General features: G+C 40.3%; 478 protein-coding genes, 15 tRNA genes, 1 other RNA gene, 2 pseudogenes and 1 CRISPR repeat array (2 of these 497 only partly in view). Of the genes and pseudogenes, 279 read left to right on the top strand and 217 right to left on the bottom strand.

Annotated features, from left to right (window positions below):
- The 9 genes in view from H153_RS0106885 to flhB are tightly spaced (at most 43 nt apart) and all read left to right on the top strand, a layout consistent with a single transcriptional unit that may run on beyond the window.
- A protein-coding gene (locus H153_RS0106885; protein ID WP_022847401.1) for a FlgD immunoglobulin-like domain containing protein crosses the window boundary here: on the top strand, window positions 1–549 show its 3' portion. 105 nt of this gene lie to the left of the window's left edge; the window shows 549 of its 654 coding nt (coding positions 106–654); its start codon lies beyond the left edge, outside the window; the stop codon is at window positions 547–549.
- 1 nt (window position 550) lies between these two features.
- The gene (locus H153_RS0106880; RefSeq protein WP_022847400.1) at window positions 551–1,789 is read left to right on the top strand and encodes a flagellar hook protein FlgE; all 1,239 of its coding nucleotides are present in this window, start codon (window positions 551–553) and stop codon (window positions 1,787–1,789) included.
- A gap of 43 nt (window positions 1,790–1,832) precedes the next feature.
- Window positions 1,833–2,354 carry a flagellar basal body-associated protein FliL gene (locus tag H153_RS0106875; protein WP_022847399.1) on the top strand — a complete coding sequence of 174 codons (522 nt, stop codon included), beginning with the start codon at window positions 1,833–1,835 and terminating at the stop codon, window positions 2,352–2,354.
- Window positions 2,355–2,358: 4 nt separating this feature from the next.
- Window positions 2,359–2,589 (top strand): FliM/FliN family flagellar motor switch protein, encoded by a 231-nt coding sequence (locus tag H153_RS0106870; protein WP_022847398.1) that lies wholly within the window; start codon window positions 2,359–2,361, stop codon window positions 2,587–2,589.
- Window positions 2,582–2,851: a hypothetical protein gene (locus H153_RS0106865; RefSeq protein WP_022847397.1), complete on the top strand. Its 270-nt coding sequence runs from the start codon at window positions 2,582–2,584 to the stop codon at window positions 2,849–2,851. The genes H153_RS0106870 and H153_RS0106865 overlap by 8 nt, the downstream gene beginning before the upstream one ends.
- Complete coding sequence (gene fliP, locus H153_RS0106860; RefSeq protein WP_022847396.1) at window positions 2,829–3,545, top strand: flagellar type III secretion system pore protein FliP; 717 nt, start codon at window positions 2,829–2,831, stop codon at window positions 3,543–3,545. Before H153_RS0106865 ends, fliP begins: the two co-directional genes overlap by 23 nt.
- Window positions 3,542–3,811, top strand: coding sequence for a flagellar biosynthesis protein FliQ (gene fliQ / locus H153_RS0106855; RefSeq protein ID WP_022847395.1), 270 nt, complete (start codon window positions 3,542–3,544; stop codon window positions 3,809–3,811). The genes fliP and fliQ overlap by 4 nt, the downstream gene beginning before the upstream one ends.
- On the top strand, window positions 3,808–4,590 hold the full coding sequence (locus tag H153_RS0106850; protein WP_022847394.1) for a flagellar biosynthetic protein FliR: 783 nt from the start codon (window positions 3,808–3,810) through the stop codon (window positions 4,588–4,590). The genes fliQ and H153_RS0106850 overlap by 4 nt, the downstream gene beginning before the upstream one ends.
- A gap of 3 nt (window positions 4,591–4,593) precedes the next feature.
- The gene (gene flhB, locus H153_RS0106845) at window positions 4,594–5,637 is read left to right on the top strand and encodes a flagellar biosynthesis protein FlhB (RefSeq protein WP_022847393.1); all 1,044 of its coding nucleotides are present in this window, start codon (window positions 4,594–4,596) and stop codon (window positions 5,635–5,637) included.
- Here the strand turns inward: flhB and H153_RS0106840 are convergent.
- Window positions 5,634–6,341 (bottom strand): DUF72 domain-containing protein, encoded by a 708-nt coding sequence (locus H153_RS0106840; protein WP_022847392.1) that lies wholly within the window; start codon window positions 6,339–6,341, stop codon window positions 5,634–5,636. The two genes, flhB and H153_RS0106840, sit on opposite strands and share 4 nt — an antisense overlap.
- Before the next feature lie 132 nt (window positions 6,342–6,473).
- Between H153_RS0106840 and serA the strand changes: the two genes are divergently transcribed.
- The 6 genes from serA to H153_RS0106810 all read left to right on the top strand — a co-directional run bounded on the left by serA (window position 6,474) and on the right by H153_RS0106810 (window position 14,626).
- On the top strand, window positions 6,474–8,066 hold the full coding sequence (serA, locus tag H153_RS0106835; protein ID WP_022847391.1) for a phosphoglycerate dehydrogenase: 1,593 nt from the start codon (window positions 6,474–6,476) through the stop codon (window positions 8,064–8,066).
- Between the two features lie 113 nt (window positions 8,067–8,179).
- Window positions 8,180–10,603 (top strand): TIGR03960 family B12-binding radical SAM protein, encoded by a 2,424-nt coding sequence (locus H153_RS0106830; protein WP_022847390.1) that lies wholly within the window; start codon window positions 8,180–8,182, stop codon window positions 10,601–10,603.
- The gene (locus H153_RS0106825; RefSeq protein WP_022847389.1) at window positions 10,600–12,075 is read left to right on the top strand and encodes an Rne/Rng family ribonuclease; all 1,476 of its coding nucleotides are present in this window, start codon (window positions 10,600–10,602) and stop codon (window positions 12,073–12,075) included. The genes H153_RS0106830 and H153_RS0106825 overlap by 4 nt, the downstream gene beginning before the upstream one ends.
- Window positions 12,076–12,084: 9 nt before the next feature.
- Entirely contained in the window at window positions 12,085–13,035 is a 951-nt protein-coding gene (gene bamD, locus H153_RS0106820; RefSeq protein WP_022847388.1) for an outer membrane protein assembly factor BamD, read from the top strand.
- Between the two features lie 15 nt (window positions 13,036–13,050).
- The gene (gene hisF / locus H153_RS0106815) at window positions 13,051–13,806 is read left to right on the top strand and encodes an imidazole glycerol phosphate synthase subunit HisF (RefSeq protein ID WP_022847387.1); all 756 of its coding nucleotides are present in this window, start codon (window positions 13,051–13,053) and stop codon (window positions 13,804–13,806) included.
- 10 nt (window positions 13,807–13,816) lie between these two features.
- The gene (locus H153_RS0106810; protein ID WP_022847386.1) at window positions 13,817–14,626 is read left to right on the top strand and encodes a hypothetical protein; all 810 of its coding nucleotides are present in this window, start codon (window positions 13,817–13,819) and stop codon (window positions 14,624–14,626) included.
- Here the strand turns inward: H153_RS0106810 and H153_RS0106805 are convergent.
- The 6 genes from H153_RS0106805 to H153_RS0106780 are packed head-to-tail and all read right to left on the bottom strand — an operon-like array spanning window position 14,601 to window position 18,746.
- On the bottom strand, window positions 14,601–15,176 hold the full coding sequence (locus tag H153_RS0106805) for a flavin reductase family protein (RefSeq protein WP_022847385.1): 576 nt from the start codon (window positions 15,174–15,176) through the stop codon (window positions 14,601–14,603). The two genes, H153_RS0106810 and H153_RS0106805, sit on opposite strands and share 26 nt — an antisense overlap.
- A 1-nt stretch (window position 15,177) precedes the next feature.
- The gene (gene smpB / locus H153_RS0106800; protein WP_022847384.1) at window positions 15,178–15,639 is read right to left on the bottom strand and encodes an SsrA-binding protein SmpB; all 462 of its coding nucleotides are present in this window, start codon (window positions 15,637–15,639) and stop codon (window positions 15,178–15,180) included.
- Window positions 15,612–16,634, bottom strand: a complete 1,023-nt coding sequence (locus tag H153_RS0106795) for a S1 RNA-binding domain-containing protein (protein WP_022847383.1) — start codon at window positions 16,632–16,634, stop codon at window positions 15,612–15,614. Before H153_RS0106795 ends, smpB begins: the two co-directional genes overlap by 28 nt.
- A complete protein-coding gene (gene ispH / locus H153_RS0106790) occupies window positions 16,606–17,481 on the bottom strand; it encodes a 4-hydroxy-3-methylbut-2-enyl diphosphate reductase (RefSeq protein WP_027720074.1) in 876 nt (291 codons plus the stop codon). Before ispH ends, H153_RS0106795 begins: the two co-directional genes overlap by 29 nt.
- Window positions 17,478–18,119, bottom strand: a complete 642-nt coding sequence (locus tag H153_RS0106785; protein ID WP_027720073.1) for a lysophospholipid acyltransferase family protein — start codon at window positions 18,117–18,119, stop codon at window positions 17,478–17,480. The genes ispH and H153_RS0106785 overlap by 4 nt, the downstream gene beginning before the upstream one ends.
- A 27-nt stretch (window positions 18,120–18,146) precedes the next feature.
- A complete protein-coding gene (locus tag H153_RS0106780) occupies window positions 18,147–18,746 on the bottom strand; it encodes a hypothetical protein (protein WP_022847381.1) in 600 nt (199 codons plus the stop codon).
- A gap of 61 nt (window positions 18,747–18,807) precedes the next feature.
- On the opposite strand from H153_RS0106780, the gene H153_RS0106775 reads away from it, so the two are divergent.
- From H153_RS0106775 to H153_RS0106765, 3 genes are read left to right on the top strand one after another with little or no spacing between them, the layout of a single operon-like run.
- On the top strand, window positions 18,808–19,188 hold the full coding sequence (locus H153_RS0106775) for an HIT family protein (protein ID WP_022847380.1): 381 nt from the start codon (window positions 18,808–18,810) through the stop codon (window positions 19,186–19,188).
- Complete coding sequence (locus H153_RS0106770; protein ID WP_022847379.1) at window positions 19,185–19,916, top strand: nitrilase-related carbon-nitrogen hydrolase; 732 nt, start codon at window positions 19,185–19,187, stop codon at window positions 19,914–19,916. Before H153_RS0106775 ends, H153_RS0106770 begins: the two co-directional genes overlap by 4 nt.
- Window positions 19,917–19,927: 11 nt before the next feature.
- Window positions 19,928–21,025: an aminopeptidase gene (locus H153_RS0106765; RefSeq protein WP_022847378.1), complete on the top strand. Its 1,098-nt coding sequence runs from the start codon at window positions 19,928–19,930 to the stop codon at window positions 21,023–21,025.
- Window positions 21,026–21,029: 4 nt separating this feature from the next.
- Here the strand turns inward: H153_RS0106765 and H153_RS0106760 are convergent.
- The 8 genes from H153_RS0106760 to H153_RS0106725 all read right to left on the bottom strand — a co-directional run bounded on the left by H153_RS0106760 (window position 21,030) and on the right by H153_RS0106725 (window position 27,472).
- Window positions 21,030–21,106: transfer RNA gene (locus tag H153_RS0106760), tRNA-Gly, on the bottom strand.
- Between the two features lie 4 nt (window positions 21,107–21,110).
- Window positions 21,111–21,196: transfer RNA gene (locus tag H153_RS0106755), tRNA-Tyr, on the bottom strand.
- 9 nt (window positions 21,197–21,205) lie between these two features.
- Window positions 21,206–21,282: transfer RNA gene (locus H153_RS0106750), tRNA-Thr, on the bottom strand.
- 76 nt (window positions 21,283–21,358) lie between these two features.
- Window positions 21,359–21,706 (bottom strand): hypothetical protein, encoded by a 348-nt coding sequence (locus H153_RS0106745; RefSeq protein ID WP_022847377.1) that lies wholly within the window; start codon window positions 21,704–21,706, stop codon window positions 21,359–21,361.
- 2 nt (window positions 21,707–21,708) lie between these two features.
- Complete coding sequence (gene galE / locus H153_RS0106740; RefSeq protein WP_022847376.1) at window positions 21,709–22,686, bottom strand: UDP-glucose 4-epimerase GalE; 978 nt, start codon at window positions 22,684–22,686, stop codon at window positions 21,709–21,711.
- An 11-nt stretch (window positions 22,687–22,697) separates the two neighbouring features.
- Window positions 22,698–23,348: a YjbH domain-containing protein gene (locus H153_RS09960; protein WP_022847375.1), complete on the bottom strand. Its 651-nt coding sequence runs from the start codon at window positions 23,346–23,348 to the stop codon at window positions 22,698–22,700.
- Window positions 23,349–23,363: 15 nt separating this feature from the next.
- On the bottom strand, window positions 23,364–26,273 hold the full coding sequence (locus H153_RS0106730) for an SLBB domain-containing protein (RefSeq protein WP_022847374.1): 2,910 nt from the start codon (window positions 26,271–26,273) through the stop codon (window positions 23,364–23,366).
- Window positions 26,270–27,472, bottom strand: a complete 1,203-nt coding sequence (locus H153_RS0106725; RefSeq protein WP_022847373.1) for a Wzz/FepE/Etk N-terminal domain-containing protein — start codon at window positions 27,470–27,472, stop codon at window positions 26,270–26,272. Before H153_RS0106725 ends, H153_RS0106730 begins: the two co-directional genes overlap by 4 nt.
- Window positions 27,473–27,617: 145 nt before the next feature.
- Between H153_RS0106725 and lepA the strand changes: the two genes are divergently transcribed.
- The 12 genes from lepA to H153_RS0106665 all read left to right on the top strand — a co-directional run bounded on the left by lepA (window position 27,618) and on the right by H153_RS0106665 (window position 41,109).
- Window positions 27,618–29,414 (top strand): translation elongation factor 4, encoded by a 1,797-nt coding sequence (lepA, locus tag H153_RS0106720; RefSeq protein ID WP_022847372.1) that lies wholly within the window; start codon window positions 27,618–27,620, stop codon window positions 29,412–29,414.
- A gap of 53 nt (window positions 29,415–29,467) precedes the next feature.
- A complete protein-coding gene (lepB, locus tag H153_RS0106715) occupies window positions 29,468–30,112 on the top strand; it encodes a signal peptidase I (protein WP_022847371.1) in 645 nt (214 codons plus the stop codon).
- Between the two features lie 103 nt (window positions 30,113–30,215).
- Entirely contained in the window at window positions 30,216–32,378 is a 2,163-nt protein-coding gene (gene metE, locus H153_RS0106710; protein WP_022847370.1) for a 5-methyltetrahydropteroyltriglutamate--homocysteine S-methyltransferase, read from the top strand.
- Window positions 32,378–33,052 carry a radical SAM protein gene (locus H153_RS0106705; protein WP_022847369.1) on the top strand — a complete coding sequence of 225 codons (675 nt, stop codon included), beginning with the start codon at window positions 32,378–32,380 and terminating at the stop codon, window positions 33,050–33,052. The genes metE and H153_RS0106705 overlap by 1 nt, the downstream gene beginning before the upstream one ends.
- On the top strand, window positions 33,052–34,596 hold the full coding sequence (gene nrdD, locus H153_RS0106700; RefSeq protein ID WP_027720070.1) for an anaerobic ribonucleoside-triphosphate reductase: 1,545 nt from the start codon (window positions 33,052–33,054) through the stop codon (window positions 34,594–34,596). The genes H153_RS0106705 and nrdD (H153_RS0106700) overlap by 1 nt, the downstream gene beginning before the upstream one ends.
- Before the next feature lie 3 nt (window positions 34,597–34,599).
- Window positions 34,600–35,133, top strand: coding sequence for an anaerobic ribonucleoside-triphosphate reductase (nrdD, locus tag H153_RS0106695; protein WP_027720069.1), 534 nt, complete (start codon window positions 34,600–34,602; stop codon window positions 35,131–35,133).
- A 115-nt stretch (window positions 35,134–35,248) separates the two neighbouring features.
- On the top strand, window positions 35,249–36,454 hold the full coding sequence (trpB, locus tag H153_RS0106690) for a tryptophan synthase subunit beta (RefSeq protein ID WP_022847368.1): 1,206 nt from the start codon (window positions 35,249–35,251) through the stop codon (window positions 36,452–36,454).
- Window positions 36,451–37,698 carry a bifunctional diguanylate cyclase/phosphodiesterase gene (locus H153_RS0106685; protein ID WP_022847367.1) on the top strand — a complete coding sequence of 416 codons (1,248 nt, stop codon included), beginning with the start codon at window positions 36,451–36,453 and terminating at the stop codon, window positions 37,696–37,698. The genes trpB and H153_RS0106685 overlap by 4 nt, the downstream gene beginning before the upstream one ends.
- An 11-nt stretch (window positions 37,699–37,709) precedes the next feature.
- A complete protein-coding gene (gene cysQ, locus H153_RS0106680) occupies window positions 37,710–38,534 on the top strand; it encodes a 3'(2'),5'-bisphosphate nucleotidase CysQ (RefSeq protein WP_022847366.1) in 825 nt (274 codons plus the stop codon).
- Window positions 38,535–38,712: 178 nt separating this feature from the next.
- A complete protein-coding gene (locus tag H153_RS0106675) occupies window positions 38,713–39,024 on the top strand; it encodes a metalloregulator ArsR/SmtB family transcription factor (protein WP_022847365.1) in 312 nt (103 codons plus the stop codon).
- A 3-nt stretch (window positions 39,025–39,027) separates the two neighbouring features.
- Window positions 39,028–39,882 (top strand): acetyl-CoA carboxylase, carboxyltransferase subunit beta, encoded by an 855-nt coding sequence (gene accD / locus H153_RS09520; protein ID WP_022847364.1) that lies wholly within the window; start codon window positions 39,028–39,030, stop codon window positions 39,880–39,882.
- A complete protein-coding gene (locus H153_RS0106665; RefSeq protein WP_022847363.1) occupies window positions 39,883–41,109 on the top strand; it encodes a Mur ligase family protein in 1,227 nt (408 codons plus the stop codon).
- Here H153_RS0106665 and trmD read toward each other — a convergent pair.
- The 4 genes from trmD to purH are packed head-to-tail and all read right to left on the bottom strand — an operon-like array spanning window position 41,020 to window position 44,573.
- Window positions 41,020–41,811 carry a tRNA (guanosine(37)-N1)-methyltransferase TrmD gene (gene trmD, locus H153_RS0106660; RefSeq protein WP_022847362.1) on the bottom strand — a complete coding sequence of 264 codons (792 nt, stop codon included), beginning with the start codon at window positions 41,809–41,811 and terminating at the stop codon, window positions 41,020–41,022. The genes H153_RS0106665 and trmD overlap by 90 nt on opposite strands.
- A complete protein-coding gene (gene rimM, locus H153_RS0106655) occupies window positions 41,811–42,374 on the bottom strand; it encodes a ribosome maturation factor RimM (RefSeq protein WP_022847361.1) in 564 nt (187 codons plus the stop codon). Before rimM ends, trmD begins: the two co-directional genes overlap by 1 nt.
- Window positions 42,375–42,418: 44 nt before the next feature.
- Complete coding sequence (locus H153_RS09515; protein ID WP_022847360.1) at window positions 42,419–42,964, bottom strand: thioesterase family protein; 546 nt, start codon at window positions 42,962–42,964, stop codon at window positions 42,419–42,421.
- A gap of 10 nt (window positions 42,965–42,974) precedes the next feature.
- The gene (purH, locus tag H153_RS0106645) at window positions 42,975–44,573 is read right to left on the bottom strand and encodes a bifunctional phosphoribosylaminoimidazolecarboxamide formyltransferase/IMP cyclohydrolase (protein ID WP_022847359.1); all 1,599 of its coding nucleotides are present in this window, start codon (window positions 44,571–44,573) and stop codon (window positions 42,975–42,977) included.
- Between the two features lie 66 nt (window positions 44,574–44,639).
- Here purH and H153_RS0106640 point away from each other — a divergent pair, with 66 nt between their 5' ends.
- The 40 genes from H153_RS0106640 (at window position 44,640) to H153_RS0106445 (ending at window position 70,114) form a co-directional block, all read left to right on the top strand.
- Complete coding sequence (locus H153_RS0106640) at window positions 44,640–45,893, top strand: O-antigen ligase family protein (RefSeq protein WP_022847358.1); 1,254 nt, start codon at window positions 44,640–44,642, stop codon at window positions 45,891–45,893.
- Entirely contained in the window at window positions 45,890–47,623 is a 1,734-nt protein-coding gene (locus H153_RS0106635) for an ABC transporter ATP-binding protein (protein ID WP_022847357.1), read from the top strand. The genes H153_RS0106640 and H153_RS0106635 overlap by 4 nt, the downstream gene beginning before the upstream one ends.
- Window positions 47,624–47,633: 10 nt before the next feature.
- Window positions 47,634–48,737: a glycosyltransferase gene (locus H153_RS0106630; RefSeq protein ID WP_022847356.1), complete on the top strand. Its 1,104-nt coding sequence runs from the start codon at window positions 47,634–47,636 to the stop codon at window positions 48,735–48,737.
- A gap of 104 nt (window positions 48,738–48,841) precedes the next feature.
- Window positions 48,842–49,222, top strand: coding sequence for a 30S ribosomal protein S12 (rpsL, locus tag H153_RS0106625; RefSeq protein WP_022847355.1), 381 nt, complete (start codon window positions 48,842–48,844; stop codon window positions 49,220–49,222).
- 19 nt (window positions 49,223–49,241) lie between these two features.
- Window positions 49,242–49,712 carry a 30S ribosomal protein S7 gene (gene rpsG, locus H153_RS0106620; protein ID WP_022847354.1) on the top strand — a complete coding sequence of 157 codons (471 nt, stop codon included), beginning with the start codon at window positions 49,242–49,244 and terminating at the stop codon, window positions 49,710–49,712.
- Window positions 49,713–49,746: 34 nt separating this feature from the next.
- Window positions 49,747–51,840: an elongation factor G gene (fusA, locus tag H153_RS0106615; RefSeq protein WP_022847353.1), complete on the top strand. Its 2,094-nt coding sequence runs from the start codon at window positions 49,747–49,749 to the stop codon at window positions 51,838–51,840.
- A gap of 143 nt (window positions 51,841–51,983) precedes the next feature.
- Window positions 51,984–53,180 (top strand): elongation factor Tu, encoded by a 1,197-nt coding sequence (gene tuf / locus H153_RS0106610; RefSeq protein ID WP_022847300.1) that lies wholly within the window; start codon window positions 51,984–51,986, stop codon window positions 53,178–53,180.
- A gap of 12 nt (window positions 53,181–53,192) precedes the next feature.
- On the top strand, window positions 53,193–53,504 hold the full coding sequence (rpsJ, locus tag H153_RS0106605) for a 30S ribosomal protein S10 (RefSeq protein WP_022847352.1): 312 nt from the start codon (window positions 53,193–53,195) through the stop codon (window positions 53,502–53,504).
- A 15-nt stretch (window positions 53,505–53,519) separates the two neighbouring features.
- The gene (gene rplC / locus H153_RS0106600) at window positions 53,520–54,143 is read left to right on the top strand and encodes a 50S ribosomal protein L3 (protein ID WP_022847351.1); all 624 of its coding nucleotides are present in this window, start codon (window positions 53,520–53,522) and stop codon (window positions 54,141–54,143) included.
- A gap of 10 nt (window positions 54,144–54,153) precedes the next feature.
- Window positions 54,154–54,780, top strand: a complete 627-nt coding sequence (gene rplD, locus H153_RS0106595) for a 50S ribosomal protein L4 (RefSeq protein WP_022847350.1) — start codon at window positions 54,154–54,156, stop codon at window positions 54,778–54,780.
- Window positions 54,777–55,100, top strand: a complete 324-nt coding sequence (gene rplW / locus H153_RS0106590) for a 50S ribosomal protein L23 (RefSeq protein WP_022847349.1) — start codon at window positions 54,777–54,779, stop codon at window positions 55,098–55,100. Before rplD ends, rplW begins: the two co-directional genes overlap by 4 nt.
- 17 nt (window positions 55,101–55,117) lie before the next feature.
- Window positions 55,118–55,942 (top strand): 50S ribosomal protein L2, encoded by an 825-nt coding sequence (gene rplB / locus H153_RS0106585; RefSeq protein ID WP_022847348.1) that lies wholly within the window; start codon window positions 55,118–55,120, stop codon window positions 55,940–55,942.
- Window positions 55,943–55,954: 12 nt separating this feature from the next.
- Window positions 55,955–56,233, top strand: coding sequence for a 30S ribosomal protein S19 (gene rpsS, locus H153_RS0106580; RefSeq protein WP_022847347.1), 279 nt, complete (start codon window positions 55,955–55,957; stop codon window positions 56,231–56,233).
- Between the two features lie 13 nt (window positions 56,234–56,246).
- Complete coding sequence (rplV, locus tag H153_RS0106575; protein ID WP_022847346.1) at window positions 56,247–56,642, top strand: 50S ribosomal protein L22; 396 nt, start codon at window positions 56,247–56,249, stop codon at window positions 56,640–56,642.
- A 12-nt stretch (window positions 56,643–56,654) separates the two neighbouring features.
- The gene (rpsC, locus tag H153_RS0106570) at window positions 56,655–57,353 is read left to right on the top strand and encodes a 30S ribosomal protein S3 (RefSeq protein WP_022847345.1); all 699 of its coding nucleotides are present in this window, start codon (window positions 56,655–56,657) and stop codon (window positions 57,351–57,353) included.
- Between the two features lie 2 nt (window positions 57,354–57,355).
- Window positions 57,356–57,769: a 50S ribosomal protein L16 gene (rplP, locus tag H153_RS0106565; RefSeq protein ID WP_027720065.1), complete on the top strand. Its 414-nt coding sequence runs from the start codon at window positions 57,356–57,358 to the stop codon at window positions 57,767–57,769.
- Between the two features lie 17 nt (window positions 57,770–57,786).
- Window positions 57,787–57,987, top strand: coding sequence for a 50S ribosomal protein L29 (rpmC, locus tag H153_RS0106560; protein ID WP_027720064.1), 201 nt, complete (start codon window positions 57,787–57,789; stop codon window positions 57,985–57,987).
- A 13-nt stretch (window positions 57,988–58,000) separates the two neighbouring features.
- Window positions 58,001–58,276, top strand: a complete 276-nt coding sequence (gene rpsQ, locus H153_RS0106555; RefSeq protein WP_022847343.1) for a 30S ribosomal protein S17 — start codon at window positions 58,001–58,003, stop codon at window positions 58,274–58,276.
- 23 nt (window positions 58,277–58,299) lie between these two features.
- Window positions 58,300–58,668: a 50S ribosomal protein L14 gene (gene rplN / locus H153_RS0106550; protein ID WP_022847342.1), complete on the top strand. Its 369-nt coding sequence runs from the start codon at window positions 58,300–58,302 to the stop codon at window positions 58,666–58,668.
- Window positions 58,669–58,680: 12 nt separating this feature from the next.
- Window positions 58,681–59,028, top strand: a complete 348-nt coding sequence (gene rplX, locus H153_RS0106545; RefSeq protein ID WP_022847341.1) for a 50S ribosomal protein L24 — start codon at window positions 58,681–58,683, stop codon at window positions 59,026–59,028.
- Between the two features lie 23 nt (window positions 59,029–59,051).
- Window positions 59,052–59,606 (top strand): 50S ribosomal protein L5, encoded by a 555-nt coding sequence (gene rplE / locus H153_RS0106540; protein WP_022847340.1) that lies wholly within the window; start codon window positions 59,052–59,054, stop codon window positions 59,604–59,606.
- 15 nt (window positions 59,607–59,621) lie between these two features.
- A complete protein-coding gene (locus tag H153_RS0106535) occupies window positions 59,622–59,807 on the top strand; it encodes a type Z 30S ribosomal protein S14 (RefSeq protein ID WP_022847339.1) in 186 nt (61 codons plus the stop codon).
- A 25-nt stretch (window positions 59,808–59,832) separates the two neighbouring features.
- Entirely contained in the window at window positions 59,833–60,255 is a 423-nt protein-coding gene (rpsH, locus tag H153_RS0106530; RefSeq protein ID WP_022847338.1) for a 30S ribosomal protein S8, read from the top strand.
- Between the two features lie 28 nt (window positions 60,256–60,283).
- Window positions 60,284–60,826 (top strand): 50S ribosomal protein L6, encoded by a 543-nt coding sequence (gene rplF / locus H153_RS0106525; protein WP_027720063.1) that lies wholly within the window; start codon window positions 60,284–60,286, stop codon window positions 60,824–60,826.
- 23 nt (window positions 60,827–60,849) lie between these two features.
- Window positions 60,850–61,215 (top strand): 50S ribosomal protein L18, encoded by a 366-nt coding sequence (gene rplR, locus H153_RS0106520; RefSeq protein WP_022847336.1) that lies wholly within the window; start codon window positions 60,850–60,852, stop codon window positions 61,213–61,215.
- Window positions 61,216–61,226: 11 nt separating this feature from the next.
- Window positions 61,227–61,784 carry a 30S ribosomal protein S5 gene (gene rpsE, locus H153_RS0106515; protein WP_022847335.1) on the top strand — a complete coding sequence of 186 codons (558 nt, stop codon included), beginning with the start codon at window positions 61,227–61,229 and terminating at the stop codon, window positions 61,782–61,784.
- A gap of 3 nt (window positions 61,785–61,787) precedes the next feature.
- Complete coding sequence (rpmD, locus tag H153_RS0106510; protein ID WP_022847334.1) at window positions 61,788–61,973, top strand: 50S ribosomal protein L30; 186 nt, start codon at window positions 61,788–61,790, stop codon at window positions 61,971–61,973.
- A gap of 1 nt (window position 61,974) precedes the next feature.
- Complete coding sequence (gene rplO, locus H153_RS0106505; protein WP_022847333.1) at window positions 61,975–62,433, top strand: 50S ribosomal protein L15; 459 nt, start codon at window positions 61,975–61,977, stop codon at window positions 62,431–62,433.
- 3 nt (window positions 62,434–62,436) lie between these two features.
- Window positions 62,437–63,768 carry a preprotein translocase subunit SecY gene (gene secY, locus H153_RS0106500; RefSeq protein WP_022847332.1) on the top strand — a complete coding sequence of 444 codons (1,332 nt, stop codon included), beginning with the start codon at window positions 62,437–62,439 and terminating at the stop codon, window positions 63,766–63,768.
- Complete coding sequence (locus tag H153_RS0106495) at window positions 63,765–64,328, top strand: adenylate kinase (protein ID WP_022847331.1); 564 nt, start codon at window positions 63,765–63,767, stop codon at window positions 64,326–64,328. The genes secY and H153_RS0106495 overlap by 4 nt, the downstream gene beginning before the upstream one ends.
- Window positions 64,321–65,094 carry a type I methionyl aminopeptidase gene (gene map / locus H153_RS0106490; protein WP_022847330.1) on the top strand — a complete coding sequence of 258 codons (774 nt, stop codon included), beginning with the start codon at window positions 64,321–64,323 and terminating at the stop codon, window positions 65,092–65,094. The genes H153_RS0106495 and map overlap by 8 nt, the downstream gene beginning before the upstream one ends.
- A 30-nt stretch (window positions 65,095–65,124) precedes the next feature.
- Window positions 65,125–65,343 carry a translation initiation factor IF-1 gene (infA, locus tag H153_RS0106485; RefSeq protein WP_022847329.1) on the top strand — a complete coding sequence of 73 codons (219 nt, stop codon included), beginning with the start codon at window positions 65,125–65,127 and terminating at the stop codon, window positions 65,341–65,343.
- Window positions 65,344–65,404: 61 nt separating this feature from the next.
- A complete protein-coding gene (gene rpmJ / locus H153_RS0106480; protein WP_013637834.1) occupies window positions 65,405–65,521 on the top strand; it encodes a 50S ribosomal protein L36 in 117 nt (38 codons plus the stop codon).
- Between the two features lie 9 nt (window positions 65,522–65,530).
- A complete protein-coding gene (rpsM, locus tag H153_RS0106475; protein WP_022847328.1) occupies window positions 65,531–65,911 on the top strand; it encodes a 30S ribosomal protein S13 in 381 nt (126 codons plus the stop codon).
- A 12-nt stretch (window positions 65,912–65,923) separates the two neighbouring features.
- Window positions 65,924–66,322 (top strand): 30S ribosomal protein S11, encoded by a 399-nt coding sequence (gene rpsK / locus H153_RS0106470; RefSeq protein ID WP_022847327.1) that lies wholly within the window; start codon window positions 65,924–65,926, stop codon window positions 66,320–66,322.
- 12 nt (window positions 66,323–66,334) lie between these two features.
- Window positions 66,335–66,961 (top strand): 30S ribosomal protein S4, encoded by a 627-nt coding sequence (gene rpsD, locus H153_RS0106465; RefSeq protein ID WP_022847326.1) that lies wholly within the window; start codon window positions 66,335–66,337, stop codon window positions 66,959–66,961.
- A gap of 26 nt (window positions 66,962–66,987) precedes the next feature.
- Window positions 66,988–67,944: a DNA-directed RNA polymerase subunit alpha gene (locus H153_RS0106460; protein ID WP_022847325.1), complete on the top strand. Its 957-nt coding sequence runs from the start codon at window positions 66,988–66,990 to the stop codon at window positions 67,942–67,944.
- On the top strand, window positions 67,941–68,315 hold the full coding sequence (gene rplQ / locus H153_RS0106455; protein ID WP_022847324.1) for a 50S ribosomal protein L17: 375 nt from the start codon (window positions 67,941–67,943) through the stop codon (window positions 68,313–68,315). Before H153_RS0106460 ends, rplQ begins: the two co-directional genes overlap by 4 nt.
- 78 nt (window positions 68,316–68,393) lie before the next feature.
- Window positions 68,394–69,533 carry a clostripain-related cysteine peptidase gene (locus H153_RS0106450; protein WP_022847323.1) on the top strand — a complete coding sequence of 380 codons (1,140 nt, stop codon included), beginning with the start codon at window positions 68,394–68,396 and terminating at the stop codon, window positions 69,531–69,533.
- Window positions 69,530–70,114, top strand: coding sequence for a hypothetical protein (locus H153_RS0106445; protein WP_022847322.1), 585 nt, complete (start codon window positions 69,530–69,532; stop codon window positions 70,112–70,114). Before H153_RS0106450 ends, H153_RS0106445 begins: the two co-directional genes overlap by 4 nt.
- Window positions 70,115–70,156: 42 nt before the next feature.
- Here the strand turns inward: H153_RS0106445 and H153_RS0106440 are convergent, their stop codons facing one another.
- From H153_RS0106440 to H153_RS0106425, 4 genes are all read right to left on the bottom strand, one after another.
- Window positions 70,157–71,743: a hypothetical protein gene (locus H153_RS0106440; protein ID WP_022847321.1), complete on the bottom strand. Its 1,587-nt coding sequence runs from the start codon at window positions 71,741–71,743 to the stop codon at window positions 70,157–70,159.
- A gap of 92 nt (window positions 71,744–71,835) precedes the next feature.
- Window positions 71,836–72,078, bottom strand: a complete 243-nt coding sequence (locus H153_RS0106435) for a cell division topological specificity factor MinE (RefSeq protein WP_022847320.1) — start codon at window positions 72,076–72,078, stop codon at window positions 71,836–71,838.
- A 2-nt stretch (window positions 72,079–72,080) separates the two neighbouring features.
- Window positions 72,081–72,878, bottom strand: a complete 798-nt coding sequence (gene minD, locus H153_RS0106430; protein WP_022847319.1) for a septum site-determining protein MinD — start codon at window positions 72,876–72,878, stop codon at window positions 72,081–72,083.
- On the bottom strand, window positions 72,868–73,527 hold the full coding sequence (locus H153_RS0106425; RefSeq protein WP_022847318.1) for a septum site-determining protein MinC: 660 nt from the start codon (window positions 73,525–73,527) through the stop codon (window positions 72,868–72,870). Before H153_RS0106425 ends, minD begins: the two co-directional genes overlap by 11 nt.
- Window positions 73,528–73,579: 52 nt before the next feature.
- Here H153_RS0106425 and speB point away from each other — a divergent pair, with 52 nt between their 5' ends.
- Genes speB through H153_RS0106410 form a run of 3 tightly spaced genes read left to right on the top strand, consistent with a single transcriptional unit; the run spans window position 73,580 to window position 76,302 of the window.
- A complete protein-coding gene (gene speB, locus H153_RS0106420) occupies window positions 73,580–74,383 on the top strand; it encodes an agmatinase (RefSeq protein ID WP_022847317.1) in 804 nt (267 codons plus the stop codon).
- Complete coding sequence (gene speE / locus H153_RS0106415) at window positions 74,383–75,234, top strand: polyamine aminopropyltransferase (protein ID WP_022847316.1); 852 nt, start codon at window positions 74,383–74,385, stop codon at window positions 75,232–75,234. Before speB ends, speE begins: the two co-directional genes overlap by 1 nt.
- Window positions 75,235–75,246: 12 nt before the next feature.
- Window positions 75,247–76,302, top strand: a complete 1,056-nt coding sequence (locus tag H153_RS0106410) for a bis-aminopropyl spermidine synthase family protein (protein WP_022847315.1) — start codon at window positions 75,247–75,249, stop codon at window positions 76,300–76,302.
- 35 nt (window positions 76,303–76,337) lie between these two features.
- Here the strand turns inward: H153_RS0106410 and H153_RS0106405 are convergent, their stop codons facing one another.
- The 4 genes from H153_RS0106405 to H153_RS0106390 all read right to left on the bottom strand — a co-directional run bounded on the left by H153_RS0106405 (window position 76,338) and on the right by H153_RS0106390 (window position 80,065).
- A complete protein-coding gene (locus H153_RS0106405) occupies window positions 76,338–76,649 on the bottom strand; it encodes a hypothetical protein (protein ID WP_022847314.1) in 312 nt (103 codons plus the stop codon).
- A gap of 65 nt (window positions 76,650–76,714) precedes the next feature.
- The gene (locus tag H153_RS0106400) at window positions 76,715–78,295 is read right to left on the bottom strand and encodes an L-lactate permease (protein ID WP_022847313.1); all 1,581 of its coding nucleotides are present in this window, start codon (window positions 78,293–78,295) and stop codon (window positions 76,715–76,717) included.
- Window positions 78,296–78,309: 14 nt separating this feature from the next.
- A complete protein-coding gene (locus H153_RS0106395) occupies window positions 78,310–78,753 on the bottom strand; it encodes an amino acid-binding protein (protein ID WP_022847312.1) in 444 nt (147 codons plus the stop codon).
- A gap of 10 nt (window positions 78,754–78,763) precedes the next feature.
- Complete coding sequence (locus H153_RS0106390) at window positions 78,764–80,065, bottom strand: phenylacetate--CoA ligase (protein ID WP_022847311.1); 1,302 nt, start codon at window positions 80,063–80,065, stop codon at window positions 78,764–78,766.
- Window positions 80,066–80,162: 97 nt separating this feature from the next.
- Between H153_RS0106390 and H153_RS0106385 the strand changes: the two genes are divergently transcribed.
- On the top strand, window positions 80,163–81,425 hold the full coding sequence (locus H153_RS0106385) for a phenylacetate--CoA ligase (protein ID WP_022847310.1): 1,263 nt from the start codon (window positions 80,163–80,165) through the stop codon (window positions 81,423–81,425).
- Here H153_RS0106385 and H153_RS09510 read toward each other — a convergent pair.
- The 9 genes from H153_RS09510 to H153_RS0106340 form a co-directional block, all read right to left on the bottom strand.
- Window positions 81,403–82,218 carry an ArsA family ATPase gene (locus H153_RS09510; protein ID WP_022847309.1) on the bottom strand — a complete coding sequence of 272 codons (816 nt, stop codon included), beginning with the start codon at window positions 82,216–82,218 and terminating at the stop codon, window positions 81,403–81,405. The genes H153_RS0106385 and H153_RS09510 overlap by 23 nt on opposite strands.
- Before the next feature lie 7 nt (window positions 82,219–82,225).
- Window positions 82,226–82,510, bottom strand: coding sequence for a hypothetical protein (locus H153_RS0106375; protein WP_022847308.1), 285 nt, complete (start codon window positions 82,508–82,510; stop codon window positions 82,226–82,228).
- The gene (locus H153_RS0106370) at window positions 82,491–84,233 is read right to left on the bottom strand and encodes a carbon starvation protein A (RefSeq protein ID WP_022847307.1); all 1,743 of its coding nucleotides are present in this window, start codon (window positions 84,231–84,233) and stop codon (window positions 82,491–82,493) included. Before H153_RS0106370 ends, H153_RS0106375 begins: the two co-directional genes overlap by 20 nt.
- Window positions 84,234–84,348: 115 nt before the next feature.
- On the bottom strand, window positions 84,349–84,870 hold the full coding sequence (locus H153_RS0106365; protein ID WP_022847306.1) for a 2-oxoacid:acceptor oxidoreductase family protein: 522 nt from the start codon (window positions 84,868–84,870) through the stop codon (window positions 84,349–84,351).
- Window positions 84,867–86,654 (bottom strand): thiamine pyrophosphate-dependent enzyme, encoded by a 1,788-nt coding sequence (locus H153_RS0106360; RefSeq protein ID WP_022847305.1) that lies wholly within the window; start codon window positions 86,652–86,654, stop codon window positions 84,867–84,869. Before H153_RS0106360 ends, H153_RS0106365 begins: the two co-directional genes overlap by 4 nt.
- A 62-nt stretch (window positions 86,655–86,716) precedes the next feature.
- Window positions 86,717–88,183: a hypothetical protein gene (locus H153_RS0106355; protein WP_022847304.1), complete on the bottom strand. Its 1,467-nt coding sequence runs from the start codon at window positions 88,181–88,183 to the stop codon at window positions 86,717–86,719.
- 106 nt (window positions 88,184–88,289) lie between these two features.
- A complete protein-coding gene (locus H153_RS0106350; protein WP_022847303.1) occupies window positions 88,290–88,772 on the bottom strand; it encodes a hypothetical protein in 483 nt (160 codons plus the stop codon).
- Window positions 88,773–88,866: 94 nt separating this feature from the next.
- On the bottom strand, window positions 88,867–90,108 hold the full coding sequence (locus H153_RS0106345; protein WP_022847302.1) for a DEAD/DEAH box helicase: 1,242 nt from the start codon (window positions 90,106–90,108) through the stop codon (window positions 88,867–88,869).
- A gap of 137 nt (window positions 90,109–90,245) precedes the next feature.
- Window positions 90,246–90,452 (bottom strand): cold shock domain-containing protein, encoded by a 207-nt coding sequence (locus tag H153_RS0106340; RefSeq protein ID WP_022847301.1) that lies wholly within the window; start codon window positions 90,450–90,452, stop codon window positions 90,246–90,248.
- A 284-nt stretch (window positions 90,453–90,736) separates the two neighbouring features.
- Here H153_RS0106340 and tuf (H153_RS0106335) point away from each other — a divergent pair, with 284 nt between their 5' ends.
- The 14 genes from tuf (H153_RS0106335) (at window position 90,737) to H153_RS0106275 (ending at window position 99,128) form a co-directional block, all read left to right on the top strand.
- Window positions 90,737–91,933: an elongation factor Tu gene (gene tuf, locus H153_RS0106335; protein ID WP_022847300.1), complete on the top strand. Its 1,197-nt coding sequence runs from the start codon at window positions 90,737–90,739 to the stop codon at window positions 91,931–91,933.
- Between the two features lie 86 nt (window positions 91,934–92,019).
- Window positions 92,020–92,184 carry a 50S ribosomal protein L33 gene (gene rpmG / locus H153_RS10100; protein WP_076712945.1) on the top strand — a complete coding sequence of 55 codons (165 nt, stop codon included), beginning with the start codon at window positions 92,020–92,022 and terminating at the stop codon, window positions 92,182–92,184.
- 31 nt (window positions 92,185–92,215) lie between these two features.
- Window positions 92,216–92,291 (top strand) — tRNA-Trp (locus tag H153_RS0106330).
- A 24-nt stretch (window positions 92,292–92,315) separates the two neighbouring features.
- Window positions 92,316–92,504 carry a preprotein translocase subunit SecE gene (gene secE / locus H153_RS0106325; protein ID WP_022847299.1) on the top strand — a complete coding sequence of 63 codons (189 nt, stop codon included), beginning with the start codon at window positions 92,316–92,318 and terminating at the stop codon, window positions 92,502–92,504.
- Window positions 92,505–92,508: 4 nt separating this feature from the next.
- Window positions 92,509–93,243, top strand: a complete 735-nt coding sequence (gene nusG, locus H153_RS0106320; protein WP_022847298.1) for a transcription termination/antitermination protein NusG — start codon at window positions 92,509–92,511, stop codon at window positions 93,241–93,243.
- Window positions 93,244–93,268: 25 nt separating this feature from the next.
- Window positions 93,269–93,694: a 50S ribosomal protein L11 gene (gene rplK, locus H153_RS0106315; protein WP_022847297.1), complete on the top strand. Its 426-nt coding sequence runs from the start codon at window positions 93,269–93,271 to the stop codon at window positions 93,692–93,694.
- A gap of 71 nt (window positions 93,695–93,765) precedes the next feature.
- A complete protein-coding gene (gene rplA / locus H153_RS0106310) occupies window positions 93,766–94,491 on the top strand; it encodes a 50S ribosomal protein L1 (RefSeq protein ID WP_022847296.1) in 726 nt (241 codons plus the stop codon).
- Window positions 94,492–94,564: 73 nt separating this feature from the next.
- Window positions 94,565–94,641, top strand: a tRNA-Pro gene (locus H153_RS0106305).
- Window positions 94,642–94,662: 21 nt separating this feature from the next.
- The gene (locus H153_RS10095) at window positions 94,663–95,184 is read left to right on the top strand and encodes a hypothetical protein (RefSeq protein WP_027720060.1); all 522 of its coding nucleotides are present in this window, start codon (window positions 94,663–94,665) and stop codon (window positions 95,182–95,184) included.
- A complete protein-coding gene (gene queC, locus H153_RS0106295; protein ID WP_022847295.1) occupies window positions 95,184–95,891 on the top strand; it encodes a 7-cyano-7-deazaguanine synthase QueC in 708 nt (235 codons plus the stop codon). Before H153_RS10095 ends, queC begins: the two co-directional genes overlap by 1 nt.
- Before the next feature lie 2 nt (window positions 95,892–95,893).
- Window positions 95,894–96,487, top strand: a complete 594-nt coding sequence (thyX, locus tag H153_RS0106290; protein WP_022847294.1) for an FAD-dependent thymidylate synthase — start codon at window positions 95,894–95,896, stop codon at window positions 96,485–96,487.
- Window positions 96,488–96,517: 30 nt separating this feature from the next.
- On the top strand, window positions 96,518–97,846 hold the full coding sequence (locus H153_RS0106285) for a TldD/PmbA family protein (RefSeq protein WP_022847293.1): 1,329 nt from the start codon (window positions 96,518–96,520) through the stop codon (window positions 97,844–97,846).
- Window positions 97,843–98,157 carry a 30S ribosome-binding factor RbfA gene (rbfA, locus tag H153_RS0106280; RefSeq protein WP_022847292.1) on the top strand — a complete coding sequence of 105 codons (315 nt, stop codon included), beginning with the start codon at window positions 97,843–97,845 and terminating at the stop codon, window positions 98,155–98,157. Before H153_RS0106285 ends, rbfA begins: the two co-directional genes overlap by 4 nt.
- Window positions 98,158–98,162: 5 nt before the next feature.
- Window positions 98,163–99,128, top strand: a complete 966-nt coding sequence (locus H153_RS0106275) for a bifunctional oligoribonuclease/PAP phosphatase NrnA (protein ID WP_027720059.1) — start codon at window positions 98,163–98,165, stop codon at window positions 99,126–99,128.
- Here the strand turns inward: H153_RS0106275 and H153_RS0106270 are convergent.
- The 7 genes from H153_RS0106270 to leuD all read right to left on the bottom strand — a co-directional run bounded on the left by H153_RS0106270 (window position 99,122) and on the right by leuD (window position 108,330).
- Window positions 99,122–99,913, bottom strand: coding sequence for an ABC transporter ATP-binding protein (locus H153_RS0106270; protein WP_022847290.1), 792 nt, complete (start codon window positions 99,911–99,913; stop codon window positions 99,122–99,124). The two genes, H153_RS0106275 and H153_RS0106270, sit on opposite strands and share 7 nt — an antisense overlap.
- Before the next feature lie 2 nt (window positions 99,914–99,915).
- A complete protein-coding gene (locus H153_RS0106265) occupies window positions 99,916–100,818 on the bottom strand; it encodes a thioredoxin domain-containing protein (RefSeq protein WP_022847289.1) in 903 nt (300 codons plus the stop codon).
- Window positions 100,819–100,870: 52 nt separating this feature from the next.
- Entirely contained in the window at window positions 100,871–103,549 is a 2,679-nt protein-coding gene (gene ppdK, locus H153_RS0106260) for a pyruvate, phosphate dikinase (RefSeq protein WP_022847288.1), read from the bottom strand.
- A gap of 11 nt (window positions 103,550–103,560) precedes the next feature.
- Window positions 103,561–105,621, bottom strand: a complete 2,061-nt coding sequence (glyS, locus tag H153_RS0106255; protein WP_022847287.1) for a glycine--tRNA ligase subunit beta — start codon at window positions 105,619–105,621, stop codon at window positions 103,561–103,563.
- A complete protein-coding gene (locus tag H153_RS0106250; RefSeq protein WP_022847286.1) occupies window positions 105,611–106,474 on the bottom strand; it encodes a glycine--tRNA ligase subunit alpha in 864 nt (287 codons plus the stop codon). The genes glyS and H153_RS0106250 overlap by 11 nt, the downstream gene beginning before the upstream one ends.
- 250 nt (window positions 106,475–106,724) lie before the next feature.
- A complete protein-coding gene (leuB, locus tag H153_RS0106245) occupies window positions 106,725–107,804 on the bottom strand; it encodes a 3-isopropylmalate dehydrogenase (protein WP_022847285.1) in 1,080 nt (359 codons plus the stop codon).
- Window positions 107,805–107,823: 19 nt separating this feature from the next.
- On the bottom strand, window positions 107,824–108,330 hold the full coding sequence (gene leuD / locus H153_RS0106240) for a 3-isopropylmalate dehydratase small subunit (RefSeq protein ID WP_022847284.1): 507 nt from the start codon (window positions 108,328–108,330) through the stop codon (window positions 107,824–107,826).
- Window positions 108,331–108,544: 214 nt separating this feature from the next.
- Here leuD and H153_RS09955 point away from each other — a divergent pair, with 214 nt between their 5' ends.
- From H153_RS09955 to H153_RS0106200, 8 genes are all read left to right on the top strand, one after another.
- Window positions 108,545–110,887, top strand: coding sequence for an ATP-binding protein (locus tag H153_RS09955; RefSeq protein WP_022847283.1), 2,343 nt, complete (start codon window positions 108,545–108,547; stop codon window positions 110,885–110,887).
- 66 nt (window positions 110,888–110,953) lie between these two features.
- Window positions 110,954–112,495: an ATP-binding protein gene (locus H153_RS0106230; RefSeq protein WP_022847282.1), complete on the top strand. Its 1,542-nt coding sequence runs from the start codon at window positions 110,954–110,956 to the stop codon at window positions 112,493–112,495.
- Window positions 112,492–113,736 carry a cation diffusion facilitator family transporter gene (locus H153_RS09500; protein ID WP_022847281.1) on the top strand — a complete coding sequence of 415 codons (1,245 nt, stop codon included), beginning with the start codon at window positions 112,492–112,494 and terminating at the stop codon, window positions 113,734–113,736. The genes H153_RS0106230 and H153_RS09500 overlap by 4 nt, the downstream gene beginning before the upstream one ends.
- A complete protein-coding gene (locus tag H153_RS09495; protein WP_022847280.1) occupies window positions 113,733–114,323 on the top strand; it encodes an NYN domain-containing protein in 591 nt (196 codons plus the stop codon). Before H153_RS09500 ends, H153_RS09495 begins: the two co-directional genes overlap by 4 nt.
- Entirely contained in the window at window positions 114,283–114,924 is a 642-nt protein-coding gene (locus H153_RS0106215) for an MBL fold metallo-hydrolase (protein WP_022847279.1), read from the top strand. The genes H153_RS09495 and H153_RS0106215 overlap by 41 nt, the downstream gene beginning before the upstream one ends.
- Entirely contained in the window at window positions 114,921–115,412 is a 492-nt protein-coding gene (locus H153_RS0106210; protein ID WP_022847278.1) for a metal-dependent hydrolase, read from the top strand. Before H153_RS0106215 ends, H153_RS0106210 begins: the two co-directional genes overlap by 4 nt.
- Window positions 115,413–115,447: 35 nt before the next feature.
- Window positions 115,448–116,110, top strand: a complete 663-nt coding sequence (gene fsa, locus H153_RS0106205) for a fructose-6-phosphate aldolase (RefSeq protein ID WP_022847277.1) — start codon at window positions 115,448–115,450, stop codon at window positions 116,108–116,110.
- 14 nt (window positions 116,111–116,124) lie between these two features.
- Window positions 116,125–116,679, top strand: coding sequence for a hypothetical protein (locus tag H153_RS0106200; RefSeq protein ID WP_022847276.1), 555 nt, complete (start codon window positions 116,125–116,127; stop codon window positions 116,677–116,679).
- A 1-nt stretch (window position 116,680) separates the two neighbouring features.
- Here the strand turns inward: H153_RS0106200 and H153_RS0106195 are convergent, their stop codons facing one another.
- The 4 genes from H153_RS0106195 to rimP all read right to left on the bottom strand — a co-directional run bounded on the left by H153_RS0106195 (window position 116,681) and on the right by rimP (window position 119,983).
- Window positions 116,681–117,655, bottom strand: a complete 975-nt coding sequence (locus tag H153_RS0106195; protein ID WP_022847275.1) for a PfkB family carbohydrate kinase — start codon at window positions 117,653–117,655, stop codon at window positions 116,681–116,683.
- Between the two features lie 159 nt (window positions 117,656–117,814).
- Entirely contained in the window at window positions 117,815–118,348 is a 534-nt protein-coding gene (locus H153_RS09490; RefSeq protein ID WP_040371607.1) for a YlxR family protein, read from the bottom strand.
- 1 nt (window position 118,349) lies between these two features.
- On the bottom strand, window positions 118,350–119,477 hold the full coding sequence (gene nusA, locus H153_RS0106185) for a transcription termination factor NusA (RefSeq protein WP_022847273.1): 1,128 nt from the start codon (window positions 119,475–119,477) through the stop codon (window positions 118,350–118,352).
- Between the two features lie 14 nt (window positions 119,478–119,491).
- Complete coding sequence (gene rimP / locus H153_RS0106180; RefSeq protein WP_022847272.1) at window positions 119,492–119,983, bottom strand: ribosome maturation factor RimP; 492 nt, start codon at window positions 119,981–119,983, stop codon at window positions 119,492–119,494.
- 181 nt (window positions 119,984–120,164) lie between these two features.
- On the opposite strand from rimP, the gene H153_RS0106175 reads away from it, so the two are divergent.
- A complete protein-coding gene (locus H153_RS0106175; RefSeq protein ID WP_022847271.1) occupies window positions 120,165–120,827 on the top strand; it encodes an endonuclease III domain-containing protein in 663 nt (220 codons plus the stop codon).
- Here H153_RS0106175 and rplI read toward each other — a convergent pair whose 3' ends face one another.
- From rplI to H153_RS0106140, 7 genes are read right to left on the bottom strand one after another with little or no spacing between them, the layout of a single operon-like run.
- On the bottom strand, window positions 120,828–121,286 hold the full coding sequence (gene rplI / locus H153_RS0106170; protein ID WP_022847270.1) for a 50S ribosomal protein L9: 459 nt from the start codon (window positions 121,284–121,286) through the stop codon (window positions 120,828–120,830).
- Window positions 121,283–122,077, bottom strand: coding sequence for a hypothetical protein (locus H153_RS0106165; RefSeq protein WP_022847269.1), 795 nt, complete (start codon window positions 122,075–122,077; stop codon window positions 121,283–121,285). The genes rplI and H153_RS0106165 overlap by 4 nt, the downstream gene beginning before the upstream one ends.
- Window positions 122,077–122,310 carry a 30S ribosomal protein S18 gene (gene rpsR, locus H153_RS0106160; RefSeq protein WP_022847268.1) on the bottom strand — a complete coding sequence of 78 codons (234 nt, stop codon included), beginning with the start codon at window positions 122,308–122,310 and terminating at the stop codon, window positions 122,077–122,079. Before rpsR ends, H153_RS0106165 begins: the two co-directional genes overlap by 1 nt.
- 11 nt (window positions 122,311–122,321) lie before the next feature.
- The gene (ssb, locus tag H153_RS0106155; protein ID WP_022847267.1) at window positions 122,322–122,699 is read right to left on the bottom strand and encodes a single-stranded DNA-binding protein; all 378 of its coding nucleotides are present in this window, start codon (window positions 122,697–122,699) and stop codon (window positions 122,322–122,324) included.
- Complete coding sequence (gene rpsF / locus H153_RS0106150; protein WP_022847266.1) at window positions 122,692–123,048, bottom strand: 30S ribosomal protein S6; 357 nt, start codon at window positions 123,046–123,048, stop codon at window positions 122,692–122,694. Before rpsF ends, ssb begins: the two co-directional genes overlap by 8 nt.
- Before the next feature lie 19 nt (window positions 123,049–123,067).
- A complete protein-coding gene (gene pth, locus H153_RS0106145; protein ID WP_022847265.1) occupies window positions 123,068–123,628 on the bottom strand; it encodes an aminoacyl-tRNA hydrolase in 561 nt (186 codons plus the stop codon).
- Window positions 123,629–123,630: 2 nt separating this feature from the next.
- Window positions 123,631–124,227, bottom strand: a complete 597-nt coding sequence (locus H153_RS0106140; protein WP_022847264.1) for a 50S ribosomal protein L25 — start codon at window positions 124,225–124,227, stop codon at window positions 123,631–123,633.
- A 125-nt stretch (window positions 124,228–124,352) separates the two neighbouring features.
- Here H153_RS0106140 and H153_RS0106135 point away from each other — a divergent pair, with 125 nt between their 5' ends.
- The 7 genes from H153_RS0106135 (at window position 124,353) to H153_RS0106110 (ending at window position 130,797) form a co-directional block, all read left to right on the top strand.
- The gene (locus H153_RS0106135) at window positions 124,353–125,942 is read left to right on the top strand and encodes a PEP/pyruvate-binding domain-containing protein (protein ID WP_022847263.1); all 1,590 of its coding nucleotides are present in this window, start codon (window positions 124,353–124,355) and stop codon (window positions 125,940–125,942) included.
- Between the two features lie 94 nt (window positions 125,943–126,036).
- Entirely contained in the window at window positions 126,037–126,198 is a 162-nt protein-coding gene (rpmH, locus tag H153_RS0106130) for a 50S ribosomal protein L34 (protein WP_022847262.1), read from the top strand.
- Window positions 126,183–126,545 (top strand): ribonuclease P protein component, encoded by a 363-nt coding sequence (gene rnpA / locus H153_RS0106125; RefSeq protein ID WP_022847261.1) that lies wholly within the window; start codon window positions 126,183–126,185, stop codon window positions 126,543–126,545. The genes rpmH and rnpA overlap by 16 nt, the downstream gene beginning before the upstream one ends.
- Before the next feature lie 6 nt (window positions 126,546–126,551).
- Window positions 126,552–126,761, top strand: coding sequence for a membrane protein insertion efficiency factor YidD (yidD, locus tag H153_RS10090; RefSeq protein ID WP_081638834.1), 210 nt, complete (start codon window positions 126,552–126,554; stop codon window positions 126,759–126,761).
- Window positions 126,762–126,784: 23 nt separating this feature from the next.
- Complete coding sequence (gene yidC, locus H153_RS0106120) at window positions 126,785–128,272, top strand: membrane protein insertase YidC (protein ID WP_022847260.1); 1,488 nt, start codon at window positions 126,785–126,787, stop codon at window positions 128,270–128,272.
- 3 nt (window positions 128,273–128,275) lie between these two features.
- Complete coding sequence (locus H153_RS0106115; RefSeq protein WP_022847259.1) at window positions 128,276–129,550, top strand: hemolysin family protein; 1,275 nt, start codon at window positions 128,276–128,278, stop codon at window positions 129,548–129,550.
- Window positions 129,547–130,797, top strand: a complete 1,251-nt coding sequence (locus tag H153_RS0106110) for a hemolysin family protein (RefSeq protein WP_022847258.1) — start codon at window positions 129,547–129,549, stop codon at window positions 130,795–130,797. Before H153_RS0106115 ends, H153_RS0106110 begins: the two co-directional genes overlap by 4 nt.
- Here the strand turns inward: H153_RS0106110 and H153_RS09950 are convergent.
- Window positions 130,794–132,023 (bottom strand): GGDEF domain-containing protein, encoded by a 1,230-nt coding sequence (locus H153_RS09950; RefSeq protein WP_022847257.1) that lies wholly within the window; start codon window positions 132,021–132,023, stop codon window positions 130,794–130,796. The genes H153_RS0106110 and H153_RS09950 overlap by 4 nt on opposite strands.
- Before the next feature lie 156 nt (window positions 132,024–132,179).
- On the opposite strand from H153_RS09950, the gene H153_RS0106100 reads away from it, so the two are divergent.
- Window positions 132,180–133,367: an FprA family A-type flavoprotein gene (locus tag H153_RS0106100; protein WP_022847256.1), complete on the top strand. Its 1,188-nt coding sequence runs from the start codon at window positions 132,180–132,182 to the stop codon at window positions 133,365–133,367.
- A 34-nt stretch (window positions 133,368–133,401) separates the two neighbouring features.
- On the opposite strand, the gene proB is transcribed toward H153_RS0106100, so the two are convergent.
- Window positions 133,402–134,457, bottom strand: coding sequence for a glutamate 5-kinase (proB, locus tag H153_RS09480; RefSeq protein ID WP_022847255.1), 1,056 nt, complete (start codon window positions 134,455–134,457; stop codon window positions 133,402–133,404).
- A gap of 109 nt (window positions 134,458–134,566) precedes the next feature.
- On the opposite strand from proB, the gene H153_RS0106090 reads away from it, so the two are divergent.
- The gene (locus tag H153_RS0106090; protein ID WP_022847254.1) at window positions 134,567–135,271 is read left to right on the top strand and encodes an ABC transporter ATP-binding protein; all 705 of its coding nucleotides are present in this window, start codon (window positions 134,567–134,569) and stop codon (window positions 135,269–135,271) included.
- 5 nt (window positions 135,272–135,276) lie between these two features.
- Here the strand turns inward: H153_RS0106090 and H153_RS0106085 are convergent.
- Window positions 135,277–135,353: transfer RNA gene (locus H153_RS0106085), tRNA-Met, on the bottom strand.
- A 349-nt stretch (window positions 135,354–135,702) separates the two neighbouring features.
- Here H153_RS0106085 and fabD point away from each other — a divergent pair.
- The 3 genes from fabD to H153_RS0106070 are packed head-to-tail and all read left to right on the top strand — an operon-like array spanning window position 135,703 to window position 137,554.
- Window positions 135,703–136,629, top strand: coding sequence for an ACP S-malonyltransferase (gene fabD, locus H153_RS0106080; protein WP_022847253.1), 927 nt, complete (start codon window positions 135,703–135,705; stop codon window positions 136,627–136,629).
- Window positions 136,630–136,632: 3 nt separating this feature from the next.
- Window positions 136,633–137,217 (top strand): nicotinamidase, encoded by a 585-nt coding sequence (locus H153_RS0106075; protein WP_022847252.1) that lies wholly within the window; start codon window positions 136,633–136,635, stop codon window positions 137,215–137,217.
- The gene (locus H153_RS0106070) at window positions 137,210–137,554 is read left to right on the top strand and encodes an Hpt domain-containing protein (RefSeq protein WP_022847251.1); all 345 of its coding nucleotides are present in this window, start codon (window positions 137,210–137,212) and stop codon (window positions 137,552–137,554) included. The genes H153_RS0106075 and H153_RS0106070 overlap by 8 nt, the downstream gene beginning before the upstream one ends.
- On the opposite strand, the gene H153_RS09475 is transcribed toward H153_RS0106070, so the two are convergent.
- Genes H153_RS09475 through purS form a run of 4 tightly spaced genes read right to left on the bottom strand, consistent with a single transcriptional unit; the run spans window position 137,547 to window position 140,104 of the window.
- Window positions 137,547–138,662: an HD domain-containing phosphohydrolase gene (locus H153_RS09475; protein ID WP_022847250.1), complete on the bottom strand. Its 1,116-nt coding sequence runs from the start codon at window positions 138,660–138,662 to the stop codon at window positions 137,547–137,549. The two genes, H153_RS0106070 and H153_RS09475, sit on opposite strands and share 8 nt — an antisense overlap.
- Window positions 138,631–139,137 carry a cytidine/deoxycytidylate deaminase family protein gene (locus H153_RS09470; protein WP_022847249.1) on the bottom strand — a complete coding sequence of 169 codons (507 nt, stop codon included), beginning with the start codon at window positions 139,135–139,137 and terminating at the stop codon, window positions 138,631–138,633. The genes H153_RS09475 and H153_RS09470 overlap by 32 nt, the downstream gene beginning before the upstream one ends.
- A 4-nt stretch (window positions 139,138–139,141) precedes the next feature.
- Window positions 139,142–139,837 carry a phosphoribosylformylglycinamidine synthase subunit PurQ gene (gene purQ, locus H153_RS0106055; protein ID WP_022847248.1) on the bottom strand — a complete coding sequence of 232 codons (696 nt, stop codon included), beginning with the start codon at window positions 139,835–139,837 and terminating at the stop codon, window positions 139,142–139,144.
- Window positions 139,838–139,849: 12 nt separating this feature from the next.
- On the bottom strand, window positions 139,850–140,104 hold the full coding sequence (gene purS / locus H153_RS0106050) for a phosphoribosylformylglycinamidine synthase subunit PurS (protein ID WP_022847247.1): 255 nt from the start codon (window positions 140,102–140,104) through the stop codon (window positions 139,850–139,852).
- A 90-nt stretch (window positions 140,105–140,194) separates the two neighbouring features.
- Here purS and H153_RS09945 point away from each other — a divergent pair, with 90 nt between their 5' ends.
- The 11 genes from H153_RS09945 to H153_RS0105995 all read left to right on the top strand — a co-directional run bounded on the left by H153_RS09945 (window position 140,195) and on the right by H153_RS0105995 (window position 148,562).
- The gene (locus tag H153_RS09945; RefSeq protein ID WP_155883420.1) at window positions 140,195–140,698 is read left to right on the top strand and encodes a CPBP family glutamic-type intramembrane protease; all 504 of its coding nucleotides are present in this window, start codon (window positions 140,195–140,197) and stop codon (window positions 140,696–140,698) included.
- Window positions 140,699–140,701: 3 nt separating this feature from the next.
- On the top strand, window positions 140,702–141,163 hold the full coding sequence (lspA, locus tag H153_RS0106040) for a signal peptidase II (protein WP_022847245.1): 462 nt from the start codon (window positions 140,702–140,704) through the stop codon (window positions 141,161–141,163).
- 62 nt (window positions 141,164–141,225) lie between these two features.
- Window positions 141,226–142,167 carry a malate dehydrogenase gene (mdh, locus tag H153_RS0106035; protein WP_022847244.1) on the top strand — a complete coding sequence of 314 codons (942 nt, stop codon included), beginning with the start codon at window positions 141,226–141,228 and terminating at the stop codon, window positions 142,165–142,167.
- 11 nt (window positions 142,168–142,178) lie between these two features.
- Window positions 142,179–143,024 (top strand): fumarate hydratase, encoded by an 846-nt coding sequence (locus H153_RS0106030; protein ID WP_022847243.1) that lies wholly within the window; start codon window positions 142,179–142,181, stop codon window positions 143,022–143,024.
- A gap of 118 nt (window positions 143,025–143,142) precedes the next feature.
- Window positions 143,143–144,333: a pyridoxal phosphate-dependent aminotransferase gene (locus H153_RS0106025; RefSeq protein ID WP_022847242.1), complete on the top strand. Its 1,191-nt coding sequence runs from the start codon at window positions 143,143–143,145 to the stop codon at window positions 144,331–144,333.
- The gene (locus H153_RS0106020; protein WP_022847241.1) at window positions 144,333–144,842 is read left to right on the top strand and encodes a PH domain-containing protein; all 510 of its coding nucleotides are present in this window, start codon (window positions 144,333–144,335) and stop codon (window positions 144,840–144,842) included. Before H153_RS0106025 ends, H153_RS0106020 begins: the two co-directional genes overlap by 1 nt.
- Before the next feature lie 2 nt (window positions 144,843–144,844).
- A complete protein-coding gene (locus H153_RS0106015) occupies window positions 144,845–145,597 on the top strand; it encodes a tRNA1(Val) (adenine(37)-N6)-methyltransferase (RefSeq protein ID WP_022847240.1) in 753 nt (250 codons plus the stop codon).
- Window positions 145,584–146,993 carry a ComEC/Rec2 family competence protein gene (locus tag H153_RS0106010; protein WP_022847239.1) on the top strand — a complete coding sequence of 470 codons (1,410 nt, stop codon included), beginning with the start codon at window positions 145,584–145,586 and terminating at the stop codon, window positions 146,991–146,993. The genes H153_RS0106015 and H153_RS0106010 overlap by 14 nt, the downstream gene beginning before the upstream one ends.
- A 25-nt stretch (window positions 146,994–147,018) precedes the next feature.
- Window positions 147,019–148,281, top strand: coding sequence for a diaminopimelate decarboxylase (gene lysA, locus H153_RS0106005; protein ID WP_022847238.1), 1,263 nt, complete (start codon window positions 147,019–147,021; stop codon window positions 148,279–148,281).
- Window positions 148,282–148,394: 113 nt separating this feature from the next.
- Window positions 148,395–148,472, top strand: a tRNA-Pro gene (locus H153_RS0106000).
- A 13-nt stretch (window positions 148,473–148,485) separates the two neighbouring features.
- A tRNA-Arg gene (locus H153_RS0105995) sits at window positions 148,486–148,562 on the top strand.
- Here the strand turns inward: H153_RS0105995 and H153_RS0105990 are convergent.
- From H153_RS0105990 to H153_RS0105975, 4 genes are read right to left on the bottom strand one after another with little or no spacing between them, the layout of a single operon-like run.
- A complete protein-coding gene (locus H153_RS0105990; protein ID WP_022847237.1) occupies window positions 148,563–149,489 on the bottom strand; it encodes a 1-phosphofructokinase family hexose kinase in 927 nt (308 codons plus the stop codon).
- A 9-nt stretch (window positions 149,490–149,498) separates the two neighbouring features.
- Window positions 149,499–150,377, bottom strand: coding sequence for an acetylglutamate kinase (gene argB, locus H153_RS0105985; protein ID WP_022847236.1), 879 nt, complete (start codon window positions 150,375–150,377; stop codon window positions 149,499–149,501).
- Entirely contained in the window at window positions 150,361–151,305 is a 945-nt protein-coding gene (locus tag H153_RS0105980; RefSeq protein ID WP_022847235.1) for an amino acid--tRNA ligase-related protein, read from the bottom strand. Before H153_RS0105980 ends, argB begins: the two co-directional genes overlap by 17 nt.
- Window positions 151,298–151,861: a metallophosphoesterase gene (locus H153_RS0105975; RefSeq protein ID WP_022847234.1), complete on the bottom strand. Its 564-nt coding sequence runs from the start codon at window positions 151,859–151,861 to the stop codon at window positions 151,298–151,300. Before H153_RS0105975 ends, H153_RS0105980 begins: the two co-directional genes overlap by 8 nt.
- Between H153_RS0105975 and H153_RS0105970 the strand changes: the two genes are divergently transcribed.
- Entirely contained in the window at window positions 151,835–152,536 is a 702-nt protein-coding gene (locus tag H153_RS0105970; protein ID WP_022847233.1) for an O-methyltransferase, read from the top strand. The two genes, H153_RS0105975 and H153_RS0105970, sit on opposite strands and share 27 nt — an antisense overlap.
- Here H153_RS0105970 and H153_RS0105965 read toward each other — a convergent pair whose 3' ends face one another.
- The 5 genes from H153_RS0105965 to H153_RS0105945 form a co-directional block, all read right to left on the bottom strand.
- Window positions 152,537–153,691 (bottom strand): N-acetylmuramoyl-L-alanine amidase, encoded by a 1,155-nt coding sequence (locus tag H153_RS0105965; RefSeq protein WP_022847232.1) that lies wholly within the window; start codon window positions 153,689–153,691, stop codon window positions 152,537–152,539. It lies immediately after the preceding gene.
- Window positions 153,692–153,756: 65 nt separating this feature from the next.
- Window positions 153,757–154,497: a succinate dehydrogenase iron-sulfur subunit gene (locus H153_RS0105960; protein ID WP_022847231.1), complete on the bottom strand. Its 741-nt coding sequence runs from the start codon at window positions 154,495–154,497 to the stop codon at window positions 153,757–153,759.
- Window positions 154,498–154,510: 13 nt separating this feature from the next.
- On the bottom strand, window positions 154,511–154,816 hold the full coding sequence (locus tag H153_RS0105955; RefSeq protein ID WP_022847230.1) for a hypothetical protein: 306 nt from the start codon (window positions 154,814–154,816) through the stop codon (window positions 154,511–154,513).
- Window positions 154,813–155,139: a hypothetical protein gene (locus H153_RS0105950; protein WP_022847229.1), complete on the bottom strand. Its 327-nt coding sequence runs from the start codon at window positions 155,137–155,139 to the stop codon at window positions 154,813–154,815. The genes H153_RS0105955 and H153_RS0105950 overlap by 4 nt, the downstream gene beginning before the upstream one ends.
- A complete protein-coding gene (locus H153_RS0105945) occupies window positions 155,139–156,839 on the bottom strand; it encodes an FAD-binding protein (protein ID WP_022847228.1) in 1,701 nt (566 codons plus the stop codon). The genes H153_RS0105950 and H153_RS0105945 overlap by 1 nt, the downstream gene beginning before the upstream one ends.
- Before the next feature lie 233 nt (window positions 156,840–157,072).
- On the opposite strand from H153_RS0105945, the gene H153_RS0105940 reads away from it, so the two are divergent.
- Both H153_RS0105940 and yacG read left to right on the top strand, forming a co-directional pair.
- On the top strand, window positions 157,073–157,639 hold the full coding sequence (locus H153_RS0105940) for a Fe-S-containing hydro-lyase (RefSeq protein WP_022847227.1): 567 nt from the start codon (window positions 157,073–157,075) through the stop codon (window positions 157,637–157,639).
- A complete protein-coding gene (gene yacG, locus H153_RS10085; RefSeq protein WP_022847226.1) occupies window positions 157,639–157,809 on the top strand; it encodes a DNA gyrase inhibitor YacG in 171 nt (56 codons plus the stop codon). Before H153_RS0105940 ends, yacG begins: the two co-directional genes overlap by 1 nt.
- On the opposite strand, the gene H153_RS0105930 is transcribed toward yacG, so the two are convergent.
- Both H153_RS0105930 and H153_RS0105925 read right to left on the bottom strand, forming a co-directional pair.
- On the bottom strand, window positions 157,810–159,309 hold the full coding sequence (locus H153_RS0105930; RefSeq protein WP_022847225.1) for a gamma-glutamyltransferase: 1,500 nt from the start codon (window positions 159,307–159,309) through the stop codon (window positions 157,810–157,812).
- On the bottom strand, window positions 159,306–160,382 hold the full coding sequence (locus H153_RS0105925) for a YbdK family carboxylate-amine ligase (protein ID WP_022847224.1): 1,077 nt from the start codon (window positions 160,380–160,382) through the stop codon (window positions 159,306–159,308). The genes H153_RS0105930 and H153_RS0105925 overlap by 4 nt, the downstream gene beginning before the upstream one ends.
- A gap of 146 nt (window positions 160,383–160,528) precedes the next feature.
- On the opposite strand from H153_RS0105925, the gene rpoZ reads away from it, so the two are divergent.
- The 9 genes and pseudogenes from rpoZ to H153_RS0105880 all read left to right on the top strand — a co-directional run bounded on the left by rpoZ (window position 160,529) and on the right by H153_RS0105880 (window position 168,942).
- A complete protein-coding gene (gene rpoZ, locus H153_RS0105920) occupies window positions 160,529–160,735 on the top strand; it encodes a DNA-directed RNA polymerase subunit omega (RefSeq protein WP_022847223.1) in 207 nt (68 codons plus the stop codon).
- The gene (locus tag H153_RS0105915) at window positions 160,735–161,475 is read left to right on the top strand and encodes a dihydroorotate dehydrogenase electron transfer subunit (RefSeq protein WP_022847222.1); all 741 of its coding nucleotides are present in this window, start codon (window positions 160,735–160,737) and stop codon (window positions 161,473–161,475) included. Before rpoZ ends, H153_RS0105915 begins: the two co-directional genes overlap by 1 nt.
- Before the next feature lie 17 nt (window positions 161,476–161,492).
- Window positions 161,493–162,713: a (Fe-S)-binding protein gene (locus H153_RS0105910; protein ID WP_022847221.1), complete on the top strand. Its 1,221-nt coding sequence runs from the start codon at window positions 161,493–161,495 to the stop codon at window positions 162,711–162,713.
- Between the two features lie 24 nt (window positions 162,714–162,737).
- Window positions 162,738–163,439 (top strand): hypothetical protein, encoded by a 702-nt coding sequence (locus H153_RS0105905; RefSeq protein WP_022847220.1) that lies wholly within the window; start codon window positions 162,738–162,740, stop codon window positions 163,437–163,439.
- An 18-nt stretch (window positions 163,440–163,457) separates the two neighbouring features.
- Window positions 163,458–165,632, top strand: a complete 2,175-nt coding sequence (locus tag H153_RS09460) for an HD domain-containing phosphohydrolase (protein ID WP_022847219.1) — start codon at window positions 163,458–163,460, stop codon at window positions 165,630–165,632.
- Window positions 165,633–165,687: 55 nt separating this feature from the next.
- Window positions 165,688–166,807, top strand: a pseudogene (prfB, locus tag H153_RS09455) (peptide chain release factor 2).
- Between the two features lie 10 nt (window positions 166,808–166,817).
- Window positions 166,818–168,239, top strand: coding sequence for a cysteine--tRNA ligase (gene cysS / locus H153_RS0105890; RefSeq protein ID WP_022847217.1), 1,422 nt, complete (start codon window positions 166,818–166,820; stop codon window positions 168,237–168,239).
- A gap of 1 nt (window position 168,240) precedes the next feature.
- A complete protein-coding gene (locus H153_RS10170) occupies window positions 168,241–168,411 on the top strand; it encodes a hypothetical protein (RefSeq protein ID WP_022847216.1) in 171 nt (56 codons plus the stop codon).
- A gap of 15 nt (window positions 168,412–168,426) precedes the next feature.
- Window positions 168,427–168,942: a gamma carbonic anhydrase family protein gene (locus H153_RS0105880; RefSeq protein ID WP_022847215.1), complete on the top strand. Its 516-nt coding sequence runs from the start codon at window positions 168,427–168,429 to the stop codon at window positions 168,940–168,942.
- A gap of 25 nt (window positions 168,943–168,967) precedes the next feature.
- Here the strand turns inward: H153_RS0105880 and H153_RS0105875 are convergent, their stop codons facing one another.
- The 7 genes from H153_RS0105875 to H153_RS0105845 all read right to left on the bottom strand — a co-directional run bounded on the left by H153_RS0105875 (window position 168,968) and on the right by H153_RS0105845 (window position 174,197).
- Window positions 168,968–169,765: a 2-amino-3,7-dideoxy-D-threo-hept-6-ulosonate synthase gene (locus H153_RS0105875; protein ID WP_022847214.1), complete on the bottom strand. Its 798-nt coding sequence runs from the start codon at window positions 169,763–169,765 to the stop codon at window positions 168,968–168,970.
- 97 nt (window positions 169,766–169,862) lie between these two features.
- Window positions 169,863–170,435, bottom strand: a complete 573-nt coding sequence (gene gmhA / locus H153_RS0105870; RefSeq protein ID WP_022847213.1) for a D-sedoheptulose 7-phosphate isomerase — start codon at window positions 170,433–170,435, stop codon at window positions 169,863–169,865.
- Window positions 170,436–170,445: 10 nt separating this feature from the next.
- Entirely contained in the window at window positions 170,446–171,714 is a 1,269-nt protein-coding gene (gene rho / locus H153_RS0105865; RefSeq protein WP_022847212.1) for a transcription termination factor Rho, read from the bottom strand.
- 98 nt (window positions 171,715–171,812) lie between these two features.
- Window positions 171,813–172,544, bottom strand: a complete 732-nt coding sequence (gene tatC, locus H153_RS0105860) for a twin-arginine translocase subunit TatC (RefSeq protein ID WP_022847211.1) — start codon at window positions 172,542–172,544, stop codon at window positions 171,813–171,815.
- A 21-nt stretch (window positions 172,545–172,565) separates the two neighbouring features.
- On the bottom strand, window positions 172,566–172,802 hold the full coding sequence (tatA, locus tag H153_RS0105855) for a twin-arginine translocase TatA/TatE family subunit (protein ID WP_022847210.1): 237 nt from the start codon (window positions 172,800–172,802) through the stop codon (window positions 172,566–172,568).
- 11 nt (window positions 172,803–172,813) lie between these two features.
- Window positions 172,814–173,599 (bottom strand): tryptophan synthase subunit alpha, encoded by a 786-nt coding sequence (gene trpA / locus H153_RS0105850; RefSeq protein ID WP_022847209.1) that lies wholly within the window; start codon window positions 173,597–173,599, stop codon window positions 172,814–172,816.
- On the bottom strand, window positions 173,574–174,197 hold the full coding sequence (locus H153_RS0105845) for a DedA family protein (RefSeq protein ID WP_022847208.1): 624 nt from the start codon (window positions 174,195–174,197) through the stop codon (window positions 173,574–173,576). The genes trpA and H153_RS0105845 overlap by 26 nt, the downstream gene beginning before the upstream one ends.
- Before the next feature lie 81 nt (window positions 174,198–174,278).
- On the opposite strand from H153_RS0105845, the gene rpmE reads away from it, so the two are divergent.
- Window positions 174,279–174,485, top strand: coding sequence for a 50S ribosomal protein L31 (gene rpmE / locus H153_RS0105840; protein ID WP_022847207.1), 207 nt, complete (start codon window positions 174,279–174,281; stop codon window positions 174,483–174,485).
- Window positions 174,485–174,868, top strand: coding sequence for an FAD-dependent thymidylate synthase (locus tag H153_RS0105835; protein WP_022847206.1), 384 nt, complete (start codon window positions 174,485–174,487; stop codon window positions 174,866–174,868). The genes rpmE and H153_RS0105835 overlap by 1 nt, the downstream gene beginning before the upstream one ends.
- Before the next feature lie 12 nt (window positions 174,869–174,880).
- On the opposite strand, the gene H153_RS0105830 is transcribed toward H153_RS0105835, so the two are convergent.
- The gene (locus tag H153_RS0105830) at window positions 174,881–176,035 is read right to left on the bottom strand and encodes an RNA-splicing ligase RtcB (protein WP_022847205.1); all 1,155 of its coding nucleotides are present in this window, start codon (window positions 176,033–176,035) and stop codon (window positions 174,881–174,883) included.
- Between the two features lie 293 nt (window positions 176,036–176,328).
- Here H153_RS0105830 and H153_RS0105825 point away from each other — a divergent pair, with 293 nt between their 5' ends.
- The 3 genes from H153_RS0105825 to H153_RS0105815 all read left to right on the top strand — a co-directional run bounded on the left by H153_RS0105825 (window position 176,329) and on the right by H153_RS0105815 (window position 178,590).
- Entirely contained in the window at window positions 176,329–177,408 is a 1,080-nt protein-coding gene (locus H153_RS0105825; protein ID WP_022847204.1) for a hypothetical protein, read from the top strand.
- A 74-nt stretch (window positions 177,409–177,482) separates the two neighbouring features.
- A complete protein-coding gene (locus H153_RS0105820) occupies window positions 177,483–178,274 on the top strand; it encodes a hypothetical protein (RefSeq protein WP_022847203.1) in 792 nt (263 codons plus the stop codon).
- A 109-nt stretch (window positions 178,275–178,383) separates the two neighbouring features.
- The gene (locus tag H153_RS0105815) at window positions 178,384–178,590 is read left to right on the top strand and encodes a cold shock domain-containing protein (RefSeq protein WP_022847202.1); all 207 of its coding nucleotides are present in this window, start codon (window positions 178,384–178,386) and stop codon (window positions 178,588–178,590) included.
- A gap of 60 nt (window positions 178,591–178,650) precedes the next feature.
- On the opposite strand, the gene smc is transcribed toward H153_RS0105815, so the two are convergent.
- Entirely contained in the window at window positions 178,651–182,157 is a 3,507-nt protein-coding gene (gene smc / locus H153_RS0105810) for a chromosome segregation protein SMC (RefSeq protein ID WP_022847201.1), read from the bottom strand.
- A 65-nt stretch (window positions 182,158–182,222) separates the two neighbouring features.
- Window positions 182,223–184,118 (bottom strand): acetate--CoA ligase, encoded by a 1,896-nt coding sequence (gene acs / locus H153_RS0105805; RefSeq protein WP_022847200.1) that lies wholly within the window; start codon window positions 184,116–184,118, stop codon window positions 182,223–182,225.
- 75 nt (window positions 184,119–184,193) lie between these two features.
- Here acs and H153_RS0105800 point away from each other — a divergent pair, with 75 nt between their 5' ends.
- Entirely contained in the window at window positions 184,194–185,165 is a 972-nt protein-coding gene (locus tag H153_RS0105800) for a GDP-mannose 4,6-dehydratase (RefSeq protein ID WP_022847199.1), read from the top strand.
- On the opposite strand, the gene H153_RS09450 is transcribed toward H153_RS0105800, so the two are convergent.
- Entirely contained in the window at window positions 185,162–185,932 is a 771-nt protein-coding gene (locus H153_RS09450; RefSeq protein WP_022847198.1) for a helix-turn-helix domain-containing protein, read from the bottom strand. The two genes, H153_RS0105800 and H153_RS09450, sit on opposite strands and share 4 nt — an antisense overlap.
- A 219-nt stretch (window positions 185,933–186,151) precedes the next feature.
- On the opposite strand from H153_RS09450, the gene H153_RS0105790 reads away from it, so the two are divergent.
- Window positions 186,152–187,162 (top strand): SPOR domain-containing protein, encoded by a 1,011-nt coding sequence (locus H153_RS0105790; protein WP_022847197.1) that lies wholly within the window; start codon window positions 186,152–186,154, stop codon window positions 187,160–187,162.
- Here the strand turns inward: H153_RS0105790 and H153_RS0105785 are convergent.
- On the bottom strand, window positions 187,137–188,240 hold the full coding sequence (locus H153_RS0105785; protein WP_022847196.1) for a M14/M99 family metallopeptidase: 1,104 nt from the start codon (window positions 188,238–188,240) through the stop codon (window positions 187,137–187,139). The two genes, H153_RS0105790 and H153_RS0105785, sit on opposite strands and share 26 nt — an antisense overlap.
- A complete protein-coding gene (locus H153_RS0105780) occupies window positions 188,210–189,262 on the bottom strand; it encodes a L,D-transpeptidase family protein (RefSeq protein ID WP_022847195.1) in 1,053 nt (350 codons plus the stop codon). The genes H153_RS0105785 and H153_RS0105780 overlap by 31 nt, the downstream gene beginning before the upstream one ends.
- Window positions 189,263–189,416: 154 nt before the next feature.
- On the opposite strand from H153_RS0105780, the gene H153_RS0105775 reads away from it, so the two are divergent.
- Window positions 189,417–192,299 (top strand): SPOR domain-containing protein, encoded by a 2,883-nt coding sequence (locus H153_RS0105775; RefSeq protein ID WP_022847194.1) that lies wholly within the window; start codon window positions 189,417–189,419, stop codon window positions 192,297–192,299.
- 21 nt (window positions 192,300–192,320) lie between these two features.
- On the opposite strand, the gene rpsT is transcribed toward H153_RS0105775, so the two are convergent.
- The 9 genes from rpsT to H153_RS0105730 all read right to left on the bottom strand — a co-directional run bounded on the left by rpsT (window position 192,321) and on the right by H153_RS0105730 (window position 199,708).
- Window positions 192,321–192,602 carry a 30S ribosomal protein S20 gene (rpsT, locus tag H153_RS0105770; RefSeq protein ID WP_022847193.1) on the bottom strand — a complete coding sequence of 94 codons (282 nt, stop codon included), beginning with the start codon at window positions 192,600–192,602 and terminating at the stop codon, window positions 192,321–192,323.
- Between the two features lie 68 nt (window positions 192,603–192,670).
- Window positions 192,671–194,788: a ribonuclease R gene (rnr, locus tag H153_RS0105765; RefSeq protein ID WP_022847192.1), complete on the bottom strand. Its 2,118-nt coding sequence runs from the start codon at window positions 194,786–194,788 to the stop codon at window positions 192,671–192,673.
- Between the two features lie 98 nt (window positions 194,789–194,886).
- Window positions 194,887–195,678 (bottom strand): TlyA family RNA methyltransferase, encoded by a 792-nt coding sequence (locus tag H153_RS0105760; protein WP_022847191.1) that lies wholly within the window; start codon window positions 195,676–195,678, stop codon window positions 194,887–194,889.
- Window positions 195,675–196,052 (bottom strand): fluoride efflux transporter CrcB, encoded by a 378-nt coding sequence (gene crcB / locus H153_RS0105755; RefSeq protein WP_022847190.1) that lies wholly within the window; start codon window positions 196,050–196,052, stop codon window positions 195,675–195,677. Before crcB ends, H153_RS0105760 begins: the two co-directional genes overlap by 4 nt.
- Window positions 196,049–197,203, bottom strand: coding sequence for an ATP cone domain-containing protein (locus H153_RS0105750; protein WP_022847189.1), 1,155 nt, complete (start codon window positions 197,201–197,203; stop codon window positions 196,049–196,051). The genes crcB and H153_RS0105750 overlap by 4 nt, the downstream gene beginning before the upstream one ends.
- 14 nt (window positions 197,204–197,217) lie before the next feature.
- Window positions 197,218–198,228, bottom strand: a complete 1,011-nt coding sequence (gene mltG, locus H153_RS0105745; protein WP_022847188.1) for an endolytic transglycosylase MltG — start codon at window positions 198,226–198,228, stop codon at window positions 197,218–197,220.
- Window positions 198,225–198,818, bottom strand: a complete 594-nt coding sequence (locus H153_RS0105740; protein WP_022847187.1) for a CDP-alcohol phosphatidyltransferase family protein — start codon at window positions 198,816–198,818, stop codon at window positions 198,225–198,227. The genes mltG and H153_RS0105740 overlap by 4 nt, the downstream gene beginning before the upstream one ends.
- Window positions 198,819–198,911: 93 nt before the next feature.
- The gene (locus H153_RS0105735; RefSeq protein WP_022847186.1) at window positions 198,912–199,148 is read right to left on the bottom strand and encodes a hypothetical protein; all 237 of its coding nucleotides are present in this window, start codon (window positions 199,146–199,148) and stop codon (window positions 198,912–198,914) included.
- Window positions 199,145–199,708 carry a TetR/AcrR family transcriptional regulator gene (locus H153_RS0105730; protein WP_022847185.1) on the bottom strand — a complete coding sequence of 188 codons (564 nt, stop codon included), beginning with the start codon at window positions 199,706–199,708 and terminating at the stop codon, window positions 199,145–199,147. Before H153_RS0105730 ends, H153_RS0105735 begins: the two co-directional genes overlap by 4 nt.
- Before the next feature lie 127 nt (window positions 199,709–199,835).
- On the opposite strand from H153_RS0105730, the gene trpE reads away from it, so the two are divergent.
- The 7 genes from trpE to H153_RS09440 all read left to right on the top strand — a co-directional run bounded on the left by trpE (window position 199,836) and on the right by H153_RS09440 (window position 209,053).
- Window positions 199,836–201,332 (top strand): anthranilate synthase component I, encoded by a 1,497-nt coding sequence (gene trpE, locus H153_RS0105725; protein ID WP_022847184.1) that lies wholly within the window; start codon window positions 199,836–199,838, stop codon window positions 201,330–201,332.
- Between the two features lie 18 nt (window positions 201,333–201,350).
- Window positions 201,351–202,802 carry a replicative DNA helicase gene (gene dnaB, locus H153_RS0105720; protein ID WP_027720048.1) on the top strand — a complete coding sequence of 484 codons (1,452 nt, stop codon included), beginning with the start codon at window positions 201,351–201,353 and terminating at the stop codon, window positions 202,800–202,802.
- 76 nt (window positions 202,803–202,878) lie between these two features.
- Window positions 202,879–204,069 carry a hypothetical protein gene (locus tag H153_RS0105715; protein ID WP_022847182.1) on the top strand — a complete coding sequence of 397 codons (1,191 nt, stop codon included), beginning with the start codon at window positions 202,879–202,881 and terminating at the stop codon, window positions 204,067–204,069.
- A gap of 9 nt (window positions 204,070–204,078) precedes the next feature.
- Window positions 204,079–204,813, top strand: coding sequence for a FecR family protein (locus H153_RS0105710; RefSeq protein WP_022847181.1), 735 nt, complete (start codon window positions 204,079–204,081; stop codon window positions 204,811–204,813).
- 11 nt (window positions 204,814–204,824) lie between these two features.
- The gene (locus H153_RS0105705) at window positions 204,825–207,155 is read left to right on the top strand and encodes a hypothetical protein (protein ID WP_022847180.1); all 2,331 of its coding nucleotides are present in this window, start codon (window positions 204,825–204,827) and stop codon (window positions 207,153–207,155) included.
- A gap of 17 nt (window positions 207,156–207,172) precedes the next feature.
- On the top strand, window positions 207,173–207,940 hold the full coding sequence (locus H153_RS09445) for an MBL fold metallo-hydrolase (RefSeq protein WP_022847179.1): 768 nt from the start codon (window positions 207,173–207,175) through the stop codon (window positions 207,938–207,940).
- The gene (locus H153_RS09440) at window positions 207,941–209,053 is read left to right on the top strand and encodes an HD domain-containing phosphohydrolase (RefSeq protein ID WP_022847178.1); all 1,113 of its coding nucleotides are present in this window, start codon (window positions 207,941–207,943) and stop codon (window positions 209,051–209,053) included. It begins immediately after the preceding gene.
- 8 nt (window positions 209,054–209,061) lie between these two features.
- On the opposite strand, the gene rfaD is transcribed toward H153_RS09440, so the two are convergent.
- The 10 genes from rfaD to hemL form a co-directional block, all read right to left on the bottom strand.
- Window positions 209,062–210,006: an ADP-glyceromanno-heptose 6-epimerase gene (rfaD, locus tag H153_RS0105690; protein ID WP_022847177.1), complete on the bottom strand. Its 945-nt coding sequence runs from the start codon at window positions 210,004–210,006 to the stop codon at window positions 209,062–209,064.
- Window positions 210,003–210,290, bottom strand: a complete 288-nt coding sequence (locus tag H153_RS0105685; protein WP_022847176.1) for a hypothetical protein — start codon at window positions 210,288–210,290, stop codon at window positions 210,003–210,005. The genes rfaD and H153_RS0105685 overlap by 4 nt, the downstream gene beginning before the upstream one ends.
- 16 nt (window positions 210,291–210,306) lie before the next feature.
- Window positions 210,307–211,311, bottom strand: a complete 1,005-nt coding sequence (locus H153_RS0105680) for a 3-dehydroquinate synthase II (RefSeq protein ID WP_022847175.1) — start codon at window positions 211,309–211,311, stop codon at window positions 210,307–210,309.
- Window positions 211,312–211,324: 13 nt separating this feature from the next.
- The gene (gene argF, locus H153_RS0105675; protein ID WP_022847174.1) at window positions 211,325–212,242 is read right to left on the bottom strand and encodes an ornithine carbamoyltransferase; all 918 of its coding nucleotides are present in this window, start codon (window positions 212,240–212,242) and stop codon (window positions 211,325–211,327) included.
- The gene (locus H153_RS0105670) at window positions 212,239–212,472 is read right to left on the bottom strand and encodes a hypothetical protein (protein ID WP_022847173.1); all 234 of its coding nucleotides are present in this window, start codon (window positions 212,470–212,472) and stop codon (window positions 212,239–212,241) included. The genes argF and H153_RS0105670 overlap by 4 nt, the downstream gene beginning before the upstream one ends.
- 9 nt (window positions 212,473–212,481) lie before the next feature.
- Window positions 212,482–212,898: an NIL domain-containing protein gene (locus tag H153_RS0105665; RefSeq protein ID WP_022847172.1), complete on the bottom strand. Its 417-nt coding sequence runs from the start codon at window positions 212,896–212,898 to the stop codon at window positions 212,482–212,484.
- Between the two features lie 12 nt (window positions 212,899–212,910).
- Window positions 212,911–213,378, bottom strand: coding sequence for a hypothetical protein (locus H153_RS0105660; protein ID WP_022847171.1), 468 nt, complete (start codon window positions 213,376–213,378; stop codon window positions 212,911–212,913).
- Window positions 213,379–213,387: 9 nt separating this feature from the next.
- On the bottom strand, window positions 213,388–214,287 hold the full coding sequence (nadA, locus tag H153_RS0105655; RefSeq protein WP_022847170.1) for a quinolinate synthase NadA: 900 nt from the start codon (window positions 214,285–214,287) through the stop codon (window positions 213,388–213,390).
- Window positions 214,288–214,289: 2 nt separating this feature from the next.
- Complete coding sequence (gene guaA / locus H153_RS0105650; protein WP_022847169.1) at window positions 214,290–215,843, bottom strand: glutamine-hydrolyzing GMP synthase; 1,554 nt, start codon at window positions 215,841–215,843, stop codon at window positions 214,290–214,292.
- 111 nt (window positions 215,844–215,954) lie between these two features.
- Window positions 215,955–217,256, bottom strand: coding sequence for a glutamate-1-semialdehyde 2,1-aminomutase (gene hemL, locus H153_RS0105645; protein ID WP_022847168.1), 1,302 nt, complete (start codon window positions 217,254–217,256; stop codon window positions 215,955–215,957).
- A 170-nt stretch (window positions 217,257–217,426) separates the two neighbouring features.
- Here hemL and H153_RS0105640 point away from each other — a divergent pair, with 170 nt between their 5' ends.
- Window positions 217,427–218,161 carry a hypothetical protein gene (locus H153_RS0105640; RefSeq protein ID WP_022847167.1) on the top strand — a complete coding sequence of 245 codons (735 nt, stop codon included), beginning with the start codon at window positions 217,427–217,429 and terminating at the stop codon, window positions 218,159–218,161.
- On the top strand, window positions 218,161–219,168 hold the full coding sequence (locus H153_RS09435; RefSeq protein ID WP_022847166.1) for a KamA family radical SAM protein: 1,008 nt from the start codon (window positions 218,161–218,163) through the stop codon (window positions 219,166–219,168). Before H153_RS0105640 ends, H153_RS09435 begins: the two co-directional genes overlap by 1 nt.
- On the opposite strand, the gene H153_RS0105630 is transcribed toward H153_RS09435, so the two are convergent.
- From H153_RS0105630 to H153_RS09430, 4 genes are all read right to left on the bottom strand, one after another.
- Window positions 219,149–219,772, bottom strand: coding sequence for a class I SAM-dependent methyltransferase (locus H153_RS0105630; RefSeq protein ID WP_022847165.1), 624 nt, complete (start codon window positions 219,770–219,772; stop codon window positions 219,149–219,151). The genes H153_RS09435 and H153_RS0105630 overlap by 20 nt on opposite strands.
- 7 nt (window positions 219,773–219,779) lie before the next feature.
- Complete coding sequence (locus H153_RS0105625; RefSeq protein ID WP_022847164.1) at window positions 219,780–221,234, bottom strand: leucyl aminopeptidase; 1,455 nt, start codon at window positions 221,232–221,234, stop codon at window positions 219,780–219,782.
- A 14-nt stretch (window positions 221,235–221,248) separates the two neighbouring features.
- Window positions 221,249–221,632 (bottom strand): rhodanese-like domain-containing protein, encoded by a 384-nt coding sequence (locus H153_RS0105620; RefSeq protein ID WP_081638850.1) that lies wholly within the window; start codon window positions 221,630–221,632, stop codon window positions 221,249–221,251.
- Between the two features lie 74 nt (window positions 221,633–221,706).
- Window positions 221,707–223,206 (bottom strand): multiheme c-type cytochrome, encoded by a 1,500-nt coding sequence (locus H153_RS09430; RefSeq protein ID WP_022847162.1) that lies wholly within the window; start codon window positions 223,204–223,206, stop codon window positions 221,707–221,709.
- 215 nt (window positions 223,207–223,421) lie between these two features.
- Between H153_RS09430 and H153_RS0105610 the strand changes: the two genes are divergently transcribed.
- The 4 genes from H153_RS0105610 (at window position 223,422) to flgM (ending at window position 225,794) form a co-directional block, all read left to right on the top strand.
- Window positions 223,422–224,159: a YihY/virulence factor BrkB family protein gene (locus H153_RS0105610; protein WP_231378251.1), complete on the top strand. Its 738-nt coding sequence runs from the start codon at window positions 223,422–223,424 to the stop codon at window positions 224,157–224,159.
- A complete protein-coding gene (panC, locus tag H153_RS0105605) occupies window positions 224,137–224,991 on the top strand; it encodes a pantoate--beta-alanine ligase (protein WP_022847160.1) in 855 nt (284 codons plus the stop codon). Before H153_RS0105610 ends, panC begins: the two co-directional genes overlap by 23 nt.
- Window positions 224,988–225,389 (top strand): secondary thiamine-phosphate synthase enzyme YjbQ, encoded by a 402-nt coding sequence (locus H153_RS0105600; RefSeq protein ID WP_022847159.1) that lies wholly within the window; start codon window positions 224,988–224,990, stop codon window positions 225,387–225,389. Before panC ends, H153_RS0105600 begins: the two co-directional genes overlap by 4 nt.
- 111 nt (window positions 225,390–225,500) lie before the next feature.
- The gene (gene flgM, locus H153_RS09425; protein ID WP_022847158.1) at window positions 225,501–225,794 is read left to right on the top strand and encodes a flagellar biosynthesis anti-sigma factor FlgM; all 294 of its coding nucleotides are present in this window, start codon (window positions 225,501–225,503) and stop codon (window positions 225,792–225,794) included.
- Here flgM and H153_RS0105590 read toward each other — a convergent pair.
- A complete protein-coding gene (locus H153_RS0105590) occupies window positions 225,766–225,972 on the bottom strand; it encodes a hypothetical protein (protein WP_022847157.1) in 207 nt (68 codons plus the stop codon). The genes flgM and H153_RS0105590 overlap by 29 nt on opposite strands.
- A gap of 23 nt (window positions 225,973–225,995) precedes the next feature.
- On the opposite strand from H153_RS0105590, the gene H153_RS09940 reads away from it, so the two are divergent.
- The 11 genes from H153_RS09940 to H153_RS09935 all read left to right on the top strand — a co-directional run bounded on the left by H153_RS09940 (window position 225,996) and on the right by H153_RS09935 (window position 238,190).
- A complete protein-coding gene (locus tag H153_RS09940; protein WP_022847156.1) occupies window positions 225,996–227,351 on the top strand; it encodes a GGDEF domain-containing protein in 1,356 nt (451 codons plus the stop codon).
- 128 nt (window positions 227,352–227,479) lie between these two features.
- The gene (locus H153_RS0105580) at window positions 227,480–228,061 is read left to right on the top strand and encodes a hypothetical protein (protein WP_022847155.1); all 582 of its coding nucleotides are present in this window, start codon (window positions 227,480–227,482) and stop codon (window positions 228,059–228,061) included.
- Entirely contained in the window at window positions 228,058–229,476 is a 1,419-nt protein-coding gene (locus H153_RS0105575) for a hypothetical protein (RefSeq protein WP_022847154.1), read from the top strand. Before H153_RS0105580 ends, H153_RS0105575 begins: the two co-directional genes overlap by 4 nt.
- Window positions 229,463–230,065: a hypothetical protein gene (locus H153_RS0105570; RefSeq protein WP_022847153.1), complete on the top strand. Its 603-nt coding sequence runs from the start codon at window positions 229,463–229,465 to the stop codon at window positions 230,063–230,065. Before H153_RS0105575 ends, H153_RS0105570 begins: the two co-directional genes overlap by 14 nt.
- A complete protein-coding gene (locus H153_RS0105565) occupies window positions 230,050–231,765 on the top strand; it encodes a peptidylprolyl isomerase (protein WP_022847152.1) in 1,716 nt (571 codons plus the stop codon). Before H153_RS0105570 ends, H153_RS0105565 begins: the two co-directional genes overlap by 16 nt.
- Complete coding sequence (locus tag H153_RS0105560) at window positions 231,762–232,358, top strand: cytochrome c3 family protein (RefSeq protein WP_022847151.1); 597 nt, start codon at window positions 231,762–231,764, stop codon at window positions 232,356–232,358. The genes H153_RS0105565 and H153_RS0105560 overlap by 4 nt, the downstream gene beginning before the upstream one ends.
- 18 nt (window positions 232,359–232,376) lie before the next feature.
- Window positions 232,377–233,261, top strand: a complete 885-nt coding sequence (locus H153_RS0105555; RefSeq protein ID WP_022847150.1) for a hypothetical protein — start codon at window positions 232,377–232,379, stop codon at window positions 233,259–233,261.
- Window positions 233,212–234,402: a hypothetical protein gene (locus tag H153_RS0105550; RefSeq protein WP_022847149.1), complete on the top strand. Its 1,191-nt coding sequence runs from the start codon at window positions 233,212–233,214 to the stop codon at window positions 234,400–234,402. Before H153_RS0105555 ends, H153_RS0105550 begins: the two co-directional genes overlap by 50 nt.
- Window positions 234,403–234,417: 15 nt before the next feature.
- Window positions 234,418–235,812, top strand: a complete 1,395-nt coding sequence (locus H153_RS0105545) for a cytochrome c3 family protein (protein WP_022847148.1) — start codon at window positions 234,418–234,420, stop codon at window positions 235,810–235,812.
- Between the two features lie 14 nt (window positions 235,813–235,826).
- Complete coding sequence (locus H153_RS0105540; RefSeq protein ID WP_022847147.1) at window positions 235,827–237,038, top strand: hypothetical protein; 1,212 nt, start codon at window positions 235,827–235,829, stop codon at window positions 237,036–237,038.
- Window positions 237,039–238,190, top strand: coding sequence for a GGDEF domain-containing protein (locus H153_RS09935; protein WP_052168197.1), 1,152 nt, complete (start codon window positions 237,039–237,041; stop codon window positions 238,188–238,190).
- Here H153_RS09935 and H153_RS0105530 read toward each other — a convergent pair whose 3' ends face one another.
- From H153_RS0105530 to cooS, 3 genes are all read right to left on the bottom strand, one after another.
- Entirely contained in the window at window positions 238,191–238,802 is a 612-nt protein-coding gene (locus H153_RS0105530) for a Crp/Fnr family transcriptional regulator (protein WP_022847145.1), read from the bottom strand.
- Between the two features lie 17 nt (window positions 238,803–238,819).
- Complete coding sequence (locus H153_RS09410) at window positions 238,820–239,137, bottom strand: nitrous oxide-stimulated promoter family protein (protein ID WP_022847144.1); 318 nt, start codon at window positions 239,135–239,137, stop codon at window positions 238,820–238,822.
- A gap of 81 nt (window positions 239,138–239,218) precedes the next feature.
- The gene (cooS, locus tag H153_RS0105520; RefSeq protein WP_022847143.1) at window positions 239,219–241,135 is read right to left on the bottom strand and encodes an anaerobic carbon-monoxide dehydrogenase catalytic subunit; all 1,917 of its coding nucleotides are present in this window, start codon (window positions 241,133–241,135) and stop codon (window positions 239,219–239,221) included.
- A gap of 145 nt (window positions 241,136–241,280) precedes the next feature.
- Here cooS and H153_RS09405 point away from each other — a divergent pair, with 145 nt between their 5' ends.
- The 5 genes from H153_RS09405 (at window position 241,281) to H153_RS0105495 (ending at window position 244,393) form a co-directional block, all read left to right on the top strand.
- Window positions 241,281–241,940: an N-glycosylase/DNA lyase gene (locus H153_RS09405; protein ID WP_022847142.1), complete on the top strand. Its 660-nt coding sequence runs from the start codon at window positions 241,281–241,283 to the stop codon at window positions 241,938–241,940.
- 226 nt (window positions 241,941–242,166) lie between these two features.
- Window positions 242,167–242,538 (top strand): NifB/NifX family molybdenum-iron cluster-binding protein, encoded by a 372-nt coding sequence (locus H153_RS0105510; protein WP_022847141.1) that lies wholly within the window; start codon window positions 242,167–242,169, stop codon window positions 242,536–242,538.
- A gap of 11 nt (window positions 242,539–242,549) precedes the next feature.
- The gene (locus tag H153_RS0105505; protein ID WP_022847140.1) at window positions 242,550–243,119 is read left to right on the top strand and encodes a DUF1847 domain-containing protein; all 570 of its coding nucleotides are present in this window, start codon (window positions 242,550–242,552) and stop codon (window positions 243,117–243,119) included.
- Between the two features lies 1 nt (window position 243,120).
- Window positions 243,121–243,762, top strand: coding sequence for a cytochrome c biogenesis protein CcsA (gene ccsA, locus H153_RS0105500; RefSeq protein ID WP_022847139.1), 642 nt, complete (start codon window positions 243,121–243,123; stop codon window positions 243,760–243,762).
- Entirely contained in the window at window positions 243,752–244,393 is a 642-nt protein-coding gene (locus H153_RS0105495; RefSeq protein ID WP_022847138.1) for a hypothetical protein, read from the top strand. The genes ccsA and H153_RS0105495 overlap by 11 nt, the downstream gene beginning before the upstream one ends.
- A gap of 45 nt (window positions 244,394–244,438) precedes the next feature.
- Here H153_RS0105495 and glnA read toward each other — a convergent pair whose 3' ends face one another.
- The 3 genes from glnA to H153_RS0105480 form a co-directional block, all read right to left on the bottom strand.
- Window positions 244,439–245,857 carry a type I glutamate--ammonia ligase gene (gene glnA, locus H153_RS0105490; RefSeq protein ID WP_022847137.1) on the bottom strand — a complete coding sequence of 473 codons (1,419 nt, stop codon included), beginning with the start codon at window positions 245,855–245,857 and terminating at the stop codon, window positions 244,439–244,441.
- Window positions 245,858–245,889: 32 nt separating this feature from the next.
- Window positions 245,890–246,228 (bottom strand): P-II family nitrogen regulator, encoded by a 339-nt coding sequence (locus tag H153_RS0105485; protein ID WP_022847136.1) that lies wholly within the window; start codon window positions 246,226–246,228, stop codon window positions 245,890–245,892.
- Between the two features lie 187 nt (window positions 246,229–246,415).
- A tRNA-Sec gene (locus H153_RS0105480) sits at window positions 246,416–246,510 on the bottom strand.
- A 100-nt stretch (window positions 246,511–246,610) separates the two neighbouring features.
- On the opposite strand from H153_RS0105480, the gene H153_RS0105475 reads away from it, so the two are divergent.
- The 5 genes from H153_RS0105475 to H153_RS0105455 all read left to right on the top strand — a co-directional run bounded on the left by H153_RS0105475 (window position 246,611) and on the right by H153_RS0105455 (window position 250,825).
- A complete protein-coding gene (locus H153_RS0105475) occupies window positions 246,611–247,756 on the top strand; it encodes a potassium channel protein (protein WP_022847135.1) in 1,146 nt (381 codons plus the stop codon).
- Window positions 247,743–248,090, top strand: coding sequence for a DUF6394 family protein (locus H153_RS0105470; protein WP_022847134.1), 348 nt, complete (start codon window positions 247,743–247,745; stop codon window positions 248,088–248,090). Before H153_RS0105475 ends, H153_RS0105470 begins: the two co-directional genes overlap by 14 nt.
- A gap of 122 nt (window positions 248,091–248,212) precedes the next feature.
- Window positions 248,213–249,511: a tetratricopeptide repeat protein gene (locus tag H153_RS0105465; RefSeq protein WP_022847133.1), complete on the top strand. Its 1,299-nt coding sequence runs from the start codon at window positions 248,213–248,215 to the stop codon at window positions 249,509–249,511.
- A complete protein-coding gene (locus H153_RS0105460) occupies window positions 249,493–250,320 on the top strand; it encodes a hypothetical protein (protein ID WP_022847132.1) in 828 nt (275 codons plus the stop codon). Before H153_RS0105465 ends, H153_RS0105460 begins: the two co-directional genes overlap by 19 nt.
- A 7-nt stretch (window positions 250,321–250,327) precedes the next feature.
- Complete coding sequence (locus H153_RS0105455) at window positions 250,328–250,825, top strand: shikimate kinase (protein WP_022847131.1); 498 nt, start codon at window positions 250,328–250,330, stop codon at window positions 250,823–250,825.
- On the opposite strand, the gene bioD is transcribed toward H153_RS0105455, so the two are convergent.
- From bioD to hisG, 12 genes are all read right to left on the bottom strand, one after another.
- Complete coding sequence (bioD, locus tag H153_RS09400) at window positions 250,818–251,435, bottom strand: dethiobiotin synthase (RefSeq protein WP_022847130.1); 618 nt, start codon at window positions 251,433–251,435, stop codon at window positions 250,818–250,820. The genes H153_RS0105455 and bioD overlap by 8 nt on opposite strands.
- Window positions 251,432–251,650: a hypothetical protein gene (locus tag H153_RS0105445; RefSeq protein WP_022847129.1), complete on the bottom strand. Its 219-nt coding sequence runs from the start codon at window positions 251,648–251,650 to the stop codon at window positions 251,432–251,434. The genes bioD and H153_RS0105445 overlap by 4 nt, the downstream gene beginning before the upstream one ends.
- An 8-nt stretch (window positions 251,651–251,658) precedes the next feature.
- Entirely contained in the window at window positions 251,659–252,018 is a 360-nt protein-coding gene (gene fliS, locus H153_RS0105440; RefSeq protein WP_022847128.1) for a flagellar export chaperone FliS, read from the bottom strand.
- 11 nt (window positions 252,019–252,029) lie between these two features.
- Window positions 252,030–253,400: a flagellar filament capping protein FliD gene (gene fliD, locus H153_RS0105435; protein ID WP_022847127.1), complete on the bottom strand. Its 1,371-nt coding sequence runs from the start codon at window positions 253,398–253,400 to the stop codon at window positions 252,030–252,032.
- An 11-nt stretch (window positions 253,401–253,411) separates the two neighbouring features.
- Window positions 253,412–253,780, bottom strand: a complete 369-nt coding sequence (locus H153_RS0105430) for a flagellar protein FlaG (RefSeq protein WP_022847126.1) — start codon at window positions 253,778–253,780, stop codon at window positions 253,412–253,414.
- A 116-nt stretch (window positions 253,781–253,896) separates the two neighbouring features.
- A complete protein-coding gene (locus tag H153_RS0105425; protein ID WP_022847125.1) occupies window positions 253,897–254,751 on the bottom strand; it encodes a flagellin in 855 nt (284 codons plus the stop codon).
- A gap of 69 nt (window positions 254,752–254,820) precedes the next feature.
- Window positions 254,821–256,302: a glycosyltransferase family 2 protein gene (locus H153_RS09930; protein ID WP_022847124.1), complete on the bottom strand. Its 1,482-nt coding sequence runs from the start codon at window positions 256,300–256,302 to the stop codon at window positions 254,821–254,823.
- A gap of 3 nt (window positions 256,303–256,305) precedes the next feature.
- Window positions 256,306–257,535, bottom strand: a complete 1,230-nt coding sequence (locus H153_RS0105415; protein WP_022847123.1) for a glycosyltransferase family A protein — start codon at window positions 257,533–257,535, stop codon at window positions 256,306–256,308.
- On the bottom strand, window positions 257,528–258,379 hold the full coding sequence (locus tag H153_RS0105410; protein ID WP_022847122.1) for a hypothetical protein: 852 nt from the start codon (window positions 258,377–258,379) through the stop codon (window positions 257,528–257,530). The genes H153_RS0105415 and H153_RS0105410 overlap by 8 nt, the downstream gene beginning before the upstream one ends.
- Complete coding sequence (locus H153_RS0105405; RefSeq protein WP_022847121.1) at window positions 258,372–261,281, bottom strand: glycosyltransferase; 2,910 nt, start codon at window positions 261,279–261,281, stop codon at window positions 258,372–258,374. Before H153_RS0105405 ends, H153_RS0105410 begins: the two co-directional genes overlap by 8 nt.
- 12 nt (window positions 261,282–261,293) lie before the next feature.
- Window positions 261,294–262,082 carry a class I SAM-dependent methyltransferase gene (locus H153_RS0105400; RefSeq protein WP_022847120.1) on the bottom strand — a complete coding sequence of 263 codons (789 nt, stop codon included), beginning with the start codon at window positions 262,080–262,082 and terminating at the stop codon, window positions 261,294–261,296.
- Window positions 262,083–262,093: 11 nt separating this feature from the next.
- Window positions 262,094–262,729: an ATP phosphoribosyltransferase gene (gene hisG / locus H153_RS0105395; RefSeq protein ID WP_022847119.1), complete on the bottom strand. Its 636-nt coding sequence runs from the start codon at window positions 262,727–262,729 to the stop codon at window positions 262,094–262,096.
- A 102-nt stretch (window positions 262,730–262,831) separates the two neighbouring features.
- Between hisG and purD the strand changes: the two genes are divergently transcribed.
- Complete coding sequence (gene purD / locus H153_RS0105390) at window positions 262,832–264,106, top strand: phosphoribosylamine--glycine ligase (protein WP_022847118.1); 1,275 nt, start codon at window positions 262,832–262,834, stop codon at window positions 264,104–264,106.
- Window positions 264,107–264,120: 14 nt separating this feature from the next.
- On the opposite strand, the gene mqnE (H153_RS0105385) is transcribed toward purD, so the two are convergent.
- From mqnE (H153_RS0105385) to H153_RS0105375, 3 genes are read right to left on the bottom strand one after another with little or no spacing between them, the layout of a single operon-like run.
- Window positions 264,121–265,221 carry an aminofutalosine synthase MqnE gene (mqnE, locus tag H153_RS0105385; protein WP_022847117.1) on the bottom strand — a complete coding sequence of 367 codons (1,101 nt, stop codon included), beginning with the start codon at window positions 265,219–265,221 and terminating at the stop codon, window positions 264,121–264,123.
- 9 nt (window positions 265,222–265,230) lie between these two features.
- Window positions 265,231–266,343, bottom strand: a complete 1,113-nt coding sequence (gene mqnE, locus H153_RS0105380; RefSeq protein ID WP_022847116.1) for an aminofutalosine synthase MqnE — start codon at window positions 266,341–266,343, stop codon at window positions 265,231–265,233.
- Window positions 266,321–266,740 (bottom strand): metal-dependent transcriptional regulator, encoded by a 420-nt coding sequence (locus H153_RS0105375; RefSeq protein ID WP_022847115.1) that lies wholly within the window; start codon window positions 266,738–266,740, stop codon window positions 266,321–266,323. The genes mqnE (H153_RS0105380) and H153_RS0105375 overlap by 23 nt, the downstream gene beginning before the upstream one ends.
- A gap of 196 nt (window positions 266,741–266,936) precedes the next feature.
- Between H153_RS0105375 and speD the strand changes: the two genes are divergently transcribed.
- Complete coding sequence (speD, locus tag H153_RS0105370; protein ID WP_022847114.1) at window positions 266,937–267,335, top strand: adenosylmethionine decarboxylase; 399 nt, start codon at window positions 266,937–266,939, stop codon at window positions 267,333–267,335.
- 27 nt (window positions 267,336–267,362) lie between these two features.
- On the opposite strand, the gene H153_RS0105365 is transcribed toward speD, so the two are convergent.
- Window positions 267,363–267,746 (bottom strand): TraR/DksA family transcriptional regulator, encoded by a 384-nt coding sequence (locus H153_RS0105365; protein ID WP_022847113.1) that lies wholly within the window; start codon window positions 267,744–267,746, stop codon window positions 267,363–267,365.
- 62 nt (window positions 267,747–267,808) lie between these two features.
- Entirely contained in the window at window positions 267,809–268,885 is a 1,077-nt protein-coding gene (gene mraY, locus H153_RS0105360) for a phospho-N-acetylmuramoyl-pentapeptide-transferase (protein WP_022847112.1), read from the bottom strand.
- 150 nt (window positions 268,886–269,035) lie between these two features.
- Here mraY and H153_RS0105355 point away from each other — a divergent pair, with 150 nt between their 5' ends.
- On the top strand, window positions 269,036–269,434 hold the full coding sequence (locus H153_RS0105355; protein ID WP_022847111.1) for a CBS domain-containing protein: 399 nt from the start codon (window positions 269,036–269,038) through the stop codon (window positions 269,432–269,434).
- Between the two features lie 4 nt (window positions 269,435–269,438).
- Window positions 269,439–270,194 carry a segregation/condensation protein A gene (locus tag H153_RS09390; protein ID WP_022847110.1) on the top strand — a complete coding sequence of 252 codons (756 nt, stop codon included), beginning with the start codon at window positions 269,439–269,441 and terminating at the stop codon, window positions 270,192–270,194.
- Here H153_RS09390 and H153_RS0105345 read toward each other — a convergent pair.
- Window positions 270,111–270,890: a site-specific integrase gene (locus tag H153_RS0105345; RefSeq protein WP_022847109.1), complete on the bottom strand. Its 780-nt coding sequence runs from the start codon at window positions 270,888–270,890 to the stop codon at window positions 270,111–270,113. The genes H153_RS09390 and H153_RS0105345 overlap by 84 nt on opposite strands.
- A gap of 348 nt (window positions 270,891–271,238) precedes the next feature.
- Between H153_RS0105345 and H153_RS0105340 the strand changes: the two genes are divergently transcribed.
- The 7 genes and pseudogenes from H153_RS0105340 (at window position 271,239) to rnpB (ending at window position 273,415) form a co-directional block, all read left to right on the top strand.
- On the top strand, window positions 271,239–272,249 hold the full coding sequence (locus tag H153_RS0105340) for a YfdX family protein (RefSeq protein ID WP_022847108.1): 1,011 nt from the start codon (window positions 271,239–271,241) through the stop codon (window positions 272,247–272,249).
- Between the two features lie 234 nt (window positions 272,250–272,483).
- A pseudogene (locus tag H153_RS10245) lies at window positions 272,484–272,604 on the top strand (integrase); the annotation flags it as partial.
- Between the two features lie 33 nt (window positions 272,605–272,637).
- Window positions 272,638–272,713, top strand: a tRNA-Lys gene (locus H153_RS0105335).
- Window positions 272,714–272,721: 8 nt separating this feature from the next.
- Window positions 272,722–272,799: transfer RNA gene (locus H153_RS0105330), tRNA-Glu, on the top strand.
- Between the two features lie 38 nt (window positions 272,800–272,837).
- A tRNA-Ala gene (locus tag H153_RS0105325) sits at window positions 272,838–272,913 on the top strand.
- Between the two features lie 8 nt (window positions 272,914–272,921).
- Window positions 272,922–272,998: transfer RNA gene (locus H153_RS0105320), tRNA-Ile, on the top strand.
- Between the two features lie 95 nt (window positions 272,999–273,093).
- An RNA gene (gene rnpB, locus H153_RS09985) (RNase P RNA component class A) lies at window positions 273,094–273,415 on the top strand.
- Here the strand turns inward: rnpB and polA are convergent.
- The 11 genes from polA to H153_RS0105260 form a co-directional block, all read right to left on the bottom strand.
- Window positions 273,409–275,925 (bottom strand): DNA polymerase I, encoded by a 2,517-nt coding sequence (gene polA, locus H153_RS0105310; protein WP_027720041.1) that lies wholly within the window; start codon window positions 275,923–275,925, stop codon window positions 273,409–273,411. The genes rnpB and polA overlap by 7 nt on opposite strands.
- Window positions 275,926–275,947: 22 nt before the next feature.
- On the bottom strand, window positions 275,948–277,084 hold the full coding sequence (locus tag H153_RS0105305; protein WP_022847107.1) for an SPOR domain-containing protein: 1,137 nt from the start codon (window positions 277,082–277,084) through the stop codon (window positions 275,948–275,950).
- Window positions 277,085–277,741 (bottom strand): serine O-acetyltransferase, encoded by a 657-nt coding sequence (gene cysE / locus H153_RS0105300; protein WP_022847106.1) that lies wholly within the window; start codon window positions 277,739–277,741, stop codon window positions 277,085–277,087.
- Window positions 277,742–277,870: 129 nt separating this feature from the next.
- A complete protein-coding gene (locus tag H153_RS09385; RefSeq protein ID WP_022847105.1) occupies window positions 277,871–278,944 on the bottom strand; it encodes a hypothetical protein in 1,074 nt (357 codons plus the stop codon).
- A 119-nt stretch (window positions 278,945–279,063) separates the two neighbouring features.
- On the bottom strand, window positions 279,064–280,392 hold the full coding sequence (locus H153_RS0105290; RefSeq protein ID WP_022847104.1) for a sigma-54 dependent transcriptional regulator: 1,329 nt from the start codon (window positions 280,390–280,392) through the stop codon (window positions 279,064–279,066).
- Window positions 280,370–281,584: a HAMP domain-containing sensor histidine kinase gene (locus tag H153_RS0105285; RefSeq protein WP_022847103.1), complete on the bottom strand. Its 1,215-nt coding sequence runs from the start codon at window positions 281,582–281,584 to the stop codon at window positions 280,370–280,372. The genes H153_RS0105290 and H153_RS0105285 overlap by 23 nt, the downstream gene beginning before the upstream one ends.
- Window positions 281,568–283,781, bottom strand: coding sequence for a phosphoribosylformylglycinamidine synthase subunit PurL (gene purL, locus H153_RS0105280; protein WP_022847102.1), 2,214 nt, complete (start codon window positions 283,779–283,781; stop codon window positions 281,568–281,570). The genes H153_RS0105285 and purL overlap by 17 nt, the downstream gene beginning before the upstream one ends.
- A gap of 12 nt (window positions 283,782–283,793) precedes the next feature.
- Window positions 283,794–284,480 (bottom strand): YggS family pyridoxal phosphate-dependent enzyme, encoded by a 687-nt coding sequence (locus tag H153_RS0105275; protein ID WP_022847101.1) that lies wholly within the window; start codon window positions 284,478–284,480, stop codon window positions 283,794–283,796.
- Window positions 284,470–285,606, bottom strand: coding sequence for a hypothetical protein (locus tag H153_RS0105270; protein ID WP_022847100.1), 1,137 nt, complete (start codon window positions 285,604–285,606; stop codon window positions 284,470–284,472). The genes H153_RS0105275 and H153_RS0105270 overlap by 11 nt, the downstream gene beginning before the upstream one ends.
- Complete coding sequence (locus H153_RS0105265) at window positions 285,603–286,013, bottom strand: PaaI family thioesterase (RefSeq protein ID WP_022847099.1); 411 nt, start codon at window positions 286,011–286,013, stop codon at window positions 285,603–285,605. Before H153_RS0105265 ends, H153_RS0105270 begins: the two co-directional genes overlap by 4 nt.
- 58 nt (window positions 286,014–286,071) lie before the next feature.
- Window positions 286,072–286,251 carry a hypothetical protein gene (locus H153_RS0105260; RefSeq protein ID WP_022847098.1) on the bottom strand — a complete coding sequence of 60 codons (180 nt, stop codon included), beginning with the start codon at window positions 286,249–286,251 and terminating at the stop codon, window positions 286,072–286,074.
- 159 nt (window positions 286,252–286,410) lie between these two features.
- On the opposite strand from H153_RS0105260, the gene rpsO reads away from it, so the two are divergent.
- The 15 genes from rpsO to H153_RS0105185 all read left to right on the top strand — a co-directional run bounded on the left by rpsO (window position 286,411) and on the right by H153_RS0105185 (window position 301,245).
- Window positions 286,411–286,680, top strand: a complete 270-nt coding sequence (gene rpsO / locus H153_RS0105255; protein ID WP_022847097.1) for a 30S ribosomal protein S15 — start codon at window positions 286,411–286,413, stop codon at window positions 286,678–286,680.
- Window positions 286,681–286,839: 159 nt separating this feature from the next.
- Complete coding sequence (locus H153_RS0105250) at window positions 286,840–288,978, top strand: polyribonucleotide nucleotidyltransferase (RefSeq protein WP_022847096.1); 2,139 nt, start codon at window positions 286,840–286,842, stop codon at window positions 288,976–288,978.
- A complete protein-coding gene (locus H153_RS09380; protein ID WP_022847095.1) occupies window positions 288,975–289,838 on the top strand; it encodes a deoxyutp pyrophosphatase in 864 nt (287 codons plus the stop codon). The genes H153_RS0105250 and H153_RS09380 overlap by 4 nt, the downstream gene beginning before the upstream one ends.
- 3 nt (window positions 289,839–289,841) lie before the next feature.
- Window positions 289,842–290,528 (top strand): rhomboid family intramembrane serine protease, encoded by a 687-nt coding sequence (locus H153_RS0105240; RefSeq protein ID WP_022847094.1) that lies wholly within the window; start codon window positions 289,842–289,844, stop codon window positions 290,526–290,528.
- 100 nt (window positions 290,529–290,628) lie between these two features.
- A complete protein-coding gene (locus H153_RS0105235) occupies window positions 290,629–292,149 on the top strand; it encodes an ABC transporter substrate-binding protein (RefSeq protein WP_022847093.1) in 1,521 nt (506 codons plus the stop codon).
- A gap of 83 nt (window positions 292,150–292,232) precedes the next feature.
- Complete coding sequence (locus tag H153_RS0105230) at window positions 292,233–293,249, top strand: ABC transporter permease (RefSeq protein ID WP_022847092.1); 1,017 nt, start codon at window positions 292,233–292,235, stop codon at window positions 293,247–293,249.
- Window positions 293,250–293,259: 10 nt separating this feature from the next.
- A complete protein-coding gene (locus H153_RS0105225; RefSeq protein ID WP_022847091.1) occupies window positions 293,260–294,057 on the top strand; it encodes an ABC transporter permease in 798 nt (265 codons plus the stop codon).
- Window positions 294,054–294,983: an ABC transporter ATP-binding protein gene (locus H153_RS0105220; protein ID WP_022847090.1), complete on the top strand. Its 930-nt coding sequence runs from the start codon at window positions 294,054–294,056 to the stop codon at window positions 294,981–294,983. The genes H153_RS0105225 and H153_RS0105220 overlap by 4 nt, the downstream gene beginning before the upstream one ends.
- A complete protein-coding gene (locus H153_RS0105215) occupies window positions 294,967–295,647 on the top strand; it encodes a SprT family zinc-dependent metalloprotease (protein ID WP_022847089.1) in 681 nt (226 codons plus the stop codon). The genes H153_RS0105220 and H153_RS0105215 overlap by 17 nt, the downstream gene beginning before the upstream one ends.
- Before the next feature lie 48 nt (window positions 295,648–295,695).
- Window positions 295,696–296,643, top strand: a complete 948-nt coding sequence (gene fmt / locus H153_RS0105210) for a methionyl-tRNA formyltransferase (protein WP_027720034.1) — start codon at window positions 295,696–295,698, stop codon at window positions 296,641–296,643.
- Window positions 296,640–297,023 (top strand): hotdog domain-containing protein, encoded by a 384-nt coding sequence (locus H153_RS0105205; RefSeq protein WP_022847087.1) that lies wholly within the window; start codon window positions 296,640–296,642, stop codon window positions 297,021–297,023. Before fmt ends, H153_RS0105205 begins: the two co-directional genes overlap by 4 nt.
- Complete coding sequence (locus H153_RS0105200; RefSeq protein WP_022847086.1) at window positions 297,024–297,953, top strand: hypothetical protein; 930 nt, start codon at window positions 297,024–297,026, stop codon at window positions 297,951–297,953. It begins immediately after the preceding gene.
- 154 nt (window positions 297,954–298,107) lie between these two features.
- Window positions 298,108–298,449, top strand: a complete 342-nt coding sequence (locus H153_RS0105195) for a P-II family nitrogen regulator (RefSeq protein WP_022847085.1) — start codon at window positions 298,108–298,110, stop codon at window positions 298,447–298,449.
- 23 nt (window positions 298,450–298,472) lie between these two features.
- Window positions 298,473–299,786 carry an ammonium transporter gene (locus H153_RS09375; protein WP_022847084.1) on the top strand — a complete coding sequence of 438 codons (1,314 nt, stop codon included), beginning with the start codon at window positions 298,473–298,475 and terminating at the stop codon, window positions 299,784–299,786.
- Between the two features lie 160 nt (window positions 299,787–299,946).
- Window positions 299,947–301,245, top strand: a complete 1,299-nt coding sequence (locus tag H153_RS0105185; RefSeq protein WP_022847083.1) for an ammonium transporter — start codon at window positions 299,947–299,949, stop codon at window positions 301,243–301,245.
- A gap of 28 nt (window positions 301,246–301,273) precedes the next feature.
- Here H153_RS0105185 and cimA read toward each other — a convergent pair whose 3' ends face one another.
- Both cimA and H153_RS0105175 read right to left on the bottom strand, forming a co-directional pair.
- Window positions 301,274–302,872, bottom strand: coding sequence for a citramalate synthase (cimA, locus tag H153_RS0105180; protein WP_022847082.1), 1,599 nt, complete (start codon window positions 302,870–302,872; stop codon window positions 301,274–301,276).
- A gap of 81 nt (window positions 302,873–302,953) precedes the next feature.
- On the bottom strand, window positions 302,954–304,165 hold the full coding sequence (locus tag H153_RS0105175; RefSeq protein WP_022847081.1) for an aspartate kinase: 1,212 nt from the start codon (window positions 304,163–304,165) through the stop codon (window positions 302,954–302,956).
- A gap of 130 nt (window positions 304,166–304,295) precedes the next feature.
- Between H153_RS0105175 and hisI the strand changes: the two genes are divergently transcribed.
- The 4 genes from hisI to H153_RS0105155 are packed head-to-tail and all read left to right on the top strand — an operon-like array spanning window position 304,296 to window position 306,447.
- Complete coding sequence (hisI, locus tag H153_RS0105170; protein ID WP_231378250.1) at window positions 304,296–304,661, top strand: phosphoribosyl-AMP cyclohydrolase; 366 nt, start codon at window positions 304,296–304,298, stop codon at window positions 304,659–304,661.
- Window positions 304,658–304,945 carry a phosphoribosyl-ATP diphosphatase gene (gene hisE / locus H153_RS0105165; protein ID WP_027720032.1) on the top strand — a complete coding sequence of 96 codons (288 nt, stop codon included), beginning with the start codon at window positions 304,658–304,660 and terminating at the stop codon, window positions 304,943–304,945. Before hisI ends, hisE begins: the two co-directional genes overlap by 4 nt.
- A 10-nt stretch (window positions 304,946–304,955) precedes the next feature.
- Complete coding sequence (locus H153_RS0105160; protein WP_022847080.1) at window positions 304,956–305,753, top strand: Nif3-like dinuclear metal center hexameric protein; 798 nt, start codon at window positions 304,956–304,958, stop codon at window positions 305,751–305,753.
- A complete protein-coding gene (locus H153_RS0105155; protein ID WP_022847079.1) occupies window positions 305,731–306,447 on the top strand; it encodes a hypothetical protein in 717 nt (238 codons plus the stop codon). Before H153_RS0105160 ends, H153_RS0105155 begins: the two co-directional genes overlap by 23 nt.
- On the opposite strand, the gene H153_RS0105150 is transcribed toward H153_RS0105155, so the two are convergent.
- From H153_RS0105150 to H153_RS0105110, 9 genes are all read right to left on the bottom strand, one after another.
- Window positions 306,448–308,082 (bottom strand): radical SAM protein, encoded by a 1,635-nt coding sequence (locus tag H153_RS0105150; RefSeq protein WP_022847078.1) that lies wholly within the window; start codon window positions 308,080–308,082, stop codon window positions 306,448–306,450. It lies immediately after the preceding gene.
- A complete protein-coding gene (gene ftsZ / locus H153_RS0105145; RefSeq protein WP_022847077.1) occupies window positions 308,079–309,179 on the bottom strand; it encodes a cell division protein FtsZ in 1,101 nt (366 codons plus the stop codon). The genes H153_RS0105150 and ftsZ overlap by 4 nt, the downstream gene beginning before the upstream one ends.
- Before the next feature lie 31 nt (window positions 309,180–309,210).
- Window positions 309,211–310,461 carry a cell division FtsA domain-containing protein gene (locus H153_RS0105140; RefSeq protein ID WP_022847076.1) on the bottom strand — a complete coding sequence of 417 codons (1,251 nt, stop codon included), beginning with the start codon at window positions 310,459–310,461 and terminating at the stop codon, window positions 309,211–309,213.
- Window positions 310,454–311,167: a hypothetical protein gene (locus H153_RS0105135; RefSeq protein WP_022847075.1), complete on the bottom strand. Its 714-nt coding sequence runs from the start codon at window positions 311,165–311,167 to the stop codon at window positions 310,454–310,456. The genes H153_RS0105140 and H153_RS0105135 overlap by 8 nt, the downstream gene beginning before the upstream one ends.
- Entirely contained in the window at window positions 311,164–312,036 is an 873-nt protein-coding gene (locus tag H153_RS0105130; protein WP_022847074.1) for a D-alanine--D-alanine ligase, read from the bottom strand. The genes H153_RS0105135 and H153_RS0105130 overlap by 4 nt, the downstream gene beginning before the upstream one ends.
- Window positions 312,033–313,325 (bottom strand): UDP-N-acetylmuramoyl-tripeptide--D-alanyl-D-alanine ligase, encoded by a 1,293-nt coding sequence (murF, locus tag H153_RS0105125; RefSeq protein ID WP_022847073.1) that lies wholly within the window; start codon window positions 313,323–313,325, stop codon window positions 312,033–312,035. The genes H153_RS0105130 and murF overlap by 4 nt, the downstream gene beginning before the upstream one ends.
- On the bottom strand, window positions 313,303–314,751 hold the full coding sequence (locus tag H153_RS0105120) for a UDP-N-acetylmuramoyl-L-alanyl-D-glutamate--2,6-diaminopimelate ligase (RefSeq protein WP_022847072.1): 1,449 nt from the start codon (window positions 314,749–314,751) through the stop codon (window positions 313,303–313,305). Before H153_RS0105120 ends, murF begins: the two co-directional genes overlap by 23 nt.
- Window positions 314,748–315,053 carry a YtxH domain-containing protein gene (locus H153_RS0105115; protein WP_022847071.1) on the bottom strand — a complete coding sequence of 102 codons (306 nt, stop codon included), beginning with the start codon at window positions 315,051–315,053 and terminating at the stop codon, window positions 314,748–314,750. Before H153_RS0105115 ends, H153_RS0105120 begins: the two co-directional genes overlap by 4 nt.
- A gap of 62 nt (window positions 315,054–315,115) precedes the next feature.
- The gene (locus H153_RS0105110) at window positions 315,116–316,810 is read right to left on the bottom strand and encodes a tetratricopeptide repeat protein (protein ID WP_022847070.1); all 1,695 of its coding nucleotides are present in this window, start codon (window positions 316,808–316,810) and stop codon (window positions 315,116–315,118) included.
- Window positions 316,811–316,876: 66 nt separating this feature from the next.
- Between H153_RS0105110 and recG the strand changes: the two genes are divergently transcribed.
- On the top strand, window positions 316,877–319,327 hold the full coding sequence (gene recG, locus H153_RS0105105; protein ID WP_022847069.1) for an ATP-dependent DNA helicase RecG: 2,451 nt from the start codon (window positions 316,877–316,879) through the stop codon (window positions 319,325–319,327).
- Window positions 319,328–319,538: 211 nt separating this feature from the next.
- Here the strand turns inward: recG and H153_RS0105095 are convergent, their stop codons facing one another.
- Genes H153_RS0105095 through H153_RS0105080 form a run of 4 tightly spaced genes read right to left on the bottom strand, consistent with a single transcriptional unit; the run spans window position 319,539 to window position 323,203 of the window.
- On the bottom strand, window positions 319,539–320,363 hold the full coding sequence (locus H153_RS0105095) for a CoB--CoM heterodisulfide reductase iron-sulfur subunit B family protein (RefSeq protein ID WP_022847068.1): 825 nt from the start codon (window positions 320,361–320,363) through the stop codon (window positions 319,539–319,541).
- Window positions 320,360–321,388, bottom strand: a complete 1,029-nt coding sequence (locus H153_RS09370; RefSeq protein ID WP_022847067.1) for a succinate dehydrogenase/fumarate reductase iron-sulfur subunit — start codon at window positions 321,386–321,388, stop codon at window positions 320,360–320,362. The genes H153_RS0105095 and H153_RS09370 overlap by 4 nt, the downstream gene beginning before the upstream one ends.
- A gap of 38 nt (window positions 321,389–321,426) precedes the next feature.
- A complete protein-coding gene (locus tag H153_RS0105085; protein WP_027720031.1) occupies window positions 321,427–322,971 on the bottom strand; it encodes a glycosyltransferase family 39 protein in 1,545 nt (514 codons plus the stop codon).
- Window positions 322,934–323,203 carry a hypothetical protein gene (locus H153_RS0105080; protein ID WP_022847066.1) on the bottom strand — a complete coding sequence of 90 codons (270 nt, stop codon included), beginning with the start codon at window positions 323,201–323,203 and terminating at the stop codon, window positions 322,934–322,936. Before H153_RS0105080 ends, H153_RS0105085 begins: the two co-directional genes overlap by 38 nt.
- Before the next feature lie 87 nt (window positions 323,204–323,290).
- Here H153_RS0105080 and H153_RS0105075 point away from each other — a divergent pair, with 87 nt between their 5' ends.
- From H153_RS0105075 to H153_RS0105065, 3 genes are read left to right on the top strand one after another with little or no spacing between them, the layout of a single operon-like run.
- Window positions 323,291–324,850, top strand: coding sequence for a glycosyltransferase family 39 protein (locus tag H153_RS0105075; protein WP_022847065.1), 1,560 nt, complete (start codon window positions 323,291–323,293; stop codon window positions 324,848–324,850).
- Entirely contained in the window at window positions 324,847–325,812 is a 966-nt protein-coding gene (locus H153_RS0105070; protein WP_022847064.1) for a glycosyltransferase family 2 protein, read from the top strand. Before H153_RS0105075 ends, H153_RS0105070 begins: the two co-directional genes overlap by 4 nt.
- Window positions 325,799–326,695: a lysylphosphatidylglycerol synthase transmembrane domain-containing protein gene (locus H153_RS0105065; protein WP_022847063.1), complete on the top strand. Its 897-nt coding sequence runs from the start codon at window positions 325,799–325,801 to the stop codon at window positions 326,693–326,695. Before H153_RS0105070 ends, H153_RS0105065 begins: the two co-directional genes overlap by 14 nt.
- 13 nt (window positions 326,696–326,708) lie before the next feature.
- Here H153_RS0105065 and H153_RS0105060 read toward each other — a convergent pair whose 3' ends face one another.
- Window positions 326,709–327,974: an RNA-guided endonuclease TnpB family protein gene (locus H153_RS0105060; protein WP_027720027.1), complete on the bottom strand. Its 1,266-nt coding sequence runs from the start codon at window positions 327,972–327,974 to the stop codon at window positions 326,709–326,711.
- Between the two features lie 203 nt (window positions 327,975–328,177).
- Between H153_RS0105060 and H153_RS09925 the strand changes: the two genes are divergently transcribed.
- On the top strand, window positions 328,178–329,548 hold the full coding sequence (locus H153_RS09925) for a CsgG/HfaB family protein (protein ID WP_022847062.1): 1,371 nt from the start codon (window positions 328,178–328,180) through the stop codon (window positions 329,546–329,548).
- Window positions 329,549–329,575: 27 nt separating this feature from the next.
- On the opposite strand, the gene H153_RS0105050 is transcribed toward H153_RS09925, so the two are convergent.
- The 7 genes from H153_RS0105050 to H153_RS0105020 form a co-directional block, all read right to left on the bottom strand.
- A complete protein-coding gene (locus H153_RS0105050) occupies window positions 329,576–330,367 on the bottom strand; it encodes a hypothetical protein (RefSeq protein WP_022847061.1) in 792 nt (263 codons plus the stop codon).
- A gap of 2 nt (window positions 330,368–330,369) precedes the next feature.
- Complete coding sequence (locus tag H153_RS0105045; RefSeq protein ID WP_022847060.1) at window positions 330,370–331,170, bottom strand: radical SAM protein; 801 nt, start codon at window positions 331,168–331,170, stop codon at window positions 330,370–330,372.
- Window positions 331,133–332,062 (bottom strand): regulatory iron-sulfur-containing complex subunit RicT, encoded by a 930-nt coding sequence (gene ricT, locus H153_RS09360; protein ID WP_022847059.1) that lies wholly within the window; start codon window positions 332,060–332,062, stop codon window positions 331,133–331,135. Before ricT ends, H153_RS0105045 begins: the two co-directional genes overlap by 38 nt.
- Window positions 332,063–332,180: 118 nt before the next feature.
- A complete protein-coding gene (locus tag H153_RS0105035) occupies window positions 332,181–333,125 on the bottom strand; it encodes a flagellin (protein WP_022847058.1) in 945 nt (314 codons plus the stop codon).
- Between the two features lie 8 nt (window positions 333,126–333,133).
- A complete protein-coding gene (flgK, locus tag H153_RS0105030) occupies window positions 333,134–334,495 on the bottom strand; it encodes a flagellar hook-associated protein FlgK (RefSeq protein WP_022847057.1) in 1,362 nt (453 codons plus the stop codon).
- A 53-nt stretch (window positions 334,496–334,548) separates the two neighbouring features.
- Complete coding sequence (locus H153_RS0105025; RefSeq protein ID WP_022847056.1) at window positions 334,549–334,902, bottom strand: hypothetical protein; 354 nt, start codon at window positions 334,900–334,902, stop codon at window positions 334,549–334,551.
- Window positions 334,902–335,942, bottom strand: coding sequence for a potassium channel protein (locus tag H153_RS0105020; protein WP_022847055.1), 1,041 nt, complete (start codon window positions 335,940–335,942; stop codon window positions 334,902–334,904). The genes H153_RS0105025 and H153_RS0105020 overlap by 1 nt, the downstream gene beginning before the upstream one ends.
- 76 nt (window positions 335,943–336,018) lie before the next feature.
- On the opposite strand from H153_RS0105020, the gene H153_RS0105015 reads away from it, so the two are divergent.
- Genes H153_RS0105015 through trpD form a run of 4 tightly spaced genes read left to right on the top strand, consistent with a single transcriptional unit; the run spans window position 336,019 to window position 339,549 of the window.
- On the top strand, window positions 336,019–336,564 hold the full coding sequence (locus H153_RS0105015; protein ID WP_022847054.1) for a RusA family crossover junction endodeoxyribonuclease: 546 nt from the start codon (window positions 336,019–336,021) through the stop codon (window positions 336,562–336,564).
- Window positions 336,518–338,074: an FAD-dependent protein gene (locus H153_RS0105010; RefSeq protein ID WP_022847053.1), complete on the top strand. Its 1,557-nt coding sequence runs from the start codon at window positions 336,518–336,520 to the stop codon at window positions 338,072–338,074. The genes H153_RS0105015 and H153_RS0105010 overlap by 47 nt, the downstream gene beginning before the upstream one ends.
- Window positions 338,071–338,511 carry a DUF123 domain-containing protein gene (locus tag H153_RS09355; RefSeq protein WP_022847052.1) on the top strand — a complete coding sequence of 147 codons (441 nt, stop codon included), beginning with the start codon at window positions 338,071–338,073 and terminating at the stop codon, window positions 338,509–338,511. Before H153_RS0105010 ends, H153_RS09355 begins: the two co-directional genes overlap by 4 nt.
- Before the next feature lie 3 nt (window positions 338,512–338,514).
- The gene (gene trpD, locus H153_RS0105000) at window positions 338,515–339,549 is read left to right on the top strand and encodes an anthranilate phosphoribosyltransferase (protein ID WP_022847051.1); all 1,035 of its coding nucleotides are present in this window, start codon (window positions 338,515–338,517) and stop codon (window positions 339,547–339,549) included.
- Between the two features lie 28 nt (window positions 339,550–339,577).
- Here trpD and H153_RS0104995 read toward each other — a convergent pair whose 3' ends face one another.
- From H153_RS0104995 to H153_RS0104915, 17 genes are all read right to left on the bottom strand, one after another.
- Entirely contained in the window at window positions 339,578–339,958 is a 381-nt protein-coding gene (locus H153_RS0104995; RefSeq protein ID WP_022847050.1) for a toprim domain-containing protein, read from the bottom strand.
- Between the two features lie 7 nt (window positions 339,959–339,965).
- On the bottom strand, window positions 339,966–340,892 hold the full coding sequence (locus H153_RS0104990) for a hypothetical protein (protein ID WP_022847049.1): 927 nt from the start codon (window positions 340,890–340,892) through the stop codon (window positions 339,966–339,968).
- A gap of 41 nt (window positions 340,893–340,933) precedes the next feature.
- Window positions 340,934–341,743: a menaquinone biosynthesis protein gene (locus tag H153_RS09350; RefSeq protein WP_022847048.1), complete on the bottom strand. Its 810-nt coding sequence runs from the start codon at window positions 341,741–341,743 to the stop codon at window positions 340,934–340,936.
- A complete protein-coding gene (locus H153_RS0104980; protein WP_022847047.1) occupies window positions 341,721–342,668 on the bottom strand; it encodes an ATP-binding protein in 948 nt (315 codons plus the stop codon). The genes H153_RS09350 and H153_RS0104980 overlap by 23 nt, the downstream gene beginning before the upstream one ends.
- Before the next feature lie 10 nt (window positions 342,669–342,678).
- Window positions 342,679–342,885 (bottom strand): hypothetical protein, encoded by a 207-nt coding sequence (locus tag H153_RS0104975; RefSeq protein ID WP_022847046.1) that lies wholly within the window; start codon window positions 342,883–342,885, stop codon window positions 342,679–342,681.
- Entirely contained in the window at window positions 342,878–344,074 is a 1,197-nt protein-coding gene (locus tag H153_RS0104970; RefSeq protein ID WP_231378249.1) for an ABC transporter permease, read from the bottom strand. The genes H153_RS0104975 and H153_RS0104970 overlap by 8 nt, the downstream gene beginning before the upstream one ends.
- Before the next feature lie 3 nt (window positions 344,075–344,077).
- Complete coding sequence (locus H153_RS0104965; protein ID WP_022847044.1) at window positions 344,078–345,274, bottom strand: ABC transporter permease; 1,197 nt, start codon at window positions 345,272–345,274, stop codon at window positions 344,078–344,080.
- Window positions 345,271–345,960 (bottom strand): ABC transporter ATP-binding protein, encoded by a 690-nt coding sequence (locus H153_RS0104960; RefSeq protein ID WP_022847043.1) that lies wholly within the window; start codon window positions 345,958–345,960, stop codon window positions 345,271–345,273. Before H153_RS0104960 ends, H153_RS0104965 begins: the two co-directional genes overlap by 4 nt.
- Window positions 345,961–347,202, bottom strand: a complete 1,242-nt coding sequence (locus H153_RS0104955; RefSeq protein WP_022847042.1) for an efflux RND transporter periplasmic adaptor subunit — start codon at window positions 347,200–347,202, stop codon at window positions 345,961–345,963. It abuts the gene before it with no gap.
- On the bottom strand, window positions 347,199–348,440 hold the full coding sequence (locus H153_RS0104950) for a TolC family protein (RefSeq protein WP_022847041.1): 1,242 nt from the start codon (window positions 348,438–348,440) through the stop codon (window positions 347,199–347,201). Before H153_RS0104950 ends, H153_RS0104955 begins: the two co-directional genes overlap by 4 nt.
- A gap of 94 nt (window positions 348,441–348,534) precedes the next feature.
- On the bottom strand, window positions 348,535–348,798 hold the full coding sequence (locus H153_RS0104945; RefSeq protein ID WP_022847040.1) for a GNAT family N-acetyltransferase: 264 nt from the start codon (window positions 348,796–348,798) through the stop codon (window positions 348,535–348,537).
- Complete coding sequence (gene rsmG / locus H153_RS0104940; RefSeq protein WP_022847039.1) at window positions 348,788–349,417, bottom strand: 16S rRNA (guanine(527)-N(7))-methyltransferase RsmG; 630 nt, start codon at window positions 349,415–349,417, stop codon at window positions 348,788–348,790. The genes H153_RS0104945 and rsmG overlap by 11 nt, the downstream gene beginning before the upstream one ends.
- Window positions 349,410–351,317, bottom strand: a complete 1,908-nt coding sequence (gene mnmG, locus H153_RS0104935) for a tRNA uridine-5-carboxymethylaminomethyl(34) synthesis enzyme MnmG (protein ID WP_022847038.1) — start codon at window positions 351,315–351,317, stop codon at window positions 349,410–349,412. The genes rsmG and mnmG overlap by 8 nt, the downstream gene beginning before the upstream one ends.
- A complete protein-coding gene (locus H153_RS0104930; protein ID WP_022847037.1) occupies window positions 351,318–352,085 on the bottom strand; it encodes an SAM-dependent chlorinase/fluorinase in 768 nt (255 codons plus the stop codon).
- Window positions 352,073–352,705 carry a lysophospholipid acyltransferase family protein gene (locus H153_RS0104925; protein WP_022847036.1) on the bottom strand — a complete coding sequence of 211 codons (633 nt, stop codon included), beginning with the start codon at window positions 352,703–352,705 and terminating at the stop codon, window positions 352,073–352,075. The genes H153_RS0104930 and H153_RS0104925 overlap by 13 nt, the downstream gene beginning before the upstream one ends.
- Before the next feature lies 1 nt (window position 352,706).
- On the bottom strand, window positions 352,707–353,480 hold the full coding sequence (locus H153_RS0104920; RefSeq protein ID WP_022847035.1) for a TonB family protein: 774 nt from the start codon (window positions 353,478–353,480) through the stop codon (window positions 352,707–352,709).
- Between the two features lie 26 nt (window positions 353,481–353,506).
- A tRNA-Gly gene (locus H153_RS0104915) sits at window positions 353,507–353,582 on the bottom strand.
- A gap of 99 nt (window positions 353,583–353,681) precedes the next feature.
- Between H153_RS0104915 and aroC the strand changes: the two genes are divergently transcribed.
- The 3 genes from aroC (at window position 353,682) to gltA (ending at window position 357,148) form a co-directional block, all read left to right on the top strand.
- Entirely contained in the window at window positions 353,682–354,833 is a 1,152-nt protein-coding gene (aroC, locus tag H153_RS0104910) for a chorismate synthase (protein ID WP_022847034.1), read from the top strand.
- 71 nt (window positions 354,834–354,904) lie between these two features.
- Entirely contained in the window at window positions 354,905–355,750 is an 846-nt protein-coding gene (locus H153_RS0104905) for a sulfide/dihydroorotate dehydrogenase-like FAD/NAD-binding protein (RefSeq protein ID WP_022847033.1), read from the top strand.
- 3 nt (window positions 355,751–355,753) lie between these two features.
- Window positions 355,754–357,148 (top strand): NADPH-dependent glutamate synthase, encoded by a 1,395-nt coding sequence (gene gltA / locus H153_RS0104900; protein WP_022847032.1) that lies wholly within the window; start codon window positions 355,754–355,756, stop codon window positions 357,146–357,148.
- 25 nt (window positions 357,149–357,173) lie between these two features.
- Here gltA and H153_RS0104895 read toward each other — a convergent pair whose 3' ends face one another.
- The gene (locus tag H153_RS0104895) at window positions 357,174–357,491 is read right to left on the bottom strand and encodes an MTH1187 family thiamine-binding protein (protein ID WP_022847031.1); all 318 of its coding nucleotides are present in this window, start codon (window positions 357,489–357,491) and stop codon (window positions 357,174–357,176) included.
- Between the two features lie 171 nt (window positions 357,492–357,662).
- On the opposite strand from H153_RS0104895, the gene H153_RS0104890 reads away from it, so the two are divergent.
- The 8 genes from H153_RS0104890 (at window position 357,663) to H153_RS0104855 (ending at window position 367,685) form a co-directional block, all read left to right on the top strand.
- Window positions 357,663–359,873, top strand: coding sequence for an NADP-dependent isocitrate dehydrogenase (locus tag H153_RS0104890; protein WP_022847030.1), 2,211 nt, complete (start codon window positions 357,663–357,665; stop codon window positions 359,871–359,873).
- 60 nt (window positions 359,874–359,933) lie between these two features.
- Window positions 359,934–361,229 (top strand): ATP citrate lyase citrate-binding domain-containing protein, encoded by a 1,296-nt coding sequence (locus tag H153_RS0104885; RefSeq protein ID WP_022847029.1) that lies wholly within the window; start codon window positions 359,934–359,936, stop codon window positions 361,227–361,229.
- Between the two features lie 13 nt (window positions 361,230–361,242).
- A complete protein-coding gene (locus H153_RS0104880; RefSeq protein WP_022847028.1) occupies window positions 361,243–363,093 on the top strand; it encodes a citrate/2-methylcitrate synthase in 1,851 nt (616 codons plus the stop codon).
- Window positions 363,094–363,180: 87 nt separating this feature from the next.
- Entirely contained in the window at window positions 363,181–363,975 is a 795-nt protein-coding gene (gene panB, locus H153_RS0104875; RefSeq protein ID WP_022847027.1) for a 3-methyl-2-oxobutanoate hydroxymethyltransferase, read from the top strand.
- On the top strand, window positions 363,975–364,676 hold the full coding sequence (locus tag H153_RS09345; RefSeq protein WP_022847026.1) for a dipeptide/oligopeptide/nickel ABC transporter ATP-binding protein: 702 nt from the start codon (window positions 363,975–363,977) through the stop codon (window positions 364,674–364,676). The genes panB and H153_RS09345 overlap by 1 nt, the downstream gene beginning before the upstream one ends.
- 213 nt (window positions 364,677–364,889) lie before the next feature.
- Window positions 364,890–366,242 carry a hypothetical protein gene (locus tag H153_RS0104865; RefSeq protein ID WP_022847025.1) on the top strand — a complete coding sequence of 451 codons (1,353 nt, stop codon included), beginning with the start codon at window positions 364,890–364,892 and terminating at the stop codon, window positions 366,240–366,242.
- Window positions 366,221–367,210 (top strand): NHL repeat-containing protein, encoded by a 990-nt coding sequence (locus H153_RS0104860; protein ID WP_022847024.1) that lies wholly within the window; start codon window positions 366,221–366,223, stop codon window positions 367,208–367,210. The genes H153_RS0104865 and H153_RS0104860 overlap by 22 nt, the downstream gene beginning before the upstream one ends.
- A 154-nt stretch (window positions 367,211–367,364) precedes the next feature.
- The gene (locus H153_RS0104855; RefSeq protein ID WP_022847023.1) at window positions 367,365–367,685 is read left to right on the top strand and encodes a DsrE family protein; all 321 of its coding nucleotides are present in this window, start codon (window positions 367,365–367,367) and stop codon (window positions 367,683–367,685) included.
- Between the two features lie 14 nt (window positions 367,686–367,699).
- Here the strand turns inward: H153_RS0104855 and H153_RS10080 are convergent, their stop codons facing one another.
- Genes H153_RS10080 through H153_RS0104835 form a run of 4 tightly spaced genes read right to left on the bottom strand, consistent with a single transcriptional unit; the run spans window position 367,700 to window position 369,759 of the window.
- The gene (locus H153_RS10080) at window positions 367,700–367,861 is read right to left on the bottom strand and encodes a prefoldin subunit (RefSeq protein WP_022847022.1); all 162 of its coding nucleotides are present in this window, start codon (window positions 367,859–367,861) and stop codon (window positions 367,700–367,702) included.
- Window positions 367,833–368,309: a prefoldin subunit alpha gene (gene pfdA / locus H153_RS0104845; protein ID WP_022847021.1), complete on the bottom strand. Its 477-nt coding sequence runs from the start codon at window positions 368,307–368,309 to the stop codon at window positions 367,833–367,835. The genes H153_RS10080 and pfdA overlap by 29 nt, the downstream gene beginning before the upstream one ends.
- A gap of 27 nt (window positions 368,310–368,336) precedes the next feature.
- A complete protein-coding gene (locus H153_RS0104840; protein WP_022847020.1) occupies window positions 368,337–369,056 on the bottom strand; it encodes a hypothetical protein in 720 nt (239 codons plus the stop codon).
- Window positions 369,057–369,066: 10 nt separating this feature from the next.
- Entirely contained in the window at window positions 369,067–369,759 is a 693-nt protein-coding gene (locus H153_RS0104835; RefSeq protein ID WP_022847019.1) for a TIGR00703 family protein, read from the bottom strand.
- 254 nt (window positions 369,760–370,013) lie between these two features.
- Between H153_RS0104835 and H153_RS0104830 the strand changes: the two genes are divergently transcribed.
- A complete protein-coding gene (locus tag H153_RS0104830) occupies window positions 370,014–370,673 on the top strand; it encodes a peroxiredoxin (RefSeq protein WP_022847018.1) in 660 nt (219 codons plus the stop codon).
- A gap of 11 nt (window positions 370,674–370,684) precedes the next feature.
- Here the strand turns inward: H153_RS0104830 and rfaE1 are convergent, their stop codons facing one another.
- Complete coding sequence (gene rfaE1 / locus H153_RS0104825; RefSeq protein WP_022847017.1) at window positions 370,685–371,647, bottom strand: D-glycero-beta-D-manno-heptose-7-phosphate kinase; 963 nt, start codon at window positions 371,645–371,647, stop codon at window positions 370,685–370,687.
- A 286-nt stretch (window positions 371,648–371,933) separates the two neighbouring features.
- Between rfaE1 and H153_RS10260 the strand changes: the two genes are divergently transcribed.
- From H153_RS10260 to groL, 4 genes are all read left to right on the top strand, one after another.
- Entirely contained in the window at window positions 371,934–372,284 is a 351-nt protein-coding gene (locus H153_RS10260; RefSeq protein WP_022847016.1) for a prepilin-type N-terminal cleavage/methylation domain-containing protein, read from the top strand.
- Window positions 372,285–372,380: 96 nt separating this feature from the next.
- Entirely contained in the window at window positions 372,381–372,779 is a 399-nt protein-coding gene (locus H153_RS09920) for a prepilin-type N-terminal cleavage/methylation domain-containing protein (RefSeq protein ID WP_022847015.1), read from the top strand.
- A gap of 135 nt (window positions 372,780–372,914) precedes the next feature.
- Window positions 372,915–373,202, top strand: a complete 288-nt coding sequence (gene groES / locus H153_RS0104810; RefSeq protein ID WP_022847014.1) for a co-chaperone GroES — start codon at window positions 372,915–372,917, stop codon at window positions 373,200–373,202.
- 26 nt (window positions 373,203–373,228) lie between these two features.
- On the top strand, window positions 373,229–374,872 hold the full coding sequence (gene groL, locus H153_RS0104805) for a chaperonin GroEL (protein WP_022847013.1): 1,644 nt from the start codon (window positions 373,229–373,231) through the stop codon (window positions 374,870–374,872).
- Window positions 374,873–374,914: 42 nt separating this feature from the next.
- Here the strand turns inward: groL and H153_RS0104800 are convergent, their stop codons facing one another.
- Window positions 374,915–375,589: a type III pantothenate kinase gene (locus tag H153_RS0104800; RefSeq protein WP_022847012.1), complete on the bottom strand. Its 675-nt coding sequence runs from the start codon at window positions 375,587–375,589 to the stop codon at window positions 374,915–374,917.
- A gap of 1 nt (window position 375,590) precedes the next feature.
- Window positions 375,591–376,769, bottom strand: coding sequence for a bifunctional glutamate N-acetyltransferase/amino-acid acetyltransferase ArgJ (gene argJ, locus H153_RS0104795; RefSeq protein WP_022847011.1), 1,179 nt, complete (start codon window positions 376,767–376,769; stop codon window positions 375,591–375,593).
- A 90-nt stretch (window positions 376,770–376,859) separates the two neighbouring features.
- Here argJ and H153_RS0104790 point away from each other — a divergent pair, with 90 nt between their 5' ends.
- The 3 genes from H153_RS0104790 (at window position 376,860) to H153_RS0104780 (ending at window position 379,824) form a co-directional block, all read left to right on the top strand.
- Window positions 376,860–377,954 carry a tRNA (guanine-N1)-methyltransferase gene (locus tag H153_RS0104790; protein WP_022847010.1) on the top strand — a complete coding sequence of 365 codons (1,095 nt, stop codon included), beginning with the start codon at window positions 376,860–376,862 and terminating at the stop codon, window positions 377,952–377,954.
- Entirely contained in the window at window positions 377,926–378,837 is a 912-nt protein-coding gene (cysK, locus tag H153_RS0104785) for a cysteine synthase A (protein WP_022847009.1), read from the top strand. Before H153_RS0104790 ends, cysK begins: the two co-directional genes overlap by 29 nt.
- Before the next feature lie 99 nt (window positions 378,838–378,936).
- Window positions 378,937–379,824, top strand: coding sequence for a hypothetical protein (locus H153_RS0104780; RefSeq protein WP_022847008.1), 888 nt, complete (start codon window positions 378,937–378,939; stop codon window positions 379,822–379,824).
- 3 nt (window positions 379,825–379,827) lie between these two features.
- Here H153_RS0104780 and H153_RS09330 read toward each other — a convergent pair whose 3' ends face one another.
- The gene (locus H153_RS09330) at window positions 379,828–380,490 is read right to left on the bottom strand and encodes a carbonic anhydrase (RefSeq protein ID WP_022847007.1); all 663 of its coding nucleotides are present in this window, start codon (window positions 380,488–380,490) and stop codon (window positions 379,828–379,830) included.
- A 126-nt stretch (window positions 380,491–380,616) separates the two neighbouring features.
- Between H153_RS09330 and H153_RS0104770 the strand changes: the two genes are divergently transcribed.
- Window positions 380,617–382,158: a 2-isopropylmalate synthase gene (locus H153_RS0104770; RefSeq protein ID WP_022847006.1), complete on the top strand. Its 1,542-nt coding sequence runs from the start codon at window positions 380,617–380,619 to the stop codon at window positions 382,156–382,158.
- Window positions 382,159–382,186: 28 nt separating this feature from the next.
- Here the strand turns inward: H153_RS0104770 and H153_RS0104765 are convergent, their stop codons facing one another.
- Together H153_RS0104765 and H153_RS0104760 are read right to left on the bottom strand one after the other, a co-directional pair.
- Window positions 382,187–382,618, bottom strand: a complete 432-nt coding sequence (locus H153_RS0104765; protein WP_022847005.1) for a hypothetical protein — start codon at window positions 382,616–382,618, stop codon at window positions 382,187–382,189.
- On the bottom strand, window positions 382,615–383,436 hold the full coding sequence (locus H153_RS0104760; RefSeq protein WP_022847004.1) for a hypothetical protein: 822 nt from the start codon (window positions 383,434–383,436) through the stop codon (window positions 382,615–382,617). Before H153_RS0104760 ends, H153_RS0104765 begins: the two co-directional genes overlap by 4 nt.
- 230 nt (window positions 383,437–383,666) lie before the next feature.
- Here H153_RS0104760 and H153_RS0104755 point away from each other — a divergent pair, with 230 nt between their 5' ends.
- Window positions 383,667–384,566, top strand: a complete 900-nt coding sequence (locus H153_RS0104755) for a hypothetical protein (RefSeq protein ID WP_022847003.1) — start codon at window positions 383,667–383,669, stop codon at window positions 384,564–384,566.
- 173 nt (window positions 384,567–384,739) lie between these two features.
- Window positions 384,740–385,918 carry a hypothetical protein gene (locus tag H153_RS0104750; RefSeq protein ID WP_022847002.1) on the top strand — a complete coding sequence of 393 codons (1,179 nt, stop codon included), beginning with the start codon at window positions 384,740–384,742 and terminating at the stop codon, window positions 385,916–385,918.
- 27 nt (window positions 385,919–385,945) lie between these two features.
- Here the strand turns inward: H153_RS0104750 and H153_RS0104745 are convergent, their stop codons facing one another.
- The 4 genes from H153_RS0104745 to H153_RS0104730 are packed head-to-tail and all read right to left on the bottom strand — an operon-like array spanning window position 385,946 to window position 390,304.
- Entirely contained in the window at window positions 385,946–387,013 is a 1,068-nt protein-coding gene (locus H153_RS0104745; protein WP_022847001.1) for an SLC13 family permease, read from the bottom strand.
- A complete protein-coding gene (locus tag H153_RS0104740) occupies window positions 387,006–387,977 on the bottom strand; it encodes an ADP-ribosylglycohydrolase family protein (RefSeq protein ID WP_022847000.1) in 972 nt (323 codons plus the stop codon). The genes H153_RS0104745 and H153_RS0104740 overlap by 8 nt, the downstream gene beginning before the upstream one ends.
- A gap of 11 nt (window positions 387,978–387,988) precedes the next feature.
- Entirely contained in the window at window positions 387,989–389,548 is a 1,560-nt protein-coding gene (gene nadB, locus H153_RS0104735; protein WP_022846999.1) for an L-aspartate oxidase, read from the bottom strand.
- Between the two features lie 9 nt (window positions 389,549–389,557).
- Window positions 389,558–390,304 (bottom strand): septal ring lytic transglycosylase RlpA family protein, encoded by a 747-nt coding sequence (locus H153_RS0104730; protein WP_027720018.1) that lies wholly within the window; start codon window positions 390,302–390,304, stop codon window positions 389,558–389,560.
- 82 nt (window positions 390,305–390,386) lie between these two features.
- Between H153_RS0104730 and rpiB the strand changes: the two genes are divergently transcribed.
- Together rpiB and glyA are read left to right on the top strand one after the other, a co-directional pair.
- Window positions 390,387–390,848: a ribose 5-phosphate isomerase B gene (gene rpiB, locus H153_RS0104725; protein ID WP_022846998.1), complete on the top strand. Its 462-nt coding sequence runs from the start codon at window positions 390,387–390,389 to the stop codon at window positions 390,846–390,848.
- Between the two features lie 17 nt (window positions 390,849–390,865).
- Window positions 390,866–392,125 carry a serine hydroxymethyltransferase gene (gene glyA, locus H153_RS0104720; protein ID WP_022846997.1) on the top strand — a complete coding sequence of 420 codons (1,260 nt, stop codon included), beginning with the start codon at window positions 390,866–390,868 and terminating at the stop codon, window positions 392,123–392,125.
- Window positions 392,126–392,175: 50 nt separating this feature from the next.
- Here glyA and H153_RS0104715 read toward each other — a convergent pair whose 3' ends face one another.
- Together H153_RS0104715 and rpe are read right to left on the bottom strand one after the other, a co-directional pair.
- The gene (locus H153_RS0104715) at window positions 392,176–393,129 is read right to left on the bottom strand and encodes a ribose-phosphate pyrophosphokinase (protein ID WP_022846996.1); all 954 of its coding nucleotides are present in this window, start codon (window positions 393,127–393,129) and stop codon (window positions 392,176–392,178) included.
- A 12-nt stretch (window positions 393,130–393,141) separates the two neighbouring features.
- Window positions 393,142–393,792: a ribulose-phosphate 3-epimerase gene (rpe, locus tag H153_RS0104710; RefSeq protein ID WP_022846995.1), complete on the bottom strand. Its 651-nt coding sequence runs from the start codon at window positions 393,790–393,792 to the stop codon at window positions 393,142–393,144.
- A 159-nt stretch (window positions 393,793–393,951) separates the two neighbouring features.
- Between rpe and H153_RS0104705 the strand changes: the two genes are divergently transcribed.
- A tRNA-Asn gene (locus tag H153_RS0104705) sits at window positions 393,952–394,027 on the top strand.
- 235 nt (window positions 394,028–394,262) lie between these two features.
- Here the strand turns inward: H153_RS0104705 and H153_RS0104700 are convergent.
- Complete coding sequence (locus tag H153_RS0104700) at window positions 394,263–394,553, bottom strand: hypothetical protein (protein WP_022846994.1); 291 nt, start codon at window positions 394,551–394,553, stop codon at window positions 394,263–394,265.
- 60 nt (window positions 394,554–394,613) lie between these two features.
- The gene (locus H153_RS0104695; protein WP_022846993.1) at window positions 394,614–394,910 is read right to left on the bottom strand and encodes a hypothetical protein; all 297 of its coding nucleotides are present in this window, start codon (window positions 394,908–394,910) and stop codon (window positions 394,614–394,616) included.
- A 488-nt stretch (window positions 394,911–395,398) separates the two neighbouring features.
- Here H153_RS0104695 and H153_RS0104685 point away from each other — a divergent pair, with 488 nt between their 5' ends.
- The 20 genes from H153_RS0104685 to H153_RS0104590 all read left to right on the top strand — a co-directional run bounded on the left by H153_RS0104685 (window position 395,399) and on the right by H153_RS0104590 (window position 416,169).
- Window positions 395,399–397,159, top strand: coding sequence for an SLC13 family permease (locus H153_RS0104685; protein WP_022846991.1), 1,761 nt, complete (start codon window positions 395,399–395,401; stop codon window positions 397,157–397,159).
- 19 nt (window positions 397,160–397,178) lie between these two features.
- On the top strand, window positions 397,179–397,790 hold the full coding sequence (gene cysC / locus H153_RS0104680; protein WP_022846990.1) for an adenylyl-sulfate kinase: 612 nt from the start codon (window positions 397,179–397,181) through the stop codon (window positions 397,788–397,790).
- Window positions 397,787–398,941 carry a sulfate adenylyltransferase gene (gene sat, locus H153_RS0104675; protein WP_022846989.1) on the top strand — a complete coding sequence of 385 codons (1,155 nt, stop codon included), beginning with the start codon at window positions 397,787–397,789 and terminating at the stop codon, window positions 398,939–398,941. The genes cysC and sat overlap by 4 nt, the downstream gene beginning before the upstream one ends.
- Before the next feature lie 91 nt (window positions 398,942–399,032).
- Window positions 399,033–402,602: a reverse gyrase gene (gene rgy, locus H153_RS0104670; RefSeq protein WP_022846988.1), complete on the top strand. Its 3,570-nt coding sequence runs from the start codon at window positions 399,033–399,035 to the stop codon at window positions 402,600–402,602.
- Complete coding sequence (mnmA, locus tag H153_RS0104665; RefSeq protein WP_040371584.1) at window positions 402,602–403,627, top strand: tRNA 2-thiouridine(34) synthase MnmA; 1,026 nt, start codon at window positions 402,602–402,604, stop codon at window positions 403,625–403,627. The genes rgy and mnmA overlap by 1 nt, the downstream gene beginning before the upstream one ends.
- A gap of 13 nt (window positions 403,628–403,640) precedes the next feature.
- On the top strand, window positions 403,641–404,078 hold the full coding sequence (locus H153_RS0104660; protein WP_022846987.1) for an ATP synthase F0 subunit B: 438 nt from the start codon (window positions 403,641–403,643) through the stop codon (window positions 404,076–404,078).
- An 11-nt stretch (window positions 404,079–404,089) separates the two neighbouring features.
- Window positions 404,090–404,572, top strand: a complete 483-nt coding sequence (gene atpF / locus H153_RS0104655) for a F0F1 ATP synthase subunit B (RefSeq protein ID WP_022846986.1) — start codon at window positions 404,090–404,092, stop codon at window positions 404,570–404,572.
- Window positions 404,569–405,102: an ATP synthase F1 subunit delta gene (gene atpH / locus H153_RS0104650; protein WP_022846985.1), complete on the top strand. Its 534-nt coding sequence runs from the start codon at window positions 404,569–404,571 to the stop codon at window positions 405,100–405,102. Before atpF ends, atpH begins: the two co-directional genes overlap by 4 nt.
- Before the next feature lie 17 nt (window positions 405,103–405,119).
- Entirely contained in the window at window positions 405,120–406,628 is a 1,509-nt protein-coding gene (gene atpA, locus H153_RS0104645) for a F0F1 ATP synthase subunit alpha (RefSeq protein ID WP_022846984.1), read from the top strand.
- A gap of 14 nt (window positions 406,629–406,642) precedes the next feature.
- A complete protein-coding gene (atpG, locus tag H153_RS0104640; protein WP_022846983.1) occupies window positions 406,643–407,503 on the top strand; it encodes an ATP synthase F1 subunit gamma in 861 nt (286 codons plus the stop codon).
- An 11-nt stretch (window positions 407,504–407,514) separates the two neighbouring features.
- Complete coding sequence (gene atpD, locus H153_RS0104635) at window positions 407,515–408,963, top strand: F0F1 ATP synthase subunit beta (protein ID WP_022846982.1); 1,449 nt, start codon at window positions 407,515–407,517, stop codon at window positions 408,961–408,963.
- Between the two features lie 15 nt (window positions 408,964–408,978).
- Entirely contained in the window at window positions 408,979–409,410 is a 432-nt protein-coding gene (locus tag H153_RS0104630; RefSeq protein WP_022846981.1) for an ATP synthase F1 subunit epsilon, read from the top strand.
- Window positions 409,411–409,567: 157 nt separating this feature from the next.
- Window positions 409,568–409,978 (top strand): gamma-glutamylcyclotransferase family protein, encoded by a 411-nt coding sequence (locus H153_RS09325; protein ID WP_022846980.1) that lies wholly within the window; start codon window positions 409,568–409,570, stop codon window positions 409,976–409,978.
- 75 nt (window positions 409,979–410,053) lie between these two features.
- On the top strand, window positions 410,054–410,551 hold the full coding sequence (locus H153_RS0104620; protein WP_022846979.1) for a hypothetical protein: 498 nt from the start codon (window positions 410,054–410,056) through the stop codon (window positions 410,549–410,551).
- On the top strand, window positions 410,541–411,254 hold the full coding sequence (locus tag H153_RS0104615; protein ID WP_022846978.1) for a hypothetical protein: 714 nt from the start codon (window positions 410,541–410,543) through the stop codon (window positions 411,252–411,254). The genes H153_RS0104620 and H153_RS0104615 overlap by 11 nt, the downstream gene beginning before the upstream one ends.
- Window positions 411,255–411,265: 11 nt before the next feature.
- Window positions 411,266–412,195: a class 1 fructose-bisphosphatase gene (gene fbp, locus H153_RS0104610; protein WP_022846977.1), complete on the top strand. Its 930-nt coding sequence runs from the start codon at window positions 411,266–411,268 to the stop codon at window positions 412,193–412,195.
- 4 nt (window positions 412,196–412,199) lie between these two features.
- A complete protein-coding gene (locus tag H153_RS09320) occupies window positions 412,200–413,132 on the top strand; it encodes a hypothetical protein (protein WP_081638847.1) in 933 nt (310 codons plus the stop codon).
- A complete protein-coding gene (gene ppk1, locus H153_RS0104600) occupies window positions 413,068–415,095 on the top strand; it encodes a polyphosphate kinase 1 (RefSeq protein WP_027720014.1) in 2,028 nt (675 codons plus the stop codon). Before H153_RS09320 ends, ppk1 begins: the two co-directional genes overlap by 65 nt.
- Window positions 415,092–415,565 carry a phosphohistidine phosphatase SixA gene (gene sixA, locus H153_RS0104595; RefSeq protein WP_022846975.1) on the top strand — a complete coding sequence of 158 codons (474 nt, stop codon included), beginning with the start codon at window positions 415,092–415,094 and terminating at the stop codon, window positions 415,563–415,565. The genes ppk1 and sixA overlap by 4 nt, the downstream gene beginning before the upstream one ends.
- Window positions 415,566–415,572: 7 nt before the next feature.
- The gene (locus H153_RS0104590; RefSeq protein ID WP_022846974.1) at window positions 415,573–416,169 is read left to right on the top strand and encodes a class I SAM-dependent methyltransferase; all 597 of its coding nucleotides are present in this window, start codon (window positions 415,573–415,575) and stop codon (window positions 416,167–416,169) included.
- 24 nt (window positions 416,170–416,193) lie between these two features.
- Here the strand turns inward: H153_RS0104590 and lpxC are convergent, their stop codons facing one another.
- Both lpxC and H153_RS0104580 read right to left on the bottom strand, forming a co-directional pair.
- Window positions 416,194–417,123, bottom strand: coding sequence for a UDP-3-O-acyl-N-acetylglucosamine deacetylase (gene lpxC / locus H153_RS09315; RefSeq protein WP_022846973.1), 930 nt, complete (start codon window positions 417,121–417,123; stop codon window positions 416,194–416,196).
- Between the two features lie 161 nt (window positions 417,124–417,284).
- On the bottom strand, window positions 417,285–417,986 hold the full coding sequence (locus tag H153_RS0104580) for a biotin--[acetyl-CoA-carboxylase] ligase (protein WP_022846972.1): 702 nt from the start codon (window positions 417,984–417,986) through the stop codon (window positions 417,285–417,287).
- Window positions 417,987–418,012: 26 nt separating this feature from the next.
- Between H153_RS0104580 and H153_RS0104575 the strand changes: the two genes are divergently transcribed.
- The 3 genes from H153_RS0104575 to H153_RS0104565 all read left to right on the top strand — a co-directional run bounded on the left by H153_RS0104575 (window position 418,013) and on the right by H153_RS0104565 (window position 420,949).
- Window positions 418,013–418,795: a class I SAM-dependent methyltransferase gene (locus H153_RS0104575; protein ID WP_022846971.1), complete on the top strand. Its 783-nt coding sequence runs from the start codon at window positions 418,013–418,015 to the stop codon at window positions 418,793–418,795.
- 15 nt (window positions 418,796–418,810) lie between these two features.
- Window positions 418,811–419,698, top strand: coding sequence for a KaiC domain-containing protein (locus H153_RS0104570; protein WP_022846970.1), 888 nt, complete (start codon window positions 418,811–418,813; stop codon window positions 419,696–419,698).
- A 138-nt stretch (window positions 419,699–419,836) separates the two neighbouring features.
- Window positions 419,837–420,949, top strand: coding sequence for a KamA family radical SAM protein (locus tag H153_RS0104565; protein ID WP_022846969.1), 1,113 nt, complete (start codon window positions 419,837–419,839; stop codon window positions 420,947–420,949).
- 24 nt (window positions 420,950–420,973) lie between these two features.
- On the opposite strand, the gene metG is transcribed toward H153_RS0104565, so the two are convergent.
- Both metG and H153_RS0104555 read right to left on the bottom strand, forming a co-directional pair.
- Window positions 420,974–422,545, bottom strand: a complete 1,572-nt coding sequence (gene metG, locus H153_RS0104560) for a methionine--tRNA ligase (protein ID WP_022846968.1) — start codon at window positions 422,543–422,545, stop codon at window positions 420,974–420,976.
- 36 nt (window positions 422,546–422,581) lie between these two features.
- Window positions 422,582–423,181 carry a riboflavin synthase gene (locus H153_RS0104555; protein WP_022846967.1) on the bottom strand — a complete coding sequence of 200 codons (600 nt, stop codon included), beginning with the start codon at window positions 423,179–423,181 and terminating at the stop codon, window positions 422,582–422,584.
- Window positions 423,182–423,245: 64 nt separating this feature from the next.
- On the opposite strand from H153_RS0104555, the gene H153_RS0104550 reads away from it, so the two are divergent.
- From H153_RS0104550 to H153_RS09310, 7 genes are all read left to right on the top strand, one after another.
- Window positions 423,246–424,169, top strand: a complete 924-nt coding sequence (locus tag H153_RS0104550) for a Ppx/GppA phosphatase family protein (RefSeq protein ID WP_022846966.1) — start codon at window positions 423,246–423,248, stop codon at window positions 424,167–424,169.
- A complete protein-coding gene (locus H153_RS0104545) occupies window positions 424,154–425,488 on the top strand; it encodes a UDP-glucose/GDP-mannose dehydrogenase family protein (RefSeq protein WP_022846965.1) in 1,335 nt (444 codons plus the stop codon). The genes H153_RS0104550 and H153_RS0104545 overlap by 16 nt, the downstream gene beginning before the upstream one ends.
- A 16-nt stretch (window positions 425,489–425,504) precedes the next feature.
- On the top strand, window positions 425,505–426,128 hold the full coding sequence (locus H153_RS0104540) for a CDP-alcohol phosphatidyltransferase family protein (protein ID WP_022846964.1): 624 nt from the start codon (window positions 425,505–425,507) through the stop codon (window positions 426,126–426,128).
- A 3-nt stretch (window positions 426,129–426,131) separates the two neighbouring features.
- The gene (locus H153_RS0104535) at window positions 426,132–426,794 is read left to right on the top strand and encodes a dihydrofolate reductase family protein (protein ID WP_022846963.1); all 663 of its coding nucleotides are present in this window, start codon (window positions 426,132–426,134) and stop codon (window positions 426,792–426,794) included.
- 35 nt (window positions 426,795–426,829) lie between these two features.
- On the top strand, window positions 426,830–427,813 hold the full coding sequence (locus H153_RS0104530) for an ABC transporter permease (protein WP_022846962.1): 984 nt from the start codon (window positions 426,830–426,832) through the stop codon (window positions 427,811–427,813).
- The gene (locus tag H153_RS0104525; protein WP_022846961.1) at window positions 427,810–428,868 is read left to right on the top strand and encodes an ABC transporter permease; all 1,059 of its coding nucleotides are present in this window, start codon (window positions 427,810–427,812) and stop codon (window positions 428,866–428,868) included. The genes H153_RS0104530 and H153_RS0104525 overlap by 4 nt, the downstream gene beginning before the upstream one ends.
- A gap of 198 nt (window positions 428,869–429,066) precedes the next feature.
- Complete coding sequence (locus H153_RS09310; RefSeq protein WP_022846960.1) at window positions 429,067–429,777, top strand: C-GCAxxG-C-C family protein; 711 nt, start codon at window positions 429,067–429,069, stop codon at window positions 429,775–429,777.
- A gap of 28 nt (window positions 429,778–429,805) precedes the next feature.
- On the opposite strand, the gene H153_RS0104515 is transcribed toward H153_RS09310, so the two are convergent.
- The 8 genes from H153_RS0104515 to ftsY all read right to left on the bottom strand — a co-directional run bounded on the left by H153_RS0104515 (window position 429,806) and on the right by ftsY (window position 439,744).
- Complete coding sequence (locus H153_RS0104515; RefSeq protein ID WP_022846959.1) at window positions 429,806–430,297, bottom strand: RNA chaperone Hfq; 492 nt, start codon at window positions 430,295–430,297, stop codon at window positions 429,806–429,808.
- A 5-nt stretch (window positions 430,298–430,302) separates the two neighbouring features.
- Entirely contained in the window at window positions 430,303–430,806 is a 504-nt protein-coding gene (locus H153_RS09305; RefSeq protein ID WP_022846958.1) for an RNA chaperone Hfq, read from the bottom strand.
- Window positions 430,807–430,932: 126 nt separating this feature from the next.
- Complete coding sequence (gene accC, locus H153_RS0104505) at window positions 430,933–432,285, bottom strand: acetyl-CoA carboxylase biotin carboxylase subunit (protein WP_022846957.1); 1,353 nt, start codon at window positions 432,283–432,285, stop codon at window positions 430,933–430,935.
- Between the two features lie 13 nt (window positions 432,286–432,298).
- Window positions 432,299–432,754 (bottom strand): acetyl-CoA carboxylase biotin carboxyl carrier protein, encoded by a 456-nt coding sequence (gene accB, locus H153_RS0104500; RefSeq protein WP_022846956.1) that lies wholly within the window; start codon window positions 432,752–432,754, stop codon window positions 432,299–432,301.
- Between the two features lie 14 nt (window positions 432,755–432,768).
- A complete protein-coding gene (gene efp / locus H153_RS0104495) occupies window positions 432,769–433,338 on the bottom strand; it encodes an elongation factor P (RefSeq protein ID WP_022846955.1) in 570 nt (189 codons plus the stop codon).
- A 71-nt stretch (window positions 433,339–433,409) separates the two neighbouring features.
- Window positions 433,410–437,738: a glutamate synthase large subunit gene (gene gltB, locus H153_RS0104490; RefSeq protein WP_022846954.1), complete on the bottom strand. Its 4,329-nt coding sequence runs from the start codon at window positions 437,736–437,738 to the stop codon at window positions 433,410–433,412.
- Window positions 437,735–438,334: a hypothetical protein gene (locus H153_RS0104485; protein WP_022846953.1), complete on the bottom strand. Its 600-nt coding sequence runs from the start codon at window positions 438,332–438,334 to the stop codon at window positions 437,735–437,737. Before H153_RS0104485 ends, gltB begins: the two co-directional genes overlap by 4 nt.
- 21 nt (window positions 438,335–438,355) lie before the next feature.
- Window positions 438,356–439,744, bottom strand: a complete 1,389-nt coding sequence (gene ftsY, locus H153_RS0104480; protein ID WP_022846952.1) for a signal recognition particle-docking protein FtsY — start codon at window positions 439,742–439,744, stop codon at window positions 438,356–438,358.
- A gap of 93 nt (window positions 439,745–439,837) precedes the next feature.
- Between ftsY and thiE the strand changes: the two genes are divergently transcribed.
- The 11 genes from thiE to H153_RS10075 all read left to right on the top strand — a co-directional run bounded on the left by thiE (window position 439,838) and on the right by H153_RS10075 (window position 451,272).
- Window positions 439,838–440,473, top strand: a complete 636-nt coding sequence (thiE, locus tag H153_RS0104475) for a thiamine phosphate synthase (RefSeq protein ID WP_022846951.1) — start codon at window positions 439,838–439,840, stop codon at window positions 440,471–440,473.
- Window positions 440,445–441,503: an alanine racemase gene (alr, locus tag H153_RS0104470; protein ID WP_022846950.1), complete on the top strand. Its 1,059-nt coding sequence runs from the start codon at window positions 440,445–440,447 to the stop codon at window positions 441,501–441,503. Before thiE ends, alr begins: the two co-directional genes overlap by 29 nt.
- Window positions 441,504–441,520: 17 nt before the next feature.
- Entirely contained in the window at window positions 441,521–442,342 is an 822-nt protein-coding gene (locus tag H153_RS0104465) for a 50S ribosomal protein L11 methyltransferase (RefSeq protein ID WP_022846949.1), read from the top strand.
- Window positions 442,315–443,163, top strand: coding sequence for a PHP domain-containing protein (locus H153_RS0104460; protein ID WP_022846948.1), 849 nt, complete (start codon window positions 442,315–442,317; stop codon window positions 443,161–443,163). The genes H153_RS0104465 and H153_RS0104460 overlap by 28 nt, the downstream gene beginning before the upstream one ends.
- A gap of 3 nt (window positions 443,164–443,166) precedes the next feature.
- A complete protein-coding gene (locus H153_RS0104455; RefSeq protein ID WP_022846947.1) occupies window positions 443,167–444,138 on the top strand; it encodes an NAD(P)H-dependent glycerol-3-phosphate dehydrogenase in 972 nt (323 codons plus the stop codon).
- Window positions 444,135–446,003, top strand: coding sequence for a selenocysteine-specific translation elongation factor (gene selB, locus H153_RS0104450; RefSeq protein WP_022846946.1), 1,869 nt, complete (start codon window positions 444,135–444,137; stop codon window positions 446,001–446,003). The genes H153_RS0104455 and selB overlap by 4 nt, the downstream gene beginning before the upstream one ends.
- Before the next feature lie 120 nt (window positions 446,004–446,123).
- Window positions 446,124–446,351: a 30S ribosomal protein S21 gene (gene rpsU / locus H153_RS0104445; RefSeq protein ID WP_022846945.1), complete on the top strand. Its 228-nt coding sequence runs from the start codon at window positions 446,124–446,126 to the stop codon at window positions 446,349–446,351.
- 20 nt (window positions 446,352–446,371) lie between these two features.
- Complete coding sequence (locus H153_RS0104440) at window positions 446,372–446,824, top strand: GatB/YqeY domain-containing protein (protein ID WP_022846944.1); 453 nt, start codon at window positions 446,372–446,374, stop codon at window positions 446,822–446,824.
- A 64-nt stretch (window positions 446,825–446,888) separates the two neighbouring features.
- Window positions 446,889–449,168, top strand: coding sequence for an endonuclease MutS2 (locus H153_RS0104435; RefSeq protein WP_022846943.1), 2,280 nt, complete (start codon window positions 446,889–446,891; stop codon window positions 449,166–449,168).
- A gap of 156 nt (window positions 449,169–449,324) precedes the next feature.
- Window positions 449,325–450,116: direct repeats of the CRISPR family, unit length 19 nt; unit sequence GTTGAAATGCCCTGATAAA.
- A 49-nt stretch (window positions 450,117–450,165) separates the two neighbouring features.
- Window positions 450,166–451,029 carry a DMT family transporter gene (locus H153_RS0104430; RefSeq protein ID WP_022846942.1) on the top strand — a complete coding sequence of 288 codons (864 nt, stop codon included), beginning with the start codon at window positions 450,166–450,168 and terminating at the stop codon, window positions 451,027–451,029.
- Between the two features lie 87 nt (window positions 451,030–451,116).
- Entirely contained in the window at window positions 451,117–451,272 is a 156-nt protein-coding gene (locus H153_RS10075) for a zinc ribbon domain-containing protein (RefSeq protein WP_022846941.1), read from the top strand.
- Between the two features lie 27 nt (window positions 451,273–451,299).
- Here H153_RS10075 and truD read toward each other — a convergent pair whose 3' ends face one another.
- Together truD and H153_RS0104415 are read right to left on the bottom strand one after the other, a co-directional pair.
- On the bottom strand, window positions 451,300–452,163 hold the full coding sequence (gene truD / locus H153_RS0104420; RefSeq protein ID WP_022846940.1) for a tRNA pseudouridine(13) synthase TruD: 864 nt from the start codon (window positions 452,161–452,163) through the stop codon (window positions 451,300–451,302).
- A gap of 2 nt (window positions 452,164–452,165) precedes the next feature.
- Window positions 452,166–452,820, bottom strand: partial view of a YifB family Mg chelatase-like AAA ATPase gene (locus H153_RS0104415; protein WP_022846939.1) — the end only. It continues 860 nt past the right edge of the window; 655 of the gene's 1,515 nt are visible here — the last part of the coding sequence; its start codon lies beyond the right edge, outside the window; its stop codon occupies window positions 452,166–452,168.

The raw sequence follows: 452,820 nt of genomic DNA, 5'->3' as shown, positions 1-452,820 counted from the left end.
CTCCTTGCAGACCTTCAATGGCAGGATCCTCTGCAGGCGGAGGACATTTCAGATTTTATAGATAATACGGTGAAGCTTGAAGAACTTCAGACTTACGATGACTTTGAAACGAGCGTTAAGCAATTGCTGGAAGCAAACCAATCCAATGCGCTTTTGACGGCCTCTTCTCTTATTGGAAAAGTAGTTAAGTATGAAGGTAATAGAACATATATTGAAGGTGGCTCCGGCTATGCTGAAATTAAACTTGATTCGGCGGCCGATACCGTTAAGGTAAATATTCTCGACTCAGCCGGTAACGTTGTTGATTCTGAGACGCTATACAACCTTCAGGGTGGCGTTTCATATCCAATTTCTATTGATAATCCTTCCCTTCCTGATGGTTATTACACGGTTAGCGTTGAGGCTACATCAGGCGGTAATCCGGTAGATGCAACGGTAATAAGTCAGGCTCTTGTTACGGGTGTTGAGAAGGAAAGTGACGGCTCAATCGTTTTGAGCACTTCTTCATTTACGATAGATGATTCTAAACTTGTAGGAATAGGAGGGTGATATGCTACAGTCATTCTATACGGCTTTTACAGGATTAAATGCTGAAAAGAACTGGCTTTCAGTTATTTCAGATAACATAGCTAATGTAAACACGGTGGGATATAAAGCGGAAAGGGCAGTTTTTGAAGATTTACTTGCGAGCAGCCTTACAACTTACAGCAATGGTTCTCCAATAAATAGAGAAATTGGTGGTGGTGTTTTTGTTGGTGCAACTGTCAAAGATTTTTCTCAAGGAACCTTTATGAACACCAACAATCCTCTTGATATGGCTCTTGATGGTGAAGGCTTCTTTATGGTAAGGTCTAACGACGGTGTTACATACTACACAAGGAATGGTCAGTTCAGGCTTGATGCAAATGGTGATCTTATAAATATGCTCGGTATGAAAGTTCAGGGATGGATGCTTGATGATGTTGGAAATATGTCGGGTTCAATTGGAAGCATCAACATACCTATGAGTATGCAGCCTGCAAAAACCACCTACGTAAAGATGAAAGAACCGAGCAATCTTGACTCAAGAGCACCTGTTCTGCCTGCTGCTGCTTTTAATCCGACAGATTCAACGACCTATAACTATGTAAACTCTGTAACTGTTTACGATTCTCTTGGCAATCCTCATACGCTTGATCTTTACTTCGTTCATACAGATGCGGCGACAAACTCCTGGGATGTCCATGTTTATGCTGACGGAGATACGACTACAGAGGTAGGAAGCACCACTCTTACGTTTGACAGTGACGGTAACTTAACCGGCGGTTCACCCACAACAGTCTCCGTGGTGCTTACGAACGGTGCTACCAGTCCCATGAATATAAGTCTTCAGTTTGACGGTATGAGACAGGTTGCTTCAGACTTCATATTCTATGCAGAACAGGACGGAAACAGCAAAGGCGATCTGATGGCCGTTTCTGTAAGTGAGGATGGTATCATAAAAGCCTCTTACACTAACGGTAAAGTTAAAGATATTGCGAGGCTTGCAATAGCCACATTTAAAGATAAGGAGATTCTCACCAGGAAGGGAAGCTGGCTATACCTTCCCAACCAGCAGACCTTTACGCCGGTTATCATGCCAGGTGGTGTTATTTCCAAGATAAGAAGTGGGATGCTTGAGATGTCAAACGTTGACATAGCTTCTGAGTTTATTAATCTTATTACTGCCCAGAGAGCCTACCAGGCAAATGCAAGAGTGATAACGACTGATGACCAGATTCTTCAGGAAACGATGAACATTAAGAGGTAAATTTTTAAGGGTCTTATAAAAATATCGATGAGTTGAGGGATGTATGGCGGAAGAGGAAAAGCAGGAGCAGGTTCCGGCTGAAGGTGAGCAGCAGCAGGGTGGTGGCAAGAAAAAGCTAATTCTTCTTGTTGTTTTGCTTCTTGTTTTAGGTGGTGGCGGTTTTGCCGCTTATAAATTTATTTTTGCCAAAAATCAGAAAGTTTCTCAGGAGAAGCAGACACAGAAGATAATAGAGGAGATTAAAGCCACCGAAAATGTCGGGATAATGTTTGACCTCGGCACTTTTACGGTTAACCTTGCAGATAAAGATATAGAGAGATACCTAAGGATTTCTATTATACTTGAGCTTAAAAATCAGAAAGTTCAGCAGGAGGTGGAGAAGCGACTTCCTGAAATAAAGGATGCAATAATAACACTTCTTTTGACGAAACGTTCATCCGATCTAAAGACTCCGGAAGGTATAGAATTTTTGAAAGAAGAGATAGCCAAGAGAGTAAACGCCATACTTCCCCTTGGTGGTGTTAAAAATGTTTACTTTACTGACTTTATAATTCAGACGGGATAGTGTAATGATAAAGATAGAAGATTTGAAAGACATTACCCTTGATCTGTCTGTTGAGGTTGGGAAAACGGTAAAACCTTTCGGATATCTTTTGAAGCTTAAAGAGGGGGATATTATCCCCCTTGATAAAACGATGGAGGAGTTTCTCTCAATAAAAATAAACGGGCAGCGGTTTGGTGTTGGTGAGCTTATCGTTGTAAATGATAAGTTTGGCGTTAAGGTGATAGACCTTGATTGAGACTTATCTCTTAAAGTTAATTGTAGTTTTTCTCATTATTGTTGTTTCGCTTGCCGTTATCTATTTTTCTGTTGGGAAAATCTCTTTTCCGATGAAAACCGGCCGTTCCGGTTCTATAAAAATTATTGAAATAAAGTATATTTCAAGAAACAGAGGTTTTGTTCTGATAGAGGTGAAAGATAGTAAAATACTTCTATCTTTTGATGAAACAGGTTTTAAGAAACTTAAAGAGTGGAGTAATGAAGAAGATTCTGACATGTAGTTTGTTCGTTCTAATGGTTCCTGCCGCTGCACACGGGGAGACTCTTCAAAACATTGTGTCTAATTTGGGAAATTTAGATGTTAATTTGAAAATTATTCTGCTTTTGACAATTCTTACTCTTGCACCGGCTATCCTTATAACTGTTACAGCTTTTACCCGTATCGTCATAATTCTTTCCCTTTTAAGGAACGCTCTTGGAACACCTCAAACACCGCCAAATCAGGTGGTTATCGCCCTTTCTTTATTTTTAACCTTTTTCGTTATGCAGCCAGTTTTTAAGCAAATAGACGAGGTGGCGATTCAACCTTACATGAAAAAAGAGATAACAGATGTTGAAGCTATAAAACGGTCGATGCAACCTATTAAAGAGTTTATGCTTAAGAATACCAGAAAGGAGGATCTTAAGCTTTTTATAAATCTGTCTGGAAAAGAGGTTAAATCACCCGATGAGCTTTCCATGATCACTCTTATTCCTGCTTTCATGATAAGCGAGATAAAAACGGCTTTCATAGTTGTGTTTGTGATATACCTGCCGTTTATCGTTATAGATATGTTGGTTGCAAGCATTCTCATGTCGATGGGTATGATGATGATTCCACCGATGATGTTATCACTTCCTTTTAAATTGATACTTTTTGTTCTTGCCGACGGGTGGGAGCTTTTGGTTAAAGCAATTGTCGGGAGTTATCGATGACGATAGATCAGGCTATAACGGTTGGTCACAGCATGTTGAAAGTTACCCTCCTTGTGGGAACACCGGTTCTGCTTATCACATTTGTTGTTGGTCTGGTTATAAGCATTTTTCAAGCTGCCACTCAGATTCATGAAATGACGCTTACCTTTATCCCCAAAATTCTTGCTGCGATTATTGCTCTTTTTATTTTTGGAAGCTGGATGATGGTGAAGCTTGTTGATTACACTAAAGAAAACTTTAACCTGATTGCGTCGCTGCTGAAATGAACGGATTTATTACGCCCTCTCAGATAGGTGGTTTCTTCGCTGTTTTGTCCAGGCTGGGTGCTTTTTTTATGGCTTTTCCTTTTATTAATACTTCTATGGTTCCTGTAAATGTAAGAGTTATTCTTATTGTTTCACTGTCATTTTTTGTTTCTATGATAGTTAACGTTCAGGTTCCGATAGAACACTATACACTTATTGATATGGCGGCTATGGTTTTAAAGGAAGTTTTTATAGGTCTCTCTTTTGCCCTTGTTACGGCGATTTTTATAGGAATTGTTTCCTATGCGGCGGAGCTTATCAGTTATTCAATGGGCTTAACAGTCGCCAACATGTTTGATCCGACGTTTGGTGTTATTTCTGTTCTTGATAGACTCTATATTCTGCTTTTTTATCTTGTTTTTTTCATTACGGGAAGCTACAGGCTTTTAATAGGTGCAGCGATAGCCAGTTTTAAAGTTATTCCCGCCGGGAAAGTGGTTCCATTCAGCGCAGGCAGAATTTTTGAATTTTTGATTACAAAGGCGGCTCTGCTTTTTTCTTTAGCTTTTAAGTTAGCTTTTCCTGTAATGCTTACGCTTTTTGTTACGAACCTTGCCCTTGCCCTTATAAACAGGTTAATTCCTCAGATAAACGTTTTTATAGTGGGGCTTCCACTTCAAATATTTGTTGGCCTTTTTGCTCTTATCGTTGGTTTTTCAGCTATAGTCTATGCTATAAGTTCACTTGTTGAAATGCTTACATCCAATTTGTTTACACTTATTAAGCTGTTTGGCGGTTGATAGATGGCAAAAGATCCAAGTAAAACCGAAAAGGCAACCCCGCGGCGGCGGCAGAAAGCCAGGGAAGAAGGACAGGTACTAAAGAGTCAGGATGTTCCCATAGCTGCTACGCTTATAATGATGTTTTTAGTTTTGATTTTTTATATTCCTTTTGCTTCTCAAAAACTTGTTGGCTATTTTCGTTTTACTTTTTCTCAGTGTAACAACATTTTTTATCCGTCATTTTTTCTGCTTACAGGTAAGATTTTTGCAGTCCTCGCCATTGCCGTTATGATACCTCTTCTTATCTCTGGAATTGCTTCAAATGTTCTTCAGTTTGGTTTTATTTTTTCAACAAAAGCCATTCAGCCAAAATTTGAGATGATTAACCCGATAAAAGGTTTGGGGAGGTTGCTTTCTTTAAAAACTGTTTTTGAGACTTTCCGAAATATTTTAAAATTGACCGTTGCCATTGTTGTTGCCTACTACACGGTTAAGCCGATATTTCCTGAAATATTCAGCATGTTTACTTTTTCAATCCATCAACAGGCCTACTTCATGATGAAGTACACCTTGATTCTTATTCTTGCTTTTGGCCTCTTCTCAATTCCCATTGCCGGTATAGACTTTTTCTACCGCAGATGGGAGTATGAAGAGAATTTGAAAATGACAAAGCAGGAAGTGAAAGAAGAATATAAGCAGCAGGAAGGTCATCCCCTTATAAAGTCAGCAATCAGAAAGAAACAAAGAGAAATCGCGATGCGGCGGATGATGGCAGAGGTTCCGAAGGCAGATGTAGTTATAACAAACCCGGAACACTATGCTGTTGCTCTTAAGTATGAGCGTAAAAAGATGGTAGCACCGACAGTTGTTGCAAAGGGTGTTGATGAGATAGCTTTACGTATAAAAGAGATAGCCAAGGAACATAACGTTCCTATTGTTGAAGACCCGCCCCTGGCAAGAACACTTTATGAATCTTGTGACGTTGGTGATACGATTCCAGAGGAACTTTACGTTGCCATTGCCCGTATCCTTGCAAAAATCTACCGTCGTCGTGGAAAGCTTTAAATTTGAAGGAGCTCTTTTAATTTCAGGGCATTTTTCGGAGCATATCCTTTTGCTGTATTGTTGAAAAAGCATAATTTTGTTTTTGATTCTACGGATTTTATCTTTTCTGCAAACTCTTTAAGTTCTTCGTCCGAGTAGCAGTAGTCGTAGAGTTTTCTCCTGCCGTGAAATCTAAAGTATGCAATTTCCCTGGTTGCATTTCCCTTTTTGAACCAGTGAAAGGTTATCGGGAAGTCGGAAAAACAGACAGGAATGTTATTTTCCTTAAAGAACATGCTCTCTTTTTCCCAGTCTTTTGATCTCAGTTCGCAGACTACTGGAATGCCGCTGAAAGCATTGATTATGTCAATTATGAAGTTTTTGTTCTTTTCTGTTGCCTTGAAGCTTGCCGGAAACTGGGCTAAAAAACCGAAGAGTTTTTCTTCCAGAATATCTTTTATCTCTAAAAACGGTTTTATGTTTTTCTCTTCAAGGTGACCGTAGTGGGTGATTCCTCTAAATAGTTTAAAAACGAAGGTTAAATTTACCCTTTTGTAGTTTTTAATGGAGCTTTTTACCGGTAAGCGATAAAACGTGGAGTTTATCTCAACACCGTTAAAGTTTCTGCTGTAATAGCTGAGATAGGAGGACATGGGGAATCCTTCGGGGTAGAACGTGTTTTTCCACTCTCTATACATGAATCCACTGGTTCCAATGATTGTCATCTGTGCCTCCATTCCTTGACTATTCATACTTTAAAGATAAAAATAAGTGTTATCATAATCTTTAGAATTTGTTGACTTTTGTTCGGCTGTATCCGTGATTAATATTGTAATAAAATCTGGAGGTTTGCATAGATGTTTAAGGTGCTTGTTACGGAACACATTGCAGAACCGGGGATAAACATTCTCAAAAGTCAGCCGGATGTTGAGCTAACCTATGACCCGGAACTTTTCAGAAATTTTGAAAGGATTCTTGAGATTATTCCGGAGTACGACGCCATAATAACGAGGAGCGGGACACCTGTTAACAAGGAGCTTATTTCAAGGGCAGAAAAGCTTAAAGTTATCGGTAGGGCAGGCGTTGGTGTTGACAACATTGATCTTGAAGAGGCATCAAGGAGAGGTATTTTAGTTGTTAATGCCCCGACCGGTAATACTCTTGCTGCAACAGAGCACACAATGGGAATGATGATTGCAGCTGCCCGTCAGATTCCTTACGCCCACAGATCCTTGAAGGATGAGAGAAGGTGGGACAGAAAGAAGTTTATGGGCGTTGAGCTTTCAGGTAAGACGCTTGGCATTATAGGTTTTGGGCGTATTGGTTCAAGGGTTGGTATAAGGGCTAAGGCGTTTGATATGAAGGTGATTGCCTACGACCCTTACATAAAAAGGGAAAAGGCTGAAAGGCTTGGTGTTGAGCTTGTTGATAAGCTCGATACCCTTCTTGAAAAAGCTGATATTATAACTGTTCATACGCCCCTCACCGATGAAACGAGAAATATGATAACGAAGAAAGAGATAGAGAAGATGAAGGACGGGGTTATCCTTTTAAACATAGCAAGGGGCGGCATCATTAACGAAAAGGATCTCTATGATGCCCTCGTAAGTGGGAAAGTGAGAGCAGCTGCCGTTGATGTTTTTGTTAAGGAACCTGCTACCGACAACATTCTTCTTGAGGCTCCGAACATTATCGTTACGCCTCATATTGGTGCTAATACCTACGAGTCTCAAACTAACGTTGCTGTAATCATTGCAAATCAAGTGCTTGCTGCTCTCCGCGGCGAGGAGGTTGAGTTTTCGGTTAATGCGCCGTTTGAGGAGACAACTGCAAAGGTTATGAAACCCTGGATGGAACTTGCAGAGAAACTTGGAAGATTTGCCGTTCAGGTTGCCTGTGCCCGTTCAAAAGAGGTTGTTATAGAGTACAGCGGTGACCTTGGCGAAGATGTTAAAGCCTTTACTGCAGCATTCTTAAAAGGATTTCTTGCACCGATAGTTGACCTTCCCGTTAACTACATTAATGCTCCTTTTCTTGCAAAAGAGAGGGGTATAAACATCGTTGAAGTTAGAAGAGAAGAGGGTATCAACTTTAAGAGGCTTATAAGGATAAGCTGTGGAACGCAGGAGGGGACGTTCTCAATAGCTGGAACGGTTATAGAGGATAAGTTCCCGAAAATCGTTGAGATCAATGGTTTTCTCTTTGATCTTTCTCCGGAAGGGAAGTTTCTCCTTATCAAGAACATTGACATTCCGGGGGTTATTGGGAAGCTCGGTTCTATTCTTGGAAAGCACAACGTTAACATTGCAGGATTCCAGCTTGGTAGAGTCGAGAGAGGAAAAGAGGCAAAGGCTGTTATTCTCGTTGATGATGAGGTTCCAGAGGAAGCTATTAAAGAGATGAGTCAGCTTCCAGAAATTATGGAGATTAAAAAAGTTGACCTTGGATGATACAGGCGCCAGGCGGCGCCATAACCTTTTTTGTTTCTAAAAATGGGAATAATAGGTTTCACTATCTTTATGGTTCTCTTTCTTTTCTATCTTAAACACTCGGGAAAATTGAAATGAGCATAGAAGAGTTCGAAAAGGCGCTTATTAAGGTTTCAAAACCCGGCTCTTACCTTCCACTTGAGATGAATCTTTCGAATATTTCCTTTAATGAGAGGCCAGTTAGATTTGTCCTCTGCTATCCAGACCTTTATGAGATAGGAATGTCTCATGCCGGAGGAAAAATTCTCTACCACGTCATTAACAACCTTACCGATTTTGCTTTATGTCATAGAGTCTATCTGCCAAAGCCGGATATGCAGGTCTTTTTGAAGGAAAGGGGTATTCCTCTCTATGCCCTTGAGTCTATGAAACCTTTGAAGGAATATGATTTTATTGGATTTTCCCTTCTCACGGAGCTTGTTTATACCAACGTATTGAAGGTGCTTGAGTTATCACAGATTCCATTGAGGGCTTCTGAAAGGGTAGAAGAATTCCCCATTATTCAGGCTGGAGGTACCTGTGCGCTAAATCCTTTACCTCTTTCGCCGTTTATTGACCTTTTTGTCATTGGTGATGGCGAAAAAGTTATGCTGGAACTTGCCGATTTAATGAGAGAAAAAAAAGAGAAAGGTCTGGCAAAAAAAGAATTCTTGGAGAAGGCTGCAGAGATAGAGGGTGTCTATGTTCCCGTTTTTGGGAAAAGACCTGTGAAAAAGGCGGTTTTCCGCAATTTGGCGAGGGAATTTTACCCTGTTAAACCGGTTGTTCCATCTGTTGAGACCGTTCACGATAGGATAGTTGTTGAGGCCATGAGAGGATGCCTCAGAGGTTGCCGCTACTGTCAGGCGGGTTTTGCCTACAGGCCTTACAGAGAAAGGAGCGTGGATGAGATAGTTTCCATCGTTAATGAGACATTTAGAAATACCGGTTACGAGGAAGCGTCTCTCCTCTCTCTTAGTATTTCAGATCATTCAAGGTTTAACGAGCTCATTCCTGCCGTTATGAAACTCTGCCACTCTGAGATGATAGGCCTTTCTCTCCCTTCAATGAGGGTTAAAGGGTTTAATCCAGACCTTGCGACACAGTTGATGAAGATAAGGAAGTCAAGTTTTACCATAGCTCCGGAAGCGGCAACGGAGAGATTACGTAAGGTTATAAACAAGGATCTTTCTGACGATGACATTTTCTCGCTTGTGGAGGGGCTGTTTGAGAGGGGCTGGAGTAAGCTGAAGTTTTACTTTATGATAGGCCTTCCGACGGAGACGGATGAAGATATAGAAGCTTTGACGGAACTTCTTTGGAAAATTCACAAGATAGGAAAAAGGTATAGGGGCAGGAAGCATCTTGCAGCTGGGTTTTCCATATTTGTTCCAAAGCCTTTCACACCATTTCAATGGGAGAGGTTTATTTCTACGGAAGAAGCAAGGGCGAAGATAGAGTACATTAAGAGGTATTCGCCTAAAACTTTCAGGCTTCGTTTTCACAATCCGGAGATGTCCCTTTTGGAGGCCCTTCTAACGAGGGGAGATGAAAGGATGGCGGAGGCTATCGAAGTTGCTTTCCGTCTTGGCGCTTCTCTTGACAGCTGGGATGAGTATTTCCGTTTTGATGTTTGGGAGAGGGCTTTTAGGGAGACGGGAATTAATATGGAGGATGAGATTGCAGAAAGACCAATTGATAAGCCTCTTCCCTGGGATTTCATAGAGGGTGTTGTTTCCAGGAAGTTCCTTTTGAAAGAGAGAGAAAAAGCTTATAGAGAGGAGAGAACGCCTGACTGCAGGATTGTAGGCTGTCACGGTTGTGGAGCGTGTACGCCGGAGGAGGTGAATAAACTGAAGGATTTTCCAATACCGGAGAGAATAGAGTTTTCCGTTCCACCTGTTGAAAGGAGAGAATTTCCTCTGATTTCAAAGGTTGCATTCTTTTTTGAAAAAAGGGGGAAGAGCCGTTTTCTTTCTCTCCTTGATATAAACAGAGTTTTTACGAGAATATTCAGACGTTTTGCTGTTCCGGTAAGGTATCAGGGAAAGTTTAATCCCCATCCACGTTTTTCAATCCTTTTAGGCATTCCAACCGGTGTTGAAAGTAAAAACGAAATCGTGGAAGTGGAGCTTTACAGGGAGTTTCTTCCTGATGAGCAGTTACTCTCTGACTTTAACGATGTCCTGCCTGAAGGTTTGCGGTTTAAAAAGGTTGTTTCCCTTGGAAGGAAAGCCTCTCTTCTTGAACAGGTGAAGGAGGTAGTTTATAAAGTAGAGGGTGATTTTGATGTAGATACTGTGAAAAGTGTTTTGACGGCACAGGAGCTTGAAAACAGGAAGGGAAAGTTAACACAGGTAAGTCCTTTAGTGGCCGATTTTTCCGTCAGTAAAGGTATAATAACACTGCACCTCAATGTTATTAACGGGAGAATACTGAATATACAGGACTTTCTCTTCTGGATAGGGAAGGACCTTTCATCCGTTTCAGTTGAAAGAGAGATAGTGGTGGGCTTATGAAGAAGATACTTATAAATGCGCTTCCTAAGGAAGTCAGGATAGCTATCCTTGAAGAGGGACAGTTAGTTGAGTTTTACGTTGAGAGAAAGGGAAGCAGAGGTATCGTTGGAAACATATACAAGGGAAAGGTCTTAAAGATTCTTCCTGCCATTCAGGCAGCTTTTGTTGACCTTGGCCACTACAAGAACGCTTTTCTGTACGTTAAAGATGCGGTGAGCTGGGAGTTTGAGGATGAACTTTTTGATGAAGATAACCATGAGATAGAACTTCCACCGATAGAAGAAGTTCTATCGCCGGGACAAGAGATAGTTGTTCAGGTTACAAAAGAGCCTCTTGGTACGAAAGGGCCAAGGGTTACCACAAACCTTACCATTCCCGGTCATTATTTGATTCTTCTTCCAACCATAGAGAAGATAGGTATATCCCGCAGGATAACAGACGAGGCGGAGAGGGAGCGGTTAAAAAAGATAGGAGAATCTATAGTTCCAAAAGGTTACGGAATAATTTTGAGAACGGCTGCAGAAGGTGCAACAGAAGAGGATTTAAGGAAAGACCTCTCTTATCTTTTGAGGGTGTGGAGCAGTCTGGAAAAAAAGATAGAAAAAAAGCCGCCGCCTCTTCTGCTCTATCAGGATCTTGAAATTGTGCCAAAGATTTTAAGGGACGTTTTAACCGATGATGTTGATGAGGTTCTTATAGACTCTCTACCTGAATACAGGAGAGCTCTTAACTTCGCCAGGGCCTTTATTCCTAAACTTGCCGATAAGATAAAGTTGTACGATAGTGATAGGCCAATATTTGAAAAGTATCCCGTTGAAGAAGCGATAGGAAAGGCACTTTCAAGGAAAGTTTATCTTCCCGGTGGCGGGTACATAGTTATAGATGAGACGGAAGCCCTTGTTTCCATCGATGTTAACAGTGGGAAATTCAAGAAGTCAAGCAACCTTGAGGAGACGGCTTTTAACGTTAACTGTAAGGCTGCAAAGGAGATAGCAAGGCAATTAAGATTAAGGGATATTGGCGGGATAATTGTTATCGATTTCATAGACATGAAATCTGAAGAGAACAAGCAGAAGCTTATAGAGGTTTTAGAGCAGGAGCTTTCCAAAGATAGGGCAAAAACAAAGATTGTCAGTATGTCGGATCTTGGCCTTGTTGAAATGACTCGAAAGAGGGTTAAGAAGAGTCTTGGTAGAAGTCTTACAATGACTTGCCCCTACTGTGAGGGGAAGGGAAGAGTAAAGTCTGCCGATACGGTTGCCTTTGAGATAGAAAGGGAACTTCTGCTCATATCGAGAGAAAACGGAAAACGAAAAATAAAGGTTTATGCTCACCCTCTGGTAACGGAAAAGCTGAGGGTTGATGAAAAAGATATAATAGAGCGGATAGAGGAGCTTTACGGCAAAGAAATAAAAGTTATACCGGTTGAGAATTACCACATAGAGAAATATACGATAGCCAAGAGTGATTAAGGAGGCGTTGTGAAAAAGATTTTGCCGCTGCTGGCATTTATTCTCATATCTGGCTGTGTAAAGCGGGTACAGACGGGACAGGAGCTTTTTAATAAAGGAACAGAAGCTGTTAAATCGGAAAATTGGAAAGAAGCGATTCTCAATCTGAAGGAAGCTCTTTCCAAGGATCTTACGCCTTCACAGAAAGAAGAGGCAATGATAATGCTTGCTGATGCTTATTTTAAGAATGGTAACTACACCGATGCAGCCCTTGAGTATAAAGAATTTTTGAACCTTTTTCCTGCTTCAAAGTTCGCTGACAGGGCACTTTTTAATCTTTCCCTGTGTTACCTTCAGTTGGTTAAAGGTCCTCAGTGGGATCAAACCTTTACAAAGAGAGCTTTAGATGCCATAAACACGTTTATAGAGACTTATCCTGACTCACCTCTTAGATCAAAGGCGGAAGAGATCAGGAAAGAATGCAGGAAAATTCTGGCGGAACACATAGTCTATATAGGGTTAACCTACGATATGCTTCACCAGTTTACAGCATCCCTTCAAAGATATGAAGAGGTTCAAAATCTTTACAGTGATGTGGAAGAGCCTGACAAACTTCTGTTTTTGATAGGCAGGGCCCGGTACTTTATACCTATTCAGGCGAGGGAGAAAATTGAAGATTTAAAAGAGCAACTTGATGCTGAAAAAGAGAAGCTTGCAGAGGCAGAAACAGATGAGGAAGTAAAGGTTCGGGATAGAAGAATTTCCATCATTCTTCATGATATTGAAAACTGGCAGAAGCTGGCGGAGATGGAAAGGGAGGAGGGAGAAAAGACCCTGAAAACCCTGATAACAAAGTATCCCGATTCAATCTACACCCGGAAGGCAAGGGATATACTGAAGGGAAGTGAAAAGGTTGAGATTTTCCCTGTTGAAAATCCCATAAAGAAGCCGTTTTTCAGGTGGTTTTTTGAAACACTTTGATTTTGTGAGGTTGCCATGCTTGCCAAAAGAATTATTCCCTGTCTTGATGTTAAAGAGGGTAGAGTTGTTAAAGGTGTCAATTTTGTAAACCTCATAGATGCCGGTGACCCTGTTGAAAACGCTAAAGTTTACGATGAACAGGGGGCTGATGAGCTTGTATTTCTTGATATAACGGCAAGTTACGAGAAAAGATCCATAATGATAGATGTTGTCAGGCGAACGGCAGAATGCGTCTTTATGCCTCTTACCGTTGGTGGTGGTGTAAGAACTGTGGAGGATATAAGGAATTTGCTGAACGCCGGTGCCGATAAGGTTTCTATAAACACGGCAGCCGTTAAAAATCCGGAACTTATCTCTGAAGGGGCGAGGATTTTTGGTTCTCAATGTATCGTTGTTGCAATAGATGCAAGGAGAAGTGGCGATTCCTGGGAGGTTTACATTCACGGCGGAAGAACGCCGACAGGCATTGACGCTGTTGAGTGGGCTAAAAGGGTTGTTGATCTTGGGGCTGGTGAGATTCTTTTAACCTCTATGGATAGGGATGGAACGAAGGCCGGTTACGATATAGAGTTAACGAGGGCAATTTCAGATGCCGTTTCTGTTCCTGTTATAGCTTCCGGTGGAGCAGGAACGAAGGAACACTTTTACGAAGGGCTTGTTAAGGGTAAGGCGGACGCTGTTTTGGCTGCTTCTGTCTTTCACTTTAAAGAGATGACTATAAGAGAATTGAAAGAGTATCTAAAGAAAAGAGGTGTAACGGTCAGGCTTTAAGGAGTTGTTTATGGTTGAAGTCTATTTTCACGTTGGTCTTGGAAAAACAGGTTCAAAGTATCTTCAGTTTGTTTTCTTTCCTGCACTGAAAGGCATCAATTATATACATATGACCCGTTACAAAAAGAGCAAAGAGATAATAAAGCGTGCGGGAAGCGGGAAGTTTTTAGTTTCCAGAGAATTTGACCGTCAATTTGAAAAAGAGGTAGAGTGGTTTTCGGCAGACTTTCCAGATACCGGTGCCATTATGGTTATCAGAAGACACGATGAGTGGATTCTTTCTCAGTATAAACGGTTTATAAAGAACGGTCACAGATTTTCTTTTGACGAGTTTTTTAACCTCAACAATACGGGATTTTTTAGAATAAAACACATGCTTTTTTATGAAAAGATAAAGTTTCTTGAAAGCCATTTTACAAGAAAACCTCTTGTTCTTCTCTACGATGAATTGAGAAGTAATCCTGAAAGTTTTCTTGATAAGATAGCTGCCTATACAGGCACGGCGTACGACAAAGAAAAGATAAGGTTTTCAAAAAAACATGCATCCTATAATGAAAAGCAGCTTAAGTTTATATATGCTGTTTCAAGATACATTAACCTTATTCCCGGTGATAGTAAGCTTAAAAAGTATCTCTTTGTTTATCCGATAAGGTATCCTATCCTGTACCTTGCAAAGTATATTCCTGATAGGTTTGTTCCGGACGTTGATTTTATGCCGGAAAAGGAAAAGCTGAATGAGGTGAGAGAGTTTTTCAAAGAGGATTGGGAAAAGTGCGTTGAGTACGTGAAAACCTCTAACGAAGCTCTACTTCATCGCTGATTATGGTGTACCTTTTTCCGCCCAACCTTCCGACTATTCCTTTAGAGGAGTTGATAATCTCTTCAATATAGTGTATTGCTACCACTTCACCGATAACAACGTTCATCGGCGTATCGCCAATTTCAAGAATCTCTTTAAGTATGCACTCAAAAGCTGCTGGTACACCTTTAACGATAGGCGGCTTAACTTTTGTTGATGGAACGGTTTCTATGTTGAACTTTTCTACTTCACTCTCTTCTGGCGGTAGATCTTCTCCCGTTTTAACCATCTCTTCTAAAAAAGTTTCTGTTACGACGTTTATAACGAACTCTCCCGTCTCTTTTATGTTCCTGACTGTGTCTTTTTCTGTGCCATCTTTTCTCTTTCCAATAGATACAAAAAGGAGAGGTGGTTTTGTTGTTATAGCGTTGTAGAAACTAAAAGGTGCAAGATTTACGATACCATCAGCAGAAACGGTCGTTATCCACGCTATAGGTCTTGGTACTACGGTATTGAATATGAGTTTGCTTATTTCTCTCTGCTTGCCTTTGCTTACGTCAACGACTTTCATCTTATCTCCAGTATTTTAGCGCCTTCTGTGCTTCTCTTTCCTGTTCCCTTTTCTTTATTGTTTCCCGTTTGTCGTAGAGCTTTTTACCTTTAGCAAGGGCAATTTCTACTTTTACCTTACCTCTTTTATTAAAGTACATTCTAAGAGGAACAATGGTGAGTCCCTTTTCCTGCGATTTTCCCAAAAGTCTCTTTATTTCTCTTTTGTGGAGCAGCAGCTTTCTTCGCCTTGTAGGTTCGTGGTTGAATAAATTCCCGTGGGTGTAGGGGGCTATGTATGCATTAAAGAGGTAAGCTTCGTTATTGTCTATCCTGACGAAGGAGTCTCTAAGGTTTGCTTTTCCTTCTCTCAGAGATTTTACCTCTGTTCCTTTCAGTTCTATACCGGCTTCATACTTTTCAAGTATTTCATAGTCGTAAAAAGCCTTCTTATTTTTTATTTCCGGTGTTCTTTTTCCTGGCATGTCAGTATAACTCTCCTCTTGTCTGCGTCTATCCTTTCTACCGTAAATGTGTATGTTTTCTTTTCACGGAGCCTTCGTCCTTTTAGTGATTCTATAGGAACAAAACCGGCTATGTCTTCCGGTAGTTCAATAAATATACCTTTTGATGAGATTCTGACAACCTTTCCTTTTACCGTTTGTCCCGGTTTGATAATTTCGTCTATTCTTTCAAAAGGGTCTTCTGTTAAACGTTTAATAGAGAGGAATAACCGCTCTTTCTCTCTGTCTATTTTTATAATTTTTACCTTTATTTTTTTTCCTATTGAGGTTACTTCAAAGGGTGATTTTAAGCCTGACCAGGAAATGTCGCTTTTATGTATAAGACCGTCGACACCGTTAACATCGACGAATATTCCGAAATCTACAATATTTTTAACCGTTCCTTCAGCAATGTTCCCTTCTTTTAAATGTGCGATAATTTCCTTTCGTTTTTTCGCCCTTTCTTCTTCTATAAGCTGCCTTCTTGATATGACGATGCTCTGTCTTTTTCTGTCTATAGAAAGAACTTTTGCTTTTATTTTTCTTTCTAACCAGTTATCCGGCCTTGTTACCGGGATAATATCTACCTGAGAAAGGGGAAGGAATGCAAATATACCGTTTCCTATATCAACCTTGTACCCGCCTCTTACTCTCTGCCTTATTGTTCCTTCAACAATTTTTTCTTTTTCAAGTCTATTGGCCGTTTCTTCCCACTTTTTAAGTGTCCTTACAGTTGAAACGGATAAAAGGGCATAGCCGTCTTCCGTTTCAGGTTCTACGATACAAACCTCAACCTTGTCGCCAACAGCGGGTATTTTGTCGAATTCATCTGCCGGCACTATGCCTTCAGACTTCCCCCCATAATCCACGAAGACGTCTTTCCCGTTTATTTTTATTACTGTTCCTTCTATTATGTCGTTTTTCTTTTCCCTCTTCTCAAAATATTCTTCAAGTAGTTTTGCAAAATCCTCTTTCAACTGCCTGTCCCCCTTTGGAAATGGTCTCTACCCTTCCCACCACTTCTTCAATGATCCACTGAGGTGTGGATGCCCCTGCCGTTATTCCTACACTGTTTATATTATCGAACCATTCTTTTTTTATTTCATCTGCCGATTCGATGTGAAAGCTGTTTGGGTTTACCTTTTTTGATATGAGGTAGAGTTTTGTTGTGTTTGAGCTATTTTTCCCGCCTATTATTATCATGAGGTCAACTTCATGAGCCAACTTTCTCGCCTCTTCCTGGCGAACCTTTGTTGCCTTACATATCGTATTGTAAATTTTTATCTCTTTTATCTTTTGAACAAGGATGGATGTTGCTAATGAGAGAAATTCTGAATTAAGAGTGGTCTGGCATACAACACCTAACTTTGGCATTTCAGGAAGCTTTTCGACATCTTCCACGGTTTCAAGAATTAAGGGCTCTTTTACGTGACCGGCGATACCTATTACTTCTGGATGTTTACTATTTCCAAGGATACATACCGGAAAGTGCTCTTTTTCAAGAGAGACAGCTTTATCCTGAATGGCTTTAACAAATGGGCATGTGGCGTCAATTATTTCAACACTTTTTTCTTTTAAAGCTTCTATAATTTTTGGTGGAACACCGTGGGACCTTATAATTACAGTTGTTTTCGGAATTATTTCATCAACAGAGTCTATCTTTTTTACCCCTAAGTTTTCTAACCTTTTTATTTCTTGAGGATTGTGTATAAGTTCACCTAAAGAATACACAATGCCCTTTTCTTTTGCAGCTTCAATGGCCATATTAACCGCTCTTTTAACACCCCAGCAGAAGCCGGCACTGTTTGCAATTACGATTTTCAACCTGCAAGCTCCTTTATCTTTTCCATCATTATGTCTGCCGCTTTAACGTAGTTCTCTTTTTTATCTTCAAGGTTGAGTTTAAAAGGTTTTCCAAACTTGATTTTAACATTTGCCGGCCTTAAAAATTTTGCCCCTTTTGGAAGAAGGTTCTCACTACCGGTTATTAAGCACGGCACAACAGGAACGTTTGCCTTTACAGCTATCATTCCTGCGCCTATTTTGGGCTTTAGAAACTTTCCGGTTGGTGCTCTTGTTCCTTCAGGGAATATGGCAAGAAGTTCACCTTTTTTAAGGACAGCAAGAGCAGTTTTAAGAGCTTTTAGGTCTGAACTTCCCCTTTTAACGGGGAAGCCGTTTCCCCAGTGCTTTATCAGGCTGGAGAGAATAGGCGTTTTAAAAAGCTCTTCTTTTGCCATAAAAAAGACAGGCCTTTTCATAACGGCGTAAGCTACAAGGGGAGGATCAACAAAACTTCTGTGGTTTGAAACGACAAGAACAGGACCCTCTTCAGGTATGTTTTCCTCTCCTTCTACCTGAAGGCGTCCTAACTTCGCTATTAGTGCACCTGCAGTTTTTAGCCAGATGTAGTAAGCTCTTTTTCTCTTTAACCATGGGTAAGATTTAACAATTGGTTCCATAGCACCTTTTGGAAGAATACCTGTATTTTAAAAGTCAACATTTATCCCTGCCCATACGGTTGAAGCTTTGTCCATCGTAAGGTTTTTGGAGTACATAAATTGAAATGCCAATCCCGGTGCAACGGTAAGGTCAAATCCCGTTTTTATTCTTGCGACTACATAATTTTCCAATGTATCCCTAAACCAGTCTCCGGTATCGCTGAACTTATATAAGTCAGGGAAGTTATCTGTCCTTGCACCGGCACCTATTCCTATGCCGAAAAATGGAACGAGTGTGAAACTGTTGCCGACAGCTATGATTTGTCTGTTTGCACCTATGAATGGAAATTGAAGGATAAAATTGTATGTGAAGTCAACTTTCCGGATTCCATCACTTTCAAGACTTTTCCAGCCAAAGAGAAAGCTGTATCCGTGGCGGAGGTAGTTTCTGTAGGTTAGTACGCCCACTTCAATGTTTCTACAGTTGTCAAATGCAGGTTCGCTACTTGCTGAATAGCCAATAATTACAAAGGATTTTCTGCCGGACATGTATGTTCTGTTAAATTCGTACATTGAACGGTATCCTGCCTGTGCAGGGGAAAAAGTTAGACATAAAATACCGATTATGATGGATAAAACTTTTTTCATGTTTACCTCTTGGTTAGAACTCTTTATAATCTATTTTACCAAAACCCTATAAGAGGAAATAATGGATTGTCCGTTTTGCAGGAGGGAAGAGTTACCAGTTGTTCTTTCAAACGAGTACAGTTTTGCCATCTTTGACAGGTATCCTGTAACGCCGGGTCACATGCTTATTATTCCGAAAAGACATGTTAGTAGCTGGTTTGATATTACAAAAGAGGAGAGAGAATCTATTCTGGAATTGATAGAAGAGGGGAAAAAGCTGCTTGATGCCAACTTCCATCCTGATGGTTACAATATTGGTATAAATATAGGTAAGGCTGCCGGTCAAACGATATTTCACCTTCATGTTCACCTTATACCAAGGTATGAGGGTGATATTGATGATCCCACCGGCGGTGTCAGGGGTGTTATACCAGAGAGAAGAATCTACAAGAGGCGCCTGTGAGAACTTACTCTGTTCAATTTGAGACGGTTGCTGGAGAGTATGAGAGAAATTGGAATAGAGCTCTTACCTTTCTTAACTTTACTTCTTCGTCATCTATAGTTGTTTTCCCGGAGGTCTTTCCTACGGGATTTGATTATGGAAATCTTGATAGAGCTGCTGAATTTTCCGTTTCGGTTTTTGACTCTCTAAAGATGTTTTCTGAAGCTTTTACATCGGTTTTTGTGTTTACCATTATTGAAAAAGTTAACGGTAAATTTTATAACGTTGTGAAAGTTGTTGATAGAGGAAAAGAGGTTCTTTCGAGACCGAAGATAAAGCTGTTTTCACCTTTTGATGAGGATAGATATTTTGTTCCGGGACTGATTCCTGATGATTTAAAAGTAGCCGAAACCTGCTGTGGTATTGTGGCACCCCTTATCTGTTTTGAACTTCGTTTTCCTGAACTTTTTCTCTACTTAAAACAGAAAGGTGCTCAGATTTTTACCGTTTCTGCCCAGTGGGGAAAGGCGCGGCGAGAGCACTGGAGGGTTCTCTTAAGAGCCAGGGCTGTTGAAAATCAGAGATTTATAGTGGCTTCAAACGGTGTCGGGGAAATGGCCGGATTTTCTGCCGTTGTTGATCCCTGGGGAAGAATCCTTTCGGAAGCCGGTGATGGTGAATCTGTTATCTGTGCGGAGGTTAATCTTTCTGTAATTTCTCAGGTTGAGAAAAAACTTCCTATGAGATAGGGGGTGAAAGGATGGGTGTTGCGGATTTTAAGGATGGTGAGGTTGATGCTGCCCTAAAAAAAATGGCAGAAGAGAACCTATGTTTAAAAAGTGGAGAAAAACTGCTGATAATCACTGATACGGAAAAAGCGTCTATAGGATGTAGAATGTTTAACGTTTTAAAGAACTATGTCCTTAAGGCTGTTCATTTTACGTATCTTCCAACCGGAAGGCACGGCATTGAACCGCCGGAGGATGTCTGGATAGCTACCTTTGGAAAAAAGGCAGTTGAAGAATTAAAGTCAGCAGGTCTATTTGAAAAGGTTCTCAAGAAAGCGATAGGAGATAGAGAAGAGGAAGAGATAGTAAAAATTCTTGAAGGTACACCAATCCCTGAAGTTCTTGTGGCCGTCAATAAAGATTCCGTAAGCCATACCCTTTTTAGAAAGTTGTGTAACCATTTTGGCTCAAGGTTTGCCAGTATGCCTCTGTTTGAAGAGTTTATGTTCTACACGTCTATGCAGGCAGACTGGAAAGAGGTGGAAAGGAGAAGCGTTGCTGCCGCAGAGATTCTTTCTTCCGGAAAAAGGGTACGCATAGTTTCTGATGCCGGAACGGATCTTGTTATGGATATAGCTGGTAGGGAAGGTATAGCAGATACTGGAAGGATATGTTCCCCTGGTAATTTTGGAAATTTACCTGCGGGTGAAGCGTTTATAGCGCCTGTTGAAGGAAGTGCGGAGGGTGTTTTTGTTACAAACTGGGCACCTGACAGAAAGTTAGAAGAACCTGCAAAGTTTTTTGTTGAAAATGGGAGGGTTGTTGCGGTTTCCGGTGATAAAAAGCTTGTTGAATACCTGAATGCCATCTTTGAAAAGGGAGAAGAGAACAGAAACGTTGCTGAGCTTGGTATTGGTACCAATGAAGCGGCTGTCAGATTTGACAATATACTTGAAGGTGAAAAGATTCTTGGAACCTGTCACATAGCTGTTGGAGATAACAGCGCCTTTGGCGGAAATGTAAGGGCAAACGTTCATATAGATTTTATCGTTGAAAAACCGACACTTGTAGTCGAGTTAAACTCTGGAGAAGAGAAAACTGTTATTGATAGTGGGAAGTTTGTTTTGTAGATAATGGAGCGGGCGACGGGATTCGAACCCGCGACCCTCAGCTTGGAAGGCTGATGCTCTAGCCAGCTGAGCTACGCCCGCCTGATGGTGGAGGGGGCAGGATTCGAACCTGCGTAGGCGTCAGCCGGTGGATTTACAGTCCACTGCCTTTGACCGCTCGGCCACCCCTCCAGGGGATTATGGTGCCGGCTGAGGGAGTCGAACCCCCGACCTGGTGATTACAAGTCACCCGCTCTAGCCAGCTGAGCTAAGCCGGCACATCTAAACTTGCAGGTGAATAATATAGGACTTTAGCAGTTTCTGTCAATAAATAGAGCGGAAATTTCTGAAATTTTATTCACCTTTTATCTTTTCTTTCACGATACCTGTTTTGAGAATCTCTGGAGCTTCTGGTGGTGAGATTTTGAGGACAATATATCTTATTTCTGCGTATGGAGAGTCAAACCGTTTCCCGGGTGTAACCCTGCAGGTGCGTAAGAAGGTTTTTTTCCTGCATGTTCCTCTGTACACTTTTCCTTCAGGTGTTATGAATATTACAACAGTATCTGGTGATGTAACGGTGACGAAAGGTTTAAAATAGATAAGACCTTTTCTCCTCTTTTTGAGCCATCCCGTTTCTGCTCTGACATTTAGTGAAGAGGCTAAAAGTAAAGCGGAGAAAAAAAGTACACCTTTTTTCATCTTTAAAACCTTCTATTAAGTTCCCAATTCCAGGCGGTTTTTATGATGAATTCAAGGTCGTCAAACTCCGGATTCCAGTTGAGTATTTTTCTAAGCTTGCTGGAATCTGCAACAAGCACAGCCGGGTCTCCCTGCCGCCTTTCTTCTTCAATAACTTTAAAATTCCTTCCTGTAACCTTTTTTGCCGTCTCTATAATTTCTCTTACAGAGTAGCCTTTTCCGTATCCACAGTTAAATATGTCACTCTTTCCGCCGCTCATGAGATATTCAAGAGCTAAAAGGTGCGCCTTCGCAAGGTCGTTTACGTGGATGTAATCTCTTATACAGGTACCATCGGGTGTTGGATAGTCTGTTCCAAATATGGATATCTGTTCTCTTTCACCTTTTGCCGTTTTAAGAACAAGTGGGATAAGGTGTGTTTCCGGGTTGTGGGATTCACCTATGAGACCGGAAGGGTCGGCTCCCGCAGCGTTAAAGTATCTCAGTGAGACATAGCTCAGGTTGTCAAATTGAGATATGTCCTTTAGGGCTTTTTCAACGCAGGCTTTCGTTTGACCGTAAGGGTTAATCGGTTTTACCGGTTCTGTTTCCGGGATGGGAACGGTTTTCGGATTTCCATAGACAGCTGCGGTGGAAGAAAATATTATTCTGTTTACAGCTGTTTGTTCCATTGCAGATAGAAGGGAAAGTGTTCCCGAGACGTTATTAATGTAAAAGGCAAGTGGATTTTTTGTCGATTCTCCCACTTCTATAAACGCTGCAAAGTGGATAACTGCTTCAGGTTTAAACTCATTAAAGATTGTTTTAAGGTTTTCTGTATTCCTTATGTCGCACTTTATGAACGTTACATCGTCCGGTACTGCTTCCTGGTGACCGTTGTAGAGATTATCTATCACTAAAACTTTATTGCCGTTCTCTCTTAGAAGTTTAACGGTATGGCTTCCTATGTATCCGGCTCCGCCGGTGACCGCTACCTTCATTATTTCCTCTTTTAAAATTTAATGGAGCAATTTAAATTAACGCCGGCTTCCCTTCCGAAGTTGTAATAAAGGGTTATCTGAAGATTGTTGATAGGCATCACTTTTAAGCTAAAGTTTGTGTGAATGACAGGTTTAATGTTTAAAGCGTTAAGGTCTTTTCTGTCAGGTTCTATGTATTCTGTTACAAATGTTAGCTTTGGATGTATCAGAAGTTCACTTCCTGCAAAGAATCCGTTGTAGAAATCGCTTCCGTAACCTATCGTAATGGTTTGAGGAACGGGAATGTCAAAGTATTTGCTGACCACGACATAATTTCCATGGAGAGTGGAATCGCCGTTTATGTCTGTCCCAAAGGCTATCGCCGGAAGAGCTTCTGTCTCGGGAAGAAACTGATACTTTATGTGAAGGTTTTTGTTGTCGCTGTCTTCAAAGTCGTAACTTATACCTGCTTCTAATCCCGGAAAAGGGACTGATGAGAGGAAGATATTTTTAAATCCGTCGGTTATAGTTGCTCCTGCGGTTATGCTCTTTTCAGGCTGTATGTACGCTGATGGTGTGAATATGTAGCCTGTTATTCCGGATACATTTATCGGGTCCGTATAGCTGTAAGCCGGCGTGAAGCTCAGGATGGCAATTGCTGTATATGCTATAACCTTTTTCATCCTTCCTCTCTCTGCTTAGATGTGTGTAATTGTGTAAACTGTCAGAGCTGACTGGTAGATTATCTGGATTACATCCCTTATCAGCGGCCGCCACATTGTTGGAACGTGTATCTTTGTCGGAACAATCACGGCGTCGCCCGGTTGCAGTTCGTAGTTCAGTATCTCCTCTTCCGGAGTTCCCCATAGGAATCGTCTCTCACGGGTGTTCCATGTTATAAAGGAGAATTTCCTGTCTGAGGATAGTGTTGTTCCGTCCGCCTTTATTACGAAAATGTTTTCTCTGTCAGCGTCTTTTGTTAGACCACCACAGAGTTTGAGGTAGTCTTTAACTGTCATTCCTTTCTGGTAAACGATAGCACCGGGATTGTAAACTTCACCGAACACTAAGACGCTTGACGGCTTTTTAGGAACTATAATCTGGTCGCCGTCTTCAAGGAGGATGTTGTAAGGAGAATTTTTAAGTTTTTCCAAATCTTCAGGAATAACAATGCCCGTTATTCTTCCTGAAACCTGAGTTTTTTCCATAAGCTCAAGGAGCTTTCTCTTTGATTCAAAGGCACTCTGCCTTGCTGCAAGCTCCTGCTGGGATAGATCAGCCTGCATAATGCCTGCCTGTTCCTTTTCAAGTTCCTGTCTCATCTGCAAAATAGCCTTTGAAAGTCTCTCTTTTTCCATTGTCCGGACAGAGTTTCTGAGAATTATAATGCCTCTTGGATATGCGTTTTCTCTAAATCCACCGGCAGCTTTTAAAACGTCGTAAAGAGTTGTCTTTGACGTTATCTTAAATGTTCCGGGATTTCTCACATATCCAGATACAGAAACCTTTTCAACGATTTCGTCAGGTGCAATCTCTCTTATGACAATTCTGTCGCCGGGATTCAGTGTTATGTTGGCGTCTGTATCGTGTTTCATAAGGAGATTGTATAGGTAAACGGAAGTTATATTGCTCTTTATCGTTTCAGCACCACTTTCTGCCTGAACTTTTATATTCTGTGCCTTTTCAAGAGCGGAGGCGCTTTTTGCATTTCTGGATAGTTCTCTGTAGATGTCGGCTTTTAGTTTTTTAATGTCTTTTGTAAATTCTATCCCGGAAAGTGCATCAGAGAGTTTCATCCCCCTGTGATATGGAATAAAGTGGGGGTTTTTAACAGCACCGGAAACCTTTATTGGTGAAAAGACAAACTTTGGATAGAACTTTATAACGTCAAGAGGTTTTATTTCAATGTCGGTTTTGTGGTTTAGAATGTCTATGGGTGCAAACTCTTTTATCTCTTTTATGTCGAGGGTTTCCGGGTCTCTTCTGTCGATTTCTGCATAATGAAGATTTGTATTTATCGAAATCATGTCGGGTGTTAGGAGTTCTGAGAGCTTCATGCCTTTTCTGTAAGCATAAACGCCGGGATATTTTATCTCCCCTTCCACGACAAAGGCATCTTTTACTTTATCAAAATCAACTTTTTTTGTTGTCCCGAACCTGTACAGATAAACCGTATCACTTGGCATAAGAGGGATGTCTTTGTTGCCATTTACGATGTCCTCAGGTGCAAATGTTATATATTCAGGTGGTGTTCCCGGAGGATACTGGCGCAGGATAAGACCAAATTTCATGTTTGTGTCAAGGAGAAACATATCCGGCTTCAGGATATCTGAAAGCTTCATTCCTGGTTTATACTCATAAAGTCCCGGATAGGCCGTGTATCCATCAACCATTACTGCGTTTTGAGGAACGGAAATAACCTTTTTGATAACCACTAAATCGCCGCTGTGGAGGGGTTGGGAAATAAATTTTTTATCTGAAAGGGAACCTTCGATAACTTCAAGGAATTCGTTATTTTTATAGCGCTGAATGACAACTTTATATTTATAGGCGGATGGAAGAACTCCGCCTGCCATCTTTATAAGATCCTTTAATGTTTCGTTACCTTTCAATTCGTAAATTGCCGGTCTTCTTACACCGCCGCCGATTCCTGCAACCTTTTTAATTGGAGGTATAAAAATCACGTCTCCATCTTTAAGCCTCATGTTTATGGGTTCTCCTTTAAGGAGAAGCCTGTAAAAGTCTATGTGGATTGTTTTTACGCCGTTTGGTGTTGTTCTTCTTACTATGATGTTTCGCAGGCTTCCTGTTCCTTTTACACCGCCGGCCATTATTATGGCATCGATTACAGTGTTTGCACCTGTTGCTATAACGGCACCTGGATTTCTGACTTCTCCGGAAACGTAAACGGGGAACGTTCTGAGTCTTCCAACGGTGAGTTTTATGTTAACTCCCAAAGCTTTTGATATAAGCGATTCAGCTTCACCTAACGTTTTTCCCCAGACATAAAAGACGCCAAATCCGGGAATATAGATTTTTCCCTCTCTATCAACGACAAGTTTCGTTATCTGGGATATGTCAATGTTGGGAGGGTTTCCTATTACATATAAAAAGAGTTCATCACCCGGCCCGAGTACGTAGGTTTTATCAACGGGAATGTTTAAAGCCGGCAATTTCTTCCCTACGAAGAAGTTGTATCCGAACTGTTTTAGTTTTATTCCTAAAGTTTTTGTTCTCGTATAGAATCCGGCCTCTATGGGACTTGCTTCACCGGTAAAGGTAGCAGATTTAGCTGTTTCGGTTAGGCTTTTTATCTTTTCTTCTATTTGAGAGCTTATCTCTGTTTCCGGATTTGTTGTTTCAACAGGTGAGGTTTCGGTGGAGGGTGCCGTTTCAACAGTATTTGATTCTGTCCCTGAAGATAGAGGGCTTCCAGCTTCCATTCCAGGAAGGGATGAGGTTGAACCTGTTATCGTTCCCGTTTGTTGATTTTGGATAAGGATGTTTGTTCCTGATGTTGAGGGCGCCGATACCGTTTCAGCGAGCGTTTCAGGAATGTATGTAACTGAGAGGGCGATTATGGTTAAAAGGGATATATATTTTCTCATCCGTTTTCCTCCGCTTTATGCCTTTCTTTTACATTATCTAACCACTCTTTGAAAAATGCGGCAAATATACCGATAAAGAGACCGGATATTAATCCCACGATTACCATGAGTGCTTTCTTGGGTTTGTAAGGTTTTTCCGGGATGTAAGGGGGGTCTATAACCTGAAATGCAATTTGGTCTCTCATCTCCTGTGCTTTTGCAAGTTCATATTCCTGAACAAGGGATTGGTAGAGTCCCTGTGTTATTGCAAGTTCTGTCTTGAGCCTTATCAGATTGAATTGATAGTTTGGAACGGATACAAAGGTGCTGGCGGTCTTCAGTTTTTTTATTTTTGCTTCTATCTCATTTAATTTATCCTGAAGTTTTTTCCTATCTTGAGGAGAAAGCTCTTCCCTTTCTAAAACAGCTTTTATCTTTTCTCTTTCCGCGATAAGCCTGCCCTCTTTCTTGCCGTTATTAATGGTGTTGTTGTCAAATGACAGCATGGGGATCTCTTTTATCTTTCCCTGTGTAAATTTGGCATATATCCTCTGAAGCTTCTCGAGCCTGCTTTTTACTTCCTGCAGTTGCTTACCGAGGTATTCCCTGTATTTTTTTGATACTGTAAAGGTTTTCTCTTCAAGAATTTTGTTTGTGGCGTTTAATAGGTCTTCTGCAATTTTATAGGCTATTTCAGGGTCGTTTTTAAAGTCCACATCAACAGTTATTACTCCGGTTGTTTTATCTGTAGATACAGAGATAAGGTCGTCAAGAGCCTTTGCGCCGTCTATAAGCGTTGGTGGCTTTTCGTCCTCATCCAGCTTCCATGTTTTTGTTTCATTATCCCATTCATCGGGGAAGAGAAGGGGTAAAAGGTTTAAATCTTCTATTATCTGTTCTTTTAGGATGCGACTTTTAAGGATTGATTCTACGGTTATGCCTGATTGTGACATTCCGGGAAGTGATATTGGAAGTGAGGAGAGGAGGGAGCTTAAACCTCCCTTGCTTTCGCCTCCCAAAGGCATGAGTGTTATTTCTGTTCTGTATGTTTTTGGAAGTACGAAGCATAAAATTAAGGCTACCAGCGTAAATAGTCCGGTTATTCCCCAGACGATTTTTTTTCTCTTTTTTAATGTTAGATATAATTCGTAAAGGTCAATTTCGTCATCCTCTATATAGTAAGGCTGTGGTTGAAACTGTTCTTTAGGTTCTTTTTCCATAAAGGTCTCCATACTTTGATGGTATCGGATGAAATTGCAGCTTAATTATACCTTATTTTGTTAATTTAACGGTTTGTGTCAATTTTTCTTTCCTTCGCTTTTCTATAGAATATATTTCTTTTAAACACAGCTTCAGGGAGAGAATATGGAAAGAGGCAGGATAAGGAACTTCTGCATCATTGCTCATATAGATCACGGAAAATCGACGCTCGCGGATAGGCTGCTTGAATATACAGGAACAGTTTCAAAGAGGGAGATGAAGGAACAGTTTCTTGATTCTCTTGACCTTGAAAGGGAAAGAGGAATTACCATTAAACTCAACGCAGTCAGGATGAACTACCACGCCGACGATGGAAAAGATTACGTTATGCACCTTATAGATACGCCGGGGCACGTTGACTTTTCTTATGAAGTTTCAAGGAGTCTTTCAGCCTGTGAAGGGGCTCTGCTTGTTGTTGATGCGACTCAAGGGATAGAGGCTCAAACGATTGCAAACTTTTTCCTGGCCTTAGAAGCAAATCTGGAGATTATTCCAGTTATTAACAAGATAGACCTTCCTTCTGCCAATGTGGAATGGGTTAAAGAGCAGATAGAAGAGGTTTTAGGACTTGACAGCGAAGATGCAATTCTTGCCAGTGCTAAAGAGGGAATAGGAATAAAGGAGATTCTTGAAGCCATTGTGAAAAGGGTTCCTCCCCCTTCAGGAGACAGAGATAAACCGTTAAAGGCGCTGATTTTTGACTCTTATTACGACAACTATAGAGGTGTTATCCCATTTATCAGGGTTTACGATGGTGTTATAAAGCCGGGGATGAAGATAAAGCTTATGTCTAACAACAAAGAGTTTGAAGTTGTTGAGGTTGGTACTCAGGCACCCTTTATGACAAAACTCAACGAACTTGGTCCCGGTGAGGTGGGCTATATAGCTGCAAATATTAAAAATATTGAAGATACTCAGGTTGGCGATACGATTACCGATGCTGAAAATCCTACAGAAGAGCCATGTCCAGGTTTCAGGCCCGCAAAACCAATGGTCTTTGCCGGTCTTTATCCTGTTGATTCTGACAGATATGAAGATTTGAAGGAGGCTCTTGAGAAGCTCAAGCTTAATGATGCAGCTCTTTTTTATGAGCCAGAAACTTCTGCAGCTCTTGGTTTTGGCTTTCGCTGTGGATTTTTAGGACTGCTCCACATGGAAGTTATAAAGGAAAGATTGGAAAGGGAGTTCGGCCTTGACCTCATAGCTACGGCTCCGAGCGTTATTTACAAAGTTACGCTTACAGATGGGACGGTCATTAATGTTCAAAATCCTGCTGAAATGCCCCCTAAGGAGAAAATAGAGAAGATAGAGGAACCTTACATTAGAGCATCAATAATAACGCCTGCTGATTATGTCGGTCCGATAATGCAGCTCTGTCAGGAGAGGAGAGGAGAACAGAAGGGCTTTAGCTATCTTGATCAAACAAGAGTAGAGCTTCAGTACGACATGCCACTGTCGGAGATACTTTTTGACTTTTTTGATAAGCTAAAATCTGTTTCCCGGGGCTACGCATCGTTTGATTATGAACTTATAGGTTACAAACCGTCCGATCTTGTTAAATTGGATATTCTCATAAATGGTAAACCGATAGATGCCCTTTCTGTGATTGTTCACAGGGACAAGGCTTACAAAAGAGGACGTCAGCTTGTTGAGAAGTTAAAAGAGATTATCCCAAGGCAGCTCTTTGAGGTTGCAATTCAGGCAGCAATAGGCAACAAGATCATTGCAAGGGAAAATGTTAAGGCTCTCAGAAAAGACGTTCTCGCCAAATGTTACGGTGGAGACATCACCAGAAAGAAGAAGCTCCTGGAGAAGCAGAAAGAGGGTAAGAAAAAGATGAAAATGCTCGGAAAAGTGGAAGTGCCACAGGAAGCGTTCCTTGCCGTTTTAAAGGTGGAATAATTTTGTGTTATATTTAGTCCCGTTTAAAAATAGTATTTGTAAGGAGAGGTGTTTTGGACGAGAATAAACTTTATGAAAACATAAAATCTTTTGCCGTTGCGATAGTTTTAGCTTTGATTATAAGGACATTTATAGTTCAATCGTTCCACATTCCGTCAGGTTCCATGGAGCCAACTCTTCAGATAGGTGATTTTATCCTTGTTGATAAAGTTACCTACCATTTCAGAAAGCCGCAAAGGGGGGATGTGGTCGTTTTCCACTTTCCCCTGAATGAGGATGTTTACTACATAAAGCGTATAATGGCTGTTCCCGGCGATAGGATTCAGGTAATTAACGGTAGGGTCTATATTAACGGAAAACCTCTGAAGTATTCACCGGCCGGCACCTACTCTTACGAGGAAAACGGTATTAAGTACACCGGAGAGCTGTTTCATGAGGAAGTACCTGTAAAAGAAGGCGTTTTTAAGGATCACTTCATTTTAAAAACAGGAACGGCAGGAGATAATACCCCTGTTTTTACCGTTCCGCCGGGTGAGTATTTTATGATGGGGGACAACCGTAACAACAGTTACGATAGCAGATTCTGGGGATTTGTCAAAAAAGATAAGATTGTTGGAATTGCCAGAATTATTTTCTTTTCCTGGGATTCAACTCATTTTCGTCCAAGACTTTTCCGTATTGGAAAGCTGATTCACTGAGCCAGACCATTCCTTGCACCTGTAAGTCAGGGGATATAAAATTCAATCTACCGAATTAATAACTCCAACGTTAATGAAATCTATTTATGTCAGGAGGAGAAATATGGCAAAAACCTACGGTTACGGCTTTCCCCGCTTAGGAAAGCAGAGAGAGTTTAAAACACTTATAGAGGGGTACTGGGCCGGTAAGCTCACAGAAGAAGAACTCAGACAGGGGATAAAGAAACTTAATGAGAAGAGAGAGGAGACTTACAAAAAGTACGTTGATGCCTTTCCACAGGGTGAGATGACTTTTTACGATAACCTTTTTGATACGGCTTTAATATTCGGTATTTACAGCGCAGAAAACCTTGATGAGTACTTTAACCTCTGCCGTGGAAAGAATGCCCTTGAAATGACCAAGTGGTTTAACACCAACTATCACTACCTTGTTCCCGATTTTGAAGGTAAAGAGGTAGAGTTTAAACTTGGCTGGAACAAGCACGAAGGTATAAAAGAGAATGCTTATCTTATAGGTCCGTTTACACTGCTTAAACTTTCCAAAAACCTTCCTGAAGGAAAGTTTGGTGAACTTTTAAAGAAATTAGCGGTCAAGTATGCTGAATACTTTAAGTCTAATGGTTTTGAATCTGTTCACCTTGACGAGCCCGCTTTTGTTATGGAACTTACAGACGGAGAAGTTGAAGCCATAAAGGAAGCTTATAAAGCCTTTGACGGTGTTGATGCCAAGATAAACGTTTTCACCTACTACGACAGTGTGGATAATCTTCAGTTTGTTTTTGATCTTCCTGTTGCAGGTGTTGGCGTTGACCTTGTCCACGATAGGGGAGAGAACCTTTCACAGCTTGAAAAGGTAGATCCTAAAGGAAAGACGCTTTATGCTGGTGTAGTTGATGGAAGAAATGTCTGGAGAGCTGATATATTCAAAAAGGCGGAAATTATTAAGAAGCTGTCAGAAAAGTTCGATGTTGTTATTACAAATGCTGCGCCACTATTCCACCTTCCTGTAAACCTTAAAGGCGCAACGTTGCCACCTGAACTTGTTGCAAAGGTTGCCTTTGCCGAAGAAAAGCTCAACGAACTTAAACTTATAGCGGATGTTGTTGAAGGTAAGGAAGATGAGGCACGTTCATGGATTGAAGGAATTGATAAAGCTTTTGGTGTAAGGGAGAGTGTAAGAGAAAGAGTGAGAAACCTTACGGAGGCGGATTTCAATAAGCCTGTTCCTTATGCAGAAAGGATTAAGCTTCAGCAAGAGAGATTAAAACTTCCTCTCTTCCCGACAACTACGATAGGTAGCTTCCCTCAAACTCAAGAGGTAAGGAGGGTGAGACTTCTTAACAGAAGGGGTCAGCTTTCAGATCAGGATTATGAAACGTTTATAAAAGGTGAAATTGCGAAGGCTATAAGGATTCAGGAAGAGCTTGGTGTAGATGTTTTCGTTCATGGTGAGTTTGAAAGGAGTGACATGGTTGAATTCTTTGCGGAAAAGCTTGAAGGAATAGCAACTACAGGTAACGGATGGGTTATTTCTTACGGAACAAGGTCTTACAGACCGCCGATTATCTTTGGTGATGTTGAGAGAACAGAGCCGATGACCGTTAAAGAGATAGCATTTGCCCAGAGTCTCACAGATAAGCCTGTAAAAGGAATGTTAACAGGACCTGTTACAATCATTGCCTGGAGTTACTGTAGAGAAGACATTCCGGTTTCAGAGGTTGCTTACCAGATAGCTCTGGCTATTAGAGACGAGATTGCCGATTACGAGGAAGCAGGTATTAAGATTGTTCAGATTGACGAAGCTGCTTTCAGAGAAAAGGCACCTATTAAGAAGAGAAACTGGGATGAGTACTTTGACTGGGCTGTTAAGTCTTTTAGAGTTTGCCACGCCAGGTCAAAACCGGAAACTCAGATTCATTCCCACATGTGTTACTCTGAGTTTGGCGAAATAATTGAGTATATTCTTGCTATGGACTTTGATGTTATTTCTATTGAAGCTTCAAGGTCTAAAGGTGATATCATAGAAGCCTTTGAGAAGGTTAACTTTGACAGGCAGATAGGACTTGGTGTCTGGGATATTCACTCTCCATACGTTCCATCTGTTGAAGAGATGAAGCCGATTGTTGAGAGGGCGCTTAAGGTTATTCCTAAGGAGAACTTCTGGGTTAACCCTGACTGTGGTCTTAAGACAAGACGCTGGGAAGAGTGTATTCCTGCAATAAGAAACATCGTTGCACTTGCTCATGAATTGAGGGAGGAGGCGTGATGCCTCTCTCCCCTTTCCTTGATGTTGAGACGCCGGTTACGTTTAAGGATCAGCCAGGTGTTCAATCAGCCGTTCTCTATACGTACATACCCCTGTGCAACCTTGAATGCTTTCAGTGCCATAACAAACTCTCGTTTGACAGCCGTTCAGGATTTATTTCTTATGAAAAACTATCCGAGAAGCTTGATAAACTAAAACTCCTTGGCGTTGAACTGATAATTATCTCTGGTGGTGAGCCGACTCTTGAAAAGAGACTGGAGGAAGGTTTAAAATTTATCAGGAAAGCAGACTTTCCAGTAAGGATAGATACTAATGGAACATTACCTGACAGAATAGAAGAGCTTATAAGGAATAAAATGGTGGATGGATTTGCTTTAGATATTAAAATTCCGATAAAAGATGTTTATTCTGATGAAGAAAAAGCGAGATTTAAACAGATTTTATTTTCTAATAAACTTGAAAATGATAAAAAATTATCCTGGTATGTTGAAAATTTAAAAAAATCTGTTGAAAAAATTAAGAAATTCACTCTTGAAAATGGTTCTCAATTGACTATATTAAGAACTGTTAGGTATCCCTTATTAACGGAGAAAGACTTATCTGATATAAGAACTTTTGCTGAGTCAACAGGGATTCCCTATCAAATTAATCCTTTTTACAGTGTGGAGGCGTAATGAACAAGTATTTCAGGCTTATTGACCTTTTCATCGGTAATGATGATATTGCCAGAAACAATGCGAACTTTGTTAGAGGAATTCCCACTCTTGAACATGTTGTTGTTGGTGACGTAATGAAAGATTACCTCTTTGATGTTATATATGACGGGCTTCCTGTCAGAATTCATCATGAAGAGGGATGGGCTTACCATCATCAGACATACAGGCTTTCCGCTTACTGTATTGGTCTTTCTTCCAAAGATATAGCGTTTTACGGCTTAAGGAGTAATGCGAAAAACGAAAGGAGGGCGGCGCCTCCAAAGAGACTGGAAACACTCTTTATGCAGTGTGCGAATCTGATATGTCTCGTTGCACAGGAAGTTTCAGGTGCAACTTCTCTTAACGATATATCAACCGTTGCTGCAGGTTACCTCTATCACATGGAGAAAACGGGGAAGAAAAAATACACCGATTATGAACTTGAAAACATCTGGCAGGAATTTCTCTACAACATTAACCTTCCGTTTAGAAGTGGAAACTCACCGTTTTCAAACATAACCCTTGATTTTGCGAAGCCAAACACGAGGCTAAAAGATGAGCCTGTTATATATGCAGGCGAACTTCTCTCATACACCTACGGTGAGATTCCTTCAGAGTACTTTGACAGGATAAATGAAGCTTTTATTAGAGCTATGAAGAGGGGTGATGCAGACGGAAATCCTTTTACATTTCCGCTCATTACGGTTAATGTAACCGACGATTTTGATAAGAACAATCCTGCATGGAAGCTTCTGTTGAAGGAGTCAGAGTACTTTGGAGGATTCTACGTTCAGAATTACAAGACAGAACCATTTATGAAAGATTCCATCTACAAGAAGAAAAATCCTTACATAAAGCCCTTTGATGAGGGTATGATTTACAGTAACTGTTGCCGTATGCTGTTTGATATTTCACAGGTTGAAGCGGTAACAGGTTCCAACCCATTCCATTCCGGTTCAGGTGTCGGCGGTATAGGTGTTTATGCCATTAATATGAACAGGTTACTCTTCCTTGCAAAGCAGGATTTTGACTTTTTAACGGCCATGATAGATTACGTGATGGATATCGGTGCAAAGGCTCTTCAAAGGAAGAGAGCATGGCTTAAAAAACACTGGAACGATCTATATCCATATCTTTCTTTCTATCAAAAGGATGATAAGTCTCTCTTCAACATCTTTTCCGTTGTTGGTGTACATGAAGGCATGGTTAATGCCGGTTTTGAAGGCGGTTTATTTAACGATGAAGCAAAGGAGTATGCGCACAGGATAGCTCAGTATCTCTACAAGAAGCTTCACGAGTTTATGGAGAAAGATCAGGTTCTCTACTCTCTTGAGTATGCGCCGTCTGAAAACGCAGCGTGCAGAATGGCTGAAAAGGATATCGCTTTTGCAAATGCCATTGCTCAGGTACTTTCAGGAGAGAGGGAAAAGGAGATTTCAGTGGATCCGGAACTTAATAGATTTATAGATAGGGCGCTTGAGAAGTTTGGAGAGCGCATATTTGATATACCGGTTGGGAGGTAAGAGATGGAGAAAGTTCAGAAAATTACACCGAAGATATGTGTAAATGGTGATCCTGCAAATAAAAGGGTGTTCTTAACGTCGGGATTTCAGGCACCGTTTCAGGAAGGGGATTTGCTCAAGCAGATAGATGTGAATTCACACTTTCAGAGTTACGCTACCGGCGGAAGTATATTTCACCTTTTCACAGCAGAGGAGATGACACCGGAAGAGCAGGAAAAACTCATATTCAACATAATTGACAATTTTCCCATTCAGTACCTTACAAAGACACCATTTTTAACAACCTGCAATACCTGTGGTCATAAGATGGTTGGTAGAAAGACGGTCTGCGAAAGGTGCGGTTCTGAAGATGTTACCCTTTGGTCAAGACCTATTGGTTACTTTAGACCAGTAATGAGAGGCAAGATTTCAAAGGATTACAAAGAGGCGAACTATCTTTTCTGGTTGAACGGAAGGGTTGAAGACTTTGCCACAAGAAAAGAGGTAAGAAAAGAGGATGTTGAACACATCCTTGAAGAGTTAAGCTCAATGCTTTAACTGATTTTAATATCGGTACATTTAAAGCCCCTCTTTAAAGAGGGGCTTTTTTATTAGGAAATTTTTCGGATATCTTTTATACTTTACATTGTAAATTTTTCTGGAGGAGTGTAGCGTGTACAAATTTCCTGATAAATTTGGAAGGTTTGGCATATTTGGAGGAAAGTTTGTCCCTGAAACGTTAATGGCGGCACTTTCTGAACTTGAAGAGAGCTACTACTACTATAAGAATGATAAGGCGTTTCAGGAAGAGTTTAATGCGCTTTTAAAAGATTACGTTGGAAGGCCTACACCTCTTCAATTTGCGAGAGGTTTGTCTGAGTACATCGGTGGCGGTGTCAGGATATACCTTAAAAGGGAGGACTTAAACCACACCGGAGCTCATAAGATAAACAATGCTCTTGGACAGGCTCTTCTTGCGAAAAAGATGGGAAAAAAGAGGATTATCGCTGAAACCGGCGCCGGTCAGCACGGTGTTGCAACGGCAACGGCCTGTGCATTTTTAGGGCTTGAATGTGTTGTTTATATGGGTGAAGAGGATGTTCACCGTCAGGCACTGAATGTGTTCAGGATGGAACTTTTAGGCGCGAAAGTTGAGGTTGTTAAGTCAGGAAGCAGAACACTGAAGGATGCAGTAAATGAGGCGATTCGCGATTGGGTTACAAACGTTAGAACAACCCACTACATAATAGGTTCCGTTGTAGGTCCACATCCTTATCCGGAAATGGTTAGAGATTTTCAGGCTGTTATCGGAAGGGAAGCGAAGGAACAGATACTTGAAAAAGAGGGAAGGCTCCCAGATATGATTGTTGCCTGTGTTGGCGGTGGGAGTAATGCTATGGGAATCTTCTATCCGTTTGTTGAGGATGAAGAGGTTGAACTCATAGGTGTTGAGGCAGGTGGCTACGGCCTTGATACCGGCAAGCATGCAGCCAGCATATGCAGAGGTTCTCTTGGCGTTCTTCACGGTGCCAAATCCTACCTTCTTCAGACCGAAGATGGACAGGTTTTACCGACACATTCTGTATCTGCGGGTCTTGACTATCCGGGTGTTGGCCCTGAACACGCTCTGCTTCACCATATTGGCCGTGCAAAATACGATGCGGTTACGGATGAGGAGGCGATAAGGGCGTTTCAAATTCTTTCAAAAACAGAGGGTATTATTCCGGCACTTGAGAGTTCTCATGCTGTGGCATGGCTTATTAAAAATAGATCAAAATTGAAAAATAAAGTTGTTATAATGAATCTATCGGGCCGTGGTGATAAAGATGTAAACCAGATAGGAGAAATACTTTCGGAAAGGGAAGATTTGAAGTTATGACCCATGAATTTAAAAGTGGTTCCTCTTTGGCTATTCTTGATAGGACGGAGTTTTTAGAGAAGGTAGCATCTCTTAAAGACGATAACCTTGCTCTTTTCATCATTGATGTTGATGACTTTAAATTGGTCAATTTTTCATACGGTTACCGTATGGGAGATGCAGTAATTTCTGCCGTTGCTAAAAAGGTCTGTTCGGTTGTTACCCGGTACTGTTCTTCTTTCATTATTGGTAAGGTTGGTTCAAACAGTTTTGCCATTCTTGTTAGAGGTCTTGATCCGGTGCTCGGGTTTCGCAGAATAGAGGAGATATACAACAAGCATTTTGAGAGATTGAACTTTAAAATAGGAAGGGACTTTTTCTCTCTGACCACAAGTTGCGGTGTTGCGTTTTACACAAGAGATCAGGGGAATGTGTGTGATCTCTTTAAAAAGGCCGAGGAGGCACTTTACAGTGCAAAGAGGAGGGGAAAAAACTGTATTGTTTTTATAGATAACGAATCGAGCAATTTTGATAAGATGCAGGAAATACGTCTTAAGCTTGTTGAGGCTATAGAAAAGCGGACAGTGATTCCTTACTTTCAACCTATAGTGAGTCTCAGAACAGGGAGAATTTACGGTTATGAGGTTTTAGCCAGAATATTTCACGGTGACGAAGTTTTAAAAGGAGATTATATTATTGATATTGCAAACACGTTTAATCTAATTCCTGAAATAGATAAGATCATTTTTGAAAAGGCCTCTGTTTATCTTGATAATAGTTATAAGCTTTTCTTCAATCTTTCTATGAAATACTTTTTTAAGGAACTCAATAATATATGGAGGGTTGTGAAAGATAGGAATCTAAACTCTTCCAATATTGTCATTGAGATTACGGAGTCGCAGAAAGTTATGGGGATGAACGTTGCTCAGAGTATCTTTCAGATTTTTAGAGATATGAATGCAAAGATAGCTATTGACGATTTTGGTTCAGGTTACTCCTCATACAGTTACCTTAAAAAGTTTCCTGCAGACATTCTTAAGATAGACGGAGAATTCGTTAAAGGAGCGAAGAGAGATATAAGGGACCTGACGATTATGAAATCGATAGTTGAGGTTGCCAAGCCTTTTAGACTGAGGGTTTTAGCTGAGTTTATAGAGGACGAAGAGGATTACACACTTATGAGAGAAATCGGTGTTGGTCTTGGTCAGGGATGGTTCATAGGTAAACCGCAGCCTGAACCGTATGATGTAAAAATAGATATATAGAGGATAGAATTATGAAAGATTTACTCTTTACAGCAATAACGACAGCTTTAAAAAGCGGTGAAGCTATTCTTTCTGTCTATGAGAGAGATTTTGAGGTGGAAGAAAAGGCGGACAAATCACCTCTTACAGAAGCAGATAGGCTTTCTCACAGGATAATAGTTTCCCATCTTCCTGATTATCCTATACTTTCGGAAGAAGGAAAAACAGTTCCTTATGAAAAGAGGAGCAGGTGGAAGCGCTTCTGGCTTATAGATCCGCTTGATGGAACCAAAGAGTTTATTAAGAGGAATGGTGAATTTACGGTTAATATAGCTCTTATTGAGAATGGAAGGCCAATTTTAGGGGTTGTTTATGCACCTGTTGTAAAAACGCTTTACTATGGAGCGGAAAAGATAGGAGCTTTCAAGGTTGAAAATGGCAAATTTTCTTTTTTAGAAGAGATAACTTCTCCTGAAAGGTTCTGGAACGAAATAGAAAAGGTAGCGGTAAGGCTTCCTGTAGAGAGTAAGAGAGAGGAAGTGGTTGTTGTTGCTTCCCGTTCCCATAGAAATCCTGAAACAGAGGCTTTTATAAAAGAGATGGAAGAGAGGTTTGGCAAGATAAGAACGGTTTCTAAAGGAAGTTCTTTAAAGCTCTGTCTTGTGGCAGAGGGGGAAGCTGATGTTTATCCAAGGCTTGCACCTACAATGGAGTGGGACACCGGGGCTGGCCAGGCAGTTGTTGAAGCGGCAGGCGGACGGGTTGTTAATTATGAAACAGGTAAACCATTAATTTACAATAAAAGAGATTTATTGAACCCGCACTTTGTTGTTTTTAGAAAAGATTTTATTTTATGAATGGCTTAAAAAGTGGTTTTTGATTTTTGGAGAGAGATGGTTTTTTAAATTCTCGATACAAAATAGATAGAATTTCATTTTTTAGCATATAAGACATTGACAACACCAGACAAGATTTCTATAATTTAAAATAGTGCACCTAAAATTAATATTTTGTTATTCTTTTCAGGAGGTTTATATGGCTAAGACAGGTTCTAAAATGCTTGACGACAGGAGACTTGAAGAAGGAGCGGAATGTCTGAAAGCGCTGGCTTCTCCGGTAAGATTAAAGATTCTTTTTAAGTTAAAAGAAAAACCGATGTGTGTAACAGACCTTGAGAAAGAATTGGGAATTTCTCAGTCTTCTCTTTCGCAGCATCTCAGGACACTTCGCTATAAAGGGATAGTTGACAAAAAGAGAGAGGGGAATAAAGTTTATTACACCATTTCTTCAGACGCTTTTATTCAGCTTTTAAATACACTGCCTGACATCATTTGCTTTAAGGGATAAAGTATGTTTAGAAAGTTGTTTAAAAAAGGAATAGATACCGGGGAAACAAAAGCTTCAGCGGTTCCTTCCGGTTTATGGATAAAGTGTAACGAGTGTAAAAGCCTTCTGTTCAGAGGTGAGCTTGAAAAGAATTTAATGGTGTGTCCAAAGTGTGGCTTCCATTTTCCGATGGAAGCAAGAGAAAGACTCTTTTCCCTTTTTGATAAAGGGGAGTATGAGGAACTTGATACAGAGCTTGAGCCAAAAGATATTTTAGGGTTTAGTGACCGTAAACCGTACACTGAAAGACTTGCTTCTGCTCAGAGAAAAACGGGTTTAAAAGATGCTGTTGTGAATGCTAAAGGAAAAATTGGCGAAATAGATGCGTATGTTACCTGTTTTGATTTTAAGTTTATGGGTGGAAGTATGGGCTCGGTGGTCGGCGAGAAGATTACAAGAAACATAGAAAGGGCTGCAGAGGAAGGGATACCTTTCATCTGTATCTCTTCTTCAGGAGGAGCAAGGATGCAGGAGGGAATTATCTCCCTTATGCAGATGGCCAAAACATCAGCAGCCCTTGCTCGTCTTGAGGAAAGGGGGGTTCCTTACATCTCTGTTCTTACCCATCCTACGATGGGTGGTGTTTCTGCAAGCTTTGCCTTTTTAGGGGATGTGATTATTGCAGAGCCTGGGGCTCTTATAGGTTTCGCCGGCCCCCGGGTCATTGAACAAACGATAAGACAGAAACTTCCAAAAGGTTTTCAAAAGGCAGAGTTTCTCCTTGAACACGGATTGATAGACATGGTTGTTCCAAGGGAAGATTTAAAGGATACGATAGTCCATTTTCTTAAACTGTTTACAGAGAAGGTAGTTGCTTAGGTGACTGATTTTGAGACCTATTTTGCCAGTAAAGAGTTTGTCTGGAAAATCGGGCTTGACAGGATAAAGGGTGCTTTAAGCACCCTTTCTTTTTCTCTGCCTCCATCCGTTATTGTTGCCGGTACCAACGGCAAAGGTTCCACTTCCACTTGTATTGCTTCTATTTTGAAGGAGCACGGAAAAAAGGTGGGTCTTTTTACATCTCCACACATCTTAAGGTTCAACGAGAGATTTCGCTTGGATCTCAGACAGGTTGATACAGAGACTTTGAATAGGGCGTTTAGAGAAATTTTGCCTGTTGTTGAAAAATTCTCTCTGACTTACTTTGAGGCTGCTTTTTTGCTTGCTGTTTTTCTTTTTAAAGATTGTGATTTTGTCGTTTACGAGGTTGGACTTGGCGGAAGGCTTGATGCTACAAACGCCATTTCTCACGATTTAGCGGTTATCACCCACATTGATTTTGACCATAAAGATTACCTTGGTGATACGATAGAGAAGATAGCTGTTGAGAAGTTGCACGTTGTAAAGGATAGGATTCCTGTTGTTATTTCCGATAATCTGCCGGTTGTTTTCAGGCTTGCAGAAAAGTTTACGGATAGGATTATCGCTTATGGCAGGGATTTTTCCACTTTAGATGTTAATGTTTCTCTTTCAGGAACAGAGGCTTTTTACAGGGATGAGGATTCGGCATTTCGCTTTTTAGTTCCTCTTTACGGGTTTCATCAGGCTGTAAACAGTGCTACGGCCGTTTCAGCTGCAAAGATTATTTTAAAAGAAGTTCTTGGCGAAGAGTTTTCAGTTTCAAAAGCTGTGAAGGGATTGTCCAGCGTGAAGCTTCCGGGAAGATTTCAGATTGTAAGGGAAAAACCTCTTTTAATAGTGGATGTTGCCCATAATCCTGATGCCGTAAAGAAGTTTGTTGAAACTTTGAAGCTTCTCGAGCTAAAAGTGGATGTTCTTTATTCTGGTTTAAGGGATAAAGACGTGAAAAGGGTTATGTCAATTCTTGAAGGCTATACAAAATCGCGAGGAAGACAATTATTTGTTACAGAAATAGATAATGAAAGGGCACTTTCCGCTGAAGATATCAGAAAATTTTCAGGCTCTGCCGCTATTGTGAAGGATATTTCAACTGTTTTAGATAGACCGATTGCCGTCGTTGGATCCTTTTACCTTATTGGAAAACTTTCTAATTACCTCTCTGACGATTCTCTCTTCCTCTTTTGAGAATTTTCCGTCTTTAAGAAGTTTTTCTATTAATGATGGATTTCTAAGGTACGTCTTTTCTATAGATTTTTCCTTCCTCCACAGTTCTATCTTTTTATGGTGCCCTGATAAAAGGATTTCTGGAACCTTCATTCCTCTATATTCTGCAGGTCTTGTGTAGTTTGGATATCCCATAAGGCCTCTGTCACTGAAGGAGTCTGCTTCAAGAGATTCTCTGCTGCCGAGAACACCGGGTATTAGTCTTATAACGGCGTCCATTATTACCATGCCTGGAAGTTCCCCGCCTGTTAAAACATAGTTTCCTATTGATATCTCTTCATCTACTATCGCTTTCACTCTCTCATCGACGCCTTCGTACCTTCCACATATTATGAGTATGTTCTCTTTTTTTGATAATTCAATGGCTTTTTTCTGTGTAAAAGTTTCTCCCCAGGGTTCAGTTAAAATTACGTACGGTTTTTTTCCCCTCTCTTCGCAGATGTGATCAAACGCCCGAAATATAGGTTCCGGTTTTAAAACCATGCCGGGTCCACCGCCGTAAGGAACATCATCAACCACTCTGTGCCTGTCTGTTGTGAAATCTCTCAAATTGTGAATTTTTACGCTGATCTTTCCCGACTTTATGGCTCTTCCTATAACGCCTTCTGTGAGAAAGCCTGAAAACAGTCCCGGAAGGACGGTTAAAACATCAAAAGAAGGCATTAGATGAGGCCCTCTATTGGTTTTATTGTGATTATTTTTTCTTTTACGTTTATATCTTTTACAAATTCATCTATGAACGGTATAAGGGCTTCTTTCCCATCTTCCTTTTCTACTACAAGTATGTGGCTTGCCGGCATTTCCATTATTTCTTTCACCTTTCCTACAGTGCTTTTCTCTTCTGTTACTACTGTACAACCAATCAGATCTTCGAAGAAGAATTCATTGCTTTCTAAAGGTGCTGTATCTTCTTTTTTTATGTAAAGTTCTGTATTTATCGCAGATTCTGCTTGATTTCTGTCTTCTATCTCTTTGAACTTTGCTATGAATATGTTTTTGTAAGGCTTAATTGATTCAATTGTAAGGTTTTTTTTCGCCGTTCCTCTGTATCCAGAAAGTGTTTTAACGTGAGATATCTGTCTCTCAAAAATGTCAGATTCGGGTTTAATTTTTACATCACCTTTTATCCCATGAGCTCCAACGATTTTGCCTATTAGAACTTCGTTTGAGTGATCTATCTTTTTCTTCCGTCTCTCTAAAATTTCTTTTATGCTTCTCTTTTTCATCGTTTCTCCGAAGAAGGAAGGGGGGCATAGGCCCCTCCTGATTGTTAGTTGTTCTCTTCAGGTTTCTGAATTTTTTCTATTACAAACTTTTTGAGCTTTTCCTGGACCTCTTCCTCGCTTTCAGGTGGTTTTGCTTCCTGTGGCTGTTCCTGTATGAGGCCTTTGGCTTTGAGTTGCTCTAAAACTTCCTTTCCAAAACTTACAGGTCTTCCCTGCGGGTCTATAAATATGTGCTGTGTGAATCCAACCGCAAGTACAGCTTCGTCTCTTATTATTCTGTAGTCAAACCTTATGCCTCTTGACTCTATGTTTGTGATGGCCGTTTCTATTGTTATTAGGTCGTCGTAAACAATAGGGGCCATGTATCTGCAGGCGGTTTCAACAACAGGCATTAAAATTTGTCTCTGCTGAAGTATCTGTCTATATTCAATACCTAAAGCTCTGAAAAGCTCTGTTCTTCCTCTTTCAAAAAGATGGAAGTAATTGGCGTAGTACATTACACCGTATGCATCCGTTTCACCCATCGTTACCCTGTATTGCATGGTCCCTACGATTACCTGCTGTTGTTGCTGTTTTTGCTCTTCTGCCATCCTTTCCCCCTTAATGTCTAAAGTGTCTTATCCCTGTAAATACCATTGCCATTCCGTGTTCGTTTGCCGCTTCTATTACTTCATTGTCTCTTATTGAACCGCCCGGCTGTATAATGGCCTTCACACCAACCTTTGCAGCTTCGTCAACACTGTCTCTAAATGGGAAGAAAGCTTCACTTGCGAGGACGCATCCTTCCATGTCAAGTCCCATCTCTTTTGCTTTTAGAGCAGCACATTTTGCAGCGTCAACGCGGGATGTCTGTCCTACACCTATTCCTATGGCAACGCCGTCTTTGGCGTAAACTACAGAGTTTGACTTTACCCATTTTACTACTTTAAATGCAAAGAGAAGGTCTTTCCACTCTCTTTCCGTAGGTTTTCTTTCTGTTACGACTTTTAGCTTTTCCGGTACTACTGTGATGAGGTCCCTATCCTGTACCAGCATTCCGCCAACAACTTTCCTGTAGTCAAACGGTGAGTTCTCACCCCGCAGGGTAAGATTTTTAAGGCCGTTTGTTGTAAGCACCCTTAAGTTCTTTTTCGTTTTTAGTATTTCAAGGGCATTTTCAGAGTACTCCGGTGCTATTATGCATTCATAAAATCTTTGAACTATAAGTTTAGCTACCTCTTCGTTAACAGTCGCGTTAAACGCTATGATACCACCAAAGGCGGAAACCGGGTCAACTTTAAGTGCTTTTTCATATGCCTCTTCAGGTGTTTTTCCTATAGCCATTCCGCAGGGGTTGGCATGTTTTATTATTGCGCAGGCGATGCCGTCTTTTTCGGGGTCAAACTCCAATACTAAATTGAACGCACCGTCTATGTCGTAGATGTTGTTAAAGGAAAGTTCTTTCGCTCCGTGTATCTTTTCTGCGTTTGTTACGCAGGGTTCTTCGTTAAATATCTCTCTGTAAAATGCTGCTCTCTGATGTGGATTTTCACCGTATCTTAAATCCTGAATTTTTTCAAATGTGATTGTTAGTGGATTTCTGAATTCTGGCGGCTCAGTGTTCTTTTTACCTTTTTCGTTTACGGAAAATAGGTATTCTGTTATTACAGCATCATAGTGGGCTGTCAGGTTAAAGGCCTTTTTCGCTAAGTAGAATCTGGTCTTAAGCGAGATTTCGCCAGTGCTCTTAAGTTCTTCTACGATTTTGTCGTAATCTGCAGGATCTGTTACTATGGCCACGTACTTAAAATTTTTGGCTGCGGCCCTTACCATTGTTGGCCCGCCAATGTCGATGTTTTCTATGATCTCTTCAAAGGAAGAACCTTTTTTAACGGTTTCTTTAAAGGGGTAGAGATTAACTACGACAATGTCTATTCGCTCTATGCCTAATTCTTCCATCGTTTTTATGTGGTCAGGGTTGTCTCTTTTAGATAGGATGCCACCGTGAACTTTGGGATGGAGTGTTTTTACTCTTCCTTCCATTATTTCGGGAAATCCGGTTATTTCAGAGATCTCTTTTACGGGAATGTCGTTTTCTTTTAGAAGCTTTGCCGTTCCGCCTGTTGAGATGATTTCTACACCCATTTTGTTAAGTTCTCTGGCAAATGGGACGATGCCGGTTTTGTCAGATACGGATATAATAGCTCTAACAGGTTTCAAATTAGCCTCCTGCGGAATTTGATTTATTGCTACAGAATTTTATCAAACCGAGATTGGGAGCTTTTCATGAGATTGAAACTTTTGAAAGTTGGCGCAGTTTTTCTTTCACTTTCTGTATATTTGCTTGCTTTTACAATTCCTCTCTCTATAGCCGGTGACAATATTGCTATTGGTGTTGGTGTTTTAGGCCTTGTTTTACTTTTACTCGGTGGTGAAAGTGTAAAGTTACCTGATCTTAAACCTTTAACTTTTTTTGTAGTTCCGGAGGCTGTTTCTATTGTTCTTTCACAAGATTTTAGAAAAGCTTGGAAACAGAGTTCCTTGAATCATCACCTTTTTCCAGTGGTTCTCGTCTATGATAGACTTAAGAAAGGGTTGTCTTTAGAAAGACTTTTGAAATTTTTATCTTTTAGTTCTCTTGCTCTTGCCTTTTCTGTAATATTTGAGGCTTTTACTCATCAGAATATAAAGCATTTCCGGCTTTCAAGGTTTCATTTGTTTCTTGAGCCGGTCAGGGCAAAAGGTTTGTTCCATCAGCTAACTACGGGGGGAGTTCTTTTTCTCTTGCTCTTTCTTTTTGTCGGGTTGAGCCTTAGATATAAGAATTCACTCTACAGGCTTGTGGCGGTTTTTCTATTTCTATCGGTTATTTTGAATCAGAGCCGCTCTTACTGGATAGGGATGTTTGTGGGTTTGATTTTTCTGTTTTTGTTGATTTATAAAAGGAAAGGGTTTTTCTATTTTTCCGGTTTTTTTGCCATCTTCATCTGTATGGCTTTTGTTTTTACACCTTTAAAGGCGAGACTTGAGAGCATTTTAAATACAAAAACTAACGGTAGCAATACCACAAGATTGATCATCTGGCGTTCACACTACAAAGCTATTAGAAATGACTTTTCTTTTAAGCAGAAATTGATTGGTGCACCGGTTGTAGGTAAGGATATGTGTTGTAAATATATACCTGAGAGCTATGAAAAAGTTCTTGGGAAGAAGCCGCCCAGGGTGGAGAATCTTTGTGATAAGCACTTCTTTCACTGTTTAAGTCATAACATATATATAAAATACCTGACAGATTTTGGAATTTTAGGGTTGATTGGTTATATCAGTTTTATTCTGTATTTAGTGGTAATGAATATTCGTGGCTTTTCTCAATTTTCAGAGCCACTTTTTGCCGCTTTTGCCTCTATGTATGCTGGCTTTGCCGCAGCCGGTTTCTTTGAGAATAACTTTACAGATGCTGAAGTTAAGATCTGTTTTATGTTTATATTGGGTATAAATTTTTACCTTCTTGATAAACTACGTTCAGGAGAAAAACTTTGAAGAAGTTTCCCTGGTGGCTATTTAGTTACATTAAAGAGTACAAGTTCTTAATGATAGTTACAGTTGTTGCCATGTTGGTTCATTCGGCGGTAACATCCTATCTTGCGTATTTCATAAAGGATATAATAAACTCTGTCTTCGTTACTAAAAACGAACATATGCTAAAACTCCTGCCCTTTATTCTTTTAGGACTTCTCCTTGTTAAAGGGGTTGCCTTCTTTTTCAGTTACTATACAGCTTCATACCTTGGTCAAACGGTGATAGCAAGGTTGAGAGAGGATTTGTACGATAAAGTTTTGAGGCTACCGATGGATGTGCTTCAGGGAGAGTCTGCGGGCTCTTTCGTTTCAAAGATAATCAATGATACGGCGCTTCTGCAGGAATTTACAGCAAGATACGTTGTTGCTTTTATGAGGGATCTTACAACATCTATAGGATTGATGATTGCGGTTATTTATATGGATCCCAGGCTTGCCTTTGCCGGATTTGTTGCATTACCTCTAATAGGTATTGTTATATCTGAGTTTGGAAAAAAAGTTAAAAAGTACACTTTCAGGATGCAGGAGAAACTTGCTAACCTTACAGCTCATCTGTTTGATGGTGTTAAAAACATAAGAGAGGTAAAACTCTTTTTACTTGAAGAGCGGTTTTCCGACCTTTTTAAAGAAGAGAATAAACGTTATGTAAAGCAGTTTATGAAGATAAAGTTTATTCAGGGCATCTATCCTCCCATTGTTGAAATTATTGCCGGTGTTGTTATAGGAGGGTTAATCTTTTACGGCGGTTACAGGATAGTTGAAGGGACACTTACGCCGGGCGGTTTTTTTGCCTTTATTATTGCCCTGATAATGGCGTATGAACCTATAAGAAAGCTTGGCAGCACTTACAACAATATTCAGCAGGCAGTTGCCGTGGCCGAAAGGGTAAAAAAAATTCTTTCTATTCCGGACGAGTATGCCCTTAAGGATGGTTCTTTAAACTTAGATAGTTTCATAGCAAGGATAGAGTTTGAGGATGTTCATTTTTCCTATCCAGGCAGGGAAGAGAAAGTTTTGAAAGGTATAGATGCTTCTTTCGTTTCGGGGAAGAAGTATGCGATTGTTGGCAAGACGGGAAGTGGGAAGTCCACATTGGTGAGTTTAATACCGAGATTCTTTGATGTAACTTCTGGCACTTTAAAAGTAAACAATAGGGATGTAAGGGATTATAAATTGCGTCCTTTGAGAAAGAGGATAGGCTTTGTGTCTCAAGACATCGTTCTCTTCAGGGGAACAATAAGAGAAAACATAGCGATAGGAAAACCTGATGCCTCTATGGAAGAAATAATAAGAGCCGCTAAAATAGCGCATATTCATGATTTTATAGAGACTCTTCCTGAAAAATATGAAACGCTTCTTGGAGAAGGTGGTATTCAGCTGTCAGGTGGTCAGAAACAGAGGATAGCAATAGCAAGGGCAGTTCTTAAAAATCCAGATGTTCTTATTCTTGATGAGGCTACCAGTGCCCTTGATTCTGAAACGGAGAAGGCTGTTCAGGATGCTGTTGACAGGATATTTAAAGATAAAATTCTTATTGCCATAGCTCATAGACTTTCTACTGTTTTAAACAGTGATGAGATTCTTTTTATGGAAGATGGGAAGATTATTGCCCGTGGGAGTCACAGGGATCTGCTGGCGATGAGTGATAGATACAAAAGGTTATGTGAATTACAGTTTAACGAGAGTCTATAAGAGGTGAATTTTGAGAAAGAAAATTCGTGTTCTTGAGATAATAGATGGTGACGGATGGTGTGGAACGAAAGAACAAACCTATCTTGTTTCTCTTCAGCTTTCAAGGTATTTTGATGTAGAGATGGCTTTAGCCTCGGGGAATCGTCACCTTATAAGCAGGCTTGAGGGGAAAATACCTCTCCGTTTTTTTCAGAAGGGCCATAAAAGTGAAAAAAGAAGACTTTATCCCTACAGGAATCTCTATAAGATAATAGCGGAAGGAAATTACGATGTTGTTGTTCCAAATTCTTCAAGTGCGTTTAATTTTATCCTTCCTTTCTGGAGATTTTTGAGAAAGCGTCCAAAGCTTGTTGCTATGAGACGTTCTGGTTTTATTCCGTCCTTCTTTTCTGCAAAGTTAAAATACAATCTTGCCGATGCGATTGTTGTTGTTTCAAAGGATGTAGCTAAGGCATTGAGGGAGAAAAACTTTTTTCCAGATAGGCTTCATGTTATAGAGAGTGGAATAGATCTTTCACGTTTTTACCCTTCAGATGAGTATAGATTAGCTGTAAGAGAGGTGTTTGGAATATCGGAAGATGAAAAATTGTTTGTTAACGTTGCAAACTGGCTTCCTTATAGGAAGGGTCAGGACATACTGCTGAAGGCATTTTCAAAGGTTGCGGGACAAAACTGGAAATTGATGCTTGTTGGACACAATACCGATTCGGAAGATGCAAAAAGGATGGTGAAAGACTTTGGGCTGGAAGGAAAGGTTGTTCATGCTGGTTTCAGGACAGATGTAGAAAAGATTCTACAGGCGGCCGATTTTTTTGTTCTTTCATCTCGTTCTGAAGGAATAGCCGGGGCACTTCTGCAGGCCATGGCTTCTGGAAAGGTTGTCATTTCAACCCTTGCTGGAGGAATTGGGGAATATTTAAAGGATGGAGTAAACGGTTTTGCGTCACCGATAGAAGATGTTGATGGTTTGGCAGGGGCTATGAAAAGAGCAGTTGTGCTTGGTAGAAAAGAATATGAAGTGATTGCTAATAGAGCGGTGGAAACAGCAAAAAAGTATTCTATAGAAGAAACCGGAAAGAAGTGGAAAGATCTAATTGAATCTTTGTGCCGTTGAAAATTTACAGATGATTTAATAAATTTTCAGCGGGATAGTATCCCTTGACAATTGGTGTTCTATTTGCTTATATTCAAGCGCCAAACTATATAGGAGGAGATAGTATGCCCACAATTAATCAGCTTGTGAGAAAGGGGCGTGAAAAGAAAATTAAACGCTCAAAGGCACCCGCGCTTCAGGGTAATCCCCAGAAGAGGGGCGTTTGTGTAAGGGTATTTACCACCACGCCCAAGAAGCCTAACTCAGCTCTTCGTAAAGTTGCAAGGGTAAGGCTCTCAAACGGAATAGAAGTAACTGCTTACATTCCGGGTATCGGTCACAACCTTCAGGAGCACTCAGTTGTTCTTGTAAGGGGTGGAAGAACAAAAGACCTTCCAGGTGTTCGTTATAAGATTATTCGTGGTGCTCTTGACGCTGCTGGCGTTGAGGGGAGAAGACAGTCAAGGTCTAAGTACGGGACAAAGAGACCAAAAGAGAAAAAATAATTTTTAGGAGAGGAAAGGCATGCCAAGGAAAGGACCAGTTCCACCAAGAGAAATAATTCCTGACCCTGTTTACGGTGATAAGCTTGTGGCAAAGCTTATCAACAAGGTTATGAAGGATGGGAAAAAGAGCGTGGCTGAAAAGATAGTTTACGGCGCTTTTGACATTATCAAGGAAAAGCTTGGAGAAGATCCTCTTGCCGTATTTCACAAAGCAGTAGAAAACGTAAAACCTATTATGGAAGTACGTCCACGCCGTGTTGGTGGTGCCACATATCAGGTACCTATGGAAGTAAGACCAGAAAGACAGATTCACCTTGCACTTAAGTGGATCGTGGACGCTGCACGTGCTCGTTCTGAGCGCGGAATGGTTAACAGACTTGCAAATGAGCTTATTGATGCTTACAACCAGAAAGGTGGTGCGTTCAAGAAGAGAGAAGACACCCACAGAATGGCAGAAGCTAACAAGGCATTTGCACACTACAGGTGGTAATTTTTAAAGATCAAACGAATTAATGGAGGCCGTTGTGAGTAAGGCTGCAAAGAATATTAAAGTTCCTCTTGATAAAGTAAGGAACATAGGAATTATCGCCCACATTGACGCTGGAAAGACAACAACGACCGAGCGTATCCTTTACTATACAGGAAGGATTCATAAGATTGGTGAAGTTCACGAAGGCGCCGCTGAGATGGACTGGATGGAGCAGGAAAAGGAAAGAGGTATTACCATTACCTCCGCTACAACAACCTGCTTCTGGAGAAATCACAGGATTAACATCGTTGACACACCGGGACACGTTGATTTTACAATTGAGGTTGAGCGTTCTTTGAGGGTTCTTGACGGTGCCGTTACAATTCTCTGTTCTGTTGGTGGTGTTCAGCCTCAGACAGAAACTGTATGGAGACAGGCAGATAAATATAAGGTTCCAAGGATTATCTTCGTAAACAAGATGGACAGAATCGGTGCTGACTTCTTCCAGGTTGTTAATGATGTTGAAGAGAAGCTTGGAGCCAAACCAGTTCCTCTTCAAATACCTGTTGGCGCTGAAGAGAACTTTAAAGGTGTTGTTGATCTTGTAACAATGAAGGCGATTATATGGGAAGAGGAGACTCTTGGTGCCAAGTATCATGAAGAAGAGATTCCTGAAGATTTAGTTGATATAGCAGAAGAGTACAGAGAAAAGCTTCTTGAGGCTCTTGCTGATGTAGATGAAGAAATAATGATGAAGTACCTTGAAGGTGAAGAGATATCACCTGAGGAGATAAAGGCTGCAATTAGAAAAGGTACTCTTGAAATTAAGTTTTTCCCGATGCTCTGCGGTTCCGCTTTCAAAAACAAAGGTGTTCAGCCTCTTCTTGATGCAGTAGTTGATTATCTCCCTTCACCTCTTGATGTTCCTCCTATTAAGGGGATTAATCCTAATACAGGTGAAGAAGAAGAGAGACACGCATCATACGATGAGCCGTTCTCAGCACTTGCGTTTAAGATCCTTACAGACCCTTATGTTGGTCAGCTAACATTTATCAGGGTTTACTCTGGTTTAATGGAGTCCGGTTCTTACGTATACAACGCAACAAGAGGTAAGAAAGAAAGACTTGCAAGAATTCTCCGTATGCATGCAAACAAAAGGGAAGAAATTCCGGTGCTTGGTGCCGGTGATATCGCTGCAGCCGTTGGTTTAAGAGAGACCTATACAGGTGATACACTCTGCGATCCAGATCATCCAATTATCCTTGAGGCTATGGAGTTCCCAGAACCTGTTATATCTGTTGCTGTTGAGCCAAAAACAAAGGCAGACCAGGAAAAACTCTCAATTGCTCTTCAAAAGCTTGCTAAGGAAGACCCATCTTTCAGAGTTTCAACAGATCACGAAACAGGACAGACGATAATCTCCGGTATGGGTGAACTTCACCTTGAGATTATCGTTGACAGACTTAAGAGAGAGTTCAATGTTGATGTAAACGTTGGTAGACCTCAGGTTGCATACAGAGAGACTATCAGAAAAGAAGTTACTCAGGAAGGTAAGTTTATCAAGCAGACAGGTGGTAGAGGTCAGTACGGTCACGTATGGCTTAAGATTGAGCCTCTTGAGCCTGGTAAAGGTTTTGAATTCCATGAAACAATTAAAGGTGGTGTTGTTCCCAAGGAATATATCCCGGCTGTTGAAGCAGGTGTTAGAGAGGCCATGGAAACAGGTGTTGTTGCCGGTTATCCTATGGTTGACATAAAGGTTACACTCTTTGACGGTTCATACCACGAAGTTGACTCTTCTGAAATGGCGTTCAAGATTGCAGGTTCAATGGCATTCAAAGAGGGTGCCAAAAAGGCAAATCCTGTTCTCCTTGAGCCAATAATGGAAGTAGAGGTAACAACACCAGAAGAATTTATGGGTGATGTTATCGGCGATCTCAACAAGAGACGTGGTCGCGTTCAGGGTATGGAAGCAAGAGGAAACGCTCAGGTTATTAAGGCGATGGTACCTCTTGCCGAAATGTTTGGTTACGCTACTGATCTTCGTTCAATGACACAGGGTAGAGCTACCTACATAATGAGATTTAGCCATTACGAAGAAGTGCCATCAAACGTTGCCGAGCAGATAATAGGTGAGAGAAGCAAGTAATATTTGTAACTTTTAAAATCCCCCTTCGGGGGGATTTACTTTATAAGGACTTTACAATTGCAGGGAAAGGAATATAATTCACACCTGCGAAAAATTTTTTTTGTTCTTTTAAAAAGCAATAAGGTTTTAAGGAGGAAAGGAACATGGCGAAAGAAAAATTTGAAAGGACGAAACCCCACAAGAACGTGGGAACGATAGGACACGTAGACCACGGTAAGACGACACTCACAGCGGCCATAACCCACTGTCTTGCACTCAAAGGGATGGCACAAGAAGTATCATACGACAACATAGACAAAGCACCGGAAGAAAGAGAGAGGGGAATCACGATAGCGACGGCCCACGTAGAATACGAATCAGACAAATACCACTACGCCCACGTAGACTGCCCTGGCCACGCGGACTACATCAAGAACATGATCACCGGTGCTGCCCAGATGGACGGAGCCATACTCGTAGTATCAGCTGCAGACGGACCGATGCCACAGACGAGAGAACACGTACTACTTGCGAGACAAGTTAACGTACCATACATAGTAGTATTCCTAAACAAATGCGACATGGTAGACGACGAAGAACTACTTGAACTGGTAGAACTTGAAGTAAGAGAACTACTCAACGAATACGGATTCCCTGGAGACGAAGTACCGGTAATCAGGGGATCTGCCCTCAAAGCACTTGAATGCACATCACCGGAATGCCCGGACTGTCAACCAATCTACGAACTCGTACAAGCCCTTGACGAATACGTACCGGAACCGGTAAGAGAAACAGACAAACCATTCCTCATGCCGATAGAAGACGTATTCTCAATCTCAGGAAGAGGAACAGTAGTAACAGGAAGAGTAGAAAGAGGAACACTCAAAGTAGGCGAAGAAGTAGAAATAGTTGGACTAAGGGAAGAACCGATCAAGACAGTAGCGACAGGAATAGAAATGTTCAGGAAACTACTTGACGAAGCCATGCCTGGCGACAACGTAGGAATACTTTTAAGAGGCGTAGGCAAAGACGAAGTAGAAAGAGGAATGGTAGTAGCCAAGCCTGGCTCAATCAACCCCCACAAGAAATTCAAGGCAGAAGTATACATACTCTCAAAAGAAGAAGGCGGAAGACACACACCATTCTTCAACGGATACCAGCCACAATTTTACTTCAGGACCACAGACGTAACAGGGAAGGTAAAGCTACCTGAAGGCGTAGAGATGGTAATGCCTGGAGACAACGTAACATTTGAAGTAGAACTACTCAAACCTGTAGCTATAGAAGAGGGACTCAGATTTGCTATCCGTGAAGGTGGTAGAACTGTAGGTGCAGGTGTTGTTACTGAGATTTTAGACTAAGAGGGGTAGGTAATGGCTCAGGATCGCATAAGAATAAAACTTATGGCTTATGATCATAGATTACTTGATAGATCAGTGCAGGAGATAATTGATACAGTGAAGAGGACTGGCGCCATTGTTGCCGGTCCCATTCCTCTTCCGACAAAACGTTCCGTATGGAGCGTAATAAGGTCTCCGCACAAGTACAAGTATTCGCAGGAGCAGTTTGAGATAAGGAGACATAGGAGACTTCTTGATATTAAGAATCCAAAACCTCAAACCGTGGAAGCGCTCATGGATCTCAAGCTTCCCGCCGGTGTTGATGTAGAGATTAAGCTTGACTAATAAAGAGGTGAAACAATGAAAGGAATCCTCGGTAGAAAGATTGGTATGACTCAAGTTTTTACTGAAGACGGAAAGGCACTTGCCGTTACTGTAATAGAGGCAGGTCCGTGTACTGTTGTTCAGAAAAAGACAGAAGACAAAGACGGCTATACTGCTCTTCAGCTTGGCTTTATGGAAAAGAACAAGGCTGAGAGTAAGTTTCCAAAGCCACTTTTAGGCCACTTTAAAAAGGCTGGTATTAAGCCGGTAAGATTTCTTAAAGAAGTTAAATTTGATGATGTTGATAAGTATGACGTTGGTGACAAAATAACCGTTGAAATTTTCCAGCCTGGCGAAAAGGTGGATGTGACGGGAACATCAAAAGGTCGCGGTTTCGCCGGTTACCACAAGAGATGGGGCTTTGGTGGTGGTAGAAAGTCTCACGGTTCAGACTTCCACGAAGGTCCTGGTTCAATAGGTGCCTGTGCATTCCCCGGCAGAGTGCACAAGGGTAAGAAAATGGCAGGACACTATGGTAATGCACAGGTTACGGTTAAGAACCTTGAAATCGTTGATGTAATTCCGGAGAAAAACCTTATTCTTGTTAAAGGTGCTATTCCAGGACATAAAGGCTCCTTTGTAGTAGTTAAAGGAAAGTAAGGGGTGAACTATGGAAATTAAGGTGTTGAATACTGCAAATCAGGAAGTTGGGACTGTTTCTATAAGTGATGACATAGCTAATGCGCCTATAAAGAGCCACGCTATATGGGAAACAGTTAAGTGGCAGCTTGCAAAGCGCAGGAGAGGAACCCACTCTACCAAGACGAGAGCTGAAGTTAGAGGTGGTGGAAGGAAGCCCTGGCCTCAGAAGCACACAGGAAGGGCAAGACAGGGCTCTATCCGTGCACCTCAGTGGGTAGGTGGTGGAGTGGTTTTTGGTCCAAAGCCAAGAGATTACTCTTACAACTTACCTAAAAAGGTTAGGAAGGTTGCCCTTAGAAGTGTTGTAGCGGGTAAGCTTGGCGACGGTTCAATAATCGTTGTTGAAGATTTTGCCTTTGAAACTCCAAAGACAAAGCAGGCTGTTGAGTTTCTCAAGAATCTTGGACTTGAAAATGAGAAGGTTCTGATTGTTGTTCCTGAACTTGAAGAGAACACATGGAAGTCTTTCAGAAACCTTCCAAACGTAAAGCTTCTTGAAATTGACGGATTAAACGTTTATGACATGCTCTGCTACGATAAGTGCATCTTCTTCAAATCCACTCTACCTAAATTAGAGGAGAGGTTATCAAGATGAAGACTCCTTATGATATAATCGTCCGTCCGATTGTAACGGAAAAGAGCGTTCGCCTTGCGAACATGGAAGTTAAGAGTTCAAAGACAAAAGAGACCAGGAAGATTACGAAGATTACTTTTGAAGTGGCAATGGATGCTACAAAGCCGGAGATAAAAGAGGCTGTAGAAAAGATCTTTAATGTTAAGGTTGATAAAGTTAACACCATGGTTGTTAAAGGTAAAAGAAAGGGAATCAGGCTTTTAAAAGGAAAGAAAAGAGACTGGAAGAAGGCTGTAGTAACACTCAAGCCGGGATACGAAATTGACCTTGAGAACTTGTAAGTAAGAGGAGTTGAGCAATGGGAATAAAGAAGTTTAAACCATACACCCCGAGCAGACGTTTTATGACTGTTTCCGACTTCTCAGAGATTACAAAGAAAGAGCCTGAGAAGTCACTTACTGTTGGTTTTGTAAGGGGAACAGGTAGAAATAACCAGGGAAGAATTACCACGAGACACAAAGGTGGTGGACATAAAAGAAGATACAGGATTATTGATTTCAAGAGGGACAAAATAGGTATTCCTGCAAAGGTTGCTTCTATTGAGTATGATCCAAACAGGTCTGCCAGGATTGCTCTTCTTGTTTATGCTGACGGTGAAAAAAGGTACATAATATGGCCTGATGGTCTCAAAGTTGGTGATACTGTTGTTGCCGGTCCAGATGCTGAGATAAAGGTAGGAAATGCCCTTCCACTCAGAAATATACCTGTAGGTACGATTGTTCACAATGTTGAGCTTAAGCCAAAGAAAGGTGGACAGCTTGCAAGATCCGCAGGTTCTTTTGCCCAGCTTATGGGTAAAGTTGGTGACTACGCTCAGCTTAGACTTCCTTCAGGTGAACTTAGACTTGTTCACCTTGATTGTATGGCAACGATCGGTCAGGTCGGAAACATCGATCACGAGAACATTGTTATCGGTAAAGCTGGAAGGTCAAGATGGCTTGGAATTAGACCAACGGTTCGCGGTACTGCAATGAACCCTGTTGATCACCCTCACGGTGGTGGTGAAGGCAGGACATTCGGCAAGCATCCTGTCACACCCTGGGGTCAGCCTACTAAAGGATATAAGACAAGACCTAAACGTAAGTACTCAGACAGATTTATCATTAAACGCAGGACTAAGTAACGGAGGTTTTTGATGGGACGTTCACTGAAGAAGGGTCCCTATGTGAACCCTAAGATTTTGAAGAAAGTCAGAGCCATGAACGAAACTGGTGAAAAGAGAGTCATAAAGGTATGGGATAGAGCCTGTGTTATCGTACCTGAATTTGTTGGACACACATTTGCAGTTTACAATGGACAGAAGTTTATTCCAGTTTATGTTACTGAACAAATGATAGGTCACAGGCTTGGTGAGTTTTCCCTTACCAGAACATTCAGAGGTCACGCCGGACAGAAAGTTGCCAAGAAGAAGTAAGGAGAGGTAAAAGATGGCTGTTGAGAACAGAGACTACTATAAAGAAGGTGAAAGAGGCTTTGCCGCTCCTGTTGAGGCAAGAGCCGTTTGGAGAAAGGCAAGAATGTCAGCCTCTAAAGTAAGGCTTGTTATCGATCTTATAAGAGGCAAGCATGTTGAAGAGGCTCTTGCCATACTTGCTAACTGCCCGAGAAAAGCGGCAAAGATGATTGAAAAGGTTCTCAAAAGTGCTATAGCTAACGCTGAGCAGAAGGGACTTGACGTAGATTCTCTCTTTGTTAAAAAGGCCTATGTTGACGAAGGCCCTACAATGAAGAGGGTTAAACCTCGTGCTATGGGTAGAGCAAACGTTATCAGAAGAAGAACCTGCCACATTACAGTTGTGGTAGGAGAAAAAGAATCAAAATAACGGGGGTAAGCTTTGGGACAGAAAGTACATCCAGTAGGATTTAGACTTGGAATTACAAAAGATTGGGAATCCAGATGGGTTGCCAAAGAGAAAAGCAAGTATGTTAACTTCCTTCATGAAGACCTTAAGATTAGGAAGCTTATTAAGCAGAAGTACTATCACGCGGGGATTGCCCGTATAGATATTGAGAGGACACTCGACAAGATCAATATCAGAATATGGGCTGCAAGACCCGGCCTTCTCATAGCCAGAAAGGGTACTCAGGTAAGAGAACTTAGAAGAATCCTTGAAGGACTTACAGGGAAAAGTGTCCATATTGATATTGAAGAGGTGAAACATCCACAGCTTAACGCTCAGCTTGTTGCTGAGAATGTAGCTGCTCAGCTAGAGCGCCGTGTGGCGTTCAGGCGTGCGATGAAGCGGGTTATTGCTGATGCTATGAGAGCAGGTGCCAAAGGTATCAAAGTGCAGTGTGCCGGAAGACTTGGTGGTGCCGATATGGCAAGGACAGAATGGTACCGTGAAGGAAGGGTTCCTTTACAAACCATTCGTGCAGATATAGATTATGGCACAGCAGTTGCCCAGACAAAGTACGGTGTTATCGGTGTTAAGGTGTGGATCTACAAGGGTGACGTTTACAAGGATGAAACAGAAGAGATTCTCAAGAGACTCGAAAAAGAAGTAAAAGAAGAAATGGCAAGGGGTGAGTAACCATGTTGATGCCTAAAAGAACGAAATTTAGGAAGCAGCAGAGAGGAAGACTCAAAGGTAAATCATATAGAGGCAACACTCTTTCATTTGGTGATTACGGTATTCAGGCCCTTGAGCCCGGTTATATCACGACTAACCAGATAGAGGCTGCAAGGGTTGCAATGACAAGAACTATGAAAAGAGGCGGTAAAGTCTGGATAAGAATCTTTCCAGACAAGCCTTACACTAAAAAGCCTCTCGAAACTCGTATGGGTAAAGGAAAGGGTAACGTTGAAACGTGGGTAGCACCTGTTAAGCCTGGAAGGATAATGTTTGAAGTTGCGGGTGTTGCTGAAGACGTTGCTATGGAAGCTTTAAGGCTTGCTATTTTTAAACTTCCCATTAAGTGTAGAATCGTTAAAAGGGAAGAAATATAAGTATCAAGGGGTAAGCAATGAAAAAGTTGACAGAAGATTTGAGGGCTAAAAGCACTGAAGAGCTCAAAAACATGGTTGTCGAGCTCAAGGAGAGCCTTTTGAAAATGAGATTTAAAAATGCCTTTGGTCAGCTTGAAAGTACGGCTGACATTAGAAAAACAAAGAGGCAGATTGCTCGCATTCTGACTATTCTCAGAGAGCGTGGAGTGAAGCTCTAATCTGGAGGAAGTAATGGCTGAAACGAGAGTTAATAGAAGAAAAGTAAGGGTAGGTGTCGTTGTAAGCGACAAGATGGATAAGACGGTAGTTGTTCGTGTTACAAGGGAATTCAGACACCCTGTTTACGGTAAAAGGGTTAAGTTTTCCAAAAAGTACATGGCACACGATGAGACAAATCAGTGTCAGGTTGGTGACGTTGTGAAAATTATGGAAACAAGACCCCTCTCAAGACATAAGAGATGGAGAGTTATTGAGATTATTGAAAAAGCCAAGAAACTTGGTGAGTAAATCCCCGCAAGAGGAGTAGAGCTATGATTCAGGTTCAAACATATTTAAACGTTGCAGATAATACAGGGGCGAAAAAAGTTCAGTGTATAAGGGTGCTTGGCGGTTCAACCAGAAGGTATGCGTCCCTCGGGGATGTTATCGTTGTTGCCGTTAAAGACTCTATCCCAAACGCAACTGCCAAGAAAGGAGAAGTTTACAGGGCGGTTGTTGTTAGAACAAAGAAAGAGGTAAGACGCCCTGACGGGACATACATAAAGTTTGACGACAATGCAGTCGTTATACTCAACAAGCAGGGTGAACCCCTTGGTACCCGTATTTTAGGTCCTGTTGCAAGGGAAGCGAGACAGAAAGGATTTACTAAAATTGCTTCACTTGCGCCGGAAGTTATTTAAGGGAGGATTCTAATGGCTAAGAAGAAGTTCAAAATAAAGGCCGGTGACAAGGTTGTTGTTATTGCCGGCAAGGATAAAGGAAAGGTAGGAAAGGTTCTCAAAGTGCTTCCAGAGGAAGAGAGGGTTATCGTTGAAGGTGTAAGAATCGTCAAAAAGCACCTTAAACCAAGCCAGAAGTATCCTGAAGGTGGCATTATAGAAAGAGAAGCACCTATTCACATAAGTAACGTTATGCTTGCTGATCCTAAAGATGGAAAGCCAACAAGGGTTGGTATCAGGTTTGAAAACGGTAAGAAAATCAGGTATGCTAAGCGTTCAGGCGCCGTTATTGATGAAATCAGCAAACCGGCGGGTCGGTAATCCGCGCGTTTTAAGGAGGAAAGATGGCTGAGAAGTACGTTCCAAGACTTAAAGAGATGTATAAGAAGGAGATTATACCTGCACTTCAGAAGAAGTTTAACTACAAGAACGTTATGGAGATTCCAAAAATAGAAAAGATTGTAGTTAACATGGGTGTTGGTGAAGCCGTTCAAAACATTAAAGCTCTTGAAAATGCCATGAGAGATCTTGAACTCATTACAGGTCAAAAGCCTTCCGTGAGGAGGGCGAAAAGGTCAGAAGCTGGATTTAAGCTTCGTCAGGGAATGCCTATTGGTGCTAAAGTTACGCTTAGAGGCGACAGAATGTACGATTTCCTTGATAGGCTTATCTCAATTGCCCTTCCAAGGGTTAGAGACTTTAAAGGCCTTTCGCCAAGATCTTTTGATGGAAGAGGAAACTATAATTTTGGTTTGACTGAACAGGTTGTTTTCCCTGAAATAGACTACGACAAGGTGGATGCTATCAGGGGAATGAATATAACTATCGTCACGACTGCAAAAACGGATGAGGAAGCCAAAGCTCTGCTTGAAGCTTTTGGATTCCCATTCAGGAAATAACAGTAGGGAGGCATAATGGCAAGGAAAGCTTTGATTGTAAAAGCTCAGAAAGAGCCAAAATATAAAGTCAGAAAGTACAACAGATGTCCAATATGTGGACGTCCAAGAGGTTTTATAAGAGAGTTTGGTATGTGTAGACTCTGTTTCAGAACGCTTGCTCTCCAGGGTAAAATTCCTGGAGTCAAAAAGGCAAGCTGGTAAAAACACGATGGAGAGGTAAGGCAAGATGATGATGGATACTGTTGCAGATTTTCTTTCAAGAATTCGCAACGCCAACCTTGTATATAAAGAGTATGTAGATGCGCCATACTCAAAGGTGAACGAGGCAATTGCAAATATTCTCAAAGAGGAAGGATTTATAAAAGACTACGAGATCGTAGAAGTTCCATTTAAGAGGACAAAAAATCCTGATAACAAGAAGAAGCTCATCAGAGTTCACCTTAAGTACGGTCCAAACAGAGAAAGAGTTATAAACGAGATAAAGAGAATTTCTAAACCTGGTAGAAGGGTTTACGTTGGTGTTGAAGATATTCCACTTGTTAAAGCGGGACTTGGTGTTGCCATTCTCTCCACCAATAAAGGTATTATTCCCGGTTACAAAGCGAGGAAGCTTGGTGTAGGTGGAGAAGTTCTCTGTTATGTATGGTAAAACCAGAAATTTTAGAAGGAGTGGAGCTATGTCAAGAATAGGTAAGATGCCTGTTGAGATACCTCAGGGAGTAACGGTTGAAGTAAAACCGGGAAACCACGTTGTTGTTAAGGGACCGAAAGGTCAGCTTGAATTCACTTTTAATCCGAAACTTACAATTAAGGTGGAAGACAACAAGGTAATTGTTGAAAGGCCTAACGACGAAAAGCAGATGAGGGCTCTTCACGGAACAACCAGAGCCATAATAAATAATATGGTAACAGGTGTTTCTAAGGGTTTTGAAAAGGTTCTCGAAATTAAAGGTCTTGGTTATAGGGCTTTTGTTAAAGGGAAAACACTTGAATTACACCTTGGTTTTTCCCATCCTGTCCTCTACCAGATTCCTGAAGGTATAGAGATAGAGGTTGACAGAGATAACAACGTTTTTGTTCGCGGCATAGACAAGCAGAAGGTTGGTCAGGTTGCCGCTGAGATCAGATCCTTTAGACCTCCTGAGCCTTACAAGGGTAAAGGTATAAGATACAGAGGCGAAAGAATCATTCTTAAAGCTGGTAAGTCAGCTAAGAAGTAATCTCTTTACTAAGAGGGGTAAAAATGGCTAAGATGACGAGAAAAGAGCGAATAGCAAAGAAACATAGAAGAGTTAGAAAGAAAGTCTTTGGTACACCTGAAAGGCCGAGACTTGCTGTTTATAAAAGCCTTAAGCATATGTATGCCCAGATTATTGACGATACAAAGGGCGAGACGCTTGTTGCTGCTTCAACGCTTGACAAAGAGGTTAGAGAGAAGGTTAAAGGTCTCTCTAAAACTGAAGCGGCAAGGGTTGTTGGTCAGGTTATAGCTGAGAGGGCAAAAGCTAAAGGTATTACTTCTGTTGTATTTGACAGAGGTGGTTTTATCTATCACGGTAGAATCAAAGCAATAGCCGAAGGTGCCAGAGAAGGTGGCTTAGAATTCTAAGGAGGTAATTGATGGCTAAGAGGGTTAAACCTGAAGGTTTAGAGCTAAAAGAGAGACTTGTTCATATTAACAGAAACGCTAAAGTAGTTACGGGTGGTAGAAAATTTAGTTTTACCGCCTTTGTAGTTGTTGGTGATGGAAACGGCGTTGTTGGATTTGGTAGAGGTAAGGCGTCTGAAGTTCCAGATGCTATCAGAAAGGCTACCGAAGATGCCAAGAAAAACTTAATAAAAATTCCGGTTGTTGATGGTACTATACCTTTTGAAATTCAGGAAAGATTCGGGGCATCAACCATTATTATGAGACCGGCTGCCCCTGGTACTGGAGTTATTGCATCAGCTCCAGTTCGTGCAGTTCTTGAGTCAGCCGGTATTACTGATATTCTTACGAAAGTTATAGGTTCAACAAACCCACACACCGTTGTTAGGGCTGTTATTAAGGCTCTTGAAAAACTTAAACTTCCTGAAGAGTTTGCCCAGCTTCGTGGTGTATCTACCGAAGAGCTTAGAAGACGCTGGAAGCTTCCGGGAAGAAGAATTACGCCGGAAGGCGAGATTATCAGGAGGTAATAGATGGCTAAGGTTAAGATAACGCTTGTAAGAGGGCTTGCCGGAAAGAGTAAAAAGAAGAGAGCCACACTTGAGGCTCTTGGTCTGAGAAAAAGAGGAAGAAGCACTGTTAAAGAGCTAAATCCTGCTATCGAAGGGATGATAGATAAGGTTAGAGAGCTTGTAAAAGTAGAACCACTGGAGGAGTGAAATGGAACTTAAATTACATAACCTGAAACCAAATAAAGGTGCCGTTAGAGAGAAAAAGAGAGTTGGTAGAGGTCATGGTTCTGGTGTTGGTAAAACTTCCGGTAGAGGGCAAAAAGGCCAGAAGGCTCGTTCCGGATGGAGTGGTGGAACAAGACCAGGATTTGAAGGTGGACAGACACCTCTTTACATGAGATTTCCAAAAAGAGGATTTTCTAATTATCCTTTCAAGAAAGAGTATGAAGTTGTTAACGTTAAGGACCTTAACAGGTTTGAAGAGGGAACGGAGGTTACTCCTGAGGTTTTGGCTTCTGCAGGACTTGTTGCGAGAAATAAGCCTGTGAAGATTCTTGGGGATGGAGAGATTAACGTTAAGCTTACAGTTAGAGCCCACAAGTTTTCTGCATCTGCCAGGGAAAAGATAGAAGCAGCAGGTGGCGTTTGTGAGATTATAGAGAGGTAATAAATGAACCTTTCCAAGATATTTGCCAATGTGTTTGAAGTACCGGAATTAAAGAAGAGGCTTCTATTTACGTTTGCGCTCCTTGCCGTTTTCAGGCTTGGAGCGCATATACCAACTCCGGGTATTAATGTTGCGGCTCTTTCTGAATTTTTCCAGAGAGCACAGGGGACGATGTTCGGTTTTATGGATGCCTTTTCCGGTGGTGCGCTTTCAAAGCTGACAATTTTTGCACTTGGCGTTATGCCTTACATCAGTGCTTCCATTATAATGCAGCTTTTTACCGTTGCGTTTCCATCTCTTGAAAAACTTGCAAAAGAAGAGGGTGAGTACGGAAGGAAAAAGATTAACCAGTACACCCGCTACGGTTCTGTTGCACTTGCGTTTATTCAGGCTTTGGGTATAGCTATAGGCCTTCAAGGCATGAAAAGTCCTTCAGGTATACCTGTAGTGCCAAATCCCGGTTTCACATTTATTTTTGTCTGCGTTACCACGCTGGTAGCTGGTTCAACATTCCTTATGTGGCTTGGCGAGAAGATAACGGAACATGGTGTTGGTGAAGGTATGTCACTGCTTATCTTTGCAGGTATTGTCAGCAGAATACCTTCATCAGTTATAAACGTGATTACGCAGTTTAAAAGTGGAGAACTTTCACTTTTTAAATTGATAGGAATTATCCTTATTATTCTTACAATGACTGCACTTGTAATATACGTTGAAATGGCAGAAAGGAGAGTTCCTCTTCAGTATGCCAAACGCTCAACGCCTCAGGTTGGCGGAACATACACCAGTTTTCTGCCTATAAAGCTTAACCCTGCTAACGTTATTCCTATTATCTTTGCGGCATCAATTATGATGTTTCCAGCAACAATAACAAAGTTTATCCACGCTTCCTGGGCTCAGAAGATAGCTCAGATTCTTACACCTGGAACACCAACCTATCTGATTATTTACGGTGTGCTTATCTTTTTCTTCACCTACTTTTACACTGCAGTTATCTTCAATCCTGAAGAGATTGCCGACAACCTTAACAAGGCAGGTGGTTTTATTCCGGGTGTTAGAGCCGGTAAAGACACGGTTGAATATCTTGACAGGATCGTTTCAAGATTGACCTTTGCAGGTGCCGTTTTCCTTACAGCCATAGCTATTGTTCCTCTCATAATTATGCAGAAAATGCATTTCCCGTTTTACTTTGGCGGAACGGCACTTCTGATCGTTGTTGGTGTTGCCCTTGATACATTGAGAAGGATAGAGGCTTTTGCTCTGAACGTTTCTTACGAAGGATTCTTAGGAAAGAGGAAGAGACGCAGGAGAACTGGATTTGGGGGAGTAAGATGATAAAAGTTATATTCCTGGGACCTCCGGGAGCCGGTAAGGGGACTCAGGCTGTGAGAATAGCGGAAAAGTATGGAGTTCCTCACATTGCTACCGGTGATATCCTCAGGGCGGCTGTTAAAGAGGGAACGGAGCTTGGAAAGCTTGCAAAGTCTTACATGGACAAGGGAGAGCTTGTTCCTGATGATGTAATAATAGGCATTATAAAAGAGAGGCTTTCTCAGGATGATGTTAGAAAGAACGGTTTTATCCTTGATGGATTTCCAAGAACGCTTCCTCAGGCTGAAGCTCTTGATGAACTTTTAAAAGAGATAGGAATGGAACTTGATAAGGTTATCTACCTTAACGTTGAAGATGAAGAGATAGTTAAAAGACTTCTTGCAAGAGGAAGGGCAGACGATAAGGAAGACGTTATCCGCAATAGGCTTGAGGTTTACAGAAAACAAACAGCACCTCTTATCGATTACTACACCAGCAAAGGTCTTTTGGCAGAGATAAACGGTGTTGGGGATATTGACGAAATTACAGGTAAGATAGAAGAGGCAATAGGAGTAAATGGTTAAAAGGATTAAACCAAAGATAATTTTGAAAAGCCCTGAAGAGGTAGCCAGATTAAGGAATGCAGCGGCTCTAACTATGGAGATTCTCCTTAAAATAGGAGAAGAGGTAAAGCCGGGAGTATCAGCTCTTGATATAGATAAGCTTGCTAAAAGTTACTGTAAAGAATACGGTGTAAAACCGGCCTTTTTAGGGTATGCTGGCTTTCCCGGAGCCATCTGTGTTTCTGTGAATGAAGAGGTTGTCCACGGTCTACCGACGAAGAAGAAGGTGTTTAAAGAGGGAGACATTGTCAGCCTCGATTTTGGCGTTATAAAAGATGGATTCTATGGTGATGTTGCCATAACGTTTCCAGTCGGGAAAATTTCGGAAAGCGCTGAAAGGCTCTTGAAAGTGACTAAAGAATCTCTCTACAAAGGTATAGAGCAGGCTTTGCCTGGAAACAAGCTTATAGATATTTCCAGGGCTGTACAGAGGTACGTTGAAGGGCACGGTTTTTCGGTTGTAAGAGACTATGCAGGACACGGCCTTGGCAGATCTCTCCATGAAGAGCCGCAAATAACAAACTACGTTTACAAAGGTTATCCTGACATTACGCTGGAGCCGGGAATGACCTTTGCTATAGAGCCGATGGTTAACGAAGGCACCTATAGGGTGAAAGTAAAGAGAGACAGGTGGACGGTTGTTACTAAAGATGGTAAACTATCTGCTCATTTTGAGCACGATGTTGCCATTACGGAAAATGGATATATAATTCTATCGGAAATTTAATTAAAACTAAAAGCTTTTATGAGGAGAAGCATGGCAAAAGAGAAAGGCATTCAAGTAGAAGGAAAGGTTGTCGAGGCTCTGCCCAATGCTTACTTTAAGGTGGAACTTGACAACGGGCATCAGGTTCTTGCTCATGCATCAGGAAAAATGAGGGTTCATTTTATTAGAATACTGCCAGGCGACCGTGTGGTTGTTGAGCTAAGTCCCTACGATCTTACGAGGGGAAGAATTATTTTCAGGAAAGGATAATCCGTCCCTTAAAATAAGACCGCGGCTAACGGCACAAAACTTTAAATGACGGAGAGGTAGAATGAAGGTAAGACCATCTGTGAAGAAGATCTGTCCAAAGTGCAAAATCATCAAAAGAAAAGGCGTGGTAAGGGTTATTTGTGAAAACCCAAAACACAAGCAGAGACAGGGTAAGTAAGGAGGAAAAATGGCAAGGATAGCAGGTGTTGACATTCCTGACAACAAGAAGGTTCCCTATTCACTTGCTTACATTTATGGAATAGGTATTAAAACCGGATTCAAAATCTGTCAGGAAGCCGGCATAGACCCCGAAAAGAGGGTAAAAGATCTTACAGAAGAAGAGATAGCAAAGATCAGAAAGATTATTGAGAACGAGTACAAGGTTGAAGGTGACCTCAGAAAAGAGATTGCCATGAACATTAGAAGGCTTATTGATATCGGTTGTTACAGAGGTATCAGACACAGGCTTGGTCTTCCAGTGAGGGGTCAGAGAACGAGAACTAATGCCAGAACGAGAAAAGGTCCTAAGAAGACGGTAGCCGGTAAGAAAAAGGCTACTAAGAAGTAAAGGAGGTAATTGATGGCAAGAGGCAAAAGAAGAGGCGGTGCCAAGAAGAAGGCGAAAAGAACTGTTGGTTATGCAATAGCTCATATACAGACAACATTTAACAATACAATTATCACCTTTACCGATAAAGAAGGAAACGTTCTTACATGGGCAAGCGGTGGAACGGTGGGTTTCAAGGGTACAAGAAAGAGCACACCTTACGCTGCCCAGCTTGCTGCTGAAAAAGCCGCTAAGAAAGCCATTTCAGATTATGGTGTTAAGGACGTTGAAATCTGGATTAAGGGAAATGGTGGTGGCAGGGAGACTGCTATTAAAGCAATAGCGGCTACCGGTTTAAATGTAAAAGTGATTAAGGATGTTACTCCTATTCCTCATGATGGTTGCAGACCACCAAAGAGAAGAAGAGTTTAATGGAGGTAGTTGATGGGTAGATATACAGGACCAAAATGGCGTATAGCTCGCCGTTTAGGCGTTAACATTTATGTTGGGGAAGAGAAATCTCAGAAAGGGAAGGCTATTACAGATAGAAGACCATATCCTCCAGGACAGCACGGGAAGAGCAGGAGGAAGATTTCTTACTACGGCCGTCAGCTTATGGAGAAGCAGAAGGTTAAGTACTACTATGGTGTAAGGGAAGAGCAATTCAGGCGCTTCTATGAGATGGCCGAGAGGATGAAGGGACAAACAGGTGAAAACCTTCTTAAACTTCTTGAGAGCAGGCTGGACAATGTTGTTTACAGGTTGGGTTTTGGTAAATCACACAGGCACGCAAGACAGCTTGTTGTTCACGGTCACATTCTCGTAAACGGTAAGAAGGTTAACAGGCCATCCTTCCTTGTTAAGCCGGGAGACGTTATAGAGGTTAAAGAGAAAAGCAGAAACATCCCTGATATTATTTCAGGTATGGAACTTGCTCAGCAGAGGGGAATCCCTTCATGGCTGGAACTTGATGCTGAAAACTTTAAAGGTATTGTTAAGGCAGAGCCTACAAGAGAAGAGATTGAGATTCCAATCGCTGAAAACCTCATCGTTGAGCTCTACTCTAAGTAATAGTTAACCCTTAGTGGAGGAAAATAATGATTGAATTTATCAAGCCGGAAACGTTCCGCTGGGAGGAGCACACCGACACCTACGGAAGGTTTGTCGTTGAGCCTCTGGAGAAAGGATACGGTGTTACTGTCGGAAATGCACTGAGAAGGGTTCTACTTTCCTCCATAGAAGGTGCTGCTCCAACGGCTGTTAAGTTTGAAGGAGCATGGCACGAATTTACAACGCTTCCCGGTGTGGTGGAAGATTTAACGGAAATCGTTCTTAACATAAAAGAGTTAAGGTTTGCCCTTTACGGTGATGGCCCTGTATTTATTGAGCTTAGAAAGAAGGGTCCCGGTAAGGTGTTCGCCTCTGACTTTGAGCTTCCTTCTCAGGTTAAGCTTCTTACACCTGATAAGGAGATAGCAACGCTTGATAATGAAAATTCAGAAATAGAGATGCACCTTCGTATAGATAAGGGTAAAGGGTTTGTACTTTCAGAAGAGATTCAGGAAATCTTTGACATAACAACACTCGGATGGATAGCTCTTGATGCTGATTTTTCACCTGTTAGAAAAGTTGCCTTCAGAGTTGAAGATACGAGGGTAGGGAGAAGAACAGATTATAATAAGCTTGTTATGGAGATATGGACTGATGGCGGTGTAACGCCGAAGGAGGCTTTGGCCAAGGCGTGTTCAATCCTTATAGAGCACTTCTCTTCCGTTATGGCAAATCTTACTGAGGCTTCTCCAGAGACGGCAGTTGTAGAGGTTGAAAAGGAAGAAGAAGTAGCTGACACGAAGCTATCAATGACACTTGAGGAAGCCGGCCTGAAGTCAAGGGCTTTAAGGGCACTGAAAGAAGCCGGTCTTGAGACAGTAGGAGATATCGTTAAGCTAACGGAAGCAGATCTTAAGAAGATTAAGGGTCTTGGAAACAAGTCCATTGCTCAGGTGAAAGAGGTTCTTTCCTCATTAGGACTTGAACTTGGAGGTAAAGAATGAGACATAGAATAAAGAGAAAGAAGCTCGGCAGGCCTACAGAGCACAGAGTTATGATGCTCAGGAATCTTGTTACTGACCTTATGGAACATGGTAAGGTTGTTACAACAGTTGCAAGGGCAAAAGAACTTAGAAGATTGGCAGATAAGGTTATTACAAAGGCGAAAGGTGAGGATAAGGTAAAGGCTTTAAGAGAAGTTTTGGCAATTGTTACCAGAAAAGATGTTGCATTTAAGGTTGTTAACGAAATAGCACCTAAATATGCAGATAGAAATGGTGGTTACACAAGGCTACTTCACTACGATTACAGAAAAGGTGATGCTGCACCAACGGCTATTGTTATGCTTGTTGAAACAGGAGAAGAGCAGGAATAATTTAGTTTTTTCTATCTCTAAGGAAAGGGGGCTCTAAAGCCCCCTTTTTTGTTTATTTGAAAGTGGTAGAATTACTGTATGATGTGGGAAGAAAAAATTTTAAAAAAACTGTTTTTTATTCTGCTTATACCCTTTCTCTTTTCGTGTGGTTATCGGGAAAGTTCCTATACAAAATGGATATTTGCGGTTTATGTTGCAGGAGACAACAATCTTTCTACCTTCGCAACATATGATGTAGGTGAAATGATGAGAGCAGGTTCTGATGATAACGTGAGAGTCGTTGTTTTATGTGATAGGGGAAACGGAACTACCTTGTATGAGGTAAAAAAGGGATGGCTTGAACCTGTTGAGAGATTCAGAAATTTGGATACAGGAAATCCCTATACCTTGAAGCTGTTTTTGAAAAAAATTGTTGAAAAATATCGATTTAGCAGGGTTGCACTCGTTGTCTGGGATCATGGTGATGGATGGGAGAATGCCGCTTTTGATGATTCGGCGGAAGATAGCCTTAAAATGGCAGAAATAAAACAGGTGCTTGATGATTTATCTTTCCATCTTGACTTTCTTGGATTTGATGAGTGCCTTGCAGGAATGACTGAAGTTTTTTATACATTTAGGAACTTTGCCAATGTTACTGTTGCTTCGGAGGCTCCGGAGCCCGGATTCGGCTGGGATTATTTTTCTCTTATTGAAAAACTGAAAGAACATCCTGATTGGCAGGGAGAAGCTCTGGGCAGGGCAGCGGTGGATACATATTATCAATTTTACTCAAACCGAACAGAATACTGTTATCCGGAGTGTACCCTTTCGGCTGTTTCTTCGTCCAATGCTTCTGACATAGCCTCTGCCGTTAACCTTTTTGCATCTTATGCCCTGAACGGAACACCATCCCTTTTTCAGGAGATATACTCTGCAAGGAGTAATGCTACAGAACCTGAGACGGAGTATTTCCCTTTCTATGCTGACCTTTATTCCTTTGCGGATGAAATAAATGCAACAACAACAAGTATTGAAGTAAAAAATGCTGCGGTACAGATTATGGCTGTTTTAAAAGGTATATACTTTAAAAGTACGGGGGCAAATCTAAAAGGTGTTTCAATATATTTCCCGAATGAGAGGGATAATTTCTTTATAGATTATTTTAATGATTCCTTAAACACATTTTCCTCTACTTTATGGGACGATTTTTTATTAACTTATTATGGAGTTTTACCTTGAGAAAATGGATATTGGTTATGTTTGTTTTTCTTATCCCTGTTTCTGGATTGTGTCAGGATGATGTTAATCTGAGATTTTCTGCGGGATTTTCTTTTATTAATAATGCAGGAGCCCTTTTTATTGATTATCCAGCTTCCACGGAAAGCCGTGTTTTAAATTCATTTTCAATGTCTGCTGAATATCCGGTGTCCGACAGCTGGTTTATCTATGCAGGTGGGGTTCTAATGGGAACTGCTGAAAGGCTGTTCTTTTACTCTGGATATACCGATACTTATTTTATGAAAGCCATATACGGTTATTCTGGAATTGGATATAAAATATGGAAAGGCAGTGGTTACACGGTAAAATTGGGTGTTGCCGGCTACTTTAATTTGTTTAGTCAGGTAGATAATAGTTATGGTTCTTTTGATACGGATGTTTTCTCCGGATTTTTTCCGGGTTTTTCCCTGTCCCTTGAAAGAGAATTGTTTAACAGATTTTCTCTCTTTTTCACCTATGACGGAAGTTTTGCATCTGTTTTTAAAGACATAGATGGTAGCAGGTGGGTAAACCTGGCAGTCGGGATGAATGTTAGAATTTGAGAAGTAATGCCCCGGCATTTAAATGCCGGGGCGCTTGTGGATTTAGTAAACTGGCCATTCATCTATGGTTGCTGTATCTGTGATTTGAGATACTGTGCCATTTCCAATATTAAGCAGTATTATTTCAGTGCTGTTATTTGTAGATGTGAATCTTGTGACCCCGAGGACTCTGTTCCCAAATCCTTCTATTTCCATCCAGTTATCCTGAGTGCCCGTGAGAGGAATGGTTTTATCAATGTTCAGGGTTGTGGCATTAAAGAGCTGAAGGTCGGTTCCATTGTAAATAATGGTATATCCTGTTTCTGCTGAATCAATATCTGAATTATCCGTTACGGTAAAGGCAGTTTTTTTAATGATTCCGGCAGGTTCACCGGTAGCATTGTACGTTATGGCGTTTGCTACAGTATCGTATATTTTTATGTAACTTTCCGTTGCATTTACCATCTGGTAGCCGAGTTTTTCACCGAAAAATCCGCCTATATTGTAGGAGTAGTTTGCTGAACTTTCCACTTCGACCGCTGTTGTGTTTGAGTAGATAACTTTTACTTCATTATAGTATCTTGGTGTTCCTCCTACCAGTGCTCCAACGGGATAAGCTACACCCACTGTTTCTGAAGGGCTGACTGCAAAACTTGTTGATGAAGGACTGATGAAGCCATTCAGGTTGTCGTACGAAAATACAGTTGTAGATGCGCCGGTTGTTGCATCTATTTTCTTTATCATGTTGGCAGTGCTGTTTGACTGCAAAATGTAGAGGTGGTCATTTACATATGCGTAGTTCCAGTTATCTATGGTACTGTTTGAGTCGGCCGTTGAGTTGTAAAGAAGAACGGATGTTCCGTTGTAGGGATAAAATGCATATATCTCCGTATCGTCTTTGTTCAGCAGCACTTTCAAAGGATTGGTGCCGATTGTTATAGCTTCAGCATAAGTAGAGTAGGGCAATATATCTGTGCAGTTGGATAAATCCAGTCCGTTTGCAACAAGCGGACAGTATTTCAAATATGTTCCGTTGTCTATAATTGCACCGAGGGGTGCACCGTCAGAGTCATATTTTCCGATAAACCATTCCACGGTGAAATCGCCGAATTGTGCCGGTAGTGTGGTAGATGGCATGTTTGTCGGGATGACGGTTGTCGTTCCGTTTTCAAGGACGACTTCTATATATCCCGGATAATCATTCACTTCATCCAATTCACCTGAAAAATAGCTTGCGTTTGTTATGGCAGACACCTGGGTTTTCGTCTTTGTTAAAAGATTGATTCTGTAAATTGTTCCGTTATCGATGTAGAAAACGTATTTTGGATAGACTGAAGTTACCGCCGGATGGGAATAGTTAAAATGGTATACATATGTCGTATCATTTACCGTATCAACTGTTTCTACATCCACCGGATTTGTAGTATTTACGATTTTCAGAGTATTGTTTGCTGTGAATGCGAGATATAGTGTTGAGGGGAGGGCGAAAGGATCCGTCACTGTGGTTCCGTTAGTTGAAGGTGTAGTTCCGTTGGTGGAAGGCGGTGCCATACTGGTACTGCTTCCGCCGCCACATCCGGCTATCAGTGCTGAAAAAAGTACAACCCCCAGAAGCTTTTTCCAGCTGGTTGTGTTTCTCTCTGGTTTCATGGCATCCCCCTATTAGGTTTACAAAACAGGTATATTTACATTTAATTATACAATATTTTTTGAAATAGAGTTGCCGGTTGTGATAGGGGGAGTTATCGTTCCGTTTTTACAGGAATTTCGAGTTCAATTTTTTCTTCTCTATCGTCCTGCGGGAAGTTTATTTTTATTCCTGATACGTCAACGAAAGGAAAATCTTTCAGGGCGTTAAGAATAGCATTTTTAATCGCATCAACAGCGTTGGGTGGTAGCCCCGCTCTGTCGTATTTTAGGATTACCTGAAGTCGTTGTTTTGCTACGTCTTTACTTGGTTTTTTATTGAAAGGCCAGAATCCCATTTTCAGCTCCCGCCAAATAATTTTCTGAATTTTGATAAAAATCCGTTATCTGCTTCAAGTTTGAGAAAGGGAACTTCTTTTCCAAGTATTCTTTCGGCGATGTTCCTCAGAGCTTTTCCTGCAATAGATTCCTTTACAAGAACGGCAGGTTCGCCTCTGTTTATACAGGCAACCATGTTTTTATCTTCCGGTACTATGCCTATTAACTCAAGACCCAATATTTGAACAACATCTTCGGCATCTAACATGTCTCCGTTTTTTACTTTTGCCGGATCGAGTCTGTTAACGATAAGTTTGGGTTCCGGTTTTCCCATTGCTTCACAAAGTCCTGTGACTCTGTCAGCATCCCTTATAGACGCCATTTCGGGATTTGTTACAACGAGTATCGCATCGGCAGGTGCAACGGCCGTTTTAAAACCTTCCTCTATTCCTGCAGGGGAATCTATGAAAATAAAGTCGTACTTTTCTCTGAGGGATTCAACTATTCTAACTAAATCTTCGGGTTTAACGGCACTTTTATCTTTTGTCTGTGCTGCCGGAAGCAGGAAAAGGTTTTTTGTTCTTTTATCTTTTACGAGTGCTTTCTCCGGCGGGCATACCCCTTCTATAACATGGACTATGTCATAAACAATTCTGTTTTCAAGTCCTAAAATTAAATCAAGGTTTCTTAGTCCTATATCTGCATCTATGGCTACAACTTTGTAACCCTTCATTGCCAGTGCTGTTGCCAAGTTGCCAGTTACGGTACTTTTTCCAACACCACCCTTCCCCGAAGTTATGCAGAAAACTTTATCGGCCATTTTTACTCCTCTCCATCGCGAGTACTTTGATTTTATCATTTTTATATATTAATCGGAAATTTAAAAATTTTTCATTTCTTTCAAAAATTTTTTCTCTTCCACAAATTTCCATTCTTGGCGTTTGAACAAACAGTGCTCTTACTTCACACTCTTTTTTCCCGATACCGGCCTTAACCAGTCCTCTTAAGCTTCCAAATATATATACGTTTCCTCCGGCTTCAACTTCTGCTCCCGGATTTACATCTCCGAGTATTGCTATGTCTCCTGAGGATGAAACCTTTTCGCCGGAACGGACGGTCTTCTTTATGAACTTTATCTCTTCCGTTGAAGCTCTTTCTGTCTGCTTTTCAAGTTCAAGTTTTGACATGTCGCAGGGAAATCCGGCTGATACACATAGATCCCGGGTTTCCTTTTTGTTTGTTTTAAAGCCGGAGAAAAACACTTCCGGTAGTTGGGAACAGAAATTGGCTACTTCTTTTATTTCCTTCTCTTCCGGTATAATATCATCAAAAGTTATTATTAGTCTTGTTCTTTTTAAGATGGCTTTTTTTTCAATAAGGAACTTCTTAAGTTCTTCAATATTCCAGTTTTCCTTTGTTACGATTACTTCGATTCCTAAAATATTGGTTCCCCTGATTTTATAATCCATTTATAATTTCCTCAGCGGGCGTTTGTATAAATTTTACCACAAGGAGAAAAGGATGAAATTTATCGGTGCTAAGGATTCAGGAAAGGTTACTATTTTTGGTGTTCCCTACGATGGCACTACCTGTTTCAGGCCCGGAACCAGGTTCGGTCCCGATGGCGTTCGGTTTTTTTCGGAGAACTTAGAGACTTATAGTCCTATTTTGAAAAGAGACCTTGTCGATGTTGAGTTTACCGATGTGGGAAACGTGGAAGTTTCCGCTTCACCTGAGAGAATGGTGAAGGAGGTGGAAGTTTTTGCTGATAGACTTGAGATTCCAGTGATGATAGGCGGTGAACACTCTGTTACATATCCTGTTGTTAGGTCTCTTAAAAAAAGTTATAATAACCTAACAATAGTCCATTTTGATGCCCATGCCGACTTGAGGGATGAGTATTCTGGGACGAGGTTTTCTCATGCATGTGTTATGAGGAGAATTCTTGAGCTCGGGTGCAGGATAATTCAGATAGGAGTAAGGAGCGGTACAAAGGAGGAGTTTGACCTGATAGATGAAAATCCTCTAATAGAAAGAATCGATATTAAAAGATTGCCCGAGCGTTTAAGAGAGGAAAGTTTTGTCTATTTTACGGTTGACATAGATTACTTTGATCCGGCTTTTGCACCTGGTACGGGGACGCCTGAGCCCTGTGGGGGAAATCCCGTTGAATTTTTCGAGATTCTCTATAATTTACCACCTGTAAAAGTTGCCGGATTTGATGTTGTTGAAGTATCTCCCCCCTATGACCCCTCAGGCATTACACAGATGCTGGCTGCGAAGATAATCAGGGAGATGATTTTAAAGTTTTGGGGAGGTGAGTGATGTTAAGGTTTACAGAGATGTTTAACGGTGCTGGTTTTTCTGTTGACGTTTATGGTGCCCGTAAATACAGTACGCCGTTTCAGGAAATAATGCTCCTTGAGACTGAGGCCTTTGGGAAGATTTTAGTTCTTGATGGTGCTGTTCAAACTACTGACAGGGATGAGTTTATCTATCATGAAATGATAGTTCATGTTCCGCTTTTCACCCTTGGAAGGAAACCGGAAAAGGTGCTTGTTATCGGTGGAGGTGATGGTGGAACAGTTAGAGAAGTACTGAAGCATGATCCTGACCATATTGATATGGTTGAAATAGATAGAGAGGTTGTTGAGCTTTGTAAAAAAGAGTTTCCGGAAATCTCTTCTGGCCTTTCTGATGAGAGAGTTTCTATCTACTACGAGGATGGGAGAGAGTTTGTTAAAGGGAAAGAGAATGAATACGATGTGATCGTAGTTGACTGTTCGGATCCTGCTGGCCCTTCTGCTGTTCTGTTTTCAAAGGAATTTTACGAGGATGTTAAAAAGGCACTGAAAGACGATGGCGTTTTTGTTACTCAGTCAGAATCACCTTTTGCTCAGAAAAAAGAGTTTGTAATGGTCGTTTCAAATCTTACAAAGGTCTTTTCAACGGTCAGACCTTATCTTGCTTTTATTCCTTCTTACCCTTCCGGTATGTGGAGTTTTACATTTGCGTCAAACGGTAAAGATCCTCTTACAATTTCACCGGAGGAGTTATCTGAAAGGATGAAAGATGTTGTAAGAAGAACGAAGAAAAAATTTAAATATTACAACCTTGAGATCCACTACGGTGCTTTTGCGATTCCTAACTTTGTAATAGATGAATTTAAGAAATAGGAGGTGAAGTAGATGGAATTCTTGACCAGGGTTGCCCAGGAGGCGGAGAAGAACACACAGGTTCCGGCTTATCCCGTTTCTGTTGAAAAGGTGCTTAAAGCTGTCATTGCAACCGGTGATTTTTGGAAGATAGTGGACCTTTGTGACGAACCGCTTCCACTTGTAGCAGAAATTTTGAAGATCCTTAACAGAGAAGGCATGCTTGCTTTTGAAGGGAGCCAGATTCTATTAACAGAAAAGGGCGCAGATTTTGTAAAGAGAACAGGAATAGAACCGTTCGTTTCCCACAGATGTTCCTGCTGTAACGGAAGGGGTGTTGTTATTGATGGTGAATTGAAAGAGGCTTTTGAAAAGTTTGTTGAAATTCAAAAAAATAGACCACCGGCCATTCACTGTTACGATCAGGGTTATGTTACACCTGAAAACTCCTTTGCAAGAGTAGCTCTTGCCGATGACAGGGGGGATTTGAGAGGAAAAAAGGTTTGTGTTCTTGGTGACGACGACCTCATGAGTATTGCTCTTGCCCTTACAGGACTTCCTGAAAAAGTTACTATCCTTGAGATCGACGAAAGGCTTATAAAGTTTATCAAAGAGGTTTCTGATGAGTATGGACTCAATATTGATGCGAGAGTTCACGATTTGAGACAGCCTCTTCCTGACGATGTTGTAGGTGCTTACGATACGTTCTTTTGTGATCCCCCTGAAACGGTAGAGGCGATTAAGGCCTTTGTTGGAAGAGGTGTTGCAACTCTTAAATCTGAAAGGTGTGCTGGTTACTTTGGTGTAACGAGAAGAGAGTCCTCTCTTGACAAGTGGAGAAAGATTCAGAAGGTTCTCCTTGATATGGGACTTGTTATAACGGATCTTCTCCACAACTTTAACGAGTATGTTAACTGGGATTACTACGAAGAGATGAGAGGATGGCAGCTTACGCCTGTAAAAGAGCCACCAAAGGAGATATGGTACAAATCAACCCAGTTTAGAGTGGAAACGGTGAGAGGATTTAAAGGTTTTAACGAGCCAATTGTTGGTGATATTTACAATGATGCAGAAAGTTCAACTACCTGATAAAAATAAAAAAAAGGGGGCATATGCCCCCTTTTTTACTCGAGTCCAAAAAGTTTCAGCGCAAGGTCAAGTATAACGTAGGTCAAAAGCCCTGTAATACCAAGTGTTGTGATAAGGCCGAAATAGACAACTTCTGGAGAAAGCTTCCTCAACTTTGCATATCCCATGTAGAGCTTGCCGCTTACGATGGCTACTATAAAGGCTACGATAACTTTTGGAAGAAGAAAGTGCTGGAAGTCAAGGTTGTTTCCAAAAATTCCAAGAGGCAGGAAAGCATACATAACAACTGAAATAAAGGAAACAGCTGCAAGAGACCAGTTTATAGATTTTTCCATCGTTGAAGCCATTTTTAACCTCCCCAATTTTCTACATAACATTATAATGTGTTGTAACTGTAAAAATCAACCCTCTCTTACATTGTTGAGACGATTATCTGCAGCATAATACCAACAAACAGTGTCATCGCTAAAACAGGAATTATCATGGTTTTTAAAAGGCTACTTTCATCCTTTCCTTTCAGTCCGACAAGAGCGGCAGCGTTTGTGATTTTAGATGGTGTTATTGCACTTGCGATTCCACCGCCGACTGCGTGTGCACCGTACGCTGGCATGAAGGCGGTAGCACCCACTGTTGCTACAATTGCACTGTACTGTATCTTTGCGAAGAGAACGTTTGATGCCGTTTCACTTCCGCCTACGAATGCGCCTAAAAGTCCTAAGAAAGGTGATACCAATGGGTAGAATTTTCCAAATATATGGGCAAGAGTAGTTCCGATGATTATGTCCATGTTCATTGCCTTAAAATTAGCTCCCGCTGTTAGCTTTCCGTTTACGATCTCCATTCCAGACCAAGCCATTATAAATGCGACTGCGAAGAATAGAGAATAGGCAATGAAGGGACCGCTCACTCTCTGTTTCCATGTTTTAAAGGCGTTTGATAGCTGTTCCTTTGTCGGGTTAAGGAGAGGTAACGAAACAATAGTCGCAACGAGTATCCAGAAGTAAACATGGGCGAATATGTTCAGGTCTATAACTTTTCCACCTATTATTGGAAGAACTTCTACCTTTCCTGGAAGATTGGCCAGGAACCTTTTTACAGGTGGATAGTTGGTTATAAGAGAAAATATGAATAAAAACAGCCATGGAGATATGGCTTTTAAGAAAGCACTGTCAAGTTTTGTTTCTGTCTTTTCACTCTTCCTGAACATGAAGTAGATAACTATCATCGTGAAAAAGCCGGAAAGAACACCTATAACTTCAACGGGAACAACCTTTGTGTATGCCATTGCCAGAGCTGAAAGTGAAAGTACCAATCCGGAAACGACAGCCGGGATGAAATTTTTCTTTACAGCTTCCCACTTTCCTACAAAGTAGAGCATCATAAGGGCAAAACAGACAGATACTACGGGTAAAAAGATTGTTATTTTCTGCGTAAATACCCAGATAAATTGTTCAAGGTTCGCTATTCCCGGTGGTTTTATGTTAAAAGGTCCCCACACGACCCTTGCCGGGAGGGTGATAGGGATAGATAAAAGTGCAAAGGATGTGAGAGGATCGTAGCATAGGATTGATATGGCAACAGCAGCAAGAGGCGTAAATCCAAGAGCCACAAATACAGGAGGGAATAGAGCTGGCGTTACCACACCAAGAGATGTTGCTAAAGAACCGAATCCCATTCCTATGAACAGTGTCTGTTCTACTTTGTTTGTCGTGATAGAACGAACTGTTTTGACGACTTCAGAAAGAGCGCCAGTCTCTTTCATTATGAAGATCATTAGCATTGTAAAGGCTACTGCAAAGGTGATTGCAAAGGCTTTGACAATTCCATAAATACTTGCGCCTATAACGACAGAAAGGGGTGTTTTGAAATAGAGCCACGCTACAAGACCTGCAAAAATCCAGCCGGCCACCGACATGAAGACGCCCGATCGGGAGAAAAAAAGCATTCCGATAAGAACGAGGAGAATTGGGCTTACCGCAAAGAAGAAGTCCATAAGCTACCTCCTTATTATTTATAGACTGAAGCGGCTTCAAGGAGTTTTGCGCCGCTTTCTTCAAGAACTTTTACCGCCTTTTCAAATAGAGCATCTTTGACTTTAAAAAAGAGGATGGCTTTTGAGGAAGAGCCCGCGTACGCGTAGGTATATTCTACATCTATGTCATTTTCCGCTAAAACTTTTACGACGTTGTAGAATCCACCGGGTTTGTCTTCAACTTCTACCGCGAATACTTCAGTTTCTGTGGCAGCGAAGTTATCGGCCAAAAGAACGGCTTTTGCCTTTTCAGGGTTGTTTACAACTAACCTTAAAATTCCAAATTCTGAAGAGTCGGCTAAAAATAGGGCACGGATGTTTATATCTGCAAGTGAAAGAGTTTTGGCTACGTCTGATAGTCTTCCTTTTCTGTTTTCAAGAAATATTGATATCTGCTTAACAGCGTATTTGCCCTTCATCTTTTCCTCCTTAAATGTTTAATTCTCTTCTATCGATGACTCTTTTGGCTTTTCCCATGCTTCTTTCGAGTGTTTTCGGTTCAACCAATTTGACTTTTGCATTGATGAATAAGCTGTTCAACATGTCTTCTTCTATTTTTTTCTTGAGAGAATCGAGGCTTCCCACTCCATCTTTTAGAAGTTTTTCATCTACTTCTATCCAGACTTCCAGTTTGTCAAGGACCCCTTTTTTATCAACGACGATTACGTAGTTCGGAGTTAGCCCTTCTATCTGAGTTATAACGTGTTCAACCTGTGATGGGAATACGTTGACACCGTTAACTATAAGCATGTCATCGGAACGACCCTTTATGTTTTCAATGTAGAGTATCGTTCTTCCACAGGGGCACGGTTCTCTATGGATAACCGTTATATCTTTTGTTCTGTAGCGTATCATCGGTAAAGCTTGTTTTGTTATGGTTGTAAGGACAAGTTCACCCTCCTCCCCGTCCGGGAGGACTTCACCCGTGTTAGGGTCAATAATCTCGGGGATAAAATGGTCTTCAAATATATGGAGGTGTCCGTATTCACATGTAGCAGCCACTCCGGGGCCTATTATTTCTGACAGTCCGTATGCTTCTACGTACCTTATTCCCCACGTTTCTGCGACGGTTTTTTTGAGTCCCTCAGATGCCGGTTCAGCTCCAAAAAAGCCGGCTCTTAGTTTAAAATCTTTTTGTAAATCGTATCCCTCTTCCTTAGCCACTTCTGCAAGGTGGAGTGCGAAAGAAGGAGTACAGCAGAGTATTGTCGCACCGAAATCTTTCATAAGCATAAGTTGTCTTTTAGTAAACCCACCACTTGCTGGAACAACGGTTGCGCCGAGAGCCTCTGCAGCATCGTGAAATCCAAGTCCGCCTGTGAAGAGGCCGTAGCCGTAGGCGTTATGGATAATATCTTTCTCATTAACGTCAGCCATAAGGTAGGTTCTTATCATTACTTCCTGCCAAACTTTCATATCGTGTTCTGTGTATCCTACAACTGTTGGTTTTCCAGTCGTTCCAGATGAAGAGTGTATTCTTACTATCTGTTCCATTGGAACGGCAAAGAGCCCGAAAGGATAGTTATCTCTTAGATCCTGTTTTACAGTGAATGGAAGCCTTTTCATGTCCTCGAGGGTTTGTATGTCTTCCAGGCTTACTCCAGCTTCATCAAATTTTTTTCTGTAAAAAGGAACCAAGTAATAGGCTCTTTCAACGGTTTCCCGGAGCCTTTTAAGTTGAAGTGCTTCAAGAGTTTCTCGTGCCATGTAATCTTTTCTCTTTAAGGACATCCCTTTCCTCCTTTTCTTTTTTAGCACAATCAGAAGATAAAGTTATTATAAAATAAACGGTGAATTTGTGAAAATTTCCGGCATAACGGAGGGAGAAATGTTTCAGCGTTATCTTGAAACTTTGCCAAGAGAAATCATTGAAAAGGTGCAACTTGAGAGATTGAGGAAAACAATTAGAAGGATAAAGGAAAAGAATAGGCTCTACTGGGAAAAGATAGGAAGAGTGGAGCCTGAAGATATAAAAACACTTGAGGATTTAAAAAGGTTGCCGTTTCTCACAAAGGAGGATTTGAGGAAGGGTTATCCTTTTGGTTTTGCCTGTGGCGGACAAAAAGATTTTGTCCGTTTTCACATGTCTTCCGGAACGACCGGTACACCTGTTGTGAACCCTTACACACCTGCCGATGTTGATCAGTGGGGAGAGGTAATGGCACGTTGCCTTGCCGCAGCGGGTTTAACATTTTCAGATGTTTTACAGATAACACCCTCTTTTGGTCTCTTTAACGGAGGATTTGGCTTTCACTATGGTGCGGAAAAGATAGGATGTTTTGTTGTTCCAATAGGTCCCGGTAGAACGTTGCTACAACTAAAGTTCTTTAAAGATTTTAACACCACCGCTCTTGCAGGTATAGCATCTTATCCATTAAGGATTATAGAAGTTGCAAAAGAGGAAGGTTTTGACTTTTCCGAGACCTCTTTGAGAGTTGGAATATTTGGAGCCGAGGTCTGGAGTGAAGAGATGCGGCGTTATATAGAAAAAGAAATGGGGATAGAGGCATTTGACATCATAGGTATGACAGAAACCGGCGGTGTTGGACTTGGCATAGAATGTAACTACCACAACGGTATCCATGTCTGGGAAGATCACTACATTGTTGAAATAATAGATCCGGAAACAGGTGAAGTTCTTCCGGACGGTGAAGAGGGTGAAATGGTTGTTACCACTCTCACAAGGGAAGGATTGCCGCTAATAAGGTATAGAACAAGAGACATAACTAAAATAGTTTCAAGGGAGCGTTGTGAATGTGGCAGAACGCACCTTAAGGTTGCAAGGATAAAGGGAAGAACAGACGATATGTTAAAGGTGAAGGGGGTGTGTTTCTATCCGAGGCAGGTTGAAGAGATAGTTATGAAGTATCCTGAAATCCTTCCAGATTATCAAATCATTATAGGTAAGGTTGAGGGGAAAGATACGGTTCAGCTTATTATTGAAGCAGAAAGGCAGGATGAATATCTGAAAGAGCGGATAGAAGAGGAGATATACAGCACTCTGGGACTTCATATAGAGGTAACTTTAAAAAGAAAGGGAGAAATTCCAAGAGCACCCGGAAAGGCAGTTAGGGTGAAAAGAGAGAACTAAAAGCACTTTCAACTTCTGGCGGCAGTTTCCCGGTGTGGATTTCTGCTGCCATTTCTGGAATATCTTTTCCTCTATTCTCCAATATCTTTACGTTTAATTTCAGTTCTTTCAGCCACTCTTTAACTCTTTCTGCTTCCACTGTGGATATTCTGTCCGGATTTTTAACAATGTAAATGGTTGCATTTTCAAATTTCTCTTTCAGCCTTTTATATCTCTCTTTTAAGTTTAAAAGTTTTTTGATAACGGGATCATCTTCCAATGATTCCTTTTTTATGCGGATGATGATTTCTCTCTTGTCGTTAATTTTTTTCCTTAAGGAAATCAGGTTTTCAAGCCATACAAGGGAATTTTCAGGAAGGGAAAAGAAACGGTACGAGAGAGCGGACGGTGGCATGTCAAAGACGAAAAGGTTGTATCTTCTTTCCGTGAGGTATTCAAATGCAGTGGCCATTGACTGTTCAATGAGGATGGGCGATTTTTCTATCGTTTTAAAGTAGTGTTCAAGGTTGAAAGCTGTAAGATATCTGAAGCTCCTTTCCAATTCCTCTTTTACATTTGACAGGAACTGCCGTTTGTACTTTTCTGGATCGGCTTCGTATATATAGAGATTTTCTAAAACTTGTGTGGGTTCTTTAGATGGTTTTGTTTTAAAAACGTCAAACAGGTTGTGGGCAGGGTCAAGAGACACAAGGAGTGTTCTGAAGCCTCTTTTTGCAAAGAAGACGGCGAACATAGAAGATATAGTTGTTTTTCCTACACCACCTTTTCCTGTAAAGAAGAACGTTCTTTTCATTTTTTCCTCAATCTATATCAAACACGGAAAAAAGTTTGCCAAGAGGATCTTCAGCTTCGGTAACCGCGTTGCCAAGGGTTATTAATAGTTTTTCAGAGACCGGCAACATCTGTATGTATATGTGGGAAGGAGAGCCGGGGTATCCCACAAGCTCTCCTAAAAGTAAAAGAGCAAATATCTTTTCCAGCTCATCAACTTCTGATTCCACTACATTTGCTGCGGTATCTCTTCCGATACCATCTGCGGTTTCCCAGATTTTCTTAAAAAACTCCTTAAGCTTCCATTTCTTCATCGATAGGTTCCGGTGTTCCCTCTTTTATGCTGAAGAACGTTTTTACACCTTCAAAAATAATTGTAAGGACGATTAAAAGAATGACAGTGTTTACAGTAATTAAAAGGTAGTTTCCTGCCTTAATGAAATTTATCTCGTTCATAATACTTGCCCACAGCGTTACGGTTATCATAAACACGGCCGGAATGCCGGCAATAATCCATTTAAGGCCACCTTTGTACTTCAGGTAGATAGTGATGACTATCAGTGCAAGTCCTGCAAGTGTTTGATTTACCGCACCAAAGAGCGGCCATAATGTCAGAGCACCTTTACCACTTGCACCTGTTGCAAACGCTAAAAAAGCCGCAGATAGAACGGCAAAAAGAGTTGCAACGTAGCGGTTTTTGAAGATGGTTAATCCTATGTCGGAGAAGATTTCTGAAACCACGTATCTCTGAATTCTCGTTGCGGTGTCAAGTGTTGTTCCGGCAAAAGACGCAACGAAAACACCCATTATGGCGATTGCCCAGCTTACAGGTATTCCGAGGCTTTCTATCATATTGGCTGAACCGTTAATAAAAGCGCCAAGTTTTGAACCAAGACCTTTAGCTGCTGTCCATGATGAGTAGTGGGTAAGCCACGCTGCATGTCCTGTTAGAAGTTTCCCGTTGTGGAAGTATCCCATTCCAATTCCTGCCACGACGGCGATTATTACAAGTGTTGCGAGGACGCCTTCCATAAGCATTGAACCAAATCCGACAAAGAGTGCATCTGGTTCATCAGCAACCTGCTTCGAAGATGTTCCGGAAGAGACTAAAGAGTGGAATCCGGAGATTGCACCGCAGGCAATGGTGATGAAAAGAAAAGGCCAGAGCGGTGGTGCCTGAGGAGGATGCGCCTGATAAGTTGGAGCAACTATGGAGAGTTTTCCTGTAAAAGCACTTGCTACTATTCCAAATACAAGAAGTAAGATTGCCACTAAAAGTTCGTGAGAATTTATGTAGTCCCTTGGTTGTAAGAGCATTGTAACCGGGAGAACAGAGGCGATGAATGCATAGATAAGAAGAATGATTGTCCAGACACCTGTTGGTGGTATGCCGGCTACAGAGCCGAGTTTAAACGGCATATAGACGCCCATGATGACGGTTACGTACATAAGAATGAGGGCAATTATTGAAAGGATACCAACGCTTTTCCCCTTCTTGTAAACTAAGTATCCAAGAGTCATCGCTATTGGGATTTCCATCCATACCGGGAAGACAGATTGAGGGAACATGTTAAATATAATGGCAATCACCAGACCAAAGATAGCGATAACTATCCACAGTTCGAGGAAGACAATGGCAAAAAACAGGTATTTTGTTCTTTTGCTTATGTATTTTCCTGCAAATTCAGAGATGGATTTTCCTTTGTTTCTCATAGATATTATGAGAGCGCCAAAATCGTGGACAGCTCCCATAAGTATGCTTCCGAAGAATACCCAGAGAATTGCCGGAAGCCATCCCCAGATTACAGCTATTGCTGGTCCAACTATAGGACCTGTACCTGCAATGGATGTGTAATGATGTCCAAAGATTATTTCTTTTTTTGTTGGAACAAAGTCAATCCCGTCTTCATATACTTTAGATGGAACCGGCTTGCCGGTTGCAAGTTCAAAGATCTTGTAACCCACATATTTGCCATAGACATTGTAGGCTATAATGTAACCCACGAAAACAATCAGCATGAGAAGTAGAGCATCCACTTTAACCACCTCCCCATAAAGAATATTTTAAACGATAGATACTATATAAAAAAAAGGTGATAAAATCAAATCGGGATTGATTTTTTGAATTAAGAGGGCGGCCAAGGCCGCCTTTTTATGAATTTAATCCTTTATGAAGTGCTTCAATATTAGCCGGTGCAAATTTTGAGTTAAGCTCTTCTATGCCTTTTTCGATTTCTTCCAGGGAAAAAGGAAAGTTTTTAACGTGTTTAAGAGCAGTTCCCAGGATAAATACGTTTAAAGATTTTGGGTTTATCTCGCCTTCGATTGCTTTTTTTGATGCATCTATTTTAAACACATTTAAACTATTAAGTTCCGGGAAGGAATCGTCTCCGTTTGTTACTATTGAGCCGGATTCTTTTAAGTAATCCAAAAATCTCAGGGTTTCAGTTGGATAGAGGCCTATAAGAAGATCTGCCTGTCCTTTACCTATTAAGGGTGCTTTAAAGTTGCCTATTTTAAGGTACGAGATGACGGTACCCCCCTTTTGAGCCATTCCGTGGGTTTCTGTTCCTATGAATGGAACACCTCTGTTGAGGGCACATCGTGCGAGGAGTTTAACTAAAAATATTGTTCCCTGACCACCTACACCTGTTAAGACTATCTGATATCTCATCTTTTATCCTCCACGAAAGCGTTGAACGGACAAACGCCGGACAGGCACACGCCGCATCCCACGCAGAAGTATTTGTTTACCGTTACTTTTCCATCTTTCCACTCAAATGCAGGACAACCAAAAGTGTCCATACAGTAACCACATCCTGTACACTTTTCCGGATCAACAGTGGCAAACTTTCCTGGAAGTTTAACGTTTTCTCTGTCAAATGTGCAGAATTCCTTTATCACGGCAACAACAGGGACATCGCTGTTTCTGTAGGCTTCTTTTACCTCGTTGAAGAATTTCACTGTTGTTTCAACCTTTCCATCATACTGAAGAATGAATGGTTTAACGCCACAGCCTTCAACCACCTTTTCAATGCTCACGTCACCGGTCCTTTCAGGTGTTGGCTGAAGGCCAGTCATCGCTACGGTGCTGTTATCAAGAATAACAAGGATGTATCTGTGTTTATTGGCTATGCTGTTTATCAGTGGATGTATTCCTGAATGGAGAAATGTTGAATCACCGATTGTTGCAACAATCGGTTTCGTTTTGTCGGAAATGGAAAATCCGCCGGCAAGTCCTGCAGAAGCTCCCATGCAGAGTATTGTGTCAACAGCTTTCTGATTTAAACCAAGTGTGTAGCAGCCGATGTCTGAAGGATATATGGTGTTGTTTCCGAAAACTTTTTTTATAGCATAGAAAACTGTTCTATGGGGACATCCCGGGCACAATGCAGGTTTCCTCGGCGGTGGAACATCGTCAAAAGTTGTTCCGGTGTAGATGTTTTTGTTCAGTATGCCTGTATTTTTAAGTCCTTCGGCTATTCTCTCGTGAGTGACTTCGTCTATGTCAAAAACGTCACCTGTAAGCTTTCCTTTAACGTTTGCGATAGGTGCTATCTGCTCTTCTATAAGCGGATAGGTTTCTTCAAACACGACAACCTGTTCGTAGTTTGAAAGCACTTCTTTTAAAAGGTTTACAGGAAGAGGCGTTGGCATATCTATTTTGAGAATGTCAATTTCAAGGTTATTATCCTCTATTACCTCTAATGCAAATCCGTAAGATGTTCCTGAGGCCAGAATCAGGTGCTTTGTCTTTTTAAGATTTTTAAGTTGTGGTTTAATCAGTATTTCGTAGTTAAACTTTTCTATCTCTTTTAGCTTTTTAAGTAGGGCTATTCCCTGTTTGAATCTTGGAATTCTGGGAACGGCAGCCCATCTTTCTATTTCTCTTTCAAACTTTCCTTCTCTACCCTTGAACTCAAAATCTGGTATTTCAACAATCTGCCTTCCGTGACAGACTCTTAAGACGGGTCTTAAAAGTACGGGAATTTCAAACTTTTCTGAGATTTCTATACCTAATGCGGCAAGTTTTAGTGCATCTTGAGGATCTGTTGGGTCAAGAGCTGGAATTCTTGCAAACTTTGCAAAGTAGCGGGAATCCTGCTCCGTTTGAGAACTATAAAATCCAGGGTCATCGGCTGAAATGATAAGGAATCCTCCTCTGTTGCCTATGTATGCGCTGCTCATCAGAGGATCTGATGCTACGTTGAGTCCGACCATTTTCATGCCGCAGGCTGCCCGTTTCCCCGTTATCGCGGCTGCGTAAGCTGTTTCAAATGCCACCTTTTCGTTTGTGGACCATTCGCCAACGGCGGGGAGATTGAGTGTTTTAATAAGGTTTTGGTATGTCTCAAGTATTTCAGAACTTGGTGTTCCCGGGTATGCTGCCATTACATCAACGTTTGCGGCGAGCAAACCGTAGGCTATTGCTTCATTTCCAAGAAGTGCTTTTTTCATTATTCCCTCTCTTTTATTTGAAGTGTTCAGGAAATAATGATTTTAGCATTTTCTCTCAAAATTTAGCTCTCTTTTTCCGCTTCCCTGTACCAGAACGAGGCTTTAGCTTTGTCCCCTATTTCTTCATAGATTTTCCCTATGGCTTCTTTTATATTTTTTCTCTCTTCCTGAGAGAATGGATGCTCTTTCAGTGCATCAAGTAGGTGATTAAGAGCTTCTTTATACTTACCCTGGGATACGAGAGCGGAAGATATGAGGGAGATAGCTCTAAATCTCACTTCCGGGAATTCAAGAGCTTTTTTCGCCATCTCTACAGCTTTTTCATAGTTACCAAGGCCTAACATTGCTTCGGCCATAGATATCGTGTAGATGGGGCCGTCAAGTTGTGTGGAAGCTTTTGCAATTTCCCTGTTATCTACGCGGCGGGAGGTAGCTTTTACTTTAAGTAATGCACTTTCCTCACCGGAGGTTTCGGTACCAACAGGGCTCTCTTCTTCAACGGCAGAAAATATTGAAGATAGAATTTCGTCAGAAGAGGGTATTTCACCATAAGCACTTTCCGGCTCTTGCTCAAATTCAATGGCTTCAGGATATTTTGCAAACAATCTACCTTTAAGTTTTTCTGCAGTACCTCTATCGAGTTTTGAGAGCTGTTCTATGTTTTCAAAGGCAGATTCTATTTCGCCTGTTTCTATATCTCTTAAAATAGCAGTTGTCCATTTAAGTTTTGTATCTTTTAGAGTTAGGATTACCTGATCCACATCATCAATAAGTTTGTTTTTAATGAATTCTTTAATGAGCGTCTGCAGCAGGTCAAGGTTGTCTTTGTTATCTAATATTAGACCTTTCAAAATTTTGCGTCTTGTGGTTGAGTCCTGGAGGCGGGCGACAATTTCAGTTATTTTTTGATCTACTATTTCACTTGACTTAATTTCTCTTGCCTTTAAATATGTACTTAAGGCTTCTTCAAATTTCGAAAGAGAAGCGTACATGCTTCCGGCCATTATGTAATTTTTGTAGGCTTCCGATTCGTTGTTAGATTCTGCCAGAGCATCGGCGTACATTTCGTAAAAGACAGGGTGGGAGTTTTTTTCTATGAAGTGCTCGATGACACTACGTATTTTTGAAACGTCTTTTCCTTCTTTTGCAAGTTTTTTGAAAAGGTCAATCAAAACTTTGAATGCCTCAAAGTAGAGGCTTTTTTTTACATATGCAGCCGATAAGAGTTCTACCGTGTGTATGTTGTGGGGGTCATGTTTTAGAGCTTTTTGCAGGAATGCTATCGCAGCTGCATAATAACCGTTTTTGAGTTTTTCCTCGGCATAGTCGTCCAGTATCTTTATAGCTTCTTCTTTATTTCCTACTTTTATCAAAGCCTCTACAAGAGGGTTTATTATATGTGGTGATGCATTTCCTTTCTCAAGCAGTTTACGACCATAAGAAACAATCTTAAGATAGCTCTTTTCTGTAACCGCTTCTTGAAACAGCTCTTCATCACTTTTCTTCTTAAAAAAATCAGTAAGTCCCACCAGGCCTCCATAGAGACAACTATTGATGGTTACAATTATACAAAAATAGTGGAACTAACAATCTATTTAATTATTTGAGTTTGGAACACTTATTAGTCCTGCAACTTTAAATATTTGCATAAATTATCTGGAAAGATGGCAGCGGATATCGTTTTAAAAAATTTCCAATAAGATTTCTTACTTCCGCCGTGTTTTTCCTGCCGTTTTTAAAGGTTGATAATAGGTCTATAAGGGTTTGAAATGCTTCAAAAAGTAGATTTTTCCCTTCATAAGCTCTGGATAGAAGCTTGACAGTTTCTATATTTTCAGGATCATACTTTATTGCTTTTGTTAGTAGAGGAATAGCTTCAGAGAAGTAACCGTTTTCTAATTTTTCTTTTGCAAATGTATCAAGAATTTTTACAGCTTCTTTCTTCCTATTTATAGTGAATAAAGATTCAGCGTAAGGTATAACCCTATGATATTCAAGCTTTCCCTTAGAAATCAGGCGTGCACCATAAACAACAACAAGTGAATGCTTTCTCTCGTTGACTGCCCGGTCAAAAAGGACTTCATCACTTTTACGCTTAAAAATCTTCCACAGGCCCATTGGAGCCTCCATGTTTCTCCTTAAAACCCTATCCGGTATATCTAATATTAATTATGCTTTATATTAACTGCTAATGCAAAGATAGCTGTGCGTGTTAAGATAAAAGTTTTTCGAGAAGAAAGGCGACTATTTTGGTTTCCTCTTCTCTGTTTTTCAGCAGATCTTTGGCCATTTTTACGTAAAGGGGTTTTATCCTTGCGGAATGAATCTCTCTCTTGAGGTCCTCAACGGTTATTCCTTTGAATTTTTCTTTTCTTACCCTGCTGAGGCCTTTAATTCTGTATAGACGGTTTTTTTCGCTGTCAGCAACAAGACTAATAGCTATACCTTCTCTCCCCGCTCTTCCTGTTCTTCCAATTCTGTGAACATAAATTTCAGGATTTTCGGGCAGTTCGTAATTAATAACCATTCCTACATCTTTGACATCTATACCTCTTGCTGCCACATCGGTTGCGACTAAAACCCTTACCTTACCTTTCCGGAAAGCGTTCATTACATTTTCCCTTTGACGTTGTGTCAGATTGCCATGAATTGCTTTTGCGTCGATACCTTTTTCTTGAAGTCTTCTTTCAAGATCAGCCGCGTCCCGTCTTGTTTTTACAAAGACTATAGTAGTTTCGTTTCTGTTCTCTTTTAGAAGTTTTATTAAGGCTTTCAGCCTATCATCGCTTTTTACAAACAGGATTTTTTGGTTTACTTTGGGCGTTATTACTGACTTTCCAACTTTTACCGTTTTATAGCTGCTTTTAAGGTAGCGGGAAATAAGTTTCTTTATTTCATTTGGCAATGTTGCTGAAAAGAGCATAGTTTGTCTTTCTATAGGTGTTTTTTTGAGAATGTACTCAATATCTTCAATGAATCCCATGTCGAGCGTTTGGTCAGCTTCGTCAAGAACCACAATTTCAACATTTGAAAGGTCTAAAACGCCTCTGTCGATAAGGTCTTTTACTCTTCCCGGTGTTCCAACAATTACATTGCATCTTCCTTTGTTAAGGAGAGATATCTGTCTTCCTATAGGTACGCCACCATATATGGGATAGATTCCGATTTTTCTCCTCTTTCCTATGGAAGATAATTCACCGGAAACCTGAATTGCGAGTTCTCTTGTGGGGACCAGGATTAGTGCTTTGACGCCTTTTGGCCTGTTGAGTCTTTCTATTATAGGAATGCCGAAGGCTGCGGTTTTTCCTGTTCCTGTTTGTGCCTGGCCGACAATATCACAACCTTCCATGGCTACCGGGATTGCTTCTTTCTGTATGGGAGTAGGTTCTTTAAATCCCATATCTTTAAGTGAAGCTTGAATGTCTTTACTTAAGTTTTCGAATGAAAAAGCCATAAGTTGATCTCCTCTATATTGTGTGTTTATGATTTTTATTTTGGGGTCAGTTTTTTCACAATTTCATAAAAATTGCCACGGTAGTGCCGCCGTTTCAGACACGCCGTGGCAATTGCATTCAGTTCAATTTTATTTTGTTATTCTCTTTCTACGTCGACAGCTTTCAGACCTTTGTCTGTTTCTGTAATGTTAAAAGTAACTCTTTCACCCTCTTCAAGGGTTTTGAAGCCCTCACCGGCTATACCTGTGTAGTGGACGAATACATCCTGTCCATTGTCGGCTGTAATGAAGCCGTATCCTTTCTTTGAGTCAAACCATTTAACTGTTCCTGTAAGCTTCTCCATGCGTCCTAACCTCTCTAAAACGTGTTGTGAAATTTAAAAAGCCCCGAAGGCAGAAACGGCATGCCTTCGGGGCTAAAGCTTTCAACTCCTTAAAGTTTCCGGCCTGAATTGAGCGTTCCGTAAACTGCCTTCTACATCGACTAAACTAATTTTATAATCCTATCTTTAAAAGTCAAGATGGTAAAAAATTTTTTGTAATTTTGGTATTGAATTTTCCAGAGTAAATGTTAAATTTTGGAAATCAAACAGGGGATAATAACTGATTATATGCGGAGGAAAGGAACATGGCGAAAGAAAAATTTGAAAGGACGAAACCCCACAAGAACGTGGGAACGATAGGACACGTAGACCACGGTAAGACGACACTCACAGCGGCCATAACCCACTGTCTTGCACTCAAAGGGATGGCACAAGAAGTATCATACGACAACATAGACAAAGCACCGGAAGAAAGAGAGAGGGGAATCACGATAGCGACGGCCCACGTAGAATACGAATCAGACAAATACCACTACGCCCACGTAGACTGCCCTGGCCACGCAGACTACATCAAGAACATGATCACCGGTGCTGCCCAGATGGACGGAGCCATACTCGTAGTATCAGCTGCAGACGGACCGATGCCACAGACGAGAGAACACGTACTACTTGCGAGACAAGTTAACGTACCATACATAGTAGTATTTCTAAACAAATGCGACATGGTAGACGACGAAGAACTACTTGAACTGGTAGAACTTGAAGTAAGAGAACTACTCAACGAATACGGATTCCCTGGAGACGAAGTACCGGTAATCAGGGGATCAGCCCTCAAAGCACTTGAATGCACATCACCGGAATGCCCGGACTGTCAACCAATCTACGAACTCGTACAAGCCCTTGACGAATACGTACCGGAACCGGTAAGAGAAACAGACAAACCATTCCTCATGCCGATAGAAGACGTATTCTCAATCTCAGGAAGAGGAACAGTAGTAACAGGAAGAGTAGAAAGAGGAACACTCAAAGTAGGCGAAGAAGTAGAAATAGTTGGACTAAGGGAAGAACCGATCAAGACAGTAGCGACAGGAATAGAAATGTTCAGGAAACTACTTGACGAAGCCATGCCTGGCGACAACGTAGGAATACTTTTAAGAGGCGTAGGCAAAGACGAAGTAGAAAGAGGAATGGTAGTAGCCAAGCCTGGCTCAATCAACCCCCACAAGAAATTCAAGGCGGAAGTATACATACTCTCAAAAGAAGAAGGCGGAAGACACACACCATTCTTCAACGGATACCAGCCACAATTTTACTTCAGGACCACAGACGTAACAGGGAAGGTAAAGCTACCTGAAGGCGTAGAGATGGTAATGCCTGGAGACAACGTAACATTTGAAGTAGAACTACTCAAACCTGTAGCTATAGAAGAGGGACTCAGATTTGCTATCCGTGAAGGTGGTAGAACTGTAGGTGCAGGTGTTGTTACTGAAATCCTTGACTAATTGAAAAAAATACATAAATTCTCATCGGCGGGCATCCCTTGTGGATGCCCTTAATTTTGTAAAACCTCATCATCCGGGAGTTTGAAATGGCCAAGAAGGGACCTCGTGAGATAATTCAGCTTGCATGTACAGAGTGCAAGAGAAGAAACTACTCTACTACTAAAAACAAGAGAAATACTCAGGAGAGACTTGAGCTTAGAAAGTATTGCCCCTGGTGCAATAAACACACCTTGCATAGAGAAGTAAAATAGGTTATATTCTCACACGCGAAACATAAAGGGTAGGCCAGTAGCCCAATTGGCAGGGCACCGGACTCCAAATCCGGCGGTTGGGGGTTCAAGTCCCTCCTGGCCTGCCATTTTATTTATTTTGTGGAGGGCAAATGTCCCCGGTGACTTTTCTTAAGGAAGTTAAGCAGGAACTAAATAGAGTTACCTGGCCTAATAGGGAAGAGGTAGTGGAAGGTACCATTGGAGTACTTACTTTTACAGGTATAATAGCTGCGTACTTCTGGATTATAGATATGATATTTACGAAACTTCTTCAGTTCATAATCAAACAAGGGGTTTAAGTTAATGGCTGAGAGCAGATGGTACACCCTTCACGTTCAGTCTGGTTTTGAAGACAGAGTGAGAGCTAATATCGTTAAAGCCCTGCAACAGGAAGGGCTCTTGAATAAGGTGGAAGAGATTTTTATACCGGCAAATGAAAGGGTCGTTATAAAGGTTGCCGGAAAGGAAAAGGCTGTTTTCCCTCTAAAAGGTGAGGCTGTTACCTATGAGGTGGAAACGGACGATGGAAAAAAGGTAGTTTTTCACATTGAAAATGGTAAGGTTTGGGCGGAACCTGTAGAGACAAAGAAGGGGTGTCTTCCTCAAAAACCAATAGATAGAATCGGCCAGAAAATAAAGTGTCCTGATCTCAAGGCAGAGGCGAAGATAGAGTTGAGAGATAAACTCTATCCCGGTTACATGTTCATAAAAGCGGAACTTGATAACAGAGTAAGGAGCACGGTTAGAGCTGTTCCGAGAGTGCTCGGATTTGTTAGCACGGGTGGAGAGCCGGTAGTTGTACCGGAATCTGAAATAGTTGCAATGAGAGAAAGGCTTGAGAAAGGTGTGCCTAAGGTTACCAAACTTAAGTTTGACAGGGGCGACAGAGTTAAGATCAAAGAAGGACCATTTATTGGCTTTGAGGGTGTTATATCAGAAATTGATGCGGAGAGAGAAAAGGTTATTGTTTTAGTTAACATTTTTGATAGGCAAACACCGGTTGAGCTTGAGTTTGACCAGATAGAGAAAGTAAGCTAAATGAGATAAATAGCGGAGGAATAAAATGGCAAAAAAGGTTGTTGCTGAAGTTAAACTTCAACTGCCTGCTGGCGAAGCTACACCTGCACCACCGGTTGGTCCGGCACTTGGTCAGCACGGTGTTAATATTATGGAATTTGTAAAGGCGTTCAATGCTGCAACTGCGGACAAGAAAGGGCTAGTTATTCCTGTAGTTATAACTATCTACGCTGACAGGTCATTTACTTTCATAATGAAGACGCCTCCGGCTTCTGTTCTCATTAAAAAGGCGGCCGGAATAGATAAAGGTGCTCATATGCCAAAGAAAGAAAAGGTCGGAAAAATTACAAGAGATCAGCTTAGGCAGATCGCAGAGACAAAAATGCCGGATCTTAACTGTTACGATATAGAAGCTGCCATGAGAATAATCGAAGGAACGGCCAGAAACATGGGTGTGGAAGTAGTTGACTGATTAAAAGTATTAACGTTTACCACCTTTCATGGTGGGAGGCATGAAGATTAGAATGCCGACAGGAGGAGAAAATGGCTAAAAAACACGGTAAGAAGTACATGAACGCACTTGCCCTCATCGACAGGACAAAGACATATCCAATTAACGAAGCGGTTTCTCTCGTTAAAAAGATGGCAGATGTAACAAAGAGGAACTTTGATCAGACCGTGGAACTTGCAGTAAGGCTTAATGTTGATCCTAAGTATCAGGATCAGATGGTAAGGGGAAGTGTAGTTCTACCTCACGGTCTTGGAAAGGATGTTAAAGTTGCCGTTATTGCTCAAGGTGAAAAACTCAATGAAGCGAAAGAGGCTGGCGCAGATTTTGTTGGCGGTGATGATCTCATTCAGAAGATCCAGCAGGGCTGGCTTGACTTTGACGTTCTCATTGCGACACCTGACATGATGGGTAAAGTGGGAAGACTGGGCAGGATTCTTGGTCCAAGGGGTCTTATGCCTAACCCGAAGACGGGAACCGTTACTTTTGATGTTGCAAAAGCGGTTAAAGATGCAAAAGCCGGTAAAGTTGACTTTAAAGTTGAAAAGGCCGGTATTGTTCATGCACCAATAGGTAAAGTTTCATTTGATGAAAAGAAACTTCTTGAAAACGCCCTTACGCTTATAAAGGCAATTCTTGCTGCCAAACCTTCAGGTGCTAAGGGGCAGTACGTTAAAAGTATGGCTATATCAGCATCAATGGATCCCGGTGTTAAGATAGACATCTTTGATGCTATAAACAAAGCTCAATCTCTTGAATAATACTGCTGAGGGGGCTTCCCCCCTTTTTTCTTGTTGATTTTTTCTCTGAAGTTTTTATATTTACTCAATGTGTCGGGGCGTGGCGTAGCCTGGTAGCGCGCTGGCATGGGGGGCCAGAGGTCGCCCGTTCAAGTCGGGTCGCCCCGACCATTTTATATTGCGGGAAAAATAATGAAAAGGTGGATATTCCTTCTTGTCTTGCCAGTACTCCTTTTATCTTCCTGCGTTTTTCAAACAAAACCGTCGGTAGTACCCTATCCCTGGAACTTCATTAAGAGGCCATCTAAAGAGATAAAAGGTATAGTTGAATGTTCAGTTTCGTGTTCCAATGGGACGGCAGTCTCTGGAAAAGCTCTCCTGTTTGTTGATGGCAGTAGAGCTTTAATAAGGGTTTACGGGACGGCTGGTGTTTATGGTGGGAGAATAGTTATAAAAGATGGTGAGCTGTTTGCAGATAGAAACCTTGCCCCTTTTGCAAAGTATCTCCGTTCTCCTCAGCAACTAAAATCGATGCTTACAGGTTATATCTACGAAAAATCGTATAAAATAATAACACCTTATGAGTTGCAATTCTCTTTTGGTAAGTTGACCGAAACCTACATTTACGCTGGTAGAAAGATTAAAGAAGTGGTGATAACAGATGGTATCTGCAGTTTGAAAGTTAAACCTATTAAGGTAAAAGAGGTAAAGTGATGAGTTCCTGCGTTGTTATTCTTTCCGGTGGTCTCGATTCAACGACCGTCCTTTACTGGGCTAAAAACCATTTTAGCGATGTGTATGCAATAACGTTCTTTTACGGGCAAAGGCACAGTATAGAAGTTGAAATGGCAAAGAAGATTGCTGAAAATGCAGGTGTTAAAGAGCACAAGCTTTTTGAGATTGACCTTTCAAAAATTGGCGGTTCAGCTCTCACAGATAAAAATATAGATGTGCCGGAAGCCCACAGTATTGAAGAAATAAAAGAAAGAGGTATCCCCGTTACATATGTTCCCTTTAGAAATGGTATTTTCGTTTCCATAGCGGCTGCTTATGCGGAAACTAAAGGGTGTACAGATATAGCTGGCGGATGGAATGCGGTTGATTACAGTGGATATCCAGATTGCAGACCCGAGTTCCTTAAGTCTATGGAAGAAGCGTTAAATAGGGGAACGAAGGTAGGTGCTGAAGGTGGCAGATGGCACATTCACGCTCCCTTAATAAGGTTGACGAAAGGGGAAATAATTAAACTTGGCCTTTCCCTTGGTGCCGATTATTCATACTCTATTTCATGTTACAGGGGTGGTGAAATTCCGTGTGGCAAATGTGATAGCTGTATTTTGAGGGCTAAAGGCTGGGAAGAAGTTGGGGAAGAGGATCATCTTATAAGACGGCTAAAGCAGGAAGGAAAAATTCAGGGGTGATTATGAAAGTTATACTTCTTGATTTCAACATTCCAGATATTGATATTAAAAAAGAGGAATTAGAAAAGCATGTTTTTTTTACATTCCTTGTAGATGGGATATCAAGAGCATGCTCCCATCAACTTGTACGTCACAGGCCGGCTTCTTACAGTCAGCAGTCTCAAAGGTATGTTTCTATGAAAAAATTTCCCTATGTGAAGCCAGAATCTCTTGAAGATAAGTACGTTGAAACAGAAATGGGAAGGTTCTCTTTTGACGAAGTAATGTCCTTTCTCGGTAGCGTTTATGAGTCTTTTGTAGAAAAAGGTGTTCCCAAAGAAGATGCGAGGTTTGTTCTCCCCAACGCCTGTTCTACAAGGATCGTGTTTACAATGAGTGGAAGGGAGCTTATTCATTTTTTAAGATTGAGAACCTGCAACAGGGCTCAGTGGGAAATAAGAGAAATGGCTGTTAAGATGCTTAAACTTTTGAGGGAGAAACTCCCGGAAATTTTTGAGAAAGTTGGCCCTGCCTGTTACATGACAGGTGTTTGTCCTGAAGGTGAAAAGACATGCGGCAGGCAGAGAGAGGTTGTTTCATTTTTTGAAAACCTGTAGAATAGGCAGGCTTAACACAGGAGGCTGTTTATGGAAAGAGGACTTGAAAGGGTAATAAGCATCCTGAAGAAGCAAGATATAGGAAAGTTTGATATATATGCTGTTTCCACTGAAGGCTATAGTGTTGAAGTTAAGGATGGGACTGTGGAAAAGATTAAGGTTCCCGTTAAAAAAGGCGTTGCTATACGGGTTATCGTTGATGACCGTCTCGGTTTTGCCTACACCAGAGATACGAGTGATGATGGAATAAGGATAGCTATTGAGTGTGCCAGGGAGAACGCAAGGGGTGCTGATCCTGATGAGTACGAGCTTTCTATGCCTGCTCAAGCTTCACTTGACTTTCCTCTTTCTGATGAAAATTTCAGAGATATTTCCATTGAAAGAAAGGTTGAAGTAGCACGCCAGCTTGAGGAGAAAGTTCGTTCTATTGATAAAAGGGTGAAAGTTGTAAGAAAGGCGTCCTACAATGACTCTATTACTAGGGTTTTCTATTACAACTCGAACGATCACTCTTTCTCTTACGAGACAACTTCTTTTTCACTTAGTGTTATGCTCAAGGCGGAAGAGAACGGTGACAGTCAGATGGGCTGGGATTTTGATATTGTTAGACATTTTTCTCAGCTTAATACCGATATTGTTGCGATGAGAGCTGTTGAAAATGCGGTTTCTCTTTTAGGTGCAAAACCAATGAAAACGAGAAAGATACCTGTTATATTCAAGAACGTTGTTTTTGCTGAGCTTATAGATGCTCTATCTGCAGGGTTTTTGGGTAACAATGTTTTGCGCAAAAAGTCCCTGTTTGCCGGTAAATTGGGATTTGAAGTTGCAAGTCATGTTCTTTCCATATACGATAATCCCCACCTTGAGGATGGAATCGGTTCGAGACCCTACGATGATGAGGGAACAGTTACCAGGAAGAAAGCCATTATAGAGAGAGGTGTTCTCAAAAACTTTTTAGTTGATATATACTCAGCCAGGAGGTTGAACCATCCAACTACCGGAAACGGTATAAGAACCGGTATTGCTTCCCTTCCACAACCTGGCGTTACGAATCTTGTAGTTGAGCCCGGAGCTCTGTCTTTTGAAAGTCTTGTAAGAACGCCGGAAGAGGTTTTGGTTATAACCGACGCAATGGGCATTCACACCATTAATCCTATTTCTGGTGAGTTTTCTATCGGTGTCAGCGGCCTTCTTTTAAAAGAAGGTAGTGTTGTTCAGCCTGTTGTTGGATGTACTGTTGCAGGCAACGTTAAGCATCTCTTAAACAACATAAGTGAGGTTGGAAGGGATAGCAGGTGGATAGGAAATATAAGCAGTCCGTCTGTTTTAGTTAAAGAACTTACGGTTGGTGGCGTATGAAAAATAGGCGTAAGGAGAGAATAGAGTCTCTTTTAAGAAGGGAAATTTCTGACATCATCACATTTGAGATAGATAAACCGGAAGGTGTATCTTTTGTTTCTGTCTTTTCCGTTGATGTTTCAAAGGACGGGCGGAAGGCAGTTGTTTATATTTCCGCTTTAAAGAGTGAAGAGGCGGCAGTGATGGTGAATGTGCTTAATCACGCAGCCGGATATATCCATCACCTGCTTGGGAAGCGTCTCAGGATGAAAGTTGTTCCAAGACCTGAGTTTAAAGTAGCACCTGATATTATGTTAGGAGACGTGCGTTGAAAATAATGACAAGGAGAGAGGTTGCTCAGCTTATAGAGAATATGGGAGGAAGGATACTTATTACATCCCATAAAAATCCAGATGGTGATGCGATAGGAAGTGCTCTCGGGTGGTTCAATTTTTTGAGGAAACTTAAAAGTAATGTAAAAGTGATTCTTTACGATGAGGTTCCCTATTTTTATGACTTTTTGCCTAATGTAGGGAAAATTGTCTCTTCAAAAAAGATAGAAGAACAGTTTGATTGGGCTATAATTCTTGATGTTTCAGAACTTTCAAGAACAGGTTTTGAATCCATTTCGGCAAGAAATTCTCTTGTTATAGATCACCATGCAACGGCAAATCCCCAGAGTACGTTTGCAATAGTTGAACCTTCTATGCCGAGCACGTGCGAGCTTTCTCTTGAAATAATGAAACTGATAGGAGAAGAGCTTATAGATTATGATGTAGCTCTTCCGATATATACAGGTATGGTTACCGATACGGGGAGTTTTGGTTACAGCTCTACAACACCTCAAACGTTGAGAAATGCTGCGTTTTTACTTGAGAAAGGGATAAATCCTTACACTGTTATAAAGAACCTTTTCGAAAGGAATCGGGTAACCAGAATAAAGTTGCTTCAAAAGGTTCTTGAAACTTTAGACTTTGCTCTTGATGGAAAAATTGCTTACATTACGCTTTATCAAAGATTTATTGAAGAAACAGGTGCTGGTATTGAGGAAACGGAAGGTTTTATAAAGTACCCCAGATCAATTGACGGCGTTGAAGTGGCTGTGTTTTTTAAAGAGTATGAAGCAGGAAAGTGGAAGGTTTCTCTCCGTTCTAAAGGGAAAGTGGATGTTGCTGACATTTCAAGGAAGTTTGGTGGTGGTGGACATGTTATGGCGGCAGGGTTTGAATATGCCGGTGAAGGAGGACTTGAAAGATTAAAAGAGGAACTCTTCAAAGTAATTGAAAGTGCTCTCTTTCAATAATGTTTGTCTCCTATAAGGAATATGGGACCTCCTGGAGTTTCGATAATCTTTACATTTACTCCGTAAATTTCCGATAGAACTCGTTCGTTTATTATTTTCTCTTTTTTTCCAGCTACAAATTTGCCGTTTCCAACGATGATTACCTTTTCAATGTACGGCCAGACGAAATTCAGGTCGTGGGTAACCATAAGAATACCAAACTTTTTATTTTTGTTGAGGCTGGCTATTATGTTGAGAATCTTTCTTGAGCTTTTGATATCTACGCCGGTTGTGGGTTCGTCGAGGAATAGGTAGTGGGGATTACCCACAAGGGCTCTTGCTATGAGAATTTTTCTCTGCTGTCCTCCTGAGAGTTTTGAAAAGGGTTTATCGGCGAGATGGTCAAGTTCAAGTGTTCTCAGCCAGTGAAGAGCCAGCTCTTTATCCTTCTTGGTTACAGGTTCAAAGTGTCCTTTTCTCGGGAACAGTCCTGACACTACGATGTCAAAGGCGGTTGCCGGAAAGATTTTTGAGTAACTTTCCATCTGGGGGACGTAACTTAGAAACTGCTTTTCTTCACAATAGCCTGTATCTGTACAGTTGACGCCGTGGATGTAGATTTCACCATCAAGCGGCGGAACTATTCCTAATATGGTTTTTAAAAGTGTTGACTTTCCAGCCCCGTTAGGTCCTACGACTACCCAGAACTCTCCTTCATCCATAAATAGAGAGAGCCCCTTAATCAGGGGCTTTTTTATGTTGTAACCTACGGTTAAGTTTTTAAGCTCAATACCGTGGTTTTTCATCGTTACTTTAACTTGAAGAGCTGGTTGAAAGGAATAAATCCTCTATGGATGTATCCTTTGTTCTTTTCGCCTGGCGGAATGTAGATGATTGTTGGCGTTGCATTTATGCCTTTTTTAAGCAGGTCAGCTCTGATTTTTGTGTAGAATTTCTCAAGCTCTTTTCTCTCTTTTTCCGGTATTTTGTTGTAGTTCTTTGCGACCTCTTCAGCTAAACTCTTGTTAAATTTTATGAAGTTTCCGTTTCCTCTCATGAATATGTGTCCCATCGCTTTCTGGGCTCCATATTTTCTGGCAAGGTAGGTGTAGTAGACAAAACCTTTTATAGAACGTTGACCGTGAACGGGAAGAGGTACGAAAACGAGCTTTATCCCTTTCTTTAAAGACTCTGCAACTTTTGAGAAGTTTTCGTAGCAGAATGGGCAGTAGACATCCCATACTATATATACGGTTTTGTTGCCGTTTCCGACAACATGAGGTATGTTGTTTTCGTTAAGTTCTTTGAGTATTTTTTTAAACCAGGTTAAATCGGTTTTGATCATTTCTTCCCGTTTTTTTGGTTCTATTACAGATGCAAGCGGCATGCCTCCCTTTGTTTCTGAGTCAAATCTGTAAAGCTTTAAAGCCATTTTTTTACCGTTGTCTGTCATCCATACGTAGCCATAGATGTATCTGCTTCCCGCTTTGTCTTTGAATTTTAACTTGTATGCTCTCAGGGTTACCGTTTTATTTGTTGGTTCTACATCAACAAGCTCAAGATTTTTTCCGCCCGCGTGACCGAACATTTTTTTGATGAGCGTTTTTACGTCTTTTGAATTTGCTGTGCCGGTCTGTGCTGTCTGGGTCTGGGCACATGAAAATGATGTGGTTGCAGCAACTGCAATAGCAAGATAAATAAGACGTCTCATGGTCTCACCTCAGGTTAAATTTATTTGAAAAAAGGGGGGTACCCCCCTTTTTTTATTTGGTATTTAATCTAATCTTCGCCTGTGCTGCTGCAAGTCTTGCTATTGGAACTCTAAACGGTGATGGACTTACGTACTGGATGCCAGCTTGCTGGAAGAAGTTGATTGAGCGTGGGTCTCCACCGTGTTCACCACAGACACCCGTTTTGATGTTTGGTCTAATACGGTTTCCTTTTTCTATAGCGATTTTTATGAGTTGTCCAACACCATTTTCGTCAATATGCATAAATGGATCGCCTTTGAGGATGCCCTTTTCCACATATTTTCCGATGAACTTTCCGGCATCGTCCCTTGAAAGGCCAAAGGTCATCTGTGTGAGGTCGTTTGTTCCGAATGAAAAGTATTCAGCATCTCTTGCAAGTTGATCTGCTATGAGAGCTGCCCTCGGTATCTCTATCATCGTTCCAACCTGATAAGGAACTTCTACGCCTGTTTCAACAAACACTTCTGCAGCAACCCGGTCTATCATTCTTTTAAGCTCTGCAAGTTCTCTATCGTCTGCAATGAGAGGGAGCATTATTTCCGGTTTGACTTCTATACCTTCTTTCTTGCACTCGCACGCGGCTTCTATTATTGCTCTTACCTGCATTTCGTATATTTCAGGGTAGGCAATACCGAGCCTTGAACCTCTAAGTCCAAGCATGGGGTTAACTTCATGGAGCTCTTCAGCCCTTCTCTTTATCTCTTCAACGGATATTCCCATTTCTTTAGCGGTCTTTTCAAACTCCTCTTCTGTCTTTGGAAGGAATTCATGAAGTGGTGGGTCAAGGAGTCTTATGTTTACCGGAAGCCCGTCCATAACTTCAAAGATTGCTTTGAAGTCACTCTTTTGCATTGGAAGGAGTTTTTTGAGGGCCTTTTCTCTCTCTTCTTTTGTCTTTGCGAGGATCATTTCTCTAACAACCGGGATTCTTTCTTCGTTGAAGAACATATGTTCTGTTCTGCACAAGCCTATACCTTCAGCGCCAAACTTTCTTCCCTGAAGGGCATCTTCAGGTGTATCTGCATTGACCCTTACCTTGAGGTCTCTTATTTCATCGGCCCACTTCATCAGTTCTTCAAACTCACCTGAAATGTTAGCCGGAATGGTTTTTATTTCGCCGTGGAAAATTTCACCGGTTGAACCGTCTATGGTGATGATGTCGCCTTTTTTGACAACAATATCACCAACTCTGAATTCCTGCTTGTCGTAGTCAACGGTTATTGTTTCGGCACCTACAATGCATGTTTTACCCATTCCTCTTGCAACAACAGCTGCATGTGAAGTCATGCCGCCTCTTGCCGTTAGGATACCTTCAGCTGCGTGCATTCCGTGAATGTCTTCAGGTGAAGTTTCATGTCTTACAAGAATCACCCTTTCACCTTTCTCTTTCATTTCAACGGCTTCATCAGCAGAGAAAACAACCTTTCCAGATACAGCGCCCGGAGCAGCTGGTAGTCCTTTTGTTATGAGTCTTCCCTCTGCAATTGCCCTCTTCTTGTCCTCTTCGTCAATCATAGGGTGGAGAAGCTGGTTGATTAGTGAAGGGTCTATTCTCATAATGGCTTCTTCTTTTGTTATAAGTCCTTCTTTTACAAGGTCAACGGCGATCTTTACAGCTGCTCTTGCCGTTCTCTTGCCTGTTCTTGTTTGAAGCATGTATAGCTTGCCGTTTTCTATAGTGAACTCTATGTCCTGCATATCTCTGTAGTGCTTCTCAAGTATATCTCTTATTCTTTCAAGCTCTTTGTAAACCTCAGGGAATTCCTCTTCAAGGGATACTTGAGAATCGTCAGTTTTCTGTGATTTTCTGAGCGGTTGTGGTGTTCTTATACCGGCAACGACATCTTCTCCCTGCGCGTTTTTGAGATATTCGCCGTAGAATTCATTTTCACCTGTTGAAGGGTTACGTGTAAACGCAACACCTGTTCCTGAAGTATCTCCCATGTTTCCAAAGACCATTGCAACAACGTTAACCGCTGTTCCGTAATCTTCGGGGATTTTGTTGATTTCTCTGTACCTTATGGCTCTCGGGTTGTTCCAGGAGTCAAAAACAGCCCTTACTGCCATTTCAAGTTGCCTGTAAGGGTCCTGGGGGAATTCCTGTCCAGTTTCCCTCTTAATCATCTCTTTGTACTTTTTGACGATGTCTTTAAAATCTTCTGCGGTAAGATCTATATCAGCTTCTGCACCGACTTCTTTTTTCTTTGCTTCTAAGATTTCTTCAAACTTTTCGTGTGGAATACCCATAACGACGTTTCCGAACATCTGTATAAATCTTCTATAAGAATCCCATGCGAATCTCTCATTTCCCGTGCTTTCAGCAAGGCCTTCCACAGATTCGTCGTTAAGACCCAGGTTAAGAATCGTATCCATCATTCCGGGCATGGAGACTGGAGCACCTGAACGAACAGCTACAAGAAGTGGCATTTTTCTGTCGCCGAACTTCTTGCCAACAACTTCTTCAATCTTTTTCATTCCTTCAAGGATCTCATCCCATAGTCCTTCAGGAAACTTTTGTCCAAGCTGAAAGTATTCCTTACACACCTCTGTTGTTATCGTAATACCCGGTGGAACAGGTAATCCAAGGTTTGTCATTTCGGCAAGGTTAGCCCCTTTGCCGCCTAACAAATCCTTCATTTGTGCGGTTCCGTCTGCCTTTCCGTTTCCAAAGAAATAGACTCTCTTAGCCATTATGCCGCCCCCTAACTTCTAATATTTCTAAAGTTCGCAAGTTGCGAAAGAGTTTCTGAAATTAGCTTTAAAATGGACAGTCTGCGGTTTTTGACCTTTTCATCTTTATCCATAACCATAACGTTGTCAAAAAAGAGGTCAACGTTCTTTTTAAGGTTGCCTATCCTCAGGAGTGCGGATTTGTAGTCGCCACTTTTTATGTCGTTTTCAATCTCTGCTTTTACGCGGTTGAAAGCTTCTAAGAGCTGTTTTTCGTATTCGTTGTCCGTCTCTATCTCTTTCTCGTCAGCAGTGAAATCTTCAGGAATTATGTTCATGACCCTTCTCATTGTTATCAGTACGGGCTCAAAGTCCTCGTCACTTCTAAGTTCGTCTATTGCTTTTATTCTTTCTACGGCGTCGGTCAGGTTGTCTGTTACATCAAGGACAGCATCCACCGTGTCCTGACGGAACCTTTCAGAAAGCAGTGCTTTTAGCCTCTCTTTTATGAAGTTTACTACTTCTTCGGGGTTACTTTCGGGGAGCTTTTTCCCCTGATTTCTGTATGTGTCAAATGTAAGTTTTGCAACTTCCATTATGTCTATAAGAATACCGTTTTCCGTTAACGTTCTGATTATTCCTATGGCGTTTCTTCTGAGGGCAAAAGGATCCATTGAACCTGTAGGTTTTAATCCAACACCGAAGAAACCGACAATGTTGTCAAACTTTTCTGCGAGAGAGAGTGCTATACCGGTTTTTGTTTCTGCCGTTCTATCATCTGAAAATCGTGGTAAATACTGTTCAAATATAGCTTCCGCTACTTCTTCGTCTTCACCATCAAGGAGAGCATAGTTTTTGCCCATAACCCCCTGGAGTTCTGTAAATTCTTTCACCATTTCGGTTATAAGGTCTGCCTTTGAAAGGAACGCAGCTCTTTCTGATTTTTTCTCATCACCGTCTATCAGTTTTGCAATTTTCGGGGTAAGGTTTTTAAGCCTTTCCACCTTTTCAAACATAGTTCCCAGTTTATCGTGGAAAATGACACCTTTTAGTTCAGGAACACGTTCTTCCAGTTTTTTCTTCCTATCTTCTTTAAAGAAAAACAGAGCGTCAGATAGTCTTGCTCTTAATACCTTTTCGTATCCCTGTCTTACCACCTCTTCTTCAGGCGGTTTTATGTTTGCTACGGCTATGAAGTAGTTTTTAAGGTCTCCGTTTTTATCTCTTACTGAAAAGTATCTTTGATGCTCTTTCATCACAACTATTGGAACCTCTTCGGGAAGCTGGAGAAAGCGCTCTTCAAAGGTTCCTATGATAGGATAAGGAAATTCAACTAAATTGGTTACCTCTTCAAGCAGATCTTCATCTTCTACTAAAATGCAGCCCGCCTGGTTTGCTAAATCTTCTGCGCTGTCAAGGATAATTGATTTTCTCTTTTCTACGTCAGCTATAACGTATCTTGATTCGAGTTCGGTGATGAGATCTTCGACTTCTAAAACGTTAAAAGGTTCCGGGGCAAGAAATCTGTGTCCCCTTGAAAACGGTTTACTTTCTATTCCATCAAGTGAAAATTTGACGGTTTCGCCACCAAAAACGGCACATATCCATCTTATTGGTCTTCCAAACCGTAAACTTCCACTTCCCCAGCGCATGCTCTTTTTGAAAGGGATGCTTTTTATAAGTTCAGGAACTTTTTCAGACAAGATGTCTTTAGTCTTTCTTCCCTTTACCGTTCTTTTTATTCCAGCGTAAACGCCCCTTTCCGTTTCTATTTTTATGAGATCATTAACGGAAACACCTTTTGAACGGGCAAATCCTTCGGCTGCTTTTGTTGGATTTCCATTTTCATCAAAGGCAGCTTTCCAGGAGGGGCCCGTAATTATTTCTTCTCTGTCAGATTCTTTTACAGGAATTCCAGTGGCAATAAGTATTAATCTCCTTGGTGTTCCAAACGTTTCAACTGTTTCTGCCGTCAGCCGGAAATCATATAGTAATTTTTTAAATTGATCTTTTATGCTCTGGAGTGCCGGTTCTATAAAGGATGCTGGAAGTTCTTCTGTTCCGATCTCAAGTATAAAATTTTCAGCCTTCACTTGCTGTTACCTCTTTCTCTTTTTTTAAGTATTCTTTCGCACACAAATTTGCAAGTTTTCTGACTCTTCCGATGTAAGATGCTCTTTCTGCCACAGATATTGCACCTCTTGCGTCAAGCACATTGAATACATGAGAACATTTTAGGCAGTAATCGTAAGCTGGAAGCACCAGGCCTTTCTCTATAAGTCGTTTAGACTCTACTTCGTACATTGAAAAGAGTTTGAACAGCATTTCAACATCTGCTTCTTCAAAATTATAGACAGACCATTGATATTCAGCTTCTTTGTAAAGATCACCATACTTTACGCCGTTTGTCCAGATAATGTCGTAAACGCTGTCAACATTTTGAATGTACATTGCAATTCTTTCAAGTCCGTATGTTATTTCCACAGATACTGGATTGAGAGTTATTCCACCTGCCTGCTGAAAGTAGGTGAACTGTGTTATCTCCATTCCATCAAGCCAGACTTCCCAGCCGAGCCCCCATGCGCCTAATGTAGGTGATTCCCAGTCGTCTTCAACGAATCTTATGTCATGTTTGTAAGGGCTGATGCCGAGGGCCTCTAAGCTTCCAAGATAAAGTTCCTGTGCATTTTCAGGAGAAGGTTTAAGGATTACCTGAAACTGGAAGTATCTCTGAAGCCTGTTGGGATTATCACCATACCTTCCATCGGCAGGCCTTCTGCATGCCTGGACATAAGCCACGTTCCAGGGCTTTGAGTCAAGTACCTTTAAAAATGTAAAAGGGTGCATTGTTCCTGCACCCTGCTCAACGTCGTAGCTTTTTCCAATGACACACCCTTTTTCAGACCAGTAAGTTTCCAGCTTAAATATCAGTTCCTGAAAAGTCACCTTATTCTCCATTGCCTCGTAATTTCACGCTTATTTTAAAATCTCTTTTTCTGGTAGTCAAACGCTCGCTTTTTTCTGAAATCGCTAATAATTTTAACATTAAATTTTCTATATTTATCGCTTATGGGGGTTGTCTTATCAATTGGTTAGTTAATTCTTTCAGGAAATTATGTTTTGATTTCTCCTGTTATTGAGAAATTTATAGATTAAAGAACATTGAAGGGGCAGGAAAACTCCTGCCCCGGTATGGTCAGTTGTTTCTGATTTCTTCTGCAATAAGGTCTCCCATCTCTTCAGTTGTTACCTCTTTGCATCCGTCGGACATTATGTCTTTTGTCCTGTATCCTTTTGCGAGTACGGTTCTTACTGCTCTGTCTATGGCTTCTTCAGCTTCAGCCATGTCGAACGAGTATGTAAACATCATTCCAGCAGAGTTTATTGTTGCAATTGGGTTTGCTATGTTCTGACCTGCAATGTCGGGAGCAGAACCGTGGATTGGTTCGTAAAGACCGATTTTTCCACCGATGCTTGCAGATGGGAGCATTCCAAGAGAACCTGTCAACATGGCACAGGCATCGGAGAGGATATCGCCAAACATGTTCGTTGTAACTATAACATCGAACTGTTTGGGCCATCTGATTATTTGCATTGCGGCGTTATCAACGTACATGTGGTTTAACTCAACATCGGAATAATCCTGATGAACTTTCTCCATAACTTCTCGCCAGAGAACTGTAGCTTCCAGGACGTTTGCCTTATCAACGCTGGTAACTTTTTTCCCTCTCTTTCTTGCCACTTCAAAGGCAACCTTTGCAATCCTTTCAACTTCATGCTCGTAGTATCTTAGAGTGTTTATGCCAACCTTTTCGTCACCGTCAATGAAAATTCCTTTAGGAATTCCAAAATAGATACCGCTGTTGAGTTCTCTAACAACCATTATGTCAACGCCTTTAACGATTTCGGGTTTTAGAGAAGAGGCATCTATGAGCTCGTCGTATAGTTTTGCAGGCCTTAAGTTGGCAAATGCGTTAAGTAGCTTTCTTAGACCTAAAAGAGCCCTTTCAGGTCTTATTGAAAATTCAAGGTTGTCCCACTTTGGTCCACCCACGGCGCCAAGGAGAACCGCATCTGACTCTAGAACCATCTCTTTTGTTTCTTCAGGAAATGGGTTACCCGTTTCGTCTATGGCCGCTCCGCCAATAAGCCCATATTCGTAGTTAAGTTTAAGGTTGAACTTTTCAGCCACGGCGTCCATAACCTTAATGGCCTGTTTTACGATTTCTGGGCCTATCCCGTCGCCCGGGAGAACTGCGATGTTAAACTCTTTCAACTTTCTGCCTCCTGTTACTTTATTTTTCCTGGAGCTTCTGTTTTGCATATTCCATCAGGCCACCGGCATCCATTATTTTTCTTATTTCAGGTGGTATAGGTGTAGCTTTAAATTCTGTTCCCTTCGTTATGTTTTTTATTACGCCTGTTGCCGGGTTAACCTCTACGATGTCTCCTTCTTCTATACCTTCCACGGCTTCCGGTGATTCAAAGATTGGAAGTCCTATGTTTATGCAGTTTCTGTAGAAGATCCTTGCGAAAGACCTGGCTATAACTGCGGAAACTCCAGCAGCTTTTATGGCTATTGGTGCGTGCTCTCTTGAAGATCCGCATCCAAAGTTTTTTCCGCCAACGATAATGTCACCTTTCTGAACCTTTGAAGGAAACTCGGGGTCTGCATCTTCCATGCAGTGTTTTGCAAGCTCTGCCGGGTCAGATGTGTTGAGGTACCTTGCAGGTATAATTTCATCCGTATTTATGTCGTCTCCAAACTTGAAGGCTCTGCCTCTGTAAGTTTCTTCGTTCATCTATAAATCCTCCTGTAGCAACATTATAGTTTACCGGTTAAGTTTTGATTGAAGGAATTTTAGCATCTTGAAACTGGAAAAGTATAATGACTGGTATAAATATATGTTATCGTTACTTTTTGTATATAGTCGCTTTGATTTGATACGGCGAGGGACAGTTCTGTGTTTTATATTTAAATGTTGAAATGCAATATTGTTTTAAGGTGTGATTAAGATGAAAATCAGGACGAAATTTATACTTCTCCTTTCCGTTATGGGTTTTTTTGGCTTCCTGGCCTCCACTACAGGTATGTACAGCATGCATATTCACGAGAAAGTGGATGAGAAGATAGAAGCTGTGAGTACAGAAAGGTATCTTCTTGAGAGGATGCTTCTTGACTATACTATGGGATTTGTGGAGGGTTTTAAAGGCCATGAGAAGCAGGATCTTAAGCGTACTATGGCTATTTTTGATAAGAATCTTAAGGCTCTTGGAGAGGGAGGTGTTTTTATTCACTTTACAGGTCTTCGTCATGAGGCATCTCTGGAGGAAAAGTTTGTTGTTGACGGAGGTCTTTTAAAAGAGAAAAACTATTCTCAAGAGCTAAAAGTTGTTAATGAGGTTTGGAGTAAGCTTAAAAAAGATCTTTTGTCCGGAAAAGTTCCGCCAGAAGTGTTGTTAAAGGAAGCGGCGCCGTTAAAAGAGGCTTTTGGGCTTATAGTTGATAAGCTGAAAAAGAGTAACGAAAGGCGGCTTTTTTATAAACTTGAAGGTATTTACATAGTTATTGGAACTCTTGTTTTTCTTCTGATAGCTATGATGCTGAGGGATGTATCTTACAGATTAAACAAGCTGACCCGCGCTATTTCAAGCATTCCATCAGGTCTTGTCTGTAAACTTTCAAGTATTCCTGAAAAGTATAAAACGGACGATGAGATAGGTGAGGCATTTAAAGCGTCTGAAGATACGGCAAAGCTCATTTTTACGTTGCTTGGCAGAATAAAGTTTATGCTTCAAAATTTTCAGTCCGGGCGTATTGAAAAAATCCGGATAGATGATCTTGAAGGTAAGTGGAAGGATATAGGAGAGCTTTTAAATGCTATATCTGATAAATGGGCTGAGGCTGCTCAGGCAACTTTAAGGTGGATAGAGTGTTTTAAGGGTCTTCGTTCCTGCGAAACGTGTGAAAATCGTTTTAATTGTGTTATTCCTGCTGACAACAGGGGAATCTACAAGCAGATTTATGGAACGCTTAAAAGGCTAAAAGATGAAACGATGGTTGCGGCTGACGAAATTGAGCGGTTTAGAGAGGAAGTTTCTAAAGCCATAAGGGAAGGGAAGAGTTACATTCCATCAACGATTGACTATTCAAAAATTCCGGAATTTCTTATCCATATAGCGAGGTCTCTTGAAGATATGGCAATTTATTTGATAAATGCCCTTTCCAGCCAGAAAATTTTTCTTGCAACGGTTTCTCATGATATCAGGACGCCCCTTAATGGTATCATCGGCTTTTTGAACCTTTTATCGCAGTCAGATAAACTCAGCGAAAAGGACAAAGAGTATGTGGAACTTGCCCTTTCAAGTGCCAAGCAGCTTTTAAGCCTTGTCAATGATATTCTCGATGTAGCAAAAATCCAGGCAGAGCAGATAGAGCTTTATACAGAACCTCTGAACATAATAAAGGTTTTGAAGGAAACGGCCTACGCTATCTCTTCAAACCTTAAGAAAGGTGTGAAGTTAAGGTTTAACTTTCCGGAAGAGGAGATATGGGTTGTAGCTGATGAGAAGAGAATCAAACAGATATTCTTTAACCTTCTTTCAAATGCTGCCAAGTTTACAGAGAGAGGTTATATAGAGGTCGGACTCAAGAAGAAAAAAGACGAAGGCGAAGTTGTCAAACTTCTATTTTACGTTAAAGATACGGGAATTGGTATTCCTTACGAAAAGCAACCATTACTTTTCAGACCTTTCTCTCAGGTTAAAAGCCACATAAGCAAAAAAGTTGAAGGAACGGGATTGGGTCTCTTTATAACCAAGAAACTTGCCAACATAATGGGTGGTGATGTCTGGGTTGAAAGTGTGCCCGGAAAGGGTTCTACCTTCTATGTATTGCTCTCTCTTAAAAAGACAAAGGCGCCTGCAAAACAGTCTGCTGTGAAATCTGTTAAATGCAGAAAGGCGGATAAAAATCTAAAGGTTCTTGTTGCTGAGGATGTTCTTGTTAACCAGATTTTTATCAGGGAACTTTTGAGGAAGAAATTCGGCATAGAGCATGTGAGAATTGTTGATAATGGGGAGAAAGCGGTTGAAGAGGCGGAAAAAAACAATTATGACATAATTTTGATGGATTTAAAAATGCCTGTTATGGATGGACTTACGGCAGTTAAAGAGATACGTAAAAAAGGTATAGATGTTCCCATTTTTATTCTCACGGCAGATGCGTTTAGAGATTCTGAAGAAAAAGCAATGAAAGCAGGGGCTGACGGTTACCTTGTTAAACCTATTGAATTTGAGCAGTTATGTAAAGCGTTAACTTATGCTACTAATTACAAAATGAGAAAAGAAAAGGGATGATTCTTATTCCTTTGTACATTCACAGAAAAAATTTTTTCTTGATTATCTCTGTTTGGAGTGTTAAAAATGGCTGAGAAAAGGGAAAAGATAGGTGTATGTTTGAACGAATCTACCCCCAAGGAAGTTTTTTTTATAAGTCCCAAGAAGGTTTCGCTTGGTGAGTATGTGGAGCTTAACTACGAAAGTGCATGTGTTTTGGGATTTATTAAGTCAATTTCCTGTTCTACCAAGCTTTTTGATGACGATTTTGATTTTGATGATATAGAGAAGTTAAAGCGGATTTCCAACAGACGTCTGTTTTTCTACGGGAAGATATCAATCTTGGGTGATGTGGATAAGAACATGTTTATTCCACGGGTTCCGCCGCCGCCCGGAACTGATATATATCTTGCTTCATCGGATACTTTGCGTAAAGTGTTTGGAAGAGACGATGGTAAAAAAATTTGCATAGGTTCTCTCCTTACAAGAGAGGATGTTGACGTTTATGTTGATGTTGACCAGATAGTTAGCAGGCATCTTGCCGTGCTTGCCGTTACTGGAGGTGGTAAGTCAAACACGGTTTCCGTGATTATAGAGGGTATGCTGGAAAAGTCAGCAGCCGTTCTTGTCTTTGATATGCACGGTGAGTACGTAAATTTTAATTACAGGGTGGACGGAGAGAATGTTGTTAAGCGACTTGAGCTGAAGTTGAACCCTGTTCATCTTAGCTACAAGGAGTTTAGACAGTTTGCCAACGTTGATGACAATTCGTTTATTCAAGATAGATATCTGAGAAGGGCTTTTAGGACAACTATAGAGGACATTTCATCCGGTGCCATTCAGGTTGATGCCTTCTGGGGAAGGTTGAAGGGTGAGCTTGAAATGTATAGAGAACAGGCCAGGGAGGATCCGGACATAAAAGATGACAGGAGATCTATCATAGGCGTTCTCAACAAAGTCGAGGACATGGAAGATGCTTACAGTGAACTTTTTGACCTTTTTCAAAAGCCGATAGTTGATCAGATAGAACCGGCCCGCCTTAATGTTATCGATTTTTCTCATGTTGATGAGAAAATTGCTGACATTATTGTAAGCCACGTTTTGAGGAACCTGCTTGAAAAGAGGAAGCGGTTTGTTCACGGTTACGATGGCGGACTTGAATTCCCCGTGTTTTCTATACTTGAAGAAGCTCACATACTTGCCTCTTCTTCCGTTAATACCCGTTCTAAGTACTGGATATCAAGAGTTGCAAGGGAAGGGAGGAAGTTTGGACTCGGGTTATGTCTCGTCAGTCAGAGGCCAAAAGCCCTTGATGTTAATGCCCTTTCTCAGGCAAACAACATGATTATTCTCAAACTTGTTGAACCGAGCGACCAGCGGCACGTTCAACAGGCGGCAGAATCTTTAAGTAGCGAGCTTGTTGAACAACTATCCTCTCTTAATGTCGGGGAAGCTCTTGTTATGGGGAAGATGATACCGGTTCCTGCTCTTGTAAAAATAAAGTTAGCAAGAGGAAAAATGTCGGGAAATGATAGGAGTGCTGTGGAAGAGTGGGCGAAAGTTATGCAGAAAAAGAGAGATTTGATGAAAGAGATAGACTCTTTTTACAGTGATGAGGAGGAATTTTGATATATAGAGAAAAAAAGAAGATAGCTCTTATGTCTGTTTTTTTTAATTTAATACTCTTTACCATTAAACTTTCAGCAGGACTTGCTTCAAATTCTGCGGCTTTGGTGGCAGATGCAATTCACTCTCTCTCTGATCTGGCAGCGGCCGTTTCTGTCTATGCCGGTATAACCATTGCTAACATGAAGTCAAAAGAATTTCCTTATGGTCTTTACAAGGTTGAAAACATAGTTGCCATAGTGAGTTCTTTTGCAATTTTTCTTGCGGGATATGAGATAGCAAAGCATTCTCTGTTTGGAGGAGGAAGGGAAAGAGTAACGAACCTGCCGGTGGCTCTTGTGGCTATTTTTGCAACTTTTATTCTCACGCTTGTTTTTTCCTTTTACGAGAGAAAAAAGGGAGAGGAATTGAATTCTCCAAGCCTTATTGCAGATGCAGAACATGTTAAAACCGACATGTTCAGTGCTGCTGTGGTTCTTGTAGGTGTTATCGCGAATTATGCGGGCTATCCGTGGATAGAAAAGATGGCCGTGGCAGTTGTTGTTGTGCTTATATTCCGTGCCGGTTTTGAAATACTGCTTGAATCTTTGAAGGTTTTGCTGGATGCTTCGATAGATAGAGAAACTCTGGAAAAGGTTAAGAACATAATGCTTGAATTTCCAGAAGTTTCAGGAATAAAATCTATAAGAGGTAGAAATTCAGGAAGTTACAAATTTATAGAGGCTGAAGTCTATATCGATTGTGACTCTCTTGAAGAAGCTCACGAAATTGTAGATGCCATAGAGCAGAAAGTTAAAAAAGAGATACCTTTTGTTGAAAAAGTAATAATCCATCCGGAGCCTTATGAGCCGCGGAAGCAGGTAATAGCAATGCCTCTTGATTCAAAAGATAGATTTTGTGAAGGGTTTGGTAAATGTGATTTCGTTCTAATTGCCGTCGTTGATAAGAAGAGAAAGCTCTTAGAAAGCACTAAAATTTATGTTAATCCTGTTAAAAACATAGAAAGGGGAAGGGGTATAGAGCTCGTTGAATTCCTTAAAAGTAAAGGTGTAACGTGTATAATTCTTCCTAAAGTACCATCTCACAGGGGTGTTCTTTATGCAATGGCGGAAAATAGAATTAAGCTTGCCGTTGTTGATGGAGTGAGAAACCCTTATGAATTTCTTGACAGGTTGTCCTCTGAAAATTTTAAGTGTCAGTCTCCTCTTATATTTTTGAGAGAAGGAACAGGAGGGAGCAGGTGAAAGCCAGAGACTACATAGAAAGAGATTCGGTTTACGGGCATTTGAAAGTTGCCGTTTTTATCGATATGCAAAATCTATACTACGGTGCAAGGAACACCTTAAAGAAGAAAATAGATTTTAAAAGGCTCCTTGAAATAGCTGTTAGGGGAAGGAAGCTGCACAGAGCGATAGCTTATCTTGTGGATCTTGATAACGTGAATCAGGGAAGTTTTCTGTATGTTTTGAGAAGTCTCGGTTATGAGATTAAATTGAAGCAGCCGAAAAAGTTTTACAGCTGGGATAAGATTGAGTACAAAGCCGATTGGGACATGGGGATAGCCATTGATGCTATAGCCATGGCTGAATCGGGAAAGATAGATGCTGCCGTTTTAATGAGTGGTGACGGTGATTTTGTTGACCTTGTCAATTTCCTGAAAGCAAAGGGAATTAAGGTTGAGGTGATTTCCTTCAAACCTATTACGGCCAAAGAACTAATTGTTGCAGCTGATGAGTACATTGATCTTTACGAAGTTTCAGATTTTATAGTTTTAAAAGAGGAGAACAGCCATGGTGGTGAAGATATTTCCGCTGGGCCTTTTGGCGGTTAACACGCTCTTTGTCTATGACTTGGACAGCAGGGAGGGAATGATTGTTGATCCTGCCGGTGAACTTGATGAAATAATCGGCGTGGCAGACAGGAATGAGGTAAAGGTAAAGTACATAGTGAATACTCATGAGCATCCCGACCATGTTGCGAAAAACGCCTGGGCAAAGATAGAGTTCCCGGATGCAGAGCTGATAATGCATCCAGCAGCTGCAGAAAACGTTAATCGCTGGATAGAGTCTGAATTTGGGAGAAGCATTGGTGCCGAATATTCACCGCCACCTGATAGAACCGTTGACGAAGGTGATGTTATTACCATTGGTAAGAATGAATTTAACGTTTTTTACACGCCCGGTCATTCACCTGGAAGCATATCCCTCTACAGCAAAGATGATAATTTTGTGATAGTTGGGGATTTAATCTTTAAGGGAAGCATTGGGCGTTATGATCTTCCTGGAAGTGATTACGAAACCTTGAAAAGATCCATTGTTAGACTTCTTGACAGGCTCAACAGGGATACAGTCATCATTCCCGGTCATGGGCCTACGACCACGGTGAAACAGGAACTTCTTGATAATCCTTTCATCAGGGAGTTTATTATATGACAACAGGAACTCATGTGCTTGCTGGAGTGGCAGTTGCTCTCTACTTCAAACTGCCGATTTTTCCGGCGGTGGTTGGTTCAGTCCTCCCCGATGTTGATGTAGGGAAAGGGTTCCCGAAGAAGAGAACGCTTTTTAATGCACATAGAGGAATAACCCACCATGTTGCTGTTCCGCTAATTTTTATCTGTGTTGCAGTTGTGTTAAAAGGTAGTGTTCCGTATGCTGTTTATAGGGACATTCTCTCTTTTGCTGCAGGTTACCTTTCTCACCTTTTTCTTGATGCTCTGACGCCCCTTGGAATTCCCGCTGGGTTTTCTTACGGTCAGAGATTCTCTTTTAAGCTTTTAAAGAGCGGCAAAGTTTCGGAAATTGTTGTTGTTACTCTTTTGATTTTCTTTTTAGCCGTACTTTTAAAGACAGAGACCATTACGGTTGAGGCGTTTTTCGGAAGAGACAATATTTCATTGCTAATGAATATGCTAAAATAGGATTTGTCACCGGCAACTTTAAATCGGGAGGTCATATGAAGTTTTTTATTGATACTGCAGATGTTAAGGAAATAAAGGAAGCTGTGGAGCTTGGTCTTATAGATGGTGTTACCACGAATCCAACGCTGATTTCGAAAACGGGAAGACCTTTTAGGGAAGTTGCAAGAGAAATTCTTGAGCTTGTTGATGGACCTGTGAGCCTTGAAGTTGTTAGTCTTGATTCAAAAGGTATGATTGATGAAGCAAGACAGCTTGCAAAACTTGGTGACAATGTTGTAATTAAAATACCAATGACTACGGAAGGCTTAAAAGCTGTTAAGGTTTTATCTGAAGAAGGAATAAAAACAAACGTTACGCTTGTCTTTTCACCTCTTCAGGCACTTTTAGCGGCAAAAGCTGGTGCTACTTATGTTTCACCTTTTGTTGGAAGGCTTGATGACATCGGGCATGATGGCATGGAACTGATATCCCAGATTGTTGAAATATATGGGAATTACGGATTTACGACAGAAATAATCGTTGCAAGTATCAGGCATCCAAAACATGTCCTTGAAGCTGCTCTCATCGGTGCAGATATTGCAACAATTCCGTTTAAAGTGATTGCTCAGCTTGCGAAACATCCTTTAACAGACATAGGGATAGAGAGGTTCCTTGAGGACTGGGCTAAGGTACCTGACAGAGAATCTATTTTTAAGTGATTTTGGGGGAGATGGTGATAGAAGCAGATGCTCTGAAGCAGTATATAGGGGAGGCGAGGGAACTATTTAAAGAAGGGATATCAAAGTTAGAAGAATTTGAAGAGGCTGTTCTAATCCTTGCCAAAACCCTTGAATCGTATCAGGATCTTATAGATATCTCGACAGTTGTTCCCAAGGAAAAGTTCATAAAATATCGGCTGAGCAGACTTATAAAAAGGATGTCTTTTGAAAGGAATAAGACGGTTTTAGGGATAAGGATTAAGTTTCATCTTGGCAACTATCAGGAACTCAGGGATATTATTATTAACTATATTGATAGTCACATAAGGCCTACGGATACTCTCTTTCTCTTTGACGATTATTCAATAGGCATTATTTACATTCTGGATAAAAACCTTGAATCAAAGGTAAAGGTTCTAACCAGGATTGAAGAGATACTTTCAAATTTTGAGATACAGTTAGATTACAAAGTTAAATCAAACATAAGGTGGGATCTTTCAACGACGGAACTTGATCCATCCGACAGCGTTGAAGAGTTTTTGACAAGATTGAAGGAGGGGCGGGAGTAGCTTAACTCAAACTTTTAAGAGTTTCTTCCCACGATTTGCTCGGTTCTGGCAGGGGTTCTTTAAAGAAGTGTTCATACCTCCTTACAACTTTATCCCACGTTGGAAGACTCGTTTGAGCACCTTCTGCTTCTATAGTAAAAGATGCTACAGTTGAAGCTATCCTGCCGGCTGTTTCTATGTCGTAGCCTTTTAAGAGAGCTGTCAGAAAACCGGCCCTGTGTGAATCTCCAGCACCTGTTGGATCAACAGCCCTTGAAGATTTAACGGCAGGTATTCTGAAAACCTGACCTTTAAATAGAATTATTGACCCCTGTGCGCCTAAAGATATACAGATCAGTGAAGGTCCTTTTATCTCTCTGATGCTTTTAAGTTTTAAAATTTCTTTTATCCTTTTTGCCTCGTGGTTGTTCATGAAGAGGAGATGACAGTATTTCAGGAGTCTTATGACTCTGTATGGGTAGGAAAATGTTTCCTGTCCTGGATCAAAGCTGATTAACTGTTTTCCTTTGTACTTTTTTAAAAATCGCCTGTAAAATTCAAAATGTCCTGTCGAAAAGTGTAGTATCCTGTACTCTCTGGCGAGTGATTCTGCAAGGTGGATGTTGTGGAAAAGGAGTCTTGCCACCGCTTTTTTGCTTTCGTAGTAGTAGAGAATTTGATCCTCACTCTCTTCCTTGCTCAATATAAAACTTCTCGCCATCGGAAATTCGGTAGTTCTTATTACGCCTCTTACGTCAACCCCTTGTTCTGTTAAACACTTTTCGTAGTTCATCTTTTTGAAATCGTAGCCGGAAACTGCAAACAGGCCACTTTTGACACCAAGCCTCGTTGCTGCAACGGCGACATTTGCCCCGGCACCTCCGTACGTGTAGCGGTATTTTTTAACGGGTACTGTTTCGTTAAGGGCCGCGAATTTATCAACTATCATCAGGTTATCTATGACGATGGAACCGAAAGCCAAGATGTCTCTTTTCACCTTTTCCTCCGTAAGGAGTATTATTACTTGAGTTTATCACAGAAGAGTTGATATGTGGAAGGAGTTTAAGTTGTGAAGAGAATTATCGGGAAGAATTTATGTGAGGGGGGACTGGATGAGGATAAAAAATCTCTCCACTTTCTCCATGCTAATATTGTTTTATTCTTTTATGAGTTTGTTTAATTTTGAAGCAATATTTTCCACTTTTTTGCCAACCCCTATAGATTCTACAAAAACGACTCCTATTTCTGTCTCTTTTTTTAAGGCATTTCCTATCTCTCCGCTGGTGAAAATACTGTCTATAACTGTTGTCCCGTACTTTTTGAGACTTTCAGCGGTTTTTCTGCTTAAGTTTCTTGAAATAAACAGCGTGCCAGTTTCGGGTTTTGCTTTTTTTATATTATCCTGACCAACTATTGTTATTCTTGATTTGTGGGCCATGGAAAGGAGAGAGAGGAGATAGTTTTTTAGCTGTTTTATCGTTTCTTTAGCAACTTCTTCTGGTTCAATCTTTCCCTTGAACTGTTTCTTCACAAATTTTTTAATACATTCTCTGTCGGGACAGACATTAAAACCCCTTCCAGGTAATGTTCCTTTAATATCTGGAAGGGGTTTACCTTCAAACGTTATAAATCGTATAAACTCTTCTTTTTCGCCTTTCTTTCTACAACCTGCACATGTTCTTTCTGGCATCTTACTCTTCTGTTTCAAGTGATTCAAGCTCCTGTATTTTCTTAAAGTCAGATTCCTTGATTATGTCAATACCGACTATCTGTCCTACAAGTTTTGAGGCAAGTCTTGCGTTAACACCGTGTTTTCCTATTGCCAGTGAGAGCTGGTCATCCGGTACTACGACTTCTACTCTAAGTTCTCCATCCTCATCTTCATAACTTTCTGCATGGAGAACCTTCGCCGGTGATAGCGCTCTGGCCACAAGCTCTGCTATGTCGTCAGTCCACCTGATTATCTCTATCTTTTCGCCGGAAAGTTCTCTTGAGACCGGCAGAATTCTGCTGCCTTTAACGCCGATGCAGGCACCTACAGGGTCTATGTGCTCTTCCTTTGTGTCAACGGCAACTTTTGCCCTTATTCCCGGTTCTCTTGCAACGGCCTTTATCTCTACTAACCCTTCTGCCACTTCAGGTATCTCTATTTCCATAAGTCTTTTCAGAAACTTTGGATGTGTTCTTGAGAGGATTACGTAGGGTGGCGGATAATCACCTATCCTGCTTTTTCCTCTCTTTTTATACTGCCTGTAGTCAAAAACAATGTCATATATGTAGGCTCTTACTCTTTCGCCTAAACGGTAACGCTCTTTTGATATCTGTTCTTCCCTGGGAAGAATACCTATAACCCTTCCAAGGTCTATTACAATGTCACCATTTCTCATTATCTGTTTTACTGTTCCGGAGATAATGTCGCCGATTTTCTCTTTGTAGTAGTCGTAGAGTGCCTTTCTCTCTGCCTCTGTTATCTTTTCATGGATAACCTGTGCAGCTGCCTTTGCTGCTATTCTTCCAAGCTCTTCAGCTTTTATTTCTACTAAGACCTTGTCGCCTGTGCTTTTCTTTTCTCCCGTTATCTCTTCGGCTTCTTCTGGTGTTATCTGGTAATCAGGATTTTCTACCTTTTCCACAATCTCTTTTTCCTGATATATGCCAAAATCCTTGCCATCCTCGTCTATTTTAACGACAAGGTTGCCTCTGTATCCTGCCTTCTTTGCAGCGTTTATTATTCCTGTTTTAACGGCTGCTATTACATCCTCTTTTGATATACCCTTCTCTTTGCAGAGCATCTCTATGGTTTTTCCAAGGCTTTCCATTAGTTCCTCCTTATTCACTTGTTGAAAAGAGAGTCAAGATCAAGCTTGGCAGTCTTGATCTTTTCAAAAGGTATTTCTACTTCGGTGTTCCTTGATACATCATGAATGGTTACGCCTTTGTCATCTGCAGAGAGTATTTCACCTTTGAAGTTTCTCTGATTATCGAGAGGTTCTGTCGTCTTTATTTTGACGACGTTTCCAATCTGTTTCTCAAAGTCTTTCTGTTTTTTTAAGGGTCTATCAAGGCCCGGTGAGGATACCTCAAGGTTATAGGGGTGGTGTATCAGGTCTTCGACGTCAAGTATCGTTCCAATCCTTTCGCTTATCCACTGGCAGTCGGAAATGGTAATTCCACCGTTTTCTCTATCGGCGTATATTCTCAGTACCCAGCCTATCGGTTCTCTAACAAACTCTATATCAACTAATTCAAAGTTTCCCTCTTCCAGTATTGGAAGCAAGAGTTCTTTTACTTTTTCTATAAGTTTAGATACTCTTTCCTCATTCATGGTTCACTCCTAAATTTGGTTGGGGGCAAATAAAAAGGAGCGGGCAAGGCACCCGCTCTTCACACGGAATATGAATGCGATGAACACAGACAGCTCTTAACCGCTCTGTATAAATTTAGGGCAGAAAGGTCGTTTTAGCAATCAATTTGGTATTGGAATATGAGAATAAGGGGTGGCTTTGATGAGAGAGATCTTTAACCGTCTTTTAAAATGTTTTGGACCGCAGTACTGGTGGCCTGCTGATACGGAGTTTGAAGTTTGTATTGGTGCTATTCTTACTCAAAATACTGCATGGAGCAATGTTGAGAAAGCTATTGCAAATCTGAAAAAAGAAAATCTTTTATCACCGGAAGCTATCATTAAGGTGTCTGATGGAAGATTGAAAGAGCTTATAAGGCCTGCGGGTTTTTATAACCAGAAGGCAGAACGGTTAAAGGCATTTTCATCGTTTATTCTCAATGGTGGTGGGATTGAAAAACTGTCCCGACTTTCCCTTTATGACTTAAGAGAAAAACTGCTTTCCATTAAGGGTATTGGGAAAGAGACGGCAGATTCAATGATTCTTTATGCGTTTAAAAAGCCGATATTTGTGGTTGATGCTTATACAAAAAGGCTCCTTTTCCGTTTAGGAAAAATTGACTCTGAAAAGGTTGATTATGATGTTTTAAGGGAAATGGTTGAAGTTTGCCTTCCGTCAGATGCAGAGCTTTTTGGGGAATTTCACGCACTTATTGTCAGGCAGTGTAAGGAATTTTGTAAGAAGAAACCTTCCTGCAAGGATTGTTCTTTAAAAGCCATGTGTGTGTTTTATAGAAAGGTGGCTGCGGAGGGCAGCCACCGGTGATTATTGTTCTTTTTTTAGAGGGACAACATCAACGGTAATTGTGGCTTCGATGTCCTGGAAGAGGTGGATCTTGACGTCGTAGGTGCCCGTTTCTCTGATCGGTTTTTCAAGGATAATCTGTTTCTTCTCGATGTCTTCGTATCCAGCTTCGTGAAGGGCTTTTTCGATTTGAGATGTTGTAACTGAGCCGAAAAGCTTTCCTTCTTCACCGGCTTCGTGCTTTATCGTTACTCTCACGGAAGAGAGTTTCTCAGCAAGCTCCTTAAATTTCCCTAACTGCTTGGCAGCCTTTTTCTTGAGCGCGTTAAGTTCATTCTTTACTTTTCTTATATTTGAGTCTGTGGCAGGAAGGGCGATACCTTGAGGTATAAGGTAGTTTCTGCCGTACCCGTCTTTTACTTCAACAATGTCGCCCACCTTTCCAAGATTTTCCATATCCTGAATCAGGATTACTTTCATTGCAACCCTCCTTTAAGTTTTCTAAAGTCAAACCAGAAGTCGAACAATCCTGCGAGTGTTATTATAACCAGTGCTGCTAACGGGAAAAGTATGGCTATAAAAAAGGTGATAATTCTGCTTAGAGGTCGCCATCTTTCCATTATGCCTGCTACTACGGCAAATCCCTGTATGAGGAAAAAGCCGCACGTTGCTATAAGTGCGTTTGCTCCAGCTATCTGTATGGCGGGAAGCGGTTTAAAAACAGCTGCTATACCGCTTAATATGAACAGTATTACTGGAATTACACCAAAGTTTATCCGTTTAAACTCAATATCTCTTTTAGCTACAAGCACTATCGTGCCTATTATGATTACGGCAAAGAGTGCCGAAGTGTAAAAGTAGAGTCCCCATCTAAAAGGGATTATTGCTTTTATAGGCTCTATGTCTTGAGGTGGCCCGAAAAAGAAATCTTCGCCTATGGAGATAAGGTAAAAGTACATTGTAAGGAGCAGAGAAAGCCTTTCTCCTTTCATGTCCTTTTTAAGCAAGAACCACGTAATATAGCCGGGTACTACCATTTCAGCTACGTTCAGAGCCGTTTCCCATCCACCTGTTAGCCAGACTATTCCTATTCCTGTTAAAGTTGCTATGCCAGGGAAAACAAACCCTTCTCTTTCAATTCCCATGAACAGGGTTACGGGAATGAAGAGTGATAAACCCCAGCCGAAAGCGGCAAAGACATCATTGCCCATTGCCACTCCGGCTATGCATGTAAGAGCAAAAAGTATTAAGGATATCCTGACGTTTCTCATCAGTCCACTTTAACAAATGGTAGTAGTGCGAGGTGTCTTGCCCTTTTTACAGCCTTTGCAAGCTGTCTTTGATGCTTTGAACATACGCCAGAAATTCTTTTTGGAATAATTCTTCCTCTTTCACTGATGAAAGGTTTGAGAAGTTCAACGTTTTTGTAATCTATATGTTCAATTTTTTGTGCACAGAATTTACAGTACTTCCTTCTCCTGATAAATCTTCTTTGTTCTGCCATTTTAAACCTCCTTAAAATTCAATGTCGTCTATGTCTGTTGTTTCCTCACCTTTACCTGAAGGTTGGCTAAGGAGCTGAACTCTATCTGCAACAACTTCAATTTTAGAACGTTTCTCGCCTGAGTCGGTTTCCCAGCTGGATTGACGGAGTCTGCCTTCAACTAAAATTTCCGTTCCTTTGTTGAATCTGCTTACGGCCCTGTCTGCAGCATCTCCCCACACAACGATGTCAATAAAGGAGGTCTCTTCCTGCCAGTTGCCGTTTCTGTCTCTGTAGCTGCGGTTTACTGCTATGGTGAATCTTGTAAAGGGTGTTCCAGAGTTTGTGTGCTGGAGCTCCGGATCCCTTGTAAGCCTTCCGGCAAGAAAAACCTTGTTTAAATTAGCCATTGTTTGCCTCAGAATCGGATTTAGCTTCTTCTTTCTTGAGTCCTTTTACTTCTGAAGGTTTGATTCTAAAAGAGAGAAATCTTATTACATCTTCGTTTATTCTGAAGAAGTTTTCAAGATTCTTCACGAAGTTTCTATCATTTGTGTAAGCGTGAATGAGAACATAGTATCCCATTTGGTAGTCATTGATTGGATATGCAAGCTGCTTCTTGCCCCACTTATCTATGTGAAGCACCTTTCCATTGTACTTCTCAACGGCGTTGTTTACCTTCTCTATGGCTTTTTCTATCTCTTCATCTGAAAGAGTTGGTCTGAGTATGTAAACTGTTTCATAGTAGTATTCTCTCATTCTTTACCTCCTTTGTAGGTTAGAAGCTCGCACTTTTAGCTTCTGCGGGTTTCCCTTCAATAATTTCTGCTATCCAGTCTGCCGCTTTCTCAACTGCCTGTTCAGTCACAGGTAGTTGCTCTTCAGTAAATGGCTGCAGTACATAGTTTACAACTTCTTCTTTTCTTGCCGGTCTTCCGATACCTATCTTTAGCCTTGGAAAGTTATCCGTTCCAAGGTGCTTTTCTATTGACATTAAACCTCTATGCCCGCCGTGCTTTCCCTTAAGTCTCATTCTAACTTTTCCGACAGGCATATCTAAGTCGTCGGAAACGACTAATATCTCTTCCGGCTTGAGCTTGTAAAACTTAGCGGCCTCAATTACGCTTTCGCCGCTCCTGTTCATAAACGTTAACGGCTTTAGGAGCGTTACCTTCCCGTGTGTGCCGGGAATTTCCGCGACGATACCTTTAAATTTTTCTCTCGAAAATTCTTCGTTGAACCTTTCTGCAACCCGGTCGAGCACCCACCATCCTATGTTGTGCCTTGTTAATGCGTACTCTTTCCCGGGATTTCCAAGCCCAACGATGAGTCTAATCATCGTTATTCTGCTGCCTCTTCAGTTTCTTCTTCACCCTCTTCCGGTGTTACCTCTTCTGTTTCAGAAACAACAACAACTGCCGTTTCCGGGTCTTCAAGAATCTTTACACCTTCAGGGACAGGTATATCGCTGATGTGGAGGGCATCGCCTGCGTGCAGGTTAGAGATATCTATAACCAGTTTTTCTGGAATGTTTCTTGGAAGTGTTTCAATTTCAACTTCTCTGAAGAAGATTTCGAGGACTCCATTTTCTTCTTTAACGCCAATAGGTGTTCCTACAAATTCAAGTTCTACTGTCGTTACGATTGTTTCGCCGAACGTTACTTCATGGAAGTCCACATGGATTGGTACATCGCCGAGGTAGTTGTACTGAATCTCTTTGAGAATGCAGATCCTTTCGTCACCCTCGATGTTGATGTTGATAAGACCTGAGTGGTGTTTAAGTTTTTTCAGGTCGCTCGCTTTTATTGCGATTGGTGTTGCTTCCGGTCTCCCTCCGCCGTAGATAATTGCTGGAAGGAGGCCTTCCCTGCGTAACTTCCTTGCTACCCCTTTGCCTGTCTTTTCTCTGCGGGTAGCCTCCAACTTTACTGTCTCCATTCTTACCTCCTGAAAAAATTTTTGCGGGAAAGCACGCAATATTTACATTCAAATTGGCAATTTGTCAAGGGGTAAAAGCTGTTGTTGATTGTATGGTATATTCTTTATTAAAGCTGGAGGAAAATATGGAAGGAATACGGAGTCTAAATACAAATGTAAAAACGCCTGCCGGTGATTTTCATGTCCAGACAGAGTTTTATCATACGTCTCAGAGAATAATAACCCTTCTATTTTATGCCGGGCAAGCCGTTATAAGAATAGAAGATTTACCCAATTTAGAGTCTGCGAACTTAGATGACGAAATAAAAAGGGTTCACGAGTCTATAGTCAGACGTCTTTCTCTCATAAGGGTTCCGGTTTCTATGGAGAGGGTTAAAGAGCTTTTAACTTTAAGGACAGGTTTAAAAAACGTGGCCTTTATAGAAGAGATAGTTTCTATTAAAAGGGCTGATGAGATTTTTGATTTTGGGATTCTTGTTGCAAGTGGAGCACCGGTACCTGCCGGAATTGTGGTTTTTCCCGGGGCTTCTGAGGAAGAGATAGAGAGAGGTTTTTACCTTTTAAAGGAAAAGTCGGGGGCTGAAAGGTTTATTGCTAAAACGGGGAAAAAAGAGGGGAGGGTAACTTTTTTCAACATCGGATCTTTAGGAAAGCTGAAAAGAGCCGTTTTGCAGATTATTGAAGAGATGGAGGATACGGCGATTGTTTCTGAAATGATAGATGCAAGGAGTTCGGGATTCCTGTACTCTTCTGATCCTCTTACCGGTGATAACACGGTGATAATTGAATCGAGCTGGGGTATATGTGGATATATAAAGGGTAACAAGCTCAACCTTGATAAATATAGGGTTGACAGGGAAACCTTTGAATTCTGGAGGATAAAGAAAGAGATTGTCAGAAAGTACACAGAGCTTTCTATAGATTCTGAAACCGGAAATATTACAGAGGCAGAAATATCCGATGATAGAGCTTTGATGGCAAGTCTCTCCGATGAGGAGGTGTTGACACTTGCCAAATTTGCCCTTTCCGTAGAGAAAAATTTTAGTAGAGCTATAAGGCTCGATTTTGTTATTTCGAGAGGGGGCGATTCCTATTTTACAGATGTTTGTGCTGTTGGAATCAAAGAAAAAAAAGAGCTGCTGAGAAAGATATCTGTTCTTGAAGAAGTTCCTTTTTATCCTACTGGTGTTAAGGTTTTTGCGGAAGCAACAGATGTTGACGTTGCCAGAACCTTAAGTTTCCTCCCTTGTGACGGGATATTCTTCAATATCGGTGGCGTTAACAGAGAGATTTTTGAGAGAGTTTTGCTTGAGACAGCGGAAACGGCCTTTCCAAAGCCGGTTATAGTAAATGTAGAGGAAGAAGCAGTGCTGAAAACAGTTAAAGAGGCAAGGAATAAAGGTTTTACAAATGTGTGGACTGCTTCTTCTCCCAGCGTTAAGATTCCGCCCGATGTTCCATCTTTTTGCAAGGAAGAGACACCATTTGTAACCGGTAGTGTTTTTAAAGGTAACTATGGAAAACTTTTTGTCAGCGGGGATACACTGCTTTCTCCAAACCTTTCCCTTATAAGAGAACTTATTCGTTCCGGTTTTGATTTTATAGCGGTTCATCCTGATGAGATAGCGTATATAAAGAAGGTAGTGGCTTCTGAAGAAAAGAGACTGATGTTAAAGATGGCCCGTCGGTTTCTAAAGTTGGAGGAGCGTATTTGACTTTTTGACAAAACGGAAAGGTTGCATATAATTTCCTTCTACAAAATCTTAAATTCCGATAGGTTTGTCTATTTAGAGTTTTAGGAGGTGCAAATTGTCAACAAAGAGGACTTATCAGCCGAGTAGAATACACGGAAAGAGAGTTCATGGTTTTAGAGCTCGAATGAAGAGTAAGACTGGAAGAGAGATTCTCAGAAGAAGAAGGAAGAAGGGCCGTAAGAAGCTTACGGTAAGTGACGAGTGGAGAAGAAGATAACTTTTACCTTTTCCCGTGAGGATAGGGTAAGAAAGAGTCGTGATTTTAAATATGTTTTTGAATCTGGGAAGAGCCTGGGTGGTTCCACCATGGCTCTTTATTTTATTTTGAAGGAAAGCGGAAAGCCAAGGGCTGGTTTTATAGCTTCAAAACGTTTTTCAAAAAGAGCGGTTGATAGGAACAGAGCGAAGCGTTTAATGAGGGAAGTTTTCAGGCTTAACAAACACAGACTCCTTCCCTGTGATATAGTTTTTATAGCAAAAAAAGGTATGAATGGTGCTTCTTACCGTGAAGTAGAGGAAGATTTTTTAAAACTTGCTTCGAAAGCCGGTATTTTAAAGGATTGATGAATAATGGTTAAGAGAGTGCTAATAGAAATTATAAAAGGTTATAAAAGGTTTATTTCGCCCGTTTTACCTAAAAGCTGTCGTTATTATCCAACATGTTCTGATTATGCTATTCTTGCGATAGAAAAGTATGGAATTTTTAAAGGTGTTTTGAAGGCCCTTTGGCGCATTTTGAGATGCAATCCTTTTTCGTCGGGCGGTGTTGATTATCCATAAAATTTGAGGAATGGAGAGAGAGTATGAGTCAAGAGCAGAATAAGAAGTTGCTTGTAATCATGCAGGCAGTTGCTATAACTTTCTTGGTTTTTGCCCTTTTTACAAGATTTACTAAGGGTAAGCAGCAGGTTAAAAAGGCCAGCACGACAGCTTCAACGGTTAAAGAGAATGTTTATAGATTTCCCGTTAAAGGACTTGAAAAGACCGGAGCTTTTATTAGAGTTGATACACCCCTTTACACGGCTAAAATCTCAAAAGTTAATGGCGCAGTTGTGAGCTTTTACGTTAAAAAGTACAAGGCGGAACTTGTTTCTGATGCGGCGGAGAGATTAAAGCTCTTTCCTCTTACGACCGTTTCAAGCAATGAGACGGTTAATAGGTGGCTTCTTTCGGAACCTCTTGAAGCTTCTGCCTCTTCTATTTCCCTTTCTAAATCACCTGAGAAACTTGTCCTTAAGGGAGCTTTACCCGACGGAAGGGTCTTCGTTAAAGAGTTTACCTTTCATCCCGATAACTACGTAATTGATGTTAAAGAGAGCTTAAAAGGCACAAAGCTTTCGGTAATAATCGGACCTGACATAAAGATTAACGAGGCTCACACATCACGTATGGGACATATAGGTCCTGTAGTTGAGCTTTCAAACGGAAAGGTGGAGAGGATAGACGTTAAAAAGATTACATCTGCATCTTTTAACTCTGTAAAATGGGCGGGAGAAGAAGATAAATACTTCTTATGTGCTGTTAGGGATTCGGCCTTTTCCGTTGACATTGTTGCCTCAAAGGGCAAGTCCATCGTAAATAGCCACGTGGCTTCCTTTAAGGCGTTTTTTGGACCCAAGGAGCTTTCTCAACTTGAAAAACTTGGTATGGATAAGGCTATCGATTTTGGTATTTTCGGTTTTCTTGCCAAACCGCTCCTTAAATTCTTTCTCTTCCTTCATCAATTTATTCCAAATTACGGCCTTGTAATTATTGTTTTAACTCTGATTATAAAAATTATAATGCATCCTCTTACTCATAAAAGCTTTGAATCAATGAAAAAAATGCAGGTTCTTGCTCCAAAAATGGAGGAGCTGAAGAAGAAGTACGCAAAGGATCCTAAAAAACTCAATGAAGAGATGATGAAACTATATAAAGAAGAGGGCGTTAACCCCATGGGCGGCTGTCTGCCCATGATTCTTCAGATTCCCATTTTCTTTGCTCTTTACGAAATATTTCTTAATGCCGTTGAGCTGAAAGGTGCAAGTTTTCTGTGGATTAAAGATCTTTCAACACCGGATCCTACGTTTGTTCTGCCTATACTTATGGGTCTTTCAATGATTCTTCAGCAGAAGTTAACGCCAAGTGCCAATCCTGAGCAGCAGAAAATATTTTATGTTATGGCGATAGTTTTTACGTTCATGTTTGCAAAATTTCCGGCAGGACTTGTCCTCTACTGGATGACAAACAACCTGATTACCGCCGCCCAAAACTTTATAATAAATAAGATGATTCATCACGGAGAGTCGTAAAAGATGGATCCGGGCGGTGGTAGTAGCGTAATAGCTGAAGGATTGATTTTAGCAGTTCTTCTGCTGTTTTCGGCTCTCTTTTCCGCTTCTGAAACGGCATTCTTTTCTCTGAGCCGTTTGAGGGTTGAGAGGCTTGCTCTTGCGGGAGATAAAGCAGCTAAAGAGATATACGACTTTCTTCAGAATCCTGCGGAACTCATAGCCACGATCCTCATAGGAAACGAGATGGTAAATATTGCCATCTCTTCAACGGCTGCCCTCCTTTTTATAGACCTCTTTGGTGAGAAGGGTTCTATCTATGCCGTTCCATCTACAGTTGTTGCTCTTTTGCTTTTTGGCGAGGTTACGCCTAAAACTTTTGCTGTTAAATACAGTGAAAAGTACGCGTTTTTTGTTGTAAAGTTTATTAAATTTGTCAGTTTCATACTTACGCCTGTAAGAACTCTGCTTATAAGTTTTGTTTCCTTAATTTTAAAGCCTTTTGGTATTGAACTTTTCAGTGAACAGAAAGTTATTTCTGACGAAGAGTTTATGATATTAGTTGAAGAGGGTGCGAAAGAAGGAGTTATTGCTAAAGAGGAAAAGGATTTGATTGACAGAACTCTTGACCTTGATGAGAGTGATGTCAAAGAGATAATGATTCCAAAACATGAAGTTTTCGCTCTCCCTGCCGGTATGAAGGTAAAAGACGCTTTAAAAAGGATAAAAGAAAGGCGGTTTTCCCGTATTCCCGTTTACGGTAAAGACCTTGACGATATAAAAGGGATCCTCTATACAAGGAGGATAATTCCTCTTCAGTTGAAGGAGGAAGACTTTGAAAAGCCCATCGTTGAGTTTACTGACAAGCCATTTTTTGTCCCTGAGTTTAAAGAAATTGATGACCTTCTTGAAGAGATGCAGAGGAAGAAGAAGCACCTTGCTATAGTTGTTGACGAGTACGGGAACACGGCTGGCATTGTGACGCTTGACGACATTCTCTCTTCTCTTATCGGTGAAATTCCAGATGAGCGGCAGACTGAAGAGAAGGATTTTGAAAAGATAGGGAATAAGAAATACAGAGTTAATCCAAGTGTCAGTATAGAGGATTTTAAAGAGTTTTTCGGTATAGATGAAATGACGGAAGAGGAAAAAGAGGTTGATACTGTAGGGGGTCTTGTTATGAGACTCCTTGATAGGATTCCCAGAGAAAGAGATTGCGTAGAGTGGAGTGGTTTGAAGCTCAAGGTTGAGAGGATGGAGGGCAACAGGATTAAATCCCTTATCGTGGAGCGGATGTGAACGGTTTTTACGTGGTTGCCATACTGATCTGTGTTGCCTTTGAAGCTTTCTTTTCGGGAAGTGAGATAGCTATCATATCTGTCAGTCGCGTTGAGCTTAAAAAGCGCCTGAAAAGAGGTGACAGGACCGCAATGCTTTTAAATCAGCTCTTGAAAGAGCCCGAAAAGATTCTTGCAACGACTCTGGTCGGGACGAACATTTCAACAGTTTCAGCCGCTACACTATTTACGGCGCTTGTGGTAAATAACGTTTCTTCTGTTTATCCTTTCGTTAGAAATTATCCTGAACTTTTTACCGTTGTAACGCTTACGCCTTTAACAATCACTTTTGGTGAGCTTATACCTAAAAGTCTATTTCAGAAGTATTCGGATAAGATTGCGTTTAAAATAGTTTATCCCCTTTACTTTTTCCATCGATTGTTCAGACCGTTGACGTTACTTATCACCTTTGTTGCTGCGTTCCTTACCAGCCTTTTTGGTGAAGAGACGAAGAAGAATCCTTTTGTTACTAAAGAGGAACTTGAACTTCTTGTTGAGAGTGCCTCCCGCTCAGCTTTTGAAAAGACGGAGAGGAAGATACTTAAAAATGTTTTGAGGCTTAAAGAGAAAACGTTAGGCGACATATATGTGCCTCTTGTAAATGTGGTTGCCGTTAACATGAATTCAAGGGTAAAAGAGGCTTTGAGACTTTTTAATAAGACCGGATTCTCAAAGCTTCCCGTATATAGGGAGCGGTTTGACGATATAGTCGGTTACATTCTGATTACAGATCTCCTTGATGCCGCTGATAAGTTTGTCTCTGTCAAAAACTTTTTGAGGCCCATTCTTGTTCTTCCCGAATACATGAGCCTCATTGATGCTTTAAAAGAGTTGAGAAGGGCAAAGACTCAGATGGCCGTCGTGGTTGATGAGTTCGGTTCAACGCTCGGGATAGTTACGATAGAGGACATACTTGAGGAAATAGTCGGAAGAATAGATGATGAGTTTGGCGGTGAGCATTCGCTGGTTAAAAGGCTTTCTGACGGTTCTCTCCTTGCAGATGGTTCTGTAGAGATAAGTGAAATAAACAGATATCTTAAAACTTCTCTGCCTTCGAAGGCGGACTACGTAACACTTGCAGGCTTCGTTCTTAAAACTCTTGGAAGATTTCCGAAGAAGGGTGAAAAGGTGAATTATCACAACCTTACGATAGAGGTTGTTGACGTTGATAAAAGAAGGATAAAAAAGCTAAAGCTGAAGGAAAGTTAGTTCTTGGTTGCATTATCACTGCCGTTTTTCCTGCACTTTTTGCATTTATACATGTTTTTATCCGCTCTTAAAATGGCTTCTTCGGGGTCTTCGTAAGCTTTTAAGATTTCGTAACCTATCGATACGCTTAAGTTGAAAGGCAGACCAAAGATAGATGCAGACCTTGCTACATTTTCTTCTATCCTTTCTATGATCTCTTTTACCTCTTTTTCTGTTATTCCAGGGAGAACTATTATGAATTCGTCACCGCCCATCCTGACGACTACATCGTTCCTTCTGACGGCCGATTTTACTGCTCTCGCTACGGCGTAAATGGCTTTGTCGCCCATTTCGTGACCGTAGCTGTCATTGATTTTTTTAAGGTCGTCCATGTCAACTAAAATAAAGGCGACAGGGGCAAGGCGCAGCTCTTTTATCTTTTTGATTTCTTCTTCAAGTACGTACCTGTTGTAAACGCCCGTTAAACTGTCGTGGTAAGCTTTCCACCTTATAGATTCTGATAGTGTTACTTTAAGTATTTCCCTGCAGGTTTTTTTGGCAAGTTCAACAAGTTTTAGTATCAATTCTTTTTCCGTGTCACCGTCGAACTCTTCCGGAGATGGGCTGAAGTTCCCGGCTATTAAATATTCTATTGCATCCATAAGGTCATTGGTGTAGGGACATTCGAGGTTTTTTTTCTTTAAGGCCACCCTTATGTTGAGGACTTCTATGAATTTTTCAAGTGATTTCATTATACATTCGTTGTTTTTAATTTCTCTGAAGAATATGTTTCTATTGCTGGTCATCAGATAGCGCTTATTTAGAAACTCTTCTTCGGCAAGTTTTAATAACTTTCCTTCTGGAATGTTAGCCTTTCTTGCTATCTCTATTAATTTTCTCCGTCTCCTCCGGGAAAAGCTTGCTACCCCTATAGCACCTGTTCCTATACCTTTAAATTTTCCTTCAATGTATAGCGGGATGGTATATACCAGCTTTCCTATGGGACATTTTGTTATGAAGGGTTTGTCTGTTCCTTTTGCTCTCTTGAAATTTTCTTCAAGAAATTCGGAGCACATTTTTGTGTCTTGCCTTCTTAAAATGTTGCACAGTGAGGAGATTCTCGCTGCGTATCGAATCTTTCTTTTTTCGTCTGTGATAATGCAGGAGCCCCCGAGAGGAAGGACAAACTTTTCTAACAGATACCCTATTTCTTTGTAGCTTACAGAGTTTTTCTTCTCCTTTTCCATCTGTTCCTTTGAGTAGGTTTAGTCTATTTTAGTAAATTCATATTTTAGCAATATTTCCTTATGTTTTCAATTCCCATAGAATATAGTTGTTTTTCTGTGAATTTATCATAAGTTGAAAGAATGTTGATAATCATTAGCATTTATCAGGAGGATTTGATGGCTGCAAAAGAGATAAAGAAAGGTATTCACTGGGTAGGTGCAGTTGACTGGGACAGGGTTCTTTTTGATGAAATCGTGGCTCTTCCCGAAGGGACAAGCTACAATGCCTATCTTGTCTTAGGAGGTGAGAAGGTTGCACTTATTGATACAGTGGAGCCTTACAAGAGAACTGAGCTTTTTGAAAACCTGCAGGAGCTTGGAATCGAAAAAATTGATTATATCGTTTCTAATCATGCTGAACAGGACCATTCCGGTGCTATACCATATGTTCTTGAAAGATTTCCGGAGGCTAAAGTTGTTACAAATGCTAAGTGTAAAGCAATGCTTCAGGACTTGCTTTTCCTTTCCGATGATGTTTTTAAAATTGTATCTGACAGAGAAACTTTGAATCTTGGCGGTAAGACGCTTCAGTTTTTCCTGGCTCCGTGGGTTCACTGGCCGGAAACAATGTTTACCTATGCTGTTGAAGATAAAGTGCTTTTTTCATGCGATTTCCTTGGTTCTCACATTGCAACGAGTGAGCTTTTTGACACTACTGACGAAAACAGAGCAAAAGTTTATCTGGAAACAAAGAGGTATTATGCAGAAATAATGATGCCTTTCCGGAACTTTATAAAGAAACATCTTTTATTAATAGAGGAACTTTCTCCTGAAATAATAGCGCCGAGCCACGGCGTTGTCATAAAAGAGACAGAATTTATTTTGAACGCTTACAGGGAGTGGGTTTCTGATAATGTTAAACCGCTGGTTTTAATTCCGTTTGTTTCTATGCATGGGAGCACGCGGACGATGGTTGAATTTTTAACCAGAGAACTTTCAAGGAGAAACATTGAAGTTCGTCCGTATAACTTAATAACTGCTGATTTGAGCAACATTGCTATGGAACTGGTTGATGCCGCGGCCGTGGTTTTTGCATCTCCGGCAGTTCTTGCAGGTGCTCATCCTTCCGTTATCGGATTTGCTTACCTTATGAATGGTTTAAGACCCAAGACGAGGTTTCTCTCCATTATAGGCTCTTACGGATGGAGTGGGACTGTGGTTGAAAAACACCTGAAGGCGGTTTTATCTTCCATTAAGGCAGAATGGATAGAGCCTGTAATGATTAAGGGATTTCCCGGAAGGGATGACTTTGAAAGACTGGAAACTCTGGCTGAAATTCTTTCTGAAAAGCTAAAAACCGCATGAAGCGCCTGCTTTATGCGGCCGTTTAAATGGGCAACTATAAGAAAACCATGTCGTCTCTATGAATGCACTCCTTGTCGAAGGAGTAAAGTTCTCTGCTGCTGCACCTGACGATACCTTTGAAAAGGGTCTTCCCGTTTACGTCTAAAACTTCAACAACATCGCCTTTTTCAAACGTTCCTTCTATTCTTTTTACACCTTTAGGTAGAAGGCTTTTCCCTTTGTTAATTACGGCTTCGGCAGCCCCTCTGTCTATTATCAATTTCCCCTTTGGTTTCTCAAGGTAGAGAATTCTGTACGCTTTTGCTTTAAGTTCCTTTTTAGGTAGGAAGAGCGTACCTCTTTTTTCTCCTTTCAGGATTCTTACCGTTATTTTCTCTTCCCTTCCGTTGGCTATGATGACAGGTATCCCTTTTCTTGCTGCTTTGAAGGCGGCTTCAACTTTCGTCCACATGCCGCCCGTTCCGAAAGAGCTCTTTCCGGAAAAGTCGCAGGTAAGCTGAAGTTCACTTATGTCATTTACAATATCTATCTTTTTTGCATCAGGAAAGGTGTTTGGATCCCTGTCAAATATGCCGTCTGTTGTTGTTAACATTATCAGGAGGTCTGCTTCAACGACGACAGATACGTGGGCGGCAAGGTTATCGTTGTCTCCGATTTTTATCTCTTCAACGGAAACGGTATCGTTTTCGTTTACTACTGGTATGACGTTAAGTTTAGACAGGGCGTGGAACGTATCTTTTGCGTGGGTAAACCGCCTTTTTGAGCGCAGGTCTTCCGCCGTCAGTAGAACCTGCGCTATGTTGTATCCGTGCTTTTTAAAGGCTTCTGTGTATGCTGCCATCAGGTACGGCTGTCCAACTGCTGAAAGTGCCTGCTTTTCCTGGAGAGACTTGGGCTTCCTTGAAAGGTTTAAAACTTTTATTCCGGCAAGGACGGCACCAGAGCTTACCAGGATAACCTCTTTCCCCTCTTTTTTAAGAATGGAGAGCTCTTCTGCTATTTTCGCAATGAAGTTCCTGTTAAGTCCGTTTTGTTCTGCTAACAGTTGACTTCCAACCTTTACAACAACTCTTTTAACCTGACGGAGCATCAAAGTACCTCTTAAAATTTGTGGTGCTTAAAGAATATCATTTTTCTTTCCGATTGCTCAAACGGAAAACTTTTTATAAACTTGTTCTGTAGTGTGAACGGAGGTTCAGATGGATACGCTTCTTCGTGTTGAAAACCTGTCAGTTACCTTTGAAAATAGGGGAATATTTAGCTCGGAAGTTTTTCACGCCGTTAAAGGCGTGTCGTTTTCGCTGAGAAGGGGAGAAGTTTTAGGTATAGTTGGTCAGAGTGGTTCAGGTAAAACGACTGTTGGGAGGGCAATTTTAGGGCTTGTTCCTTATGAAGGAGAGATAGAGTTTAGTGGAAAGACCATGTCATGCATGTTTCAGGATCCTCTTGCTTCTCTACATCCTTATCTCTCTGTCAGGAGGCAACTTCTTGACATTCTACCTGACGAAGAAAAGATAAGAGAACTTTTTGTTAGTTTTAACCTTAACTATGATAGGCTTTCGGTTAAAAAACCTTCTGAGCTCTCAGGTGGTCAGAGACAGAGAGTCATTATCATAAGGTCGCTCCTGGTTTCACCTGATCTGATAATTGCAGATGAACCGATTTCAATGCTTGATGTTACGCTTAAAATGTGGGTTTTAAAAACGCTTAGAGAGCTAAAGGAGAATTTTGGACTTTCTATGCTCTTCATTACTCATGATCTTTTAACGACAAAGTATATCTGTGATCGGATTATGGTTATGAAAGACGGTGAAATTGTTGAAGAGGGAACACTTGAAGAGATTTTTGAAAATCCAGGGAAAGATTATACGAAAGAACTTTTAGATGCTATTCCAAGGTTGTGAAAAATTGGTTGCGGGGGAGGGATTTGAACCCTCGACCTTCGGGTTATGAGCCCGACGAGCTACCAGACTGCTCTACCCCGCGTCAGTGCAGTGTATAATATAGACATCTGGTTCCGGGTGTCAAGTGGATGTACGAGTTTAATACATGGCGGGCACTCCTATATTTTCCAGTATAACCCTAAAGCTTCTCAGCGATAGCCATATTGAGGTTCATAGAATTGATGACACCGGATAATTGTTCTAAGTCTGTTTGAGGTTGCCTCTATCTGTGAGAGGCTTTTACCGGATTAATGTTTTTCTTTCTGATCTTTAACAGTGCACTTTTGGTTTGCTGAGTTATAAATCCACACTTCTTCTCTTTTGTATTTAAAGCAGGCAGACAAATGATAAACTTTATTTATAAACATTTATAAACTTGCAGGAGGTTATTTATGGGAGTTGCCTTTATATTTCCTGGACAGGGTTCTCAGTATGCAGGTATGGGAAAAGAGCTTTACGATACGTTTCCTGAGGCACGTGAAGTTTTTGAGATGGCATCTGAGGGTGCCAAGATTGATATGGCAAAGCTTTGTTTTGAGTCTTCTGAAAGCGAATTGACACTTACATATAACGCCCAGCCGGCGATTCTAACTGTTAGTATGGCTGTGCTTGCAGTTTTAAGGAAGAACGGATTTTCAGTTGAACCTGAACTTGTGGCCGGACATTCTTTAGGCGAATTTTCTGCTTGTTGTGCAGCTGGTGGTTTTTCTGTTACAGATGGTGCTTATCTTGTTAGAAAGAGAGGTGAGTTTATGCAGGAGGCTGTACCGGAAGGTGTAGGTGGCATGACCGCTGTTATTGGTCTTCCTGCAGAGAAGATAGAGGAAATTTTAAAGACGGTAACTTCAGGATTTGTACAGGTGGCAAATTTCAACAGTCCCGAGCAAACAGTTATTTCCGGTGAGATAGAAGCGCTAAAAGAGGCAGAGTCTAAGCTTGAAGAGGCAGGTGCTAAAAGAATAGTAAGGCTTGCCGTTTCTGCTCCTTTCCACTCTGAACTTATGAAACCTGCTGCTGAGAAACTTGCAGAAGAGATGGAGAAAGTGGCGTTCAATACGCTTACCGTTCCGCTCCTTAACAATGCTGATGTAAAGGAGTTAAAGGAACCTGAAGAGTTGAAGGATTCTTTCTATAGACAGATGTTTTCCCCTGTCAGATGGGTTGAGGATGTTAGATATATGGAAAGTAAAGGTATAGATTTATGTTATGAGATAGGTCCGAAAAATGTTTTGAAAGGTTTGATGAGGCGAATAACGAGGAACATAAAGGTTGTTAATGTTGAGAAGCCGAAGGATATTGAAAAGCTTCTTGAAGGGTAGAAGATGAAGGTGAAGTTGACAGGAAGGGATGCTTTAATCGTTGTTGATGTTCAGAAGGACTTTTGTCCTGGCGGTGCTTTGCCGGTTCCCGATGGTGATAAGGTAGTTGAACCTTTAAACATCTATATAAAGCTGTTTTCAGGAGCTGGTTTGCCTGTCTTTGCGACGAGGGACTGGCATCCTGAAAATCACATATCTTTCAAGAAAAATGGCGGTATGTGGCCTGTTCACTGTCTTCAAAACGGTAAAGGTGCTGAGTTTCACGATGATCTTATGCTTCCGCCGGATGCTTTCATAATAAACAAGGGAGACAGGCCGGAGCTTGAGGCCTATTCCGGTTTTCAGGGAACAATACTTGATTCCCTTTTGAAAGAGAGGGGAGTAAGGAGGATTTTTGTAGGAGGTCTTGCAACAGATTACTGTGTTAAGCATACTGTCCTTGGTGGATTGAACCTTGGTTATCAGGTTTTCCTCCTCTCTGATGCTGTTAGAGCAGTTAACGTTAATCCTTACGATGGTGATAGAGCGGTTGAGTTAATGCTTGAAAAAGGTGCGGTTAGTATCGTTGCGGGGGATATAGATGTATAGCTATGATCTTTCTAAACTTGACGAAGAGAGAATAAGAAAGGCTACTCTTGATTACCTTTTAGGAATGGAGTTTGATAAAGATACCTCTGAGGTGATAGCAAACACCGGTGTTGAGAATTTGAGGGAGAATATTGAAGAGCTGATAAATACTTTAAATGGTGGCGATTTGCAGAAAGCTGCCGACGTCGCCCACACGATTAAAGGCATACTCTGGAATATGGGACTTCAGGAGGAAGGCAGCCTTTTTAAAAAGGTTCAGCTTGCCATTCTTGATGGTGCATCTGAAGATATTGTAAAAGATTTGCTTAGTAAAGCCTTAGATGCAATTTCTAAGTAGCTATCGGAGGTGGCTTGAAGTCTATGTAGTCGTTAAAGAGGGAGTGGGAGGCTTCACCATCGGGAGTTAAGCGCTCTTTTATTTTAAGGATTTCATCTTTTAGTGAAAGGAAGACCTTGACAATTTGTGGGTCAAATTTTTTACCTGCGTTTTCCTTTATGAATTTGAAAACGGACTGAATATTCCATCCTTTTTTGTATGGTCTTGCTTCACCGAGGGCGTCAAACACGTCAGCAACAGAAACGATCCTTGCCTCAACAGGAATTGCCTTCCCTTTCAGTCCGTATGGATATCCACTTCCATCCCAGTTTTCATGATGGTAAAGGGCAATTCTTGCTGCCATTTCGAGAACTTTAACTTTACTGTTTGCAAGGAGTCTGTAACCGTATATCGTGTGTTTTTTCATTATTTCCATTTCTTCCGGTGTTAGTTTACCCTTTTTCTTTAAAATGCAGTCAGGTATGGCAATTTTTCCTATATCGTGGAGAGGAGCAGCAAGGTAGATATCCTCGCAGAAGGCATCACTATAGCCAAGGTTTTTTGCTATTAACTGTGAGTACAGAGCAACTCTTTCAATGTGGTGTCCGGTCATTTCATCTCTAAATTCTGCTGCCATTGAGAGTCTCAGGATAATTTCCCGGTCTCTCATTTTTATCTCTTTTAGTGAGCGGTCAATTTCATATTTCAACAGCTGGGCTTTATTTTTTAGGAGACACTCTTTGAGGCGCAGTCTTAAAAGATTTCTGACCTTTGGAATGAATTCCAATTTATCCAGAGGTTTTGTCAGAAAATCGGTAGCCCCGAGAGCAAGGGCCTTTCTCTTTATGTTTCTTGCATGTTCTGCCGTAACCATAATAAATATTACAGATTCTTTATCCGGAAGTTGCCTTACCTCTTGAAGAAGTTCTATCCCGTTCATCTCAGGCATTACGTAATCAGATATGATCATATCCACGTTGTTTTCTTCTATGAAGTCAAGAGCATCCTCGGCATTGCGAAACGACTTTGTTTCTATAGGAATTGGAAAGTCAATTTTTTTTATCATCTCTTCCATAAAAAGGAGGAAAAATGGCTGGTCATCTATCAGTACTATTGTCATTGTTTTCATCTGGATTTTCCTCTACCTTCACCTTAAAGAACTTCTTTATCCGGACAACTTCAAGACCTGCTTCCCGGGCTATCTCTCCTGCGAGCCAATCCGGATAACCTTCAACGTATATGATTTTTTTGATACCTGCATTTATTAACATCTTTGTGCACAGGCTGCATGGACAGTGGGTGCAGTAAAGAACGGCACCTTTGGTTGAGACGCCGTGGAGAGCAGCCTGTATTATTGCGTTCTGTTCAGCGTGTAATCCTCTGCACAGCTCGTGCCTTTCACCGCTTGGTACGTTTAACTTTTCTCTAAGGCATCCCACCTCATCAGGATGCTGCAGTCCTGACGGTGCACCGTTGTAACCGGTTGCAATTATTCTTTTGTCCTTGACAAGCACGGCACCAACTTTCCTCCTCAAACACGTGGAACGGCTGGAGACCATGTAAGCTATGGATAAAAAGTAGTCGTCCCATGAAGGCCGTTTCATCGTCTCACGCTTTTAAAAGAGTTTCAACTATGGATTTGAACATTCTAAATCCATCTGTGCTTCCAAGGACTTCTTCGGATGCCCTTTCGGGGTGAGGCATAAGGCCGAACACGTTGCCTTTCTTGTTGCATATTCCCGCTATGTTGTTTAGGGAACCGTTTGGGTTGAACTCTTCGCTTACCACTCCTTCCGGCGAACAGTATCTTACCACCACCTGTCCGTTCTTTTCGATTTCCTTCAGAATTTCCGGCGTGCAGGTGTAGTTTCCCTCTGCGTGGGCGATTGGTATTCTTACGACTTCACCCTTTTTGTACAACGAAGTGAAGGGTGTTTCGTTGTTTTCTACTTTCAGGTAAACAAATTTACAGATAAAGGAGAGGCTTTTGTTGGGCATCATTGCTCCCGGAAGGAGTCCCATCTCAAGAAGTATCTGAAAGCCGTTACAGATGCCCATTACAAGGCCACCTTTTTCGGCAAACTCACATATTGCTTCTGATATTGGAGAAAGTTTTGCCATTGCACCGGCTCTTAAGTAGTCGCCATAGGAGAATCCACCCGGGACTATTATGCAATCGATGTCGGAAAGATTCCTTTCTTCATGCCAGAGGTACTTTACCTCTTTGCCTAAAACTTTCTCTACAACCCATCCTATATCTTTGTCGCAGTTGCTTCCCGGGTAAACTGGTATGCCAAATTTCATCTTTAACCTCTGTTATTTTTCTGAGATTTCAAAAGTGTACTCTTCAATTACAGGGTTTACTAAAAATCTCTTTGCCATTTCTCTTATTTCCTGCTCCACTTCCTCTTTTGAGTTAGCTTCTATTTCCAGTGTGATGTATTTTCCAACGCGGACGTTTTTTACCTTTTCGAAACCGAGGCTGTGAGCTGCCTTCTCCACTGCAACACCTTGAGGGTCAAGGATGCCCTCTCTATAAGATATGAAAACCTTAACACTGTAATTTGCCATTTCTATCACCTCTGTTGCATAATTTTAGTGAAAATTTTATCACATGGAAGGTTTGTCGTGTTTTTGAAGCGGTGTGAAAGGTGTCAGTTTATGAAGCCTTACTTCGCCTTTTTTGTAGGGGAAGGATTGTCCGTTACGCTTTATCCGCTTTTAGAGCCTCTTGTTAACGTTATCTGTCTTGTTGCTGTTCCTGTTCTGATTTACAAAAAGCGGTTTGAAGAACTGGGATTTAAAAACTTTAAAAAGGGATTTGTTTATGGTCTCTCGTTCCTTATTTTTCTCCCATTTGCGAGCTGGATTTATCTTCCCGTAGCGGTTATTGATGCTTTTTCTCAGGAATTTTTCTTTAAAGGATTTTTCTACTCTGTCTTTGAAAATGAATATATCTTCTGGAGAGTGTCAAGGTTGAACCTTATTTCCAGTTTTCTTTATTTTCTTGTTTTTTTGTCAATTTCAAGGAACCTGTGTTCCGTTTCTTATTTTTTCATTTCTATTGTTTGTGGTATTCTTTACGAGGAAAGCGGTTCAATCATTGCACCCTTTCTTTTTCATCTTGGATTTTTTCTCAGTAGATTTTCAGGTATATGGAGGTGATGTTTGATCCCTTTTTTGGTTGTTAGTGCAGTTTTTATTATTGATAGGATAACCAAAATATTCGCTATGAGATTTTTGAAAGGGAAGGTTGTTACTGTTATTCCTGATTTTTTTAGCCTTGTATTTGCGGAGAACAAAGGCGCCGCTTTTAGTATTTTTTCATCGTCAACGGGTGCTGGCAGATTTTTGATGCTTATCGCTTTTCCGGCTGTTATTGTAGTGGCTCTAATTTATCTTCTTTTGACAAAAAAAGAGTATCCTCTGTATTTAAAAATTTCTTTGTCTCTTATTCTTGGCGGTGCACTTGGTAATCTCTATGATAGAATTATCTACGGAACGGTCGTGGATTTTCTTGACTTTCACGTGGGGAAGTATCACTGGCCTGCTTTCAATGTTGCCGATATTGCTGTCTTTATAGGAACGGTTATGTTGATTCTTAATGTGTCTGGGAAAGAAGAGGCTTAGTTCTGATGTGATAAAATAACTATCCCTTCCGTTTCATAAATTCCACTTTCAGGAGGCGAAAATTGGAAAGAAAAAAAATAACAATAGTTGGAGCCGGAAACATAGGTGCTACTCTTGCACTTCTTCTTGCCAGGAGAGAAGTTGCCGATGTGTATCTTATTGACATCGATGAAGGAATTGCAAAAGGAAAAGCTCTTGATATTATGGAGGCTTCTCCGATTTTAGGCTTTAACTCAAGAGTTATAGGAACTGGAAATTACGAAGATACTGCAAATTCTGACCTTGTCGTAATAACGGCCGGTTTTCCAAGAAAGCCAGGTATGAGCAGGGATGACCTTCTTTTTAAAAACTTTGAGGTTGTTAAGAGTGTAACGGAACAGATTAAAAAGTACTCTCCAGAAGCGTTCATTATCGTTGTTACGAATCCTCTTGATGCTATGACATATACGGCACTCAAAGTATCAGGATTTCCGTCTCACAGAGTTATGGGAATGGCTGGAGCTCTTGACGCTGCCCGTTTTGCTTATTTCCTTTCGGAAAAGACAGGAATATCCGTTGAAAACATAAGGGCTTTTGTTATAGGAAGCCATGGTGACGACATGGTTCCTCTTAGAAGATATACAACGGTTAGCGGTATTCCTGTTAAGTATTTCCTTTCCGATGAAGAGCTTGACAAACTTGTTGACAGAACAAGGTTTGCCGGTGGTGAAATAGTTTCGCTGCTTAAAAGGGGAAGTGCTTTTTACGCACCAGCTGCTTCCATCCTTGATATGGCAGTATCAATTCTCTGGAATAAGAGGAAGATTATTTCCTGCAGTGTCTATCTTGAAGGTGATGCAGGAGAGTATTACGGTGCTGAAGGTCTTTGTGTTGGCGTGCCTGTTGTTCTTGGTAAGAATGGTGTGGAGAAGGTTATAAAGCTGGAACTTTCTGACGAAGAATGGGCTCAATGGAGGAAATCTGTTGAGTCTGTTAAGAACCTTGTTGATAAACTTCCTCTTTAGGAGATGGAGAGATGAGAGAAATTCATGTTGATAGGATAAGGGAAGCGGTTAAGAATCTCTGTATGGATGTTAATTACTATCTTCCGAAGGATGTTCTTGCATCCTTTGACAGAGGGATAAAAGAAGAGAAATCATCTGTTGGAAGAAACGTTTTTGAAATTCTGAAGGAAAACGCTGCCATAGCTTCGGAGAAGAAAATTCCCTACTGTCAGGATACTGGATTTGCCGTTCTCTTTATTGAAATAGGACAGGATGTCAGGATTGTTGGTGGTGATATAAACGAGGCAATAAAAGAAGGTGTTGCCGAAGGTTATACAGAAGGTTACCTGAGGAAGTCCATCGTTACAGATCCGCTTTTTGACAGGAAAAACACGGGAGACAATACGCCACCAATTATTCACTACTCAATTGTTCCAGGTGATAAGTTGAAGATTAAGATGGCTGCTAAGGGTGGTGGAAGTGAAAATATGAGCCGTCTTGCGATGCTTAAACCGGCTGATGGTGTAGAAGGTGTTAAGAGGTTTGTCCTTGAAACAGTAAGTGAAGCTGGGCCCAATCCGTGCCCACCAATAATTGTTGGTGTCGGTATTGGTGGAACGTTTGAAAAAGTGGCCTATCTTGCAAAAAAATCTCTTATGAGACCGATAGGTGACAGAAATCCCGATCCAAGATATGCGGCGCTGGAAGAGGAACTCCTTGAAAAGATAAATAAGTTAGGAATAGGACCAGCCGGATTTGGTGGGACGGTTACAGCGCTTGATGTTAAAATAGAATGGTATCCATGTCACATAGCTTCTCTACCTGTTGCCGTTAATATTCAGTGTCACGCTTCAAGACATAAAGAGATAGAACTTTGACGATAAGCGGGGTGTTCCCCCGCCTTTCAATTTCCTTTTCTTCCCTGCCCTGTGGTTAATAAATATAAGTTATAATTTTCTTTAGAAATGTTCCAATTTAATTATCTGGAGGATAAGAATGGTAAAACTTTCACGACGTGTTGTTAATATGAGTCCTTCACCTACAATGGCAATTACTGCCAAGGCAAAGGAGATGAGAAGAAAAGGTATTGATGTTATTGGTTTTGGTGCAGGAGAACCGGATTTTGAAACGCCGTCACATATAAAAGAGGCAGCAATAAAAGCCATGAATGAAGGTTTTACAAGATATACGCCTGCTGCTGGTATTCCTGAGTTGAGGGAGGCCGTTGCTGAAAAATTGAAATTGGATAACGGTATAGATTATTCCCCTTCACAAGTTGTTATAACCGACGGTGCAAAGTTTGCCCTTTTTTCACTTATGCTTTCTGTTATAGAGGAGGGAGACGAAGTTATTATTCCTGCACCTTACTGGGTAACCTATCCCGAACAGGTTAAGTTTGCTGGCGGAAAACCCGTTTTCGTTGAAACATCTGAAAAGAACGGTTTTGTCTTTACAGTTGAGCTTTTGGAAAAAGCTGTTACAGATAGAACGAAGCTTTTAATTCTCTGTTCTCCAAGTAATCCTACAGGTGCTGTTATTCCTGTTGAAGAGTTAGAGAAAATAGGAAAATTTTGTGCCGAAAGGGGAATACTAATCGCTTCTGACGAGTGTTATGAGAAACTTCTCTACGATGGAGAAAAGCACGTAAGCATTGCTTCTCTTTCACCTGAAATTAAAAACGTTACTGTTACGATAAACGCCCTTTCAAAGGCCTATTCAATGACAGGCTGGAGAGTAGGTTACGCTGCCGGTCCTGAGGAAATAATTTCTTCTATGATAAAGATAAATTCTCAGTCTATTTCAAATGTTAACGCAATAGCGCAGAAAGCTGGAGTTGCCGCTCTTAAGGGGCCTCAGGATTTCCTAAACGATTGGCTTAAAGCTTTTGATGAAAGAAGACGTTACATGGTTGAAAGGTTAAATTCAGTTCCCGGTGTTAGGTGCACAATGCCAAAAGGGGCTTTTTATGCCTTTCCAAATGTTAAGGAGGTAATTGAAAAAGGTGGCTTCAAGGATGATTTTGAATTTGCAGATTTCCTTCTTGAAAATGCAAAAATTGCAGCGGTTCCGGGTTCAGCATTTGGTTATCCCGGGTATATGAGGTTTTCTTACGCAACATCGATGGAGAACATTAAGAAAGGCCTTGAGAGATTCGAAGTTACCGTTAAGGCTATAATGGAGAAGTAATGAGAAGGTTTAGGAGTTTACCCCTCTATATTGCTGCTTATGCTGTTTTGACATTATTATATGTGGTTTTCCTCGTATCTGTTGCTGTGAAATATGGTGTGAACATCAACTTTTTCGTTCTTGCGGTTCTGGTTGTTCCCGTTCTTTTAAGGTTGGTGGCACTTTTGAAGCGCGAAGTTGTTATTTCTGAGGAAGGGATAGAGATAAGGGATCTTTTTAAGAGCGGTTTCGTTAAGTGGAGCGACATTGAATCCGTTGGGTTCTCTTCCCGCCGTCGGACATTCCTGTTTATTGTTACCGGAAATAAGGATGGTTATTTGATTGATGATTCTGTAGAAAACTTTAAAAATCTTCTTGAAGAGGTAGGGAAGCGTGTTGATAAAGGTAAACTTCCTGAAAACTGGGAAGATATCGTTAGCAGTTATAAGCCATCTTACGGCGGCATAGTTCTTGTTACCCTTGCCATTCTTGTTATAGGTTATGTTGTTCTTAAATCTCTTTCGGGTTAGTTGTGATTGACATTTCCGGGTTAGACAGGACAACTTTTTTAAAAGAATCGCTTGTTATATATCAGAAGAGGAGAGGGTTTCGTTTTGGGACGGACACCTTTTTGCTTGCCGATTTTGTCCGTTGTCAGCCCGGTGAACGTTTTATAGACCTTGGAACCGGCAGCGGCGTTATTCCTCTGCTTTTGCTTGAAAAGTACGAAGATATTACAGGTGCAGCAGTTGACGTTGTTAAAGAGTGCGTGGAACTTACAAAACTGAACGCAGAAGTTAATGGTTTTACAGATAGACTTGATGTCTTCTGTCTTAATGTAAAGGATGTTAGGAGCTGTTTCCCCGCGGAAAGGTTTGATGTTGTTGTTACAAATCCTCCTTTTAAAGAAGTGAAGAGGGGATTGATAAATCCGGATAACTATAAAGCAATAGCAAGACATGAGATTGAAGGTACGTTAAAAGACTTTATAGAGGCAGCGGCTTACCTTTTAAAGTGGAAGGGGCGATTTTATCTGGTCTGTCCTGTTGAAAGATTTGTGGATACAATCTTTTTCTGCCGCAGTAAAAATCTTGAGCCTAAGAGAATAAGATTTATACAACCTTCACGGGAAGAAAAGGCCAATCTGTTTCTTTTGGAGGCAAGAAAGGGTGGTGGAAAGGGCATGGAAGTTCTCCCACCCCTTGTCATATATGAGGATAAGAGAAATAGAGTCTATACGCCTGAAATGAAAAAGAAATACGAGGCGTTCTTTGAAAGTAAGTAGGCATACGCTTTTCGTTCTTTTCCTTTTTCTTCTGTCAGTAGCTATAAAATTGAAAGCGTTGTTTTTAGTTCCTTTCATGGGTGTTGTTTTTATTGTTTACACTTCAAAGTACGGTATTAAAGAGATCCTGATTACAGCCGTTTTCGTTTCACTGTTTGTTTATTTTCTCTCGCTCTTCTCATTCCCTTTCGTTCCGAAAGTTAAGTGGATTTTTGAAAGCGGAGAAGGAAAAGTTGCACTTTTAACGGATGGCAGGTATTTACCTGTTTTTGATTCTGTTTCTGTCGGTGATGTAGTTTCTGAAAAGGACGGAAGTGTTGTTGAAAAAGGAGGGCTTTCTTCTTTCTTTGAGAGGGCTCGATTTGCCCTGTCTCAGCGTGCTGAAACTTCCTTGGATTATCCCGTCTCTTCCCTTGTGGAGGCAGTTACTCTTGGCGTTAGATACAACCTTCCTGAGAGCATTAAAGCTTACATGGCACTGACGGGAATTTATCCGCTGCTTGCCATATCCGGTCTTCATGTTGCTGTCGTTTTTGGATTCATAGCGGTCTGGCTAAAGCTCTTCAGGATGTTTTCTCTTAAAAGAGCGATTTTTATTCTTACTCTTTTAATGCCTTTTACAGGATTTCCCGTTTCTGCTGTTAGGGCTTACCTTTTTATCCTTTTTGCCGTTTTTCTGAAAATCCACGGCAGGAGGGTTGACTACGTCTATATAACTGTCTTGACTGCCTTTTTGATGACTCTCTTTTTTTCCATTTCTGCAGGTTTTATACTTTCTTTCCTTGGTGCTTTGGGAATTTTTGCCGCCATGCAGTCAGATGGTTTTAAGAAGAAGATTTTTCTGGTGCTCTTTCCTTTTTTATTTACACTTCCTTATGTTGTTTTTAGATTTAAAACGGTAAATCTTCTTTCGCCAATTTCTATGTTTGTTATAACACCTCTTTTCACGCTTTTTCTTCTGCTTTGTTTTCTTTCGGAAGTTACGCTATTTAAGATTAAGTTTTTAACCGCTTTGACGGAAAAGGCTGGAGAGATTTTGATAGTCTTTGTGAAATGGCTTTTTAAAGTTTTACATCCCGGCGTTATTCATGTTTCTGTACCCTTTACAATCATATTTATTGTTTCTTTTATCGTGTTTGTGATTTTGATTTTCGAACTTGATGTAAAGTATGTTTTCTTTGTTTTCTCAGCTTTTCTTGTTTTTCTCCTGTTTAATCAATTTTACCTTTACGGTGTTACTGAAAAGATTTCTGGAAAAGACTTAAACAGTTCTTACTTTCTATCTGGAGAGGGACAGAAGTTCAGGAATTCAACACTTGTAGCAGATTACATTTTTCCATATACAGAAACTATTCTTGGCTTAAATGGGGTAACTTTTAAACAAAGTGTAAAATAGCCTTTACAAAATTCTGGAGGTTATCATGGAAGAGATTTTCCCGTTTATAGGATATAGAGGCAGAAGACTTTTTGTTGAGGATGTTGATGTTCAGGCGGTAGCTAAAAAGATAGGGACACCTGCTTATGTTTACAGTAAAGCTGCTTTTTCCTATTGGTTTAATGAGTTTGATTCTGCATTTGGTGATGTTGGACATCTTACTGCTTTTGCCGTTAAGTCTTGTTCAAACATTGCTATTCTTAAACTTCTTGCAGAGATGGGAGCAGGTGCTGATACCGTTTCAGCTGGTGAGATATTCCGTGCTGTTAATGCTGGAATACCATCGGAAAAAATTGTTTTCGCAGGTGTTGGGAAGAGAAGAGATGAAATGGAATACGCTCTCTCTTGCGGAATACTTATGTTTAACGTTGAATCTCGTCAGGAATTAGAAACACTTAATAGGGTGGCAGAAAAAATTGGAAAGAAGGCAAAGATAGCTGTTAGGGTGAATCCTGATGTTGACCCGAAGACTCATCCTTATATCTCAACCGGATTGAGAACAAGTAAGTTTGGTATTGACTACGATGAAGCTTTTGATGTTTACATGAAAGCTAAAGAGATGAGATGGATAGAGCCTGTTGGCATTCACTTCCACATAGGTTCTCAGATACTTGATGTTTCTCCATTTAAAGAAGCTTCGTCAAAGGTGGCAGATTTAGTTAAGGCTTTAAGGGATAAAGGTCTTGATATTGAATATTTTGATGCAGGTGGAGGTCTTGGGATAAACTATCATCCGGAAGAAAAACCGCCTGCTGCTTCCTCTCTTGCCGAGATGATTGTTCCTTTTGTAAAAGAGCTTGATTGTAAGTTGATTTTAGAACCGGGAAGGAGGATTTCCGGTAATTCAGGTCTTCTTCTTACAGAGATTCTGTACGTTAAGAGGAAAGAAGGAAAAACATTTTACATCGTTGATGCTGCAATGAACGACTGTATGAGACCTTCTCTTTACGATGCCTATCACCACATTGTTCCTGTAGAGAAGAAGGAAACTGTGGAAATTGTGGATGTTGTGGGTCCTGTCTGTGAAACCGGTGATATTTTTGCAAAGGACAGGAGAGTGGGAAGGTGTGAGCAGGGGGATATCCTTGCGATTTTAAGTGCTGGAGCGTATGGGTTTTCAATGGCTTCAAACTACAATTCCAGAGTTAGACCGCCTGAAGTTCTTGTCTCTAACAGAGATTTTAAGGTTATAAGGGAAAGAGAAACGTTTGGTAGCCTGATAGAAGGTGAAAAAATTCTGTGGCTTTGAACTTTAGAAAAATAACGTTTTAACATTACAAAAAGGAAAGTATCACCATGTATTGAACCCGTACATGGACTTGCCAAAGGGAGGAACATTTCCTATATTTACCTCTGTCAATTCGGGGCATAGCTCAGCTTGGTTAGAGCGCGTGCCTTGGGAGCACGAGGCCGCCCGTTCAAATCGGGCTGCCCCGACCATTTTCTTCCACCGGGGCCCGTAGCTCAGCTGGATAGAGCAACGGACTTCTAATCCGTAGGTCGGAGGTTCGAATCCTCCCGGGCCCGCCACTAATCAAGATACGAAATAACTACCCTTTCATAGATATCGTAAACATCGTCCGGTTTGCAAAGTTTTGGCCCTTCTCTCATAACCGTTGCAGTTCCACACGAAACTGCAAAAGCTACTGCTTCTGCAAGATTTTCACCTTTATCAAGTGCATAGATAAAACCACCGACAACAGAATCGCCAGCACCAACTGTATTGACAACCTTAACTTCAGGTGGAACAACCCTTATGACTTTTTCTTCCGTAACAGCAACGGCACCATACCTGCCAAGAGAAGTTATAACCACCTCAACACCCTGAGTTACAATTTCTTTAGACGCTTTAACAATGTCGTTAAAATCAAATAAAGGTCTGCCGACAAGTCTCTCAAGCTCGTGCCTATTAGGTTTGATAGCAAAAGGCAGTGCCATTATCGCCTTCCTTAAAAGCTCACCATCCGCATCAACAAGAACGTTACACCCTTTCTTTTTAAAGTGCTTTATAACCTTTGCATAGAAGTCATCAGGAAGCCCGGGTGGGACACTTCCGCCTAAAATCAGGAAATCCGGCGAATGACTGCATATTCTATCTTCAAGCTCTTTTATCTCCTTCTCATTGAGAACAGGTCCTCGACAGGCTATGAGAACATGACTCTTTTTCCCTCTCTGTTCAAGAATTGTATTTACCCTACTTTCACCCTCTATCTTTACATACTCAAACGGGACAGATTCCTCCTCAAGTCCTCTCATTATGCACTCACCAACACAACCACCTATCGTCGTAATCAGATGGGGTGATGTACCAAGTCTGCTTATAACCCTTGCTGCATTAAGTCCTTTTCCACCGGGGCTTAAATAGGGATTTTCTACCCTGTTTGTGTCATCTTCTATCAAAACCGTTGTATAGTAATAAACATCAAGACAGGGATTTGGACATACAGAAGCAATCATAAGCCCCCCTCAGGAAATCTCCGTTCCTATACCTTCCCTTGTAAATATTTCAAGCAAAACGGCATGAATAATCCTTCCATCTATTATATGAGCCTTTTTAACACCTGCCGCAAGTGCAATCTGACATGCTCTAACTTTAGGAATCATACCGCCCGAGATAGTACCGTCCTCTATGAGTGGTGGTATGTCATCCTTTGAAAGCGTTGAAATCAGATTTCCATTTTTATCCTTTATTCCCTCTATATCGGTAAGCATTATCAATTTTTCCGCCTGAAGTGCTGCCGCAACTTCTCCTGCCACTATATCTGCATTTATGTTATAAGCCTCAAAATCCTTACCAGCACCTACAGGCGCTATTACCGGGATGAACTTTGACTCGAGAAGCTTAAGTACAATTTCCGGATTGACCTTTTCGACCTCTCCAACAAACCCAAGGTCTGCAACTTCAGAGGACTTAATCTCTGAAAGGTACTTTTTTGAATCCATCTTTCTTGCAACAATAAAGTTTCCATCCTTTCCAGAAAGTCCTACTGCATTGCCACCGTGGGAATTTATAAGCTTCACTATTTCCTTGTTAACCTTCCCTACAAGAACCATCTCAACAATGTTCATAGTCTCTCTGTCTGTAACCCTCATTCCACCGACGAACCTTGTTTCTATGTTTAACCTTTTAAGAAACTCTCCTATCTGAGGGCCACCACCATGAACGATAACAGGATTTATCCCAATGTACTTCAATAGAACAATATCTTTGGCAAAACTCCTCTTTAGCTCCTCCTTCACCATTGCGTTACCACCGTACTTTATGACCACTGTCTTACCGTAAAAACGTTTTATGTAAGGAAGAGCCTCCAATAAAACAGAAGCCTTTTCAATCAGCTTTTCCAAAAGACACCTCCCCGATAAGTTCAGCTGCTGTAAATGGAATAACCTCTTTTATGCTTTCCTTTCCTGCAACCTTCATTAAAAGTCTATCAAATCCAAGTGCAACACCTTCAGATTCAGGCAGAGGTCTGTCTTTTAAGAGACGGAGAAAACCTTTATCCACCGCCTTAACTCCTTTTTTTAAAAACTTCCCGAGATAAGAATTGTAGTCGGTAAGTTCAGAGTATCCATTGGCAATTTCAACACCCTTTATGTAAAGCTCAAATCTTTCAGCTTTGCCGTTTTTAACCTTTGCCATGGCAGAAAACCTTTCAGGGTAATCGTGGAGAAAAACGGGACTGTTTATACGGGAAAGTCCCTTCTCAACCTTATCAACAAGGAGAAAGAAAAAGGCATCTTCGTAACTGTCTAAATTGGCTTTTCTTTTAACTGCATCTTCGTCAAAAACATCAACACCTGCAAATTCTCTAAATGCCTCTTCAACGGTCATTTTCTCAAAATCAAGGGAGAAATCGGGATTAAAGCCAAGCTCCTTTCCCTTTTCAAATACCGCTTTTACTATACTTTCAGTCTCTTCCATACCGTCACTGTAATTGCCGCCTGCTCTATACCACTCAACCATCGTAAACTCTACATTGTGCAAATCACCTGTTTCACCGTCTCTGAAAACTTTACAGATTTGAAAAATTCTCTCACATCCATGCCATACGAGCCTTTTCATAAAAAATTCTGGAGATGTATGGAGAAAAAACCGGTGCCTTTTCCCTGAAAAATCTTTAAAAACAGCCCTTACATTATCTACGTTATCATCGGGGTTTTCATAGGGGACAAGTACGGGTGTATCTACCTCTATAAACTTTCTCTCCCGGAAGAACAATCGGATGACGTCAAGCAGAGAATCCCTTAACTTTAAAATACCCAAGTCAAGCAAGCTTTATCACCTCCTCTACCGAAACGGGGCAATAACCCGTAAATTCCAGATTAACGTTAAAACATTTTATTCCGTAAAGAAAGCAGCCGCAGTGTATTCTCGCCAAATTCCTGTGAACATGTCCGTGAACAAGGTGGTCACACCTGTAAAAATTAAAAAGCCACCTTACCCTGCAAATTCTATCTATGTACCGCCTCTTTTTTCTCAAATCAAGGGCAGGATAGTGACTAAGTAAAAGCCTTTTCCCTCTGATGTCAAGTATCTTAAAAAACGGAATAATCTCGTCAAAGTAAATGGGCAGAACGGAAGATGTGACCTCATCGTGATTTCCCTTTACAAGTACTTTTCTGCACGGAAGCGCCTGCCACCTTTTTAGAAAACCTTTTTTATCTTTTCCGTGCCAGGTAAAATCGCCCAAGTGGTAAAGAATGTCCCTTTCTGTTAAAATTTTCTCAAGGTTTTCAAGGATCCTGTTTTCAAAACCCTCAAAACGGAAAGCACTTAAATTCACGATGTTTCGGTGGTAAAAATGGGTATCGGAAATAAAAAAAATCACGAAACCTCCTACCTTAAAGAGAGGTGGCAAAATCGTAGCGAAATAGTTCCGCCTGACATAGAAGATTTTACCAGCCAATTTAACGAAAGGGAGTTTCTCCTTAAAGAGATAGAAACCTTTGCTTCTGAAAATAAAGTTCCCATACTCCTCCCCTCAGCAGCACGGTTTCTCCAGATCATATGTAGAACAAAACAACCTGAAGAGATTTTAGAGATAGGAACAGGAATTGGATACAGTACCCTCTCAATGCTGTTTGCCCTGAACGGAAGATCCAGAATTACTTCAGTTGACTTTAACGGTGAAAGAGTGCAAATTGCAAAAGAGTTCATACAGAAATCGGGATTCTTTGTAAACTTAATCTGTGATGATGCTTTCAACGTGATAAGTAATTTCATTGCCGAAGGAAAGCAGTTTGATTTTATCTTCGTTGACTCAATGAAGTCAGAATACATATTTATGAATTTTAAAATTCAGACTCTCTTGAAAAACAACGGCATTGCTGTTTTTGATAACGTTCTTTTTAGAGGTTACGTATGCGGCAGATACCCTGAAAAATACAGAAGAAGCGTAAAACTGCTGAAAACATTTTTAAAACACGTGAAAGAATATCCGGGGTTTACAGCATCAATAATTCCAGTAGGTGACGGACTATTGATACTTGAAAGGAAAGGATAATCAGTACATAGCAACCTTATCAAGGGAATGGAGATAATCTTTTATACCCTCGGCTATTCCACGGGCTATCTCCCACTGGTACTTACTCTGAACGAGTCTGTGCCTATCTTTCCTGTTTGTCATGAAACCTGTCTCTATCAACACAGCAGGACGCCCCGGTGTTTTAAGAACAAGAATATTACGTTTCATATCTTTAATACCTTTAACGATATTCTCATTTGTGTTAGCCTTAAGCCTCTTCACAATAGATTCTGCCAGACGCCTGCTCTCCACAAAAGTAACAGTACTTGATAGAGAAACAATAACCGGTGTGATGCTCCAGCACATCGTATCGGAACACAATTTAACGTTCTTAGCAATTTCCTCAGCTGTGTCCTGAGCCTTTGCAAAGAGCGTGGGCGATGCCTTGAAAACGGTAACTCCGCTACAGTTTGGATGGCTTGGCATAGAGTCAGCATGAATGCTTACAAATGCGTCTGCACATGCTTTCGCCGCTATCTCAGCCCTCTTTAAAAGCGGAACAAAAACATCCCTGTTACGCGTCATTATTACTGTAATGCTCGGGTCTGTCTCAAGAATGCGTTTAACTTTCCTTGCAATGGCAAGTGTAATGTACTTCTCTTTATACTTTGGATGCCTCCAGTGAATAGGCCACACAGCTCCAGGATCCTTTCCACCGTGCCCGGGATCAATAACAACTATTCTCTTACCAAACCTCGGTTTACAATTAGAAGAGACAAAATCGGGAAAAATATCAATAACAAGACGAAAAGGCTTATGATGCCTTGCTTTTAAAGCGAATATTTTATACCTGTGAGGCGCATCAAGCTTTATTCTTACTTTCGTCTTGCTTCTTGTAAGGGGAATGAGCTCGACGTACTTGGCAAATTCACTATGTATCCTGTATTTCTTCCTGTTTGTTCTCAAACCTTTAACAATAAAAACCAGATAGTTATGTTTTATGTAATCTGAAATGCGCTTTTTATCAACTTTGCCACTTAAATCTAAAACGATTCTAACCCGTTTCGACGAGGAAGAGTGCCTCAGGCGTTTAACATAAGGAATGTACCTCCTCGCCTCTGCAATATCAAAGGATGGAATGGAAAACAGACCCCCTAACGTTATAACTTTTAGAAAATCGCGCCTTTTCATCATTCAATTCCTTTTAAAACTGGCACCTGCAAAATTTCATTGTAACATATTATTAAATATAATAAGAATTAATGCTTCTTGCCAAAAAGAACAGCTCTCCTTAAAAGCTGCAGTGCCAGAGCCGGATCGCAACCTTTTCCACATACGGCAGAACAGCTTGCCGCAAAATGGCACCTGAAAACACCTTCCGGCGAAGCTACCACATCAAGCCTCTCTTCAAATCCGTCATCTCTTGAATCAAAAGAGTACCTGTAAGCCTGCGCAAGTGCCTGAGGACCAAGGAACCCTTCCTTAAAGCCTTCTGAAAGGTCGGGCGTTCCCATACAAACACTGTAACAACTTCCGCATTTGATACAGTAAGCAAACTGAAGGTAAAGTTCCAGCTCTTCCGGTGTCTGCTTTAATTCAGAATCCGGTTCAATAGTTGAAATATTTTCTTTTTTGTTTATCAAAAATGGTTTAACAGCTTTATGCTTCTCAAAAAATGGCTCAAGATCAACAACAAGATCTTTTATCACAGGATATTTGGCAAGTGGTTCAAGTTTTATAGAATCCGTACCAAGATGAACGATCTTCGTAATACACGCAAGAGCAGGCTTACCATTTACCCTTACAGCACATGAACCACAAATAGCCATTCTACAAGAATGGCGGTATGAAAGAGAAGAGTCAACGTTTTCCTTTATATAGTTAAGAGCGTCCAGTATCGTCACAATACTTGCAAGCTTCGGAACTTTATAGACCTTTTCGTAAGGTTCTTTATCTTCTGCCGGATTAAACCTTCTAATAGTAAACGTGTACTCTGCCATTTCGAACTCCCTCTCAAATAACCTTGTGCTTTGCCGCTATGAGGATGACTGCAAGAACGACACCAACAACGGCAAAAAATAGGTCAACACCTTTGCTGTATCCCTTTTTCTCAACAACAATTGATCTTAGACCGTAAAGACCGTGATAGAGCATAACAAGAATGGAAAAATCAAGAACGTATATAAAGTAAGGTGTATGCGGATGAAGTGCCTCTTTAAGAGGTTTAATATGCATCATAAGGTTGTGTACTATAAAGAAGAAAAATACAAAAACTGCAGCACCAAGGTAGAGTGCGTAAAAGAGTCTTTCACTTCTCATGATGTCATCCCCTTTCCAATGATAACAACGGTAAGGAATAAAACGGCAAGCGCCATAAAGATGTAAAAGAGTAACCTTGAATACTTAATAGAAACGGGAGAGTAAGGATACTCTATAAAGGCGGGCTTTCCAATTAAAAATCCAAGTTCGAGTATTATCAACCTCATACCGTTAAAGGCATGGAATGCAAAGGCGAAAACGGCCGTCCAGTCAGCAAAGAAACAGACAGGTCCTTTTGAAAGCACATGGACAATCATGTAGATAAATAGATAAATACCTGTAATCCTGTGCGCTTTTGATAACTTCTCTTCCATCACCATCATCAGTACTTCCTTTCCACTGGTTTGTATTTTGTAACCCTTACATTTCTGTAAGAGATTTTAAGCTCTTCACCTTCTTTCCTGACAAGCGTATGCTTTAAGTAATTCTCATCGTCCCTTGAAGGATAATCTGTTCTAAAGTGAGCCCCTCTTGACTCTTTCCTGTTAAGGGCTGAAAGGGTAATAACCTCAGCAACATCTACCATGTTTAGAAGTTCCTGATAGTTTACAAGCTCAAGATTGTAAACCTTTGATGTATTTAAAACCTTAGCACTTTTCGCCTCTTCTTTTATCTTTCTTATCTCTTCAAGTGCCTTTTCAAGCTCTTCCTGATTTCTTTCAATACCTACAAACCTATCCATCGTTTCTTTTAATCTCTTTCTCAAGGCATAAACGGAAACGTTAGAACCAGAGCCTATATGAGAAAAGAACATCTTTTCCTTTTCCTTAAGGAGAGATTCACTCAGCTCCTTTTTACCTGAAAACTCTTTGAGATTTTCAACGACTTTTTCACCACAGAGTCTACCACATACAAGACATTCTGCCGTAGAGTTGGTTCCAAGCCTGTTTGAACCGTGAATTCCAGCATTGGCATTCTCGCCTATTGCATAGACACCAGGCTTTTCCGTGACGCCGTAAACATCAGCGGCTATACCACCCATAGAATAGTGGGCAGCAGGCCTAATGGGAATAGGTTCGTTTACAGGATCTATTCCTAAAAACTTCATACAGACTTCTCTGATAAGGTGAAGCCTGTGTTTTACTTTTTCCTCACCAAGATGTGTAAGGTCAAGGAGAACATAACTTAAACCATCCTTTTCAAAAGCTCTGCCCTTTTTGATCTCCTCAAAAATTGAACGGGAAACGATATCTCTTGGGGCAAGTTCCATGGCTGTCGGTGCGTAATACTTCATAAACCTTTCACCATCCTTGTTAAGGAGATGTCCACCTTCGCCTCTGGCCGCCTCAGACATGAGAATTCCTGAAGGAATAAGACCGGTCGGGTGGAACTGGATAAACTCCATATCCTCAAGCGGAAGTCCCATTCTCAAGGCGTAAGCAAGCCCGTCACCTGTAGAACTATCAGAGTAAGTTGTAAACGAATAGATACATCCGGAACCACCGGTGGCAAGAACAAGCTGATTACCAACGATAAAATCGACCTCGCCGGTTTTCAATTTATAAGCAGCAAGAACATAAGCACCGTTATTTTCAAAAATATCATAGATAAAATACTCGTCATAGCGGGTGTAGTTTGAAAACCTCAAAAGATTATCATAAAGCGTTTGCATTTCAAAAAATCCAGTCTTATCACTTGCATAGGTCGCCCGTGGATAAGAATGACCGCCGAAAGGTCTCTGGGCTATTTTGCCATCTTTCGTTCTGGACCAGGGACATCCGAGGTGATCAAGGAAGTAGATCTCCCCTGGACAGTTTTCGACAAACACCTCAACGGCATCCTGGTCAGCGAGAAAGTCGCTTCCCTTTACCGTATCGTATTCGTGTTTTTCAAAACTATCTTCAGATGATAAAACTGCTGCAGTTCCACCTTCAGCACATACAGAGTGAGCCCTCATCAACTGAACCTTTGAAACAAGACCCACAGAAACGCCATCTTCTGTCTTTCTCAAAATTTCAAGAGCCGCTCTTAAACCAGCAAGCCCTGTCCCGAGAATTACAACATCATGATAATAAACAGCCATATCCACTGCCTCTTCTACATGGATTTAATTTGCGGATGGGAATTATACCATAAGCAGAAATTTAAAAACTACAAATAGTATAACAAAAACGGAAACAGTTACTAAGCACCATTAGAAATGAATTTTAAACCTGTCAGACAATAATAAAAAACCTTTGCTTTAAAATCCTTCGTCGTTTATAATTAATTAGCAAGTCGCTTTCTAATCTTAATATCTGAGGTATGGAGGTAAAAATGGAACCTAAAAGGATAACAACACCAATTATTGACAATTCCGTAATAGAAAACCTTAAAGCCGGTGACTTCGTTCTGATTTCGGGAGTAATATATACTGCAAGAGATGCCGCTCATAAAAGGATAGTAGAAACTGTTGAAAAAGGCGAAAAACCACCGTTTGATATAGAGGGACAGATAATCTACTACGCCGGTCCTGCTCCGGCCAAACCAGGAATGCCTATAGGTTCTGTAGGACCTACAACAAGCTACAGGATGGATCCCTTTGCCCCTAAAATGCTTGAGTGGGGACTTAAAGGAATGATAGGAAAAGGAAAAAGAGACAAGGCCGTAAAAGAGGCCATTCAGAAATACAAAGGTATCTATTTTGGAGCAATAGGTGGAGCTGCTGCATACCTTGCAAGGTGCGTAAAATCTGCAGAAATTATAGCTTACGAAGATTTAGGACCTGAAGCTGTTAGAAGATTGGTTGTTGAAGATTTTCCCGCTTTTGTCGTAAACGACATATACGGCAACGACCTTTACGAAATGGGAAGAAAAGAATACCAGGAGCTGTTTGATTTCTAATGAAAAAGAAATTAAAAAAGATAAAATGTCCTATATGTGGAAAAGAAACGGAATGGGAAAACAACCCATTCCGTCCTTTCTGCAGTAAAGAGTGTAAATTGGCAGACCTCCACAAGTGGCTGACGGAAGAGTATGTTGTAGAGGCAAAATCTGATATTGACAAAAATTAATTAAACCCTTAAAACAACACCACCCCTTCTTGGATCACCAGCCCCTTCAAACTTACTGTTTACTGCCTGAACACCACCAAAAAAGAGGTTCAACGAGGAAAACTCCACCAGTTCAGGATAAATCTCTTTTAATTTACCAATAACTTTAGCTTCAAACCCCGGCTCTACAAAAACAGTTCCCTTTTCATAGTGAACTCTCGGCGATTTTACCGCTTCCTTTATATCCAGTCCAAAAACGATACAGTTAAGAATAACGTTAACAATGGCACTCCTTATCCTGTTGCTACCCGCACTACCAAGAACAAGTCTTGGTTCCCCATCCTCAAGGACAACAGTCGGCGACATCATTGATGGAAGTCTTACATAGGGGGGCCATTTAAAGAACCCTTTTGGATTCAAATCCTCCTCACCCAGCATATTGTTCAGTATAACCCCTGTTTCGGGAATGATGTACCCGGAACCTTCACCGTTTGTCGTTGTAATTGAAGCGGCGTTACCATCACCATCGATTACACTTATATGGGTCGTATTACCAAAACGGTTAAGATTTTCTCTATATCCTGATAGGAAATCCTCTCTCAAAAACTTATAAAAATCTCCTGAAATACCCTCATCAACAAAGACTTCTCTAAACTTTTGAGTCTCCTCCATAGATTTAATTAACTTCAGGAGGTGCCTTTTAGAACCAAAACAATCAAGGTCTTCATTTTCAAGGAGTTTAAGCGTGAAAGCAATCAGTATCCCTCCGGGAAAGGGGGGTGGATTTGTCAAAACCTTAAAACCTTTGAAATCAAATTTTAAAGGTTCTCTTTCTACCACTTTATACCTTTCAAGGTCTTCCTTTCTTATGTGACCATGATGCTTTACGGAAAGTTCATCAATTCTATCGGCTATTTCCCCTTCGTAAAAAGCCCACTGTCCCTTTTCCTCTATTAATTTTAAAAACTCTCCGTATTGAGGATTCCTGAAAATGGTCCTCTCATCAATAAGTTTTCCATCAGGGGCAAAAATCTTCCTTGAATCTTCAGTGGCGGTGAAAATCGGTGAAAGGAGTTTTACAAAGGAGGCCTGAAGAGGTGAAAGTTTTATTCCTTCAGTAGCATATCTGATTGCCGGTCTTAAAACTTCCTTTAGAGGAAGTTTCCCCTTTTCTTTATGAACCCTTAAAAGACCTGCGACGTTACCGGGGACAGCAACGGCACCACAACCAATGTGAAAATCCTGAAGGGCATCACCGAAATCGACCGTTATCTTGAAGAAATCAGGATTCTCTTCTCTGTAAGGTGGAACATCTACAAAAAAGTCGTAAACAACAGGTTCTTTGTCAGTTTCAACGGCAAGGAGAAAACCGCCGCCTGCAGGACTTGTAAGGGCAGGCTCTGCCATATAAGACGCAAAAACGGCCGCAACTACAGCATCAAAAGCATTACCACCTTTCTTAAGAATCTCAATACCGGCTTCAGCAGTCAACCTGTCACCGGCAGCAATAATTCCTTTCATTCAACCAACCCAAATCTTGCAATCTTCCTGATAGATACACCATTCCTATAAGCTTCAATCATCTTATAGGAAATCGGATATCTGCTGAAGATATTGTATAGATTATCAGCCCTTATTCCAAGCCTCTCTATCAATCCTTCCCTATCAAACTCTTCAACAAGTCCATGAATCTTACTGTTTATGTTTTCCACTCCATCTAAATCAATGAACATTCCATCAAGACCATGCCTGACAGCATTCCACCTGTTCTGCCTGACAATTTGATGGTAAAAGCGTTCCACTTTTTTATCTTTTGACCAGGCCACGAGCAATCTAAAGAAGTCAGCAACAGCCTCTATCCTGTTAAAGTCGGGAATGGAATCACAAACCCTGAGCTCTATTGTCCCGAAATCGGGTCTCGGCCTTACATCCCACCAGATATCCTTTAAACTATCAACAAACCCGGCATTTTTAAGGATGTTAAACATTCTTTCAAACTCTTCCGTTGAGAAAAACTGCTCTGGAACACCCGCTCTCGGTAGTTGCTCAAAAATCTTAAGCCTATAACTATGAAGTCCTGTAAACCTTCCCTTGTAAAAAGGTGACGAAGAGGAAAGGGCTATAAACAGGGGAAGGTACTTAAGCGTCATGTTGTAAGCTTCCCAGAGCTGCTTTTCTGTTTCAACACCTATATGAATATGAAGTCCAAATATCAAAAAGTTCTTTAAAACTATCTGGAATTCTTTTAGTAATCTCTCATACCGCTTATCCCTGGTAATCCTTATCTCACATGGATCGGCAAACGGATGCGTTCCCAGTAAAAGTGGATGGAATCCTTCTCTTTCTCCTATCTGCTTCACTTCTTCGTACGCTTCTCTGATAATATCTGTTGCCTCTTTTGAAGAGGAAGAGGGTGGTGAAACGAGCTCAATCATAGACTGAAGAAATTCCTTGTGGAGAACTGAAGAGAGCTTCCTTGAAGCCTTCTCAAAAATAACGGAAGATTTCTCCGTCAACTCAAATGTAAATGAATCTACAAGCTGAACTTCAAGTTCAAGACCAACTGTATAAGGTTTAGAAGGCTTAAATCTCACAACAAACCTCTCAAATATAATATTAGAATAATATTTTACCGTAAGTGCTAATGCTTACAAAATTTAAATGGCAGAAAAATAGGGTAGAATTATTTCTACTTTTTCTATAAATTACTATCCTGTAAATCGGCTGATGGAGGCTTAAAATGTCAAAGAGAATTCCACTTGAAACGGTTGTTAAAAAGGTAGGCAACTATTACAAAACTGTCCACGTAGCAGCAAAAAGGGCCCGTTACCTCTACGAACAGGACTCTTACACGTTCGGCGTTGACATTAAAGGTGAAAAACACAAAAAAACAGTAATCGCTCTACTTGAAATAGCTGAAGGGAAAATCTGCCCCAAGGAAGAGTAATGAGAGCAAAAGTAATAGAAAACAGACAGCTGTCTGAAAAAGACTTTGTTATATCTGTTCAACTTTCAGAAGGTGAAATACGAAAGATAAAGCCCGGGCAATTTGCCATGGTTCAGGTTAGAGATGAAACACAACTTGATCCTTTACTTAGAAGACCTCTTGGCATATTTGATGTTGAAGATAACGTGGCGAGTTTTATCTACAGAGTTGTCGGTAGAGGAACAAGGCTTTTAACAAATGCAAAAAATGAAATAGATGTAATTCTTCCCCTTGGTAATTACATAGAAGAGACAGCTCAAAAGTACCTGTTCATAGCAGGTGGAATAGGTATTGGAGGCCTCTTTTTAGCAGCCAAAAGATTTCACCAAAAGGGTAAAGAGGTTGTTGTGGTTTACGGCGGAAGGAGAGAGGAAGACCTCTCTGCACTACCTTTCATAGAAAAGTACAAGATACCATGCATCGTTGTAACAGAAGACGGCTCTAAAGGAAAGAAAGGTCTGGTTACCGACGTTTTAGAAGAGTTTAAAGACTTCAGATGGATAGCCTGTGGTCCTACAGGAATGCTTAAAGCTGTTCAGGAAAAAGCAGGAATCCACAACGCAGACTGTCTTTTATCCCTTGATACAAGAATGGCCTGTGGTGTTGGAAGCTGCCTTGGATGTGTTATAAAAACTAAGGAAGGATACAAAAGAGTCTGCGTTGATGGACCAATATTCAAAGCCGATTTTGTTGAGCTTTAACTACAAAGAGGAGTTTTATGGATAAAAAGTTCCTTCAGATAAAGCAGGAATGGCTTGATAGATGCGTTCGCTGCGGTTCATGCAGAAACGTCTGTCCTGTATTTAACGAAACAAAAGAAGAGCCTTCTGTATCAAGAGGCAAAATCTCTCTCATAGACATGATACAGAAAGGATATGGAAAGTTAGATAAAGAAGCCGCTCTCCTGTTTAAAAAGTGTACAACCTGCTTAAGATGCCAGGAAATATGTGCAATGGACGTTCCCTATGAAGAAATAATCCTCAAGGCGAGAGAAGCCGCTACTGAAAAATTTGGTCTATTCCCTCAGGAAAAATTAGTGACAACCTTGCTTAAAAACGAAAAACTTTTTGACAGTGCTGGAAGTTTCTCAAGGCTATCTTATCTCTTGTTCAGGCCGTCAAACAGCCCTCAAAATGTCGTAAGCAAATTTCCGGTACCCGGTAAAGGTGCAGCAGTAATTCCAGCAATAAAAGAGGGAAAATTTAATTATAAAGATAAACTTTTTCCATCTAAATCAGAGAAAAAAGGAAAACTTATATACTTCCCGGGATGTATGTTCAGCAGAGCCTATGTCGAAACTTCAAAAAACATGGTAAAAGTTCTTAATCACCTTGGTTACGACGTATTTGTCCCATCACAGATAGTCTGTTGTGGTGCACCATCTCTCCATGCCGGCGATAGAAAAGGTTTTGAAGAACTTAAAAAGAAAAACGTAGAAGTGCTTAACGATATAGAAGCAGATGGAATAGTAACCGGCTGTGCAACCTGCTGCCACAACCTTAAACATAACTATGGTGAATTAAACAAGCCTGTGTTTCAGTTTTTGGAAATCGTAGCTGAAAACACTGACATTATTAAAAACTGGTGGGCTAAAAAGCCCTTAAAAGTAACCTGGCATCATCCTTGCCACATCGTTAGAGGACAGAACATACCTAAAGATATACCCAAAAAAATATTTGAATCAATAAATGGTATAATGTACGTCGAAATGGAAGAATCAGATAACTGTTGCGGAATGGGAGGATCCTTTAAAATGCTCCACCCGGCGGTTTCTGACAGGATACAGAAAAGAAAAACGCTAAACATAATAGCAACCGGCGCCGACAATGTAATAACTGAATGTCCGGGTTGCATTATGAATATTGCAGAGGGGCTTGAAAAGGCAAAAAGCAATATGTCCTGTAAACACACTGCTGATATCTTGGCAGAGTGCCTTTAAGGAATTTTATTTTAAAGGGTGTTTATGGTTAAAGTTTTAAAGGGCGGTCTGGTTATAATAGTGGCACTATTTCTCATTCTGCTTTACAGTTGTAAAGAATATACAGAAATAAACATCCTTGCCGAAAACGAATATATACTGCTGCCTTTTTATGTTGAGAAAGCTTACGGAAAATTAAATACAAAAAACACAATCATAAATCTGAACTACGGAGAAAATACCGCTGACTTCATAAAACTTCTAAACCTTAGCAAGTATAATGTTATGATAATTGACAACGTGACATATAACTTTATAAGGAAAGTGGACAACAGCTGGATTAAAGTCTGCACTGTCGGAGAAAAAAAACCAGCTGTATATAAGTTAATAAAAAATAAGCAGTTTTTTGATGGTTATTTCTATGCTTTAAATACACCACTATACAGGAATTTTGCTGGTAAAAACACCGTATTTTTAGATTCTTTCAATGAACTGATCAAAAAAAATAACATCTATTTCAAAACACCTTTGCCTGGCTTTCAGGTAATCCAGAAGATAGGAAAGGTTTCCTATCTTCTTTGTGTAAGAAAGAACAGTAAAGCGGCAAGAAAGGAAAACTTAAAAAGAATACTTTTACTGTGGGAAGATGGAATAACTTATATATACGATCCTTTAGCTATCAAATACATTTTACATAAATATGGAATAAAACATCGAACTGATATTGCCTTTAGAAATTGCATATAACCGGGGTGCGGTATAATTATGAAAAGACAACTTGAACAGATAGAAATAACAAAATACTGGATTTTATTAATAGTATCTCTTGCAATATCAATAATAATAAGTATGCTTTCCTTTATACTTGTTAAAAAGAGCATCAAGTATTTTATGGAAAAAAGGGTTATCCATTTAGCTGAAGCCGATTTTGAGTCAAAAGCACTAATTCTAAAAAGTAAAAAAGATTTACGCCCGGAAATATTAAGAGAGACACCGTGTATAAAAAGGATCTTTATAGGTAAGCTGCCTTTTAAACCTCCAAACGTACAGACGAAGGTAATAAAAGAAGGAGCCCGAATACTTATATATAAAAAATTCATTTTCCCTGATGGTGCTGTTCCCGTTGCCGTAGAATTAGACAGAGAAAAGATAGAAAATGAAACCTCCGTTCTTGCAGCAAGAATAAGTATGGCTGAATTTATTACCGTTCTTCTTTTTCAGGTAGCGCTATTACTAACAATAAGAAGCCTGTATTTAAAGCCCTTAAGACAAATAAAAAATGATATCGAAAAAATCTCAAGCGGAAAATTATCAGTCCTTCCACTTTCAGGCACCGATGAATTCAGTGGGATAAGAAGAAAAATAAATGAAATGATAGAAAACATAAAAGACAAAATTCAAAAAGAGGATATTATGTATCAATTTATCCATCTTTTAACTGCCGGTAAAGGTTTTAACGGCGAATTTGTGGAATTAATGAGAAAATTAATAAAAACCAATAAAATAGACGGTGTAATTATCGGACTGCCTAAAGGAAAATTTATAGAAACAAAAATAATAACTAAAAATGACAAAAAAACAAAAAAAGTAATCCCCGACCAGCTTGAAGGAATAGAAAGTTATATGAATACTGTTAAAAAAGAGATAGAGCTAACCCACAGTAAACTTAACTATCTGAGCGAATCTGAAAGGCAGCTCGGAATAAAGTATTTAATCGGATTTCCGCTTTCTACATTCGCAAAAAACAACGGGTATATAATATTTTTCAGAAAAGATACCACCCCTTTAAATGAGGATGAAAAAGTCTATTTAAAGAACATTGCAAAATCCATTGCAGTAGCTGCCGAACTTAAAGAATTAATAGAATCTCTCGAAGAGAAGATAAAGGAAGAAAAAGAACTCCTTGAATCAACGATAAAATCAATGGTAAGAGGTATAGAAATCAGGGATTCTTACACAAGAGGCCATTCTGAAAGAGTTGCATTTTATTCTAAAGAAATAGCAAAGAACATGGGACTAAATGAAAAGCTTATCGAAGAAATATACATGGCGGCACTCTTACACGACATTGGAAAAATAGGAATCCCTGACAGCATTCTTTTAAAACCGGGTAAACTTACAAATAAAGAGTTTGAAATTATCAAGCTCCATCCGGTACTGAGTTATGAACTTTTAAAAGATATAAAACCTCTAAAACCGGTAATCGACAGCATAAAATATCACCACGAAAGAATCGACGGTTCAGGTTATCCTGAAGGGCTGAAGGGCAGGGAAATACCGCTTGCTGCGCGTATTATAGCCGTTGCTGACTCTTTTGACGCGATGACAAGCGACAGAATATACAGGAAGGGAATGCCTAAAGAAAGAGCCATAAAAGAACTCATAAATCTTGCAGGTAAGAAGTATGATTCGGATGTGGTTCATGCTGCAATACCAATATTTAAAGAAGAAACTCCGCCCGTCACGAAAAGTCAGGACTTTAAAAGCCTGTCAGAACTTGAAAGACGGAGACTTGACTACTTCTTTAGAGATTCTCTTACTGACGCGTTTAACAGAAACTATTTATTCTTCCTGTTCAACAATTTAAAGGAAAGCAACACACCTTTTAAAATCATTACCGTTGACGTTCTGAAACTAAGAGAACTTAACCTTGAAAAGGGTTGGGATTACGGGGATACCATACTTAAAAGACTAAAAGAGCTTCTTGAAAAAACCTTTAACCCTATTGCCATAATAAGATATTCAGGCGATAACTTTGTTGTCTTTATTGATAAAAGCCTGAAAGATGTTGACATTAAGGCCAGAATGAGAAAACTTGAAGAGGAACTTGGCGTAATACTTAGTCTTCATATAATAGATGAAAAAGATACTGAAGATATTGACCGTCTGACGATGACTCTCACCAAAATAGAGACGAAAGGATATTCAGGAAAAACTTGAAAAATCTGCTCCAAACACTAATTTAACTGTGAAAATGTTAAAGCAGGGAGGTATTATGCTTATTGAAAAGCTTCAGGAACTTAAGGAAGAATACGGAAAGGTTAAGGATAAATATAACGAGCTCCGGGGGTATTTTTGACCTGGCTAAGGAAGAAGAAAAACTAAAAAGAATTGAAAAAGAGATGTCTGCCCCCGACTTCTGGAATGACAGGGAAAGGGCTCAAAAAATCTCTCAAGAAAGAAACCGTATAGAGTCTGAAATAAAAATGTGGCAGAACCTTGAAACTGATATTGAGGACATCGAAGTTCTCTTTGAGATGGCTGAAGAAGAAAACGATGAAAGTCTCCTTAAAGAAGCTGAGGAGACAATTAAAAAACTCAAGAAGAAGCTAAGTAACCTCGAGGTAAAAACACTCCTTTCGGGAGAGATGGACAAAAACAATGCCATTGTTACAATACACGCCGGCGCCGGTGGAACAGAAAGCTGTGACTGGGCAGGTATGCTTATGAGAATGTATCTAAGGTGGGCGGAGAAAAAGGGATTTGAAACAGAAATTATAGATCTTCAAGAAAATGAAGAAGCAGGAATAAAGAGTGCCACCATCGCGATAAAAGGACCTTATGCTTACGGACTTTTAAAAGCTGAACACGGCACTCACAGACTTGTGAGGATTTCCCCGTTTGACTCAAATGCAAGAAGACACACATCGTTCTGTGGCGTTATAGTCGTTCCAGAAATTGAGGATGATATAGAGGTAGAAATAAGAGACGAAGACCTGAGAATTGACACATACAGGGCATCAGGCGCAGGTGGACAGCACGTTAACAAAACAGACTCAGCCGTTAGAATAACCCATCTACCGACAGGTATTGTCGTTACATGCCAGAGTGAACGTTCACAGATACAGAACAGAATGAGAGCGATGAAAATACTGAAGGCAAGACTCTTTGAACTTGAGATGAGGAAGAGAGAGGAAAAATTGGCCCAGGCAAAAGGGGAGCACAAAGAGATATCTTGGGGTAACCAGATACGCTCCTACGTTTTCCAGCCGTACCAGATGGTGAAAGACCACAGAACGGGCATAGAAACATCAAACATAAACGCCGTGATGGACGGTGATATAGATATGTTTATAGAAGGATATCTCAAGCAGAAAGCAGAAGCGGCAAAGTAGGGAGAGAACGATGATAAAGGTTTACAATACCCTTACCGAAAAGAAAGAAGAATTTATCCCTCTTGAGAAAAACAGAATCAAAATGTATGTGTGCGGTCCAACGGTGTATGACGATGCTCATATTGGGCACGCAAGGAGTGCCGTGGTTTTTGACGTCATAAGAAGATGGTTTGAACACAGAGGCTACAGCGTTATTTTTGTCAGAAACTACACCGATGTTGACGACAAGATAATAAAAAGGGCAAATGAGAAAGGCGTGCCATGGAAAGAGATATCTGAAAAGTACATAAAATCATTTGAAGAGGATATGGCCGCACTCAATGTAAAAGAGCCCACCTTTAAACCAAAAGTCACCGAGCACATTCCTGAAATCATAGAGATGGTAAAAGGATTGATAGAAAAAGGGCACGCATACGAAGCCGACGGTGATGTTTACTTTGCAGTAGAAACATTCCCTGAATATGGGAAGCTGTCAAAAAGGAAGATTGACGAACTTATGGCCGGCGCAAGAATAGCACCCGGAGAAAAGAAACGGAATCCTCTTGACTTTGCGCTCTGGAAGAAATCAAAAGAAGGAGAACCTGCATGGGACTCACCGTGGGGAAAGGGGAGACCCGGCTGGCACATAGAATGTTCCGCCATGTCCATGAAATACCTGGGCGAAATGATGGACATTCACGGAGGAGGACTTGACCTCATATTTCCGCATCACGAAAACGAAATTGCACAATCCGAAAGCTACACCGGAAAGCCGTTTGTAAAGTACTGGATGCACAATGGTTTTGTAATGGTAAATAGCGAAAAGATGAGCAAATCTCTCGGAAACTTTTTCACAATAAAAGAAATACTAAAAGATTTTTCACCGGATGTTTTAAGATTTTTCCTCGTATCAACGCACTACCGTAGCCCCATAGACTTTTCATTTGAGAGGCTAAAAGAGGCCAAAGCAGCCTTTGACAGGATTAAAAACTTTCTCAATGCTAAATCTGTAATAAAAAACGTACAGGAAGAAGGAAAAGGTGGTGCTCCTGTTGACGTTGAAAAATACAGGAAGGCATTTAACGAAGCTATGGACGATGACTTCAATACGGCAAAAGCATTGGGTATTCTCTTTGAAATGATAAAAGAGACAAACATACTGAAAGATAGCATCGTCAAAAAACAGAAAGCAACCACCGAAGAAAAAGAATCAATACTCGCAGCTGTATCGTTTGTTAGAGAGGTAATGAAAATTTTTGGCTTCAAACTTGAAGAAGAAAAATCAACAAACAACTTAGAAGATGAACTTATAAAGCTCTTGATAGATATAAGACAGCAGCTTAGAAAAGAGAAAAAATTCAAACTCGCAGATGAAATCAGGGATAGACTTAAGCAGATGGGAATAGTCTTAGAGGACTTACCCAGTGGAACGGTTTACCGTAAGGGGGAATGAAATGGGAATCTACGACAGAGACTACTACAGGGAAAAGCAGAGGGAAGAAGATAAAGAGCTCACGTTTTACAGGAAATTTGCTGTTTTCATGAAGTGGCTCTTAATAGTTTCCGCTATCTTTTCATTTATAATTTGGCTGCTTGCCGTATTCACCAGGGGAAGCGGCTATTAATGGAGGATAACGGCTATGATAATAAAACCGTTTAAAGGGATGAATCCAGAAATTGGAGAGAGGGTTTTCATTGCTGAAGATGCGGTAATCATCGGGGACGTTAAGATAGGTGATGACAGCAGCATCTGGTACGGAACGATAATAAGGGGTGATGTGAATTACATTAGAATAGGAAAATGCACTTCTGTTCAGGATGGAACGGTAATTCATGTTACCAACAAGACCGCACCAACAATTGTTGGAAACTATGTTACCATAGGACATGCTGTAAAACTCCACGGTTGCGAAATAAAGGACAATTGCCTGATAGGAATTGGGGCGATAATTCTTGATAATGTCGTTATAAACAAAAACTCGATAGTTGCAGCCGGAACCATTGTTCCCCCAAGGAAAGAATTTCCTCCAAACAGTTTGATAATGGGATTTCCTGCAAAAGTCGTTAGAACACTGTCTGAGGAAGAGATAAAAGGATTGAAAGAGCACGCACTCAGATATGTTGAATATAAGAATGAATATTTAAGCGAAAAATAGAAAAGGCGCCTTAAGGCGCCTCTCATTAACCTTCTAAAACTTTTGCAGCTTCTTTTGCCGTTTTTCCTTCATGAACGATGAGAGAAATAGCCCTGACTATTTTTTCAGGATCTTCATGCTGGAATGCGTTTCTTCCGATAGAAACACCAGCACCACCTGCCTTCATTGCACCTTCAACCATTTCGAGAATTTCCATATCATTGCTCATCTTTGGACCACCTGCAATAACAACGGGAATAGGGCAGCCTTCAACAACCTTCCTGAACGTTTCCGTATCGCCCGTATAGGCAACTTTAACAATATCGGCTCCAAGCTCAGCCGCAACCCTGGCACAGTGGGCAACAACATCAGGGTCAAAGGGATTTTTTATTCCTTCGCCCCTCGCGTACATCATCGCAATTAACGGCATTCCCCACTCAAGGCAGCTTTCCGCTATTGCTCCAAAATCTTCTAACATCTTATCTTCATTTATATCACCAAGATTAACATGAACAGAGACACCGTCAGCACCTATTTTTATCGCTTCTTCAACAGAGCAAACGATAACTTTTGTGTTGGGCTTTGGTGAAAGTGAAGTACTGGCAGAAAGGTGAATAATCAGGCCAACGTCTTTTCCCCTCTTTCTGTGACCGTGTCTTACAAGTCCCTTGTGAATGATGATTGCATTAGCACCGCCGTTGGCCACTTTATCTATAGATTCCCTTATGTTAATGATCCCGGGGATTGGTCCCATTGAAACGCCGTGATCCATCGGAATTATAACGGTCTTTCCCGTCTCTCTGTTTATTATTCTTTCAAGTCTTATAGCCTTTCCTATCTTCATTTCTTTCCTCCAGACAGTAAATCGTTTGAAGGGAAATTATACCACTCTTTTTTTAATAAAGTATAAGCTCCAGAGGTAAGAAAAAACGGGGGAAAGTTTATCGCCCAAACAGGGATTTCTCTATAAAATCACACAAGACATGTCCGATAGTTATGTGTACCTCCTGAATTCGCGGCGTCGAAAACGACTTGACAACTACTGGATAATCCACCAGGTCCTTCAATCTACCACCATCTTTTCCGAGAAACCCAACTGTTAATATACCTTTCTCCTTGGCCTTCATAACTGCACGAATTACATTCTCCGAATTGCCACTGGTACTGATACCTATTAAAACGTCATTCTCACTGCCTAAGGCTTCCACCTGCCTCTCAAAGATAGCGTCAAATCCAAAATCGTTACCAACGGCCGTCAGGATAGACGTATCTGTGGTAAGGGCCACCGCCGGAAGAGCTCTCCTATCAAGCAGAAATCTTCCAACAAGCTCAGCTGCTATGTGCTGAGAATCAGCTGCACTTCCACCGTTACCGCATAAAAGAATCTTTCCGCCATTTCTTATTCTTTCTACAACTTTAGAAAAAATTAGAAAGAGATACTCTTTATTTTCTTCAATAAAATTCCTTTTCAGGTCAGCACTTTCAAGAAATGAATAGTATATAAGCTCTTTCATAGCAGCTCCATCAGGCGTTCATAGCCTTCAGGAAATCTTCGTTTGTCTTGTATTTCCTCAGTTTCTCAAGCAGAAATTCCATAGCCTCCACAGGCGCCATAGAGGTAAGGAGCCTCCTTAATATCCAGACCCTGTTTAATTCCCAATCGGAAAGCAGAAGCTCCTCTTTCCTTGTTCCAGACTTTTGTATGTTTATAGCAGGGAAAATTCTCCTTTCAACAAGCTGTCTATCAAGGACAATTTCCATATTACCGGTACCTTTAAACTCTTCAAAAATAACATCATCCATACGGCTGCCTGTCTCTATAAGTGCAGTGGCAATTATCGTAAGGCTCCCCCCCTCTTCTATATTTCTTGCAGCACCAAAAAACCTCTTCGGTTTGTGGAAAGCGTGGGCGTCAATACCACCTGAAAGAATCTTTCCACTTGGTGGTGTAAGCGTGTTGTAAGCCCTTGCAAGCCTCGTTAAACTGTCAAGAAGAATAACAACATCTCTCTTATGTTCTACAAGCCTTTTAGCCTTTTCAATCACTATCTCAGCAACCTGAGCGTGTCTCTCAGGCGGTTCGTCAAATGTTGAACTTATAACCTCGTCAGCAAGCGTGTTTCTTTTCATATCGGTAACTTCTTCGGGACGCTCATCTATAAGCAGAATAATCAAATAAGTGTCAGGATCGTTCGTTTTGATAGCATTTGCAAGCTTCTGAAGAAGAACCGTTTTTCCTGCCCTTGGAGGTGCAACTATCAGGCCTCTCTGTCCTTTTCCAACAGGCGTTATAAGGTCTATCACTCTGGTGGAAAGCTCTTCCGGGACGGTTTCAAGCCTGAATCTCTCTGTAGGATGCAGGGGTGTCAAATTATCAAAATTTGGCCTTGTTTTCGCTTTAGAGAGAGGTTCCCAGTTTACAGCATCAACTTTTAAAAGCGCAAAGTATTTCTCACCCTCTTTTGGAGGCCTGACCTCGCCGGCAATAGTGTCACCTGTTCTAAGACCAAATTTCCTTATTTGAGAGGGTGAAACGTAAATATCGGTTGAATTTGGAAGATAGTTGTTCTCAGGCGACCTTAAAAATCCAAATCCATCCGGGAGCACCTCAAGAACACCTACCCTGTATATGGCGCCCCTTTTTCTCGCGTTTTCTTCAAGAATCTTAAATATCAAATCCTGTTTTTTAACAGATTTTACATCAAGACCCAGTGACTTGGCTATTTTCCTCAAATCAAAAATACTCATGTTTTGAAGTTGTTCCAGAGACAGAACCTCAGTTTCCTGAGCCATTATGCTTTTTCCTCCATCGGGTTATAAGATTTTTATTGAAATAAACACACGTAGCCCTTTCCCAACTGCCTAAAGTATTATGTTAGAAATTGGAAACATTACCCTTCCTTATTCCCGAGAACCTTTGCAACCATTATACTTAGTTCGTAAAGAAAGAGCAAAGGAACAGCCATCATTATCTGGGAAACCACATCGGGAGGTGTTAGGATAGCTGCTACTATGAATATTATTAGTATAGCAAACTTTCTATTCTTTTCAAGAAGCTTATGGTTTATAACCCCCAATTTTGCAAGAAGCCCCACAACTACAGGTAAGAGGAAAACAAACCCAAAAGCGAGAGTTAGCTGAATAACAAAAGAGATGTAGTTGCCAATTCCAATTTGAGGAACAAGGAGATTTCCCATAAATCCAAGTAAAAACCTTAAGGCAAAGGGTATCATTATGAAATAGGCAAAACAGACACCTATTGAGAAGAAGAGAAAAGAGAAAAAGAGAAAAGGAATAACGAACTTTTTCTCATGAGGGTAAAGTCCCGGCTCAATAAATTTCCAGACCTGATAGAGGATAAAAGGCATTGCAATAATCATTCCACCGAAAAAACAGATTTTAAGAGCGGTGAAAAAGGCTTCCGGAGGGGAGAAGAAAACAAGCTTTCCTTTCAAATAATCAGGGAGAGGTCTTTCAAGGAAGAGAAGAATGTCTTTCCTGAAAGGCCAGCAGATAAGGAAGCCTACAAAAATAGATATAACCGATTTAAAGAGCCTGCTCCTTAATTCTTCCAGATGGTATGTAACCGGTGCCTCTTCCGGACGAATCCTCTCCTCTGACATAAAACCACCTTTAGCTGTTGATTATGCGTCTTTTGAATCTTTAACTTTTATCTTTTCTACCTCTTCATCTCTTGTAACTTTTTTGGGTTCTTCCTTTTTCTTCTCGTCTTCATCTATGATACCGGAAGATGCCTTTCTGAACTCATTTATTGCTTTTCCCATTGACTTAGCAAGGTCTGGAAGTTTTGAGGGACCAAAGATGAGAAGAGTAATGATAAGAATAAGAATAAGCTCGTTAGTTCCAATTCCACCAAACATTGTTTCCTCCGTTAACCGTTATTTGAAGCCTCTTTTATACCATTTTTTAGCTCTCTTAACAGCTCTTCAAGTCCCAGTCTGTCCAGCTGTTCTATCTTTTTCACAACTGCACTTCCAACGACAAAACCATCAGCTGCTCCGTAAAGGCTAATTATATGTTTTTTCTTTGATATACCAAATCCAACAACAACCTTTTTCTCTGTAACTTTTTTAACTCTTTCAATATCCGCCTTTATGGAAGGATAGTCAAGCTCATCCCTGGCTCCTGTAGTTCCCGTAAGAGAAACATAGTATATAAAATCGCCGGAGACTTCTGCTATCAACTTCAACCTATCATCAGTACTCGTAGGTGCAGCAAGGAAAACAGGACTTAAGCCCTTTCTCTTTGCATACTCTGAAAAATTTTTTCCTTCTTCAGGTGGAAGGTCAGGAACAATAAATCCGTCAGCTCCAGCAGCAGCCGCATCATCTATAAACTTTTCCTCACCATAAACAAATACAGGATTATAGTAACCCATTAGAAGTATGCCTTTATCTGGAAATTCTTCTCTCAGAACAGACACAAGTTCAAAAACCTTTTCAGTGTTAGCTCCCGACTTAAGTGCCCTTTCGTGAGCTTTCTGTATTGTAGGTCCATCGGCAAGAGGATCAGAAAAAGGCATTCCAACTTCAACGACATCTGCATACTTAAGTATAATCCTGAAAAACTCAAGAGATGTATCAAAGTCAGGATCACAGGCTGTAGCATAAATTATAAGAGGTTTTTTTCCCTTAAACGCCTTTTCTATTCTTTTCATAACGTCTCCAGAAGTAATATCCTGCTAAAGATACAGCAATTAAGAGAACAGCAAAAATCTTATTGGTAATAATAATGGATAAAATTTTATCTATCAAGTCACCTACAACAAGGTAAAAGATAGCCCATAAAAAAGCTCCAACAATATTCCACAAAGTGAAAGAAATAAAAGGAACTTTAAAAGCACCCATAACGACAGGAAGTATGGAACGGAAAACAGCAATAAACCTTCCGAAAACGAGCGTTATTTCTCCCTTACTGACAACAAATTGTCTAACCTTTTCATAACTTTCAGAACCAACTTTGAACTTCCTAAGAATCTGTTTAAGCGTTCTCTCCCCGACCCAGTATCCGAAAAAATAGCTTATGGTATAGCCTGCTACCGTTCCCAAAACAACAGATAAGACAAAATTCACGGGAGAAACATATCCTCTGGCGACAAGAACACTTCCAACTATTAAAATCTTCTCCGCGGGAAAAACAAGCCCGAGCAGCAGAGCCGTCTCAAGAAACGCCCACACCCCTATTATTAACCCGGCTATGTGAGGATTTGATTCAAGATACCTAAGTGATTCACTGACTGCATTAGCAACATCCACTTGACACCTGCTAATCTCTAAAATAAACTTTCATACTGCAATTTATAAAACTGAAAACCAATTATACAGGAGGTTTACATAATGAAAGAAGGCATCCATCCAGAATACAAAGAGACAAGAGTTATCTGTGCTTGTGGTAACACATGGGTAACAAGATCAACAAAGTTTCCAGAGATTAAAGTGGAAGTGTGCAACAAGTGCCATCCTTTCTTTACAGGTGCACAGAGAAAGGTATCTATTACCGGTAGAGCCGAGAAGTTCAAAGCCAAGTACGGAGACAAATATTAATGGAGATAAAGCTTATCTCTTCTACACAAGATATCCTCAAAACAGTATCAACAGCGGCCAGGGTATGCTACTCTGGCCTTTCCGTTGATGAGCTTCTCTCAAAATTCTCACCGGAAGATAACCGGAAACTTATAAAAAAAGTAGCAGGTATGGGACATCTCTCTGTCATTGAACATGCCGTGTTTACCTTTTCTGTTCCCGAATCCCTAAAAGAGGAACTTCTCTCTATTATGATGGAAAAACCATACCTATCTATCAGCCATATAGAAAACGGCTTTATCGTCACTCTCAATCTGAGAACGATGAAAGAACTCCAAACACTGTTTCCTGAATTTAAGTTTACAAAAGCTGTAGGAGAGTATATCCCGGAGTGGCTGGCTTAACTTTATTGACCGCTATCCCTTCACGTTGTAAATCGGTCTGACGAATCTTTCAATCTCAACAGTTTGGGGCAGAAATTCCAGAATCTCATCAGGATTTTTATAGGCCATAGGTGCTTCATCTATCGTTTTAGATGAAACTGTTGAAGAGTAAACACCTGCCTTCATAACTACTTCTTTAAACTCTTTAAAAGAAAGCTTCTCCCTGGCCTTTCTGCGGCTCATCTTCCTGCCTGCACCATGAGGTGCTGAAAAATTCAATTTTTTCACGCCCTTACCCCTACCTATAATCAGACCGTAAACTAAGTTAAACGGAATAACAACTTTTTCATCTTTATGAGCTGAAATAGCACCTTTTCTGACGCAGTAGTCCCTCTCAACGTCTATGTAGTTGTGAACGCTTTTAATTATCTTAGACTCGTTAAACTCCTGTCTGAAAAAGTTTTCAATTATCAGTTTCAACATCATTTTTCTGTTAATATCAGCGTACCTCTGGGCAAGTTTCATTGCCTCCATGTAATCTTGTCCACCTTTATTCAGAGGTAGAAAGGAGAGGTCCTTATGAAGATGCGGCATAACTTTTTGAGTATATTCAACAGCTCTTTTGTAAAAATGGACGCAGACCCTCAAACCCAAGTTTCTTGAACCTGAATGGACGGTTAAATAATAGTTTTCTTCATCATCAACACCTAACTCTATAAAGTGGTTTCCGCTCCCAAGAGTTCCAACCTGTAGGAGCGGTTCATTAAGATCTATCCCAAACTTCTTTGTTAAAACCGCTGTCATCTCTTTCAAAAAATTCCTATCTTCTTTTGACAGCGGCAGCTTTCTGGCGTTATTCTTTGTTCTGCAGGTAAGCCCAAGAGGAATATTGCCTTTGACAAAAGCGTCTAACTTTTGAAGGTTGATTTTTCCCAGCCTTCCAAGTGGATAGGTATATACTCCGCAACCTATATCAACACCCACAATATTTGGAATAACAACCTCGTCAAAGTACCCTGTAAAACCTATCACACAACCTTTACCTGCATGAAAGTCAGGCATTATTACAATTTGCTTCTTGAAAAACGGCAAATCCTTAACCCTGTTAAGTTGCTCCATCACTTCTGTTTCAATATCGTTGCCGTAAACATAAATAGGAACCTTTCCCTCTATTAAAAACGGTTCCATCCTTCCTCCGTGCAGGTATGCAAAGAGATTTGCATAAAAACAAAAACCTGAATAAGTCTTTTTTTAAAAAAGCATTCGTATAGTTACTGTCTATTAATTTCCTCGGGTCAGAAATATAACGTTTCCCTATTCTGAAAGCAAACAGGAACACAACAATTTTTGATGGCATAAATGTTGCTATAAAAACAATTGCTCTTTCAAACAATTGAATAAGCATTTCCAATCAATTAGATAATGTGTTAAAATTGTAAATAATATTTAATAGTTTACTTCTTGACACGCTGAAGGTTAAAATGGTAAATTTTGATACTGACAATAAACTTCAAAAAGAAGGGAGGTTTTTAAGGATGAGAAAAGCACTAACAGCAGTAACCCTCATGGGACTTGTAGCAGCATTTGCAGTTCCTGCACACGCTACAGAGGTCAATGTAGGCGGTCAAATTAAGACGACCATAACTACTGACAACCAGACTGACTACAACCACTCAGTAGAAGTAAAAGTTCAACTTGACGCGAAAGTGAACGATAATATCTCTGCACATGTAAGGTTTCTTGCAGATGACGACCAGATGAACTTTACAATTGACGAAGGGTACTTCCAGGTAAACAATCTCTTCAACACACCTAACCTTCTTGCGAAAGTAGGTTATCAAGACATTGTATTTGGTGACAGTAAGATTATGGACTCAACTCTTGATGCCGTAATTGCAGGATACAACACAGATTATGGACTTGCACTTGCAGGAACAGCTGAAGCAAGAGGAAGCGCCCAAACATGGGGAGTAGGTGCTTTTGAAGGTAACCTAAAGGCACTTGGCGTTGACGGTGCATATGAGGTTGTTGACCTCTATCAGGATGCAAGCGATATAAACCTTGCTTACGCTAAGGTAACTCCAGCTGTTGCAACAGATTTTGGGAAAGTAGGTTTTAGGGCTGAAGGAGCCTACCTCAAAACTAAAGGTGCTGATAACAATGGTAAGTTCTACGGCGTGGGTGCATCCCTTGATGCCGGAATGTTCGGCGCCAAAATTGGATACGATGTTTACAAAGACGGGTTTGTAACGAACTACGTTATAGGTACAGGATTTTCAGACTACGATTATGCAGAAGTTCTTGACTACGATAATGGTAATTTTGTGAATCCTAAAATTCTTACTGTAGAAGGAAGCGTTAAGCCTATGGATAAAGTAACTCTTAGTGCTGCTTACGTTAACTTTGATGGAGATAATACAGGAACTTACAGCAGTGCTCATGAGGTTGACCTTAAAGCCAAGTATCAGTATGATAAAAACCTCTGCATTCAAGCAGGGCTCTACCTTCCAAGTGAAAAGCTCGATTATCAAGGTGAGCTCAAGCTTACTCTTAAGTTCTAATAAATTGGAAAATAAACAGAAAGGGGGCTTTAAAGCCCCCTTTTTTAATATCAGCAGGATAATTCGAGGTAAACTTGAAAGAGGAGATTTCAATTATTGAAGCATTCTGCATAGTCTGGAAAAGTAAAGCGAAACTATTTTCAGCAACTCTTTTGGGAATCTGCTTGGGCTTAGTGGGTTCTTGTTTTATAAAACCTTCATACCACTTGAAGGCAATAATATCTCTGCCACATATAATAACAACGTCAAGGACTGAAAAAGTTATTATTCCTATATCTTTTGTTCAGGAAACAACCCAGATTTTAATGGATGGTATAAAAAACAATGATTATCAATATGTCCAGAATATCATACCTGTCCCGCCAAATGTTTTAAAAAATTTGAAAAGTATCAAAACTAAATCGATTGAAGGCAGATTTGCTGAAATAGAAATTATTTCTCTAAAACAGAAAGGGATGATTAGTCTTTTGGACAAACTTGCAGAGTACTTGAATAACTTGAGTTATACGAGAAACAAACTTAAAAAAGAAAAAGAGCTTATAGAGAAAGATATCAGGGTATATTCGTCAAAAATTCCAAAGATGAAAGATATAATATCAAATGTAGATATTCAAATAAAGAGAAAAAAAATACATATTATAGGTTTTAACCCGATAAACATGGAACTTAATCTTGCTAAAACTCAACAAACATTAAATTTTTTAAAGTATCAGCTGGAAAATTTAGAAGGGTATACAATAGTTTCCACTCACCTTTTAAAAGAAGAACCTTCAAGAATTATTGTCATCCTTATAGGGGGAATTTTAGGATTCATTGCCGGAATGATAATTATTTTTCTAAAATCAGATATTGACAAAGAAGAATAATTTCATAAGTTAAGATGTGAAGTGGAAGGACGGGCCTTGAAGGTGTGCCGTTTCTACCTTCAAGGCCCTTTTTCATTTCAAGAACACTAATTTAGAGAGGTTTTTTAACATGGAAAGATTTACAGGAACAGTAAAGTGGTTTGACTCAAGCAAAGGATACGGCTTCATCACAACAGATGACGGACATGACGTATTCGTTCACTACACAGGCATTAATGGTGAAGGATTTAAAACAATAGAGGAAGGTGAAAGAGTCGTTTTTGACATTACCGAAAGTGACAAGGGACTTAAAGCTATAAACGTAGAAAGAGCCTGATTTAGACTGGAAATCAAAGCCCGGTGCGGTAGAAACGGCCCGCGCCGGGCTTTTTCTATTTTAGACAGCTTCCGAAACGGCGAAGGAAACGCCTACAATCTTTGATATTCCCGGAATCTCCATCGTTACGCCGTAAAGAACATCAGCCACTTCCATGGTAACTTTCTTGTGAGTAATAACTATAACCTGCGTTTTTTCTGAAATGGTTTTAAGAAGCTCTGTAAACCTGAGTATGTTAATCTCATCAAGGGCAGCATCTATCTCATCAAGAACGAGGAACGGCGCTGGATGAATTGAATAGAGGGCGTAAAGCAAAGAAATAACAACCAGCGTCCTTTCACCACCTGAAAGCAGATTAATATTTGAATGTTTTTTACCTGGTGGTTTTGCCTCTATCTCTATACCTGCTTCAGCTGGATCATCTGATGTTAGAACAAGTCTTGCAGAACCACCACCAAAAACCTTCTTAAATGTTTTTCTAAACTCCTTATTAACCGCTTTAAACGTGGCAAAAAATCTTCGGTTTATCTCTTCATCTATCTTCTCTATTGCCTCTTTAAGATCTTTAATGGATTTTATAAGGTCCTCTTCCTGTTCAAGAATAAATTCGTACCGCTCTTTTACCTTGTTATACTCTTCTATGGCAAGAAGATTAACAGCACCGAGTCTTGAAATTTTCTCTTTTACAGAGATTAATTCCCTTTTTAGCTCTTCTTCATTATCAACGTCTGCTGCCGCTTCTATCGCTTCCGTAACTGTTGATTCAATTTCAAGTATCTTTTGAACGATTTCTTCCTCTTTAACATTAAGCTTTGCAAGCTCTATTTCGTACTCTTTTATCTTTTTCTGAAGCGCCTTTAACTCTGATTCTTTCTGCTTTAAGGCCTCTTCCTTTTGTTTTATAATTACTGACAATTCGTTCCTTCTCTCTTCTAACGCTTTCAGGTCGTTCTTTGTATCTTCTATCGCCTCATCTATCCCTGAAAGGATTCTCTCTGCCTCTTCTATGCCTTTTCGCGCCTTTTCAAGTTCAGAAAGCAACCGCTCTCTCTTCTCCGTAATCGTCTTTATCTCATCCTTAATAGCCTTAACTGCCCTTTCCTTGCCTGTTAGCTTCTCTTCAAGATTCCTTAGTTTTTCCCTGTAAAGGGATAGATCTGACTGAAGAGCAGATAGAGATTCTTTAAAAGTTTCTATTCCCTTTTCAACCTCTTTTAACTTTTTTTCTTTCTCTGTAAGCTGCTTTTCAAGCGCTACTTTTTTAGAGGAAAGTTCGGATAACTTTTTCTCGTAAAGTTCATTTTTACTTGAAAACGAAACAACGGCTTCTCTTGCAGTTTTTAAACGCCCTTTTAAACTCTCTATATCTGACGATAAAACTTCTATTCTGTTTTCCACTTCCCGCAGTTTACCCTCAATCTCTACCTTTTCAACCCTTAACGATTCAGACTTTATGTTGATCTCCGATATGGACTCTTCTACCTCTGAAAGCTCTTCCCAGGCAGGTGAAAGTTTCTTATTTATTTCCTCCAATTCCTGTTCAAGCACAGTTTTCCGTTTTTTCAAATTCTCAATCTCTTTCTCTATCTCCAAAATACCACGGGCTTTAAACTTACCTATGAAGGAGCCTTTACCGCTGTAAAGGTTAAGTTCCTTATCAACAAAGATACAATCTGGATGTTCTTTCGCTAACTTTTCAGCATCTGAAGATGTAAAGAAAACATTTGAAAATACAACAGAAACAAGGTCTTTCACCCGGGTATCGATCGGTTTAACATGGGAAATAAGTGGGGTTGCATCCTCTATATATTTGTTCTTGACAGGCGTTACATCTGCCGCAAATAGCAGAACTCTACCGTTACCTTTAATCCTTTCCTTTATCCAGATAATATCGTCAAAGGTTTTGACAACAATACCTGCGCCAAAAGTGGAAAGGTAAGACTCTACAATCCTTTCCCAACCCTCATCAACCTTTATAAGGTTTATCAAAAGGCCTATATATCCTTTAACTTTCCCGTGCTTTCCACTTTCAACTATACTGTTTTCAAGTTTTCCAAAATCAAGAGTTTCAAGCAGTTTTTCCATACTCTCTATTTTTGAAGATACAGAAACAATCTCTTTCTCTTTTTCCTGTATGGCTCGTTTTACCTCTGATACTTTCTCCTCTTTTTTATCTTTCAGGAGAAGCAGCTTCTTCTTTTCCTCTTTAAGAGTCTCTATTTCTCTTAAAACAGAAGATAATCTTTTTTCAAGGCGATTTTTTTGTTCAAGATAGTATTTTTTTTCCTTCTCACAGCTTTCTATCTCCGAAGGAAGCTTCTCTATCTGGCGGGAGTACGACCTGACCTTCTCTTCCTCTCTAACCATTTCCATTTCAATCTTTGAGTACCTGCTAACTGCTTCAGATATAAAGCGGCGGATTTTAGATATCTCTTCTTCAAGGGCTTTCTTATCAGCCTCAAAATCTTTTAGTTGTTGTCTTTTAAAAGAGACTGCCTCTTCTAAAGAGGAAACCTTCTTTTTCAGCTTTTTCCTTTCAGCCACAAGGCTTTCTGTCTCTTCCTTTATTTTCTTAAGCCTTTCTATCTTTAAAAGTTCCTCAGAATCAAGCTCTTTCAGTTCAGACTCTGTCCGTTTTATCTCTTTCCCTAAAAACTCCCTCCTTACGGAAGATTCTTTTTTCGTTTTTTCAAGTTCATAGAGTTCCTTCGAGGTTTCTTCAATCTCCTTTGTAACGGACTCAACCTCTTTTCTTAAATTTTCCAGACCAACCTGAAGTGTGGAAAGTTCTTTTTCAAGGGAAACTCTATCCTCTCTTAAAACTGCAAGTTCCTTTTCTGTAAACTCTTTCTTTATCCTTATTCCTCTTATTTCAAAGCCTAAAAGCTTTTTCTCAAATTCCCTTTCTTTCTGCTTTAAAACTTCATATCTTTTTGCCTTTTCCGCTTGATTCTTAAGAGTTTTTAAGTTTCTGCCCACCTCATTTATTACTTTCCTCACATTCTCAAGGTTTGTCTCGGCGTCTTCAAGCTTTTTAAGCGTTTCCTCTTTTTTCTCCTTAAAGGGACCAACACCTGCAGCGTCATCAATTAAGCCTCTTCTATCTTCGGGTTTAAGTTTTAAAATCCTATCTATCTGTCCCTGTTCAAAAAATGCATAGTCCTTATGCCCAAGGCCAATAGAGGCAAAAAACTCCTGAATATCTTTAAGCCTCACTTTTCTGTTATTAATGAGAAATTCAGAATCACCGTTTGACTTTATTTTTCTGGTTATCGTTATTTCGTTTTCCTTTATAGGAAGAAGCTCGTCTCTGTAAAGGGTTATGGAAACTTCAGCAGTTCTTGCAGCCCGCCGTCCAACAGCTCCTTTAAAGACCATATCTTTCATGTTGGAGGCTCTCATTCCCTTTGAAGAAGTGTCACCGGTAACCCATTTGAGAGCATCTACGATGTTGCTTTTCCCGCAACCGTTTGGACCCACTATGCAGTTTATGCCTCTTGAAAATCTGATTTCAGTCTCATCTGCGAAAGACTTAAATCCCTTTAAGTTTAAGGACTTAATATGCATTGTTCCTCCGGGAAAAACCTGTAACCGTAATTATAGCAGAGAGGGGGGATTCCCCCTCTTCTGCATTAATCCTCAAGTGTAGAGAGGTCTCCCGGATCCATTCCAAGCTCTTTAGCCTTAAGAACCCTTCTCATTATCTTACCGCTTCTTGTTTTTGGAAGCTTATCAACAAACTCTATTTCTGAAGGAACGGCGAGGGCACCAAGCTCCATACGAACGTGATATTTAAGGTCTTCCACCAGCTTATCAGACGGTTCATGACCGGCTTTAAGGATGATAAACGCCTTTATTGCTTCTCCTTTTACAGGGTCAGGTTTTCCGATAACAGCTGCTTCAGCAACAGCAGGATGGGAAACAAGGGCAGATTCCACCTCCATCGTTCCAATTCTGTGTCCTGAAACGTTAATAACATCATCAGCCCTGCCTAAGATCATTATGTAACCGTCTGCATCCTTTGTCGCAACATCACCGGCAAAGTAGCAGTTTGGGATTGTCTTCCAGTAACTCTCATATTTTTCAGGATTTTTATGAATCCTTCTCATCATAGATGGCCATGGATATTTAACAACGAGGAACCCGCCTTTTTCAGGTTCAACGGGATTCCCTTCTTTATCAACAACATCGGCGATCACACCGGGAACGGGTTTACCAGCTTTTCCAGGCTTCATTGGAAGGCCGTCTATGGTCGTTATCATGACAGCGCCGGTTTCAGTCTGCCACCAGGTATCAACAATAGGACATTTCTCCTTGCCTATAACTTTGTAATACCAGAGCCACGCTTCAGGGTTTATTGGCTCACCAACAGAACCTAAAAGCCTGAGAGAAGAGAGGTCATACTTATTGGGCCACTCTTCACCTGCTCTCATAAACATTCTTATTGCGGTAGGTGCCGTATAAAAGATAGTTACACCGTACTTTTCAACCAGCTTCCACCATCTTCCAAAGTCCGGATAGTTTGGCGCACCTTCTGCTATAACCTGAGTGGCACCTGCAACGAGCGGCCCGTAAACGATGTAGCTGTGTCCTGTAATCCAGCCAGGGTCAGCAGTACACCAGAAAATATCATCATCCTTAAGGTCAAAAACTGTTTTCATGGAATAGTAAGTTCCGACCATGTAACCGCCTGTCGTGTGAATAACACCCTTGGGCTTGCCGGTTGAGCCGGAAGTGTAGAGCATAAAAAGGGGGTCTTCTGAATCCATCACTTCAGGTTCACAGTATGATGGTTCATTTTCAATGAATTTGTAAAAGTCAATCTCTTTTTCACCTATAAGGTCAACCCTGGGCTTTAGTCTCCTTAGAACAACTACTTTTTCAACCGTTTCAAGGTCCCTGATGGCTTCGTCAACTATCTGTTTTAGAGGAATTGCTCTTCCCCTTCTAATCGTTACATCGGCCGTGATTACCATCTTTGCTTCAGCATCTTCAATCCTGTGTCTTAAGGCTGGAACACTGAATCCAGCGTAAACGACAGAATGAACGGCGCCTATTCTTGCACAGGCAAGCATCGCAGCAACCTGCTCAATGACAAGGGGCATATAGATTACAACCCTATCACCCTTTCCAATACCGGCTTTTCTAAGTGCATTGGCAAGTTTGTTAACAAGCGTGTAAAGACTTCCGTAAGTAACGACCTTCTCGTTGCCGAATTCATCTTCCCAGAAAAATGCTACTTTGTTTTTCTTTCCGTTCTTAACGTGTCTGTCAAGAGCATTTACCGTTATGTTGGTCTGAGCGTTAACAAACCACTTAGCGTATGGAAGCTCCCATTCAAGAACCCTGTCCCATTTGCGGTACCAGAAAAGGTTTCCTGCAACTTCTGCCCAGAAAGCTTCAGGATTGTCAAGAAATTTCTTATACTCTTCCTCGTAGCTTTTTACGTTTGCATTTTGAACAAACGACTCCGGAGGATTAATTACCGTTGATACGTGGAGCAGATTTTGAAACTTTTCTTCACTCATTTTTGCCTCCCCTAAGCTATGATTTATGGATTTACATTAATTTTACAATATTTAGCTTATATAAGGGAGTCTGCAATGAATAAAGTTCTTCTAACAGGTGTGGCTGGATTCATAGGATTTAAAACCGCTCAAATGCTCGTAGAGAGAGGATATGAAGTTGTCGGCATTGACAACATGAACGATTACTACGATGTAAAGGTAAAAGAGTACAGACTGAAACAACTTGAAAGATACTCCAACTTTAAGTTCTATAAGTTAGACATAGAAAACCTTGAAGCCCTCGAAATCCTTTTCAAAGACCATTCTTTTGACGGTGTTATCAACCTTGCAGCAAGGGCAGGTGTCAGATACAGTATTGTCGATCCGTTTATCTACGTAACAACAAACACTTTAGGAACAACAAACCTTCTTGAACTTATGCACAGATACGGTGTAAAAAAGTTCGTTTTAGCATCAACCTCCTCTTTATACGCAGGACAAAAGATGCCTTTTACAGAAGACCTTCCGGTTAACACCCCTATATCCCCCTATGCCGCAAGCAAGAAAGGTGCGGAAGCCATGGCATACACGTACCATCACCTTTACAAAATAGACGTTACAGTTTTGAGATACTTCACCGTCTATGGACCCGCCGGAAGACCTGATATGAGTGTGTTCAGATTTATAAAGTGGATAGAAGAAGGAACACCTATAACTATATTCGGAGACGGAACCCAGGAAAGGGATTTCACCTATGTAGATGATATAGCGGAAGGAACAATAAAAGCGTTAGAAACAGAAACGGGTTATGAGATAATCAATTTAGGTGGCAACAAGCCTTACAAACTAAATTACATGATAGGGCTGATAGAAAAATTTACCGGGAAGACGGCCAAAAAGGTTTATAAGGAATTTCACAGGGCAGACATGAAAGCCACATGGGCAAACATAGAAAAGGCAAGAAAACTCTTAAAGTGGCAACCAAAAGTTTCTCTGGAAGAAGGGATAAGAAGAACTGTAAAGTGGCACAAAGAGAACGCCAAATGGCTTAAAGAGGTTAAGGTTTAACAGTTCTCACTGCCGCTTTCCCAGGCTTTGTCAAAGTAGAAAATATAAGGTTCTATGAGAAGCGGATTTTCCGTATAAAAGCCGTAAGGCATGTTGTCGTTATCTACATAAACCATTAAAAGTTTTTTGTTATCAACGATGAGCTGATACCTGAAGGATACATCAACATTCTTTATCTCACCGTTAAACTTTTTAATCTCCTCTGTACATTCCTTATCAAACTTTCCCATGGCAAATATTTTTACGCCCGGCTTTATATACTTTCCAAGGCTACCCTTGCAACCAAGAACGTAGAGCGGCTTAATACCACTAACCTTCACAACCTCTCTGGCAGAAGAAAGCATTTCTATAACTTTTGAAACGATGGATTCATTTCCTTCTAAAATTCTAACCTGAGAACGTATGTATTTCTTCTCCCTGAACTCCGGCACTTTCTCTTCTATTACAGGAATCAATTTTTTTAATTCCCGTTCTTTAACCTCAAATTCAAGTCTTAACTGCTTAATTCTATTTTCAAGAGCCTCTTTAGGATTAAAAGGCAGGAATTTTTTAGGATTTGTATGTCGGGTATGTATAAATCCCTTTCTTTCTAAAGAGGCAAGAGCATCGTAAACTCTCTGTTGTGGAATTCCGGCCAGCTTTGCGATGTTTGTAGCAGTCGATTCTCCAAGAACAAGAAGTGCATAGTAGGCTTTTGCCTCATAAGATGTCAGACCGTAATGACTTAAAAGCTTAACAAAGGTTTCATCTATGGATACTTTTGACATTTCTGGACTCCTGACGAAAAGCATATATGTAAATTATAAAAAAATATCGCCGTTGTGGAACTATCAAAAGCGAGATTATCCTTCTCACTAAGTTAAATCCATCTAAAATCTAAATTTATATCTGAAGTCGGGTAGTGGAAAGACGGATGAAGTTTATATATAATTAGACGATGTTAAAAATTTAGGCGGGTATATTCTCTTTAAAAGAGAGGTAATTTGATGAAAAAAATCTTTAAGATTTTTTTGATAGCCACTTTATCACTTATTTTCTTTGTTAGTTTTTTAAATGATGTATACGCAAAAGAAACGCCCGTGTATACAATACAGTTAGTAAACACAAAAGATAAAAGAGAAGCCGAGATTGTCTTTAAGAAGATAGAAAAATTAGAATACTCAAGAATCGATAAGGTAAAAACCAGATACAAGGTTAGGGTGGGATTTTTTAAAACGAAGCAGGAAGCGAGAAATTACCTTAAAAAGCATCCGGAGATAAAAAAGATATCTCCCACTGCTTATATAACTTTAAATTATTATGACCCTGAAAGAACGATAGAAAAGGGTTTTTTTCCACCTGAAAAAAAGAGAGAGCAACCAAATATAAATAAACCAGAAATATCAAATAAAAAGCAGCAATACAATCAAAGATCATCAGTTTCCAGAGAAGGAAATTCGGTTAAAGTTAAAAAGGAGCTTAAGCCCACTAAATCTGTTAGAAAGGAAATCATAAACAGTTCTATGTTTAAAAAGTATTTACTCTACGTGGTAATGGCAGTATCCGGAATAAGCGCCGCTGCTGTGGCCGTAATGCTATTAAGAAAATATAATGTAGAGGAAACCCTGTGTTGTATTGGAGACAAATTTCAGAATGTATATGTTAACGCTCTTAAATGCATACCTCTAAAAACATCCAAAAAAATCCTGGAATATCATTATAGAAAAATAGGTGATTTTCGGTCTCTTATACTGATGAAACTTCAAGATCAGGACTTTAACTTTATTCTTAGAGAAACACCTCGTTATTTACTTAAACATCCCGATGACATTTTAGTGTGGAAAATATACATAGAGGTACTATCTCAATTGGGTATATTTTCAGAAGCTGCCACTGCCTGTGAGAAACTTGCAGAAATTTTAAGAAAAAACGCAAGACCGGAAGCAGCAGAAAACTATCTCAAAAAGGCAGAAGAATTCAGGAAAAAAACCTCTAAGCTCTTAGAAAATGCAGGCTAAAAATCCTTTCAAAATCGTTTTTTACGTCAACAGAAAGGCCATTCTTTATGTAAAATGCTTTCCAGTTTAGATTAACTCCTCTTGGTACGCCAAATGTTCCTCTGCCACCGATAAAAGATGCAAAAGAAATTTCTGAGCCAGCCGGAATTTTAAAGGTTTTAGAATTAGAAACAAGAAGATTCCTTCCGTTAATGTTTAGCTTAACAGCTATACACCCTTTTTCAGTTTCTTTTTCCCTCAGAAAGTCTGCGTAAATTTGCTCAAATGATGGTTTTATTTCTACACCATAAATATCGAAAAATCTTTTAATCATTAAAAGGTGAAATCTAACTTTTTCCTTTAAAGAGGGAAGCTGTTTTGAAACCTCAAGACAAAAGGCAGGCGTATCACACTTTGACAGGCAGAAGTAGGTGAGAGACTTTCTCTGCTCCTTATGCTTCGTATCCGGACTGAAAGTTCTGGTCGAATAGACTGGAATTTTCCACTCTTTTCTGCTGATAAAACTGTTAACATAAGAAGAAACTTTAGAGGCGACAGAATATAGATTGAAGCTTTTATAAATCTTCTCATCTATAACGATGCACTGCCCCCACGCGTTTTTATTGACGGAATGGAAACCGAAGCCGTCGTGAAGTGAAAGGACTACGTCGGGTTTATATTCTCTGATAATTTCTTTTATTTTCTTAACGTTAGGATAATCAGGGTCGTTCTGTGAAAGGTGTGCAAACTTCCTATTCATATCGCCATTGTATCCCCGCTTAAACGCAAGTATGGACGTAAAGTTGCTTCGGGGCAGAATGATTAATTCACCTTTTTCAACTTCTACGTCCATGAGCATATCGGCAGCTTTGTAGGCACCGGGCTCATTGCCGTGAATACCACCTATTACAACTATCCTGCCGCCCTTTCTAACACCAGATTTGCAGGAAATCTCCATAGGTTTGTCCGGAAACACAAAGTGAAGACGGTCTTTCCTGTTAGAAGAAGCCGCTGCCCTGGCGGGAAATGAGATAGTGGAGAACCCCAATATTTTTACAAACGTAGTTTTTAAAAACTCTCTTCTCCCAGTATTTTCCATTTGTCACCTTCTTTTGTTACATAGAGCAACTTATGTCCCTGCCAATTATAGTTGTTTGACCTATATTTCATATCAAACGATATTAAATATAGGCGGCCAAAACTCAATAATCTACCGTCTCTACTAATTGTGAGGTTTGACACCTTTATTTTAACCCATTTTTTATGGGATGTAACTTTTTCTTTGTACTTTTTCCACTCATTAAAGTTGTATTTATCCGTGACGAAATGACGGGAGTAGAAGGAAAAATACTTTTGCAAATTTTTAGGCGAATTTTCCCAGGCTGTTTTCCATTTATAGACAAAGTCTACAAGAGAGTTTCTTTCTGAAATAAACGTTTTTAAAGGTTCTTTGCACAGCTCATCAACTATTATTACCGGTGTCTCTTTCGGCTTTATATATTTTCTAAGTTTCCTTAAATTTTTGTTTTCAAGAACGATACAGCCGTTCGTGCTGTGAGGTGGACGGGACGGTGTATCCATACCGTGAATCCATATCCCGTGACCGCCCCTGTGAAGGATTTTTCTGTCTATAAGGTTTGGGTAGTTAAGAACATAAGCTCCGGGTCCGTAGATTTTTGGAAGGTGCGTCCGCCAATAAAGAGGAATGTAAATCCCTTCCGGTGTTCTTTGGTCTCCTTCTTTTAATTTATCACCTGGTTTTTTACCGGTTATGCAGTTAAATCTTGTCACTATTACAGGAATACCTTCCTGCTCTTTTAAAACGTATAAAATTTCATTTACTTTATCTACCACAAGTGCATATGTTCCCGCCGGAAGGTATAGCACGTTACAAGGGACATATTTCCCTGAAAGAAATTCCGCATCCAACAATCGATTTTGATGCAAGAGAATAAGAATTTCTAAAAGTTTCTTTTCGCTTTCTGGCAATCTTTTCTGATAGTAGTAAGCCTTTTCAATTTCTCCTTTTTTCAATGCTTCTATCATATTATCAAAGGTACTTCCAAAGCAGAGAGAAAAAGAGAAAATTAAAGTGAAAAAGGCAATAATTAACTTCCTCACACTTCCTCCTTGCTGTTAATTTACAGGTTGCGATTACAATTGTAACAAAAAGAATCTGCATATACTCACACTACAATAAATTTGTTCATATGTTGACAAAAACCCTCCAGTAAGGTATAAAATCTCTGTGATTTTAACCGCACAAAGGTTGAAAATGAAGAGAACAGGGAAAGTTATACTGGTAGCTTTTTTCTTGGGACTGGGGATAGGAAATGCCGCCTACGCTGTACCGCCGTTAACTTACAAAGATATTGAAATGAAGGGTTATTTATACTCATTTGAAGTTGCAATATTTAAAGATAAGAGAAAGGCTTTTGAATTTATTCTCTCTCTACCAGAAAATTTAAGAAAAAGCGCATACATATATCAGGAAGGAAAGAAATATAGTATAAGAGTTTTTCTTGTAACATCGCCATCTGTCCTTTATAGATACAAATCTATTTTAAAAGCCAGCGGTTTACCTGTAAAATTGGTAAAAACCCCTGATAATTTTCTATATTCTGTTCAGTTAATAACCACTAATAACAAAAAAACAGCCCAAAAACTTCTCGATCGGCTTCCAGTAAAGATAAAAAAAGAGGCCTTCCTGTATAAAACAGATGCAGGATACTACACTGTAAGAGTATTTCTTGCCAGAACCCGGGAAGAGGCAAAAAGACTGCAAGCAAAGTTAACTTTCTTACCAATTAAAACATGCATAGTGCCCACCTCTCCAACCAAACTTGGACTTGAGAGACAACAGGAAAAGCTAAAGGAAGCAAAGAAAGAATTAGTTCCTTCGTCCGTTCCGGTCATAAAAGCTCCAGTTGTTCCAGGAAGTAAGGCAGAAGTTGTAATTCAGGCAGTACCACCGGAAGTTAAAGAGAAAGTTGAGAAAATCAAATTAAAAGAGATAAATAATCCACTTGCCCCTGAAAAAGAAAATTCAACAATTAATAGTTTTAAAATGCAAAAGGAACTTAAACAAATAGTAATGGAATCTACGAAGCTCATAAAGGCAAACAAGCTTAAGGTAATAAGAACAAAACTTTCTGGAGAAGTAACTGTTCCGGAAAAGGAACCTTATATAACAGGAAAAAAAGAGTTTTCCACACTTTTTCCTTTAATAGACAGGACTCTTAATATTTTTGCCCAATGGCAGTACAACACTTCTTACAAAGACAGTGAAAAAGGTAGTTCTTTCAATGAAAATTACAACTTAAACACGCCTGGCGAAATAACTGATGGCATAAAGTACCTTGTTTCTGTAGGATATTCTAAATACCACTTGGACACCGGCGCGTGGCAGTCAACATTTCGGCCAGGAATAAATGGACGGTTAATAAATGATATTTTTCATCTTTCCTCTTCGGTAAACTTGGTGGAATCAAAAACATCATCTGGATATGATGGAAAAAATACAAACTACGAGCTCCTATTCTCCTCAATGTGGGAGCCAAAATATCCCTACATTACAGCCGCAGTATCAAGGAATTCAGCGTACTCCGACTCTACAGATGCAGATACATATACAAGGAGACTGTCAACAGGCTACAGCTACAAAAGAAAATTTACGATAGGTTACTCTTACAGTCATTCAAGGACAGAAGATCACATAAGGCAAGTATTTACCGAAACAACCAACCACAATATTAATATCTCGGCAAAAAAATCTTTTCTCAATGGTCGCGTTTTCTTCTCTGCTACAGAAAGCATCTACTATTCTAACAGTCGATATTCACTAAAGAGTGTTAACGGATTTTTCTACCAAAAAGTAACTTCCATTTCAGGATTAAGCGGTGTTGATACTTCACCGGCAATAGGAACGCTGACACCAAATGCATTACTAACAGATAACGATTACAGTACAGATGCTGGTATAAATCTTCAAACGGTTTATGAAAACATAGCAATAAATGCAAATTATCAACCGGTCGATCTCATAACTCTTTACATCGGTGGAAATCTAACCGCTACAGATATATCAACACTACACTGGGATCTTTATACAAGCAGTGACGGTAATGTATGGAACATAGTAGCTTCAGATATTCCATTCTCATACGATAATCAGACGCAAACATTAAACTTTGTTCTCCCTCAGAGAATAGAGGACAACTACATAAAGCTTGTTTTGACCGCCACTTCCGTTGTCAATACCGGATATGTGACGGAAGTTGAGGCCTACGAGCGAGCAGTAAACGCAACTACGGTAATTAATGACTTGTCAACCCACGGCGACACCACTAAAGTAGGCCTCAGGATAAAGCTTCCTTTAAAATTAGGTTATTCTTTTCATTACGAAAGAACAAGTAGGGCTGGTGAAGAATTGAGCAGTAAGCTTTCTCATACACTATCCGGCCTGTGGCGATATAGGTACATACAGATAGGGGCAGGGGCTGGAAGAACGGATTATTTTATAAAGGATCAGGACACGCGGAGTTCTCAAAGAGCGAACATAGAAATAAAAGCTCAACCGCTGAGAACACTCTCGCTCCGGGCCGGAACAGGATACATAGAAAACTTTATAAACTACGATAAAACCTCTTCATCATTCATTGTAAGTTCAGGGTTAAATGCAAAATTATTCACTGGACTGAATGCAGGACTTTCAAACGATATTGTTAAAACAACGAATGAAATAACTAAAATCAGCGCTACAAGTTATATGACGAAGCTTAACATTAACGCAAAACTTTTCCCGAGTTTAAATGTTGCAGGTTCTATCCAGCATAATATTTCAACAACTACAACGGATGTTTATTCTATAGCAGCTACCTGGACGCCATCTGAAATACTGAAGATAAGTGTATCCCAGGGTTATATTCGAAGAGAGGACGGTGAAAATACCTCTACCACTAACTTGAGCCTTTCTGTGGTTCCTAAAGGTGGTGATATAAAATACAGTTTCAAAGTGGCATCAAGTAATGACAGGCGAGCTTATACCGGTAACGCTTTCTGGCAAATAAGCGAATACTTTACGGCAAATGGATATCTGAGTTACACACCTACAGGTGATGTACTTTCAGCGGGAATTACAGTTAACGCCAGATGGTAGATAAATAAGGCACAGGGCCGATTAGCCCTGCGCAAGTTCTTTTTCAAGCTCGGCAACTGATTTGGCAATTTTTGACATTCTTCTTGCAGCTTCGTTCTTGTGAATAACGCCTCTCGCAGCCGCTCTTTCAATATACTTCATAGCGATTCTAAGTTGTTCTTTAGCAAGCTCAAGATTCTTTTCTTCAACTGCCTTGAGAACTTTCTTGGATTCTGTCTTAAGCCTTTTCACGTACATTCTATTTCTTTCACGTCTCTTAATACTCTGGCGAAGACGCTTCTTTGCAGATTTTATATTTGGCATTAAAAACACCTCCTTTCTTTCTATTTTGCAGTGTCAAAGTTTATAGCAAAAGGCAAAACTTTTCAAGTTTACCGTGACGGTTGAAGTTTCTTAACAATCTCAAACTCTGCCTTTCTGTTTTCAACATCCACGCCAATAAGTTTGGCTAATACCCTGTCACCTATTCTAAAGAGAGTTTTCGTCCTTTCTCCTAAAAGGCAGTACTGCTTTGGAATACAGATATAGTAGTCGTTTTTAAGGGAAGAAACATGAACAAAACCCGGAATCAGCTCCTCCACGGTTTCTATAAAAAGCCCCTGTTCAGAAACACCTGTAACTATACTTTCGAACACTTCGCCTACGTGGTTTACTGCATACTGAAGTTGTTTAAGTTGAACAACATCCCTTTCGGCTTCATCGGCGTTAATGGATCTTTCCGTAATGTGTTTACATATCCTCTCAAGCTTTTCTTCCCAAAAAGATATGTTGTCACTATTAAATTCGCCCTTCAAAGCCATTTTAATCAAACGATGAAGTTGAAGGTCAGCATAACGCCTTATAGGCGATGTAAAATGCGTATAGCAGGTTGAAGCAAGTCCAAAATGCCCTATGTTATCAGGGGAATACTTTGCCCTTGCCATTGTCCTTAGCATGAGATAATTAACAAGTTTTTCCTCCGGTTTTCCTGCAACCTGTTCAAGAATCTTTTGAAGAAGTTTGGGTTGAACATCGTTTTTTATATTTGGAACTTTTATGCCAAGGGATTTAACAAAGTTCAGAAACTCTGCAAGTTTTTCCCTGTCCGGCGATTCATGAATCCTGTAAACAGACGGATAGTCAGCCCAGAACATAAACTCTGCAACAGTCTCGTTGGCAATAATCATAAATTCCTCTATCAGCCTGTGAGACCAAAGTCTTTCCGCTTTGTATATGTCTATTGGTTCCCCTTCCGCATTGAGAACAACTACAGGCTCCGGAAGATCAAAGTCAATACTCCCCCTCTTGTACCTTTTTCTGTGAAGAATCTGTGCTAACCGGTACATGTGGTTAAGAGACTCAACTACATGGGGAAAATCACGTTTAGCTTCCTCATCACCGTCTATTATCTTCTGAGCTATATTGTAAGTAAGTCTTGCTTTGCTGTGAATAACACTTTCGTAAATCTTGTAATCAACAACTATGCCGTGCCTGTTTATCTCCATCTCACAGGTGAAGGTCAATCTGTCAACATCAGGATTTAAGGAACAGATACCGTTTGAAAGTCTTTCGGGAAGCATAGGAATACATCTATCAGGAAAATAGACACTCGTCCCTCTGTTGTAAGCCTCTTTATCAAGGGCACTTCCCGGCTTAACGTAGTGGGAAACATCTGCAATGTGAACAAAAAGCCTGTAATTACCGTTTGGTAATTTTTCTATGGCAACCGCGTCGTCAAAATCTCTGGCAGTTTCTCCATCTATTGTAAATGTCAGTTGCTCTCTTAAATCAACCCTCCCTTTAATATCAGATATTGAAACCTCTTGAGGTATCTTTTCCGCCTCTTCCAAAACCTCCTGCGGAAATTCAACGGGAAGATCATACTTTCTGATAATCAGTTCTATATCAAGTTTTGGACCGCTTTTACCAAGATTTTCAACAACCCTACCAACAGGACCTCTCGTCTCTGAAGGATAAGAAATTATCTCTGCAACAACGTAATCTCCGTCTTCAACGTTTTTGAAATCTTCAGATGTGAGAATAACGTCGTACCGTATCCTTTTGTCCTCAGGAACAACGAAGCAGTGTTTTTTATACTTTTCAACCCTTCCAACAACTTTTTTCACAGCCCTGTCAATGATAGAAACAATTTTTCCTTCTCGCTTTCCATCTTTCCCTTCTTTTACTACTTGAACAGCGACAATATCTCCGTTCATCGCCCCTGCCATGTTTCTTCCTGGAACAAAAACGCCTTTGCCGCCTTCAAGCGGATCAACAAAACCAAAACCTTCCTTATAAGCACATAATTTACCTACAATTAGGTTTAACTTCTCCGGAAGGGCATACTTTGCACCTTTAAGTTTTACAAGCTTCCCGCTTTTAGCCATCTCTTTCAGCTTTTCTCTTAAAGCCTCTCTCTCTTCAGGCGGTATGCCTAAAAACTTTGCTATCTCTCTTGCTTTAAGGGGTTTGTTCAATTTATGTAAAGCTTCGAAAATTCTTTTTTCCATTGTTCCTCCTGAAAATTGTTTGGCGGAAATAGTTAAAATCACAACCCGCCTTTTTTAGTTTAATTTTTGCCTTTAATTTGTGACTTTTTTATAAAATTTCAACTCTTTAATATTTCTTCTTCAATCCGGTCGTCTGTCAAAGAATCATCTTCAGGATTTCTGGTTAAAAGAATTAAAAATTCCTTATTTCCCTTGGGACCCCTCGGCTCAGACAGAACGAGATTAACAGGATAAAGCCCTTCTTCCTTTGAAAAAGCAATTATCTTGTCTATCGCTTTCCTGTGAAGTTGCGGTGACTTAATAACGCCTCTTCCCCTGTCCACCTCTTTTTTGGATAGTTCAAACTGAGGCTTTATAAGTGCAACTATCCGCCCGTCATCCTTCAAAAACTGCTTAACAACAGGCAATATTTTAGTTAAAGAGATAAAAGAAACATCTATGACTATCAGATCAACCTTTTCAGGCACCTCTTTGTCTGTTAAATAGCGCGCGTTAAACTGTTCTATTGAAATAACCCTTTCATCATTTCTCAACTTCCAGTCAAGCTGACCCTTACCTACATCAACAGCATAAACCTTTTTTGCACCGTGCTTCAAAAGGCAGTCTGTAAATCCACCAGTTGATGCACCAACATCCAGACAAACCCAGTTTTCAGGTTTTATGTTAAAGGCTTTTAGGGCAGTTTCTAATTTTAATCCACCCCTTGAAACGTAAGGAATATCTTTACCTTTCAGTTCTATCTTCGCGTCAACAGAAATCTTTGTTCCCGCTTTGTCAACAATATTACCATCGACTAAAACCTTGCCTGCCATTATAAGGGCACGTGCTCTTTCCCTGCTTTTTACAAATCCTCTGTCAACAAGAACCCTATCCAGTCTCTCTTTCTTCATACCATTCTCAAGAATTTCGTGTAAAGATACATGCCGGTAACTGTTGCCGTTAAGCAGAGAAATACATTCAGAGCAATATTCATAATGCCCTGAAGAACAAGGCCATCCTGAATAAGAGCAACCGTTTCATAGCTGAATGATGAGAATGTGGTTAAAGCTCCTAAAAAACCGGTGATAAAAAGGCCCTTCCATTCAGGGGCAATGATATCTTTGAACAGCATCGCAAGGATACCGATGATAAAACTCCCCAGAACATTCACTGTAAGCGTACCGAAAGGAAATGTGCTCCCGGTAAGCTTCTGAACAAAGCCAGCAATAAGAAACCTTGAAATGGCCCCTAAAAATCCTCCAATTCCAACGTAGAGAAATATCATGATATTTCCACCTCTTTGAGTAGTCTGTCCGTTATAACCTCTATTGCCTTCTGCCTTGACTGGTCAAAGTCTATGTTGTCTATTATAGGGATTCCTTCTTCTTTTGCAAGCTTATAGAGGTAGTCCTGAATGAGCCTTATGGATTTAAAATTTTTTAAATACTTTTTACTCGTTCTCTGAGAAATCTTTTCCCGGGTCTTAAACCGGCTTTTGTGAATATCTTCATCAAGTGTGGTGAGAAGTATTGGAACAATATGGGCCTTCTCAATTTCTTTAGATTCTTTAAAAGCCCCGGGAATAAGGTGAATGCCCTCAACTATCAAACTGACATTTTCCTTTATGGCTCTATCAATAATAGCCTGAACGCCTGTCAATACTTTCTCAGACTGGTCAAGATAACCATAAATTATCTTTTCCTCTTTAGGCATTTCCCCGAAACGGTAAATGACTTTACCGGCCTCGTAACTTGAAACGTGAATAGAAGGAACAAGATCTTTTGAAATCATCTTTCTCATAACTTCTCTAACAGAATCGGTAGAAACCATCCTGTTGATGTCAAAAATCGTTGTAAGCTCTGCGGCAAGTTTTGACTTTCCGACGCCGGTGGCACCAGAAATCAGAATAATTATCGGTTTTTTCAGATTTTTAAGTTTCCTCCATACAAGGTACCTTGCCGCCACCTCTTTACCGTATCTCTCGGTCAAAATTCTTTCAACGAGAGATCTTATCTCTTTACGCTTAACACTCTGCTTTCCGGAAAGTCTTAAAACCTTTTCAACGCTTTTAGCTATCTGGAAAGCTTCAGCGGTGTCAAGGCCGGCACTCCTTATTGAGTTGGCAAGAATACCTTTTGAAAATGGTACTGAGGCTCTGCAGTTATCCTCTTCAACTAAGATCTCTTTGTTTTTAAGATAATTTTTGTACTTTTTTGCTATTTCTTTACCATAGGACTCCTTAAGCTCTTTATAAACTCTCTTTGAAAGTTCTTTAAGTGTTATCTCGTCTTTAAAAGTTTTAGCAACTCTATCTGCAACCTTGTAGGAATCATCTATGGAAAGCCCCAGTTTCATAAGAGACTTGACTAAAACACCCCGAGAAAAGGGATATCGTTCACCTGTATCACTTATTACATAACGCCTCTTTTTCTTCAAGTCTCCTCCAGAAACTACCTTACATGTCTATTGTAATACTTTCTCATTTTCGCAAGATGTTCCTTATATGTTTTTGAAAATATATGTTTCCCGTCCACTGCAAAAAAGTAAAGGAACGGTGTATTTGCAGGATACATGGCAGCTTTTATAGAATCGATACCTGGATTACATATAGGTGTTGGTGGTAAACCTTTTCTAAAATAGGTATTGTAGGGTGACTTTATCTTCTCTATATCCTTCCCTTTTAATTCCCTTTTTAAAATCCCTTTTAATCTGTAAGCATAGATAACTGTCGGGTCACACTGAAGAGGCATTTTTCTTATGAGTCTTTTATAAATGATGCCTGCTATTATCGGTTTTTCTGACCTAACGGAAGTCTCCTTTTCAACAATTGAAGCTACCGTTATTAGTTTCTTTATGTCAACGCTACCCAGTGCCTTTTCAACAACGGGGGGTGGTTTGTAATCTCTAAACAGAGGATTCGTCTTCCTCTTGAAATTTTCAACCATTGCATCGATAACATCTTTACAGAAAGCGTCATCACTCACAAGATAGGTATCCGGAAAGAGAAAACCTTCTAAAGATGTGGAATTAAAACCTTTAGAATGGACAAACGTAGCATTGAAGGCAAGTTTTAAAAAACTTTCCTTTTTGCAGTTACGAAAAGAAGCCTCTACGACGGCTGCCACATCAAAAAGATTATAACCTTCAGGTATGACAAACTTCGCATAGTGGACCTGACCTTTTGAAAGAATGTCTAAAATGTCTTTATCTGAATAAATTCCATTTATAGAGTATTCCCCAGCTTTAACTTTAATCTTTTTAAATTTCGCATAAAATTTAGATAAAAATGCTGATTTTATAATGCCACTTCGGGATAATTTAACAATAACCTCGTTGGTAGATTCTCCCCTGTCAACGTAAAATCGTGTATTTATTTTTCTATTGTATGCAAAAAATAGGATTGATTTAAGCATAAAAATAGCAAGAATTAAACATACTGCAATAAACAAATATCTCTTCAATTTTGGGACTCTCTCTTTAAGGCTTTAATTGTGTAGAAGAATCTCTGAAAGGCGGTAAAGTTTGAAAATATGGCAAGAAATAGAAGCATCTCACTGATAAACCCTGTAAACAGAGCAAAAAGAATAATAAAAAATCTTTCCGGCCTTTCTATTAATCCCACTTTACACTCGATACCTAAAGATTCTGCCTTCGCTTTGGCATAGCTGGTAGCAAAGGAACCAACAATAGAGAGCAATCCTAAAACGGCCATAGTTACATCCCGTCTATCAATAGAAAGAATAACAAAAGCTGCAAGGGGAAAGAAGTCAGCGTACCTGTCGAAGAAAGAATCCATAAAAGCACCTGCTTTTGTAACTCTTCCTTTAACCCGTGCGAGAATGCCGTCTAACATATCACATGCTCCGGCGAAAAGAAAAACAAAGCCGGCAATGGCAAACATTCTCCTGTATATAAGAAGAGCACTAATCAGAGAGAGAAAAAAACCCATCACAGTCAGGATATTCGGCGTAACGCCAACCGTATCAAAAGCTTCTGCAAGAGGCTTTAGCATTTTCTGAACTTTGAGTTTAATGTTAGTGGAACTTATCATGACAACCGCCCTGATAAAGTGTTAGCTGTATTATACGCTAAAGGATAAATAAAAAGGCGGAAATCCCATTCCAACTGGCATGGCCAAAACTTTTCACTGATGATGGATTTTCATTATTGTTTCGTTCATTGTCGCGTTAACTATTCCCGTACAGTTGCCTGCCCTTGTCCTCCGCCGGATTTTATGCTCCTCACCATGATTTTGAATCATTATGCTTTTGCCGCTCCCGGAGCCACTTTTAGAGCCTTTTCCTGCAAAGGCATAAGGCGAAAGAGCAGCAGCAATTGCCGCAAATAAAAATCGTTTTTTAATGGTATTTCTCCTTTTCATTTCTTAATTCCTTCCGTAATTATCTTAAATATGGTTTCCTCTATTGAATCTATATTTTGCCTTATTCTGCCTTTGGCTTCAGAATATACAAGATTCTTAACCGCACCGGACAAGAAAAGCATTACGATTTTACTGTCAAAATCCTTAAAAATTCCTTCCTGCTTTCCCCTATCTATCATCTTTGTAAGCTTGTTTATAAAATTGTCGTACCATGACGACAGACCGAACTTTTCAAGGTCAGCGACCGAAAACGTCCCGACATCTCGAAGAAAAAACTTAAAAAACTCCTTGTTCTCTTCGAAGAAGGTAAAAGCTTCGTGAATATAAGCTCTCAGAGCATCAAGAGGCGGTTTATCCGAGATAGCATTAACGATGCGCCTTTCCATTTCAAAAAGTTTCATCCTGACGACTTCCCTGTAAAGTTCATCCTTACCACTGAAAAATCTGTATATAGTTCCAACGGCTACACCTGCTTCGTGGGCAATCATAGCAACTTTTGCCTCATGATAGCCAAAAGTAGAGAAAACCTTATCAGCGGCCTTTAAAATAGCGTCTTTCATTACATCAACCCCTGAAAGAAAAAAGGTTTAGAATTTCAGAGTTTAATTATACATAAACCGTTAAAACAACATTTTAGGTTCTTTAAGGGTTATAATTCTATCTTACAACTATCTGTGGAGAAAACGGATGAAATTGGAAGACGTAAAAGAGATTGCAGCAAGAGGCTTCAACCTTATACCTGTATACAGAGAGATTGTAGCAGATTTTGAAACACCATTATCTGCTTTTGTAAAGCTCAAAAATATAGGTGCCAGCATACTGCTTGAAAGTGTAGAAGGTGGGGAAAAGTGGGGAAGATATTCCATCATAGGCATTGGAAACTTGATAACTGTTAAGAGCAAGGAACGGTTTGTTGAGATAAACCGTAATGGAAGAATAGAAGTAATAGAGATAGAAACCGACCCTTTAGAAATCTTGAGAGAAGAGTTTAGAAGGTACAGACCTTTTAAAGACGAAAACTTACCCAGAATGTGGGGTGGTTTTTTTGGTTACTTAGGTTACGATACCGTTAAGTTCTTTGAACCAAGAGTGGCAGGTTTTTCTAAAAGAGACAAAGAAGACTCCATGCTGTATGATATGGTCTTTTCAATACCAAGAAATTTAATAATTTTCGATAACGTTTCAAAAACCATAAAAATAATAGGATACATAATAGAAAGGGATTATTCTCCAATAGAGGAAATATACGAAGAAGCTGTATCATCCATCGAAGAGATAGAAAACAACCTCTCTGAAAACACCCCGGAAAAACTTGTTAACAAAGCAATAGCTCCAAGTGAAGAGTGGAAGGTGAACTTCTCCGACTCAGACTTTGTAAAAGCCGTTGAAAGGGCAAAAGAGTACATAAGAGCCGGCGACATCATACAGGTGGTTTTATCAAGACGGTTTGAAAAACCTTTTAAAAGCGATGCCATCACCCTCTATAGGGCTTTAAGGTTCATCAACCCATCTCCTTACATGTATCTGCTTGACTATAACGATTTCCAAATCGTAGGTGCATCACCAGAGGTATTGGTAAGATTGACAGACGGAAAAATTGAAACAAGGCCGATAGCCGGTACAAGGCGCAGGGGAAAGACAGAAGAAGAAGATCTTGCAATGGAAAGGGAGCTCTTATCCGACGAAAAGGAAAAGGCGGAACACATTATGTTAGTTGATCTTGCAAGAAACGACGTTGGTAGAGTAGCAGAAAATGGAACCGTAAAGGTAACAGACCTTATGATCATAGAGAGATACTCCCACGTTATGCACATTGTTTCAAATGTCGTGGGAAAGCTTAAAAAAGGTTTTGATGCGTTTGACGTCCTGAAAGCGTGCTTTCCGGCAGGAACAGTATCAGGCGCACCAAAGGTTCGTGCAATGGAAATCATTGAAGAGATGGAACCTTCGAAAAGGGGTGTTTACGCAGGAGCCGTAGGGTATTTCTCCTTTGACGGAAACATGGATACCGCAATAGCAATAAGAACTGCTATCGTTAGAAAGGACAAGGTTTACGTTCAGGCAGGTGCCGGAATTGTCGCAGACTCAAAACCGGAACTTGAGGTGAAGGAAACTCTGAACAAGGCAAGAGCAGTATTCAAAGCCGTTGAGTTCGCCGAAAAAGGACTTAAATTTCATGACTGACACTTTAATAAGAGGTAAATGATGAAACCCTTTGACATAGAAGCCGAACTGAAAGTTCTCGGAACAGTAATTATTCAGCCTTCATTTGCTTTCAGGGCGGTAGAACTTTTAAATCCAGAAGATTTCTTCAAAAAAGAACATAAACAGTTCTTCAAGTTTCTCAAGATGCTTTTGGCAGAAGGATACACAGAAAATCAGTTGAATGAAATTTTCTACAAAGATGAACTCGAAAAGAGGGGCTTACTTGAAAATGTTGGCGGCGAAGAATACCTCTCGTACATGTTAGAATTTGCCCTTGACAACTATGAGAAGTTTGAATCTGCCTGTAAAATAGTTAAAGATAAAGCCCTCTTGAGAAAGATTATTGATATCACAGAAGAAATTCCAAAAAAGATAGAAGAAACACCTGACCCGGACGTGCTGATAGATGACATAGAGAAGAAGGTTTTCGCCCTCTCTGAAGAAAGAGTAACAAACACATTAGTTCCTGTGTCGGAAATCGTCCCAAAAGTTATTGAGGAAATAGAAGAACTCGCCGTTAAAAGAGAAATGGTTACCGGCATTCCAACCGGTTTTTCTGATCTCGACACCAAAACTTCAGGACTTCAAGACTCAGACCTGATAATTATAGCGGCAAGGCCATCTATGGGAAAAACAGCCTTTGCCCTATCCATAGCCTACAATGTAGCTGTTGAAAGGGGAAAAAGCGTAGCCGTTTTCTCACTTGAAATGTCAAAAGAGCAGTTAATAACAAGACTTTTAGCCCAGGCCTCTGGCGTTCCACTTCACAAAATCCGTTCTGGATTCCTGTCCTCACAGGAACTTGACAGACTTATAGAAGCGGCAGACACAGTAAGGGAAGCACCCATCTACATCGACGACACACCAGGCATATCCGTCCTTGAGATGAGGGCAAAAGCAAGAAGACTTAAAAGTGAAAAAAGCGTCGATCTTATAATCGTTGACTACCTTCAGCTTATGAGGGGAATAAGAAAAACGGAAAATAGACAACAGGAAGTATCTGAAATCTCCCGCTCCCTTAAAGGACTGGCAAAAGAGCTGAACATACCTGTAATAGCACTATCCCAGCTGTCCCGTCAGGTTGAACACCGTTCAGACAAAAGACCCCAGCTTGCAGATTTGAGAGAAAGTGGTTCAATAGAGCAGGATGCGGATGTCGTAATGTTCATCCACCGGCCGGAAGTCTACAAAAAAGATCCACCGCCAGAAGAGAGGGGAATAGCAGAAATCATCATAGCAAAACAGAGAAACGGTCCTACCGGAACGATAACTCTTTCCTTTATAAAAGATCTTACAAGGTTTGAAAACCTGAAAGAAACAGAACTTATAAAAAGTGAAGAAGAGAACCTTGAAGAAGAACCGCCAATAATAATGGAGGAGTCAAAACCTTCCTCACCGCCTGACTTTACATTTGATGAAGGGGATGAAGATTACGGGTTCGAATTTTGAATTCAATTTAATTAAACCAACTTGATATTCTGTTTGTATGATTATAAATTTTAATTAAAACATCTACGGGGATTTAATGAAAAAACTGGCAGTGGTATATCTATCTCTCATTGTATTTACAGGCACCGCTTTTCCAGCAGAAAATTTAGGAAATATGTTTAAAAATCAAGACTACGATGAAATAATTGGAATTCTCCAAAATGTTCCGGAGCAGAGACTTTCAGCAGAGGAGCTACTTTATCTTGGATTTTCCATGTTAATGACCGGAAATTACAAAAAAGGGGAAAGACTTCTCCGGCTATCTTTCCAGAAAAAGCCCCTCCCCGAAACGGGGAAAATTTTAGCAGAAATCTACTTTTCAAGAAGAAACTATCAGAAAGTTATAGAAATATACAAAAAGCTCGGCAGGCATGTTCCTGATGAAGTAAAACTTCTGACTGCTTTGTCTTACAGGGCACTTAATAAAAATGAAACGGCAAAGTCAATAGCTGAACAAATTAAAAATCCGGAACTAAAACTGAAAACAGGACTGCCTGTAAAAACTGTAAAAGTATTTTCTACCATACAATATGACTCAAACCCTCTGTTTATACCGGAGGATGAATTCAAGGAGACGTTCGGTGGCTGGATGATTAACACAGGCTTTAAATATTCGGCAATTTCCAGGAATTCCTCATGGGGAGTAAAAACATTCGTATCTTATCAGATAAACAGAGACAATAGATTTTTAGACTACATTTCTTTATCTCCCTTTTATGAAAGAAAATCAGATGATAAAACAATTACTCTGAGCCCCTATTATATCTACACGGACGATTCATCCTATATACTTGGATTCCAAACAGGCTTAAAAGGATTTTCCCTATTTTCCACATCTTTTACAGCTGGCGGCGAGATAAACCTTGAAACATCAAGCAAAAATGCTCTATATGCAAAAATTAATTCAAAGATAAAAGACATTTTAGTTTCAGTGCTTTACAAAAATTTCGCAAGTTTTCCGGATAAGATTGCGGTAAAAACCGTTCTTACATTAAAAAGAAATATAACAGAGGTTGCAGTATTTATAACTCCTTATCTGAACATGAGATACTATACTGACGGAAGCAGAAATATCATACCGGGATGCAGTGTTATTGTTGAAAAAAGTTTATCAAACTTAACAAAAATAAGTACGGAATTGAGATACGAAAAGGGATTTGGTTCCGGTAGTCTTGAAGACAACTATTCAAGATACGTAGCAGGACTTACATTCTCTGGAAGCTTTTGAGAGGTTGATATGAAAAAATATTTGATAGTAATGTTTCTATTTGCAATACCTCTCAGCGCTCACGGATACGTGGGTAAAATTGTAAAAGCAACGGGAAGGGTGGAAGTAGTCAGAAAAGATACATTTAAAGGTATTTTCTGGAAAAAAATCAGGGGAATTTTTGATGTGGGCGATGTTGTAAGAACGAAAAGAAGAAGTAAAGCCACAATAAATTTTATAGACAAAAGTTCTGTTACAATGTTAGAAAGTAGCAGGTTAATAGTTGAAAGATACATTCCGTCGGGAACGGTCGCCGTAGAAAATCCATATGGAAAAGTGGTGTATAAAATAGTAAAAAGAACCAGAGGAAAATTTATAATAAAAACTCCCGTAGCTATTATAGGAGTGAAAGGGACAGAACTATTTGTTGATTCTTCAATCAACAGAGTCACCGTGATAGTAAATTCAGGACTGGTTGAAGTGAAAAACCTCTTTTACCCTCAAAAATTAATAGAAGTTAAAAAAGGTGAAATGATTACAATTTACCCGGTAAGAAAGCTTTTCTATCCCAAAATTGCTCCTGAAGAGGTGCTGAAAAAAATCTTCTACGAGAGAGAGTCAGCGGAAAAGACAGAATATCCCTCTCTTACACCTTACAACGGTAAAGAAGAGGAGATAATGGAGGAAATGGATGTGGAAAAACCTGAAAAGTCCAGGGCAAACTTCAACATAGAAATTCCTGACACATCAATAGAAGGACTCTAAGGAGGATAGCCGTGCGAAAGCTCTCATTACTTATCTGTTTTATTAGCTCAATACTATTTTCGTGTGGCTACTCCACTCTTTCCTCCGATAATATGGGAAACCTGCGCATAAATGTATCCATACCGGTGGAAAAGGCTGAATTTTTATATGATGTAAAGATAACCATTGATTCTTTAGATATAAATCCCATCGTTAGAGAGTGGGATGATATTTCTGGCGGTGCCCATACATTTGTCTTAGAAGTTCCGGCAGGAGCAGACAGAATATTTGAAGTTGTTATTTATAGAGATATTGATGGACTGAAATATCCGATCTATTCTGGTATTGGAAAAATAGACATCAGCGGTGAAACAACAGTAAATGTGAAACTTAAAAAGCTTTTCGTCACAACGGGAATCTACGGAAATGTCACATCTGGGGAATATCCGTTTATAACTTCCTTTGTAAAAGAAATAAACGCCGACTTTATTCATAATCCACCTGCAGGATTTCGAGACATTTTTTCTGAGTACTTTTTGCCCATTAGCAGCGCCGGCGAGGTTTTCTACAATGATACATACAATAACACGAAATTGATACTGAAAGACTTTTTTCAATCTATAATTCTGAGAAAAGGAACTCTCTCCGTTTTCAACAACGGCATATCCGATCTTATCGAAAACTTATACATATCGGGGATAGACCTTTCTTTCTTAAATTACACGGCTCCTTTCGGACTGTCCGGCTTTACATCCTCCCTGTTTGAATACAACGGAAACGGTTCGTATAAGATGTATTCTTTTAACAGCAACCTATCAACATTGAGAACGGACAATGTAACGATCTCTTATCCGTCCGGCGGAATTTCAAGCAACATCACTCTAATTGACGAAAATGATACAACGGTTTCCGTGAACATTCCCCAATTTGTAAATACAACCTGTAGCTACTCCGGTTACTTTAAGGGAATCTTCTACCCGGCAACCGAAATCGCTTACAACGGAAATTTCACAGTAAATACAAACCTTGACAGCATCTTCATCTTTCCGGAATACGGTAAAACAGGCGACAGCTACTTTACATTTGAAACGTTCGGTGTTCAAATGCCTGTATTTCCCGGAAACTACACCGTAAACACGTACAACTACACATTCAACGAAACACTTCCCGAGCCGTTTGTACTGACAGTCGCGGCCCTTGACGACCTGCTAAACGGAACGCAGGCTGCGATTTTTCAGACAATCATGAACGGCACTGAACTGCATCCGGTAATAGATTTCACAAACCCGGACGGTTACTCTTCTGTCTGCGCAAAAATAGCAGCTTTATCTCCGTTCACAGACTTTTCGGGGATCATTACATCCAACAAAACCGTAACGTCAAACAGCACGGGAATACTCGAAGGCATTACACCGGAAGGAAAGTTTATAAAAGTAAAAACGCCGATTTCCGTAAGTGGAAATTCCCTCTCTTTCAGCTTTAACCCATCACTTTTATCTGAAACATGCAATATAGATTACAGCCTGTCAAACGGAACACTGAAAATGCTTGTAGATGTTAACCCCGCTATCGTGGACTTTTGTGATGTTGACTTCTTGAGCAATGCCACCGTTAAAGGTTACCCTTACGTTGAAGAGACTTCACCGATAGGAGAATATTTCATAATAAAAGGGGCAAAAGAACCGCTCTACTCCGTTAAAGAACTGCCGTCATCGGTTCCGTTTCTCGAAACATCAATTCCAGACGGAACCGAATACATAAGAGTTTTGTGTTACAACAGCCAGCGAAGTCTGGAGATCGGTAAGGTTTTCAAATTAAACTCAGAAATAGACAGCTATACGTTTAAACCAGTGGTAAAAACGGGCAAACTGAACATGGATGTTTTCAAAAACAGCGCAAACTTTACAACAGACTGGGATGAAAGAGCAACCGTCGTTTTATCCAATAACAGAACAGTAGAATTCACAACATCCGATAAAGCACTCCCGTTACAATATTTAATCAACATGGCTCCTGATATCAACGGATATGCCATTAATTACAATAGGGGGGAAAGAGAAGATATTAACATCTCTGTAAACATAGTCGGAAATGAAACAGCGTATGCCATATCCTCCTACTCGGGATTTGACATCATATTGACGTGGGATCCGGCCTCATTCAACGCCACCGGCACGTGTAAGTTCAATATAATAGATTCTGATGGAGGTTCGGCAAACGATACCTGGTCACTTGATTACACAAACGGTACCTATATATACCAGGTTCCTCAAATTCCGGATTTTGTTTATGCTGCAAGATTCTGCAAACTCTCCGACGGCAACTTTTCGGTAATTGCTAAAATATTTAAGCCGATTTACTAAAGACAGGGAAATGAAAAATGATTATAAATGTGGCTGGATGTTACGGTTCAAAAAGCAAGTTAATGAATCTTGTAACATTCATTATTTCGAACAAAGTAGCTGTTGACTGTGGAAATCTCTTTGCAAAAGAAGTAAATCGAGAAGAAATAGAGCACATACTGGTCACTCACAGCCACATGGATCATCTGCAGGATCTACCTTTTTTCATTGACGAAATTCCGTTTAACAAAAACAGAAAAAGCCCACTTACCGTTTATGGAAATGATGAAGTTATACAAACACTCAAAAATCACATATTCAACGGCACCGTCTGGCCGGAGCTTAAAAATTTTAAAATGGCAAACGGTGAAGATGCTGTAATCCTAAAGAGATTGGAAGAAGGAAAACTATTGAGACTTAGCAACCTGACGGTTTACCCTTTAAAGGCAAACCATACCGTTAAAACTTTCGGATTTGCTATATTTGAAGAAAACAAAGGTATCCTGATAAGTGGCGATACGTATAAATGTAAACAGATGTGGAATCTCGTCAAAAATGAAAACAGGATAAAAGCCGTTTTTATTGATGTTTCTTACCCTTCATCCATGGTGGACCTTTCCCGAAAGGCAAAGCATTACTGTGTAAGCGAACTGAAAAAGGACCTCGAAGAAAATAACATTTCAAAAGAGCTTCCCATCTATGCTTACCACCTTAAATTTCCGTTTGTTGAAGAAATAAAAGAAGAGCTTTCCAAACTAAAGTGGAACATTAAAGTTCTATCTGACGGCAAAACTGTAGAGGTGTAAATGGCTGCCGACAAGAAACTACAAATTCTTCTTACTTTCGCAGAAAAGATTACCCGTGAAAAAGATTTACATAAACTTTTATCCCTCCTATCCGACGTTGCAAGAGATATCCTCGATGTTGACAGATGCAGTCTCTTTTTAGCAGATCCTGAAAATAAGATCCTGTGGACCATAGTGGCTCACGGTGTTGAAAGGATAGAGATTCCATGGGATAAAGGTATCGTTGGATGGACCTTTCAGCATGGTAAATCCCTCATCGTTAACGACGCATACAGCGACTATAGGTTTGAGAAAAGCATTGACAAAAAAACGGGATACAGAACGAGAAACATTCTCGCCGTACCCCTCCTGAATCGAAAAGGTGAAGTGATTGGAGTATTTCAGGCAATCAACAAATTATATGGTAACTTTTCTGAAGAAGACGAAGATATGTTGACACTCTTAAGCGGATATGCGGCTTCGGCCATAGAAAACACGAACCTGTACGCGGAACTTAACGACGCCTACAAAGAAACCGTCTTAAAACTTTCACATGCTGCTGAATACAAAGACAAAGAAACAAAAAACCATATTTTAAGGACAGGTCTATACGCAAAGGTTGTGGGAAGAGAGCTTGGATTTGACGATGATGAAATAAACATACTCTTTTTAGCCACGCAAATGCATGACATAGGAAAGATAGGGATACCTGACAGAATATTACTCAAGCCGGGAAAGTTAACGGAAGAAGAAAGAAAAATTATGGAAAAGCACACGATAATAGGTTTCAATATTCTAAAAGGAAGCAAAAGCCGGTTACTGCAGATAGCTGCTCTCATAGCCCTTGAGCACCACGAAAAATTTGACGGAACTGGATACCCTTACGGAAAGAAGGGAGAGGAAATATCCATTTACGGTCGAATAGCTGCTGCTGTTGATGTATTTGATGCACTAATATCAAAAAGGCCCTATAAACCTGCCTGGCAAAAAGAAAAAGTTATCAAACTTTTAGAAGAAGAGGCCGGAACGCACTTTGATCCAAGGATAGCCGAAATCGTAATCAGAAAAGCTGATGAACTGTTTGAAATAAAGGAATCTCTGCCGGATGAAAATGAAGAAAAAGAGGCGGATTAGCCCTCCGCCTAAAAATCAAGTTTATTGATGTTCACGTTTTCTCTAATCCAGTCTATGTATGCAGGGATGCCTTCTTCTATCTGAACCTGAGGTGTCCAGCCAAGTATTTCTTTTGTATTGGTCAAATCAGCTTCCGTATAGTTCTGATAAAAGTCATAGGGATTGTCAAAGTATTCCGTTTCAATGTCCACACCCAGAGTTTTTTTGATAACGTCAACAACTTCGTTAAAGCTTCTGGCTCTGCCTGTTCCAACGTTTAAGATACCGTTTTTAAAACTTTCATAAGCCTTTATGTTGGCTTCAACACAATCCATAACATAGACAAAGTCTCTCTTCTGCTCTCCCCATTTGAAAAGCCTCGGTCTTTTCCCCTTCATTATCTGAACGGTTAACTTTAAAATCATGCTTGCCATTTTCCCTTTGAACGTCTCACGGGGACCGTAAACATTGAAATATCTGAGACCCACAACGTGCATCTGCGGATGCTCTTTCATAAACTTGCAGGTAAACATATCCATCGCATATTTTGAAAAACCGTAAACATTTTCAGGGAAAAGAGGTTGATGAACCTTCATGGGAACATCGCCATTTCCGTAAACGGCGGCAGAAGAAGCGTAAATGACGGAAGCTTTCGTTTTCAAGGCGGCATTCAGAATCTTTTTAAAAGCCTCACAGTTTGTTTCCATCATTTCTTTCTGTCTGTGGTCTGTCGTGTCAACATTTGCCGCCTGATGAAAGATAGCATCAAAGTTTCTCTTTTCTATCTCTTCAATAACATTGTCATCGGTAATTGAACCGGTTATTATTTCGCCGTCAAAACCTATAAGATTTTTAAAATGACCTGAAGAAAAGTTGTCAAGAATAACAACTTCCGCATCCGGATACCGTTTCTTAAGTTCGAAGGCAAGGTTTGAACCTATAAATCCTGCACCGCCGGTAACAAGAAATCTCATTCTCCAACCTCTCCCTTGAGATATGTCTCATACCCTTTTTTCTCAAAAGCCTCCTTTACCTTCTTGCCAAAATCAAGGGCAAGTTTATAGTTTACGAACGTTGCAAGGGTTTTTGCCTCTTCAAGGTCGTTACCCTTAAACCTCATAATGGAAACGGCCCACTTAAAGCTTGTAGCCTTTGTAGGGTCATCGTAAACCCTCTGAACGAAAACATCACATATTCTATCTTCTCCAAGTCCTGAATCGGGAATATCTGCAAGAAACTCTCTGAAATAGCTGTCCATCTTTCGCCTCCGCTTATCATTTTTCTATGATTGTCTCTTCAACCTTCATTCCGAAATGTCTTCCGGGCTTTTCAGTATAAACAAGAACTTTATCTCCCGGTTTTAACTCAACAACGGATATTGGATTACCTTCAGGCGTTGTAAGTCTGATTGTTTCAGCATTTTGAAGGATTCCAGCAACCTTTTTGCCGTCTTCTGTTTCAGCCTCTACTAAAAGCATAGGCCTTCTTTCAACTTTAGCCCTTCCAACGTAAGCTACTCTTCCTTCGCCTTTATAGTTGTAAATCATAATCTCGTCGCCGCTCTTTATCTCTGAAAGGTACTTTGTCTTTCCGCCGGGCAATCTGACGTACATGTGAACAGCACCTGCATTTACCCTGAAGGGTCTTGCTGCAACGTAAGGGTTGGACTCTGTTTCGGCATGAACAAGAAACATACCGGCAGAAGAGTTGCCAACTAACGCTCCTTCTCCCCTTTCCATGAGAGAAGCCGTATCTATGCACACCCTATCACACATTCCTATAGGTGTTATCTTTTTAATTGTTGCCGTTTTAAGGTTAACACTCTCACCGGCAAGCCTTATAACTTCACCGGTCTTCTTAATCTCGTTTATGTCCTCGGTGTCAAGAACAACACCCTTCGTCCCTTTTTCAAGAATTGTTATGGCAGTTTTGGCTTCTTCTGCGTTTCTCACCCACGCGTACAGGTTGTCACCCTGGGCAAGAAGGTTTTCTATAGGGATAATCGTCCAGTCGGTTGTTTTAACAATAACGTTCTTTCCCTGCTTTAGATACTTCGCCGCCAGTTCCTCATCCTGCTTGTTCTTTATCTCAACAACGATAAAATCCTCACCTAACCTGTAATCTCCATCAGGTGCAATTGTTTTAACCCTTGCAAGTTTCTTTATCTTCTCACTGCCACCGTTTTCAAGCAGCAGGGCAAAAACACCAGACTCAAGGGCTGTTGTAACAACGGTTTTATCTTCAGGGCTTTTAACCCTTACAATAAGTTCTTTTGACATATCTATTCCTCCCTCACTTTATCAGCTTTGTAAGAAGCGCCTTCTGGGCATGCAATCTGTTTTCAGCCTGATCCCAGACAATTGAACGGCAACTCTCTATAACCTCATCTGTAACTTCCTCATCTCTGTGGGCTGGAAGACAATGCATAAAGAGAACATCAGGTTTTGCATGCTTCAAAAGCTTCATGTTCACCTGATAAGGCATAAATAATCTTTTCCTCTTTTCTGCCTCTTCTTCCTGTCCCATGCTTGCCCAGACGTCGGTATAGACAACATCAGCATCCTTAACTGCTTCCAGAGGATTATGAGTCACAACTATCTCCGAACCGGTGCTCCTGGCTATCTCTTTTGCCTTTTCAATGTAAAACGGCAGTGGCTCATAACCTTCAGGCGTTGCAGCGTAAAAGTTTATTCCTGTCATAGCAGCACCAATAAGCCAGGAGTTGCACATGTTGTTACCATCACCAAGGTAAGCAACTTTTAGACCTTTAAGCTCTCTTAAATACTCTTTTATGGTAAATAGGTCGGCAACCACCTGACACGGATGTTCCTCGTCGGTAAGGGCGTTAATAACAGGAACCTTTGAATACCTTGCTATCTCTACGACTCTGTCCTGACCAAACGTCCTGATAACGATACCGTCAACGTACCTTGAGAGGACTCTTGCTGTATCTTTAAGCGGTTCTCCTCTACCCAGCTGAGAACCTTTCGTATCCATGTAAACGCCGTGTCCTCCAAGCTGGAAAACGCCAACTTCAAAAGAAACTCTGGTCCTTGTTGAAGGCTTCTCAAATATTAAAGCAACCGTTTTTCCCTTTAACGGTTGAAAAACTTCTCCTTTCTTCTGTTTCTCTTTTATAACTGCCGTAGCCTCAAGAAGTTCTGCAAGTTCCTCTTTAGTAATGTCAAGCATAGAGATAAAGTCCTTCATTTATCACTCCTAAACAAGCTATTTAATTTCTGCATTGTCATCTTAAAACTGGTATCCATGTGGTCCACCTTTGCCTTAAGTTCAAAATATTCTTTTTCTATCTTTAAAAGTCTGGCGTCTATCTCCATAAGCTTATGTGAAAATCCATCAAGCATAAAATATATCTTCAGACTGAAAAGAAACAGCATAACTATCAAAAGAAGTAGCATCACAAGAAGTATCTGAAACACCCTCTCCTCCTAAAACTCCGGCGAGTAGATTATGCGCGTCGGACAGGCAGGAATACAGTGGCCGCAACCAACACACTTTGTCTTGTCAAACTCAACCCTAAACGTTACAGGATCAAGGTAAAAAGCGTTCGTCGGACACGGTGCTATACACGCACCGCAGTGAATACACTTTTCATCTTCCCTGAATATGTCAAGCTCAAGAGGTCTAACCTTTACGTTGATTCCCTTGAGAAACTTAACAGCTCTCTTTAAACTGTCAGAATCTCCCTTAAGCTCAAGAACGGCAGAACCTTCCATCTTTGGAAGTATTTCAGCCCTCAATATATTAACGACAAGGTCGTAATCCTTCACAAGCTTATAGATAACCGGTTTATCCCACGTCTCCTTTGGAAACGTAAGAACAAGCTTAACAGAAGACTCTTTCATTCAATCCATCTCCTACGGTTTGACAATCTGTATGGGTATCTTCTTCCTTACAAAAACCCTTATAAAATTCTGGAATTTTGAAGCAAGGTCAGGTTTGATCGTCGTAACGGCAAATATCAGGTCTTCCTCTTTTTTAACCCTGAAGTAAAAGTTGTAAAGGTAGATTTTTTTCAGCGTAATCTTATAACCTGCGGCCGCAGCTTCTACCTTTTTCCAGTCAACCTCTCTAACCTTATTACCCGAAAAATTCTCTATCCAGATAGATTTAGGCGTCATAACAAACCTGTAGTTGGTAAGTATCGGTTTAAGCTGGCGGTAGAGAAGATAAAGAAGGGCAACAAGTATTCCAAAAAGAAGAAGCCTTAAAATACCGTGTGCCATAATTGCCGCTATGAGAAAAAGAACATCTATAAAAATCGGCAGCACTATAAAAAGCGGTTCCTGTGAAACTTCAAATCTTTTACCCTGAGGTAAGGCCATTTAATCCTCCTAAAGTGCAAGCATTCTCTCTATTGCTCTTTTCGCCTTTTCTGCAGTTTCGGCATCAACCTTCACTTCATAAACACCATTTTTAAGTGAATTAGCTATTCTATCAAGTGTTATCATTCTCATCTGGTCGCAGATAAAAGTTTCATAGGCAGAAATGAACGTTGCTTCAGGCTTAATCTTCTTAAGCTGATGGATAATTCCCCTTTCTGTCCCGACAATAAAGCTATCTTTATCGGAAGCCTTCACGTGTCTAATTATCTGAGATGTGCTACCTATAAAATCGGCAAGCTTTCTCACAGAAGGAGAACATTCGGGATGAACAACAACCTCTGCGTTCGGATATTTTTTCTTCAAAGGTTCCAGCCATTGGGCAGTAAGTTTTTCATGAACCGGACAGTAACCGTTCCAGAGTTTTATCTCCTTGTCCTTCACCTGCTCGGCGACATAGCTACCAAGGTTTTTATCCGGAACAAAAAGAACCTTTTCACCTTCAACAGATGAAACCACCTTTACAGCGTTAGCTGACGTGCAGCAGATGTCAGAAAGTGCCTTAACGGCGGCTGAACTGTTAACATAGGTAACAATCGTGTAATCGGGATTCTCCTCTTTAAAAGCTTTTAACTCATCTTCTATAACCATATCTGCCATTAGACAGCCGGCTTTAGGATAGGGAATTAAAACCTTCTTTTCCGGATTAAGAATCTTAACCGTTTCAGCCATAAAATAGACACCGCACATTAAAACTGTTTCAGCTTCTATTTCAACAGCTTTTCTCGCAAGCTCAAGGGAATCACCGACAAAATCAGCAATATCCTGAATCATCCCATCCTGATAGTAATGTGCAAGAATAACCGCATTTTTCTCTTTCTTCAGCTTCTTTATCTCTTTCAAAATTTCCATCTTTACTCCCACTCTATCGTGCCAGGTGGTTTTGATGTAATGTCATAGACAACGCGGTTAACGCCCTGAACCTCATTTATGATTCTGTTAGAAATTCTCTCAAGAAGCTCGTATGGAAGCTTTACCCAATCAGCAGTCATCCCATCAGTACTTTCAACAGCCCTTATAGCGATAACGTAATCGTAAGTCCTCACGTCACCCATGACACCGACACTCTTTACAGGTAAAAAGACAGCAAAGGACTGCCAGATTTTGTCGTAAAGCTCCGCTTTCTTTATCTCCTCAAGCACAATGGCATCAGCTTCTCTCAAAATCTCAAGATATTCAGGTTTAACTTCATCAATAATCCTTATCGCAAGGCCAGGACCAGGGAAAGGCTGCCTCTTAATGATCTCATCAGGAAGTCCAAGTTCTTTGCCAAGTTCTCTAACCTCGTCTTTAAAAAGCTCCCTTAAAGGTTCTATAAGCTTAAAGTTCAATCTTTCAGGAAGACCACCAACGTTGTGGTGAGATTTAATCGTTGCAGAAGGACCTTTTACGGAAACACTCTCTATAACATCAGGATACAGTGTTCCCTGTGCCAAAAATTCCGCATCTGATATCTCTTTCGCCGCCTTTTCAAAAACTTCTATGAAAGTGTGACCTATTATCTTTCTCTTCTTCTCAGGATCTACAACACCTTTTAACCTTTCAAGGAAGAGAGAAGAAGCATCAACAGTTCTAAAGTTTTTCATGTGAAACTTCTCTTTAAACGTCTTCTCTACGCTTTCTCTTTCTCCTTTCCTTAAAAGCCCCGTATCAACGAATATCGGATAAAGTTGGTCACCAATGGCTTTATGTAAAAGTGCAGCGACAACGGAAGAGTCTACGCCGCCTGAAAGAGCGCAAATCACATTTTTATTTCCAACAGTTTTCCTGATTTTATCTATCTCATACTCAATAAAATTCTCCATTGTCCATGAAGGCTCACAACCGCATATTTCCACCGCAAAGTTTTCAAGGATTTTGTCGCCAAATTGTGTATGCTTAACCTCTGGGTGAAACTGGACACCGTATATATTCTTCTCTTTGTTTCTTATGGCTGCGTAAGGCGCGTTCTCTGTTTCTGCTATCGGCTCAAAACCTTCTGGAATTTTTAAAACCCTGTCACCGTGACTCATCCAAACTGTAAACTTTTCGGGAAGTCCTTTAAAAAGATCTTCATTATCAAGAACGGAAAGCTCAGCTCTTCCGTATTCGTGCCTTTCAGCTCTGACAACTTCTCCACCAAATAGGTACGTTATAAGCTGCATTCCGTAGCAAATACCCAAAACAGGAACGCCAAGTTCAAAAATTTCCATTCCAACCTTTGGCGACCCATCAGCATAAACGCTTGCAGGACCACCTGAAAGAATTATTCCCTTCGGTGCAAACTTCCTTATCTTTTCAACCGGCGTATTGAAAGGATGTATCTCACAGTAAACGTGTTTTTCTCTCAAACGCCTTGCAATGAGCTGAGTGTACTGAGAACCAAAATCAAGGATGAGAATCTTGCTTTCATGAATATCTTTTACCATCTCTTAACCTCTAAGTACGGGAATTTAGAAATTTAACAGGAAAATTATACTACCTTATTTTTATTGCAACGAAAGGAGGAAGAAAGGCGGGAATCCCCGCCTCAATTGAAATTAGAGTAAATCTTTAACAGATGAGAAGGCTTCCTCTGCTGCAGAAATTGTTCTTTCAATATCTTTATCAGTATGAGCTGTTGAAACAAAAGCAACTTCAAACTGCGAAGGTGCAAGATAAACGCCCCTTTTAAGCATCTCTCTAAAGTAGGCAGCGTAAGCTTCCGTATTTGACGTAGCAGCAGAAGCGTAATCCTTAACTGTTTCACTGGTAAAGAAGACGCAGGAAATAGACTCAAGATTCTTAAAGCAGAGTTTATCTGCAACGCCGGCCTTTTCAGCAGCCGCCTTTATACCCTCTGCAAACTTTTTACCCTTTTCTCTCAAAGCTTCGTAAACGCCAGGTCTCTTTAAAATTTCAAGTGTCTTTATACCTGCAACCATTGCAAGAGGATTTCCGGAAAGCGTTCCAGCCTGATACACAGGACCTTCAGGTGCAAGGTAATCCATTATCTCTGCCTTTCCTCCAAAAGCACCCACAGGAAGACCGCCACCTATAATCTTTCCAAAACAGGAAAGATCAGGTGTGATTCCGAAATACTCTTGAGCACCTCCCGGTGCAAGGCGGAAACCGGTAATAACTTCATCAAATATAAGAAGTATACCTTTTTCAGCGGTTATCTCTCTAACTTTCTCAAGAAAACCATCTTCAGGAAGAATAAGTCCCGCATTTGCCATGACAGGTTCCATAATAACACAGGCTATGTTTTCACCAGCTTCATCTATAACCTTTTTAAGTGCGTCAATGTTGTTGTAAGGCACTGTAATTGTATGCTTTGCAAAGTCTTCTGGAATACCCGGACTTGTTGGCACGCCAAAGGTAGCAAGACCTGAACCTGCTTTCACCAAAAGGGAATCAACATGACCGTGATAACAGCCTTCAAATTTAACAACTTTATCCCTCTTTGTATAGCCCCTCGCAAGCCTTATAGCAGACATGGTGGCTTCCGTTCCAGAGTTAACCATTCTTACCTTTTCCACTGAAGGCACCATTTCAACAATCATCTTCGCAAGCTTAACTTCAAGCTCTGTCGGTGCACCGTAACTTGTTCCATTTTCAGCCTGCTCTTTTATCGCAGCAATAACTTCATCGTGAGCGTGGCCCAAAATCATAGGGCCCCAGGAACAGACGTAATCTATGTACTCATTTCCATCAACATCCCAAATGTGAGAACCCTTTGCCCTTTCAATAAACCTTGGCACGTCACCAACAGATTTAAAAGCCCTAACAGGACTGTTAACACCGCCGGGAATGTACCTTTTTGCCTCTTCAAAAAGTCTCATTGATTTCTCAACGCCCATCTCTTCCTCCTGAAGGGTAAATTCAGCAAAAGTTTACCACAAGTAAAAGAATTAGCAGACAACCTGTGGTGCGGTCAATCCACTTTACTAAAAACCCTTTTCACCCTAAATTAATTATCGTGTTCTTAAACTGCCAACGAATCACAATTCACCTTAGAAGGAGAGGTGCCATGGAAAAAGGCTTTAGAGATATAGAAGAATATTTTCTTTCAGTAGCAGAAAATCCGAAAAGAAACACGCAGCAAAAGATTTCAAAACCGCAGAAAAAGGTTGACTTAAACAAAAAGATAAGGAATTTAAACGAGAAACTCAAGGGAAAAGATGCAAAGATAAGGCAGCTTTACGCAGAAATTTCTCAGCTTACCAGAAAAATTGAAGAATTGGAGAAAGAAAATCAAGAACTTTCGCGTTTCAAATATGACCAGAACATAGTGGAGAAGTACAAACAGCAGGTGGAATCACTAAAAGAAGAAATTGCATGCCTTAAATCAGAAATAGCAGAAAAAGATAAGAAGATAAAATCTTACGAATCAAGTGAACTGCCAAAATCAAGAGTTGAACTCTTTATTGAAGTTGCGCTTAACAGCATAGCCACCAATATAACTGTGAAAAACGGACTGAAAGTGCTCTTCTCAAAACGGTTCAGAAAAGATATCGCAAAAGAGGTGGCCTGCAGACCGTTTCTATTTGAAAGCTTTATGTCAGCTCTATCAAGGTGCGAGACAACTTCAAAACTCCTTAAAAGGGACAAACAGGACATCTACAGAATTAGAGTAACCTCTCCGTACGGTGAATTCAGGGCTATATATACAAAACTTGACAGGGACACGATAAAGTTTCACCGATTTGGACAGAGAGACGACATCTACAAAGAACTTGACGCTTCAGGGTGGAGTCTTGACTGATGCTCTCCACCCTTAATGACTTTAAACAATACTTCAACCTTACAGAAAAAGAGATAGAAGGAGCAAAAAAGGTAATCGACACTTTTCCTGTTAGATGCACAGAATACTACGCATCCCTTGCAAACAGAAATAACCCGAATGACCCTATAAAAAAGACCGTTTTTCCCACGGTTGAAGAGCTAAAAGATTTTCTACCTGACGACCCGTTTAAAGAGGAAATCCAATCACCCGTTCCCGGACTTACGCATAAGTATCCCGACAGAGTTTTAATCGTTGCGACAAACTACTGTCCCGTCCTCTGCAGATTCTGCATGAGGAAAAGAAACTGGAAAAAGCAATCGTTCGTCATAACAAAAGAACAGATTGACGAAATAACAAAGTACATTAAAACAACTAAAGTTAGAGACGTCCTTATCTCTGGTGGCGAACCGCTTACAATTCCTGATGAAATCCTTGAGTACCTGATTTTAAAACTAAAAGAGATAGAAACTGTTGACATAGTAAGAATTGGAAGCCGCCTGCCAGTTGTTGCCCCAAACCTGCTGACAGAGAAAAAGATAAAAATTCTTGAAAGAGGCGAAAAGGTCTGGCTTAACACCCACTTTAACCATCCTGCCGAAGTAACAAAAAGCTCAAAAGAAGCCGTAAAAAAGCTTTTAAAGGCAGGCATTCCCGTTAACAATCAAACGGTGCTGTTAAAAGGCATAAACGATAATGAAGAAACACTCTACAAGCTATTTTCAACACTTCAGAGAATAAAGGTAAGACCATACTACCTTTTTAGATGCGACCCCGTAAACGGCGTCTTCCACTTTGCCACATCCGTTGAAAAGGGACTCGAAATAATGAAAAACCTAAAAAAGAAACTTTCACCTCTTGCACTTCCCTACTACGCCGTTGATACCTACAGGGGAAAGATAATTCTCTTTCCCGAAGGTGCGGAGTATAAGAGAGATGAAAAAGGATACCTGTTTAAGGTAGAGGATGTCAGCATTTTACTGCCCTGACGGCAACAAATCCACCTTCACCGCTGCCGTCCTTTATAACAGGCAACATTTTACCGTCCTTCTCTATAAGCGTCTGCTTAACAGAAATTTCAGAAAAGCCTGCCTTCTTTAGAAAGTCGACTATTTCTTCTGTTGAGTAGAATGTGGCTTCTTTATAGAAGCGGCTCTTATCCTTTTTCTCTTGATAACGTTTTCCCAAAGGTGAGTTCTTATCAACAAATCCAACGATAAAAACACCGCCCTTTTTTAAGATTCTGAAGGCCTCTTTAAAAGACTTAAGCACATCATCAACAAAACAAACAGTAGTAACCATTAAAACAAAGTCATAGGATTCGTTAGGAACAGGAAGCGATTCGGCAACACCTTTCAAAACATCTATTCCCCGTTGCCTGGCAACTTCAGCCATGGCATCAGACGGCTCAATACCAATCTTTATACCAAGGGGGGCGGCAAACCTGCCGGTGCCGACCCCTATTTCAATACCTTTCCCTTGAGGAAGTAAAGACCTGATAAGCTCTAACTCGGCCTCATAAATATCATGGTTCCTTTCAAACCAATTCTCATACTCTCTATAAAAGCGGTCAAAACTTTCAGTTTTTGCCATAGCAACCTTATTTTAAATCCTTGATAAGCTCCGCAAGAGTCCTTACAGGCTGACCGGTAGCACCGTAGCCGTAATACTTCCAGTCCTTCTCAACAAAAGCAGGACCTGCAATATCTATGTGAGCCCATGTTTTAACGTTTTCACCGACAAAGTTTTTAAGGAAAAGAGCAGCCGTAATGGCACCACCGTACCTTGATTTTCCAACGTTCTGAATGTCGCTCTGTGTTCCTTTAATTTCCTCTTCAAGGTCTTCATCAAGAGGAAGACGCCACATCTTCTCACCAGATTCCTGAGAAAGTGAAAGAAGAGTCTGTGCAAACCTATCATCAGCTGTAAAAAGCCCTGAAGTGTAATGTCCAAGTGCAACAACACATGCACCTGTAAGCGTCGCCATATCAACCATAATATCAGGATTAAGGTCACTACCGTATATCAGGGCATCTGCAAGAATAAGCCTTCCTTCAGCATCGGTACTGTGTATTTCAACAGATTTACCGTTTTTGTAAACAAGTATATCGTCAGGCCTGTAAGCTTTTCCGTCGGGCATATTCTCAACAGCAGGTATAAGGGCGTGAACCTCTACATCGGGCTTTAACTCTCCAACCGCCTTCATAATGCCCAAAACGGCACAGGCACCGGCCTTATCCATTTTCATCTTCTTCATGAACTGTTCAGGTTTTATGTTAAGACCACCACTGTCAAAAGTTACACCCTTCCCAACAAGAACAAACTTTTTAACAGGATTTTCCGGCTTGTATGTAAGATGAATAAACCTTGGAGGATTTTTACTTCCCTTGCCAACTGTAAGAATTCCTATCATTTTTTTCTTTTCAAGATCTTTTTCTTTAAAAATCTTACACTTAAAACCGTACTCTGAAGCAAGATCTTTTGCTATTTCTGCAAGGGTTTCAGGTGTAACAACGTTGCCAGGTTCATTAACGATGTCCCTTGTAAAGTTTGCAGCTTCAGCAAGAACTTTACCGTAGCTAAACTCTTCTTTAAACTCTTTTGCACCGTAGACGGTTACCGCTTCTATCTCTTTCTTCTCTGACTTATATTTCTCAAAAGAGTAAGCTGAAAGTAGAATACCCTCTGCAAATGCGGCGGCAAAACCGTCACTTTTTTTGCCAAAATCAAACATAACAGCTGCAACTCTCTTTACCTTTTTGGTCTTTGCCTCTTTTATAGCCACTCCAATAGCCTTTCTCACCGCTTCCCTGTTTAATTCACTTTTCTTTCCAAGCCCGGTAAAGATGAACAGATGACCTTTACTGCCAGGAACAGCCGCAACATCACCGATCTTTCCCTTAAAACTGAAAGTCTTTAAAACTTCTCTGTTAATTCCCTCTTTCTCAAGTAGCTCTGAAACGGCAGCGTCAAACTTGCCATTTTCGTAGCAACCTACGATAAACGCCTCGTCTTTCTTAACAGCCGGTTTTCTAACTGAATGTACAAGTTCCATTCCTGCCTCCCTGATTAATGTCCTGTAATGACCGGATAGTTCTTTTCTGCCCAGCCAATAATTCCACCATCCATATTATATAGCTTTTTAAAACCCTCAGACTCCATTACTTTTGCAGCAACTTTTCCGGTTCTTCCGTCCCTTGAGCAAATTATATAAGGTGTATCTTTATCAAGCTTTTTTATCTTTTTGAAAAAGTCACGAGACATAAAGTCTATATTTTTAGCACCCCGAATGTGACCGATAACAAACTCTTCAGGCGTCCTGACATCTATTACTACAACACCTCTTTCAATAAGTTTTAATGTCTCTTCTGGAGAAATTTCTTTAACGTTGCTTTTACCACCACAGGATAAGAGAAAGAAAGGAAAAATTAGAATAAAAAGAAGGAAAGGCATCCTTTTCAACAAAGCCCTCCAAAACCGTTTTGAGAGATTATATCAGAGGGGGCAAAGCAAAGCCCCCGTTAAGGTTATTTTTTTAAGTTTTTCAGCATTTCCATGGTTTTTAACGTCTTTCCAAGATACCACTTGCCGTTTGCAAACGTAACATAGTCCTGGCCGGCCATGGCGGCTCCGTACCTTATAGAATCTGCATAGAACAGCCAGGATTCAACCCATCTCTGTTCTATCGGTTCATCAAACGGATTGCCGCCCTGAGGTAAACCTTTCTCAATACCTCTCTTCCACACATCAACCAAAAGGTTTGTAGCAGAAACCTCTGCATTATTTGTGTAATCTATGATTTCTTTAAGCTCCTCAAAGTGATTATCAACAAGCGTCTGGGCATGACACGCAAGGCATACCTTTTTCATGTTGTTCATTCTTGAATTCATTTCCTCTTTTGAAATGACAGAAGATTTGACAGGCGTTCCGTTAAGGTTGTAAGGGAGAGGCAATCCGGCAGTATTTTTAGCTTTATAAGTTTCAGAGTACTTAATGTGAGGTGTAGCAAAGATACCAAAGAGCCTGTATGGAAGCCTGTCAAATATCCTGTGAGTTCTTTCAACTATTATGTTACCGTTTTTATCTATAAGCCTGCTCATGTGGCACGCCGCACAGGTTGGAGCCGAGAAGTCTTTACCAACAACCCACGAAGGGTCATTAAAATTCCACCTGTGCTCCATGGATTTGTAAATGGCACCGTGCTTACTTGCCATGTAAACCTTGTACGCAGGAACATCCGGACCTTTGTGACACTCACCGCAGGTTTCAGCCTTTCGTGCCATTTCCATTGAGAAAGTGTGGCGAGTGTGGCACGGTGTGCAGGAACCTTTTGAACCGTCAGGATTTATCCTTCCCACACCATGATTGGGCCAGCCCTCCAGAACAGGGAACCTCATTTTTCCAAACGGTGTGTCTTTTTCAGTAAATCCTTCAACTTTAACAACCGTTCCGTGGCACTTTAAACAGGCGGTTTTAAAATCTTTTTCTCTTGCCTTTTCAATAATAAATTTCCCATGGACATACTTTTTCTCTGCAACAACGGTTGCCGCAAGTTCATGGTAAACGGGATTCTTCATCAGGTTAGCATAGGCATTCGCCTTAAGACTTTGAGAATACTCTTTTACTTCAACAGGATGACATAAAGCACAGTCATTTGGCGTAACAACAACGTGAACCTTAAAACCATTGTGTTCAAATGTATCAGCGTGAGAAGATGGATTCTGAGTGTGACATTCTGCACAGCCGACAACAACATTCTTAAACTCATCAGGTACAGAAGTTGCCGAAACGAGTCTTTCGAGCTTTCCTTTTTTCATGGCCTCAGCCATGGTTATATGGGCGTGCCGGCTCTTCTCCCACTGTGCAACAATACCCGGCGTTACTATCCTGTGACAGCCAAGACATTTCTGCGTTGCGTTACTTATTCTCGGTTTTTCTTCAGAAACCTTAACAGTACCACCGTTCATAGACTGCTGGCAACCTGTTAGAATAAAAGCTGCAATCAAAAGTCCCAGCTCTTTTCTCATATTTCCTCCACAAACTGCAATTAATTATCATTCTAAATGATATACTTTTCTGTAAGTTTTGTCACAGGGGAGTAAAAGAATTTCACAATTACCGATTAACCTCAAATGCAATATTTAGTATCATTTATCCTATGATATGTAAAAAGCTTCTGAAGAAAAAAAGATTTATAAATTTCGTCCTGTTTGCCGTATGTGATGCTTTTGAGAGCGATTACATGTTCTGCGCGGCAGCAATAGCCTACTTTACTCTCGTTTCCATCATTCCTCTTTTCATAACGTTTTTCTTTATAGAAATCATCGTTTTTGATATCAATGTCCTTTCACTTGTTCCCAAAGAGCTTTTAAATTCACCGTTAAAACCGCTCTTTGAAAGGGTTCAACACATAATTACCACTACGGGCATACTGAGTGGAACGGCAATACCTATAATGCTCTGGTTTGCAAGAGGTGTTTTTCTGGCTGTCGAACGTTCGTTTACATATATACTTGGAAAGTGCAACCCGGCAGGCTACATAGGAAGAAACCTTCTTGTTATCCTTTTTATATTCGTTCTATGGATACTTATGTTTGCCTTTTATACATTGAAACTTCTCTTTGCCGTTGTCTTTCCTTTAAACTTCATGGTTTCCCTGCTTTCATCTGTCGGTGCTTTAACTGTAATGTTTCTAATTCTGTTCTGCCTATACTACTTTCTACTACCTGTAAAGTTCCACTGGAAAATTGTTTTAAAAGTTTCCGTCTTCGTATTTACGATGCTGACAATATTTGAAAGACTTTTCCTCTATTTCATAGAAAATGTTTCAAAAATTGACCTGCTCTTTGGTTCTTTTGCGGCAGTTATTATATTTTTATTATGGATATACTACTCGGCAATAATGGTGCTCATAGGAGCAGGAATACTGAAGGCGAAAATGATTGCAGAGGATGAGTATGAAGAAAGTAAGAACTGTTAAAGAAATGAAAGGTATTGCAGAAGCTTTTAAAAGAGCGGGTAAAAGTATCGGATTTGTTCCAACGATGGGATATCTTCATGAAGGGCATTTAAGTCTCGTAAGAAGGGCAAGAAAAGAGAACGATATTGTTGTAATGAGCATCTTCGTTAATCCCACTCAGTTTGGACCCAATGAAGATTTTGAAAAATATCCAAGGGATGAAAAGAGAGACTCTAAATTGGCTGAAAGGGAAGGTGTAGATATACTTTTCCTTCCAGCTGTTGAAGAGCTTTATCCTGAACCTTATAGGACGTATGTTGAGGTGAGTGAAATAACAGAGGTTCTGTGCGGTGCCAGGAGACCAGGACACTTTAGGGGAGTTACCACGATTGTTACAAAACTTTTTAACATAGTAAAACCCGATAGAGCCTACTTCGGAAAGAAAGATTTTCAGCAATATAAAGTAATAAAACAGATGGTAAAAGACCTGAATATGGACGTTGAAGTTGTGGGATGTCCTATTGTCAGAGAAAACGATGGTCTTGCAATGAGTTCAAGAAACATCTATCTATCACTGGAGGAAAGAGAATCCGCACTTTCACTTTACAACGCTTTGAAGCTTGCTAAAGAACTTATTGAAAAAGGAGAAAGGAGAGCTCCCAGAATAAAGGAACAGATGGAAAAATTTATTCTTTCCCATCCTAATGTAAAAAAAATAGATTATATTGAAATTGTTGACCAGGACAACTTTAAAGATGTAGAATTTATAAAAGAGGGTAACCTGATTGCTCTTGCAGTCTTTGTTGGTGATACACGACTTATAGACAACTGGGTTGTTGGGGAGGAGATATGATTTACGAAATCGCTCTTAAAACAGCAAGGCGTTCTCAATTCATTGATATTACAAGAGAAGTTCAGGGTATTGTGTCAAGAAGTGGTGTTGAAAATGGCATATGTGTAGTCTATGTACCTCATACAACTGCAGGCGTTACCATAAATGAAAATGCTGACCCATCCGTTAGAAAAGATATTATTACATATCTCGAAAAGCATGTTCCATGGAAAGAGTCCTACTTTGAACACATAGAGGGTAACTCTGCCGCCCACATCAAATCTTCTCTGATGGGTTGCAACACCACTGTAATTGTAAAAAACGGAAGGCTCCTCTTAGGACAGTGGCAGGCTATCTACTTCTGTGAATTTGACGGACCAAGGCAGAGGAGAGTGTTTGTTAAAGTTATACCTGAATAGGAACATTTCTCAAGTTTGATTCGTTATAAAGAAGGTGTAAAATTTGGTTGAATTCATCCGATAATGTAGGGTGAAGGTGTATGCGGTAATCGGAAGGTAGGGAGAAGTACCATGAAAATAGAAGGTTTTCAGAATATAGCAGGTGTTGAGGCACAGCACCTCAAGAAGCAGATAAGGAAACGTGCAAGGAACGGGCAAGCAGACGAAACGGTATTGCAGGAACCTAACGCCGTATCTGTAAATGAAAGTACAGAGATTGAAAAAGCAGTCAAAGAGCAAGTCCAGCTTCAGAGTGTAGATACTATTCGTGTTCAGGAGATAAAAGAAGCTATCAATTCTGGAAATTATCCAGTTGATATACATAAAATTTCTGAGTCTATTTTAAAGGAATTTCTTGGTCTATAACATTTAAAACATGAAAAACGACTATGGAAGCCAATCCTTCCACTTCTGAAGGGATTGGCTTTTTCACTTTGTGTATAGCTTCAAATACTTCCTTTTCCGAAATGCCTATCTCACCAGCAACGGCTTTTGCAACATTACTGAAACTATTTTGTGTATAATTGAATTCAGTATTTTTCATCTATGGTTCCTCCGGGGGTTGATGTGGTTAACATTAAGAAAAAACTTATAAGAGATATAGCAATAATGTCCGTGATTTCCGGAGTTGCTGCTCCAATAGTAATACATCGATTTTTCCTCCAGGGCCATCCTATAGATCCCCTTGAATTTGCCACCTCTCTCATATCCAACTTTATATTAGGCTGGTTTATATATTATGTAATAGTCAGGGGGAATTTAAAAGAGTACTTTGACAATGTAACGGACATTTTTCGCAGAATAAGAAGAGTGCTGGAAGGTTCAAAAGCCCATTCCCTTGAGGAAATAAAGCAGCTAAAAATAGAAGCGCAAGAAGACGATTTCATATACGAGGTATCTAAAGAAATAAACCATTTCATAGAAAATCTTTACATGAGTGAAATCTTAGATAACTACCAGAGAGAGGTCGGAAAGCTGTTTGCAACTTTAGCAACTCCTGAAGTTCTGGCAAAGTCTTTTTATAACTTTCTACTGGAAAAATTCGGAATAGTTGCTATGGCAGCTTATATGAAAGACTCTGAAGGAGTAACAACAAGAATAGCATGTTTCAACTTTAGAGAGTGTCAAACAACAGACTTCATAGAAGCATGCTTCAGCTTTAAAGATTTAAAACTAATAAATGTTTCCGATGTAAAAATTGAGCTTTTAGACAAAACGGACGTTAGGGAGCTTTTGATAGTTCCTTTAACTTCAATAGATGTAAAAGCCATTCTCATACTTGCCAAACCCACAAAATTCTCGGGATTTGAGCTAAAATTCTTAAGAAGAATAAGAGATTTAATGTCTCTTGGGCTTACAAATGCAAGAAACTACAAAAGATTGCAGGAAGAATCATACTTAGATCCGCTTACAAAGCTCTATAACAGAAGATTCGGTATGAAAAGGTTTCAAGAGCTAATATCTTTAGCAGGGCGAGAAAACAAGCCATTGGTGGTAGGAATGATGGATATAGATGATTTTAAAAAAATAAACGATACATATGGTCATCTTGCCGGAGATTATGTACTTAGAACATTATCGTCAATCGTAAAACACCATGTAAGGGACATAGATTTGGTACTGCGCTACGGAGGTGAAGAAATTTTGATGGTGCTGTTCAACACTGACAAATATGACGGCGGAAAAGTATTTGAAAGAATTAGAGAAAGTATAGAAAAACACAGATTTGAATTTGAAGGAAAATTAATAAAAGTAACTGTAAGTATAGGATGCTATCCTATTCCTCCAGAAGAACTTACAGAAAATGCGAGAAGCAAGTATAAAGAGTTCATAGAAAAGGCAGATGAAGCACTGTATAAAGCGAAAAAACTTGGTAAAAATCGGGTAATTTGTTACTCATCGAGGACGAATGAAAACAATTAAATATCTTAAATTTATTAATATTTCAATTACCTCTTTTCACTAATTTGTGGTATATTTAGTCCTGATTTCTAATTTCTAAATGGTAAAATTACTAAAAGTGTTTAACAGTTATCTACCGGGAGGCGGTTATGAAGAAGCTGTTAATGGTTTTTATTTTTCCTATCTTCTTCATATGTGGATGTGCAACTCAGGGGAACATAAACTATTTTTCTAAACCTGAAAGCATAAGCCGGATAGAGAGAGTAGCCGTTTTACCTTTTATGAATTTCTCGTCAGATAAATTTGCCGGGGGAAGAGCCAGAGATTTTGTCATAACTGCACTGCTTGAAAAGGGCATTGATGTAGTTCCAAAAGGAGAAGTTGATAGAGAGGTAAAAAGGCTCGGTGTACCTGGAGGTTTCTACTTTGATGTTAATGATCTTAGAGTTCTTGCAGACGTTTTGAAAGTTAATGGATTTGTTCAGGGTTCTGTAGATGAATATAAAATCGAGAGAAGAGGTGCTTACAGCTACCCTGTAGTGGCCTTAACTATAAAAATCCTCGACACGAACGGAAACGTTATCTGGCAGGCTTCAGGTGTAAAAAGTTACTACAGCACACTTGGCCGACTGTTAGGTCTAAAAACCGATGATCCTATAATCGCTCTTCAAAAGTTTTGCTATGAACTTTTAGAAACTTTTAACCCTAAGGAACTTAAGGGCAAAAAATGAATTCAAGGAACGCGATAAAAATCCTTGTATGGGCACTGATATTCATTTTAGGGATGTTTATAGACAGGTCCTTAGGGCAGATAGTGGTTTTTCCCATTAGAGATCTTACAGTAGATCCGCCGGGAATAGATTTGAAACTTACAGATAAAATAGCTAAGGCTTTGAAAAGAAGAGGTGACATTGTTATATCAGGGGATGAACTGTATTCTGCCCTATCCTCAAAAGGAATATACGCAACAGGGCTACCAGGAGCATCAAAAGTTGCTCTATCTTATGAGCTAAAGGGCTCCACAATGTTATGGGGTGCGAAAATAGAAGCTGACGGGAAAAAACACCTGTTCGGAATTGTTCTGTTTGCCACATCCGTTCCTGATGGAAAAACTTACTGGAGTAAAGTGTTTTACTACCAGCCTGAAGAGCACCTTCTCAATTTAGGGAACAATCTCTCTATCGAACAGATGGAAGACCGCATAGCGGATGAAGTGGTAAAGTCATTTCCCGGAGAGAAAATAGGTAAAGAAATTCTTCCTTCGGGATTTCAGGTAGAGCATTTTTCATTGTTCCCGAGGTATGTAAAGGACGGAGACGAGGTGAATTTGCTTTTAAAGCCTGTAGGAAAACCCAAAACTGATTCCATAACCATCCATATAGACGGTAAAGCTGTCACTCTGAGGAGAAACGACGGTGCTTATACAGGAATTTTTATCCCCAACCTCGGTGATGGAAAGTATCCAGTATTTCTTTACGAAAATGGCAAAAAGTTGATGCTTGACGAACTTACCGTGGATAATGTACCTCCAAAGATTTACCTTACAATAAAGGGATTAAAGAAAGCCGGCAAGATATACTTTGCAAACGATAAACTTCTGTTAACGGCAGGACTGAAAGAGCCGGACAGCATAATGAGATGGGATTTAACTATTTCCGATTTTCAGGGAAAAGAAATATTTAAGAGGTTCGGGAACGGGGCACCTGTTATTGCAATAACATGGAATCCGGTAAAAGCTCTAACTCAGGAAGGAATTTATAAAATATCACTAAAAGTTACAGATGTTGCCGGCAACACAGCTTTTCTTGAGAAAAAATTCTACTATTTCCACAACATACCGGCACCTGAGATAACCATCTACAAGACACAGGAAGGCAAAACTGCCATAATGATTAAATCGATAAAGATTCCGGATAAACTTAAGAAAATTAGAATTGTTGTATTCTCACCTAAAGGGTATCCTTTAGGTGAAACTGAAATCAAAAAACTTCCAGCAGAAGTAATATTTGACAGCGATTTTAATAAGCTTAAGGTACGTCTGTTTATGCAGGATGAAATCGGAAACAAACTTGAAAAGGATTACGAATTGAAGGTAAAATCCTACAGAGAAATGGAAGAGCAGAGAGGCTGGGTTGAGGAATTTTAAGGCAGTAGTTTTTATATTGATAATAGGGTTGCTATCATCCTGTTCAACTGTTCCGGTGAAAGAATCCGATTCAGGTTACGTCAGAATTTTTAGAAAAGAAAAAATAAGTCCCTGTAAAGTTGCTATACTGCCCTTTAAGAACGAAGTAAAAGATGAAAATGCAGGTGAAAAGGTTGCATTGATCTTTTATTCAGCCTTTGTTTCAAATGGCATAGATGTTGTTCTCCCTCAGGATGTTAAAAACCTGATGGTAGGGAGGCATTTTTTTCCATATCAGAGCATTCCTCAGGCATTTCTTGACTTTTTAAGAAACAACCTTGGCGTTGGATTAGCTATAACAGGAAAAGTAATGACATACAAACCCTACGGGGGAGGAAGCCGGTATCCTGAGGTAAGGATATGGATAGAGGGGATAAGCACCAGAACGGGCAGGAGAGTATTTTCTGCCTACGTCGTTCATCGGGGGGACGACTTTAGAAAAGTTTTAGAGTTTGGCGTTGTGAAAAGTATGACAAAACTTATATTTGTAAGCTCCGATGAACTGATGAAAAATCTTCAGGAGGCCGGCATAAAATGTTTAGAAGAGTAATAATCGCTGTTATCACGTTACTATCAATCAGCTCCACAGCCTTTTCTAAAATACCTCAAAACGAATGGCTGGTAAAAATAGGTAATAAAACATACACAGTTAAAGATTTCCAGAACTGGTGGGAAAACTGGAAAGTTGACGGTTCAAAGTTTCCTGAAAATCCCACACCGTTTATAGACTGGATGCTTCTATTTGAAAACGGAACGGAACTTGGGCTGTATAAACTTCCAAGCTATCAAAAAAAGATAAGACAGTTTGTCAAAGTCCGCTCGCTCCTTTTACTTGAAGGAGACACCCTTGCACCTGCGAAAAAAGTATCAGATAAAGAGGTGATGAATTATTACAAAAAAAACTACATACCAAAGTTTAAGCTTGATATCTACTTTTTCCAAACAAAAAGGAAAGCAGCTAAAGCGAAAAAACTCATAGAAAGGGGAATAACAGGCGAGAAACTCGCAAAAGCCCTTGAAATCAAAAATAAAATGCACTTTGAAAGGAAAACCGATTGGATGCGGCCATTTGAGATAAGGAACACAGCGCAAAGAGAATTGATTTTAAAAGCAAGAAAAGGCGAAGTTATTGGCCCTGTTAATGATGGAAAAGTGTGGCTGATAATAGTGGTTTCTGATAAAACGGACAAAGAAAATAACATCAGCGAAGTGCTTAAAAGTGCAAAAGATAAATTAATCAAAATAAAGGAAGCAGAAGCGACGGAACAACTTTTAAAAGAGTTGAGAAAGAAATATCCTGTGTGGGTAAACGAAAAGCTTCTCAGAGAAATAGACCCTCAAAATGTTCCTGAAAAGATGAAAAAAGAAATACTTTTAAAAGTCGGCAACTACGCACTAACCGTGGGCGGCTTTGTAAAATTTCTCAAGCAGGAAATTGAATGGGAAAAACATTCTCGATTTGGAAAAGTCAATTTAGAAATTGCCAAAAGGAGAGTGGTTGATTCCATAATTAATCAAACACTCGTGGGGTTGGAAGCTTTAAATAGACACTATGAGAAGAAAGAACCTCTAAAATCCATGTTTGAATTCTATTGTCAAAACAGAATAATAAAGGAGCTTGAAAATCGTGTGCTGAAACCAAAGGTCAAAATTTCAGATTCTGAAATCAGGAATTATTACATGAGACATAAGTCCGAATACCGTCTCCCTGACAAAATTAAAATAAGATTCTTGCAGACCAGCGACGGAAGACTGGCAAGGAAACTGTACAAAGAACTGCAAGCTGGAAAAAATTTCAAAGACTTAACTAAGGAAATTATGGGATACGATAATGTAGTTGAGATTCCTTATTCACACCTCCTTCCGGAGTCCAGGGAGGTTATAGATAAACTCAAAATAGGCGAAGTTTCAAAACCGTTTAAAATAAAGAACACATATTTCATGGTGGAGGTATTAAAACTTCAAAAAAATCGTTATAAACCCATTTCAGAAGTAAAAGAAGAAATCAAAAGGAAACTATTTGAAGATAAATTTAAAGCAATTAAGCAGGAATACATAAAACAACTTTATATGAATCTACTATCTAAGGGAAAAGAAGTAAAAGTGAACTGGGATGTCTGGAATTCTATTGTGAACGGTCATAAAAAACAGGAGCAGTACAATGGAATTTACGCATTCTATCTATTTCTGCTTTCACTTGTCATCATCAGCGGGATTGCATATTATAAAAATATGGAGCGTATAAGATGAAAAAAACATTGTTGTTCTTCGTTTTTTTAGTTTTATATGGGAATACCGCTCAGGGCGCGCCGGCGCATTTTAAACATGTGACAGGCAAAAACGGTAAGGATACCTTCACACTTCAGGAAAAACCAGAGGAAGTTAACTTTAAGTTTATACATATTCACAGTTTCGGTAATGGTAAAGGTTCATGTTCATACTGTCACACTTCCCAAAATCCTTCCCGTAAAGATGTAGAAAAAATTAACGGTGAGCTCGTTTGTATCAAATGTCACCAGGATGTATATAAAAGAATCTCTTCTCATCTATATCACCATAAAAACGTAAATAACTGCGTGCTGTGTCACGATCCACACCAAAGTGATAATATAGCAATGCTAAGAGGTAATGGAATAATAGTATGTTTAAGGTGCCATGCCAAAAACAGTAAAGGGTACTGTGTCCATCCTCAGGGTGACAAACACTTAGACCCGAGAAACGGACAGCCAATTACGTGTATTACCTGCCATTACACAATGGGAACAGATTACAAGTACTTGCTGAAAAAGAACGGTGAATCGGCACTGTGTTATCAGTGCCACTCACCGAAAAGGTACAAGTAAAGTATGAGGAGGAAATTTATGAATATTTTGTTAACCATATTGAGTCTATTTACACTTGCGTTACCCAAAGCAGTTTTTGCCGGGTCCTTTAACTATACTTGGTACATGACACTAAAGAAAGACAAAAGAGAAACCTTTATGAGACGTCCTCTCTTTGTATCATTTTCACAAGACGGCAACCGGGCGTACATCGTTGACGGGACCGGGAAGCTTTTTTCGTATTCTGTTAAAAGGGGAGTTCCTAAGCCTGCCTTTTTTGCTAAGGGGGTTTTAAACAAACCTGTAGCTATGGCGAAATTTTCGAAAGAGAAGATTATAGTAATTAACCGCGGCAACCAGGAGATTGATATCATCAATTTAAAGACTCGAAAGATTGAAAAAATACGGATGAGAATAATCCCTGATAAAATTTTTATTCACAAGGGATACATCTACATTCTTGATAGGCTGACAGGCGATATATACAAATTCAACAATCAATTTAACGTAAAAGAAGTTTTTACTCACGGCAAAGATGATGGATTCATAGACTTTAAAATCCGAAAAGATAAAATCGTCTGCCTTAAACCCATATCAAAAACTGTAGTGGAATTTGACCTTAAAACAGGAAAAAGAAAAGCCATAAAACTTGAAGACAAAAACCACAAGCTTCTCCTTCCCGTATCTATAGACATAGACAAAAACGGTTTCATATATATCTGTGACAAGGACGCCGGAAATATTAAGATATACAACTCGCAGGGTGCATTATTAGATATAATCTTAGAGAGAGGTGAAAAGAGAGGTAAGCTCTACTATCCATCCTATATAAATTTTGATAAATATGGAAATTTATGGATTGCGGAAGAGGGAAATGGAAGAGTTGAAGTCTTTGACAAACAAACTGCTAAGTCTAAAAAGTAACCTGTTAACAGTAGCGGTAACCTTGGTGTGCGGAAGTACCGCTTTCGCGGTATCGGGACCGTGCTACAACTGCCATACAATGCACAATGTTCAAAACGGTATTGCTGTTAACAGCAATGGAACTCACCCCTTCCTGCTGAATAAAAGCTGTATAGCATGCCATACTGGAATAAATGATGGAACAAACAAGACTCCGTATGTGTTTTCCCAGACGCCACCCATATATAATGCTACCGGAACAGAACCGGATACAAATACACTTGCTGGCGGAAACTTTTACTGGATGGTCTATGGAACAAGTGTGCCTAACACAGTTGCCGATGAATGCGGGCACAATGTAGCAGAGCTTGGAAATCCCGATGACATACTGTCGGCGCCGCCGGGATTTGACGGAACGTTTGCAAATGCTGCAGGTGAAATTGTAGGCAATGGTACATGGCCGGCAGGTCAGCAGGTCACATGTGCAGGCCTTTACGGATGCCACGGGCACCACAGACCGGGTGATGACGACTACAAAGGAATATACGGAGCCCACCACGGAAACAAAGGAAATGACGGAATAACTCCACTTACGAACGCAACAACGGTCGGCAACAGCTACAGATTCTTACTTGGAATATACGGAATAGAAAGCGCAAATTATGAATACCATCCAACAGCGACAAATCACAATCAATACTACGGTCAGGTGAGAGACAGTACAACACTTTTGACAGCTTCAACGGCGGACAAACATACAATATCTTATCTATGTGCTGAATGTCACGGATATTACCACTCAGGAAGCGGGCAAATTTCCTCAAGTGATTACGGCGTTTCGCCGTGGCTCCGTCATCCAACGGACTTTGATATGACGGATGCTTCAGGAAGTGAATATCAGTACTACAACGGTGCCACCAACTCAACAGCAGCACCTTACAGCGTTATTGCACCTGTTGCATCTGATGACCTTACAAAGGGTGTTCTTTCTGTAGTGGATGTAAAACCTGGTGACCCTCCGGGAACTGCGATCGTAACCTGTATATCGTGCCACAGAGCACACGGAACACCGTATGCAGATATCCTGAGGTGGGACTTTAGAAACTGGCCGGCAAACGGTAAATTAAACGGGTGCACTATATGTCATACACAAAAAGACTGAATTTGTGAGGGAAGAATGAGGGCAGCAATTTTAACAGCAGTATTGCTTTTGGCAAGCGCTACCGCCCATGCTGGTGGTTATCTGCTGTCCGCCCACGGCAACACAACATACGGCGTCAGCAGAACGTCCATGCCCGGATACTCTGTCGGAAACTGTGACAACTGCCACGAAATGCACGCAAGCCAGAACGGTGCAGAGCCTGCACCGGTCAACGGAGCTCCGTCACCATTTGCACTCTTTGCTCCAAACTTCAATACGGCCAAAACCACCAATCCTTACGTGCTGTCTGACGATTACTGCTTCTACTGCCACTCCACCACCACAGACGGTTCACTGCAAAATGGCGGAATAGATAACCACAATTTCAGTTATACATTTGGAGGTTACAACGCATCAAATGTAACAGGTATATTCCAGATGTTTAATCAGGCTTCCTACCACAATCTCTACGATATTTACCAGTTTGCAACGGGAAACGCAGGCAGTACCACCCTGCCTTTTTCATCCTTTTTTAAACCCCAGTCAAATCCGTGTGATGCCTGCCACAACCCTCACATAGTCAGGGCTAACAGGAGAAATGTTGATAATCCTTACTATACACCCCTCTCAAAACCCTCCGACCACAGCCATCTCTGGGGTGATGATGCCAATGAAACTCTGGCAGCTTTGACAGACATGTACCAGCCGCCCTACTACTATGGTTCAACAGTTACGTTTGAGCCTGACGGCACTGCAGGGACCCCTGCCCAGCAGGCTGCCAAGATGCCCGATTACATAAGCTTCTGCACAGACTGCCACAATACAACTAATATCATTTACAGCACCACCATTCAGCACTTTGACCCTAATACGGGAACCGTTACAACGGGCGGCAATCTCTATTCTATTGACTGGTTCTCTGCAAACGGAGATAAGCACGGATTCAGGGTGGCGGATTCCAATACCACACTGGCAGACCCAAATACCGCTTCACTTCAGGCACCTTACAACAATACATCCCTTCCTGTCAATGCAAATGGTGCAGGATTTGTTGTTTCATGTATGGACTGTCACGAGGCTCACGGTTCAAAGAATCTCTACTTAATAAGAGAAGAGGTGAACGGAAAAGAGCTTGTTGACGGACTTGCGTCCACATTGGGTTACAATACGACCATTTCATCACCAAACGATATCTGGAAGCTATGTGTAAACTGCCATCAAGTATATGGGGGTTCTATACCTCAGACATGGTATGTGATACATCATACAAATCCGGATGCACCTTATAAATATCCAACAAGATGCATAGGATGTCACGGAACTTTCGGCTGGACTGGTGAGGACTGTCAGTACTGCCACTTTCACGGCGGCGATGACAGTATTCTGCTGACAATCAACCCGAGTTATTACACTGGAAGAAGAACCTTCTAAAAGTAAGGTAAGCGATGAGAAAGATAATTGTGATTTTTGGAATTTACTTAACTGTTTTTGGTTTTCTGTTGACGGCACATGCATCCTCTCTATTTGTCTATCTTCAGTTTGAAGAGGTAAAAAAACCGATAAAGATAGGAAGTATATCAATTGAGAATAAAACGCTAACCTTAAACAAAACATTCAATCCGACAGAAACGCAGAAACAATTTTTATTGGGCACCTTCCATCTCAAAGGAAAAATCCATTCTATAAAAATGAACGACAAAGTCTATACTTTGGCATCAACCCTGAACATCAAAGATAACAGTGTAAAGGCTGTCTTTATTAAAACAACAAAAAACGGAATCTACGTTGCCTCTCAAAATCTTCTCTCTGTAAAAGATAAGGTTCTGTTTTCAATTCCAGACAAAAATGCCGTAGGCGTAATAGATGGTGATTCGGGACTTATTGCAGGATTTATCGGTTTTAAAGAGAAACCTTCCGGTATTGGCATGATAGGTGACAGAATTTATGTCGGCTTTAAAGGCCTTCCTATCGTTTCAGTTTTATCAATGGAAAACGGGTTTCCTGTTTCAGATATATCCATCCCAGGAGCCGGTTCAGCTGAAATAAAAAGTGTAAAAGGGAACCTTTACATTTTATCTGCCAGCAGACAGAATCTTTTCATATACGACACATCATCAGGAACTTTGAGCAGTATCCACTTTCACAGGAAAGTTTCAGACTTTTTTATAAACAATGCAACTAATTCAATTCTCACTGCCGACGGCGGAACCGGCGACATAAACATCTTCAGTCTAATTAACGGAAGGCTAACCGGTGCTGTTACAATTCCCGGTAACATTGTTTCAGTGTGTGGAGACAGAGAAAATATTTATGCTGCTGACAGTTTTACCAGTTCTATAATTAAATACTCCTTGTTATCAAAAACATCAGATTCAGAAGACATGCCAGAGAAACCTCTAAAACTCAGAATATCCGAACACCTGCTCTTCGTTACAACTCCTTCAAAAGTCATTGCTCTTGATACATTCTCTTTAAACCCATATATCACTTTTAATATAAAAAAAAGTTCTGAAATTTTAATCGGTAACGACAAATTGTTCATCTTTTCAAAGACCGGAAAATATTTTATTATCAATAAATCTTCCCTCTCTGTAGAAACGGTGGGGGATATACCGGGAGCAGTTTTTCAAGCCGCTTTAAACAAATCCGAGGGGTAAATGAAAAAAACGTGTCCATTCCTTGACGGATGTACTTTCATAAACTACATAAAAATAGAAGACACATGGGACAAAATAGTTACGCTGTTTTGCAGAGCAGATTACGAAAACTGTCACAGATACCTGAGAAAAAAATCGGGTGCAAGTGTTCCCGAGGATTTGTGGCCACTTGAAGACGTAGCCGTATCAGAAATATTAAAAGAACTTGGATTTGAATTTAAAAAGCATCTGCAGATGTACAGGAGGTACTTTTTAGCGTTTAAAGGCTCTTCATTATTTAGAGAAATTCTTTCAAAAACGATCTATTCAATAGAATCTATAGAAAGAAAGCACGAAAAAACTTTTCTTAAAACTTTTTTTAAAAACTACTATGACGAACTTTTCATAAAAAACTTTAATCAGGAATTTTTTACTCGGATGGCTAACTTTTACGAAAAAGAGAAAATCGACGATGCTCTCTTTGACTCCATGTTTTTAATGTACACATCCGACCTGGCGGAAAACCTCTATACCTGGCTCTCTACAACGCTCAACAATCAATTTTTGCAAACCCATATTCTGTCAACATTTGTAAAGTTAAACACCCTGTCCCTCCTATTTTTAAAGAAAAATCAGAAGCTCATGCATGAACTGGAAATTCTTTACCGTTCTCACATAAAACTATCAGAGGTCAACAAGGAACTCTATACGGATCCATTGTCAGGGGTTTACAGCAGACGCTTTATGGAAGATTTTGGTGAGGACATCATAAACAGATTTACATACTTATTATTTATAGACATAGATAATTTTAAGGAAATCAACGATACCTGCGGACACGATGCCGGTGATGAGGTTTTAAGAACGCTGGGCAGCATGTTCAAAAAGCTCCTGAGGGACAGAGATGTTATCATAAGATTTGGAGGAGACGAGTTTTTAATTGCCGTGGATACACCTACAGAAGAGTTGGCCATGAAGGTGGCAAAAAGGATTCACAGTTCTATTAGAAAAATGGAAGTTAACTACGAAGGTAAAAAAATAAAAGTTACAGTATCTGTAGGAGTCTGCAAAATCGACAAGGAAAAGAGCTTTGAAGAGAACCTTAAAAGAGTTGATAAAGCTCTATACCGGGCTAAAAATAGCGGGAGAGACAGAATCGTTTTATCCGAATAGCTAAATAAGTTCTACAATTTTTCCGGTTTTTCTTATTTTACCTCTCTTTTTTAATTGAGAAACTGCCCTGGAAACTGTTTCCACGGTAAGGCCAAGCTCCATGGCAACAATCGTCGTTTTAAACTCCAATCTTCCACTCTCATCTGCCTTATGGACTATATAGTCGTAAACTCTGGAAACCGCGTCTTTCAAGCTTAAATTTTCAACAAGACTGACAAGGTGAAAGAGACGCTCTGAAAGAATACCTATCATCTTCATTGCAATATCTGGATTATTTTTAATAATATTTGTCAACTCTTTCCTGTGGAGGAAAAGAACTTCTGTATCCTCAAGGGCTACTGCGTTTGCCGGAAAATTTCCCCCTTTTAATGCTCCTGCCTCACCTATCATTGAAACGGGCGCAAAAATCCTTAACGTCTGTTCTTTTCCACCAAAAGACTTATACAACTTAACCTTACCGTGTGTAAGAATGTAGATACCGTTAGCCTCGTCGTAAGAAGAGAATAAAACCTGCCCTCGATGGTATCTTCTGTAAATGAGAACATTCTCTATCTTCCTGATTTCCAGATCTGTAAGTGTGGAGAAGAGAGGAAGAGATTTCAAAACATGCACAGGAACACCCCGGTAATCTAATTTTTAAATATTCTATCAAGAATTTCCTCTACCCTGTGTTTAAACCACTCAAAAGGTGCATGAAAGACCATACGGGGTCCACTGTATCTCATTACTTCTCTTATCCGTTCTCTCATTTCAGGTGTGTAGCAGTGAACGGGACACTTTCTACAAGAAGGTTTCTTATCGCCGAAAGGGCAAAGGTCAAGTCTGCTGAAAGCGTAATCTTTTAAAGACTGACACTCTGGACACAAACCCTCTCGCGTTCCGTGTTTTCCGTGGCAGAATACTAAAATCATTTTCTCTATAGTTCTCTTCTCTTTTTCTATTCCCATAATCAATTCCGATTATAGCAGAGGGAAGGCTTTAAAGCCTTCCCTCTAAGGGAAAATATTGAAGAGGAGGAGTGGCTGGTATCATATACCCAGAGCTTCTCTCTTTTTAAGAATATGGGCTTCAATACCATTGGCAACTTCAACAGGATCATCACCAATGGCTATCTTACCACCTGTGAGAGATTCAACATCTTCAAGGAGAAGCTTTACAACCTTATCTGAACCTGTAACCGGTGGAGTTGGTGAAACATGGGTGTAAAGTCCCATGGCAACGGCTGAAAATCCATCAATAACCGCTTTCTGCTCCATATACTCAGGTGCGGTAACAGCAACGGGAAGGTCAGCCGTATCAACGCCGAGCGCATTTGCTATTGCAACAACTGTCATAACAATTCTTCCTGTATCTGTACAGGTGCCAAAAGAGAGAACCGGTGGAATACCAAGAGCCTTACAAACACCTTTCAACCTCTCACCTGCATACTTCTCAGCAGCTTCAAGCGTCTCAAGTCCCGCCTGCTGAAGGCCTGCGTTACCGCAACCGGCGCCTATGACTAAAATGTCTCTCTTTATAAGTTCTCTGGCAAGATTAACAGTAAGGCTGTCCTGAGGTCCGTTGGCAAGAGTAGTACAGTTAACGAGCGCAACAACACCCTTAATATCGCCGGACTTTATAACCTCAAGAAGCGGCGTCAAACTTCCGCCAAGGGCGTTGATAATTGCCTCAGCCGAAAATCCAACTATAGCCTTCTGCCTGTATTCTGAAAGATTCTCTCCCTTAACAGTTGCTTTCCTCTCCTTGAAGTTTTCGATAGCCATCTCTATTATTTTTCTTGCAACCTCTTTCTCATTTCCCGGCCTGTACTCAAGCCTTTCAGCTCCCGGTACGCCTATGATGTTTGAAACTGCAACAAGCTTGAATTTATACTTATCTGCATACTCCTTAAGGTTTGCAAGAGAACAGTTCATATCCATTGCAAAGACATCAACAGCTCCTGTTGAAAGATAGTATTCAATACCTATCCAGTTTGCTGTAAGACCTGCAAAAACCTCATCAACAGGATTTCTGGCAAGCAGTTCCTGACCTGTCTCAATAGAGCCAACAACTTTTATACCTTTTGCACCTGCCTCCCTTGCCATCTGCTGAAGCCTTTCATCCTTTGCAAGCTCTATGAGAGCCTGACCAACAAAAGGCTCATGACCGTTGGGAAGGATGTTAACGTATTCCGGGTCAAGGATACCTAAATCGACTTCTCCCTCATGGGGCATTGGTGTTCCATAAAGTGCATCCTGCATAAGTTCAAGAGGAACTAAGGCACCAAACAGGGAAGCAACGCCGTTTCTTAAAGCGGCAAGGGCAAGGCTTATATAATCACCGTCAATGTTTGTCATACCTCTTGCAACAGAATCTACAAGCTCCTGAAGCGGACCTTTAGAAAAGATACCCAATTTACGGAAAACATCCTTTCTTGACTGTGGTGCCAGCTTTTCAACAAGCGTTGACTCCCTGTTTTCAGCAAGAAGCTGGAGATATTTTTCTGCCACTGCCTTTGCCTTTTCGTTAAGTTCAAGAGACTGGTCAACATCAAAGATATCAGCTAAAAGGTCTATCTTTGAAGCATCCTTTATGGTAAATATTGTCTTTCCTTCAGCTGTAGCTTTCAGTGTTTCAGCAACCTCTCTGGCATGGTACGTGTAGGCGGCAAGTCCCATATTTGTCTTGTGAAGGAGGTTTCTCATAACAATGCCGTGAGCATCTATACCACACACCCCTCTCGGTGTTTGTGGAGTAATACGGCAGGGACCCATTGAACAGAGCTGACAGGAAACACCCTCTTTGCAGAATTTGCATCTAACCTTTTCCATCGCTTCAAATCTGTCGGCAACATTAGAGAGCTGCGCTTCTTTTACTCTCTTATACATATAGTTGATACTTTTGTGGAAACTGATAACATCGTTTCCGTTCTCTTCCGGCGCACCGCCAAAAAGCTTCTTGAACATCTTCTCCTCCTGAAAATTTAGTTTTATTATCCATTCTCTTCTAAATTTGTTAGAATAGACCTGTGATATCTTTGATTTACGTCAAGGATTCCTTTATTTTCACCATACTTAACAGGAATGATTACCATTCTTAAAGAGGAAAGTGTTGAACAGTAAGGTTTATTCCGGAATGAAGAAAACTTTATCATCAATGACTATAAACGATGTTATTCAAATTGAAAAAAGCGATCCCCAGTTTCAGGCAATTAAAGAACTCTCCACCTACTACAAAGATAAAAGAGTTTCTTTTGTAAAACTCGTGGTTATAAATGCTCTCCTCTCTTACCAGCTACCAATGAGAGGTGAAGAATACTGGAAAAGGTTTTCTGAGTTTTTTTCTGTCCACAGCAGAATTGAAGACTTTCCAGAATTTTTAAAACTGAACAACTATAGGCTTTTAAAAACGCGGCTTAAAAGATTTGAAAAGGTTAAAAGAGCCGTGGACGAGATTTTTAAAACAGAAAATGATGTGGAAATTGCAATGAAAGACATAAAAGGATTATTGGATAAACTTTCAAAAGCCCTTAAGCAGAGAAAAGATGCAAAAACCGTTGTCTTTGCAATAAAAATGTTTATCTATGCATGCCGTACAATGTATGATGAAAACCTTACCGCACCGAAAGGTATATTCATACCAATGGACAGCCGCATCCGCTCAATTTCAGAAGATAAAAATTTCTGGAAAAGATTGGAAGAAGAGACGGGAATTCCCCTGATTCACATTGATGCAGTTTTATGGCTATCCCACAAAAAGTGGAAAGTTTAGGATAAGTCTGCGCTAATCCTTTCCTTTTCAAGGCAGTGTCATCGCACCGTGTTGCGACAGCGAAGAAGGAGGTCTCGCCCGCCTTAAAAGGGTGGTGGGGATGGGCTGTCCGCAAGCTCATGTCCGTGGAGGGTGCAGTAGCGCCCTGTGAAGCGGGAAGAAAGTCACTGGCAACTTTCCCGCTAAAATCATATTATTAGTATAACCTAACCCGAGGAGGTGTTGCATGATTATCGCTATTCCGGCAGTAGAAACGGAAGTTAATGGAAAAAAGCTCATAAGTCCTCACTTTGGAAAAGCACCTGCATTTGTGATATTCAACGGAATAACGGGAGAATCGATGCTTGTTGAAAATCCAAAGAAACGAGCAGGTTACGGAGGTGGACGATTAATAGCTGATCTCTTTATGAGAAACGGCGTTGATGTAGTTCTTGTGAAAGAGATGGGTGAAGGAGCGTTCTTTAACCTTCAAACCGCCGGCATAAAAATTTTCCTCATACCCGAAAATATAAAGTTTGTAGAAGATGCCATAAGCCTTTACAATGAAGGAAAACTACAACCACTTACACAGCCTTCTGAAGGCGGACACCACCACTGACGGAGAAAAATATGAAGTGTCACCTGTGTAACGATAAAGGATGTTACCGTGAAGGAAAGGTATGTCAGAAATCCCCTGAATTACATACTCTTCCAAAAGAAGACCTGAAGATGCTAAAAACGGCTTCCGAAATAGAAAAAGAATTCTACTGCAAAATGACCCGAATAGAGGAAATCGTAGAATTTTCAAAGAGAATGGGATACAGGAGAATAGGCATAGCGTTCTGCATAGGGCTTTTCAATGAAGCAAAGACTGTCGCAGAAATCTTAACCAAAAAAGGATTTGAAGTTTTCTCAGCCATTTGTAAGATTGGAAGCGTAGATAAAGAAACACTGAACATACCAAAACTTAAAGAAGGGAAAGAAGCTGTATGCAACCCCATAGGACAGGCAAAAGCCTTAAACGAAAAGGGAACAGACCTTAACATAGTAATAGGCCTTTGCGTCGGCCACGATATTCTGTTTCAGAAATACTCTGATGCACCTTCAACAGTATTCATCGTTAAAGACAGAGTACTCTCTCACAACCCTGCAGGTGCACTTTACACACCGTACCATCTGCGTAGAATCATGGGGGAATGATATGAACTTAAAAAAGACTCAAAAATTTCTAAACTTCACGGTTTTCGTTATCTTAACCGTTATAGAGATTTACAGAACCTTCAAAACAGGGTATCCTCCTATATTCTCTCCATTTGATTCCCTACTGCTGTTAACAGCAGTATTTGCACTAATTTCAGGACTCATGGAAACAGGTATAGCAGGAACTATCCTGTCCATCTTTTTAACTATTCCTCTATTTTTTCTTCCACAGTCTATCAAGGAAATACCTCCCATTATAAGAACGCCTCTATTTATCATCCACGTAACCTCTGCCATGGTATCCTACGCAATTTTTCTATCTCTGTCGGTAATAGCACTGTTTGATTTAAAGAAAAAAAATTTAACCTATAAGAAACCTCTACTACTTGGATTTCTCCTGTTTTCCGTATCTATGGTTATTGGTGGAATATGGGCTTACCTTGCCTGGGCAGACCTGTTCCCTTTTGAACCGAAATCCCTTTTTTCTCTGTTTTTATGGTTTTATACCGCATTTCTCCTGCACGTGGAAACGGATAAGGCATTCAAGGAATTTAAACATTATTTCATCGCTGCTGCCGGTGGCTTCGTTCTCTTCTCGTTCTTCGGAATAAACTTCCTCTTCGGAGGAACACATGGTTTCTAATCTAATAAAGTCAAAAAAAGTTTTTCTGGTTCTTATACTACTTTTCTTTCTAACTTCATTTATCGTAGTATTCTCAGGTAGAGGAACAGTGATAAACGAAATGGGCCTTTATCGATTTTTTCCTGTCATGCCGCTCTATCTGAAAATTCCCATAATGGTAACAGCTTTCCTGCTCTTTATAACAGGGCTTCAGACCTTTCTCTGCTCACTCTTCTCCTTTAAAAAACTATCCTTGAAAAATATTGTTCATATCAGCGGTGGTTTAACGGTTGTCCTATGCATCCTGTTTCTGTTTCTTCCTGTATATCAGTTCAGGGGCTTTCCTGAAGGCGTCGTAAGGGGAGGAGACATTAAAATAAAAGTGGAAAATGTAAGTGTAAATCCTCAAACCATGTCAGTTACCGCAAGAATTTCGATAGAGAAAAATAAAAAAATTGTTGAAGGCACAACTTCTTTTAACGATCCTCTGATAACCAAAAACGGTGTCGTGTGGATATCGGGAGTGGACTCAAATGGTATGATTTTCAAATACCAGCCTTTCTCTATCTTGCCCTTTGTAACGCTTTTATGCGCTGTCTGTTTTGTTATCTCCCTTTCAATCCAGACGGTAAAAACCTTCCTCAGAAAATAGAAAGGGGCGGCACAAAGGCCGCCCCCGAAAAATATCAAAGGAACATTAAACATCGTAGTAGAGGAGAAACTCCATTGGTGTCGGTCTGAGTCTAACAGGGTCAATCTCCTCTGTCCTCTTGTATTCAATGTAATCCTCGAGGAATTTCTCTGTCATTACGCCACCTTTTGTAAGGAACTCGTAATCCTTCTCAAGGGCATCAATCGCTTCTGCAAGAGAACCGGGAACTGTTGGAATGTCTTTGAGTTCCTCCGGTGGAAGATCGTAGAGGTTTTTATCAACGGGCTCGCCTGGGTGAATCTTGTTCTCAATACCATCAAGACCTGCCATGAGAAGTGCCGTGAATGCAAGGTAAGGAGCACCTGAGTTGTCAGGGAATCTTACTTCAATTCTCTTGGCCTTAGGATTTGTTACAACGGGAACCCTGATAGAAGCAGATCTGTTTCTTGCTGAGTAGCAGAGGTTAACAGGCGCCTCAAATCCAGGAACAAGTCTCTTGTAAGAGTTTACTGTTGGGTTTGTAAATGCACAAACTGCCTTGGCGTGCTTTATAATACCACCGATGAAGTAGAGAGCTGTTTCAGAAAGTCCGGCATAGCTGTCACCATCAAAGAGGTTCTCACCATCTTTCCATATAGACATGTGAGTGTGCATACCTGTTCCGTTATCGCCAAAAAGTGGCTTGGGCATAAATGTTGCAGTCTTTCCAAACATCTTAGCAACATTTTTAACGATGTACTTAGCCCACATGATGTTGTCAGCAGCTGTTATAAGATCTCCAAATCTAAAGTCAATTTCGCACTGACCGCCTGTAGCAACTTCGTGGTGGAGGCACTCAACAACTAAGCCAGCCTCTTCCATTTTAAGAGCCATCATCTTTCTTATATGGTCAAGAGCATCTACCGGTGGAACAGGGAAGTAACCACCTTTTGGCTTAACTTTATGACCAAGGTTCGGTCCCTCTTCTTCCCCTGTTCTCCACCAACCTTCTTCAGAATCTACAAAGGCAAAGCTGTAGTTTGTTCCAGCATCAAACCTTACATCATCAAAAATGAAAAATTCAGGCTCAGGACCACAGTAAACGGTATCACCGATCCCCGTTGACTTAAGGTACTCGAGTGCTTTTTTCGCAATGTTTCTTGGGTCCTTCTCGTAAGGCTCTTTTGTAACAGGATCAACAATGTCAGCAATTACGACAAGTGTGGGAACCTCAGAAAGAGGATCGATGACAGCTGAGGTTGGATCAAGCTTGAACATCATGTCACTTGCATTAATTGGCTGCCACTGTCTGATTGAAGAACCGTCAAAGAAAAGTCCCTGCTCAAAAGACTCTTCGGAAATCTCATGGGCTGGAAATGTTACATGGTGCCATGTGCCGAACATGTCAGAAAATCTGAGGTCAACGAACTTAACCCCTTCCCTCTGGATAAGCTCTACAACTTCCTTAGCGTTACTTGGCTTCATATCTACCTCCTGCAGGATATTTCTAAATTTAATCAAACAGCTGCATCTCCTTTTTCACCTGTTCTTATTCTAACAATGTCCTCAACAGGAATTACAAATACCTTACCATCACCAATTCTTCCTGTTCTGGCAGTATTAACGATAGTCTCTATAACCTTTTCTGCCATGTCGTCAGAAACAACGATTTCGATTTTTATTTTAGGTATGAAATCTACCACGTACTCGGCACCTCTGTAAAGTTCAGTATGTCCCTTCTGCCTTCCGAAACCTTTTACTTCTGTAACGGTAAGACCATGAACGCCGATGTCTGTTAGAGCGTCCTTAACCTCCTCCAGTTTGAAAGGCTTGATGATAGCTTCTATCTTCTTCATTATGTCCCTCCGTCCGTTTTAGAATTCACCTCGGGTATTATTTAAACAAATTTCTTGCCAAATTGGAAGGAATGGGAAAAGTTTTTGGAAAAACTTTGCAGAGAAGGCGTTAATTAAATTTCAGGAGAAGAAATGTGCACTTTTTTTGTGCACTAAAGAGATATATTGAATAAATCAAGTGCAGAAATGGCGGAGGCAGATAGGAATCGAACCTACCGTCCCGCTCTTCGCGGGACCACCGGATTTGAAGTCCGGGGGAGACACCAGCCTCCATCTGCCTCCTTAAAAGTTTAAAATTAAATATAGCAATCCCGCTTGTAGTGTCCACTTGCGCCAAACTTTACGATATAATTGATAAAGTTTTATCGGGGGAGAGGAGTCCTTGAAAAAGATAGAAAAAAGAATGCCTTCAGAATTTGGAGAGGATAGAATCCTCGAGATAGTCATGAAATTTAGGCCTCCTCTTATTATTGCACTAATAACTATAATGGTTTCCACCATCGGATATATGCTCATCTCTCATGTCAGACTTTTAAAGGCTTTCTACATGACTATCCTGACCGTCACGACCATAGGTTACGGCGAAATGTGGAATATGACAGCAAAGGGAAGAATTTTCAACATATTGGTAATGACTTTCGGCGTTGGAAGCGTAATGGGTTATTCCATAGCCGTTCTAATAAACATAGTCACATCAGGCGAAGTAAAAAAAATCGTGAGGTTTAGAAAGATGGTTTCGGACATAAATAACTTGAAAAACCACTATTTAATATTTGGACTAAACGACTATGTTGTTCATCTTACAAGAGAATTTAACGGAAAAGGTATTCCATATGTCGTAATCAGTAACTCCGAAAATATTGAAGATTTTGCAAAGAAAAACGACATCAAATTTTACCTCAATCTTGATCCTTCAAATGAAAATACCATCTATCTCGCCAATATAGAAAGAGCAGTTGGCGCGATTGTAGCGGAAACTGAGGATTACAAAAATCTCGCCATAACTCTTACTGTTAAAAATGTTGCTAAGAAGTTAAAAATCAGAAATTTTTTCATATTCTCTATAATCAACAATGAAAACTTTAAAGAGAAGCTTAAACTCGTTGGTGCAGACTATGTTGAAACAATACCAGAAATCACCTCAAGACGGATAGCCTCATTAGCAGAAAAACCACCAATATTTGGCGAAAGATCGTTTTTAGAAGAGCTCCTTTTTGGAGAAGAAACCTTTATAGATATTGAAGAGCTATTAATTACACCCGAATCACCAGTATGTGGTAAAACATTGAGGGAACTTAATCTTAAAAAGCAGTTTGGAGTAACGGTAATAGCAATAAAAAAAGAAGACGGAAGCGTTGTGTATCTTCCTGACGAAGCAACCGTCCTGGAACCCGGTGATATATTAGCCGTTGTGGCACCCAAAAAGAATCTTAAAAAAGCTGTAAAAATATTTGTTAAGAGTGGCGTTCTTTCAAGAGGCGTTTTATTAAAGAAAAAGCTGAAGGAGAGGGAAGATGGATTGGAGTAAAGTTTGGACTTCTTTCTTTGTAATGATGTCACTTACAACAACTGTAGGATTCATATACGATGGTGATCCCTACGCACTCATAGCATCTGTAACCTTCAATTTAATAGCAACCCTTCTAAAACTTGGAAGCAAAAAAACGTTGAGTGCCGAACTTCTATCGACGAGTCTGGCAGCTGACCTCCACTTAATTCCGGCACTTATATTTTACGAAATAGGAACAAGGATGAGCCTTGTAAAAGCAATGGCATGGGGTGGATTGGTTGCAAATATATTCTCCGTTGTCCTCATAATCATTGAAACAGTCATAGAAACGAGAGAAGATAACTGGTTATAAAGGCAACCGTCATTAATTTTTATAAACACTCCATAATTTGAATGATGAAATTTAGCTTTATTGTAAAAAATCTACTATAATTAATCTGGATGCATTTGTGGTTTTCGCTTTGAGGGGAACAAATGAGATTGACTTTGGGTGCAAAGATTAAGAAACTCACCATATCCATGCTTATTATATTAATCACAGTCTTTCCTCTGGCGGCTCATGCTGTGGTCAACAACACAACTCCCATTGACCAATATCTTAAGAAAATAGAGGAAGATATTTCCAAAGGAGAAAACATAAAAAAAATAAATGAAGAAATAAAGAGATTGATGGAGATAAAAGATTCTTCGTCAATATTCTATCTGCCAGAGATAAACTACATAACCGGAGAAAAATTTGAGAACGTTCCTCCATCTTCTGTAGATAAGATAAGAGAGAAAATCATAAAAATAGATATTGGCGTAAGTACTGCTACCGTTGGAATAGTTATTCTCTCTATTTTTACACTTATATATGCTTCAGATAGGTTGTTTTCTTCTGAAGCAAAAAGAAACATTGCTGTTTTCATTGGTACAATTTTAATAATATGTGGACTAATATTCCAAAACATTCCATTCTATTTAATATTCGCCGCAATTGCAGGGTTGGGACTTCGTTTTAAAGAAAAAATACCTTTTTCTATAGCTATGATCTTTCTCCTGCTTCTCCACACATGGGGCGTAGGTGCAGAAAAAGGATATTTTAACTACATCTCTAATCCCGAAAACCTTTTGTATGTGAAACTGAACAGGGACAACTATGCTCCCCCTTTTTTAATCGGCAAGGCACCTGCTAACATGGTCAAGATAGCTTCCATAGCGAACAAACAGGCACTGCTTCACAAAATAGACACTAAGAAACTTAAAGACCTGGCTGAAGAGGTTCGTGATAGAAAAATGAAAGCTATTTTATATAATAACTTGGGGTGTGTTGCTTTCCAGAAAGGTAACCTTAAAAAAGCCATTAATCTATTCAAAAAGGCAGAAGGATTCTATCCAATGGTTAAAACTTATTACAATCTGTTTATAACCTACTCTTCTCTGCTACAACCTCAGGAAGCGGAAGCGTATTCAAAAAAACTTGAAGAGGCAAACTTTTCTTTTAATAGAACGATTCCTCTAATAGCCAACATCAGCGACATAGGTTTTCCTAAACCTGATTTTTCTATACCTATTTATAGCTTAATCGCTATCGTTGTAGGTATCCTTTTAGGTTTAGCAGTAATGAATGTAAAAAAAGCAGCAGCCCTTATCAGTATAAATCCATTTTTCAGTTATCTTCCAGGGTACAGACTGTACTATGCAAACAGATACAGTGCTCTGTTCCTGCTGTTGGGAGCCATCATGGCTCTTGAAATCATCATAGGGAGCATGCTATGCTCAATGAACCTGTAAAGGGAAAGATAAACGACTTTGAGCAGTTTCTGAAATTACTTGAATTTTTGGGAGACGATGTTCTTTTCAGACTGAAATGTGGAGACGAGCACATAACTTTCTGTGCAGAACAAGGAACGTTTACCATAGTTTCAAATGGAAACTCTGTAGATGTTCATGAACTTAAAAGAAAACTGTCAAAATGGGTTATTCAAGGAAGGAAAGAAATAACGTTTACAATAATTCCAGCACTCGATAAATGTCCTGAAGGTGAAAAAATAAGTAAAGATGAACTGATTAAAATAGTTGAATCCATAAAATATATCCGGCAGATACCGTCGAAGTTCAAGATAAAGATTATTGATAGCGATAAAGTTCCTGCTATTTTAAAAACCTTCTCCAGGTATCCTGTAGAAAGGGAACTTGTTTTAAACAGTTCATCATTTTCTCTCCTTGATCTATGCACGTGGGAAAATGATGGTATTATTGAAATTCAAAAGATAAACCTAATGGACAGAATAGCTCCTCTGTTTGCCGGAATCACTTTTATCTTCATTTTTGCAGCAATTGTTGTTGCCTTCTTTCCATATGGAAGGACAATTGTATCCTATGTGAAAATGCAGCAAATAGAAAACGAAATAAATGCCAAAAGAATTTTAAACTACAAATTACCGGAAAAACTGCCTGTGAAAGATGCCTTCTTTAATAACATATATTATAAAAACGGCTATTTGATAAGCCCCGGACCGGACAGAAAGCTGGGTACATCTGATGATTTAGTATTAAAATTGCCGGACCTCAGCAACTCTTCACTGTTTGTTATTCCGTGAGGCAGGAATGAAAATATCGTTAATAGGATTTATGGGATGCGGGAAATCAACCGTTGGAAGACTGCTATCAAAAAAGCTTAACTTTCCATTCATTGACATAGATGAAGAAATTGAAAAAAAAGTAGGCACCTCAATACCGGAAATATTCAGACAATTTGGTGAAGATTTTTTCAGAGAAAAAGAAATAGAGATTTTTAAAGCAATAATAAGCAACTTCGATAAAGTGATAATATCCACAGGCGGTGGAATGCCGTCCTACAAAAATAATCTTAAGATATTGAATGAACACTCTATATCTATCTATTTAAAAGCAGATTTTGAAACTTTATGGGAAAGAATAAAGGCTGATAGCAATCGACCGCTTGTAAAGCGCGGGAAAAATGAACTTATGAAACTCTACAAGACAAGGGAAAATTTTTACAAAAAAGCAAAAATCATAGTCAATACGCAGAATAAAACGCCTGAACAAATTGCAAATGAGATTATGGAAAAGATCGTCAAATAATATCCACGAATTTCTCAAAGTCAGAAGAATCGGAAAATTCATAAACAGGCACATCAAGAAGGTAAGACAGCGTTTCTCTGTTTGTTTCCGCACTGACATCTGATGCTTTAAAGTTGTTTAAGAAAACACCCCTAACCGGAATGTTATTGTATTTGCAAACCTCAACTGTTAAAAGTGTATGGTTAATTACACCCAACTTATTCAAGGCAACAACAAAGACCATATCTGCTATTTCTCTTGCTAAATCGAGGAAGGTATAACTTCCTGATATTGGAACCATTATACCCCCAGCACCTTCCGCTATTAAAATCTCATAGTGTTTTGACATATTCAGCATTTTCGTTTTTATGTATTCAACATCTATCTGCCTTCTTTCCAGCCTTTCCGCAACAGCGGGTGCAACTGGTGTTTTAAAAGAGTAGATCGGCGGTATTTCCATACCGCATACGTCAGAAATCTTCCTGGCATCTTCACACACAGGGTTGCATCCTGTCTCAACTATCTTCAGCCCTGTTACATCTTTCCCACTTTTAATTAAAATCCTTAAAAAGTTAACTGTAAAAAACGTTTTGCCAACACCCGTATCTGTTCCGGTAACAAGAATTATCATTGAACAAACTTCCTCGCTTTCAATTTTTTAGAAATGGTTTCAGCAATTTCAAGTTCCTGTTTCTTTGCTTTTTCGATAAGGTTAGAAATCTCCATCTGAAGCTTCTTCCTCTCATTTAAGGAAAACCGGGAAAAATCAATTTTTGAAAGTTCACGGGCAAGTTCTGTCGCCGTTTTGTAATCACCATCTTCAATGGCAATAGCCATCTGAGACATTATTTCCTTTAAAGTTTTGATTCTAACTCCTCCCACGCACTCTTTAATTCTACCATTATATCAATTATCCTTCTAAGAAGTTCAGTGTCATTACTGGTGTTAACCTTCAAAAGAGACTCCTCAATAAAATCATAGAGAGCCCGCAGATTCTTTGCTATCTCACCGCCCTTTTCCATATCAAGGGAAGCGTTTAAAACTCTCACTATATCATGTGCTCTAAGGATATTATCAACCTTCGTTTTAACATCGCTATCTTCAATTGCTTTAACGGCAATGCTCATACACAGAATAGCCTTTTCATAAAGCATCACCAGTTGTCTTACAGGTGACGCTGTCTCAACGTCCATTTTTAAATAAGGATTAACCATCCGCCACCTCTTTATGCACCTGTAGTTGTATTAACAGAAGTTCCCGGAATAATAGAAGGTGTTCCAAATGTCTGTGTTATCCTGGCCTGAACTTCCTGCATCTTAGCCATATAAAGCTGTAACTGAACAAGTTGCTTCTTCATACTTTCTATTTCTTCTGAAATACGCTTATTTGTAAGCTCTATCTGGTCTTCTATGTAGTTTATCTGATTGTCATAACTCTGCTGTTCTGTAGAAATAGGGCTATCTACACCCGTAATATAGATGAGATAATCGTAAAGGTTATCTTTCAAGTCTTTAGTAAGAGCATCCTCGAGACTCCCAGGATTTGTCGAAAGAATCTCGTCAACTTTAGAAGTGTCTATAGAAAGATGGCCTGTATCTTTATCCACTTCAAAAATACCAAGCTGAAACAGGGGATCGAGTTTGTCAAAAAGTGTTGAACGGATGTCCTGAAGTGTAAAATCTCCTGAAAGCGCTCCATCTTTACCGGTGTATTCTTTTACAAAGTCAACTATGGAATTGTAAGCTTCTACAAGCTTTTGAAGATTGTCCTTTACCTGACTATAATCATGGTCAATTGTAACTGTAACAGGTGAGCTTGTAGGCGTTTCTACAGTAATCGTCATTCCAGGAATCACACTGGTAAAATCATTCGTTGAACTCGAAACCTGTGTACCGTAAATTTCTATAATTGCATCCTGAGCTGTTTGCACATGGCTATTAACGTAGGCATCTCCCAGCTGCAGAACATCAAGTAAATCACCTCCACCTGTTTCAGTTATTGAAATGGTATTATTGGCACCTGTATCAGCTCCGGAAAGCAGAAGCCTGTAATTTGTTCCATCAAAAAATACCGTTGCTTTAACCTTATCCTGAGCAGCATTTATTGCGTTTGCAATTTCCTGAATGGTGGAAGGCGTATCAGTTGAAGTATCGGCATCGTAATCTATCGTTGCCACCACATCTCCGCCATAAGAAATCTGGAGTGTCCCTGCCGTTGTTGCCACAGCTGCCGTTTCATCGGAAACACCGGCCTGGGAAAGCCATACATCTTTCTTCGCAGTTTGAACAACAGAAAGGTCAAAAGAAGATGCATCCACTGCTGTTGGATCTGTAATAGTAACATTCACCGCGGATTCGTTAGACACGGAAACAGACTTCTGCTCAAAGATGGAATCATCAAAAAGATCATTTGCAACATCCTGAAACTTTTCAAGTAAAGAATCAAAACTTGAGAGGGCAGATTTTTTATTTTGAAGCTCTGACTCCCTTTGTTGATAATATTGAATCTGAACGCTTTTAATAGAGTACATCTGATCCAGAATCTGCTGGTAATCAAATCCACCTACAAGGTTGCTTAAATAAAGTTCTCCTGCCATATTTGTCTCCTTCAAGCCTTTTCACGGAGCAGCAGTCCGGTAATTTCGTCTATATACTTTGCAATTTTTATCATGTATTCTGGAGGTATCTGTCTTATAACCTCTTTCGTCTTGGTGTCTATCACTTTTATAACGGGTATCTCTTCCCCATCACCTATTTTTTCAATCTCTATTTTTAACTGGGTATTAAGCATGGAAAGCTTTTCTTTAAGGTCATTTAAAAGTTTCTCCATTTCCTGTGGGGAAAGCTTTTTCTTTTCCTCTTCCTGCACTGCCTTTCTGGTTTGATTTTGAACTCCGATACGAACATTTCTTCCCACATTCTGGGGATTATTCATTTGAATAGTAGCCTGAATATTAGCAACATTCTTAACGTCCATCTTTTACCCCGGATTGCATTTAACCCTATCTACTAATTTATCACTTTCCTGCCCTTTCCTCAACGGCTCTGAGAAGCCGCTGAAAAAAGGGCGGGACTGACCCGCCCGAATGGTTGTTACCTGAGAAGCTGTAGGACAAGTTGAGGAAGCTGGTTTGCCTGAGCAAGCATGGCAGTACCGGATTGCATGAGAATCTGGTTTTTGGTGAAGTTTGCCATCTCTGCAGCAAAATCAACGTTTCTGATACGAGATTCTGCTTCAGAAGTGTTAACTCTTGTTGTCTGATTGTTGCTGATGATTTTTTCAAGTTCAATCTGATAAGAACCAAGTTTTGCAGCAAGGTCATCAACAGCTTTAATGAGATTATCAACCGTCTGCACAGCTGCGTTAGCACTTGTCTGTGAAGTTACGTCAATAGCGTAGCCTGTAGTTCCTATTGTAACTGTAGATGGAGCAGTACTTGAAGTACCTGCTGATGCTTGAGCGGTTGAAATAACAATGGCCAACTCCTGATTTGTACGTCCTCCATAGTGAATCGTAAATGTTGTTGCAGAAGAGGCAAAAAGATTCATACCGTTAAACTCTGTATCGCTGAAAATCTTTGAAACAGAATCAATAAGGTGGTTAATATCCTGCTGAATTTCCTGTCTTGCCTGTGTGTCAAGGGTGTTTGAAGCCTGGATAACTTTTGACTTCACGTCGTTAAGAATGTTGTAAACTTCACTTAACGCACCCTGACCAATCTGAGCAATGCTCACACCGTCCTGAGCATTTCTGATACCTTGGTCAAGGGACACAGCGTATGTCTTAAGCTGGTCAGCAATGTAAAGACCTGCAGCGTCATCCGCCGCACTGTTGATTCTGTAACCTGTTGCCAATCTTTCAAGGGACTTGTTCATGTTTGCTTCAGTTTTTAAAAGATTAGCGTGGGTAAAGTCCGCTTGAAAGTTGTAGTTAATTCGCAGTGCCATGACTCTTACCTCCCATAGGGTTTTAACTTTTCTATTCTTATTATCGGAGACAGCTGTTCTTTTTTTATATCACTTTTTTGTTTTTATATCTTTAAGAAGCTGGAGACACCGTTTTAGAAGAGGTAGAACAGAGATATTTTTCGTTCTCTCAAAGTAGTCTTTTAGAGAGGAAACAGCCTCTATCAATGTTTTTGTATCTGAACTGCCAGCAGCCATCCTGGCATAGCCGAGGAAGGCTTTGGCAACCACAAAATTCTGATTTAACTCCAAAGTCCTTGAAAAGTATTTTACAGCTTTGTCAGGTTGTCCTTTAGCAAGATAAAAGTTTCCCATTTCAAAATGGACGAGGTAGTTACTATTGTAAACCCTGTAAAGTTTCTTCAATATCTTTCCTTCATTTTCTCCGACTAATTTTAAAACCCTTGCAAGTGCTATTCCAGTGTAAAGGCCCTTTTCTTTTTGCCACAGCTTCTCAAGGTGTTCTCTTTCGGTTAAAGCATAATCTAATTTACAGAAAAGTTCGGGTATCTTTTCAGAGGCAACATGATAGGCATGCACAGCTTTGTCAGAGAGAAATGTTAATCCATCTACCTTTTTGAATGGATTATCCTTTATAAAACTATCAACTTCAAAAAGAAAGTCGCAGTATCCTTTAAAAGCGGCAGAAAGGTTTTCCGTTAGCTCTTCAAGACAGGCCTTTAAAAAGAGAAAATCAACATATCTGGGTTTTAACAACAGCGCTTCTTTGAGGTATTTTTTTGCTTCACCATATCTGTTTATCTTTATAAGAGCTTCCACTATGTAGGTGTAAATGTGAACATCAAAAATGTTGGTTTCACTGAGATTTCCTCTGAGAGAAAAGTATTTCTCTGCAGTTTCTATAGCTTTTTTAAAATATTTCGGATCGGAAAAACCAAGAACAGTGTAAGACTGAGCAAGGTAAAAATGCTTGTAAGCATATTCTGGCGAATTTGCCCCCTCTTTTTTTTCTATTTCCTCAATTTCTGCTTCCAGAAGTTCTATATTTCGAAAAGCTTTTTTTCGCAGCACAGCATCATCTTCATAACCAAAATGCTTTACCTTAACATTGAGACCAAATGTTAATGCTGCATTTTCGAGATACTCGTGAACCTTTCCTTTCCATTTTATTTCAGGCTTGTTTCTGTGAATAAAACAGTGAGAAGAATAGGAACGAATTGTCCCGTCTATATTGTAATTCTCAATAATTACATCTGCAGAGTTATATTTTTCGTCCAACAGAAGAAGCTGCCTTTTTGCTTTTATGAATTCTTCTTCATCTATCTCAAAATCGGCATCAAAATGCCATATCCATTCACCTTTAGCTTTTGATACTGCAAAATTTCTTGCATCAGCAAATCCAGTCCAGTTTATCTGATACACTTTACAGCCGAAGGACCTTGCAATTTCTATTGTTCTGTCAGTAGAACCTGTGTCAACGAGAATTATTTCTTCAAACTTTCCTTTTAAGCTTTTCAAGAGGCGTGGCAAATTTTTCTCTTCATTCTTGGCTATCACACACGCAGATATCATTAATCACCCCTGCTTGACAAGTCTATCTATAAGGCCAATGACCTCTTGCTCTTTTCCAAGTTTTTTAGCCATATCAGTAAGATTCATGAGATAATCCTTTTCAAGAGGATTCATTGTCACAGTCTTAAAGAAAAATTTATAAGCTTCCTCAAAATTTCCCTTTAGGTAAGCAATAACCCCCATGATATTATGTATAGGGGCACCCTTATAATAGCTGGCAACCTCATTCATAACAGCAATAACTTCTTCCAACTGTCCTTTTTCAACTGCCTCCTCGAGACCTGAAATAATTTTCTTGACATTTTCTAACCGTTCTTTCCTTTCATTTTTTTCATCATCTGAAAAACCTTCACCAAGAAGGGCAAAAGCATCATCAAACCTTCCCATTAAAAGGTAAACATCAAAAAGTTTTCCAAGAGAAACTGTATTGTGAAAGCAGAAGAGAGAACGGCGGTAAAATTCTGAAGCGTTTAGAAAATCAATATAGGAAGCAATCCTATCTCCTATAATTGTATTGGCCGTTGCAAGGGCAACATTTTCATTGTTATCCCATCCAAGTAAAGGAAATATTTCCTTCTTCCAGTCATAAATATTAATCACTTCCCTTACTGCAAGGCTCCTGTAGGAAGTATCTATGAAACTGCTTTGCAATGTAGAATTTACAAATGCAAATTCAGCCCACTTTAACTTGATGTCCTTTATGTGTTTATAAATGAAATCATAGAACTCGTAATCCCAGAATCTCTCATCAAAACCGCCTTTTTCTTTTAAAAAATTAGCATCAACAATTACTCCAAACTCCGGTAGCATATTTTCTATTGCTAAAGACTGAAGAAGTTCCAGCTCTCTTCCGGCATATTCATCAAAGTTACGAACAGTTTCCTCATCCCTCCAGAAAATAACTTCGTTGGGATATATTATATTGGCATCGGGTCTTTCCTCAAAAGCTGAAAACAGCTCTTCCAGCGTATCATCATCAAGAGATGTACTTTCTGAAATATACAAAACATAACGCGATTTAGAAGCTTCAAGTAGCCTATTCCTTAAGAAGCCTTTATTAGAAGAATCAAGATTTAGAAAGTTTACATCTAAATCAAGATTAGAATAAAATTCTTTCTCACTTCCAGAAACGAACACAGCAGAAATAAAATCGCCGTTCTCATTTAAAGATTCTATTAACTCCTGATTTACAACATCCGAAGAAATAATAAGAACATCGACCTGTTTATTCATAACTTCCTCCCTGATATGCGATTTCTTCTATTTCTTTTTCCATCTCTAAAACAGCCTGTTCATTTAATTCCTGCCACAGACTTCTAATCTTAATGTTCTTTTTGGTATTGACAGGAGTACCCACTCTGGATTTAAGACTCGCCAGGCTTTTTTCCGAAATTGTAAGATTTAGACTCTCGAAAAATTTAACAACATCTTTTATATCTAACAGATTTTCAAGATTAACTTCATAAACTCTGCCTCCTCTATTTTTTATTTCTTTAGAATAAATTTCCATTCTTTTCTCAATTTCAAGACAATACCAGTAGCACAGCTGATAATCATGAAGTTTCTGCCAGTTATTTACTGGCAAATAAACCCTATCATCAGGTTTTAAATAGAACATAAGAGCAACAGAAGTTCTTCCCGGGATGGTATTAAGCTCAAAGAGGCTTTTTGCTACAGCTCTTCTGTTCCTCTTCAAAACTATAATCTCAGGAAGCACGCCCAGTTCAAGTAGAGGAAAGAAGAATCCTTTACAGAAAAGGTGACTTGTTTCACAATATATAGGTTTATCAATAGAAGCAATAACAGGTAACTTCTTTTCGAAAAGAAAGCGAATGGCTAAATGCGGAAACTTCTGAACATCTCTCATAACTATAGCGAAATTTGGATCAGGTTCATGGAAAGAAGCCACTGTATCAAAAGAAGCTAAAAGATTTGAAAGATAAGCCGTACCACTCCTGCCTGTTGTAACGGTAAAAATTAACCTCTTTCGGGATATCTTTTGCAGGATTTTTCTGAAAAACTTTTTACCTTTAATCTTATCAGCAATCTTTATGGTTTTTTCATCAAGCTCAACCATAAAGCAGCTCCTTCTTTTCAACAAGAGATAAAAACTCTATAAACTTTACACTTTTTCTCGGTTTCAAAATTAAAAAATTTCTCAGGTAATCTATTGTAAAATTTATAGAAATCTTCAAAAATTCATCCGTATGAACACTCTTGGATTTCACTGAAGGGTTAAGAAATGAAAACTCTTTCTTGCCCGTAATGTTCTTACTGAAATCATAAACTGCCTCTATAATACTTCGCAACAGCTGCTTATCATAAGAGTATGACTTATACAAACTTAAAATATTTGAAAACGGGAACGCCCTGTTTAATTCTTTATAGAAATAAAGCATGCTTCTTACAAAGTAATACATGGAAACAGGACTCTCGAGGAATCTCCCTGTTGAAGTACCACCTTTATGGAGTATAAATGTATAAGGTATGTAAATGGGATGAATCCCGGCTTGAAGAAGCCTTTCAAAAAAGTCATTATCCTCAAAATAAAGGAAATAATGCTCTTTCAAAAATCCAACCTTTTCAAAGACTTCACTTTTACAGAAAATGTTTGAACCGCTTAAATATCTAACCTTTTTCACATAATAAGCTCTATCTTTTACGCCACCTAAATTAACAATATAACCATTATACTGCACTCTTGAAGGGTTCTCCATATCCCTGATTTCACATGTAACAACCGGAACACCGGTATATATAGAAGCTTTCAAAAGTTCAAACACCGCATTAGGTGCTATGACCGTATCCGGATTTAAAATCCAGATAAATGGAATATTTCTATCCATAGCAGACTTTACACCTAAATTCACCCCACCTGCAAAACCAGTATTGCTGTTTTTTATAACAACAACCTGCCCTTCTGCATTTTTCCCGGGCAAACACTGTCTGACCTGTTCTTTGCCAAAAACAGAAACGGCTGTTTTAACAAGCCTTTCAAACTCAGCATCATTTTCTGAATTGTCAACAACGATAAGCTTTACAGGGTAAGAAGATTTCTTAACAGAAGCAAAGAGAGGAACCATATCCTCCGAAGAAAAGTAAGAAACCGTAACAATTGCAACTTCCGGATTTTTAATTAAAAAACGGCCTTTTCTCTTAAACCAATTTTCTCCTTTTTCTTTACGGGAAAAGTTAAACATGAAGTTATATTTCCTCTGAGGAAAATTTACAGGGAAGACAGCTCTATTTATGTTCCACAATTCATCTATACACGGAACGTTTCCAAAACCATAGTGGACAATCAATTTTTCCCATAAATTTTTAACGGCATCTTCCTGATATTTGCTGGCCTTTTTCTCAGGTATAGTTCTAAACGATGCATGCCCGAAATGATAGACAAATGCTGAAGGAACAATTTTCAACTTATATCCATTTTCTCTCAGGCGCCAGGAAAATTCAAAGTCATCCATTCCCAAGAATAAATTTTCATCAAGACCACCGATTTTTTCAACAACATCTCTCCTGACAGCAAGACATAAACCTATCAGAAGTTTAGTGTCAATTAAAGTACCCTCGAAATAATTACTTAAAAATGCTGCAATAGCTTCCCTGTAATCAAGAATTTCTTTACCTGACATTAGGTAGTCCAGAACTGGTAAATACCTTGAAAAATGCTGGGTGTATGTAACATTTACACTGAGCGGTCCCGCTGCACCTACATTTTCCTTTTCCAGAGCAGAAAGTAAATTTTCAAACATACCTTTTGTTACAAGGGTATCAGGATTCAAAAACACAAGGAAATCCCTGCTTGATAGTTTGATCCCCTCATTAACTGCTCTTGAATAACCCAGGTTTTCCTGAAAAGATACAAGTTTAATGGAAATCGGAGATTCTTTAGCGATACTGTTTACTATTTCTACTGTTTTGTCTTCTGAATTGTTATCTACAACAACAATTTCATCTTCTGCATTTAAAGTATTCAGGAGCGATTTAAGACAGTTATAAATGTATTTTTCAGAATTATAAGTAACGATAATTACAGAAACTGAAGAACGTTTTTGAAGTATCTTTTTTTCTATCTTATTAAGCCAGAAAAAAAATCTATTTTTTATATCTTTCCATTCACTATCAAATTTTTTAGCATACAGAGCATTTTTCACTACCATGTCTGAAATTTTTTTAAAGTCCTTAGACATTCTGGCAAAAGCTTTTACCTGACAGGAAAGGGGAAAATTTATTCCCAAGTGGCTATGAAAATCTTCATTTGTCAAAAATTGTAGCTTTTCTTTTACACCAGAAATAAATACATCTATTTTGCTCTGGTCATTTTTCTCAGTATATCTAAAAAGAACAAGGGGTTTATCAAAATAATAAACGCTACCTTTTGAAGCAAGATACATCCATAAATACCAATCGGCATTGGCCCTTATGTTAAGTTCTTTAAATCTAAAAAAGTCTATATCCACAAGAGCTTTCCTGAAAAATAAGGCAGAAAATTCGCCGACGATATTTTCTCCCCGCTTTAGTGAATCAACTATAAGAGTTTTCCCATCTAACTTTCCAGACTTTTGAAGAGAAAGGAGCTGCTTAAAACGAAGTGATTCATCCACCATAATCCTTGAAGAAGCCGCAACTGTGCAATCGGGATTCTCGTCAAGCACCTTTTCCATCAGAAGCAGTGCATCAGGATGAAGAATATCATCGTCAGATAGCAACTTAACATAATCACCTGAAGCAATCTCAAAAGCTTTTTTATAATTATTTACAACACCAAGATTTTTTTTATTTTTCACATAGTTAATAAAGGAAAATTTCTCAACAAACGGCAAAACAACCTTTTCGTTTTTAACAGTTTCCGGGTTATCGTCTAAAATTATAAGCTCATCTGGTTTTCGACTTTGATTAACTACACTTTCTATTGCCTGCTTTAAAAACTCAGGTCTGTTATATGTAGGAATTACAACACTGATTTTAGCCATGCGTTCCCCATATTACACCCTCTTTTTTATGGAAAAAACAAATTGAACCGTAAAAAGGTCATCGTTATTAACTCTTTTTGCCATATGTTGCAGTCTCGATATGTCTTTATTAAAATTTTTTTCCTTTTCGTTTAAGCAAAATGGAGCTTCTGTCTTTCCGATCAAACAAACGTCTAACTCCAAGCCGACATCCTCTGCTATCAATTTTATCCATTCTTTAAATGAGCTTCTCGTGAAAAATCTTAAATGTGTATTATCAAGAATTCCCAGTAAAGAATAGTTAAACCTTCCCATAAGCAGATTGTAAATGATATCTATATGACCAATATTCGGAATACTCACAATTAACTCTGAATCATTTTTCTTCAAGAATCTTAGTAGCTTTTTCATGAAAAAGCTTGCGGTTTTTAAATGTTCAACAACATCAAGACACAATATGTAATCTGGCTTAACATCATCCAATACGAACCCAAAAGTCTCAATATCATTATCCAAATCTATTTTGTAAACATCGGAGTAACCTCTTTCCTTTGCAATGGATAAGCCTTTCTCATCAATATCAACCCCATAAACCTTTGCACCTAAAGTGTCTATGAGGAACTTACCAAAATATCCTGAAGAACACCCAACATCGAGAACAACAGAATTCTTTTTAAGATAATTTGAAACAATGTAAAACGTTGTATTAGGCAGGACTTTAAAGGTATCTTCTTGATGATATTTCTTATTTTCCACTTCCCGCAAACGTTCAGGAATGTAAAGATAGTTAACAGGCGAATTTCCAATAACCGTGTAATCCACCATTCCCCCGTTTAAATACACCTTTTAATAGCATCGATAATCGGTTTAACCTTGTCATACTTTGTCTTTAAACTGGCTCTGTTCACTATGAGCCTTGCCGTTGATATCAATATGGTATCAACTTCTCTGAGGCCATTGGCTTTTAAAGTTGTTCCCGTCTGAACAAGGTCAACTATCCGCTCACTCAAACCAAGCAGCGGTGCTATTTCAACAGAACCGTAAAGCTCAATAATCTCTGGATGAACACCTCTGCTTCTGAAATATTTATCGGTTATTCTTGGAAATTTTGTAGCCACCTTTATAAAAGAAAGTTTCTCAATATCGTAAGGTTCCGCAATATCAACAGGTTCCGCAACACACAGACGACAAAAACCAAACTTTAAATCAAGAGGCTCATACACTTCCAGCCCTTTCTCATCTATAACGTCCTTACCCGCTATACCAAGATCTGCCGCTCCGTAATAGACGTAGGTTGGAACATCCATGGGCTTAACCAGGATAAACTTGAATTCGTCACTTTCAAAGATAAGTTTACGTGTCTTCTCAAGGGTTGACGAAGCGTCAATACCAACTTCTGAAAGTAACTTAACAGCATCTTTCAACAATCTTCCTTTTGGTAGGGCAAACGTCAGCTTTTCTCTTTTCATCAATACCTCTTATCACAGGTTGCATCCGTTTTCATTTTAACACAAACAGAGAGTCTAAAAACCTGCTATAATTTGCCTAAACCAGATTGTTAAGGAGAGGCAATGAAGGTTCTTGTAGTAGGTTCCGGTGGTAGAGAGCACGCTCTTACCTGGAAGATATCAAAAAGCGACCGTGTTAAAGAGATTTTCGCAATCCCTGGAAACCCTGGAATAGCACAGATAGCCAAATGCATAAAGATAGACCCTGCTGACATTAAAGCCATTGCTGATTTTGCTGAAAAAGAGAAGATAGACCTTACTGTCGTTGGCCCGGAAGCTCCTTTAGTTGCCGGCATCGTTGATGAATTTGAATCAAGAGGATTAAAGATATTTGGTCCTTCAAAAGAGGCGGCAAGACTCGAAGGGAGCAAAGCCTTCTCAAAAGAGATGATGAAGGCGTTCGGCGTTCCAACTGCAGAATTTAAAATCTTTGATAATCCAGAAGAAGCAAAATCCTACATAAAAGAAAAAGGCGCTCCTATCGTGGTAAAGGCTGATGGGCTTGCAGCCGGTAAAGGTGTAGTCGTTGCCCAAACTATCGAAGAGGCACTTGAAGCCATAGATAGGATAATGGTGGACAAAGTGTTTGGAGACGCAGGCAACAGAGTTGTTGTAGAAGAGTGCCTCAAAGGTGAAGAGGCTTCATACCTTGTAATAAGCGACGGAGAACGCTACATACCCCTTGCCCCTGCACAGGACCATAAAGCAGTCTTTGACGGCGACAAAGGACCAAACACTGGCGGAATGGGGGCATACTCTCCGGCGCCTGTTCTATCACCAGAACTTGAAGAGGAAGTGAAAAGGAAAGTAATAGAACCTATGCTAAAAGGAATGGCAGCAAGGGGAACACCATTTAAAGGAATACTCTATGCAGGAATAATGGTTACAGAGAACAAAGGCATTCAGGTTCTCGAATTTAACGTCCGATTTGGCGATCCTGAAGCACAGGTTATCTTGAGAAGAATGAAAACAGATCTGATTGAACTGTGTGAAAGAACAATCGAAGGTAACTTGATAGAGGAGATCGAGTGGGACGAAAGAACCGCCATATGTGTTGTTCTTGCTTCCAGAGGATATCCCGGAAAATACGAAAAAGGTAAAGAGATAACAGGCATAGAAGAGGCAGAAAAGATTGACGACGTTGTTGTATTCCACGCAGGAACAGCTATAAAAGACGGAAAATTGGTAACAAACGGAGGAAGAGTTCTAAACGTCACAGCTATGGGGAAAGACATCAGGGAAGCCATGGACAACGTTTACGCAGCAGTAAACAGAATACACTTTGAAGGAATGCACTATAGAAAAGATATAGGCGCAAAAGCTCTTAAAGAGAGGTAGGTTCGACCTGCCTCTCAATATACTTTTATAACGTTGTATAGAGAATCTCTCTCCACAGGCGTTTTTCCCGCTTCTTTTATCAACCTTACCAATCTTGATTTTGGCATGTACTCACCAGCTCTGGCACCGGCAGCCTGCGTTATCTCCTCCTCTACAACCGTCCCGTCAAGGTCATCAACACCGTAAAAGAGTGACATTTGAGATATTTTCTCGCCAAGCATTATCCAGTAAGCCTTTATGTGGAGAAAATTGTCCAGCATAAGCCTTGATATGGCAAGCGTTTTTATCTCATCAACACCTGTAGTGTAATCTGCCCCCTCTATCTCTGTATTCACAGGATGGAAAGCCAGAGGAATAAACGCCTGAAATCCGCCCGTTTCATCCTGAGCTTCCCTCAGTTTGATAAGGTGGTCAACCCTGTGGGCATAGGTCTCAACATGACCAAAAAGCATCGTTGCATTGGTCTTTATACCTAATCTATGAGCAGTTTTATGTATGTTTAAATACTCCTCACCAGAAATCTTATCAGGACACAATTTCTGTCTTATCTCTTCGTCAAATATTTCTCCGCCTCCTCCTGGCATCGATGAAAGTCCTGCTTCTTTCAAAGATATAAGTGTATCTTCTATACTTTTTCCACCTTTCCCTGCTATATGCTTAATTTCTTCAGCAGTGAAAGCCTTTATCTGAATTTCAGGAAATTCCTCTTTAATCCTTTTAACCATTTCAAGGTAATAGTCAAATCCCCATTCAGGATGAAGCCCGCCAACAATATGAACTTCAGTAACACCGGATAGATTCATGTTTCTCATCTTTTCAAGAATTCTATCTATCGAAAGCTCGTAAGCATTTTCATCACCTTTATTCTTACGAAAGGCACAGAACTTACACGTTCCAACACAGATGTTTGTCGGTGTTATGTGAACATTAACGTTAAAATAGACCTTATCCCCATTTTTTTTCTCATTTGCGTAAGATGCGAGGATGCCAATTGCGTTTAAATCGTTACTTTCAAAAAGCTTTAAACCATCTGCAAAAGAGAGCCTTTCTCCAGAAAAAACCTTTTCAGCAATTGAATAGAGATTTTTATCCTTTATGAAAGAAAATGCTTCCATCTTTAGACCTCACAGATAAACATTGACAACATTATAAACTGTATCCCTCTCAACGGGAATCCTGCCAGCTTCTTTAATAAGTTTTATAAGCCTGCTTTTTGGCATGTAACTTCCGGTATTTGCCCCTGCTGAATGCGTTATCTCTTCTTCTATAACTGTCCCATCAAGATCATCTACACCAAAAAAGAGAGAAGTTTGGGCAAGCTTTTCTCCTAACATTATCCAGAAGGCTCTTATGTGGGGAAAGTTATCAAGCATAAGCCGTGCAACGGCAAGCATCTTTAAATCATCAAAACCTGTAGTGGGCTTTCCACCAAGCTGCGTATTGTCAGGATGGTACGCAAACGATAGAAAAGCCTGAAATCCGCCCGTTTCATCCTGGGCTTCTCTCAGTCTAATAAGGTGGTCAACCCTATCTTCCACCGTTTCAACGTGACCGTAAAGTATGGAAGCGTTACTCTTTAATCCAAACCTATGGGCAGTTTTATGAATCTCTATGTAACGGGAAGAGGAAAGCTTTTCGGGACACAACTTCTTTCGCAGTGTTTCCTTAAAAACCTCCGCACCACCTGCCGGAAGAGAACCAAGACCTGCCATCACAAGATCAGAAAGAACCTCTTCAATGCTCTTCTTCCCTATCTTTGCAAGATGGTCTATCTCTTCAGCTGTAAAAGCCTGAATGTGAAGAGACGGAAAAGCCTCGTGAACTGCCTTTATCATTTTTATATAGTAGTCATAGTTCCAATCGGGGTGTAATCCTCCAACAATGTGAATTTCAGTTATTCCCTTATCAACATGTTCTTTCACTTTCTCAACAACTTCTTCTATGGAGAGCTCGTAAGCCCCCTGTTCTCCTTTATTCTTTCTGAAAGCGCAAAATTTACAGTTTCCTATACAGATATTGGTCGGATTAACGTGTCTGTTAACAACAAAATAGACAAGCTTTCCATTTTTTCTTTCGTTCACGATAGAGGCAAGTTTCCCTATCGTAAGGATATCATCGCTTTCAAACAGCTTGACACCATCTTCAAAAGATATCCTTTCACCTGACATTACCTTTTCATAGACAGGAAAAAGGGCTTTATCCTCTATAAAAGGCTCAATATTCATCTCCAATTTCATCTATTAACCCTTTCTCTTTGAGAAATTTGGTGAGTTTCCCTATTCTGCTGATAGTGGTAGCACTAAGATGGTGCTCAAGCAGACACCCTTCCTCTTCAGCCATCTCGTCAGGAAGATGAAGAACAACTCTCATAAACTCCTCAAGAATCTTATGCTTCTCAAAAAGTTCCTCTGCGTACTTTCTCCCTTTTTCCGTAGTTCTCACAAGTCCATAAGGCTCATAGTTTACATAACCTCTTTCGGAAAGTCTCTTCAGAACTTCTGTGACCGTTGGCATCTTAACGTTCCGCTTTTTTGCTATCTCCTTTACCCTTGCTACTCCATTTTCCTTCTCAAGGAGATAGATCGTTTCAAGATAATCTTCCAGCCTCGGTGCTAATCTGTTTTCCTTTTTCATACAACCTCTTTAGCTTTTAAAGGTTTATTAATTTTACCACAGGTTTAAGAGAGAAAAGGACCAGGCCTTCTGGAATATTCCTTAAAATTTAGATTGCACACCCTCCCTTTTAGCATATAATAGTAAGGTTGCAAACCTAATCTTTAGGAGGCAAACCAGCCTTGATTGCGAAAATCGTCTTAAAGGAGGAGTGGAAATGGCCAAGACTCTCGGCGTCCACATTGTAGCTGACCTTTACGGTTGCGATCCGGAAATCCTCAAATCTGCCGACAGAATGGCTGAAATTTTTGAGGGTGCTGTAAGAGAAGCGAAACTGAACAAACTGTCTTCTCACTTTCATCAGTTTTACCCCTACGGTGCAACAGGGGTAATTGTGATCTCAGAGTCTCACCTTTCTTTCCACACATGGCCTGAACACGGATACGTAGCGATAGACGTTTACACATGCGGGGCACACGAACTTGCCTTTAAGGCTTTTGACTACATCGTAGAAAAGCTCAAGCCCTCAAGAGTGGAAAAAGACGTTCACTTTAGAGGGGTGATTGATGAAAGTGAGGAGGTGGAATTCGCATCCGCCTGCTCGTTGGAGGCATAATTGGGGGCTTACGCCCCCTATATAAAATTACTCTTCTCCAAACTTTCTTTCAAGCTTTTCCTGTTTCAATTTGCAGTTTATGCATAGCTCTGCGACAGGCCGCAGTTTCAATCTTTCATAAGATATACACTTACCGCACTCTTCACAAATACCGTAAGTTCCCTCTTCTATTTTCTGAAGAGCCTTCTCTATCTTCTTAAGATACTTGGCTTCCCTGTCCCTTATTCTCATTTCGAACGTTCTTAAAATCTCCTCTGTCGACATATCAACAAGATCGCCGACTTCCCTTTCTGCACTTGCCTCTTCAAGGATACCTCTCTTGATATCCTCAATTAATTCCCTTTTTTTCTCTTCAAGTATTTTCTTGAACTCCTGAAGTTGCTCTTTAGTCAGGCACTGGTTCCCTTTCATAACTAACCCTCCGGCCAATTTGAGGTTGTAATGTAAAAACAAATTCCTAAATTGTCAATCAACTATCTTATCTTCAGAAAACTCAAGGAAAGCAGGGCAAGAAGTATAGATATTATCCAGAAACGCACAGTAATTTTTGGCTCTTCCCATCCTTTCTTCTCAAAATGGTGATGAAGAGGTGCCATGAGAAAGATTCTCTTTCCCTGTCCAAACTTTTTTCTCGTGTACTTGAAGTAATACCTCTGAATAATCACAGAGAGTGTTTCTAAAACAAAAATACCGCCTGCAATAGCAAGAATAAATTCCTGCTTAATGATAACCGCCACAGTTCCAAGGAGTGCCCCAAGTGCAAGGGAGCCAACGTCACCCATAAAGACTTCCGCAGGATAGGCGTTAAACCAGAGAAAAACAAGAGATGCGCCAATAACGGCACCACAAACTATAGAAAGCTCTCCAGCACCAGCAACATACGGAAGGTGAAGGTAAGAGGAAAACTTCACGTTACCGGCAACGTAAGCATAGACAAGAAGTACCAGGGAAGTTGTAATAACGGGACCTATCGCAAGACCGTCGAGACCGTCCGTAAGATTAACTGCATTTGAAGATCCAACAATCACTATAACAGACCAGATGATGAAAAACACTCCAAGATCCATGTGAAGATTTTTAAATACCGGAAAGTAGAGAACCGTTGAAAAATCAGAAGCGTAGAGAATCACAGATATTGCAAGGGCAACTATAATCTGTGAAAGAAATTTTCTCTTTTCTGACAGTCCTTCTGGATTCTTCAATTTAGCCTTTATATAATCGTCAACAAAACCTATTAGACCAAATCCACATATTGCCATTATCGCAAGCCAGACGAAAAGGTTGTTCCACTTGTTCCACAAAAGTACTGATATAAGAAAAGCTGAAATTATTAGAACTCCGCCCATTGTAGGAACGTGTTTTTTCTTGTGATTCTCAGGCATGTACTCTTTAATCGCCTGTTCAAATTGAAGATGATTAAGAAATTTCTTTAGTTTTGGATATATAAAGAAGCCTGCAAGAATAGCCGTGATAGTTGCATATACTAATCTGAAGGTTATGTACTTAAAGATATTAATACCAAGTAATTTATAAAAAAGACCGTAAAACATACACTCTCCACTGAAGAAATGTTAAAAGCTATTTTATACTCAAAACAGATAGGATAAAAGAACCTCACAGGAAAATTTAACCCTTTGAATGACAAAAGAAAGATAATTACTTAATTTAAAGAAAGGTAACCTTCTTTAATGGAGGGGAGAATGCCAATAAAGGATATCATGATAAAGAAAGTCATAACCATTGATATAGAAGATCCTATTGAATACGCAGTAAAAAGGATGGAAGAGAAAAACGTTGGAAGCTTAGTAGTAATGGACGGAGACAAACCTGTTGGAATCGTGACAGACAGAGATATAGCGATAAGGGCTCTTGGAAAACCTCCCGATACACCTGTAAAGTCAGTCATGACTCCTGAACTGATAACAATAACTTCTGATAGTGGATTTTTCACGTTGACAAAAAAATTCAGGGATTACGGCATTAGAAGAGTTGTTGTTGTTGACAAAAAAGGGAGGTTAGAAGGTATAATTTCAATTGACGATGTTCTTGAAGTTTTAGTAACTGAGTTCGCCAATCTCGTCGGTGCAATAAGGAGCTAACCGTATGTATCGGGTTGACCTTGAACTTTTCGAAGGGCCCCTTGATCTTCTAATCTACCTCATAAAGAAAAAAGAAGTGAGCATTTACGACATTCCTATTTCTGAAATAACGGAAGAGTTCCTGCATTACATAGAAACGATGAAAGAACTTAACATTCCGTTAGCTTCAGAATTTATCGTAATGGCAGCGACGCTGGCAAAAATAAAGTCAGAAATGCTCATTCCAAGAGAGGATGATTACGACCCACGAAAGGCCATTGTCCAGGCAATAGAGGAATATCTAAAGATAAAAAAAGGTGTTAAAAAGTTAGAAGAGTTGGAGAATCTTCAGTCAGAAATGTTCCCAAACAATACCGCCGACATTGTATTTCAATTTCAGGATAAAATCAAAATAGCCAATACGGCAGAGGATCTTAAAGAGACATTTCTGAACCTCCTTGAAAAGAAAGATATAGATGAAGGGACAAAGTTATCACTAAACAGCGAGCGATTTAAAGTATCAACAAAGATAGAAAAGCTACGAAGACTCCTTAAAAAACGGGAAGTAATCAGGTTTTCTGAACTTATGGAAGAATCTATATGTAAACTTGAAGTTGTAGTTTACTTCTTAGCTATACTTGAACTGTGCAAAATAGGCGAAGCAGCAGTATGTCAACAAGATGGAGACATTATCATTTCAAAGATCTGCAAGCTTTTCGCCGATAATCTCCTGTTTGCTCTTGAGAGTGAAAAAGCGGTGGAGGTAGGAAACCCTATCTAAAGAGAGTCCTGAAAATTCAACAACGATATCAACCGGAAGCCCCTTTTCTATAAGTCTATAAGCGTAATTCTCCTTAAAATCGCTGAGAGAAAAGTCTTTCCCGGTTATCTTAAAAAACGTTACTTTCAAACTCTGCGGATTTACTGAAAGAGAAACAATACCGTCCTTCTCAAGCTCTTTTAGCACTTCCACAACTTCTCTATCTATCAACAACCTCTTAATCCTGCCTTCATCAATAGCAGGAACTTTATCAATATACTTAAGGGAAAATCTTTTTAGCTTTGCTATCTCTGAAGGTTTCAAGCCAAGATAGAGCATCATAATAAGGGCAGCTCTTATCCCCTGTTTTCTACTTTTCATTGCTCTTTCAAAAAATTCTTTCAGCTTCTCCTTCTTAATCAGAACAAAATCCTTGAAGTCTTCCTCTACGTTAACGGAAATCGTTAATTTAAAGTCAAAGGCAAAGTGCAGGTACTTTCTTATCCCGGAAAGTGCCGTTTTCAGACTCCCTGCCGTCTTATACGTGGAAGATAAAAAAGAAACCAACTTATCCTCGTCAAAACTCCTCTCTTTAAACCCGTAAAACTTTAAAAACAGGTAAAACTTCTCAACCGCTCTAACATAAGTAGCTATTGAATTCTCAGAGTACCCTTCCCCTTTCAGATAATCCCTGAATTCCTTTACCTTCGCACCCACACTAAACCTCATCTAAACGTTAAGAATTTCTGATTGAAACTTGAGAAATTTACCGGTATCATTATAGAAAAAGAAATGAAAGAAAGGTATGGAGCTGTTTAGTGTATTAAAACATTAAATGCAGTTATTCAGTTCCAGAGCTATGGATTTCATGTTGTTCATTTCTATTACAAGTTAGGAATTTATAAAAATCCGCAAATAAGCAGATAATTAATTTCAAACCTAAAATGGATTTTTTAAAGAAAAATATTCACCGGGATTACACTAAAAATTCCTAAAGCTTGCAAAATTATTACAAAATTTCTAATTTAAAAGCGAAGATAAAATATCCATTTAAGGAGGAGTAAGATGAGGAGAGTTATGTCTATCCTGTTAGCAGTTGCTCTTGTTGCTCCATCAGGCGCACTGGCAGCATCAATGAAGTCTGGAGAAAGAACAAAAAGTACGGAAAACAGCGCTCGGAGCAATATGAATGAAAGTATGATGTCTGAACACGGCACATCATCAGCTTCTTTCTGGAAAATAAACACAGAAACCAGAGAGAAAATGGAAGCAAAAAAAACATCAATGAATGCCGTAAAGAGAAAAGTTGAATCTCTCAGAAGGATGAGACCTTCTTTTAAGACAGCTTTAACGGCAATGGAAAAAGTTGACCAGGCAATAAAATTGCTTGAGGAAGGAAAGGCAGAAAAGGCAAAACAAGTTTTAATGGAAGCAGAGAAGTACGTTGAAACATACATGAAAGAAAATAGGGGAATGGGTTTTGTCCCTCTCAATCAACAGATAGCTGTTGTAGAATTCAGGGGAGATGTAAAAACTGTTGAAAAAATTAAAAAAGAAGCAGAGAAACTATTGAAGGAAGGAAGAATTCAAGATGCAAAAGCTCTGCTCAACACCCTGTCTGACGAGATAGATGTTATAAATGTTTATCTTCCTCTATCCATGTATAGAAAGGTTGTAAAAGATGCAATTAAAGAGATAGATAAAGGTAAAAAGAAAGAAGCTGTAAGAATGTTAATGGCCATAAGAGACAGTATAGCCATACAAAAAATTGTAATTCCGGTACCAATGGTGAAAGCAGAAGCCTTAATTGAGAAGGCTAAAGTGATGAGCAAGAAAAACAGAAAACTTGCTGTGGCTTATCTGAAAGAAGCGCAAAAAGAACTGGAACTTGCAAAAGCTCTGGGCTATGCTTACGACTTCGAAAAAACCTATAATGAAATGGATAGAGAGTTGAAGCAACTTGAGATGGCAATAGAAGGAAAAAAAGAAACAGGTTCTCTATTTGGTTCAATACTTCAAAAGTTAAAATTGCTGAAGAAGAAGGCCACAAAAGAAATACTTTCCAGAACAGAATAAGTTCAAGCTGGCTCTACCTGAAGGTAGAGCCAGCTAAACAAAAAGCACTGTTGTAATTTAGAAAAATCAGATATCCGGTGAAAGGGGCATTTCTTTTTACGTATCAGGTGCAGATGCGACCTTCAAAAAGACCCTGAAAAAAGGAAGAAAAAACATTAGCCTGTTAAAAGCGTAAAAGCTTCTCACAGATGGCGGCAATCTTAAACAGACTTGGAACAGTTATGTGGTGACATTAATTTTGTGAGGCCTCATTATGCTTTAGGTTATATGGCTCCCGCTGAGAAGTTCGAGGATTATATTAGAAAATCCGGGTGTTCTCCATGTATTGAACTCGTACAAACAGTTGACATTGTAGATACCTGAGCCTATATTATTCCACGCTAACCGTGGGCCGCTAGCTCAGTTGGTAGAGCAACGGACTTTTAATCCGTAGGTCCCAGGTTCGAGTCCTGGGCGGCTCACCATTTTAAGCGTCCCCATCGTCTAGCCCGGCCTAGGACACCGGCCTTTCACGCCGGCGACGGGGGTTCGAATCCCCCTGGGGACGCCAAATTTGTCATATAATAGCCGAATCTGTTTTGTAGATTCGGGGCCGTAGCTCAGCTGGGAGAGCGTCAGGCTGGCAGTCTGAAGGTCGTGGGTTCGAATCCCACCGGCTCCACCAACGAATAAGGGCCTGTAGCTCAGTTGGTTAGAGCATCCGGCTCATAACCGGACGGTCGGAGGTTCGAGTCCTCCCAGGCCCACCATCTATATACTTCTTTAATATCCATCGCATATCACGTATAAATCGTCCATGAGATTGTATAATCTTTTGAATAGTCTTATATTCTATATGCCGGGAGAGGTAGGCTGGAGAGCCGCTTCCTTTAAAGGAAGAGGAAAGTCCGGGCTCCACAGGGCGGGGAGCTGGCGTTGAGCCAGGCAGGGGAAACCCTGCGGACAGGGCCACAGAAAATAGACCGCCCCGATTTTCGGGGTAAGGGTGAAAAGGTGGTGTAAGAGACCACCGCCTCTTTCCGCGAGGAGAGAGGGCACGGTAACCCCCTCCCGGAGCAAGGCTGAATAGGTCGGCGCTTGAGGGTTGCCCGCCCGATGCCGACGGGTAAGCCGCTTAGATAAATGGCTCTCTAAAACAGAACCCGGCTTACGGGCCTGCCTACTCCCATCTCTTCCCGCTTTTAATGTCAACCTTTAAGGGAACGTCAAGGTTGGCAATATTTTCCATTATCTCTTTTACTCTGTTTTCTATTTCTTTTGCCCTGGTTTCGGGTGCTTCCATTATTATTTCATCGTGAATCTGAAGAGTTAGAAAGCTATCTTTATTTTTAAACTCTTTAAACAGTGCTATCATTGCCATCTTCATTATATCGGCTGCTGTTCCTTGAATGACTGCGTTGAAGGCTGCCCTTTCACCAAACTGCTTTATGTTTTTATTTTTCGCTTTAAGTTCCGGAACAGGTCTTTTTCTGCCAAATAGCGTTCTGACATACCCCTTTTCGTAAGCTTCCGATAGTGTTTTCTCTATAAACTCTTTTACCGTTGGGAATTTTGCAAAGTAACTGTCGATGTAGTTTTTCGCTTCGTTAAATCCTATTCCAAGTCGCTGGGATAGTCCTTGAGGACTCATTCCGTATATGATTCCAAAGTTCACCATCTTTGCCACTTTTCTCATTTCAGGTGATACATTTTCAGGTTCAGTTCCAAAGAGTATGGAGGCAGTTTCAGTGTGGATGTCTCTATCTTTTTTGTAGGCTTCAACTAACCTTTCGTCGCCTGAAAGGTGAGCTAAGACTCTGAGCTCTATCTGTGAGTAGTCTGCCCAGATCAGTTTATATCCTTCTGGTGCGATTACTGCGTTTCTTATCTGTCTGGATATCTCGTCAGAAACTGGCAGATTTTGTAGATTTGGCTCGGCACTTGATAATCTTCCCGTTGCTGTTCCTGTTTGTATGAAGTTTGTGTGAACTCTGCCTTCTTCGTCCATGTGTTTTGTTATGCCGTCTATGAATGTGCCTAACAGTTTTGAATATTTTCTGTATTCAAGTATAAGTTCAGCGATTTCATAGCCGTTTAATGCAAGTGTTGTGAGGACTTCAACATCTGTGGAGTATCCCGTCCGTGTCTTTTTCACGGGTTTTATTTTAAGTTTCTCAAAGAGTATTTTTGCAAGCTGCTTCGGTGAATTCAGATTGAAACTTTCGCCGGCTATTGAAAAAATTTCTTCTTTTAAACGTTGCATTTTCGATAAAAAGTTGCTTTTTAAGGTTGTCATGTATTTTCTATCAAATAAAACACCCCGTTTTTCCATATAATAGAGAACTTCTATAAGGGGATGTTCTATCTTTTCGTATAAAGTTAGAAGGTTTTCTCTTTTAAGGTTTTCTATTACCTTTTTTCCGACGTCTATTATATGGTGAGAATATCTTTCAACAGGTTCTATATCTGAAGTTTCGAGATATTTTTTTAGTATTGTTTCTGGTGAATAGTCTTTTTGAATAGAATTAAGAAGATATTCACCTATAGATATATCAAAAAACTGTTTATGTTTTCCGGTTGTTCCTGTAAGGTGATAAAGCTCTTTTAGGTTAAACGTGTATATTTTTCCACTCTTTTTGCATATTTCTTTAAAAGTTTCTCTATCTATCTGGCTGAAGTGTCTGTCAACAGAGGCGAAAAGATTTTCATTGACTACTATTGCACACTCTTTCTTTGAGAAAAGGTCATCTGATTCCAGGAATTTTAAAAAACTTTTTTTATCCGTTTCTTGTGTTTTTTCTATATTTTTTCCCTGAAACTGGATGTTGGGGAAGAATTCTTTTATCTCTTTTATCAGGGATTTCATCTCAAGTTTTTTAAAAAGTTTAAATAGGCATTCGACGTCAGGATCTTTTAGTTTTAGGTTTCCGGGTTCAACGTCTATCGGGACGTTTTTATCTATCGTAGCAAGTTTCTTGCTCATAAATGCCTGATCTCTATAGTCTTCAAGGGCTTTTTTTCTTTTAGATGGAAGTTTGTCAAGGTTTTCGTACAACTTTTCAAGAGAACCGAATTCTTTTATCAATTTCGTTGCGGTCTTTTCGCCAATTCCCGGGACACCCGGTATATTGTCACTTGTATCGCCGGCAAGGCCAAAAATATCGGGAATTTGTCCCGGTTCGTACCCGAACTTTTCTCTGAAAGTTTCAAGTGTGTATAAAGTTTCTGTTTTTTTCTGTGGTGATATTGAAAGTACGTGAACGTTTTCTTCAATCAACTGCCTGATGTCTTTATCGGGAGAGACAATTATTACTTCGTATCCTTCTTCTGCAAGTTTTTTTCCTATTGTTCCAAGAATATCGTCAGCTTCGTATCCTTCCTTTTCAATCACCGGTACACCGAAGCATTCAAGGAACTTTTTTATGTAGGGAAGTTGTACTTTGAAGTCGTCAGGAGTGGGTTTTCTGTTGGCCTTGTAGTCTGCTGATATTTTTTCTCTGAATGTTTTTCTACTTACATCAAATGCTACCGCAGCGTATTCCGGCTTTATCTCTTTGAATAGTTTAAGGAACATTCTTGCAAAGCCGTAGATTGCATTTGTTGGAAATCCGTAAGATGTTGTTAGCCCTTTTATTGCATAGAACGCTCTGTATGCAAAGCTTGTTCCGTCAAATAGATAAACTCTCTTTTCAGACATTTTTTACTCCAGACTGCCCGGACTATTTCTTTTTGAATTCTCTGCTGACTAACTCCTCAGCTTTTTTTTTAAACTTTTCAGCTTCTTCAAACTGCTTTTTTCCCTCCAATACCTCCGCTATGGCAAAGTATATGTCAGCTGCTTCCATATATCTTCCCTCTTTCTCAAGTGCCATAGCATAAAGTTCCTGTGCTTTTAAATCTTCAGGATATCTTGCAAGGTACGGAACCACGATCTCCTTTACAAGGGCTGTGTCTCCCTTTTCAAGGGCTTTCGTGAGAACATCATACATATCTTCAGCTTCTTTTGAAACTGCTTTGCCTTTAAATGCTTTTAGTCCGGTAATCACAATGGCTATTGCTGCTGCAAGGATTAGAGCTATAAAGTATATGGGAGTTTTCTTTTCTTTTGTTACGACTGTTTTTGGCTTTTTCGCTTTTGATACCATTGGTTGTGAATTAACCTTGGGTTTTGTAGATATCCGGGGTTTAATCATTTTCTTTTCAGGTTCAGGAATTTTCTCTATCTTTTCTCTTTTTGTGGGTTTGATTTCGGTTTCAAAGTGAAGATATCCGATGGATTTTTCCTTTTCTGCTGCTTTTTTATAACCTTTTACCAAGAATGCTCTAACAGAGTATGTGTTGTTGTCCTCATAGAGAAAGGCTTCTTTTTTAATTTCGTCGGGTAACCCTTTGAAAAAGTTAATCGCCTTCTCTTTATTATTGGTTTTGTAGAGAAGAACGGAATATGTTGCATTTTCTGACTTTGAAACTTTTGCCGGTTGTTTTTCTGTTTTATTTTGTGTTGCATTTGCCGGATTTTTAGATATGTTCTTGTTATGTTTTTTGGGAAAAATACTTGTTTGCAGGGTTTTATCATCCACTTTTGCAATAAAGGCTCCCTTAAATATCTTTCTTATTTTATTCTTGATAAGAAATTCTTTTGCTTCATCGTAGGTATTAAATAAGCCCACCCTTACCTTGTAATATCCATCGACTATATCTATCCTTGCATCGGGATACTTTTCTGTTTGTTTTAGGGTTTTATATGCTGCATCTATGTTTTTTCTTGCGCACAGTTGAATAGAGTAGAAAATCCTGGCAAAAGCTGATGCAGGAAAAATAAGTAATGTTATGATAATTAACCAGAATCTTTTCACTTACTCTTCCCCCTTCGTTTCCTTTTTAAGAGTTTTTACTTCTACTTCAAGAGAGTGTATGATGTCTAACATCTGCCTTAGAGATTCCATAACAGGGTCGGGTAACTGCCCATGTTCAAGATCAACACGGGTTGTACGTATTCCATCTCTCTTAACTATTTTACCAGGAATACCAACAACTGTTGAGTTCGGTGGGACATCTCTTACTACAACGGAATTGGCGCCTATTTTACAGTTATCACCTATCTTTATCGGGCCAAGTATCTTTGCTCCGGCACCTATTACAACGTTATTGCCTATTGTTGGATGTCTTTTCCCTTTATGAGTACTTGTTCCGCCGAGGGTTACCTGATGGTATATCGTTACATCGTTACCTATCTCGGTTGTTTCACCTATTACCACGCCCATACCGTGGTCTATGAAAAATCGTCTTCCTATCTTTGCACCCGGGTGAATCTCTATGCCTGTAAACCACCTTGAGAAGTGGGATACCATTCTTGCAAGTAACTTGAGTTTCTTTTCCCAGAGGAAGTGTGCTATCCTGTGTAGCCATATTGCGTGGAGTCCGGGATAACAGGTTATAACTTCAATAACGCTCCTGGCGGCGGGGTCTCTTTCGAAAACAACAGCGATGTCTTCTCGGATTCTTTTAAGCATTTCAGGTCTACCTCTTTGCCACATAAAGGAAGGTCAGAGGAAGATTATATACGATAAATCTATGCGGCGCAAAAGAGACGGCAGGAATAATTGGGAAAGAGAGGGGAAACCCCCTCTCTATAGGAAAGGTTACTTTGTAATCTTTTCGAGATTGATGTAGTTGAGCTTTCCACCTTTTGCTCTGAAGGCTTTGAGCTTCTTGAGTAAAGCTTTCTCTTTGGCAAATTCTGCCTTGAGAACGTCGTCTGGCTTGTGGTTGTCTTTGCAAGCCGGGTCGTGAGGTGTAATGTGACATGTGAGGCAGTTTGGATACTTCTCGGCAATAGCCTTTCCGTGAGGATATTCGCCGTGGCAATCCTGACATCTTGGAATGAAACCGTGCTTGTTGTGGTGACAAGCAACACAGGCGACTTTGCTGTGTTTTGTCTGAGATGTTTCGAGATTGTGTGCAACATAGCTGTGGCATGCAGCACACTGAGAATTCGGTGTATTTTTGCCGTATGTGATGTTGACAGGGTAGTGTGGGTTGTGGTGACATGCAAAGCAGTCGTTATTTGTCTGATCAGGTCTATGCGGAAGGTGACATTCAAGACACTGAGGAATGTAGCCGTGAGTGCTGTGGTGGCATGCTGCACAACCAATCTGTGTGTGCTTGGTTGGCTTTTCCTGCATAAGGTCATAGATGGGACCGTGGCAAACCTTACAGTTCTTTGCGACAAAGTTTTCAGGTTGCCCTGTTCCAGGATATTTCTTTCCGCCAACATAACCTGTGAAAGGTGTTGTAACAAGCATTGGCTTCTTGATAGCGTGTGGATCTGTGTGACACTTCATGCAATCCGGGATAGAAGGCCCGTGGTAGAGACCGTGGCATCTTGTACATTTGGGCATTTCTTCTTCCCAGCCCTTCACGCCTTTCTTGGGGCTCCACTCGTGAAATCTTTCGTGACAGATAGTACAGCTGAACTGGTGCCTTCCACCCTCTTTCTGCATTGCTTTGTAGATGCTGTAGTGACAGGCGCCACAATCGGCTGGCTTGAGCGGCTGAACCGGTTTAGTAAATAAAGCCTTCTCTTCCGGACCTATCTTCGGAAGATTTCCTCCGTTTGTAAGGGAGGGTGGGCAGTTTGTAAGGGTCACACCGTAAGCCGTTGTAGCACCCATCAGCGCAGAGCAGAGGATGAGTGCCTTTAATTTCCCTCTCATTATTAACAACCCTCCTGCTTTGGGATTTTCAACTTTACATCTAATAATAACAGAGAGACTATGCACTGTCAACAATATTCCAAATCTCCTCAAAATCTTTTGTTAAAAATTTCTTACCATTATGAAATTCCGTATTTGGATAATCTATACCTGAATTCTCTGAATGTAAGTCCCAGGAGGGAAGCTGCCTCCTTTTTCTTTCCTCCTGTTTTTTTAAGAGCTTTTAACAGATATTCTTTTTCTAAGTTTTCAAGTATTTCTTTTAAATTGACACCTTCATCCGGAATTATAATTTCTCTGTGGGATTTTGTCTCTTCATTGCTCAGAGGTAAAGAAAGAATGTCTCTGTCTGATAGTATTACAGCTTTTTCCACAATATTTCTTAGTTCTCTCACATTCCCTTTTAAGGGAAGCGACATGACGTAATTTATAAACTCTTTTGAGATGGTTCTAAATTTTTTTCCGTATTTTTTTGATAGTTTTTTTGCAAAATATTCTATAAGCAATGGGATGTCTTCTTTTCGTTCCCTAAGAGGCGGGAGGTTAATAGTGATAGTTGATAGCCTATAAAATAGGTCTTCTCTAAATAGCCCTTCGTTTATTTTCTCTTCTAAATTGCGGTTTGTAGCAGCTATTATTCTTACATCAACGTTTATTTCTTCTATTCCGCCTATTGGTCTTATTTTTTTCTCTTCTAAAAACCTTAATAATTTTGCTTGAAGAGCAAGAGGCATATCGCCTATTTCGTCTAAAAATAGAGTTCCACCATCTGCTTCTTCTATAAGACCTTTTTTATTCCTTGTTGCACCGGTAAAAGCTCCTTTCTTATACCCGAAGAGTTCACTTTCGAGAAGTTCAGATGGTAATGATGCGCAGTTAATTGCGATAAACGGTGCGGTTTTTCTATTGCTTAAGTTGTGTATGGTTCTTGCTACAACTTCTTTACCCGTTCCGCTTTCGCCTGTGATGAGGACGTTTGTATCATAGGGGGCTATTTTCTTTACAAATTCTTTTATTTTTTTTATTTTTGGCGATTCACCTATGAAATCTTTGTAAGAATCTTCATATTCCTCTACTTTTTTTTCAAGCTCTATTTTCTTTTTAACATTTCTGAATATTAGTCTTAATTCAGAAACATCGAAAGGTTTTGATACGTAATCGAAGGCTCCCAGTCTTATTGCTTCTTTTGCTGTTTCTGATGATGCAAATGCTGTGATTATTATTACTTCTGTTTTCATGCGTTTTTCTCTGAGCTTTCGCAGAATTTCCATACCGGAACCATCGGGAAGTCTCAGGTCAAGGAGAATGAGATCGAAATTTTCTTCTTGGAGTTTTGACAGTCCCTCCTGAACGCTACCTGCTTTTTCTATATCAAAATCAAAATCTTCAAGCATCATTCCAAGGATGTCTCTTATACTTTTTTCATCATCGATTATAAGTGCTCTCATTTTCTCCCTCTACAGGAATTTCAAAGCAAAATACGCAGCCTCCATGGATGGAGGAGGTGACTGTAAGTCTTCCACCTAACTCAATGGCGACTCTTTTGGCTATTGCCAGTCCCAGTCCTGTACCCTCTTTCTTTTTTGTGAAAAATGGTTCGAATATTTTTTCTTTCTCTTCGTCCTTTATTCCGGGTCCATCGTCTTCTATACAGATTTTGAGAAGCCCTTTCTCGTATGACACAGAAATTATTACAGTTTTTTTTGACCACTCAAATGCATTTTTAATCACATTTGAAATGGCAGAGTAGAAAGATTTGTATGGTATTTTGATAGTTATCTTGCTTTCGGGAAGTATCAATTTGCAATTTTTTTCAGGATATACATATCTAACTGCTTCAACAACCTGTTTAATGAGTTCTTTTATATCTACTTCTGTTTGATGAACATCAAGAGGTCTTGAAAGCATCAAAAAGTCATTTATAACTGATGAAAGTCGTTCTGTTTCCCTTTTTAAAAGCTCTAACAGGTTTTTGTTTGCCTGTTCCGTTTCAAACATTAGATCCACAGCTGCTTTTATTGAGGCGAGAGGATTCTTTATTTCGTGAGCAAGGTCTGCGCTTATGCGGTAGAGCCTTTTGAATACTTCATTTTTTTTCTTTTCTTCCTCTAATTCTGCTATGTATCTCATTTGATTTGTCATCTTTTTTGCAAATGTTTTTCCAGCTATGTATATAGCAAAAAAGGCAACACCGTTGAGAAAAAGTTTTATCGTTAGATCCTGAAGGGTGTACATTTTGGTGGTGTACAGTGTTATTCCGTAGATTACGAGCGAAATTACAGGAAACAATTCCGTTATTGGAGATTCAAGGAAAAAAGCAGAGAAGAATATGGGAAACAGATAGAGTATAGCTATATAGTCCCAGTAGAGAATGTTGCTCTTTATAAGTGCAGATATGAACATTATGTCGAGTAGAAAGTCGTAGGGGTTTTCCCTTCGATAAAAGAGCGAAAGCAGAGATACGGTTGAGTATAGGAAGATAACGCCGAGGGAATAAACGTTGTAAATGATAATTCCCTCTCTCAAAAGAGAGAGGGAGATTAAAATTAGAAACAGTGATGATGAAAATATAAACCGCGAAACCTTATAGTAGAGAAAAAAATCCTTCCAAAAAGCTATCTTTTCAGAGTTTTTCTTCAAGACTCTGCTCATAGAGGGTTTGCGCTTCCACTAAGGGTATGTTTATAACTTCTCTACTCTTATGCATTATTCTTCCATTTTCGCCGCCGGTTTTTCCTATTATTTTAGCCGGGATGGCTTTCTTTTCAAAGAATTTAAGTGCCTTTTCGGCGTTTTCCGGGGAAACAGATATGATTATACGACTCTGTTCCTCACCAAAAAGAAGGAAGTCAGTCCTTATATCGTCTTCTATATTTACTTCAAATCCAATACCGTTTCCAAAGGCAGATTCAAATAGAGCCACTGCTATTCCACCTTCGGATATATCGTGAGCACTTTTTATGAAACCTTTGGATATTGCTTCTACAATACTTTTCTGGAGGTTCTTTTCGAAAGTTAGGTCTATAGCCTGTCCCGTTCCCTTAAATTCGCCTTCTACAAGTTTTTGGTATTCGCTTCCGGAGATGTTACCGCTGTTTTCGCCTAACAGGATAATGACATCACCTTCGTCTTTAAAGTCCTTTGTTGTTCTGTTTTCAATGTTTTCAAGTACACCTACACAGACCACGGTAGGTGTCGGGAATATGGCTCTCTTTCTGTCACCAACAACGGTTTCGTTGTAAAAACTCACATTACCGCTAACAACGGGCGTTTCAAGGATCTTACAGGCGTCAGCCATTCCATCGGTGCACTTTACAAACTGCCACATTATTTCCGGGTCCTCCGGACTTCCAAAGTTGAGGCAGTCTGTTATTGCTTTTGGTACTGCTCCGCTGCAGGCTACGTTCCTTGCCGCTTCAGCTACAGCAATCTTTCCACCTTCGTACGGATTAAGGTAACAGTAGCGGGAGTTGCAGTCAGAGCTTATAGCTATTCCTTTTTCTGTTCCTTTTACTCTTAAAACAGCAGCATCAGATCCTGGATATACAGTGGTGTTAATCTGAACCATGTGGTCGTACTGCTGGTATATCCAGCGTTTGCTTGCTATCGTTGGAGAAGAGAGAAGTTTCTTTGTAATTTCGTTGTAGTCTCTTGGTTCTTCTATCTCTTCAGGATTGTATTTCATGTTTTCTTTTATGTATGAAGGCATTTTAAAAGGTCTATAATATACAGGTGCTTCCTCTGTCAGTATGTCTATTGGAAGTTCGGCAACTTTTTCGCCGTGCCACAATAGCTTGATAACAGGTTTTTCTATGATTTCACCTATTACGCAAGCGTCAAGGCCCCATTTTTTAAACACGTTCATAACCTTCTCTTCTTTTCCTTTCTCGCATACGACTAACATTCTTTCCTGCGATTCAGAAAGCATTATTTCGTAGGGAGTCATTCCCTCTTCTCTTGTTGGAACCTTATCAAGGTCAAGCTTTATTCCGACGTTTCCCCTTGAGGCCATTTCTACAGATGATGATGTTAGACCTGCAGCTCCCATGTCCTGGATGGCTACTATTCCGTCTGTTTCCATGGCTTCAAGGCATGCCTCTATGAGCAGTTTTTCAACAAATGGGTCGCCAACCTGGACATTTGCCTTCTTTTCAACTTCTTCTTCTGAGGAGAATTCTTCTGAAGCCATTGTTGCACCGTGTATTCCGTCTCTTCCTGTTTTAGAACCTACGTAGATTACAGGGTTACCAATTCCTGCAGCTCTTGCGTAGAATATCTTTTTCTTTTCAACAAGGCCTAGGGCGAAAGCGTTTACAAGAGGGTTTGTCTGATAACAGCTATCAAAGTAGGCTTCACCGCCTACGGTTGGCACACCGACGCAGTTTCCGTAGTGACTTATTCCGGAGACAACACCTTTAACGATGTATTTCATCTTAGGGTCGTTAAGTTCACCAAACCTGAGAGAGTCCATGCAAGCTATGGGTCTTGCACCCATTGTGAAAACGTCTCTTAAAATACCTCCTACGCCGGTAGCTGCTCCGTTGAACGGTTCTATGAATGATGGGTGGTTGTGTGATTCCACTTTAAACGCCGCACATATTTCTTTTTCTTCATCAACCATGATTATTCCTGCATTTTCTCCAGGTCCCTGAACAACCCATGGTGCTTTTGTTGGAAACTTTGATAGATGGACTCTTGAGGATTTGTACGAACAGTGTTCAGACCACATGGCAGAGAATATTCCAAGTTCAACAAGGTTAGGTTCTCTTCCCAAAAGATCAACTATTTTTTTGTACTCTTCCATTGTTACATGGCTTTCTATAGTTTTTCTGTCCATGTTGTGGCTCCTTCAATAGTTTCTTGGTCCAAAAAGTGCTGTTCCAATTCTAACAATTGTTGCCCCTTCTTCTATTGCAACTTCAAAATCATGGGACATGCCCATTGATAGATGGGGGAATTTGGTTTCGAAAGTTTTTTCCATGAACTCTTTTATTTCTCTCAATTTACGGAAATATGGTCTTACTTCTTCAGGATTTTCAAGGTATGGTGGAACTACCATAAATCCTGAGAGTTTCAGGTGTTCTTTTTCAAAGATGTTTTCTATTAGTTGTGGTACTTCCTCTTCTTTGCATCCGTGCTTTGTTTCTTCGGGGGAGAGTTTAACTTCTATAAGAATTTCCTGGATTTTATGTTCTTTTGCAGCTCTTTTTTCAAGTTCTTCTATCAAAGATATTGAATCGACTGAGTGAATGAGTTTAAACATTTTAACTGCGTACTTTGCTTTGTTTTTTTGAAGGTGTCCTATAAGATGCCATTCTATTGGAAGGTCTGAGAGAGCGGGAATTTTGTTCCTTGCTTCTTGTACACGATTTTCACCAAAAATCTTTACACCGGCTTCGAATGCTTCTCTGATTTCATCAGGGGTTCTTGTCTTTGAGGCGGCAAGCAACGTTATCTCTTCGGGTTTTCTACCTGCTCTTTCGGCAGCTTTTGCCATTCTTTCTTTTATGATGGATATCCTCTCTTTAATTTCCATTTTCTACCCTCTCATAGACTTCGTTTGCAAAGAACCAGAGATCTTCGCTCAGTTCCGATTCTGTTCTGTCCATAAACTGTTCCGGTGGAGCGTCGCAGATACCGTTTCTGTAATCTGTTACGCCAACAGCCACAAATCCTTTCTTCGCGAAATTTCCGTTCCCATTAAATCTCAGTATGTTGAGCTGAACAAATTTTATGTTTGAAGAGGATTCAAATATTTCCTTTGCTAACTTTTGCCAGAAAACCTCGTTTCCTTTTTTAAGGATAAGACGTGTCTTTCTGTCCTTTATTTCGGAACCGTCCAAGTCATAGAATAGATATCTGAGATCCACAAAAATGCCCCTTTTCCCGTTTTCAAGAGAGACCGAGCGAACATCTTTTTCCGTGAGAGGCAAAACTTTTGGGAAGTATCCCAGCCTTTCTGTAATAGCACTGGATACACGTGCACTGTTAAATGTATCTATTACCATGTTAAGTTTGTTGAGCAATGTTGATATGGAGAAGTAAGAATTTTGGGAAGAATGAATGGGAACGAGATTTCCGGCAATGCCGTTGACCAAAAAGAGGTTGTCTTTTAGTTTTATGCAGAAGGTTCCTTTTTTAATAAAAGCTATTTCTCTTCCCGTCTCGGGGGATATTAGAGAGGCGTTTTTCATGAGAATACCTGCCGGGAATTGGCCGCTGAGCAGGGTTGTAAAGTCTGTTGAAAAGGAAACAGGTCCTTTTTCTGTTTGAACTACTGCAACATCACCTTTAAGAGTTACAACGGGATACACTTTTCCGGCTTTGAGGACTGTTTTACCGGTTCTTGACAGTCCATTTTTTTCTTTGTTGATAAGAATAAATTTCCCTTTTATTTCTTCAGTAAAAAGGACATCAGGTAGGTTTTCCTCTAATTTTGTAAAATCGCTGTCAGTCCATCCATTTTGGCTTCTTATCCAGTTTTTGTAATAGTTGAAAACGGGGATTTGTGAATTTTTGTCTATAGTTTCTACAATTTCTCCCTTTGGTTTTGTTCTTACGGATAGAGAGTCTATCATCACCGTTGCAGTATCAGCTACCGCCGTCGTATTGAATAGACCAAATATAATGGTCGCTAAAGCAATATTTTTAATTAACCTCATTTCTCTCTCCTCACAAACATAATGGCTTCAGCTTCAGCTATTTTTGTTCCGTCTAACTTTTCCATGACGGCGCAGGTCTCTTTTATTCTCTTTCTATCTTTCTTTATCCACGCTTTTACTTTTACCTCCTCACCTGCCAGCAGTGGGTTGTGAAACTTGACAGTTATTCTTCCGGTAAGGAATCTTTCTTCTTTACTTTGCAGATAGGCCATTGCTTCGTCTAATATAAGAGAGATAATGCCTCCATGGATAATGTTATCGTATCCCTGATAAATTTTGTCTAAACTGAATGTACTTTCAACTCTGTCTGAATACTTGTTGAATTTTAGGTGCATTCCTTTAGGATTTTCTTCACCGCAGACAAAACAGAAGTTATCTCTCTTGGGAAGGTTGAGCTCGTCTTTCATGATGCCTCGGAGTTTGAAGGATATTTACAGAGAGATTATATCAGTTATCAGGGCAGAATTATCCTTTTTTAACCACTTTTATCGTTGGTTTGCCGTCGCACAGCACCTCTTCTTCTATGCCTTCTTTTCCTTTTTTAAACTCTTCTTTGGCTATCTTGAAACTTTTGATTAATTTTATGAGCCTGTCACCTTTAAACGCAAGAACGGCAATAATTGCAATCAGTATCCATTCAAGCACGGTTTCCTCCAACTTTTCATTAACGTCGTGGTATGCTAATATACATTATACTTGAATTTGTTTTTTTAGAAAAAAGGAGTTGCCCCTTTACAAACGATACTCTCTTTGATAAATTTCACTTTGCCTTTGCCACCGGTGAAACAGAATAGGAGGTTTTTGATGGCTGTAGATAAAGATGTAAAGCAAGAAATTATAAAGAAGTACGGTTTCCATGAGAAGGATACCGGTTCACCAGAAGTGCAGATAGCTCTTCTTACTGAAAGGATTAAAATTCTAACGGAGCATTTTAAAGAGCATAAGCACGATAACAACAACAAGAGAGCCCTTTACAAGTTGGTAGGAAGAAGGAAAAGACTTCTGAAGTATTTGAAAGAGAAAGACTTTAACAGGTATAAGAATATCGTTCTGAAGCTTGGTTTAAGAAAGTAATCCAGGGGGCTTCAAAGCCCCCTTTTCTTTTTTCAGCCATCAAAATTCCTTTATCGAACGTTTCCGGTTTAGTGATATACTATACATGTGTTTTACAAATAAGAAAAATAACCGTTTATATGGATAGATTGTGATAAAGGTATTTTAAGGAGGAAACAGATGTCAATAACAGAAGTTTCAGGTGAAATTGGAGGGAGACCTCTTGTTTTTCAAACAGGAAAGGTGGCCAAACAGGCAGATGGGAGTGTTCTTGTTTCTCAGGGTGATACAGTTGTTCTTGTCACAGCGGTAATGTCTGATGAGCCAAGGGAAGATATAGATTTCTTTCCACTGCTTGTTGAGTATAGGGAGAGAGCTTACGCTGCCGGGAAAATTCCTGGTGGATTCATCAAAAGAGAGGGGAAACCTTCTGATGAAGAGGTTCTGAAGTCAAGGGTTATAGATCGATCAATCCGTCCAATCTTTCCAAAAGGTTTCAGAAACGATGTTCAGGTAATAGCCTTTGTCATTTCTGCTGACCAGGAAAACGATCCTTCAATTCTTGCGATAAATGGCGCTTCAGCAGCACTTCACATTTCAAGAATTCCCTTTGAAAAACCAGTTGCCGGCGTTAGGGTATGCCGTATAGATGGTAAGCTTGTGATTAATCCCTCTTACGAGGAGAGACACCGGGCCGATATTAACCTTATTGTTTCCGGAACGGAAGATGCTGTTGTTATGGTTGAAGGTGGTGCAAATGAGGTTCCAGAGGAAGAAGTCCTTGATGCTATCCTTTTTGCCCATGAAGAGATTAAGAAGATAATAAAGCTTCAGGAAGAGCTTAGAAGTCTTGTGGGTAAAGAAAAGTATGAATTTACTGTTCCGTCTCTTGATGAAGAGACCAAAGATAAGATAGAAAAGTGGGTAATTGAAAGGATAGAGCCTGTAATAACCATTCCTGACAAGCACGAAAGGCGAATGAAACTTCGTGCTCTAAGGGAAGAGATGTTTGTTGAGCTTAATATTCCTGAAGAGCTCGCAAAACTTGCAAAAGAGGCCTTTGCTGAAGCCGAGAAAAAGTTTGTTAGACAGCTTGTTCTTGAGAAAGGTGTAAGGATCGATGGAAGAAAGCCAGATGAGATAAGGCCTATTTCCATAGAGGTGGGAACGCTTCCAAGGGCTCACGGTTCTGCCCTATTTACGAGAGGACAGACACAGGCTCTTGTTACTACAACGTTGGGAACACCGGAGGAGTATCAGTTCGTTGAGGGTTTGATGCCAGGTGAAGAGAAGAGATTTATGCTTCACTACAACTTCCCGCCTTTCTGTGTTGGTGAGATTTCTCCTATGAGAGGACCTGGAAGGAGAGAGATAGGACATGGTGCCCTTGCAGAAAGAGCCCTTGCTCCTGTTATTCCTGACGAATCTGAATTCCCTTATGTTATAAGAGTTGTTTCAGATATTCTTGAATCAAACGGCTCATCCTCAATGGCAACTGTTTGTGGTGGAAGTCTTTCACTTATGGATGCAGGTGTTCCTATAAAGGCTCAGGTTGCCGGTATTGCCATGGGACTGATTATTGAAGGTGATAAATTTGTTGTTCTCTCTGATATTTTGGGTGATGAGGATCACCTTGGTGATATGGACTTTAAGGTTGCAGGTACGAGGAAGGGTGTTACTGCAATTCAGATGGATTTGAAGGTAACAGGTATAAATAGGGATATTCTTGTAACGGCTTTAAAGCAGGCAAGGGATGGAAGAATGTTTATCCTTGACAAAATGGATGCCGTGATAAGCAAACCGCGCAAGGAAATTTCGCCTTATGCACCAAGGATCGTTACAACTCATATTGATCCTGATAAGACAAGAGATCTTATAGGTCCTGGCGGAAAGACGATTAAAATGATTCTTGATAAGGCTGGTGTTAAGATAGACATAAAAGAAGACGGGACAGTTCTCGTTTCAGCACCTTCTGAAGAAGCGGCAATGCAGGCTATAAAAATGATACAGGATGTTACAAGAGATATAGCTGTTGGTAATACTTACCTTGGAAAAGTTACAAGAGTTGAAAATTATGGTGCCTTCGTGGAAATGATTCCCGGTAAAGTTGGACTTGTTCACATATCTAAACTTCCTCCTGAACTTAAAGAGGACATTTTCAAGAAGATAAAGGTCGGTGATCTTCTTCCTGTTAAGGTTGTTGATGTTGATCAGATGGGAAGACCGAAACTCAGCAGGATAGATGTTAACGAGGAAGAGGAGAGAGAATTGAGGAAGAGCGGCGGTTTCTACTCTGCACCGGAGGTTGATGAAGAGTGAGTAAGTTAAGCTGGGGTGCCGGCTGGGTATATGTAAAAGGAACAAGAATAGCTTTTGACGATAGATTTTTGGATGTTGCCGTTAAACTTCACGATATATTTGGTGGTAAGATAGATAGGGAGGAGAACCACTTTGTTCTTTCTCTTCCTGCCTTTCCTTCCGTTGATAAAGTTGATATTGAGTTTGTTAAGGGTGCATTTGAAGCTGGTGGTGTGTGGGGAAACAAGAGTGTATTTATTCCTCTAATTTCTTCCTTTGAGAAGGAAATGGAAAATGTTCTGTCACCGTTTTTTCCGGTAAAGACAAAAGAAGGCTTTTTCTTAAACGGTGATGGAGCCACGCTTTTTCTGCACGCCATTTACGATGAGTCATCCGGAGAGCGTTCCAACTACCACTTTGAAAAGTTTCTTTCTTTTCTCTTCGGTTCTCAGTGGGAGAGAAAGTACATAGAGGTTGCTGTTGATGACGGAGGCATTCCGCCGTTTAAAAAGAGGGTTTCTGATAGTGGGTGGGATCTTCACCTTGTCGAGTTGATAAAGAAAGAAGGAAATGTCTATTTCTTTGATACAAAGGTAAAAGTTAAGCCGCCTGCGGGGTATTATCTTGACCTTGTACCACGTTCAAGCATATTTAAAAGTGGTTTCATGCTGGCAAACTCTGTTGGTATTATAGATATGACTTACAGGGGAACGATTAAGGTTCCTCTTGTTAAGGTTAATTCTGAAGCACCAGAGCCGGAGCTTCCTTGGAGGGCGGTACAGCTTATACCGAGACGCTACTATCCCCTTGAGATGCGGCAGGTTGCATCTCTTGACGAGACGTTAAGAGGGGAGGGAGGATTTGGAAGCACAGGAAGGTAACAGGTGATACCACTAAAGGATCTAAATAAAAGTAGAACAGTTCCTGTGGTTACCACCTTTTTGGTGATAACCTGCTTTGTTATTTTTTTCTACGAATTGGCTGCCGGAAAGTATGTTATCTATCTCATTCACGCTTTTGGAGTTGTTCCTTACGAGATAACTCACGGTGTTGATATTCCGCCGCCAGATCCTTTTACGCCTTATGGTAATCTGATAACGCATCAGTACCTCCATGGTGGTTTCTTTCACATTCTGGGAAACATGCTTTTCCTGTGGATTTTTGGTGACAATGTTGAGGATTACTTTGGGAAAATACCCTTTTTTCTTTTTTATACTTTTTGCGGTATAGTTGCCGCTCTTATACAGGTTTTTGCCTATCCCGATTCGGTGGCACCATTGATTGGTGCATCTGGGGCAATAAGTGGTGTATTGGGGGCATATTTTATCCTTTATCCGGATGCAAAGATTGTTACACTTGTTTTTCTTGGCTTTTTCATAGATGTTATTGTTATTCCGGCGTACGTCTGGATAATTTTTTGGTTTATTATGCAACTTTTAAGCCTTCTTTCCACTGCTTCAGCCGGTGGTGCAGGTGTTGCCTGGTTTGCCCATATAGGCGGATTTTTAGCAGGACTTTTTATCGCTAAGTGGCTGATCTCACAGAAAGGGAGACCTGTCAAGGTAATTTAGGTGTATCACTCTTAAATACTTTTCAGTAATCTTCACATTTTTCCTGTTTTGATGTATGATGATTTGAATGGTGATTCAATCTTCACGGGAGGTGGAAAGAATGAGAAAGTTGCTTGCTCTATCGTTACCTTTGATTGTTGCTTCAGCGGCTTTTGCAGGTTCTCCTGATACGGTGGTTATAGGGACTCTTGATAAGTGGAAGATTCTTGATCCAGCGAAGGCATATGATGTTATGAGTTGTAACCTTATGCAGAACACGCTTATAGGTCTTTATGGTTACAGGCCAGGTTCCACTGTTCCAGAACCGGTACTTGCTAAAAGTGTTGATATTTCAAAGGATGGGAAAACATATGTTTTTCATCTTAAGAAAGGCTTTAAGTTCCAGAACGGTGAGGAGATTACTGCTTATACACTTAAACGTTCATGGGATAGAGTTTTTAAACTTAAGGGTGATCCTGCATTTCTGCTGACAGATGTTGTTAAGTCTTATAAAGCCAGAGATAAATACACTTTTGAGGTTCACCTTAAGTATCCGTTTTCACCGTTTTTAGCTGTTACTGCTTTCACGGTGGCTTATCCTGTTCCCTCTGTTTATCCTGAAAACAGCTTCTTTAAGGGAGCAAAATATCCTGCCTCTGGCCCTCTTACGATAAAGAAAGTTAAGAGGGATAGATACGTTTACCTTACGAAAAATCCTAAATATTTCAATTTCAAGGACGTTAAGGCCAAGAAAATTTTGATCAGACAGTATCAGAACGCTCAGACGATTCGTCTTGCCCTTGAAAGGGGTGATATTGACATGACAGGTTCACTTAACACCCTTGATGTTAAGGACTTTATGACCAATCCGTCACTTAAGTCCCGCTTTAACGTTTATGTTGCTCCAAGTTTTGTGATTTCCTACATTGTCTTTAACGTTAAAAAGGCACCGTTTGATGATCCAAGGGTCAGGAAAGCGATTGCTTACCTTATAGATAGGGATGAAATCAAAAAGTTTGCTTACAACAACATCCTCCATGAGAATCTTTACTCTCTTATCCCAATCAATATGTGGGGACATAAGGATGTTTTTAATAAAAAGCCGAGTATTGAAAAGGCTTTGAAGCTTCTTGCAGAGGCCGGCTATAACAGGAGTCATCCTCTTGTCATAAATTACTGGTATCCTCAAGGTCACTACGGTGCTGATGTGGATAAGGAGGCTCAGATTATCAAATCTCAGCTTGAGAAAACAGGTGTTATAAAGGTTAATCTGAAAACAACTGAGTGGCCAACGTACCTTGACTATATGACGAAGGGTATTCTTGGAATGTTCAGACTTGGATGGGCGCCTGACTATGTTGACCCGGACGATTATATCTATCCATTTATGCACTCAAAGGCAGACGCTTCTTTAGGTTCTTTCTACTCAAATCCTAAGGTTGATGCCCTTATTCAAAAAGCCCGTTCAGTTAATGATAAGGCTGAAAGAGAAAAGCTGTATGCGGAGATTCAAGAGTACCTCTGGAAAGACGTTCCTTACATTCCGCTCTTTCAGTCAGAGGCAGCTATCGTTGCCAACAAGAGTGTTAAAGGTGTGACAAACGATCCTATCTACCCGAGATACTATCTTCTTCACAAGTAACTTTTTCAAAGTCCCCCTTAAGAATAATACAGAAGGGGGACTTTTTGTGTTTACTTCACCGTTAAGGAGATGAGAAAGGGGTAATGAGAGGACTGCTGAAGTACATAGGATACAGGCTTGCATCTTCTGTTGTAATGATTTTTCTTATGGTTACATTTGTATTTTTCCTGCTTAGAATTCTACCAGGTGATCCGGTTTTAGCACTTACCGGTGGTAAAGCACCACCCGAAGTTGTTAAACAGTTAAAAGAGCAGTTGGGACTTAACCTGCCTATATATAAGCAGTACTTTAAGTTCTTGTCCGATATACTTCATGGTAATTTAGGAACTTCTATTGTTACCGGTGAAAGTATTAAAAGCGAGCTTCTTGAAAGATTTCCTGCAACTCTGGAACTTTCCATAGTCAGCATTATTTTAGCAGCCGGATGGGGAATTATTTTAGGTATTGAAGGTGCAAGGCGTGAGGGTGGCGTTTTCGATTTTGTTACAAAACTTGTTGCTCTTTCTTTTTATGCTATTCCTATATTTTTCGTCGGTATTATGATGCAGTACATATTTGGTGTGAAACTTGGCTGGTTTCCGATTTCTGGAAGAATTGATCCTCTTAACGAACCTGACCGTGTTATAACAGGTTTGTACCTTATTGATACTCTTTTAACCAGGAATTTTGCTGGATTCGTTGATGCTCTTAAGCATATTTTCCTCCCTGCTTTCTCTTTATCACTTGTTCTTTTTTCCGTCATATACAGAATTACGCGGAGCAACATGATTTTGCAGCTTAAAAAGGAATATGTGAAAGCTGCAAGGGCAAGAGGTTTAAAAGAGAAGAGGGTTGTTTATTACCACGCCTTTAAGAATGCTTTTATTCCCATATTTACCCTTATAGGTTTGCAGTTTGCAGGACTTTTAGGAGGAGCAATCCTCACTGAGAACGTTTTTTCATGGCCAGGCCTTGGGTCTTACCTTATTGAAAGGATTGGTTACAGAGATTTCCCCGCAATTCAGGGAGCTATTCTCTTTTATGCCGTTATCGTTGTTTTTATCTCTATAGCTATAGATATTATCTGTGCTCTTATGAATCCAAAAATCAAGTATGAGTAGGGTTTGCAGGATGAGTTTAAAAAAGATGCAGCTTTACCTGGGAATAGTTATTGTTGTTATGCTTATTGCAGTTGCACTTTTTGGCCCGTACTTTACATCCGTTGATCCAATTGCAATTTCAAACGCAACGTTTTCGCCACCTTCTCCGCAGCATATTTTCGGAACGGACGCCCTTGGGCGGGATATCTTTGCAAGGGTTCTCTACGGTGCGAGGATTTCCCTTCTGGTTTCTCTTCTTGCCGTTGCGATAGGGGTATCTGCAGGTACGTTCCTGGGGCTTGTATCCGGCTTTTTTGGCGGTATTGTTGACAGAATTCTTGTTCTCATGATGGATGCTATGTATGCGTTTCCGGGACTGCTTCTTGCCATCACGTTTACGGCGTTTTTGGGACAGGGGATACGGAATGTTGCAATAGCTATTGCCATTGCTTTTGTTCCTACCTATTTCAGACTTGTCAGAAATCAGGTCCTCTCTCTTAAAAAGGAGCCTTTTGTAGAGGCAGCTCAGGTTTTTAAGGTACCTTTATGGAAAATAATTTTTGTTTATGTTTTGCTTCCTATAATACCTACGCTTGCAGGTATTCTTGCACTTTCAATAGGCGATGCTATTTTAACAGAGGCAGGACTTTCCTATCTTGGGCTTGGTGTTCCTCCACCAACACCTGACTGGGGAGCTGACCTTTCAACGGGGCAGCACTACATATTGCAGGACTACTGGTGGTGTTTTGTCTTTTCAGGTCTTGCAATATTCCTTGCAGTGCTTGGGTTTGCTCTTATTGGAGACTACCTTTCAGAGGAAAAGCTATGATAGATGTTAGCCGCTTGACTATTACGTATCCCAATGGATTTGTTGCAGTTAGGAATGTTTCGTTTAAGATTGAGAAAAAAGAGGTATTTGCTCTCGTAGGTGAAAGTGGTTGTGGGAAGTCAACGACAGCTCATGCACTTATCAGGCTTCTTCCAAAGGGTAGCAGGATAGACGGTTCATTTAAACTTTCTGGAAGAGAGATTGTTTCTCTTAAAGAAAGAGAAATGAGGAAGGTTAGAGGAAAAGAGATAGGTATGGTATTTCAGGATCCCCTTAACGCGCTTAATCCTCTCGTTAAGGTAAGGAAGCACTTTTTTGAAACGTTTGCTGCTCATGGTGTTAAACGTTCTAAGGGAGAACTCCTTAATAGAGTAAAAGAACTTTTTGATTTTATAGACCTTCCGTTTGAGAAGGTTAACTCTTTCCCTTTTGAGCTTTCCGGCGGCCAACGTCAGAGGGTTATGTTTGCTATTGCTCTTGTTCTAAATCCTCGCCTCATTATTCTTGACGAACCGACAACCGCACTTGACGTTCTTGCCCAGAAAAAGGTTTTGGGATTGATAGATAAGACGAAAGAAATGTTTGACACGGCAACGCTTCTCATTACTCACGATATGGGTGTTGTGAATGAGGTGGCCGATAAGGTTGCAGTTATGTACAAAGGCGTAATTATGGAAAAGGGAGAGAAGGATAAGGTTCTCCATTCGCCGGTTCATCCTTACACGAGGCTTCTTATATCGTGTGTTCCAAAGTACGACATTCATGATACCTCAATTCCAGATATCCCTCTTGAGGATAGAAAGGTTGAAGGTTGTCCTTTTGCACCAAGATGCCCGGTAGCTTCAGAAAAATGCTTTAAGGAACTTCCAGAACCTGTCATTGTGAATGGTAGAGAGGTTGCCTGTTTTAATGTTGATGAGAATTGAAGATATTCGGATTAATGTTGTAAGGAGCAACAGGAAGACAGTTTCTATAGAGGTTACCCCCTCCGGTGATGTTCTTGTGAGAGCACCAGAAGATGTTTCTATTAATTCTCTTAAGAACTTTGTCTCTAAACATAGAACCTGGATAGTTAGTAAGCTTGGGAAGGTTCGGGAAAGGAAAAGATATTTGGGTAAAAGAGGTTTTAAAAACGGTGTTCCTTTCTTTTTCCTCGGCAAATCTTATCCTTTGAAGATAGTGAGCTCTCATCTTCCACTTGAGTTAAGAGGTGGAATGTTTTTTCTTTCTTCCAGCTATCTGCAGCATGCAAGAGACATTTTTATCAGTTGGTATAAAAAGGTAGGACTTCCTTATGTTGTTCGGCGTGTAGAGTTTTTTACAGGTGAGATTTTTCGTTTTAAAGGTGTGAAGATTACACGGGCTGAGAAGAGGTGGGGGTCCTGTTCAAGGAAAAATGGCCTCTGTTTTTCATACAGGGTTTTAATGCTTCCTGAAGAGATTATAGATTATGTTGTAGTTCATGAAATTGCTCATATTCGTGAGAAAAACCATTCTAAGAGGTTTTGGGATTTGGTTGAATCACTTCTTCCCGATTTTAGAGAGAGGGACAGGTGGTTAAAGGTTAACGGGTGGAAGTTTGTTTTGTAAGCAAATTTTGGGATAAATTATCAATTATAAATTTTTTTGGAGACGGTTATGGAGAAGTTTAACGTTGTTTTTATGGGAACACCCGATTTTGCTGTTCCTTCCCTTAAAGGATTACTTGATAGTGATATGTTCAACGTTTCTCTGGTCGTTACTCAACCAGATAAACCGGCGGGAAGGGGGAGGAGGTTAAAGGCACCACCTGTCAAGGTTATTGCAGAAAGTCATGGAATTCCGGTTGTTCAGCCTTTGAAAGTTAAGGGAAATGAAGAATTGATGGATCGTTTAAAAGCAATCTCACCGGATTTTATAGTCGTTGCCGCTTACGGAAAGATTCTTCCTTCAGAACTTCTTGAGATACCGAAAATTGCACCTGTGAACGTTCACGCTTCCCTGCTTCCAAGGTATAGAGGTGCTTCTCCTATTCAGTCTGCTCTCTTAAATGGTGATGCGAAAACAGGCGTAACTATTATGAAGATAACAGAAAAACTTGATTCAGGTGATATCTACATTCAGGAAGAGACTTCCATTTCTCTTGACGATACTGCCCAGACGCTCCACGACAGGCTTGCAAAAATTGGTGGCAGGTTGCTTGTTAAGGCTCTTCCTCTCATTGCTTCTGGTAAGTTAAAACCGGTACCGCAAGATGATAGTAAGGCTACCTACTGCACTCAGATTAAAAAGGAAGATGGCCGAATTGACTGGCGGGATGATGTTGAGAATATATTTAATAAAGTAAGGGCTTTTACGCCGTGGCCTTCTGCTTTTACACACTTTAAAGGGAAACTTCTTAAGATTACGAAAGCCTTACCTGTTGAAGGTCATGGTGAACCTGGTGTTGTGATGGATGTTGATAGAGAAGGGTTTTATGTGGGGACCGGTAAAGGTGTTTTAAAGGTTTTAAAGGTGAAGCCTGAAGGAAAGAGAGAGATGAATGCCGATGACTTTGTCAGAGGTTACAGGTTGAAAACGGGAGATCGTTTGGGGGAGGGGAGATGATTAATACTCACAAAAAGATCAACAAGCATCTGTGTGGTGAACCCGTAAAAGTTGCTGAAAACATGGCAGAGGTTGTTCTTGAAGTTACTGAAGAGATGGCGGCAGACGAGAAGGGCCTTGTCCACGGTGGTTTTATTTTTGGTCTTGCCGATTATGCTGCGATGCTTGCCGTTAACCACCCCAATGTTGTTTTAGGTGCTGCCTCTGTTAGATTTTTGAAGCCTGTTAAGGTTGGGGATAGATTAAGGGCCGTTGCCTCTGTTGTTGAATCAAGGGGCAAAAAGTATAAAGTGATAGTTAAGGTTAAGAAAGGGGAGGATGTCGTTTTTGATGGAGAGTTTGTGGCAATAGTGCCTGAAAAGCACGTTCTGGAAAGGTAAATGAAGGTAACTGAAGAGATTTTTAAAAAGGCGGAGAAGGAAGGGAGTGCCAGAGAGTTCCTTTTTGCCCTTTTGAAAGAGATGAAAGGTGGGAATCTCTCCAGAAGGGATTTTAAGACGTTAAACCATGAAGAGATAATTTTAAGAATTGTCAAAGAGAACAACCTTGAGCCCTACTTTTCCCTTTCAGGAAGCAAAAACATCTATAATGCTTTAAGGAAGGCTTTTCGTTCTTACTTTAGAGCAAAGGTTGAGAAGGAGTGGACGCATAAGATAGAAAATTGGCGTAAAGAGCTTGAAGTCCTCCTTTCTAAAGCCATTGCTGATTACCTTGTTGAAGCAGGTTCTGTTTCCAGAGTCAGGCAGCTTGTAACATTGGGATGGATTGTTCCACCCTATGCTGTAAGAGCTTATAGAGGTGGAAGACCTTTTGATTCTTTCAAAGATTTTCTTAAAGAACATTATTTGAGGGAGCGGTTTAACAGCTATAAAAATCTTGGTTTTCTTACTTTCCGTTATCACATTTTAGAGGAGATTTTGCAGACTTTCTTTTCCGGCTTCTTGGAGCTTTCTATTTACGGTCTCTTTGTTCAGATAGAAGGAGTTGTGTGGGAAATATTTGTTAAGAATAATCCATTGGAGTCAGATATAGAGTCTCTAATAAGAAAGAGGAACAGAAAGTTTATAACGATACAATATGCTTTAAAGCTTATAACAGAAAACCTTACGGGCGATGGAAGGGTTCCACAAGTATTTGACTGGGTTAAGTTTGTTGATTTTGAAGATGACGGAAGGTTGAACCGGAACGCTGTTATGCATGGAATTTCTGTAAAATTTGGTTCTAAAGAGAATTTTCTCAGGCTTTTTCTCCTCTTTGATTTTCTTATATATATAGGTTCTCGCCTTCAGAATGGTTGTTGCACAAAATAAGTGCAGTTTGTTTCTCTAAATGTCTAAAAACGAGTCATCTTTTTCAAACATCTAAGGTACAGATAATCTCCTGCTTATCTTTTGTTCCCTCTGCTTCCTGGCATAGAGATTGCTTTTTTCTTTACGAAAGGTCAGAATATGCCTGGAGGACAGCATGAAAAAGATTGAGGCCATCATAAAGCCTTTTAAGATCGAAGCTGTAAAGGATGCTCTTATGGCTATTGGAGTGAAAGGTATGACCGTTGAAGAGGTAAGGGGTTTTGGTAAGCAGAAGGGACACGCTGAGCTTTATAGAGGTGCCGAGTATGTTATTGACTTTATTCCTAAGGTGAGAATCACTGTAGTTGTTCCGGATACGCTTGTTGAGAAGGTTGTGGAAGTAATAGTTGAGTCTGCAAGAACGGGGCGAATTGGTGACGGAAAGGTCTTTGTTATTCCTGTTGAAGACGCAATTAGAGTCAGGACGGGTGAAAGGGGAGAAACCGTCTTACAATAAACTTCTGGTTGGGAGGTAGGAAAATGGCGACAGCCGAACTGTTTCAGAATGTGAATGCCCTTTCGGGGCTGGTGGAAAACCTGAAGCACTTTTCCGATGCTTCAGACGTTTTCTACCTTGTCGTAATGGGTGCCCTGGTGTTTATTATGCAGTGGGGCTTCGCAATGCTTGAGGGAGGACAGGCCAGGACTAAAAACGTTAACAACGTTATGATGAAGAACATCCTCGACTTTATGGTCGGTGGTCCTCTCTGGCTCTTTGTCGGTTACTGTATCGCTACCTACGGATTGGGATTTAGTGACTGGGCTGCATGGTACAAACATGTGTTTGATGCTGCAGCAAGTTCTTCTCACAATGGTCTTGTGATGGCTGAGTGGTTCTTCGGGCTTGTATTTTGTGCCACCACTGCGACAATTATTTCAGGTGGAGTGGCAGAAAGGATAAACTTCCTTGCTTATGTTTTTCTTTCAGTAATCGTTACCGGACTTCTCTACCCTATCTGGGTTCATCTTGGCCCCTGGGGTGCCAATATAATTCCTTACCATGACTATGCAGGAAGCCTGAACGTTCACGCTCTTGGAGGTGCGATAGGACTCGGTGCCATAATTGCCCTTGGACCAAGGATTGGAAGGTTCAAGATTAAAGATGGAAAAAGAATACCGGTTCCAATTCCCGGTCACGATGTTCCGATGGCAATTTTTGGTGCTTTCTGTCTCGCCTTTGGATGGTACGGATTTAACGTTGGTAGTTCCATCTTTTTGAAAGATGTTTCGGGTCTTGTTGCTGTAACAACAACAATGGCTATGTGTGCAGGTGCTATATCTGCTATGGTCGTTTCTCACTTTGATCCTCTTGCAACAGCTAACGGTTTCCTTGCAGGACTTGTTGCTATCTGCGCTGGAACTAATGTTGTAAGTCCTTTTGGAGCTCTTGTCATAGGACTTGTTGCAGGTGCTCAGGTGCCTATAGTTTTCTCTCTTATTGAAAAACTCGGAATTGATGATTCTTGCGGTATATTCCCTGTTCACTTTGGGGGCGGTGCAACAGGTGCTATACTTGCAGGTGTATTTGGTATGAAAGCTTTTGGTGGTCTCGGAGGCGTTAATCTTGGATGGCAAATAGTTGCAGTAGTTCTTTGTCTGGTTTACGGCGTGGTTGTAGGATACATTGCTGCTAAGATTGCAGGGTTCTTTGCAGGTGGACTCAGGGTTCCTGTTGAGTGGGAGCAGGAAGGTCTTGACATTACAGAACACCACTTAAGAGCTTACCATTTTGAAGATCCGGTACCTGCAACAGCTTATGAAAAGGCAAAAAAGGAGGGTAAAATTGTTGCATAAGAGTGCCAGCAGGTAAGCCGCTTACGACTTACCGCTGGCTTTTTCTGTCCGGCATCGGTGCCGCTGCCACGGCACCGATGCCCCTTACCTTGAAGCGCGAAGGGCATATGAATTTTACTACATTTTGCAGGATTTTAAAACTTTTGTAGGAGGTAAGGGTATGAAGACAGGAAAAGCCAGTCTGTTAAAAGGTGCGCTGCTGGCACTGGTACTTTCAACGCCTGCGTTTGCAGGTAACGGTATCAATCATGGTGATACCGCGTGGTTGCTCATTGCTACTGCTCTTGTTGTAATGATGACCCCGGCTGGCCTTGCAATGTTTTACGCCGGTATGGCAAGGGTCAAAAACGTTCTTAACACAATTGGTATGAGCTACATAGCTTATGCTGTTGCAAGTGTTGTGTGGGTTGTTATAGGTTACTCTCTCGCTTTTGGTAAGGATATTGGTGGATTTATAGGCGGTTTAAACCATCTCTTCCTTTCCGGTATTGGTGTTAACGATGTTTCTGGAACGATTCCCGCACTTCTTTTTGTGTCTTTCCAGATGGCATTTGCCGGTATTGCGGTGGCCATTGTTAGTGGTTCTGTAATTGAAAGAATGAAGTTTTCTTCCTGGGCAATCTTTTCAGCTCTCTGGATAATTTTTGTTTATGCACCTATTGCCCATTGGGTGTGGGGTGACGGTGGTTGGCTTTTGAAAATGGATGCCCTTGATTTTGCAGGTGGTGCTGTAATTCACATCAATGCAGGTATTTCAGGTCTTGTTCTGGCTTACCTTGTAGGTAAGAGAAAAGGTTACGGAAAAACGGCGATGTTCCCTTCAAGTATTGCTCTTACAGCTCTTGGTGTAGGTCTTCTCTGGTTCGGCTGGTTCGGATTTAACGGTGGTTCAGCGCTTGCTGCAAATCAGTCAGCAGCTCTTGCTCTTATTACAACAAATACAGCTGCCGCTATGGGTGCTATCACATGGATGATTATTGAGTGGATGAGAGACGGTCATCCTACAGTTCTTGGTATTGTTTCTGGTGTTGTTGCAGGACTTGTAGGTATTACACCGGCGGCAGGTTTTGTAGGTATCATTGGAGCCCTGATTATTGGTATTACGTCAGCAATTGTTGGTTATTTTGGCGTTGCGATTCTCAAACCAAAACTTGGATATGATGATTCACTTGATGCTTTTGGGGTTCATGGTCTCTGTGGAATGTGGGGAGCTATTGCTACTGGACTTTTTGCCAATCCTTCAATGAGCGGGAAAGCAGGTCTTTTCTTTGGTAATCCTCATCAGGTAGTTGTTCAGCTTATTTCTGTTATTGCTGTTACTCTTTATGCTGGTATCGTTACGTTTATTATCGGTTCTGTTGTTAAGGCCATCACCGGTGGACTCAGAGTTGATGATGAGCAGGAGTACGATGGACTTGATAAGTCTATCCACGGTGAGAGAGCGTTTGAGCTTGAATAAATATAAAGGGGGCTTAAAGCCCCCTTTTTTATTTGTTTTCTTCGTCTTTCATCAGTTTGTATTTTATGGCGTCTATAAGTGCCAGCCAGGATGCTTCTATGATGTTAGGTGAGACGCCAACAGTTCCCCACTTATCTTTTCCATCCGTTGATTCTATGAGGACACGGGGAGATGCTTCTGTTCCAGCAGTTTCGTTAAGGATTCTAACTTTGTAGTCTGTGAGTTTTACCTCTTTTAAGTTTGGATAGAACTTTTCAAGAGCTTTTCTCAGAGCCTTGTCTAATGCTTCAACTGGACCTCTTCCGTCTGCAGCCGTATGTTCAACTCTCTCTTTAAGTCCTTTTTCTTTGGCGATTTCTTCAGGAATTTCAACCTTTATCGTTGCCTCTGCGTAGGCCTCTTCACTTTCAGACCGTTTTTCAGTTAGGACTCTGAATCCTTTAAGTTCAAAATATTTCTTTGTCTGTCCAAGAGCTTCTTTGAGGAGGATTTCAAATGAGGCTTCAGCTCCTTCAAACTGGTATCCTTGAGACTCAAGGTATTTTATCTTTTCAAGAACCTTTTTAACGGCTGGTGAATCTTTTGAAAGCTCTATGCCGAGCTCTTTTGCCTTGTTTATAATGTTGCTCCTTCCGGAAAGTTCAGATACCATTATCTGTCGTTTGTTACCGACGAGTTCAGGATTGATGTGTTCGTAAGTTCTTGGATTTTTCTCAACGGCTGATACGTGAACACCGGCTTTATGTGCAAAAGCGCTGTCTCCCACGAATGGTAGATTTTCAGGATGGGGTCTGTTCGAAAGCTCTGAAACAAGGCGTGATACAGAGTAGAGTTTTTTGAGATTTTCTCTGCTTATGGCTTCTATTCCCATTTTAAGAACCAGGTTTGGGATGATAGAGCAGAGATTTGCGTTTCCTGTTCTTTCACCGAGACCGTTTATCGTTCCTTGAACCTGTATGGCGCCCTTTCTAACAGCTATCAGTGAGTTAACCACCGCCATGTCTGAATCGTTGTGGGCGTGAATTCCAAGAGGTGCATTGATTTCTTTTTTTACCTTTTCTATTATTTCTTCTGTTTCGTACCAGAGTGTTCCGCCGTTTGTGTCTGCAAGGACAATACAGTCGGCACCGGCTTCTTCTGCTGCTTTTAATGCTTTTAGTGAGTATTCGGGATTGTCTTTGAATCCGTCAAAAAAGTGTTCTGCGTCAAAGAAGACCTCATCTGTATATTTTTTTAGATAGGATATCGTGTCAAAGATAAGTTCTAAGTTTTCTTCAAGAGGTATCCTTAATGCTTCTTTAACGTGTAAATCCCAGCTTTTTCCAAATACTGTTATTGCCGGGGTTTCAGCTTCTATGAGTGTTTGTATATTTTTGTCGTCTTCTATCTTAATTTTTGCTCTTTTTGTTGATGAAAATGCGACGATTTTGGCGTTCTTAAGTTTTATTTTTTTTACCTCTTCAAAATATGCCATGTCTTTTGGATTTGAACCAGGCCAGCCCCCCTCTATGTAATGAATGCCTAAATCGTCAAGTGCCATTGTTATTCTTAGTTTGTCTTCTAAAGAGAACGAGACACCTTTTCCCTGTGCGCCGTCTCTTAAAGTTGTATCGTAGATATAGACCATCTTTTTACCCCTTGCGGAAAATATTTAACGGCGGCTTCTAAGCCGCCAGGGTGGTGATATTTAATATTATTTAAATGAAAGTTATTTATCAAGGTGGAATGCTTCGTGGAGGACTCTTACGGCAAGTTCTGTGAATTTCTCTTCTATGATACAGGATATTTTGATCTCTGATGTTGATATCATTAAGATGTTTATACCGTACTTGGCAAGCGTATCGAAAACCTTTCCCGCTACACCTGCGTGGTTTCTCATACCCAGTCCAACAATAGATACCTTTGCTATCCTGTCGTCTGTTATTACTCCTCTCGCGTTAATTTCTTTTGCGACGGCTTCTGTTATCTTTTCTGCCTTTGATAGGTCGTTTTTATCAACCGTGAAAGATATGTCGGTGTATCCGTCAACAGAAACGTTTTGAACTATCATATCAACTGGAATGTTAGCTTCTGCAAGGGCTTCAAATAGCTTGGCAGCGATTCCTGGCCTGTCAGGAACCCTTTCTACGGTTATTCTTGCCTCGTTTTTATTGTGAGCTATGCCTCTTACAACGACCTTTTCCATCTCTTCATCTTCCTCCTTTATGAGCGTTCCTTCGTCGGTTGTAAATGTGCAGCGGACTCTAAGCGGAACTTTATACTTCATTGCAAATTCTACAGACCTTATTTGAAGAACCTTTGCACCAAGAGAGGCAAGTTCTAACATCTCTTCGTAAGATATTTCATCTATCTTTTGGGCATTTTCGACGATTCTTGGGTCTGCTGTGTAAACGCCGTCAACATCTGTGTAAATGTCGCACCTGTCAGCGTTAAGCGCTGCGGCTATAGCAACAGCAGATGTGTCTGAACCACCTCTTCCAAGTGTTGTTATCTCTCCTGTTTCTGTTATTCCCTGAAATCCCGTTATAACAACAATTTTTCCGTTTTTTAGATGTTCTTTTATCCTTTCGACATTTATGTCAAGAATTCTTGCTTTTGTGAATGCGGTGTCTGTTTTTATTCCTGCCTGCCATCCTGTTAGAGAAACAGCATGGTATCCAAGACTGTTTAATGTGATTGACAGAAGTCCTGCAGATACCTGTTCGCCTGTTGCGACGACAAAATCCATGTCTCTTTCGTTTGGTTCTGGTGTTATCTCTTTTACAAGCTTTATCAGCCTGTCGGTTTCTCCTGCCATTGCTGAGACAACCACAACAACATCGTTGCCTTTAGCTTTTTCTTCTATCACTCTCGAAGCCACGTGTTTTATCCTCTCTATGTTTCCCATTGATGTTCCGCCGAATTTCTGGACTACCAGCACTTAATGAACCTCCATGTAGGTTTCGTGAAAATTAACCTTTATGATACAAAATTTCTATCTAAATTTTTAGCGATGCAGGTAGATTTACCATTAAATTAGGTTAAAATAGTCTTTTCAATAGAAGGCATGTTTGTGGAGGTGTGATATAAAGGTTAATAGAGAGCTTTTAGAGAAGATAAATTTTGATAAGGGAAACGGTCTTGTTCCAGTTGTTGTTCAGGATGCCAAAACGAAGGATGTTTTGATGGTTGCTTATGCTAATAGGAAAGCTGTTGAGGAAACGCTTAAAACAGGTTTTGCCCATTACTTTTCCCGAAGTAGAAATGAGTTGTGGATGAAGGGGAAAACTTCAGGACACGTTCAAAAGGTTAAGAGTGTTCTGATTGATTGCGATGAGGATACGCTCCTTTACATTGTTGAACAGACGGGTGTAGCCTGCCATACAGGAAACTGGAGTTGTTTTTACAGAACGCTTGCAGAGGGAGATGAGAGATGAGATTTTGCGAGGTTTTTGAAAAGCTTTATGAGATTATTGAAGAAAGAAAGAGAACGCTCCCGGAAGGTTCTTATACAGCTTCTCTGTTTAAGAAAGGGGAGGATAGAATTCTTCAAAAGGTAGGTGAAGAGGCGATAGAGGCCATACTTGCGTTTAAATCGGGTAGCAGGAAAGAGATAGTTTATGAAACCTCAGATTTACTCTATCACCTTTTCGTAGCTATGGTTGAAAAGGGTGTAACACTTGATGATGTGGCTGTTGAGCTTGAGAGAAGAATGAAGTAGAGAGGCTGTTATGGCGTCATTTAGAAGAGTCGTTGAATTTTTAAAAACAGTAGTTCCCGAAGGAATGCAGGATTCCTGGGATAACAGCGGTATTCAGATAGGTTTTGAGAAAGAGGTAAACAGGATACTTTTTGCACTATCTATCAGCGATTCTGTTGTTAAAGAGGCAGTGGAAAAAAAGGTGGATATGATTATTACTCATCATCCGGTTACAATTTCCCCTGTTAAATTTATTGATGAAAGCAGTGTTCCAGAAAAGTTTTACCTCACTCTAATAAAAGAAGGTATCCCTGTTTATTCGATGCATACCAATCTTGATGTTTCTCCTTTCGGCCCAACGGCTATTATTGCAGAGAAAATGGGGCTTAAGAATACAATGCCCCTTGTTGTTCAACAGGGTGTACCCCCTTACGGTCTTGTGGGTGAGATTGAGCCAATACCTCAAAAGGAATTGGTGAAGAGGTTATGTAATTTCCTTCCCCTTGATGTTCGTAGGGTTATCAATTATGAGCCGGAAAAGGTTGTCAGGAAAGTTTCTGTCTGCTCCGGAAGTGGCGGTTCTCTTATTGAGAATGCCGCAGCTGTGAGTGAGTTTTATGTTACAGGTGATGTGAAGTATCACGATGCTGAACTTGCAGTTATGTTAGGACTTACCGTTTTTGATGCGGGTCATTTTGGAACGGAAAAGCTTTTTAGTGAAAAAATTATTAAAGCCTTGAAAGAACGATTTCCCGAAATAACTTTCCTCGATGCTGAATCTGAAAAATCGCCGTTTGAGGTGTCCGATGAACGTATCTACCGTTCTTGATAAGCTTTTAGAACTTCAGAATGTTGAAATTGAAATTCTAAGAGAAAGGAATCATTTAAGTCAGTTAAAGAAAAGAAAAAGAGATCTGTTAAAGAAGCAGGAAGAGTTTAGAAAAAGACTTTTTTTGTTAGAAGACAGAATTAACAGAGTCAGGGCAGAGATAGAGGATTTAAAGAATTTTGTCCTTTACAAGCAGGATAGATTAAAGGGGCTTCAAAAACAGAGGGAACATGCTACAAGCAGGAAGAGTTTTAAAGAGATTCTCAGACAGATAGCCAAGACTGAAGATGAGATAATAAGGGCGAATTCGGAACTTGCCAGATTGCAGGTAGAGCTTGATGAGCTTGTTGAAGAGTCAAAGACGGAAAGGAAATTTTTGAAAGAGGCTATTGAAAAGACGGAAGGAGAGTTAAAGGAAACAGAGAGAAGTATTAAAGAGCAGAAAGAGCGGATTTCAGAACTTGAGAATAAGGCTCTTTCTATTAGAGAAACGTTGCCCGATGATGTATGCAGAGAGTATGAAAACCTTAAGGAAAAATACAACGGCCTTGTCTTTTCTGATATATCTTCTGGTGCCTGTGAAGGGTGTGGTATGGCCTATTCATCTGCAGAATTTGCCTCTCTTTTAAGAGAGCTTGAACCCGGAAGGACAAGGTGTCCCTATTGTGGAAGGTTTGTAATAAAGCTTAGGTAATTATTTGCACAGTCCGCACGCTTTGCACCCTTTAAAGCAAACAGGTGAAGGTTCACCTGTGTATATTTTTTGATACTCTTTCCATAGATAGTTTCTCTTTATTCCGCTGTCGACGATTTCCCAGGGGAAGAGTTCGTCCTTTTCTCGTTCTCTCGTGTAAAGGTTGTCAATTTTCAGGTTTAACTCTTTAAGCGCTCTTTTAAAGTTAAGGCTATTCTTTACCGTATTTATTGCTGCTATTCCGATTCTGTCATCGCCCCGAGAAATTACTGCCTGAATAATAGCGTTTCTTGTGTTTTCAAACGTGAATTCAACGTTAGGTATCTTTTTGATCAGTTTTCCTAAGTTTCGTATCTTTTTGTCTATCTGGCTTTTAAGTGGCATTCCAAACCACTGCATTGGCGTAAATGGTTTGGGTATTACGGGGTTTACGCTTAAACTTATCTTTCCTGTTCTTTTCCGTTCTTTCCAGAATTCCATGGCTATCTTTCTGAATTCTGATGTCATTGAGGCTATTGCTTCTATGTCCTCTTCTGTTTCATTTGGAATTCCTATAAGAAAGTAAAGTTTGAGATTTTCAACTCCGTTTTCAAAGAGTTTCCTGCAGAATTTGAAAAATTCCCGGTCTGTCACTTTTTTATTCAGTGCCATTCGCTTTTCTTCTCTTCCAGCTTCTGGCGCAATGGTTACCGTTTTCTGCCGTGATTCTTTTACTATCTTTAACACGTAATCTAAAGTTGAAGAGACTCTCAGGGACGAAAAGGAGGCCTTCATGTTGTATTTTTTTAGGATAGCATAGAGTTTTTCCATTTCTGAGTAATCGGTTACAGCTGTTCCTATCAGTCCAACTCTGTTCGTTATTCTTGATGCTGCAATGATTTCTTTTTCTACGAGTTCTATCTCTTTTTCTCTATATGGAAGTCCCATTGCCTGGGCAACACAGAAGCGACACTTTTCAGGACAGCCTCTGCTTAACTCTATGAGAACCATGTTTTTGAAGGCGGTTTCTTCTGTTATGAAGCAGGAGCATGAGAGGCGTTTTGAATACTCTTTTGACCGGAATATCTTTTTGACGGCGCCTTTAAAGTCCTCTACCCGGTCATTTTTGTACTTGAAAGAGTAGTTTTGAGAAACGATGATGTTGTCAAACTCAGACATGATTCCAATTAATTGTTTTTTATTTTTTTTGCCTGCAAGTTTTCTGAATATATTTTCTATTCTCTCTTCTGCTTCGCCTAAGTATATTATGTCAAATAGTGGCAGGAAGGGAGCGGGATTGTAGAAAACGCCTATACCACCAGCAAAGATTAAGGGTGCTTCTTCTCTTTTTTCTCTGTCCGGTTCTATTTTCCAGTTTGTAAGTGTTTTTATTACGTCAAATAGATGTTCCTCGTATGTTATTGAGAATGCTAAAATGTCAAACTCTTTAAAAGGTTTGTCAAGAAAAAAACTGGTCCTGTGAGAGCCAAATCCAATATCACATGAGATACCGTCGATAGCGTTGAGGTTGGAATAGATGTTGGAAAGGGCAAGGCTTGAAAATCCTGAAAAAGCATCGCCCGGATAGATAAGACAAACCTGCAGGTCTGTCTTTTTGACCTGCAGGTGATTACATAAAGCGTTTAACTCAATCACTCTTCGTCTTTAAGTTGTTCTAAAAGACTTGCTATGTCAATGTTTAAATCTATGATTTCTTCTTCAGGTTCTCTTTTACTTCCAAATGATGTGGAAGTGGTTGCTGCCGTGAATCCTGGTGGGAATGTAGGCCTTCCTTTTTCATCAAATCCGGTTGCTATTACAGTAACCTGTATAGAATCTTCAAGGGATTCATCGAGGGTTACACCAAAGTAGAAGTTTGTATCATCCCTCTTTGCTCTCTCTTTAATAAGTCCTGCAGCAGCGTAAGCTTCGTCAAGTGTAAGATCTGTTCCACCTGTTATGTTTACAAGAATTCTGCTTGCTCCTTCAACTTGAACGTTTTCAAGAAGCGGGTTATCAATTGCCTTTCTTGCAGCTGTAAGTGCTCTGTCTTCTCCACTTGCTTCACCTGTTCCCATCAACGCGTAACCACCGCTGTGCATTACAGCTTTTACGTCTGCAAAGTCAAGGTTTATGAGTCCAGGTCTTGTTATGACTTCTGTTATGCCTTTAACAGCTTGGTAGAGAACGTTGTCTGCAAGTTTAAATGCGTTAAGTATGCTCATATCTTTTGGTGCAACTGTTAAAAGTTTTTGGTTAGGAACAACCATAAGTGTATCAACAAACTCCTTCAGTCTTCTTATGCCCTGCTCTGCGTATTCGTGGCGTTTTCTTCCTTCAAAGTCGAAAGGTCTTGTCACTACGCCAACAGTGAGGATGCCCATGTCTTTTGCTATTTTTGCAACTATTGGCGCTGCACCTGTTCCTGTTCCACCGCCCATTCCTGCGGTGATAAACACCATATCTGCACCTTCAAGGACCTCTCTTATTTTTGGTTCGTCTTCAAGTGCCGCCTGCTCGCCGATTTCAGGCTTTCCACCGGCGCCTAACCCTTTTGTTAACTTCTCACCTATTTGAACTTTTATAGGTATTGGTGATTTTGAAAGAACCTGGGCATCTGTATTAACAACGACGAAATCAACGCCTTCTATACCGTTCTCAAACATTCGTGATACGGCGTTGCCACCACCGCCTCCCACACCTATTACCTTTATAACTGGTCCTAAGAAGCTTTCTTCTGCTATGTCAAACATCTAAAACCTCCACTTTGTGTTCTTGTCATCTCTATATTAGTTGATCAATAAGCCTTTTTACCCAACCAAACACGCCTGCTTCGTGGCTTTTTGGAATTATATCGTCTTTCACTTCGAAGAGTTTTCCTTCCGGTTTTCTTGTTGCAGCTATGTAGTTTATAGCTCCGATGACAGGTGTTAGTGAGAGATCCGTAACGTTGTAATCGGGGCTGCATATCTCTACAGGTGCTTTAAAGATTTTCTTTGTAAGGACATCTATATCCTTAAGTTTGGCCAGTCCTCCGGTGAGATAGATTTTGTTGAGATTAACTACCATTGATGGATCAGTGTTTTCAAGCTCCGTTTTAATGTCTTTTAAAATTTTTCGCAGTCTTATCTGTACGAGAGCCGGAATTACAATTTTTGGAAGCTTGGCCAATTTGCCACCTATAGAAATTGTGATGTATTCGTTTTGAGGAACTTTAAGTGCGTATGCGCTTCCATGTTCAAAAAATAACTTTTCGATTTCCTTCTTGTTAAGTTTCAACTTGCTGATTATGAATTTTATTATGTCGTTTCCACCGTCAGGGATATACTTGTTAAAAACAGGTTTGTCTTCTCTAAAGTAGAAGTATTCAGTGGTACCTGCTCCCATGTATATAAAAAGGTTGTTGTTAAAGTAGATGTTTTCCTTGCCTTTTATTCCGTAAAAGGCTGCAAGGGACTGCAGTATCAGACTATTAAGTTTTATCCCGCAATCTTTTAAGAGTTCTTCTATCGTTCTTTTTGTGTGTTTTGTTACAAGAACGATGAGGGCTTTCATTGCAAGTTCTCTTCCACTATGTCCGACAGGATTTTGGATGCCGGTAAGATTTTCTATTATAAATTCTTGGGGTATTATGTGCATTGTTTCATAATGTTGTTTTACGGGTGGGCCTTTTTTTTCCATAAGTTCCCTTTCTGCTTTGTTTTTGAGATCATTAACATCCTTGAATTGGATTGTTTGAATACCGGGAAAGTTTATCTTTGCCTCTATTTTGTAGCTGAGTGTGTGGGTACCTGAAATGATAACGTAAGCTTCATTTGGCAGTGTGGTAGAGGCTTCTATCTTGAGTTTGTTAAGAACTGCATTAAGGGCATCTTTAACCGATACAACGCTTGAAATGTTTCCACTTTTAATTCCTTTTGAAGGAACAGATGCCATAGCTATTATTTTTTTGTTGCCTTTTCTATCTATAACACCAAGTGTGGCCCTTATGTAGCTTGTTCCTAAATCTATGGTAAGGATTTTTTCTTCAATCATTTTTCCTCCCCTTCTCAATCAGAAGGCCTGAGAATCTTAAATCGTAGTAGCCGGAATATGGCCTGGATAGAATTTTAAACAATTTTTGGAAATTCTGCCAGCTATTTTCACCGTTTCCAAGGAAAACGATTATTTTATGCTGGGGGTAAAGTAATTTTATACCTGTATCTGTCAGTAAAATTTCCGGTTTCTCTTTAATGGGATTTTTAGATGAAATGTATTGAGTTATAAGGGAAATTTCAAGTAAGATATTTTCCGTAACTTTTGGAAATCCTTTAGAGTCCTTTATAAAAAAAGGAGTTTTCCCTTTGTAAAAAAAGGTTTGATTTTGGGAACAGAGTTTTTTATCCTTTCCGAGGATGTAACCATTTTCTCCCACGTTAAAGGCCTCGTTTTTAGAGATGATACATAACTTTACAGGTTCTTCTTCAATATTGATTGTTAAAGTTCCTTTGATAAAAGAGATATCTACCTTTCTTACCCAGGGAAGTGAGCTTATAAAAGAAGTCAAATCTTTTATTTTGTTCTCATCATAGGGAGAATTTATTAATATCTGTCCGGTCAGCATATCTGTTATTTTGCTTCCCCATAGATTTTTGTCAAGTTTTATTCTGACCCTTTCAATTTTCATTGGTGAATAGATGAAGAGGATTAGACCGGAAAGTAGAATTAATATAAAGAAAATTATAAATAGTGGCCTCTTCATCCTTTTAGGATTTCCTCAATCAGTTTTTCAAATGTTATGCCGGCAGCAGCGGCAGATTTTGGCAGTAAACTTCTCTCTGTCATGCCGGGAATTGTGTTAACTTCAAGGATGTACGGAACATTCATTTCATCAAGTCTGAGATCTATCCTGATGGCTCCGCGGCACTCTAAAATGCGAAATATTTTTTCAGCCAACTTATTTATTTTTTTAGCTGTTTTTTCTGGAATTCTGGCAGGTACTTCATATTTTGTTGTATGTTTTTTATATTTTGCTTCATAGTCGTAAAAACCTCCTTCGGGGATAACTTCAACGATTGGAAGAGCCTTTCCATTCAGCACCGGGATTGTCAGTTCTCTCCCTTCTATAAACTCTTCAATGAGAATTTTTGTGTCATACTTAAATGCAATTTCAACTGCTTTTTCAAGCTCTTCTTCTGTTTTAACGACAGATATGCCTACCGTTGAGCCTGTTCTTGCCGGTTTTACGACGCACGGTATCTCCATCCAGTCAACTTCCTCTTTTGAGAAATAAGTTTCTCCTGCAGGTACCGGAATGCCAAAGCTTTTAAGATATCTTTTTGTTGCGTCTTTGTCCATGCAAATGGCGCTTGATTCAACGCCGCATCCTGTGTAAGGTATTCCTAAACTTTCTAAAAGTCCCTGAACGGAACCATCTTCACCGGGAACACCGTGTAGGGCTATGAACACCCTTTCCGGCTTGAGCTCTATTAGGTTTTTTGCAGCATTTTCGTCAAATTCAAGGTCTAAAACTTCATATCCTAACTTTTTCAATGCTTTTACTACGGCAGCTGCGCTTTTTCTTGAAACTTCCGCTTCCGGGGAAGGTCCACCTTTAAGAACGACTATCACTGGAACCTCTCTCTTATTATGGTTTCAACTTCTTCAAGTTTGTTCCCTCTGGAACCTTTTATAAGAACGGTTTTCCCGCTGAAATCAAAGGTTTTTAAAAACTGTAAAAATTCGTCCCTGTTATTAAAATGATAACCTCTGCCGTTGAAATTTGAAAGGTAGAAAACGCTGTTTTTACCAAAAAATAGGGCTTCTTCTATGCCTTTTTCCGAAAGGTATTTGCCTATATCTCTATGAAGCTTTTCAGAGTGGTTCCCAAGTTCTAACATTTCACCTAATACCGCAACCTTTGGCGTTTCGTAGAGGGATAAAACATCTATCGCATTTTTCATTGATGCAGGATTGGCGTTGTAGTAATCCCGTATCAGAGTTATACTGCCAAGCTTTACAATTTCCATTCTCCACTTTGGTGGTTTAAAAGTTTTCACAATTTCCACAATCTCTTCGGGTGGGATGTTCAGAACGTTTCCAATCAACAGTGTTATTAAAATTGCGTTTAGTATGCCTCTTCCCGGGATGTTTACCTGACCGTTTACCGTTTTACTGTTGATTTTCGCTGTGAATAGCGTTTTTTCTGGATAAAAATGTGCTTCTATAATTTCTGCAGTGCCACCTTTGCCAAAAGTTAAAATGTTTTTCTCTTTTGCAAGATGTGATGGTGCAATTTTAACTTCTGTATTTTCGATCAGTGAAAACTTTTCTTTTAGTAGATTTTCAAATGTTTTAAATCCTTCAAGGTGACCCGGTTCTACTGCAGTTACTACACCAATGTGTGGTTTCACCATTTCTGTTAGAGTCGCCACTTCCCCGGGACTGTTTGTCCCTATTTCTTGAATGTACACGTTGCACTTTTTCAAATTAGCGAGAGTGTGGGTAATCCCTAAAAGGTTGTTGTAGCTTTCTACGTTTGAGTGGACGGTGGAAAATTTGGATAAAACGTAGGTAAGAAGTTCTTTAGTGGTTGTTTTGCCAACGCTTCCTGTTATGCCTATGACGTTTCCGCTAAAAATTTCTCGCTTGTGAAGTGCAATTTTTTTGAAAGCTTCCATCGTGTTTTCAACGTGGATCGTAGGGAGTATCGGTTTTAATTCTTTTTCTGATAGTGTCGCAGCAGCGCCTCTTTTTGCGGCGTCGTCTATAAAATTGTGGCCATCCCTGTTTCCTTTTAGCGGTATGAATAGCGTTTTTTCCGTAACCTTTCTTGAGTCAAATTCAAACCGTTCAACGTTAACGTTTAAGTTTCCTTTGATAGTTCCACCTGTTATGTTAGCTATCTCTTTTAATTTCACCTATCACCTCTAATGCTACTTCTTTGTCGCTAAAGTGGTATTTTTTTCCTCTAACTTCCTGGTAATCTTCATGTCCCTTGCCTGCTATAAGGATAACACCACTGCTTTCCTTTATTGCAGTTTCTATGGCACTTTTTCTATCGGGAATAACTTTTGTTTTTTTCAAGTCACAGCCTTTTAAGATATTTTTGATTATCTCTTCAGGATTTTCAAATCGGGGATTATCTGTTGTCACTATAACTCTATCGGCGATCTTCGATGCGATTCTCCCCATGAGGGGTCTTTTCTGCTTATCCCTGTTTCCGCCACATCCAAAAACTACCGTGAGTTTTTTGTGCGGGTATATTTCTTTCAGTGTTTTAAGGACGTTTTCAAGTGCGTCCGGCGTGTGGGCGTAATCTATGTAGATGTCTGGTGCGATTTCCTCCAGCCGTCCCGGCACCGTTATTTGTTTGAAGTAGTCTTCAGCGTTTTCAAATCCTAATTTTAAAAGGGCGCCGAAAGCAGCAGTCACATTGTAGGCGTTGTATTTTCCTTTAAGATTTGTTTTTAGCGTAAATGTTTTTCCTTTAAATGTAACTTTTACCTGTGTTCCGTTTGGTATTGGCTTTATCTCTGTTATTTTCAGTTTTCCCGATCTTCCGTAAGATATAGTTTCAAATCTATGGATGGTTTTTGTTCCCTCTATGACACTTCCGAAGAAGTCGTCACTGTTTGTGAGGAAGAATCCCTCCGGGTTTATGTATTTAAGGAAACCATACTTTGCCAGGAAGTAGTTGTATATATTTTGATAAAAGTCAAGATGCTCTGGCGAAAGATTTGTGAAAACACCTCCCTGGAAGGTGAGTCCCTCTATTCTTGATAATGATACGGCGTGGGAAGAAATTTCCATTACGACATATTCAGCACCTTCATCAACCATTTGCTTTAAAAGAGCGTTTAGCTCTATCGGCGGTGGAGTCGTTCTTTCTGCCTTTTTTCTGCTATTTGGTGTTACGTATTCAACTGTTCCTATCAGTCCTGTTTTGAATCCTGCGCTTTTTAAAGCGTTGTAAAGTATGAAAGAAGTTGTTGTTTTCCCGTTTGTTCCTGTTATTCCTATTAACTTCAGTTTTTCTGAAGGTTTATCGAAGAAGCGGTGTGCTATTATGCCTTCTGTTTTTCTTATCTCTCTTGTTAAGAGTGCTGTTACACCTTTTTCTGCTGCCTTTTTTAGTGCTTTTCTGTCTGTGCCTATAATGGCAACGGCACCCTTTGAGATGGCATTTTCAATATAGTTATGGCCGTCTGCCTGAAAACCTTTCACCGCAAAAAAAAGATAGCCAGGCTTTATCTGCCGGCTATCTTCTGATATGCCACGAATGATGCAATCTTCAAATTGAATGGCTTCTATATCTATTTTTTCTATTAACTGTGATAGTTTCAAGCTTCTGTTTCGTCTCCTTTAATCGCTTCTTCTAACTTTTGAATCTTTGATTCCACTTCGTCTAAAATATCCTTTTTCTCTTCCTCAGAAAGTTCTTCTTCTGGTGACATTACAAGTGTTTGAATGTTTTCAGCTATTTCTTTAACCAGCTTTTTAGCCCTTTCAGGAAGGTCACTGTCTTTAAGTTGTTCCTGAAGTTCCTGCAATTTTTCCATTATCTCTTCTTTCCTTGTTGTTGCAAGATAGGCTGCCCCTGCTCCAACGAGGCTTCCAAGAATAAACATTATCGTTCCCTTTTTCATCTGCAATCCTCCTTCCTTTCCTGTTCTGTAATTAATTTATTGATTTATCCTGATTTGAACAACTATTCAAGACGTTTAAGTATCTCCTGCGCCCGGTATTTTATGTTGCCTTCGCCCTCTATTGATTCAGGATTCTTTGTCATCTTTTTGAGAGCCCTTTTAAGGTGATCTTTTGCCCTATCCCAGTCCCCTTTGTAGTACAGGCATTCTCCTAAATGTTCCTCAACGACCGCGTCACCGTTGCTAAGTTTGAGCGCTCTTTGAAGTTCTTTGCAGGCTTTGTCATACTTTCCCATCTTAAAGAGTATCCAGCCGTAGGTGTCAATATAGGCGCCATTATCAGGCCTCTTTTTGAGGGCTTTTCTTATCAGTTTTAGTGCTTCTTGAAGGTTTTCACCTCTGTTTGCGTAAAGGTATGCGAGGTAATTGAGGGCTGCCGGGTCGTCAGGATGCTTTTCCAGAAGCTTTTTCAGATATCTTTCTGCCTCTTCTTCTTTTCCAAGTTTGTCGGCATAAACGGCAAGGGAAAAGTAGAGTCTTGGATCGTTACTTCCCTTGCTTACAATTGATTTGAGGAAACTGTAAGCTTCCCGGGTATTGCCATTTTTATCTGCGATAGCTGCTATTCTAAGAGCATAATCGCTTTTCTTGGTAAGTTGATATAGTCTCTCAAAGTAGGCTTTTGCCTCTTCTATTTTTCCAAGTCTTAAATACAAAGTTGCAAGCTGCTCAATTACGGTTGTGTTTTCAGGGAACAGGTCTAACGATTTTTCATAAGCTTTTACTGCCTTTTCTTTCTGTCCCGTTAATTCATAGGCAAGACCTAAAAGGAAGTAAACGTTTGGATTGTCAGGATTAAGCTTTGTTATTCTCTCTATTACGGGGATAACTTTCTTATACTCTTTCAGGTTAAGCAGGCTTGTAGCAACCTGGGTTAAGTTTTTCAAATTGTATGGTTCTCTTTCTACTATTCTGTTGAGAATTTTTACAGCTTTGCCTTTTTCTCCATCTATTATATATATCTTTGCAAGTTCTCTAAGTGCCGGCAGCGGTGCATCTTTTCTCCTGCACAGCTTTTCAAAAAATCTTTTTATGTTTTTACTGTGATTTTTCTGGTAAATGGTTTCGAGAATCTGGTAAGCATCATCTATTTCGGGGTTTAATTCTGCAGCTTTTTCAAGGTATTTTTCAGCTTTCTTGTACTGTTTTTCCTTGTAGTAACTGTATCCTGTCAGGAAGTTAAGAAGAGAATTTTCGGGGTCGATTTTTAGTCCTTTTTCCAGTATTTTGGCAGCTTCGTCATACCGCTTTTCACCTATTAAAAGTTTTCCACAGATTACAAAATCATCAGGTTTTTTAGATTTTTGAGTCAGTTTTAAAAATACATGTGCCGCTTGTTTGTTCATGCCGTTCATTATGAAGAGTTTTCCTAAAATTCTAAGGGATTTTTCAGATTCATTTGTTATGGATTTTGCCGTTTCTATCGCTTTGTTCAGGTCGCCGATTGATGCATAAAACATGGCAGCTGTAAGTTTTAATTCTGTGTTGTTTGGTCTTACTTTTAGGGCTTTTTCAAGGTACTTTTCTGCTTCTTCTCTCTTTCCTTCCTTTGTCGCTATTGAGAAATTCATATAATAGTAGAGGAAGTCATCGTTTTTTTTCTCTGTTAACTTTGGCGGTTTTGTAACCGGCTTTTGCTGAGTTGCGCAGGAAGATGCAAGTATGAAGGCAGATAGCAGAGCGGCAAGTTTTTTCATATGGTTATCCTCTGAAATAGGGATATTTTACTATAGCAAATTATACCACCTTCAAAGGTAAAGTTTATGAGGGAAACCCTGGAGAACATAAAAAGGTTGCTTACCCTTCTTGTAAAAGAGGATTTTAGATACTTTGATAGGGTTAGAGATCCTGATAAAGCTCTCCTTGCAATGTTTTCAAAGTTAAAACCTTTTCTTTCAGAAAAGAGAATCTCTTTTGTTGAAAAGGCCGAGAAGTTTTTGAAGGGTTACAGGTACCTTTCTGATAGTGATAGGAAGCGGCTTATTAAAGAACTTCATACAGTTTTTGTTTTGAGGTTTTCTCTTGAAGAGATAGAAAGAGAGGTTCAGAAAAAAAAGTTAGAAAAGATTGTATCCTCATCCTCTTCAGGATTCGTAGAGGAAGCGGAAAAGTATCCTTTAAAAGCTTTTTTCCAGCCGCCGGAGACGGTGAAGGGGTTGAACAAATACGCCATTTCACGGTTAAAAAAGTTGGGTCTTAACACCATTTTAGATGTTCTCTTTTATGTTCCTTTCAGGTATGAAGATAGGACGACTATAACGCCTCTAAATCTCCTGAGAGATGGAGAAACTGCCCTCGTAAAAGGAAAGGTTGCAGGGATTGTAGATACGGTTACTAAAAGAGGAAAAAAGCTTTTGAAAGTTATACTCTACGATAGGCACGGGAAGGTAACGCTTCTCTTTCTGCAGCAGAGAGTTTTTGGGTTTTACAAAAAGCTCTTTTCTCAGGCCAGAGAGTTGGGAAAGGATGTGGTAGCTTACGGTAAAGTTAAAAGGAGTGGTCTTTCTTTCACCATGGTTCATCCAGAAGTTGAGATTTTTGAAGAGAAAAAGAGTTATTCAAAGGTTGGCGTTATACTGCCTGTTTACCATCTAATGGAGGGATTGAAGCAGAACCTTGTAAGAAAAGATATAGCCTTTGTTGTGAAGAAAACACTTCTCCGTTTTCCGGAGTATCTTCCAGGAGAAATAGTAAAAAAGAGAAAGTTGCCTTCTATATCTCGATCAATATGGGAGGTTCACTTTCCTTCATCACCTGTTGAAGAACTTCAGGAGTTCAAGACGGCTTATCAGCAGCGTTTGATATACGATGAATTTTTCCTGTTCCAGGTGGCATTGGCCCTTGTGAGAAGACGTATAAAGGAAGAAAAGGGTATAGGTTTTCCTGTAACGGAAAAGATGTTGGACGAATTTAAGAAGAATCTGCCATTTTGTCTAACTGGTGCTCAGGAGAGAGTTCTAAAGGAAATAGTAGCGGATATGAAGAGTGAAAAACCTATGAACCGCCTGATTCAGGGAGATGTTGGTAGTGGTAAAACGGTTGTTGCTGCAGCTGCTGCCTATCTTGCTGTAAAGAGTGGATATCAGGTTGCGGTTATGGCACCGACGGAAATTCTTGCCAAGCAGCACTTTAAGAAGTTTAAGGAGTTTTTCTCTCACTTTGGTATTCCTGTTGGAATTTTGACAGGCAGCATGACGCCGAAAGCTAAAGAGACTACCCTCAAAGCGATAAGAAAGGGCTATTTTAAGGTGATTGTTGGCACTCACGCTCTTATTCAGGAAAAGGTGGAGTTTGAAAATTTAGGTCTTGTTATTATTGATGAACAGCACAGGTTTGGCGTCAAGCAGAGAGCGGAACTTAAAAATAAGGGGAGCCGTCCGGATGTTCTTGTTATGACAGCGACGCCTATACCGAGGACTCTTGCCCTTACCGCCTATGGAGATCTTGATGTTTCTGTTATAGATGAAATGCCAGCAGGACGCAAACCCGTGAAAACAAAGATTGTTTTTGATGATGAGATGGAAAAGGTAGTTTCTTTTTTAAGAAAAGAGCTTTTGAAGGGGAACAGGGCATACATTGTTTATCCGCTTGTTGAGGAGTCTGAAAAGATTGAACTTAAGGCAGCAACAGAGATGTTTCACTTCTGGAGTGAGAAGCTTAAAGATTTTTCCGTTGGGCTTCTTCACGGCAGGATGAAACAGGAAGAGAAGGATGAAGTTATGTCAAAATTTAAGTCCGGTGAGTTTCATGTGCTTGTCTCAACGACTGTTATAGAAGTTGGTGTTGATGTTCCTGAGGCAACTGTTATGGTAATTGAACATGCTGAACGGTTCGGGCTTGCCCAGCTTCATCAGTTGAGAGGCAGAGTTGGGAGGAGTGACAGGCAGTCTTTCTGTTTTCTCATAACAAAAAGAACCGTAAGTGAAGATGCGATAAAACGTTTGAGAGTCCTTGAAGCCACGACAGACGGTTTTAAGGTTGCAGAGGCGGACCTTATGTTTAGAGGTCCCGGAGAACTTATGGGAACAAGGCAGTCTGGTATAGGTGAGTTTAAAATAGCGGATTTAAGGCGGGACTTTGAACTTTTAAAGATGGCAAGAGAAGATGCTTTTGAGTTTGTTGAGAAAAATCCGAACCTTGAAGGTTTTGATGACCTTAAGGATTTAATAAAGTACCGCTTTAAGGGAAATGAAAACTTTGTTGAAATTGCTTGATAGATAAAAGCTTTCTTTCTTTTTTATTTCAACCATAATATTTGACATATATAAGAATAGCTGGTAAATTACAATTAATACCAGAAGATGGGGAGGTTCAAAATGGATGCTCTTGCTCTTGCAGCTAAGGCGTGGGGAATTTTGGTGGCTTTCATAGCTATAGTTGGTCCCATTAAGGATTAACGGTTCCCGCCTTTTAAGGGCGGGGTTTTTATATCTCTACAGGGATTTTGTGGTACTTTATCCCTGATTCTATTTCATCCATTCCAAAAGCAAGGGCTACCATCTCCGGTAAAAATAGGACAGGTAGTTTTTCTTTTATTTTTGCGTCTGCCTGATAGAGATCAAAAGCTTTAAAGCATAAGGGGCATGGTGTTACTATTACTTCTGCTCCGGCTTCTTTCGCACTTTCAACAATCTTTTTAATTTTTTTAAGAGCAGTTGCCCTGTCTGTATATATTGCATGGTAGCCGCAGCATGTGTTTGATTCTTCAAACTCTGTTGGTACGCCCCCACATACCTCTATAAGCTTTTCAAGTTCCCCGTCTTTAATGACCTTTTCAGGATATCTCAGGTGGCATCCGTAAAAAGGTGCCATTTTTACGGGAAGCTTCCTCCTTACTTCTCTTTCTATTTCTTTAAAACCAATTTTTCGTGTCAGGAAGGGTAAAATGTGCCAGAGTTTAAGGTTGCCGGTGTAGGTGAGCTCTTCCTCCTTAAGGATTCTGTTTATCTTTTCTTTTATTTCTTCATTTTCATCAAGAACTTTTTTCGCTCTGTTTATAACCATGAAGCAGGTGTTGCAGCTTATTAACAGATCAAGGTTTTCTTTCTCCGCAGCGGCCATGTTTCTGCCGTTAATTAAAACCGATAGAAATCTGCTCTCTTCATCAATGACATTTCCGCCGCAACACACGGTCTTTCTCACTTCGGGAAGTTCGACATTAAGCCTGTTGAGTACGTTTTTTATGACTTCAAACAGGATGAAATCAAGTCCCTGAAAACAGCAGCCTCTATAAAATCCAATTCTTCTCACTTCTCTTCTCCTTTAAGGAGTGCTTCTATCTTTTCGTCTATTTTCCGTATCTTTTTAAAGTCTATTGCTTCAATGTTCCCTTCTTCCACCAGTGCCCTTATTATAAGGTCTCTCAGCGCCAGGAATCCGTCGGGAAGGTGTGGAATGTCCCACACTTCAATGCCGTGTTCTCTGCACGTTTTTATAAACTCTTTTACAGCTTTTTCACTGTTGTAAACATCAGCCGGCAAAAATAGGCGGTTAATCTGTCCTGTTGCGTATATCCAGTTAAGGTAGTGGGAGAGCTTCTTTGCACCAGGAGATTCTTTCTTCCCGCTTCTTACGATTGCTCTTCTAACTTTCTGTATATCATCTGCAGGTGCAATGTTTTTTGGACAGACTGCAACGCACTTCTGACACTGAAGGCAGGACCATACGGAGGCGTTAAGTGCTATTTCAAGTCTTTTCTCTTTTATCTCTTCCTTTTCTCTTGAATCTGACAGAAACCTGAAGGTTCTGACAAACGCAAAAGGACCTGAGAATGGAATGTTTTCTTTTAACGCTTCACAAACACTGCAACAGGCAAGGCATAGGATGCAGTCTGTTTCTTTCTCGTACTGTTTTACCTCTTCAGGTGAGACGGTAAATTCTGCATCTCTGGGAGGCTCTTTTTCCTCAAGCCACAGGTTAAAGCGTTTTATCGTTTCTTTTTTACCTTCCGTGTCAACGACAAGGTCTTTTATGATTTTAAATCTTGAGAGGGGTTCTATAATAATAGTTTTAGAACTAAACTCCTCCATGATTTTTTCAATAGGTGTTTTACATGCAAGGCGAGGTTTCCCGTTGATGTTTACGGCACACGAACCGCATATTCCGCTTCTGCAGAAAGCCCTGAAAGCGAGTGTGGGATCTATGTTATCTTTTATGTATGTTAATCCTTCAAGAACTGTTATTCCTTTTGTGATAGGAATTTCGTAATCCTGGTATTGAGGCTTTCTGTCTGTTTCAGGATTAAATCTAAACACTCGAAAGGTAGCGGTTTTCAACGCTCACACCTCTTTGCATTATTTGTAGTTTTCTTAATTTATTCTTTTTTGCATAGGTAGAGAACCCTGTTGCCCAATTTAAACTCTTTTACCTGCTTGTCAAAAGGTTTTTCCGTGATAAAGAATTCACCTTTCTCCAGTTCTGTTTTTCTTTTGAGTGGTAAAGGCTGTTGTCTAAATTTCTCGATGTAGAATCCCGTTTTCAGTTCCGGTATCAGCGTTGATAGTTTATCCCCTTTTGTAATTGTGGAAATTTCCCAGGCTGCTTTTTTATATTTTGGATATTTGAATTCAGCTATTGATAGATAGTAACCGCTATAAAATCCTCTAATTATAAAGAGTGTGCAACCTGCCATGAGGATAAAGTTTGTTACATCTATCCTTTTCATTGCGTAAAAATAGATAAAGTAAGCCACTATGAGGAAGAAAATTGTAGAGTTTAGAGCTATTTCTGCATGAAGTGTCAGCCATATTGTTGTAATAATTCCTAAAAATAGAAGGATATCCATTAAAAACTGGATGTTTGATATGCTCCTCTGAGGATTGACTTTTTTATCTTTTAAAATTTCTGCTAACAGGATAGATATAAACGGTATAAGCGGAATTATATATCTCATTCTTGTTCCGGGTGAGAAAAGATACACGGTTATATTTGCTATTATTATGAAAGCTATCTCTTTCATGAATGGATTTTCAATAACTTTTACCCTGCCTTTATCCTTTATTATTTCATAGATGACAAATAGTGACCATGGAAATAGGGCAAGTATAAACCTTGGAATGAACAGGATTATGCCCTTTAATGTCTTTGTTACAGGGTTGTCTACCGCAGTTCTCCTTACCGCTTCGTGCCATAGTGTTAAAACCGCCTTTTCCGGAGACACTGCCATAACCCATAAAAAAAATGGCATAAGTCCTATTACTATTCCTGCTATGTGCTGAAGTGTTAGGAGTTCTTTCAGCTCTTTTCTTGAAAACAATACCACTATATAGGAAATGATGAAGAAAAGAATTCCCGGTAGTCCTTTTGTTAAAAGTGCAAGAGATGCAAGGAAATATCCCACAGTCCAGGCAATGAATTTTCTATTTTTGTCAAAAAAGTGGTACCACAGGCTTATGGAAAGAAATGTAAATAAAGTAAACAGCATATCCGGTTCACATTTGGTTGAGTAACCTATTAATACTGTCCACGTTGTCATAAATATTATTGATGAAAAGACAGCTCTTCTTTCATCGAGTTTTTCTTTTACAAAGTAGTAGAGAAAGAGAGCGGTTAGACCTGTCGCTACAAGTGATGGAAATCTCAGTGTGAATTCGTTTATCCAGTGAGGGTTGAACCCTGCAAATAGAATGGTTATCCAGTTATGTAATGGTGGTTTTTTAAAGTAGGGAACCATCAGTACAGTTGGCTGAACAAAGTTGTGTCTGAACAGCATTTCAAGAGCAACGATACCCCGCCTCGGTTCTTCGTGATGGAGTGTTAAAAGCCAGAGGTTCACCGTTCCTGCAAGAAAGAGCATGATTAAAAACAGATTCAGGGTTTTTCTATCTATCGCTGGAAGTTTCTTCTTCACTTTTTTCATCAATCAGCACCTCTTTGAAAAATTCTTCCGGTATGTCGGGTTTTTCTCCTGACGGATGCATCTCTATATCTATAATGTTGCAGTTTGGACATTTGTAATAGCTTACCCACAGTTCTTTATCGCCCACTATCTCTTTCACTTCACCGTTTCTATTCAAGTTCCTTGATCCGATGTATTCGAACTCTCCTATGTTTCCGCAGTTAGAACACTTAAGAAGCTTCTTGAATTTCAATTCAAACCTCCATAATATTTCCCGTTGAATTATACTATCTCGGTTATAATTACATCAGTTCCGTTTTCAGACTATAGAGAGGTTTACATGAGGAAGATATTAAAGATATTAAAAGACAAGAAATTTCTAATTTTAGCTCTTGTTTCGATCCTTTTACTTGTTGTTCCAAACGGCTTTTACTCAGCCTTTGACAAGGATGAGCCAAAGTACCTTGAAGCTGCTCACGAGATGGTTAAAAGTGGTGACTATATAACCCCTTACTACAACTACGAATATCGCTTTGACAAGCCGATTCTCATTTACTGGCTCATCGTTGCAGGTTATAAACTTTTTGGTGTTAATGAGTTTGGTGGAAGATTCTTCGTTTCTCTTTTTGGTGTAGCGCTGGTTTTACTTTTGTATCTCTGGATTAAAAAGTGGAAGGATGAGGAGTTTGCTTTTTGGTCTTCGCTTATATTACTTTCTCTTCTTGATTTTATCGTGATGTCGTCGGCGGCTATGCCTGATATAGTTTTAACATTTTTCATAGCCGCTTCTCTTATGGCGTTTTATAACGGCTATCATGAAAACAGGAAACGGTGTTATTTAGCGGCTTTTGCGGCGGCAGGGTTTGCAACGTTAACTAAGGGTCCCGTTGGACTTGCTCTTCCCGGTCTTGTTGCTGTTGTTTATCTGATTTTAAGACGTGATTTGATAAAAACATTTAAAAAAATCCCGTGGTTTTCCGGCTTTGCCATTTTCACAGTCATAGTTGCCCCCTGGTATGCGGCAATTTTGAAGAAGCACGGTTACCTTTTCTTTAAAGATTTCATTATCTTCCACAACATAGAGAGATTTACGTCTAAAATTCCGGGTCATCCAACCGAGTGGTGGTACTATTTTGTCAACTATCCATGGATGTTCCTTCCGTTTTCTGTAGTTTTCATATTTGCAGTTTATAAGTTCTGGAAGGATAGAGAGAGGATATATGTTGATGACCTTTTAATGTTTGCTACTGTATGGTTTCTAATTATTTGTGGATTTTTTCAAATAGCTCACACTAAACTTGCACATTACTTACTTCCGTCTTTTCCTGCGTTTGCAATCTTAACCGCTTATTATGTTAGAAATTATAGAGAAAAGCTTCCTTACTATCTAACAGCGGTTCTTCTATTTTTTTTGATTATTGCCGTTCCTGCTGCACTTGTTGTAAAAAAATTGCCCTTAGTTGCAGCAGTCATGGTTGTTCCTATTGCCGTTTCTCTCTATTTCATCTTTAGAAGCAAAGAGCCGTACAAACCGCTCCTCTACGGATTTTTATCAACGATGATTCTCTTTAAATGGGTTACCCTTCCCGTTCTTGAACCTTACAGGGCAAAGCCTTTAATTGGAAAAGAATTAAGACACATGAAGTTAAAGAATCCGAATCTCTCTGTCTATTCGCTTGCCTATACAAGTCCTGAGATTGTCTATTATTACGGTGAAGGGAAGATTCCACAGATAGATTTTAGAAAAGCTGCAGAACTCCTTAAAGATAAGAATGTTCTGATAGTTACGAGGGAAAACAGGCTCAAAAGGTTGAAAGTTCCGTACAGGGTAGTTGATGTCAGGCAGGAGCTTCTCACAAAACACAGGTTGGTAATAATAACTTCAGGAGAGAAAAGATGAAAGGTGTAAAAAAGATTTCCATAGTTGTTCCCCTTTACAACGAAGAGGATAACGTTAATGAACTTTATCAGCGTATTAAGAAGGTTGTTGATTCCCTGCCTCTTGACTATGAGATAATTTTTGTTGATGATGGCAGTACGGATAAAACTGCTGAAAAGCTTGAGGCAATTGCCGCAAAAGATAAAAAGGTAAAAGTTATTGAGTTTGCAAGAAACTTTGGTCAAACACCGGCGATGATGGCTGGAATGGATCTTGCCGGTGGTGACGTGATTATAACGATGGATGGTGACCTTCAGAATGATCCTGATGATATACCGAGACTTCTTGAGAAGATAGAAGAAGGCTATGATGTTGTGAGCGGCTGGAGAAAAAATAGAAAGGACGCTGCGATTTCAAGAAAACTTCCTTCCAGGATAGCAAACTGGTTGATAGGAAGGTTGACAGGTATAAAAATTCACGATTACGGGTGTTCTCTCAAGGCTTACAGAAGTTCTGTGATAAAGAGGGTCAGGCTTTACGGTGAAATGCACAGGTTTATACCTGCCGTTGTTTCTACTGTTACTTCTCCGGATAAAATTATAGAAATTCCCGTAAAGCACCATCCAAGGAAGTATGGTAAGTCAAAGTACGGTATTTCAAGGACTTTTAAGGTAATTGTTGACCTGTTTTATGTCTGGTTTGTTAAAAAGTATATGCAGAAACCGATTCACTTTTTTGGCGGTATAGGTTTAACGCTTCTGTTTATTGGTCTTGTCTTTTTTTCCTACCTTATGGGTATAAAGATTATGGGGCATCCAATAGGAGGCAGACCTCTTCTTATTATATCGGTTATGTTCATCATCTCCGGACTTCAAATGTTAACAACAGGTATTATCAGTGAGATTCTCATGCGTATCTATTTTGAGTCTCAGAGTAAAAAACCCTACGTGATAAGGAGAATTATTAATAGTGAGAAAGAGTAATTTAGTTATTTCCCTTTTAATTTTAGTAATTTTTGGATACATCCTTTATAGGTACGATGTATTTTCTCAAATTTCCAGCATGTTAAAGGATTTAAGTTACAGGGATATTGCTTTTTCCCTTTTTATCTACGTGTTTGTTTATATTTTTCGGGCTTTGAGGCTTAAACTTTACATTGAAGAGATTCCCCTTTCAGAGATGGCTTCTGTTATAGGTGTTCACACGTTTTTTAATAATGTGATGCCTTTTCGCTCCGGCGAAACCTCTTTTCCCCTTATTTTGAAGAAGCTTTACGGTATAGATATGACGCGTTCTTCTGTTGTCCTTTTTGGGGCACGGGTATTTGATCTTTTATCTCTTTCTATTCTCTTTCTATTCTCTCTATTTTCCGTTTCTTTTTCTGATAAAAGGTTGATTTTCTTCCCCATATTGGCGGTTGCTCTTGTCGGGATTGCTCTGTTTGTTGCTTATAAATTTCTACACTTTTTTAAGGAAAGAATTCCTTTTTTTGATAAGTTAATCATCGCTTCTGCAGTTCTTTTCAGGGTAGATAAATTAATGCAGATGTTTTTCTTCTCTATCTGTATATGGATTTTGAAGTTCACAGCGTTTATGTTTATTCTAAATGCAGCTCATCTCGGGCTTGGCTTTTTTAAAACTATTTTTGTTTCAACGTTTGCAGAATTTACGACTATCCTTCCCATACACAGCATAGGTGGATTTGGAACATTTGAAGCTGGAATGGTTGGTGGCTTTTCCCTTATAGGGATGAATGCTAAAAAGGCTCTTCCTTACGCAGTCTATTTCCACACTCTTATCCTATGTATGTCTGGATTTACGGCTCTTTCTGGCTGGTTGTACCTTTCCTTTAAGTCTTCAAAGTGACATCCTCCTACCACTAAAGTGGCAGGCTTCCTGCTTCACCGTGGGCTATTGCCCACTCCACAGGCGTTACTTCCCCGCAGTCCACGGGTAGGGTTTTAAGGAGTTTTCCTTCTCCTTTGAGTTTCTCTACCGCTATCTTGAGTATGTTCTTTGCAGAGTTAACGTCCCGGTCTATCTCTTTTCCGCAGAGAGGACATTTGTATGTCCTTTCTGATAGGGGGATTTTCTGCCTGTGTCCGCAGAAAGAACAAACTTGTGTGGTAGGTTCGTATCTATCAACAAAGAACACGGGAATAAGAGTCGCAAGGCGTTTCAGCCTTGCAGTTATTCCTCCTATCCCCGTGTTTTGAACCTGTTTACCAAAGTATCCTTCGTGCCAGCCTTTTATTGAGTCGTTTTGAATTGCTATCAGGAAGAATTTCTTCAGGTGGCTTATGGCTTTGTTGAGGGTGTCTTTCCTCTTGTTCTGAATATATTCCCACTCTTTTTGAATTTTCAGCTTGGTTTTAAAGTAGTTCTTGCTTCCTTTTTGTTTTCTTGAGAGTGTTTTTTGTAGTTTTTTGAGTCTTTTGGTTTCTTCTACATACCAGCTTATTTTTTCTCCGTTTGATAGGGTTATCTGGTGTTTTATTCCAAGGTCTATTCCAATAGGTTGTCTGGTTTGTTTCTTTTTGATTTCTTCTAATGCTTTTTCTTTTTGCAGGTAGCAAGTGACGTAGAGGTAGTAGCCACTCGGTTTCTTTACAAGCAGTCCGTTTGCTATTTCACAGTCCTCTATTAACTGGTGGAGTCCTAAAACTCTGAACTTTTTCTTTATTCCCTGTATCTTTATTCTGTTTCTGTCTCCTGAAATTTTGTAGGTTATTCCATACTGTTTTAGGGGTATGCTTCTTATTTCGCTTTTGAATGAGAGTTTGCCTGCTTTGATTCCTTTTTCTTTTGCTTTTTTGAGGGATTTAAGGGAGTGTTTTATCCTTTCGATTATTCCCTGTCTCATTTGAGATGAGAGAGTATTGATGTCTCTCTTTTCAAAGCCTTCGGGTGTTTTGATTTCTACCTGCTTGAGCTTCCAGGAGTCTTTGGTTAGACGGTTTTCTATGTCTGCAATTATGTAGTTGTAGAGCCACTTGGCTTCAAGGAATAGTCTGTCAAGTTTTTTTCTATCTTTCTTTGATAGGTTCTGAAGTTTAAGTTGATAGACGCGGGGAATTTGACGTTTTCTCCGTTTTCTGGTTGCATTAAGAGTTTCTTTAATTTTCTCTTGCTTTAATCCGTTCATAGCTTAAAATTAATCTTTGAATCATCCTGTTTCAACGGCTTACGCTGTGCGGTTCATCTCTGCTTTGAAAAGCAGGGCTTTCTCGCAAAGGCTTTTTGTAAATTCTTCATATTATTTTAAATTCTGCAGGTTAAATTGTTCCTTTTTAAAGGAAAATATAAAATTAATTATGAAGGCCTAAGATATTTTTGGGAGGTGTGGAGATGAAGAAAAGTATAACCTTTCTGAGTGTTTTTATCCTTTCTGCTGCATTTGTTGCCGGATGTGGAGGTACTACCACTACCGTGGTGACAACTCCGCAGAACATAAATGCTGTGGCTTCTTACAAAGGTAAGAAGGCGCGTATTGCTGTTCTCAGTTTTAAATGTAAAGCGGCGAAGTGTAACGGACGCATAGGGAGTGGAATTTCTGAGATGCTTCAGGATGCTCTGATGCGAACAGGGAAATTTATAGTTCTGGAAAGAGGTGGAGAGATATCGGCAATTCAATCTGAAAAAGAGTTTGGAGCTCCTGTAGGTCCTTCAGGAGGTGCTTTTGAGAGGGCGGATATCGCCGTTACCGGTGCTGTAGTTGCATTTGAACCAAACGCAGGTGGTTTTGGAATAGGCGTTGGTGGTTTTCTTCCAAAAGTTCCACTTCTTGGCGGTGTAAAGATAGGGACTAAAGAAGCTTACATTGCCGCTATAATTAAGCTCGTTGATGTCAGAACAGGAAGGATTTTAAGTTCAACGAGGGTCGAGGGTAAAGCTTCAAGTTTCAGCGTTGGTGGTCTTGGTGGTAGTCTTTTTGGAAAAGTGCCTTTAGGTGTTGGTCTTGAAGAGTATAAGAATACACCTATGGAAAAGGCAGTTATGGTTATGATAGACAACGCTGTGAAGGCTATAGCACAAAATGTACCTGAAGACTATTACAGGTATTCATCAAACGGTGAAAGTGTTGAGCCTCTTAATTCTCCGTCTTCAAATCAACAGGTGGAGGCAGCTGGTGGCTCTTCCGTTCAGGAAAGTGCAGGGGAAACGATAGGTAAAGTCTTTACGGAAGATTTTGAAAAGTATGGTCTTGGCCAGATGGCACCGTTCGGTCCCTGGCAGGGCAAAGATGCTAAAGTCGTTCAGTCTGTTCAGATTAACGGTCGTATAGGTAAGGTTCTGGAGCTGAATAGAGGCGGTAAAGTGTGTCTGACAGGGAAAACTTACAAAGATTTTGATTTAGCTTTTGATAAGGAATCCGGTGGTTATAAATCTGTCGGAATAATTTTTAGAGCTTCGGAGAATCCTTCTGCCGGTTATGAAGTTACTTTTTATGCATCTAACAAGGTTGCGGTTTATAAATTTGCAGGTAGCAGTAGGGTGAAAGTTGCGGAAAACCGCTTTCAGCCAAAGCCGGTGAACGGATGGTATAGGGTAAGATTGACAGTTAAAGGGAACAGGATAGAGGTATTTGTTGATGATAAAGGGGTAATTGATATTACAGATAACGATCCTGCATTGAACAGGTATGGATTCATCTGTTTGAAGAGCAGGGATGTTGATCCTGTTAAAGTAGATAATGTAAAAATAGTTGACCTTGAATAACAGTATTCGTCGGGGCTTTCGGCCCCGCTACTCTACTTCTTTTAAGATATCTTCTATCGTTTTTATTTTAAAATGAATTTTGTCCTCATCACCACATTTAGAAATCCACTCTTTTATTACCGGGATAAATTTTTCATAATTTCTGTCAGGGGCAAAGCTTGCAAGTGTTATTTCTGCTTCTCTAAAGTGTCTCTTTAAAAATATGGCAAGTTGATTTAAGTATCTCACTTTGTCTCTTATTTTCTTTGCTCTTTCTCCGTGTCCCATCCCGAGCTGTATAAAGAATGCAACGTTGGACTTACACTCGTATCCTTCGACGTAGTTTTTTCCCCAGAAAACAACGTCTAAGTTTTTGCCGGATATGATCTTATCGCCACATTTTATGTCAGCCTTTCTCCCGTTTATCATTGGTTGACAGTGCATTGAAACGAGGTCAACCTTCCACCTTTTGGCGGGGCCTATTCTGTAGATAATTTCTTCAAAAAGCCTGCCTTTTCTGAGGGAAATGAGGTCGTTTTGGGGGATTTCTATTCCTGATGAGTTTTCACAATGTTTCAGGAAAAAGCGGCTGATGAGTTTCCAGAGAATTTCTCTGTCTTCCTTCGGGAGGGGAAGTTCTTCCATGAATTTTATTTTTTCAGGTGAGTTTTTGAATTGGTAAAAGTCCCCAACTTTGTTAACTTTTTTTAAGAAATTCGCAACTGAAAAAATCGTTTCAAACCTCTTCCCCCTTCTGAGGCAACATAGAAACTGTGCCAGTTCCTTGACGGGTTCACCAAGGAATCTTTCCACATCTACGTAACAACTAAAACGGTTCATCTTTAATTCCTTGCTATAGTTAATGTTCCACATCCGCCAAGCGGGTCAGTTCTGAACCTGTTGCTTAAAGTTACCCTTATACCGTATTTTCTCAAAAATTTGAAACATTTCTCATACTTTTCAGGTGATACGGGTTTGAAAGGACTCGTTTCAACCGGATTGTACATCATGAGCATAACGGTCAGGCTATATTTTTGGGCAAACTCTGCAAGTTGTGTCAGTTCTTCTTTTGAGTCGTTTATCTCTTCAAGTAAGAGATAACCGATCTGGTACTTTTTCCTCTTTGTCTTTGACAGGGGTTCGATGTGGTCTATAAATGTTGATACTGTTTTTTTAAAAGGAAAGTTCAGCTTGAATAGTTTTTTTCTGACCCTTTCTGAAAAGCCGTGAATTGAAAATGTTATACCGTCGTGTTCACATGAGAGAAGCTTTTTGAATCCGCTTTCAGGAAATCCCGTTGTTGTGATGGTTACTTTTAAATTTCTTTGTTTGAAAAAGTTCAGGGCGTCCAGAACCGATTCCACGTTGGCGGCCGGTTCACCTATACCGGCTATGGCGATTCCTTTGATTGGAAGCGTTTTCTCTAAGAGCAAGAATTGTGATTTGATCTCTTCGGCAGATAGATTTCTGAAGAAGCCTCTACTTCCCGAAGCACAAAAGTAGCATCCAATAGGACAGCCAACCTGAGTGGATATACAAAGAGTATCACCTCTGTAGAAAACAGATTCTACATGGTAGCCATCCTCTGTTTCATAAACAAAGAGGTTATTCAACTTGCTCTGGTATCTCTTCTTCAGCTTCATGGTCTGCGCTTGCCTTTGTAAAGCATTTGAATGTGTCGTCTATGAATTTTTTCACCTCCTCCGTGTATCTTTCCCATTCATCTTCAGGAATAAACGTTTTTATATCTATCTGCCTTTTTACGCCTGAATCTATTTCAAGTGTTACAGTTTCAGTCGGGATGTTTACGTCAACCACCCTTCCAGTTACACCGTTGATTGTGATTGTTTCCCCTATCTGTGGGAGGTATTCCCTTATTCGATAGATGGGCTCTTCGTACTTGAGACAGCACATGAGCCTTCCGCAGACGCCTGAAAGTTTTGCCGGGTTTGGCGGAAGTCCCTGGATTCTTGCCATTGATAGAGAGATTGAATCGAAACATTCGAGGTATTCTTTACAGCAGCACTCCTTTCCGCACATTCCCATAGAACCTATCATTTTCACTTCGTCTCTAACACCTATCTGTCTCAGCTCTATTCTGAGCCTGAAGTGTGATGCAAGGTCTCTTACAAGTTGCCTGAAATCGACGCGGGTTTCTGATGTGAAGTAGAAAACGAGCCTTTCTCTGTTCAAAGTTGTGTAGGCTTTAACAAGTTTCATGGGAAGTTCATGTTTTTTGATTTTTTCTTTACATACCGGAATAGCTTCTGTACAGAACTGTTCGTTCTCTCTGAATTTTTTCAAATCTTCCTCTGTTGGTTTTCTAAGAACTTTGAAGGTATTTTCTTCCTTAAATCCAAAACTTTCAAAAGTTTCATCGTTCACTTCATAAACACCCAAAACCTTAACTATTTCAATACCTCTATCCGTTTCAACAACAACTTTTTCATTGTAGTTAGCATTAAATCCATCTATTGCAAGTGCGAGTCCTGTTTTTTCGGTGTCCAAGTATTTGAACTTTAAGACGGTTTTCATTGGCTATCTCCTGAAAGTTAGTGGCAGTTAAAAATATAAACCTGCACCAAATTTTTGCTACGGTGTCTATTTTCTCACAAAGGTGATTGGGATGGGAAGGGGGCAGCTGCCCCGGTATTTACTTGAGGAAGTTTAACAGGCTTAAATTCTTGGTGTTTGATATGGCGGCAAGGAGTGCTTGATATGCTGTTTGACTCTTTTGAAGGTTCATTATAACTTCTGAGTAATCGGCGTCTTCCATTTCTGACACAAGGTTTGTGAATTTAAGCTTGAGAGATTCGTTCTGCGTTTTAAGGTCGTTTAAGGTTGCTATCTGGCTTCCTATCTGCGAGCGGTGTTCCATTATTTTTGAAAGTCCTGCATCGAAAGCGTCAAGTATCTTCATCTTCTGTGTCGTTCCGGTGTTATCAAGGTCAACGTTTATTGTCATGTTGTTAAGCTGATCTAAATTGCCACTGTCTATGGCATTTACTATTGTATCTATTACATCGACTAAAAGTATTTTTCCTGATGCATAGTTAACACCCATGTATTCGGCACCGTTGTATGTGGTGTTAAGCTCCACACCTTTTGATATAGGTGCCGTGGTTTCTTCCGTTTCGCCCTGATACGTTCCATCAGCTGTAAAAGGTGCAGTTTTTGATTTTACGCCTCCGAAAAGATAGTCCTCGCCAATAGAGATGTTTGCCTGATTTATTATGTAATCTTTCATCTTTAAGAAGTAATCTTTAAGAGCTTTTGCCTCGTCATCGGTTATGACGCCCGTATTTAGTATCTGAACTATTTTAACTCTCAGAGCTTCTCCTGTGTTCACTATCGTTCCCATTGTTGATTCTGCCGTTTCAAGTTTTGTTAGAACGAGATCACTGTTTCTAAGATATGTCTCAATGTTTTTGTTTAACTTTTTGTACCTTAAGGCTCTCACGAAATTTACAGGATCATCAGACGGTTTCAAAAGTTTTTTGCCGGATGCTGCTTCAAGGTTATACCTTTCTAATTCTTCCTGTCTTATTCGGTCGTACTTTTTAAAAATGTCGAAGTATGCTATATCCGGTATTCTCATCTTTTACCTCACTGAACCATGTTGAGGATTGTTTGTATCAGTTCGTCTGTAACGCTTACAACCTTTGCTGATGCTTCGTAAGCTCTCTGGAATTTTGTAAGGTTTATAAATTCTTCATCTGTGTTTACTGAGGATATCTCTTTTAACTGCTGGTCGAGGGAATCTCTTATCTCTGTAGAAGACTTTATTAGGTTGTCTGTCTGGTTTGTCTGTGTCGCTATCGGCGTAATGATTTCGGTTGAGTAGTATTCTGAAAAGGTTTGATTATTAAGACCTGATATTGGTGTATCTTCAAGAGCTATTATGGCTTTGATATTTGTATTGTCGGAGTCTGGATAGGTGGCGTTTCCTGATGCTGCTATGAGTTCTGGATTTTCAAAGTTTAGCGTTATGTTTGAAGCGTCTATAGTTGAAGAACCGTTGTCACTCGTGAAAAAGTCTGTTCCGGGATTTCCGTTTAAATCGTATCCAGCTTTGTGCTGGTTGTTTATCGCGTTGGCGAACTCTGTTGTGAATGTATTTAGTCTATCTATTGTTTCGTTAATGAATGAGACACCTTTCAGGTATCCACCAAGTTTTCCGTTCTGAAATTCAGAGGTTATATCTGTGTTGTTCCACCTGATTACCGGGTTGTTGTTTCCATCAGTCGAAAAAGAGAGTTTTTTTGAGTCAATGCCGATTACTAACGCGAATCCCTTTGCAGTTGAAATGTCAACGGTGCCGTCATCGTGGAATGTAACTTTTGTATCTACGAGAGCACTTAGTTCCTTTAACGCTCTATCTCTTTCGTCAAGGTATTCGTTGTACCTTTCTTTGTTTGATGCATAAAAGAGCTTGAGGTTTTTATTAATGTCGGCAAGCTTTTCCGTTAGACGATTGATGTTATCCACTGTATCTTTTACGCCTAAGGTTGTTTTATCTTTTATGTCCGTCAGATATGAATAAGAATCCCTTATTCTTCCTACTAAAGCTTTTGCCTTTGAAAGGGCTGCATATCTTGCTGTTAAGTCACCGGGGTTTACTGCTATGTCGTTAAGGGATGCAAAAAAGTCGTTAAGGGCAGCTCCAAAACCGCTTCCGGCTGTTTCATTAAACACGTCTTCAACCTGATCAAGTATGCTTTTGTAGTCGTTTAGTCCTTCCGTTTCCTGATTTGCTTTTATGTACCTGCTGAATATTATTTTGCTCGATAGCCTTCTTATATTTTGTATGTAAGCGCCGCTCCTTGCGGGAAGATCTGCAATTATGGCTTCTTCTCTTGAGTATCCATCTGTGAATGCGTTTGAGATGTTTTTATTGGTGACATTTATCGCATCTTGATAGGTTAGTAACGATTGCCCAGCTATTGATAGCGCATACAGGAGTGACATTTTTCCCTCCGGCAAACTTCTAAACTCTATTATCGTTTAAAGTCGATGAATTTTTATACCTTCTTCCCGAATATTGAGCGGTTTTGTGATATTTTCCCGTTCTTTGAATAGACATCAACATACTCTTCCGGAATTAAAGTTTTAACGGTTTCTTCTAATATATCTATGTTGTTCAGGAGTAAAATACTATTTCGCTTGTTAAGTTCTTCAATTTTTTTGATGGTATCTCTAAATGGATTGAGATCCTTTGCTTCTAATTTTGCTATTTTTGCGAGTATCTTTCTCTTCTGTTCGCTAATTTCAAACAGCCTATCTGCTGTTTTGGGTTCTGCTATTCCCTTTTTAAGCAACACATTCTCTTCTTCTAATAATTTCAAAATGTTATCCAATTCTTCCTTAATGTCCATCAATGTTCCCCTCTTATCAGTTTTTTCAGTTTTTCAAATTGCTCAGTAGTTCCTATGATAATTATTGTATCACCTCTTAGAAGCATCGTTGTGGATACCGGGTTGAGGATAAACGATCCATCTTCTCTTTTGATGCCTATGACGATTACGCCTGTTTTCTGAGGAATTTGAACGTCTTTCAGGAGTTTCCCGTGGACAGGAGAATCCATGGGAATTTTAACCTCTTCAAGTCTTAGATCTATTTCGCCGTGCCTTGTAACGATGTCAAGGAAACTGACAACGTTAGGCCTTATGGCTATTGATGCCATTCTAATGCCGCCGATCGTGTTAGGTGAAATAACTTCGTCAGCTCCGGCCATTTTGAGTTTTGGAATGCTTGATTCTTCCGATGCTCTTGCTACTATTTTCACTCTTGGATTCAGGTTCTTGGCAGATAGCGTTATAAAAAGGTTATTGGAGTCGTTTGATGTTGTAATTATGAGGTTCGCAGCGGATTTTATTCCGGCTTTGAGCAGTATTTCATCATTTGTCGCATCACCAACTATATATCTCATATTATGAAACGTTTCTAAGGCTTTGTTTATTTTTTCGTGTTCTTTTTCAATAACCACGAAAGGGATGTGTTCTTTGTGTAGTTCCTGAATAGCTGCCAATCCTGTTCTCCCAAGGCCGCATACTATCGTGTGATTTTTCATCTGGGAAATCATTTTTTCCAACCTCTTCAACGCAAAGTATTTTTTCAGGTCACCTTCGAAGATTAAATATGCTATGGTGGAAGCGCCGTATGCATAAACACTAAAAGCAACGACGATTACAATCATTGTGAATAATCTTCCTGTTTCTGTTAAGGGATGAATTTCTCCGTAGCCGACTGTTGATATAGTTATTATTACGTGCCACAGCGCATCAAAAAAGGACCAGTGTTCTATTAGCATTGTTCCTAAGGTAGAAAACAGGATAACACTGAGTAAAAGCATAAGAATGCGGATAAACTTTCTTACCACATTTTTTCTAAGGTACTCTATCTCTTGTACGGACATTTCCCTTCCTTTTGTGTAAGTCTTTATTTGTTACAATTTTCAGGAAATTATATCATTAACACTGGAAGTGCTTTTTATGGAGAAATTCCGTTTCTATTTTGTCGGTAAAATTCCAAGTAAGGCTAACTATAAAAAGATTTCTCACAGAAGGGTTTACGGTGAAATGAAGCCTTTTATTATTAATAATCCTTCCGTTCTTTCTTCACAGAGAGAGGCTGTTTTCCAGTTTCACATTCAGAAACAGAAATATGGGATGGAGCATTTTCCCATAGAGAGACCTGTTAAGGTTTCCTTCTCTTTTTTGCTTTCAGGTCGGATAAAACAGAGGGATATTGATAATGCTGAGAAATTTATAGGTGATGCCCTTGAGAAAGCAGAGGTGCTCAGGAGAGATTCGCTGATATATGTTAAGGAGAAGGTTGAAAAACGTTTGGGTTTAAGAAGGTTCGATGAGATTGTAATTATTGATATAGAACCTCTTGAAGAGGAAGTTGTTTGTGAACTTGAGAGGGAGATAGAGATTTTTGAAGATGGACTTTTAAAGTTTTTTGAAGAGCTTAAGATAGAGGTTCCTCATGCTGGTAGAAGGAGAGGTAAAAGTAAAGATAGGCGAAAGGCTTGAAGACAAACTGAGAGAGAAGGGGTATCCTTTAAGGTTCGCCATTTTAAAGAAATCACTTGATGCAAGGAAGAAACCGGAGTTTGTTTACCGTTTGCTTTTTGATGTTGACGAAGAGATAGCAGAAAGGTTGATTGCGTCCGGTTGTCGCATTCACAAGCCCCTTCCTGAAATAGAGATTCCGTCTGTTAATAAGAATTTAAAGGTCGCTGTTGTTGGTTCTGGTCCTGCCGGCCTTTTTGCTGCCTATACGCTGTTAGCTGGTGGGGTTAGAGTTGTTGTTTTTGAGAGGGGCAAAAGGATTGAAGAGAGAGAGGAAGATGTTCAGAGATTCTGGGTAAAAAGAGTTCTTGATGAAAACTCCAATGTTCAGTTTGGTGAAGGTGGAGCCGGAACATTTTCAGACGGAAAGTTAACTACAAGGGTAAAGGATAAGAAAAAACATTTTGTTTACAGTGTGCTTGTTGAACACGGTGCACCCGAGGAGATACTTTACCTTTCTAAACCTCATATCGGTACCGATAAGCTGAGAAAGGTGATTCCTTCTATGAGGAAGACCCTTGAAAGTGGCGGTGTTGAGTTTCGTTTTTCTTCGCTTGTTGTGGGTATGAATGTAAATGAGGGAAAGGTCACTTCCCTGAGAGTGAGGGACTTAATTGAGGATAGGGTTTATGAAGAAAAGTTTGATGCAGTTATTTTTGCAATTGGGAACAGTGCAAGAGATACTTTTTCAATGTTTAAAAATTTTAACGTGGAACTTACTGCAAAGCCTTTTTCCGTTGGTGTGAGGATTATCCATCCTCAGAGGTTGATAAATAGAATGCAGTACGGAAAATACTTTGAGAATCCTGACCTTCCACCGGCAGAGTATGCTGTAACTGCAAAGGCCGGGGATAGGGGCGTTTTTTCGTTCTGCATGTGTCCCGGTGGTGTTGTTATCTGTTCCTCCTCAGAGAAGGACACGGTTGTTACCAACGGTATGAGTAACTTTGCAAGAGAAGGTGTTATGGCAAACAGTGCCATAGTTGTTCAGGTTTTTCCCGATGATTTTGGTAATGATCCCCTTAAGGCAGTTGAGTTTCAGAGAAAGCTTGAAAGGGCAGCCTTTATGGCAGGTGGTGGTAACTATGCTATGCCTGCCCAGAACCTTATGGACTTTATAAAGGGAAGGGAAACACCCTTCAAGAAACTGCCAAAACACGGTTTTATTCCTGAAATTTCGCCTGCCCGGGTTGACCGTATTCTGCCTCCGTTTGTTACAGCTTCGCTTAAAAGGGCTTTTAAATATTGGGAAAAGAAATTGAAGCGTTTTGTCAGTGATGAAGCTACAGTTGTGGGTGTTGAAACCAGAACTTCTTCTCCCGTTCGGATATTGAGGGATGAGCGGTTTAGAGCTTTAAATTTTAAAAATCTCTATCCGGCGGGTGAGGGGGCAGGTTATGCCGGTGGTATAACAAGTTCTGCCATTGACGGTATGAATGTTGCCCTTTCCATTCTGGAGGATAATAGTTGAAGTCCAGAATAGAATTTCCAGATAGCAGGGGAACCTACATTATTGTTTTTAACCTGAAAAAAGAGAGAAAAATTCAAACGAAAAGAAGAGTTTTTCTTCTTCCTGAAGCGACTTACGGTTATATTGGTTCTGCTTTTGGTTCGGGCGGATTAAATAGCAGATTAAATAGACATTTGAAGAAGAGAAAAAAGAAACACTGGCATTTTGATTACGTTTCTACGTCAAGGTTTTTTACTCCAGTTGCCGTTTACTGTTTTTTAGAAAAAAGAATTGAGTGTGAAATTGCTGAAAGGTTTAAGGGTGTTTTTAGTGCTATTTCAGGCTTTGGTTGTTCTGATTGTTCCTGTGTTTCTCACCTTTTTATCGTTAATTCTCTTTCTGAAATTGATAAAATTGTTTCCGATTTACCATTTATCGTTTTCAGATTCAGGGGGTGAGTTATGGAATATCGGGCAGTTCTTGAGAAGGTAATAAAAAGAGAGAACCTTTCTTATGAGGAGACCAGAGAGCTTTTTGGAAAGATCATGGGGGGTGAGCTTACGCCGGCGCAGATAGCAGGTATTCTGGTTGCTCTGAGAATGAAGGGTGAGACGACAGAGGAAATAGCGGGTGCCGCTTCTGCGATGAGAGAAAAAAGTAGAAAGGTTTATCTTTCAGAGAGCCTTAAAGAGAAGATAGTGGATACCTGTGGAACTGGTGGTGATTTAAAAGGAACGTTCAACGTTTCTACGACGGTTGCTTTTGTCCTTGCTGCTGGTGGTGTTCCTGTTGCGAAACACGGCAACAGGTCTGTTTCAAGTAAGTGTGGAAGTGCCGATATCCTTGAGGCTCTTGGTGTAAAGATAGACCTTCAGCCTGAAGAAGTTGGGAAATGTATAGAAGAAACGGGATTTGGTTTTATGTTTGCTCCAGTTTTTCATCCGGCTATGGCAAATGTTATAAAGCCAAGAAGAGAACTTGGTGTCAGGACAGTTTTTAACATTTTAGGACCTCTTACCAACCCTGCCGGTGCCATGAGGCAGCTTATGGGTATATTTGACGGCGAACTTTCAGAGAAGATTGCCGGTGTTCTTTTAAAGCTTGGAGTTAAGAAAGCCTGTATAGTTCATGGTTTTGACGGTATGGATGAGATTACAATCTGTGAAAGAACGAAGATAACTGAACTTTTGGACGGTGATGTTAAAAGCTATGTGGTTTCTCCGGAAGATTTTGGCTTTGAAAAAGCTGACATTAAAGAAATAGCTGCTGCAGAAACTCTTGACGATAATAAGAGAATGATAGAGGCTATTTTGAAAGGAGAAGACAAATCTGCTAAAAGGGATATGGTTGCCCTTAACGCCGGGTTTGGTTTTTACGTTGCAGGGAAAGTTGCTTCACCTTCTGAAGGTGTGAGACTTGCTCTTGACCTTTTAAACGAAGGTAGGCCTTTTGAAGTTTTGAAGAAGGTGATTGAAGTAAGTCAGCGGTTCCAGTGAATTTTATGCCTGTCTTCGGACAGGCTTTTTAAAAAGCCATTCTCAGTTTTTCCGGGATCTCCTCAACAAATTTTAGCCCGGTTTCTCTTAAACTTTCTCTGAAAGAGGTATCAACCTTAATGTTGTATTTTGAGAGAACTCTTTGAAGTTTTCTCGCTATTTCTTCACCTTCTGGATCAAAGTCTGTTATGAGGATTACAAGCCTTATGCCTTTTTCATCGGCCAGCATTTCTGAGAAAGAGTGAAATCCCATGCCTTTTAATGCAAATACCGGATAAACGCCAAACCTTTCTAATGCGGCTAAATCCCTCTTCCCCTCAACGACAACGGCCGTGTTTTCCGCTGAGTTTAAAAAATTTTTAAGGGACAGAATCCAGTTTTTAAGCTTTTTTACACTTTCTCTTTCCATCCTTTCCTCATAAAAACTTGCTGAATATTATGCCCATGGAAAGATTGTATAAAGCTGGCAGAAAACTCTGTATAAATATAAGAATTATCGTTACTTTCATGGGATAAAGTCCCAGATAATAAGGTAGAACATATGCCCACCAGGCTCTTAAAAATGTAAAGCATGCGTTTCCGATAAACATAGCGCCTAAAATTTTTATAAGCGGATAGTGTTTTGCAATCATTACTTTTATAAGACCATATGCCACTGGAGGGCTTATGGCTGCTGTTGCTACGTAGGTTGCGCACAGGTTGTCAAGCCCCGCCCATTTAAGGAGAGGTGACATAAATGTAAGCATTTTGTCCATTATGCCATGATTTATAAGAAATGTGACAAATCCAAATAGAGGTGAAAATTTTATAATGAACTTTCCCCCCTCTTTTAGGCCTGAGGCTATTCCTTTTTTTAAAGTTTCGTAGTTAAGCTGAATTTTTATCGTTTCACTGTCGTTTCCTGTTCTTTTTATGTTTTTGTAGATGCGTCTTCCTGTTATAAGTACGATAAACAGAACTACAGTGTCAAAGAGGAGTCTTAAAAGGCCATAGTAAACGGCAATCCATCCTATTAACGGTATCAGAACAGGAAAGTAGTATCTGTAGAGAAAAGTTATTCTCATAGGAAAGTTTGAAGCGGCAGCGGTAATGTAAAGGTCTCTCGGTTTTATCTTTCCCTCTTTCAGCAGTTTAGAGGCGTGAAGGTGTGCTGCCCGGGGACTTACAAGGTAGAGAATGGGGATGGGCGATAGTAGCGGATGAATGCCTATTTTAGAAAGTTTTACCGTTTTGAGTCCGAGCCAGTTAATAAAACCCGTTTCAACACTTATGGCAGCTATCAGATATCCAAAGGTTATTGAGGATATTATCATTAAATAAAGTCTGAAAAAGTCTATGTGCATGCAGATCTCCGCGGTGATTTGTTAGAGAAAAATATAGGAATTCAGGTAGAAAGCAGGAACTTTTCGACGTCTATTTCAAAACCTAAAAGGTTTGCAAACTTATTGATAGCTTTTTTATGAAGGTTTGTCAGGTCGTAGTTGAGGCACTTAAAGTATTCCATGCATTCATCTTCCGTTAGTCCAACTTTTTTAGCATACCTTTTAGCTATCTTCTCAAGATGTGCCAGACCGTAACTTTTTGATTCTATGAATTTTTCAAAGATTTTTTTAACAGATAGTGGATGATTTTCAGCAGTATCCCTTCTTACTGCCCAGACGGCAAAGACAAATGGAAGATCGTAGATGTTGTGCCATTCCTCCCCCAAATCGTATATGAAGCGGTAGTTTTTGTCTTTTAGAAGTTTGAAGGCGTCATCACCTATTGCCAGAACGGCTGTTGCACTCTTTGGAAGATTGCCTTCCTTCATGCTGTAGTAGTAGTAGTTAGGTTCGACACCATACCGATTTTTTAAAAGGTATTCAATAAGTGCCCTTGAGGTCATTGAACTTTTTGTAAGCCATACATCTTTTCTGTGGAGCTGATGGATTGGCAGTTTTGAGAAGAAGAGAACACTTTTTACTCTTCCAAAAGATGATATTGAAAGGTCTGGAAATAGAAGGTACCTTTCACTGTTTGTTATGAATTCGTAGGAAGATATGGGGCTTACATCTATTTTTCCTTCTCTTAAAAACTCGTTTAGGGCAGAGGGTACTGCCTCTGTGAACTGGTAGTCAAAGGGTACGGCGCTGTCAATGAATCCGAAGTATACAGGTAGAACGTTTATATATTCAATTTTTCCCACTTTTAGCATTTACACCTCTTATCTTCTCAAGAATTCTGCAGACGGAACACACATTTGCAGTTGTTGGCATTCCGCAAATTTTGCACGGTGTAAGATTGTATTCCTCTTTTGCCTCTTTTTCAAACAGTGGTTTAGCTTTCTTTAAGAATTCTTTGTAAAACCTGAGTTTTGTCCCTGCCATTTTGTGTTCAAGGAAGGCAAGGGCCTGTTTGTAAACGGGAGAAGTTGCAGTTTTTGCGTTGGGACAGCCCGTTTCCATGAAATCTATTCCTTTTAAAATGGCGTAGCTTACAATCTCCTTTTCTGTTAGAAAGCAGAAAGGTTTTACCTTCCTTGCAAAGCCCTCTCTTTCACTAAGAACAGGATATTGTCTGCCAAGGTATCCCGTTTCCCATCTTATGGTGTTTGAAAGCAAAACTGCAGATTCGTCGTCAAGGTTGTGTCCGGTTGCTACTGCTGATAGGTTTTCCTCAATGGCTATTTTGTTCATCAGGTATCTTTTAAACGTTCCACAGACAGAACAGACGTCTTTTCTTCCCGAAAGCTTTGCAATCTCTTCTATTGTGTAACCGAATTCTTCTTTTAGGTCAAAGACGATAAGCGGACGATTTAACTTTTCTGAAAGTTTTTCACAGAGTTTTAGAGATTTTTCTGAGTAATTATCTTTACCTATACCTAAAGATATGTGAATACCTACCGTTTCAAAACCAGCCTCTGTTAAAAGCTGCCATAAAGATAGACTGTCTTTACCACCGGAAACAGCAACGCCAATTTTTTCTCCTCTGTTAAACATGGAAAAGTGTTTTATAGTTTTAAGCGTTTGTTTTTCAAACCATTCTAAAAAGTGATTTTTGCAGAGGGCAAGTTTGTGGTGTCTTATAAAAATAACAGCTTTTTCTCTCTTCCCTTTTGCTTTACAGATTTTACATAGCATGTAAACCGCCTTAACCTTTTGAAGTAGCTACGACTATTTTAACCTTTTCCCCTTCGTTTATCCTATCATCGTCGCATAAAAGTTCCTTCCCTCTGATAACAACGGCAGTTTCAGGATAGATTGAAAGTTTTTCAAGTAAGGAATCCACCCTTATGGAACGCTTTTTTATTGGGACGGTTATCACCTTTCCATCTATTTCGACGCTTATTTCATGCATCCTTCAGTATCTCCTTCGGTTCAAAAGATGTGGCTCTCATTGCCGGATAGACGCCTGCAATAAGTCCAACTGCCACAGAGAGTGCTATGGATATAAGTATTCCTTTTACCGGGATATATGGCTGCCATTTTGCTATTTTTGCGATGATGTTTACAAGCCCCGTTGCTATTACGGCGCCAGAAACAGAACCGGTTAGAGAGAGAATTGTTGCTTCCGTGAGAAACTGTTTGAAGATGTCCATCTTGGTTGCACCAAAAGCTCTCCTGACACCAATTTCTACAAGTCTTTCATAGACAGATAGTGTCATCACTGCTAATATTCCAAGTGCACCGACGCTGAAAGCTATTGTTGCTACGGTTACGCTAAGAACAGAAAATATTTCCATCGCTTCTTTTTGAGTGTTGACAAGGTCTTCGTAACGGCTTATGGAAAAGTCTTTTTTTCCGTGCCTCTTTTTAAGGAGGGAAGAGACCTCTTTCATCGCATTGTCAACAACCTTTTCAGATACGGGTAGGACATAGATGCCATCTATATAGTCAACGTTTTCCAATCTTCTTACTGCACAGCTTATCGGGACTAAAACTCTGTTGTCTAAGTTTTCACCCGATATGTCTGTTCCTTTTTCAGGCAGAACGCCGATTATCTTGTAGGGGGCGTTGTATAGGTAAAGGGTTTTTCCAACGGGGTACTTTTCACCAAAAAGATCTCTGGCTACCTCAACACCAATGACAGCTACCTGTCGGAACTCTTTTACATCGTTTTTTGTTATGAATCTTCCCGCTGCAGGGTATGAAGAGGTTATTTCTGCGTAGTTTTCATCAACGCCTAAAACTTTTGGTGTTGAGAACTTTCCATTTGCGTGAACGGGAGGATAGACCTCTTTTATTGGTGATGTTTCCTTTACAAGAACACACCTTTCTCCAATTGCTTTTGCGTCTTTTAACGTTAATGTTGGAAAGAATTTTACCTGAAGCAGCCTTCCACCTAAGTTTTTGATTTCTCCGGGAATAACAACAAAGACCTGACTTCCCAGGTCACCAAGGTACCTATTTACCTTGTTTTTCATGGCGCCTGTTATTCCCATCATGAGGACAAGTGAAAAGACGCCAATGGCAACGCCTATGACCGCTAAAACGGTTCTCTTTTTGTTACTTCCAAAATAATGAAGTATCGTTTCTATCTCTATCATCACTTAAACCTTTGACCTTAAAGATTCTACCGGTTCAAATTCTGCCGCTTTTTTAGCCGGTGCGTAGGATGCTATCAGTCCAACTGCAATTGAAAAGGCAACTGCAAGGATAAAGGCTTCAACAGGATAAACCACGGGTATGGAAAGCAGCGGCAAGACGATTTTAACGCCTAAGAGTCCTATGGCCGTTCCAATTATAGCTCCAAGTATTGCTATTACGACACTTTCTGCCATTATCCTTATGAGAATGTCCCTTTTTGTTGCTCCCATTGCTCTTCTAAGTCCTATTTCCCACTGCCTCACGTAGATATTTATGTAGAAAATACTTGAGAGAACAAAACCACCAACGACTAAAGCCGTTATGGATGCAAGTCCCAGGAACATTGATAGACTTGCACTTATCATGGACAGCACTTTTTTCACAAGAGACGGCGTAATTATTGTAAGTTCCTCTTTTACGTCGTGCCTTTTTGATAGTAGCTGTTTTGTCTCTTTTAAAATGAGATCGTACTCGTCCATGTTCTGGACGCGAAATCTTATAAGTGATATGTTGTCCTCTTTGAGTGGAAAGACAACCTTTTTGTATATGGGATAGGGTATAAAAATTCTGTCGTCCATGTTTCTTCCCTGAGGTGTTTTTCCCCGCCTTTTATAGACGCCAACGATTCTAAAAGGTGTTTTTTCAACTATAACCACTTTTCCTATGGGGTTTTGATTGGGAAAAAGGAAATTCGCAACATCCCATCCGACGATGCAAACCTTTCTGAAGTTTTTAAAGTCGTTAGGGGTGAAATCTCTACCTACATCTATGTGGTAGTCCCAGGAGGTTATCCAGTTTGGACCGACGCCAAAGCTGGTTGTTGTCTTTGCGTACTTTCCGGCAGAAATTCTAACGGGTTTTATCAGTCCGTATGTAAGTGCGAAGATGCCTTCAAGCCTTGAAATTTCCCTTACATCTTCCATTGTAAGTGTCATTGTTCTGTGTCTTGGGCCTGCTCCCATCTTTCCCGATACTATAAATATTGAATCAGGTCCAAGTTTCTGAATAATCTTTCTCGCCCTTAAGGTGCTTCCCTGTATGGCAGCAACAATCAGAACAAGAGATGCCACGCCCATTACAATGCCAAGCAAGGCAAAGGCTGTCCTAACCTTATTGTGGTATAGAGACGAAAATAAGTCCTTAAAGTAAAGCCCGTTCACTCTTCAATCACTCCATCTTTTATTCTGACAATTCTCTTTGCGTAACGGGCAACTTCAGGGTCGTGGGTAACGATAAGTATTGTTTTCCCCTCTCTGTTAAGTTCCGTAAATATTTCCATAACCGCTTTTCCGGAAGCCTGGTCAAGTGCACCTGTCGGTTCGTCGGCTATGATGAGAGATGGAGAGTTTATAAGAGCTCTTGCTATTGCAACTCTCTGTTTCTGCCCGCCGGAAAGCTGGTCCGGTCTAAAGGGTATTCTCTCCTTTAGGCCAAGGCGCGTCAGTATCTCCTCTGCCTTCTTTTCAGGTGTTGTATCTTTAAATACTTCTTTTTTTTCACTACCTTTGAGGTAAATTGTTGGTAAAAGGACATTGTCTCTTACACTCAGGTATGGAACAAGATAGAAAGACTGGAAAACAAATCCTATGTGTCTTCCTCTTAACCTTGATATTCTGTCGTCATCAAACGATGATACGTCTTCGCCCCGGAAGTAGTATTTACCACTGGTAGGTTTGTCAAGGAAACCTATTATGTACATAAGGGTTGATTTTCCAGAACCGGAAGGACCCATTATGGCAACAAAGTCACCTTCGTTTATGGTCAGGTTTATTCCTTTTAGGACCTTTGTTTCTATGTCTCCCTGATAGAAAGTTTTTGTTATGTTTTCAAGCCTTATAAGTTCCATTTACTTCACCTTTACCTTGAGTGCTATGGTATCGCCCTCTTTGAGACCTTTGACAATTTCCATGTACTTGTCGTCAGACCAGCCCACTTCAACAGGAACTTCTTTCACTTTTCCGTTAACAACCTTGTAAACCACGTACTTCCCTTTTTTCCATTTAACGGCACTGTTTGGAACAACCAGCACATTTTTCTTGATACCTATAATAATTTCGTTATGGGTTGTCATGTCAGGTTTAAGAAGAGCTGCCTTCTTAAATCCTCTTGCAACGACGATGTAGTAAACGACATTGTTAAGAACTTTTGGTTCCGGATATATTTCAACGACTTTTCCTTCAAAGGTTTTGTTTCTGTACGTATCAACGGTGAATTGAACTTTCTGTCCTTTCTTTATCTTTCCGATCTCTGTTTCATCTACGTATATCCAGTTTTCAAGCTTATCAGGAACGAGAATCGTTACAAATTCAGGTGCGTTCAATCCTGCTACCACGGTTTCTCCTTCCTGTGTTGAAACGTAGGAGATAACACCGGATTTAGGTGCATAGATGTATGAGTAGGAGAACCTGATTTTTGCCTGTTCATACTGGGCTTTTGCCTGCTTGAGTTTTTCCTTAAACTCTGTTTTAAGCTGTGAGAGTGCTTCTTTCTCTTTTTCAAGTGCAAGCTTCGCCTGTTTTACGGCTTCCTCTGCCGCTTTTAAGCTGTTTTTGGCATTTTCGTAAGCTGCCTTTGCCTGTCTGTAGGCGTTTTCTGTTGTGTAGCCTGTTTTGTAAAGGTTTTCCTGCCTTTCGAACTCCCACTTTTTGAGGTTGTAGTTTGCCCTTTCCGTTTTAAGTTTAAGTTCTGCAGATTTCAGGTTTGCTTCTGCACTTTTAACGGCAAGCTCCTGTGTTTTTATTCTCTTAGGATAGTTCTTTTCTATTTCTTTCAGGTTTGCTTCTGCTATTTTTAAGTTTTCTCTTAGTTCTCTGTTGTCTATTACGGCTATAAGATCACCTTTTTTAACAAAGTCGCCAACCTTTACATTCTCTTTTAAAACAGTACCGGATATTCTTGCTCCAACCTTTACCTTTGCACCCACCTGAGGTTTCATCATTCCGGACGCTTCAACTACATTTTTTACCATTCCCCTCTTTACCTTTGCCGTTTTTACAGGGATTAATTCCTTGCTCTTTCCCCTTTTAGCGATAAACACGCCTCCGGCTATCAGTATGATTATTCCTATCAGGGCTATTATCTTTTTCACTTTGATCCTCCAAGCATTCCAGCGCTTTTAAGTAGTTTGTAGTAAGCTATATTAAGGTTAACCAGATTATCGGTAAAGTTTTCTTCAGCATTTGTGTATTCGTTGTAGGCCGAAAGCAGAGATACAAGGTCAGAAACGCCCAGTTCATATTCATTTAGTGTTCTCTCGTAGGTTTTTTGAGCAAACCTCAGGTAACTTCTGGCATTTTCAAGGTTTGCCTTTGCCGTTTTGAAGTCGGTATAACTATCTAAAACCTCTTTTTTAATCTGATTTTTAAGTTTTGCAAGTTCAATTTCTGCCATCTCTTTCTCTTTTTCGGCAGATAGCGCTGCGTATTTTGTTTGGAATGAGTCAAATATCCTCCAGTTAAGGCTTACCTGAAAGTTGTAGTTTTCATTTTCAAATGACAGGTCGTGACTCTCTCTAAAGTACGATGCTGAAACAGTTACAGAAGGTTTGTTGCCGTCTTTTACAGATTGAACTGACAGTTCAGCGGTTTTTATCTTCAGTTTCTGAATTGCTATCTCTTTTCTGGTTTCTACTGCATTTTCAACAAGTTCCTTTACGGAAGGGACTGTCAGGTTGTCAGAAAGTTTTACGTCAGCTGTTATGTTCCTGTCGGTATTTAAAAGGCTCTGCAGTGCCGTTTCTATCTTTTCCTTTTCACTTTCTGCGGCGATCAGTGTGCTTTTTGCCTTTTCCACGTTTGCACGGGCTTTTAAGACGTCCGTTATAAGCACAAGTCCCTGGTCGTACCTTGACCTGGCTACCCTGTATATTTTTTTGGCGTTTTCAAGCTCTTTTTTTCTTAACGCTATCTTCTTTTCTGCTCCTTTTAATTGCAACAGGTAGCTTATTCCTTGAAGGTATATGTCTTCAAATGTTTTATCTATTGCTAATTTCTGGCTTTCTATCTGAGCCGTGTCAATTTTTACCTTTGTCCTTGTCTGAAAGTTCCAGATGTTTGCCGTTGCTGTTATTCCGGCGTTGTAGTCGTTTTCCCACGCTTTCCCCGTTGTGGTTGTGTACGGATAAAACCTTGAGGCTGAAGCCTGAATGTTGAAAACAGGAAAGAATTTTTTTAGGTCTGCTCTTTTCTGGAACTGCGCTGATTCAAGGCTTTTTATGGACTGTTTAACTTCGAGGTTGTTATTCTTGAGAGCCTCTTTAAGCTCTCCTATGGTCATGCTGTAGCCGTTTGCCGTTAAAAGAAGCAGCAGTGCTATCGTCCTTTTCATCTCTTCACCTTATCCTGTGAATCTTCGTTCAGTTGTGTATCAAACTAATACATTTCTCTTTAATAGTCAAGTGCAAATGATTGTTGTTTGCGTTTTATTCATAAATCAGCTCGTGTAGCTGTTTGCGTTCAAGGTATTTTCTTGTGTATTCGCAGAGCGGGTAGATTTTCATTCTCTTTTCCTTAGCCATTTCTACCAATTTTGCATTGAGTTTTCCGGCAATGCCCTTTCCTCTATGGGATTCAGGGACGTAGGTTGTTGTTACCATTATTATGTTTTGTTCAATCTTAAACTTTACAAATGCCTCTTCTTCTCCTAACTTGAGGACAATTTTTTCGCCAACAATTTCAGGTTCCAACGGGCTCCTCCTTTCTTATGAAGAGAAAGTGTCTCTTAAAGTTTACTCCTTTAAGGTCAAGATCTATCCTTTCAATTATAAATCCGGGAATCTCGCCTGTAAACGGCTCTTTTCCCCGGTAGATACACAGCACGGCACGGTTTTCTAAAAAAGGCTTTGTGATTTTAACAGCACTTTTGGGGTCTTCCACGGCCCGCATTGTTAAAATATCAAACTTTTTATCTGTTAACTCCTCAATCCTTGTGCACTCTATTGAAACGTTGTTAATTTTCAGTTCCCTTTTCACCTGTTCCAAAAAAACGCACCTTTTGTGCCTTGGTTCCACAAGAGTAAACGTTGTTTCGGGAAGCGCGATGGCAAGCACCATTCCTGGGAATCCGCCACCTGAACCAACATCTGCCACGTGCTTATCTTTTAAGTTAATTCCAGCTTTTTCAAAAGCTTTGATTCCTGTCAACGAATCAAAAAAGTGCTTTTTCTCAATCTCTTCGTCTGAAAGTATAGATGTGATGTTTATCCTTTTTCCCCACTTCTTTAAAAGGGATTTATAAATCTCAAGCTTTTCAAAACCTTCATCTGGCAGGGTTATGCCATTTAGGGCGCAGAGGTTCTCAAGCACCTTTTCCCTCTCTACGGGACTTCCATCTGTTTATGTAAACGGAAAGAATAGATATTGATGCAGGCCTTATACCTTCAAGTCTTGATGCCTGCCCGAGTGTTAGAGGTTTTGCCTCCTTGAGTTTTTGCTTTTCTTCCGTTGATATGGGAACAGAATCATAATCAAAGCCTTCAGGTATTTTTATGTTTTCCAGCTTTCTAAATTTTTTGACATCTTCAAGTTGTCTCTTTATGTAGCCTTCGTACTTTATTTCTATCTCTGTTTCTTCAAGTGCTTCTTTTATCGTTTTTTCATCTACTTCTGAGGGTTTTGGAAGGTTGACTATTTTAAGAAGGGAAGAGAGTTTAACTTCCGGTCTTTTTAGAATGTTGTAGCAACTGACCGTTTCTTTTACGGGTGTTGTTCCCTCTTTTTCAAGCATAGGGTTTATTTCTTCCGGTTTAACTTTAAGCTCTTTTAATTTTTCTATGAAAACTTTGACAGTTTCGTACTTTTTCTTTACTTTTTCGTACTGCTCTTTTGTGATTAGACCAAACTTGTAGCCGTACTTTGCCAGTCTGAGATCAGCGTTGTCGTACCTTAAAATAAGCCTGTATTCTGCCCTTGAGGTGAAGAGTCTGTAAGGTTCTCTGACTCCTTTGTTTACAAGGTCATCTATCATAACACCGATGTAAGCTTCGTCTCTTCCAAGAACAAATTTTTCGTCACTTTCCTTTGCAGTTAGCGCTGCGTTAATACCTGCAACGATTCCCTGTCCCGCTGCCTCTTCATATCCTGTTGTTCCGTTTACCTGACCTGCGTTGAAAAGCCCTTTTATTATTTTTGTTTCAAGTGTTGGATATAGGTGTGTTGGATCTATGAAGTCGTACTCAATCCCGTAAGCCGGCCTTATTATTTTTGCGTTTTCCAATCCCGGTATTGAGTGAATTATCGCTTCCTGAACATCGTAAGGTAAACTTGTTGACGTTCCGTTCGGATAAAACTCTATAGTATCTCTGCCTTCAGGTTCCACAAAAACGTGGTGCCTCTGTCTGTCGGGGAACTTTACAATTTTATCCTCTATTGAGGGACAGTATCTAACGCCTGTTCCTGTTATTAATTTTTTTTCACCATACATCGGGGAACGATGAAGGTTTTTCCTTATGATTTCGTGGGTTTCAGGTGTTGTATATGTTATATAGCAGGGTATCTGCTTGATTTCCCTTGGCTCTGTCCAGTAGGAAAAAAACGGAGGTGGTTCATCGCCAGGCTGCTCTTCCATTTTTGAAAAGTCAATGGTTCTTCCGTCTAACCTTGTCGGTGTTCCTGTTTTAAGTCTTGCAACGCGAAAGCCGTGCCTTACATAGAAATCGGAAAGTTTGTTGGCAGACGGCTCCCACATTCTGCCGCCTTCGAATTCTTCGAATCCGATGATAATTTTTCCCTTCAGGAACGTTCCGGCTGTAACTACTACCGCCTTTGCTGCGTATCTTGCCCCTATGTGTGTTAAAACACCTTTTACTTCCTGGTTTTCAACGATTATATCGTCAACTATTTGCTGTATTATGTCAAGGTTTTCAGTATTTTCTATAACCATTCTCATTCTTTTACGGTAAGCTTCCTTGTCTGCCTGTGCTCTTGGAGCTCTGACAGCAGGTCCTTTTTTCCTGTTGAGGATTCGAAACTGGATGCCTGTGGCGTCAATGTTTTTTGCCATTTCGCCACCCAGGGCATCAATTTCTCTAACCACCGTTCCTTTTGCCACGCCGCCAATTGATGGATTGCAGGACATTTCGGCTATTTTGTCAACATTTATGGTGAATAGAGCGGTTTTACATCCCATTCTCGCTGCAGCAAGTGCTGCTTCACATCCTGCATGGCCGGCTCCAACAACTATTACGTCATAGATGCCGTCCCACATTTAAAACTCCACCACTACTTTGGTTCCCCTTGTGGCTTTTAATAGCCTTGCGGCAGAGGCCATATAGGATATCAGCTGATAGTGACCTTCCGGGTTAACTGATATGAAAAATTCTCCTTTTTTCTTACCCCTAAAATTTAAAGAGGAGGATGTGATTTCGACGCCGTTTATTTCGATTCGCGAAGGAAGTTGTCCGTTGTATTCCATATTAAGTATTAGGTTTCCAAAACTGTCCACGTCTATAATAATGCATTCAAATTTTCCGGGTTCTATCTCTTTTGGAGACGGTATTCTAAACCTTTTGATGATTGAAAGTTCTTTCTGGTCACCAAGGTAAAATGGCGATTGGAATTTTGCAAGCTGGGCAGCGATGGGAGCAAGCTGGTTTCTTCCTCTGAAGTTGCCTTTTCCTTCAATGAAGTAGTGATCGGCAGTAATAATATAAACAGAGTCTGCAGGTTCTTCCTCTAACATTAAACTTGGAATGCCGTTGTTTGGTGTTACTATGTAATATTTTTCAGTTGAAATGATTATCAATTCTGCTGAAGGATCTGGATCTACAGCTATTAGAAAAACTGTTCCTGATGGAAAGTATCTGTAAGACCACTTTAGTTTGATTGCTGCATCCACTAAATCAAAGGGTCTGATATGGTGAGTTATGTCAACAACCCGTGCTTCGGGATTGTTCATGTAAAGCGTTGCCTTTAAAGTTCCAACGTAGGCATCTTTAAGGCCGTAATCGCTCATTACAGCTATCAGGTTTTCCATCCCATCTCTCCGTCTGTTTGTTGTGTAAGACTCTTTAAGCTTAATTCTAACCTATTAGCGAAAGTTTTTAAATCTTCATCTGTTTCTGGAATTAACGGTTCACCGATTGCAATTTTGCACTTTGAAAATGGGTAGGGTACTAAAAATCTATCCCATGAACCAAGAGCCTTTCCCCTATTTGTCGAGAAGGTTACCGGAAATACAGGAATTTTAGTTATCATTGAAAGTTTTGCCACCCCTGTTTTTAATTTTTCTCTGGGTCCCCTGGGTCCGTCAGGTGTTATCGCTATGCTGTAGCCGTTTTGAAGTGCTTTTACGAGATTTCTAAAAGCTTTATCTCCACCCTTTTTTATTCCTGTTGAGCCTCTTACTGTTCCAAAACCGAGTTTGTGTATTATTCCTGCTATTTTTTCTCCGTCGCGGTGTCGGCTTATAAGAACTTTTACAAGTTGCCCTTTGTCTTTAAATACGAATGGGAGAATTAACATCCTTCCATGCCAGAACATATATATTCCCGGGTTTTCAGGTGAAGGGAGCCTTGCTCCCTTTTTAAGGTGAATTTCTATTCTAAGTGTTTTGAGATATGCATTTAAAATCAAAGTAATGAATGTTTCCTTCACACTATTTAACCTCAAACTTTACTTTTAAGGTGAGGCTCTTTATTGGGATGTTTTTGGGTATTGGCGGAAATGGTGCAGAGTTGTAAATGGCGTTTATTGCAGCATCGTTGAAGAGGCTGTCGGTTGATAGCTTCTCAATGTTGAAAGAAGTCATTTTTCCCTGTTTGTCTATTGTAAAGGAGAGTTCTACCTTTAAGTCCTTTCGAGTTCCGGCGTAGGGGTTTTTCCAGTTGCTCATTATTATCTTTTTTATCATAAGCGCATAGGGTGCAATAGAGGAGCCTTTCACTTTGAGATCTGAAAAAGAATTTTTCCCTGTTCCGCTTGTGCTGTCAGAAATGGATAAAGTGTAGCCGGTATTTCCTAAAGATTTGCTGTTTTCTCTTTCTGAACTCGGTGCATTTTTGTTTCCGGTTTTATAAATATTTGTGGTTTTTATTTCGCCTTTTTTTAAAACTTTTGAGATTAAGCTGTTTTTAGAACTTCCTCTGCTGTTTTTCTTTGTAATCAATCCTGAGGGAATTTCAACTCTTATGTCTGCATTAGAAAGAGAGGTTGACTTGCCGGGATTACTTTTTAAAGCTATGAGGTTTGATTCGACTTCTGTGTCAAGGCTGAAGGCGTTAAAGTCTATAACTTCAAACTCTGTTGTTTTGAGTATGCTGTTTTTAATGTGAAATATGCTTAAAATGGAGGCGTGTATAAGAATAGAAATGGCGAGGGCAACAATATCTAATTTGGCGTATTCGTCCTTAAGAAACTTTTCCTGTTTCAATGTGATTTTCCACCTGAAAATTTTTATGGAGCGGGCGACGGGATTTGAACCCGCGACCCTCAGCTTGGGAAGCTGATGCTCTGCCAGCTGAGCTACGCCCGCAACGGAAGTCTTCATTAAAAATGATAGGATATAGAGGTTTAGAATTCAAGTTGTATCTGGCATAATTCCCTGTTGAAAAAGTTTTTTGCGGGAGGTAGCGTGGCTTTAAGGTTTTTTACTGCGGGTGAGTCTCACGGGAAAGGTATTTTTGCTTTTTTAGAGGGTTTTCCGGCCAACTTTCCTGTTGATTTTGATTTTATTAACGGTGAGCTTCTTAGAAGGCAGGGGGGGTATGGCCGTGGCGGTAGAATGAAAATAGAGAAGGATAAAGTTGAGTTCTTATCTGGTGTAAGGCTTGGAAAAACGCTTGGTTCTCCTATTTTGATGGCTGTTTGGAACAGGGATTATGAGAACTGGACGGAAATAATGAAACCGGAACCGGGAGAGCTTCCGGAAGAAAAGAAGGTTTTGAGACCCCGTCCGGGGCATGCAGATTTAACAGGTTTTATTAAGTACGGTTTTGATGATATAAGGAACGTTCTTGAACGGTCAAGTGCAAGAGAGACAGCAGGTAGGGTGGCTGCCGGTGCCCTCTGTAAGAATCTATTGAGGCATTTAGGTATTTTTGTAGGAAGTTACGTTGTTTCAATTGGTGAAAAGCAGGTTGACAGGAAACTTTATGAGGATATTTCCTTTAAGGAGCGGTTTGATAATTCCGAAAATTCGGAGCTCAGGCTTCCTGTAAAAGATGAAGCTATTGAAGAAGAGTTTAAGCGCTATGTTGACAGTATGAAAGAAAAGGGAGAAAGTCTTGGTGGTGTTTTTGAGGTTTTTGCTCTGAACGTTCCTGTTGGTCTTGGTTCTTACGTTCAGTGGGACAGGCGGCTTGACGGTAAGATAGCTCAGGCTATGATGAGTATTCAGGCAATAAAGGGTATTGAGATCGGTTCTGGATTTGAAGGAGCTAAAACGCCAGGTTCTAAAGTTCACGATGAGATATTCTACTCTGAGGAAAGAGGTTTCTACAGGGAAACAAACAGAGCAGGTGGATTAGAAGGTGGAATGACAAACGGAGAGCCGGTTGTTGTTAGGTGTGCTATGAAACCTATTCCAACACTTTACAAGCCTTTGAGGAGTGTTGACCTTAAAACCCTTGAACCTTATGAAGCTTCTATAGAGCGTTCCGATATATGTGCTGTTCCGGCGGCTGCGGTTGTTGCCGAGGCAATGTTAGCGATAACGCTTCTTGGTGAGATAGTGGATTCGTATCCTTCAGACGATTTTAGAAAGCTTCTCTCTTTCTTCAGGTAAAGTCTGATTTGGTGAAAAATGTAAAAATTTTGTAAAATTCTATGACAAAATTACGGGAATGAGGTGAGGACATGTACAGAATAGTCAGAAAACGGGAACTCGCCGAGAATGTTGACGAGTTTGTGATTGAAGCACCGGAGATAGCTGAAAAGGCAAAGCCCGGTCAGTTTATCATTGTAAGGATTTCAAAAAAGGGTGAGAGAATTCCCCTAACAATTGCAGAAAAAGACCCTGAGCAGGGAACGATTACTCTCATGGTTCAGAGAGTTGGTAAAACTACCTTCCACCTTTCATGTTTTGAAGAGGGACACGTTATTCCTGACGTTGTTGGTCCTCTTGGGAGACCTACTCATATTGAGAATTGGGGACATGTTGTTTGCGTTGGTGGAGGTCTTGGTCTTGCACCTATTCACCACATAGCTCAGGGTGTAAAAGAGGCTGGGAACAGAATTACGACAGTTATGGGCTTTAGAAGCAAGGACCTCATCTTCTGGGAAGATAAGATGAAAGCCCTCTCGGACAGGGTGATTGTTACCACAAATGACGGTTCTTATGGAATGAAAGGCCTTGTTACAGATGGGATTCAGAAATTGATAGATGAAGGTGAGAAAATAGATATGGTTATAACCGCCGGTCCTGTGCCAATGATGAAAGCAGTTGCTGAGTTAACAAAGAAGTACGACATTCCGACGGTAGCTTCTCTTAACCCTATAATGGTTGATGGTACAGGTATGTGCGGTGCCTGCCGTGTTACGGTTGGTGGTGAGGTGAAGTTTGCATGCGTTGATGGTCCTGAGTTTGATGCCCACCAGGTTGATTTTGATGAGCTTATGAACAGGCTTCGTATGTTTAAGTCATTAGAAGGTGAAGCTTTAAAAGAGTTTCAGAAAAAACACTGCGGTTGCGGAAGGGAGTAAGCCATGGCTAAGAGAGAAATAAGAAAGAACAGAGTTCCGGTTCCTGAAAGACCGGCAGAAGAGAGAATAAAGGATTTTAATGAGGTAAAGCTTGGATATACGCCAGAACTTGCCATGGAAGAGGCAAAGAGGTGTATTCAGTGTCCTACACAACCCTGTGTTGAAGGTTGTCCTGTTAGGGTACCTATTCCTCAGTTTGTAAAGCTTATTGCCGAAGGAAAATTCGTTGAAGCGGCCAGAAAGATAAAAGAGGAGAACATTCTTCCTTCCATTTGTGGAAGGGTTTGTCCTCAGGAAAACCAGTGTGAGGGTGTATGTGTCGTAGGAAAAATTGGTGATCCTGTTGCCATTGGTGCTCTTGAAGCATTTGCCGGTGATTACGAGGCCAGAGTTGGTATTGAAAAGCCTGAAAAGGCAGAACCCACAGGGAAGAAAGTTGCTGTTATTGGTTCAGGGCCAGGTGGTATTACCTGTGCGGCTGACCTTGCAAAGCTCGGTCATTCTGTAACAATATTTGAAGCTCTCCATGAACCGGGTGGTGTTCTTATTTACGGTATCCCTGAGTTCAGACTTCCAAACGAAATTGTTTACAGAGAGCTGGAGATTCTTAAAGATCTTGGTGTAGAGATAAAGCTCAACTGTGTTGTAGGTAAAACGAAAACTTTAGAAGAACTTAGAAAAGAATTTGACGCTGTATTTATAGCTTCAGGTGCAGGTCTTCCTTATCTGCTTAAGATAGAGGGACTTAACCTTAACGGCGTTTACGCTGCAAATGAATTCCTTACAAGAGTAAACCTTATGGGAGCTTCAAGGTTCCCCGATTACGATACGCCTGTTTATGTTGGTAAAAGGGTTGCCGTAATAGGTGGCGGTAACACCGCTATGGACGTTGCGAGAACGGCGAAAAGACTCAAAGGTGTTGAAGAGGTTTACATCGTTTATAGACGTTCCGAAGCTGAAATGCCTGCAAGGGTTGAAGAGGTTCACCACGCAAAAGAGGAAGGTGTTATTTTCAAAACATTAACCAACCCTGTGAAGTTTATTGGAAAAGATGGTTGGGTTGTTGGTATGGAGTGTGTCAAAATGGAACTTTCTGAACCTGATGAATCGGGAAGAAGGAGACCTGTCCCGATAGATGGGTCAAACTTTGTTCTTGATGTTGATACTGTTGTTCTTGCTATTGGTCAGGGGCCAAACCCGATTGTTATGGAAGGCGTTGAAGGACTTGAAGTTGGTAAATGGGGTCAGATTGTCGTTGATCCTGAAACCTGCAAAACAAGCCTTGAAGGCGTCTTTGCCGGCGGTGATGTTATCCACGGTGGCTCTACAGTTATTCAAGCTATGGGAGATGCGAGAAAAGCGGCTGCGGCTATTCACGAATATCTTCTTGAAAAGTGATTTAAGCGGGGAATTTCCCCGCTTTTTAAATCTTTTTAATCTCTCTCCCAATTCTCTTCTCAACAGATTCTATCTTCTGCTTCATTCTGTTTTTTCTCCCTTTTCTTATGTCAAACTTTACGGTGGAATAGATCCTGTTACAGTCTGGTTCTAACTCTTTGTACGCTTTTTTGATAATCTCTAACGCTTCTTCAATTGTATCTGTTTCAAACACAGTTCCCATCGGCGTGAGTTTATATTCTACCCCGGACTCATCAATCATCTTTATAATTCTGCTTACATACTTGCTTACGCTCTCTCCTTTGTCGGTGGGGAACATGGCAAATTCAACCAGAACGGACATTTTCTCCTCCTTAGAGCCCTTTAGTTTCAAGGTCTTTCTGTTGTCTGTAAAAAACTTGTAAAAATTTTGTAAAAATCATATAATTTCTCAAGCTTTAATTTAGACCTTTATACGATGAGAATGCAATGAAACTTACCGTAATGGATAAAACTCTTTAGGAGGAAGGAGACTATGGCTAAAAAGGCTACCATCGTCTGGACAAAAGTTGACGAGGCGCCGGCACTTGCAACTTACTCCCTGCTTCCAATTGTCAGGGCTTTTACAAAGGATGCCGGTGTAGAGATTGAGCTGAGAGATATTTCTCTTGGTGGAAGAGTTCTTGCTGCCTGGGGAAAGGCACCTGATGATCTTGCTTATCTTGGCGAGCTTGTATGGAAACCGGAAGCCAACATTATGAAGCTTCCAAACATTTCAGCTTCAATTCCTCAGCTTGTTGATGCTATAAAAGAGCTTCAGTCAAAAGGTTATGATATTCCTGATTTTCCTGAAGATCCAAAAACAGAGGAAGAGAAGAAAATAAGGGAAGTTTACGCAAAGTGTCTTGGTAGCGTTGTTAACCCGGTTCTCAGGCAGGGTAACTCAGACAGGAGAATTGCAAAGCCTGTTAAGGATTATGCCAGAAAAGCTGCAGAAAAGCGCAATTGGATGAAGCCTGTTCCTGAAAATTCAAAGAGTTACGTTGCTCACATGAAAGGTGGAGACTTCTATGAGAACGAAAAATCTGTAACACTTCAGAAAGATACAAAAATCCGATATGAGTTCGTTGATAAGAACGGCAACGTTACCGTTATGAAAGAGATAGAGCTTGGTGAAGGTGATGTTGTTGATGCTACTTACATGAACAGAGAAAAGCTTAGAGAATTTTACTCAGAAGTGATTGAGGATGCTAAGTATAACGATATTCTCTTCTCCCTTCACGTAAAAGCTACTATGATGAAAGTTTCCGATCCTGTAATGTTTGGTGATGCAATCAGAGTTTACTTTAAGGAGCTTTTCGAAGAATTTGGCAGGGAGCTTGAAGAGATAGGTTTTAATCCTAACAACGGACTTGTTGACCTTGAGAAGAAGCTTTCAAAACTTCCGGAGGAAAAACAAGAGGCTATTAAGAAAAAAATAGAAGAGATTTACGCTAAGCAGCCAAGGCTTTACATGGTTGATTCTGATAAGGGAATAACAAACCTCCACAGACCTAACGATGTTATTATCGATGCTTCTATTCCTGCCGTTATAAAGAACGGTATTCAGGGTTGGGGACCTTCCGGTGAGGTTGACGACTGCGTTATTACAGTTCCGGATAGAAGCTACGCAACAATGTACAGAGAGATTGTTGACGATATAAAGCTTAACGGACAGTTTGATCCTAAAACAATTGGAAGCGTGGCCAACGTGGGTCTCATGGCAATGAAGGCTGAAGAGTATGGTAGCCACGACAAGACATTCTTCCCTCCGGCTGACGGTATTATGAGAGTTGTTGATGAAGATGGAAACGTTCTTATAGAACACGAGGTTAACGCCGGCGATATCTACAGAAGTTGTGTTACCAAAAAGATAGCTATTGAAGATTGGGTTAAACTTGCCGTAAACAGAGCTAAAGAAAGTGGAGAGCCTATCGTATTCTGGCTTGACGCTTACAGAGCTCACGACAGACAACTTATTAGAAAGGTTAGGGAAGAGCTTAAAAAGTATGACCTTACAGGTATAGAATGGCACATAATGGCTCCACCAGAAGCTATGAAGTACACGCTCAAGAGATTCAGACAGGGTCTAAATACGATTGCCGTTACAGGAAACGTTCTCAGAGATTACCTTACAGACCTGTTCCCGATTATTGAAGTTGGAACAAGTGCAAGAAGTCTTTCAATAGTTCCTCTTATTAATGGTGGTGGTGTATTTGAAACAGGTGCGGGCGGTTCGGCACCCAAGCACGTTCAGCAGTTTGTTAAAGAGGGGCACTTAAGGTGGGATTCTCTTGGTGAATACCTTGCATTTGTTGAATCTCTGAAGCTTGCTTACAAGCAAGCCGGTGATGAAAAGATTAAGGTTCTTGCTGAAACGCTTTCCGAAGCTGTAGGTAAGTATCTTGAAAATGACAGAACGCCTAAGAGAAAGGTCGGGGAGCTTGATACAAGGGGAAGCCACTTCTACCTTGCTCTTTACTGGGCGGAAGCTCTTGCAAACCAGACAGAGGATAAAGAGTTGGCCGAGAAATTTGCCCCGATAGCCAAAGCTCTTAAAGAAAATGAAGAGAAGATTCTTGAAGAGATAAGGGCAACGGAAGGTTCACCAAAGGATATTGGCGGTTACTATCTTCCTGATGACGAAAAGGCGGAAGCGGCTATGAGGCCGAGTAAAACATTCAACGAAATTATCGATTCCATTTAAAAATTTCGCACGGCTTCTAAGCCGTGCCCTTTAAATTTCAACCTGTTAAGGAGGAAATAGATGGCACAGAGAGGAATTAGAGAATACGATGCCAAAAGAATGCTTTTTAACCACTGGTCTGAGTATTTTGACGGTGACTTTAAATACGATTTCAAATCTGTTCTTATAACACCGGAAACAGACCTTGATAAACTTCCAGAACGTCATCCGTGGCTTCTTCACATGCCGCTTGTCGCAAAGCCTGACATGCTTTTCGGTAAGAGAGGAAAACTCGGTCTTGTCCTTTATAAGATTGAAAAGCCAGGTGATGTTAAGTGGGAAGATGTTAAAAAGTGGATAAAGGAAAAGATGTCTGAGCCTGTTACTATTAAAGGGCAGACAGGTTACCTCACACACTTTATCGTTGAGCCGTTCGTTCCTCATGATGAGGAGTACTACATTGCTATGACGATGGAAAGGGAAGGTGACAAAATCTTCATGTCTGCCTTCGGTGGTATTGATGTTGAGGAAAACTGGGATAAGGTGAAGGAGGTTTTCATTCCTGCACTTGCAGCGGATGAGGAAATTAAAAAGCTTATAAGAGAAAATGTTCCTGCGGAAATAAAAGATAAGGATAAGTATGCAAACTTTGTTCAGAAGCTTTATAACTTCTTTAAAGACCTTCACTTTACCTACCTTGAAATCAACCCTCTTGCTATGACAGGAAACCAGGTTTATCCTCTTGACTTTGTGGCAAGGCTTGATGATACGGCTCAGTTTGTTGCTGGAAGAAAGTGGGGAGAGATAGAGTTCCCGAGCGGATTTGGCAGGGAGCTTACACCTGAAGAGAAGTACATTAAAGATATGGACGAAAAGTCAGGTGCTTCTCTTAAACTGACAATTCTCAACCCTGAAGGTAGAATCTGGACATTGGTTGCCGGTGGTGGCGCTTCTGTTGTTTATGCCGATACAATTGCAGACCTTGGCTATGTTGATGAGCTTGCCAACTACGGTGAGTATTCAGGTAACCCTTCAAGGGCTGAAACGAGGGAGTACGTCAAAACTGTTTTTGATCTTATGACGAGAAATAAAGATCCACAGGGAAGACCGAAGATTCTCATCATAGGTGGTGCTATTGCTAACTTTACAGACGTTGCCAAGACGTTTGCCGGAATCATAGACGCTATGAAGGAGTATGCTGATAAGCTTAGAGATGTTGGTGTCAGGATTTACGTTAGACGTGGTGGTCCAAATTATGAGCTTGGACTTAAGCAGATAAAAGAAGCGGCTGAAGGTCTCGGCCTTCCAATAGAGGTTTACGGTCCTGAAACTCACATTACAGCAATAGTTAGCAAAGCTTTAAGCGACAATAAATAAGGAGGGATTAAGAATGGCAAGACCCGATTACATTCTTTTTGATAGAAATACGAAGGCTATTTTCTGGAACTTAAACAGAAATGCTATTCAAAGGATGCTCGATTACGATTTTATTGTTGGAAGGAGCCCGAGTATCGTTGCAATCGTTGCGCCTACTCAGAACAGGAAATTTGAAAAGTTCTTCCACGGCACAAAAGAGATTATGATACCTATCTACAAGTCAACAGCAGAGGCAGCAGAAAAGCATCCGGAAGCTGATGTTCTGGTTAACTTTGCTTCTTTCAGAACTGCCTACAACGTTACACTTGAGGCTATCAACATTCCAACAATAAAAACAATAGCTATTACTGCTGAAGGTATTCCTGAAAGATTTGCAAGGGATATGGCTCTTAAGGCGAAAAAGGCAGGAAAAGTGATCATTGGCCCTGCTACTGTTGGTGGTATTGCCGCTGGAGCATTTAGGATTGGAAACGCCGGCGGAACGATTGAGAATATCGTTAAATCAAAGCTTCACAGACCCGGTTCTGTTGGCCTTGTTACCCGTTCCGGTGGACTCTTCAACGAACTTTCAAATGTAATTGCAAGGAATGCTGACGGTATTGTTGAAGGTATCGCTATTGGTGGTGACAGATTTCCAGGGTCTGATTTCCTCGATCATCTTCTCAGATTTCAGAAGAATCCACAGGTTAAATTTATGATTATGCTTGGAGAACTTGGTGGAGACCTTGAATACAGAGTTGTTGAGGCTCTTAAGGATGGTCTTATTACCAAGCCTCTCATTGCATGGTGTATTGGAACTATTTCAAAGCACTTTGCCGGAGAAGTTCAGTTTGGTCACGCAGGTGCAAAAGCCGGTGCTGATAGAGAAACAGCAGATGCTAAAAATGCTGCTTTAAGGGCTGCAGGTGCGCTTGTTCCTAACTCTTTTGACGAATTCCCTGAACTTATAAGGGGTGTTTACGAAGATCTTAAGTCAAAGGGTCTAATTGGGGAGATTGAAGAACCTGAAGTTCCAGAACTTCCTGAAGATTACGCAAAACTTGTTAAGGCCGGAAAGGTTAGAAAGCCTACCAACTTTATCTGTACTATATCCGACGACAGAGGCGAAGAGGCAACGTACTGTGGACTTCCAATTTCAGAAGTTATTGAGAGAGAATTCTCAATCGCTGACGTTATAGGTCTTCTCTGGTTTAAGAGGAAGTTCCCTGACTGGGCTTCTAAGTTCATAGATATGGTTATTAAAGTTGTTGCGGATCACGGTCCCTGTGTTTCAGGTGCTCACAACGCAAAGGTTACTGCAAGAGCAGGAAAAGATCTCATGTCAGCTCTTGCAACAGGTATCCTTACGATAGGACCAAGGTTCGGTGGTGCTATTGACGGAGCTGCCAAGTACTTTAAGTTTGCTAAAGAACAGGGTATGGATCCGTTTGAGTTTGTTGACTATATGAAGAATGTTGAGAAGATCCCTATTCCAGGTATCGGTCACAGAATTAAATCAACAAAGAACCCTGACAAGAGGGTTGAACTTCTCAAAAACTTTGCAAAGGAAAAGTTCCCATCAACAGAGCTTTTAGACTATGCTCTTGAAGTAGAAAAGGTTACGACTGCCAAGAAAGAGAACCTTATCCTTAACGTTGATGGAACAATAGGTGTTCTCCTTGTTGATATGTTCAGAAACCTTGGATACTCAGATTCTGAAATTGACGAGCTTATCAATGCAGGTGCCTTTAACGCGTTCTTCGTTCTTGGAAGGTCTATCGGATTTATAGGCCACATTCTTGACGAGAAGAGACTTGCAATGCCTCTCTACAGGCATCCTATGGATGATGTTCTCTATGATGTTAAGAGGCCTGAAGGTCTATAATAGCTGTTTTCGCTAACTTGATAGGGGGCTTTTTAGCCCCCTTTTTTTATTTTGTAGAATTAGATTAAACATGAACTGGAGGCGGTGATGAAAAAAGTTACGACAAAAACATTGCTTGAAATGAAAAGGAACGGTGAAAAGATTACCATGCTTACCGCTTATGATTACACTTCTGCTTTAATAGTTGATAGTGCAGGCGTTGATATTATCCTTGTAGGTGATTCACTTGGTATGGTTATGCTTGGCTATGATTCAACGATTCCCGTAACCATGGAAGAGATGGTTCACCATACAAGGGCTGTTGTCAGGGCAAGAAAAAGGGCAATGGTGATTTTTGACATGCCCTTCCTCTCTTATCAGACGGGAAAGAGAGATGCTATTTTAAATGCTGGAAGAGCTTTAAAAGAAACCGGATGTGATGCCGTTAAGATAGAGGGTGGAAAAGAACAGGAGGATACGATAAAAGCGCTTGTTGATGCTGGAATTCCCGTTTGTGGTCATATAGGACTTCAGCCACAAAGTGTTAACGTCTATGGTGGTTATGTGTTAAGAGGGAAGGGAGAGGAGAGAGAGAAATTGGTAGAGGACGCTAAAGCTGTTGAGAGAGCAGGAGCCTTTGCCGTTGTTCTTGAAAAGGTACCTTCAGACCTTGCTAAAGAGATAACGGAATCTCTTTCCATTCCGACTATCGGTATCGGTGCTGGAAAGTACTGTGACGGTCAGGTTTTAGTTTTTCATGACATGATAGGAATGTTTGATAAGTTTAAGCCTAAGTTTGTCAAGCGTTATGCGGAAGTCGGGAAAGAGATACGCAGTGCCGTTGAAAGTTACGTTAAAGAGGTGAAAAACGGCGTATTTCCCGGCGAGGAGCATTCTTACTGATGGTTGTTTTAGAGTGTAAGGACATTTATAAATCTTTTCCTATCAGGAGAAACTTTTCTCTTTCCGTTTTAAAAGGTGTTTCTCTGCGGATAGAAAAGGGAAAAAGTGTAGGAATTTTAGGGGACAGCGGCTGTGGTAAAACGACCCTTGCAAAGATTCTCCTTGACCTTGAGAAACCTGATGAGGGTGATGTCCTCTACAAAGGTAACTCAATTTACAAAATGGATAAGAAACGCTATAAAACCTACAGGTTAAATGTTCAGGCAGTGTTCCAGAATCCTTATGGTTCTCTCAATCCCCGCATGAAAGTAAAGGATATAGTGGCTGAAGGGTTGAAGATCAACTTTGATTTGAGAAGAGATGAGATAGAGGAAAAAGTTAAAGAGACACTTTCTCTATGCGGACTTTCTGAATCTGTTCTTAACCTTTATCCTCATCAGCTTTCTGGTGGGCAGAGGCAGAGGATTGCAATAGCAAGGGCAATAATTCTAAAACCAGAAGTAATAATTGCTGATGAACCAACTTCTGCTCTTGATGTGTCCATCCAATCTCAAATAATAAATCTTTTTCTGGAGCTTCAGGAAAAGTTTTCTGTTAGTTATCTTTTTATAAGTCACAATCCCGCAGTGGTGGATGCTCTGTGTGATGAAATATATTTGATAAAAAGTGGTCTAATTAGGAAAGGTTTATATCTGCTTTAACTTTTGCCTGGGTCGTCCTCTTGAATTTTCTCAGCTTTATGATATATATTTCAAAGGTGGGAATATTGTTTTACTTTTCTATTTATTAAGAATCAAGTAGTTGAGTGAAAGCTAAATGGATTTTTGCTATGAGTTCTGATAAAATAAAGCGGGTATGTCTTCAAGATTTTTGAGATAACTTGGCATGTGAATACTATTAGGAGGTGTGGAGAAATGAGGAATAAGCTGCTGGCAGGGACGCTTGCAGCACTGGCCTGTTCTGGTTTTATCTTATATCAAAATGCCAGTGCTGTTGTCGGTCCCTGTGTGAACTGTCACACAATGCACAACTCTCAGCACGGTGTATATCCGTGGGACAGTAATACTACCTATGCTACGGGTACTGTGAGTTCGACGAACGTTGTGGCTATGACGTTTGCCAACCTTAATTCGACAAATGCAACGACGCCTATCAGAAACCTCCTGCGCGGTGACTGTCAATACTGCCATACTTACGGTGAAGCACCAAAGGCAGCTACTCTTTATTACGGTGACCATCTCTGGCCTTACGTTGATTCAACAACTCAGCCAGAGTATCCTGCAACCGGTGATGCCTATACAACGGGTAACTATTCTACTGCAACGTGGGGAGAGAACAGAGCTCTTGCTGGCGGAAGCTTCTACTGGGGAAGGACTCAAGATCCGAGATGTGCTCACAATGTAGCTGATTTAGGCATGCCTCCTGATCCTAACATCGGTCTTACACCGCCTGGATGGGATTCAAACGCCACACACTTTACAGATGCTATCTTTGGTTCTAAAGTTGCTAACGGAGAAGTTACATGGACGCATCAGCTTACATGTGCCGGTGTTTACGGATGCCACGGCAGACACAATGCAGCTACTCTTGATAGTTTTGCAGGGGTTAACGGCGCCCACCACTCAAACATGTATGGATGGGTTAACGGCACGGGAACAATAGGTAACAGCTACAGATTCCTTGCCGGTATTGCCGGGGATGAGCATAACTATTATGAGTTTGCAGCAGTTCCAGATGCCAATGGACTTTCCCACAACGTCTATTACGGTGTAGATAGAACATCAGAAGATCCCACAACGGCTAATCCACATACTATTTCATACCTATGTGCAGAATGTCACGGTATGTTCCACAGCGGTGCTGAAGTTTCAAGAGATCCCAATACTATTGATTCACCCATAGGGACGCCATGGCTCAGGCACCCGACTGACTTTGACCTTTCAAATGCAGGACCTGCTACGATAGGAGTTGATGGCAACACCCTTCCAGAATATAGATACTACAACGGCGGTAACGGAACATCATCTCCTTACAGTATGTTTGCTCCTGTTGCAACGGATAACTATACACTTCTCACGGACAATACAATTTCCTGGACGGGTGATGATGCCATAGTTACATGTGTGTCCTGTCACAGGGCTCACGGCTCACCGTACTACGACCTTCTCAGATGGGACTACTCAACCTGTATTGCTGATAGTGCTACTACGAACGCTACTCTTATGAATGAGTGCGGGTGCATGGTATGTCATACAACAAAAGGTTAATAGCTGCCTTTTTGGTTGGTTTGCTTTACACTTTTCCTGCTGTCTCAAGGGCGCAGGAAGTTGTTTCAACAAAAGTGCTCGGCATCATTAACATAGATGAGACCGGGAAGGCTTTGACCTATCCCGGTTCCATCTTTTATGACAGAAGATCCCGGCAGCTTTATGTTGTTGAACCTGGAAAGTCCAAGGTTATTTTCTATACACCGGATTTCTTTCCTTTTATGGCGTTGGGGAAAGGGTACGGAATAAAGGATCCTGTTGATCTTTTTGTGGATAAAAAGGGCAAGTTTTATTTTATTTCTTCTAATGAAAGGAAGATCTATGTTCTTTCCCCGTCTCTTATATTGAAAAAAATAATTCCCATAAAAGGCTTTAAGGGAGCTTCAAAATTTATTCCGACTCATGTGGCAGTTAATCCTGTTACGGGTGAAATATACGTTACCGGTGCTGGAAAAGATTTTGTTGCCTGCTTTAATCAAAACGGAAATTTCACAAGATTTCTATATCCGGAAATAAAAGTTAAAGGTGAAAGGGTAGGGTCTATAGTTTCCAATGTTGGTGTTGACTCTCTTGGCCGTGTTTATCTTGTTGCACTTGATTTTGGTCAGGTTTACGTTTTTGATAAGGATGGTGCATTTCTGTTTAAATTTGGAACTCACGGTGCAAATTTCGGTCAGTTAAGCCAGCCTTCTGCCGTTGCAGTTGATGAGGATAACAGGCGTATCTATGTTTGTGACCCAATGAGGCACGCTGTGCTTGCATACGATATGTCCGGAAAGTTTCTTTTTGAATTTGGTGGAAGAGGGTGGTCACCCGGCTGGTTTAATTATCCTACGGATGTTGCGGTTGACGAAAGGGGAAATGTTATAGTAACTGACTGGCTGAATCAGAGGATTCAAATTCTTAAACCCGAGAAAAATAAAATTGTTCCTGTAGAAACCACAATGCCTTCTAACAGGGCTGATTAAAAACAATAAGTTTTTCTCTAAAGTTCATAATTAATTTCATTTTTAAAGAACCTGTTGCTTATTTCATTTTTAGGGTATATAATGAATTGTTGTGTGAAATTGGTTGTCAGTTTTAATTAATAATAATTTTTAACCTTCTGAGGGGGGAAAGTACATGAAACTTGCTGTTGTTATTGGTACTGATAAAATCAGGCGTATCCGCAGTGCTATGAAGTTTGCCAACATTGCTGTTGATGCTGGTAATGAAGTAAAGGTCTTTTTCCTTGGCGAGTGTTTTGATACAAAGATAATTGATGCTGAAGAGGTTAACTTAAAGGAAAGAATGGAGAGTTTTCTGGAAAAGGGCGGACAACTTTACACTTGTGGAACGTGCATTGTTATTGAGAAGTATGTTGATACCGGTGCCTGCCCTCTTTCAACGATGGAAGATTTATATGAAATCATTGAATGGGCTGATAAAATTATTCATTTTTGATTTAAAACCGCGGGTTAATTCTCCCCGCGGTTTTCTTTTTCAAGAAGATTTATCGCCTCTTCTCTGGAAACTTCTACCATGATGTTTCCGGCTTTGTAGTATATCTTCCTTTCAGCAGGAAGTTTTTTCAGGAATTCTACGATTTCTTTATTTTTCTGCTTTTTCTTCTTCTTCATCTTTGGCCTCTTCTGAAGCTTCAGCTTGTCCGTGCTCTCTTATTTTCTCTGTTGTCTCTTCTACTTTAGCATACAGGTCAACCATCGCTTTTTCAAGTGCTTCTCTGAGAACAATTAGAGCGGCAATTTCTTTTTCTATCTGAGATACTGCTTCTTTAAACGGCAGTTCAACGGATATTCCGCTTCCGATGCTTATGACTACTTTTTCAACTTTTTCAAGTTTTGCAGCAACCTGTGCGATTCTGCCTACTGGAAGTAAGACTTCTTTACCGTCGCCAAGGTCTTTAAGGTTTTTGAGTGTGGTTATTGTTGCTCTGTATTCGGATATCAGGTCGTCAATGTTCGCAATTTCTACGCGCAGGGCTTCAATCTGTGCAATGTAGCTTCTCAACTGCCTGTTGAGTTCTGCCATTTTCTTGTCATCTTTCTTTAACAGTTTCTTCAACATGCTCCACCTCCTTTTATTTGAGATTATTTAGATTGAAAGCTCACACCAGCCTGCTGTTGCCTTTTCTTCAGGCAGATAAATGATTTTTGATGGTCTTATGTCTGTTTTAAGTTCCCTGAAAAGTTTTTCTCTAACTTCTTTTATCCTCCAGAAAAAGAGAAGATATCCTTTGAATCTGAGGTCTGTCCACATTCCCATTCTCAGCGGTATTTCCCACTTTTTGATGGAGTCAGAAAGGGGAAGATAGAAGTTTTCTGCCAGTGGATGGTCTTTCAACATTTTCTTCTCTATGTTTGCTAAAGCTTCACAGTATGAATGGCATGCAGATTTAAGCTTTTCGGGATGCGATACTTTAACGGGAACTTTTGTCCTTCCTTTAAATACTTCTATTTCAAAGTGGCCTGTGTCTTCCCGCTTTTTAAGGTCAAAAACAGATATTCTCGTTTCGTAAAGATCTGCTTCATTAATAAAAATCTTTTCAGGAAGTTCTATTTCTTGAAGGAGGCTGTACTTTTCTGCAATTATGTTTTTTATTTTGTCAACAACCTCTTCAGGTTTAAGCCCTTTTTTAAGCAGGTAATTTTTTACACGCTGTTCTATTTCTCTATCTTTTTTTATGTAGTAATAGATTACAGCGCTTGTAAAAGCCTCTTTGAAAGCATTTGCAGATATGAACGGTTTACCTTCCTTATTTCTTGGAAATCGTTTTTTATAGAATGCCATAGGAGTCCATGTCAGCAGCTCCATAATTTTCCCCCTACTTGAAAGCGGCGAGGATTTTGTCGGATTTTTCTGCTATGTTTATCTCAAAAAGGGCTATTGTTGGAAGAAGCCATGAAACTCTGAATCTTGGCTCTCCGTCTTTATTTTCTCCGAAATATGCAAGGGCTACTCTTCCAAAACCGGCTTCCTTTTCTACTTTTTTCGCTTCTCTTAGAAACCTTCTTGCAACATTTGGAAGCTGTTCAAAAGGGTAAGGTTTCCCTTCCTGTCCCCGCTGTTTAACAAGCTCCGTTGCCGTGCCGATGTTTTTTAAGGCTTCTATTAAGTGGTGAAGTTTGTGTTTTTTAAAATATGCAATCAGAAGTGATGGTGCGGGAAGACGGAGTATTTCAATGTTTTCGCTTCCTTCTATAAGCTCACCTACGAGGTATGCCCTTCCGTTTTTCATTTCTATGTGAGCAAACAGTTTTTTATTCTTTGGCATTTCGTAAAGCACTTCTGTAACTTCATAATGAATACCTTCTTCCTCATATGTGTCACCCGCTTTTCTTTTCCCGTATTCAGAAACGAAAAAAGCTTTCTGGCCGTTCTTTTTCCCGATTATCAGGTCAAGTCCCCACCTTTTTAAGCTTTTGAATTTAAACTCCCTTCCTTTTTCGGGCTGCCCTAAAGTTTCAAACACCAGCGTATTCAGTGCCTGTATTTCTCTGAGTTCGGTTACAGTCATGTTTTTTTCCTCCTGTTATCTTTCATGTATAAAGATATATTTTCTAACTCATTTTGTCAATAAATCTAAAGCATTATTGTAGTTTAGAAATGCTCACCTTTAACGAACAGCCTGTCACAGGTAACTTTAAAGAGAAGGTAGATTGACACGATCCTTTCAGGAGGGTTTATTAATTGAAAATTAGTTGCAATTGTATTTCGAAGGACTATATTTATAAATGCAAATAAAAATAATTTTCAGAAAAGGAGGTTTTTATGGAAGAGAGAAAAGGAATACCGTTGTTGGGTGAAAAGTTTCCAGAAATTGAAGTTCAAACAACTCACGGAAAGATTAGGTTACCTGAAGCATTTAAAGGTAAATGGTTTGTCCTTTTCAGCCATCCTGCCGATTTTACACCTGTGTGCACGACAGAATTTGTAGCGTTCCAGAAAAGGTATGATAAGTTCAGGGAGTTAAATTGTGAGCTTATAGGCCTGAGCGTTGATCAGGTTTTTTCGCACATTAAGTGGGAAGAGTGGATAAAGGATAAACTGGGCGTTGAAATCGAGTTTCCGATAATTGCCGATACAGGTGCAGTTGCCGATGTACTTGGTCTTATTCATCCGGGAAAAGGTACAAATACGGTTAGGGCGGTTTTTGTGGTTGACCCTGAAGGAGTTGTAAGATTGATTCTTTACTATCCTCAGGAGTTAGGCAGAAATATTGATGAGATTTTAAGGGCAGTTAAAGGTCTTCAGGTGTCCGATAAAAACGGTGTTGCCCTTCCTGCTAACTGGCCTGAGAATGAGCTTATTGGTGATAAGGTGATTATTCCGCCTGCTACAGATGTTGAAACTGCCAGGCAGAGACTTGAAGCCGCTTCAAAAGGTGAAATTGAGTGCTTTGACTGGTGGCTCTGCTTTAAAAGGCTTTAAAAAGGAGGGGGTTACGCCCCTTCCTCTATTGCTTTTTCAATTTCTTCAGGTTTAACAAAGGCTGTCCCTAACTTTCCTACAACAATTCCGCCTGCAATGTTTGCAATTTCCGCGGCTTTTTCCGGTGATGCGCCGGCAACTAAAGATAGAGTGAAAACCGCTATAACCGTATCTCCGGCTCCTGTAACATCATAAACCTGCTTGGCTTTTGCCGGTATGTGGTAGCTTTTGTCTCTCTTTATCAGGCTCATGCCTTTTTCGCTTCTTGTTATCAGTGCAAAATCAAGCTTAAACTTTTCAATCAGTTTTTTTCCGGCTTTTTCTGCAGTTTCTTCCGTTTCAGGGTATATGCCGACAGCCTGGTATGTCTCTTTCATGTTTGGCGTCATAGCTGTTACATCGTGGTAGAGATGAAAATTTCTCTCTTTAGGGTCAAGGGTTACAATTTTGCCGCTTTTTTTTACTTCTGCTGCAGCTTTAAAAAGCTCTTCTGTAATAACCCCTTTTCCGTAATCTGAAATAATTATTCCGTCAAAGTTCCTGAAATCTTCCCTGAACTCTTCTATTATTTTAAGGACAATCTCCCTGTTTAAATACTCTTTTGATTCCCAATCAACTCTAAGAAGCTGCTGAGCGCCGGCTATGATTCTTGTTTTTACGGTTGTCGGCCTCGTTTCATCCTTTATCAGAAGGGAAGTGTCAATTCCTCTTTTTTTCAGCATCTGCTCTAACATCTTTCCCTTTTCATCGTTTCCAACCACGCCAAGAACGATAGGCTTTGCTCCCAGCGTTTTTAAGTTTACCGCAACGTTTGCCGCACCTCCCGGTTTTGCCGTTGTCTCTTTTGCCTCCACAACCGGAACGGGTGCTTCCGGTGAAATCCTTTCAACCTTTCCAGAAATGTACTCGTCTATCATCAGATCGCCGATAACCAGTATTTTCTTTCCTCTGAACTTTTTGGTTATTCCTTTCACTGCTTCTCTCCTGAGCCTGAGTTAACAAATGATACCATCTTTTGAGGTGACAATTATTGTCACCTGAATTTTGATTCAGCCGGATAAGTGACAAATTTTGTCACCTGCTTTATGGGGATTTTTGTCTGCAGCTGTAAATTGCAATTAAGACTGATTTTATGGTGCACGGCATGTATCTTTAGTTTTTACCATTAAAACCATAAACCTGGCACGGTAAATGCTAATACAAGTTAGTGAGGTTTTAAAAAAGCCTACAAAAAAACTTTTATAGAAAAGGAGGTACATCATGAGAAAGGCGTTTACGCTGGTAGAACTTCTCATCGTCGTGGCAATTATTGCAATCCTTGCCGCGATTGCTATTCCGCAGTACACCAACTATGTAAGAAAGGCGGCTGCGGCAAATGTTCAATCAACGCTGGCTTCCTGCGTTACTGCAGCCTTGGCTCAGTTTGCCGATACGGGCAATACAACTTATATCTGCCCAGTGAAAGATGATAACAATACAAACGCTACTATTACATTAAATTCTACCGGTACACTTACAGGTATTAGTCCAACAACTTTTAAAGTGAAAGGTCATAATGTTTCTTGTTCCGTTGACAGTAATACAAATACCATTACTTGCACGCCACAATAATAAATTTTCCTGTCAAATTTGATATCTGCGCGTCCGGATTGCCCGGGCGCGGTTTTATTTAATTTATGTGTATATAATTATGCAGGGGAGAATTGGATGAACAAAAGGGGGGCTTTTTCATTAATAGAACTTCTTATTGTTATTTCCATTATTTCTATACTTTCACTGGTGGCTGTTCAAACATTTGTTAATTATAAAGAAAAAGCTGTTGTTTCAAGAGTGCAGTCAGACTTGATTACCTGTGCCGGAGAGCTTATGGCTCAGTTTGCCAATAACGGAACACTTACAAAGGTATGTAGAGTTTATGATTCCAGTGATACCTGTACTCTGGTAATTGATTTTAGTAATGCTTCAAATTCTTCTGCGGCAAACTCTTACATTAAAATTGCCAATTCTAACTGCACTTTCCACGTTCACGGAATAAAAATCGTTTGTGATATCGATACTGCTTACGGACATGTAAACGGTTTTATTCATTGTTATCAAACTCCCTGAAAACCTTCCTTTATTTTTGTTTTTTATCGGGTGATTCTCTTGACACTTTACACCTTCCGTCTAAATTATATACCGAACCTGATTAGCACTCACCTTAGGTGAGTGCTAAAAATCCAGAAAAAGGAGGGTGTGACGATGAAGTTAAAGCCTCTCTACGATAGGGTGGTTGTAAAGAAAGTTGAGATGGAGCAGAAGACCGCTGGTGGAATTATCCTTCCAGATACCGCTAAGGAAGAGTCTCAAATTGGAGAAGTTGTTGCCGTTGGTGAAGGGAAACTTCTTGACAACGGTGAGGTAAGACCTCTCAAGGTTAAAGCCGGTGACAGGGTTCTCTACAGCAAGTATGCAGGGAACGAAGTTGAGCTTGATGGTGAAAAGTATCTCATCATCAGAGAAGAAGACATCCTTGCCATCGTTGAGTAAAAAAATTCAAGGAGGAGGTGAGAACCATGGCAGGAAAAGATATTAGATTTGCTGATGAAGCAAGGCAGAAAGTTAAGATAGGTGTTGATAAGCTTGCCAACGCTGTAAAGGCAACAATGGGTCCTGGTGGTAGAAACGTTGTTATTGAAAGGAAGTTCGGTTCACCACTTGTTACAAAAGACGGTGTTACTGTTGCAAAAGAGATTGAGCTTGTGGATCCAATTGAGAACATTGGTGCTCAGCTTGTTAAAGAGGTTGCTCAAAAGACAGCTGACAAGGCCGGTGACGGAACGACAACAGCTACTGTTCTTGCTCAGGCTATCTTTAACGACGGTCTCAAGTTTGTAACTGCCGGCGATAATGCCATTGAGCTTAAAAGAGGTGTTGACGCTGCTGTTGAGAAGATTGTAGAAGAGCTTAAGGCAATATCAAAGCCTGTTGAGACAAAGGAGCAGATTGCTCAGGTTGCAACAATTTCTGCAAACTACGATAAAGAGATTGGCGAGCTCATCGCTGAAGCTATGGATAAAGTAGGCAAGGAAGGCGTTATCACTGTTGAAGAGGCTAAAGGGCTCAAGACAGAACTTAAAGTTGTTGAGGGTATGCAGTTTGACAGAGGTTATCTCTCACCATACTTCGTAACAGATCCTGACAAGATGGAAGCTGTTCTTGAGAATCCTTACATTCTCATCTACGGTAAGAAGATTTCAAACATAAGAGAGCTTCTTCCAGTTCTTGAATCTGTTGCAAGAGAGGGAAGACCACTTCTCATCATCGCTGAAGATGTGGAAGGTGAAGCTCTGGCAACACTCGTTGTTAACAAGCTCCGTGGAACATTAAGCGTATGTGCGGTTAAAGCACCTGGTTTTGGTGAAAGAAGAAAGGCTATGCTTCAGGATATTGCTATCCTTACAGGTGGACAGGCTATCCTTGAAGACCTTGGCATCAAGCTTGAAAACGTTACACTTGATATGCTTGGTCAGGCTGACAAGGTTGTTGTTGACAAAGAGCACACGACTATTATCGGCGGTAAAGGTAAGCCGGAAGAGATTGAAGCAAGAATTAAGCAGATTAAGGCAGAGCTTGAAAAGGCAACTTCTGAGTACGATAAAGAGAAGCTTCAGGAAAGACTTGCCAAGCTTGCAGGTGGTGTAGCTATCATCAAGGTAGGTGCTGCTACTGAAGCTGAACTTAAAGAGAAGAAGGCAAGGGTTGAAGATGCACTTCACGCAACAAGAGCTGCAGTAGAAGAGGGTATTGTTCCCGGTGGTGGAACAGCACTCCTTGCTGCTGCAAGGAAGCTTGATGAGCTTATAAAAGAGCTTGACGAAGCTAACGAAATTGACAGAAAGCATGGTGTTGAGATAGTTAAGAAAGCTGTTGAAGCACCATTGAGGCAGATTGCTGAGAACGCAGGTTACGCCGGACAGGTTGTTGTTGAGAAGGTTAAAGAGCTTATCAACGAGAAAGGCATAAACTACGGATTCAACGCAAGAAAAGGTGAATATGAAGACCTTGTAGCAGCAGGTGTAATTGACCCAACCAAGGTTGAGAGGGTTGCTCTTCAAAACGCTGCTTCAGTTGCCGGCCTTCTCCTCACAACAGAGGCCACAATTACTGAAATTCCTGAGAAAGAAGAGAAGAACGTACCTCCAATGCCTGAATATTAATGACAGATTTAAGGTAGAAGAGGGGGCATACGCCCCCTCTTTTTATTTTTCCTTCACAATTTTCACCATTCCCTTAAAAATCAGGAACGGATCATAGGTTCCTTTTCCAATCATTTCTTTTAAAATATTTCCGTAGCCGCCTGTAAATACGACCGGTAAGCCTGAATACTTTTCCATTACCTCTTTAACGGCACCTTTTAGTGCGAGGGCTGTTCCCACTTTTATGCATTCTGCTGTTGACTTTCCAGGGAGTTTGTCTATAAATCTGTTTTCCACTTCTGGAAGCTGTTCTGTAACAAGATTCAGCGCCCTATGGATTGCTTTCACTCCTGGCAGAATGATTCCGCCGATAAAAGTTTTTTCAATAACTATATCAACAACTACTGTTGTTCCTGCAGACACAACTATGCCGCTGTTTTCGTAGTCTAAAATTCCGCAGGCGAGGGCTATTCTGTCAGCGCCCAACCTTTCAGGGTTTTTGTAGTCTATCTTTACAGGAAGCGGTATCCGGGCGTTTACGAAAGTTGTTTTTTTGAAGGCTTTCTTAAAAGTTTCATTAAGTGACGGAACTACGCTTGAGATAACTGCCGATTCACCTTTTACAGGAAAAAATTTCCTGACTTCCCCTGTCGGTATCTGAATTGCATTTTCAAACGTTTTGCCGTTCCAGAAAACAACTTTTACAAAACTGTTTCCTGCATCTATCAGGGCAACCATTTTAAGTCCTGTATTCAGCGTTTATTTTCACATATTCATAGCTAAAGTCGCAGGTTAAGTATTCAAAAAATGCGCTGCCAAGGTTAAGGTTAACTTCTATCACAATCTCTTCACTTTTTTTCATGTACTTATGCACGACGGTTTCGTCGTAGTCTGTCTTTGTCCCTTTAAAGAGGAGGTAACCGCCGATTTTAAGTTCGGTTTTCTCTTCCACTAATTTTACGCCTGCGCTGCCGGCTGCTGCTATGATTCTTCCCCAGTTAGGGTCGCAGCCAAAAACAGCCGTTTTTACTAAAGGTGAAAGGGCAATTTTCCTTGCCACTTTCCTTGCTTCTTCTTTTGTCCTTGCACCGATGACTTTAATCCTCACCACTTTTGTTGCGCCTTCTCCGTCTTTTACAATCTGGTAGGCAAGGGATTTCATCACTTCTTTCAAACCATCTAAAAATTCGCCGTAATTTTCTTCCGTTATTCTCTTTCCTGATGTACCGTTTGCAAGGAAGAATACAGTATCGTTGGTGCTCATGTCACCATCAACGGTTATTGCGTTAAAGCTTATTTCGTTTGCCTCTCTTAACGCTTTTTCAAGCAATTTTTTGTCTATCTCTGCGTCTGTAGCGATGAACGAAAGCATCGTTGCCATTGCAGGGTCTATCATACCTGCCCCTTTTGCTATTCCGCCGATGGTAAAACCTTTTCCTTCAAAGAAGGCGGTTTTCGGGAATGTATCGGTTGTCATTATAGCCTGGGCAGCCTCTTTAGAGGTTGCCTTTCCCAAGTTTTCTACCGCTTCTTCTATCCCTTTTTCCATTCTGTCCATTGGTAGAAATTCGCCTATTACACCTGTTGATGCGACTAAAAACGGTGATTTTCCCGTAAGGTTCTGGCAGATTTTTGCCATTGTTTCAGCGTCTTTCATTCCCCTTTCGCCAGTGCAGGCATTTGCATTTCCGCTGTTTGCAACGATACCGTGGACTTTTTCATAGGCTTTAACCAATTTTTGAGACAGTTTAACCGGTGCAGCCTTAACATCGTTTGTTGTAAAGACCGCCGCTGCCGTTGCCGGTTTTTCGGAAACTATCACCAGAATATCTTTTTTATTTGATGGTTTGAGGGTGTTCTTTATGTTGCCCTTTCCAGTTCCACATAAAAAGCCTTTTACATCAGCTATTCCTTTCACCTGCAACCTCTCGCTATTTTTTTCTCATTTTAGCATTTATGAGTGCTGGCTTTAAATTTAAGGAAAACAGAAAGCATAAGAAGGAGAGAGATGATTTTTAAGAGAGCAAAGGAGATTTTTGCGGAGCGCTTAAAACGTGCAGGTATTGAGAATGTCAAATACTTGAGGAAGCCGGGAAGAGGCGACCTTTTTAACAGACTTGCCTACCTTGTTGCTACGGGCAGGTTTAAGGTTGTTGGAAAGGAAGAATTTGGTGAGATTCTTCCCGGTAGAATTCTTGATAGTGTTGGTGGTGTAAACCTGCTCTTTTCAACTGGTAGCGCTATAGCTGATGCAGTTATTCTAAAGTCAAGTGGTAGTTTTAAAGGTGTTTCTATCATATCAAGAGAGGATTTTTCGTATCCGGACATTGCTGTTGACATGCGATTTTTCCCTTCATTGATTGATAAGGAGAAGAGGAGTCTTTTTAATCAGCTTGAGATTATGTTCGGTGTTGTTAAAGATTACTTTACGCCTGAGAACTTTTATCTTATAGATAGTGAAGGCTACTGTGTGCCTTATCTAAAAGAGTTCTTTACGCCGGATGTTCCGTTTGAGATTTGTTCTAAACCTTTAAAAAAGCGTATTGTCGTCCTTGATCCGAATGCTGATGAGACGCTGACGCGGGACGATGTTGATGAAGATACTGTCCTTGTTTTTGGAGGTATTGTTGATCACGGTGAGCGGTTAAAAGGTGCTACCGCTGAAATTTACCGTGGGGCTGTTCATAGAAAAATTGCTTACAGAGGTTCAATACTTCCGGTTTCAGACAGAATCAACGAACTTACAAAGCTGTTGTGTGATTTTCTCACGTGCACCGATTCCCTTGAGGAGGTTATAAGACGGAATCTTACCAGACAGGCAAAGTTAAGGATTGCGAGAGAATCCGTTACCGCTAATTTAAAAAGAATTAAAGATGTAAACGGCGTTCATAAATGTTTACCGCTCTCTTTTTACAATCAACTTGCTGAGGAATTTTCCCTTAAAGATTTCCACTTTCGCAAGGCTTCAAAGCACGTAAACGGATTTACAGTCGTAAAAGATGAAATTCTTGATAAAATAATAAAAGAAGAAGCTGTAAAAGGCAGAAAAATTTTGCAGATAGAGGGTTTAATTGATGGGTATATTGTCAAGAAGTATCCTTGAACTTATTGGAAATACGCCTCTTTTTGAACTTACCGTTGAAGGTGTGACCTTTTACGCAAAACTTGAAATGTTTAATCCCGGCGGCAGTATAAAGGACAGAGTTGCCCTTTCGATTGTTGAGGATGCAGAGAAAAGAGGGCTTTTAAAGAAGGGAAAGAGAGTAATAGAGGCTACAAGCGGAAACACGGGAATAGGTCTTGCCCTTGTCTGTGCTGCAAAAGGTTACGGCTGCACGATTGTTATGCCGGAAAACATGAGTGAGGAGAGAAAGAAGATACTGAAGGCTTACGGTGCTGAACTTATTTTAACGCCTGCTTCTCTTGGAATCCCCGGTGCTATTAGAGAGGTTGAAAGGCGAATATCTGAAAATTCCGATTTATACTTTCCTGCCCGGCAGTTTAAAAATCCTGCAAATATAAAAGCTCACTATGAAGGTACTGCTGTTGAGATACTGGAACAGCTTGGAGAGATTCCCGGTTCTTTTGTAGCCGGAGTCGGAACAGGCGGCACGTTAACGGGTGTTGGCAGAAGGTTTAAAGAGGTAAATCCTGATGCCGTTATTGTTGCGGTAGAACCTGAAGAATCCGCTGTTATATCCGGAAGCAAACCCGGCATCCATAAGATTCAGGGAATAGGTGCCGGTTTTATTCCTGAAACACTTGATATGTCTGTTGTTTCTTTCCCTATCACTGTAACTTTTGATGAGGCAAAGTATTACTGTGAAAAACTTGCCGGAGAGTTTGGAATACTTGCCGGTATCTCTTCCGGTGCAAATGTCGCCGCTGTTTTAAAAGCCTTTAAAGACGGAAAGCTTAAAACACCTGTTGTTACAGTTTTTCCTGATACCGGCGAGCGTTACCTTTCAACTGAACTGTTTGGATAGGGGGCTGTTATAGAGATAAGAAAAATAGAAGGTATTATCCCTGCTGAAGCAATAAGCAGGAATCTTCCAGCAAAGCTTCAGGATTTTTCACGGAGAGATATGGAGAAGCTTCTCTCTTCTGTCATTCAGGGAGAGAGGAAGGGTGATTCTACCGATGAGTTAAAAGGAAAAAAATTAAAACTGAAATTTCTCGGATATACGGAAGATGGAAAGGCAAAGATTTTAGTTGGAAACAGAGTAATTGTTGCTGAGGTTGACGTTGATGAAGAGTTTGAACCGGGGCAGATTCTTACTTTTATCATAAAGTCCTTGTCGCCGAAGCTTGAGCTAAAGCTTGTAGAGATTGATCCTGAGTGGGCGCAGAAGTTCATTCTGAAATCGCTTCTACCTTTTCTTGATGCCGATTCGTTTGAAAAAATCGTTTCTATATATTTAAAGAAACACTACCCTGAAGTCTGGAATGCCGGGACTTTTGATGATAAGTTTTTTGCAAACTTTCTCTCTTCTCTCTTTTCATCCGAAACGATTTTTAAATTGATTGCCGCCGCTAAAGAGCTTGTCGCTTCTTCACGGGGAAAACTTTCAGAAGAAGATTATAAAAAGCTACTTCTTGCCATTATGGCTTTTTACTTTCTGCCTGTCGGAGATGTCGTTCTTTTCCCTATCAAAATTAAAGATACTGACATAGATGTTTACTTTGAAAAAGAGGAAGACGGGGTTAAGGTGGAGATTGAAATTAACAGGAAAGGCATCTCTGTATTTGTCTCTCTTTTTGTTATAAATAATGAAGTTTCTGTTGACTTTTTAACAGAGGATGAGAGGATTTTAAATAAACTTAAGCTTCTTGATGAACAGTTAAAGAATAAGCTGCTTTCTGCAGGGTTTATTCCCGTTGCTGTCTCTTACAGATTGGAAAGACCGCCTGATAAAAGTCAGATAGAGACCGTAAGGTTAAAACTTTCAGGCAGAATAAACATCTCTGTATAATGTTCACAGGAAAGCTTTTTCTTTTATCTTTTCCGGTAGGTTTTTAAGTATTGGATGATTTTTGATGTGGTTTCTGTCGTTTTCGCCGTTGATATTTCTTATAATCACCCTGCCAGAGCCTTTTCTGTATGCGTTTGTAAAGTCATAAACGGCACCTATGATTGTTAACTTTCCACTTTCTACGATGTGACCGTACATTTTCATGGCTTCTGATACCTGGTAGTCAACGTTTTTTTCAACACCTTCAAGCCACATCTTTTCAAAGTTATCGCTTCTTTTCACCGTTGAAAGAGGTATGTGGAGATGGTCAAGGGTGTTTTTAATGTTTATCGGTTCGTCTGAATAGTTGCTTAATGCTGCCTTTACGGCACCGCAGTGGGTATGTCCCAATATCAGAAGGATAGGTGTTTTCAGGTTGTAGATGCCAAAATCTATTGAACCTCTTGATGGTGCAATCTGATTGCCGATGTTTGTTATGAGAAAAATTTTGTCTGTTGGATCTTCGAAAAATATTGTTGCGTGGACTCTTGCGTCTGAGCAGTTTACCATTGTTATTACCGGATGCTGGCACTCTATAAACGGTTCAAAGTAGGATTTATCGCGGGAATTAACCCAGTTGCTGTTTCCCTCTATCAAAGCTTTTAAAATTGTTTCCTGTGCTTCCACCGGTTAACTGCCTCCTTACATAGATAAATTGTGCTTTATTCTATCACCTTAACTTATGTTCCTTGAAAAAGATACCTGTAAACTATAATATTAAACGATAACTGATTACAACTACAGGAGGCGGTCGTGGAACGGGAAAAACTTTACATATTTGATACTACTCTTCGGGATGGTGAACAAACCCCTGGTGTTAACCTGACGGTTGACGAAAAAGTTCAAATAGCAAAGCAACTTGAAAGGCTTGGCGTTGACATAATAGAGGCTGGATTTGCGATAAGTTCGCCTGCTGATTTTGAAGCTATTAAAAGGATAGCTGAAGAAGTGGAAAATTCAACAGTCTGTTCTCTTGCAAGGGCCGTTGAAGCGGATATAAAGGCTGCGTGGGATGCGCTTAAAAGTGCTGCAAGACCGAGGATTCACACATTTATAGCAACATCAGACATTCACCTTAAGTATAAGTTGAGAATGACAAGAGAAGAGGTTTTAAAGCGTGCTGTTGACGCTGTTAAGATGATTATTGACATAAGTGAAGGAAGAGCTGAAGTTGAATTTTCACCTGAAGATGCCGTAAGGACGGAACTGTCTTACCTCTATGAAGTTCTTGAGGCTGTTATAGAAGCGGGGGCAAAAGTTGTTAACATTCCTGATACTGTGGGATATGCTATTCCGGATGAGTGGCACGATAGAATCCTCGCCATAAAGGAGAATGTTAAGAATATAGACAAAGCCATAATAAGTGTTCACTGCCATAACGATTTGGGACTTGCCACTGCTAACTCTCTACTTGCAGTTAAGGCAGGTGCAAGGCAGGTTGAATGTACGATAAACGGCATTGGTGAAAGAGCCGGTAACGCTGCAATGGAAGAGATTGTAATGGCTATAAAAGTTAGAAAGGACCAATTTCCTGTTTATACGGACATAGATACTACACAAATTTATAGAACATCTCAGCTTGTAAGCAGGCTTACAGGAATTATCATTTCAAGAACAAAGCCTATCGTTGGTGACAACGCTTTTGCTCACGAATCCGGGATTCATCAACACGGCGTTCTTGCAAAGAGAGAGACCTATGAGATCATGAAACCTGAAGATATCGGACTTAAAGAATCTAAAATCGTTCTTGGTAAGCATTCAGGAAGTCATGCATTCAGGAAGAAGCTTGAAGAAATGGGCATAGAGCTCTCAGAGGAGAAATTAAAAGAAGCATTCAAGAGGTTTAAAGAGCTTGCTTCCAGGAAGAAAGAGATATTTGATATTGATATTGAGCTTATTGTTGAAGGTCTTGAGGAAGGAGCAAGGGACAAAAATTACAAACTTCTTTACAATCAGGCCGTGAGTGGTGAGGGTATTATTCCTTCGGCTACCGTTAAGATAGATACGCCTCACGGCGAAAAGTTAGGACTTGCAGTCGGTAACGGTCCTGTTGATGCTACTTACAAGGCGATTAAAAATGCCCTTAACATAGGTGATGAGATTCAGCTTAAAGATTTCAAGATAAGGGCTTTGACATCTGGAACAGACGCTCTTGCTGAAGTTTTCCTTACGATAGAGTTTGAAGGAATGAGCGTTAGTGGTAGAGGTGTTGACCCCGATATAGTTAGAGCTTCAGCTCTTGCTTTCCTTGAAGCACTTGACAGACTTGAAAAGAGGAAGAAAAAGCACCATTGAAAATTGGAATAAAAGGGCGAAGTGTTAATCACTTCGCCTTTATACCTCTTTTTGCAAGGCCCAGAGAAATCTTAAGAGATGCTTTTAGTCTTTCAATTGCTTTTGCAATCTCTATTATGGCTTTGTCGGCAATCGGTGTAAGCTCAATTTCGAAATCCATCTTTCCCTCGCTTAGTTTTTCAATTCCTTCCTGAATCTGCTTATAGTCTTTGGCAACAATTTTAGAGTAGAAGAAAATTAAGCCGACAACTATGAGAGATAAGACAACGACCAAAATGTCATACATTCTGAGGGCATCGTAAACAGCAGGAACATTAGAAAGGTACTTCTGAGCGACGTAGTGGCCTGAGAATATGAATATTAAGCCTACTAAAATGAACGATAAGCTCATCCGTAGTGTAAACGCAATTTCTGTTGGCAGGTCGGCGAAAAGAATCAGTCGTAACAGTTTTTCCTTCATTCAAACCTCCTTTTGAGTTCTAAGATTTTTTCTCTGTAATCACCTGCAAGGTTAGAAATAGTATCAATCATTGCCATAAGCTGTTTTCTTGTAGGCATACCCTCTATGCCGAGCTCCTCTTTTGCTCCATCTATTAGAATTTCGGCGATAGGGCCGACTATATCTTTTAGTTCCTTCTCGAAGCGTCTCATTACATCTTCGCTAATGACGAAGTTACCCGAATCTTCTTTTTCACTTTCAACCCTTAAAAATCCTATGTCAACAAGTTTTTTCATCTCTTTTAAAACTTCTTCCGGTTCACCGCACTTCCAGATAAACTCTTTTATGGGTTTTCTGTCGGCAAAGGCTGCCAGCAGCTTGAAGGCCAGGGGAGATAATGAAATAGCTTTTGATGTGTTGAATTCAGAATTCAGGGTGAAAACGGAATCGAGGGTTATGTGTTTTTCCTTGAAGGTGGGATAGACTTCGTCTATTGTTTTTAAAAAGTCCATTATGCAGTTTTTTACATCTACACAGTTTTCAGGAATTTTAGCAAGTTCTATATCTTCCACTTTGAATTTTATACATCTGTGCTCGAAGAGCATTAAAGTGTGAAATATAGCCTTAAATTTTGTTTCAAGATTTTCCACTTCAGATACAGCTGGATCGTTGGTTTCAATATCACATAAAAAGTAACCTTTGAACATTATTGCATAGTTAACTTCACCTTCTCCACAGGAACGGCGTAAAATCAGTTTTTTTGCCGAGGAACTATTCATTATAAATTGGAGAATATTCATGAAACTTTCATAATTGTCAATTGTTCCCTGTAAATCCATCGTTTTCACCCCAGATTAATTTAAAAATTAATATCTGTTTTCTCAATATCTATTATAAATATAGTTTTATTTCATAACTATGTTACTAATTATAGGTGCCCTTTTGTTCTCTGTCAAGAATCGATTAAATAACATCTGTAGATAGATTACTATTAACAATATTCAAATATCTTGACACTAACAAAATCACATGATATAAATCACAGTATCAACTTTACAGGAGGTTTGAAATGAGGCGTTTCGTCATCACCGTACTTTTATCGGTGACAGCACTGTTTGTTTTTGCAGGTGGCGCTTTTGCAGGTGAAAAACTGCAACCGTTCATCCTGAGCAAACTTCAGCCAAAGACGGTTGAAGATGGAATGAAGTCTGCTGAAGAGGCATTGAAAGGTGCCGGATTTCAAGTTGTGGGCAGTTACATGCCTGAAAAGGGTGTTGGTATCATAGTTGTTACGAGTCCTGAACTTCTAAAACTTGCTAAAAATACCGAGTATGGAGCTTTTGGAGCAGTTGAAAGAATTGCTGTTGTTGATAGAAATGGAAAAGTAGAAGTTTCTTTCACGAATCCTGAATATTGGTTCAACGCTTTTAGGATGGAAGGTAATATTGCTCCGGTTAAAAAGGCTCTTATTTCTGCCCTTGGAGATGCACTTGAGTATGGGGCAAAGAATGGTATAGATGCCGACGATTTAAGAGATTACAACTATAAATGCTGTATGCCTAAGTTTGACGATTTTTACAAGCTTGCCGATTACGATAATCACAATCAGGGTGTTCAGAAGGTTGAAAACAACTTAAAAGCAAAAGTAGCCGGTGTTTCCAAGGTTTACAGGGTTGATATTCCCGGAACCAAAGCAACACTTTTTGGTGTTGAGTTTACAAAAGGGCAGGCTGCAGATGAGTTTGTTCTTTCTCACATTGATGTTCCGGAAGTAGATTCTCACAGTCACGCAGCACATCTTCCGTACGAACTTCTCGTAATTGGAGATAAAGCTATTGCTCTTAATGGAAAATTCAGGATTGCCATCAGCTGGCCTTACCTTGGGATGTTTGGTAAACACGGTTTTATGAGCATAAAGCAAGCACCGGATGATATAGAGAAGCAGCTTAAAGAAGTAGCCACCAAGTAACCTCCGTTACCTCCTCTCACGTGTGGGCATCGGGGAGCACAGGCTCCCCGCTTTTTATTTTCGGGACAGAAATTTTTTCAATGTATTTTCAATATTGCTTTTCATTCTATCTTGACAATCTATTAATAGTTGCATATATTAATAGAACGCAAAAATTACGTGAGAGGTGACGCATGAGTTTCAGAAAGAATTTAGGAGAGAAATATTCTCCTCTTTACTATCTTGCCGCTCTTGGAAGTGGTGGTCTGGTTATAACCTTTTTTATGTATCTGATGTTTTTAACGCCCCACAAGGGTTATCCAATTCCTGTATATGATACGCTCGTCAGCGTTTTAAAAGGGGGTTCACTTTTCCAGAGACTTGTAGTAGTTGTAGGTGTTGCCGGTGTTGCGTTCTTTGCCTATCTGCACTTTAGATTGTTGTTCTGGAACATCAAGGAGTACAGCAACTTTAAGAGAACAAAGAAATTTGAAGAACTTAAAAAATCTCCTGCTGAAGTTCAACTGATGGCGATTCCCCTCACGTACGCCATGACCGTAAACGTGCTTTTTATGATTGGAGCTATATTCATTCCGCACCTGTGGAATGTTGTTGAATACATATTTCCGTTTGCCCTGCTTGCCTTCTTCGCTATTGGAGTTTACGGTGTGAAGATATTTATGGATTTTATTTCAAGGGTAGTTGCTTTTGGTGGATTTGATACGGAAATCAACAACAGCTTAAGTCAGATGCTTTCCATTTTTGCGTTTACGATGATAGCTGTGGGTTTTTCTGCCACCGGTGCTATGAGCCACAATCCCCTTGTTTCTGCAATTGGAATTGTCTTTTCAGTTGGATTTTTAAGTGTTGCGGCTGTATTTGGAATAATTAAGCTTGTTATCGGTTTTCACTCAATGTTTAAGCATGGTGTAAACCGTGAAGCTTCTATTTCCCTGTGGATTATTATTCCTATTCTAACGGTTGCCGGCATTGCTCTTTTCAGAAATTCCATGGGACTTCACCACAATTTTAACGTTCACATCTATCCTACCCAGCACCTTGTGCTTTTTACGGTTATCGTTGCACTTCAGCTCTTTTTCGGTCTTTTAGGTTACATGGTAATGAAGCATATAAACTACTTTAAAGAGTTTATTGACGGGAAAAGTGAGAGTGTTACCGCTTATGCTGCGATATGTCCTGGTGTTGCACTCTTTGTTATGCTAAATTTCTTGCTGAATAAGGGTTTTGTTGGAACGGGGCTTATCTATAAGCTTTCTATCGTTTACCTTCTGCTCTACCTTCCTCTTATATACCTTCAGCTTAAAACGATTATCGTTCTTTTCAGATTAAACAGGAAGCTTATAAAGGCATAGTAAACGGGGGACCATTATGGTTCCCCTTCACATTATTATCAGTGAAAAGGTTAGAGATGCGAAAAACAGAAAAAAGCTGGCCAGGTGGAATATTAAGAGGTATTTTCCCGCTAAATTATCAAACTTATTTTTAAATAATTTGAAAGCTATTAGATTTGCAAGTGAACCTACAAGCGTTCCAAATCCACCTATATTAACACCTATTAAAAGGCTTTTCCACAGTTTCGTAAATTTGGCAAGCAGTAGTGCGGCCGGTACATTGCTTATTATCTGGCTTAAAAAGGCACTGTAAATCATTGTTCTTTGGGGATTCATAAGGGAAAATTTTAGTATTGAACTAATGTTTGATGTAAAACCGAAGAAAGCTAAAAATGTAAGCAGCAGAAAATAATCAACCTCTTTGAGTATGTTTTTGTCTTTGATTAGGGCGTAAAGAGGCGGAATTATGCTTACTTCTATAGGGAATATGTGAAATATTACGCCGATGAATATGATAAAGAAGGCACTATATACGATAGCTTTCGTTCTGTTTATTTCTTCTTCGTGCTCTCTCTCTGTTATGTTAATGTTCTTTCTGCCAAAAAAGAGCGCAAGTCCTACTATGATTGAAAAAGAGAAAATGAAAAACGGAAGGATTGCCCCCATAAAGACTGCAGGATGTAAGTGGTAGTAGTAATAAATGAAAATGTTTTGAGGGTTGCCGAACGGGGTTAGAGCAGATGCTCCGTTAACAGACAGGGCTTCCAATATAACAAGCAGCATTATTTTTTCTTCAGGTATGGAGAGAGATAAAGTGAGGGGAACAACCGTAAAAAGTGCCACGTCGTTTGTTACGAACATAGATAGCCCACCGGACAGAATTGTGAGCTTCAGAAATGGATTTCCTTTTTCAAAAAAGGATGCAACTTTTACAAATAAACGGCTTTTCTCAAGGCCTTTTGTAATTACAAGAAAGTTGAACAGAATGACAAGTATTTTAAAATCTCTAATTGTGAGTTTCGGTAGTATTTTAAAAAAGAGTGAAGACAGAACAGTGGCTGTTAGAGCCACGAAAAAGATCCATTCCTCTTTTGCAATTTTGAATAATTTATTCATTTTTAATCTTCTCAAAAATTTTTTCAGATATCAGTTTGAGATATCCGGCGTTTTCTATGTTTCTTAGCCAATCTTTCGGTATTGCATCTATTCCATTGTAGCATCCCGAAAGGGCGCCGGTAAGAAATCCGATTGCGTCGGTGTCGCCTCCAAATTCTCCGTAGGCGTTAACGGCTCTCAAGAGGCTTTTTCTAAAGTCTTTTCCCCACTTCAGGAATATGTAGAGGGAAAGGGCAAACGGTTCAAGGACAAAGTTTCCGTTTCCAAACCTTAAAATAAGTTCGTCTAATTCATCAATGTTCTCTTTTACTGTCGTTATTACCATGTCTATGTAGGATTTTACGATTTCAACCTGAGAGAAAGAGTGCAGGAGTTCTAAAAAGTGCAGTTTTCCCTCTTCCATCTCAAGAAATATTCTTTCTCCTGTGATGGTTGATACTGCAACTGCTATTAGCCCGGCCGTATCAATCAGTATGTCATCTTTATAAACGATGGAAGCAAGGTGGCTTCCCTCCTGGTATGCCTCTTCGCTGTTGTCCCATCTAAAAAGTCCTGCTGCAACTGCAGGAAGGGCTCCATCAATCTCTGTTCCTTTCACTCTTGCCTCATCTGGCAGAGCGCCGCTTTTGTAGGCGAGGGCAGCGTTAATGTGGCCACCTGCAGGATATCGGTGATTTTTTTCATCTTTTACCCATTCTATAAGTTTTTCAACGTAGAACTCCTCGTCTATCTTTCCCTTTTCGGCGTACATCTCGAGAGCTATGAGGAACATCTGTGTTTCGTGAGAGTACTGTCCCTTTTTTAAAAATGGACATACAGATGAAGGGGAAGGTTCTACAAAGTCTGTGATGGCACCTCCGTAATTTTTCTTTACGGTTTCTCTGTCCATCTCTTCTGTAAGCGTTCCAAGGGCATCTCCTATTGCCCCTCCAAAAACTGTTCCTTTTATCCTTTTAAGAAGCACTGTTTCCTCCTTTAAACAGAGTTAATCAAATCCTGAAATGTGAACGTGCTGTGAAATCTCATCTCTTCCCTTTCGTAAGGGAAGTCACTCCTGTAGTGGCCGCCTCTGCTTTCTTCTCTTCTCATGGCGCTTATAGCTATGCCAAGTGCCAGTATAGCTCCGTTTTTAACCTCGTAAGATGAATTTGAACGTATCATTCTTCTAAACAGTTCTATTGCTTTTGTCAGTCCACCTCCATCTCTTATGATGCCGGCATACTTCCACAATGCATGTTTAAGGTCCTTCATTGTAAAGGTTTCATCTGTAGTTTTTCTTACAAGAGGTGAAACGTTAAAGGGTATCTTTTCAAAGTCAAGGGACAGGAATCTTAGATCTCTGTACATTCCATAAGCTGTTCTTTCGCCGAATACAATACATTCAAGGAGAGAATTGCTGGCAAGCCTGTTTGCACCGTGAACGCCTGTGCAGGAAGCTTCCCCTATGGCAAACAGTCCTGTAATGTTTGTTCTGCCGAAGGTGTCAACGTTGATACCGCCAATATAATAGTGAGCAACAGGTGTTATGGGAATAAGATCCTTTTCGGGATCGTATCCGACTTCTTTCAGTTTTTCGGTTATAGTTGGAAAACGCTCCTTGATGTTTATTCCCTTTTCCTTTATAGGCCTGAAGTCAAGGAAAACCTTTCCGCCTGTTATTTTTTTCTGATTTTCGATAGCTCTTGTTACCACATCTCTTGGAGCCAGCTCCCAGAGCGGATGGTAGTCTCCCATGAATCTTCTGCCGTAAGAATCAACTATTATTGCCCCTTCGCCCCTTACCGATTCCGATATGAGAAAGCAGGTTCCGTCTTCGCAGAATGCCGTTGGATGGAACTGCACAAACTCAAGGTCTCTCAGGACGGCGCCGTAGCGGAGAGCCATTGCTATTCCGTCGCCTGTTGATGTTTCGGGATTTGTGTTCTTTTCATAAAGTCCGGCTGCGCCTCCTGTTGCTATGGCGGTTACAGGTGCATGTATGGCGTAGTATTTACCGTTTTTTTCAAATATGACACCGTAGCATCTGTTGTTTTTCACTATCAGCTCTTTTACAGTTGCGTATTCAATGATATCTCCTCTGTAGCTGTCAAGAAGTGCCCTTTCAACTTCTTCGCCGGTTTTATCCCTGTAATAGACAATTCTTGAAACAGAGTGGGCTGCTTCTTTTGTGAACTTTAAAAGTCCTCTTTCGTCCGTTTCAAAAGTGGCCCCCATTCTTATCAGGTCTATTACCCGTTTTACGCCCTCTTCTACTAAAATTAGGGCGGTTCGTCTATCAACAAGGCCTGCTCCGGCTTTTAGCGTATCTTCGTAGTGGAGAAGAGGAGAATCGTCCGGCGGCAGTGCCACAGCTATACCACCCTGTGCTAACTTTGTTGAACATGTGTCTGCAGTATCTTTTGTAAGTATGCAGACATTTAAACCTACCTGGGACAGTTTCGTAGCGCAGAAGAGCCCTGCTGCACCGCTTCCTATTACCACTGCATCATACGTTTTGGGAAATTCTTTTATCTCAACGTTTTTAAGCAATTTCATCTTTTACTCCTAATCTATTGTAAGGATAAAGGCGTCCGGGAATAGTTTCCTGATTTCTTCCTTTTTCTCCTGTGCTTTAACGTATGTAAGTTCCGGGCCAACAACAACCCTGTATAGTCCGTAAGCCATTACGATGTCTGCCTTTATTCCCGATTTTTTTACTTTATCCATGAAGGCTTTGGCGTTTGAATACTCTTTGAATGCAGCAAGCTGGACGAAGAAGTTGCCTTTTTGGTAGTTTTCCGTTACGTAGTGGTGGTCTTCTTTTCTTCCAAGGGCAATTATTTTCACCTTCGCCGTGCCTTTACCTAAGATGCCTAACTTTTCAGCGGCTGCGAAAGATAAGTCTATTATCCGTCCGGGGACGAAAGGTCCTCTATCATTTATCTTTACTATGGCTGTTTTTCCGTTTTCAAGGTTTATTACCTTAACGTACGTTCCGAGGGGGAGTGTTTTGTGAGCAGCGGTCATCTTGTACATGTTGTAGATTTCGCCGCTTGCCGTTTTCCTGCCGTGAAAGTTTGGTCCGTACCACGAGGCTATACCTATCTGTTCAAAGCCTTTACTGTGTTTAAGTACGCAGTAGCTTTTCCCGTTTACTCTGTAAATGGACTGGCATCCTTTAGCAAGAGTGGGTTTCTGTATAGTTTTAGCAGTTATTGGAGCTTTAATTTCTGGTGAGCCCTCTGGCCCCACCAGTGTGATACAACCGGAAATTAACGGTGCTATTAATATTACTGCCGCTTTTTTCTTCATACTCACCTCGGAAGTTTTCTCGTTGCAACAGTTGTGATTTTATATAATTTTATCCTCTCTTAAAATTACTACCGGAGGCGTTATGAAGATAGCCCTTGCAAGTGACCACGGCGGGTTCAGGTTGAAGGAAGTTATAAAGAGGTATCTTGATGAACTTGGTATTGAGTACGTTGACTTTGGCACGTTTTCGGAAGACTCTGTTGATTATCCGGATTATGCCTTAAAAGCTGCAAAAAGTATAATAAATGGTGAGACCGATAGAGGGATCTTTATATGCGGTACGGGTATTGGTATTTCTATTGCTGCAAACAAGGTTCCCGGAATTAGAGCGGCGCTTTGCTACAACATATTTGCTGCTGAAATGTCAAGAAGGCATAACAATGCAAATGTGCTTGCCCTTGGGGGAAGAGTTATAGGTGATGAACTTGCAAAATCAATAGTTAAAACGTGGCTTGAAACACCGTTTGACGGCGGAAGACACGAAAGGCGAATAAGAAAGATAGCAGAGATAGAGAAAACATTCATCTCTGAGCAGGAAAAATAATTTTCAGGAGGAGATAGATGAGAGGAAAAGTTAGAGAGTTTGACCCGGAAGTTTTTGAGGCGCTTAAGTGTGAGTACAGGCGTCAGAATGAACATCTTGAGCTCATTGCTTCTGAAAACTTCACAAGTGAAGCTGTTATGGAAGCTCAAGGTTCAGTTCTTACAAATAAGTATGCTGAAGGACTTCCGGGAAAAAGATACTACGGTGGATGTGAATGTGTAGATATCGTTGAGAAGCTTGCAATTGAAAGGTGTAAAAAACTTTTCGGTGCCGAGCACGTAAACGTTCAGCCCCATTCCGGTTCTCAGGCGAATCAAGCTGTTTACCTTGCCGTTCTAAAGCCGGGCGATACGATTCTCTCAATGAACCTTTCTCACGGTGGACACCTTTCTCACGGTTCACCTGTAAACATGACAGGTAAGTACTTTAAGGTTGTTCAGTACGGTGTCAGGAAAGACACTGAAACGATAGACTTTGACCAGGTTGCCCAGCTTGCAAGAGAACATAAGCCAAAACTTATAATCTGCGGTGCTTCTGCGTATCCGAGAATTATAGACTTTGATAAATTTAGAGAGATCGCTGACGAGGTTGGTGCTTATCTCATGGCTGACATAGCTCACATTGCCGGTCTTGTCGTTACCGGACTTCATCCTTCACCGATGGAAGCCTGCCACTTCGTTACAACGACAACACACAAGACACTCAGAGGACCCCGCGGTGGCGTTACAATGTGTAAGGCAGAGTTTGGTAAGGAGATAGACAAGGCTGTGTTCCCGGGACTTCAGGGTGGTCCTCTCATGCACGTCATAGCTGCTAAGGCCGTTGCTTTCAAAGAAGCGATGACACCGGAATTTAAGGCTTATCAGGAACAGGTTGTTCTTAACGCAAAAGCTATAGCTGAGGAACTTCAGAAGGAAGGGTTCAGAATCGTATCCGGCGGAACAGATAACCATCTTATGCTTGTTGACCTTACAGATAAAGGTATTACAGGAAAAGAGGCAGAAGCTGCTCTTGGAAAGGCTAACATTACGGTTAACAAAAATACAATTCCTTTTGATACAAGAAGTCCATTTGTTACAAGTGGTATAAGGATAGGTACTCCTGCCGTAACGACAAGAGGTATTAAAGAACAGGAAGCAAGGAGAATTGCTCAGCTAATTGCAACTGTTCTTAAGAACATCAATGACGATGCTGTGATAGCAAAGGTTAGAGAAGAAGTTATTGAAATTTGCGGGAAGCACCCGCTCTACCCTGAAATGGCATCACTCTATCAGTAAGAATTTGATTTTTATTTGTGGAGGGCGGGCTTTTAAGCCCGCCTTTTTTGTTAGAAGTTGAACATTTTGCTGACTGATTCACCAAAGTGAATTCTTCTTATTGCTTCTGCAAGCATGCCTGATATAGAGAGAACCTTTGCACCTTCAAATGCTTTATCGCCAAGAGGAATGGTGTCTGTAACAACAACCTCTTTCAGGACACCTTCTTTAACAGCTTTTGACAGCCTTTCAACGGCAGGTCCTGAAAATACGGGATGTGTACATGTTGCGTAAACTTCAGTAGCGCCCCTTTCTTTTATTGCCTTTGCGGCGTTGACGATTGTTCCGGCAGTATCTATGATGTCATCGATGATGATTGCCTTCTTTCCTTCAACTTCACCTATGATGTTCATAACCTCTGCAACGTTTGGTTTGGGTCTTCTTTTGTCTATTATTGCAATCGGTGCGTTAAATACCTTTGCAAAGTTTCTCGCCCTGGCAACGCCACCAATGTCAGGTGACACGACAACCGTATCTTCTTCATCAAAGCCAAGTCTTAAGAAGTAGTCTGCAAGAACCGGTCTTGCTTCGAGGTGATCAACAGGCAGGTCAAAAAAGCCTTCTACCTGCTTTGCGTGAAGGTCAACGACAACTATGTGGTTAACGCCGGCAACACTAATAATATCTGCAAGTAAACGTGCGGAGATAGGATCTCTTGGATTAACTTTTCTATCCTGTCTTCCGTAAGCAAAATAAGGAATTACGGCTGTTATTCTTCCTGCAGAGGCCCTCTTGAGCGCGTCTGCAAGCAGAAGTAGTTCCATTATGTAATCATTGGAAGGACTGCACAGAGGTTGGATGATAAAAACATCGTCGTCTCTGACGCTCTCGTTAAGTACAACCTGAATTTCGCCGTCGCTGAACCTTCCTACGGTGACATTGGCAAGAGGAATTCCAAGGTGTCCTGCAACGGCTTTTGCAAGTTCTGGGTTTGCGTTTCCTGTAATCAGTTTTACCTGATTCATTGATACCTCCATCTATCCGATTAATTGTTTAAATTTCTTTACATTTTCTTCTATATTACCTTTAAACACGGCTGAACCTGCAACTGCAACTTCAACGCCGGCGGCGATTATTTCGGAAACGTTATCAAGCTTTACGCCGCCGTCTATCTCTATTAGAAATTTTAAGTCTTTTTCCTCTTTCCACTTTTTTAGCTTTTTAACCTTTTCAAGTGTTTGTGGAATGAACTTTTGACCGCCAAATCCCGGGTTTACAGACATTACGAGAACAAAATCAACAAAGGGCAGGATGTCTGTTAGAAATTCCACCGGAGTTGCAGGATTTATAACAACGCCTGCTTTTTTATCCAATTCTTTTATCATTGATACAGTTCTATGGAGGTGAATCGAAGCTTCAAAGTGAACAGATATCCAGTCAGCGCCGGCATCGGCGAAGGCTTTCACGTACTTTTCGGGCTCTACTATCATAAGATGAACGTCAAGGGGCTTATCAGTGACTTTTCTTATGGATTCTACAACGCAGGGGCCTATGGTGATGTTTGGAACAAAACGGCCGTCCATCACATCAACATGAATGACGTCTGCGCCTGCCTGCACAGCCTTTTTAATGTCTCTTTCCAGGTTTGCAAAATCTGCCGAGAGGATGGAAGGGGCAAGTAGAGCCATTTAAAACCTCCAATAACTATTCTACATCAGAGAGTCAGATACCTGAATTATAGATAATGTTTCAGTAGTATGACAGTCTTCGTCTAAAAATTTGTAAAAATGTCGGTGTTGATTATTGACACCGGAGAAGGAAATGCCTATATTATTCACCGTCAAGGTTCCCCGGTAGCTCAGCGGGTAGAGCGGGTGGCTGTTAACCACCAGGTCGCTGGTTCGAGGCCGGCCCGGGGAGCCATTTTTTATTTAGAATATACAAAAACAAAAAGAAATGGAACAACGTATCATTACATGTAATTACATATCACTCTTCCAAAATCCAAAGTCTTTCAATAAATATTAGAGTTTTATAAAAAAGGGTGTTCCGTTTTTCCGTGAATGGTGTCCAAAAACGTGATATATCACGTGATATTTCACTTTGCAATCAAAATAGTTAAGCAGCCAAGAAGTGTCATGAAGATGTCCATTGATGGCTAAATAAAAGTGAAACATATGCCAATAGCTGCGCCAACAATAAAGTGAAGTGCCCTGTTGCTTTCGTATTGGAATATGAAAGGGACGGAACATCTGTGGGAGGAGAAAAATTCTTCAAGCTGTTCTTTTTCCTCCTGAGATAGGGCGGAGAAGCTGAGCCTGAATAGGATTTTCGGTCTGCTCCAGCGCTGGCGAACCTGTTCAACGCCGTTTTCAAACGTTACGGCGATTACAGGATCCATGTATTCTTTGGTTATTTCTACTTCCGGAGAGATAGGCAGGATATCCATATACGCTCCCGGCTTCTTTTATTCCCTTTGAAATTGGGCTTGGCCGGGAGTAGATGCTGTTTACTGTGGCGATTGAACGGGAAATTCTTGAAAAATAGTAAGGTCAATGCCGAGGCGTTTCATTAGGTCCAAAAAATAGTCAAGCAGTTCAGGCTGCTTTTCTGCTATGCGGGCATAAATCTTAGGTAAGTATTTTTTGTCAATGGCCCTTACTTCTTCTCCGTCAAGTTTTACTCTAAAATACCAAAAATCCTCAAGATCTGCTAAAACACTAAGCCGGTTTTCAGGCTCAACTTCCTCTACCCAGCCTTTCAAGAAGTCTTCGTATTTCTCTACTCTCTCTCTGTATGTCCTCATTGAGCGGTATCTCCTCTATAAGATCTCCTTTTTCATAAAGCCTGTTATGTTTCCACATTCCCCAGTTCTTAAATATATCCAATTCATGTTCCTGGAGCTTTATATAACAATTCTGTTGAACTCTGCCTCAGGGGAAATTAATAGAGCTACTTTATCAACGTGAGCCAAGGTTTGAAGGAATTTTAGTTACAAATTAGTTTTCCCTTAAATATCAATTTGGAAAAGGTCTCCCTGGAAGGTCAGAAAGGATGTTTTAGTGACTACAAAACTAAGATCAAGGATAATATCTCAAGTTTTGATTGCGGGTAATGGATTGCTCCACCGCAAGCGGCTGGGAGAGAATTTCCGTGCAGGAGGATATTTCCAGCGATGACGATGTAAAGATGGGACAAATAGATGATGAGCATTACAAATATGTTTTAATTGCATTCCCTGAACTTCTTTTAATGTATTAAAATAATGGTAATTGGCGTTCAGGAGACAGATTTATGGGTATTCAGGCGTTAATCCTATTTGCCTCTATTGCCGTTTTAATTTTTTTCCTTTATAAGGAAACATTTCATCCGGCCGCTTCGTTTACCATAGTTGTTTCCTTCCTTGTTGTAGTTGGAATCTTAACGCCCCATCAGGCGCTTTCCGGATTTTCTAATGAACAGATTGCCCTTATAGCGCTTTTACTTGTTGTTAGTTCTATAATTAAAAACTTCCGTATAACTGGCTACATTTTTAGCAGGTTGATGGATGAGAGTCTCTCTTATAAGAGATTTCTTTTACGTTTGATGGGAACGGTTTCCTTTTTTTCTGCATTTTTGAACAATACACCGATAGTTGCTGCGTTAATTCCCTACGTCTATAATTGGGGAAAAAAGAAAGGAATTTCACCTTCCAAATTGCTGATTCCCCTTTCTTACGCTGCGATTTTAGGAGGAACGGTTACCCTTATAGGTACCTCAACAAACCTTGTCGTTAATGGTCTTGCCGTTAATGCGGGATTGAAGCCTCTTAAAATTTTTGATTTCAGCTATGTGGGTATTCCTGCTGTTATGGCTGGTATTGCTTATATGCTAATTTGGGGACACAGATTGCTTCCTGATAGAAAGGATGCCGTATCTGCGTTTCTTGAGAAGAAAAAAGAGTATCTTGTCGAGACAATTGTTCCGGAAGGTTCCAACATAGCCGGTAAAACGGTTGAAGAGGCAAGGTTAAGGAATCTTAAAGGGCTTTTCCTGGTTGAAATTATAAGGGAAAAAGAGAGAATAACACCTGTTTCACCGAAAGACGTCATAAAGGAGAACGATGTTCTTATCTTTGCCGGCGAAACAGAAAGAATAATTGAGCTTGTTAACGGTGAGAATGGATTCAAATTACCGCCTGTCTGTTCTTTTGGCGACGATAAGGTGGAGCTTGTTGAAGCTCTTGTTCCACAGAATTCTTCTCTCATTGGTAAGAAGGTAAAGGAGACGAATTTCAGAGGGCGGTTTGATGCGGCAATTGTTGCTGTTCACAGGAATGGTGAAAGGCTAAAAGGTAAGATAGGAAACATTGTTTTAAAACCGGGAGATCTTCTTTTGATTCTTGCCGGGAAAAACTTCTGGGATAGGGTTTCCGATTCTGACGATATCTATGTGATTTCCAGGGTAAGAGAGATTGTTAACATTGATCAGAAAAAAGCCCTCCCTGTTCTTGTTGGTTTTTTTATTGCAATTTTGCTTTCCGCTTTGAGAATAATTCCACTTTTTGAATCGTTGTTGTTTCTTATTTCTATTTTTGTTGTTTTCAGGATAGCCACTTACAGTCAAATTAAAAGGAGCCTTGATCTTAACATTATTATTATTGCAGCTCTTTCTATTGCAATTGGTAAGGCGATGGTTGGGACGGGACTTGCCCAGGCTATAGCAGATGTTGTTGTTCCCTTTTCTGTTCCATTTGGAATAACATCCGCATTACTTGTTATTTATCTTATAACAAACGTTTTGACGGAGTTTATAACAAACCTTGCTGCAGCTTCCATAACATTTCCAATAGCAGTATCGGTTGCCCGGAAACTTTCTGTTGAACCTAAAGCTTTCGTTTTAGCTGTCGCGTTTGCCGCTTCTGCCAGTTTTTTAACTCCAATAGGTTATCAGACCAACCTTTTAGTCTATGGTCCAGGTAACTACCGTTTTAGAGATTTTTTAAAAGTCGGCTTTCCGTTATCGTTAATATACATGTTTGTTACAATTGCCGTGTTGAAACTGGTGTTTTTATAAAAGTTTTTAGGAGGTAGTTGTGACTCAGAAATTTATTATTCCCCATAAGGGACGTATTACACGGGAAGATAGAGAGAAAATGAAGAGTCATAAGTCTTTTATACTCTGGTTTACGGGACTTTCAGGTTCAGGAAAGTCAACACTTTCTCACCGTGTTGAAGAGAAACTTTACGAAATGGGTGTTCACACGTACGTTCTTGATGGTGATAATGTGAGGATGGGTTTGAACAGGGATTTAGGATTTTCTGAAGAGGATAGAAGAGAGAATATCCGCAGGATAGGTGAAGTTGCAAAGCTTTTTGTTGATGCAGGTGTTGTTGTTCTTACCGCTTTCATTTCCCCTTACAGGAGAGACAGAGATTTTGTGAGAGGGCTGGTAGGAGAAGGTGATTTTATAGAGGTTTACGTTAAGTGTCCTCTTGAGGTGTGTGAAAGTAGAGATCCGAAAGGTCTTTATAAAAAGGCAAGGGCCGGGATAATCAAAAATTTCACGGGTATTGATGATCCTTACGAGGAGCCTCTCAATCCTGAAATAGTTGTTGAAACAGATAAGGAGTCTATTGATGAGTGTGCAGATAAAATAATTTCTTATCTGATAGAGAGAAGATTGATAAAGGGAGGAGATAGATGATAGTACCGCACGGAGGAGAGCTCATAAACAAACTGCCAACACCAGAAGAGAGAAAAGAGCTTCTAAAAAAAGTTGAATCTTTACCAAAGGTTGTTGCTGGAAACAGATATGTTGGTCACTGTGAGATGATAGCGATAGGAGGCTATTCGCCGCTTGAAGGGTTTATGACTAAGGAAGAGGCTGAATCTGTCATTAAAGATGTTCATCTTCCCAACGGTCTTTTGTGGTCAATTCCTGTTGTTCTCCCGGTTCCGGAGGAACTCTGGAAGAGCGTGAAACCGGGTGATGAGATAGCCATTTACGATGTTCATAATAGACCTATAGCCATTGTGGTTGTTGATGATAAATATACTCTTGACCTTGACTTCTACTGTCAGAATGTTTTTAAAACTACTGATGAGAACCATCCTGGTGTTGCTTTTATAAAGAGTGCAGGTGATAAGTTTATCGGTGGTGAAATAGTAAGGCTTTTGAACAGACCTGTAAGAGAAGGTATTGATGAACGCTACTATCAGGATCCTGTTGTTGTGAGAAAGATTATTGAAGAGAAAGGCTGGAAAAATGTTGTTGCTTTTCAGACGAGGAATCCTATCCATAGAGCTCATGAGTACATAATAAAGTGTGCCCTTGAGACGATGGATGGTGCACTTATCCATCCACTTGTCGGTGAAACAAAGAAAGATGATATTCCTGCGCCTGTTAGGATGCAGTGTTATGAGGTTCTTATAGAGAATTACTTTAATAAGAATCGCATTCACCTTTCTGTTCTTCCGGCGCCCATGCACTATGCTGGTCCGAGGGAGGCGGTTCACCACATGCTTATGAGGAAGAATTACGGCTGTACTCACATGATAATAGGTAGAGATCATGCAGGTGTCGGGGATTATTATGGCACTTATGAAGCACAGGAGTTTGTTGAACAGTTTGTGGATGAACTCGGTATCAAACCTTTAAAGTTTGAACACGCTTTTTACTGTGTTAAATGTGAGAACATGGCAACGGCAAAAACATGTCCCCACTCCAAAGAGGATCACATCCATTTAAGTGGGACAAAGGTTAGAGCAATGCTCAGGGAAGGTAAGAAACCGCCCAAGCAGTTTTCAAGGCCTGAGGTTGCTGAGGTTCTCATAAAGTGGGCTACGAACGCCTGATATACTCTCTCTTTTTGGTTGTAAGCGGTTGAAGGCGGCTTTTAAGCCGCCTTTTTTTATAATAAAGCAATGTTTTTTTGGGGAGGTTTCCGTGAAAACGGCCATTTTTCATAATCTCTGCCCCAACTGTCAGGGGGATATAGGAAGTGATAGATTAGAGATGGGGCTTCCCTGTGTGATGTGCCTTTCAGATGTTGATGAACCAAATTCACGGGAAAAAATATGTGAATTACTTAAAGAAAAGGGCAATCTTAAGTATTTCAAAATTGTCTGCGACGTTCTCCATTTTACTGAAAAGTTCGCCTCTTTCTTTAGAGAAAAAACCGGTTTTATTCCCTGGTCGCTTCAGGTTACTTGGGCTAAAAGGGTTGCCCTCGGTCGTTCCTTTTCTTTAATTGCACCTACCGGTATTGGAAAAACGACATGGGGAATAACAACAGCCGCTTTTTTGAAAGGTAAATCTTACATTGTCGTTCCAACGCGTATTCTTGTTCAGCAGGTCTATGAAAGAGTTAAAGAAATAACAGATAGAGAAGTTGTAGCCTATACAGGAAAGAAGAAAGAGAAAGAGAGGATCTTTTCCGGCGATTTTGAGATTCTTATTACTACGACGAACTTTCTTTATAAAAACTGGGAACAGATCCCTTCGGGTTTTGAGTTTGTTTTTATTGATGATGTTGATTCTATTTTAAAGAGCGGAAGAAACATAGATAAAGTTTTGAGGGTTGTTGGGTTTAGCGAAGAGGCTTTATCTACTGCCATGGAAATTGTTGATGTTAAGCGAAAACTTGTTGCAGCTTCTTCTGACAGATTTAAGGAGCGCCTCCTAAGGAGATTGAATTACCTTGAAAGAAGGTTGAAACCTTTAAAAGAATCTGTGAAAACGGTTCTGGTTGTTTCTTCTGCTACAGCATCTCCCCGTTCAAGGAGGATAAAACTTTTCAGAGAGCTTCTTGATTTTGAGGTTGGAAAGACAGGAACTTCTCTGAGAAACGTTGAAGACGTGGCTGTTTTCACAGAAGCTTCTCCTTTAGATGAAGCTTTAGATCTTATTAAAACTTTTGGGAAAGGTGTCTTTGTTTTTGTTTCTGAAGCTTATGGGAAGGAGTTTGTTGATGATGTCGTTTCTTACTTTCGACGGCAGGGTATTTCAGCCCTTTCGTATGAAGATTTTTCGGTTGACAGGTTTGATGAGTTCAGGAAGGGTAGTATAGAGGCAGTTGTTGGCATTGCAAGTTACAGAAATCCTCTTGCCAGGGGAATAGACATACCTGACGCTGTAAGGTATGCTGTTTTCATAGGTGTCCCGAGGATGAAGTTCCCCTTTGAGGTTTCTCTTTCTCCGTCCCGCCTATTTACCTTCATTTTGGTGTGTCGCGAATTTCTTGAACAGGATAAAGTGACTGCCTATCTTCCTTTTTTAAAAAAGTATCTCACTCTTACAGAGGAAAAACTTGACAACTATCCATCTGTTAAGAAGAAGGTTGAAGAGATTGCGGAATATTTGAGGCGGAAGCTTTCTGACAGAGATTTTATTGAAAAGATAAAGAAAAGTGATTCGGTGTTTTTGGAAGAGGAAAACGGAAGGCTGTTTCTTGTTGTTGGCGATTCTGCCGGTTATATTCAGGCTTCTGGCAGAACGTCAAGGATGTTTGCCGGTGGTCTTACAAAAGGTGTTTCCTTCCTTATAGTTGATAGTATGAAAGCGTTTAACTCTTTGCGAAAGAGATTGCTTCTTTTCCTTGAAGATGTCAATTTCAGAGTGCTTGAAACCGATAAAGGAAAAGAGATAGCTTTAAAGAAAGGTTTCGGGCTAATTACTGTTGGAGAACTTAAAAAAATCTTCGAACAGGTTGACAGGGATAGGGAACGTGTTAAAGCCATTCTTGAGGGAAGGATAAAGGTAGAAGCGGGAGAGCTTGTTAAACCGACTCTTGTCGTTGTTGAATCACCTCATAAGGCCAGAACAATTGCGTCATTTTTTGGCAATCCTGTAAGAAGAAGAATTAACGGTGTTGATGCTTACGAAGTTAATGCTGGCGACAGGCTTTTCATCATAACCGCGTCTAAAGGTCACATTTTTGACCTGACAATAAAGGACGGTGTATGGGGTGTTGTTTCAGAAGGTGGAATGTTTATTCCCGTTTACGGGACAATAAAGCGGTGTTCTCGCTGTGGTTATCAAGGAGTGGAGCCGTTCTGTCCCCGCTGTGGGAAGCCTATGGACGTTGATAAGATGGAAGTTGTTTCTGCTTTAAGGTCACTTGCCGTTGAGGTTGACGAAATCTTTGTTGCGTCTGACCCGGATACAGAAGGGGAAAAGATAGGGTGGGATGTTGCCCTTTCTCTGAAACCTTATCAAAAAAACATAAAACGTGCTGAATTCCATGAGATTACAAGGAAGGCCTTCAATAACGCTGTGGCAAAGCCGAGGGAGATTGATGAAAACCTTGTGAAAGCTCAAATAGTCAGGAGAATAGCCGACAGATGGGTCGGGTTTTCATTAAGCCAAAATCTTCAAAAATTCTTTGGTAAGAAGTGGCTTTCGGCTGGAAGGGTTCAGACGCCTGTTTTAGGCTGGGTTATAGAAAGGGAAAGAAAGAGCAGGGAGAAGAAGACTTTTTTAGAAGTTTTTTCTGACAGGGGTGTCTTTGAATTTTTAGCTGAAGGAATTGATTTAAAAGATGCTCCCGGTCTTAAGCTTAAATATAAGGTGTTGAAAAGAGAGAAGGTAGATAAGAATCCGCCCCCGCCTTTTAACACGGGAGATATGATAAAAACGGCTTCTTTTGAGCTTAATTTTTCTGCAGAGAAGGTTATGTCCCTTGCTCAGGAACTTTTTGAAGGCGGTTTCATAACGTACCACAGAACAGATTCGGTAAGGGTTTCTTCTGCAGGTATTGAAGTTGCCAGGGAGTTTATTTTGGAAAAGTTCGGTGAGGAATTTTTCAAACCAAGAAAGTGGGGTGAAGGTGGTGCCCATGAGTGTATCAGGCCTGTCAGACCGATGACCGCTGATACGCTCAGAGCCTCTATGTCTGTTACAGGGGGTAATCTTTCTGAAGACCATGTGAGGCTTTATGACCTTATTTTTAAGAGGTTCATGGCTTCTCAAATGGTTCCGTTTACCGTTGAGGTTTTTAGATTGACTTTAAGTCTTGAACCGCCTGGTTTGAGTGAAGAAAAAGAGTTTTATGGAAAGATTTTAAAAGATGGCTGGAACCTTATCCTTCCAATTTCGTTGCTTTACATGCCTTTTGAATCGGAGGAAGGAGAAGTTGAAGTTAAAAAGGTTAATGTTAAAAAAGTGCCGGTTATTTATCCTTTTACCCAGGGAGAGCTTGTTGAGGAGATGAAGAGGAAAGGTATCGGTCGGCCATCAACGTACGCAAAGATTGTTCAAACGCTTCTTGATAGAAACTATGTGGTTGAAAAAGGAAAGTTTCTATATCCAACCTCTCTTGGAAAAACGGTTTATAGGTATCTTTCAAAGAATTTTAGTTCTTACGTTAGTGAATCTTTTACCAGAGAACTTGAAAGGTTGATGGATATGGTTGAAGAGGGAAAAGTGGACTATCAGACAATTATAGATAGTCTAAAGGATGTTCTGAAATTTGCCGATGCTGGCGTTGAGGTTGCCGTTAACGAAGGAGAGGTTTGATGGAAAAAGAAGTTATTTTGGGTTTTAGCGGTGGCGTTGATAGTTTTTACTCGGCTTACCTTTTAAAGCAGCAGGGATTTAAAGTTTTTCCCGTCCTTTTCCGTCTTTCAGGGAAAGAAGATATTAAAAAGGCAGAAAAGAGCGCAGAACTTCTTGGATTGAAGTTAACGGTCATTGATTATAGAGAGCTTTTTAGGAAAGTTGTTGTTGACTACTTTATCAATTCTTACAGGAAAGGAATTACGCCAAACCCGTGCGTTGTTTGTAACCGAGAAATAAAGATGAAAAAACTCTATGAACTTTCATTAAAGACGGGAATTCCGTTGGTCGCTACCGGTCATTATGCAAGGTGTGTCTATTCGGCGGATTTTTCTCAGAAGGTTATCGTTAGAGGAGTGGAGAGGAATAAAGAGCAGTCTTACTTCCTTTCAATGGTGAGTAGGGATATTGTTGATAGATTGATTCTACCACTTGAGAATTTGACGAAAAATGAAGTTATAAATGGTGCGGAGTCTCTTGGGTTTAATTTCAGTGGTGAAAGTCAGGATATCTGTTTTATAAAGGGGAGTCTCTATTCCTTTCTGCGAAAGCATATAGGAAAAAAGAAGGGTATTTTTGTTCTTTCTGATGGTACCGAGATAGGAAAGTTTAACGCTTTTTACAGATACACCGTTGGTCAAAGGAGAGGGCTTGGCATCTCTTATAGGCATCCTCTATATGTTTTAAAAATTGATGTTGAAAACAATAAAATAATACTTGGTTCGAAGGACGAACTTTTGAAAGACAGTTTTTATGTAAAAGATACTGTCTGGCAGGTTTCGCCAGAGAAGTTTAGAGACAGACCTGTTGAGGTTCAGGTGAGACACAGAGGTAAAACGGCGGCAGTTAAAGAGTTTATACTATTGAAAAATGGCAGAATTTTTGTAAAATTACAGGCGAGTTTAGAGGCACCTACTCCGGGGCAGGTGTGTGCCTTTTACAGCGGTAACACACTCCTTGGAGGAGGAGAGATAACTACACTGTGAGAGGGGTTAGGCTATGGAAGGAAATATTGTAAGTCTCAACGCCACGGTCATCATCCAGATGATCAACTTTCTTGTTTTTATGGTGATTATGGACAAAGTCCTGTTTAAACCTATGATCACCCATCTTGCTAAAAGGGATGAAGAGCTTAATGTCCTGAAAATCGAAGCGGAAGAGTTGCGGAAGAACGCAGAGAAATTCCTGCAAGAGTATCAGGCCGTAATAGCTGAAGCGAGAGAGAAAGCGAAAGAAATTCTCAACGCTGCTCTTAAAGAGGCGAAGGAAGAGAAAGAAAAGATAATTGCGAAAGCTCAGGAAGAAATGCAGGCCAAGGTTGAAAAAGCTAAAGCTGAGATTTGGGCCTCTTTCGAGCAGGAGAAAGAAAAGCTTGCTGAAAGAGTTGATGAAATTGCCAGTGAAATTGTTGAGAAGCTTCTCAAGAAAGCGGCTTAAGGGGGTTTAGAATGGATTCTATGCTTATGTGGAGGACGATTAACACCATCATTCTTGTGGCGCTCCTTTATAAAGTTTTGAAGAAACCCGTTGGTAATATGCTTACAGAGGGTATTAATGGTGTTATTGGTAAGTTTGAGGCTGCCCAGAAAGAGAAAGAGGAAGCGCTTAAGCTTTTAAAGGAAGCGGAAAAGAAAGCAAAAGAGGCTAAGGCAGAAGCCGAGGAGATTATTAAACACGCTGAAGAGGTTGCAGAAAAGCAGAAAGCTCAGATGGTTGCCGAAGCGAAAGAGATGGCAGAAAGAATTCTATCTGCTGCCGATGAAGAGATTGAAAGGGAAGTTCTTAAAGCTAAAAAGGAGCTTCAGGTTTACGCCGCTGCTCAGGCTGTGGAACTTGCTAAAGAAAAGATTAAAGGTCAGGTTGACGAAGAGTTCAACAAGAAAGTTATCAAAACAAGCCTTTCCCAAATCGCTAAGGAGGGAGTGCTTTGAAAAAGGATGTGAGAACGGCTAAAAAGTACGCTAAAGAGCTTGTGAATAAGCTTTCAAAGCAGGAGCTTGAGGAAGTACACGAAGAGCTTTACGAAGTTGCCTCTCTTTTTGATGAAAAAGCCATAAAGTATCTTGCAAGTCCTGCAGTTGACAGGAAAGAGAAGTTTGAGTTTGTTAAAAAGATTCTGGATAAAATTGATGTAACCATCGAACTTAAAGAAGTGCTTCTTGAAATGGCCGAGAAAGGACATTTCCATCTCATCAAATTAGTAGAAAAAGAGTTTAAGAAGTACGTTGATTTCATTCTTGGAAGAGTTCAGGGTGAGCTTATAAGTACAACAAAACTTGATAAGGAAACAATCAGATTCGTTAAAAAGCAGGTGGAAAAACTTTCAGGGAAAAAAGTTGGCCTTGAAGTTGTTGTTGACCCTTCAATTATAGGTGGCTTTATCGTAAAAGTTGGTGACAGGGTTATCGACGCTTCCATAAAGACTCAGCTTGAAAACCTGAAAAAAGAACTTGCAGAATAAGATAGAGAGGTGAAGGGATGCAGGTGAGAGCAGAAGAGGTTTTAGAATTAATAAAGAAGCAGATTGAAGAGTTTGAGTACTCCATAAAGTTTGAAGAAACCGGTATTGTTATTAAAGTTGGTGACGGTGTTGCGAGGGTTTACGGACTTGAGGACGTAGAGTACGGAGAGGTTGTTGAGTTTGAAGACGGCACAGAAGGAGTTGCTTTTAACCTTGAAGAGGACAACGTAGGTATCGTTCTTTTAGGTGAAGGAAAGGGAATTGTTGAGGGTGGAAAAGTAAAGAGAACAGGTAGGATACTTGACGTTCCTGTCGGTGATGCTCTTATAGGAAGGGTGGTTGATGCTCTTGGTAATCCAATAGATGGAAAGGGCGATATAGACTATGCAGAAAGAAGAGCAGTTGAAAGGATTGCACCGGGTATCGTTACAAGAAAACCGGTTCATGAGCCTCTTCAGACAGGTATTAAAGCTATCGATGCCCTCATTCCTATCGGTAGAGGACAGAGGGAGCTTATCATTGGTGACAGACAGACAGGTAAAACAACTGTTGCGATAGATACAATTCTTAACCAGAAAAGAGAGAACGTTATCTGTGTTTACTGTGCTGTAGGACAGAAAAGATCAACGGTTGCTCAGACAATAGAGCTTCTCAGAAGATTTGGTGCTCTTGATTACACAATTGTCGTATCTGCTACAGCATCAGAGCCGGCTGCACTTCAGTATCTTGCACCATTTACAGCGGTAACAATCGCTGAATACTTTAGAGATACAGGGAGAGCTGCTCTTATCATATATGATGATCTTTCAAAGCAGGCAGTTGCATATAGAGAAATGTCACTTCTTTTGAGACGTCCTCCAGGTCGTGAGGCTTATCCTGGTGATGTTTTCTACCTCCACTCAAGGCTTCTTGAAAGAGCTGCTAAGCTTAACGATGATCTTGGTGCAGGCTCTCTTACAGCTCTTCCAATTATTGAAACAAAAGCCGGTGACATTTCAGCGTACATTCCGACAAACGTTATCTCTATTACTGATGGTCAGATCTTTCTTGAAACGAACCTATTCTACAAGGGACAGAGACCGGCTATTAACGTTGGTCTGTCCGTTTCAAGGGTTGGTGGTGCTGCCCAGATTAAAGCTATGAAGCAGGTTGCCGGTAAGCTCCGTCTTGAGCTTGCAAGATACAGAGAGCTTGAAGCTTTTTCTCAGTTCGCTTCAGACCTTGACCCTGCCACGAGAGCACAGCTTGAGCGTGGAAGAAGGATGATGGAGCTTCTCAAGCAGCCTCCTTACAGCCCTATTCCTGTTGAAAAGCAAATTGTTGCCTTCTTTGCAGCTATCAACGGTTACATTGATGACATTCCAGTGGAAAGCGTTACGAAGTTTGAAAGAGAGCTTTACGCTTTCATGGACGCTGAGCATCCTGAGATTCTCAGTGAAATTCTTGAGAAGAAGAAGATTGATGAAGAGCTTGAGAAGAAACTCCATGATGCTGTGAAGAAGTTCAAGGAGACCTTTGAAGCCTAAGAGAGGGTATAACAATGCCAAGTATGAGAGACATTAAGAATAAAATTAAAAGCTTAAAAGGAACAAAGCGGATAACGTCTGCTATGAAGGCGGTATCCGCTGCCAAACTTCGTAAAGCACAGGCAGAGCTTTACAGGATTCGCCCTTATGCGGAAGTAATGAGAGGGATGATTCAAAACGTTTGTTTCAGAGGTAACGTTGTTGAGCTTCCAATTCTTGCAAAGAGGCCGGTTTTCAGAATAGAACTTGTTCTTATAGGTTCTGATAAAGGTCTCTGCGGTGCTTTTAATTCAAACATCATAAGGGAAGTGAGGAAATTTGCTAAAGAGAAAAAGAAAGAGGGAATAACTCTCAGTCTAACTACGGTTGGTAATAAACTTTCCCAGTTTTTCACAAGACATTCAAAACTCAAGGTACGTAAAGAGTACAGGGACATTTTTAGAAGGATAGGTGCACCTCTCGCAGAGGAGATAGCAGAAGAGCTTTACACTGGATACGTTACGGAATACTGTGACGAAATCTACCTTGTTTACAACAAGTTTGTAAATCCCCTCGTTCAAGAAGTAACGTTTGAAAAATTGCTTCCTCTTGAGCCTGAAGAAACAGAATTTAAGACAGAAGGTGAGTATTACATGGAGCAGGATGAGTCCATAATTGATGATGCTGTTAAGGCTCACATGAGGGCGGCTGTTTTAAGGGCTCTTAAAGAGTCTGAAACTTCTGAACACGCTGCACGTATGACAGCTATGGACAACGCTACAAAGAACACTGAGGATATGATTCATAAGCTTACGCTTTCATTTAACAAAGCAAGACAGGCGGCAATTACCAAGGAGCTTATTGAAATTACAACAGCTATTGAGGCAATGAAATAGGGAGGATAGGAATGGCTGAGCACAGAGGAAAAATTGTTCAGATTGTAGGACCTGTTATAGATGTTGAGTTTGCTGATGGAAAATTACCTGAACTTTACCACGCACTCTACATTCCTGATGTAAAACAGGTTACATGGGATGGTAAGGTAACAAAAGGAAAGCTTTTCATGGAAGTTCACCAGCACCTTGGTGATAATAAAGTTAGATGTGTTGCTTTTGGTGCTACTGAAGGTCTTAAGAGAGGAATGGAAGTTATTGATACAGGCGACTATCTAAAAGTTCCTGTTGGACATGCTACACGGGGAAGAATCTTTAACGTTGTTGGTGAGCCTGTTGATGCTGCAGGACCTGTTGAGGCTGAAGAATATTGGCCTATTCATAGAGAGACACCACCTCTCACTGAGCAGAAGGCTACAGCTGAGATTTTTGAAACTGGTATTAAAGTTATTGACCTGCTTGAGCCTTACGCAAAAGGTGGAAAGACAGGACTGTTCGGTGGTGCTGGTGTTGGTAAGACGGTTCTTCTTATGGAGCTTATCCACAACGTTGCTATGAAACACGGTGGTTTCTCAGTGTTTACCGGTGTTGGTGAAAGGACAAGGGAAGGTACAGATCTCTGGCTTGAAATGAAGGAGTCAGGCGTTCTTCCAAATACGGTTCTTGTTTATGGTCAGATGAACGAGCCTCCAGGAAACAGATGGCGTGTTGCTATGACCGGTATTACAATGGCTGAGTACTTCAGAGATGTTGAAGGAAGAGATGTTCTCTTTTTCGTTGACAACATGTTCAGATTTATTCAGGCAGGTTCAGAGGTTTCTGCTCTCCTGGGCAGGATTCCTTCTGAGGTTGGTTATCAGCCAACACTTGCTACAGAGGTTGGTAAGATTCAGGAAAGGATTACTTCAACTTCTAAAGGTTCTATTACGTCAGTTCAGGCCATTTACGTTCCTGCTGACGACTTTACAGACCCGGCTCCATTTACACTGTTTGCTCACCTTGATGCTACAACTGTTCTTTCAAGGGCCCTTGCGGAGCAGGGTATTTATCCTGCTGTTGATCCTCTTGAGTCAACATCAAGAATGCTTGCGCCAGAGTATGTTGGTGAAAGACACTACAGAGTTGCAAGGGAAGTCCAGAGATATCTTCAGAGATATAAAGAGCTTCTTGAAATTATTGCTATTCTTGGTATGGAAGAGCTTTCAGAAGAGGATAAGCTTGTCGTTCACAGAGCAAGAAGGATTCAGCTCTTCCTAACCCAGCCGTTCCACGTTGCTGAGGTCTTTACAGGTATGCCAGGTAGATACGTAACAGTTGAAGAGACAATTGAAGGTTTTGAAAGAATTATCAGCGGTGAGCTCGATCATCTTCCAGAAAACGCTTTCTACATGGTTGGTAACATAGAAGAGGCTATAGAAAAAGGTGAAAAACTCATGAAAGAGGCAGAAGCTACTAAAGCTTAAATAAGGAGCTGATTGATGGCTGCTAAAAACATATTAACGGCGGTAGAGGTTCGTATAGCATCTCTGACGGGCAAACACATATCCGGTATTGCTAAAGAAGTATATGTGGATATGGATAATTCAGTGGTTGGTGTTCTTCCCGGACACCAGCCTGAGTTTTATAGATTTGCCGCAGCGGCAGTTACCTTCATTACACCCGACGGTAAAGAGGAAAAATGTTACGCTTACGATGGATTTCTTGAAATTGAGCAGGATCAGGTTTTGATTGCCGTAAGGGACATCTTTCGTCCTGGAGAGATAGCAACCGAGGATGTGGAGAAGGAGATAAGAGAACTTGAGGAAGAGCTTAGGAATCTTCCCGAAGAAGAAGTAGATAAAAAGGTCAAGCTTGAAAGGGAGATAGAGAAGAAGACTTACCTTTTAAGAAAGCTTTCCTTTAACCGGTAAGCTTCATATTAGTGATTTTTAAGCTCTGGGGCCCCACACAATTGTGTGGGGCCTTTTAATTTTGGTCACATAAGGGTAGTTATTTGCTTTTTTTCTCTTGAGTCTCTTATGCTATGGGAGTAAAATAGAAAATGCAATTTAATTAATGGGGAATGGGATGTTCCAGCTCCTGTTTGTTTATGGAACGCTTATGTCCGGGTTCTCAGCTAACGTTTTTCTCTCTGACAATCAGTTTATTGGATACGGTGTTTTGTACGGTGCACGATTGTTGCATCTTGACGACGGTTATCCTGCGGTTGTTGATGGAGATGGTAGAGTGTTTGGTGAACTGTACCAGGTGGATACCCTAACTCTGAAAGCCATAGATTTTTTTGAAGATTTTTTTGAGGCTTTCCCGGAGAGAAGTCTTTACATAAGGACTATAAGACCTGTCAGGCTTTTGCCCTATGGTGATTTTGTAGATGCATGGGTCTATATTCTGAATCCCTGCTTCGTTGATAGTAAAAGTTACATTGAGATACCGGGAGGTAACTGGAGAGATTTTCTTAAGAAATTATTAATGCTATAATTTGCGTATAGTGGAATCTTAGAAAACTTCTTGTTGATGTTTAACGATGAAAATAAAAAACGGAGAGGAGTATTTATGTTTGGTTTTCTAAAAAAATTTTTCAATGTTGAGGAAAAAAAGATAAAAACCATTGCGGAGCTTTTTGAAAAAAAATCTGAAGAAATAGAGACAGGTGAATGGATAGGTCACGCAATTGTTTCCTCAGAAGGCCTTACTATTTATTCAAAAGTGAAAAATCCTTACTATAAAATAGAGAGGCTTTTCCCTTATTGCGTTAGAATTTACGATACCATTTTAAAGTTTCATGAAAAATCCAATGCTTCTTTTAAAGATAGGCCTTTTAAATTGCCAGAAGTTGTTGCTTATAGAACCGAATCGATGGAAGAAATTTTTATTTTAAAAAGAGCTTGTTTGGATTTTGACATATATCTTATATGGATATGTGACCCGACAGCGACTTCCTCAAACTTCTCCACCGATAAGATGATGACCAAGCTTTCTTTCTGGTTAAAGTCTGTTGCCGGAGAGCTTGAAACTATTTTAGAGAAGAGGAAAGAGCGAAATGAAACTTGAAGAGATACTCTTCGGTCTTATAGGGACTGGCGGGAGCTGGCAGATTTATCTTAAGACTGCTAACGGTAAAGGTACTATTGCTGTAAAGAATGGTTCTATCGTATCTGTAAAGTATTCAGATGCAGTTGAAGACCTTGTTGGTGAAGAAGCGTTGAAAGAAATAATAAAAGAAGCAGACATTGTTCAAAGCCTCGATCTGCAGCCCCTTAAAGGTAGAGTTGATGAAAACATTGATTGTGATTTTTCGAAGCTTATGTCTATTTTTGAAAATCTTCAAATAGAGAGAGAGGCAGTTCAGGAGGTTATGGCGAACCTTTCCAAGATAAAATCCGGAGAAAAACCTTCCGTTTCAAATTTTAAAGAACTTTTAGAGACCTGTTCTCGTATTTTTTCAGAGGGTGCCATTGATGCAATCTTTCTTTTTGACAAGGACGGCGTTTTTAAAATAGAGGGTAGTGTTGAGGATATTTCAATTAACCTGAAGGATTCTTTTGATGTGTTTACAGAATCTGTGCTGGCTATTTGTGGTGATACCTTTGTGGATATGATTATTAATATGGGCGTGAAGTTTATCTACGCTGTTTACAATTTAAGTTCAGAATCGGCTATTATTGCGGTAGTAGATAGTAAAGAGAGGGCTAATTTCGAGCTTGATCAGGATGAGATTAAAGAGGCGTTTACGGAGACGCTCAAAAAGATTTAGCGGAGGTAGCTATGATTCCTTTAACAACTTACCTGTTTCAGAAAGCTGTTGAAAACCCGGCTATAGACGACAACCTTGTTTTGGTAGTTAACGAAATAGCCTCTGCGGCAAAGACCATTTCAGGAAAGGTGAGGAAGGCGGCACTGCTTGACATTCTTGGTTCGGCTCAAAAAACTAACGTTCAGGGTGAAGAGGTTCAGAAACTTGACGAGCTTGCCAACGAGATTATTCTTGAAACGCTTAAATGTACGGGAAAGGCGTGCATGCTTGCCTCTGAAGAGGTTGAAGACTGCCTTGTCCTTTCGGATACCGGCTATTCCATAGCTTTTGATCCTCTTGACGGTTCTTCAAACATTGATGTTAACGTTAGCATAGGCACTATCTTTTCCATTCAGAAGGAAGATGTTAAAAAGCCGGGAAGGGAACAGATAGCGGCCGGTTACGTTATATATGGACCAAGTACGATGCTTGTCCTTGCCTTTAAAGGTTCCGTTTCTGTTTTCTGCCTTGATCCTGAAAGTGGTAACTTTATCCTTGTTAAGGATAACTTTAGAATGCCTGAAAAGGGAAAAATTTACTCAATAAACGAAGCAAACTACCACAAGTGGACAGAAGATGGCCTGAGAAAGTTTATAGATTCTCTTAAAAATCAGAAATATACTTTAAGATATGTTGGTTCAATGGTTGCCGACGTTCACAGGACGCTTTTTAAAGGCGGTATATTTATCTATCCTGCCGATGTTAAAAACAGGAATGGAAAGCTGAGACTTCTTTATGAGGCTAATCCTATGTCCTTTATAGTTGAAAATGCCGGTGGATTAGCAACGACCGGCAGAGAACCGATACTTGATGTTGTTCCTCAGGAGCTCCATCAAAGAGTTCCTGTTATTCTTGGTAGTAGATGGGAAGTAGAAGAGTGCCTTAAATACCTGAATGGATGATGATTTGAAAAGTGTAGCTGTTATTGATATAGGTTCAAACACTATAAAACTTGCCGTTTATAGAGTTGATGTTGGGAAGAAGAAGTTTAAGGAGGTTTACAAGGAGTCGGTTTATGCCCGGCTCCTTAATTGTGTTGATGAAAGTGGCTATCTTACAGAAGAAGGCTTTTTAAAAGCACGTATTGCCCTTGAATCTTTTAAAGAGAAAATTTCTTTTTTCCAGCCGGATGAGACTATAGCTTTTGCCACTTTTGTTATAAGAGAGATAAAGAATCGTCAGGAATTTCTTGAAAGGATGAAAGACCTGTTTGACATAGAGATTCTTTCGGGAGAGGCAGAGGCTTACTATTCAACTCTTGGTGCACTTGCTGATGTTAAGTATAAAACTTTTCTCACGTTTGATATAGGCGGTGGAAGTCTTGAACTCTGCAGAATAAAAAATCGCCATATAGAAAGGTGCAAAAGTTATCCCCTTGGAACACTTGAATTTAAGGACTGCCTCTCTCAAGAAACCGGAAAGTATGATATTAAATGTATAAGAGAAAAGGTTAAAAGAGGCGTTGCGCCAGATAAAAGCCTTTTTGGAGAATCATCAAGGCTTGTCGGGATTGGCGGAAGCATAAGGGCGATAAAAAAAATAACAGGAAAAAGAAAAGTAAAAAAGAAACTTTTAAAAGATGCTGTGAAGGAAATAAAAAAATTGTCTCCTGCAGAGCTCGCCTTTAAATACAAGATTTCCATTGAGAGAACGAAAACGGTCTTAACGGCTTCCGTGGTTGCTTTGCAGATTATGGATATATTTAATTGTAAAGAGCTTGTAATTTCAAAATACGGTATCAGAGAAGGAATAATTTACGAAAGGGTGATAAAAGGTGAGAAAAGAAATAGACCTGTCAAGTCCGAAGTTACTGATAAACAGGGAGTTAAGCTGGCTTGAGTTTAATCGCAGAGTTCTTGAAGAGGCTGAAGACGAAACAAATCCACTTCTTGAAAGGCTGAAGTTTCTTGCAATATTTTTCACAAATCTTGATGAATTTTTCATGATAAGAGTTGCCGGTTTAAAGCAGCAGATTTCTGCAGGTATTAATCGTCCGTCACCTGACGGTTTGACACCGAAGGAGCAGTTAAAGAAAGTTTCTGCAAGAACTAAAAGTTTGTTAAAAAACGTTGAGGTTCAATACAGGAAGCTTGTCAGGGAGCTTAAAGGCAATTCTATCTATTTTCACCGTTACGGAAAGCTCAACAAAACCTTAAAAAAAATTGCAGACAGATACTTTTACGAGTTTGTCTATCCTGTTTTAACACCACTTGCAGTGGACATAACCCACCCGTTTCCTCACCTTTCAAATTTAAGCTTTAACGTTATCGTTGAAATTCACGAGGAAGAGTTAAAGTTTGGTCTTGTTCCCGTGCCGAAGAATTTGCCGAGATTTATAAAACTAAAAGAGGACGATAAGGAAATTCATTACGTTCTTCTTGAAGATTTGATTATCCATCACATAGAAAGCTTATTTCCTGAACAGAATATTGCAGATGTTGCAACAATAAGGATTACAAGGGATGCTGACATCGTTATTCAGGAAGACGAAGCAGATGACCTTTTGGAAGAGGTAGAAAAGGGAATAAGAAAGAGGCGTTTTGGAAAGCCTGTTAGACTTGAGATAAACAACTGTTCTGAGTATATGCTTAATTTTTTAAAAGATGAGCTTGAACTGAACGAGGAAGATGTATTTTCGCTTAACATTCCTCTTAACCTTTCCGATCTCTGGAGCGTTTACGAAACCATTGACAGGCCGGAGCTTAAGTTTCCAATATATACGCCGTTTTATCCTGGTGCTTTTAATATTGATATCTTTTCTGCTCTGAAGATGAAAGAATTTGTTCTTTTCCATCCTTACGAATCGATAGATCCTGTTGTTGAGCTTGTTGAAGAGGCGGCAGAAGATCCCAACGTTCTTGCTATTAAGCAGACTCTCTACAGGGTTGGTAAAAATTCGCCGATAGTTGAAGCCCTTAAAAAAGCTGCGCAGAACGGAAAAGAGGTGGTTGCCGTTGTTGAGATAAAGGCGAGATTTGATGAGGAGAGCAATATTACGTGGGCTAAACAGCTTGAAGAGGAGGGCGTTCATGTAGTTTATGGAATTCCGGGACTTAAAACTCACGCTAAACTTTTGATGATAGTGAGGCGGGAAGATGATACACTCAAACGTTACGTTCACATAGGAACAGGCAACTACAACGTTGCCACGGCCAAAATCTATTCAGACATTGGTTTTCTCACCACTGATCCTGTGATTGGCAAGGATGTTTCAAAGCTTTTCAACGTTATAACCGGCTACTTCCATCCGCCGGAACTTAGCAAAATTTACATGTCTCCCGTTACTCTTAAAAGAAAAATCCTTCAGCTGATAGAGAGAGAAGCGGAGGCAGGAAAAGAGGGAAGGATCGTTGCAAAGATGAACTCTCTTGTGGACCCTGAAGTTATCAGGGCGCTTTACAGGGCTTCTCAAAAAGGTGTGAAGATAGACCTTATCGTCAGGGGAATCTGTTGTCTGAAGCCGGGAATAGAAGGTGTAAGTGAAAACATAAAGGTAATAAGTATTGTGGGCAAATACCTTGAACATGCAAGAATCTTTTACTTTAAAAACGGTGGTAATGAAGAGATATACATAAGCAGTGCTGACTGGATGCCCCGGAACTTCCACCGTAGAATAGAAACGATGGTGGCAATTGAGAATTCGGAGCTTAAATCTTTCCTTAAAAAGATTCTTGAAATCCAGCTTAAAGATACGGCAAAGGTCAGGATACTTACGCCAACAGGTGATTATATCCGTCCTGAAAAGAGAGACTTTAACTCTCAGGAGTATTTTGAGAAGTGGATAAGGGAGGTTAAAGTATGAGGGAGATTTTTCTGATAAGACATGCAAAGGCTGTTGATAGAGAAAACTGGAAAGGCGATGACTGTGACAGGCCTTTGAAGGAAAAGGGACGGAAAGAATTCAGGGCATTTGCTGAGAGGATAAAGAATCTGTTTCCGGAAAAACTTACAATTGTTTCAAGTCCCTGCGCAAGGGCACTTGAGACGGCACAGATACTTTCCGATGTTATCGGAGCAGATGTTAAAACAACGGAGCTTCTGTTTCCCGATGCCGATGTTGACGATTACTTGAAGGTTTTGAAAAAGTTTGACGGAGATATTGCTATCGTTGCACATCAGCCTGACCTTTCCATCTTTTTAAACGAGCTTGTCTGTATAAATCCTTCCCGGATAAAGTTTAAAAAGGGTGGTGTTGCAAAGGTTGTTAAAAAGGATGGGAGGTTCTTTTTAGAGTGGTTCATGACACCTTTAGCTGTTGAAGATATTGAATGAGCGGTGAATGAAAAGGATAAAACTTTTAAAAGATATTTTTCGCAGATTTACAGGTAAGGGCCTTTATCCCTATCAGCTTTCTTTCCTGCTTACAGTTCCTTTCAGGAAGTTTTTCATTTCGCCTGTTGATATTGCCAACTTTCTTGATTTTAAAGAGGATTCATCTGTTCTTGAGATAGGATGTGGTCCCGGATATTTTACATCTGAAGTGGCAAAGCGTATTGGTGATTCGGGATTTTTCTGTGCTGTTGACATTCAAAAGGAAATGGTGGAAAAGGCGAGAGATAAATTGAAAAGAATGAACGTTGATAACGTTTCTTTTAAAGTTTGTGATGCTGTTTCCCTTCCATTTCCTGAAAACAGTTTTGATATTGTGTTTTGTGTTGCCGTTTTAGGTGAGGTTCTCGATAGAGAGAAACTTTTTTCTTCGGTATGGAAAGTTTTGAAGCCCGGTGGAAGATTTGTTGTCGTTGAACAATCGGGGGATCCTGATAGTTTGTCAGGAGAAGAGCTTTTAAGTTTGTCGGAAGAGAAATTTATATTGAAAGAAAAGATAAAAAGACGGTTTTATGTTGCCTATAAATTTGTGAAGCATATAAATTAAGTGTTTTAGGATTGAAAAAACTTATTATTCGGCCTGTAAATTTTCCAGCGTATCTGGATTTAATGTTAGGGATCTTTCTTTTTCGTTTTCCTCTTCAAATTCCACCACTTCGTAGAGTTTTTCTTCATAAATCTTCCTCACAAAGGCAGCGTTTAGTGCGTGTCCCGTTTTATAGGCTTCTATATCTGCAAGGAGAGGATGTCCAAGTATGTAGAGATCGCCAACCAGGTCAAGTGTTTTGTGCGCCACAAATTCGTTTTCCATTCTCAATCCTGTTGGGTTAAGAATATCGTACTTGTCTATCACTATCGCGTTGTCAAGGCTCCCGCCTCTTGCAAGTCCTTTTGATTTAAGCCATTCAACTTCTTCAACAAAGCAGAAGGTTCTTGCCTTTGATAGTAGTTTTTCAAAGTTTTTAAGTGAATGAACGTACTCTATTGTCTGGTAACGAACTTTTTTATACGTATGGTTGAAAGATATTGTGTTCTTTATTGATAAAACATCTGAAGGCTTTGCAGTTATGTATTTGTCTTCGTGTTTTACTTCTACGTGTTCTTTTAGCTTCAGGTACTTTCTTTTTCTGTTCTGCTTTCTTATGCCTGCGTTTTCAAACAGGTATATGTAAGGTGCGGAACTTCCGTCAAGTATCGGTACCTCTTCGCTATCAATGTATATGTAAAGGTTATCGATGCCGAAAGCAGAAAGAGCTGCAAGGAGATGTTCTACGGTTTTGACGATAACACCGTCCTTTTCAAGGTTTGTGGCATAAAAGAGCTGCGTTGTGTTTTCAGGTGAAACCTTTATTTCAGGTAGGGAAGGGATATCATTCCTGACGAAAATTATTCCCGTGTTGACGGGAGCCGGAACGATTCTTACATTTACCTTCTTTCCCGTGTGAAGGCCGATACCACTAAATGTTATTTCTCTCTCTATAGTTTGCTGGTAAATCTGCATTCTCTTATCATCTCCTTGCGTTTTTACTCCCTGAATATATAGCAATTTGCATGCCACTATTAACGGTTTTCTTTAACATAGATTAAATGCCTTATTTTCATTGCCTTAACAATTCTGACATCCTTCCGGCTCCCTCTAAGTTTTTGCATTTGTGCAAAAATTCAAAATCTTACACTTATCTCTGCAGAGAAAAGTCTTTCTACTTTTCCATCTTTTTCAACAATCAGGCAGCCTTCTCTATCAATACCGAGGGCGGTTACCTTTTCTATTCCATCCTGTTTTTTAACAATTATCCTGCTGCCCGGTTTTACAATCGATAGAGATTCAAACTCCTTCGTTTCAAACGTTCCTTTTACAGTTTTATCAAAATAGTTTACGACGCTTTCCACTAAACTGAGGGTCAGCGTTTCTCTATCAAAGTCAACCTCTTCAAGTTTTAGAGAGGTTGCAGGATATTCTGTTTCTTTCAGTTCTTCTCTTGAGTGTAAAAGATTCACTCCTATCCCTACGATGATTCTGTTTCCTGAGAGTTCCGGCAGGATACCGCACACCTTTTTGCCGTTAAATAGAATATCGTTAGGCCACTTTATCCTGAAACCTTTCTTTAGAGTGTTCAACGTTTTTGCAACTGCAACGGCCGTTGATAGACTGACTATTTGAACGTTTGAGAAGTTTTTTGGCTTTTCAAATAGGAACGATACGTAAAGTCCTTTTCCCGGCGGTGATATCCACTTTCTGCCTCGCCTTCCCTTCCCGCCGGTCTGGTGATTAGCGGTAACGACAGTAATAGGTTTGTGACTTTCCCTTTTCAAATATTCATTTGTGGAATCTATCGTTTCAAGGCTTATAATCTTTATGTTCATAATTTTTACCTCTTAAGGAGGAAGTTTTGGAAGTTATAGTTACGACGGAAAAGAGACCTTCATTAGAGATTATAGAGGAAGCTAAAAAACTTGCAAGGAAGTTTGAAACTTCTTACGTAACCAGGCGCCACAATACTATCGAAAGTTTTAAAAAGCGCTATGGGAAAAATGTTCTCGTTGTAACATCAGAAGGCCTTGTTCTTCATACGCTTAAGGGTAATAAACTCTTTTTCCATCCGGGCCTTTTGAAGATACGCCTTTTAAATTACCTGAAAACAGGTAAGGAAGCAATGATTGAGGCAATGGATTTAAAAGAGGGTGATACTGTCCTTGATTGTAATCTTGGTCTTGCTCAGGATGCTGTTATTTCTGCTTTTGTTTCCGGGGAAAGGGTCGTTGGTGTAGAGAAGGATCCAGTAATAGCAGAGATTGTCAGGAGGGGACTAAAAACTTACGTACCGAAAGGTAAGCTTTCGGTTGCCGAAAGAGCTTTCAGGAGGGTTGAGGTAAACGTCGGAGATAATAGAGAATTTCTTAGAAATTTGCCGGATAAATCGTTTGATATTGTCTATTTTTCGCCGATGTTCATAAAGCCGAAATGGAAATGTGACGTTATGCAGCCTTTTAGGGAAGTTGCGGTTAAAGATTTTATTGAACCGGAAACGCTAAGAGAGGCTGAAAGGGTGGCAAGGAAAAGGGTTGTGGTAAAGATAAACAAAGGGATTAAAGATCTCTTTCCTTTTTTGAAAGATTACATTCTTCAGGAAAGCGCGACGAATGTGGAATATATTTATAAAAAAGTAGATTGATAGCGGGGGAAAACCATGGGGGATTATTTCAGAGAAAGAGAACCGCAGGTTATGAAGGATAACGTTTATCTTCTGAAGGAAGCGATGGAAAAGGCGCCTGAATTAAAAGGTGTTCCAACAGGTGTTAAGGGGCTTGATGACCTGTTCTTTACCGTTGAATGGAAAGAAGGAAAGCCTGTTAAAAAGTCCCTTGGAGGTATTCCTGAATACTGCGTCGTAAACCTGACAGGCATGCCGGATACAGGTAAGAGTTTAATTGCTGAACAGTTTACTATAAAACAGGCTTCTTTGGGACAGAAGGTTTGCTTTATTACCGTTGAAAGTCCTGCCTCTTTTGTTGCTGCTTCTCTAAAAGAGAGGTCTGCAGCAATGGGCGTTGAGTTTGAAGAAATAGAGAACAACATTATCCTTATAGATGCTGCAAGTAACTCAAGATTGAGGGATGACATTCCTACTATGCTTGATACCCTCGCCTACGTTTATAGAACCTACAAGGTTCACAGGACAGTTATAGATTCAATTACGGGACTTTTTGAGTCGAAAGAGATGCTGGCAAGGTCTGTTGTGAGAGCGTTTTTTAACTTTATGAAAAAATGGTATCAGACTGCGATATTTGTTTCCCAGAAAAGGAGCGGACACGAAGAACTTTCTGCAGAGGCTGCCGGTGGTTACGCCGTTGGGCATATTGTTGACTGCACGATGGTTCTTTCAAAAGAGATTGTTCTTTCAAAAACGAGGGCTCAGAACTACAAAGTTGAATTTGGCGATATTGTAAGGTTGTTCAGAATAGACGGTTGCAGAATGTGTGGTCACGATACACGCATTCACGTGATGAATATTACGGAACTTGGACTTGTTGAGGTGGGTCCTGCCCTTGTTGATATTATAAAAGGCAAAGCCTGATGTAACAGGTTTTTAAGGTTTCAGCCCTTTCCCTTATAAGCCCTTGACAGCTCAGTCTTCTATTCTTAAATTTTTATATAGATTGCCGCTCAATCACTTGTCCCGATTTTTAGAAAATCCTTTTTGAAGGAGGTCAATTTGAAAATACCGGGATTTTCATCTCTTGAGGAGATAGAGTCCCGATTTGGCGTTACTTTTGAGAACAAAGGTAAACTTAAAAAGATTATTGAAAAACATCCTATGTTTATTTCCTCTTATTACGCTGAGTTGATAGACTGGAATAATCCAGACGACCCTTTGAAAAAGATAGTTTTTCCGTCAGTTGATGAACTTAACGTTTCAGGTTCCTATGACACCAGTGGTGAGAAAGAGAACACAGTAATTACAGGTCTTCAACACAAGTATCGAGAAACTGCTCTTTTGCTCGTTACAAACAGATGTGCAGGCTACTGCAGACACTGTTTCAGAAAGAGGATGGTTGGTATTCCCACGGAAGAAACGGTCAAAATCTTTGATATGGCCGTTGATTATATAAAGGAGCACGGAGAAATAACAAATGTTCTCATTTCTGGTGGTGACCCTTTAACACTTCCCACAGAAGTTATTGATTACTTTTTGAAGGAACTAAAAAAGGTTCCTCACCTGAAATTTGTAAGGATTGGAACTCGCATTCCTGTTTTTTACCCGGAAAGAATTTACGACGATAGTAAACTACTTTCTATTTTTGATAAGTTTTCAAAAGAGAAAGCCCTCTACGTTGTTACTCACTTTAACCATGAGAGGGAAGTTACCGAGGAAGCGGCACAGGCCGTTAGAGTACTGACTCGTTCAGGTGTCGTTGTCAGCAATCAGACAGTTCTTTTAAAGGGTGTTAATGATGATCCAGAAATTCTCTCTTCACTGATGAAGTCTCTTGTTTCTATAAATGTTCTCCCCTACTACGTCTTTCAGTGCCGTCCTGTTAAGAGGGTTAAAAGCCATTTTCAGGTGCCTCTTAAAGCCGGATACGAAATTATTGAAAAGGCAAAACAAAAACTTGACGGTTTTGGAAAGCGTTTTAAGTACATTATGTCCCACAAAACGGGGAAAATAGAGATAGTCGGTATAATCGGGAAAGAGATATATCTTAAATATCATCAGGCAAAGGATTACAGAAAGGTTGGAAAACTTTTCAAAAGGATTCTTACGCCCAGTGCAGGGTGGCTTGACGATTTAAAGAGACCTGAAAAAGAAAGAGAGTTTGTACTTTGAAGGGCGGCAGTGCCGCCCTTCAGCTTAACCTTTTTTGGTTTTTGCCAATTTAACTTCGCCGTCTGCGTATTCTATTCGTGGGAAGAGTATTTCAGGCTTTCCAATCTCTTTTCCAGCTTCCAATCCTCCCCACTTTGTGAATTCTTCAACAGATAATTCGGAAGCTTTCTTGCCGAGGTTTAGCATGGTTGCCATCTTTTCAGCTGATGAAGGCATATAGGGATATACAAAAGCGGTTATGAACCTTAAAGCTTCAGCCATGTTGTAGAGGACTCTGTTAAGTTCTTCTTTGCCCTCTTTGTTGAGACTCCAGGGTGCTCTTCTGTCTATATATAGGTTAACAAAGTTTATAAACTGCCATATTTCGTCTAAAGCTTTTGTAAGTTCGCCTTTAGGTATAAATTCCTTCAGTTTTTCAACTGTTGCAACTGCCTTTTTTCCAATTTTTGCGTCGAGGTCATCTTCATTTCCTGAAGGTTCTGGAATAATGCCGTTTCTGTATTTTTTAATCATGGATAATGTTCTGTTGAAAAGGTTGCCGAGGTCATTTGCCAGCTCTCCGTTTATTCTTGCAACGAGCTTTGAGTATGAAAAATCTCCGTCTAATCCGAATGTTACCTCTCTGAACATGAAGAATCTCACCTGATCAACACCGAACTTTTCAACCAATTCGTAAGGGTTAACAACATTTCCCTTTGATTTACTCATCTTTTCGCCTTCAACAGTCCACCATCCGTGAGCAAAGACCTCTTTTGGAACGTCAAGACCTGCTGACATGAGAAATGCAGGCCAATAGACGGTGTGGAATCTCAGGATGTCCTTTCCGACGAGGTGAAGGTCTGCCGGCCAGTAGCGGTAAACCCTTTCCATGTTATCAGGGTAGCCGACGGCTGTCAGGTAGTTCGTGAGGGCATCGAACCAGACATATATAACATGCTTTTCATTTACAGGCACGGGAATGCCCCACGTGAAGCTGGTTCTGCTTATAGAAAGGTCCTTTAATCCCTGCTTTACGAAGTTTATTATCTCGTTTCTTCTAAAGTCCGGCTTGATAAAATCGGGATTTTCTTCGTAAAGTTTAAGCAGTTTGTCTTCATATTTTGATAGACGGAAGAAATAGGATTCCTCTTTTACCTTTTCAACCGGTCTTTTACACATAGGACAGAGGTTACCTTCAAGGAGATCTTTTTCCGTGTAGTAGGTTTCACACGGAACACAGTACCATCCTTCGTATTCGCCAAGATAAATGTCACCGTTTTCGTAGCACTTCATGAATATGTGCTGAACGGCTTTTATGTGATCTTCGTCGGTTGTTCTGATAAATCTGTTGTAGGAAATGTTTAGTTTTTCCCAGAGTTCTTTAAATCTTGGAACGAGAGAATCAACAAACTCTTTTGGTGATAATCCTTTCTTTTCAGCAGCTTTCTGAATCTTTAAACCGTGTTCGTCTGTGCCTGTGAGGAAAAAGACGTCTTTTCCGCAGAATCTTTCAAATCTTGCGATTATGTCTGCAGCTGTTGTGGTATATGCATGTCCCAGGTGGGGAATGTCGTTAACATAATAAATAGGGGTTGTTACATAAAACTTTTCTTTCATTCTGGACTCCTCACGTCAAATTTTAGCCATACTATTTTACAATTTTATCCTGCTTTCTATTACTCTTTCCACATACTTTCCTATAATGTCAAATTCAAGGTTTACAACTGTTCCCGGCCGTTTGAACTGGAGAGTCGTTTCACTGAAGGTTGTTGGAATGACGGCAACGGAAAAGCTGTCAGGATAAAGGTCTGCAATTGTAAGACTGATGCCGTCAATGCCTATTGAGCCTTTTTTGACAACAAGATGCTTAAATTCCGGTGGAAGCTTGAACGTGAACAGATAACTTCTTTCTACCTTTTTTACGGATAAGACTTTACTTACGGTATCAACGTGTCCCTGAAGTATATGTCCTCCGAGTCGGTCGTTCACTTTCACCGCCCTTTCAAGGTTTACAGGATCGCCGGCTTTCAGGTATTTAAAAGATGTTTTATTTATCGTTTCAAAAGAGACATCAAAAGAGAGCTCGTTGTTTTTTATCTCCGTTACGGTAAGACAGATGCCGTTTACCGCTATGCTGTCTCCCTCTTTTGTTTCCTCAATTACTTTTGAACACTTTACCGTTAGTATTGCATCTTTACCTGAACGCTTGACCTCTTTTATTTTTCCAATCTCTTCAACTATTCCTGTAAACATTTTTCTTTCTCCTCGTGGTAAAATTGCAAGACACCTTTAAATTATATCGTTTGCGGGGATAAGATTGAGAATAGCCACAATAGACATAGGAACGAACTCAACGCGTATTCTTATTGCAGAAGTGAAAGACGGTACCGTTGAGACCCTCTATAAAACAGGAAAGGTCACAAGGTTGGGGCAGGGGGTTAAACAGACCGGCTATATAAGCAAAGAGAGTATGGAGAGAACGGTTGCTGTCCTTAAAGAGTTTAAGCGAAAAATAGAAGAATTCAGCGTTGAAAAGGTTGTTGCCGTTACGACGGAAGCTGCCCGTCTTGCTAAAAATGCAGATGAGTTTTTAAAGCAGGTAAAAGCTTTAGGTATTGATATTGAAATTCTTTCAGACAGAGAGGAAGCGGAGCTTGTTTATATAGCCAATGTTTCGTACTTTAAGCCTTCCGTTCCGGCTATTACAGTTGATCTTGGCGGTGGGAGTACAGAAATAGCTTATGGGAAAGGTGAAGAGCTTATCTACTATGAGAGTTTAAAGTTTGGCGTTGTCGTTCTTCTTGAAAAATTTATAAAGAGTGACCCGCCTGCTAAAGAAGAGCTCCTGTCCCTTGAAGTATTTATTGAAGAGCAGCTGAAAGGTTTTAAGAAAAGGGCTGGCATAGAGTTTCCCTTTGAGGTTTTTGGCGTTGGTGGTACGATTACTTCTGTTGTTGCAATGGAAGAGGCCATGACTGTTTACGATCCAGAAAAGGTTCACGGTTATCCTGTAACCTGTGAGCTTATAGATAAGTGGTATGAAAGGGTTTCTTCTGTTTCTGTTGAGGAAAGAAAGAAAATTGTCGGTCTGGAAGAAGGAAGGGCAGATGTTATAGTTCCCGGTCTTGCGTTTTTTAAAGTTTTCTGCAGAGTGTTTGGGGTAAAGAAAATAACCGTTAGTGAACTTGGGCTTTTATACGGATTAGCTTTAAAGGAGGCTAAAAGATGTCAAAAAGGATAGCGGTAATTGGAACCGGTTATGTCGGTCTTGTATCCGGTGCGTGTTTTGCCTACTTAGGACATAAAGTGATAGGACTTGATATTGACCCGTATAAGATAGAGAGGCTAAAAAAGGGGGAAGTTCCCATATACGAACCGGGTCTTGATAAAATTTTGAGGCAGGCAATAGACAATGGAAATATTGAGTTTACAACCGATTATGCTTATGCCGTTAAAAATTCAGATTTCATATTTATTGCAGTTGGCACACCGTCACGGGAGGATGGTTCGGCAGATCTTTCGTACGTTGAAAGCGCCTACAGAAGCATAGTTGAGCAAATAGAGCAAGATGATTTTAAGATTATCGTTAATAAGTCAACCGTTCCCGTAGGTACTGGAAGGTGGGCTAAAAAGTTTATAGCAGACCTTTTAAGGGAAAAGGGAATAGAAGAGCCTGAAAAACGGTTTGAGGTTGTTTCCAACCCTGAGTTTTTGAGGGAAGGCAAAGCAGTGGAAGACTTTATGAAACCTGACAGGGTCGTTGTTGGTGCCGATAACAGAGATTACGCCGGCATGGTGGCATCTCTTTATGAAAAGCTTCAGCCTGCAATGATTATTACAGACCTTCCGACTGCTGAAATGATTAAGTACGCTTCAAACTCATTTTTAGCTACGAAGATATCTTTTATCAATGAGATAGCCAACATTTGTGAAAGAGCCGGGGCTGACGTTACTGTTGTTGCAAGGGGTATGGGACTTGACCACAGAATTAGTCCACACTTTTTAAATGCCGGTTGTGGTTTTGGCGGCAGTTGTTTTCCAAAAGATGTTAAGGCTCTTGTTTATACTGCCAAGCAACTTGATGTTGAACCTGAACTTCTTGAGGCTACTCTTGATGTAAATGAGAGACAGAAGCTAATACCTGTAGAGAAGCTTAAAAAGTACTATCCTTCTCTTTCAGCTTTAACTGTTGCAGTTTGGGGGCTTGCCTTTAAGCCGGACACCGACGATATGAGGGAAGCGCCATCAATTCCAATTATCAGAAAGATTCTGTCAGAAGGTGCCACAGTTAAGGCTTACGACCCTGTTGCTATCGAAAACGCTAAAAAAGTTTTTAAAGAGGAACTACAAAAATATCCTGAAAAGCTTATATTTGTAGAGGATAAATATGAAGCACTTGATGATGCTGATGCTCTGTTGCTTGTAACAGAGTGGTTAGAGTTTAAAGACGTTGATTTTGAAAGGTTCAGGAATAAGGTTATAATTGATGGAAGGAACCTATGGGAACCTTCCATAGTAAGAAGATACACAGAAAAGTATGAAGGTGTAGGAAAACCGTAAAAAGAGGCAGTAAATAATGAATATAACAAGCAAAAGAGATGTGTTGAAGAAACTGTACTCGCCGTTTGGGTATGCCTTTGCGAAGGCAAATGTTCATCCCAATGTTATTACGCTTGCAGCGCTGATATTGGGAACGATAGCCGCTTTTGTCTATTATAAGGGCCATCCTGTTATTGGTGCTTTTCTGCTTTTCTGTTCAGGTATTCTTGACCTGTGTGACGGTTACGTTGCCGTTAACAACAGGAAGGCAACAAAGTTTGGTGCCGTTTTTGACTGGATTGCAGATAAGTGGGTTGATGGATTTGTACTTGGCAGCGTTGCTTTAAAGTACGCAGGCAACTGGATAGCCCTGTTTGTGGTTGTTGTATCAATGCTCCACACGTTTATTAAACCTGTTGTTTATTCGGAGATCGGGTATCAGGTGAGGGAGACAGGGAAGATAAAAGATCCCCTTGAGAGCACAGGATTTTTTGGGAGACCGGAAACGTTTATAACACTCTTTATCGCTTCCATCCTTTATCCGTTTAACCACGCTGTTTTAAAGTACGGGATTGAGTTTATTGGTGTTATGAGCTTTATGTCACTTATGCAGAGGATTCTTTACCTTTACAAACACTACGGAAGAGAGTACGAGGAGTAAATTATGGAAAGACCTTACGTTATGATAGTTTCTGAAGTTACTATTGATGGAAAGTTAACCCTTGATGAGGGCGTTTCAAGTAAAGAGATAATGAAGTTGATGGACGAAGAGGCAAATAGATACCTTCACGAGATAAGAGCAGAATGTGATGGTATTATGGTTGGTTCCAATACCGTTAGAATAGACAATCCAAACCTTACGGTAAGGTATGTGGAAGGTGAGAATCCCACGAGGATTATTCCCGCTTCAACTGCTGATATCCCGCTTGATTCAAACGTTTTAAACGTTGAGAAGGCACCTACAATCATTGCTGTAAGTGAGAGGGCACCTAAAGATAGGGTAGAGGCTATTAAGGCTAAAGGTGCTGATGTGATAGTTGCAGGAAAAGATAAAGTTGATTTTGTGGCACTTCTGCCAGAACTTTACAGACACGGTATTAAAAAGTTGATGGTTGAAGGTGGTTCAAAGGTTAACTGGGAACTTATTAAAAATGATCTTGTTGATGAGATAAGGCTTATTCACCTTCCTGTTGTTGTAGGCGGTGATAACGTTCCTTCCCTTGTTTCCGGTGAAGGTTTTAAAAAGCTTGAGCTTGTTAAAAAGTATGAAATTAAGAGAGTCTTTCAGTGTGGCAATCAGGTAGTAACAGAATACGTTAGAAAGTAACTTTCGGGGCTTTTGCCCCTTCTTAAGGTTTAAGGATGGTTAAATACATTTTAAAGAGGCTTCTTCACCTGATACCTCTTATCCTTGGAATGACTTTTGTTTCTTTTCTCATTATTAAACTTGCCCCTGGTGATTTTTTAACCTCTTTGAAGATGAATCCTTCCATTTCAAAAGAGACTATTGAGGCTCTTAGAAAAAGCTACGGTCTTGATCAGCCTGTTATTAAACAGTACTTCTTCTGGCTGTGGAACGCCATTCACTTTAATCTTGGGTACTCTTTTGCGTACCACAGACCTGTTATTTCTCTCATTGCCGGTAGAATTGGTAACACCCTGTCTCTTACAGTTACGGCCTTTTTTGTTACCTGGATGCTTGCTGTACCCCTTGGAATAATTGCTGCTTTTTACAGGAACAAAATTTTGGACAGAATTATAACTTCGATTTCTCTTGTAGGACTCTCAATTCCAAGTTTCTTTGTTGCGTTTCTTCTAATGTTTTTCGCTGCTAAGACAGGGCTTCTTCCTATTGGCGGTGTTGTTTCTCAAAATTACGATAAGCTCAGTTTAGCAGGAAAGATACTTGATAGATTGAAGCATATGGTGATTCCCCTTACGGCAATGGTTGTCGGTAGTATTTCGGGTCTTGTTCGTTTGGTGAGGGGAACCGTGATTGATGAACTTGAGAAAGATTATGTTAAACTTGCCGTTGCGAAGGGTCTTCCATACAGAGTTATTCTCTTTAAACACGTTCTAAAAAATGCAATGAATCCGTTTATAACGCTGATAGGTTTTGACATAGCAGGCCTCCTTTCAGGTGCTGCCCTGATTGAGATAATCACCGCATGGCCGGGAATGGGAAGATTGATGTTTGAAGCGGTTATGTCTCAGGATCTTTTTGTAGTTATGGGGGCGCTCTACATAGGAGGCATAATGCTCGTTGTGGGAAATCTTATTGCTGATGTTTTACTTGCACTTAACGATCCGAGGATACGGGAAAGGGAAGTAGAGGGTAGAAGGTGAGGAAGTTTTTAGAAGGACTTTATAGAAAGCATAAACCGGGTTTTGTTGCCTTTGTTTTTCTCATTTTTCTCTATTTCATTGCCATTTTTGCAGATTTTATTGCGCCGTATCCCTACGATATTCAGTTTAGACACAATCCTTACCAGCCTCCAACACCTATTCACTTTTTTGACAGAGAAGGTCATTTTCATTTAAGACCCTTTGTCTATGGTCATAAATTAGTAGATCCCGTTTTTAAAGTCTATACTACCTGCTGGAACGAGACCTATCCTGTTGAATTTTTCGTCAGAGGGGAACCTCACTACATATTTGGTTTTATAAAGACAGATCTTCATCTATTTGGGGTAAAGGCACCTGGAAAGATTTTCCTTTTAGGAACTGACCGTGTCGGTAGAGATATTTTTTCAAGGCTCATTTACGGAACGAGGATTTCCTTGACCATAGGTTTAATAGGTGTTGCCATCTCTTTTTCTCTTGGACTTGTAATAGGTTCAATAGCTGGTTATTACGGCGGTATAGTTGATACTGTCACGATGAGGATAGTTGAACTTTTGATGGTTTTTCCTTCTTTTTATCTTTTACTTGCACTGCGTTCCATGTTTCCCGTTGATATGCCGAGTATTGCTGTCTTTTTCATTATTGTGGCTATTCTTTCGCTCCTTGGCTGGACGGGGCTTGCCCGTGTTGTTAGAGGTATGGCTCTCTCTATAAGGGAAAACGATTTTGTGAAGGCGGCTAAGGTGATGGGAGGAAGCAGTTTTTACATTGTGAGGAAACACGTAATTCCAAATACTCTTTCTTATATTGTTGTTGCTGCAACTCTATCTATTCCAGGATACATTCTCGGGGAGTCTGCATTGAGTTTGATAGGTCTTGGTGTTCAGGAACCCTATCCTTCCTGGGGAAATATGCTTGCCGAAGCTCAAAACGTTACTAAGCTTACCACTTTTCCCTGGCTCCTTGCTCCCGGGGTTGCGATATTTCTGGTTATAGTTGCCTTTAACCTTTTGGGTGATGGATTGAGGGATTATTTTGACGTAAAGCTTCAAAAGTGAAAAAAATAAAATTATTGCGGAATTTAAAATATTAAATTTATTTTCTTTTTCGCCGGTTTACTTAATTATCGTTTCTATTAAATAATCTTTTGCAGTAGTTAATGGAGCAATTTTAAAAATATTAAACCGAGCGGTTATTCTTTCTGCGGTAAAAAGTACTATAATAAAAGAAAATAAGATAAAATAAGGGAGGGAATTATGGGTAACAAAAGAAGAGAATTCATCGTAAAAAGCCTTATTGGAACTGCCGGTCTTGTTGTTGGCGGCCTTTCAGGCGCTGCCGCAGTTGCAGGTTCTAAAAAGATGGAACCACCTTATCCTTATAAGCCTATAGATCCTGATATGATAGCTGAGAAAGCCTACAGATATTATTTAAAAGGCCACTGCGCCTATGGTGTTTTTGCATCAATTCTTGATACGCTTAAAGAGAGCGTAGGTGGTCCTTATCTTGGTATTCCGGGAGAACTATTTGAATACGGGAAAGGTGGTATAAACGGCTGGGGAACCATTTGTGGTACTTTAAACGGTGCTGCCGCCATTATCTCTATCTCTTGTAAAGGCTGGAAGAAGGTGATTGACGCTCTTTACAGATGGTATGAAGAAACACCGCTTCCAATCTATTATCCGAAGCATCCTGCCAAATATAAAGGGGCTTTTGCGGCAAGTATTGCAACATCACCTCTCTGTCACGTTTCCGTTATGAAGTGGATAGAGAAGACAGGTTTTGCCTATGACAGCAAGGCAAGGTCTGAAAGGTGTGCAAGGCTAACCGCCGATGTTGCGAAAAAGACCGTAGAACTTCTTAACGCTTACCATAATGGAACCTTTAAACCCGTGAGTGCTCCTGGTATTTACAAGACAAAGATGGATTGTATGACCTGCCACAATATGAAGGTAGGTAGCAGATAATTAAGTTGGCCGTAGAGGTTTTGAGCCTCTACGGCTTATATATTATTGTTGTTATGGCGTGCTTATAGACTAACATTTTCCCCATGAATGAGTTGATTCTGAGGACATACCTATCAAATCCTTTGAGTTTACCTTCAACTTTTGAGCCGTTTCTAAAGAATACAATAACCCTTTTATTAATGAGATTCCTCAGTGTTCTACTCTGAACGCCTCCAAGGAGTGACGATGCAACTAACCTGTATCCTTCTTTGAGTTTTTCGTTTATCTCTTTTTCTTGCTCTTCTGTAAGTATTTGCGGTACGGTTGCAAAAGAGGCAGGTCTGATTATGATATCTTCACCATTAACCTCGTAGTTTATGTCACCGGAGGCCTTTAAGCTGTTCAGGAGAGGAATTACCACCTCCTGCTTTACATCTAACAGCTTCATAAATTCTGAAACAGAGCCTCTGAATTCACCTTTTTCTTCAAGCATTTCTATGAGCTCAAGTTGCAGTTCTTCAAGAGTTTTGTGTCTTCTCATCCTGTTCATCCGTATATTATCGTTGCTATTGCGTGTTTGTAAACTAATGATCTGCCTTTTGGTGCCGTCATAGAGAGGGTGAAGTTATCAAAGTCAAGAAGCTGGCCTTCTAACCTTGTTCCGCTTATCAGAAAGACAGTTATGTCTTTTCCAAGGAGAGATGAAAGCACTTCGTCCTGAAGGGACGTTTTTCTCTTTTTCTTTTCTGTTTTTGTTTCTCCTGTTTCTTTTGTTTCTTTTTCTTCTTCGGCAATTTTCTCTGCCGTTTCGGAAATTGTCTCCTTTATAGGCTCTTTTTCATTCAGCTTGAGTGTTAAACCCTTGCCTCTTTTGGATTCTGCCGTTAAGAAATCTTCTTCTTCAAGTTCATTTATGGCTTTTTTAACAAGATAGGCACTTGTTTTTGTTAAGTTGGCAAGCTCCTCGAATGTTCCGTTATATTCGCCGAATTCTTTCAAGTACTGTCGAATCCAGTTTTTTACCATTTCATGTTTGGCAGCGGCGGACATTACACCTCCTGAATAGTATTTGGATTTAAAAAATAGAAAAAAAGAAGATAAAAACGGCCATGTAGCACACTATCCAACTAAATACCCTTCTGAAATGATTACAAATAACTTATATTTCTTACTTACTTAATTAGAAACTATCCTACCTAAAATTTTATCTTCTAATATCTTTGTGTCAAGGTTTCCTTTAACGAAATCTTCATCTTCCACCAGCTTAAGGTGAAACGGGATGGTCGTTTTAAGATTTCCTTCTATAAAAAATTCTGATAGAGCTCTCTTTCCACGAATTATTGTTTCTTCTCTTGTTTCACCGTGAACGATTAGCTTGGCTATGAGAGAATCGTAGTAAGGCGGTATTGAATAGCCTTCATAAACGTGTGTATCGACCCTTACACCAAATCCTCCAGGTAAAAGCAGTTTCTCTATTTTTCCTGGAGATGGTCTGAAATTCCTCTTGTAATCTTCGGCATTGATCCTGAATTCAATTGCGTGACCGTTTAATTTTGGATCTGCCATTTCAAGTTTTTCGCCTTCAGCAGCTTTTATTTGAAGAGCTATAAGGTCTTTTCCTGTTACCATTTCAGATACTGGATGTTCGACCTGAATTCTTGTATTCATTTCTATAAAGTAAAAGTTTTTATCTTTATCAACTAAAAATTCTACGGTTCCTGCACCTTCATATTTAATTGCTAACGCAAGTTTTCTTGCAGCTTCATAAAGTTTCTTCCTTAAAGTTTCATCTACAAAAGGTGAAGGGGATTCTTCAAGCACCTTTTGATGTCTCCTTTGAAGGGAACATTCTCTTTCACCGAAAACAGTTATATTTCCATGCCTGTCTGCTATGATCTGTATTTCTATGTGTCTTGGGTGTAAAATTAGCTTTTCTACGTAAACTTCTCCGTTGCCAAAAGCAGCTTCTGCTTCTGCCATTGCCGTTCTGATTATTTCTTCTGCACCTTCTTCTGATTCTACGACGCGCATACCTCTGCCGCCACCACCGTGGGCAGCTTTAATGAGAACGGGAAACCCTATCTTTTTTGCAAATTCAAGAATCTTTGCAGGGTCCTTTGTCGCTTCACTGCCGGGAACTACTGGAATTCCAGCTTTCCGGGCTATTGCTCTTGCCTGTGCTTTGTCTCCCATCGTTATCATCGTTTCAGAAGATGGTCCTATAAATTCAACGCCGCAGGCTCTGCACACCTCTGCAAATCCGGGGTTTTCAGACAGGAAACCGTAGCCTGGATGAATGGCGTCAGCACCTGAAACTTCGGCTGCCGATATGATGGCTGGAATATTAAGGTAGCTTGCCGCAGGGCGTTCACTTCCTATACAGATGGCTTCATCAGCAAGGAATACAGGTAGAGAGTCTTTATCAGCGGTTGAATAGACAGCTACCGTTTTTATTCCAAGCTCGCGGCAGGTTCTTATTATTCTAACGGCTATTTCACCTCTATTTGCTATCAGGATTTTTTTAAACATAGACTACTCCGGTTTACACTTTCTCTATGTAGAAGAGCGGTTGGTCAAATTCAACAGGTTGTCCGTTTTCTACAAGTATCTTTACTACTCTTCCTGATATGTCGGATTCTATTTCGTTCATAACTTTTAGAGCTTCGATTATGCAAAGGGTCTGTCCCTTTTCAACAAAATCCCCTTCTTTTACAAACGGTTCGGCACCTGGAGAAGGTGCTCTATAGAATGTTCCAACAATTGGTGAGCGAACAATGTGAATGTTTTCTGCTGGTTCCGGTGTTTCAGCTACTGGCTTTGCGGGTTCCGCTGGCGCCGATGCTACTGTTGTTTCTACAACTCTTTCAACCGTTACAGGTGGAGAAGTCTTTTGACGGCAATAGCGGGCTTTTACCTTGAGACCTTCAAGCTCTATTTCAACTTCTTCTATGCTGCTGTTTTCAAGAGATTTTAAAAGATTTTCAATTTTTTCTATCACAATAGCCTCCGAAATTACTTGTTAACTCTCTCAAGGTACTTACCTGTTTCGGTGTCAATCTTCACGTACTCTCCAACGTTTATGAACGTTGGAACCTGAACAACTGCGCCTGTTTCAAGAGTAGCAGGTTTGAGAACGTTATTTACCGTATCTCCTTTAAATCCTGGTTCTGTTTCTGTAACCTGGAGGATTACCGTTTTGGGAAGTTTTACAGATAGGGGTTCTCCTTTGTAGAATTGAACCTGGACGGTATCATTTTCCTTAAGGAATTTTGCTTTTTCACCTAAGTTTTCTGCCGGTACCGGAATCTGCTCATATGTTCTTGTATCCATAAAATAGTAGAATGTTCCATCGTTGTACAGGTATTCCATTTCCTTCTCTTCAAAGTCAGCTACTTCAAGCTTTTCACCAACCTTGTAAGTTTTCTCAACCACGTTCCCCGTTCTGAGATTTTTTAGCTTTATTCTTGCAAAAGCCTGCCCTTTTCCTGGTTTAACGTGCTGGTAGTCAACTATTTCGTAAGGGTCGCCATTTATTTCCAGCTTCATACCTTTTGATATCTGGTTTACGTCTATGGATGCCACTTTTAACCTCCTGTTTCAGCCTGAAAGTTTGCGCTATTATACTATACGCCATTTGAAATTATAACAATTTGTTAATCCGGCAGTCCTGTTGTTCCTATTGTTACAAGCTCAACTTCCTTCGCCCCTATGGGAACAATTTTCCTGATGCGTTCAAACATAAAGTTATTTTCAAGGATTTCGGCGGCTCTTTCGCTCTTTGTAAATCTGTAGTGTTTATTAAGTAGCACTTTTAGAAAGTCTGCATCTTTTCTTGATAATTCTTTTACCGTTACGTAGTTTTCATTTATCTTTTTCTCTATCTCTTCATCAAGAACATAGGCAACGCCGCCTGTCATTCCTGCTCCGAAGTTCATTCCAACTTCGCCAAGTACGGCAACAACACCTCTTACCATATATTCGCAGGCGTGTTGCCCTGCTCCTTCAACGACGGCAACTGCACCGCTGTTTCTAACGGCAAATCGTTCACCTACTCTGCCGGCGGCAAACAACGCTCCACCCGTAGCACCATAAAGCAACGTGTTGCCTGCAATTACATTTTTTGAAGGATTCCCTTTAAAGTTTTCCGGAAATGTTATTACGATGAGGCCTCCTCCAAGTCCCTTTCCTGCATAGTCGTTGGCTACACCTTTGAGAAAGAGCGTTATGCCTGTTGATAAGAACGCTCCGAAACTCTGCCCTGCAGTTCCTTCAAAATAGAGCCTGACTATGTTTTTAGGAATTTCTTTTCCAAATTTCTTTATAAGAAGATTGGAGAGGGGAATGCCAATGCCTCTATCTGTGTTTTTGATCAGGTATCTGCCTGTGAAGGGCTCACCGTGTTCTATGTAAGGCTCTGCATCCTGTACAATTCTATCGTTTAAAGGTGACTGAACAGGGTTATAGGGGATTGATTCTCTGATAAAGGGAAGTGCCGGTTCGAGAATGTATTCAAGGTGAAGGTCAGAAGCTTTTGTAAATTTTTCAATTTTTTCACTGTCAGGTTTTAAAAGGTTACTTCTGCCGATTATCTCTTTTAGGCTTCTGTATCCCATCTGAGCTAAAAATCTTCTTACGTCTTCGGCGACGAGGCGGAAGTAATTTATGACAGCTTCTACCTTTCCTCTGAACCTTTTTCTCAGTGCTTCATCCTGTGTTGCTATACCAACGGGACATCTGTTTGTGTGACACTCTCTATCCATTACGCAGCCTTCTGCTATCATGGCTGCTGTTCCTATACCAAACTCTTCAGCACCGAGCAGTGCCGCTATGATCACATCTCTACCCGTTTTTATTCCACCGTCAACTCTTAAAACAACATTTTCTCTCAGACCGTTTTCCATAAGGGTCCTGTGTGTTTCAGGAAGGCCTATTTCCCATGGAAGTCCAGCACCTTTTATAGAGGTTATCGGTGATGCGCCGGTTCCTCCGTCACATCCTGATATCTGAATAACATCCGCTTTTGCCTTTGCCACGCCGGCAGCAACGGTGCCAACGCCAGATTCAGCAACAAGCTTGACGGCTATTTTAGCCTTTGGGTTTGCAAGTTTCAGGTCGTATATAAGCTGTGCAAGGTCTTCGATGGAGTAGATATCATGGTGAGGCGGTGGTGATATAAGCGTAACGCCGGGAACAGAGAATCTCAAGGATGCAATGTAAGGAGTAACTTTTTTACCGGGAAGGTGTCCACCTTCTCCCGGTTTTGCCCCCTGGGCTATTTTTATTTCAATTTCTTCGGCCGATGCCAGATAGGCTGGTGTAACACCAAATCTTCCTGATGCCACTTGCTTTATTTTACTATTTTTAATTGTTCCGTATCTTTCCGGGTCCTCACCGCCTTCGCCGCTGCAGCTTTTTGAATTTATTCTGTTCATCGCTTCGGCTATGACCTCGTGTGCCTCTTTTGAAAGTGCGCCGATAGACATTCCGGGAACCATGAGCTGTTTCATTATCTCTTCAGCAGGTTCTACCTCTTCTAATGGTATGGGTTTTTTGTCCGATTCTATTTTTAGAAGGTCTCTTATATAGACAGGGTTTTCCCTGTAGTAGTCATAAATCTTCTCGTAATCTTCAAATTTTCCCGTCTTTGAGGATTTTAAGATGGCTCTTACGACCTGAACTGAAAATCCGTGCTTTTCCTTTCCCGGGCGGTAGTAAAGCTCGCCGCTTTCAGGAATTTCATCAAGTTTTTCAGCAATTTCTATCCTTCTGTTTATCTCTTTTTCAATGTCTTTTAATGTCATTCCACCTGTAGGTGAGAGCATGTTCGGGAAGAATTCGTCAATAACTTCTTGGGACAGTCCAATAATGTCAAAGTTTTGTCCAAGGTGGTAAGAGGATATAAGAGATATACCCATTTTGGACATTATCTTTAGAAGTCCTTTTTCAACGGCGGTTTTATAGTTTTTGACAAGCGTTTCAAATGGCAGGTTAAGTTCAATCTCTCTTGTTTTAAGGTATTTGTAAACCAGATAGGGATAAACTGCACTTGCACCGAAAGCTATAAGTGCAGCAATTTCGTGGGTGTTTTTTACCTCTCCCGTTTCAACGACGATAGAAACTTTGTGCATGAGTTCCTGCTTTTTCAGAAAGTTAACCAGTCCTGATACTGCAAGTAGTGAGGGGATTGGCTTATTAACGTCTTTATCAGAAAGAATTACTATGTCAGCACCTTTCTTGATTTCATCTGCTACCGTTTCAAACAGGTTATAAAGCCCTTCTTTAAGGTCGCTGTCAAATTCCATTTTAAATGTTGCCGTCTTCATGAATTCAAGGTTTTTAAGGCTTTTAAACTCTGACGGTGTTAGAAGTGGTGATTCAAGTTCAACTCTCCTTGGCAGTTTTCCCTCTCTTTCAAGGAAGTTGACCTTTCCGCCCAATCTCATTTTTAGAGACATAACAACTCTTTCTCTAATCGGGTCTATCGGCGGATTTGTAACCTGGGCAAACTTCTGCTTGAAGCAGGAAAAGAGTGAACACGGATTTGCTGACATGAAAGGAGGCGGTGTGTCGTCTCCCATTGAGTAAACGGGTTCTTTTGCCTCTTCTGCCATTTCATCCACGACAAATTCAAGGTCTTCCTTTGAGAAGCCAAACTTGAGGAGTTCTTTTTTTAGTTTCTTCTCTTCCGGTTTTTCAAACGTGCATGGTGTTGAAAAGTCGGAGAGTTTAAAGAGTTTTCTTCTTATCTCTTTTTTGAGGTTTCGTTGAAGTGCTATCCTTTTGAGAACTTCTTCGTTTGTTTCAACCGTTCCAAATTCTGTATTTACTACAAGGATTTCTCCAGGTGACAGTCTATTGTGGGAAATGATTTTGCTTTCGGGAATCTCAATCATTCCTTCTTCAGAACCGAATACAATCAGGTTATCTTCTGTTATTAGATACCTTGCCGGCCTTAATCCATTTCTGTCAAGCTTTCCGCCGACTATCTTTCCATCTGTAAATACTACTGCGGCAGGTCCGTCCCACGGTTTCATGAGAAGGAGGTGGTAGAGGAAAAACGCCCTTTCATCTTCGTCAAGATCAAGCATCTCATACGCAGGTGGTATGAGGACGCTTATAGCTTCTTCTGGTTGGTATCCAGCAAGCACCATAAGTTCAAACACTCTGTCAAGAGATGTGGAATCACTTTCGTTGAAGTCAACGAGAGGTAGTATTTCCTTTATCTGCGTTCCAAAACGAGAACTTTTTATTATCGGTTCAACGATTTTTATAAAGTTTCTGTTTGCCGTTATTGTGTTAATTTCACCGTTGTGTGCGAGCATTCTTAAAGGTTGTGCCAGTCGCCATTCAGGATTTGTGTTTGTTGAGTATCGCTGGTGGAAAAGAGCAATTGCCGTTTTAAACTCTTCATTTTCAAGGTCAGGATAAAACTTTTCAAGGTCTGGTGCAAGCAGCATTCCCTTGTAAACTATAAGTCTGTTTGAAAGTGAAAGAACATAAGTTTCGTTAGAGACATCTTTTAGAGCTTTTTCAAGCTTTCTCCTTAAAATGTAGAGCCCTATGTCACCTAAAAACGGAATGATTATTTGAACGATGAACGGCATTGATTTTCTTGCTATCTCGCCGCATTCTTCCTCTCTTACGGGAACTTCACGGAGTACAAATTCTACCTTGGCCTCTCTTAAAAGCGTTTCAATTTTTTTTATTGAACTGTCAACTTTTTTTCTGTCTATGAATATCGTTCCGACTGCAATGTCGCTGTTTTCAAAATCTTTTCCGCTTTTTTTCGCCTCTTTTTTGAAAAACTCTTCAGGAAGCTGGAATAGAACGCCTGAACCGTCTCCTGTTCTTCCGTCAGAGAGAACAGCCCCTCTGTGTGTCAGGTTGGAAACAGCTTTAAGTGCATTTTCCAGTATTTTGTAACTTTTCTCACCGTTGATGTTGGCTATAAATCCGACGCCACAAGAGTCTTTGTGTTTCATTCCTCTTTCTCCTGAAAATGAATTATGTACTTTCCGTTAAAGGATGATGCCTCTTCAAGTCCCACAAATTTTGTTCCATTTTCCTTGAACTTTTCAAAGGTGTGTGATGGGAAGAGGCAGTATTCTGGTTTAATCGTTTTTACAATCTCTTCAAATATGCGGTTTCCCGGTTTTAGATTGGAGACAAAGATATTTACCCTTTCAAGTTTTAGTTTTTGGAAAGTTGCAAAAAGGGCGGCGATGTCCTCAGCAAATATGTATCCTGTATCTTTTTTAGGGAATCTTCCGCCATACCTTTTGGCCCACTCTTTTCTGGTAAATTTCCACGTTTGTGGATGGTAAACGCCGCTGATACCGCTAAAAAAAATACCTTTGTACTTGAATATTCTTGACATTATGTCAACGCCGTCACTCTTTGAAAGAACCTCATAGTCTTTTTCTTTTCCGTGAATGTAGAACCAGGTTCTTTTAAGAATTAGAGGTTCTTTCAGGTTTAAAGGTCCCAGCGAAATGCTTATGTCTGCACCTGAAACTTCTAACAATCCTTTTAACCTTTCTCCGTTTCCGTTTAGAGCACCCGTTATGAGAAATTCCATTGCCTTCTCCCTTTAAAGGCTTTAACTGAAAAGTCCTTCAACGAATTCTTCAGGGTTGAACGGTCTTAAATCTTCTATTTTTTCACCTATTCCGATGTACTTTATCGGTATTTTCAGCTCACTTGCTATGGCAATTACTATTCCGCCTTTTGCTGTGCCGTCAAGTTTGGTAAGCACAATTCCTGTAACATCTGTTATCTCTTTGAAGGCTTTTGCCTGAGATATTGCGTTCTGTCCCGTGTTTGCGTCAAGAACAAGAAGAATTTCAGACGGTTCACCCGGTATCTCTCTGCTGATAACTTTTTTAATCTTTTTAATCTCTTTCATTAATCTGTCTTTATTGTGAAGTCTACCTGCTGTATCAACAATAAGAATGTTTTCTCCTTTAGCTTTAAGGCTCTGAACAGCGTCAAACACCACAGAAGCAGGATCTGCTCCTTCGCTTCCCTTTACTATTCTTACACCTGCCCTTTCAGCCCATACTTCGAGCTGTTCTATTGCAGCTGCTCTAAACGTGTCTGCTGCGGCAAGGAGAACACTTTTCCCTCTATCTTTAAGCTGTTTTGCAAGCTTTCCTATGGTTGTTGTCTTTCCCACTCCGTTAACGCCAAGAACTAAAATGACCGATGGTTGATTTTCTATTTTTAGTTCTCCTGCGTATTGGGAAAGGAGACTTTTCAGTTTCTCTTTAAGGACTTCAAGAAGTTCGTCAGATGTTTTAAGCTTTCTCTTTTTCGTTTCTTTTCTAAGCTCTTCTATAAGTTGAAGGCTCGTTTTTACACCTATGTCTGCAAGTATGAGTCTTTCTTCAAGCTCTTCAAAGAGTTCTTCGTCTATCTCTCTTCCTTTAAAAACGGAAAAGTTTAGGGCCTCTCGTGTCTTTTTTAATCCCTCTTTGAAGCTTTTAAAAAATCCCGTTTTTCTTTTTCCCGTTTTTTCTTCAAGTTCTTTCTTTAATTTTTGTAAAGTTTTCTTTTCGCTTTCAGGAACAGCTGGTTCAATCTCTTCTACCTTTTTAAGGGCTTCGTTGTACAGTCCTTCCTGTTTCAGTATCTCTGCTATGTTGTAGCTTGCAAGGAACCGGACTTTTCCATTTTTTGATTGGGCAGCCGTTTCAAAAAAATTACGGGCCCTTGAAAGGTTGTTGTTTTTCTTTTCGTTTAAACCCGCAAATAAAGCTTTTATCTCTTTTTCAGATTCAGGTAGGTGCTTTAAAGTTTCTTCTATAAGATTTTTCTCTTTTGCAAGCTTAAGAGCTTCAATGATAAGGCTTCCGTCGCTGTATATCAACGCGTTAGCAAGGGCTTCACCGTCACTCTCTTTTTCTGCTAACTTAAGCCATTTTTCCGGTTGATTAGGATTCTCTTTAAGCTCATCTCTAAGGCTTTTTCTTTTAAAGAAACCGAGCATACTCTACTCCTTTAACTATTGAACGTCTGGTAATACTAAATTATACTATTACTTTGATTTTTCCACATTTTCTCTTCCACAAAGGGTACTGGTATGGATTTAAAACTCTATGCAATTACCGATGAGCGTTTTATGGATGAAACCAATATAGCCGATAAAGTGGCTGCGGCAATAGAGGGTGGTGTTTCCATCATTCAGTACAGGGCGAAGAAAAAAGATTCTCTTAATATGTATCGTGAAGCGTTGATTGTAAGGAATGTTACTAAAAGGTATGGGGTTCCCTTTATTGTTAATGACAGGCTTGACATAGCCCTTGCCGTTTCTGCCGATGGCGTTCACGTCGGGCAGAGTGATTTGCCGGTTTCTATAATCAGAAAGATTGTCGGGGAACATTTCATCATAGGACTTTCTACTCACAATCTGTTTCAGGTTGAAAGGGCAAACGAAGAAGAGGTTAATTACATAGGGTTTGGTCCTGTTTTTCCAACGAATACAAAAGAGAAACCTGATCCTGTAGTTGGAGTGGACGGTCTTTCTCAGGCAGTTAAAAACTCTTTTCATCCGGTTGTTGCAATTGGAGGAATTAATTCGGATAATATCGGTAGTGTTCTTGCCTGTAAACCTGCAGGTATTGCCGTTGTCAGGGCTATTTTTGATGGTGATCCTTTCGTAAATGCCAGAAAACTGAGAGAGAAGATAGATGCTGAGATGGGCAGAAGTTTACCTTGATAGATTAAAAAGAAATTATGAAAGTTTGAAAAGGTTTGCCGGAAATAAGAAGATTATTGCTGTTGTTAAAGCGAATGCTTATGGTCACGGAAGTGTTGCAGTCGCTTCTTTTTTAGAGAGAAAGACAGATGTTTCTGCTTTTGCCGTTGCTACTGTATTTGAAGGGATAGAACTTAGAGAGGGCGGTATAAAAAGTCCTATTATTGTTATGAGTAATCCTCTCTTTGAGAGTGCCAGGAATTTTTTAGAGTATGACTTGATACCTGTAGTTTTTGATTTTGAAAGTCTTGGTATTGCTATTGAAATGGGAATTCCTTTTCATGTGAAGATAGATACCGGCATGGGGAGACTCGGATTTATGCCGGACGATTTTCAAAAGTTAACGGAGTTTTTTTCTTCACCTCTGTTCAAAGGTATCATGAGCCATTTCCCCGTTTCTGACGAGGACGAGACTTTTACCAGACAGCAGTTTTCGTTTTTTATGAGGTTTGTGAAGGAAGCTTTGAAGGTAAACAGCGATATTGCTGTTCATGTTGATAACAGTGCTGCGGTACCGTACCATTTTGATTCTTTGCTTACACATTCAAGGATAGGACTTGCTTTATATGGAAGTAAACCAGGTCCTGACTTTCCGATAAAGCTTGAACAGGTTATGGAGATAAAGTCGAGACTTATACAGGTTAAGACGTTGCCCGAAGGATGGGGTATCTCTTACGGTAGAACTTATGTTACCTCTTCAAAGGAAAAAGTTGGTGTAGTTGCCTTTGGATATGCAGATGGGTTGATGAGGAGCCTTTCCGGAAAATGGTATGTAAAGGTAAACGGTGAAAAGTGCCCGGTCAGGGGAAGAATCTGCATGGATATGACAGTTGTTTCTCTCGAAGGGGTTGATGCCCGTCCCGGTGATGAGGTTGTTATTACTGACAGGGAGCTTACCTTTGATAAAATGGCAGAAGAGGCGGGAACGATTTCTTACGAAATTATGTGTGATATTAGCCCCAGAGTAAAAAGGGTATTCTTAGAAGAATAGGATTTGAGAGGGGAGCGATGGAAAGGTACTACATGGCTTTTGACTTTGCCATTCCAAACGAAGAGAGGGACAAGGCAGACTGCATACTTTTTGAAGCGGGATGCAAGGGGATAGAAGATTTAAAAGAGGAAAACGGAATATCCTACATTCGTGTGTATTTTGACGGTGATACCGACTTTAATCCCCAGGCCTCACCGCTTAAGGATTATCTCCTTGGTTCTTTTAGAATAGAAGAGCAGAACTGGAACGAAAACTGGAAAAAGCACTTCAAGCCGACACCAATTGGAAAAAAAATTGTCGTTGTTCCTTCCTGGATGAAGGACGAGTTTAATCCAGGTGACAGGATACCTATTTACATATATCCGGGTCAAACCTTTGGTACAGGTACTCACGAAACTACAAAGTTGATTATGGAACTTATAGAAGAATTTATGCTTCCGGGTTTTTCATTTTTAGATGTTGGTTGTGGTAGTGGTATTCTCTCCATTTTAGCTAAAAAACTTGGTGCGAAAAAGGTTGTTGCCTGTGATATTCAAAAAGAGGTTGAAGATGAACTTGAACTTAACATGGCAATAAACAATATTTCAGGTATAGAGTTTGTTCCTGGAAGTGTTGATGCTGTTGAAGGCACTTTTGACATGGTTGCTGCAAACATAGAAAAGCATCTTTTGGAGCCACTAATTCCCGACCTGGTTAAAAGGACTGAAAGGTATCTCCTTGTTTCCGGTGTTTTGAAAAGTCAGGAAGAGGACATGGTTAAAGAGCTTAAAACTAACGGCCTTGTTATTAATGAGATTAGAAGGGAAGGTGAATGGATAGCTATAGCAGCAATGAAATAATGGTTGATCTTCATGTTCATACGACCTGTTCTGACGGAACAGATAAACCGGAAGAAGTCGTTAAACTTGCGTCTCTAAAAGGTCTTTCTCTTATAAGTATAACCGATCACGATACAGTTTCAGGTCTTGAAAGTGCTGTCAATGCCGGAAAAGTATATGGTGTTGAGGTGATTCCTGGGATAGAGGTAACAGCCGATACATCCATGCTTCCTGCATCTGCCGAGTTTCACGTTCTCGGCTACTTTATTAATCCCGATTCGCCTTCAATTCTTGAGCTTGTGGACTTTTTTTCAAAATCAAGAGAAGAGAGAAACAGGATTCTCATTGAGCGTCTTGGCGAAGAAGGATTTAATATAACTTATGATGAACTTGAAAAAGTTTTCGGTAAAAACTTTGGAAAGCCGAATATAGTAACGATGCTTGTTAAAAAACAGATGGTTTCTTCCAGAAAGAAAGCTTTTGCCCTTTTAAGACGGCTGAAGGTGAAAAGAAGGAAGCTTGATTACCGGGAGATTTTCAGGTTGATAAAAGAAGCCGGAGGTATTCCCGTTCTCGCACACCCCTATACGTTGAAGTTGGGATGCTCCAGACTTTACAAGTTCGTTTCACAGCTTAAGAGAGAAGGGCTTGAAGGTATTGAGGTTATTCATTCAGAACACACCCCCTCTATGGTTGTTAATTTTAAAGAGATGGCAAAAGAACTCGGCCTTTACACCACAGGTGGCAGTGATTATCACGGGTATAATAAGCCTGACATAGACATTGGAATGCTTAAAATTAAAATGAAGGATCTCAATTTTGGCGTTTTTGCTGGAGTGTAAGCTATGGTTATAGGTATTCTTGGTTCCGGGAGCTGGGGTTCTGCTCTCTCAATACATTTTGGGAGAAGCGGGTTTAACGTAGTTCAGTGGTGCCGTGAGGGGGATGTTGCTAACTCTATAAACAGGGAAAGGGAAAACAAAAAGTATCTTAATGGTGTTTCTTATCCCGATTCTGTAGAGGCGGTTTCTGACATAGAAGTTTTCTTTAAGAAGGTTAAGGATGTTGTCTTTTCAGTTATTCCTGCACAGTTCACAGGTGATTTCTGGAGGAGGCACAGAGAGTTTCTTTCAAAGAGAAAGGTTATATGTGCGAGTAAAGGGATTGAGATTTCTTCTCTAAAGTTGCTTTCTCAGGTTTACGCTGAAGCCGTTGGAGGTGACTACTTTGTTCTTTCAGGTCCCACATTTGCAAGGGAAGTTGCCCTTGGAAGGCCCACTGCAGCGGTTCTCGCCGGCAAAGACATAGATAAGACTTTTGAAATGGTTAATCTTTTAAACACGAAACTTTTCCGTCTGTATGCTTCTGACGATGTTATCGGTGTTGAAACAGGCGGTGCAATGAAAAACGTCATAGCCATTGCAGCAGGTATATCCGACGGTATGGAACTCGGGAGCAATGCCAGAGCAGCCTTGATAACAAGGGGACTTCATGAGATTAAGAAGCTTGGATTAAAGCTTGGTGGTAAAGAAAAGACCTTTTACGGCCTTTCAGGAATGGGAGATTTAATTCTTACATGCACGGGTAACCTTTCAAGAAACAGGCAGTTTGGCCTGACCATTGGAAGAGGTGAGGGAGAGGTTGATAAAAAGTACGTGGTTGAAGGTGTTCATACGGTGAAAGCGGCCGTTGAACTTTCGGAGAAATTGAATGTTGAGATGCCTATAACGCGGGCGGTTTATGATGTTGTGTATGAAAGAAAAAATCCTTCCGAAATAATGCTTAATCTGCTATCAAGGCCGGTGAAGGAAGAATGAAAAAGGTAGTAACAATAGGAACTGCTGGACATATAGACCACGGCAAAACCTCTCTGGTAAAAAGGCTTACGGGTGTTGATACGGACCGTTTGAAAGAAGAAAAAGAGAGAGGCATGACCATAGAACCCGGTTTTGCCCATTTCTTCCTTGATGACTGCCTGATAAGCATTGTTGATGTTCCCGGGCATGAAAAATTTATAAAAAACATGGTTGCCGGTGCTCACGGCATAGACGGTGTTCTTTTTGTGATTGCAGCTGATGAGGGAGTAATGCCGCAGACAGAGGAACACCTTACTGTCTGTCAGATGCTTGGAATAGAAAAGGGTATTGTCGTTCTTACGAAGGTTGACACTGTTGATGAAGAGTGGCTTGAGCTTGTTGAAGAAGATGTCAGGGATTTTCTGAAAGAGACTTTCCTTGAAAAGGCACCTTTTGTAAAGGTTTCTTCAAAAACCGGTGCAGGTTTTGATGTTTTAAAGGATGAACTGAAAAAGTTAGTTGAATCTCTTGATGTACGGAAAGGAAGAAGCTTTCCCCGCCTGCCTGTTGATAGAGTTTTTACTGTAAAGGGTTTTGGCACTGTCGTTACAGGCACGCTTTCGGATGGTGAACTTTCAAAGGGCGATACGGTTGAGATTCTGCCTTCTAAAATAGAGACGAAAATAAAGAATCTTCAGACGGCAGGTAAAGACGTAGATAAAGCTTTTCCAGGGCAGCGGACAGCTGCAAATTTAACAGTGCCGAAAGAAAAGGTTCACAGAGGTGATATCTTAACGGTACCTGGAACTTTAAGGTCTTCAAGGATTGTTGATGTAACTTTTACACTTTCAAAATCTGCACCTGCGGTTAAAAAGAGGCAGAAGGTTCACTTCCACTACCTTACCCTTATGGCTGAGGCGGAAATTGTCCTTGTAGATAGGGACATTTTAAATCCCGGTGAAACCTGCTTTGCACAGGTGATTTTTGACAGGGATATTTATCCGGTTTACGGCGATAACTTTGTTGTCAGGACGATTTCACCGGGCAGGGTTATAGGTGGCGGTACGATTCTTCATCCTCTTGAAACGAGACGTTATCGTAAAAAGTTTGCAGACAAGTTTATAGAGAAGCTGAATGCCCTTTATAAAGGGAAGGAATCGGCGTTCATGGAATTTGTTGGGGAGTTTGAACCTCTTGAAATTAAGCTTTTACCTCAGCTGTTAAATCTTTCTTTAGATGAAGCGAAAACACTTGTTGAAAAGTTTAAAAAAGAAGGAAAAGTTATCGTTGCAGATGGGCTTATCTACACGGTTGAAACTTTTAAATTGCTGGTAAACAGGGCTTTAGAACTTGTTGCTGACTATCACGAAGAGTATCCCGTTGCAGACGGAATAAATAGAGAGACACTGAAGAGCCTTTTGAACGTGGGAGATGAACTCTTTTTAAATATTATTTCCTCAGCAGGACTTGAAGAGAACGGAAAAGTTATAAAGTTAGAAGATTTCAGCCCTCACCTTGATGAAAAATTTTCAAAACTAAAAGAGGACATAGATGCAGAACTTGAAAAGAGCGGCCTGTCAGTGCCTACTCTGAGCACTTTAAAGGAAAAGTTAAACGTACCATCCGATGAGTTTTACATGCTTTTATCATTTTTAAAGAGGGAAGGTTACAGGACGGCAGGAGATTTTCTGCTTTTACCGGAGATGTTTAAAGAGATTAAAGAGAAGACAGTTAATCTTTTGAAGGAGAAAGGTGAAATAACAGTTGGCGATTTTAAAAATCTCTTTAACCTTTCAAGGAAACACGCCATTCCATTCCTTGAACTCCTTGACGCTGAAGGTGTAACTGTTAGAGATTCGAATGGGAAGAGAAAGTTGCACAAGTGACCATTTTCCTTTTGAAAATTTTCTAATCTTCACTCTGAAGCTTTTGAAAACAGTTGCAAATCGGTAATCGTGGTAATATAATGGCAGTAGCAAAATTACCACCAAAGGAGGCGATGCTTAATGGCAACAATTTACGTCCGTGACGGAGAGCCATTCGAGAAGGCGCTAAAGAGATTCAAGAAGCTGTGCGAAAAGGAGGGTATTCTTACTGAGATTAAGAGGAGAGAATACTACGAGAAGCCAAGTGAAAAGAGAAAGAGAAAGGCTATGGCTGCAAGAAAGCGTCTTATCAAGGCTCTCAAGAAGCGCGGTCTTCTTCCGCCAAGAGGTAAGAAGAAGAAAAAGTAATTGTTTAAGAGGCATTACTGATGGGATTAAAAGAGAGACTCATTAAAGACATGAAAGAGGCCATGAAGGCCAGGGATAAGGTTAAACTCAGCACCATAAGAATGATAAACTCTCTTATAAAAAACGCTGAGATAGACAAGCGCGGCGAACTTACAGACGAAGAGATTGTTTCTCTGCTTCAAAAGTACGCAAAGCAGAGACGTGAGTCCATAGAACTCTACGAAAAAGGTGGCAGGCAGGATCTCGTAGAGAAGGAAAAGGCAGAGCTTGCCATTGTTGAGTCTTACCTTCCAGAGCAGATGAGTGAAGATGAGATTCGCAGGATAGTTGAGGAAGCCATAGCTGGAACGGGAGCTTCTTCACCGAAGGATTTAGGTAAGGTTATGAAGGTTGTAATGCCAAAGGTAAAAGGAAAGGCTGACGGTTCTGTTGTTAACAGGATTGCAAGAGAACTTCTCTCAGGAGAAGGTTAATTACCATGGCTTATAATCGTGGCGCTGGCACTCCTTTGGTCTATTGGAGGGGGTATTCATAATAATGTTCAAAGGAGTGTGGCGCCACCTTGATTTTGATACTCTTCTTGAGAAAACTGCCTCCCTTGCCCGAAGTGAACCGGGCAGAAGGGCTGTTCTCTCTATTACACCTTCCACCGATGTTTCGGAGATAACGGAAGAGACACTTATTACATTTGAATTTGTAAGGCTTTTAACAGAAAGGTCTTTTCCCCTTGAAGCTTTTCCCGATATTTCATCGGTTATAAAAAAGGCAAAGGTTGAAGGTGCAGTATTTTCAATTCCGGAAATCCTGTCTGTTTACACTGTCTGCTGCCAGTCAAAGATTGTAAAGAAGTTTCTTAACGACATAAGAGAAAGGTTTCCGAGGCTTTCAGCTTTTTCCGGTTCTCTCTCAAGTTTTCTTGAATTGAGAGAACTTATTGACACTTCCATTGACGAAAGCGGTGAGATTCTTGATACTGCTTCTTCTAACCTTAGAATGATAAGGGAGAAAAAGAGACAGATAGCCGACAGCATAAAGAAACGTCTTGAATCCCTTGTTAGAAGGAACGAAGATATATGTCCCGACCAGATTATAACGATAAGGAACGGTAGATACGTTGTCCTTGCCAAAAACAGTTACAAAAAGCGGTTTTCAGGCATCGTTCACGACCGTTCGATATCGGGACAGACTGTCTATGTTGAACCTGCCTTTGTTGTTGACGATAACAACAGGTTGAGGGAGCTTGCAGCGGAAGAGGAAAAAGAGATAAAGAGGATTCTTGCCTACATAAGCAAGAAGATAAGGGAAAACAGATTCCGCATTTCTGCGGCTTTTTCCACACTTGTTGAACTTGATAGACGGTACGCAACTGCTGAGATGAGCCGCAGATTGAAAGGCACGCTTCCTGAGATTTCGGACAGGATAGAACTTAAAGATGCAAGACATCCGCTTCTCGTCCTTTCACAGAAAGAAGTTATTCCTGTTGATGTAAAGGTTGAAAAAGGCCTTGTCATTACAGGTCCCAATACCGGCGGTAAAACGGTAATACTCAAGACTCTGGGGCTTTCCGTTTTGATGTTTCAATCGGGATTTCTCATACCTGCTGCGGAAGGCAGTAAAATCCGTATTTTTAAAAAAGTAAGGGCAGACATAGGCGACGAACAGAGCATTGAACAGAGTTTGAGCACTTTCAGTGCCCATGTTAAGAACATTTCTGAGATTCTTAGCGAGGCTGATAAAGATACCCTCGTTCTTCTTGATGAGCTCGGTGCCGGAACAGATCCGGTAGAAGGTTCAAGCCTTGGTGTTGCGATACTTGAATACTTAAAAGAAAAAGGCGCCGTTTCAATCATAACGACCCACTTTACGCCGATAAAACTTTACGCTTATAAGGACGACTATTATGAGGTTGCATCTGTTCTCTTTGATGAAAAGAGTTTGAAACCTCTATACCGCCTTGCTTACGGTGTCATAGGCAGAAGCTACGCATTTATCATAGCGAAACGTTACGGAATGCCTGATGCTGTTATAGAAAAGGCGCAGAAGCTTCTATCTTCAGAGGATAGGATTGCATCTGAGATTGTTGCAGCCCTCGAGTCTGAATATAGAGCCCTTCAAAATGAAAGGGAAGAGGTTGCAAAATTAAAAGAAGAGCTTGAAAGAGAAAGAGAAAAGCTTGAAAAAGAAAAAGAACTTTTAAAAGAGAGAGGTGTTGAGAACCTTCAGGCTTACATAAGGGAATTTAGAGAAAAGAGTGAAAAGCTTCTTTCTGAAATTCAGGACGAAAGGCTCAGGAAAAAGGTAAGGGCGCTGATACAGGAAGCTAAAAAGAAAGTGGAAGCGGCGGAAGAAAAAGAGATAAAAAGAGCTGCCGCGGAAATAAAGCCCGGCATGATTGTAAAGATCAAGAAAACAGGAAGGAAAGGAACAGTTATAACTGTTGATACAGAAAGAGGTATAGCAAAGGTTGCGATAGGTGCTTTAAAAATAGATATGAAGTTAAATCAGCTTGAGCCTGTTATTGAAACCGTTGCCGAAAAGAAAAAAATAAGGATAGACGCAAAGGTGCCTCAAAACTTTTTCCCTGAAATTAAACTGCTTGGAATGAGAGGCGATGAGGCACTTGATGCTGTTGAAAAATTCCTTGATGATGCAAGACTTGCGGGATTTCACAGGGTAAAAATCGTTCACGGTCACGGAACAGGCATTTTAAAGCGGCTTGTCAGGACATATCTAAAAGATTCACCTTATGTTAAATCTTTCCGCGGTGGAAGAATAGAAGAAGGCGGTGACGGTGTTACGATTGTGGAGCTGAAATAGTATAATAATTCCCGGTAAGGTCTTTTACATCTGAATAGGCGAAAACCTCTTAAAAAAATTGTATGTTCAGAGTGGTTGCGTTGCAAGGCTTATTAGTTTATTGTAAAGAACTTAAGTTCTGAAGAGATAGAGAGTCAACGGTTGAAATTCGGTGCTGTTGAAATGCCCTGATAAAAGAGAGGGATTGCGACTACTACATCCTGTCCTGACACACAGAGAGAAACATACTTCCCGTTGAAATGCCCTGATAAAAGAGAGGGATTGCGACCTCCTCAACCCATTTAGTCTCTTCTTTTATTGCAGATAAATTAATGTTGAAATGCCCTGATAAAAGAGAGGGATTGCGACTCCAAAGGAAGAAGCCTTTTCGCAATCCTTTCCATCGTCCTGTTGAAATGCCCTGATAAATGAGAGGGATTGCGACTATCCACAGTATCCCCAAGAGGCCGGACCTCCTGAGGGTTGAAATGCCCTGATAAATGTGAGGGATTGCGACGAGTTTTTCCTTTTTAGCCTCTTTTATAAGGGATACGATTTGTTGAAATGCCCTGATAAATGTGAGGGATTGCGACCTTCTGGATGTTGGAAAGAAAAATTGTCTATTTTTTTGTTGAAATGCCCTGATAAAAGAGAGGGATTGCGACAAGCCAATCTTCGATGATACTTTCATAGCCAATCTCTACGCCGTCGTTGAAATGCCCTGATAAAAGAGAGGGATTGCGACAATTGAAAATCATTATTGAAGTAATGTGTTATTTCATTAAGTTGAAATGCCCTGATAAATGTGAGGGATTGCGACTAGAAAGGGAATTGAGGTCGGATTTGACTCTTATTGTCTGTTGAAATGCCCTGATAAATGAGAGGGATTGCGACTTATCAGGAGGAAGGGGTTTTCCTTCCGTTTGGCTTATGTATTGAAATGCCCTGATAAGTGTGAGGGGTTGATGTGTTTTGTAAGAAGTGTTTAAATAATTTGAAAATTCTCACTGGTGATTAAATGAAAGTTAAGGGTTTGCTTGAAATGTTAGGTGCTACTTCTATATGGGGTAGCGTTCCTCTGATGGGTATATGGTCAGGACTGCCGAGCGGGGTTTTCGTGTTTTTTAGAGTTCTCTTTGCCTTTCCGTTTGTCTTTTACTTTGCAGTTAAAAAGGATTCTCTGAAAAGTTTTTTCAGTCTTAAACCGTTCTGGCCTCTGCTTTTAAGCGGTGTTATGCTCGGCGTTAACTGGATTTTCTTTTTCTGGGCAGTTAAGGTTACAGATGTTGCAACCGTTGTAACCATCTACTATGCAGGTCCTGTTATTTCCATTCTTTTAGCGGCTCTCTTTTTGAAAGAGAAGATGAATGTTTTTACAGTGCTTTCTATCTTTTTAGCCTTTGCCGGTGTCGCTGTCAGCAGCGGCGGATTTAATATAGATAAAGGTGCACTTATTGCACTGCTTGCCGCTGTCAGTTACGGGCTTCTCGGGTTTTTCTCAAAGGTTTCCACAATTCACCATAAAGCAGTTACAGTTACTGCCTGGCAGGTACTTATATCAATTTTTATTACCCTTCCTTTTCTGTTTTTAGCAGACTGGCATTTTACCGTGAACGGTTTTTTGGTTACTCTTTTTGCAGGTGTTGTTCACACGGCACTTGCCCTGTTCCTCTGGTATGATTCTCTTAATTACATTAAGGTTTCGTTTGCTTCTATCCTGCAGTATCTTGATATCGTTTTTGCCGTTATTCTTGCCTATATTTTCCTCTCTCAAGTTCCGACGGAGCGTCAGATTTTGGGCGCTGTTCTGATTGTGTCAGCAGGCGTTTTGATTTCTCTGAAAGAAGTAAATGTTGAAGTCAGGAAGAGAAAAACGGCGTAGATGCTTCCATTAACATTGTATTTGTCATATATTTACAGATACAATTGAAAGAATATGTTTTTGTTTCTCTGTTTTGCAGGAGGAAGAATGCAGATTTACGTTTTTAAGTGTAATGAGTGCGGGAAAGAGTTTGAAGTTGAAATCTTTGCACCGCTTCAGGTTCTTGATGTTAAGTGTCCCGAATGCGGTTCTGATGATGTTGAGGTGATAAACATCATCAATATCTGTTCACCGTTTGGCTGAGGCTGATTTACAGGGGAAGGTTTCCCCTTATCTAAAATCACAAAAAATTAGATAAACTGTTGCGTAGGCGCCTTTCGGAAGGGAAAAAGATATAAAGTCGTTTTTAATTTCTGCTTTAACCGGAAGGTAAGTTTTCCTGAAATCACCTTTGATTCTCAAATTCTTTAAAGTTCTGATGAAATCGTCCATTGAGATATCTTTCTCTGACAGCACTTTTTTGTAGAAGGGCAGACTTTCCCTGTAGTCTTTTTTATAACCTGCAATTGTCCAGAATTTTGGGACTTTTTCTCTGATTTTTTCAAGAGATTCTGAAGGTATAAAAAAGTGGAAACCTTCACAGTTTTTAAATTTTCCTTCCACCGTTTCGGATAAGTAAAGTTTTAGCGTTTCATTCCACAAGAATGAGAGAAAGGCATCTATTAAAAAATTTTCCCGCCACTTTAGCTTTCCTGGTTTTTCCATAAGCTTTTTAAAAAGTTTTTCCCCTTTATAAACGTTTCCCTTTAATCTCTGGATTCCGTAAAAGTTTATGAAGTAATTGGCAGGTTTAACCTTTTGCCCGTGCAATTTTATGTAAAATCGGTTTCCCTTCAGGTGTCCGATTTTTATTTTCTTTGGAATTTTTCCGATAAATTTCAGAAAATAAGCACCGTCTTTTAAATTTTCTCTTACATAGTTGCCTTTAAATTCCGGGAATGAAACGTGCTGAACTGTCACGGCTGTTTTGTCTTTGAGTCCTGCGTAGGAAAAGCCTAAAAGGGATGCAAGCTCTCTCGTTGTGAGGTTCTTCTTTGTTAAAAGGTATAAAAAGTGTGTTCCGTTTTCATCTATTTCAAAAGAAGCTTCTTCAATGACTATAAAATCTTTGGGTCTCTTTTTTATCTCTATCATTTTTAGTTTGCCGAGATGTTTTCTCTAAATCCCAGAGCTTCAATGATGTGTTTTGGCTGGATTATATCTGATTCATCAAGGTCTGCTATTGTTAACGAGAGTTTTAGGATTCTATTGTAAGCTCTCGCAGATAGTGCATAGGTTTTAACGGCGCGGTTTAGTATCTCTTCTGCCTTATCTGTAAGTTTACAGAATTTTTTTATGGCTTTTGAGTCCATCTTTCCGTTGAACGAAAACGGCAGTCCTTTAAATCTCTCTTTTTGCCTTTCGTGGGCTTTTGTGACTCTTTCTCTGATTTTTTCAGAGGATTCGCCCTTTTCCATCTTTGCAAGCTCTTCGGGCTTTACGGCAGGTAAAGATACGTGAATGTCTATCCTGTCAAGTATCGGTCCTGAAACCTTTGAACGGTAGCGTTTAACCTGGGCAGGTGAACATGTACAGTAGTGAACACCGTCTTCAAATCCGTAAAAACCGCAGGGACAGGGATTCATGGCTGCTACAAGCATGAATTTTGCCGGGAAGGTTATGCTTCCTGAAATTCTTGAGATTGTAACTTCTCCGTCTTCTATCGGTTGTCTCAAGGCTTCAAGGGCAGAACGTTTAAACTCTGGAAATTCATCAAGAAAGAGAACGCCGTTGTGGGCAAGGCTCACCTCG

Source organism: Desulfurobacterium sp. TC5-1 (assembly GCF_000421485.1).
Taxonomy (GTDB): domain Bacteria; phylum Aquificota; class Aquificia; order Desulfurobacteriales; family Desulfurobacteriaceae; genus Desulfurobacterium_A.
The sequence above is the reverse complement of the archived record's forward strand: the minus strand, read 5'-3'. Positions and strand labels throughout refer to the sequence as shown.

What these genes read in the sequence shown, in the direction of transcription:
- H153_RS0106210 (WP_022847278.1), top strand. Translation starts at nt 114,921, where the DNA reads ATGACAACAGGAACTCATGTGCTTGCTGGAGTGGCAGTTGCTCTCTAC.
- H153_RS0105185 (WP_022847083.1), top strand. Translation starts at nt 299,947, where the DNA reads ATGAAGACAGGAAAAGCCAGTCTGTTAAAAGGTGCGCTGCTGGCACTG.
- H153_RS0105580 (WP_022847155.1), top strand. Translation starts at nt 227,480, where the DNA reads ATGAAGAAGCTGTTAATGGTTTTTATTTTTCCTATCTTCTTCATATGT.
- H153_RS0105730 (WP_022847185.1), bottom strand. Translation starts at nt 199,708, where the DNA reads ATGAAAGACGCTATTTTAAAGGCCGCTGATAAGGTTTTCTCTACTTTT.
- minD (WP_022847319.1), bottom strand. Translation starts at nt 72,878, where the DNA reads ATGGCCGATAAAGTTTTCTGCATAACTTCGGGGAAGGGTGGTGTTGGA.
- H153_RS0105405 (WP_022847121.1), bottom strand. Translation starts at nt 261,281, where the DNA reads ATGGCTAAAATCAGTGTTGTAATTCCTACATATAACAGACCTGAGTTT.
- H153_RS0104630 (WP_022846981.1), top strand. Translation starts at nt 408,979, where the DNA reads ATGGCTGCTAAAAACATATTAACGGCGGTAGAGGTTCGTATAGCATCT.
- H153_RS0104765 (WP_022847005.1), bottom strand. Translation starts at nt 382,618, where the DNA reads ATGAAGGAAAAACTGTTACGACTGATTCTTTTCGCCGACCTGCCAACA.
- H153_RS0106385 (WP_022847310.1), top strand. Translation starts at nt 80,163, where the DNA reads ATGTTTCAGCGTTATCTTGAAACTTTGCCAAGAGAAATCATTGAAAAG.
- accC (WP_022846957.1), bottom strand. Translation starts at nt 432,285, where the DNA reads ATGTTTAAAAAAATCCTGATAGCAAATAGAGGTGAAATAGCCGTTAGA.
- H153_RS0104590 (WP_022846974.1), top strand. Translation starts at nt 415,573, where the DNA reads ATGAAAAGGATAAAACTTTTAAAAGATATTTTTCGCAGATTTACAGGT.
- atpF (WP_022846986.1), top strand. Translation starts at nt 404,090, where the DNA reads ATGGATTCTATGCTTATGTGGAGGACGATTAACACCATCATTCTTGTG.
- H153_RS09345 (WP_022847026.1), top strand. Translation starts at nt 363,975, where the DNA reads ATGGTTGTTTTAGAGTGTAAGGACATTTATAAATCTTTTCCTATCAGG.
- hisE (WP_027720032.1), top strand. Translation starts at nt 304,658, where the DNA reads ATGAGATTTTGCGAGGTTTTTGAAAAGCTTTATGAGATTATTGAAGAA.
- groES (WP_022847014.1), top strand. Translation starts at nt 372,915, where the DNA reads ATGAAGTTAAAGCCTCTCTACGATAGGGTGGTTGTAAAGAAAGTTGAG.
- H153_RS09350 (WP_022847048.1), bottom strand. Translation starts at nt 341,743, where the DNA reads ATGCTAAAAGTGGGAAAAATTGAATATATAAACGTTCTACCTGTATAC.
- fliP (WP_022847396.1), top strand. Translation starts at nt 2,829, where the DNA reads ATGAAGAAGATTCTGACATGTAGTTTGTTCGTTCTAATGGTTCCTGCC.
- H153_RS0106285 (WP_022847293.1), top strand. Translation starts at nt 96,518, where the DNA reads ATGGAAAGAGGACTTGAAAGGGTAATAAGCATCCTGAAGAAGCAAGAT.
- H153_RS0106780 (WP_022847381.1), bottom strand. Translation starts at nt 18,746, where the DNA reads ATGAAAAAAGTTTTATCCATCATAATCGGTATTTTATGTCTAACTTTT.
- purQ (WP_022847248.1), bottom strand. Translation starts at nt 139,837, where the DNA reads ATGAAATTTGGCATACCAGTTTACCCGGGAAGCAACTGCGACAAAGAT.
- H153_RS0105775 (WP_022847194.1), top strand. Translation starts at nt 189,417, where the DNA reads ATGAAGAGAACAGGGAAAGTTATACTGGTAGCTTTTTTCTTGGGACTG.
- H153_RS0104700 (WP_022846994.1), bottom strand. Translation starts at nt 394,553, where the DNA reads ATGGATATCCTGCCTATCTCTCCGGAAGTAGAAATAACCAAAGAATAC.
- H153_RS0104960 (WP_022847043.1), bottom strand. Translation starts at nt 345,960, where the DNA reads ATGGAACTTATAAGGCTTGAAAACATAACAAAAACTTTCTATCAGGGA.
- H153_RS0105945 (WP_022847228.1), bottom strand. Translation starts at nt 156,839, where the DNA reads ATGGCTGTTTATTATCATGATGTTGTAATTCTCGGGACAGGGCTTGCT.
- gltA (WP_022847032.1), top strand. Translation starts at nt 355,754, where the DNA reads ATGGCTAAGAGAGAAATAAGAAAGAACAGAGTTCCGGTTCCTGAAAGA.
- H153_RS0105735 (WP_022847186.1), bottom strand. Translation starts at nt 199,148, where the DNA reads ATGAAAAGGAGAAATACCATTAAAAAACGATTTTTATTTGCGGCAATT.
- queC (WP_022847295.1), top strand. Translation starts at nt 95,184, where the DNA reads ATGAGTTCCTGCGTTGTTATTCTTTCCGGTGGTCTCGATTCAACGACC.
- H153_RS0105425 (WP_022847125.1), bottom strand. Translation starts at nt 254,751, where the DNA reads ATGGCACTGCGAATTAACTACAACTTTCAAGCGGACTTTACCCACGCT.
- H153_RS0105250 (WP_022847096.1), top strand. Translation starts at nt 286,840, where the DNA reads ATGTCAATAACAGAAGTTTCAGGTGAAATTGGAGGGAGACCTCTTGTT.
- H153_RS09510 (WP_022847309.1), bottom strand. Translation starts at nt 82,218, where the DNA reads ATGAAAAGAACGTTCTTCTTTACAGGAAAAGGTGGTGTAGGAAAAACA.
- rpoZ (WP_022847223.1), top strand. Translation starts at nt 160,529, where the DNA reads ATGTCAAAGAGAATTCCACTTGAAACGGTTGTTAAAAAGGTAGGCAAC.
- H153_RS09950 (WP_022847257.1), bottom strand. Translation starts at nt 132,023, where the DNA reads ATGGAAAAGGAGAAGAAAAACTCTGTAAGCTACAAAGAAATAGGGTAT.
- H153_RS0104970 (WP_231378249.1), bottom strand. Translation starts at nt 344,074, where the DNA reads ATGATAGAGATAGAAACGATACTTCATTATTTTGGAAGTAACAAAAAG.
- galE (WP_022847376.1), bottom strand. Translation starts at nt 22,686, where the DNA reads ATGAAGGTAGCGGTCACCGGCGGAGCCGGATACATAGGAAGCCATACC.
- H153_RS09925 (WP_022847062.1), top strand. Translation starts at nt 328,178, where the DNA reads ATGAAGAAAAGTATAACCTTTCTGAGTGTTTTTATCCTTTCTGCTGCA.
- rpsK (WP_022847327.1), top strand. Translation starts at nt 65,924, where the DNA reads ATGGCAAGAGGCAAAAGAAGAGGCGGTGCCAAGAAGAAGGCGAAAAGA.
- tatC (WP_022847211.1), bottom strand. Translation starts at nt 172,544, where the DNA reads ATGTCAGAGGAGAGGATTCGTCCGGAAGAGGCACCGGTTACATACCAT.
- H153_RS0106775 (WP_022847380.1), top strand. Translation starts at nt 18,808, where the DNA reads ATGGATTGTCCGTTTTGCAGGAGGGAAGAGTTACCAGTTGTTCTTTCA.
- H153_RS0105910 (WP_022847221.1), top strand. Translation starts at nt 161,493, where the DNA reads ATGGATAAAAAGTTCCTTCAGATAAAGCAGGAATGGCTTGATAGATGC.
- sixA (WP_022846975.1), top strand. Translation starts at nt 415,092, where the DNA reads ATGAGGGAGATTTTTCTGATAAGACATGCAAAGGCTGTTGATAGAGAA.
- mraY (WP_022847112.1), bottom strand. Translation starts at nt 268,885, where the DNA reads ATGTTTTACGGTCTTTTTTATAAATTACTTGGTATTAATATCTTTAAG.
- rplF (WP_027720063.1), top strand. Translation starts at nt 60,284, where the DNA reads ATGTCAAGAATAGGTAAGATGCCTGTTGAGATACCTCAGGGAGTAACG.
- H153_RS0105155 (WP_022847079.1), top strand. Translation starts at nt 305,731, where the DNA reads ATGAACGTATCTACCGTTCTTGATAAGCTTTTAGAACTTCAGAATGTT.
- H153_RS0105565 (WP_022847152.1), top strand. Translation starts at nt 230,050, where the DNA reads ATGTTTAGAAGAGTAATAATCGCTGTTATCACGTTACTATCAATCAGC.
- H153_RS10170 (WP_022847216.1), top strand. Translation starts at nt 168,241, where the DNA reads ATGGGAATCTACGACAGAGACTACTACAGGGAAAAGCAGAGGGAAGAA.
- rplN (WP_022847342.1), top strand. Translation starts at nt 58,300, where the DNA reads ATGATTCAGGTTCAAACATATTTAAACGTTGCAGATAATACAGGGGCG.
- mnmG (WP_022847038.1), bottom strand. Translation starts at nt 351,317, where the DNA reads ATGTGGGACGGCATCTATGACGTAATAGTTGTTGGAGCCGGCCATGCA.
- H153_RS0105465 (WP_022847133.1), top strand. Translation starts at nt 248,213, where the DNA reads ATGAGATTGACTTTGGGTGCAAAGATTAAGAAACTCACCATATCCATG.
- mqnE (WP_022847117.1), bottom strand. Translation starts at nt 265,221, where the DNA reads ATGGAAGCATTTTCTTTCATAAAGGATAAAAATCTCTATTCAATTGCT.
- rplP (WP_027720065.1), top strand. Translation starts at nt 57,356, where the DNA reads ATGTTGATGCCTAAAAGAACGAAATTTAGGAAGCAGCAGAGAGGAAGA.
- H153_RS0104755 (WP_022847003.1), top strand. Translation starts at nt 383,667, where the DNA reads ATGAGGCGTTTCGTCATCACCGTACTTTTATCGGTGACAGCACTGTTT.
- H153_RS0105270 (WP_022847100.1), bottom strand. Translation starts at nt 285,606, where the DNA reads ATGAGGTTAATTAAAAATATTGCTTTAGCGACCATTATATTTGGTCTA.
- tuf (WP_022847300.1), top strand. Translation starts at nt 51,984, where the DNA reads ATGGCGAAAGAAAAATTTGAAAGGACGAAACCCCACAAGAACGTGGGA.
- serA (WP_022847391.1), top strand. Translation starts at nt 6,474, where the DNA reads ATGTTTAAGGTGCTTGTTACGGAACACATTGCAGAACCGGGGATAAAC.
- H153_RS0106345 (WP_022847302.1), bottom strand. Translation starts at nt 90,108, where the DNA reads ATGGCTTTTTCATTCGAAAACTTAAGTAAAGACATTCAAGCTTCACTT.
- glnA (WP_022847137.1), bottom strand. Translation starts at nt 245,857, where the DNA reads ATGAAGCCAAGTAACGCTAAGGAAGTTGTAGAGCTTATCCAGAGGGAA.
- H153_RS10080 (WP_022847022.1), bottom strand. Translation starts at nt 367,861, where the DNA reads ATGAAGAAGAAGAAAAAGCAGAAAAATAAAGAAATCGTAGAATTCCTG.
- H153_RS0106785 (WP_027720073.1), bottom strand. Translation starts at nt 18,119, where the DNA reads ATGGAACCAATTGTTAAATCTTACCCATGGTTAAAGAGAAAAAGAGCT.
- H153_RS09450 (WP_022847198.1), bottom strand. Translation starts at nt 185,932, where the DNA reads ATGTCAAAAGTATCCATAGATGAAACCTTTGTTAAGCTTTTAAGTCAT.
- H153_RS0104435 (WP_022846943.1), top strand. Translation starts at nt 446,889, where the DNA reads ATGTTCAAAGGAGTGTGGCGCCACCTTGATTTTGATACTCTTCTTGAG.
- H153_RS0105790 (WP_022847197.1), top strand. Translation starts at nt 186,152, where the DNA reads ATGAAAAAAATCTTTAAGATTTTTTTGATAGCCACTTTATCACTTATT.
- H153_RS0105710 (WP_022847181.1), top strand. Translation starts at nt 204,079, where the DNA reads ATGAAAAAATATTTGATAGTAATGTTTCTATTTGCAATACCTCTCAGC.
- H153_RS0105600 (WP_022847159.1), top strand. Translation starts at nt 224,988, where the DNA reads ATGATTTACGAAATCGCTCTTAAAACAGCAAGGCGTTCTCAATTCATT.
- sat (WP_022846989.1), top strand. Translation starts at nt 397,787, where the DNA reads ATGATAGTACCGCACGGAGGAGAGCTCATAAACAAACTGCCAACACCA.
- hisF (WP_022847387.1), top strand. Translation starts at nt 13,051, where the DNA reads ATGCTTGCCAAAAGAATTATTCCCTGTCTTGATGTTAAAGAGGGTAGA.
- mqnE (WP_022847116.1), bottom strand. Translation starts at nt 266,343, where the DNA reads ATGAAATTGGAGATGAATATTGAGCCTTTTATAGAGGATAAAGCCCTT.
- H153_RS0105610 (WP_231378251.1), top strand. Translation starts at nt 223,422, where the DNA reads ATGTTCTGCGCGGCAGCAATAGCCTACTTTACTCTCGTTTCCATCATT.
- H153_RS0106875 (WP_022847399.1), top strand. Translation starts at nt 1,833, where the DNA reads ATGGCGGAAGAGGAAAAGCAGGAGCAGGTTCCGGCTGAAGGTGAGCAG.
- fliQ (WP_022847395.1), top strand. Translation starts at nt 3,542, where the DNA reads ATGACGATAGATCAGGCTATAACGGTTGGTCACAGCATGTTGAAAGTT.
- H153_RS0106870 (WP_022847398.1), top strand. Translation starts at nt 2,359, where the DNA reads ATGATAAAGATAGAAGATTTGAAAGACATTACCCTTGATCTGTCTGTT.
- H153_RS0106175 (WP_022847271.1), top strand. Translation starts at nt 120,165, where the DNA reads ATGAGAGAGATCTTTAACCGTCTTTTAAAATGTTTTGGACCGCAGTAC.
- H153_RS0105835 (WP_022847206.1), top strand. Translation starts at nt 174,485, where the DNA reads ATGGAGATAAAGCTTATCTCTTCTACACAAGATATCCTCAAAACAGTA.
- H153_RS0104580 (WP_022846972.1), bottom strand. Translation starts at nt 417,986, where the DNA reads ATGAACATAAAGATTATAAGCCTTGAAACGATAGATTCCACAAATGAA.
- rpmJ (WP_013637834.1), top strand. Translation starts at nt 65,405, where the DNA reads ATGAAGGTAAGACCATCTGTGAAGAAGATCTGTCCAAAGTGCAAAATC.
- smpB (WP_022847384.1), bottom strand. Translation starts at nt 15,639, where the DNA reads ATGCCAGGAAAAAGAACACCGGAAATAAAAAATAAGAAGGCTTTTTAC.
- H153_RS0106100 (WP_022847256.1), top strand. Translation starts at nt 132,180, where the DNA reads ATGGCTGCAAAAGAGATAAAGAAAGGTATTCACTGGGTAGGTGCAGTT.
- H153_RS0105445 (WP_022847129.1), bottom strand. Translation starts at nt 251,650, where the DNA reads ATGTCTCAGATGGCTATTGCCATTGAAGATGGTGATTACAAAACGGCG.
- H153_RS0105115 (WP_022847071.1), bottom strand. Translation starts at nt 315,053, where the DNA reads ATGAAAAAGGGAACGATAATGTTTATTCTTGGAAGCCTCGTTGGAGCA.
- ftsZ (WP_022847077.1), bottom strand. Translation starts at nt 309,179, where the DNA reads ATGTTTGACATAGCAGAAGAAAGCTTCTTAGGACCAGTTATAAAGGTA.
- ftsY (WP_022846952.1), bottom strand. Translation starts at nt 439,744, where the DNA reads ATGCTCGGTTTCTTTAAAAGAAAAAGCCTTAGAGATGAGCTTAAAGAG.
- rbfA (WP_022847292.1), top strand. Translation starts at nt 97,843, where the DNA reads ATGAAAAATAGGCGTAAGGAGAGAATAGAGTCTCTTTTAAGAAGGGAA.
- rpmG (WP_076712945.1), top strand. Translation starts at nt 92,020, where the DNA reads ATGGCCAAGAAGGGACCTCGTGAGATAATTCAGCTTGCATGTACAGAG.
- H153_RS0104835 (WP_022847019.1), bottom strand. Translation starts at nt 369,759, where the DNA reads ATGACTGTAACCGAACTCAGAGAAATACAGGCACTGAATACGCTGGTG.
- H153_RS0106440 (WP_022847321.1), bottom strand. Translation starts at nt 71,743, where the DNA reads ATGAAACCAGAGAGAAACACAACCAGCTGGAAAAAGCTTCTGGGGGTT.
- H153_RS0105460 (WP_022847132.1), top strand. Translation starts at nt 249,493, where the DNA reads ATGCTCAATGAACCTGTAAAGGGAAAGATAAACGACTTTGAGCAGTTT.
- rplI (WP_022847270.1), bottom strand. Translation starts at nt 121,286, where the DNA reads ATGAAAGTAATCCTGATTCAGGATATGGAAAATCTTGGAAAGGTGGGC.
- H153_RS0105545 (WP_022847148.1), top strand. Translation starts at nt 234,418, where the DNA reads ATGAGGGCAGCAATTTTAACAGCAGTATTGCTTTTGGCAAGCGCTACC.
- rpsQ (WP_022847343.1), top strand. Translation starts at nt 58,001, where the DNA reads ATGGCTGAAACGAGAGTTAATAGAAGAAAAGTAAGGGTAGGTGTCGTT.
- rho (WP_022847212.1), bottom strand. Translation starts at nt 171,714, where the DNA reads ATGGCTCAGGAAACTGAGGTTCTGTCTCTGGAACAACTTCAAAACATG.
- H153_RS0105875 (WP_022847214.1), bottom strand. Translation starts at nt 169,765, where the DNA reads ATGAAGATAGGAAAGGCTATAAGACTTGAAAGAATAATAAACAGAGAG.
- H153_RS0105430 (WP_022847126.1), bottom strand. Translation starts at nt 253,780, where the DNA reads ATGGACGTTAAGAATGTTGCTAATATTCAGGCTACTATTCAAATGAAT.
- nusG (WP_022847298.1), top strand. Translation starts at nt 92,509, where the DNA reads ATGGCTGAGAGCAGATGGTACACCCTTCACGTTCAGTCTGGTTTTGAA.
- H153_RS0106810 (WP_022847386.1), top strand. Translation starts at nt 13,817, where the DNA reads ATGGTTGAAGTCTATTTTCACGTTGGTCTTGGAAAAACAGGTTCAAAG.
- H153_RS0106805 (WP_022847385.1), bottom strand. Translation starts at nt 15,176, where the DNA reads ATGAAAGTCGTTGACGTAAGCAAAGGCAAGCAGAGAGAAATAAGCAAA.
- rpsH (WP_022847338.1), top strand. Translation starts at nt 59,833, where the DNA reads ATGATGATGGATACTGTTGCAGATTTTCTTTCAAGAATTCGCAACGCC.
- H153_RS09490 (WP_040371607.1), bottom strand. Translation starts at nt 118,348, where the DNA reads ATGCCAGAAAGAACATGTGCAGGTTGTAGAAAGAAAGGCGAAAAAGAA.
- rplQ (WP_022847324.1), top strand. Translation starts at nt 67,941, where the DNA reads ATGAGACATAGAATAAAGAGAAAGAAGCTCGGCAGGCCTACAGAGCAC.
- rpmC (WP_027720064.1), top strand. Translation starts at nt 57,787, where the DNA reads ATGAAAAAGTTGACAGAAGATTTGAGGGCTAAAAGCACTGAAGAGCTC.
- hemL (WP_022847168.1), bottom strand. Translation starts at nt 217,256, where the DNA reads ATGGGCGTTGAGAAATCAATGAGACTTTTTGAAGAGGCAAAAAGGTAC.
- H153_RS0106340 (WP_022847301.1), bottom strand. Translation starts at nt 90,452, where the DNA reads ATGGAGAAGCTTACAGGAACAGTTAAATGGTTTGACTCAAAGAAAGGA.
- H153_RS0104430 (WP_022846942.1), top strand. Translation starts at nt 450,166, where the DNA reads ATGAAAGTTAAGGGTTTGCTTGAAATGTTAGGTGCTACTTCTATATGG.
- secE (WP_022847299.1), top strand. Translation starts at nt 92,316, where the DNA reads ATGTCCCCGGTGACTTTTCTTAAGGAAGTTAAGCAGGAACTAAATAGA.
- H153_RS0105785 (WP_022847196.1), bottom strand. Translation starts at nt 188,240, where the DNA reads ATGGAAAATACTGGGAGAAGAGAGTTTTTAAAAACTACGTTTGTAAAA.
- H153_RS0105965 (WP_022847232.1), bottom strand. Translation starts at nt 153,691, where the DNA reads ATGATGAAAAGGCGCGATTTTCTAAAAGTTATAACGTTAGGGGGTCTG.
- metG (WP_022846968.1), bottom strand. Translation starts at nt 422,545, where the DNA reads ATGAAAGAAAAGTTTTATGTAACAACCCCTATTTATTATGTTAACGAC.
- lpxC (WP_022846973.1), bottom strand. Translation starts at nt 417,123, where the DNA reads ATGCAGATTTACCAGCAAACTATAGAGAGAGAAATAACATTTAGTGGT.
- H153_RS09460 (WP_022847219.1), top strand. Translation starts at nt 163,458, where the DNA reads ATGAAAAGACAACTTGAACAGATAGAAATAACAAAATACTGGATTTTA.
- dnaB (WP_027720048.1), top strand. Translation starts at nt 201,351, where the DNA reads ATGATGAAACCCTTTGACATAGAAGCCGAACTGAAAGTTCTCGGAACA.
- H153_RS0106230 (WP_022847282.1), top strand. Translation starts at nt 110,954, where the DNA reads ATGGCTGAGAAAAGGGAAAAGATAGGTGTATGTTTGAACGAATCTACC.
- H153_RS0105110 (WP_022847070.1), bottom strand. Translation starts at nt 316,810, where the DNA reads ATGAAAAAACTTGCCGCTCTGCTATCTGCCTTCATACTTGCATCTTCC.
- H153_RS0105135 (WP_022847075.1), bottom strand. Translation starts at nt 311,167, where the DNA reads ATGAAGAGGCCACTATTTATAATTTTCTTTATATTAATTCTACTTTCC.
- speB (WP_022847317.1), top strand. Translation starts at nt 73,580, where the DNA reads ATGAAATTTATCGGTGCTAAGGATTCAGGAAAGGTTACTATTTTTGGT.
- H153_RS0105930 (WP_022847225.1), bottom strand. Translation starts at nt 159,309, where the DNA reads ATGAAAGGAATTATTGCTGCCGGTGACAGGTTGACTGCTGAAGCCGGT.
- H153_RS0104975 (WP_022847046.1), bottom strand. Translation starts at nt 342,885, where the DNA reads ATGCATGAAATAAGCGTCGAAATAGATGGAAAGGTGATAACCGTCCCA.
- H153_RS0105035 (WP_022847058.1), bottom strand. Translation starts at nt 333,125, where the DNA reads ATGAGAATACCGGATATAGCATACTTCGACATTTTTAAAAAGTACGAC.
- H153_RS0105060 (WP_027720027.1), bottom strand. Translation starts at nt 327,974, where the DNA reads ATGAACGGATTAAAGCAAGAGAAAATTAAAGAAACTCTTAATGCAACC.
- H153_RS0105950 (WP_022847229.1), bottom strand. Translation starts at nt 155,139, where the DNA reads ATGATGGTGATGGAAGAGAAGTTATCAAAAGCGCACAGGATTACAGGT.
- H153_RS0106165 (WP_022847269.1), bottom strand. Translation starts at nt 122,077, where the DNA reads ATGAGAAACGTCAGGATATCCTTAATACTTTTTGCTCTTACATGCATA.
- H153_RS10095 (WP_027720060.1), top strand. Translation starts at nt 94,663, where the DNA reads ATGAAAAGGTGGATATTCCTTCTTGTCTTGCCAGTACTCCTTTTATCT.
- rnr (WP_022847192.1), bottom strand. Translation starts at nt 194,788, where the DNA reads ATGGAAAAAAGAATTTTCGAAGCTTTACATAAATTGAACAAACCCCTT.
- H153_RS0105455 (WP_022847131.1), top strand. Translation starts at nt 250,328, where the DNA reads ATGAAAATATCGTTAATAGGATTTATGGGATGCGGGAAATCAACCGTT.
- nadB (WP_022846999.1), bottom strand. Translation starts at nt 389,548, where the DNA reads ATGAAATTGCTTAAAAACGTTGAGATAAAAGAATTTCCCAAAACGTAT.
- H153_RS0105220 (WP_022847090.1), top strand. Translation starts at nt 294,054, where the DNA reads ATGATAGATGTTAGCCGCTTGACTATTACGTATCCCAATGGATTTGTT.
- yidC (WP_022847260.1), top strand. Translation starts at nt 126,785, where the DNA reads ATGAGTCAAGAGCAGAATAAGAAGTTGCTTGTAATCATGCAGGCAGTT.
- H153_RS09945 (WP_155883420.1), top strand. Translation starts at nt 140,195, where the DNA reads ATGAAGCCTTACTTCGCCTTTTTTGTAGGGGAAGGATTGTCCGTTACG.
- H153_RS0105990 (WP_022847237.1), bottom strand. Translation starts at nt 149,489, where the DNA reads ATGATTGCTTCTGTATGTCCAAATCCCTGTCTTGATGTTTATTACTAT.
- H153_RS0105200 (WP_022847086.1), top strand. Translation starts at nt 297,024, where the DNA reads ATGAAGGTAACTGAAGAGATTTTTAAAAAGGCGGAGAAGGAAGGGAGT.
- H153_RS0106535 (WP_022847339.1), top strand. Translation starts at nt 59,622, where the DNA reads ATGGCAAGGAAAGCTTTGATTGTAAAAGCTCAGAAAGAGCCAAAATAT.
- tuf (WP_022847300.1), top strand. Translation starts at nt 90,737, where the DNA reads ATGGCGAAAGAAAAATTTGAAAGGACGAAACCCCACAAGAACGTGGGA.
- acs (WP_022847200.1), bottom strand. Translation starts at nt 184,118, where the DNA reads ATGAGTGAAGAAAAGTTTCAAAATCTGCTCCACGTATCAACGGTAATT.
- H153_RS0105415 (WP_022847123.1), bottom strand. Translation starts at nt 257,535, where the DNA reads ATGAATAAACAGGTCGATGTTCTTATTATTTCTTCGGATGTTGTAAAT.
- trpA (WP_022847209.1), bottom strand. Translation starts at nt 173,599, where the DNA reads ATGAAAAGAATAGAAAAGGCGTTTAAGGGAAAAAAACCTCTTATAATT.
- atpD (WP_022846982.1), top strand. Translation starts at nt 407,515, where the DNA reads ATGGCTGAGCACAGAGGAAAAATTGTTCAGATTGTAGGACCTGTTATA.
- tatA (WP_022847210.1), bottom strand. Translation starts at nt 172,802, where the DNA reads ATGTTTGGTGGAATTGGAACTAACGAGCTTATTCTTATTCTTATCATT.
- rpsR (WP_022847268.1), bottom strand. Translation starts at nt 122,310, where the DNA reads ATGGCAGAACAAAGAAGATTTATCAGGAGAAGGAAGTACTGTAAATTC.
- trmD (WP_022847362.1), bottom strand. Translation starts at nt 41,811, where the DNA reads ATGCCTTCTTTTGATGTTTTAACCGTCCTTCCGGGACTGTTTTCAGGC.
- H153_RS0106705 (WP_022847369.1), top strand. Translation starts at nt 32,378, where the DNA reads ATGCCTCTCTCCCCTTTCCTTGATGTTGAGACGCCGGTTACGTTTAAG.
- selB (WP_022846946.1), top strand. Translation starts at nt 444,135, where the DNA reads ATGAAAAAGGTAGTAACAATAGGAACTGCTGGACATATAGACCACGGC.
- H153_RS0105625 (WP_022847164.1), bottom strand. Translation starts at nt 221,234, where the DNA reads ATGGAACTTGTACATTCAGTTAGAAAACCGGCTGTTAAGAAAGACGAG.
- trpE (WP_022847184.1), top strand. Translation starts at nt 199,836, where the DNA reads ATGAAATTGGAAGACGTAAAAGAGATTGCAGCAAGAGGCTTCAACCTT.
- nrdD (WP_027720069.1), top strand. Translation starts at nt 34,600, where the DNA reads ATGGAGAAAGTTCAGAAAATTACACCGAAGATATGTGTAAATGGTGAT.
- H153_RS0106115 (WP_022847259.1), top strand. Translation starts at nt 128,276, where the DNA reads ATGGATCCGGGCGGTGGTAGTAGCGTAATAGCTGAAGGATTGATTTTA.
- H153_RS0104455 (WP_022846947.1), top strand. Translation starts at nt 443,167, where the DNA reads ATGGTTATAGGTATTCTTGGTTCCGGGAGCTGGGGTTCTGCTCTCTCA.
- H153_RS09475 (WP_022847250.1), bottom strand. Translation starts at nt 138,662, where the DNA reads ATGAAAACAATGACAATAGTACTGATAGATGACCAGCCATTTTTCCTC.
- H153_RS0105960 (WP_022847231.1), bottom strand. Translation starts at nt 154,497, where the DNA reads ATGGCAGAGTACACGTTTACTATTAGAAGGTTTAATCCGGCAGAAGAT.
- H153_RS0104790 (WP_022847010.1), top strand. Translation starts at nt 376,860, where the DNA reads ATGATTTTTAAGAGAGCAAAGGAGATTTTTGCGGAGCGCTTAAAACGT.
- rplC (WP_022847351.1), top strand. Translation starts at nt 53,520, where the DNA reads ATGAAAGGAATCCTCGGTAGAAAGATTGGTATGACTCAAGTTTTTACT.
- H153_RS0105410 (WP_022847122.1), bottom strand. Translation starts at nt 258,379, where the DNA reads ATGGTTGAGCTTGATGAAAAAACCATAAAGATTGCTGATAAGATTAAA.
- thyX (WP_022847294.1), top strand. Translation starts at nt 95,894, where the DNA reads ATGAAAGTTATACTTCTTGATTTCAACATTCCAGATATTGATATTAAA.
- infA (WP_022847329.1), top strand. Translation starts at nt 65,125, where the DNA reads ATGGCAAAAGAGAAAGGCATTCAAGTAGAAGGAAAGGTTGTCGAGGCT.
- purL (WP_022847102.1), bottom strand. Translation starts at nt 283,781, where the DNA reads ATGGACAGAAAAACTATAGAAAGCCATGTAACAATGGAAGAGTACAAA.
- H153_RS0105085 (WP_027720031.1), bottom strand. Translation starts at nt 322,971, where the DNA reads ATGAAAAAAGTGAAGAAGAAACTTCCAGCGATAGATAGAAAAACCCTG.
- H153_RS0105905 (WP_022847220.1), top strand. Translation starts at nt 162,738, where the DNA reads ATGGTTAAAGTTTTAAAGGGCGGTCTGGTTATAATAGTGGCACTATTT.
- alr (WP_022846950.1), top strand. Translation starts at nt 440,445, where the DNA reads ATGCTGAGATGGGCAGAAGTTTACCTTGATAGATTAAAAAGAAATTAT.
- rplD (WP_022847350.1), top strand. Translation starts at nt 54,154, where the DNA reads ATGGAAATTAAGGTGTTGAATACTGCAAATCAGGAAGTTGGGACTGTT.
- rpsL (WP_022847355.1), top strand. Translation starts at nt 48,842, where the DNA reads ATGCCCACAATTAATCAGCTTGTGAGAAAGGGGCGTGAAAAGAAAATT.
- H153_RS0105020 (WP_022847055.1), bottom strand. Translation starts at nt 335,942, where the DNA reads ATGTCCGTACAAGAGATAGAGTACCTTAGAAAAAATGTGGTAAGAAAG.
- H153_RS0104855 (WP_022847023.1), top strand. Translation starts at nt 367,365, where the DNA reads ATGAAACTTGCTGTTGTTATTGGTACTGATAAAATCAGGCGTATCCGC.
- H153_RS09930 (WP_022847124.1), bottom strand. Translation starts at nt 256,302, where the DNA reads ATGATATCTGCGTGTGTGATAGCCAAGAATGAAGAGAAAAATTTGCCA.
- H153_RS10260 (WP_022847016.1), top strand. Translation starts at nt 371,934, where the DNA reads ATGAGAAAGGCGTTTACGCTGGTAGAACTTCTCATCGTCGTGGCAATT.
- H153_RS0106495 (WP_022847331.1), top strand. Translation starts at nt 63,765, where the DNA reads ATGATAAAAGTTATATTCCTGGGACCTCCGGGAGCCGGTAAGGGGACT.
- rplB (WP_022847348.1), top strand. Translation starts at nt 55,118, where the DNA reads ATGGGAATAAAGAAGTTTAAACCATACACCCCGAGCAGACGTTTTATG.
- H153_RS0106030 (WP_022847243.1), top strand. Translation starts at nt 142,179, where the DNA reads ATGAGAGAAATTCATGTTGATAGGATAAGGGAAGCGGTTAAGAATCTC.
- H153_RS09385 (WP_022847105.1), bottom strand. Translation starts at nt 278,944, where the DNA reads ATGAGAGGGAAATTAAAGGCACTCATCCTCTGCTCTGCGCTGATGGGT.
- H153_RS0104990 (WP_022847049.1), bottom strand. Translation starts at nt 340,892, where the DNA reads ATGCACATAGACTTTTTCAGACTTTATTTAATGATAATATCCTCAATA.
- H153_RS0105025 (WP_022847056.1), bottom strand. Translation starts at nt 334,902, where the DNA reads ATGGACATTAAGGAAGAATTGGATAACATTTTGAAATTATTAGAAGAA.
- H153_RS0106140 (WP_022847264.1), bottom strand. Translation starts at nt 124,227, where the DNA reads ATGGAGACAGTAAAGTTGGAGGCTACCCGCAGAGAAAAGACAGGCAAA.
- mnmA (WP_040371584.1), top strand. Translation starts at nt 402,602, where the DNA reads ATGGAAAAAGAAGTTATTTTGGGTTTTAGCGGTGGCGTTGATAGTTTT.
- H153_RS0105665 (WP_022847172.1), bottom strand. Translation starts at nt 212,898, where the DNA reads ATGAAAGAGTCTTCTGTTAAGCTTGTTCTTACGTTTCCAAAGGAGACG.
- H153_RS0105815 (WP_022847202.1), top strand. Translation starts at nt 178,384, where the DNA reads ATGGAAAGATTTACAGGAACAGTAAAGTGGTTTGACTCAAGCAAAGGA.
- H153_RS09440 (WP_022847178.1), top strand. Translation starts at nt 207,941, where the DNA reads ATGGCTGCCGACAAGAAACTACAAATTCTTCTTACTTTCGCAGAAAAG.
- accD (WP_022847364.1), top strand. Translation starts at nt 39,028, where the DNA reads ATGTTTAGAAAGTTGTTTAAAAAAGGAATAGATACCGGGGAAACAAAA.
- H153_RS09430 (WP_022847162.1), bottom strand. Translation starts at nt 223,206, where the DNA reads ATGAGAAAAGAGCTGGGACTTTTGATTGCAGCTTTTATTCTAACAGGT.
- H153_RS0106360 (WP_022847305.1), bottom strand. Translation starts at nt 86,654, where the DNA reads ATGAAAAAAGCACTTCTTGGAAATGAAGCAATAGCCTACGGTTTGCTC.
- groL (WP_022847013.1), top strand. Translation starts at nt 373,229, where the DNA reads ATGGCAGGAAAAGATATTAGATTTGCTGATGAAGCAAGGCAGAAAGTT.
- H153_RS0105485 (WP_022847136.1), bottom strand. Translation starts at nt 246,228, where the DNA reads ATGAAGAAGATAGAAGCTATCATCAAGCCTTTCAAACTGGAGGAGGTT.
- flgM (WP_022847158.1), top strand. Translation starts at nt 225,501, where the DNA reads ATGAAAATAGAAGGTTTTCAGAATATAGCAGGTGTTGAGGCACAGCAC.
- purS (WP_022847247.1), bottom strand. Translation starts at nt 140,104, where the DNA reads ATGGCAAATTACAGTGTTAAGGTTTTCATATCTTATAGAGAGGGCATC.
- H153_RS0104555 (WP_022846967.1), bottom strand. Translation starts at nt 423,181, where the DNA reads ATGTTTACAGGAATAGTTGAAGAGATTGGAAAAATAAAAGAGGTCAAG.
- H153_RS09960 (WP_022847375.1), bottom strand. Translation starts at nt 23,348, where the DNA reads ATGAAAAAGGTTATAGCATATACAGCAATTGCCATCCTGAGCTTCACG.
- H153_RS0106275 (WP_027720059.1), top strand. Translation starts at nt 98,163, where the DNA reads ATGACAAGGAGAGAGGTTGCTCAGCTTATAGAGAATATGGGAGGAAGG.
- speE (WP_022847316.1), top strand. Translation starts at nt 74,383, where the DNA reads ATGTTAAGGTTTACAGAGATGTTTAACGGTGCTGGTTTTTCTGTTGAC.
- rpsG (WP_022847354.1), top strand. Translation starts at nt 49,242, where the DNA reads ATGCCAAGGAAAGGACCAGTTCCACCAAGAGAAATAATTCCTGACCCT.
- H153_RS0105915 (WP_022847222.1), top strand. Translation starts at nt 160,735, where the DNA reads ATGAGAGCAAAAGTAATAGAAAACAGACAGCTGTCTGAAAAAGACTTT.
- H153_RS0104715 (WP_022846996.1), bottom strand. Translation starts at nt 393,129, where the DNA reads ATGAATCAGGTAAAACTGATTACAGGAAACGCAAACCCAGAACTTGCA.
- H153_RS0105205 (WP_022847087.1), top strand. Translation starts at nt 296,640, where the DNA reads ATGATTAATACTCACAAAAAGATCAACAAGCATCTGTGTGGTGAACCC.
- H153_RS0106350 (WP_022847303.1), bottom strand. Translation starts at nt 88,772, where the DNA reads ATGGGCCTGTGGAAGATTTTTAAGCGTAAAAGTGATGAAGTCCTTTTT.
- H153_RS0105880 (WP_022847215.1), top strand. Translation starts at nt 168,427, where the DNA reads ATGATAATAAAACCGTTTAAAGGGATGAATCCAGAAATTGGAGAGAGG.
- cysE (WP_022847106.1), bottom strand. Translation starts at nt 277,741, where the DNA reads ATGCTTAAAAGAATCCGAGAAGACATCGCTGTTGTTTTCGAAAGAGAC.
- H153_RS0104745 (WP_022847001.1), bottom strand. Translation starts at nt 387,013, where the DNA reads ATGAATAAATTATTCAAAATTGCAAAAGAGGAATGGATCTTTTTCGTG.
- fsa (WP_022847277.1), top strand. Translation starts at nt 115,448, where the DNA reads ATGAAGTTTTTTATTGATACTGCAGATGTTAAGGAAATAAAGGAAGCT.
- H153_RS0105760 (WP_022847191.1), bottom strand. Translation starts at nt 195,678, where the DNA reads ATGAAGAAAGAGAGACTGGATAGGGTTCTTGTTGACAGAGGATTTGTA.
- metE (WP_022847370.1), top strand. Translation starts at nt 30,216, where the DNA reads ATGGCAAAAACCTACGGTTACGGCTTTCCCCGCTTAGGAAAGCAGAGA.
- nadA (WP_022847170.1), bottom strand. Translation starts at nt 214,287, where the DNA reads ATGGAAATTTTGAAAGAGATAAAGAAGCTGAAGAAAGAGAAAAATGCG.
- H153_RS0105540 (WP_022847147.1), top strand. Translation starts at nt 235,827, where the DNA reads ATGAGAAAGATAATTGTGATTTTTGGAATTTACTTAACTGTTTTTGGT.
- rimM (WP_022847361.1), bottom strand. Translation starts at nt 42,374, where the DNA reads ATGAAAAAGAGAAGCATAAAAGAAATTTTAGAGAGACGGAAGAAAAAG.
- H153_RS10075 (WP_022846941.1), top strand. Translation starts at nt 451,117, where the DNA reads ATGCAGATTTACGTTTTTAAGTGTAATGAGTGCGGGAAAGAGTTTGAA.
- H153_RS0106640 (WP_022847358.1), top strand. Translation starts at nt 44,640, where the DNA reads ATGAGATTGAAACTTTTGAAAGTTGGCGCAGTTTTTCTTTCACTTTCT.
- H153_RS0104840 (WP_022847020.1), bottom strand. Translation starts at nt 369,056, where the DNA reads ATGGAGCTGCTGACATGGACTCCTATGGCATTCTATAAAAAACGATTT.
- H153_RS0105955 (WP_022847230.1), bottom strand. Translation starts at nt 154,816, where the DNA reads ATGAGAAGTGAAAGACTCTTTTACGCACTCTACCTTGGTGCTGCAGTT.
- H153_RS0104980 (WP_022847047.1), bottom strand. Translation starts at nt 342,668, where the DNA reads ATGCTATGTAAAATCTGTAAAGCAAAAGGGAAGAGAGAAAAAGCTGTT.
- H153_RS0106400 (WP_022847313.1), bottom strand. Translation starts at nt 78,295, where the DNA reads ATGGACTTCTTCTTTGCGGTAAGCCCAATTCTCCTCGTTCTTATCGGA.
- rpmD (WP_022847334.1), top strand. Translation starts at nt 61,788, where the DNA reads ATGGCTAAGGTTAAGATAACGCTTGTAAGAGGGCTTGCCGGAAAGAGT.
- H153_RS0106135 (WP_022847263.1), top strand. Translation starts at nt 124,353, where the DNA reads ATGGAAGGAATACGGAGTCTAAATACAAATGTAAAAACGCCTGCCGGT.
- fliS (WP_022847128.1), bottom strand. Translation starts at nt 252,018, where the DNA reads ATGGTTAATCCTTATTTAAAAATGGACGTTGAGACAGCGTCACCTGTA.
- hisG (WP_022847119.1), bottom strand. Translation starts at nt 262,729, where the DNA reads ATGAAAAGAGAAAAGCTGACGTTTGCCCTACCAAAAGGAAGATTGTTG.
- H153_RS0106375 (WP_022847308.1), bottom strand. Translation starts at nt 82,510, where the DNA reads ATGAAGAAATGGAAGCTTAAGGAGTTTTTTAAGAAAATCTGGGAAACC.
- H153_RS0106405 (WP_022847314.1), bottom strand. Translation starts at nt 76,649, where the DNA reads ATGGCTTCAACGATGGAAAAATCTATAAACTGGTCTCTTGCAGCTGTT.
- smc (WP_022847201.1), bottom strand. Translation starts at nt 182,157, where the DNA reads ATGCATATTAAGTCCTTAAACTTAAAGGGATTTAAGTCTTTCGCAGAT.
- H153_RS0104660 (WP_022846987.1), top strand. Translation starts at nt 403,641, where the DNA reads ATGGAAGGAAATATTGTAAGTCTCAACGCCACGGTCATCATCCAGATG.
- H153_RS0106265 (WP_022847289.1), bottom strand. Translation starts at nt 100,818, where the DNA reads ATGAGACGTCTTATTTATCTTGCTATTGCAGTTGCTGCAACCACATCA.
- speD (WP_022847114.1), top strand. Translation starts at nt 266,937, where the DNA reads ATGGCCAAGACTCTCGGCGTCCACATTGTAGCTGACCTTTACGGTTGC.
- H153_RS09445 (WP_022847179.1), top strand. Translation starts at nt 207,173, where the DNA reads ATGATTATAAATGTGGCTGGATGTTACGGTTCAAAAAGCAAGTTAATG.
- H153_RS0106270 (WP_022847290.1), bottom strand. Translation starts at nt 99,913, where the DNA reads ATGAAAAACCACGGTATTGAGCTTAAAAACTTAACCGTAGGTTACAAC.
- fabD (WP_022847253.1), top strand. Translation starts at nt 135,703, where the DNA reads ATGGGAGTTGCCTTTATATTTCCTGGACAGGGTTCTCAGTATGCAGGT.
- H153_RS0104730 (WP_027720018.1), bottom strand. Translation starts at nt 390,304, where the DNA reads ATGAAGAAAAAAGCGGCAGTAATATTAATAGCACCGTTAATTTCCGGT.
- H153_RS0104905 (WP_022847033.1), top strand. Translation starts at nt 354,905, where the DNA reads ATGTACAGAATAGTCAGAAAACGGGAACTCGCCGAGAATGTTGACGAG.
- H153_RS0104860 (WP_022847024.1), top strand. Translation starts at nt 366,221, where the DNA reads ATGTCATACAACAAAAGGTTAATAGCTGCCTTTTTGGTTGGTTTGCTT.
- ricT (WP_022847059.1), bottom strand. Translation starts at nt 332,062, where the DNA reads ATGAAAACCGTCTTAAAGTTCAAATACTTGGACACCGAAAAAACAGGA.
- H153_RS0105660 (WP_022847171.1), bottom strand. Translation starts at nt 213,378, where the DNA reads ATGGCCTTACCTCAGGGTAAAAGATTTGAAGTTTCACAGGAACCGCTT.
- H153_RS0104695 (WP_022846993.1), bottom strand. Translation starts at nt 394,910, where the DNA reads ATGAGGACATACAGAGAGAGAGTAGAGAAATACGAAGACTTCTTGAAA.
- H153_RS0105510 (WP_022847141.1), top strand. Translation starts at nt 242,167, where the DNA reads ATGATTATCGCTATTCCGGCAGTAGAAACGGAAGTTAATGGAAAAAAG.
- rplV (WP_022847346.1), top strand. Translation starts at nt 56,247, where the DNA reads ATGGCTGTTGAGAACAGAGACTACTATAAAGAAGGTGAAAGAGGCTTT.
- H153_RS0104615 (WP_022846978.1), top strand. Translation starts at nt 410,541, where the DNA reads ATGAAACTTGAAGAGATACTCTTCGGTCTTATAGGGACTGGCGGGAGC.
- H153_RS0104885 (WP_022847029.1), top strand. Translation starts at nt 359,934, where the DNA reads ATGGCACAGAGAGGAATTAGAGAATACGATGCCAAAAGAATGCTTTTT.
- H153_RS0106850 (WP_022847394.1), top strand. Translation starts at nt 3,808, where the DNA reads ATGAACGGATTTATTACGCCCTCTCAGATAGGTGGTTTCTTCGCTGTT.
- H153_RS0106450 (WP_022847323.1), top strand. Translation starts at nt 68,394, where the DNA reads ATGATGTGGGAAGAAAAAATTTTAAAAAAACTGTTTTTTATTCTGCTT.
- proB (WP_022847255.1), bottom strand. Translation starts at nt 134,457, where the DNA reads ATGCTCCGTCAGGTTAAAAGAGTTGTTGTAAAGGTTGGAAGTCAACTG.
- H153_RS0106425 (WP_022847318.1), bottom strand. Translation starts at nt 73,527, where the DNA reads ATGGATTATAAAATCAGGGGAACCAATATTTTAGGAATCGAAGTAATC.
- H153_RS0105470 (WP_022847134.1), top strand. Translation starts at nt 247,743, where the DNA reads ATGGATTGGAGTAAAGTTTGGACTTCTTTCTTTGTAATGATGTCACTT.
- atpA (WP_022846984.1), top strand. Translation starts at nt 405,120, where the DNA reads ATGCAGGTGAGAGCAGAAGAGGTTTTAGAATTAATAAAGAAGCAGATT.
- H153_RS0106020 (WP_022847241.1), top strand. Translation starts at nt 144,333, where the DNA reads ATGAGAAGGTTTAGGAGTTTACCCCTCTATATTGCTGCTTATGCTGTT.
- H153_RS0105275 (WP_022847101.1), bottom strand. Translation starts at nt 284,480, where the DNA reads ATGGAAATTAAAGAGAGGATATCCATCATAAAAGAAAGAATGGCAAAA.
- rpiB (WP_022846998.1), top strand. Translation starts at nt 390,387, where the DNA reads ATGAAGATAGCCCTTGCAAGTGACCACGGCGGGTTCAGGTTGAAGGAA.
- H153_RS0104540 (WP_022846964.1), top strand. Translation starts at nt 425,505, where the DNA reads ATGAATATAACAAGCAAAAGAGATGTGTTGAAGAAACTGTACTCGCCG.
- rpe (WP_022846995.1), bottom strand. Translation starts at nt 393,792, where the DNA reads ATGGCTCTACTTGCCCCTTCCATCCTCTCGGCAGATTTTGCAAACCTG.
- H153_RS09375 (WP_022847084.1), top strand. Translation starts at nt 298,473, where the DNA reads ATGGCGACAGCCGAACTGTTTCAGAATGTGAATGCCCTTTCGGGGCTG.
- H153_RS0105640 (WP_022847167.1), top strand. Translation starts at nt 217,427, where the DNA reads ATGGAAAAAGGCTTTAGAGATATAGAAGAATATTTTCTTTCAGTAGCA.
- H153_RS0106390 (WP_022847311.1), bottom strand. Translation starts at nt 80,065, where the DNA reads ATGTCCTTAAAGAGAAAAGATTACATGGCACGAGAAACTCTTGAAGCA.
- secY (WP_022847332.1), top strand. Translation starts at nt 62,437, where the DNA reads ATGAACCTTTCCAAGATATTTGCCAATGTGTTTGAAGTACCGGAATTA.
- H153_RS0105940 (WP_022847227.1), top strand. Translation starts at nt 157,073, where the DNA reads ATGGAACCTAAAAGGATAACAACACCAATTATTGACAATTCCGTAATA.
- yidD (WP_081638834.1), top strand. Translation starts at nt 126,552, where the DNA reads ATGGTTAAGAGAGTGCTAATAGAAATTATAAAAGGTTATAAAAGGTTT.
- cimA (WP_022847082.1), bottom strand. Translation starts at nt 302,872, where the DNA reads ATGGTCTATATCTACGATACAACTTTAAGAGACGGCGCACAGGGAAAA.
- H153_RS0105160 (WP_022847080.1), top strand. Translation starts at nt 304,956, where the DNA reads ATGGCGTCATTTAGAAGAGTCGTTGAATTTTTAAAAACAGTAGTTCCC.
- fbp (WP_022846977.1), top strand. Translation starts at nt 411,266, where the DNA reads ATGATTCCTTTAACAACTTACCTGTTTCAGAAAGCTGTTGAAAACCCG.
- H153_RS0105045 (WP_022847060.1), bottom strand. Translation starts at nt 331,170, where the DNA reads ATGAAGCTGAAGAAGAGATACCAGAGCAAGTTGAATAACCTCTTTGTT.
- ssb (WP_022847267.1), bottom strand. Translation starts at nt 122,699, where the DNA reads ATGGCTAATTTAAACAAGGTTTTTCTTGCCGGAAGGCTTACAAGGGAT.
- H153_RS0104750 (WP_022847002.1), top strand. Translation starts at nt 384,740, where the DNA reads ATGAGTTTCAGAAAGAATTTAGGAGAGAAATATTCTCCTCTTTACTAT.
- rplE (WP_022847340.1), top strand. Translation starts at nt 59,052, where the DNA reads ATGGCTGAGAAGTACGTTCCAAGACTTAAAGAGATGTATAAGAAGGAG.
- H153_RS0105550 (WP_022847149.1), top strand. Translation starts at nt 233,212, where the DNA reads ATGGAAGAGTTGAAGTCTTTGACAAACAAACTGCTAAGTCTAAAAAGT.
- H153_RS0105830 (WP_022847205.1), bottom strand. Translation starts at nt 176,035, where the DNA reads ATGGAACCGTTTTTAATAGAGGGAAAGGTTCCTATTTATGTTTACGGC.
- argF (WP_022847174.1), bottom strand. Translation starts at nt 212,242, where the DNA reads ATGAAGGACTTTATCTCTATGCTTGACATTACTAAAGAGGAACTTGCA.
- H153_RS0105075 (WP_022847065.1), top strand. Translation starts at nt 323,291, where the DNA reads ATGAGGAAGATATTAAAGATATTAAAAGACAAGAAATTTCTAATTTTA.
- H153_RS0106435 (WP_022847320.1), bottom strand. Translation starts at nt 72,078, where the DNA reads ATGGGATTCTGGCCTTTCAATAAAAAACCAAGTAAAGACGTAGCAAAA.
- H153_RS09435 (WP_022847166.1), top strand. Translation starts at nt 218,161, where the DNA reads ATGCTCTCCACCCTTAATGACTTTAAACAATACTTCAACCTTACAGAA.
- rpmE (WP_022847207.1), top strand. Translation starts at nt 174,279, where the DNA reads ATGAAAGAAGGCATCCATCCAGAATACAAAGAGACAAGAGTTATCTGT.
- gmhA (WP_022847213.1), bottom strand. Translation starts at nt 170,435, where the DNA reads ATGAAAGAGCTTATATACTATTCATTTCTTGAAAGTGCTGACCTGAAA.
- H153_RS0105740 (WP_022847187.1), bottom strand. Translation starts at nt 198,818, where the DNA reads ATGATAAGTTCCACTAACATTAAACTCAAAGTTCAGAAAATGCTAAAG.
- H153_RS0104830 (WP_022847018.1), top strand. Translation starts at nt 370,014, where the DNA reads ATGGAAGAGAGAAAAGGAATACCGTTGTTGGGTGAAAAGTTTCCAGAA.
- H153_RS0105355 (WP_022847111.1), top strand. Translation starts at nt 269,036, where the DNA reads ATGCCAATAAAGGATATCATGATAAAGAAAGTCATAACCATTGATATA.
- H153_RS0104890 (WP_022847030.1), top strand. Translation starts at nt 357,663, where the DNA reads ATGGCTAAAAAGGCTACCATCGTCTGGACAAAAGTTGACGAGGCGCCG.
- fmt (WP_027720034.1), top strand. Translation starts at nt 295,696, where the DNA reads ATGGAGAAGTTTAACGTTGTTTTTATGGGAACACCCGATTTTGCTGTT.
- H153_RS09920 (WP_022847015.1), top strand. Translation starts at nt 372,381, where the DNA reads ATGAACAAAAGGGGGGCTTTTTCATTAATAGAACTTCTTATTGTTATT.
- H153_RS0106825 (WP_022847389.1), top strand. Translation starts at nt 10,600, where the DNA reads ATGAAGAAGATACTTATAAATGCGCTTCCTAAGGAAGTCAGGATAGCT.
- leuD (WP_022847284.1), bottom strand. Translation starts at nt 108,330, where the DNA reads ATGAACGAAGAAACTTACAGAGGCAGAGCCTTCAAGTTTGGAGACGAC.
- rpsO (WP_022847097.1), top strand. Translation starts at nt 286,411, where the DNA reads ATGGCTGTAGATAAAGATGTAAAGCAAGAAATTATAAAGAAGTACGGT.
- H153_RS09410 (WP_022847144.1), bottom strand. Translation starts at nt 239,137, where the DNA reads ATGGGAATAGAAAAAGAGAAGAGAACTATAGAGAAAATGATTTTAGTA.
- ccsA (WP_022847139.1), top strand. Translation starts at nt 243,121, where the DNA reads ATGAACTTAAAAAAGACTCAAAAATTTCTAAACTTCACGGTTTTCGTT.
- H153_RS0105680 (WP_022847175.1), bottom strand. Translation starts at nt 211,311, where the DNA reads ATGTCAAAAGAACTTATTGTAAGGGTTAAAAGCCCTGAAGATAAAACC.
- H153_RS0105800 (WP_022847199.1), top strand. Translation starts at nt 184,194, where the DNA reads ATGAATAAAGTTCTTCTAACAGGTGTGGCTGGATTCATAGGATTTAAA.
- bioD (WP_022847130.1), bottom strand. Translation starts at nt 251,435, where the DNA reads ATGATAATTCTTGTTACCGGAACAGATACGGGTGTTGGCAAAACGTTT.
- H153_RS0105715 (WP_022847182.1), top strand. Translation starts at nt 202,879, where the DNA reads ATGAAAAAACTGGCAGTGGTATATCTATCTCTCATTGTATTTACAGGC.
- H153_RS0105070 (WP_022847064.1), top strand. Translation starts at nt 324,847, where the DNA reads ATGAAAGGTGTAAAAAAGATTTCCATAGTTGTTCCCCTTTACAACGAA.
- H153_RS0106410 (WP_022847315.1), top strand. Translation starts at nt 75,247, where the DNA reads ATGGAATTCTTGACCAGGGTTGCCCAGGAGGCGGAGAAGAACACACAG.
- ppdK (WP_022847288.1), bottom strand. Translation starts at nt 103,549, where the DNA reads ATGGCTAAGAGAGTCTATTTCTTTGGAAACGGAAAGGCAGACGGAACC.
- cooS (WP_022847143.1), bottom strand. Translation starts at nt 241,135, where the DNA reads ATGTTCAAGAAGCTTTTTGGCGGTGCGCCGGAAGAGAACGGAAACGAT.
- H153_RS0105630 (WP_022847165.1), bottom strand. Translation starts at nt 219,772, where the DNA reads ATGGCAAAAACTGAAAGTTTTGACCGCTTTTATAGAGAGTATGAGAAT.
- H153_RS0106765 (WP_022847378.1), top strand. Translation starts at nt 19,928, where the DNA reads ATGGGTGTTGCGGATTTTAAGGATGGTGAGGTTGATGCTGCCCTAAAA.
- H153_RS0104440 (WP_022846944.1), top strand. Translation starts at nt 446,372, where the DNA reads ATGGGATTAAAAGAGAGACTCATTAAAGACATGAAAGAGGCCATGAAG.
- rplK (WP_022847297.1), top strand. Translation starts at nt 93,269, where the DNA reads ATGGCAAAAAAGGTTGTTGCTGAAGTTAAACTTCAACTGCCTGCTGGC.
- H153_RS0106840 (WP_022847392.1), bottom strand. Translation starts at nt 6,341, where the DNA reads ATGACAATCATTGGAACCAGTGGATTCATGTATAGAGAGTGGAAAAAC.
- H153_RS0106725 (WP_022847373.1), bottom strand. Translation starts at nt 27,472, where the DNA reads ATGGAAAAAGAACCTAAAGAACAGTTTCAACCACAGCCTTACTATATA.
- H153_RS0106730 (WP_022847374.1), bottom strand. Translation starts at nt 26,273, where the DNA reads ATGAGAAAATATATATCCCTTTTAACCATAATCGCCCTCTCAGTTACA.
- H153_RS0104515 (WP_022846959.1), bottom strand. Translation starts at nt 430,297, where the DNA reads ATGAGAAGACACAAAACTCTTGAAGAACTGCAACTTGAGCTCATAGAA.
- cysQ (WP_022847366.1), top strand. Translation starts at nt 37,710, where the DNA reads ATGAAAGATTTACTCTTTACAGCAATAACGACAGCTTTAAAAAGCGGT.
- H153_RS09390 (WP_022847110.1), top strand. Translation starts at nt 269,439, where the DNA reads ATGTATCGGGTTGACCTTGAACTTTTCGAAGGGCCCCTTGATCTTCTA.
- H153_RS0104995 (WP_022847050.1), bottom strand. Translation starts at nt 339,958, where the DNA reads ATGGAAAGAGAAAGTGTAAAAAAGCTTAAAAACTGGATTCTGTCCCTT.
- H153_RS0104545 (WP_022846965.1), top strand. Translation starts at nt 424,154, where the DNA reads ATGTCAAAAAGGATAGCGGTAATTGGAACCGGTTATGTCGGTCTTGTA.
- H153_RS0106460 (WP_022847325.1), top strand. Translation starts at nt 66,988, where the DNA reads ATGATTGAATTTATCAAGCCGGAAACGTTCCGCTGGGAGGAGCACACC.
- H153_RS0104780 (WP_022847008.1), top strand. Translation starts at nt 378,937, where the DNA reads ATGGAGAAGCTTCTCTCTTCTGTCATTCAGGGAGAGAGGAAGGGTGAT.
- H153_RS0104620 (WP_022846979.1), top strand. Translation starts at nt 410,054, where the DNA reads ATGTTTGGTTTTCTAAAAAAATTTTTCAATGTTGAGGAAAAAAAGATA.
- H153_RS0104460 (WP_022846948.1), top strand. Translation starts at nt 442,315, where the DNA reads ATGGATAGCTATAGCAGCAATGAAATAATGGTTGATCTTCATGTTCAT.
- H153_RS0104895 (WP_022847031.1), bottom strand. Translation starts at nt 357,491, where the DNA reads ATGTCCGTTCTGGTTGAATTTGCCATGTTCCCCACCGACAAAGGAGAG.
- recG (WP_022847069.1), top strand. Translation starts at nt 316,877, where the DNA reads ATGAGGGAAACCCTGGAGAACATAAAAAGGTTGCTTACCCTTCTTGTA.
- H153_RS0106675 (WP_022847365.1), top strand. Translation starts at nt 38,713, where the DNA reads ATGGCTAAGACAGGTTCTAAAATGCTTGACGACAGGAGACTTGAAGAA.
- H153_RS0104535 (WP_022846963.1), top strand. Translation starts at nt 426,132, where the DNA reads ATGGAAAGACCTTACGTTATGATAGTTTCTGAAGTTACTATTGATGGA.
- thiE (WP_022846951.1), top strand. Translation starts at nt 439,838, where the DNA reads ATGGATTTAAAACTCTATGCAATTACCGATGAGCGTTTTATGGATGAA.
- rpsS (WP_022847347.1), top strand. Translation starts at nt 55,955, where the DNA reads ATGGGACGTTCACTGAAGAAGGGTCCCTATGTGAACCCTAAGATTTTG.
- H153_RS0105195 (WP_022847085.1), top strand. Translation starts at nt 298,108, where the DNA reads ATGAAAAAGATTGAGGCCATCATAAAGCCTTTTAAGATCGAAGCTGTA.
- H153_RS09955 (WP_022847283.1), top strand. Translation starts at nt 108,545, where the DNA reads ATGAAAATCAGGACGAAATTTATACTTCTCCTTTCCGTTATGGGTTTT.
- guaA (WP_022847169.1), bottom strand. Translation starts at nt 215,843, where the DNA reads ATGGTAAAAGATATTCATGAAAGCAAGATTCTCATCCTTGATTTTGGT.
- H153_RS09515 (WP_022847360.1), bottom strand. Translation starts at nt 42,964, where the DNA reads ATGGCAGAAGAGCAAAAACAGCAACAACAGCAGGTAATCGTAGGGACC.
- H153_RS09470 (WP_022847249.1), bottom strand. Translation starts at nt 139,137, where the DNA reads ATGAAACGGCCTTCATGGGACGACTACTTTTTATCCATAGCTTACATG.
- H153_RS0104950 (WP_022847041.1), bottom strand. Translation starts at nt 348,440, where the DNA reads ATGAAAAGGACGATAGCACTGCTGCTTCTTTTAACGGCAAACGGCTAC.
- H153_RS0105970 (WP_022847233.1), top strand. Translation starts at nt 151,835, where the DNA reads ATGGGTATCGGAAATAAAAAAAATCACGAAACCTCCTACCTTAAAGAG.
- H153_RS0105010 (WP_022847053.1), top strand. Translation starts at nt 336,518, where the DNA reads ATGCTGGTAGAAGGAGAGGTAAAAGTAAAGATAGGCGAAAGGCTTGAA.
- rpsE (WP_022847335.1), top strand. Translation starts at nt 61,227, where the DNA reads ATGGCTAAGAGGGTTAAACCTGAAGGTTTAGAGCTAAAAGAGAGACTT.
- H153_RS0105375 (WP_022847115.1), bottom strand. Translation starts at nt 266,740, where the DNA reads ATGAAAAAGGAAAACAGATTAGCACCGAGGCTGGAAGATTATCTTGAA.
- lepA (WP_022847372.1), top strand. Translation starts at nt 27,618, where the DNA reads ATGGAAAGAGGCAGGATAAGGAACTTCTGCATCATTGCTCATATAGAT.
- flgK (WP_022847057.1), bottom strand. Translation starts at nt 334,495, where the DNA reads ATGTCACTCCTGTATGCGCTATCAATAGCTGGGCAATCGTTACTAACC.
- H153_RS09305 (WP_022846958.1), bottom strand. Translation starts at nt 430,806, where the DNA reads ATGTCCGCCGCTGCCAAACATGAAATGGTAAAAAACTGGATTCGACAG.
- H153_RS0105015 (WP_022847054.1), top strand. Translation starts at nt 336,019, where the DNA reads ATGGAGAAATTCCGTTTCTATTTTGTCGGTAAAATTCCAAGTAAGGCT.
- nrdD (WP_027720070.1), top strand. Translation starts at nt 33,052, where the DNA reads ATGAACAAGTATTTCAGGCTTATTGACCTTTTCATCGGTAATGATGAT.
- H153_RS0105290 (WP_022847104.1), bottom strand. Translation starts at nt 280,392, where the DNA reads ATGAGAGCACTTATAATCGATGATGAAAAAAGTATAAGAGACATCCTT.
- H153_RS0105140 (WP_022847076.1), bottom strand. Translation starts at nt 310,461, where the DNA reads ATGATTGAAGAAAAAATCCTTACCATAGATTTAGGAACAAGCTACATA.
- H153_RS0104465 (WP_022846949.1), top strand. Translation starts at nt 441,521, where the DNA reads ATGGAAAGGTACTACATGGCTTTTGACTTTGCCATTCCAAACGAAGAG.
- pth (WP_022847265.1), bottom strand. Translation starts at nt 123,628, where the DNA reads ATGATTAGACTCATCGTTGGGCTTGGAAATCCCGGGAAAGAGTACGCA.
- H153_RS0104685 (WP_022846991.1), top strand. Translation starts at nt 395,399, where the DNA reads ATGGGTATTCAGGCGTTAATCCTATTTGCCTCTATTGCCGTTTTAATT.
- H153_RS0104570 (WP_022846970.1), top strand. Translation starts at nt 418,811, where the DNA reads ATGGGGGATTATTTCAGAGAAAGAGAACCGCAGGTTATGAAGGATAAC.
- H153_RS0105825 (WP_022847204.1), top strand. Translation starts at nt 176,329, where the DNA reads ATGGTAAATTTTGATACTGACAATAAACTTCAAAAAGAAGGGAGGTTT.
- H153_RS0106830 (WP_022847390.1), top strand. Translation starts at nt 8,180, where the DNA reads ATGAGCATAGAAGAGTTCGAAAAGGCGCTTATTAAGGTTTCAAAACCC.
- H153_RS0105560 (WP_022847151.1), top strand. Translation starts at nt 231,762, where the DNA reads ATGAAAAAAACATTGTTGTTCTTCGTTTTTTTAGTTTTATATGGGAAT.
- H153_RS0105620 (WP_081638850.1), bottom strand. Translation starts at nt 221,632, where the DNA reads ATGCCTTTCCTTCTTTTTATTCTAATTTTTCCTTTCTTTCTCTTATCC.
- rpsF (WP_022847266.1), bottom strand. Translation starts at nt 123,048, where the DNA reads ATGAGAGAATACTACTATGAAACAGTTTACATACTCAGACCAACTCTT.
- H153_RS0105340 (WP_022847108.1), top strand. Translation starts at nt 271,239, where the DNA reads ATGAGGAGAGTTATGTCTATCCTGTTAGCAGTTGCTCTTGTTGCTCCA.
- H153_RS0105505 (WP_022847140.1), top strand. Translation starts at nt 242,550, where the DNA reads ATGAAGTGTCACCTGTGTAACGATAAAGGATGTTACCGTGAAGGAAAG.
- atpG (WP_022846983.1), top strand. Translation starts at nt 406,643, where the DNA reads ATGCCAAGTATGAGAGACATTAAGAATAAAATTAAAAGCTTAAAAGGA.
- rpsJ (WP_022847352.1), top strand. Translation starts at nt 53,193, where the DNA reads ATGGCTCAGGATCGCATAAGAATAAAACTTATGGCTTATGATCATAGA.
- H153_RS0105265 (WP_022847099.1), bottom strand. Translation starts at nt 286,013, where the DNA reads ATGAAAGACGAGCTCAACCTTCCCAAGAGAGATAACTTCTGTTTTGTC.
- H153_RS0105590 (WP_022847157.1), bottom strand. Translation starts at nt 225,972, where the DNA reads ATGAAAAATACTGAATTCAATTATACACAAAATAGTTTCAGTAATGTT.
- H153_RS0106745 (WP_022847377.1), bottom strand. Translation starts at nt 21,706, where the DNA reads ATGAAAAAAGGTGTACTTTTTTTCTCCGCTTTACTTTTAGCCTCTTCA.
- nusA (WP_022847273.1), bottom strand. Translation starts at nt 119,477, where the DNA reads ATGGAAAGCCTTGGAAAAACCATAGAGATGCTCTGCAAAGAGAAGGGT.
- cysK (WP_022847009.1), top strand. Translation starts at nt 377,926, where the DNA reads ATGGGTATATTGTCAAGAAGTATCCTTGAACTTATTGGAAATACGCCT.
- H153_RS0105235 (WP_022847093.1), top strand. Translation starts at nt 290,629, where the DNA reads ATGAGAAAGTTGCTTGCTCTATCGTTACCTTTGATTGTTGCTTCAGCG.
- H153_RS0104880 (WP_022847028.1), top strand. Translation starts at nt 361,243, where the DNA reads ATGGCAAGACCCGATTACATTCTTTTTGATAGAAATACGAAGGCTATT.
- purD (WP_022847118.1), top strand. Translation starts at nt 262,832, where the DNA reads ATGAAGGTTCTTGTAGTAGGTTCCGGTGGTAGAGAGCACGCTCTTACC.
- H153_RS0105215 (WP_022847089.1), top strand. Translation starts at nt 294,967, where the DNA reads ATGTTGATGAGAATTGAAGATATTCGGATTAATGTTGTAAGGAGCAAC.
- rpsM (WP_022847328.1), top strand. Translation starts at nt 65,531, where the DNA reads ATGGCAAGGATAGCAGGTGTTGACATTCCTGACAACAAGAAGGTTCCC.
- H153_RS0105555 (WP_022847150.1), top strand. Translation starts at nt 232,377, where the DNA reads ATGAATATTTTGTTAACCATATTGAGTCTATTTACACTTGCGTTACCC.
- H153_RS0104800 (WP_022847012.1), bottom strand. Translation starts at nt 375,589, where the DNA reads ATGGTTGCCCTGATAGATGCAGGAAACAGTTTTGTAAAAGTTGTTTTC.
- rplO (WP_022847333.1), top strand. Translation starts at nt 61,975, where the DNA reads ATGGAACTTAAATTACATAACCTGAAACCAAATAAAGGTGCCGTTAGA.
- fliD (WP_022847127.1), bottom strand. Translation starts at nt 253,400, where the DNA reads ATGGCAGGAGAACTTTATTTAAGCAACCTTGTAGGTGGATTTGATTAC.
- lysA (WP_022847238.1), top strand. Translation starts at nt 147,019, where the DNA reads ATGGAAGAGATTTTCCCGTTTATAGGATATAGAGGCAGAAGACTTTTT.
- polA (WP_027720041.1), bottom strand. Translation starts at nt 275,925, where the DNA reads ATGTCTGAAAAGAGAGTTTATCTATTTGACGGAACAAGCTTTGCATAC.
- H153_RS0106215 (WP_022847279.1), top strand. Translation starts at nt 114,283, where the DNA reads ATGGTGGTGAAGATATTTCCGCTGGGCCTTTTGGCGGTTAACACGCTC.
- H153_RS09310 (WP_022846960.1), top strand. Translation starts at nt 429,067, where the DNA reads ATGGGTAACAAAAGAAGAGAATTCATCGTAAAAAGCCTTATTGGAACT.
- trpD (WP_022847051.1), top strand. Translation starts at nt 338,515, where the DNA reads ATGGAATATCGGGCAGTTCTTGAGAAGGTAATAAAAAGAGAGAACCTT.
- H153_RS09325 (WP_022846980.1), top strand. Translation starts at nt 409,568, where the DNA reads ATGTTCCAGCTCCTGTTTGTTTATGGAACGCTTATGTCCGGGTTCTCA.
- pfdA (WP_022847021.1), bottom strand. Translation starts at nt 368,309, where the DNA reads ATGTTGAAGAAACTGTTAAAGAAAGATGACAAGAAAATGGCAGAACTC.
- rfaD (WP_022847177.1), bottom strand. Translation starts at nt 210,006, where the DNA reads ATGAGATTTCTTGTTACCGGCGGTGCAGGATTTATAGGTTCAAACCTT.
- H153_RS0106880 (WP_022847400.1), top strand. Translation starts at nt 551, where the DNA reads ATGCTACAGTCATTCTATACGGCTTTTACAGGATTAAATGCTGAAAAG.
- H153_RS0106365 (WP_022847306.1), bottom strand. Translation starts at nt 84,870, where the DNA reads ATGAGATATCAGATAGTCTTAACAGGTGTAGGTGGTCAGGGAACAATA.
- H153_RS0106395 (WP_022847312.1), bottom strand. Translation starts at nt 78,753, where the DNA reads ATGAAGGGCAAATACGCTGTTAAGCAGATATCAATATTTCTTGAAAAC.
- H153_RS0105050 (WP_022847061.1), bottom strand. Translation starts at nt 330,367, where the DNA reads ATGAACCGTTTTAGTTGTTACGTAGATGTGGAAAGATTCCTTGGTGAA.
- glyA (WP_022846997.1), top strand. Translation starts at nt 390,866, where the DNA reads ATGAGAGGAAAAGTTAGAGAGTTTGACCCGGAAGTTTTTGAGGCGCTT.
- flhB (WP_022847393.1), top strand. Translation starts at nt 4,594, where the DNA reads ATGGCAAAAGATCCAAGTAAAACCGAAAAGGCAACCCCGCGGCGGCGG.
- H153_RS0104485 (WP_022846953.1), bottom strand. Translation starts at nt 438,334, where the DNA reads ATGGAATTTCTCATAACGGGTGCTCTAAACGGAAACGGAGAAAGGTTA.
- H153_RS0106685 (WP_022847367.1), top strand. Translation starts at nt 36,451, where the DNA reads ATGACCCATGAATTTAAAAGTGGTTCCTCTTTGGCTATTCTTGATAGG.
- H153_RS0105575 (WP_022847154.1), top strand. Translation starts at nt 228,058, where the DNA reads ATGAATTCAAGGAACGCGATAAAAATCCTTGTATGGGCACTGATATTC.
- rplR (WP_022847336.1), top strand. Translation starts at nt 60,850, where the DNA reads ATGGCTAAGATGACGAGAAAAGAGCGAATAGCAAAGAAACATAGAAGA.
- H153_RS0106090 (WP_022847254.1), top strand. Translation starts at nt 134,567, where the DNA reads ATGGATACGCTTCTTCGTGTTGAAAACCTGTCAGTTACCTTTGAAAAT.
- H153_RS0105685 (WP_022847176.1), bottom strand. Translation starts at nt 210,290, where the DNA reads ATGGACAGCTATTTCAGAGAGTTTCTTGCAGATATTCCCGATTCAGGA.
- crcB (WP_022847190.1), bottom strand. Translation starts at nt 196,052, where the DNA reads ATGATATTTCTCTACGTTGGAATTGGAGGATTTTTAGGGGCCATTTCA.
- cysS (WP_022847217.1), top strand. Translation starts at nt 166,818, where the DNA reads ATGATAAAGGTTTACAATACCCTTACCGAAAAGAAAGAAGAATTTATC.
- H153_RS0105365 (WP_022847113.1), bottom strand. Translation starts at nt 267,746, where the DNA reads ATGAAAGGGAACCAGTGCCTGACTAAAGAGCAACTTCAGGAGTTCAAG.
- H153_RS0106075 (WP_022847252.1), top strand. Translation starts at nt 136,633, where the DNA reads ATGAAGGTGAAGTTGACAGGAAGGGATGCTTTAATCGTTGTTGATGTT.
- H153_RS0105495 (WP_022847138.1), top strand. Translation starts at nt 243,752, where the DNA reads ATGGTTTCTAATCTAATAAAGTCAAAAAAAGTTTTTCTGGTTCTTATA.
- truD (WP_022846940.1), bottom strand. Translation starts at nt 452,163, where the DNA reads ATGATAGAGATAAAAAAGAGACCCAAAGATTTTATAGTCATTGAAGAA.
- rplW (WP_022847349.1), top strand. Translation starts at nt 54,777, where the DNA reads ATGAAGACTCCTTATGATATAATCGTCCGTCCGATTGTAACGGAAAAG.
- H153_RS0105225 (WP_022847091.1), top strand. Translation starts at nt 293,260, where the DNA reads ATGAGTTTAAAAAAGATGCAGCTTTACCTGGGAATAGTTATTGTTGTT.
- H153_RS0104530 (WP_022846962.1), top strand. Translation starts at nt 426,830, where the DNA reads ATGGTTAAATACATTTTAAAGAGGCTTCTTCACCTGATACCTCTTATC.
- H153_RS0106025 (WP_022847242.1), top strand. Translation starts at nt 143,143, where the DNA reads ATGGTAAAACTTTCACGACGTGTTGTTAATATGAGTCCTTCACCTACA.
- H153_RS0104930 (WP_022847037.1), bottom strand. Translation starts at nt 352,085, where the DNA reads ATGGAAAACCTGATAGCTGTAATGAGCGATTACGGCCTTAAAGATGCC.
- yacG (WP_022847226.1), top strand. Translation starts at nt 157,639, where the DNA reads ATGAAAAAGAAATTAAAAAAGATAAAATGTCCTATATGTGGAAAAGAA.
- gltB (WP_022846954.1), bottom strand. Translation starts at nt 437,738, where the DNA reads ATGAAACACAAAGACTCTTGTGGCGTCGGATTTATAGCCAACATCAAC.
- rpsU (WP_022846945.1), top strand. Translation starts at nt 446,124, where the DNA reads ATGGCAACAATTTACGTCCGTGACGGAGAGCCATTCGAGAAGGCGCTA.
- H153_RS0104865 (WP_022847025.1), top strand. Translation starts at nt 364,890, where the DNA reads ATGAGGAATAAGCTGCTGGCAGGGACGCTTGCAGCACTGGCCTGTTCT.
- rpsT (WP_022847193.1), bottom strand. Translation starts at nt 192,602, where the DNA reads ATGCCAAATATAAAATCTGCAAAGAAGCGTCTTCGCCAGAGTATTAAG.
- H153_RS0105230 (WP_022847092.1), top strand. Translation starts at nt 292,233, where the DNA reads ATGAGAGGACTGCTGAAGTACATAGGATACAGGCTTGCATCTTCTGTT.
- H153_RS0106070 (WP_022847251.1), top strand. Translation starts at nt 137,210, where the DNA reads ATGTATAGCTATGATCTTTCTAAACTTGACGAAGAGAGAATAAGAAAG.
- H153_RS0104760 (WP_022847004.1), bottom strand. Translation starts at nt 383,436, where the DNA reads ATGGATTTACAGGGAACAATTGACAATTATGAAAGTTTCATGAATATT.
- rplX (WP_022847341.1), top strand. Translation starts at nt 58,681, where the DNA reads ATGGCTAAGAAGAAGTTCAAAATAAAGGCCGGTGACAAGGTTGTTGTT.
- rimP (WP_022847272.1), bottom strand. Translation starts at nt 119,983, where the DNA reads ATGAATGAGGAAAGAGTATCTAAACTTATAGAAAAAGTAAAAGAACTC.
- panC (WP_022847160.1), top strand. Translation starts at nt 224,137, where the DNA reads ATGAAGAAAGTAAGAACTGTTAAAGAAATGAAAGGTATTGCAGAAGCT.
- map (WP_022847330.1), top strand. Translation starts at nt 64,321, where the DNA reads ATGGTTAAAAGGATTAAACCAAAGATAATTTTGAAAAGCCCTGAAGAG.
- rplA (WP_022847296.1), top strand. Translation starts at nt 93,766, where the DNA reads ATGGCTAAAAAACACGGTAAGAAGTACATGAACGCACTTGCCCTCATC.
- H153_RS09935 (WP_052168197.1), top strand. Translation starts at nt 237,039, where the DNA reads ATGAAAAAAACGTGTCCATTCCTTGACGGATGTACTTTCATAAACTAC.
- rpsD (WP_022847326.1), top strand. Translation starts at nt 66,335, where the DNA reads ATGGGTAGATATACAGGACCAAAATGGCGTATAGCTCGCCGTTTAGGC.
- panB (WP_022847027.1), top strand. Translation starts at nt 363,181, where the DNA reads ATGAAAAAAGTTACGACAAAAACATTGCTTGAAATGAAAAGGAACGGT.